The organism is Pseudarthrobacter sp. 01T43, assembly GCF_056398665.1.
Map to the genome: position 1 here is coordinate 56134 of NZ_JBFTPV010000002.1, position 358199 is coordinate 414332.

Here is a 358199-nt window from a genome sequence, read left to right on the forward strand (position 1 = left end):
GCGGTACAGCGTCCGGCGGCGCCGGAAGCAGCCGCTTCCGCGACAACCGCCGCTACCGTGACAGCCGCCGCTACCGCGGAAGCAGTTCCGGCCGAGGCGGACGCCGCCGTGCCGGCTGACAAGCAAGCCGAGGCTGAGCCCGCCAGCCCGTTCGGTTCGCTGTTCCTGGAACCGGGCTCAGCCACGTCCGTGCTCTTCCAGGCCCCGGACCTGACAACTGTTATCCGGCCTGTTCCCGCGGCTGTGGAAGAGCCGGAAGAGGACGACGCCGAAGAAGTCGAAGGGGACGACGCCAACAGCCGTCGCCGTCGCCGCAGCCGTGGCCGCCGCGGTCGCAGTCGCGTCGGTGACAGCGATGCCGGTACTGATACCGATGGTTCCGAAAGCGGTCAGGACGGTGCGGGAGACGACGACGAAGAAACCGCCGGCCAGAACGATGAAGGCGTGACGTCCCGCCGTCGTCGTCGCCGCCGCCGTGGCGACCAGGATCTTGAACTGACCGGTGGCGGTGATGACGATCCGCCCAACACGGTGACGCGCGTCCGGGCTCCGCGCGCGGTGACCGAAGCGCCGGTCAACAACAGGGTGACCAGCGTGAAGGGCTCCACCAGGCTCGAAGCCAAGAAGCAGCGCCGCCGCGAATCCCGCGACACTGGCCGCCGCAGGACTGTGATCACTGAGGCCGAGTTCCTGGCCCGCCGCGAATCAGTTGACCGTCAGATGATCGTCCGCCAGCGCGACGACAGAATCCAGATCGGTGTCCTGGAGGACGGCGTCCTGGCAGAGCACTTTGTTTCCAAGACCCAGCAGGACTCCCTGATCGGCAACGTCTACCTCGGCAAGGTGCAGAACGTCCTGCCCTCCATGGAAGCGGCGTTCGTTGACATCGGACGCGGCCGCAACGCGGTTCTGTACGCCGGTGAAGTGAACTGGGAATCCGTCAACCTCGAAGGCAAGCAGCGCCGGATCGAAAATGCGCTCAAATCGGGCGACACCGTCCTGGTCCAGGTAACCAAGGATCCCGTGGGACACAAGGGCGCCCGCCTGACCAGCCAGATCTCCCTCCCGGGCCGTTACCTCGTGTACGTGCCGGGCGGCTCCATGACGGGCATTTCCCGCAAGCTGCCCGACGTCGAACGCAACCGCCTCAAGCGCATCCTCAAGGACCGTTTGCCCGAGCATGCCGGCGTGATTGTCCGGACCGCTGCTGAGGGCGCCTCGGAAGAGGAGCTCACGCACGACATCAACCGTTTGCGCGCTCAGTGGGAGGGCATCGAAAGCCAGTCCACCTCCACCAAGATCCTGGCCCCGGAGCTGCTCTACGGCGAACCGGATCTCACCATCAAGGTGGTCCGGGACGTCTTCAACGAGGACTTCTCCAAGCTGATCGTCTCCGGCGAAGAAGCGTGGGACACCATCGAGGCCTACGTCACGTATGTTGCCCCGGATCTGGTTGGGCGCCTGGAAAAGTGGACCAAGGACCAGGACATTTTCGCCGCGTGGAGGATCGACGAACAGATCCACAAGGCACTCGAGCGCAAGGTCTTCCTGCCGTCCGGCGGTTCGCTGGTCATTGACCGCACCGAAGCCATGACCGTGGTGGACGTCAACACCGGAAAGTTCACCGGCAGCGGCGGCAACCTTGAGGAAACTGTTACTAAGAACAACCTCGAAGCGGCCGAAGAAGTGGTCCGGCAGCTCCGGCTCCGCGATATCGGCGGCATCATTGTCATCGACTTCATCGACATGGTCCTCGAGTCCAACCGCGACCTGGTGCTCCGCCGCATGGTGGAATGCCTGGGCCGTGACCGCACCAAGCATCAGGTGGCGGAAGTGACGTCGCTGGGTCTGGTGCAGATGACGCGAAAGCGCATGGGCACCGGTCTCCTGGAGGTCTTCGGCGAACAGTGCGAAACCTGCGCCGGACGCGGTATTGTTACCCACGACGACCCGGTGGAGCACCGCCGAGCAAACACCGTCGCCGCCGAGCACCATGTGCAGCGTGCGGACAACCGCCCGGACACGCAGCGCACGGACAACCAGCGCATCGACACCCGTCCGGACGCCCAGCAGGGCGCCCGGACTGACCGGAAGCGCCGCCGCGGCCGCGGCGGGCAGCCCCTGGACGTAGCACCGGCGGCTCCGGTGCAGATCCATACGGTCCACCCGGATCCGAGCGACGCCGAGCGCCATGCCAAGGCTGAAGCCACCAGGGCAGCCCTCGCGAACATTGCGGCCGCCGCCCACGCTGCCCATCTGCACGACGACGAAGTAGCCCATGCCGCTGCCGGGAATGCCGCCAGCCAGGAGGCCCCGGCCCCGGCACGACCTTCCGAGACGGACAACACGGGCCGGCCCGCCGCCGTGCTGACGTTCGGTGGCGAGCAGGTAGTGCTGCCGTTCGTGGAGCACCACGAGGAGCAGCCACAGGCTCCGGCGCTGACTCTTGACCGGCTGGCGGAGGCATTCGCCAAGCTTGGCGAACCGGCACCTGTTGCCGCAAGCGTGCCGGCCGAAAGCCAGCAGGCTGCACGCCAAGCCGAAGGCAGGTCAGCGGAGCGCCAGCAGACCGAGCGCCAGCAGCCGGCGGAGCCTGCCCGTCAGACTCCTGCCCAGGCTCCTGCCGCGCCGGAGAAGGACTACTCCGACCACACCGAGCAGCCCCGTGCCCGGCGTCCGCGGCGGAACCGGAGCGCCAGCCGTGCCCAGGGCGCAGCTAACGCCACCACGGTGGAGCATCATGAAGCCGTTCAAGCCGCCACCGCAGGGCATACCCATGCTGCCAAGACGCCGGAGCGGACCAATGCTCCGGCGGCTGCCACGCAGGCCGAGACCAATGCGCCGATTATCCTGGGGGTAGGGGTGCCCGCTTCGGAGCTCTGACTCTGCCCGGGGACAACAATCAGGATGCCCGCACCCGCCCCTTCCCGGGGGCGCGTGCGGGCATCCCGCGTTCCGGCTTCATCTAAGGCGGCGGGAGCGGGGAAAGGCTAGGGTGGGTTACTGACACGGGGTGCCGCGCAAAGGGCCGGCTGAGATCCACACCCGTTGAACCTGTCCGGTTAGCACCGGCGAAGGGATGTCTCCTTTGGCTTCGACCTATGTCCTTCCTCCCGCAACCCCCGAGACTTCCGGAACCCCCGCAACCCCCGAAACTCCGGGAACGGCGAAACCTGTACAACCGCGTGCCGCCCGGCACCCCGTGGCCGGGTCATCCGCCTCGGTGGCTGTGCTGCGTGATACCCCGCGTGTCCTGTCCATCGCCGGATCGGATCCGTCCGGCGGGGCAGGCATCCAGGCCGACCTCAAGAGCATTGCCGCCCTGGGTGGCTACGGGATGGCAGCCATCACCGCACTGACAGTTCAGAACACCCGGGGCGTCCAGGATGTCCATGTGCCTCCTGCTGCCTTCTTGCGCCAGCAGCTTGATGCGATCAGCGATGACATCACCATCGACGCCGTCAAGATCGGTATGCTGGGAAATGCGGAGGTAATTGACACGGTCCGCAGCTGGCTGGAGAAGGTACGTCCCGGCGTCGTGGTACTGGATCCGGTCATGGTGGCCACGAGCGGGGACCGGCTGCTGAAGGAATCGGCGGAGGCTGCGCTGCTCGCGCTGCTGCCCCTCGCGGCCCTGATCACGCCCAACCTCGCTGAGCTGGCCATCCTGGTGCACGAACCGCAGGCCCGGGACTGGGCCGCCGCGCTGGAGCAGGGCAAGCGCCTGGCCGCAGCCACCGGCGCCACCATCCTGGTCAAGGGAGGCCATCTCGACGGCGATGCGTGCCCGGATGCCCTCGTCAACACCGGAGGTCTGCTCTCCAGTCCGGTGGTGGAAGTGGCCGGAGACAGGATTCCCACCCGCAACAGCCATGGCACCGGCTGCTCGCTGTCCTCGGCCATGGCCACGGCACAGGCCCGGTTGGGGGACTGGGAAGCGTCACTTCGGCAGGTGAAGCCTTGGCTTGCCGGCGCCCTGGAGGCGTCAGGCCAGCTGGAGGTCGGGGGCGGCAACGGTCCCGTCCACCACTTCCACCACGTCCCGCAGCCCGTCGCCACCGCGGAACTCGCAGCCGGGGAACTCGCGGCCGGAGAATTCGCCACCGGGGAAGTCGCGGCCGGAGAATTCGCCGGGACCCTTCGCCAGGCGGCGGCCCCCGATCTGGACGCCATCTACGGGCTCGACTTCATCCGCGGACTGGCCGCCGGCACCTTGGCGGAGGACCAGTTCGCGTACTACCTCGCTCAGGACGCCATCTACCTCAACGGCTACTCACGCGCCCTGGCCCGAGCCAGTGCGCTGGCGCCTACGGAAGCCGCCCAGCTGTTCTGGGCCCGGTCGGCCCAGCATTGCCTCGAGGTCGAATCCGAACTGCACCGCACCTGGCTCAGCACACGCACGGTGGAGCACGTCCTGGGCCCGGTCACCAAGTCCTACGTCGATCACCTGTTGGCAGCCTCCACCTCCGGCAGCTACGGAGTGCTGGTGGCGGCACTCCTGCCGTGCTTCTGGCTCTACGCCGAAGTGGGCCAGACCCTGCATTCGCAGTTCCTGGCAGCCGGAGCACCGGAAGAGCACCCCTACGCCGAGTGGCTTCGGACCTACGCGGACGAGGACTTTGCGCAGGCAACCCGCGATGCGGTCGCCTTGGCTGACGAGGCAGGCAGCAGGGCGTCAGCGGACGAAAAGGCCGCCATGCTCCAGGCGTTCAGGCACTCATGCCGTTTCGAAGTGGATTTCTTCGACGCGCCGCGCCTGCATGCCTGAACATCTCCGGCCGCGGCAGCCGGTACGATAGTCGGGCACGGTTCTGGATTGTCAGTAGTGATCCCCCCAGTGGGACTTATCACAGACAACCGGCCGTACCCAGCCTCATTTGCAGCCGAAGGCGAAATTAGCGTATTCTAGATCTTCGGTGCTTACGCCAACACTTGGGTTACGACCCCACGGCGTTGAGGCACAGCGGGAATCCCAGCCAGTTTTGGTTCCGGGCCCGCACGCAAATTTAGTTATAAACGTCGAGAGAAGTGAGTTCCCAAGTGGTGTACGCGATTGTCCGCGCAGGCGGCCGGCAAGAGAAGGTCTCCGTTGGAGACTTCGTTACCCTCAACCGCGTCGCCGGTGGAGCTGGCAGCACCATTGAGCTGCCCGCCCTGCTCCTGGTGGACGGTGACAAGGTCACCTCCGCAGCTGCGGACCTGGCCAAGGTAACTGTTACGGCTGAGATCCTCAACGACCTCCGTGGTCCGAAGATCGTCATCCAGAAGTTCAAGAACAAGACCGGTTACAAGAAGCGCCAGGGTCACCGTCAGGAACTGACCAAGGTCAAGATCACTGGTATCAAGTAACCTTCGTTACTGTTCAGGTTTTCAGCAGATTCCCCAGAATTTAGAGGCAGGCATTTCAAATGGCACATAAAAAAGGCGCGAGTTCCACTCGCAACGGTCGTGACTCCAACGCCCAGTACCTCGGCGTCAAGCGCTTCGGCGGCCAGGTAGTTTCCGCAGGCGAGATCATCGTCCGCCAGCGTGGCACCCACTTCCACCCGGGCGCCGGCGTTGGCCGCGGCGGCGACGACACCCTGTTCGCACTGACCCCGGGAGCTGTCGAATTCGGCACCCGCCGCGGTCGCCGCGTCGTCAACATCGTTGCTGCTGCAGCCGCAGAGTAACAAATAGTTCTGAAGCGGTGGAGCGGGCCATTTGGTCCGCTCCACTGTTCTTTTAACCGCATTACAATCGTCTTGGCGCCGGTGGCGTCCAGGAAAAAGCACTGAGGAGATCCACGTGGCGAGCTTTGTAGACCGGGTAGTACTGCACGTATCCGGCGGTACCGGCGGCCACGGCTGTGTCTCCGTCCACCGGGAGAAGTTCAAGCCCCTGGGCGGTCCCGACGGCGGAAACGGCGGCGACGGGGGCGACGTCATCCTCCGCGTTGATCACCAGACCACCACCCTGCTGGACTACCACCACGCCCCGCACCGCCACGCCACCAACGGCGGGCCCGGGATGGGGGATTGGCGCGGCGGCAAGAGCGGCGAGACGCTCATCCTGCCCGTTCCTGATGGCACTGTGGTGAAGTCCAAGGACGGTACTGTCCTGGCGGACCTCGTAGGCGAAGGCGCCGAATACGTTGCCGCCGCCGGCGGCCAGGGCGGCCTCGGAAACGCTTCGCTGTCCTCGCAGAAACGCCGTGCCCCGGGCTTCGCCCTGCTGGGCATCGAGGGTGACGCTGCCGATGTTGTGCTGGAACTGAAGTCCATTGCCGACATCGCGCTGGTGGGTTTCCCCTCCGCCGGCAAGTCCAGCCTGATTGCAGCCATGTCTGCTGCGCGGCCCAAAATTGCCGATTACCCTTTCACCACCCTGATCCCCAACCTGGGCGTAGTGCAGGCCGGCGACGTCCGCTTTACCATCGCCGACGTCCCCGGCCTCATCGAGGGCGCCAGCGAAGGCAAGGGTCTTGGCCACCACTTCCTGCGGCACGTGGAGCGCTGCGCTGCCCTGGTGCACGTTCTTGACTGCGGCACGCTCGAAGCGGACCGTGACCCGCTGTCCGACCTGGCCATCATCGAAGCGGAACTGGAAAAGTACGCCGTTGACATGAGCTACGCCGGCACCGACGGCGAAGCGGTTCCGCTGAACCACCGGCCGCGCCTGGTCGCCCTGAACAAGGTGGACCTGCCGGACGGCAAGGACATGGCTGAATTCGTCCGCCCCGAGCTGGAATCACGCGGTTACCGGGTCTTCGAAATTTCGGCCACCAGCCACGAGGGCCTGCGCCAGCTCGGCTTCGCCATGGGTGAGATCGTCCAGGCTGCCCGCGAGACCCTGGCCGCTGCGCCGCCGAAGGTCCAGCCGCCCGTGCTGCGTCCCCGTGCAGTCAACGAAGCCGGCTTCAAGATCCGCCGCGAAGAGAAGAATCTGGAGCCGCTGTTCCGTGTCCTCGGCGACAAGCCGGTGCGCTGGGTCAAGCAGACCGACTTCACCAACGAAGAAGCCATTGGCTACCTCGCCGACCGCCTCGCCAAGCTCGGCGTGGAGAACGAACTGTTCAAGCAGGGCGCCAAGCCGGGCGACACCGTGGTGATCGGCGAGGACGACGGCGTCGTATTCGACTGGGAGCCCACCATGATGGCCGGCGCGGAACTGCTGGCGGCGCCCCGCGGAACCGACGTCCGCTTTGCGGATATCGGTGACCGCCCCACCCGCGGCCAGAAGCGCGAGGAGCAGCAGGAACGCAAGGATGCCAAGGCCGCAGCCCGCGCAGAGCTGGAAGCCGAGCGCAAGGCCGGGATCTGGACCGAATCCGTCAGCAGCCGCCGCGTCGCCAAGCCGCTCAAGGAGAGTGGACTGGAAGCAGACGATGACCAGTAGCGCCGCCACCGCGGTGCCGCACCAGCGGACCGCTGACCGCAGCCTGCTCGCGGAAGCCCGCAGGATCGTCGTCAAGGTCGGGTCGTCGTCGCTGACCAGCATCAAAGGCGGCATCTCCGAGGAGGCGCTGACTGCCCTGGCGGATGCCCTGGCAACGAAGCGCAACGCCGGCACCGAGATCATCCTGGTCTCCTCGGGCGCCATCGCCGCAGGCCTGGCGCCGCTCGGCCTGGCCAAGCGGCCGCGTGACCTGGCCACGCAGCAGGCCGCGGCCAGCGTAGGCCAGGGCTTGCTGATGGCCCGCTATACCCAGGCTTTCGGTGCCCACGGCGTGACTGTCAGCCAGGTGCTGCTCACCGCTGACGACCTGATGCGCCGCAGCCAGCACACCAACGCCTTCCGCGCGCTGGACCGCCTCGTGAACCTTGGCGTGGTGCCGGTTGTCAATGAAAACGACACCGTTGCCACGCACGAGATCCGATTCGGTGACAACGACCGCCTGGCCGCCCTGGTGGCCCACTTGGTCAGGGCCGACGCGCTCGTACTGCTTTCCGACGTCGACTCCCTGTACGACGGCCCGCCCTCCCACGGGGCCAAACGGATTCCCTTGGTGGAAGGCCCGCACGACCTTGACGGCGTCACCATCGGCAAGGCAGGCAAAGCAGGTGTGGGCACCGGCGGCATGACCACTAAAGTCGAAGCCGCCACGATCGCTGCCGGCTCCGGCATCCACGCCCTGGTCACGTCCACCGCCAACGCTGCGGCTGCGCTGGCTGGTGAGGATGTTGGCACCTGGTTCACGGTGAATGGCGCCCGCAAGCCCGTAAGGCTGCTGTGGCTGGCGCACCTGGCCTCGGTCCAGGGACGGCTGATCCTCGACGACGGTGCGGTGAAGGCCGTGCGCCACCGCCACACCTCCCTGCTCCCCGCCGGCATTACCGCCGTCGATGGTGATTTTGAAGCGGGCGACGCCGTCGAAATGGTCAGTACGGACGGCACCGTCATCGCGCGGGGGCTGGTCAACTACTCCGCGGCTGAATTGCCGCAAATGCTGGGCCGGTCCACCAAGGAACTGGGCAAGGCGCTGGGCCGCGGCTACGACCGTGAAGTTGTTCACGTTGATGACCTGGTGCTGGTCTGAGTCAGTAACTCGCCTAAACTTGGATCATGACTGAGGCACTGACCCACCCCACTGCTGCGACTTCCGGAGACAACGCGGGAGTTTCCGCTGCGCCGAAGGCACCGGAAACGGCTTCGCCGAAGACTGCAGTGCCGCTGTCACCGGAGGATGTTAGGGCTGCAGTCCACGCCATCGCCGACCGCTCCAAGCAGGCAGCCCGGCGGATGTCCCGGGCCAACCGGGCCTGGAAGGACCGTGGCCTCCGCGCCATCGGGGCCGCCCTGCTGGAACGGAAGAGCGTCATCCTGGCCGCCAATGCCAAGGACGTTGCTGCTGGCAAAGCCAACGGAACGTCGGCCGCCATGCTGGACCGGCTGACGCTTACCGATGCCCGTATCACGGGGCTGGTGGATGCCTTGGAGAACCTCGCCACGCTGCCGGACCCCGTAGGCAATGTGGTCCGCGGCCAGACGCTGCCCAATGGCCTTCGCCTGCGTCAGGTCAACGTGCCAATGGGTGTGGTGGCCGCCATCTACGAGGCCCGCCCCAATGTCACCGTTGACATCGCGGGCCTGGCGCTCAAGAGCGGAAATGCGGTCATCCTTCGCGGCGGTACGGCTGCTGCAGCCACGAACGAAGCCCTGGTCCAGGTGCTCCGTGACGCTTTGGTCAGCGTGGGCCTGCCCGCCGATGCCGTGCAGACGGTGGATCAGTACGGCCGGGAAGGTGCCAACGCGCTGATGCGGGCACGCGGCCGTGTTGATGTCCTGATTCCCAGGGGCGGCCGGGACCTGATCCAGTCCGTTGTGTTGAACGCCGCCGTCCCGGTCATTGAAACCGGTGAAGGCAACGTCCACATTTTCATCGACGAATCCGCCAGTGAAGAGATGGCGGTGGATATCCTGCTGAACGCCAAAACCCAGCGACCGAGCGTTTGCAACACGGTGGAAACGCTGCTGGTCCACTCGCGCTCCACTGTGCTGCCGGCCGTGGCCGCCGCGCTGCGTGACGCCGGAGTCACCCTGCACACGGACGATCGCATCCGCGCCGCCCTGCCTGCTTCCATCGAGTCAACGCCCGCCACGGACGAGGACTGGGGAACCGAGTACATGGACCTCGACCTCGCCGTGGCCATGGTGGATAGCTTGGATGACGCCGTAAAGCACATCCGCACGTGGTCCACCGGCCACACCGAAGCCATCCTCACCAACAACCTCGCCAACGCGGAGCGGTTCATTGCGGAGGTTGATTCGGCGGCAGTCATCGTCAACGCGTCCACCCGGTTTACCGACGGCGGCGAGCTGGGCCTGGGTGCCGAGGTGGGCATCTCCACCCAGAAGCTGCACGCCCGCGGACCGATGGGGCTCACCGAGCTCACCACCACCAAGTGGATCGTGCAGGGCGAGGGCCAAGTCCGCGGCTAGCAACGCGGTAACATAGACAGAAGTCCAAAACGGCGGGAAGATCCGCTGCCCACATCCTTGAACCCTAGGGGAGAAAATGCTGCTCCAGCAGATCGCCACATCCGTCGCCGCCGCCGCTGAACATGAGGAATTGGCGCCACTGATTGCGCCGCCGTTCGTGATCGGCGGCGTGATGTTCGTGATCCTGCTGGGACTGATGTTCGTGACGCTGTCCTACTCCAACTTGGGCAACCGACACGCCGCAAGGGATGAGCATCCTGATCCGCACCGTCAGCACCCCAACAAGCACGACCACGGCCAAGGCCACTGACATTTCCCGTGTTCTGCACCGTGAAGGTGCGCAAGGAAGGCTGCGCCTGGGGGTGATGGGCGGGACATTTGATCCCATTCATCACGGCCACCTTGTGGCAGCAAGTGAAGTGGCCGCCAAGTTCGGTTTGGACGAAGTGGTCTTTGTTCCCACCGGGCAGCCGTGGCAAAAAACGCACAAGCAGGTCAGCGAGCCTGAGCACCGGTACCTTATGACGGTGATCGCCACTGCATCGAATCCGCGCTTCACGGTGAGCAGGGTGGATATCGACAGGCCGGGCCCCACCTATACCATTGATACTTTGCGTGACCTCCGGACCCAGCGCCCGGAGGCGGACCTGTTCTTTATTACCGGCGCGGATGCGCTGGCACAGATCCTGTCCTGGAAAGACATTGATGAGCTGTGGTCACTGGCTCATTTCGTTGGTGTGACCCGTCCGGGGCACGTGCTCGACGGTATGGGCCGGAAGGATGTCAGCCTGTTGGAGGTGCCGGCCATGGCGATTTCCTCCACGGATTGCCGGGCCAGGGTGGCCGTGAACAACCCTGTCTGGTACCTGGTACCGGACGGGGTGGTGCAATACATCGCCAAATATGGACTGTACGCCGAGGGTCTACCTCCCGAGGCTGTGCGAATTACCGAAACAGACGAGCCAGCAAGTACTGAATGAGTTTTCAATGAGTCAGGAACAGCCCCCCGTCCGCAGCCGCCGCGAACTGCGGCAGGCCAGAGATGAGAAGACGGCTACCGGGTCTACGGGCCCGGGCCAGGTTTCGCCTGCCTCAAAACAACGCCGTGCGGCCGACGCACCGGTGGATTCCGTCCCGGAACAAACCCAGGCCCAGCGGTCATCGCAGATCCGGGCCCGGGACCGCGCCGCCCTGCGCACCATCAAGGAACTTGAAGAAAAAGAAGGACAGCTCTCGGCCGGCGGACCTCCCACCCGCAGGCAGTTGAGGCTCCAGCAACTCAAAGAACAGGCCGTCACCTCGGCCAACCCCATCATCGCGGCCCCGATGGGTAGGCCGCTGCCCACCGCCCCCGGCTCTGCGGCCGGCGCCAAGCCGGGATCTGCAGCACCGGGCACGGCAGGTCCCCGCCCTGCAGCCCCGGGCACGGCAGGTCCCCGCCCGGCAGCACCCGGCGCGGGAACGGGGCTTCCCGACGGCATGAGCGTGGAGCAGGCACTTGCGGCCCGCGGCCTCATTGCCGAGCAGGCCAAGAACCAGCTCGCCAAGATGGAGCACATAGCCTCGCTCGACCCCGAAATCGTGGACCCGGACATCCTCGCGGAACAGATCGCCCTCGCAGAGCGTGCCGCTGTCCTCAACCGCCGGGCCATGGCCAAGCAGAAGCTGGCCGAGCAGGCAATACCGCCCGCCCCGCAGGACGCGCCGGTGCAGGGTGCGCCCGTGCAAGGCCGGCCGACGCAGGCTGCCCCCGCGCGGGCTGTACCTGCGCAGTCAACGCCAGGACAATCGGCTGGCCAGTCAGGCCCGGCCACCGCTGACAACCTTGCCATGGTCACGCCACTTGAATTCGTCCAGGTTCCAGGCGTTGACCGGCCTGTCATGAAACCTCCGGCAACCTCGTATGTACCGGTACAGACCCAGTCCGGAACTAAAGTACGGCCGGGTGGCAAGAGCCGCCGTCCTTCTCCGGCATCCCGGCAGGCGGCCGCCGCACCGGCACCGGGCGCAGCTTCAGGCCGTTCCCGGGTCATCGCCCGGGCCGAAGCCGCGGCCCGTGCTGCTGCCGAACCGAAGCGCATGGTTCCGGCTGCGCCGGACGAGGCGGTGGGGGAGAGCGAGGGTCGTTTCGAGGACCTGCGCGTTCCGGCGCGCTCCGCCCATGGCCTTGAGCCGCTGGACGCGGCTACGGCAGGCCTGACCCGCGCAAAGCGGCTCCGGCTTATGCAGGTCCTCGTCCTGGCCTTCGGGATTGTGGCCCTCGTTTCCGGCGTCATCCTCATCGCCACCGGCATCTCTCGCTGACCGGCAGCGCCCCCTTACAAAGCTTAAGAAAACTACAAGGAGTCCCGTGACTGCATCAGATTCATCCATCGCCACAGCCCGCCACGCCGCCAAGGCCGCCGCGGACAAGATCGCCCACGATATTGTGGCGCTCGATGTCAGCRAACGCCTCGCGCTGGCAGACGTCTTCCTTATCGCGTCCGCACCGAGCGAACGCCAGGTCAATGCCATCGTGGATGGCATTGAAGAGGAACTGTCCAAGCAGGATCTCCGTCCGGTCCGCCGCGAAGGCCGCGCCGGCGGACGCTGGGTACTGCTCGACTACTCGGACATCGTGATCCACGTCCAGCACGAAGAAGACCGCGTCTTCTACGCCCTGGAGCGCCTGTGGAAGGATTGCCCCGTCGTCGACCTGCAGCTTGCCGATGACCCATCAGCCAAGGCATCCGCCGCTTCAGAGACCGAATAACCGGCCTCACCGGCCCGAATATGCCCGATTTGGAATTTTCGGAAATGCTGGTCTAAGATATTTGAGTTGCTCCGGAGATCACGGAGCAGCGAAGGTCCGGGGCTGTGGCGCAGCTGGTAGCGCACCTGCATGGCATGCAGGGGGTCAGGGGTTCGAGTCCCCTCAGCTCCACCGGATAGTCCGCCGGAATCGAAAGATTCCGGCGGACTTTTTTGTTGCCGGGGAGTCGAGAGGGTCGCGGGTGGCGCCAGCGGTACGCACTTCCCCTGGCGTGCGCAGGGGAGAATCCCCTTCGACGGGGACTTCTCCACATCATGACCTTTTTGCCGGCCAGCGGCTCCCGATTGGCGCCCCGGCCGGATTTCCATTAAGCTAATCAGGTTGCTTCGAGCGGCCGGAACGGTCAGCGGAGCGGCGGTTTGGGGCTGTGGCGCAGCTGGTAGCGCACCTGCATGGCATGCAGGGGGTCAGGGGTTCGAGTCCCCTCAGCTCCACCAAACCGGACCATGTGTCCACAAAAAGAGCCACCCGGCCGGGTGGCTCTTTTTGTTTAGCCCGATACTATTGGCTGCCGATGCCGATGCCGATGCCGATGGCGATGGCGCTGCCGCTGCCGCTGGCACACAGCTCAGGCAGTCAGATCCAGATGGCTCAGATCCAACCCGTCCGGCGCAGCGGCGGCTGGTCTCCGCCGGCACGCTGGACCAGGATCTGGTTTACTCCCGTCATGCCGGCTTCAAAGCCCAGGGCGCTCGAGGCCATGTACAGCCGCCATATCCGCGCCCGTCCCAGGCTTGTGAGGCCAACGGCTTCGTCCCAGTTGGTCTCCAGCCGTCGAACCCACGCCCGCAGCGTCAGGGCGTAGTGCTGGCGCAAGGCCTCAACGTCAAGGACCTCGAACCCGCCGCCCTCCAGCGCGGTGACCACTTCGCCGAGGCTGAGCATTTCGCCGTCCGGGAAGACGTAGCGCGGGATAAACGAGTCAGGGTCCGGTTTGGTGGGCCCGGCATTCCAGGAAATGGCGTGGTTGAGCAGCCGGCCGCCGGGACGGAGCAGGCCGTGCAGCACCCCCGCATAGTGCGGCATCTGTTCCCGGCCGACGTGCTCGGACATACCAATGGAACTGATCGCGTCAAAGGGGCCGTCGTCGATATCCCGATAATCCTGCACACGGATGTCAATCTTTTCAGTCAGGCCCGCCTCGGCGGCCCGCTTGCGGGCAAACACAGCCTGCTCCGAAGAGAGGGTCACCCCCACCACGGTGACGCCGTAGCTCTGGGCCGCGTGCAGGGCAAAGCTGCCCCAGCCGCAGCCCACGTCCAGCACCCTCATCCCGGGCTTGAGGCCGAGCTTCCGGCAGACCAGGTCCAGCTTGGCCTTCTGCGCCCCGTCCAGCCCGGCCGGAAGCCCGCTGTTGTCCGCGTAGGAGGCCTCACCCCACACGGCGCACGAGTAGACCATCGACGCTCCCAGCACGAGGGCGTAAAAGTCGTTACCGACGTCGTAATGGTGCGAGATTGCCGCCGCATCCCGCTGCCGCGTGTGGAGTTGCCCCCGCCGGGTGACCCTTGCCTCTTCCGGCGGCGGGGCCGGGTTGGGGCCCACCGCCCCCAGCCGGACGGCCGTACCCAGCAGCGTGGCCAGCTCGCGGGGCGCCAGCGGCCGGAAGGGGCCGGGCTCGGAAAACTTGCCCACCGAGCTCAGGGCGGCGAAGGCCGCGAAGATATCGCCCGGCGCGTCGATCTCCCCGGCAACGTACGCCCGGCTCAACCCCAGCTGACCGGGCGACCACAATATGCGACGCAGCGCCCGGCGGGACCTGAACTCGAGTACCGGTGCGTCCGGCGGCCCTGCCTCGGAACCATCCCATGCGCGCAACCTGAGAGGAATCTCATCAGTACCCAGGACGATGCCCAGCGCTTTCGCCAGCAGTGACGCTGCCCGATTTTCCGTTGCCATGGTCCGTGCCTTTCTTCAGGTATGGCCCAACAGTACGACGACGGCGCGCGCCTGTCAGTGCAGCGGCCCGATTATCATGGGGGAGTGAATGAGTCCCTGCCGCCGTGCCCCGAATGTGCCAGTGTCTACACCTACGAGATGGGTGCGCTCCTGGTTTGCCCGGAGTGCGGCTACGAGTGGGCCGCCGGGGCAACGCCCGAGGCCGGGGAAACCGGGCCGCGGGTCATCAAGGATGCGGTGGGCAACGTCCTGGCGGACGGCGATACCGTGACGGTGGTCAAGGACCTGAAAATCAAGGGCAGTTCCAGTGTCATCAAAGTGGGAACCAAAGTCCGCGGCATCAGGCTCGTGGACGGTGTGGGCGATCACGACATCGACTGCAAAGTGGATGGCGTGGGGCCCATGCAGCTGAAATCCTCCGTGGTGAAGAAGGTCTAGCGGAACCCGGCCAGCAGATATGGAAAACGAAACTACCGACGTTGTGGTCATCGGCGCGGGGCAGGCAGGGCTCTCGGCGGCCTACCACCTGCAGCGCAGGGGACTCGAATACCAAGTCCTCGACGCCGAGAAAGGTCCCGGCGGTGCGTGGCGGCATCGCTGGAAAAGCCTCGTCATGGCCACAGTCAACGGCATCAGCGACCTCCCCGGAATCGCCAAGCCCGACGTGGACCCGGCGGAACCCAGCTCAGAGTTCCTGAGCCGGTACTTCGATGCCTACGAGCGGGAAGTCGGGATCAAGGTCCTTCGGCCGGTCAAGGTCGCTTCCGTTACCAAAGAGGATACGGACCCGTCGGGGAGACTGAGGGTCGGTTCTGACCGGGGTAACTGGTCAGCCAAGGCGGTCATCAACGCCACCGGCACCTGGACCAGGCCGTTCTGGCCCATCTATCCGGGCCGCTCCACGTTCCAAGGCCGGCAGCTGCACGTGGCCGATTACGTCTCCGCAGACGAATTCCGCGGCCTTCACGTCCTCGTGGTGGGCGGCGGGATTTCCGCCGTCGGGCTGCTGGACGAGATCTCACAGGTCACCACCACCAGCTGGTTCACCCGGCGCGAGCCCGAATGGCGTGACGCCACGTTCGACTCCCAGGCCGGGCACAACGCCGTCGCCCTCGTTGAAGAACGCGTCCGGCAGGGGCTGCCCCCGCAAAGTGTCGTGGCCGTGACGGGCCTCATCTGGACGCCCGCCCTCCGGGCTGCAGAAAAGCGGGGCGCGCTGCACCGGCAGCCCATGTTCACTTCCATAGAGCCCGACGGCGTCCGGCTCACCGATGGCAGCCTCCTCCGGGCAGACGTGATCCTATGGGCAACGGGATTCCGTGCCGAGCTTGACCACCTCGCGCCGCTGCACCTCAGGGGACCAGGCGGCGGGATCGCCATGGAAGGAACCCAAGTGGCGGCCGAGCCGCGCGTGCACCTGGTGGGCTACGGCCCGTCGTCGTCCACCATCGGCGCGAACCGCGCGGGCAGGGCGGCCGTGGCGGCCATCCTGAAGCTGCCTGCGTTTCAGCAGTGACAGCCCCAACACCCAGCACACTCCCGGACGGCAGGAACCACGTGGCAGAGAACAGCCTTGAGGACATCTTCGGCACGCTCAGGCGATACCCGGACGTCGAGGCGCCCAACCTGCAGGCCTGGGACGCCACGGACAGGCTCCTGCTTGAAGCCGCGGCCGGCCGGCTAGGTCCGGACAGTCGCCTGGCAGTAATCGGTGACCGCTACGGTGCTCTGACCCTCGGCGCCCTGTCAACACTCGGAGTCCGGCGCGTCCGCGTGCACGAGGACCTCATCACGGGCGAGCGCGCCCTGCGGAACAACGCAACTGCCCTGGGGCTGGCAGGCTTCGAGCAGTTGCCGCTGGGGGAGCAATTGCTTATTGGTGCGGGGACCGTGCTGCTGCAGCTGCCCAGGACCCTGGCCGAACTCGAGGAAATCGCCGACGCCGTGGCCCGGTACGCGGCCCCGGACGCTGTGCTCATCGCCGGCGGGCGGATCAAGCACATGTCGCTGGGGATGAACGCTGTCCTGGAGCGCCACTTCCGGACCGTCCAGCCCCAGCTGGCCCGGCAAAAGTCCCGGCTCATCATCGCCAGTGGGGCCAGGCCGGCCTCTACGGATACCGCCACGGAGGAAGAGGCCGCGGACAGCGAGCACCCCGCTGTCGGACGCCCCGCCGTCGAACACCTGGCCGAACTGGACCTTGACGTTGCTGCGCACGGCGCCGTTTTCGCCGGCACGAAGCTGGACATCGGCACCAGGTTCCTGTTGACCTTCCTGCCGGAGATGCCCGCGGCCCGGCATGCCGTGGACCTCGGGTGCGGCACCGGTATTCTCGCTGCCATGTACGCCCGGCAGAATCCCGGAACCCGGGTCACGGCCACGGACCGATCCGCCGCTGCCGTCGCGTCGGCACAAGCCACTTCCCGGGTAAACGGCCTCGCGGACCGGATCACCGCACTGCAGGATGACGCCATGAGCACACTGCCCGCGCAAAGCGCCGATCTGATCCTGTTGAACCCGCCGTTCCATCTGGGCGCCAGCGTTCATGCCGGGGCCGGAACAAAGCTGTTCGAGGCGGCAGCCAGGGTCCTTGCCCCAGGCGGCCAATTGTGGACAGTCTTCAACCGCCATCTGCACTATCTCTCCGTACTGGAGCGTTTGGTCGGCCCCACCACGGTCAGGGGCAACAACCCGAAATTCACGGTGGCGGTCAGCACTAAGCGGGCCTAGGCATCCGGCCGCGTCGTGCTCTGGTTCCGGCTCTGGGCGTGCGTTAGGCGGTAACGTACCATTCAGACATCATCATTACGCGGCCGCAAACCATAGGGGAGACCGTGCCAGAAATACGCCAGCCCTCGGCTCCACGGCGCGGGACCAACCTGCCGCGCATGGGGGACTTCAACCTGACGGTGATCCTCGATGCCATCCGGCGGTCATCAGGCGGCCTGAGCCGCGTTGAACTGGCCCAGATCGTGGGCCTCTCGCCGCAGACCATCTCCAACATTTCGCGCCGCCTCCTGGACCAGCACCTGATTGTTGAAGCCGGCAAGGAAGGCAGCGGTCCGGGCAAACCGCGCACCATGCTGCGGCTCAACCCGGCGGGCATGTATGCCGTGGGCGTCCACCTGGACCCCGCCGTTACCACCTTTGTGGTCCTTGACCTTGTGGGCGCAGTGGTGCAGCATTCCCGCATTAAAACCCCCGGCGGCAACGATCCCGCCGCCACGATCGCCACCATGGCCACCGAAATCGGACTGCTGGTTGCAGAATCCGGTGTGGACACGACTAAGATCGCGGGCCTGGGCCTGGCTGCCCCCGGACCGATCGATTTGGACAACGGCACCGTGGTTGACCCGCCGCTGCTGCCGGGCTGGGACCGGGTTGAACTCCGGAACGCCCTGGCCAAGGCCACCGGGTACTCCGTTCTGGTGGACAAGGACGTCACCAGCGCAGCCGTCGCCGAAACCTGGGCCGGCGGCCCCAGCGGCGCGGGGAGCTTCGTGTTTATGTACATGGGCACTGGCATCGGCTGCGGCATTGTGCTCAACGATGAAGTGGTGCGTGGAACGTCAGGGAACGCCGGTGAGATCGGCCACATCGTGGTGGATCCGGACGGCCCGGCCTGTGACTGCGGCCTGCGGGGCTGCGTGAAGTCTTCTGTCATCCCGAAGGTGCTGGTGGCGGAAGCCGTTGCTGCCGGAATTCTCGATGGTTCCGCGGAGCACACCAGCGGCGCTGAGGTGCAGGAAAGCTTCGCCCAGCTGTGCGACCTCGCCGACGCCGGCGATGAGAAAGCACTGGCCATCATCGACAAGTCGGCAGTCCTCGTGGCGCGGGCGGTCTCGGTGGTCACCAACACGCTGGATGTGGAAAGGGTGGTGTTCGGCGGCCCGTTCTGGAGCCGGATCGCGGACCGCTACCTTGAGAAAATCCCGGCGCTGGTGGATGCCAACAGCGCGGCCCGCCTGATCCATACCATCGAGGTTGTGGGCACGGGAGTGGGTGAGGATGTTGGCGCCATTGGTGCTGCCTGCCTGGTCCTGGAGCATACCCTGGCGCCGCGGGCACAGCGGCTTCTGCTGGAAGTCTAACCGCGGCTCCTTGCCTGCGGCAGGGGGCCCATCTAGCATGTGCATATCGCCGCGGCTGGGGCCCGCAGTCAAAAGGGACAGCAGCCATTGATTGAATGGAGCATCATGCGTCCTCGGGCCTTCAAAATCACGTCATTCAGCGCGGCAGTCGTCATTGCGCTGACGGCGTGTTCACCAGCCGCGCCCCAAGCGGAAACCAAAACCCTCAAGGTGGTCTACCAGAAGACGGACTCCTTCACCGCACTGGACAGTATGTTCCAGGCGGCCAAGGAGGAATTTGAAGYCGCGCACCAAGGCGTCACGGTTGCCTTGGAGCCTATCCAGGCGAACGACGACGACTACGGCACCAAGCTTGCCCTGGCCCTTCGCTCGCCTTCCACAGCCCCGGACGTTTTCTACGAGGACACGTTTAAGGTTCGCTCCGACGTTGACGCCGGGTATCTCCTTAAACTGGACAGCCACCTCGACGGGTGGAAGGACTGGGACACGTTTGAGGAGGGTGCCAAAGCCGCGGGACTGGGGGACGACGGCGGCACGTACGCGGTCCCCCTGGGCACCGACACCCGGGCCATCTGGTACAACAAAAAAGTCCTCGCGGCTGCAGGCGTCGGTGTCCCCTGGGAGCCCCGCACCTGGCAGGACATCCTGGACACCGCCCGGAAAATCAAGGCGAGCAACCCCGCCGTGGTGCCGTTCAACATGTACGCCGGCAAGGCCACCGGCGAAGGCACCGTGATGCAGAGCTTCTACGAGCTGCTCTACGGAACCGGGGCCGAACTCTACGACGCTCAGGCCAAGAAGTGGGTGCTGGGGTCGCAGGGATTCAAGGACTCGCTGGGCTTCCTCAAAACCCTCTATGACGAAAAGCTGGCTGTCTCCCCGGCCGAGGCCCTCGACGCAAACGTGTGGAAGAAGGTCTTCGGGGAGTGGCTCCCGCAGGGCAAGATGGCCGCCACGGTGGAAGGTTCCTACACGCCMTCCTTTTGGCAGAAGGGCGGCAGCTACGAGTGGCCGGAGTACGGCCAGGACATGGGCGTGACCGCTTTCCCCACGCAGAACGGCCAGGCGCCCGGCGGAGTCAGCATGTCCGGCGGGTGGACGCTGGCGGCCGGGGCAGGGACCAAGGACCCCCAGCTGGCGTTCGATTTCCTCGCCACTGCCTTGAACCGGAAGAACTCCCTGGCCTTCGACATCGCAAGCTCCCAGATTGCCGTGCGTAAGGACGTCGCCGCTGATGCCGCGTACCAAGGGGCCAACCCGTTTGTGAAGGATGTCTCCGAGCTTGTGGCTGTCACGCACTACCGCCCGGCCACGGCCGATTACCCACGGATCTCGGCGGCAGTCCAGGCGGCCACCGAGGCTGTGATCACCGGTGCGAAATCCCCTGCGCAGGCCGCTGCAGAGTATGACACGGCGGCGAAGGGCATCGTGGGTGACGCCAAAACTGTTATAAAGTAGCCCGTGGCAACTACCCTTTCCCCGCGGCGGCGCGCCGCAAGCCGGGTTCATCAGCTGCTGCGTCGGCGGGCGCGGCTGCTGCCGGTGCTCCCGGCCGTGCTGCTCCTGCTGGTGTTCCTGGCCGGCCCCGTCCTGTGGGCCTTCCACGCCTCGTTCACCAACGCCGCCCTGACCGGCCGCAACGCCCGCAGCCCTGGCTGGGTAGGGCTCGAGAATTACCAGCGCCTCTTCACCGATCCGGTGCTGCCCCTCTCCCTTACCCTGACCGTCATCTTCGTCGCGGGCTCGGCCATCGTGGGCCAGAACCTGCTGGGACTGGCTATCGCCATCCTGATGAGGCGGGCGCGCCGGCCGGTGGCCGCCGTCGTCGGAACCGCGGTGGTGGCTGCCTGGGTGCTGCCGGAGATTGTGGCGGCGTTCGCCGCTTACGCGTACTTCAGCCGAGACGGGACGCTGAACCAGGTCCTGGGCTCTCTGGGACTCGGCCGGCCCGACTGGCTGTACTCGTTTCCGATGGTGGCCATCATGCTCGCCAACATTTGGCGCGGCACGGCCTTCTCCATGCTGGTGTACCGCGCCGCCCTGGACGATGTTCCCGGCGAGGTCACGGAGGCGGCCCTGATGGACGGCGCCAGCGGCTGGCAGCGGCTGGCCTACGTGACCCTCCCGATGATCCGCGGCAGCATCGCCACCAACCTCATGCTCATCACGCTGCAGACGCTGGCTGTCTTCACCCTCATCTGGGTCATGACGGCGGGCGGCCCCGCCAATGCCAGCACAACACTGCCAGTCCTGGCATACCAGGAGGCCTTCAAGTTCGGTGACATCGGGTACGGAACGGCAGTGGCGTCCGTGCTGATCCTGATTGGCCTGGTTTTCGGTGCGGCCTATGTCCGGCTCCTGCGGGTGTCCAAGCAATGACGACGCCGGGGCGGGCCGCAGGGGCACCGCGGCCGTGGGGAGCCGGTGCGGTCTCTCGGGCGCAGCAGCGTGCCCGTGTTCCGGCGGACGCAGCCCTGATCCTGATAGGCGCCTGTTTTGTGCTGCCGCTGCTGTGGCTGGTATTGGCCTCCCTTGATGCCTCCGCCGGTCACGAGGTGCGGCTCCCCAGGCAGCTCTCCCTCACCAACTTCGCGGCGATCACGACACCGGGGCTGCTGTTCCAGCCACTGTGGAACAGCATGGTGCTGTCCGCCGGGACTGCCGCCGTCAACCTCGTAGCAGCAGTCCTGGCGGCCTACCCGCTCTCCCGGTACCAGTCCCGGTTCAACAGGCCTTTTATGTATACGATCCTGTTCGGGACGTGCCTGCCGATCACCGCCATCATGGTCCCGGTGTATGGCCTGTTTGTGCAGCTGAACCTCCTGGATTCCATGGCAGCCACGATTTTCTTCATGRCCACCACCACGCTGCCCATGGCGATCTGGATGACGAAGAACTTCATGGACGCAGTGCCGGTATCGCTGGAAGAGGCAGCCTGGGTGGATGGCGCCTCCGGATTGATGGCCCTGCGGACCATCGTGTTGCCGTTGATGCGGCAGGGGCTGGGCGTGGTGTTCATCTTTGTGTTCATCCAGGCCTGGGGGAACTTCTTTGTTCCCTTCGTGCTGCTCCTGTCCGAAGCCCGGCAGCCCGCGGCAGTGTCGATCTTCAGCTTCTTCGGGCAGCATGGGGCAGTCGCTTATGGCCAGTTGGCCGCCTTTTCCATCCTGTACTCGGTGCCGGTCCTGGCCCTCTACGTCATTGTGGCCAGAGGCGCCGGCAACTCCTTCGCCCTGTCAGGTGCCGTCAAAGGCTAGACCTGACCTGGATCAAATCAGGGTTTTAGCAACACACCCTAGACCTGCCGGGCCGAAGCAGTCAGTCGATGTCTTCAATGACAGTCCCAAAGGGGATGCTGTCATCGAGGTGGGCCTGATGGCCGTGAGGCAGGTTAAGTACCCGCACACCGTGGGCCTGATCCGCCGCCGACTGCATCAGGATGGGCCGAACGGTGTTGACGAAACTCGCGCTTTTGTCGGCGAGATAGTCCTGGTAACTGGCTGGTAGCTCAATCATTCCAACAGGATAGACCTGACGGACCCGCCATGGGGAGGGGTCCCCATGGCGGTCCGGATCGCAGCTGGCTTGGATGGGATGGCGGGCGGCGTGCAGCCGCCCGGCTCAACCGTCAGTCCACGGTCACCAGGCAGCAGCCATCAGGGGGAATTCCATTGCTTCAGACCAGTGCGCCTGCACGCATCGAACCGGCGGAACTGGCCCGTGCACAGCAGGTGGTGGCGAACATTTCCCGCAGCTTCGATGCCAAAGTGGTGGGCCAGGCACGGCTTCGTGAGTCCCTGCTGGTGGGCCTCCTGACCGGCGGGCACATCCTGCTGGAAAGTGTTCCGGGGCTGGCGAAGACCACCGCCGCCCAGACCGTGGCCGAGGCCGTGAGTGCGGAGTTCCGGCGGATCCAGTGCACCCCGGACCTGCTGCCGAGCGACATCGTGGGAACGCAGATTTACGACGCCGTCAAGGGCACCTTCATCACGCAGCTGGGTCCGGTGCATGCCAACATCGTCCTGCTCGATGAGATCAACCGCTCCAGCGCCAAGACCCAAAGCGCCATGCTCGAAGCGATGCAGGAACGGCAGACGTCCATCGGCGGGCAGGAGTACAAACTGCCCGCGCCGTTCCTGGTGCTCGCCACGCAGAACCCGATCGAGCAGGAGGGCACGTACCAGCTGCCGGAGGCGCAGATGGACCGCTTTATGCTCAAGGATGTGCTGGATTATCCGTCGCCCGCCGAGGAAACGGAGATCCTCCGGCGGATTGATGCCGGCATCTTCACCGGGGAGCAGAGACCTCCCGCCGCTGCTTCGCTGGACGCCGTGGTGGAGGTGCAGGACCTGGTCCGCCGGATCTACATCGACCCCGCCATCATCAACTACATCGTGGGGCTGGTGTTTGTCACCCGCAACGCCAGGCAGTACATCGACGGCCGGCTGGCGGGGTTCATCGAGTTCGGTGCCAGCCCGCGCGCCAGCATTGCCTTCAGCCAGGCTGCCCGGGCCGTGGCGCTCCTCAACGGCAGGGACCATGTGCTCCCGGAAGACGTGAAGTCCCTCGCGCACCGTGTGCTGCGGCACCGCCTGATCCTGGGGTTTGACGCTGTTGCCGAGCAGGTGCCGGTGGAGACGGTCATTGACGCCATCGTGGCCTCCGTGCAGACGCCCTGAGCCCGGCCTTGACCAGCCTCCTCCAGCGCGTGAAGTCGAAGATGGCCATCTTCGCCCACCGCCGGGCCCGTGGCATGCTCGACGGCGAATACGGTTCAGTCTTCCGGGGCCGCAGCCTCGACTTTGACGACCTCCGCGCCTACATCCCCGGCGACGAGGTCCGTGACATCGACTGGAAGGCTTCGGCCCGGCACGGGTCGCCGCTCATCAAACGTTATGTGGCCGTGCGGCGGCAGACCGTCCTGCTGGTGACTGATACGGGCCGGAACATGGCGGCGGAAGCCCGTGACGGCGAACCTAAGAAGGATATCGCCGTGATGGCCCTGGGAGTAGTGGGCTACCTCGCGCACCGGCACGGTGACGTGGTGGGCCTGGTTTGCGGTGACGGTCACGGCACGCACACCATCCCGGCCAAGGCGGGGGAGGCCCACTTGGAACGGATCCTGCGGGAGGTTGATTCAGCCACAACCCTGGACGCAGGCCCCAGCAGGATCGAGGCGCAGCTGCAACACGTGGCGCGCACGGTCAAGGGCAGGTTCCTGCTCTTCGTCGTTGCTGATGAACTCGCCGCCAGCCCGGACACCGAACAGCTGCTGTGCCGGCTGCGGGCCCAGCACGAAATCCTCTGGCTCACCCTCCGCGACGCGGACCTCGCCGGGGCCGACGGCGCCATGCAGGACGCCTTCGGTGTGGCTGACTTCGCGGCGCTGCCGGGGCACCTGGCTGCGTCACCGGCAATCATCCAGGCGTATGCAAAGGCAGCAGGGGAGCGGGACGCCGGCAGGCAGGCCATGTTCCGCCGTGCCGGCATCACCGAAGGCCACGTGACAGGTAGCAGCACGGTGATGACGGAATTGTTTGCCCTCTTGGAAAGGCACCGGCGTGCAGGCTGATCCCGGCCTAATCGGGCCGCTCCAGTACAGCCAGGGCTGGATGTGGGCAGGCGTTGCCCTGCTCACCCTGGCCCTGGGCTGGTACTGCTTCGTGTTCCTCAGCACCCGCCAGCGGAGGTCACCGGCACCGCCTGCCCGGTTCACTCCGCCGTCGGACCTTCATGACCTCAAGGAGGCCTACCTGCTGAGGATTGACGCCGTGACTGCCGACGCCGATGCCGGGTTACTGACAGCCCGCGAATCGCATCAGGAGCTGAGCCTGTTGGTGCGCCGGTTTGCCCGGGACGTTACCGGGGTGGACGCGCCCCGGATGACCCTGGCGGAGCTGCACGGGCACCCGCTGCCCGGTATCGCCGAGGCGGTCCGCCGGATCTATCCGGGGGAGTTCGGGGTGGAGCCGCTGCCGCCGCTTGGGCAATCGGCCGAGACGGCCCGCCAGGCGGTGTGGCAATGGAACTGATGTTTTGGTGGCTGATCCCGTTCGCGCTGCTCCTGGTGGCGGTGGCCCTCTGGCGTGCCTTCCGCCCGGACCCGCAGGCAAACGCACGACGCCGGCCGGTGGCCCATGCGGACCGCCTCACCGCCCTGCCCGAATACCAGGCTGCCCTCCGGCGCCACCGCCGCTGGCTCGCCCTGGCGGCGCTCGCGGCCGGGACCCTGCTGGTGTCCGCCGTGGCCGCGGCGGCCCGCCCGATGGAGCTGACCACCATCCGGCCGGAGCAGCGGAACCGGGACATCATGCTGTGCCTCGACAGTTCCGGCTCCATGAGCAGCGCAGATTCTGCCGTGGTGGAGGTCTTTGGCATCCTGGCGAAGGACTTCGACGGCGAAAGGATCGGGCTCACCATCTTCGACAGCAGCGCCGTCCAGGTCTTCCCGCTCACTGATGACTACGAATACGTGCAGGAACAGCTCAAGCTTGCCAAGGCCGCCTTCGACGGAGACTCCGGCAGTGCGGGCTTCCTGGACGGCACGTGGAGCGGCCGGGGATCGTCGCTGATCGGCGACGGCCTGGCGTCCTGCGTCAACGGCTTCCCAGGCGCAGCTGGCTCTGAAAACGGGGCCTCTGGCAGCGCCGGCTCTGGAAACGGCGCTGGCACAAACCAGGATGCAGGCAAGCAGCGCTCGCGTTCGGTTGTCCTGGCCACAGACAACTACCTCTCCGGCGATCCGATCTTCACCCTGGAGCAGTCGGGTGCCCTGGCCCAGGAGCGCGGCGTCCGGGTGTACGCGCTGAATCCCGGTGACTTCGATTACGGTCCCGGGCCCGGGCAGCCCGGTGCCAGGCTGCGCGCAACAGCCGAAGCCACCGGCGGGGCCTACTACCCGCTGGACACCCCGGATGCCGTGGCGGACATCGTACGCAGAGTTCAGGCTACGGAAGCTGCCGCGATGAAGGGCGCGCCGCGCGCCGTGGTCTCGGACCTGCCAGACGTGCCACTGACGGTGGCACTTCTGTCCGGGTTGGTCCTGGCAGGCGCGTCCTGGCGGCTGAGGCCATGACCCTGCAACCCATCCTGCCCTGGTGGCTGATGGCCACCTTCATGGCCGTCGCCGGGCTGTTTCTGGGCTGGCAGCTGGTCCGGGCGTCACGGCAGCGCGGCGCCCGCGCCGGCAGCCGCATCCGCAGCGACGGCAGCCAGTTCCGTGAGTGGCTGTTCAGGAGCGGCCTGGTGCTGTTGCTCCTGGCCGCTGCCCTCAGGCCGGGGGTTCCCGGCGGCACCGCCCAGGCCGCCACTGCGGACGTCAATGTCTTCTTTATGGTGGACACCAGCAGCAGCATCGTGGCCGAAGACTATGGTGACCACTCGCCCAGGCTCGACGGTGTCCGCCAGGACATCATGGCCATCGCGGGCGAACTGGCCGGAGCCCGTTTTTCCCTCCTGACGTTCGACAGCAACGCCATTGTCCGAATGCCGCTCACCACAGACACGTCCGCCCTGGATACTGCCGTCACTGTCCTGCAGCCGCAGGTGACCGCCTTTTCAAAGGGGAGCAGCATCACGGCTGCCCGAAAGCTGCTGGCTGAGCGGCTGCGTTCAGCGCGCGACAGCCACCCCGAACGGCCCCGGCTGGTCTACTACCTGGGCGACGGGGAACAGACCAGTGCCGCGGCACCCGAGGCCATCAAGGTCGACGGCGGCCTGGTCAACGGGGGAGCCGTGCTGGGCTACGGCACCCCGGAAGGCGGCCGGATGAGGGAGACTACCGGGCCGCGTTCGGGCAGTAACGGCGGGGCGGGCTACATCCAGGACCGGACCGCAGGAGTTGGCAGGGACGCGCTGTCCGTCATCGATGAAGGGAAGCTGCAGTGGATCGCCGCCCAGTTGGGGGTTCCGTATGTCCACCGTTCGGCCGGCGATGCCGTGGCGCCGATGATGCAGGCAGCGGATCCCGGCAAGCTCGAACGGGCACCGGATGGCGCCGGTCTGGACGGCCGCCGTGAGCTCTACTGGATCTTCGCACTTGGCGCGTTCCTGCTGGGTCTGCGGGAGGCGGTCCTGCTCCTACGCCAGTGGCGCCGGCTCCCGGCTGCACGGGTGAGTCCGGACGCTGCCCGAACCCTGGCGGAGGCGCGGAAATGAAAATCCCGGCAAAGGCCCCCACGAATTCCCCGGCCCCACGTGCCAAGTCCGCACCTGGCCCGTCCTCACGTGAATTGTCCACAGACGGCCGGTCTCCTGAGGCCGGTCTGCAACGCCGTCGCCGCCTGCTGTGGTGGTCCCTCCTGCCGGTCCTGCTGGTCCTGTGCTTGGCCGCCAAGCTGCTCAGTGTGGGTATGCTCGGCGGGAATGCAGGCAGGGCTTTCGACGCCGGCGACTCCGGCGCAGTGGCCGATGCCGCGGCGGGGCTCCGCATCGCCAACTTCACGGAACCGCACAAGGCGCCCTTCGCGGCAGGTGACGGCTTGTTCCTCGCCGGGGACTACACCGGAGCCCGCCGCAGCTTCGAGGAGGCACTGCAGCTGGCGGGCCGGACCGATGAATGCTTCATCCGGGTCAACCTGGCGCTCAGCATCGAACGCCTCGGTGATGCCAAAGCCACGGCGGAGGACCCGACGGCCGCGGCCCGGCTCTTCGCCGAAGGCCTGGCGGTTGTCAAGGCAGCCCCGGACGGCTGCGTAAACCCCAGCGCCGTGGGCGACTCCGGGCCCGGGGCGGCAGACAAGCTGAAGCAGGCGGCAGAACGGCTAACCAAAAAATCGACTGAAGCTGCCGCCGGTACCACCACGCCTGACCCGGCCAAGAAGCCCGGGCAAGCTGATCAACCGGCCGAACCGGGGAACCAAAGCCAGCTCGACCAGCTCAAGGACAGCACCCGGGAGRCCCAGAGAGAGCGGAATTCCGGGCAGGAGCGGGACGAGTACCTCCGGGACGCTGACTTCGGTTCCGGGCCGGACCGGCCCTGGTAGGCGAAGAAAATTCTGTGCCGTCACGAAACAAGCCGTAAAGCTGCGTCTTAATTCGGCGGACAACTTGAACGGGGTCCTTGCGGCTCCTAGAGTTCTATACAAGTTACCGAGGTAACGTGTCAGCGATCCTCCGATCCGGAGGGTGTGGGTGCCCCCATGTGGGCCTGACATTTGCTCACGGCGAACTTCGTCCAGGCGTAACAGTCGCGGCTGCGTCCCTGTGAAGTTTTTCCGTGTTCCCCAAACTCAATTCATTGCCCGGCCTACCGTCACATATTGCTGACCGGACGCCGCCAATGGCCCAAAGCCAAGGACGCAAATGTCACCGCCAAGCCTTATCGAAACGCATCCAAATCTTTCCGAGACCGCCCCCGTGGCCCTTTCCTATGAACTCTTCCCGCCGCGTTCGCCGGCTGCTGCTGAGTCGCTCTGGACCACCATCCGGGAACTGGAAACCACCGAGCCGGACTATGTCTCCGTCACGTACGGTGCCAGCGGCTCAAACCGGGACACCGCCGTCGAACTCATCAACCGGCTGCTGCTGGAAACCACCCTGCGTCCGCTGGCGCACCTGACCTGTGTGGGCAACACTCCGGAGGAACTCGCGGAGATCATCGGGGACCTGCTGGATACCGGGGTGCGCGGCATCCTGGCGCTCCGCGGCGACCGCCCCCAGGACGGCGCACCGCCGGTTGCCGGGTCACTCCGGTATGCACAGGACCTGATCGAACTCATCCGCCGTGTTGAACAGCTGCGCTCGGCGCTGCTGTGCGCCGGCAAGATCGCAGTGGGTGTGGCGGCCTACCCCACGCGGCATCCGGAGTCTCCGAGTGTTGCCCACGACGTCGAGGTCCTGCTCGCGAAGCAGCGCTCCGGTGCGGACTTCGCCATCACGCAGGTCTACTTCCGTACCGAGCAGTACGCGGACCTCATCAGCAGGGCCCGCCGCGCCGGTGTAACCATCCCCATCATTCCGGGCGTTATGCCGCTGACCAGCCTGCGGCGTGTCACCCGGCTCGGCGAACTCGCAGGCGTGGAACCGGTACCGGAACTCCTCGCACGCCTGGCCGGCGCCGAGACCGACGCAGAACGTCTCCGCATCGGAGTCAGGGCCACCGTTGACCTGGCCAATGCGGCCCTCGACGCTGGCGCGCCAGGCATCCACCTCTACACCTTCAACGAACACGTCAGCGCGCTGGAGGTGCTGGACAAACTGGCACTTCCGCGCCACGTCCGTTCAGTTGGCCGCCGCAGCGCAGCCGTCCGGTCCAGCGCCACAAGGCACCCCCAGCTGGCCAGCTGACCGCCCGCACCTCCCCAGACCATTCTCAGCTTTAACATTCAAGGAATCTCTCATGACTGAACAGAACACCCCCGCCACTCCGTTCCCGGCCGCTTCCCTCCTGGGCTACCCGCGCATCGGCCGCCGGCGTGAACTCAAGAAGGCCGTCGAGGCCTACTGGGCCGGCAAGATCGACGCCGCAGCGCTGGACGCCGCCGCCAAGGACATCCAGCTGACCATCGCCAAGCGCCTGCAGGAACTCGGCCTCACCGAGGCCGCCGCCGTTCCGGGCACGTTCTCCTACTACGACCAGGTCCTGGACGCCACCGCGCACCTCGGCGCGGTTCCGGCCCGTTTCGGCAAGCTCCTCAACGCCGAGGGCCAGCTGGACATCGACGGCTACTTCACCCTCGCCCGCGGCACCAAGGAACAGCAGCCGCTGGAAATGACCAAATGGTTCGACACCAACTATCACTACCTGGTTCCCGAGATTGGTCCGGAGACCAACTTCACCCTCGCCTCCAACCGCATCGTGGAGGAATTTGAGTTCGCTCTCGCCAACGGCATCGAGACCCGCCCGTACATCGTGGGCCCGGTAACCTACCTGCTGCTCTCCAAAGCCTCCGACGACGCCCCGGCCGGCTTCGCTCCGCTGTCCCGCCTTGAGGACGTGCTCCCGGTCTACGTGCAGCTGCTCGAAAAGCTCGCCGCTGCCGGCGCCAGCTGGATCCAGCTCGACGAGCCGGCACTGGTTGTTGACCAGGACACCCCGGCTGCCGAAATCGAAGCTGCGGTTGCCCGTGCTTACGAGGTGCTGGCCGGTGCGGCCAAGCGCCCGCAGATCCTCGTGTCCACCCCCTACGGCGCCCTCGACGGCCAGCTCGGTACGTTGGCCGCCACGAACATCGACGCCCTGCACATCGACGCCTTCAAAGGCGCGGTCCCGTCCGCAGCAGCACTGGCGGGCCTCGGCAACAAGACCCTGGTTGCGGGCGTCGTGGATGGCCACAACATCTGGCGCAACGACCTCGCCGCCTCCGCCGCCAAGCTGGACGACCTGAAGGCCGCGGCCGGGAAGCTCGCAGTCAGCACGTCCACCTCCACCCAGCACGTCCCGCACGACGTCACCGAAGAGGGCCAGCTCACCGCAGAGCTCCGCAGCTGGCTGGCCTTCGCGGACCAGAAAGCTGTTGAGGTGAAGACCCTCGCGTCCTACCTGGCCGATCCCTCCTCCGCCAAGGCAGCCATCGATGAGGCTTCGGCCGTCATCGCCGCCCGCGCCACTGCTGCCGGCGTGCGCCGCGATGGCGTCCGGGCCCGCACCGGTGCCCTGACCGCCGCAGACTTCAGCCGCTCGGAGTACGCAGTCCGCGAGGCTGCCCAGGAGCAGGCCCTGCACCTGCCGCCGCTGCCCACCACCACCATCGGCTCCTTCCCGCAGACCTCCGAGATCCGCTCCGCCCGTGCCCGCAACAACAAGGGCGACCTCACCAACGGGCAGTACGAGCAGCTCATGAAGGACGAGATCAAGCGTGTTGTGGAGCTGCAGGAAGAGCTCGGCTACGACGTCCTGGTACACGGTGAGCCGGAACGCAACGACATGGTCCAGTACTTCGCCGAGAACCTCGAAGGCTTCGAYGTCACGGTCCACGGCTGGGTCCAGTCCTACGGCTCRCGYTGCACMCGTCCGTCCATCCTKTGGGGYGAYGTCACCCGCAGCGCCCCCATCACCGTGAAGTGGGCCGARTACGCSCAGTCSCTSACCAACAAGCCSATGAAGGGCATGCTCACCGGTCCGGTCACCATCCTGGCCTGGTCCTTCGTCCGCGACGACCAGCCGCTGGGCGAGACCGCCAACCAGGTKGGCCTGGCRCTGCGCGACGAAATCGCYGAYCTCGAAGCTGCCGGCATCARGGTCATCCAGGTGGACGAGCCSGCSCTGCGCGAACTCCTGCCSCTGCGCAAGGCSGACCACGCGGCCTACCTGAAGTGGTCSGTTGACTCCTTCCGCCTGGCCACCGCCGGTGCCGCCGACGCCACGCAGATCCACACCCACCTCTGCTACTCGGAGTTCGGCGTGATCATCGACGCGATCGACGGCCTCGACGCCGATGTCACGTCCATCGAAGCCGCCCGCTCCCGCATGGAGGTTGTCCACGACCTCGAGTCCCACGGCTTCGGCCGCGGCGTCGGCCCGGGTGTGTACGACATCCACTCGCCGCGCGTTCCGGGCGAAGCCGAAGTCACCGAACTGCTGGCCACCGCCGTCAAGCACGTCCCGTCCCGCCAGCTCTGGGTCAACCCGGACTGCGGCCTGAAGACCCGCGGCTACGTGGAGACCGAAGAGTCCCTGCGCAACCTGGTCAAGGCCACCAAGACGGTCCGCGCCAACCTGCTACAAGCAGCCAAGTAAGGGTTCCAGCCCAACCGCTGAGTCAAGCGCGGCGGCGGCCTGTCACCTCAGGTGACCGGCCGCCGTCGTACGTTAACCCATCGAGTGCTGAGTAAACGTCCTTTTGAGGGCTCAGAAGGGCCGTTACTCAGCATTCGATGGGAGGGCCTACGTTCACTTCGCTGCCTTCATCCGCAAGGCACTGACGAGTAGCCACACGGTCCAGGCGACGGTCGCCACAATCCCGATCAGGGTGGGCCACCTGTTCGCAGCGGCGAAGCCTTCGGCTCCGATGATCCAGCCCTGGGCCAGGTAGGCCACTCCGGAGAGCACCATGAGATATCCGATGACCCGGGACACCTGACTCGAGGCCGTCACCACGATGCCAAACAGGATCAAGGCGGTACCCAGCAGGAAGCTCTGGTAACTCCGCATGCCCCACTCCAGCCAGCGGATGCCTTCGGCGGTGGCAAAGCGCATGGTTTTCTCAGGTTCGGCAGCGGCAGCCCATGCATCAACAGCGTGCTTAAGGGCGACGCCGTCCACCGCCTGGAGGGCTCCGTACAGTGCAAGTGCGGTGGCCGCGGACAGAGCTCCGAAGCGTGCGGTCACGGCGAGGAGGCCGGGCCGGATTACAAGCGCGGGCAGCAGGACGAACAGCCCGGCGATCACAAGCGCCATGCCAACAAACTGGACCAGGTGCACAAGGGTCCAGATCCCGCTGGCGGCATACGCAGTGAATGCGGCCACATGGTCATTGGCGTCGTTTGATTCAGCATGGAACAGGCCGGCTACCAGTGAAACCACTACGCCCGCAACCAGCAGCCAAGCCGCCAGCCGCCACCTTCTACGCTTGTCCATGTTCAATCGTGGAAGCGTGTCAGCGGCCCGCGCTAGGGCTAAAGGTCCCCAATGAAAAGTGTCAGGACTCCCAGACGATTTCGTCGTCCACTACGCCGTCCTCGTCAGCGGAAGCCACCAGCACCTCATCAGTGAAGTGGGCGCCGAGCGTGAAGTCCATGACAAAGTAGCGTTCGGGCTGGCCGGGGAAGATGCCCACATGGCCGAGCTTGAGGGCCTTGAGGAAGACGTCATTGGTGAGCTGGCTGCGGTTCTCGACGCCAAAGATTTTCTGCAGCTGCTCGGTTTTGAGGGCGCTGCAGTGGAAGTTGAGGTATTCCTGGGGGCTGGTGCCTTCCTGCCCCAGCTCCTCGGCGATCATCTCCCGGACTTCGTCCACGAGTTCGGGAAGGAAGCGGAGCCGGTAGTCCACCTTGTGCATGGCTGCTTCGTCGAAGTGGTCGTGCGCGTTGATGTTCAGGTCGAGTTCCAAGGTATGGCCACCGAGCTCGTGTCTGGTAGCGACGTTGTGGTCCCTGCCGTGGTTGAGCTCGATTTCTCCAAAGTGCTGGCTCGCTACCCTGTTCATACCTTCAACATAGACCCCATGCGCTGAGCATTCCAGCGTTCGGGGCTATTTCCCCGCAGTCCCCAGGCCCGCCAGCGTCTCCGCGAGCAGGTCCACAAACAGCTGCACACGGGCGGTCTTTTTCTCGTTGATGAGCAGGGCGAAGACGTTCCGGGCCAGCCGGATCTCCGGCACGTCCAGCACCACGACGCCGGCGGGCCGGTTCCGCAGCGCAAGCTCCGGTACCAGCGCGGCACCCAGCCCGGCTGCAGCCATTTCCAGGCTCGCGTGGAAATCGTCGCTGTGCGCCACCACGCGCGGGTGCAGGTTGCAGCTGGCAAAGAGCCGGTCGATCACCACGGCGTCGGGACTGCCGGGATGGTGCATGATCCACGGCAGTTCGGACAAGTGGTCTGCGGCCACCTTCGCGTCGGCCCCAAACCCCCAGCCGGCAGGAAGCACCACGCGGAAGTTGTCGTCCCCGATCCACTGCCGGTTGAGGGTGTGCGGCCAGGCCAGCCCGGACTGGCCCACCTGAAAGACCAGCGCCACATCCAGCTCACCGCCGGAGCGCAGCCCCTGGATGGTCTGCGATGGCTCGGCAACTGACACCCTGAGATCAATGCCCAGGTCCTTCCACGCCGGATTCTTCAGGATGCGCGGCAGGACGTAGGTGGCGAGGCTGGGGAAGATGCCCAGCCTGAGCTCCTGGCTGGTGCTGTCATGTGTTTTGGCGGCGGCAGCCATCAGGGCTTCAATGTCGGTCAGCACTTTCGCGGCGTGCCGGGTCATCACCAGCGCGGCCTCGGTGGGAACCACGCTGCGGGCCGAGCGCTGGAAAAGGATCACCCCGGCCTCACGTTCCAGGGCGGACATCTGCTGGGAGACCGCTGACGCCGTGTAGCCCAGGCGTGCCGCGGCGGCCGCGAAGGAACCCAGCCGGGTAACCTCAAGGAGGGTCTTCAGATGTACGGGATTGACCACCAGCCCACACTACTGCTGCCGGCTCGCTGATGAAAAAGTACCGTCCCGTCAACCCATCCACCACACTCGCTGTTCCGAATTGCCCTTTGTATATCCAACGGCAGACGTTCAGCAGAGGAGCAAAGTTGTCACTGACCCCAGCATCGAGCGGAGGTGCAGGCAGGCGAATCGCTGTCGTGGGCAGCGGAGTGGCCGGCCTGACGGCCGCCTACGTCCTGAACCGGCATGACCACGTGACGCTCTTCGAGGCGGACAGCAGGCTGGGTGGCCACGCCCACACGCACAGCGTCCCGCAACCGGACGGCTCCACGTTCGGCGTCGACACCGGGTTCATCGTCCACAACGAGCGGACCTATCCCACCCTGTTGCGGCTGTTTGCGGAGCTGGGCGTCAAGACCCAGAATTCTGAGATGAGCATGTCCATCCGGTGCGACGGCTGCGGCCTCGAGTACGCCGGGGCGCGCGACGGCGGGAAAGGGATCATCGCCCGGCCGTCCAGCCTGCTGCGCGGCCGCTACCTGCTGATGCTGGTGGAGATCATGCGCTTCTACCGGCGGGCGCGGGCGCTGATCGATGCGGGAACAGCGCCCGACGGCGGCCCTCGCACCGGCGGCGGGGAGCTCACGCTCGGCGAATTCCTCGAGCGGGAGCGCTTCAGCCCCTACTTCATCTCCCATTTCATGACCCCCGTGGTGAGCGCGGTCTGGTCCTGCGACCCCACCACGGCCCTGTCCTATCCGGCGAGATACCTCTTCACCTTCCTGGGCAACCACGGCCTGCTGGGCGTTAAGGGTTCGCCGCAGTGGCGGACGGTCACCGGCGGTTCCGGGCAGTATGTTGAGAAGCTGGCCGCCACGCTCCCGGACATCCGGCTCAACACCCCTGTCACCGCGATCCGGCGCCACGCCCTTGGCGTCGAAGTGGACACCGCCGAGGGGATCGAGGATTTCGAGGCTGTAGTCATCGCAACCCACCCGGCACAGGCCCTCGGCTTCCTGGCCGACGCAACGCCGGCTGAAAAGGAAGCGCTCGGTGCCATGCCCTACTCGGTCAACCAGACGGTGTTCCACCGGGACCCGGCCGTCCTGCCTGCAGCGGAGAACGCCCGCGCGTCATGGAACTACCGGCTCCCTGGTTGCGACGCCCGGCCGGACAAGGTCCTGGTCAGTTACGATCTCACCCGGCTCCAGCGCCTGCATCCGGCGGATGGCCGGCCGTACCTGGTGAGCCTCGGGGAGTCGGAACTGATCAAGGAGGACTGTGTGCTGGAGCGGATGGTGTACGAGCACCCGCAATACACCCCGGAGTCCTTGCGCGCGCAGCAGCAGATTGCGGCCCTCAGCGATGACCGGATCGCCTACGCCGGTGCATATCTGGGCTGGGGTTTCCATGAGGACGGCGCACTGTCCGGCGTCCGTGCCGCCGCCAGCCTGGGACGCAGCTGGGACGCGCCTGGTACGGATGAGTCCGGGACGGCAGCCGACGAGGCGCAGCTGGCGGCAGCATCGGAGGGCGCATGAGCTCAACGGCAGCCATCTACCGCACGTCGATCTCCCACGTGCGGCAGACCCCGCTGAAGAATGCGTTCACCTACCGGAGCTACAGCTGGTTCGTGGACGTGGACCGGCTACCCAGGCTGCCCCGGATCCTGCAGCCACTTGCCGTTTTCCGGGCCGCCGACCATTTGGGCGATCCTGCGGCCACCATCCGCAGCAACGTGGAGCAGTTCCTGCGCACCCGGGGGGTAGAGCCCGACGGCGGGCCTATCCGGATGCTGACGAGCGCCAGGGTCTTCGGCCATGTTTTCAATCCCCTCACCCTCTTCTGGTGCTACCGGGCGTCCGGGGAGCTGCAGAGCGTCATCGCCGAGGTCCACAACACCTACGGCGAACGCCACTGCTACTTCCTGGAAACAGACGCTTCCGGCCGGGCCAGCGTCCCCAAGGCGTTCTATGTTTCACCGTTCAACGATGTTGACGGGCAGTACCGGATGAAGGTGCCTGCGCCCGAGGAACGGCTGTCCGTGTCCATCGTCCTGGAACGGGAGGGGCACCGGCCCTTCGTCGCCACCATGGACGGGGACCGGCGGCCTGCAACCACCAAAAACATCCTGGCAGCGGCCATCGCCGTCCCGGCCGCGCCGCTGCTGGTATCCGCATTAATTCGTTTTCAGGGCGTTAAACTCTGGGCAAGGCGCCTGCCCGTCGTCAAAAGGCCACATCACCCCTCACAGGAGGCAGTTCAATGACAATGACCGACGAGAACGGAACGGCCGCTGCGCAGGTTCCCGCCGCAAAGTCTGCGCGGCAGCCCCTTACCGTGCACAACACGGCTGGGAACATCGCCGCCGGGGTACCGGCGTCGCCCGCCACCATCGATCCGGAGGTTTGGCCCGGTGTTGCGCATGCGCCGTCGGGCACTAAAGCCGTTATCGCGGGCAAGGCCGCCGGCCTGCTTTTCAAGGCAGCCGTCCGCCGGTTGCCCCTGCAGGTGGCATACCCGGACGGTTCAGTCCTGGGCACAGGCGGCCCCGACGCCCCGGTCATGACCCTCCTCCGCCCGGAAGCGTTCGAGCGGCGAATCGGGGACAACGGCCTGATCGGGCTCGGCGAGTCGTTCATGGCGGGGGACTGGGAAGCGTCGGATCTGGCCGGAGTGCTGGAGGTCTTCGCCGCATCTGTGGACACGTTGATACCTAAACCGCTCCAGACCCTGCGGACCCTGTATCTGCCCCGGACCCCGCGGCAGGAGCGTAACGAAGAGCAGAATACGCGCAGCAACATCTCCCGCCACTACGATCTGTCCAACGAGCTGTTCTCCAACTTCCTCGACAACACCATGAGCTACTCGTCGGCCCTTTTTCCGCGGAGCGAGGAGGCGCTGGACTCCGTGCCCTGGGACGCCTTGGCCGATGCACAGCAAGCCAAGATCGACAGGCTGCTGGACAAGGCCGGCGTGGTATCCGGCACCCGACTGCTGGAGATCGGCACCGGCTGGGGCGAACTGGCACTCCGGGCCGCTGCCCGGGGAGCCACGGTCTACAGCGTGACATTGTCCAGCGAACAGCGGGACCTCGCGCTGGAACGGATCGCCGCCGCGGGCTACGCGGACCAGGTCACGGTGGCGCTGCAGGACTACCGGGCGGTGGAAGGCGAGTTCGACGCCGTCGTGTCAGTGGAAATGATCGAGGCGGTTGGCTACGAATACTGGCCCATCTACTTCCAGACCATCGACCGGGTGCTGGCGCCGGGCGGAAAGGTGGCCATCCAGGCCATCACCATGCCGCACGGCCGGATGCTGGCCACACGAAACGCCTACACTTGGGTGCACAAGTACATCTTCCCGGGCGGCTTCCTGCCCTCTGTGCGGGCCATCGAAGGCGTGACCCAGCAGCACACAACGCTCCGGGTCCGTGAGCGGATGGGCATGGGCGACCACTACGCGGCAACGCTGCGGCTCTGGGAGGAGCGCTTCGTTGAGCGCTCGCAGGAAGTGGGGGAGTTGGGCTTCGACGCCGTATTCCAGCGGATGTGGCTGTTCTACCTGTGCTACTCCCGCGCCGGTTTCCAGTCCGGCTACCTGGATGTGCAGCAGATAGTCCTGGACCGTCGGGAGGCGCAGCTCTAGGACCGGCATCGCCTATCGGCCCGTCTCAAGCCCGGGCGTGGAGGAGCCTCTCCAAGCCCTCTTCCCCCAGCGAAAGTCCGATGTGGACAAGGTCCGGATATCCGTCCGGGAGACCTTCTGGTGATCCTTCCCGTGGTTTGGGTTGGTTGGGCCAGCGTGGTGGTTCCCAATCCTGGTGTTCGCTTTTATAGCGCCTGCCCGAGGGTGAAATCCAGCCGGGTGGTTCGTTCTTGGTGGCCGGTGTGGGGGTCCAAGCGCTGGTATGTCTCAGGCGGTGGTGTTTAGGACACGGTTGGCCCAGATTGGCTATTCCGGTGGTGCCGCCCTTGTGCCAGGCGAGGATATGATCGGCTTCGTTGTCCAGGGATTGGTTGGAACAGCCGGGGAACGGGCACTTGCCGTCCCGCAGCCGCAGCCAGTTCCGCATGGCTTTGGTGAGCCGGTAGCTGGTGCGGCCGATCTCCAAAGGCGCCCCGTCCCGCGGATCGACCAGGACGCGGTAGAACGAGTCGGCCCCGTTCACCACGAGGTCCCGGGCCATCGACGCCGGGATCGGCCCGTAGCCGTCCAACATCGCCGGTTCCTCGGTGGCGCCGAGCAGGGAGAACACCGGGACCGTCACCAGGACTTCGGCCCGCGGCGGCGGAACCTGCCCGGGACCGTGTTCCGCAAGGTCGCCGCTTCCGGAGCCGACTGGGTTGCCGCTGCCTGCCTGGTTACCGCTGCTGCCCTGGTTTCCGCTGCGAAGGAGGGCGGCGGCGAACACGTCGGCCCGGAGCTGGGTGAGCGTCAGGGGCTCGTCGGTGCCCTGCAAACCCCGGGCGATCGCAGTGGTCCGGTTCCAGATTGCGACCGCCTGGTCCGCCGGGAGGTAGGCCGTGAGCCAGGCCATTCCGTCCTGGTCCGGCCTGTACTCGACGCGACGGTCCAGAACACCTTGAGCGTGGCGCTTTTCGATGCTTTCGGCGTGATGGCGTTCGCGCCAGGTACGGGCCCGGTGACGCAACCGGGATGCCGGCATTTCCCCGGCGGGACACCCACTGGCCGCGGCCAGCGCGTCCGGGTCCAGGAAGTGGGCCTCCAGCGCAGCGGCACCGGCCCGGTCAAGGGTGGCGGCTTCGTCCGCCATGACCCGGGCGTGCTGCCAAGAGATGGATCCGGACTGCAGTGCGGCCAGGGTCAACGGCAAAGAATTGGTCAGGGCGTGTGAAACCCCTAGGAACGAACCCGCCGCACGGTCACCGATAGTGAGTGCACACCCAACTTCCGCCGTGACTGCCATCTCCTGGGCCTGGACCGAAGCATCCGGAGAAGCCACCGCCCGGGCAACATCCGCGTATGTCACGGCTGTCAGTGCTTTCAAACCAGCCATCTGCGCATCCGCCCCCGCAGCACCGGTCAGAATATCCAGGCAATCCTCAGACAACTCCCGCAACGGATCGCCCCCCGCAGAAAGCGACCCCGGACCATGTTCACTCACCACGCCGGTGAGCACAGCAACGGCCGCGGCGATGTCCGCATATGCCTTTGTCACTACCGGGTTCCCCATATATCCATCATGACAAGGGGGTCTGACATTCAAGCGAGACCGAAGTTAAAGGCCCGTTCATCCGTCAGCGCACGCGCCCCGGTAAGATTCTTCCGGCGCGCAGGTAAGCTCGCAGACTCCGGCAGACTCCAGCGGCAAGGACTGATGATGAAGAGGAACACACGGAAGGCGCCCGACGGCGGGACCGGGCAGGGTGCCGCAGCGCAGCCGGGGCGGCCCTGGAGTGAGCGCCCGTGGACGAGTTCCTACGGGCCGGGTGTCCCGGCAGACATGGTGCTCCCGAAGGGTTCACTGGTGGACCTTTTGGACCAGTCCGTGCGCCGCTACGGTTCCATGACCGCATTGGAGTTCTTTGGGGCACGCACCAGCTACCGTGAGCTCGGAAAACTGATCAGCCGGGCCGCCGCCGGCCTGAAGAAACTGGGGGTCAAAGCCGGCGACAGGGTGGCCCTGGTGATGCCGAACTGCCCGCAGCACGTCGTCGCCTTCCATGCGGTGCTGCGTCTCGGCGCGGTGGTGGTCGAACACAATCCGCTCTACACGGACCGTGAACTGCGGCACCTGTTTGAGGACCACGGGGCCGCCGTCGCGATCGTTTGGGACAAAGCCGTGGAGCGGGTCCGGCAGCTGCCGGCCGACGTCGGGCTGCGCACCATTGTCTCGGTGGAACTGATCCCCGCGATGCCGATGCCGCAGCGGTTGGCGCTGCGGCTCCCGGTACCCGAAGCACGCAAGGCCCGTGCCGCCCTCACTGTGGGCAGCAGCGAGCTGAAGGGTCGGCCAGCGCCCGCGCCGCGTCAGGTGCTGCCGTGGCGGGAGCTCCTCGCATCGGGAGAACTCAAGAAGAAACACCCCCGTCCGGCTGCCCAGGATCTTGCGGTCCTGCAGTACACGTCCGGCACGACGGGCTTGCCGAAGGGCGCCATGCTCACCCACGCCAACCTGCAGGCCAACGCCGCTCAGGGCCGGGCGTGGGTGCCCGGGCTGAAGGAGGGCAGGGAGACCGTCTATGCGGTGCTGCCGATGTTCCATGCCTATGGCCTTACCCTGTGTATGACATTCGCCCTCAGTATCGGCGCGAAGCTGGTTCTGTTCCCCAAGTTCGACGTGGACCTCGTGTTGAAGGCCCTCAAGAAGTCTCCTGCGACCTTCCTGCCTGCCGTGCCGCCGATCTATGACCGCATTGCCGCCGCCGCTGCGCAACGCGGCATTGGGCTGGAAAGCATCCGCTTCTCCATCTCCGGCGCCATGAACCTGCCCACAGCCACGGTTGAGACCTGGGAAAAAGCGACCGGCGGCCACCTCATCGAAGGCTACGGGCTGACCGAAACTTCCCCCATCGCCATCGGCAACCCCTTCGGGCCGAGCCGAAAGCCGGGCACTGTAGGGGTACCGTTCCCGCTGACAGACATCCGGGTGGTGGACCCGAAGAACGTGGCCCTGGACCGCGCCCCGGGTGAGGAAGGGGAACTCCTGATCCGCGGCCCGCAGGTGTTCTCCGGCTACTGGAACCGCCCGGAGGAGACTGAGGATGCCCTGCTCGACGGCGGCTGGTTCCGCACCGGCGACATCGTCTCGGTGGACAACGACTACTTCGTCACCGTCCGGGACCGGATCAAGGAACTGATCATCACCGGCGGCTTCAACGTCTCGCCCAGTGAGGTGGAGGACGTCATCGCCACCTTCCCGGGCATTTCCGAAGTCTCCGTGGTGGGATTGCCCCGGCCAGGCGGGGGCGAGGACGTGGTAGCCGCAGTGGTCCCCATCCCCGGCAGCACCGTCGACGCTGATGCGCTGCTGGCCTTTGCCCGGAAACAGCTGACAGCCTACAAGGTGCCGCGCCGGGTGGTGGTGCTCGATTTTCTGCCGCGTTCGCTCATCGGCAAGGTCCTGCGCCGGGAAATCCGGGACAACCTCGTGGCGCGGGCCTGAAGCCGCGGGCTACTTAGACCGGCTGCCCGTTCCAGGGTTGAGCCGCGCGATTGCTGTGGAGAGGAACGTGGCGAATCCGCACCACGCTGCGTAGGGTGCAAGGGATAACCCTGCGGCGCGGTTCAGTCTGTACGTCCGCCGCACCAGGTCGGCGCTGCTCGCCGCAAGAACGGCACACTCCGCCGCGGCCAGCCATGGCCGGCGGGAGCGCCAAAACAACCAGCTCCACGTCGCGTTGAGAATGAGGTTTACAGCCAGGGCGCCCTGATAGGCCCGGATCTGTGGCCGGTCTCCTTCTGCTCCTGGGGCGTCGCCCGCATCATGGCTTTCCAGTGCGACGGCGGAGCTCACGGCGAGGTCCGCGTAGAGTGCCGTCCACACGACGGGAAAGGCAATGGCGGGCGGCTGCCAGTCCGGCTTGCGTAGCCTCAGGTACCAGCCGCTGTCCGGATCCGTCGCTACCGCTCCGGCTGCTGCGGTACCGGCCGTTGCGGCGGCAGTCCACGCCAATGTGGTCAGTTTCATCGCTTGCCCTCTTTGTCTTGTCGCAGTCGCCGCAGCCGGATTAAGCCGTTGCCTACAAACCTGATAGTACGGTCACGGCCCGCCGTTGTCCGGTGTCGTGTGCCACCACCTGTAGTGGTCTTGAACTCCTTTTAGGACCCCTGGCCACCAGGCGCGACACGCCGTCCAGCGGGCGACACGCGGTCCGTTAATTGTGGCTAAGTACTCCACAGGGTGTGGATGAAGCACGCAAAAATCGCTGGAATCCGGGACATTATGAAGCCTCGGCCTGTGGATTAAAAGTGCATTAAATGACATACTTGTAATACATCATCTTGGGGTTCCGAAGAGCCGTCTGCACTACATGTAGTATCGACGTACAGCTTGGGCGGACAAAGACGAGCGAAGATTTCGATAAAGGGGACAGGGAACCATGACCGTAACGGTTTACACAAAACCTGCGTGTGTGCAGTGCAACGCAACGTACCGGGCGCTGGACAAAAAAGGCATCGCCTACCAGAGCGTTGACATCTCTCAGGACGCCGATGCGCTCGAGCGACTGAAGGCACTTGGCTACATGCAGGCACCTGTTGTGGTCACCGACCAAGACCACTGGTCAGGCTTCCGCCCGGACAAGATCGAGGAACTGGCCCAGGCGGCCGTCTCCTCCGTGGCCTAGCCGCCCCTTCCCGCCAGCCGGCAATTTTTCGAACCCACACATGAGGTGACTCCCGTGGCAGCACTGGCAGAGGCCAGGGCCCAGGCGGCCCCGTTGCCGCCTGTCACTACGCAGAGCCGGCTCATTTACTTTTCCTCCACTTCCGAGAACACCAGCCGCTTCGTCATGAAGCTGGGTTGCGACGCGGCGCGGATCCCGCTCCAGGCAAAGGACGCGCCCCTTCTCGCTACCCAGCCTTACGTGCTGGTGGTTCCGACCTACGGCGGCACTGGGGGAGAGGGCTCAGTGCCCAAGCAGGTCATCCGCTTCCTGAACAACCCGCAGAACAGGCAACTGGTCCGCGGGGTCATCGGTGCAGGCAACACAAACTTTGGGGATAACTACTGCATGGCCGCTGACATCATCGCGGCGAAATGCCAGGTACCCCGGCTTTATCGCTTTGAACTTATGGGCACGCCAGAAGACGTTGCCCGCGTAAACAATGGATTGGACACGTTTTGGACACGACTGTCGCAGACACAGAAGTAACCAGGGCCGAAGGCCAGGGCACCCGCGCGAGTGCCGCCGTCGAGAAGCCTGAGATGCCGGCTGCCTACAAGGGGCTGGGCTATCACGAGCTCAACGCCATGCTGAACCTCTACGGCCCGAACGGGGAGATCCAGTTCGGCGCTGACCGCGAGGCTGCCCATCAGTACTTCCTGCAGCACGTTAACAACAACACCGTGTTCTTCCATGACCTGGAAGAGAAGCTCGAATACCTGGTCAAGAACGAATACTACGAGCGCGAAACGCTCGACCAGTACACGATGAACTTCATCCGCGAGCTCTACAACCGCGCGTACAAGAAGAAGTTCCGCTTCGAGACCTTCCTGGGCGCGTTCAAGTTCTACACGTCCTACACACTGAAGACGTTCGACGGCAACCGCTTCCTGGAGCGCTACGAGGACCGCGTCTGCATGGTGGCCCTGCATCTGGCCCGCGGCGACGAGAAACTCGCGCTGCAGATGGTGGACGAGATCATCGAAGGCCGCTTCCAGCCGGCCACCCCCACGTTCCTGAACGCCGGCAAGCGCCAGCGCGGCGAGCTGGTCTCCTGCTTCCTGCTCCGCATCGAAGACAACATGGAGTCGATCGGCCGGTCCATCAACTCTGCGCTGCAGCTGTCCAAGCGCGGCGGCGGTGTGGCGTTCGCACTCACCAACATCCGCGAGGTCGGCGCGCCGATCAAGCAGATCGAGAACCAGTCCTCGGGCGTCATCCCCGTGATGAAGCTCCTCGAGGACAGCTTCTCCTACGCCAACCAGCTCGGTGCCCGCCAGGGCGCCGGCGCGGTGTACCTGCACGCMCACCACCCGGACATCTACCGCTTCCTGGACACCAAGCGCGAGAACGCGGATGAGAAGATCCGCATCAAGACCCTCTCGCTGGGCGTTGTCATCCCGGACATCACGTTCGAGCTGGCCAAGAAGGACGAGGACATGTACCTSTTCTCCCCGTACGACGTCGAAMRSGTCTACGGCRTSCCGTTCTCCGACRTCTCGGTMACCGARAAGTACTACGAGATGGTGGACGAYTCCCGGATCAAGAAGACCAAGATCARSGCSCGYGAGTTCTTCCAGACGCTCGCGGAGATCCAGTTCGARTCCGGCTACCCGTACATCATGTTCGAGGACACCGTGAACCGGGAAAACCCGATTGACGGCAAGATCATCATGTCCAACCTGTGCTCGGAGATCCTTCAGGTTTCCCAGCCCACCACGTACCACGATGACCTGTCCTACGACCAGACCGGCAAGGACATCTCCTGCAACCTGGGCTCGCTGAACATCGCCAAGACCATGGACAGCCCGGACTTCGGCCTGACCATCGAGACGGCCATCCGGTCCCTCTCGGCTGTCTCGGACATGTCCAACATCACCTCGGTGCCGTCCATCGCCCGCGGCAACGACCAGAGCCACGCGATTGGCCTGGGCCAGATGAACCTGCACGGCTACCTGGCCCGCGAGCGGGTTCACTATGGTTCCGAAGAGGGACTGGACTTCACCAACATCTACTTCTACTCGGTGGTGTACCACGCCGTCCGCGCCTCCAACCTGCTGTCCATCCAGACGGGGCAGACCTTCGGCGGCTTCGAGAAGTCCAAGTACGCCTCCGGCGAGTTCTTTGACAAGTACACCGAGCAGGAATGGGTGCCGCAGACCGAGAAGGTTGCGGAGCTGTTCAAGAACATCCACATCCCCACGCAGGAGGACTGGCGCGAGCTGAAGGCTTCGGTCATCAAGCACGGCATCTACAACCAGAACCTGCAGGCTGTGCCGCCCACCGGCTCGATCTCCTACATCAACAACTCCACCTCCTCGATCCACCCGGTGGCGTCCAAGATTGAGATCCGCAAGGAAGGCAAGCTGGGCCGCGTGTACTACCCGGCGCCGTACCTCACCAACGACAACCTGGAGTACTACCAGGACGCGTACGAGATCGGCTACGAGAAGGTCATCGACACCTACGCCGCCGCCACGCAGCACGTGGACCAGGGCCTGTCCCTGACGCTGTTCTTCAAGGACACCGCAACCACGCGTGACATTAACAAGGCGCAGATCTACGCCTGGAAGAAGGGCATCAAGACCATCTACTACATCCGTCTCCGCCAGCTCGCGCTGGAAGGGACCGAGGTTGAGGGCTGTGTCAGCTGCATGCTTTAATCTTCAACTAAATCGGTGAGTATACGACGGCGGGCGCCCGCCCGCCGTCGTACGCTTAACTTCAAAGAACCAACCCAACTTTTAGGGGATGACATGACCGAGAAGGTCAAGCTGCTTAGCCACGTCGAAGCGATCAACTGGAACCGCATCCAGGATGAAAAGGACGTGGACGTCTGGAACCGCCTGGTCAACAACTTCTGGCTGCCGGAGAAGATCCCGCTGTCCAACGACGTTCAGTCGTGGGCGACGCTGACGCCGGACGAGCAGCAGCTCACCATGCGCGTGTTCACGGGCCTGACGCTGTTGGACACCATCCAAGGCACCGTCGGCGCCGTCTCGCTGATCCCTGACGCGATCACGCCGCATGAAGAAGCTGTGTACACCAACATTGCCTTCATGGAGTCCGTGCACGCCAAGAGCTACTCCTCCATCTTCTCCACGCTGGCTTCCACCAAGGAGATCGACGAGGCCTTCCGCTGGTCCMYCGAGAACGWGAACCTKCAGAAGAAGGCGCAGATCGTSATGGACTACTACCAGGGCGACGATCCCCTGAAGCGCAAGGTSGCYTCSACGCTGCTGGAGTCSTTCCTGTTCTACTCCGGKTTCTACCTGCCCATGTACTGGTCCTCACGGGCCAAGCTGACGAACACGGCTGACCTGATCCGCCTGATCATTCGCGACGAAGCCGTCCACGGCTACTACATCGGCTACAAGTTCCAGAAGGGCCTCGAAGGTCTTTCCGAGGAGCGCAAGCAGGAGATCAAGGACTACACGTTCGAGCTGCTCTTCGAGCTGTACGAAAACGAAGTCCAGTACACGCACGACCTCTACGACTCCGTCGGCCTGGCCGAGGATGTCAAGAAGTTCCTGCACTACAACGCCAACAAGGCCCTGATGAACCTGGGCTACGAGGCCATGTTCCCGGCCTCCGTCACCGACGTGAACCCGGCCATCCTCTCGGCACTGTCACCGAACGCTGACGAGAACCACGACTTCTTCTCCGGGTCGGGTTCGTCTTACGTGATCGGCAAGGCCGTCAATACTGAGGATGACGACTGGGACTTCTAGTCTCCTCTTGTGAGATCGGAAGCTACTTGGCGGTTTCTGAACTAGTTGGCGAAAATGCCCAAAGCATTTGGCGAAAACCAGGTAGTTGGCGATCGGGTCTGTGAGATTCCACGCCTCTTGTGAGATTCGGAGCTAGGTTGAGCTCTTTCGGAACAAGTTGGACCAATTCTGGTCAACTTGATCTGGATCCAACTTGCTCCGAATCGCGCCGCCCCATGTGGTGTCAGATCCAGCTGCGAGCACGGGAGCACGGGAGCGCGGCCGACAGCACCGGGTAGTCGAAAGATGTCGGCCGCGCGCTCTTATACGCGAGCGCTTTCTTCTTTGTCACAGCCTGACGCTGGCCCATTGTTAGCTCCATGAAAACGGGCATAGCCCCCCAACCGCCCCCTCGGCCGGAAACCACGCCGCCAGGCGGAGGTTTTCAAATGAGGCAACCTATCCGGTTACGCGGAGGTTTTCAATGAGTCAACGCGCGCACTACCGGTGCACTCAGCGCCGAGGTAGCCTTTTGCCAGGGGGACGGGGAACCTCGTTTGGAGGGATCGATGAAGGTCGCAATCGTCGGTGGTGGGATAGCGGGTATGTCCTTGGCCCTGTCATTGCACGCGGCCGGTTTCGATGACGTGGACATCTACGAGGCGGCGTCGGGCATTCGCGAATTGGGCGTCGGCATCAACGTCTTGCCTCATGCGGTCCGGGAGCTCACGGACCTTGGTCTTATGGCTGATCTTTCGAAGGTGGGCGTGGCGACCGCCGATTTCACGTACTTTTCCAGGTTGGGTCAACGCATTTGGGAGGAACCGCTGGGCGTCGCGGCCGGATACCGCTGGCCGCAGCTGTCCATCCATCGTGGCGAACTGCTTGGCGTGCTCCATGCGGCGGTCCTTGCGCGCCTCGGTCCGTGCCGGGTGCATACCGGCCACCGGCTGGCCAGTTTGGGGATGGACCCTCAGGGTACGTGGGCTGACTTTGTCACGAACGGTTCAGATCGGGTGACCACCCGTGCTTATCCGGACCTCCTGGTCGGTTGCGATGGGATTCACTCCGCCGTCCGTAGCTGCCTTTACCCGGATGAGGGTCCTTTGCGGTGGAATGGCGTCACGATGTGGCGAGGCGTCAGTGTCGGGGAACCGTTCCTCTCCGGCCGCTCGATGGTGAACATCGGGTCCAGTGCCCAACGCGCCGTGGTCTATCCCATCTCGGCTGTCCGGGATCATTCGGGAAAGCTGCTGATCAACTGGGTCGCGACCCGCAAGGTCTCGATCGCTGAGATGCCGCCGCAGGACTGGGCATACCTTGCACGGCGGGAAGACGTTCTGGAGGCGTTCGCGGATTTCCGGTTCGATTTCCTGGACGTCGTGAGGCTCATCCAGGAAGCCGAGGTGATCTACCAGTACCCGATGGTGGACCGGGACCCGCTGCCATCGTGGGATTTTGGTCGGGTGACCCTCCTCGGGGACGCCGCTCATCCAATGCATCCTGTAGGGGGAAATGGTGCCTCTCAGGCGGTCCTCGACGCTCGCGTCCTGGGCCGTGAACTCGCGCAACAGCCCACGATCGAAGCCGGGATCACGGCTTATGACTCCCTACGACGGCCGGCGACGGCGGCGGTCGTCCAATCCAATCGCCGCGCCGGACCCCATCGATGTCAGGACCTCGTGGAGCAGAGGGCCCCGAACGGATTCGAGGAACTCGCCGACGTCATCAGCCGCGAGGAACTCGAAGAGATCGCCGACGAGTACAAACGGATCGGGGGCTTCGATGCCGAGCAACTGAACAGCCGGGGTTCTTTCTCGGTGCAGGCCAACCCGCCCCCGGTACCCAATAGCGACACCCGGTTCCGCCCGTAGGGCCAGCCGAGCCGCGCAGCGGTCTTCCTGTCAGATGGGGACGCACCCTACACAGCCCACCACCCGTTGACACCGTGCCCGGACGGGAGTAGACAGCTTTGGACGGCCCATCCCGGGCCGCCCCAATTAATGGTGCACGCGCCGTCGACGATCCAGGGCCCGACTTTCGCGGGCCCGGGCCGGATCGAATTACCGGCGCGGCACGCTTCAAAGGAGAAGCCATGGCTGTTTCACTCATCCTTCACCGAGTCGCCGAATACGACGCCTGGCGCAAGGTCTACGACTCCGACTCCGTTGGTGACATGCAGAAGGATGGCGGGGTGACTAAGGAGTCGGTACACCGGATGGTCGATGACCCGAACAACGTCCTCGTCATCCACCACTTTGACGACGTGGCAACCGCTAAGGCATTCTTCGGCCGGGATGACCTGAAGGACGCCATGCAGCGCGCCGGCGTTCAGGGTGAACCGCGCGTCGAGCTCTTCGAGTAGCCGGTTCCGCGGAAGACACCCTGCCATGGCGCTGCCCGGAGGAGAATCCTGAGCTGGTGGATCTACTCCAGGACGTCCGCCATTGAGTCCAGGACCAGATAGTCGCCGTACGCTGACTGGAAACCGAAGCCTTCCCAGTAGCGCCGCAGCGCGGCCTTGGCCGCGTCGTGCCCGAGGGTTCCTTCCTCCGGGACATCCTTGCCCAGGAGCGGGGCAGCTTCCACGATGACGAGGGCTGCTGACCGGCCGACAGTGCCGAGGATTGCTTTCAGGACTCCGTGGCCGAGTTTGCTGCCGCGGAACTTCGGCGCAATCTGCAGCGAGGACAGGATCACCAGGTCCCCGCCGAGGGCCATCGCTTCAATGAGGTCAGGACGTTTGATCGTGAGCATCTCAGCGACGTTCGCGACCTCCTGGTTCACCGCGTCCAAGGTCATGAACAGTTCGATGATCCCGGCGTCGGGCACCACGTACAGCTCCGCCTTCCAGACGGACACCTCCTGGCCGTCCCCGCCATCATCCTCGTCGTCCCACACGGTGCCCTCGACCTTGACGGTCCAGACCATCGGGTAGTCCTCCGGGTCATGCCGCGGCCCCGGGGTTCTGCGGAACTGTGGCAGCGGTAGTCAAAGGTCAGGTATTCGGGAACAAGGTCGGTCATGGGGCTCCTTCGGGTGTCTGGGGCAAGCCTATGTCCTGACTGGATGCAGAAACGTTTGGCGCCGGCAAGTGGTCGGTGGACGCCATCGTCTTTCATCACGACCTACTGGGCGCCGACGCCCCGAATAGCTTCGTCCGGTTTCCATAGAGCCGCTGCTGAGCGTTTCGGCCACCTTGGTTTGCTTATGCGCAACCCCATAGCGATTTCGCCCACTATGACGGGCATGGCCGTGACTGGGCTGGATGAACGGTTGCGGTATCAAATGGTCTAATACTTTTCGATTGCCGCCTTCAAGCCACCGATCTCACACCTCTCCAGCAGTCCCAGGATGGTGGTGTTGGTTGAAGTCTGGTCGTTAGCTCGCCGTGGCAGTAGCCTCATTGTCTGGCCACCCATATCTGCGAGTCCACTAGCTGATGCCGACGAGTAGCCCGGTTGGACGAGCCTCCGGCGGCGGCTCTCGGCGTGAAGGCGTGCGCCACACCGTAAGGAGACGGACATGACGATCGGGGCGCAGGCGGCAGAAGCGGGGAACTTTGTCGACGGCGAACTCATCGTCGACTCCGAAGGGAGCGTGTCGCGGTCGCCAGCGGACGGGTCCGCTCTTGGGACCTACACGGAAGCCGATACGGCGCAGGTGCAGGCCGCCCTTTCGGGCGCCCGCAGGGCGTTTGACCAGACTGACTGGGCATCCGACAGGCAGCTCTGGCATAAAGTGCTTAATCAGCTCGCCGACCGTATTGAGGCTCGCAGCCCCGAGCTGGCGAAGATGCTCTCGCGGGAGAACGGGAAGCTCGTCGAGGAGGCCCAAGGCGAGGTGGGAGGCGCGCCCGCGACGCTCCGCTACTGCGCCGCCCTCGCGCTGACCTCAACGGGCCGCGCCGCGGAGGTCCGCGCGGGCTTACACATGTCCTCAGTGCCTGAACCAATCGGCGTTGCAGGGGTCATCGTCCCGTGGAATTCGCCAGTCATCCTCTCGGTCCGTTCATTTGCCCCGGCGCTTGCCGCCGGCTGCACCGCAGTGGTGAAGATGCCCTCGCAGACAGGGCTCGTGAATGGCATCCTCCACGAGATCTATGCCGACATCCCAGGTCTCCCGGCCGGTGTCCTCAGCTCGCTCACCGAGTCCGGGGACCTGCTCGCCCGGGAGCTTGGAACGTCGCCGCTCGTCGGTGCCCTCTCGTACACCGGAAGCACCCGTGTAGGCCGCGAGATCATGGCGGGCGCTGCGCCCACGCTCAAGAGGGTCTTGCTTGAGCTCGGCGGAAAGACACCCATGATCGTATTTGACGACGCCGACCTCGAAGCGGCTGTGCCCGTCCTGACAAAGGGCATGACGGTCTTTGCCGGGCAGTTCTGCATGACCGGCAGCCGGATCCTCGCCCAGCGCGGCGTCAGCGGCAAGCTTCGGGAACGGCTCACCGCGGCCCTCGAAGCCGTCGTGGTGGGCCCCGGCGACGATCCAGCCAGCGACATGGGTCCCATGATCGACGCAGCCAGTGCCCGCCGTGTCGATGAGTTTGTACGCAGGTCCATCGACACGGGAGCGAAGCCGCTGGTCCGTGGCGGCCTCCTTGCAGACGGCAGTGCCTTCTACCTCCCGAGCCTCCTCGAAGTCGACCTCGTCGAGAGCGAACTCGTACAAGAAGAGGTCTTTGGCCCCGTTGCGACGTTTGAGGTCTTCGACAACGAGGACGAGGCCGTCGCATTGGCCAACGGAACGCGTTACGGACTCTCCGCGGCCATATGGACCCGGGACGTCGACCGGCCCCTCCGAGTGGCCCGACGACTTAAGGCCGGAACCATATGGACCAACTCCTGGGCCGTCATGGCCGACCAGTTCGAGGAGGGCGGGTTCAAGCAAAGCGGGCTGGGCCGCCTTAGGGGACCTCGAGCACTCGAGGAGTTCCAGGAGTACAAGACATACGTCCACCCTGTCGTTTAGAGGGGAGATCGGAATCTCAAAGCCAGCGTCAACGACCAAATAGGCCAACCACCCGGTCCATGTTCAAGCGTCGATCCGCCGCCGGTAGTCGCTTCGTGCCTTCCAGAAGCGGACATGCGGTGGGAGGATGCCCTCATGGCCGAGAACGAATTTGGAGAAACCGAGGCTTCTGATCCTCGTATTTTTGTGGAGCCTGTCATTCAACAGATCCATTTGCCGGCGGGAATTGTCGGGCCATTTGAGCTGGATCTTGACGTGCGCTGCTTCCTTGTTGGAGCCCCTGGCCGGCTGGCTTTGATCGACACCGGACCTGAGGGCAGCGTGATCGCCATCGACCGCGCGCTGGAGAGGGTCGGTGCGCAATGGTCGGACGTCACTGATGTCATCCTGACCCACTCGCATCCAGACCATGTCGGCGGGTTGGACCAGGTGTCCGCACAGGCCCGGGGAGCCGCCGTCTGGGCCGGGGCCTCTGACATACCCGACATCCCATCAGCTGCCCCGATCCGCCCACTGGTGGAGGGGGACCTTGTTGGTGGCCTGCGCGTGCTCCAGACGCCGGGACACACGAAAGGCCACATCAGCCTGCTGCATGAGCAGGAAGGTGTGCTGTTCGTTGGGGACGCAGTAGCCATAGTGACAGGGGCTATGACGCGGGCTCCCTCGCAGTTCACCGCGGATGCCGCCGAGGCTGAACTCTCGCTCCGCAAACTCAGCGAATTGCAGCCCATCAGGATGCTTTTCTCCCATGGGCCAGAGATCCCCGATCCGGTCGCCCAACTGCGTGTACTGATTGCCACACCCATGGGGGAGTGAGATCGAAACGCGCCGCCTGCTTGGCACAGCGGTGGATTGCGTCTTCCTGGCTGGACTTCTGGTGTCCGAAGGACAGATCCAGAAGGAGTACTGCGCCAGGGGGCTTGTTTTTCCGTCCCTGCCGGAGTGGACTGATTCCATGGCTTGTGCTGCGGCCATTAGTGTGCGCCCTGGCGGAGCCTGGTCCAACAAGAAAGAATCGCGGATGGAGATCGTCATGAGCACAGCGACGCTCGAAAAAAAGGCAGTGAAGCGCGCCATTTTCCATGTGCAACCCTGCGACGGGACGGATGGCAACAAGTGGGACCTGCATAAGTTCAGGACCAGCAAGCACCAGTATTTCCGCACTCAGAAGGAAGCCCTGGCCGCTGCGCACCTGGCCGTCGGATCGCAGCCGGCGCATTTGGTGATGCACGCCCGGGACGGGCACGCCTACCGGGAATTCGACCTGAACTGAATCAAAAGGGCAGTGGGCGACGGTGGGATTCTCCTGCCGTCGTTCGCCATGTTGGGAATTTGTGGTGTTAAGGAACGACGGCGGCCTTCCGCCGTCGTTCTTTTGCTTATGTCCCGTAAGTGGCGAAGTTCTGAGTGGCGACCAACTGCGCCCCGTACGGCGAACTGGCGGAGAGCCGCGCCGAACCGAAGCCGAAGTCGGTCAGGTTGGCGTTGAGCATGTTGGCGTTATGGCCTGGGGAGGCCTTCCACGCACCGAAGAGTGCATCTGCGCTGGCGTTCACTGCGATGTTCTCCGCGGAACGGGTCCAGCCGGCCGGGATCTGGGCGGCCGCGTCCGGGTTGTGCCGGAAACCGGCGCTGCCTTGGGCGTTGATGTCGCCCATCATGGTGTTTGACCAGCTCTGCGCCACGGCTTCGAGTCCGGTGTTGTAGCGAAGCGCGGCGAGGCCGTTGGCCAGCCGGTACTGATTGATGAGCTCGAAGGAGCGCAGGGCTACAGCATTGGACGCCATGCCGCCGGTTGCCGGAGCCGCGGGAGCCGGCCTAGGCGGAACTGGGGCCGGGGCGGGCGCCGCGGGTGCCGGAACCTGAACTGGCGCCGGCGCCACGGGTGCGGGAGGTTGAGCTGGAGCCGGCGCCGCGGGTGCCGGAACCTGGGCCGGTGCTGCGGGTTCCGCAGCGGGTGCCGGCGTCGTCGGCGCGGTAGCACTGGCGGACGGAGACGGTTCGGACATCGAAGCCGTGGGAGTTGCGGAGGGACTCGCAGAAGCCGGTGATTGGACGGTGGCGGTGCTCCAGTTCCACCAGCCGAAAGGCCAGGAGGCTGCGCCGGCGGGAGCGGAACCGGCGGTTAGCAGTCCACCAGCCAGAACGACGGTGATCAGGGGGGCAGCGATACGGCTCTTGTCTTTTCGCACCCGACGAACAGTACCGACTGCCCGCCCCGCGCCGCACATTGAGTGATGCTGCTCACGACACAGATGAACGCGGCAAGAGGTGCCCGGTATAGTGGGGGCCTCGCCGGCGGCTTCAGGCTACTGCTGGGGCTGTMGCGGTGATTCTCCAGGGCTGACCGGAGCTTCCGATGCAAGGTTCTGTGAGAGCTCGGCTTCGAGCAGTTCGATGCTGGGCAGGGTGGCAGCGAATTCCTCGGGCAACGACTCCACGATTTCGGTTTTCCACTCGGAGACGCCGATGGGCATTTGCGTTGTCCGGAGCGCGTACTCGGCCACGAGATTGTCCTTGGACTTGCAGAGCAGAAGGCCAATGGTGGGTTTGTCATCGGTGTGGGCGAGGAGGTCATCCACTGCTGCCATGTACATGCCAAGCTGGCCGAGGTATCCCGGCTTGAAGTCGGTGGCCTTCAGCTCGATCACCACAAAGCAGCGAAGCTTGAAATTGTAGAAAAGCAGATCGGCGAAGAACTCCTGGGCGTTGATCTGCAGCCGCACTTGGCGGCCCACGAATGCAAATCCTTGGCCGAGTTCCAGCAGGAACTTTTGAATGTGGTCAACCAACTGGTTCTCGGGCTCACGCTCGTTGCGCCTGTCCGTCATCGCCAGGAAATCGAAGACGTAAGGGTCTTTGAAAGACTGCTGTGCCAGGTCGGACTCCTTCGGCGGCAGGGTCGCCGTAAAATTCGTTACTGCTCTTCCGGACCGCTCCCTGCGCTGAGTCTCAATGTGATGCACCAACACGTTCCGGGACCAGCCATGCTCGACGGCGGCGGCTGCGTACCAGAGGCGGGCATCGGCATCGCTGAGCTTCTCAAGGAGCGCGATGTGGTGGTACCACGGCAATTGTGCAAGCGGCGCTTGCACAATTGCCTCCGCCGCCCACGCTGAGGCAAATGCCCGCATGTACTTAAGATTTCTGGGCGAGAAGCCGGTGCTCTCGGGATACCGGGCACGGACGTCCGCGGACAGCCGGTCAATGATCTTCGCTCCCCAGCCTTCGCTGCCTTGGCGGCCAAGGATCTCGTGACCGATCGCCAGGTAGCTGTTCAATAGCTCCAGATTTGCCGCGGCGATTGCCTTCGAACGGCCCGTGGTGACTTGCCGCGACACGGATGCGAGCAGCTCCGGATACCACTCCGGCATGGTGCTCTTCGCCGGATTTCCTGAGAACGCCGCAGCGCCGGCATGCTTGCGCGTGCCGGGCCCGATGTCCAGCATGTTGGAATCGGTCTGGCTAATAGGAGAAGTAATGAGTGGCCCTTTCCGTGTTCGGGTTGCTTGCCTCGAAGCTACCGAAGGGGGCCGACATTACGGCCGGGGTGCGCTGATTGAGCACCGATTCAGGCGCCGCAGACACGAGGGCGGATGTTCCACGTGTCCGGCGGGACTTGCTCCTCTCGCCCTACACTCACGGTATGACCACGCTGACTGTCCGGGCGCCGTTCCGCTCGCTGCTCCCGCTGAACCTGCGCACCGGCATTCTGCTGCTCGTCCTTTTCGGGCTCGTGCGGGTGGCCCTGGTCCTGCAGGCAAACGTGACGGGCAGCTATCAGGCTGTCAGCGTCGTGTTTGTGGCGATGATCGCGCTGCCGTGGGTATTTCTGACCAGGGAGGGGCGCAGCCGCATCGGCATGGTGTGGCCAACACGGTGGCGCTGGATGGTGCCGGCCGTGATGGCCGGCGTGTCAACCGCACTGGCAGTGCATTACATGGCCGCCGCCGTGTGGGGCCACAGCCTGTCCCACCCGTTTGCGTACATCGCACTGTCGTACTCGAGCGTGCCGGCAGCACCTTCCGACGACGACCGGCTCATCTACTTCATCATCTTCGCCGTCATCGGGATGCTCTTCAGCCCGATCGGGGAGGAGGTGCTGTACCGCGGCGTGGCCCACGAGAGTTTCGCTGCGCAACTCGGCGACCGGCGGGCAGCGCTGATTGACTCGGCCGCATTCGCCGTCACCCATCTGGCTCACTTCGGGGTGGTGTTTGTTGCCGGTGCCTGGGCGTTCCTGCCGCTCCCGGCTCTCTTCTGGGTGGCTGCCATGTTCGCGGCGTCCCTGGTGTTCTACGGCTTCCGGCGGCTGACCGGATCACTGGCCGGTGCAGTAGTGGCCCACGCCGGATTCAACCTCGGCATGAACTGGGTCATCTTCTACGCCCTCACGCCGTGAAAATGACGCGGCACGTCAGCCGGCGGACATACCGTCACGCTGGGGCGCTGGGGTCCTCGGCCCGGTCAGTAACGCCGTCGGCCTGCTGCGCCCGGGTGACGAAATGCTCAACCCGGCGGTCGGGCACTAACCAGATCAGCGCCACCACCGTATATACAGCAATGCCAAACAACGGTTGGACAATCCCGGTTGCGATGCCCACGAGGTAAATCAGCGGCGAGGCCTTGCCCTTCCAGTCCCGGCCGACAGCCTGCGCAAGGGCACCGTCCCTGCCCTGCTGCCGGATCAGCGCCTGTTGCAGTATGTAGTAGGCGATTGAGGCGCAGAGGAGGTTGAGCCCATAGATCAGGACCGGAACCTGCACAAATTCAGACTCATCCATCCATCGGGTGGAGAAGGGGAATAGCGAAAGCCAGAACAGCAGGTGCAGGTTGGCCCACAGGATTGCGCCGTTGACCGGGCCGGCCAAGTGGATCATATGGTGGTGGTTGTTCCAGTAGATTCCCACGTACACGAAGCTGAGCAGATAGCTGAGGAAAGTGGGCAGGACAGCGGCCAAGCCATGCCAGCTCGGTTCGTCGGGCGTATGCAGTTCCAGCACCATAATGGTGATGATGATGGCCAGCACGCCATCGCTGAACGCCTCGAGGCGGTTTTTGTTCACGGGGCCCCCTCCAAAGCAGCCGCGTGAACTCCGTCGTGGCGGCGCCTGGCCAGAGCTGCTGCTGCGAATGCCCCGGCGAGGACAACCATGCTGCCCAGCCAGCCGGCCGCCAGGAAGAGTTGGCTCATCCGGTCGCCGTCCTCGAAAGGCGTCAGCGACTGCCCTGCGACGACGACCCCTCCTGGTGCCTGCCGCGCCACGACCGCCATCCGCAGGCCCGGCTCCGGCTGCCACGTCACGGCGTCGGATCCCAAGGCTTTTGCCGTCTCAAGCACCCCGGCGGGAACGACGGGAGGTACACCGTGGAGGATCACTGTCGTGGATGTAGGTTTGTTGTCCTCCCCGAAGACAATGACGAAGACCCCACTGTCTGCTGTCAGTTCCAGCCGCGGTCCCGCCGTCGGCCCGGAGCCCATCTGTTGAACCTGTGCCGCCGCGGCCGCCGCGGGGGCCGCATTGGCTGCGTGGCGGCCGAATTGCTGGAGCGTGACATAGACGCTTCCAAAGATGAGCGTAATGACGATGGCTGCCGCCAGCCACGCGATGATCCTTTGCATGGGACTATCATCCGCCCGAACGGCCGGAGTTGCCCACGCCCCCGACATCGGAATCAGTTCCTGGTTATCAGCGGGCAACACCGCGGCGAACATCAGCCGAAGGACGGGCACAAGCCTGTCCTCCGGCCAAATGCGTGTGCGGCCTCAGGAGGAGGTCAGCACAGTCAGCGAGTTACGGCCTTCCAGCGTGGTGGTGGCCCTGATGGTCAAAAAAGCCGTCCTTGTCATGCCGGAAACCGTCGCGCCCCATCCACGAGCCGTTGTGGTCATTGTCGGCACGCCAGTTGCCGTTGTCGTCCCGCCAGCCCGATCCGTCGGCCCAGTCGTGCCAGCGGCCTTCGTTGTCCCACCAGCCGTGTTGGGCGTCGTGCCGGTTATTGTCCTTCATGTGGTGGCGGTCGTTCATCGAGCTGTGGCTCCAGTCCTGGGAGGCCGGGGCGGCTGCGCTTGCCGCGCTCGCCGGAAGGGCGCTTGCGCCCAAGCCCAGAGCCAGCGTCGCCGTCGTAGTTCCGAGAACACGCATGATTTTGTTCATTTGGTTAGTCCTTTGACGATTCCTACCTTCGCGCCCTGACTGCCGGCCTCGGTATCGCGGCGACGGCACGGGGTGGGTAGGTGTTGGTGGCAATCGTGGCGGTTTGACCGGCTTTGAACCACATCACCTCTGATGTTTCAACGATAGGAGCGCGACAGCCGGGGCCCAAGGCTTCCGTGCCTTGCGAAGGTTAAGATCCATCATTCGTGTTTTGAAGCTTTTGTGCGTCCGGACACCATCCTGTTGTGGGCCGTATCACATAAACTGGGTGAGGTGTAGGAGGAGACTAAGCGTGCCCGGTAGTTGCGCGGCATGTGTAGCCGGGATCATTCTTGTTCAGCATTAGGGGCCCGGCTCAAGGAAGAGACGGGCAAGGTGAGGATCCCGGGTCGACGGTTGAGGGCTAAGCCGCTCGCATCACAGATCCTGGTGTGGGTGCTGTGCATCCTGCTGTTGACGGTCGCCGGCGGGGCGTTCCTCTACGACCGAATCAGCAACCAGACCCTGGAGACCCAATACCGCGCTCGGGCGCTGGGAATCGCCACCACCGTGGCCGAAATGCCCGAGGTCGCGGCAGCACTGCAGCACGGCGACCCTGCGCGGTCGATCCAGGCGCTCGCAGCCGACGTGCAGGCCAGTGCGCATCCGGACTACGTGATTGTCACCGACCGGAACGGCGTGCGCTATTCCCACCCGAACCCGGCTCTTGTCGGCGAGGTCCTGCACGAGCCCATGGACGCACTGGATGGCCAGAATCATGTCGGCACCGAGCCGGGGCGGCTTGGGCCATCCGCCAACGCCAAGGCGCCCGTCCGGGCCTCGGATGGCGGCGTGATCGGCCAGGTTTCGGTCGGCATCCTGGAGACCACCGAGGACCAGGACCGTGGGCAGCAGATTTGGCTCATCGCCGGCTATTCGGCAGTGGTGCTACTGATCGGTGCCCTCGGCTCGCTGCTGCTGGCACGGCGGATCAAAAGGGTGACGTTCGACCTTGAGCCGGCCGAGATCGCCTCTCTGTTGCAGGACCGCGAAGCCCTGCTGCACGGCATCCGCGAGGCGATGATCGGCGTCGACGACGACGGCCGAATCACTGTGATCAACAGCGAGGCTCGCCGCCTGTTGCACCTGGACGGGAGCGTCGTCGGCCAGCGGCTCAAGGATCTGCTTCCCGCCGGCAGGCTACTGTCCGTCCTGACCGGCGAGCTGGGCGGCACCGACGAGGCGGTGATCACGGACGGCGCGCTGCTGGTAGCCAACCGGATGGTCGTGAGCCTGGGCGGAAGAAGCATCGGCGCGGTCGTCACGTTGCGGGACCGGACCGAGGTAGAGGGGCTGGTCCGCGATCTACGCTCCGTCCAAGGCCTGATGGAAGCGCTCCGCGCGCAGGAGCACGAGTACGCGAACCGACTGCACGTTGTGGGCGGCCTGCTGGAAATGGGCGACGTCGATCAAGCGCGCCGGTTCGTCTCGGGCATTTCGGACACCTCGCGGTTCCTCGGCGAAGGCCTGCGTTCCCGGGTGGAACCGCCGGAACTGGCGGCCTTGCTGCTGGCGAAGATTACCCTGGCAGCTGAGCACGACGTGCAAGTCACGGTCACGGACGACTCCGAGTTGCGGCAGCCGTTCCTGGACGCCCAGTCTCTCCTGACCATCGTCGGCAACCTGCTGGACAACGCCGTCGACGCCGTTGCCGAGCAGGCCACGCCCAGGCTCGTCACGCTCCAGCTCGACGATTCCGCCGGCATCTTCATCTCCGTGACAGACAATGGGCCCGGCGTCCCGCCGGAGGTCCTCAATGACGTGGCCATGGACGGGTTCACCACGAAAAACCAGCGTCCCGGGACGCGGCGGGGCATCGGCCTGGCGCTGGTTGCCAGGATCGTGCGCCGGGCCGGGGGAACACTGGATGTCTTCCCCGGGCCCGGAGGACGCTTCGAAGTCTGGCTGCCCGAACCCGAAACCGAAGTGTCGGTGCGCGAGCCCGCGTCCCTGGGCGAGGGGCCGGCATGATTCGCACCCTGGTGGTCGATGACGACTTTCGGGTCGCCCGGATCCACGCCGCCCGGGTGGCCAGGATCGAGGGGTACGAATGCGTCGGTGAGGCCCACACGGCGGCGGCCGCGCGCGCTGCGATCGCCGAACTCAAACCGGATCTCTTGCTTCTTGACGTCTACTTGCCGGACGAGGACGGGATCAGCCTCCTCCGTTCCCTCCAGGCCCGCGGGGAAAACCTGGATGTCATCATGATCACGGCGGCACAGGACCTGGCCACGGTACGGGCGGCAATGCGCGGGGGAGCCGTCTACTACCTCGTCAAGCCCTTCGGCTTCGAACAGCTCCAGACCCAGCTCGAGGCGTACCGTCGCTGGCGCCGGGAAGCAGGCGCCGGAACCGTCGCCGACCAGGCTGCCGTCGACCAGCTCTTCAACCTCCGGCGTGCACCATCGCGGGCCGCCGGCAGCCGCCGTCTCCCGCCCACCATGCAAAAAGTCCTTGATACTGTGGTCCAAGCTGGCGAACCTACGAGTGCCTCTGACATTGCCGACCGCATCGGAATCAGCCGCCCAACAGCGCAGAGATACCTCAGCGAACTGGAGCGCAAGGGACTCTTGGAGCTTAAGTTGGCCTACGGCACCACGGGCCGGCCGGTGAATACGTACGTGCCGGTCGAGTTGTAAGCTTTCGCCATGGACGGGAGCCACACATGACCGCACGGACCTACCCGCACGGAGTCCCATGCTGGATCGATACCGAGCAGCCTGACGTCGAGGCCGCCGTCGATTTTTACGCCGGCCTCTTCGGCTGGACATTCGAGGACGTCATGCCACCGGGAGCGCCGGGCCGCTACTTGATAGCCAAGCTCGACGGCCAGGACGTCGGCGGGGTGGCCAGCGCACGGGAGGGCGCCGCGGTGTGGAGCACCTACGTAGCCGTCGAGGACGCGGATGCCGCAGTGCGGCGATTGGTTGATACCGGCGCCAGGCTGCGGTCGGCGCCTGCCGATGCGGGGGAGGGCGGACGAAGTGCGGCGCTGACTGACCCGGAGGGCGCCGAGTTCCGGATCTGGCAGGCCAGGCGACGCCTAGGGGCACAAGTGGCCAACCAGCCAGGCGCCTGGAACTTCAGCGATCTGCACACGCCTGACCCCAGCGCGGCCATGGCGTTCTACGAGGAAGCGTTCGGCTGGCAGTTCGACGACCTGGGCTTCGGGATGACGATCCGCCGGCCCGGTTACGGTGATCACCTTGAGGCCACAGTCGATCCGGGCATCAGGGCGCGGCAATCGGTGCTGGCCGCCCCGCCCGGCTTCGAAGATGCGATCGGTTGGATCGCCACTACCGCCCCGGACGAAACACCGCACTGGCACGTCTCGTTCACGGTCGCCGACCGCGACCGGACGGTGATTGAGGCCGAACGGCTTGGCGCCAAGGTGCTTAGCCAAAGTGACACAGAGTGGACGCGGACGGCACTGATCCGCGATCCACAAGGGGCAGAGTTCACTGCCAGCCAGTTCACACCGCCATCAGAATGAGCGAACCAGGCAACACTCGCCAGCTCCGGACCGACGGCTTTGCAGCCGGGGCTTTCCGGCCCGGTTAGCCGTCGCGGTCCGCACCGAGAACGGTGACATCCAGGGGCATGCGGTTGGACCTGCGGAGGCGCCCGGCCAGCGCGTTTCGCACCCCGCGGGTGACCATGGTCCTCTTGGTCAGATCCCGGAACTCGGCGGCGTCGGACGTCACGAGGTTGAGGAGCGGACGCGCGGCGTCGTCTGGGGTCTGCCCCCAAAGTCCGACAACCACCTGCAGTCCGCCCAGCCGCTGCTCGTACCCGGGCTGGGACGTGACGTGCCCCAGCATGTCCGTCATCACCAGCCCCGGGTTCATACCATGCACCCGCACGCCGGTCCTTCGGGTCTCCCGCCGCAACGTCTCGGTGAACTGGCGGACCCATCGCTTGCTCGACGCATAAGCATTCTGCAGCGCCACCGGCCCCTGGTCGCCCTGGCCGTAGACGTTGACGAGATCGCCGTGGCCTTGGTCGAGGAACACGGGCAACGCAACCCTCGAGCCGTGGAACGTGCCGAGAATGTTGGTACGCACCACTCGCGTGAAGTCATCGACCGGAGCGGTAGCCGTCGGGCCGAAGACACCGGAGGTTCCGGCGTTGTTGACCCAGATGTCAAGCGTCCCCCGGCCCAGGGCCTCGTCACGCAGGTCCTCTACGTCGGCCAGTTCACCGGTGTCGCAGCGACGTCCGGACACCGCGATCCCTTCTGCGTTTAAGCGTTCGACGGCGGCAGCGACGTCGACGTCCGACCTCGACGCCACAACCACCGTTGCCCCCCGACTCCCCAGAAGCCGTGCCATGGCAAACCCCAAGCCGCGCGTGGACCCGGTCACCACCGCCACGCGTCCGCGGAGATCAATTCGTTGCGAACTCATGCTTCCCTCATACTCGCAGCGGCCGGGGAGAGCAAGTGGCGACAGTCCCGCGGTCCCTTTCCGCACGCCTATCAGCGCCGTTCCCTGGGGCGTAAGATCGGCACGTGCCGGCCCTGTCCGTGGGGTCCACCCGCCCGGCCGGCAGCAGCATATTGAGGAGCATGCCATGGCTGTTCTGGTCAAAAACAAAGTGACCGGATTGACCCGGGAACAATATGAGGGAATCGCTGCCGTCCTCGTCGACAAGCTCAAAGCCACGCCCGGGTTCATCGCGCACTACGCCTGGGAAAAGGAAGACGGGATGACCGTTGTGGAAGTCTGGGAGAGCGCCGAACAGCACGATGCCTGGTTCGACAACAACGTCAGGCCMAACCTGCCGGTGGAGGTCACCCCGGAGAAACACGAACTGGTGAACAAGGTGACAGCCTAGCCGGGTTGCTGATTCGTGGCGGCGCAGGCTCCGCCGCCACGAAGCCGCAAGGCTACCGGGCCAGGTACTGCTCGTGTTGCCGGTGCGCCTCGGCCACTTCGGTGCGGATGGTTTCCACTGCCTTGGCCTTGTTGCGGTACTTCGGGTCCATCTGCTCGATCTGCCGTACTTCTTCCAGCAAGGCGTTGTAGACACGCTCGCGCTCGGCGGGATCCGCAGTGTATTCGAGGTCCAGGTAGCTGACGGCGTGGCGCCGGGCGTTGTTGATGGCGGTTTGCGCCTTGCCTGCCTTGCTCAGCAACGATGCCACCACCGTAATGACCAGCGCGCCGATAATGACGGTCAGGGACAGTCCCGTGGTGATCTCGAAGACCGGGACCGGCTGGCCGTCGTGGATGAACGGCAGGTTGTTCTCATGCAGCGCGTGCAGGATCAGTTTGACGCCGATGAAGGCCAGGATCGCTGCAAGGCCATAGGAGAGGTAGATCAGGCGGTCCAGCAGTCCGTCAATCAGGAAGTAAAGCTGGCGCAGGCCCATCAGGGAGAACGCCGTTGCGGTGAAGACAATGTAGACGTTCTGGGTCAGGCCGAAGATGGCCGGAATCGAATCCAGGGCGAATAGTATGTCCGTGCCGCCGATGGCCACCATGACCAGCAGCATCGGGGTCAGGACCTTTTTGCTGTTCTCCATAGTGAACAGGTTGTCGCCGTCGTAGTGATCGGTGGTGTGGAAGAACCTGCGGGCCAGACGGATGATGAAGTTATCCGCTTCGCTGCCGTGCTCAGCTTCGGGCTTGAGCAGGTTGCCGGCCGTGAGGAGCAGGATCAGGCCGAAGGCGTAGAAGACCCAGGCGAAGGAATTGATCAGTGCCGCGCCGAGGAAAATGAAGCCGGTGCGGGCAATCAGTGAGAACACGATGCCGAACAGCAGCACCTTCTGCTGGTCCTCGCGCGGAACGCGGAAGCTGGCGATGATGATCAGGAAGACAAACAGGTTGTCCACCGAGAGCGCCTTCTCGGTGATGTACCCGGCGAAATACTCCGAGCCCATGGCCGATCCGCCGAAGACCACAACCAGAATGCCGAAGATGATGGCGATGCCCACGTAGAGGCCGGACCAGATGGCGGCTTCCTTCAGCGTGGGGACGTGGGCCTTGCGGATGTGGAAGAAGTAATCAAAGGCCAGCAGGGCCAGAATGACCACAATTGTGATGCCCCAGATCAGGGGAGGAACAGTCAACGTGTGCCCGCTTTCGTAAGGTGGGTAGCAGAGAGCCAGGTAAGTCTCTCCGCCCGCCGTCCGGCTGGCCGCTGCACCCGGCCAGGCATCTGTGCCTGACGTGTTGACGTATGCAGCGCTTCGGAATACTCCCTTACGTACCTACACTCTAACCGCGACGGCAGCCGAAATCGAACCGATTCGAGGTCACCCCGAGGTCTTACGGATGTGCAAGGCGGAGCTTGGCGGCCCGTTCAACCAGGACGGGGACGTAGTCCCGGATGGGACCGTCGTCGAGCAGCTCGTGCTCTTCGGCAACGATTTGCTCTATGGCCGAGCGATCTTTGTCGGGGAAGCGTTCGGCGAGGCGGTCCATGACTGCCATGAGCGCCCGGGCTTCGGGTTCTTTGGTCATTCCCAAAGTTTCAACCCCGGCACCCGGGACAGTCAACAGGCTTATGCCATCCCATGCGCCCTGACTGAGGGGCCGCTAGGCTCACCTTGTGATGAGTTCGCAAAACGGCAACGAGCGCTATGTCGTCCGCCCCTGGTGGAGGGGACGATCACTGCCTTGGGCGGCCTTGGTTTTTGGAGCCATCGTCGTAACAGCCATTGCCCTGGAACGGACAGCGTTTTTCGCCTACTCTCCGGACCCGGAGTTCATTGAGCGGTTGCGTGTGGGGAGGCTGGTCATGCTCGCCGGGGCAGCCATGTCGCTTGCATCAGCTGTTTGGTCGCAGGTCCGCGGTAACCCGCTTTGGGTGACGGTCTGCGTGGCCTCGCCGGCATTGCTGGTGGGCATGGCGATCATGATTCTGACGGGCCCGTCCGTGGCCCCTGAGATCGCCGGTCTCATCGCCTTGCCGGCAGCACTTGCAGGACTCATCGGAGGCCTGCGCGCCCACACCAAGGGTTGATGGAACATAGACGTGCAAGGTGCGCTGAGGTGACTGCGGCGTACTGAGTGGAAGTGGGGAAATCCTGTATCCGGACCTTGGGGTTTCGTGGCGCCGTCGGCTCGGCGGCGGAACGGTGGCACGCCGGACGCTGCGTTTACCGGGCAGCCGGCAAGTTGTTGTGAAGGGGGCCGACGGTGGCTGGGGGCGGTGCGCACGGTCTCGGTACGAACCACTCACCGCCGACCCCGTTTCCCACACTAGGGTCAGGCGGGGACGGGTACACGAGTAGTCGCTACCTAATTCGCAGGTTTGGGGCTACCTGCGTGCACCCTTAGCTGTCTCCAGTCGTGGTTCGAAGGCGCATCAGGCTGACGCCTACAGCGATGAACCATGCCCACAGCAGCACGCCGTACGCCCAATAAAACTCCGGCAGCACAAAACGCAATGCTTCGCTGAACACACCAAGGCCACCCGTCACGAGCCCGAGCCAGGCCACAGCACGCGGCAGTACACCCTTGAGCATGACCAGCGAAATGAGGAAGGTTCCTACCGGCGACAGAAGGCCGGCCACGGCAGGAGTGTTGTTCTCGGCGATGATCGCTTCCGCCGCCGTGGCGAAGACGCTCCGCGCCGTTTCTGAGCCCGCGCTCGCATACATGTCGCTGAGGTACACGAGTGTGAGGGAACCCCGGCTCGAAACCGGAACGGCTAGTAAGAGGGCCCAGGGCAGACCTCCCACGACGGCCGCCACGAGTGCCAGGCTCCTGCCAAGCGGGGCCAGGGCCACGAAGAGTGCAGCGTACACGATGACCGGCAGGATGCCGGGGACGATCCATAGCAGCTGCTCGGCAATGTACAGAGCCTTATTGGCGGCAATGAATTCAAGCGTCTGCGTGCCACCGTGCACCGGGGGCGGCGCGATGAAATCGATGATTAAGGCTGCGATCAGCAGCAGCACAAACAGGACGGCGGCAACGCCTGCGAACTGGTACAGGCCATGCCACGAGTCACCGGCTTTCTCAGCCGGGGCACGAAGGCGCGCGCTGCGGGGATGTTTCGGTTCACTCATGAAGCGAGGCTAGTGGGGACTCCGCCGGATGTTCAGGGCCGAAGGGCCCCGCAGCCGGAGATCCGCAGCCAGCGCCCCGCAGCAGGAATCCCGGCTGCCTCAGCCCGGCACACGGCGATCCAGGAGGCGGTTCCCAGACCACCGGCGTCGTCAGCTGCGAAGGACCAAAGACTCTGCCGGGGCGCGGGTTCCGGTGCTTGAGTGGGCACTGGGTACCGCGGTCAGCGCCCTTCCTCCGGCCGGTGGGGAGGCGCGGCTGCTTCCATCGCGTCTCCAGGAAGGTCATGAGGTGGTGATCGGCAATCTTCGATATCACCGGGCACTCTGGGCGGCTATCGGCCTTCTGGCCCTCGCCGCAGCCGTCCGGGGTGTCGCCGATCCCGGGATCTATTCGGGTGTGGTCACCCCTGGCCTCGTTCCCGGTGCCTATTCGCAGGACCTCATCTCCGTTGCGGCGTCAGTTGGACTGATTTTCCTGGCATTCAGGGCCCGCCACGGGAGCGCCAAAAGCCAAATTTTTGCGCTGGGCCTCCTTGGCTACCTCTTCTACGCCTACGGTATTTACGTCATCGAGAGAACCTACAACGGGTTCTATCTGGTCTACATGGCAATCTTCGCTCTCTCCTTCTGGACGTTGATGGCGGCCATAACAGGCCTGAGGAGGGACCCGGGGTTGCCGACGCTTCCCCGCGCCCTTCGGATTGTGTCTGCCGCGGGGGCGCTCCTGCAGCCGCTGATTTTCTATCCGCTCTGGATAGCGATGCTGCTGCCCCTCATGAGCGCCCGGAACCAGATTGATTCCCTGTACTCGGTCTTCATCCTTGACCTGTGCTTCATCATGCCTGCCTTCCGGCTGCTGGCTGTCCTGACGTTCAAGTCCCGGCCGCTGGGTTTGCTCCTCCTGCCAGCGCTTTACGTTTTGGGTTTCACCCTCATCTTTTCCCTCGCGCTGGGTGAGCTCGTGAAGCCGCTGTTTGCTGCGGACATCAATCTTCAGGCGCTCTTACTTTCGCTTGGCCTCTCCACGTTCTTTGGCATCCTCGGCGGCCTGCACCTGCTCAAGCTGGAACTCCCCGCACAGCCGCCGGAGGAGAATCAGCGGCCAACAAAGAAAAGACCGCTCGATGCCCAAACCGGGAACTGAACGGGCACGCCATGGCTGACTCGCCCACGGCCGCCGCAGCGTTGTCGCCTTTCGATGCTGTGATCTTCGACCTCGACGGGGTAGTGACGGACACGGCAAGCGTGCACGAGGCGGCCTGGAAACAACTTTTTGACGAGGTGTTGGAAGACCCGCGGCTTACCGGGCAGGCCCAACAGGGTTCCTTCAGCGCGGCTGACTACCTGGACTACGTGGATGGCAGGCCGCGTGAAGACGGCGTCCGGTCCTTCCTGGCCTCCCGTCATGTCACACTGCCGGACGGCAAGCCGGGCGACGCTGCGGGGGAATTAACAGTGCACGGCCTGGCCAAGCTCAAGGACCGGATCTTCAAAGAACTGCTGGGACGGGATGGTGTTCGCACCTTTCCCGGAACGGTGGCGCTGATTGACAGGCTGCGCGCATCACGGATCCCCGTGGCCGTGGCAACGTCGAGCCGTAATGCGTCCGCTGTTTTGGCGGCTGCAGGCCTCGCCGGCGCCTTCAACCTGGTGATGGACGGGGTCATTGCCGCCGAGCTGGGCCTTCCCGGCAAACCTGACCCGGCGGTGCTGCTGGAAATCGTGCACCGTTTGGGGGTCCCGCCGGCCCGTGCCGTGGTGATCGAGGATGCCATCGCCGGGGTGGAGGCCGCCCGGCGCGGCGGCTTCGGCCTGATTGTCGGCATTGACCGGGCCGACAAGCGAGCCGACCTTGAGGCGGCGGGCGCCGACGTCGTACTGACTGACGTGGGGCAGCTGGACCTCGGACGCGTCCTCACCGACCCGTGGCGCCTCGTCTATGAAGGCTACGATCCTGCCCAGGAAGGACACCGGGAGGCGCTGACCACCCTGGGGAACGGGTACCTGGCTGTCCGCGGCGCTGCTCCCGAAAGCAGGATGAGCGATATCCACTACCCCGGAACATACCTTGCGGGCGTTTACAACCGGCTGGTGAGCAGGGTGCAGGGCCAGGACGTCGAGGACGAGCACATGGTCAATGCTCCCAACTGGCTGGTGTTTGACGTGCGGCTGGAGGGATCCGACTGGTGGTCCAGGGGCGGCCTGAAAGTTCTGCGGGAACGGCGGGTGCTCGACATGCGCCGGGCGATCCTCGAACGGGATGTCATTCTGGAGGCACCGGACGGGCGGCGGCTGGCCGTGAGTCAGCGCAGGTTCGTGTCGATGGCCCAACCGCATCTGATGGCTCTCAGCACATCCCTCACTGCCGTGGGGTGGAGCGGTCCGGCAGAGATCCGCAGCGGAGTGGACTGTGGAGTCACCAATGAGAACGTCCCGGAGGACGCGCTCCTGTCCCACCACCACCTGGTCCGCCTGGGCGTGTCAGACCCGGCAGGCCCGGTCCCGGTTGTGGAAGTGGAAACAAGCCAAAGCCACATCCGGATCGCCACCGCCGTGCGTACCGAAATTTCCGGAAAGAACGACGACGGCGGGCCGGGGGAGGAGGAATGGGTTTACTACCGCGCTTGGAATCTTGAGCTGACCGAAGCAGAGCCCGTGGTGATCACCAGGACGGCGGCAGTGGTCACTTCCCGTGACCACGCAATTTCCTCGCCCGCGGTGGCTGTGAGGTCTGTGCTCAGGGCTGCCGCCCACGACTTTGAGCAGTTGCTCTCCGAGCATGAGGATGCCTGGGGCAGGCTCCTTGGACTGTTCGCCACCGAAATTGATGGCAGCCCCCAGATACAACTCATCCTGAACCTCCATGTTTTCCATCTGCTCCAAACGCTCAGCCCGCACACCGCTGAACAGGACGCAGGCGTACCCGCGCGCGGGCTGCACGGGGAGGGTTACCGCGGCCACATCTTCTGGGATGAACTCTTCGTCCTGCCCCTCCTCACGTCAAGGATGCCCTTCGTGGCGCGTTCCGTGATCAACTACCGTTGGCGCAGGCTGCCGGCGGCCCGCGAGGCTGCCGCTGCATCAGGGCTCCGCGGAGCACTCTTCCCCTGGCAGAGCGGGAGCGACGGGAGGGAGGAGACTCCCCTCTGGCTGTTCAACCGGCGCTCGGGCCGGTGGGTGCCGGACTACTCACACCTGCAGCGGCACGCAGGCCTCGCCGTCGCCTTCAACGCATGGCAGTATTTTCTGGCCACCCAGGACAGGGAATGGCTCTTGCGCCACGGCGCCGAGTTGTTAGTGGAGGTGGCACGGCTGGTGACCTCCATGGCCGAACATGACCGGCAGGAGGACAGGTTTCATCTTCGAGGCATCATGGGTCCGGACGAATATCACACGGGCCACCCGGACAAAGACGGGGCAGGGCTGGACGACAACGCGTACACGAACGTGCTGGCCGCATGGGTATGTGCCCAGGCATGTGGCATCATGACGATGCTCCAGGGACACGACCTCGACGAGCTCCAAGCGCGCCTGCACATTACTCCTTCGGAAGTGGCACGGTGGGGCCACATCAGCCAACGAATGTTCGTACCGTTCCATGACGGCATCATCAGCCAGTTTGCCGGTTACGAACAACTGCAGGAACTCGACTGGGAGCACTACCGCACCGCCTACACAAACATCGAACGCCTGGACCTGATCCTGGAAGCAGAGGGGGACAGCACCAACCGGTACCGCCTGGCCAAGCAGGCTGATGTGCTGATGCTGCTCTATGTCCTGGGCGAGAAGGAACTGACGCGGTTTTTGGCCGGCCTCGGCTACGACGTGACCAGTGCCCAGATTGAAGCGACTGTCGACTACTATCTGGCCCGCACGGCGCACGGCTCCACCCTCAGCCGGGTGGCCCACGCATCGGTGCTGGCGGCAAAGGATCCGGAGCGGGCCTGGAGTACCTTCCGTGAGGCCCTGAGTGCGGACCTTGACGACACCCAGGGAGGCACTACCCGGACTGGCATCCATCTTGGCGCGATGGCAGGAACCATCGACGTGGTGCAGCGAAGCTTCGCAGGCCTCAGGTTTACCAGTGACGGGCTTCTCTTCTCCCCGAAGATGCCGAAAGGGATTAGAACAGTGTCCTTCGAGTTTCGATACCGGGACCATCTGCTCGCAGTCAATCTGGAGCATGGCCTGTTGACCCTGACAGCTGCCCCCGGGGACGCTCCCGCCATCTGGCTGCAGGTCGGCTCCGACCGCACCCTCCTCGGCGCCGGCGAGACCCGGCAGTTTCCGCTTGCTGCCGGCTGACCTTAATTCATGAAGCGGTCATTTCCGGCTTGGGGGAGCGCTCCGTCCTGGGGGAGTGCGCCACGAGGACAGGACAGTGCGCGTGGGCAACGCAGGCTGCGCTGACAGATCCGAGCAACAGGCCGGCGAACCCGCCATGCCCGCGGCTTCCGACCACAACCATCGCCGCGTCCCTGCTTCCCTCAATGAGAACTTCCCGTGCCGACCCGTGGATGAGCCTGGCAGTGAAATTGCGTGGACGGTTCAGCCCAAAGGCCTCGGTCAGCGCATTCTCAAGCTTCTCTTCGGCTTCGTGGCCGAACCCCTCCACGCCCATCGCCAGATAGCCCTCATAACCCGACGGGTATTCCCAGCACCCCCAGGCCTCTAGGCGCATCCCCAAGGCCTCTGCCATACGGGTCCCCAGCCGGAGTGCCTCGATGGAGGCCTCCGAACCATCGACTCCGACGATGATCTTTTCCTCAGCGACATTGACCATGGTCATCTCCTCCCGCGCACAGCCTTCCTCACAGCATGTTGCCGGCGGGCCCGGGCGAACAGGGTCCAAGGTCACGGCAACTGCGCCGCACATCCGGGACGCTGAATGACCTTTGGCCCTAGACGCTGCTGCCCCCCGGGTGGAACCTGTCAGCGAACCAGGCTTTGGCGAATATGGAGTAGCAGTGGCGCAACGAGAGGGTCCGCCCCGATCCGGACTGGACGCGGCCGGTTTGAGCTCCGAACGTGCCGCGGCATTGCTGAGGGAGTCGGGACCCAACGTTCTACCGGAGGCGAAGCCCGTGCCTCAGTGGCGCAAGCTCCTGGGTGAGCTGACACATTTCTTTGCCCTGATGCTCTGGTGCGCAGCTGTCCTGGCCTTCGTCGGAGGGATGCCGCAGTTGGGGTTTGCCATCATCGTGGTGGTGCTCGTTAACGGGATCTTCGCCCACATCCAGCAGGAACGTGCACAGCACGCGGCCGCGAAACTGCGCGGATTGCTGCCGGCTGAGGTCTCCGTCCACCGGGACGGGCACCCGCGGAGAATTCCCGCCAGTGAACTGGTCCCGGGTGACGCCATCATCCTGACGGCGGGTGACAGGGTGCCGGCCGACGTCGTCCTGGTTCTTGGCTCAGGCTGTGCCTTGGACGAGTCGCTGCTGACAGGCGAAAGTGAAGCAGTGCAGAAAGCCAGGGGCGAGCCTGCCTGGGGCGGGACATTCCTGGTCAACGGCGAGGCCGAGGCGGTAGTGACCCACACCGGTGCGAACACCCGGCTCGCCGGAATCGCGAAGCTGACCAGCGGAACCGTATCTCCACCAACACCACTGGCCCGTGAGCTGCGCCGAATCGTCCGCCTGATAGCAGCTGTAGCACTGGCCGTCGCCGGGGTTTTCTTCCTCGTGTCGCTGCTGGTGGGCATCCCCTGGAGCGCTGCCTTCCTCTTCGCCATCGGCGTCGCGGTGGCCCTGGTCCCCGAAGGCCTGCTGCCGACCGTCACGCTTTCCCTCGCCATGGGTGCGCAGCGGATGGCGGGGCGGAACGCGCTGGTCCGCAATCTGGAGGCGGTGGAAACTCTGGGGTCCACCACCTTCATCTGCACTGACAAGACAGGAACCCTCACCCAGAACCGGATGAACGCCGTCGAAGTCTTCACGGCTGACGGCCGGGTGAAAGTGGTGGGCGATGGATACCGGCCGGTGGCTGAGATCGAGGGAACCGCTGTGGCCGCCGCAACCCGGACGGCGCTCGCAGCACGCGCGGCCTCCCAGGGCCGGGCCGTCCAGCACGGCGATGAGTGGCGCGCTGACGGCGATCCGATGGAGGCTGCCCTTGACGCCCTGGCCCGCCGGCTTTCAGGGACAGCCCTTGAGGATGCGCGGCCTGCCCGGAGGTTCGCGTTCGACCCCAGGCGCCGCCGTGAATCAGTCATAGCCGGCACCACTCTCTTTGTTAAGGGGGCACCCGAATCTGTCCTGCCGCTCTGCGGCGCGTCCATGGACGCTGCCGCGGCGGAAGTTGACGCCATGGCCTYGCGCGGGCTGCGGGTCATGGCGGTCGCCATGCGTGAGCTGCCCGGCCGCGCACAGGACTGGCTGGAATGCCAGGCGGCGGAGACCGAAACGGACCTCGTCCTGCTCGGGCTGATCGCCCTTCATGACCCGCCCAGACAGGGCGTGGGCGAGGTGATCCGGACCGCCCGCGAAGCTGGCATCCGGATAGGCATGATCACAGGTGACCATCCGGGAACCGCCGCCGCCATCGCCCGGGAAATCGGACTGGTAGGAACACCGGAACTGGTTTTGGAAGGATCGCATCTGCCGGAGGATGAACAGATCCTCGGCGCCATGCTGGACCGGGACGGCATTGTGGTCAGCCGGGTCTCCCCGGAACAAAAGCTCCGCGTGGCCAGGGCCCTGCAGAGCCGGGGCCACATCGTGGCCATGACCGGCGACGGCGTCAACGACGGTCCCGCACTCCAGGAAGCCGACATCGGGGTGGCCATGGGGCTCAGTGGAACGGACGTTGCGCGTGAAGCGTCCGATCTGGTTCTCCTGGACGACCACTTCGGCACCATGGTGGCAGCAATCGAACAGGGCCGCGCCACCTACGCCAACATTCACCGGTTCCTCACCTATCACCTGACGGACAACGTTGCAGAACTGACGCCCTTTATTATCTGGGCTCTCTCAGGCGGCCAGTTTCCCCTCGCGCTTGGCGTCCTTCAGATCCTCGCCCTGGACATCGGCACCGATTTGCTGCCCGCCCTCGCCCTCGGCGGTGAGCCACCGGGGAGGGGAGTGCTGGAGCGGGCACCGGAACGGCGCCACCTGATGGACCGCCGGCTGATGTTCCGGGTGTTCTGCGTGCTGGGTCCGGTGGAAGCGGCAGTGTCCATGACGGCGTTTTCGGTGGGGCTGTTCAGCGGCGGGTGGACGCGCGGAGACCAGCACGACGCGGGTCTGCTGACGACCGCATCCGGCGCCGCCTTCACCGCCGTTGTGCTTGGCCAGATGGCGAATGCGTTCGCGTGCCGCAGCGCTACCCGGCCGCCCTGGAAGCAGGGGTGGTTCACGAACCGCCTGCTGCTCTGGGCGTTGCTGGCCGAAATCGGCGTTTTAGCGGTGTGTCTCTACGTCAGTCCCGTATCCGCCGCACTGGGGCAACTCCCGCCGCCGCCCATCGGGTTTGCCGTGGCGGTCCTTGCGGTTCCTGCGGTCCTGGCAGCGGACTGGGCGCACAAGAGGCTAAGGCGGTCCGCTGGCAGCGGCGTGGGATAGCTCCCGCCAGCCCCCTTCGGGGTGCACGGGACCTAAGACTCTGCTGGTGCTGCGGATGTCCCGGAAGGATCGAGGCATGGCTGATACGACGGCGGCGACTGACGTTCATGTGATGTGGTTCGACGAGGTGGGGATGGGCGACGTGCCGGCCGTTGGCGGCAAAAATGCGTCGCTGGGTGAACTGACCCGCTCACTGCTGAGTTCCGGTGTCCGGGTGCCGGAGGGCTTCGCCACCACAGCCTCTGCCTATCGTTCCTTTGTGGCCGCCAACAGCCTGGAAGCGCCAATACGTACCTCGATCGAGAACTACCGCGCGGGCCGTGCAACCTTGCGTGACACCGGGGAGGCCATCCGTGAGCATATTCTCGGAGGCCAGTTCCCGCCGGACATCGCCGACGCCATCCGGGAACATTACAGGGCATTGTCCGAACGCACGGGACAGGCCAAAGCCTCGGTGGCTGTGCGCAGCAGCGCCACGGCCGAAGACCTCCCGGACGCGAGTTTCGCCGGGCAACAGGAGACGTTCCTGAACATTTCCGGGGAACGGGAGCTCCTGGAGGCCTGCAGGAAATGTTATGCGTCCCTGTTTACCGACCGGGCCATCACCTACCGGGAAATCAAGGGGTTTGACCAGCTGGAAGTAGCCCTGTCCGTCGGCGTGCAACGGATGGTGCGCTCGGACCTGGGCGCCTCCGGGGTCATGTTTTCCATCGATACGGAGTCCGGATTCCCCCGCAGTGTCCTGATCAGCGCTGCGTGGGGCCTCGGTGAAACAGTGGTCCAGGGAAGCATCAATCCCGACAAGTACCAGGTGTTCAAGCCCTTGCTGGCTGACGCGCACATGATGCCGATCATCGAAAAGACCATCGGCGCAAAGGAACGCAAGATGGTCTACAGCCGCGGCGGGCACGCGCGTACCCGGACCGTGGACACCACGGACCAGGAACGCCGTTCCTTTGTCCTCACCGATTCCGAGACGGTGCAGCTGGCCCGCTGGGCCGTAGCGGTGGAGGAACACTACGGCCGGCCGATGGACATGGAGTGGGCGAAAGACGGTTCCACCGGGGAACTTTTTATGGTGCAGGCCAGGCCGGAGACTGTGCAGGCAAGGCGCAGCGGCTCAGTCTTCAGCGTCTATCAACTCCGCGAGTCGGGCCAGCTCCTGGCGGAAGGGGCCGCGATCGGCGAATCGATCGCGCACGGCCTCGCCTGTGTGGTGCGGGATGCCAAGGACATAGACGATTTCCGGGACGGCTCGATACTGGTCACCCGGATGACGGATCCTGACTGGGTGCCCATCATGCAGCGGGCCGCCGGAATTGTCACTGACCACGGAGGTCCGACAAGCCACGCCGCCATTGTCAGCAGGGAACTGGGCGTCCCCGCCGTTGTGGGTACCGGCAACGGCACCTCGGTGCTCGAGAACGGTAAACCCATTACCCTCTCCTGTGCCGGAGGTGAGGACGGCGAGGTCTACGCGGGCACGCTGGCTTTTGACGTCGACGAGGTTGACCTCGGGGCGTTGCCCGAGACACGGACCGCGGTCATGGTCAACATCGCAAGTCCTTCAGCCGCCTTCCAGTGGTGGCGCCTGCCGGCGGCAGGCGTAGGCCTGGCGAGGATGGAATTCATTATCAGCAACCTCATCCGGATCCATCCCATGGCGCTGGTCCACCCGGAACGGGTGAACGACCCCGGCGAGACCGGGCGCATCAGGGAGCTCACGCACGGCTACCCGGACTTGCAGGAGTACTTCGTCGACGTGCTCGCCACGGGCATCGGCAAGATTGCGGCGCCTTATCACCCCAACCCGGTGATCGTCAGGCTCAGCGACTTCAAAAGCAACGAATACGGCCACCTGATCGGAGGCGGCTTCTTCGAAGTTGCCGAAGAGAATCCCATGCTGGGCTTCCGCGGGGCCTCGCGGTACTACAACGACCGCTACCGGGAAGGCTTCGCTCTTGAGTGCCGGGCGCTGAAGCGAGTGCGCGAGCAGCTCGGGTTTTCGAATGTCATTGTCATGGTTCCGTTCTGCCGGACAACCCACGAGGCCGACCTCGTGATCAAGGAAATGGCGGAAAACGGACTGACCCGCGGCGAACAGGGCCTGCAGGTCTACATGATGTGCGAGATCCCGTCCAACGTCATCCTTGCCGCGGAATTTGCCAGCCGTTTTGACGGTTTCTCCATAGGCTCCAATGACCTGACCCAGCTTGTCCTCGGGGTGGACCGTGACTCGGAGCAGCTGGCGGGGCTGTTCGACGAGCGGGACGAGGCCGTCACCTCGATGATCGGGCAGGTCATTGGCAAAGCCCACGCCGCCGGGATCAAGGTAGGTATCTGCGGCCAGGGCCCCAGCAACCATGCAGATTTCGCGGAGTTCCTGGTGAAGCAGGGCATTGATTCCATCGCACTGAACCCGGACACCTTCCTCAAGACCGTCCCGGTGATCGCCGCCGCCGAGAAGTCCCTTCCGTGACCCGCCTCGGCATTCTGAGCAGCGGCGGGGACTGCCCGGGAATTAACGCTGTGATCCGGGGTGCTGTGCTGCGGGGAGTCATTACCTACGGCTACGAGTTCGTCGGTTTCCGCGACGGCTGGCGCGGGGTGCTTGACCGGGACCTGGTACCGCTGCCGCGCCACGCGGTGCGGGGGCTCTCGCGCCTGGGTGGGACCGTGCTGGGCACATCGCGGACCAACCCGCTCAGGGATGGCGGCCCCGGGGCGGTGCGCAGCAGCCTTCACGAATTGGGCGTGGATGGCCTCGTGGCCATCGGGGGAGAAGGCACGCTGGCGGCAGCGCAGGAACTGTCAAACGCGGGGATCAAGGTTGTCGGCGTTCCGAAAACCATCGACAACGATCTTGATGCCACCGATGTCACGTTTGGGTTCGACACGGCCGTGCAGACGGCGACCGAAGCCATCGACAGGCTCCGCACCACGGGCGAGTCGCATCACCGGTGCATGATCGCAGAGGTCATGGGCCGGAATGCCGGGTGGATCGCCCTCCATTCGGGGATGGCGTCGGGCGCCCACGCCGTGCTCATTCCGGAGCAAAGGGTCCCGTTGACGCAGGTGGCCCGGTGGGTGCAGTCCGCCCACGACCGCGGACGGGCACCACTGGTGGTGGTGGCCGAGGCATTTGTCCCAGAAGGCCTGCCAGCGCCGTATTCGCCGCGGGGCCTGGACACCTTCGGCAGGCCGCGGCTGGGCGGGATCGGCCTGCTGCTGGAGAAGGAGTTGCAGGAGATGACCGGAATCGAGACCAGGGCCACGGTCCTGGGGCACATCCAGCGCGGCGGTGCCCCGACAGCCTCCGACAGGGTGCTGGCAACTCGGCTGGGCATGGCAGCTGTGGCCTCAGTTGCGGAGGGACGCTGGGGAACCATGGTCTCGCTGCGAGGCACCAGTGTTGTGAATGTCGGTTTGGCGGMCGCGATTGGCCGGCTCAAGACCGTGCCTGAGGACCGCTACCGGGAGGCAGCGGTCCTGTTCGGTTGAGCCTGCTCGGTTGAGCAGGAGCACGCATCAGCCGCGGGTAACCTGGATCTTCCTGGCGGCAGGTTGCTGGGCCTTCGCCGGCACCGGACTCCGGACTTCCAGCACACCGTCCTTGTAGGAGGCGGTGATGTCATCTTGCTGGACGCCGTCAGGCAAGGCCAGCCTCCGGACGAACGAACCGTACCGGAACTCCGAGCGGTAGCTGTCCTTCTCCTTCTGCTCAGACTGTTCCCTGCGCTCAGCCTTGATTTCGAGGGCGCCGTCAACGATCGAGACACTGACATCCTTCTCCGGATCGATGCCCGGCAGTTCGGCGCGGACCACCAGGGTGTCGCCTTCAACAGATTCTTCGACGCGGATGCCCGATGCCGCGGTATCACCTTCAAAAAGCCTTTCGATCATTTCGACGGGGGAACGCCGGGTGTCGAACCACTTCATCAAATCAGCCATTGTCTGTCTCCTTGCCATGATGACCGTTGGGGGATAAAAGTGCCTGCCAATTAAGACTCCGGCCCCTGCGCGGAAGGACCCAGAGGCTTTGGTCCCGCCAACCAGCAGCAGGCCGCAGGACGCCCCAAAGCGGCAGCACGCCGGGCGTGCGCGCCGAGTGTCCACGCCGACGGCCGGGCGGTTGAGGGCTAGGATCAGTGCATGAGCAACTCCCCGTCAGAGTCTCAAGTCGATGTTCTCGCCCCGGCCGAGTGCTGGGAGTATCTGAAGTCCTCCTACGTGGGGCGGCTTGCCGTGATCAACGGTGTTGTCCCGGAGATCTTCCCGGTGAATTTTATGGTCGTCGAAGAAACGGTGGTCTTCCGCACGGCGCCAGGCACGAAACTCCGTGCCCTCCTCAAGGGCACGGCCGTGGCTTTCGAAGTGGATGGCCTGAACCCGTACGGGACTGAAGTATGGAGTGTCGTGATCAAGGGCGTGCCGGGTCCCTTTGAAGGGGATCCGGCGAGCCTGCAGGAAGCCGGTCCCGACCGCGAACCCTGGCAGTCCGGCCTCAAGGAGCATCTGGTGCAGATCCGCCCGGCCGGGGTCTCCGGTCGAAGGTTTGCCGTGTCGCCGCGCACGCGCTGGTGGCCGCCGCAGGACTTTTCTGCCGACTGGCTCTAAGCGACTGGTCCCGTGCCCGTGCCCCTGCCCGTTACCCGGCCCGGGGCGTCGGTGCGGAGTGATCGGCCGGGTAGCGTAGTGCGTGGAGCCGGCCCAATACCAGCACGGCCAGGCTCGCGGCCGCCGCGGCCGCGAGGGAGGCCGCCAGGAGTTCGGGCGGAGGCCACTCCAGCATAAAGAAATCCGTCAGGAGCGGTACGGTCATCAGCAGGGCAAGCCCGGCGCACATGGCAGCCACGACGGCCAGCCGGAGGCCGCTGACTGGCCGGCTGACGGTCGCCAGGATGGTGAGGGCCACCAGGGAGAGTGTCAGTACCGCTGCTGTCCGGTTGGCGCCGGCGCTGAAAGCTCCCACGGCCAGGGAGTACGCCTGCACGGCGAGGACCGCCGTCGTCACAATAACTCCTGCCGGGATGGCAAGGGACAGCGAGCGCCGCAGGAATCCCGGCCTGTAGCGCCGGGTGTTTCCCATTAGCGCCAGGAAGAACGCCGGGATGCCGATGGTGAGGCCGTCCGTGGCAGACAATTGCCGGGGGAGGAACGGATAGCTCCACATCAGTGTTCCGAAGATCACCGAGAGGCAGAAGGCGTAGGTTGTCTTGCTGAGGAACAGCACCGAGACCCGTTCAATGTTGGCAATGACCTGGCGGCCTTCGGCGAGCACGGCGGGAAGCCGGTCGAAGCGCCCGTCCAGGAGCACCAGGCGGGCCACAGCTTTCGTGGCCGGTGCCGCGGAGTCCATGGCTATACCGATGTCCGCTTCCTTGAGGGCCAAGGCGTCATTGACGCCGTCGCCGGTCATGGCGACGGTGTGGCCCATTCTTTGCAACGCCAGGACCATGTCCTTCTTTTGTGCCGGCGTGACACGGCCGAACACGGAAAAGCTGTTCAGCGTTTCTTCCATCAGCTGCGGGTCTGCCGGCAGTTGCCGTGCGTCGTAGCCGGCACCGGCGTCGAGCCCTACCTCGCGTGCCACGGCCCTCACCGTCCTGTGGTCATCGCCTGAGAGGACCTTTACGTTGACGCCTTGCTGCCGGAAGTACGCGAGGGTCCGGGCTGCGTCGGGACGCACCTTCTCCCGGAACGTCAGGAGGGTGGCCGCAGCCAGCCCCGCGGGCAGTTGCACCTCATCGGGGTCCTCACGGGAAAGCAAGGCAGGCGTGTACGCCAGCAGCAGGGTGCGCAGGCCCCGTGACGCCAGGCGGCGGGACTGGACAAGGAGATCCTCAGTGGACGCGCCCGCTGCGCCGCTCCCGGTTAGCACCATCTCCGGAGCACCCAGGACCCAGGTTCCCGCGGCAGCGTGCGGGCGTTCGAAACTGGCGGCGCTCCATTTCCGGGCGGACGAAAAGGGAACGACGGCGGCCGGGGCGGCGCCGCCGTCGAACGCGAAAGTGGGTGCCAGGCAGCGGGCGGTGGCATTGGCGTGGGGGTCCGCGCCGAACCATCCCAGCGCATCCCGCCATCCCGGGGGAAGCTCCTGTCCGGTGCCGTGAAGGCCGGCGTGGTGAACGTCATCGAAAACCACCCTGCCCTCCGTGAGGGTGCCGGTCTTGTCGATGCACAGGACATCCACGCGGGCCAGCCCCTCCACAGCGGCGAGTTCCTGCACCAGCACGTTGAGGCGGGCCAGGCGTGCGCCGCCCACGGCGAACGCCACGCTGGTCATCAGTACCAGGCCCAGGGGGATCATGGCGATGGCCGCTCCTACCGCCCCGACGAGTGCCTCCTCCCAGGCGCCGGTCCTGAAAGCGGCCTCCCAGCCGCCCTTCGCCTGCATCTGGCCGTTGGTGATGATCGCCACGACGGGAAAGAGGGCCCAACTGATCCAGCGCAGGACGCGGTGGATCGCGTTGCGGATCTCGGAATTAACCAGGGAAAAACGTTTGGCTTCGGCGGTGAGCCGGCTGGCGTACGAGCCCGCACCGACGGCCACCACCCGGGCCCGTCCCTGGCCTGCCGTGACGGTTGAGCCGGACAGGACGGACGAGCCCCTCTCTTTGCCCACGGGATCTGATTCGCCGGTGAGGACCGATTCGTCCATTTCCAGGCCGTCGTCATCGATGATGATGGCGTCCGCCACAACCTGGTCGCCCGCCTGCAGCACGCAGATGTCGTCCATCACCACGTCAGCCACCGCAACGTCCTGGACGCGGCCGTCACGGAGGACACGGGCTCTCGGGGCATCCAGGACGGCCAGCCGGTCCAGAAGCCTTTTGGCCCGGTACTCCTGGACAACGCCGATGACGGCGTTGCTGAGCGCGGCAAAGCCGAAGAGGGCGTCCTTCCATTGGCCCAGGAGGAGCAACAGCAGGAAGCAACCGCCAACAATGCCATTAAACAACGTCAGCACGTTCGACCGAAGGATCAGCCACAGGCTTCGGCTCGAGTCCTCCGGTGCTCCGTTGGCCAGGCCCGCCAGCGTCCGTTCCCTGACCTCGCCGGCGGAAAGGCCGGACCCTGCGGGAGCCTCAGCCCCGGACGGACGGGGAGCCGCTGCCGTGCTCACTAATCTCCTCAGGGTGCCGGCGGCAGGGCTGCGGCGAGCGTCCCCGCCCAACTCGCTGCCTTCTCCAGCTCACCGCTCCGAAGGGGCCCTTCTGTGCCCCGGACGTAGAACGGGGCCGGGTCGGAGATGATGGTGGCGCCGGCCTCCTTCAGCAGCCTCGTCATCTTCCTTGCAGCGTCGCCATGGATAAAGAAACGGACGCGGGTGTCGAACGCTGCGGCGTTGATGCCTTGGAGCTTGCCGTCGCCCAGCTGTGCCAGCAGGTCCGTGATTTTGGGGGTGGGCCGCCAGCCGTTGATGGGGGACCCGAGGACCAGGAGGTCGCCGCCTGACATGGTGGCAGGGTTGAAGTCCGTCACGGTGACCGCAGCAGCGGGCAGGGGTTTGAGCCCCTGCACTACTGCGTCTGCAACGGCCTTGGTGTTCCCGTAGGCGGAGTCGTAGACGACGTGGGCTTTCATGCCGATATGACCACCTTCAGGGCGTTGGTCTCTGCAGCCCTGGCGAACGTGTCGTAGGCCTCCAGGAACTGATCGAAACTGAAGCGGTGCGTCGCAAATTTTTCCGCCGGCAGCTTCTTCTGGGCCACGAGCTTCAGCAGCATCGGTGTGGTGTTCGCGTTCACGAGTCCCATGCTGATGTTGATGTTCTGGATCCAGAGGCTCTCCACATGGAGTTCCACGGACTTGCCATGGACCCCGACGTTTGCGACGTTCCCGCCTGGCCGGACGATCTCCGTGCACATACTGAAGGTCGCGGGAATGCCCACTGCCTCGATCGCCACATCCACGCCCTGGCCGTCAGTCAGGGCCAGCACCTGTTCCTTCCAGTCGGCGTCGCCTGAAACCACAACGTGCGTGGCCCCAAACTCACGGGACTTCGCCAGCCGGTTGCGGTCGAGGTCCACGGCGATGATGCTCGCCGCCCCATAGAGTCCCGCTGTGGCGATGGCGGCCAGCCCAACCGGGCCCGCCCCCACCACCGCCACCGTGTCGCCTGGCTTCACGCGTCCGTACTGGACTCCGATTTCAAAACCCGTGGGGAGGATGTCGGACAGCATGACCGCCTGCTCGTCACTGACTCCCGGTGGCAGCAGGTGCAGGGAGTTCTCCGCGTAGGGGACGCGCACGTATTCGGCCTGCGTACCGTCGATCAGATGGCCGAACACCCAGCCGATGCCCGGCGCTCCCTCGTCACCCATGCAGTGCGAATAGAGGCCCACCTTGCAGTTGGCGCAGTGACCGCAAGACTTGATACAGGAGATGATGACGCGGTCGCCCGGTTTGAGGGTGGTTACTGACGAACCGACCTCCGTGATGGTGCCCACACCTTCGTGGCCCAGGATTCGGCCTTCCGTCACGGCCGGCACATCGCCCTTGAGGATGTGCAGATCGGTCCCGCAGATGGTGGTGGTGTCCACCTTGACAATGGCGTCGGCGGGATTCCGGATCGCCGGATCGGGCACATCTGTCCAGGACTTTTTCCCTGGGCCGCCGTAAACGATAGCTTTCATGTCCGTTCGTCGCTGTTGATGATCATGGGGTCCACGGGGCGGGCGGGACGCTGCTCCACCTCAACGATGGCGCCCCGTTGCCGCCGCGGTAAGGGACAAAAGTCCCGGGAGTCCGACGGCGGTGCCCGCGGCGGCGCCGTCGTCAGGTGCTTGGAAGGGTTCAGTTGCGGTAGATCAGCACCGGGCCCGTCGCATGGTGAAGGACGGCATGGGCATCAGATCCGACAGTTCCCTTCAGAAGGCCGTGGCCTTTGCTGCCGACCACTGTGAGGGAGGCGCCGCGGGAGGCATTGAGTAATGCCCGGGGGACGGAATCATCCCGGACAAGGTCGTGGCCGATCGCCACGTTCGGCGCAAGGGCCCGGGCATCGTCAGCCACCCTCAGGAGGAGACGACGGGCCGCTTCATTGCCTCTTCCGGTTGCGTAGGTCAGGCCGTCGTGGGGCCGGATGACGTGAATGATCGTCAGTCCCGCTCCCGTGGCGGTGGCGAGGTCACAGGCAAGCCGAAGCGCTCCCGCGGACCCGGACGAGTCGATCCCCACCACAACGCGTCCCCGGGGGTGCTTATCGAACCGGATCACCGCGACAGGGCAGGAGGCCGTGGCGGCCAACTCCAGGCTGACGGATCCCACGAGAAGCCCCAGGAAACCCCCGATCCCGCGGCTGCCAAGAACCAGCATGCGGGCGTCGCCCGCCATCCGCCGAAGGTGGCCTGCGGGCAGGCCGTACAGGAGGCTGCCCTGGACCGGGACCCCGGGCGCCACGGACAATGCCTCAGCTTTCCCCTCCTCAAGGATCGCCTGGGCCTGATGTTGCAGGCCACTGCCTGCAACGCCTTTGACCGGTCCGAGGTCTTGGGTCAGCAGGGGCCACAATGAGCAATGAATCACCTGCAGTTCACAGTCCAGGTGAGCTGCGTGCCGGGCAGCCCAACGCACCGCAACGGCTGCCTCCGCCGAACCGTCGTAGCCAACAACCACGCGCTCAGGCGGGGACATGGCTGGACCCGGTCTGGCCACCCCCTTCTGCGGAAAGCTGCCCGGGAGCAACCGAGAATGCTGCCGGCAGGTCGGTGCCGTGCACCACGAGGACAGGGCATTTTGCGTGCTCGGCTACTGTTGCGCTCACAGCACCCAGCAGCAGGCCTTCAAATCCGCCACGGCCGCGGCTGCCCACAATGACGAGGTGCGCAGTTCTGCTTTCTTCGACCAGGACTTTGGCCGGCGGGCCTTGGGAGGCGACCATTTCCACCCCGGGGGGAGCGGCGCCGGCGAACGCCTCGGCCACAGCAGCAGCACACACGCTCCGGGCTTCCTCCTCGGGGTTCCAAAGGAGGGGGGTGAAAGTGCCCACGGCGATCTGGAACTGCCAGCACGTTACTACCCGGATGTGGGCCTTGAGCAGCGGGGCCAGCGCCCGGGCCCAGCGAAGTGCCGTGATGGACGGAGCGCTCCCGTCCACTCCCACCACTATGGCGTTCACGTCACGGGTTTGTTCCATGGTCTTCCTCACCCTCCTGGCTGACCACCACCACCGGACAATGCGCGTGTGCTGTGCAGGCGGCGCTCACCGAACCCATAAGCTGTCCGAGCAAGCCGCCGCGGCCCCGGCGGCCCACGACGAGCAGTTGGGCGGTGCGGCTTTCTTCCACCAGGACCTTCGCAGGCGAACCCACTTTGACCACCGCAGAGAGGTGTTCAGGGCGCTCCTGGCCGAAGGCCCTCTCAATGGCCTGCTCCATCAGGCGGCGGGCAATGGCCTCAAGTTCCGCCGGGGTGCCGAGGTCACCGCCGGGGGGCACACGTTCCGGAAGATAGAAATCGGAGTAACCCAGGCACGTGACAACGTGCAGCGGAGCGCCCAATGCGGATGCCAGCCGGCCGGCGAGGCGCAGCGCCGCGGGGGAGTATTCCGAACCGTCAATTCCAACCAGGATGCGTTTGCTTTCAGTCATGGCAATACCTTTCCCCAGGAGCCGGCCGTGCGCCTAGGGCCGAAGGGCACCAAAGGTGCAGCGTTTCCGCCCTCATCTCAGGCTGATCGGAGCAGCACGGCAGCCCCCGTGAACCGGTCTCCGGAAAGGTCAAGCAATGCCTGGGCCGCCGCTGTCCAAGGGTAGGCCACAGTGGTGGGACTGAGGGGGATTCTCTCGGCCAGCGCCAGGAATTCCCGGCCGTCGGCTCTGGTATTGGCCGTAACACTGCGGAGGCGGCGTTCTTGGAAGAGGTCCCTTTGATAGTCAAGGGCCGGAATATCGCTCAGATGGATTCCTGCGACCGCGAGGGTCCCGCCGCGGTCCAATGCCCGGAGCGCAACAGGCACCAGTTCGCCCACCGGTGCGAAGAGGATGGCCGCGTCCAGCAGCTCAGGCGGCTCGGCCTCGGCGGGCCCGGCGAAGCCGGCTCCCAATTCCAAGGCGAGTTTTTGCGCCGCCGCCGATCGTGTCATGACGTAGACGCTTGCGCCCTCGTAGATGGCCATCTGGGCCGTCAGGTGGGCTGATCCGCCAAAACCATAGATGCCCAGCCTGCCGCCCCGGGGGAGTCCGGAGCACCGAAGTGCCYGGTATCCGATGATCCCCGCACAGAGCAACGGCGCGGCTTTCTCATCGGAGAATACGTCGGGCAGGGGGTACACATAGTCCTGGTGGGCGACCATCAGCTCCGCGTAGCCGCCGTCGGTGTCCCAGCCGTTAAACGTGGGGCTGAGGCAAAGATTCTCCGACCCGCGCCGGCAGAACCGGCACGAACCGCACGTCCGCGCCAGCCAAGCAGCCCCCACACGATCGCCCAGGCGGAATCGGGAACTGCCCGCTCCCAGCCCCGCCACCTCGGCCACCACCTCATGGCCAGGGATCCTGCGGGCGCCACGGGGACGGAGGTCTCCCTCGGCAAGGTGAAGATCTGTGCGGCAGACGCCACAGGCACGGACGGACAGCAGGACTTCATTCGGCCCGGGTGACGGATCGGGCCGCTCGCCCAGGCGCAAGGGGCCGGACGCGATGGGACCGGGCTCCTCCACCCACCATGCCCGCATACAGGGTCATTCCAGCCCGGCGCGGGTTGCCTCATCCAGGGAACCGCCCCAAGTGAGCGGCGCAGCGATCTTGAAACGACGCCCACTCACTTCCTCCGGCACTATCCGGAGGAAGTGGTCCTTCGGGCCGGTTTCCCAAGGAAAGAGTAAGTGCCCAACAGAGGCAACCAGTTCGGGTGTGCGGGACAGTGCCGTGGCAGGCCCTTTCACCACAACACTCCAGGCGACGCCCGCATCAATGTCAGCACCATCGGCCTCAAGCGCCACCATTTTGCCCAAGGCAGACGCCAGCTTGGTGCCGGCACCGGTCCGGAAGACCAGTGATTCATGGTGGACTTTGTAGTTGATGGGAAAGATTTCGGGGTGGTCCTGAACCCAAACGGCAAGGCGGCCAACGGAACCGCCCCGCAGCAGCCGCCAGCATTCCTCCGTCGGTAGTTGGGCGGTCTCCGGTATCGATGCATCTGTGGTCATGCCCACGAGCATAGGGTCGGTAGGGTTGGGGACGTAGGGCACAAAGACCCCTAAATCCCGGCCTGCGGTCATGGAGGAAATGCTCGGTGAGGCGTATTCTGTGTGCAACTGCTGCAGCCGGTCCATTTACGTGTGCGTCACTAGTGGTGTGTGCGTCAAATACCGCGGAAGGCGGTTTCGGTGAGTGAATCCGTCCGGCAGACCGCTAACGGCCCGGAACCAGCCATTACCTCCCGCATGGACGATCTTATCAACGACTTTGTTGACCGTGCCGGGGAATTAGTGAGCGCCCAGCAGCGGATGCAGGGGCTGTTGAACGCTGTGGTTGCACTCGCTGAGGACCTTAGCCTGGAGGCCGTCCTGCTCAGGGTTGTCAGTTCCGCATGCCACCTCCTGGAAGCCGAGTACGGAGCGCTGGGAGTCATCGGAAGCGACCATGGCCTGAGCCACTTCATCACAGTGGGAATAGAGGATGACCTCGCCCGCAAGATTGGCCCCCTCCCCACGGGCCATGGCGTTCTTGGCCTACTGATCCGGGATCCGAAGCCGCTGCGACTGCATGATCTTAGCCAGCATCCGGATGCCTACGGTTTCCCCAGACATCACCCGCAGATGAAGTCTTTCCTCGGTGTGCCGGTCCGGGTACGGGATTCCGTGTTCGGCAACCTCTACCTCACGCAGAAGAAGGGCKGGGGCGACTTTACCGACGAGGATGAAGGCCTCGCGGAGGCGTTTGCTGCTGCCGCCGGCGTCGCCATAGAAAATGCCAGGCTTTACGATGAAGCCCGGCGCAGAACAGCCTGGCTTCAGGCATGCATGGACGTGACCGGCAAGGTGATGGGCGAGGAAGAAGAATCGGACGGCCAGGACGAGGGACTGGACATGATCGCCGCCAGAGCACTTCAGGAGTCCGGCGCCTCGCTTGCCCTGATCCTGGTTCCGGAGGAGGATTCCGACCTTTTCCGCGTGGCGGGAGCCGCGGGAAGCGCGGCCCCGGAATGGGCTGGACGGCTTTCCTTGTTTGATCCAAAGGCGGTTGAATCCGTCCTCGCTACGGGTCAGGCGGCTGTGATTGAAGACGCTTCTGCGGCCCTCGGCGGGGGTTTGGTGCCGAACGACGGCCGGCTCCTGGTAGTGGACCTCAGCGCCCGCGGCACCCATCACGGGCTTCTGGTCCTGGTGCGTGAGGGTGCAGCAGGAACGTTCAGTAAGACGGATGTTGAGATGGGTGCCGTTTTCGGTTCACATGTGGCTCTTGCCCTTGAACTGGCTCGTGCGCACCGGATGCGGGAGCAACTTGCAGTATTCACTGACCGCGACAGGATCGCCCGTGACCTGCATGACCTCGTCATCCAGCGGCTCTTTGCAGCGGGGCTCAGCATCCAGAGCCTCCGGCGCCTGATAACGGGCGAGTCGGCCGCGCGGACCCTTCAGACGGTTACCGCCGAACTTGACGAAGTTATCAGGGAGCTTCGCAACACCATTTACTCCCTGAACGGTTCCGCCATGGAGAAGGAACTTCTCAGCAGCCGTGTGCTCCAGGCGGTCCGCGGCGCTGCGCGATCGCTTCGGTTTGTTCCCCGGCTTACCCTGACAGGGCCCATTGACGCGATCAGGGACGAGGAAACCGCATCAAACATCCTGGCCGTAGTTACGGAGGGGCTAAGTAATGCCGTCCGGCATTCGGGGGCGGATTCCATCCGCGTGTCCATTTCCGTGGAAGACGGATTCGTCTACGTCCGGGTCCAGGACAATGGCGCAGGCTTCAGCGTCCGCACGCCCGGTAACGGAATGACCAATATGCAGCACAGGGCCAGCAAGCTCGGCGGCACTTTCGAGGTCTCCAGTTCCCCGGAAAGCGGAACGGCGCTGACCTGGAAGGCTCCTGTGTTCTAGCTTGGCCACGATGCTAGTGGCCACAGTGTTATAGGTCGCGAGTGCTACTGGTCGCGATGCTGCGCCACATGGACTGCCGCTTGCGTCCGCCGTTCAAAACCCAACTTCGCCAGCAGGGATGAAACATAGTTTTTGACAGTCTTTTCGGCAAGGAGCATCCGCTCACCGATCTGGCGGTTCGTCAGGCCCTCGCCGATAAACTCCAACACCCTGCGCTCCTGGTTGGTCAACACCGCGATCCGTGGGTCTACCCGCTCCGGCTCGGCGAGGCCCTGAACGATTCTGGCCTTCAGGTCTGCATCGAACAGCGATTCTCCCCTGGCGGCGCGGCGAAGGGCCCCGATCAGGTCGGAACCAGCTATCTCCTTGAGGACGTAGCCTGCGGCCCCGGCGAGGACTGCCCCGCGGAGTGCCTGCTCGTCGTCGTAGCTTGTCAGGATCAGGCAATTGATAGTTTCATCGACCGAATGCACGTCGCGGCACACCTCTATCCCGGTACCGTCCGGCAACCGGGCATCAAGAATTGCCACATCGGGACGCAGCGCCGGAATCCGACGTGCCGCTTCAGCGGCAGAACCGGACATACCCACGACGACGAACCCTTCGCTTTCGAGAAGGTCCTCCAAGCCACGGCGCACCAACTCGTGGTCGTCAAGGATGAACACCCGGATCCCGTCGTTCGACAATTCAACGCCGTGTTCGGATGCTGTTGAGGCGTTCATCGTGATCCCTTCTGCACCGGCCAGGGTGCAAACCCGGGGCGGGGTGCTGTGCCTGCGCCTGAATCATTCTTTAGGAACTGCGGGGCCGCCACAAGGGTCCAACGGCCCAAACCGGCTGCCATAGTGGACCGGGGAGTTTCCGGCCGTGACCTTTGGCCCTACTAACCGGAGCGCCGCAGCATGACTCTGGAGGTGACTCGGTGCACGGCAGGGGGTGCGGGGCCACGTTGTTGCTGCGGCGGAAGGACTCCCATGAAAGCCCGATCAATCACCATGCTCATTGTCGGCATCCTGTTTTCCATGATGGGTGTGGGATTGCTGTTCGGCGGCATAGCAGCGTCGTGGGTCAACGCGCTCCAGAACGACGGTGGATACCTCACCTCTCCGAGGGAGGTGTTTGCGGTGGATTCCACAGCTATCGTCTCCGCGCGGGCAGATGGAATACGGGGCGACTCATACCCGGGACCGCTGCCCTTTGACGTAGGCAGCATCAGGATAACGGCGGAGTCAGGCAGCCCGGGGAAGGACATTTTTGTCGGCATCGCCCCCCGGAAGGACGTTGACCGCTACCTTTCAGGAGCCAACTACTCCGAACTGCAGGAAGTGCAGTTCCGGCCATTCCGTACGGAGTACCGGGAGGTGCAGGGAACAACCCAACCGTCGGCTCCAGCGGACCAGACATTCTGGGTGGCTTCGGCGGTAGGCGGCGGACAAAGGAACCTGGACTGGAAGATAGCTGCCGGGGACTGGTCCGTGGTGGTCATGAACGCCGATGCCAGCCCCGGAGTATCAACGGATCTGCAGGCAGGCTTCCGGTCAGAGCTGTTCGGTCCGATAGCTGCCGGACTGCTTGCTGCGGGAGCCATATTGCTGGTAATCGGTGTGCCGCTCCTGATCTTCGGCGCACACGGGCTGGGGCGCCACGCAGCGCAGCCGGCCGCTCCCGGGGCAGGGGCTTATCCCGGGCCGGCGCCCTATGGAGCCCCTCAAGGCCCCCCAAACCAGGTCATGGGCGGCCAAGCCATGGGCAATCAGTTCACCGGTAACCAGCTCGCAGACGTCCAGGCTGCTGCCGACATGAGGCCCTATCCGGCGCGGCTTCGCGGCGAACTGGACCCGGTGCTGTCCAGATGGATGTGGCTGGTGAAATGGTTCCTGGCCATCCCGCACTTTGTTGTGCTGTTCTTTCTTTGGTTCGCGTTTGTTGTGGTCACCATCATTGCCTGGTTCGCCATCCTGTTTACCGCCCGCTTCCCACGTTCCCTTTTCAATTTCAACGTGGGAGTCCTGCGCTGGAGCTGGCGCGTGTCCTTCTATGCCTACTCTGCGTTGGGAACAGACAGGTATCCGCCATTCACACTGGCCAGGACGGACTATCCCGCAGATTTTGACGTCGAATATCCGGAGCGGCTGTCCCGCGGACTTGTGCTGGTCAAGAGCTGGCTCCTTGCGCTGCCACACCTGATCATCATTGGCGCGCTGACAAGCGCAAGCACCGTCCGTTGGAACGACCCCCGGAACCCTGGCATCAGGTACGAGACGGCAACAGGAGTCTCTTTGTTTGGTTTCCTGGTTTTTGTTGCGGCTGTGATCCTGCTGTTCAGCGGCCGTTACCAGCGGCCCCTGTTCGACCTGGTCATGGGCTTCAACCGCTGGATCTACCGGGTCATCACCTACGTTGCCCTCATGCGCGACGAATACCCCCCGTTCCGCCTCGACCAAGGTGCCAGGGATATCGGCGAGCGGGGCCCGGTTCCGCTGAGTGGCCCGGTCCCGCCGAATGGCCCAGTCCCGCGAATCAGTCCGTTGCCTTCGGGAAGCCCAGTGCCCCCCGGAAGCCCGGTTCCCCCGGGAAGCCCCCTGCCGCCGTCGGACCCTACAATGCCCGCTTAAGGCTCCGCCGCAGCAGGAGTGCTCCGACTGCCAGCAACGCCATGGCCATGGCGGCAAGAATCCCCAGCTGGGGGAGGATGTCAGCCAGACTGCCGTCGTGGCGCTGAACGATGGCGAAGGCGTCATAGGCCCAACGGTGCGGGGTGACGCGGGAAACCGCCTGGAGCGTGTCCGAGAAGAACTCCGGCGGCACCATGGAACCGCCCAGGCCTGCCAGCACTAAGCCCAGGCCCACACCCACGCCGGAAGCGGCGGCGTCGTTGTCGAGGACTGAGCCGATCACCATGGCGGCCGCTGCGGCCACTGCGGCAAAGACGGCCAGGATCAGGCCGGCAAGCAGCGGGTTGCCCCAGTCCACGCCGAAGAGCAGAGCCGTACCGAGCATGATGTAGCCGCCTTGGACCACAGCTATCCCGAAGCGTCCCAAAGCCTGACCGGCGATGGCCTGCCAGCTGGTGACCGGCGCGGCCATGACACGGGCGATGACGCCGAGCCGGCGGGACTGGATCAGTGTTGCCGCGCCTGTCAGGGAGCTAAGGAAAACAAACAGGAGCAATTGCTGGGCCGCGCCGAGGTCAAACTGGCCCAAGCCCCTGAACTGTTGCGCCACATTGTTCGTATCCACGATCTCCATGCCGGGAAGCTGCACGGACTTCTTCGCCTGCTCGAGTGCGGCGTGTGCCTCGCCGGCGTCCATGCCGGCGTCCGAAAGCGCCGCAAGCTGCTTCCGTTCGGTGCTGACTGCCTGCACTGAGGCGCGCACGGACTGCAGGGCGGCCTGGGCACCCGACTGTGAAGACATGACCACGTCGAGCTGCGCCGGTGCGCCGGCGTTGAAAGCTGCCGCCGCGGTGTCGCTGATGAAAACCCCGACGTCGGTCCGTCCCCGGCTCAGCTCGGCCCGCACCGTTTCAGGGCCGCCGAAGGTGACCCGGATCCCGTCCAGCTCCAACTGTTCGGCGACTTTTCGCTCAAGTTCAGTGCCTGCCCCGCCGGCCATTGATACATGGGCCCGTCCACTGTTCGCGCCAAACTGCGAGCCGAGCACCAGAATCAGCAGCAAGGGAAAGATGAAGACAAAGAAGATGTTGGATTTGTCCCGCAGGAAGCGCCGGATTTCGACGCCGGCAATAGCAAGGATGCTGCTCATGTCCTTGCCCCCCGGTCCGGAACCAGCCGGGAGACCAGGGTGCACACTGCGGCGAATCCCAGCATGACGGCCAGCGGCGCTGCCACGTCCGCGGGTCCGCCGCCGCCCGCAGAGATGCCAAGGCCCCGGATGAAAGCACCTACCGGGTTGAAATCCATGAGGGCCGCAACGAAACCGGACGCTTGAATGGGAAAAAATGCGCCACCGGCGATCCCCAGGACCATGGCCACGATCGATTGGGCAACGTTGGCCTGCTCCGCGCTGCGCACCAGGCGGGCGACGATAAAGGTCAGGCTGGTAGCCGCTGCCGCGACACTCGTCACCAGGAGTCCCACCACCAGCGGGGAGCCGAAGGAGACGCCAAACAACAGGGAGCCAACCGTCAGCAGGACTGTGGTGGCCACGATCCCCAGAATGAAGCCCACCAGGGCTTTGGCGGTGATGATGGAACCTGGCCCCACCGGAGACGATTTCAGGCGGGCCAAAGTGCCTTGTTCCCGTTCTGCCAACAGCCCCAGCACTCCGAAGCCCACGGTAAAGAGGAGGAACAAACCGCTTTGACCTGCCACCAGGCTGCCCTTCAGGGAGAGCTGTTCAGCAGCTGCCTGGCCTTCGGCCATGGTCACGGTAGGTGCTCCGGCAGCAGTCTGCCGGCCAAGTGCTGCGATGACTTGGGGCGGGAGCCCGGCGCTTTCGCCAGCCATCGCAGTAACGGCGCCAGCTCCGAACTGGCCCAGGAGGCCGTCCACGACCGACACCAGGACGTTGGTTTCGATCCCTTGCCGGCCGCCCTCCACCACCTGCACGGACACACCCTGGCCTGAGGTGACCGCGGCAGTGAAGCCGGCCGGGATGACCAGGCCCAGGTCCGCGCCACTGTTCCGCGTCTCCTGCCGGACCTCCGCGGTGGGGACACGTCGCACCGTCACGTCCATAACCTCGAGCGAGCCGAGCGCGTCAAGCATTGCAGCGCCAAGTGGCCCCGCATCGTCACTGCTGGCCACTACAGTGGCTGGTTTGAGGTCGACACTCTGCTGGCCGAGGCCCCCGAAGGCGAGGTTCAGGACTCCCATCAGGGAAAGCGGCACCAGCAGGGAAAAGATGAACACCGACTTATCGCGAACGCGCTGCCTGAGGTCATTTCCGACCATGGCCCAGATTTCGCGCATGTCAATCCCTCAGGGCTTTGCCGGTGAGGTGCAGAAAAACGGACTCTAGATCCGGCCGGGCGATCTCCACTCCGGTCAAGGCCATTCCAGCGTTTCCCGCCCCGGTCACGATGGCCGGCAGGAGGCTTGGCCCGTCCCTGACGGTAAGGATCAAGCCTGTCCCGGCGCCGTCCACCTGCTGCACACCGGGCAGGCTCCGCAACGCTGCCGCGGCCGCCCCGGTGTTACCGCTGCCGCGAAGATCGATGCGGTCCACGCCGCCGGTGAGCCTGACCAGCTCGTCCCTGGTCCCTTCCGCCTGGACCCGGCCCTCGTCAAGGATGGCGATGCGGTTGCACAACCGTTCTGCCTCCTCCATATAGTGCGTGGTGTAGAGCACGGCCATGCCTTCCGCGGCCAGCCCCTCCACCGCCTCCAGAATGGAGTTCCGGGACTGCGGATCCACTCCAACGGTCGGTTCGTCGAGAATCAGCAGCGTGGGACGGTGCAGAAGGCCGATTCCGATGTTCAGCCGGCGCTTCATTCCCCCGGAAAATTTCTTGGTCTGTTCGCCGGCACGGTCGGCCAGCCCGATGAGTTCAAGCACCTCCGCCGTCCTGGTGCCCAGTTCTTTGCCGCGCAGCCCCTGGAGGCGCCCGAAGAACCGGAGGTTCTCCTTTGCGGAGAGGTCCGGATAGATGGCGAGTTCCTGGGGGACCAGGCCGATGTGTCCCTTGGGGCCGGTCAACGACGGGGCCATCGCCTGACCCGCCACCGAGACGGACCCGGCGTCGGCCGGAATCAGCCCGGCCACCATCGAGATAATCGTGGTTTTGCCTGCACCGTTAGGCCCAAGCAGTCCGTAGGTTTCTCCGGCGGCGATATGAAAGGAAACCTCATCGACTACCGTTCGTTCGCCATAGTGTTTTACCAGGCCGTTGACTGCCAGGACGTCCTCGGTGCGGGTCTTCATGAACAGCTCGGCTCCGGTCATGCGTTTGCTCTTTCCGAAATGACATTGTCAGGGGCGTGGGCCACGCTAGCATGCCGAGGCTCCCGGAAGGTTACAGCTGTCAGTATCGTCAAAGGCCCTGGAATCCCGGGGCAGCCGGAGCCGTAGGTCGGAAGGCCCCTAGCTGCGGATTCCGGACACGCCTTATGGTCGTATCCATGAGCCCAACACGCCTCAAGACTGCGGTGGTGCGTTTCCCCGTGGTGGCTGCCACCGTAGGAATCGGTGCAGCAGTCACAGGGTTGCTGGCACTGGGGGAGGACCCTGCGGCCCGGTGGACAGCCAGCGCCTACGCCGTCCTCATCGCCGTCATCCGGTCCGGCTCGATGCTCAAAGCGTTGCTCGGCGGCCGGTGGGGTATCGACGTGCTGGCGGTCACGGCCATCGGCGCGACGGTGGCGGTTGGGGAATACGTCGCGGCCCTGATCATTGTGCTTATGCTTGCCGGGGGTGAAGCGCTGGAAGACATTGCGCAGGGAAGGGCAACCCGCGAGCTGAGATCCCTGCTGGAGCGCTCTCCCCAGACCGCCCACCGGGAAGTGAACGGCGGTTCGCCCGAAGACATCCCCGTCGAAGAAGTCACGCCGGGTGATCTGCTCCTGATCAAGCCGTCGGAGGTGGTTCCCGTGGACGGTGTGCTTGTCTCCGAGGCGGGCACTTTCGATGAATCCATGCTGACCGGGGAGAGCCTGCCGGTGGAACACCTGGAAGGCGACACACTGCTCAGCGGATCGGTTAGCGGCGATAACGCCGTGATCATGGCAGCAACGTCCACGGCGGAGGACTCGCAGTACAGCCAGATCGTGGCACTGGTCCAGGAGGCAGCCTCGAGCCGGCCGCCAGTGGTCCGGCTCGCCGACAGGTACGCCGTCCCCTTCACCATTCTGGCCTTTGTCCTGGCCGGCCTGGGCTGGTATTTCAGCCAGGACCCGGGACGGTTTGCCCAGGTCCTGGTGGTGGCCACCCCGTGTCCGCTGCTCATTGCAGCCCCGGTGGCGTTCCTTGCCGGCACCAGTCGGGCGGCGCATTCAGGCATCATCATCAAAAACGGCGGTACCCTCGAACAGCTTGCCCGGGTGCAGACGGCAGTGTTCGATAAAACCGGCACGCTCACCCACGGCCGGCCCACACTGCACGGCATTAGTATGCCGGGGTCAGCCGCTGGGCTGATCAGCGAAGACAGGTTGCTGCAGCTTGCCGCTTCGGCGGAGCAGTACTCTTCCCACGTGCTGGCAGCATCGGTCATGGACGCAGCCCGGCACCGCGGGCTTGATCTTCTGCCGGGAAATGACGCGAACGAACACGCCACTCAGGGAGTCACGGCGACGTGCGGCAGCCACCACGTGGTGGTGGGTAAGCCTGATTTCGTCCGGTCCGTCACTTCCGGCTTCGAAGAGGCGGACGTGACCGGCGGTCAACTGGCGGTCTATGTGGGTGTTGACGGACGCTTCGGGGGAGCGCTGGTCATGAGCGATCCGCTGCGGGGTAATGCAGTAGGCACCCTGGCCCACTTGGGGCGGTTGGGCGTAGGGGAGACCCTGCTGCTTACCGGCGACACCCTGCCCACGGCAGAAAGGATCGCCGCCCAATCCGGGATTTCCCGGGTCCAGGCAGGCTGCCTGCCTGGTGACAAAGTCTCCATCGTGGCCGCACTGCGGAAACGCCCGGTCATGATGGTGGGCGACGGCGTCAACGACGCCCCGGTGCTGGCGGCCGCAGAGGTCGGTGTCGCGATGGGCGCCAAAGGATCGACCGCGGCGAGTGAGTCGGCGGACGTAGTGATCATGCTCGACGATTTATCCAGAGCGGCGCTGGCCGTTGACATCGGCCAGCGCACCATGCGGATAGCACTGGCGAGCATTTGGACCGGCATCCTGCTCAGCGTCGGCCTGATGGTGGCGGCCGTCTTCGGTTACATTCCCGCTGTTGCGGGCGCACTCCTCCAGGAACTGGTGGACTTGGCCACCATCCTTAACGCGCTCCGTGCCCTCCGCGGCGGCGGGAAGGGAAGCACGACGGCGGTGGGAGGCACTCCAGCCAGCGTCGGCGCCGTGAGGTGAGCGCCGGCGTCGTGCGCTGCTCCGTTCCTCCCCGCACGTGAGTGCCGCTTGGCTCAGTGCCGCCCCGCGTCCAGCGGCGGCCACCAGCGCGATGGCGGAGTGATCACGAAGCGCCGGCCGGTGACCTCTGAGGGCGTGACCCGCACCAGATGGTCCTTGCTTCCGGATTGCCACGGGGAGAGCCCGGCGTCCGCGGCCTCCTGGAAGTCCTCCTGCGAGTCCACAACCGCAGCCGTGCCCTTGACGATGACGCTCCAGGCGATGGTGCCGTAGGTGTTGAGGCCGTCGGCTTCCAACGCGATGGAACCGCCGCCCAGCACGGCATCCAGCTTGGTTCCTGATCCGGTGCGGAATATCACCGTGCCGTTATCGGGAACGTAGTTTACGGGGAAGATTTCCGGCTCCCCATCACGCACCAGGGCAACCCGGCAGACCGAGGCTGACCGGAGGTACTTCCAGCAGTCATGTACGTTGAGGACTTCCGTCTGGGATCCTGAAGTGTCGCTTAGCATGCTCGCAGGCTACTACGTCCGGCGCTATATGCGGTGGATTGGGGTGATGACCGTGGGGCACGGAAGCTGCGTCAGGACTGCGTGCGCCGTGGAACCGAGGAGCAGCCGTTTGAAACCGCCCCTGCCCCGGCTTCCAACCACCAGCAACTGGGCACCCGCTGCGGCTTTGACCAGCGCCTCAGCCGGTTCCCGCTTGGTATCCAGGACCTTGTGGACTACCAGGTCCGGGTAGTCCTCGCGGAGGCCGGAGACTGTTTCGGACAGCACCATCTGTTCCTCGTCCTCAATGCGCTGGGTCAGCGACTCGGTGAGCGCTCCACTGTCGACCCATTTGTCCGGTTCCCAGATGGCATAAACCACCGTTAGCTCCTGGCCTTCCCGGTCCGCCTCGGCGGCAGCGAACGCAACGGCCTGCGTGGCTTCCTCCGAGCCGTCCACGCCGACCACCACACCCTGCCCGCCATCAGCGTCCGTGACTCCAATGACCGCGACCGGACACTTGGCTGCAGCGGCCACCTGCAGGGCCCGGTCCGTCAGCGAACCACCCAAATGCGGGGCGCCTGAACCGACCACCAGCATCGACACCTGGGTGGAGTACTTCCGCAGCGAGCCGGAGACGCCTCCCTCCAGCACTTTGGTGGTCACCTCAACCGGAATCTTGTCCCGCACGCGCCCGGCCGCCGTTTCCACCAGCGTTTCACCCCTTTTCACCAGCTCCCCGGTCCACGGGACGGGCTCCGCTACCCACCGGTCGTCAACAACGTACAGAATGACCAGCGGCAGGTCGGCACTGGCAGCCCGGCGGGCAGCCCACTCCACGGCGGCCCGGCTTTGCGGTGAGTCATTGGTGGCGACGGCGATCGGTTGGGACGTTCTCACGGCTGGTCTTCCTTTGTTCTCTTGTCGGGGCTGTGAACAACCAGGACGGGGCAGTGTGCATGGGCAACACAGGCTGAGCTGACAGAGCCCAGCAGCAGGCCGCCGAATCCTCCATGGCCGCGCCTGCCAACAACGATCATGTCCGCGTGGCGGCTGGCGTCGATGAGGGAGTCCCTGGGGTGGCCCCGGACAACCCGCGGGATGACGTTGGGCGGAATGTCGTCGCCGAAGGCCTGTTCCAGGGCGTCGTTGAGGACGACCATGACGCGTTCTTCAAAGCGGTCTATGCCCATGGCCACGTACCCCGCGTAGACCTGCGGATCATCCCAGTAGGCCGTGGCCAGTACTTTAGCCCCCACTGGCGCGGCCAACCGCTGGGCCTGCCGAAGCGCCTCCACGGATGCCTCCGATCCGTCCACCCCCACCACAAACATGGCACCCTCCGACGCCGGCTCCGCCATAACGCATCCCTTCTGTGGACTCTTGCTGCTCTCCAGCCTGCGGCTCAGGGCAATGGACGTGTAGGGTCGAAAGTCACCTAGAAACTGGAGGAACTGCCTGAGCCTGAGAAGCTTCCCCCGCTGCTCCCGTAGCCGGTGGTACCGCCGCCGCCCCTGGCAGAGCTGACGCTGCCGACGCCGGTGTTCAGGCCGGAGTTGAAGGCCGGGACCGAGAAGAAATAGTAGGAAGGGTAGACGGTGCCGAGGATGCTGGGTTCGTAGCTCTGCCGGTGATGGCGGTCGGTGCCTGCCTGCGCATCCGCCATGCCCCTGCGCATGAGTTTGGCTTCCCGTTCGGTCTTGGCGAAGCCCGCGATCACCGTTTCAGTGTGCTGCTTCAGCAGGTCGGACAAGCGGCTGCGGGCGTCACGAAGGTGGTCGAGCGCTTTTTCCGGTGTGATGGTCCCGTCTGTGAGTTGGGCGGTCCACCGTTCGATTTCCTCCAGGCTCTGGTCGCGGAAGAACCGCAGGGACGCGGCGGTGGCAGAGTCGCCTTGCCCGTGACGCTTGCTCAGGAGCTGCTCCAGCCCGGCGAGGTCGCTGCGGAAGGGCGCCAGCTGGCGGTCCCAAGCCGTTGCCCAGGTGCTCAACCGGTTCAACAGCGCGTTGCTGTCGGCAATGACGTCGTCCAGGGCATCCAGTTCGGCCGCCGCGTCCGCATACTCCCGGACCAGCTTGAGGTTTGGCCTGCGGCCCAACGCCCTCGGTGTGAGGGCGTGCACCCTGTTCGAAAGCCCGGTGGCGGCGTTGTAGCGGTTCAGGAAGCTGCGGTGCTTCTCCAGGACACTGCTGCCGTACGAAGAGGACTCGGGGATGGTGCCCGCATTAAGTTCGGTGACGTCCAGGTCAGTGGTTACATTGGCGTAGCTTCGGTCTCCCCTCGCAAGCTCCTTGCGGCTGCCGGCCCTGGTTACGGCCCGCACTATCAGCAACGCGGCAGCCCCCGCCGCAGCCAGCGAACCCGTCACCCACGCTGCGATCACGAAGGCGGCCGACTGGTACCACGGTTGATTGATGAGTTCGGCGCCCCGCCGGACTCCCGCGATGGTGCCGTCCGTCCACTGGGCGTCGCGCAGGAGGTCTTTCGCCGCGTTTTGGATGTCATCGCGTTGTCCCAGCGAAACCTTGCGGTCCTCGCCCATGTAGGTGCCCACATGCCGGCCCACGGGATCGAGCGCAAAGATGAAGAGACCGTCGGCCCATTTCTGACCGTCCGGGCTGATCCAGTCCGGGTGTTCCGCGCGGGCGAACCTGAGGACCTCTTCGTTCAGGTTGTCCGCGGCGCTCCCGTTGTAGGTGTAGACAGCCACCTTGGTGGGCTCATGGAATTCGATGGCAGTGATGGCCGGGATGAGGGTGTTGCGGTCGAGCACACCGGCCCTGTCCTCAATAACGACGCTGGTGGGAGTGGCGGCGAGTGCCGCCGCGCTGCCGCCCAGCAGCAGGGCAAACACCAGCAGCAGCAACTTGAAGATCTTAGGCATCAGAGAACCGGCCAGACTACTTTTGTCTGCCATTTCAAGGGATCGGGTTCGGTCTGTGGTCCGTTCAGGTAGAACTCCCACATGGCGTCTGACGGGTTTTTTCCAGCCTCCCTGATGCGGTCCTGAACCGCCGAGTATGTCTTGCCCAGAGTGTCGTAGGGGCCTGTGTGGATGGCCTCAAACGCGTCGGTTTCAGGAAGTGTGCCGGTGACTACGGTTCCGGTGTCCGCGAGGCCGCCCGCGATCGGAAAGCCGGCTTCCACGTCGACCGTTTCCGTAGGCATCCCCCGATACAGGGCGAACGGCGGTCCGGCGAGTTGGACGTTCTGCCTCTGTGCTTCCGCTATCACAGCCCCGAAGGCCCGGCTGAAGAATTCAGTGAGGGCAGCCATCGCCACGGTTTCGCGCACGACGGCGGTTGGTTGCGCGGCGCAATGGACCTGGGCGGGCTCCTCGGCACGGGCAGGATGCTTCGCGTTCTGCCACAGCCCCACCACATTTCCTTCGCTGTCGCGGAAGTATGCGTTCCAGCCGGAGCCGCGGACCTCCATCCTGCCCCGCACCGTCTCACCGCCCAGGCCGTGTATCTGTTCCAGCGCCGCGTCGATATCCTCGACCTCGATGGTGACCACCGGCGCGAGGAGCATGTCTCGGCGGCGGAAAATCCCGCCATTGATGGCTCCGGACCGGGCGGGCATGCCTTGGTGGTTCACCGGCGTGGTCATGGCCAGGCTGTATTCCATTTCCGGCAGCACCTGGAAGGTCCAGCCGAACACTGATTCGTAAAACTTCCGCGCCCGCTCTTCATTGTCCGCGGGGATTTCGAAATGTACCACTCCACTCATGGCACTCACCTCTCTGTAGCAACGGGAGACTGTGGCAGTCTTGGTGCTTCCAACGGTATGACGTCGATCCGCGCTGGCCGGCCGTTCGAAGGGCTAATCACCAGCAGTATGTGCGCGGCGGTGACACCGGCCAGAGCGGTGACCACTCGCTCGATCAGCCCGTCTTCCGATGTGGGGACGGCTCCGGCCGGGAACGTCTCACCGCCTGCGTCCGACCGCTTCCACACGGAGACTTTGGCGCCGGTCGCGGCAGCAATGGCCTCGGATAACGGCTTCGAAGGGGAAGCCGTCACCAGGATGACCTGATCAACGGTGCGGGCGTTCGTCCCTGCGGCGGCAGCCAGCAGGGCGTGCCCGCGACGCCACTGGGCAAAGTGATAACCGGCAACCAAACCTGCCGACACCAGGAGACCCAGTGGCGCCCGGATGCGTTCCAGAAGGCCGGCTCCGGCGGTGTTTCCCAAAAGGAACTCGAAGAGCCGGTACCCAATCACGAGGAGGGCCACCAGTGCCACCACGGCGCTGAGGCCGAAGAACACTACGAGGTAAACCCGCCTGCCTGGCGGAATCGCGTCCGCGGTTTGTGGCTGCCTTGTTGGCCGCCAAGCCCGCCACCAGACGGGACCGCCCACCACAAGGGAACTTATGCCGCCGAGCAGCAGGCTTCGGGTGCCGCCGCCGGCGATCGGTGTTACCGMCATGGCAAGCGAAGCATTGATGACCACGCCAATGCCGGTTGCGGCAGCTGCCAAGGCAACCCCCGACGTTACCAGCCGGCTCGCACGCCTGGTGCCCACGGAACGCTGGGCTCCGCTGACGCGGTGAAAACGCCAAATCAGAAGGCCGACCGCGGCAGCGGCGAGAGCCGGGCCCAGCGGGGCCAGCAACTCGCTCATGGGGGCAGACCGGTCGAATACTGTCCGCAGGAGCACAAAAACCACGACGCCGGCGCCGCCGAGCGCCGTCATGCCCGCGGCGAAAATCCCCACCCCAACGAGTGCCACGTCCACCAGGGCGGTGCCCATTTTTCGCCCGCCGCCCCTGAACCAGTGCCACCACCACACGACGCTTCCGCCAATTGTCCAAACCACGGCCCTCAGAATGGGCTGCCACCACCCCTCCGCCTCCGGGGTCAGGCCCATGTGCCCGCGGATCGCCACATCAAGCAAGCTGCCCAGGGCGTTGATGGCGGCGAACCCGCCTGCCAGCAGCCCGAAGACCGTCCCCGTCACGGCCGGGACGTCCTCAAGGGCTTCCGGTTGTTTGAGCGGGTGCCGCCACATCCAGCGATGCCAGATCCAGATGCCTGCCCAGACGATCCCCGTCGACAAAGGCGCATACCACAGTGGTTCCTGGCTGCCGATGAAGGAGGCCGCCGTTCCCAGAAGGGCGGTCACGGCCGAGATCAGGGAGACCGCGTAGACGGCAGACACGTACAGGCCCCACCCCGCTGAGCCGCGCTCGGCGGGGTCGTTGAGCCTCCTCCAAACAAGCCACCACAGGAGGGCGGCGAGCGGCCCTCCGATCAGGGTGAAGGCCAGGGACCGGGCCACGCCGGCCACATCACCGGATGCCATCACCGCGCCCGCGCTGAACAAGAGTTCCAACAGTCCGCTTAGCCCCACTGCGGTGATGACCACCAGGGCGAACAACAGAAGGTAAAGGATCAGGCGGCGGAGCGTGGCCTGCGCTGAACCCGCCCGCGAACGTGGTGTTAAGGCCGTGGCGTTCACGGCTTGGACAATCCCGTGCACGACACGAGCTGGTACGGTGCCTGCTCGATCAGCCAGCTGCCACCGGTCTTAACCAGGGCGAAACGATCCTCCGTCTCGTACTCCGACGGTCCGAACGGGCCGCCCCCGCCTGAACTGACCAGCGAGACCCGCACCAGGGCCGAGTCGCCGCGCTCTGTTGTGGAGATCAGGACCACCCGGACGGGACGTGGCCCGCTTTCGTAGTAGCCGCGGCACCCGGATCTGGCAGCATCGGTGAGGTAGGAGCTGGCTGTGGCCGTATCGCCGTCGACGACCGCTGTGCTGTACCGCTGGACCACTCCCTGGGGCGTGGACGCATCCAGGGGCTCCGGCCCGCCGCGGGTAAAAACGACGGCCAGCGCCACGACCACCAGCAGCGCAATCGCAGACAGGATGGCGATGAGAATTCGGTCGGGTTTGCCACCCGCACCCTTTGACAGTCTCACGTGATGTTTGCCCGACGCGGGGCAAGGAGTCCCAGTAGGACCTGACGCAGGGACCTACTCATGGCTCCTCCTCCGGAGACGACACCCGAACGGTGCTTAGTTTTCCATCAGGCCACCGCGACACGGTAGGGGCGAACGTCCCGCAGGCCACAACTGGTCATGGGCCTTTCGACGCTAGGTCGACGCCCGTCCCGCGTGTGAGCATGGGTTCATGACGTACCTGCGTGAGCGCCTTGAGTTGCTGTTTTTCGTTTCCGCCGCTGTTCTGCTGGCGGGCGGCGGCGCGGCCTGGCTGCTGGGCTGGTACCCGGCGGCAGGGCTGGTCTGGGCGACAGGGACAGTTCTCGGTCTGGTGTTCGCCTTTGCCTGGGTGGCGGGCGCGCTCAGGCGCCGGCAGGCCAGCGTGGACATCATCGCGGTGCTGGCACTGGGCGGCGCCCTGTGGGTTAACGAGCCGTTCGCCGGGGCAATGATCACGGTTATGCTCGCCACCGGCAGGCTTCTGGAGGCACGGGCGCAGGCCCGGGCCCGGCGGGAGCTGAGCTTGCTCGTGGAGCGTGCGCCCCGCACGGCCCGCCGGCGGATTCAAGGCGGCGTGGAATCGGTTCCCGTTGAGGCACTCGCGGCAGGTGACCTGATTGTGGTTGGCACCGGCGAAGTACTGGCCGTGGATGGACGGCTCCTGTCGGCCGGGATCCTCGATGAGTCCGCACTGACTGGCGAATCGCTGCCCGTGGAAAGAGTTGTCGGCGAAGACGTCCGCAGCGGCGTGGTGAACGCCGGTGCGCCCATCGACGTGATGGCGACCGCAGCCGCAGCGGACTCGACCTATGCGGGCGTGGTGCGCCTGGTGGAGCAGGCCCAGGCGGCTTCAGCTCCGTTCGTACGCACCGCGGACCGGTTCGCTGTCTTCTTTGTCCCGCTGACCCTGGTTTTGGCAGGGGCGGCCTGGGCGCTCAGTTCAGACCCGGTGCGGGCCGTGGCGGTCCTTGTCGTCGCGACACCGTGCCCGCTTCTACTGGCGGCCCCGATCGCGATCATGTCCGGACTATCGCGCGCCGCGAGCATAGGCGTCGTGATCAAAGGCGGCGGCGCCCTCGAACGGCTGGCCGCAGGCAGGGTGGCCCTCTTTGACAAAACAGGCACCCTGACCCGGGGGCAGCCCACCCTCGCTGATACCGTCACGGCCGCCGATACTGTCGACGCCGACGAGATCCTGCGGCTGGCTGCCTCCCTGGACCAGGTCTCGCCGCATGTCCTGGCCAGTGCGATCGTGACCGCGGCCACCCGCCGGGACCTTGGGCTTGAAATGCCCGAAGACGTCCGCGAGGAACACGGCTACGGACTCCGGGGAACGGTGGGACTCCACGACGTCAGGCTCGGCAAGGCGGCCTGGATCGCCCCCGGTTCGGAACAGGGCTGGGTGCGGCAGGTGCGCCGGCGCGCTGACCTCGACGGATCATTGACAGTGTTCATCGCCGTCGACGGAGAGCCCTGCGGAGCGTTCCTGCTGGAGGATCCGGTCAGGCCCGACGCCCCGCGAATGATCCGGGCCCTGCGCGGTGCGGGCATCAGCAGGGTTGTCCTGGTGACAGGTGACCGGGAGGACATTGCGCACACAGTGGGCAGGGTGGTCGGAGTTGACTCCGTCCGGGCCGACTGTGACCCTGGTGAGAAACTCCAGGTGATCACGGATGAGTCCGCCGGTGCCGCGACGATCATGGTCGGCGACGGTGTGAACGACGCCCCCGCTCTCGCCGCCGCCGGGGTGGGCGTGGCCCTGGCAGCACGAGGCGCCACAGCCTCGTCGGAGGCTGCCGACGTGGTGCTGACCGTGGACCGCATCGACGCGCTTGCCGACGCCATTCTCATCGCCCGCCGCTCCATGGGTATCGGCATGCAGGCCGTACTTGTGGGCATGGGCCTATCGCTCGCCGCGATGGTCGCTGCAGCCGCCGGGTTCCTCGCTCCAGCAGCCGGAGCCGTCCTGCAGGAGGCCATCGACGTCCTGGCGATAGGTATCGCCCTGCGCGCAGTGATCCCCGGCAAATCCCACACCATCAATATGGCACCGGCCGACATCGCCACCGCACGCCGGCTGAAATCCCAGCACGACGCCGTGAGCGCCGTCGTCGAGCAAATACGCGCCGTCGCAGACACCCTCACCACCCGGGACCCCGACCTGGCCCCGGCACGGATCCTGCTTCACCGCCTCGAGACCGAACTGCTGCCGCACGAACGCGCCGACGAGGAGCTTTTGGTACCGCTGGTGGCCCGAGCTCTCGGCGGGTCGAATGCGACAGCCGACATGAGCCGCACCCACGCCGAAATCGAACACCTCATCAGCCGGCTCCACCGCCTGTTGAACGGACTCGAAAAAGATGCCCGGCCCGAAGACATCATCGAGCTCCGCCGCCTGCTTTACGGCCTCTACGCCATCCTCAGACTGCACAACGCCCTCGAAGAGGAAGGTGCCTTCAGCCTGGTGCCGGATGACCGGCCCCCGAAGACCCCGAGCACACGGCACTAGGCAAACCGCGGAAAGCGAACGGTTAGCTGCTTCGCGGGCTTTGGGGCAGTTCGCCGGGCCCCCCGGGCGGGGGTTCGATGGTGACGGTGCCGGCGTCGCCATCCACAGTGATCCGTTGGCCGCTGGTAATCCGCTGGGTGGCCACTCCGGTGCCGAGGACGGCAGGGATACCGTACTCCCGGGCCACGATGGAACTGTGGCTCAACGGGCCGCCAACATCGGTAACCACGGCGGAAGCCATCGCGAACAGCGATGTCCATGCGGGGGTGGTGATGCGGGCGACCACGACGTCGCCTGGAGACATCAGCGCGAAGTCCTGGGGCCCGTGCAGGACGCGGGCCGGAGCACTGACCCGGCCGGAGCTCGCACCGGCGCCTTTGATGACGTTGCCGACCTGGTGCTGCGGGCCGGCCGGCATCATGGATCCGAAGGCCCGTTCCATCCACCGGCTCTCCGGGAGCAGTTGCGGTGCGGCAGCTTTGGCCTGGCCCCGCCACAGCATCCTGCGCTCCTCGACCGCGGCGGCGCGGACCGGCCGGGCTGCTCCGGTAATGGCCACGGCGCGTGTTGCGCCCGGTGCGGCAAGGCCGAACTGGACGGCGCTGTGCAACTCGTGGAAGCGCAGCCAGAACACGTCTGCTGGTTGCGTGAGTACAGCGGAACCCACCAGCCGATGCCCGAGTTCGAGCAGCATCCGGCGCAGCAGCGGCCAAGCAAGCCCGACGTCGGCCAAGGCGTCCTCACGGATCGGCCCGGTGCTCTGGGCCCAGTGGAGCAGGCGGAGGAACGCGGCGCGGCGGCGCGGTCCAAGCCGGGCGGCCACGCGGCTGGTTTGCTCCTCCCGGCGGTCGGCCGAGAGCCGCTGCCGGTCGTACGGGTTGTTGCCCTGCCCACGCAGGTAAAACTTCACCGTCTCCAGCAGCGTCGTGGGGTCATCGGCCGGCACGGGGCTGGCGAAGTCCAGGTTGTAGACAGCGTGGCCGAACCGGTCCAGATGGTCCTGGAAGCGGTGGTGCCATTGCTGCCAGGAGACAGCGTCCACGCCGGCAGGCGGGGTATCCGTCCGCTGGGACTCGGCCAACGCCGTCGTCGATTCATGGAGGATGACCGATGCCAGTCCGGGAAGTCCACTGGCCCAGGCTGCGAGATCGTACAGTGACTTCTCTGCCCGGATGGGTTCGCTGTCGTAGCCGAGCAGGAACGTCTGGGCCGGGGGATCGCCGTCACGCCGGACAAATTTGTCGTAAAACCCCCGGAAGGCGATTTCGCTGGTGGCGGCGAGCGGAATAATCGACTGCACGGCCGTGTAGTACACGGTGCCGGCATCCAGCAGTACCTGCACACCTTCGAGCAGTTCCTCACCGGAGAGCTCCCTTACGGGCTTCCCGGACCAATCTTTGATCACGCCTTCGTAACGGGGATGCGAAAATTCCCGCCAGCCGTCCACTCCCATGTGCGCCTGGCCGCGGACCAGCGCGCGTGCCGCAGTCAGCGACCTGCCCATGACTCGCCACATTCCCGAGGTGCGGTAGTAGTAGTAGGCGTAGCCATTGACGGTGGGCAACCCCACATCGTCCTCGCGGACCACGTTCTTGCCGATGGCCTCGGACATCAAAGCCCTCAGCGACTTGGACACCGAGCCATCGATGAGGTCGGCGAACAGCGGCGAGAGCGGGTCGGGCATCTGTTCCACGATGCTGGCCCTGAAGTAGAGACCTTTCGGGTAGGGCACGGGCCAGGTGTCCGGGATATCAGCTGCCGGTTCAGGCAGCGCCGTAATGGGGCGGGATTGCAGGATCACGAATCCGTTATGGTCCCGCGCCCACTCGATGTCCTGCGGTTCGCCGAAATGCTCCGTAATCCGCGTTCCATAGCGGGCCAGTTCCGCCGCGGCCTGGTCACCAAGAACGGGCAGACGACGGCGTGCCGCAGGTACCGGCTGCTCCTTGGTGCCATGCTCCCCATAGACGGTCATGACTTCCTTGTCGGCTGTCCGTCGCGACAGCACACGGCCCGTTCCGGCGTCGACCACGACGTCATCCGTGGTGACCGTTCCGCTGACTACGGACTCGCCCAGGCCCCACGCGGCACTTATCACCATCTGGTCGCGGCGCCCGTTGGCAGGATTGGCGGTGAACATCACGCCGGCGGCTTCCGCCTCCACCATCTGCTGGACCACCACCGCGAGGCGGACCGAGTCCGGTGCGATGCTTTCGCGGGCACGGTAAGACATGGCACGCGCGGTCCACAGGGAAGCCCAGCAATCGATCACCGCCGCGTGCAGCGCCTCGGCCCCTGCGACATTCAGGTAAGTTTCCTGTTGCCCGGCGAAGCTGGCCGAGGCGAGGTCCTCTGCGGTGGCGGAGGACCGCACCGCAACGGCCGCGTTCCCGTCGCCGAGGCGGCCGTAGGCAGCGCCCAGTTCTGCTGCGACGGCGGAGGGCATGGTGCCGCGGGTGAACAGCGCACAAATCCGAGCGGAAGCATCCTCGTAGTCCTGTGGCGAGGCCTGCGGTGACAGTGTGGCCAGTGCACGGATGTCCGCCCCGAAGTGATTAGCGCCGACAAAATCCGCATAACCCGCCGTGTTGAGGACAAAACCTTGGGGAACAGGCAACCCTGCCTGGATGAGGCCGCCCAATCCCACGGCCTTGCCGCCGGCGAGGGCGATGTCGTCTCGACCCACATCACCCAAACTGTTGACGTACGTCATGGTGACCGCTCGATGCCTGGGTGCCTCCCAGAATCAAATCCGGAAGAGGCATCTGCTTTTGCCGGATCCAGCCGAAGTGCCAGTCGCGGGCCGCCATCCGGGTGATTCAGTGCAAGGCCCATGACCTTGCCGTCCTCACGTACACCATCTAACTGGGGGACCTGTCGATCCACGGCAATATCCTTTGAGAGCAGGGTCGTCCTCCAAAGATAGGCCGGAATTGGCTATCGCAACATGGATAGTGAATTCCTGGCCCCAGGCTTCGGTGAATCGGCCGTCCTCCGTGCCATCGCTGTAGACACGAGCTGGTCGGAGCCCATTCCCACGCCCACGCCCACGTCGCAGGCGGGGAGGAGTAGGCTGGAATGACCGTCAGGCAGAGCGCGGCCGCAAGCAAGACTGGGCATGGAACCCCAGCGTCCGGAAAGGTTGCCCATGGCTGCCCGACTTCCCCGCACCTATCCCGCCGCCGACGTCACCGGCCACGTCGAGGACCTCGTTTTGAATTGTCCGGACCTCTCCGGCTTCCTCGAAGACCTGGCCGCATTCTGCGCTGACCAGCAGGCCCTTTTTTCGGGGGATGTATCGTGCGGAATCACTGTTCTCAGAGCCTCCGGCATGCCGGATCTTGGTGGCTCTGATGAAGCCACACTCAGCCTTGAGGCAGCGCAGACCACCAATAGGGAAGGTCCCGGACTGACCGCTGCACTGGATGAGTCAATGGTCCTTGTCCCCGACCTGAGGGTGGAAGAACGCTGGCCCAGCTTCGTCGATGCCGCCAGGCGCCGGAAAGTGCTGTCGGTCCTGGCGTTGGCGGTGCCGCTGGACGGCGTAGCCAGTGCCGGGATGAGCTTTTACAGCCTCAGGCCGCATGGCTTCGGCAGGGAGGCAATTGTCAGTGCACACGCTTTGGCCGCTGACGCATCCAAGGGATTGCGCCTTGTACTCAGGATCGCGTCACTGCGGGAGTCGGAGCATAATCTCCGGACCGCTATGGCGGCCCGGCCACCCATAGATGTCGCGGTCGGTGTCATCATCGGGCAGGAACGCTGCAGCCAGGACGTTGCACTCGAATGGCTTTTCCGGGCTTCACGAACACGCAACCTGAGCATCCGCGACCTGGCAGCCGAGATCGTTGCCTCTGCCAGTTCCGCCGATCCGATTAGGATCCGTTCAGACGACTGAGAGTGTACGGGTGCCGGGGGGACAAAAGACCCTGCTGCGGCCTCGACGCGACGTGTTTGAGTTGGTGGATGACGGATCACCGCCTGGCGCTGAAAGCCGTGAAGGGATTCCATACATTTGCCTGGTTCACCATCGAGGCCTGCATGGTGTTCGTGCTGTACTCAGGGATCCGGAGACGGACTGACCGGCGGGTGGGACAGGCTGCCGCCGTTGTTGCCGGCGAGATCCTGATTTTTGCCGCCAACGGTTTCCACTGCCCACTGACGCCCTTGGCGCGACGGCTCGGCGACCCCACCGGTTCCGTGACAGACATATATCTCCCCAAGTGGTTTGCCGACAACCTGCCGGCCATACACGTACCGCTGATCGTTATAGCGGTGGTCCTCCACGTCCAGAATCTCAGGTCAGCCAGAGGGGTGGTGGTTAGGGCATCTGGGAGGCCGCGGCGGACGGTTCAAGGTCGGACAGGGTGAGCGGGTTCGCGGGGCTATCCGGGTAAGGGAACGTGGTTGTGACCGCCAGGTCCGGGCCGACGTGCACCAGCCCGCCGGAGGCTATGGGGCGCCAGCCCGGGTTGTGATCCATCGGTTCGGTGGCGATGAGGACGTGCGGAGAACGGGCAAGGTCTTCACTGCGGGCGTGGATACGGTGGCTCCGCGCTTCCAGGGGAGCCGCCGGTCCGTGGACGGCAGCAGGGTCTCGTTGCAAGATGTGCAGCTCGTGGGTGGCCGGGTACCTGACCGCCCAAAGGTCCGTCGCCGTCGTCAGAACGAGGTTTAGGCTGAAGACGGGCAATCGCTTGGCGATCCACGTGACGGCCCGGGTGATACCGTCCGTGACGTCGCCATCAGCTCTGCGGCTCTCGGCGGTGATCAGGGCGAAGAGGCGTTCGCTGTCGGTCTCGCCGTGAACGAGGTCCGTGACCCCGAGCCCCGCCAGGTGCTGATCGAGCCCTGGGAGGTCACCGAAGGCGCCGTTGTGGGCGAACAGCCGCCCGTCCTGCTCAAACGGATGCGTATTGGCCATCGTATGCGCGCCGGTGCTGGCATAGCGGACGTGGGCCAGGAACGTGGTGCTCCTCAGGTTCCGGGCCTCGCGCGCAAAGGCCTCGTCCTCCCAGGCGGCGAGCGGCTGCTTGGCCACATGGGGCTTGCCTTCCGCATCGTACGTGCCGATGCCGGTTCCGTCGGGCTCCCTCCGGCTCTGGTTTGAGAGGCTGTCCGGGGCGTCCAGGAGCCAAAACGTGGCGCGGACGGGTTGGGGGCCTGCGTGCAGGCCAAACAATCGGCACACGATGGCTCCTTCCTCGGCGTCTGCCGGCTAGTGGTGGAAGGCTTGCGTTGTCCCGCTGGAGGGCATCGGCGCGGTCAGGCCGTCCAGGTAGGCGACTTCTTTTTTGAGATCGATCAAAAAGCTGGATGCGAGGTCGCGGGTGAAGCCGTTGCGGACGACGATCCTTTGCACCGTGACCTGGCCCAGCCCCTCCGGCATGGGGTAGGCCGGGACGAGCCACCCGCTCATTCGGAGGCGCTCGGAGAGATGGTGAAGGTTCCAATTTCCCGTGTGCCCGTCAGCAAGCTGCCAGGCAAAGACCGGGATGTCGGAGCCGTCGCTCCAGAGGGTGAAGGCCTCCATCGCCCCGATTTCACCGGACAGGTAGAGTGCCACGTCCCGGGATGTGGCTTGGACCGACTCGTATCCGGCAAATCCGAGCCGGAGGAAGAGGTAATACTGCAGCAGTACCTGGGCGCCGGGCCGTGAAAAGTTCAGTGCGAAGGTCGGCATGTCGCCGCCGAGGTAGCTGACATGGAAGATCAGATCACCCGGAAGTGCCTGTTCGTCCCGCCAAATGATCCAGCCGAGGCCCGGATAGACGAGGCCGTATTTGTGCCCTGAGGTGTTGATCGAGGCGACCCGGGGGAGGCGGAAGTCCCAGATGGTGTCCGGTTGGAGGAAAGGGGCGACCATGGCCCCTGAAGCCCCGTCGACATGGACGGAATATCGAGGCCACGGCGTGCCTGGATGTCGTCCAGGGCCGCCGAGATTTCCTCAACCGGCTCGTACACGCCGGTGTAGGTCACGCCCATAATGGCGATGACGCCGATGGTATTTTCGTCCACGTACCGGTCCAGGTCGTGGCCGTCCAGCATCTGGTGTTCCTTCGAAACCGGAACAAAGCGGGCTTCGACATCCCAGTAGTTGCAGAATTTCTCCCAGCACACCTGTACGGCCGAGCTGAGGACAAGGTTGGGTTTGTCCGTCGGGAGGCCGGCTGCCCGCCGGGCGTGCTGCCACCGGCGCTTCAAGGCCAGGCCACCGAGCATGCACGCCTCGGAGGAGCCGATCGTCGAGGTGCCCATGGCCTTGGCCGGATCGGGCGCGTTCCACAGGTCCGCGAGCATCCGCCAGCACCGTGTCTCGATCAGCGCCGTCTGCGGGTATTCGTCCTTGTCGATCATGTTCTTGTCGAACGTCTCGGCATAGAGTCGCGATGCTTCCGGTTCCATCCACGTTCCGACAAACGTCGCGAGATTCAGCCGCGAGTTCCCGTCCAGCATCGCCTCATCGTGGACAACCTGATACGCGGTGGAGGGCAGAGACTCCCCGTCCGGGATGGTAAAGCGCGGAAAGACGGTGGATTCCCCCGGCCGGCTGAACAGGGGGTTCAGCTCTACGACCGTGTCGGGTTCATGGGCCGATGTCCGGCGTGACCTGCTCACGCAGCTACCGTCAAATGCATTGTCTCTCCCAGCCAGGCGAGGATCGTCGCCAGGCTATCGGGGTCGAGCTGCGTGCCAGGATCGTTGTATCCGTTCCCGATTGACGCCGCTACTTCGGCCGGGCGGCGTACGTCCTCTTTGAACACGTGGTTTGCGTTCGGCGGAAAGGCAAAGGTCACGTTGGTCATTCCAGCGGCGGTTTCCTGGAGCGGGTCCCCGTCGGCATGTAGGTCGATCTGTACATCTTTTCCACCGATCAACACCAGCGCGGGGATCTGCACTTTCCCCAGTGAGTCGCAGGTGGACTCAACCCACAGTTCCCGGGCGAACGGGAGGTTCATGGGAGCTTCGAAGCTAGCGAGTACCATCTTCACGCTGTCAGGCAGGCCAGGGTCAGGGTTCATGGGCTCTCCGGCAGCATAGCGTGCAGCAGCTTCCTCGACCTTGGGCATGAGCTCGGCGCCACCGGGGACCTGCGCGGACTGAAGAGCCAGCTGGGAAAGCAGCACGGACTGTATCGGGCGCCCGGGTGGTGCAGCGAGCACGATCCCGGCGAAGGGGACGTGCTGGGTAGTTGTGGCGTAATGGAGCACGTGCAGAGCGCCTTCGCTGTTGCCGAGCCCGACAATGCGTGTGGAATCGATGAAGTCCAGTTCGGCGAGCACCCGAACGGCCTCGGCCAGTTCGTCCAGATGAGACTGCATGCTCACCTTGCCGATGAGCTTCGTGACGTTCTCTCGCGCGTGCGGCCCGGATGCCCGCTTGTCATAGCGGAGAGATGCGATCCCGGCATGGGCAAAGGCCTCTGCGAAAAGCCGGCCGCTGCCATTGGTGCCAGGAAGCAGTGGTGAACACCAATCCCTGTCAGTCGGGCCGCTGCCGGCAACAAGCACCACCGCCGGAAAGGGCCCAGCGCCGGCGGGCCGGACGGCCGTGCCCGCCATAGTGATGCCATCCAGCTGCCATGTCACGTCAAGAGAACTCGCCATGCCCACAGTCTCACAGCGAGCCGCGAACAAGACAACTGTCCTTACTCATTCCCGCCTGACGCACTCCTGCGCTCCCCGGCGTCGGCGCTGCGCAGGCAGTAGTCATCCGGGTCCAGCACGCTGAGGATGCGTTTGCCGATGCTGCCGAGCTGGCGCGATTGCGCCTTCGTCAGGGGATCAAACACCAGCGCCCGGACGGCCTGCACATGACCCGGAGCAGTGCCGACGATTTTTTCCCAGCCGTCATCGGTGAGCGTGGCCAGGGTGATGCGCCCGTCGCCGGGGTCGGGGGAGCGACGGACCCAGCCGCGCTTTTCAAGCCGGCTCACCACTTGGGACAGGCGGGGGAGGCCCGACTCGGCGAAACCAGCCAGATCGCTCATTCGGCGCGTGCGGCCGGGCGCCTCGGACAGGCCCGCCAGGACCATGTACTCAAAGTGGCTCAAGCCGGCGTCCCTCTGCAACTGGGCATCCAATGCCGACGGCAGCTTCATCATGACCCCCACCAGGGTCAGCCAGGCTTCGCGTTCGTCGCTGTTCAGCCAGCGGGGCTCCTCGGCTTCTTCCATAGGACAAGTCTAGGGCATTTACTTCACGTATGAAGTTTTTAGTCCCATGGATCACTTGCACCGTGAACTAATGACCAGTACTGTTTACTTCAATATTCAAGTACTTCCGTTCCGACCCCGAGGAGCACATATGACCGTCCTGACCGAGACCGTCTCGCGGCCATGTGAACAACCAGCAGCCGTGCGCAGCCGGGTCACCGTCCCACTGCGCTTTCCGGATGGCTTCACCGCCACCGCCGAGGTGATGACCTTCCACGGCCTGGCAGACGGCAAGGAACACCTCCTGCTTGGACTCGGCCAGTGGGAGCAGACGCTCCTGGACCAGGGGCCGCACGGTGCCGCACCACTCGTCCGGCTGCACAGCGAATGCCTCACCGGCGACGTCTTCGGCAGCGAGCGCTGCGACTGCGGGCCCCAGCTGCGCGAGGCTGTCGAGGAGATTGCCGCCGTCGGAGGTTTCCTGCTGTACCTCCGCCAGGAGGGGCGCGGCATCGGACTGTACTCAAAACTTGACGCGTACGCCCTGCAGGACACCGGCCTGGACACCTATGAAGCCAATGTGGCGTTGGGGCGCGGCGAGGACGAGCGGGATTACACTGCCGCCGCCCAGATGCTCGGCGCCCTCGGCGCCGGCCGGATCCGTCTCCTCACCAACAACCCGGACAAGGTGGGGCAACTGACGGCCCTTGGCGTTGATGTGGCGGAGCAGGTTCCCACGGGTGTACACCTGTCCGAAGCCAACCGGCTTTACCTGGCAGCCAAGCGGAACCACACCGCGCATACCATCGACCTCCCGGCTGTGGACCTCCCCGGGGGCGCCGCGATTCCGACGCAGGACGAGCTTCTGGCCCGGGTGGACGCAATGATTCCCCGGTTGCGGGAGCGGGCAGGCGAAACCGAAGAGCTCCGCCGCATCCCGGCCGCAACCATTGCCGAACTGAAGGCCGCGGGCGTGTTCCAGATGCTTGCGCCGAAGGCCGTGGGCGGGTTCGGGATGGGGCTTGAAACCTATGTGCAGGTGGTGCGCCGCCTCGCGCAGGGGGACGCCTCGACTGCATGGAGCGTCGGCCACCTTGTGGAACACGTGTGGATGCTGGCGAGGTGGCCTCAACGGGCACAAGACGAAGTATTCGCCAATGGCCCCGCCCCCTTGGCTGCGGCAACAGGAGCCCCTCCCGGATCAGCGGAGAAGGTTCCGGGCGGGTTCGCAATTTCCGGCCGCTGGAGCTTCGCCTCCGGCGTGATGCATTCTGACTGGGCGCTCCTGGCAGTGCAGCACGGCGACGTCCGCCTTCAGTGCCTGGTCCCCATGGCGGACCTGGAACTGCTGGACGTGTGGCACACGGCGGGCCTTCGGGGGACCGGCAGCAACGATCTCAGGGCTGATGCCCTGTTCGTCCCGGAGCACCGCGCCCTCGAGTGGAAGCTGTTGGCGGCCGCTGACAACCCGGGAAGCTTCATCCATCCGGATGCCAGTATCCATTACCCCATGGCCACATTCCTGAACATGGTTGCGCCGGCGGCAGCTCTCGGTGCTGCCGAGCATGCCCTGGACGAGTTCCGCAAGCTGATGATGGTACGCAAGGTCAAGCAGACCGTGGAGAAACGCCAGGCGGACTCGCCCCTCGCCCAGGCCCGGTTCACCCAGGCGTACGGCCAGGTTGCCACCGCACGCCTGCACTGGGAAGAAGCTGTCCGGGTGGTTTCCTCGTCCTTCGGACGCCGGCCAGTTGCCTTCACTGATGAAGAGCGCGCGCGGTACCGGCTCTCGCTCGGCCTCAGCGGCCAAGCCTCGGCCGAGGCGGTCCGGCTCATCCTGACCGGCTCAGGCGGCAGCGTGCACCGCCTGACGCACCCGCTCCAGCGGATCCAGCGTGACGTCAACGTGCTGCTGAACCACGCATCGCTGACCATGGACCCGATCCTGGAACAGGCCGGCCGCGGACTCCTGGATCTCGGGTTTACGATTCCCGCAGAACAGTTCTAGTCGGCGCGGTTCCGATTCACTGGAAGTCAGCCAGCCACAGGTCCGGGCCGAACACTTCGTACTGGACATCCTTGGCTGGAACGCCCTTGGCGATCAACGCACTCCGCACCGATTTCAGGAACGGCAGAGGTCCGCACAGGTAGTATTCGGCGTCCAGCGGCAGCTCCACGGCATTGACGTCCATGAACCCCTTGAAGCTTGATCCGGACGGGTCCTGATCCTCTGCCGGATTCACGAACCAACTGTGCAGGGATCCCTCAGGCAGCCGGCCGATGTCCTCGGTGACCTGCTGGCGGAGCGGAAACGAGTCCGGACTTTCGTCAGCGTGCAGGAGCATCACCCGGCGCTGCGAGCCGGCCTTCACCAGGTGGGAGAGCATCCCGGCCATGGGGGTGATGCCGATGCCGGCGCTGGCCAGCACCACAGGCCGGTCGGTGTACTCCAGCACCACATCGCCGAAGGGTGCTGAAAGCACCACTTCATCGCCGACATTGACGTCCTGGTGCAGGAGGTTGGACATCTCGCCGTCAGGAGTGGCGAGTCCATGGACCCTCTTAACAGCGAACTGCCGGTGCTGTCCGTCATCGGCGCGGGTCAGGCTGTACTGGCGCGGCTGATGTACGCCATCCTTCATGGGCATCTTGATGGTCACGTACTGCCCGGGGAGGGACGGCTTCACGTCCCGTTCGTCGGTCCGTTCCACAACAAATGTGACGACGTCGGCCGTCTCCTGGATGCGCTGGGCCACCCGCCAGGTGCGCCAGATGGTATCCGGGGAAAGGTGCACGGCGCCGTAGAGCCCGCGCTCCTTGTTGATCAGCAGGTTCCCCATCAGCCAGTACACCTCGTCCCAGGCCGCCGCGACCTCCGGGGTGACAGCGTCCCCGAGCACGTCCACGATGGCCCAGAACAGATGGTCGTGGACGATCTGGTACTGGTCCGGGCTCAGGCCAAGCGAGACGTGCTTGTGGGCAACGCGGGACAACAGGTGGTCCGGCAGTTGGTCCGGCTTATCCACGAGGTAGGTGGCGAAGGCGGCGATGGATCCGGCCAGCGCCTGTTGCTGGCGGCCGTCAGCCTGGTTTCCGCGGTTGAAGAGGCCGTCGAGCAGGTCCGGCCTGGCCTCGAACATGTGTTTGTAGAACCGTTTGGCGATTTCCTCGATATTTGCACCCACCACAGGCAGCGTTGCCTTGATGACGGGGAGGGCAGTGTCAGAGAGCATGGTGCGTCCTTCCTTGATGACCGGCTGAACCCAGCGTCAGTCGTCGTGGCTGTGCCAATCTAACAGGCTGAGCCGGCTTGGAGAAGGGCCGGGACGGCGGCGGCATTGCCTTGCAGGACGGCGTGTTTCGGAGCGGGATGTCGCATCACGTGGCAGGCGGCTACCGAGTTGCCGGGTCTGAAGGGATGCCCTGGAACCACCGCTGTGACGCATCAGCTCACTGCCTACCCGGGCGTGGATCACGCCGTCCACCATGGCACTGGGAAACGGAGTAACCAGACCTGGGCGACTGCTGCCTGGAATGACATGCTGTCCTGGTTCGGGCAGCACGTCCGAGTATGCAGCAGCGGCCGACGACGGCGGGCGGCTGGGTGCCGCGCGCCGCCGTCCAGCCGGCTGGGGTCACGCTACGTGGACGAAGGATGCGCCGGGGAGCCAGCTGAGGGAGTGGACCTGGGTCTTGAAACCGTCCACGCCGCCGCTGACAACCTGGCCGTTTCCGGCGAAGACGCCGACGTGTCCGGCGGTTATCACCAGGTCGCCCGGGGCGGGCGTGCCAACAACGCTTCCGTACTGGAAGAACTGGCCCGGGGCCAGGTCTCCGACACTCTTGCCGACTGAGCGCAGTGCCTTCTCCACCATGGCGGTGCAGTCCTGCTGTACCCCGATCTGGGAGTAGGCATTGGCCAGGATTCCCGCGCCAACTGAGCCGGCCGGGGCCTGGGCCGGTGCTGACGTTGAGGCCAGCTTGATGCCGGTGTTCGTGGGGGCAGCCGGGGCCGCGGCGGCCTTCGCTGCCGGAGCCGGTGCTGCGGCCGGAGCCGGGGCCGCGACGGCCTGCCCGGCGCTGGGGATCTGAATCTGGTTGCCCGGGTAGATGATCGACGTCAGCGACAGGCCATTGGCGGTCAGGACGTCGTTCAGTGCTACGCCGTTGGCCGCGGAGATCTGGCCGAGGGTGTCGCCGGAGACGACGGTGTGGATGTTGGCCGCGGCCGGTGCAGGGGCCGGAGCCACGGCTGCTGCCGGTGCACTTACCTGGCCCTGGGCAGCGGCTGTTCCGGAGTTGTCAGGTCCTTGGACGCCGGCGTGGGCCGGGGCGCTGAAGCCGAAAAACAGTCCGGATGCGGCAGCGACTACAAGGGCCGGCCGGCCGATCATCAGGGCGCGGGACGTGGTGGTGGTGGCTGCACGATGGCGTGCGGCAGTGTACTTCTTGGACATGGTTGATTGCCTCTCCCATGCCTGCGGGGTGAGCTGTCGGGTTCGGGTTGGAGAGACCCGGCCGGGATCGCCGCCATGATGGACGGGACGATTGCCGACTTAACCCCAAGGCCTCAGTAGGCCGTGGAAACGTGGTTCCCCCGTCCCTGCCAGTTGCATTGCGTCTGGGGTCCCGGGTCAGTGGCAGGGCTCGGCATACTGACGGGAATGTCCTGGCTTTGAACCAGGGCACCGAACGACCATAACCGGTACTTTTCCCCAATGTCACATTCCGATAACGGAATGTAGGGCCAAAATTCACCCCGCTAACGTGTTGGATTTTTCCTGCGTTCGCCACGACGGTGCAGGTCACCGCCCGGGATCCGTATATTCCCGGTCAGGTCATCCAACTGATCGTCGAATCTCAAAATACGCACGGCTGAAGGCGTTCCGGGCGCCGAAAATGGTAAGAGAGCACCACTTCCCGATGCCCGCCGCCGGTTCGCTGGGCATGCCAACCGGCGGCAATGGCCGCCGGAATCCCGGACTTGCCCGGTAAGCTCACGAACTATGTCCCTGTCTGCGCAAAAATTGCGGCTGCCCGGTCTCACGGCGGTACTTGCCCTGTCTGTGGCCACATCGTTCTCCTTGCTACCCGCGCACGCATCGGACCAGGCCCCTCACGGTGGGTTTCCGTCCTGGCAGGACGTGGAGAAGGCCAGGCACAGCGAGGCCGGCACGGCCGCCGAAGTCACCAGAATTGGGGATCTGCTCGGTGGCCTGCAAACTCAGGCGGAGTCCCTGGGCAATGCCGCCGTAGCCGCTGCTGCCGAATACGCTGTGGCACAGTCCGCTCTTCAGGCAGCCAGTTCCAGGGTGGATGCACTGGCAGGCCAGGTGGCCCATGCCCACGATGAATCGAGCCGGCACAAGAAAGAGATCGGGGCCCTTGCTGTGCAGTCTTACAAGACCGGTGGCACAAACCTGGGTTTTTTCGTGGCGCTCGACGCCATGCAGACCAACAGTCTCCACGGCCTTGACATCGTCCGGATCATCAGTGACAAGACGGCGCTTCTGGTCCACAAATCAGCGGAGTCGGAACGAATCTCGGCAGCGCTGGCAGAGCAGGAGCGTGCCGCAAAGACTGAGCGCGAACGGCTCGCCGGCGTCGCCGAAGCCAAGCTTGGCTCAGCCCGGACAGCCCAGCGCTCGATGTCCCAGCAGGTCGCGGAGCAACAGCAGCACAGCGATGAACTCACCGCCCAACTCGCCTCACTCAAAGGAACCACCGCAGCAGTGGAAGGAGAATTCCGGCAAGGCCAGGCTGCCCAGGCCGCCTACGAGGTGTCGCAGGCGGCCAAGCGGGCGGCAGCGGAAGAGCAGGCGCGCCGGCAGGCTGATGCCGCCGCCAGGGCTGCCGCCCAGGCCCCGGCGAACCCGGCGCCCCAGAACCCGGCGCCCGGAGTCCCCGTTCCAGCACCTCCGGCGGAAAGTCCGGCGCCGACCCCGACGCCCGTCGTTGTACCTTCCGTTCCGGGCGGCGCGGTCAACGACCCCGCGGCAGCGAGAAACTACGCTGCGGGACGGCTTTCCGGCTTCGGCTGGGGCCAGGACCAGTTCCAGTGCCTGGCCCAGCTGTGGACGAAGGAATCCAACTGGCTCACCACCGCCACAAACCCCGACTCAGGGGCGTATGGCATCGCTCAGGCGCTGCCGGCCAGCAAGTATGCAAGCTCAGGCAGCGACTGGCTCACCAGCTACCGCACCCAGGTCGAATGGGGACTCGGCTACATCCTGGACCGCTACGGGTCTCCGTGTGGCGCCTGGAACCACTCCGTGATCAGGAACTGGTACTAAGAGCCCACCGCCACTCGTTGATCCGCCTGCCGTCCATGGCTTCCACCGTGGCCGGCGTCCCGGACGCGGGAATGAAGGGACAGCGGACGGGGCGGCGCTAGGCTTTTCCCATGGCTGACTATGAACGGTTCCGGATCCTGCTGGAGGAAGAGCGGGACCGGAAACTGGCACTGCTTCCGGCGCTGCGGGCGGACATCTCGTCGGCCAATGCCGCCCGCCAGGATTCCAATGTGGACGACGAGCATGACCCGGAGGGCGCCACCATTGCTTTCGAGCTGTCGCAGGCGTCGGCGCTGCTGAACCAGAGCAGCGCCGGGCTGGCCGAGGTTGAAGCCGCGCTGCACAGAATCTCGGACGGCACGTATGGCATGTGCGCCGTTTGCGGCGGCCCCATCGCCGAAGGCCGCCTGGAGGCCAGGCCATGGACCCCGTACTGCATCGAACATGCCGCCGCCGGACGCCAGGGCCGGCGGTGACGCCATTGAATCAAAGAGTGCAGGACGCTGCCGGCTTTATCGATACCACCCTGCAGAATGAAGGCATCTGGTACCGGGCCGAAGAGGTGGAGTCACGCGTGGGCGGGGCCCTCAGTTCCTACGGGGCATCGGTGGGGGCCGTGCGGGGCACTGTCCGGGACGCCGGCACGAAGTTCAAGGGTCTTGGCCACGACGACGTGACAGCACTCGCCTCGCAGCTCTGGGGCCAGCCCGGACCGGGCAGGCGGCCCGTCTACGAGCGCCGGCTCGCCGCCGTCGTGCTCCTGCAATCCAGGGTGTCGCTCCTGCGCCACTCCGACCTGACAAGGTTGGAAGGCTTCATCCGGTCAGGGCACACGGCCGAACTGGTGGACCCCCTGGTCGCCGACGTTGTGGTTCCGCTGCTGGCGGCGCTGGACGGCATGGACCGCCAACGTGCCGGCGTGGTGATCGCACGCTGGAGCCAGGACCCTGACCGGTGGGTCCGACATGCGGCGGTGCTTTCCGCTGACATCACAGCCCGTACGGCCTGAGACCTCGCACCGCCGCCCAAAGGAGACGCACATGCCCAACACCTACAACCTGGAACGTTTTGTTGAAGCCCAGAACAGCGGCGGCACCTACGGGCAGGCATTGTCCGAACTGCAGACGGGCAGCAAGAGGGGCCACTGGATGTGGTTCATTTTCCCGCAGATCGCCGGCCTCGGCAGCAGCCCCACATCAGTCAGGTACGCCGTCACCTCCTTGGCAGAGGCCCAGGCCTACCTGAAGCATGACGTCCTGGGACCACGGCTCCTCGAGTGCAGCGCGGCGGTTTCCACCCATGCAGGCCGTTCCGCCGTCGAGATCCTCGGCGGCATTGATGCGAAAAAACTGCACTCCTCCATGACGCTGTTCCTGCGCGCAGCGCCCGGGGAGACTGTTTTCAAGACGGTGCTGGCCCAGTTCTTCGACGGCGAACCCGATCCCGCCACCGACGAACTGCTTGCGGCGGCCAGGGAGTGACCCGTCGCCGGACAGCACTCACGGCCGGGCGGCGGCCTCGGCGAAGGTGTCCCGGCGGATGTGGCTGAGTATCCCATCGTGCCGCGCAGCCCCTGTTACTGCCCGCTGCCGAGCCGTACTCTGGGGCTTGGAGGTGATTGCCATGGAGGCAACTCAAGGGGACAGGATCATCGTACGGGGCAGGACTGTCGGGTCGTCTGACCGGCACGGGGTGATCGTGGAAGTGCGGGGCGACCAAGGCCACCCGCCGTACCTGGTCCGCTTCGACGACGGACACGAAACGGTCATGTACCCCGGCGGTGATTTCGCCGTCGAACGCGGGCACGCAGGCCAGCCAGGCTGACACGGGACGTCGTGCCGCATGCGGGGACGGGCGGTCACCTGTCAGACTTGGGGCATGGACCATTTCCAGGCTGCCACGTCCGCTGACGCAAGTTCCCGCGTTCCCCCCGCACTGCGTGGTCCGCGGGACCCCGGTGACGCCTGGGTTGAGGGCGACCACGGCAGGTTCTGGGGCAGGTTCGGTGCCGCCGGTGTGCTGGCGTACGACCCCTACAAGGGGATCCTCCTCCAGCACCGCGCACTGTGGAGCCACAACGGCGGAACCTGGGGGCTGCCCGGCGGCGCCCTTCACCACGGCGAGGATGCCGTCACGGGCGCCCTCAGGGAAGCCTACGAGGAAGCGGCAGTGCCGGCGGATGGTGTGGACGTGCTTTTCACGTCCGTGCTGGACGTCGGCTACTGGACGTACACCACTGTTGCGGTCCTGGTGATTGCACCCTTTGAGCCCGTAATCAGTGATCCGGAAAGCCTCGAACTCCAGTGGGTACCGCTGGGGGAGATGGGCCGGAAGGAACTGCACCCCGGCTTCGCACAAGCCTGGCCGCACCTGCAGCCACGCCTCCTGGACCGGGCCGTGCGGAGCCAGTAGGGGCCCGGTCAGTAATCTTTGCCGTACTCCGCATTGACCAGGATCGGCAAGTGGTCCGATTTGCCCCGCGGAAGGGTTTCCACGCTTGCGATATCGAGGCCCAGCGAGGTGGCGAAGTCGAAGTGGCCCTTGAACACCTTGTAGCGGGTATAGGTCCGGCGGTTGCTGAGGGATAACTCGTAACCCGCGTTCTGCATGTGGGCGTTCAGGTTCTTAGTGAAGAACGGATAGTTGAAGTCACCCACCATCAGCGTCATCAGGCCGCTGCCCATGCTCAGCAGCTCCGCGTGGGCGGCATGGATCTGCTTTCGCCGCAGCGAATTGGATGCAGTGAGCGGAGCCGCGTGGAACGAGCCGATCACCAGCTCGTGCTGGGTCTCGTTGTCCACCACGCGGGTACCAATCAGCCGCTCATGGGCCGGTGCCAGGACCCTGTCATGTACCGATTTCTTCAAGGCAAAGGATTGTGTGTCCACGGCCGTAAACCGGCCCGTCCGGTAGTAGATGGCCAGTCCCAGGCGGTTGCCCTTGGTGGTATCCGCGAGGCGTAGCGGACCGAGCGCGTCCGGCAGCTCTCCGGCGTCCACTTCCTGCAGGCACAGCGCGTCGACGGCGAAGTTCCGCGCAAGCGCGAGCAGTTCGCCGCTCGCTTTGTGCTTCCGGAGGTTGTAGCTGATGACGCGCATTCGTGGAACACCCCGCTTCGAGGTCACTGACAGGACCAGTTTCCGAGTCTAGTCCGAAAGGGAGCCGCGGGCGCCGGTACTTTGTTGGTCCATCACCCCGGGGCCCGTCACCGGCTAGAGTTAATGATCACTCACCCAGAAACGTCAGAAGGGGCCAACGTTGACCAAGGAACTGCCTGAACTTGCCCAGGGGGCCTTTTACTATCACTCACTGGGTGGCGGCCGCTTCCGCTCAACGATCCACGCCCAGGGTGCCTGGAACGAGCATGAACAGCATATGGCTCCGGCCGCCGGCCTGATGGCTGACAGCCTGGAGCGGCATGAACCCCGCGCAGACATGCGGATGGCCCGGCTCAGCTACGAGATCCTCGGCCTGATTCCCGGCGGCGAATTCCATATAGAAACCACCACACTCCGTCCGGGCCGGACCATCGAGTTGCTGCAGGCGGAACTGGTGGCCAAAGGCCGGGTGGCCATCCGCTCCACGGCATGGCGGATGATCACCAGTGACACAGCCGCGGTAGCCGCCGTCGAGGATGCCGCCATTCCCGCGCCGGATGACTGTAAACCGTTCGACGGCGCCGCCATCTGGCCAGGCGGGTACATTCGGTCCCTTGAGATGCGCGTCGCCGAGGGGCACCGGGATGGAGCAGGAACCGTCTGGCTGCGCACCCGGCACCCCCTGACGGACAAAGAAGACAGTAGCGACTTCACCCGCCTGATGGGACTGGTGGACACGGCCAACGGGATCGCGGCCAGGGTCGCCCCGGGCGAAGGCAGCTATGCCTTTCCCAACCTGGATCTGCAGATCCACATGTACCGAAGGCCCGGGGGTGAATGGCTTGGCCTGGACAACGCTGTCTCCTTCGGCGCTGACGGAATCGGACTTACCTCCACTGTCCTCCATGACCGCCAAGGACCTTTCGGCCGTGCGGAGCAGATCCTGACCCTGCGCCGGACCTGACGGACCTGCCGGACTGGAGAGCCGTGCTTGGGAACTCCTGCGCATGCCGCGGCGGCTAATCCGTTCCTGCCCACTCCCTGTAGGCGCGTACCGCGTTGTGGACGGTGGGGTAGAAGTGGTCCGGGCTGAACCTGGAACTGGCGCCGAAGCGGACCAGCCGGTCCTTGATCGGTCCTTTCATTTCGGCGAAAACCAGGCTGACGCCGCCCCTCGCCAGTTCATCGTCGAGCTGCACCAGTTCGTCCAGTGCGGTTGTGTCCAGGCCGGTGATGGGCTCGGCGGCCAGAATCACCCACTTCACCGGCCACGGGGCGCCGTCCACGAGGCTGCGGATGTGGTCCGCGAACACTTCGCCGTTGGCAAAAAACAACGGAGCGTCAAAGCGTGCGATGACCAGCCCCTCGATCCGCCTGCCCTCAGGGTGCCGGCCGAGGTCGTGGAAGCCGGGCACCCCGTCAACACTTGCCAGTTCGGTCCGGTAAGGGTCCCAGGCACGCCGGACGAAGGCCACCAGGGAGAGCCCGATGGCCACCACGATTCCCTCCAGGACCCCCACAAAGGCGACCCCCAGGAACGTCACCACCAGGAGGAGAGTCTCCATCTTGCTCATCCTGATCAGGCGCCGGAGCGTCTTCACGTCAACAAGGGACGCCGCCGCCACGATCACCACGGCAGCGAGCGTCGCGGTCGGAAGGAAAGACGTGACACCCGGCACGAGGATCATGAACAGCACCACAAGCAAAGCCGCCACCACTCCGCTCAGCGGCGACCTCCCGCCGGCGTCGAGCACAATGGGGGTGCGCGAGGAGCTTCCGCTCACCGGGAAGCCGCCGAGTACACCGGTGGCGATGTTAGCGATCCCCAGCGCGCCCATTTCCTCGTTGCCGTTGACCCTTTCCCCGCGGCGACCCGCGAGGCTTTTGGACAAGGTGGACGTGTCCGCGAAGGCTATCAGGGCGATGCCTGCTGCCGGGCCCACCAGCGCCGCCACCTCCTCCCAGCCAATCCCTCCAAGAGCCGGCGAGGGGAGTCCCTGCGGGAGGGCGCCGACAACGGGCAACTGCCCTTTGAGGTCCAGGGCAGCTACCAGTGCGATGGCCCCGGCCACGGCGAACATGACGATGGGAACTCTCCACGGCAGGAAGCGCCCAGCCACGATCACGGCCAGGCTTCCCGCCCCCACACCCAGGGCAAGGGGGTTGGTCCCGCCGCTAAGGACAGCCTCGTACAGCGAGCCCAGGCGCTCCACGAGGGTCGCGCCGGAGCTGTCGATGCCCAGCAGCCGGGGAAGCTGGCTGACGGTGACAGCCAGCGCAATGCCGTTCAGGTAGCCGACGCGGATTGGTTTGGACAGCAGGCCGGTAACAAATCCCAGCTTGAAGACCCGCCCGGCAAACAGGAAGGTACCGATCAGGATCGCGAGGACTCCGGCCATGGGCACAGCCTGTTCCGGGTCCCGTCCGGCCAAAGGAAGAATTGCGGCCGCGATCATGGGTGCCAGTGACGAGTCGGGCCCCACAATGACAACCCGGGATGGCCCGAACACGGCGTAGAAGATCATTGGTACTACGGAGGCGTACAAGCCGTTCACGGCAGGGAGTCCGCTGGCCTCGGCATACGCCATGCCTGCCGGCACCAGGGCTGCACTCAGGGCTGCGCCGGCCACCAGATCAGGCTTAAGCCAGGCCTTTTTGTAACCACGAGCCACGCGAACGCCCGGTACCGCCCTACTGATCCAGTCGTGCCGCACGCGGGCCTCCCAAAAAGTGCAGTCAGGCGGCCGGGGGCTCCTGTGCCGGAATGGAATCCTGGCCGTATTCGGCAGTCACCAGGATGGGCAAATGGTCGGACGCGCCCCGTGGCAACGTCTCCACGTTCTCGATGTTCAGGCCCAGTGACGTGGCAAAGTCGAAGTGGCCCTTGAACACTTTGTACCGCGTGTACGTCCGCCGGTTGCTGAGCGAGAGCTCGTACCCGGAGTCCCTCATGTGCTCGGTGAGGTTCTTCGTGAAGAACGGATAGTTGAAGTCACCCGCCATCAATGTCATCAGGCCGGAACCCATGCCGAGCAGTTCCTTGTGGGCCGCCTTGATCTGGTTGCGCCGCAGCGAGTTGGTGGCTGTCAGCGGCGCGGCGTGGAACGAAGCAATCACGAGCTCATGGTCGGTCTCGTTGTCCCGCACCCGGGTGCCGATGAGCCGTTCATGTGCCGGTGCCAGAACCATGTCGTGCAAAGACTTCTTCAGCGCAAAGGTACTGGTGCCGTGCGCGGTGAACCGGTCCGGCCGGTAGTAGATGGCCAAACCCAGCCGGTTTCCCTTGGTCGAATCGGCCAGTTGGAGCTGACCCAGGGTGTCCGGCAGGTCAGTGGTGTCACACTCCTGCAGGCACAGGGCATCAACGCCGAAATCCTGGGCCAAGGCCACCAGTTCCCCGCTGGCCTTGTGCTTACGAAGGTTGTAGCTAATGACTCGTAACAGTGGATTGCCTCTCCTGGAGGAGTGTGGGGGTGCCGCCGGTTTCTGAGTTTAGCCACCCGGCGGGGAACCGTACGTCATAGTCCGTGCGTGTCAGGTAGCTTTTGCCGGGAGCCTGGTCAGGTGGAACGGAACACCAGCCAGCCGGCGAGGGTGGACAGGCCGGTCAGCGCGGCGCCCCAAACAATGTCCACCACAATGAGCTGCAGCGGCCATGTCTTGAGGGTGGCGGCGTTGGTGAGGTCATACGTTGCGTAGGCAAAGGCGCCCAGCGCGGCCCCGTAGCCGACGGCGGTCAGCCAGCTGCCGCCGTCGAGCGCCGGCCGCAGGGCGAAGAAGAGAATCCCCGCGATGTACATGACATAGAAAGCCACGGCGTAACCTAGGTGGGGCTTGTCAGCGAGCAGGTCACCGATGTGGCTGCGGTAGAACGGGTTCATCGTCTTGAGCCAGATGGAGTCGATGATGGCGAATGCGGCGGCGACAACAAGGAATTGCAATATGACCATAAGGGAGCTTAGCAACATGCAGGACGTCGAGGCCGACCGGACGCTCACCGTAGTGCGGCAGGACCATACACTCGGCGCCGCGCGGGATCTGGAATTCGGCCTGGAACTGTTGACCCTGGCCAAAACCGGCGGGATCGGCCCCACCCTCCGGCTGTACCGGCCTGCCCCGACGGTTGCATTCGGCCAGCGGGACACCCGACTGCCCGGCTTCGAGGCGGCCGCGCAGGCCTGCCGGGACCATGGCTTTGAGCCCCTGGTGCGGAAGGCGGGCGGCCGCGCCGCCGCCTATCATGAGGGCACTTTGGTGGTTGACCACGTCATGCCGGACGCAGATGCCATTGCCGGCTCCAAAAGCCGGTTCAGTTTCTTTGGCGAGCTCCTGGCCCGGGCGCTGCGGGACGTCGGCGTGGAGGCCGCCGTCGGCGAGATCCCCGGCGAATACTGCCCCGGCGAGTTCAGCGTCCACGGCACCCGCCCTGCGGATTCCACCCGCCGGGTCAAGCTCGTCGGCACGGCGCAGCGTGTGGTGAGCGGAGGCTGGCTGTTCAGCTCGGTGATTGTGGTGGAAAACTCCGCCCCCATCCGGGCCGTCCTCACTGACAGTTACGCGGCCCTGGGCCTGGACTGGGACCCGGCAACCGCCGGGGCGGCCGACGATCTTGTGCCGGGGCTGACAGTCCAGGCCGTTGAGGATGCGGTACTTGCCGCCTACGCGGGCCACGCGTCCCTGCGGCACGCCGACTTCGGCAGCGTGTACGGCAGGGAAGCGTAGCCCGCTTCGCTGGCTCGGCCCTAGTGGCCCCTGGCGATCCACTCGTCAAGGTGCGGGGCTTCGTCGCCGATGGTGGTGGTATCGCCGTGCCCGGTCCGGATCACCGTTTGGGCCGGCAGCGGCAGCAGCCAGGTCCTGATCGACTCGATGATGGTGGGAAAGTCGCTGTAGGACCTGCCTGTGGCTCCCGGGCCGCCCTGAAACAGGGTGTCGCCACTGAACACCGTTCCCACACCGTCGGGCCCGTCAGCGAGGTGGAAGGACACCGAACCTGGCGAATGCCCTGGCGTGTGCAGGGCCGACAAGCCGGCACCCGCCACCTCGATCACGTCACCGTGGTTGATGCGGACGTCCGGTTCCACGTCCGGGTAAACACTCTTCCAGAGCATCCAGTCGGCCTCGTGCAGGTGAATGGGGGCCTGGACGAGGTCCCAGAAGTCGCCCACCGAACGGATGTGGTCGTCGTGGCCATGAGTCAGCAGGATCGCCTTGAGCTTCCGGTCTCCCACCGCCGCGGCAACAGCTTTGGCGTCATGCGCCGGATCGATCACCACGCATTCGGCGTCGTTGCCCACGATCCAGACGTTGTTGTCCACATCCCAGGTGCCGCCGTCGAGCGAAAACGTCCCGGAAGTGACCAGGCGGTCGATCCGCAGCGGACCGCCGTCGGTGCCTGCGGCGTACGAGGGCGCCTCAGTCACAGCTCCACCACCGAACGCAGCACCGAACCGGAGTGCATCTTCTCGAACGCTTCCTCCACCTGGTCGATGGTGATCCGCTCGGTCACAAAGGCATCCAGGTCCAGCTTGCCCTGCCGGTAGAGACTGATCAGCATGGGGAAATCCCGGGAGGGCAGGCAGTCGCCGTACCAGGAGGACTTCAGCGATCCGCCGCGGCCAAAGACATCCAGGAGCGGCAGTTCCAGTTTCATGTCCGGCGTCGGGACGCCCACCAGCACCACACGTCCGGCGAGGTCGCGGGCGTAGAACGCCTGCTTGTACGTTTCGGGACGTCCGACGGCGTCGATCACCACGTCAGCGCCGAAGCCGCCGGTGAGTTCCCGGATTTTCTCCACCGGGTCCGAAGCCGAGGAGTCCACGGTATGCGTTGCGCCGAGTTCCAGGGCGCGTTCCAGTTTCTTGGCATCGATATCGACGGCAATGATGGTGGTCGCGCCTGCGAGCGCGGCACCGGCGATGGCGGCCACGCCCACACCGCCGCAGCCGATCACGGCGACCGAATCGCCGCGCTTGACGCCGCCGGTGTTGATGGCTGCACCGATGCCGGCCATCACACCGCAGCCCAGCAGTCCGATGGCGGCAGCGTCGGCGTCGGGATCCACCTTGGTGCACTGCCCGGCAGCCACCAGGGTCTTCTCGATGAACGCGCCGATGCCCAGGGCGGCGGAGAGCTCGGTGCCGTCCTCCAGGGTCATCTTCTGGGTGGCGTTGTGGGTGTTGAAGCAGTACTGCGGCTGGCCCTTGGCACAGGCACGGCATTCGCCGCACACGGCCCGCCAGTTCAGGACCACACGGTCGCCCGGGACGACGTTGGTGACGTCGGGGCCCACGGCGCTGACCACGCCGGTGGCCTCGTGGCCGAGGAGGAACGGGAAGTCATCGCTGATGCCGCCCAGTTTGTAGTGCAGGTCGGTGTGGCAGACGCCGCTGGTGAGGATGTCCACCAGGGCCTCGCCCGGACCCGGCTCCGGGACCAGGACGGTCTCCAGGGTGACCGGGGCGCCCTTGGAGCGGGCTACGACACCTTTGACTTTATGGACCACGGAAGGCTCCCTCAATGCAGATAGACAAAAACGGGACCAACCCCGAGGTTGGTCCCGTTCTGTCTACCACATGAGCTGCCGGACTTAGGCTGCGAGACGGCTCTTTACCTCGGCCAGTGAGGGGTTGGTGGCGGCGGTGCCGTCCGGGAAGAGCACGGTAGGGACGGTCTGGTTGCCGCCGTTGAGCTGTTCCACGAGTTCGGCGKTACCCTCCACCTCTTCGATGTTGATTTCCGTGTAGCCGATGCCCTGCGCGTCCAGCTGCTTCTTCAGCCGGTTGCAGTAGCCGCACCAGGTGGTGGAAAACATGGTGATGGTGCCGTTCTCGGGGGTAAAGTCCACGGAGCTCTCCTGAATTCGTTGCGGGGGTTCGTTCTCCTCAACGGTAACCCGGGGCAGGCTATTCCCGGGGGCAGAGGCTGCGGATGACGGCACCGGCTGACAAGGCATAACGGTGATGACATGCTGGAGCCATGTGTGGACGCTACGTGATGGCCCGGGCCGTGGGTGACCTGCTGGCCGATTTTGACGCCCGGCTCGAGGAAGAAGTGCATCTTCCGCCGTCATGGAACGTGGCGCCAACGGATGATGTGCCCATTGTCCTGGAACGGCTCATTGAGGATGAAACGGTCCGGCAGCTGCATCTGGCCCGCTGGGGCCTGGTGCCCTCGTGGGCGAAGGATCCGGGCATTGGCGCCAAGATGATCAACGCCCGGAGCGAGAGCGTGTTGGAGAAGCCTGCGTTCCGCAAGGCCGTGAAGTCACGTCGCTGTGCTGTACCCGCTGACGGGTACTACGAATGGAAGCAGGGGACAGGCAAGGTCAAGCAGCCTTACTATGTCCATCCGGGATCTGACAGTGGTCTGGTGTTTGCGGGCCTGTACGAGTGGTGGAAGGACCCGACCAAGGCCGACGGCGATCCCGGCCGCTGGATGCTGTCCACGTCCATCCTGACAGCGGACACCCCGCCGCCGGGTACCGAGTCCACGGTGTTCGGCAAGCTGACGGAACTGCATGACCGGGTGCCGCTGCCCATGGACCGGGCGACTATGGCATCGTGGCTTGACCCGCGGATCGACGACGCCGCCTTCCTCGTGGATCTTGTCCGCGCCCATGTTAAGGACGTTGCCGCCGACTGGCACGTGGATTCTGTGGGCCGGGAGGTGGGAAACGTGCGCAACAATTCCCCGGAGCTCATCCGGCCCGTGGAGGCCTTGTTCTAGACGGCGATTTGTCTAATGTGGTGACGGTGCCCTAGACGGTCACGCTGCCGTCGTTGTCCACTGCCCAGGTGGGGTTGTACGCAATCTCCCAGCGGAAGCCGTCCGGATCGGCAAAATAGCCGCTGTACCCGCCCCAGGGCTGGGTGACGGGCGCAGCCACGATCTCAGCGCCGGCGGCCCGGGCTTCGGCCATCACCCGGTCCACATCCTCCGTGCTGGGAAGGTTGTGGCTGAGGGTGATGCACGGCACCGGTCCGGGCACCCCTACACCGGCTTCGGCGTGCATCTGCCCGGCATCCCAGAGGGAGAGGACCAGTCCGTGGTTGACCTGGATGAACACCACATCGCCGGGGTGTTCACGGTGCACTGGCCAGCCGAGACCTTCGGCATAGAAGCGGCGGGAAGCGTCAACGCTGCGAACGCCTAGTGAGATGAAGTCGACTCTGGGCTGCATGCTTCGATACTGTCAGAAGATGGCAACAATTCAAGGAAACGATCGGGAAGCTTTGGCCGACAAGGAACAGCTCGCTGCCGTTCGGATTGCGGTCGACGAAGTTGACGAACAGATTGTCACGCTTATTGCCCGGCGTGAACGCCTGATCCGGATCGCCGGAACCCTGAAGGGGGACGACGCTGAAGTCCGCGCCCCGGGCCGGGTGGAGCGGGTGATTGAGCACGTTCGCGGAGCCGCGGAAAAGAGGGACATTGATCCGGACATCGTGGAATCCACGTACCGGGCCATGATCTCGGGGTTTATCGACCTTGAGATGAAGGTCCACAAAGAAAACAGCTGAAGCTAGAGCGCCTCTTCGACGGCGACGCCGGACTGGAATTCCCGGCCGTCGGCCTCGCTGAACGCCGTCATGTAGTGCCCTTTGCCCAGGCCTTGAATGGCTGCCATGGGAAAGTTGCCGGTGATGGTGTTTCCCGAATGGGTCACCCCGGAAAGATCATAGTTTTCCTCGGCGGTCTGGTCATGGCAGAACGAGTAGAAGGCGATGGCCTCCCCGTTCAAGAATTCAATGCCCAGCCGTCTTTGGGAAGAATGGTCAGGGCTCGACGCCACAAGTCCCACAACGTACGCACCCGCCCCCGGTATATTGCCCTCGATATCAAAGTTGGCCACGAGCGTGTTGTCCTGGGCTTTGATGCTTACGTGCTTGAGGAGTGCGTCATGGGAGCTCATGCCATAATCCTGCCCCCAGCCGTCCCGTCCGTCCACCCCTGTCTAGGTTTTGCCGGGGCACCGTCGTAGACTGGATTTATTCGAACATGTATTCGAATATCCTGCTTTTGCGTCAGTAGCTCGCATCAGCCCAATTCAGTTCGGGAGGCGCCCATGGGCATGTTCAGCGAGTCCGTGGACGTCGACTGCACCGCTTCCGGCCAACCGGTGAAACTCCAATGGGGCGGGCGGCATTACACGGTGTGCGCCGAACCTGTGCGGTGGTACGAGCGCCGGCAGTGGTGGGCTGAGGAGCGTCGGGCGCCCTTGGGCAGCGGCCCGGGCCTGGTGGACCACGAGATCTGGCGCGTCCAGGTCCGGTTGGACCCGCAGGATACCGGGGAAGCGCTCACGCTGGACCTTTCCCGGCATCTCGGCAGCGGCCGCTGGAGGCTGCTGCGGATCCACGACGCACTCCAGCCACGAACAGCATGAGCTTCACCCACCTCCACGTTTCCACCGCCTTCAGCGCGCACTACGGGGTTTCCTGGCCTGAGGAGCTCGCCCAGGTTGCGGCGGCGGACGGCGCGTCAGCGCTCGCGTGCACGGACCGCGACGGCCTGTACGGCACCATCAAACACCTCAAAGCATGCATGGCTGCGGGCATCGATCCCCTTGTGGGAGTGGACCTCGCGGTCTTCGACGACGACGGCGATCACCGCACCCAGATCGCGGGCCGGGTCGTAGTGCTTGCCCGCGGACACAACAACGGGGCGGGCTACCGCGCCCTGTGCCGGCTGGTGTCCGATGCCCATGCCCGCACCTCAGGAAAAGCCGGGGGAGCGGTGCCCGTGGCGGTCACCCGCGCCGAACTCGCCTCCCGGACCCTTGACCCCCAGACGCTCAAGCCGGTCCTGACCGTCCTGATCGGCCCTGATTCCGACGTCGGACGGGCCATGGGCGGCAGGCGCTACCTGCGCCCACGCACTCTCTTCAAACGCTGGCTGGAAGCCATGCCCGCCGGGAGCCTGGTGGCAGAAGTCGTTTCCCAGCTCACCACCCCTGGAAAGCCCCTGAGTACCGCCCACGCAGTCCGCATGCTCAAACTCGCCGAAGAGCACCATGTCCCGGCAGTCCTCACCAACGCTGTCCGCTATTGCGCCGAGGACGGCGCCGCCACGGCGGACGTGCTCGACTCCGCCCGGACCCTGAAGTCCCTGCCGGAGCTTGCGGCAGAACCCTTACTCCAACCCAACGGGCAAGCGTGGCTCAAATCAGCCGGGCAAATGCTTCAGCTGGGCCAGGAAATCATTCGCGCCGCAGGGTATGGCACCGCTGACCTCAAACAACTGATGGCACAAACTGAGGCGCTCGCCGACTACTGCCGGATAGACCCGGTGAGTGACATGGGCTGGAAACAGCCCGTGGTTCCGGAGGCATCGGTCATCGGCATCAGCCAGGACCCGCACCTTGAACTGGTGCAACGTTGTGAAGCAGGGATAGGGAGGCGGTTCCCTGGCATCACCGGCCCGGCACACAAGGAGATGCGCTCGCGGCTGGAGCACGAGCTGGGGATCATCCGGAACCTCGGATTTTCCTCCTATTTCCTGACGGTGGCGGAAGTTTCCCGCATGATCCTGGACATGGGGGTGCGGGCAGCCGCCCGCGGTTCCGGCGCCTCCAGCCTGGTCAACTACCTGATCGATGTCAGCCAGGTGGACCCGCTGCAGCATGACCTGATCTTCGAACGCTTCCTGTCCCGGGACCGGGCAACGCTGCCGGATATCGACATCGACGTCGAAAGCGCCGAACGGCACAACGTGTACCGGAAAATCTTTGACCGGTTTGGTGCTGAACGGGTCACCCTGATGAGCATGCAAAACGGGTACCGGGCACGCGGCGCGGTCCGGGATGCCGGTATGGCATTGGGCATGGATGATGACGACGTCGGGGAGATCGCCAAACRGCTGTGGCGTTTTTCAGCCCGGAAATTCCGTGAAGCCCTGGTTGAAAAACCTGAACTGCGGGAATTCGCCGGGCGGGTGGAACAGCGTGGCTTCGCCGAAAACCAGCAGCTTGACCTGCTGGTGGACCTCACCGAACGCCTCGACAGGCTGCCCCGCCATATTTCCATGCACCCCTGTGGTGTGATTCTTGGCGATGCAACGCTGCTTGACCGGACGCCTGTCCAGCCCAGCGGGCTGGGGCTGCCTATGAGCCAGTTCGACAAACACGACATGGATCCCATGGGCATGCTCAAACTGGATGTGCTGGGGGTCAGGATGCAGAGCGCGATGGCTTTCGCCATCCGGGAAGTCATCCGGATCCATCCGTCGAAAGCGGAAGTGGTGGTGGCCGGTACCCATCCTGCGGGGCCTGATGGGTCCGGGCCCGATTACATCGCGGAGAACGGCCACATCGACCTCAACGCTGTCCCGCTCGATGATGAGCCCACCTTCGAGCTGATCCGCAGCACCCACACCCTGGGCTGCTTCCAGATTGAGTCGCCTGGCCAGCGTGAGTTGATCGGCAAGATGGCCCCGCGTGAGTTCAACGACCTCATCATCGACATTTCGCTGTTCCGGCCGGGACCCATGAAATCGGACATGGTGCGGCCTTTCCTGGAACACCGGCACGGTTTCGCGCCGGAAGTCTATCCGCACCCTGACCTGAAACCCGTGCTGCAGGAAACACACGGCGTCACCGTCTTCCACGAACAGATCCTGAAAACCTTTGATGTCATGACCGGCTGCGGGCTGGCGCGTGCGGATGAGTTCCGGCGGGCCCTTGGCGATGAGGTCCTGGAGCTGAAAGTGGAAGAGTTCTTCCGTCGGGAGGCGCGTATCAAGGGGTATTCACCGGAAGTGGTGGACAACGTCTGGGGGACCCTGAAAGCGTTTGGAAGCTTTGGTTTCTGCAAGGCGCACGGTGCGGCCTTTGCCGTTCCCACCTATCAGTCCGCCTGGTTGAAAGCGCACCATCCCGAGGCGTTCCTTGCCGGGCTGTGGGAGCACGATCCCGGCATGTATCCCAAACGGCTGCTGGTGGCTGAGGCCCGGCGGCTGGGTATCCCCATCCTCCCGCTGGACATCAACCGCAGCCAGGCCGAGTACCGGGTGGAGCGGGTGGCGGACGGCGCGGATGCCGGCAAGCTGGGGATCAGGCTGAGCCTCAACGGCATCTATGGCCTCTCCGGGGCCGAGCTTAAGCGGATTGTTGCCGGCCAGCCCTACGACTCCCTTGCTGATCTCAGGGCCCGGTCCCGGCTGAGCAGGCCCAGCATCAAAAGGCTCGCGCAGCTGGGAGCCTTTGATGCCCTGCACCGGGAGTCGGGCGGCGCTGCAAACCGCGCGGACCTCGTCCAGCATCTGCAGAAACTCCAAGCGACAGGGGGCACCCGGAAAGGCCTGGACATTATGGAAGGGCAGCTGGCCTTGCCGCTGGGGGATGTGGAACTGCGGAACGTTAAACCCGGGCTTCCTGCCCCAACCCTGGTGGACAATGTCCGGGCAGAACTTGACCTGATGGCCATTGATGTCAGCGGGCACCTCATGGACAGCCACCGGCCGATGCTGGACAGGCTGGGCGTCACCACTGCCGACAAGCTGCTCGGCCTGCGCAACGGCACAGAAGTATTGGTGGCCGGCGTTCGCATTGCCACCCAGACCCCGCCGATGCGCGGCGGGCGGCGGGTGGTGTTCATCAGCATCGATGACGGCACGGGCTGCATCGATTCCGTGTTCTTCCACGAAGCACAGGAACAGGCGGGACTGCTGCTGTTCGGCACACGGTTGCTGCTCATCCGCGGCACCACGCGGAGGACAGGTCCACGGGGAATCAGCCTGAGCGCCAGCATGGCCTGGGACCTGAGCCGCGTGGACACCCTGCCGTTCCCTGGAAACCAGCGGGAGGATGCCGATGTGCCGCATCCCCTGGACGGGATCAGCCGAAGCCTTGCCATCACCGGAATGGGCGGCTGAGCCCCATCCCGGGTGCCCGCAATGTCCGCCCGGGCCAGCGGGTCCCGTTGGTCGGCCTCCGGCGAAACCGATAGCATTGACGGTGGCTGGCTGTGGTCCCCGTATGCCGCAAGCTATGAAGCCTAAAACTTTGAATAGGAGACACCCGTGTCAGATGCCCAGCAGATCACCCTCATCGTCGATGGCGAAGAGACAAAGGTGACTACCGGGACAACCGGTGCGGAACTCTTCTTTGAGCGCCGCGACGTTGTTGTTGCCCGCGTTAACGGCGAGCTGAAGGACCTGGACCAGGAGCTGACCGACGGTGCCGAGATCGAAGGCGTCACCATCGATTCCCCGGACGGCCTGAAAGTACTCCGACACTCAACCGCCCACGTGATGGCCCAGGCCGTGCAGCAGCTGCGCCCCGACGCCAAGCTCGGCATCGGCCCGTACATCACCGACGGCTTCTACTTCGACTTCGACGTTGCCGAGCCCTTCACTCCAGAGGACCTCAAAACCCTCGAAAAGATGATGCTGAAGATCGTCAACCAAAACCAGAAGTTCGTCCGCCGCGTGGTTAGTGAAGATGAAGCCCGCGAGGCCATGAAGAACGAGCCCTACAAGGTCGAACTCCTGGGAAAGAAGAACGAGGCCGCCGAGGCGGGCGAAGGCGTCAACGTGGAGGTCGGCGCCGGCGACATCACCATCTACGACAATGTGGAGCGCAAGGAAGGTACCACGGTCTGGTGCGACCTGTGCCGCGGCCCGCACCTGCCCAACACCAAGCTCATCTCCAACGCGTTCGCCCTGACCCGGTCCTCGTCAGCGTACTGGCTGGGAAACCAGAAGAACCAGCAGCTCCAGCGCATCTACGGCACGGCGTGGCCAACCAAGGACGCCCTGAAGGCCTACCAGGAACGTATCGCGGAAGCGGAGCGGCGCGACCACCGCAAGCTCGGCGTCGAACTTGACCTCTTCTCCTTCCCCGACGAGCTGGGCTCCGGCCTGCCCGTGTTCCACCCCAAGGGCGGAATCATCCGCAAGGAGATGGAGGACTACTCACGGCAGCGCCACGTCGAGGCCGGGTATGAGTTCGTCTACACCCCGCACATCACCAAGGGCCACCTGTACGAAGTCTCGGGCCACCTTGACTGGTACAAGGACGGCATGTTCCCGGCCATGCACGTGGACGCCGAGCTGAACGAGGACGGCACCGTCCGCAAACCCGGCCAGGATTACTACCTGAAGCCGATGAACTGCCCCATGCACAACCTGATTTTCCGCGCACGCGGACGGTCCTACCGGGAACTGCCSCTGCGGCTCTTCGAATTCGGCGCCGTCTACCGGTACGAAAAGTCCGGTGTGGTGCACGGCCTGACCCGCGTCCGCGGCATGACCCAGGATGACGCCCACATCTACTGCACCCGCGAGCAGATGAAGGGCGAACTCACTAAAACCCTGACCTTCGTGCTTGACCTGCTGAAGGACTACGGCCTGAACGACTTCTACCTGGAGCTCTCCACCAAGGATCCGGAGAAGTTTGTCGGCGAGGACGCCGCCTGGGATGAGGCCACCAGGACCCTTGCCGAAGTGGCCGAGGAATCCGGACTTGAACTGGTCGCCGATCCGGGTGGAGCTGCGTTCTATGGTCCGAAGATTTCCGTCCAGGCGAAGGACGCCCTGGGCCGCACCTGGCAGATGTCCACCATCCAGCTGGACTTCAACCTCCCGGAACGCTTCGAACTGGAATTCCAGGCGGCCGATGGCACCCGCCAGCGGCCCGTGATGATCCACCGCGCGCTCTTCGGCTCCATTGAACGGTTCATGGGCGTTCTCACCGAGCACTACGCCGGCGCCTTCCCGGCGTGGCTTTCCCCTGTCCAGGTGGTGGGCATCCCGGTGGCCGAAACATTCAACGAATACATGTTCGACGTCGTGGACCAGCTCAAGGCGGCTGGCATCCGCGCCGAGGTGGATACGTCGTCGGACAGGTTCCCCAAGAAGATCCGCACCGCCAGCAAGGACAAGATCCCCTTTGTCCTGATCGCCGGCGGCGACGACGCCGAAGCCGGCGCCGTGTCCTTCCGGTTCCGCGACGGCAGCCAGGACAACGGCGTGCCCGTGGCCGAGGCCGTCAAACGGATCACGGAAGCCGTCCGTAACCGGACCAGCTAGCGGAAACGGAACAGACCACGGTGCAGGAAAACACAGGCGCAGGATATCCAGGGGATGCTGGCGTGACCGATGACTTTGATCTCGCGGGCGTCCCGGACGCATTCCAGCGCCTGTGGACTCCGCACCGGATGGCCTACATCAAGGGCGGCCAGCACCAGTTCAAGAACGAAAACGACTGCCCCTTCTGTCTGGGCCCGGGACGGACCGACGAGGAAGCCCTCATCGTCCACCGCGGGAAGACCTGCTACGTGGTCCTCAACCTGTTTCCCTACAACCCTGGCCACCTCCTGGTGTGCCCCTACCGGCATATCCCGGACTACACGGACCTCACCACAGAGGAGACCGCAGAGTTCGCCGAGATCAGCCAGACGGCCATGAGGGTCCTGCGGAAGGTTTCCAACCCGGGCGGATTCAACCTTGGCATGAACCAGGGCGTGGTGGGTGGCGCCGGAATCGCAGCCCACCTGCACCAGCACATTGTTCCGCGGTGGGGTGGTGACGGGAACTTCTTCCCGATCATTGCCCAGACCAAAGCAATTACGCAGACCCTGGACGAGGTCCGCCAGCTGGTTGCCGAGGCCTGGCCCGGGGAGACGGATGCTGAATAGGCACGCGCGCGGGTTCTTCACCGCGCTTTTCACCCCGCTTGCCCGTTGGCTCCTGAAGATGGGTGTTTCCCCTGACGCGGTGACAGTCGTCGGCACCGCCGGCGTGGTGGTGGGAGCCTTGGTCTTCTACCCGCTGGGACAGCTTTGGTGGGGCACCCTGTTCATCACCGCGTTCATCTTCTCGGACGTGCTCGATGGCATTATGGCCCGCATGCGGGATACCGGCGGCCGGTGGGGCAACTTCCTGGACTCCACTCTGGACCGGATCGCGGACGGCGCCCTGTTTGCGGGCGTGGCCATCTGGTTCTTCACCGGGGGAGCGGACTATGCGATCGCCGTCGCGGCCATGCTCTGCCTCGTTCTGGGCATGGTGGTCTCGTACGCGCGGTCCAAGGCCGAGTCACTTGGCTTCACCGCAAACGTCGGCATCGCCGAGCGCGCCGAGAGGCTGGTATCGGTGCTGGTGGTCACCGGATTCACAGGTTTGGGGTTGCCCACGGTGGTCCTGCTGGTGACGCTCGGGCTGCTGGCACTGGCCAGTCTCGTCACGATTTGCCAGCGTATTGTGACCGTCCATCGGCAGGCCTTTGCGGAGTCCGCGGCTTCGGATTAAGCGTGATTAAGCCCACCGCCTGCCGGGGGACTAGTATTATCACTGCCCGGTCAATGGATCCGGCAACCCGGTGCGTGTACTTTCGGCTTCTTGCCGCCCTCACGTCCGGCGAAGATCATCTATCTACCCATAGGGGTTTTTGTGTCTACACCTGATGTAAGCAGCGAAGCCGGTTCGTCCGCGAACAGCGTCACGGGCAGCAACCGCGTCAAGCGCGGCATGGCTGAGATGCTCAAGGGCGGCGTCATCATGGACGTCGTCAACGTTGAACAGGCCCGCATCGCCGAAGATGCCGGTGCCGTTGCAGTGATGGCGCTGGAACGCGTTCCGGCCGACATCCGTGCCCAGGGCGGCGTGTCCCGCATGTCCGATCCGGACATGATCGACAAGATCATCGACGCCGTGTCCGTGCCGGTTATGGCCAAGGCCCGGATCGGCCACTTCGTCGAAGCCCAGGTCCTGCAGTCCYTSGGYGTGGACTACATTGACGAGTCCGAGGTCCTGACCCCGGCGGACTACGTCCACCACATCGACAAGTGGAACTTCAAGGTTCCCTTCGTCTGTGGTGCCACCAACCTCGGTGAGGCACTGCGCCGCATCAACGAGGGCGCGGCCATGATCCGCTCCAAGGGCGAGGCCGGCACCGGCGATGTTTCCAACGCCACCGGGCACATGCGCCAGATCCGCGCGGAGATCGCCAAGCTCGCAGCCCTTCCCGAGGACGAGCTCTACGTCGCCGCCAAGGAACTGCAGGCCCCGTACGACCTGGTCAAGGAAGTTGCCGCCGCCGGCAAGCTCCCCGTGGTGCTGTTCACCGCGGGCGGCATCGCTACCCCGGCCGACGCCGCCATGATGATGCAGCTCGGCGCCGACGGCGTGTTCGTCGGTTCCGGCATCTTCAAGTCCGGTAACCCCGCCCAGCGCGCCGCTGCCGTGGTCAAGGCCACCACCTTCTTCGATGACCCCGACGTCATCGCCAAGGCCTCCCGCGGCCTGGGCGAAGCCATGGTCGGCATCAACGTGGAAGAGATCCCGCAGCCGCACCGCCTGGCCGAGCGCGGCTGGTAACTCGCGCCTTTGGTGCTAGGAGCGGCGTCATCCTCGGCGCGCTATTCCCTGCGCCCTGTTGGCACCTTTTATAGCCGCTAAGGGCGCGGGGGCCCTTTTACGCGCGCTGCCGGATAACGCCGCCCCTCGCCTTTCCGCTCCTGAGTACGATGGCGGCGGGTCACCTTTGTGGGTGACCCGCCGCCGTCGTTCGTTAAGAGATTTTTACTCCAGGCCGCGGCGCTTGAGCAGGGGCTCGAGTTCTGCGTCGCGTCCACGGAGGGTGCGGAAGGATTCCAGCGGATCCCGGCTGTTGCCGCGGGACAGCAGCTCGTTGCGGAACCGTTCGCCGTTGGTCCGGTTCAGGCCGCCGTTCTCGCTGAACCAGTCAACGGTTTCAGCATCCAAGACTTCACTCCAAATGTAGGAATAGTAGCCGGCCGCATAGCCGTCGCCGGCAAAGATGTGCTGGAAATAGCCCGTGCGGTAGCGCGGCGGAATCAGGGCGTGGGCGACTCCCGCCGCGGCCAACGATTTGGCCTCGAAGGCCAGCACATCGTCCGGGACTGCCGCTTCGTCCAGCACGTGCCACGCCAGGTCAAGCAGCGCGGCGCCCAGGTACTCGGTCGTCGCGAAGCCCTCGCCCCACAGCCGCGCCTCGCTAAGCCGATCCACCACGTCCTGGGGGAGCGGCTCGCCCGTTGTGTGGTGCCGGGCATAATTGGCCAGGACCTCGGGCCACAGGATCCACATCTCGTTGACCTGCGACGGGTACTCCACGAAGTCCCGGGGGACCGCAGTTCCGGAGAACCGCGGATACGTCACGTTGGAAAACAAGCCGTGGAGGGCGTGTCCGAACTCGTGGAAGGTGGTGCGAAGTTCGTCCAGCGTCAGGAGTGTGGGCTCGCCTGCCGGCGGCTTGGAGATGTTGAGGTTGTTGATCACCACGGGCCGGGTGCCGAGCAGTTCCGACTGGTCCACGAGCGAGTTCATCCAGGCGCCGCCCCGTTTGGATTCACGGGTGTAGTAGTCACCGAGGAACAGCCCGAGTCCCGTTCCGTCCGGGTTCCGGACTTCCCAGACACGGACGTCCGGGTGGTAACCGGCCAGGTCGGCACGTTCATGGAAGGTGATGCCGAAGAGGGATGTGGCGGCGAAGAAGACACCGTCCCGGAGGACGCGATCCAGCTCGAAATAGGGGCGGAGCGCCTGCTCGTCCACAGCGTATTCTTCCCGGCGCACTTTGGCGGAGTAAAACGCCCAGTCCCAGGCCTCCAGGGGATGCCCGGCGATCTCGGCCAGGGCAGCAGCCTCGGCGTCCGCATTGCGGACTGCGGCGGGGGCAAGCCTGTTCAACATGGACTGGACGGCCTCAAAGTCGGGGGCCGTCTGGCGGTCCACCACTAATTCGGCATAGTTCGCGAAACCAAGAAGTAACGCCTTTTCAGCGCGAAGCCGGGCCATTGAGGTCACCAGGTCCAGGACATCCAGGCTGCCGCCGTCGCTGCCCCTGCCGGTGGAGGCCTCAAACAGCCGGCGGCGGACATTACGGTCTTCGAGGGCGGCCATAGCGGGCTGGTTGCTGGGCTGGATCAGTGTCAGCAGGAATTTGCCGTCATGGCCGGCGGTGCGGGCGGCCTCTGCGGCGCTGGCGATATCGTCCGCCGGCAGGCCGGTCAGCTCCTCTGCGCCATCGAGCAGCAGGGCCGCCGACTTTATGCCCTCCTTGACCCGCTGTCCAAACTCCGTGCCAAGTTTGGACAGTTCGGCATTGATGCCCTTCAACCGGTCCTGCCCCGGCTGATCGAGCTGGATCCCGGATTGGCGGAACTCCTTCAGGTACTCCTCCACGAGCCGGACGGACTCAGGGTCGAGTCCGGAGGTGTCGATTGCGGTGAACCGGTCGAACAGCGCACGGTTGAGGTAGACCTCGTCCTGGTGGGCGGAAAATCGAGGTGAAAGTTCGGTTTCGAGGTCAAGGATCTCCTCCGATGCGTCGGCCGAGACAAGGGTGAAGAAGGACGCAGCCGCCCGCTGGAGCAGCTGGCCGGCCCCCTCCATGGCCACGGCCGTGTTCTCGAACGTCGCAGCCGCAGGGTTGTCCACGATCGCCTGGATTTCGGCCAGATGTTCCGCAAGGCCTGCGGCGACGGCCTGGGCGTAATCTGCGGGTCCGATGTTGGCAAACGGCGGCAACCCGTAGGGCAGCGAGCTGGGGCTGAGGAGGGGATTCGTCATCACGCTAACCTTTCACACCGGCCCGTGCTTCTCAATGCGCGGCCTTCCGGTTGTTAGGGGGCGGCCGAACCTACAATGGCGCTTATGGGGAACACACACGGCAGTGCTGCGGCCAGAATCGGGGCAGCCATCGGGGCTTTCAGCGTGGCAGCGCTACTCACCGCCTGCGGCCTGGTTGCGGAACAGAGCCCGCCATCCGCCGGCGGAGTGCCAGGCGCGCGATCAGAAGTCCAAAGCCCGACGGCGGCGCCCACGCCCACCCCTATCCCCACCCCTGGCGCAGGGCCGGCGTGCCCCACGCTCCGGTGCACGTCCGTCCTGGTCACCGGGGACATGCTGATCCACGCCCAGCTCTGGCAGCAGGCCCGCGACGACGCAGCAGCGGCAGGAACACCCGGCCTCGACTTTGTACCGCTCCTGGAAGGCCAGCGCCGGTACATCCGGCACAGCGATCTCGCCATCTGCCATCAGGAGACACCGGTCGCCGGGCCGGACGGACCATTTTCGGCCTACCCGTCGTTCAACGTCCCGCCGCAGATCATTACGGCGTCCAAGAACGTCGGCTACCAGGCCTGCACCACTGCCAGCAACCACACGATCGACCGCAGCACGGACGGACTGCTGCGCACCCTGGACGCATTGGACGCGGCAGGCCTCAAGCACACGGGCTCATACCGGACGGAGACAGAGTCGCAGGGAATCCTGATGATGCAGACGGGGGCAGCAAAGATCGCCGTCATTGAAGGAACTTACGGACTCAACGGTCTGTCAGCGGAATACAGCTGGCAAGTGGACTTGCTGGATGCGCCCACCATGATTGCCAAGGCCGTCAAAGCCAGGGCCCTTGGCGCGGACATCGTCCTGGGTGCCATGCACGCGGGGGACGAGTACGCCAGTGAGGCGAACGCCCAGCAGCAGGAAGTGGCCCACGCCCTGGTGGACAGCGGCCAGTTCAGCATGATCTACGGCCACCACACGCACTCCGTGCTGCCGATCGAAAACTACAAAGGCACCTGGATCGTCTACGGCCTCGGCAACGGCGTCACTGAACTGTCGCCCTGGTACGTGGTGAACAACGAGGGACTGCTGGTCCGGGCGCAGTTCAGCCAGGACGCCGCCGGTAAGTGGTCGGCGTCGGACCTCGCCTGGGCGCCGTCGGTGATGGTCCGTGATCCCTACCGGTGGTGCTCGGTTGCATCGGACGCACCGCAAGGGGTTTGCGCAACCGCGGAAGCCGACGCAGCCACCAGAGCACGGACCGCCGCCGTCGTGGGGTCCCTGGGATCCGCGGCCGCAGGCGCCCACGAATTCTTGATCACCAAGGAACCGTAGACGTGTCCGGCGGACATGCGTCGGCCCAGCCGAGGCGCGCGGCAGTCTTCGGTGTACCCGTCCGGCTGCTGGGTCCCCTGGCAATCGGGCTCCTCGCTGCCGGATATGGGGCGCTGTGGGTGCTTGCGCGCCCACCGGGCGAGCCTTTGCCGCGCCACCTCGGCCAGCTGTTCGGCGGGGAATCCATCCTGCTCATGTCCATCGCGCTGGTGCTGATCAGCACCCTCCCGCACGTCGAGCAAATTTTCGGCGGCATCGATTACGCCGCCATCTGGCACCGCAGGCTCGCCATTACGGGCACGGTGCTCCTGCTGCCGCACGTGGAACTGGCCTCCAACCCTGAAGCCACCAGCCTGGGTAAGGCGCTGGCGGTTCCAGCCGCGCTAGGCCTGGCAGCCATGATCGTCTGGGCAATCCTGCCGCGTTGGCGCACCATGCTGCCCGCGGCCATCCACGGCATTGTGCTGCGCACCCGCAATACATGGCCGGTGCTGCTGGTCACCCGCGTCCTCGGCGGCTACGAACGGTGGCGTGGTTTCCACCGTCTGACAGGCCTGTTCGTGGCCGCCGGCTTCCTTCATGGGCTGCTGGACGCGACGGCCTTCGAATCGACGCCCGTGCTGCGTTGGAGCTACGTGGTGATCGGCGGCGTCGGCTTGGCGTTCTATGCCTACCGTGAAGTGCTGGCCCGGCACTTCCTTCCGCATCATGACTACCAGGTGCAGGAAGTCAGCACCGTGGCGCCCGGACTCGTCGATGTGCGACTGAAGCCGCTGGGGAAGCCGCTGGCATTCAGGCCCGGCCAGTTCGCCATGATCTACCTGGAAACGAAGGACGGCTGGCAGCGGCATCCGTTCTCGATATCTGGCGCTCCTGGTGGCGAGGACATCCGCATCACGGTGAAGGCGCTGGGAGACCACACCGCGAGGCTCCCGGACGTGGTCCAACCGGGTATGCCGGCAGTAGTCAGCGGGCCGTATGGCAGGTTTGACCGCCGGGCGGGGACGGCCCGTCAGGTGTGGATCGCCGGCGGGGTGGGCATTACGCCGTTCCTGAGCTGGCTTCGATCCCTCGACGATGAGCTCGCGGAAACCGTCGACTTCTTTGTCACCTCAGCGGGGCGTTCGCCCTTCGCCGACGAAGTCCAAAGGATCGCGAAGGACCATCCACGGCTGACCGTGCACCTGATTGACACCAGCAGGGACGGCCGGCTAACACCGGAAATGGTGCTGGCTGCGGTCGATGCGGATCCGCGTGAGCTGTCGGTCTTCCTGGGCGGTCCCGACCGGATGCTCCGTCAGTTCCGCAGGGCGCTCCGCGCGTCCGGAGTCCGCGCGGCAAATATCCACCGGGAGTACTTTCACTGGCGCTGAAGGCGGCAGGCGCCGCGTTTCAGCCTTTGCTGTCAGCCGTAGCCCGTCAGCGCGGGCGGCGGACAGCGTGCTCGCGTGCCAGCACAGCGAACCGGTCATCAGGGGCGCCCGGCTCAAATGTCCCGAACTTGCGCTCGGCCGCCGTCCGGATGAGGAAGTCGGCGATGGCGGGATTCTTCGGCAGCAGCGAACCGTGCAGGTAGCTGGCCACCACGTTTTTGTAGCGTGCGCCCTCATGGCCGTCGCTGCTGTTGTTGCCGGTTCCTTTTGCCGTGGTCCCCAGTGGCCGGACGCCGGGGCCCAGCGTGGTTTGCCCGCTGTGGTTCTCGTAGCCCAGGACCTCGCCGAACTCATCCGTGGCCACCTTGACGTTGCCGATCAGGCGTTCGTCCGTGCCCTGGGTTTCGACGTCCAGGATTCCGATCCCCGGAATGATGGTGCCCAGGTGGGTCTTGAAAAAGCGCCCAAACAGTTGGTAAAGCCCGCAGATCGCCAGCATGGGGGCGCCGTCCTCAGCCAGTTCCCTCAGCAGGCCGGCGCGTGACTGAAGGTCGTCCTGAATAACCAGCTGACCGCTGTCCTGCCCGCCGCCGCCCACGATCAGATCAACGTCGGCAGGGAATTCGTCACCGACGTTGTACTCGAGCAACTCGGGCGTATAACCGTGCCAGCTGATCCGCTGCTTCAGGACCAGGGCGTTGCCCCAGTCACCGTAGATGTTCATGTCCCGCGGATACAGCTGCAGAACGCGGATGGTACCCTTGCTGCCCGGCTCGGCTCCGGTTGATTCAGCGGTCATGAGACCACCTCCACTGTGGTGATTTTGGACAGCTCGCGGCGGATGGCCAGCATGGCTGTGTAGGTGCAGAAAATCCGCTTCGGCTTGCCGCTGCCCTCACGGATGAAGGCGGCCAGGGCGGGAGCGATGTCCGGCTGGACCGCGCCGATCCGAACATCGTCATACTGCAGCCGCAGCGCCATGTCGTACGCCCGTGACCCGGTCAGCTGGTCCACGCCGCCCTCGCGGAGGGAATCAAATTCCACGTCCCAGAGCCAGGACATGTCCCGGCCGTCGGCGTAGTTGTCGTTGATGGCGATCATCGTTGCATAACCGGCAGCCGGGAAGGACTTCAGCCCGAGCCGGAAACCGCTGGGGTTCTTGACCAGGACGAGGTCGAGGGGTTGGCCGTCAACGGTGAGGCTTTCACCGCGGCCGAACGCCGGTTCAACCTGGGACAGGGCGGTGAGCAGCGTCGCGTGGTCTGCCGTAGCCGCACCGCCGCCGCAGATGCTGCGGGCCAGTGCGAGCGCCGCCGCCGCGTTGAAAATGTTGTAGACACCGCGGAGCTTCATCGCGGTGGTGACCGTGACGCCGTCGTACTCAAAATCCGCGGTGTCCGGCCCTACCTTGCGGAGTACGACGTCGGCGTGCGGCTTTTGCGGGAGCGCCGCGGGAGCGGGGCTACCGGGCGCCGCACGCATGTCGTCGTCGTTGGGGAAGGTGCTGAGGAGGGAGTCGTCCAGGCCGAAATACTGGACGTCCTGACCGGTGAGGGTGTCCGCGATACGGGCAACGCGCGGGTCCTCGCGGTTGAGGACCACTATGCCGGTGGTCTTTGCCGCGATGTGCTGCAGGAGTTGGGCCGTTTTGTCGATCTCGCCGAACCGGTCCAGCTGGTCCCGCAGGACGTTGAGCAGGAGGCTGTAGCGGGGCGGGACGCGGTTGACGAAATGCACGGCGTGGGCCTCGTCGAGTTCCAGGACGGCGACGTCGGCCTGGAGCCTGCCGCGCCAGTCCACCTCGCCGAGGAGGGCGGCCGCCACGCCGCGGGTGAAGTTGCTGCCGGTGCGGTTGGTGAAGACCTTCAGCCCCTGGCTTTCGAGGAGCTCCACCACCATCTTGGTGGTGGTGGTTTTGCCGTTGGTTCCACTCACCACGGCCACGCCGTGGGGGAGCGTGGCGAGTGTCCGCTGCATAAAGCCGGGGTCGATTTTTTCGACCACCAGCCCGGGCAGGGCGGACCCGCCACCCCTGAGCCGGGACACCCGGCGGACTAGCTTGCCGAGCGGAACGCTGATGTAAAGCATGCTCTGTAATATATCCCAGCAACGGCATAGAACCCCGCGCCGGGAACGCCCACCCGCCCGGGTGCAGGGGGTCGGCGCACTATGCTGAGGGGATGACAAACCCCCCTTCTGCCGCTGCCGTACGCCTGGGCGCAGGCCTGCGGATCGGCGTCCTGGCGCTCCAGGGTGACTTCCGCGAACACCTGCGGGCCGTGGAAGCATCCGGTGCTGCCGGCGTCGGAATCCGCAGGCCCAAGGAACTGGACGGCCTGGACGGGCTCATCATTCCCGGCGGCGAATCCACGGCCATCGACAAGCTCGCCCGCGCCTTTGAACTCGCTGAACCGCTGAAAGACAGCATCCGCAATGGCTTGCCGGTTTACGGTTCCTGTGCAGGCATGATTCTGCTCGCCAACAACATCGCCGATCCTGCGACTGACTTGGCCGGCAATCCCCAGCAGACCTTCGGTGGCCTGGACATCACGGTACGCCGTAACGCTTTCGGGCGGCAGCGCGAATCGTTCGAGACGGACCTCGATTTCAAGGGCCTGGAGTTCAGCGCCACGGAGTCGGGCGTGGCCCCGGTACATGCTGTGTTCATCCGCGGACCCTGGGTGGAGCGCGTCGGCGCCGGCGTGGAGGTCCTCGCCCAGGTGGAGCCGGCCGACCTTGAACATGCGTCCCACGCGGCCAGCCTGCCCGGGAAGGCTAGAATTGTTGCTGTGCGTTCCGGCCACCTGCTGGCCACCTCCTTCCACCCGGAAGTGACTGGGGAGAAACGCGTACATGAACTTTTTATCCGCATGATCAGAGGAGACGCGTAAAGCATGTCAGGCCACTCCAAATGGGCAACAACCAAGCACAAAAAGGCCATCCTTGATAGCCGCCGTGCAAAATCGTTCGCCAAGCTGATCAAGAACATCGAAGTTGCTGCCCGCATGGGCGGACCGGACCTCCAAGGCAACCCGGGCCTGGAACTGGCCGTCACCAAGGCCAAAAAGACCTCGGTCCCTGCGGACAACATTGACCGCGCCATCAAGCGTGGCGCCGGCCTGACCGGTGAAGTGGTTGACTACACCGAGATCATGTACGAATGCCGCGGCCCGCAAGGCTCCGCGCTCCTTATTGAGTGCCTGACCGACAACAAAAACCGTGCTGCCTCCGAGGTCCGCCTCGCGATCTCCCGCAACGGCGGCACCATCGCCGATCCCGGTTCGGTCAGCTACCTTTTCAGCCGCAAAGGCGTCGTCTCGCTGCCCAAGAAGGAGCTCACGGAGGACGACGTCCTGATGGCAGTCCTGGATGCGGGTGCCGAGGAAGTCAAGGACAATGGCGACACCTTCGAAATCCACTCGGAACCGACCGACCTCCAGGCTGTCCGCGACGCCCTCAAAGAGGCCGACATCGAATACGACACCGACGAAGCGGAGTTCGTTCCCTCGATGGTGGTTCCGCTCGACCTGGAAGCCGCCAAGAAATTCATGAAGCTGGTTGACGCCCTGGAAGAGCTCGACGACGTCCAGAACGTCTACAGCAACGCAGACCTTAGCGACGAAGTCCAGGCCGCCCTGGAATCAGAGTGACGCTAAGCGTTGCGGCCAGGGCAGTTGTCCCAGGGTGACGCTACGCGTATTGGGTGTTGACCCGGGCCTCACGCGCTGTGGCATCGGCGTGGTCGACGTCGAGCGGAACAGGCGGGCCACGATGGTGGCCGTAGGCGTGGTGGGGACCTCCCCGGAGGAAACCCTCGACCAGCGGCTGCTGGTGATTGCCCTGGCCATCGACGAGTGGCTGGATCGCTACGAACCCCACGTGCTCGCCGTCGAACGCGTCTTCTCCCAGCTGAACGTCAGCACGGTGATGGGTGTGGCCCAGGCTTCCGGTGTGGTGATCACGGCGGCTGCCAGGCGTGGAATCCCGGTGGCGCTGCACACTCCATCGGAGGTTAAGGCAGCCGTTACGGGCAGCGGCACGTCCAATAAGGACGCGGTGACCAAACTCGTCACCAAGATCCTGCGGCTCGATGCGCCGCCCCGTCCCGCCGACGCCGCGGATGCCCTGGCGCTGGCCATCACCCACGCCTGGCGGGCCGGCAGCGGGGCCGCGGTGGCCACCACCGGCCCGGGCAGCCTGTCGCTGACGCCGGCGCAGCGTGCCTGGGCCGACGCCGAGGCGAAGGCGCGCCGCGCACGCTGAATGTCGGCAGCCCTTGCTAGGGTATTCGTAGATATGTTCGGATAGCCGGTCGTTTCCCTCAAGGGCCCGGCAGTACACCAGGAGCACGGCCTTGATCAGTTTCCTTCGCGGAACCGTAGCGCACGTTGGCCTTTCCACCGCTGTCATCGACCTCAACGGCGCCGGTATGAGCGTCAACGCCACACCCCAGACACTGAGCAGCCTCCGCACCGGGGAGGAAGGCAAACTCTTCACCTCGCTGATTGTCCGTGAGGACTCGCTCACGCTCTTCGGTTTTGCCTCCGACGATGAGCGGGAAGTCTTTGACGTCCTGCTCAGCGTCAGTGGAGTAGGGCCGCGGCTGGCCCTGGCAGTCCTCGCAGTCCACGAGCCGGAGGCCATCCGCGTGGCAGCCCACACCGGCGACAGCAAGACGTTCACCAAGGTGCCGGGCATCGGCCCCAAGGTGGCTGGCCGGATCGTGCTGGAACTTGCCGGCAAGCTGGTTCCCCATGGCACAGCCGGGACTGTTGCCCCGGCCACCGCGGCCGAGGCAGCCTGGAAGCCGCAGGTAGTGGCGGCCATGACCAGCCTGGGCTGGTCTGAAAAAGACGCCGCGGCCAGCATTGACAAGGCCCTCGCGGACGATCCAGAAGTCTTGTTCCGCGGCAATGTCGCCGAAATCCTGCGGACCACCCTCCGCTGGCTTGGGCAGGACGGCGCGCGGGCCGGCAACCGCGTAGGCAGCCGTGGCTGAGCCTTCCGTTGTAGCAGCCGGGGAGGAGCCCGAGGAACGCGCCATTGAGGCTGCGCTCCGGCCCAAGAACCTGGATGATTTTGTCGGCCAGCACCGGGTCCGCAAGCAGCTCTCCCTGGTCCTGCAGGCCTCCAGGATGCGCGGCCGCAGTGCTGACCATGTGCTGTTTTCCGGCCCTCCCGGCTTGGGGAAGACCACCCTGGCCATGATTGTGGCGGCCGAAATGAATGCGCCGCTGCGGATCAGCAGCGGCCCGGCCATCCAGCACGCCGGAGACCTCGCCGCCATTCTTTCCTCCCTTTCCGAAGGTGAGGTTCTTTTCCTGGACGAAATCCACCGCATGTCCCGGCCGGCGGAGGAGATGCTGTACATGGCCATGGAAGATTTCCGCGTGGACATTGTGGTGGGCAAAGGCGCCGGCGCTACAGCCATCCCGCTGGAACTGCCACCGTTCACGCTGGTGGGAGCCACCACCCGCGCCGGTCTTTTGCCCGGTCCGCTGCGGGACAGATTCGGGTTCACCGGGCACCTGGAGTTCTACAGTGTGGCCGAACTGGAACTGGTGCTGAGGCGTTCAGCCGGCCTGCTGGACCTCAAGGTCAACTCCGCAGGCTTCAGCGAAATTGCCGGCCGCTCCCGGGGTACGCCCCGGATCGCCAACCGCCTCCTCCGCCGGGTCCGGGACTGGGCACTGGTTCACGGAATTGAGCAGATCGACGCACGGGCGGCCTCTGCCGCGCTGGACATGTACGAAGTGGACAAACGCGGCCTGGACCGGCTGGACCGTGCGGTCCTCGAAGCGCTCATTACCAAATTCGGTGGCGGCCCGGTGGGGCTTTCCACCCTTGCCATTGCCGTAGGGGAAGAAACCGAGACAGTAGAAACGGTGGCGGAACCGTTTCTTGTGCGTGAAGGCCTTCTGGGCCGCACACCACGGGGCCGCATCGCCATGGCGCCGGCCTGGACGCATCTCGGTTACGCGGTGCCGGCAGGAGTGTTCGGACAGGAACCCCTCGACCTGTTCGAAATAGACCCGGAGAGCAGCGAAGCCGCGGCCGATTGGGCGCCGAACAGCCAATAGGCTTTCCTTTCAGCTTTTCCCTTTAGACTGGTATGAAACCCGGCACGTTCGGGTCTTTGTTCCCGCCGGCGGCTCCGAGGGGCCGTTGCCGGCCAGCACGAACATCTGCATGGCGGAACGAAGCGGACGCAGCCACACACCAGACACGCCAGTAGAGAACGGAAACCTCCCTGTGGATCCCATGAACATCGTCTTGTTTGCAATGCTCGGAATATTTATCTTCATGATGTTCCGCCGCAACAAGAAGACCAAGGAGCAGCAGGCCACTCTGCAGTCGCAGTTCGAGCCCGGTGTTGAGGTCATGACCAGCTTTGGCCTCTTCGGCCGGATCGTCTCCATGGACGACGCCGAGAACAAGGTAGTCCTGGAACTCTCCCCCGGAAACCTCGCCACAGTCCACCGCCAGGCAGTCACCAAGATCGTTGAACCTGCCGTTGTGGCTGACGAGGAGCCCACCCTTGTCCCCAACGACGCCTCCTCACTGACCGCCCAGGACCTGAGCACCCCGTCGGCAACGTCCGAGACCCCCGAAGAGACCCTGAAGCGCCTCAACGATGAGGGCAAAAAGGAAAGCTAGCCACCGGCCGCTGCTCCGCATCAGGCTTCACAACACCTCTACGGCTGCGGACCGCCGCCGGTGAGAGCACCAGGCTCACACCGGCGGTTCCTCCGTAAATAAGAGAAAGATCGACAATGGCACGAACTGGTCCGAAAATCGCAGGCCTCAGGTTACTGGTGTGGCTTGGCGTAATGCTCGCCGTGCTGACAGCCGTCTTGGCAGGTGGCACCCTTGCCGGCCATGCCAGCTGGGCACCCAAGCTGGCGCTGGACCTCGAGGGCGGCACCCAGATGATCCTGGCGCCCAAGGTGGAGGGCGGTTCGGCCATCAACGAGGAGCAGCTCAACCAGGCGGTAGCGATCATTCGCCAACGTGTTGACGGCTCCGGTGTTGCCGAAGCCGAGATCAGCACACAGTCCGGGCGCAACGTTGTAGTCAGCCTTCCCGGAACTCCCACGAAGGAAACCCGCGACCTGATTCAGGCCTCCGCGAACATGAACTTCCGCCCCGTCCTGCTTAACGGCGATGCCGCAGCCGTACCCACGGAGTCGCTCACGCCGGAGGACAAGCTTCCGAAGCCGACGGCAGCACCGGCCAACGGCAGCGATATCAACTGGATCACGCCCGAGGTGTACCGGCAGTTTGAAACCCTCGACTGCAACAACCCGGGCGCTGAGAGCCCGGCAGCCTCCGATCCCACCAAGCCCTTGGTCACCTGCGAGCCTGCCACGGCAACCACCCCGGCGATCAAATACATTTTGGGCCCCGTGGAGGTAAAAGGCAGCAACATTGTCACCTCTTCCTTCCAGCTCCAGCGCGGTGCCCAAGGTGCTGTCACCAACGAGTGGGCTGTCAATATCCAGTTCGACGACCAGGGCACGGCCAAGTTCAAGGAGGTCACCGAGCGGCTGAACCAGTTCTACGTAGCCGCCGGCGGCCAGTCCGGCACCGATCCGAAGTCACAGTTCGCCATCGTGCTTGACGACCATGTTATTTCCGCGCCACGGTCCTTGGCCGTGATCACCGATGGCCGTCCGCAGATCACCGGCAGCTTCAACGAGCAGACTGCCAAGGCACTCTCGGACCAGCTTCGGTTCGGTGCGTTGCCCATTAGCTTCGAAATCCAGAGCGACCAGCAGATTTCCGCCACCCTCGGCGGCGAGCAGCTTCGCATGGGCCTCCTCGCAGGTGTTATCGGTCTGCTGCTCGTGGTGGTCTACTCGCTCTTCCAGTACCGGGCATTGGGATTTGTCACCATTCTTTCCCTGGTAATGGCGGGCGCCTTGACCTACCTGGCCATCGCGATCCTCGGCTGGACGGAAAACTACCGGTTGTCCCTTGCCGGCGTTGCCGGGCTCATCGTGGCCATCGGCCAGACCGCTGACTCTTTCATTGTGTACTTTGAACGAATCCGTGATGAGCTCCGCGAAGGCCGCGGCCTGGTTTCGGCAGTGGAGAACGGCTGGAAGCGCGCCAAGCGCACCGTGCTGGCTTCCAAAGCCGTCAACCTGCTCGCCGCTCTGGTGCTCTACTTCGTGGCCGTCGGCAACGTCCGCGGGTTCGCGTTCACCCTTGGCCTGACAGCCATTGCCGACCTCATCGTCGTCTTTATGTTCACGCACCCGACGCTGCAGCTTCTGGCCCGAACCAAGTTCTTCGGGGAAGGCCACTCGTTCTCCGGCCTGGACCCCAAGCGCCTTGGTGCCGTTCCGCTTTACCGTGGTGCGGGCCGCCTGCGTACGCCGGAGACCAAACCGGCAGTGGTCCGGGCGAAGAACACCGGCGCCGCTGCCGAAGCTGAACGGCGCATGACCATCGCGGAACGCCGCCTCGCGGAAAAGCAGGAGCAGCTTACGGGCTCCTCCAAGAGCGCAGCCAAGGAGAACAAGTAATGTCCAGCTTTGCCACTTTCGGTAACGAGCTCTACACGGGCAAGCGGTCCTACAACTTCGTGGGGGCCAAGAAGATCTGGTTCCTCATCGCCATCGTGGCGGTTGCCCTGTCCATCCTGATTCCGATAGCCAAGGGCGGGTTCAACCTGGGCATCGAGTTCCGGGGCGGTTCTGAGTTCACGGTTTCCAATGTGAAGGATACCGACCCTGCCCTCGGTGAAACCGTTGTCCAGGACGTTGTGGCCGGCAGCGTGCCGCGCGTAGCGAACGTCGCCGGGACCACCATGCGGATCCAGACGGACAAGCTCACAGACGATGAAACGCTCAAGATCAAGGCAGGCCTCACCACGGCCTATGGCGTCACCGACAACGAAGTGACGTCAACCTTCATCGGGCCCACCTGGGGGGCGGATGTCACCAAGCAGGCCCTGATGGGTTTGCTCGTCTTCGTGGCCTTGGCTGCAGTGCTGATGGCGCTGTACTTCCGGACCTGGAAAATGTCTGTCTCGGCCCTGACCGCAATGCTCGCGACCATGTTCATTACTGCCGGCGTGTACGCCCTCAGCGACTTTGAAGTGACGCCGTCGGCCATTATCGGGTTCCTGACGGTGCTCAGCTACTCGCTGTATGACACCGTGGTGGTCTTCGACAAGATTCGGGAAAACACCGCCGATGTGACTGTCTCCACGCGCCGTACTTTCGCTGAGGAAGTCAACCTCGCGGTGAACCAGACGCTGGTCCGTTCCATCAACACCATGATGGTGGCCATCCTTCCGGTGGGTGCCATCCTGTTCATTGGAGCCGGCCTCCTCGGGGCCGGCACCCTGCGCGACTTGTCGCTTGCCCTGTTCGTCGGCATCTTGATCGGGACGGCTGCCACGATCTTTGTGGCAGCGCCTATGTACGCGTGGCTGCGCCAGGGCGAACCCGACCTCGTCAAACAGGCGAGGAAAGTCGAAAACCGCAGGGCCGAAAACGCTGCCCGGACGGAAGAAACGGCAGCACCCGCAGGAGCGTGACCGGACAAACCACAACGGGCCGGGTGGCGTGGAATATCCATGCCACCCGGCCGCACGCATTTATGGACCGGTTACGGAAGTGAACAGCCGGAGGAATAGACTGGGTTCATTAACAGGCTCGTGAGGGGTGCTTCATTGGAAGAACGTTCGGCATCGGTGCCAATGGCAGGCGGGGACGGAAAGCCGGGCCACGGAGTTCAGGCCGGGCTGACCGCATCTGCACGCCCCGGAACGGGTGTTCCGGTGGACAATTCCGGCGCGCGGCCCACGTTTCCCGGCCGCCGCGAGCGGACGCGTTCGCGTTTGGCCCGCCTCACCGGCCGCGGCGCCACCACGTATTCGCCCATCCTTGAGCCGCTGCTGCGGACGGTCCGTGCGAACAACCCCAAGGAAGATTTCGATCTCATCCAGCGCGCGTTTGACGTTGCTGAGAGGAGCCACCGCGGGCAGAAACGCAAAAGTGGCGATCCCTACATCACCCACCCTGTTGCCGTCGCCACCATCCTCGCCGAACTGGGCCTTAGCGGGACCACCCTGGCCGCTGCCCTGCTTCATGACACCGTTGAGGACACTCCGTATACGCTGACAGACCTCAAGAAGGACTTCGGTCCGGAGGTTGCCATGCTGGTGGATGGCGTCACCAAATTGGACAAAGTCAGCTTTGGTGAGGCTGCCCAGTCGGAGACTGTCCGCAAGATGGTCGTGGCCATGGCCAAGGACATTCGCGTCCTGATGATCAAGCTCGCCGACCGGCTCCACAACGCGCGGACCTGGCGGTTTGTCTCCGCCGAGTCATCTGCCCGGAAAGCCCGGGAAACGCTGGAGATTTTTGCGCCCCTGGCCCACAGGCTCGGCATGAACACCATTAAGTGGGAGCTCGAAGACCTGTCCTTCGCTGCCCTCTATCCGAAGGTCTACGAAGAGATCGTCCGGATGGTGGGGGATCGCACGCCGGAACGTGAAAAGAGCCTGGGCGTCATCCGCGACCAGATTACCGAGGACCTCCGTGCTGCCCGGATCAAGGCGACCATCACCGGCCGGCCGAAGCATTATTACTCGATCTACCAGAAGATGGTGGTCCGGGACAAGGACTTCGACGACATCAACGACCTCATGGGCGTTCGCGTTCTGGTCGATTCCGTGCGGGACTGCTATGCAGCGCTCGGCACCATGCATTCGCGCTGGAACCCGCTGCCAGGGCGTTTCAAAGACTACATAGCCATGCCCAAGTTCAATATGTACCAGTCGCTGCACACCACGGTGATCGGGCCGGGCGGCAAACCCGTGGAGATCCAAATCCGCACGCACGAAATGCACCGTCGGGCCGAATACGGTGTCGCTGCGCACTGGAAGTACAAGGACCAGCCCAACCGCACAGCCGTTGGCCCTGGAAGCCCCCGTGACGGCGACATGGGCTGGCTGAGGTCCCTGGTTGACTGGCAGCAGGAAACCTCGGATCCGGGAGAGTTCCTGGATTCCCTGCGGTTTGAGATCAATGCCCGGGAGGTTTTCGTCTTCACCCCTAAGGGTGAGGTGATGGCCCTGCCCGCCGGATCAACCCCCGTGGACTTCGCCTACGCCGTCCACACCGAAGTAGGGCACCGCACCATCGGTGCCCGCGTCAACGGCAAACTGGTTCCGCTGAACAGCGAACTGAACCACGGCGACTGGGTGGAGATTTTCACCTCCAAGGCCGAGGGCGCAGGCCCCAGCCAGGACTGGCAGCATTTTGTTAAGAGCGCCCGCGCCCGCAACAAGATCCGCCAATGGTTCAGCAAGGAACGCCGCGAAGAGGCAATCGACCGCGGAAAGGAACTCCTGACCCGGGCCATGCGGAAGCAGAACCTGCCACTGCAGCGCCTGATGACGCACGAGGCCTTGGCGGCGGTGGCCGCGGACTTCAAGTACGTGGACATCTCGGGCCTGTACGCCGGTGTTGGCGACGGACACACGTCAGCGCAGTCGGTCATGGAGCGGCTGGTTGAGAGTCTCGGTGGCAACGAGAGCACTGACGACGACATCACCGAAGTCAGTATCCCGACGCAGGTCGCCAAGACTAAGTTTTCCGACTCCGGAGTGGTGGTGCGGGGCGTCGGCGATGTGTGGGTGAAGCTCGCCCGTTGCTGCACACCCGTTCCGCCGGACCCCATTCTCGGATTCGTCACCCGCGGCTCCGGTGTATCCGTACACCGAACAGACTGCACCAACATCTCCGACCTCAAAGACCAGCCGGACCGGATCGTGGATGTTGACTGGGCTCCAACGCAGTCGAGTGTTTTCCTGGTCGAAATCCAGGTGGAGGCGCTGGACCGTAAATCCCTCCTCTCTGACGTGACGCGGGTACTTTCCGAGAACCATGTCAACATCCTTGCCGCCAGTGTGAACACGTCCAGTGATCGCGTGGCCATCTCACGGTTCGCCTTCGAGATGGGCGACCCCAAGTACCTCAGCCACGTCCTTAGCGCTGTCCGGCGCATCGACGGCGTGTTCGACGTCTACCGGACTACCGGGAACAAGCGCCGGGGTTAGCAGCGCAAGTTTTTCGAGGGCGGCCCGTTTGTGCGGGACCCTTGGCGTGGCTTCGATGGCCAGGACGAGCAGGCGGAGCCGGACGTCCTTCTCCGGGCGGGCCAGCAGTCCCGCCAGGGCGGGCAAGGCGCGGTGGGCGTCCACGTGCAGTGCGATGTCCACGGCGGTCCGGAGCGGGCTTGAGACCATCAGCCCGCCCATGCTGACGACGTCAAAGGGCCCGAGCCTGACTTCATGAAGTGTGCAGCCCCGGGTGTTGCGAAGGCTGGAAATCCGCCGTTTCGCATCCACAAGCAACGCCAGCTTGTCCGGCTCGTCAGCGCACCCGTAGATCCAGGCCGCCGTCATCCGGCCTGCCACCACCCGCTGCCGCACTGCTGCAGGCACCGCATTGGCTGCCGCCCTAGCCCTTAGCTGTGCCGAGACCGGGACGTCAGGCAGTGTGTAGCCGTGCTGGTGGAACCGTGAAAGGACACCGTCAGACGCCAGGGTCTGGAGTTCCGGCCACGTGAAAGGCCGCCCCGGCGAGTAGAGGTCAGGGTGCGGGGGCGGGGACTGGGTGGCCATCCACCCATCCTGCCGCGTGGCCGCTTAAAAGGCACAGGCCCGGTTCCGGTTATGTGGATAACCGGAACCGGGCCTGTGACGGCCGGTGGCTGGCGGCGCCTAGGCCAGCTCGCTGGCGGAGCGCTGGATCTGGTCAAGCCAAGCCTGCCGCGCCTCGAGTGCTTCCCTTGCGGCCTTGATCTTTCGCTCGTCGCCCGCCTTTTCCGCCTTCTCGAGATCGTCCTGGAGCCCGGCAATGGCGGCCTCCAGTTGTGACAGGGCGCTGTTCGTGCGGGCCTTGGTCTCAGGGTTGGAGCGCTGCCAGTTCTCCTCTTCGGCGTGCCGGACAGCGTCCTCCACCTTGCGAAGGCCGGCTTCGATCCGTCCCATATCGGCACGGGGGACCTTGCCGGCTTCTTCCCAACGGTCCCGGACGGACTGCAGCGCCTTCTTGGCGGCAGCCAGGTCCTTGACCGGCAGGATGGCGTTGGCCTCAACCAGGAGTGCTTCCTTCACCGTGAGGTTGCCCGCATACTCCTGGTCGATCTCTTCATTGGCTGCCTGCCGGGACGTGAAGAAGACGTCCTGGGCGGCGCGGAAACGGGCCCAGAGGGCGTCGTCGTCCTTGCGGCTTGCCCGTGGGGAGGCCTTCCAATCATCCATGAGGCGGCGGTACTCGCCTGCGGCGAAGCCCCAGTCGGTGGACGAGGACAGTGCCTCGGCCTCGGCAATGAGCTTTTCCTTGGCCGATTTTGCGGCCGAGTTGGTGCTGTCCAGCTGGGAGAAGTATGCGCGGCGGTGGCGGTCAAACACGGTCCGGGCGGCACGGAACCGCTTCCACAGGGAATCTTCGTTGCTGCGGCCAAGCCGGACACCGCTCTTCTGGGCCGTCTTCCAGCTTTCGAAGAGTTCGTTCATCCGCGCGCTGGAGGTTTTCCACTGGATCTGAGTAGGGTCCTGGCCAGAGATTTCCTCGGCTTCGGCCACGATTGCGTCACGGGCTGCAAGCTCAGCGGCGCGCACGGCGTCATGCTCTGCCTTCTCTGCCTTTTCAAGCTCGGTGATTTGGGCGGAGACGGCATCCAGGCGGGCTTCGGCGGAACGCAGGTCACCCACCATGTTCCGCTCTGCCAGCTGTTCGCGCAGGTGGGTGACGGTCTTCTGCATGTCTGTGCTTGGCGCCTTGGAACTGACGCGCTGCTCAAGGAGCAGGACCTGGGCCACAATGTCGTCATATTTCCGCGCGAAATATCCGAGGGCTTCATCGTTGCTGACGTCCGGGTACTGGCCAACCGGGTGCTCTTCGCCGTCAATGGTGAGGAACACATGGCCATCACCTTCGACGCGGCCCCAACGTGCAGCTTCCGCAAGCGAGGTGGCGGAGGCAACGGGGGCCGGGGCTGCCGCGGGCGCGGCTGCGGCCGGCTTGGGCCGGGCGGCGAACGCTGCCGGTGACGGAGCAGGACGGGGTGCAGGGGCCGCTGGTTGCGCGGCCTCGGGCGCCGCAGGTGCGTCCTGCGCGGCGTCAGCCTGCTCGGCCGAAGGCTCCGGGGCCTCGGCCGGGGCGGCGTCAGCCGGCGGAACGGTAGCCTGCTCGGCTACTGCCTCATCGGTTACTGTCTGGTCAGCTACTGCCTGCTCGGCCTCGGGGGCCGTTGCCTCGGTCAGGTCTGCTGCTGTTTCGTCGGATTTCTGACTGTCTGTCACCGCTAAAAGTCTTTCGCTTGGAGGAAAATACTCACATACCGCACCACAGCCGTGAGGCCGGGCTCCTACTTCAGAGAAACCGAGTCTATCGTGACTGGTTCCACAGGCGCGCCGTCAGTGTCGCTGCTGCCGGGAGTGATTCCCGCCGCTGCGATTCCGGACACCACATCCAGTCCTGACGTCACCTTGCCCACCACCGTATAGCCGCCGGCGGTATCGGCAGGAATCATGGTGTCTTTGTAGACAATAAAGAACTGTGTGCCGTTGCCGTATGCATTGTTGCCCGTCCTCGCTACGGCAATGGTGCCGGCCGGGTAAAGGTTGTCAGCCGGGACATTTTCCAGCGGACCCCACGTGTAGTCCGGATTCCCGCCACCCTTGCCATCGGCGGATCCGCACTGCAGGACGCCGAAGCTCGCGCCGGTGGTGAGCCGGTGGCAGGTCTTGCCGGTGAAGTAGCCTTCGTCGCTGAGGGACTTGAAGACGGCGGCCGCCTGGGGTGCCTTGGTGCCGTCCAGTTCGACGCCGACTGCGCCGCGGTTCAGGGCAAGCTCGCCGGTGAACACTTTCCCGGCGGCTGTTTCCGGCGACGGGATGTTTGCCGCGTTGGTGGGCGGCGCGGAGGTTGTGGGGGAGGCGGAGGAAGGAGTGAGGCCGGCTTCTGCTGCGGCGAACTCGGCTTCGGTGGGATTACCTGCAAAGGCCGTCAACTGAAGGACGACGGCGAGCAGCACGGCAGCGGTTCCCGCACCGGCGGCGATGAGGTTGTCGCGTTTGCGCCGCAACTCCTGGTCCCGCCGCAGCCCGCGCTTAGCCTCCATCTGCTGGATGCGCCGTTTGGCTTCGCGGGCACTGCGTGAACTGGCCGCCAAGGGTCCTCCTGTAAGTCGGTCTGCGGCCGGGCAATCAGCGCCCGGGCACAGGGGTCTGGCGGCAGCCTTCAGCGTCCCCCTGCCGCCGTATTAGAGATGCGGGCGGATGACGCATAAACTGACTGCCGCACATAGTTTATGCATGAGTTGCCGGACAGCCGCCGTTCCTGGCCCGTTTTGGGCGGAATGCCGGGCAGAGTCACAGGCGCCTTTCATCAAGAGGAGAACATCCACCATGGCACGCACCGCCTCCCTGTCCGGATTCCYCGAGTGGCTTCCCGAGGAGCGGCTGGTGGAGCTGCACGTGCTGGACACCCTCCGCAACGTTTTTGAGCTGCACGGCTTCGGGTCCATCGAGACCCGGGCCGTGGAAACTGTCGGCCAGCTGCTGCGTAAAGGTGAGATCGACAAAGAGGTTTATGGCCTCAGCCGCCTTCAGGACGACGAGGCTGACCCGGACCCCGCCAAGGCCGGAAAGTCTGATCCGCATGCCCTGGCGCTGCACTTCGACCTGACGGTGCCTTTTGCCCGCTACGTCGTTGAAAATGCCGGGTACCTGGCCTTCCCGTTCCGGCGCTACCAGATCCAGAAAGTGTGGCGCGGGGAGCGCCCGCAGGAAGGCCGGGCCCGGGAATTCACGCAGGCCGACATCGATATTGTGGGCGACGGCGAGTTGCCCTTCCGCTACGACGTGGAAATTGCGCTGGTCATTGCCGAGGCACTCAGCGCCCTCCCCATCCCTGAATTCCGCCTGCGCATCAACAACCGCAAACTCGCCGAAGGCTTTTACCGCGGGATCGGACTGGAAGATACCGCCGGTGTGCTGCGCAGCATCGACAAGCTGGAAAAGATCGGCCCCGAAAAGGTTGCGGACTTGCTTAAAACCGAATTGGGGGCATCCGACGAACAGGCGCAGCTGGCATTGAAGCTGGCAGGAATCTGCACGGAAGACACTTCGTTTGTGGCCCAGGTCCGCGCCCTTGGGGTCACCGACGACCTGCTGGAGGAGGGCCTCGACGAACTCGAACAGGTGGTCGACGCCGCAGTTCAGCGCGCACCGGGCAAAGTGGTGGCCGACCTCAGCATTGCCCGCGGCCTGGACTACTACACCGGCACCGTGGTGGAGACCGTGCTGGTGGGCCACGAGCAGCTCGGTTCCATCTGCTCGGGCGGCCGTTACGACGCCCTGGCGTCGAAGGGAAACCGCAAGTTCCCCGGAGTCGGCCTCTCCATCGGCGTCACCCGGCTCGTGTCGCGCATCCTCAGCCAGGACTTGGCCAAGGCTTCCCGTTCGGTGCCCACTACCGTGCTGGTTGCGCTCACGAACGACGACAGCTGGGGTGCCGCGCAGGATGTCGCTGCGCAGCTCCGTAGCCGCGGCATCGCCACCGAAGTCGCAGCCAAGGCAGAGAAATTCGGCAAGCAGATCAAGTTCGCGGACCGCCGCGGCATCCCGTTCGTCTGGTTCACCGACGACGACGGCAACCACCAGGTCAAGGACATCCGGTCCGGAGATCAAGTGGTTGCTTTTCCGGAAATCTGGACACCGCCGTCGGAGGACCTGAACGTCCGCATCCTCACGACGTAGAGACCCGGATGCAGCCACGGTTTCCGGAACGATTCCGGGTGCCTCCTTCCTCGCAGCGGCGTAAAATCTATTAAGTTGGATGTCAACAGTTGCTGGCTGCTGGGCCCGGCCCTTTACTCGACGGATGCAGGATGCACCAGGAGGCTAGGGAATGCAGGACGGTAATGATGCTACTGATGACCTTCTCGTTAGCGCGGAATGGTTGGAAGATCACCTCCACGATCCCGGCCTTCGCGTCATAGAAGTTGACGTCAGCAACGCCGCCTTCAACGAAGGACATATTGAGGGCGCGGTCCTGTGGAACATTTACCGGGACCTGAAGGATGGCAGCTACAGGCTCGTGGACACGCCAGCCATAGAGGAGCTCCTGCACCGGTCCGGCATTTCGCCGGAGTCCATGGTGGTTTTCTACGGCTATGCGCCGGCCATGGGGTTTTGGCTGATGACGCTCTACGGTCACAAGGGGCTCCGGATCCTGGACACCTCAAGGACCACCTGGGAGCAGGCTGGCCGGCCATGGTCGGTAGAGACGTCGGTGCCTCACCGTACTGACTACCTGTTGCCGGACCCGGACAAGCGGGTCCGTGCCGCGCAGGATGAGGTAGCGGAATCGATCGGGCTGCCGCGTGTAACGCTCCTGGACGTCCGCACAGAGGCTGAATTCCATGGCGAACGGTTTTGGCCGTCGGGAGTCGCCGAGCCCGAAGGCCGTGCCGGACATATCCCGTCGGCCGTGCACGTCGCGGTCGACGGATTACGAACACCCGACGGCTCGTTCCGCAGTGCCGACGAACTGCGGCGGATTTTTGAGCCGGTGATGGAATCGGCCGGCGACATAATTACCTACTGCACGGTTGGTGCCCGTGCCAGCACCGCATGGTTCGTGCTGAGCTACCTGCTGGGACGCGGTCACGTCCGGGTGTACGACGGGTCTTGGGCCGAATGGGGAAAAATGGCGGAAACCCCTGTGGACTTCAGCTGACCCGCTGAAAGCCCTCTACCGCAGGCGGAGCACCAGGAACCGGACTGCGGCGCCCGCGGCCAGGACGGCCGCCATCCCCAGCACAGAGGCGGCCGGAAGCGTGAACGCCAACAGCAGGCAACTGACAAACCCAGCAACGTTGAGCCACTTGGGGGCATGCGCCGGGTGCTCGTCGAGTGTGTAGGCAGCAGCGTTGGTGACGGCGTAGTAGATCAGCACACCGAAGCTCGAGAACCCCACCACGGTCAACACGTCCGTGGTCAGAACCAAAAGAATGACGACGGCGGCCACGGCAAGTTCCGCCACGAACGGTACCGTGTGCCGACCGCCCACCCTGGCCAGCGCGGCTGGCAGGTCCCGCTCCCGCGCCATGGCCAGGGTTGTCCTGCCCACTCCGGTAATGAGCGCCAGCAGCGCTCCGAGGCTGGCGGCCGCCGCTCCGGCCTGAACCAGCGGAGCACCGGCTGCGAGCTGTGAATGAAGCACGGCGTCCAGCAGCGGAACGTCGGTGGCCGCAAGCCGGCCGGCCGGCAAATGGCTTTGGAGCAGCAGCGCCAGTCCCAGGTAGATAACAAAGGCGGCGCCCAGGGCTGCGAGGATCGCGCGTGGAATAGTCCTCGCCGGATCCTTGACTTCCTCGCCCAGCGTGGCAATTCGTGCGTATCCGGCAAAGGCGAAGAACATCAGGCCGGCTGCGGGCAGCACACCCCCGAGCCCTCCTGCAACGGGTACGACGGCGGGTCCACTGGCGCCCGTTGCAGCGGAAGAATGTGGCCCAACGATGGCGGCTACCGCCACAAACACCAGGGTGGCCAGCACTACGCACAGGAGGACCCGGGTGAGCAGTGCTGTCCGCGTGATGCCGAACATGTTCACAACCGTCAGCGCAACCACGGCCGCGACGGTAACAGGAACGGCGTAGTCCGGGGCCACATAGTGGCCGAAGGTCAGCCCCATGGCCGCGCAGGACGCCGACTTGCCACTGACAAAGCCCCACCCGGCGATAAATCCAGGCCATTCGCCCAGCCGCTTCCGGCCATAGACGTAGGTCCCGCCACTGGCCGGATACCGCGCCGCGAGCTCCGCCGATGCCACGGCGTTGCAGTAGGCCACGGCGCCCGCGAAGAGGACGGCCAGGACCAGGAAATTTCCGGCCAGGCCTGCGGCCGGGGAGAAGACCACAAACACGCCGGCGCCCAGCATCGAACCGAGCCCTATGGACGTGGCGTCAAACACGCCCAGCCTCCGCTGAAGTTGCCGGTGGGGGTTCATGGGGGGAGAGGGGCCTTTCCAGCGGGTAAACTCAGACGGGATTGTTCCCGGAATGATCCTATGCATCTTTGCCGTATTTAGTTTTCCCTGCTGTCTCTTTCAGAAAGGTGTGCTGTGCTGCGCACACATGACCTCGGATCCCTTCGCTCCGAGCACATTGGACAAACCGTAACCCTGGCTGGCTGGGTGGGCCGCCGTCGCGATCACGGTGGAGTTGCCTTCGTGGATCTCCGCGATGCGTCCGGCGTGGCCCAGGTTGTGGTCCGTGAAGAAGAGGTCTTCCACGGTCTGCGCAACGAGTACGTCCTGCAGGTCACCGGCACCGTTTCCCAGCGCCCCGAAGGCAATGAGAACCCGGCCCTGGCCACCGGATCCATCGAGGTCATGGCGGACAAGGTGGTCATCCTGAACACCTCGGATCCGCTGCCGTTCCAGATCGATGAGCACGTCGAGGTGGGTGAGGAAGCCCGCCTGAAACACCGCTACCTCGACCTGCGCCGCCCCGGCCCCTCCCGCAACCTGCGGCTGCGCTCCGAAGCCAACCGGGTTGCCCGCGAACTCCTGCACCTGGACGGATTCGTTGAGATCGAGACGCCCACACTGACGCGTTCGACGCCGGAAGGCGCCCGTGACTTCGTGGTCCCCGCACGCCTGGCCCCGGGTTCCTGGTACGCCCTGCCGCAGTCCCCGCAGCTATTCAAGCAGCTGCTGCAGGTGGGCGGTTTCGAGAAGTATTACCAGATCGCTCGCTGCTACCGCGATGAGGACTTCCGCGCCGACCGGCAGCCGGAATTCACCCAGCTGGACATCGAAGCCAGCTTCGTGGACCAGGACGACATCATTTCGCTGGGCGAAAACATCGTCAAGGCACTCTGGAAGCTGATCGGCATCGAAATCCCCACGCCCATCCAGCGCATCACCTATGCGGACGCGATGGCACGGTACGGTTCGGACAAGCCGGACCTCCGCTTCGGTGTGGAGCTGACCGAGCTCACGGAGTTCTTCAAGGACACCAACTTCGGCGTCTTCAAGGCTCCCTATGTCGGTGCTGTGGTGATGCCCGGCGGCGCGTCCCAGCCCCGCCGCACCCTGGACGGCTGGCAGGAATTCGCCAAGCAGCGTGGCCACAAGGGCCTGGCGTATGTCCTGTTCAAGGAAGACGGCGAACTGGCCGGTCCCGTTGCCAAGAACCTGACCGACACCGAGCGTTCCGGCCTGGCCGATGCCGTGGGTGCCAAGCCCGGTGACTGCATCTTCTTCGCCGCCGGCGAGAAATCAGCTGCCCGCGCCCTCCTCGGCGCCGCCCGCGTTGAGATTGGCCACCGCACAGGACTGATCAACCCCAGCGACTGGGCTTTCTGCTGGGTGGTTGATGCCCCCATGTTTGAGCCGGCTGCAGCTGCGGTTGCCTCCGGTGACGTGGCCGTTGGCGCAGGCAAGTGGACGGCCGTCCACCACGCCTTCACCTCACCCAAGCCAGAGTTCATGGACACGTTCGACAAGGACCCGGAATCGGCCCTGTCCTACGCCTACGACATTGTCTGCAACGGCAACGAAATCGGCGGCGGCTCCATCCGAATCCACGAGCGCGACGTCCAGGAACGGGTCTTCGAACTGATGGGTCTGGACCGCGCAGACGCCCAGACGAAGTTCGGGTTCCTGCTCGAAGGCTTCAAGTTCGGCGCCCCGCCCCATGGCGGCATCGCCTTCGGCTGGGACCGCGTAGTGGCATTGCTCGCCGGCGTTGAGTCCATCCGCGACGTCATCGCGTTCCCGAAGACCGGCAACGGCTACGACCCCCTGACGCAGGCTCCGGCGCCCATCACGGCTCAGCAGCGCAAGGAGGCCGGCGTGGACTTCAAGCCTGAAGCCAAGAAGCCGGAAGCCAATGCGGCCGAGTAACTGAGGCACTGCACTGAAAGGCTCCCTGGGAAACTGAACTGGACCAGTTCAAACCGGGGGGCCTTTCGCATCGGAAGGGTTGTAGGCCATGGGAGCTCCCGTGCTGGCGGACTTTGAGGCGCTGATGGACGTCGCTTGGCCTGCCCTGGACCGTTCGGAATCCAACGGGTGGGTGCTGCGTGCGGCCTCCGGCGTGACGCAGCGCGCCAACTCGGTCTGGCTGCGGGAGCCGGGCAGCGATTCCCATGCCTGGCACGCGTCGCTGCAGTCGGCAAGGCTCTGGTACCGCGCCCGCCGGCTGCCCCTGATCTTCCAGGTGTTCGATGATCCCCGCTCCACGGGACTCAATGCCGCCCTGGACCTGGAAGGTTTCACCCGGCAATCCGAAACCCTCGTGATGTGGCAGGGCGCGGCAGCCGACGGTGTGCGGCCCGGTCATCCGGCGCCGCAACCCAGCGTGCCGGAACCCGCCGTCGAAATTTCCGCCGAGCCCTCCACGGAATGGCTGGACCTGTGGTGGAGCGTGGATGGCCGTGGTGGTCCCGCCGAAATCGCCGCCGCCCGCAGCATTCTGGCGGGCTGCCCGTCCGTATACGCGCTGGTGAGGTCCGACGACGGCGTTCCCGCCGCCGTCGGGAGGCTCGCCCTTCCTCCTGTGAAGGCTGCCTGTATTGGTGCGGAAGTCCCTGGTGGCGAAGCGCGTGGCTGGGGCGGACTGTATTGCATGGCCACCCGCCCGGATGCCCGGCGCCGCGGCTATGCCCGTCGGATCATGCAGGCCCTCCTGCGCGAAGGTGCTGCCCGCGAATTGGCTGGATCCTGGCTCCTGGTCACGGCCGCCAACCACGGAGCGCAGCAGCTCTACGCCAACGCGGGCTTCGTGGAGGCCGGCCGCTATTTATACCGGCAGGACCGGCCGAAACGGCACCTAACCGGCTGTTGAGCAATCATTCAGCGCGATGCTTGAAGCTTCAACGAAAAGGGACTAGTATGAGTGCATGACACAAACACTTGGCCAGCCCCCGGTTCTCTTCCTCAGCCATGGTGCGCCGCCGCTTGCGGACGACGCCACCTGGACCCAGCAGCTGCATGACTGGTCCGGCACCTTCAGCAAGCCCAAGGACATCCTGATGATCTCCGCGCATTGGGAAAACGCGCCCGTCACCCTCAGTGCCACCCAGCGCGATCCTGGTCTTGTTTATGATTTTGGCGGCTTTGCCCAGAAGTACTACGAGGTCAAGTACGACGCCCCGCAGGCGCCCGGGCTCGCCGCGGAAGTGGAGCGGCTAGTGGGTAGCCATGGCCACCACGTGGAGCGTGACGAGAGCCGCGGGCTGGACCACGGCGCATACGTGCCGCTCAAGGAGTTGTTCCCGGAGGCGGATGTCCCCGTAGTCCAGATGTCCATGCCCACCCTCGACCCGCAGGGCCTGTTCAACCTCGGCGTGTCACTGGCGCCGCTGCGCGACCGCGGCACGCTCATTGTCGGGTCCGGGTTCACCACGCACAACCTGCGCTGGTTCAACCCCGCCGGTGGGCCGGACAGCGCTCCGCCGGCAGCCTCCAGCGAGTTTGACCACTGGGCTGAAGAGGCCATGGCCCGCGGCGATGTGGATTCGATCCTCGACTTCCTGAACAAGGCGCCTGCCGCGCGCCAGGCCCACCCCCGCAGCGAGCACTGGGCGCCACTCTACGTTGCCCTCGGCGCAGCTTACGGGTCCGGCGAGCTGAACGCGAAGACCGCAATCGACGGCTTCTGGTATGGGCTGTCGAAGCGATCCTGGACACTGACATAAGAACGTTTCCGGCCTAAGCAAGGGCGTCGGCCACCTGGATCCGGATGGAGCAGATATCGGCGGCGGCCTTCTTGAGGACTGCGCCATTGGGATCCGGCACGTCCAGGAAGGCCACCCGGGAGAGTGTGGCGTAAGGCCTCATGGCGGGCTGGTCCAGCACCAGGCCCGCCAGGGTCCGGTCACCGCCTGGGGCCAGATACTCGATCGGGTGGCCACCGAGGACCCCGGCAGCCTGGGCTGCCACTTTCTCCACCAGCTCATCGGCCTGGTTGGCGCGGCGGCGGGCGAACCGCTGCTGGGACTGTCCGCCGGCGGCGGTCCGGCCCTGCACGTATTTGGATCCGGTTTTAGACGCCACCACGGCACCTTCCCGCGCCACCGCCACTCCATAGCCGCCGCGCCGGACCAGCACCAGGGCCGCCGTCCGGGGCTGGCCGGCCACAGACGCCATGCGCTCCAAGGGATCGCCGCCACGGCCGGGGCGTCCGTCCGAAGGCCAGGGGGCCTGGAGCAGCGCCATGGTGCCGTCGGCCGCCAGCAACCGCACGCCGTAGTCGTCATCACTGAGCTGGAAGCCGCCGTGCGCGGCGCCGAAGCGCTCAACCCACCCGGCCAGGCGGGTCGCCGGCACAAAAGCGGTCCGAACGGATCCATCGCGGCCGGACCCCGCCCGGGCTGAACCCCTGCGGCTGACGCCGTCGGAGTTGCGTGCGGTCATGGCGGTCCTCTTGTGAGCGTGCGGAGTGGTGGTGCTGAACTATGAGTAGCCTATCTATGTGGATGATCTCTTCGGCCAAGGGCCCGGCAATGACGACGACGACAGTGATGAATCGTCGTCGTCCGACCGCGCGGGGGCAAGCCGCAGCGCGGCGCAGCGCAGTCCTTTGGCAGTCAGGATGCGGCCACGCACCCTCGATGACGTGGTGGGCCAGCAGCACCTGCTGGGGCAAGGCTCACCCCTTCGGCAGCTTGCGGCGGGCACCGACGCGGTGGGTCCCGCCGGCCCCAGCTCCCTCATCCTGTGGGGTCCCCCGGGGACCGGCAAGACCACGCTCGCCCATGTGATCGCCAAGGGGAAAGGCCGGAAGTTCGTGGAACTGTCCGCGATCACCGCCGGCGTCAAGGATGTGCGGCGGGTAATGGACGAGGCCCTGACGGCGCGCGACCTCTATAAGACCACCACGGTGCTGTTCCTGGACGAGATCCACCGGTTCAACAAGGCGCAGCAGGATGCTTTGCTGCCCGGCGTGGAAAACCGCTGGGTGGTGCTCGTGGCGGCAACCACGGAGAACCCGTCTTTCTCGGTGGTCTCGCCACTGCTGTCCCGTTCCCTGCTGCTGACCCTGAAGCCGCTGACGGACGCGGATATTGAAGGGCTCCTGCAGCGCGCCGTGGCGGATGAGCGCGGCCTGAACGGAAAAGTGGAGCTCAGCGCCGAGGCGCTGGCCCACCTCGTCAGGCTGTCCGGCGGCGACGCGCGGCGTGCCCTGACTGCCTTGGAAGCAGCCTCGGGTGTTGCCTTCGGTGACTCCGACGACGCCGGTGAGGACTCGCCGGTCTCCATAGAGCTCAAGCACACCGAACGGGCACTGGATGTGGCCGCCGTGCGCTACGACCGGGCGGGTGATCAGCACTACGACGTGGCCAGCGCCTTCATCAAGTCAGTTCGCGGCTCCGATGTGGACGCCGCACTGCACTATCTCGCCAGGATGCTCGAGGCGGGGGAGGACCCCCGCTTCATTGCCCGGCGCATTGTGATTTCCGCCGCGGAGGACGTGGGCATGGCAGACCCCACCGCGTTGCAGACGGCGGTAGCCGCGGCCCAGGCGGTGCAGCTGATCGGCATGCCGGAAGGCCGGATTGTCCTGGCCGAAGCGGTGGTGCACCTCGCCACCGCGCCAAAGTCCAACGCCGCCTACATGGGCATCAACAAGGCCATTGCAGACGTCCGGGCAGGGCTGGGCAACGGGATTCCGGCGCACCTGCGCGACGCGCACTACCCGGGATCAAAGCAGCTCGGGCACGGCAAGGGGTACAAGTACGCGCACGATGCACCCCATTCCGTGGCCAGCCAGCAGTACCCGCCGGACGATCTGGTGGGCCGGGACTACTACGAACCCACCGCCAACGGCGCGGAGCGCGACATCGCCGTTCGCCTGGAACGACTGCGGAAGATCATCCGCGGCAGCTGAGCCGGGTGGGGCGGGTGCGCAAATCCTGCTAAGATGGTTCGTTGTCTGGCAAGGCACGGACGCAATCTCCCACATTTTCCAGTTTTCACTGTTTCCTGTTGGGGTAGCCCTGTGCCCAGTAGCAAAAGGCAGCGGTTGGCCGATGCTCTCCATTATGGAGGCCAGTAACACTGACACACCGCAGATATTGGAAGGACACAAGTGGCTAACAACACTCGTGCTCGCCGTACAGCACGCCTCTCGCGTGCACTCGGCATTGCTCTGACCCCCAAGGCCGCCAAGTACATGGAGCGCCGCCCGTACGGCCCCGGTGAGCATGGCCGTGCCCGCAAGAAGCAGGACTCCGACTACGCCGTACGTCTGCGCGAAAAGCAGCGTCTGCGCGCCCAGTACGGCATCCGTGAAGCCCAGATGACCCGTGCCTTCGAAGAAGCACGCCGCACCAAGGGCCTGACCGGTGAAAACCTGATCGAATTGCTCGAAATGCGTCTCGACGCCCTCGTGCTGCGTGCAGGCTTCGCCCGCACCATCGCCCAGGCCCGCCAGCTGGTTGTGCACCGCCACATCATGGTTGACGGCATCCGCGTTGACCGCCCGTCCTTCCGCGTCGGCGAGGGCCAGCTGGTCCACGTCCACAGCCGCAGCGAAACCATGGTTCCGCTCCAGGTTGCAGCAGCCGGCGCACACCGCGACGTCCTGCCCCAGGTTCCGGCCTACCTGGACGTCAAGCTTGACGCCCTGCAGGCACGCCTGGTCCGTCGCCCGAAGCGCTCCGAGGTTCCCGTAACCTGCGAAGAGCAGCTCGTCGTCGAATTCTACGCACGCTAAATCCCAGCAGCGTATCCAAAGAAGCCCGTGGCAAGCGCCACGGGCTTCTTTGTATGTAAGGTACTTGGGGGACATCTGCGGAACGCATGAAGGCAGCGTGCGCGGTGGGAAGAGATCCACGTCAGTTTCAAGGAGATGAACGTCTATGTCTGGTGGCGATATTGCCGGCCTGATCGCAGCCGGGGTGTTTGCGCTCCTGGTGCTGCTGCTTGCGGTACCTATCCTGAAACTTGGCAGCGTATTGGAAGAAATACGGACGTCCATCCGATCCATCAGCGACGGCGCCACGCCCCTGATGGACGAAGTCACCGCCACGGTAACCACCACCAACCAGCAGCTGAAGAAAGTGGACGGCATCGCCTCCAACGTGTCTGACGCGTCCGCGAATCTCTCCGCGCTGTCCTCCCTCCTTGCCGCAACGGTGGGCTCGCCGCTGATCAAGGTCGCAGCGTTCAGCTATGGAGTCCGCACCGCCCTCGCCAACCGCAAGAAGCCCGCGGCCGGCCGCCGCAGCCGCTAGCCACCGGAAGAACAGAACATGAAACGACTTGTCTGGATGGGAATCGGCGTAGCGATCGGAGTCATCGCGTTCCGAAAGCTCACTGAAGCCCAATCAAACCTGGGGCCCGAGGGCCTGAACCGGGCCGTGGGCCGGCTGGCCGACGGCCTCTACGACTTCGCGGACGCTGTCCGCTCCGGAATGCACGAGCGGGAAGCGGACCTCCGCACGGCTCTCGGCGTCGAATCCCCGGTGGTTTCACCGCAGGATGTGGCCCGGCGCTAAACGCCGGAAAAACGCGAGAGAATTAAACGAGCAGTAGCGGCTTGCCCGAACTGCTCCCTGTATCAAACTGTCACGCACCACGCGTGAACCACGAAGGGTATGTAATCAGCTCATGAAGTCGCAGGAGATCACAAAGCGCTGGGTGGACTTTTTTGTCAGCAAAGGCCACACCGCGGTTCCCTCCGCCTCGCTGGTCTCCAGCGACCCCTCCCTGCTGTTCACTGTCGCCGGCATGGTCCCGTTCATTCCCTACCTGACCGCCCGCGAAGAAGCCCCGTTCTCCCGTGCCACGAGTATCCAGAAATGCATCCGCACCGGTGACATCGAGGAAGTGGGCAAAACCGCCCGCCACGGCACGTTCTTCCAGATGTGCGGCAACTTCTCGTTCGGCGATTACTTCAAGGAAGACGCCATCAAGTTCGCCTGGGAACTGCTCACCAAGAGCGTTGACGACGGCGGTTACGGCCTGCCGCCGGAACTCCTGTGGGTSACYGTCTACSAGGAGGACGACGAAGCCCGSGACCTGTGGCTGAAGAACACCGGCGTCCCCGCCGAGCGGATCCAGCGCATGGGCAAGGCCGACAACTACTGGCACACCGGCCAGCCCGGACCCGCCGGCCCCTGCTCGGAAATCTACTACGACCGCGGTCCCGCGTACGGCGCGGAAGGCGGCCCGCTCGCCGACGAGAACCGCTATGTCGAAATCTGGAACCTGGTCTTCATGCAGTACCAGATCGACAACGTCCGCTCCAAGGACGACTTCGACATCGTGGGTGAACTGCCCAAGAAGAACATCGACACCGGGCTGGGCATGGAGCGCCTCGCCATGATCCTGCAGGGCGTCGAGAACATGTACGAGACGGACCAGGTCCGCCCCGTGATCGACAGGGCAGCTGAGCTGTCAGGCCGGGAGTACACCTCTGCCGAAACGGCGGACGATCCCCATCACACGGACGATGTCCGCATGCGGGTTGTGGCTGACCACATCCGCTCTGCCCTGATGCTGATCGCCGACGGCGTGACGCCCTCGAACGAAGGCCGCGGCTACGTCCTGCGCCGCCTCATCAGGCGTGCGGTGCGCTCCATGCGCCTGCTCGGCGTCGAAAAGGCCTGCCTTCCGGACCTGCTGCCGGCCTCGCGCGATGCCATGAAGGGCGTCTACCCGATCGTGGAGACGGACTTCGACCGCATCAGCCGCATCGCCTACGCCGAAGAGCGGGCTTTCCTGCGCACCATTGCCTCGGGGACGGCCCGCCTTGAGGATGCTGTGACGGTGTCCAAGGCCGCTGGCACACCGCTGTCCGGCGCCGACGCGTTCGCCCTGCACGACACCTACGGCTTCCCTATCGATCTCACCCTGGAGATGGCTGAGGAAGCCGGGCTCAAGGTGGACGAAGCCGGTTTCCGCGCCCTCATGCTCGAACAGCGCCAGCGTGCCCAGGCCGATGCCAAGGGCAAGAAGGGCGGCCACGCCGACCTCAGCGCCTACCAGGAGCTGCTGGGTGAGGGCGAGACCGTCTTCACCGGCTACGAAGAGCTCGACGGCGAGTCCCGCGTCCGTGGCCTCCTCAGCGGCGGCCAGCGGGTCGCCCACGCCGCCACCGGTGACGAAATCGAACTTGTCCTCAGCGAAACTCCGTTCTACGCAGAGGCCGGCGGCCAGTCCGCTGACACCGGGCTCATCACCGGTGACGGCTTCGTCGTCGAGGTGCTGGACGTCCAGCGCCCCGTCAAGGGCCTGAGCGTGCACAAGGCGATCGTCCGCGAAGGCGAAATCTCCTCCGACGCCCTGGTGCGTGCCGCCGTCGACCGTGAACGCCGCCATGCCGCCGAGCAGGCCCACACCGGCACCCACATCGTCCACGCCGCGCTGCACCAGATCCTCGGCCCCCAGGCCACCCAGCGCGGCTCCTATAACAAGGCCGGCTACCTGCGCTTCGACTTCGCCTGGGGCGAAGGACTCAGCACCGCCACGCGCTCGGAAATCGAAGAGGTGTCCAACCTGGCCATCCGCAACAACTTCCGGGTGGACACCAGGGTGATGGCCCTGGCGGAGGCCAAGGCGCTCGGTGCCATGGCGCTCTTCGGCGAAAATTACGGCAGCGAAGTGCGGGTTGTGGAGATCGACGGCGCGTGGTCCCGTGAGCTGTGCGGCGGCACCCACGTTGCCAACACGTCCCTGATCGGCAGCCTGTCGCTGCTTGGCGAGCAGTCAGTCGGCTCAGGAAACCGCCGTGTCGAAGCCTTTGTGGGCATGGACGCCTTCCGTCACCTCGCGGCCGAGCGGGCCCTGGTCACTGAGCTGACCGAGATGCTTAAAGTACCGTCCGGCCAGCTCGCCGACAGGATCGCCAGCACCCTGAACAAGCTCAAGGCCACGGAGAAGGAACTGGACCGCCTCCGCAAGGAACAACTCACCGCTGCGGCTGCCAACCTCGTGGGCACCGCCCGGGACGCCGCCGGCATCCGGGTCATCGCGCACGACGCCGGGCAGATCGGTAGTGCCGATGATGTCCGCAACCTCGCCCTTGACCTGCGCAGCCGGCTCGGCTCCGTTGCCTCCACCGTGGCAGTGGCCGGTGTCAGCAATGACCGCCCCATGATCCTGGTCGCCACCAACGAGGCCGCCCGGGAAGCCGGCGTGAAAGCCGGAGCCCTGGTGCGGCTCGCCGCAGGAATCCTCGGCGGCGGCGGCGGTGGCAAGGACGACGTCGCCCAGGGCGGCGGCACGGACGCCACCAAGGTCGGCCCGGCGCTTGCCGCCGTCGTGGACGCCATTTCCCGGCGCTAAGGAACCCGTGACTGAACCTGTTGCAGCCGCCGACTACCCCCAGGGCATCAAACTGGGGGTAGACGTCGGTACCGTCCGAGTGGGAGTCGCCATCTGCGACCCGGATGCCATCCTGGCCACGCCGTATAAGACCCTGGACCGGAACGCGAAGAAAAATTCCGACGTGCGGGTGATCGCCTCGCTCGCGCAGGAACTCGGCGCCGTCCAGGTCATCGTGGGCCTGCCGCGCACCATGAAGGGGGAGGAGCACGCCTCCGCCCGGATGGCGGCCGAGTACGCGGAGCTGCTCGTGGCAGAGCTGGCCGGCCGGGGCCTGGACGTACCCGTCAACCTCGTAGACGAGCGGCTCAGCAGTGTCACGGCCCACCGAAACCTGCACGAAGCTGGCATGAGCAGCCGCAACCACCGTAAAGTTGTTGATCAGGTTGCGGCGGCAGGCATTCTCCAGCACGCCATCGACATGCAAAAAGCCAGGGGAACGGACGTTGGGAGCCGCGTGATCGCGCCGCACCGTCTGCAGCCTTCGGGAACAGGCGGAGCAGCCCAGGCTGGCGCCCACGGCTCCGAAGGCCAACCTCAATCTCAGAACACGGAAGGCCACAGTGAGCCCGTCCAATAACGATGACGCCTCAGGCGCCACCAGTCATGATGGCGCCAGGCCGCTGACCCGGAAAGAGCTCCGCGCTTTGGAGAAGCACACCCAAGACACGAATGCGGTTCCGGAGCAGGCCTACCAAACCGGCCAGGACGTGCCGTTGCCAGTGCAGGAGCCTGAAGCTTTCGATGCGCCCGCGCCGGAGCCCGTTGCGCCGGCGGCGCCCGAACGCGAGCCCGTTGTGGCGGCCGAACCTGTAGCCGGGCCAGGAGCAGAGCCTGTTGCCGAGCCAGTCCAGGCATATCAACCGTTAATACCTACGCAGCCGGACGCTCAGCCCTCCATCCAGGAAGCGTCGGCCGCCGGGGTGCACCAGTATCACCAGGATGCTGCCCAGGAGCTCCACGGGGACCCTGACCAGGCCGTTCATGCCCAGGAGGCCGAGCCCAACGAGGGACACCCGACCGGGTACGCCCCAGCCGACGGCCACCACTACGACGACCACCACGCCCAAGGCCAGCATCACGAGGGCCAGCTTTACGAGGGCGAGCATCACGAGGGTCATTACTACGAAGAGCAAGATCATCATGGGCACTACCTCGACGACCGGCACGACACGCATCATGACGCGCACCCTGACGCCGGCCTGTTCGCCGGGGCAGCTGCGGAAACAGTAGTGGCAAAGCCCTCCAAGAAGGTGCGGCGCAGGCGCCGTCTCATGGCCCTCTTCCTGACCCTCGTGGTGTTCGTGGTGGCCATTGTTGTGGGCGCGCAGTTCCTGAAGCCCCTGCTGGGAGGCGGCAAGGCGAGCGACTATCCCGGTCCGGGAACCGGCGAGGTCCAGGTGTCGGTCCAGTCCGGCGAGGGTATGCGCTCGGTGGCCACCAAACTGGAAACCAGTAAGGTCGTCGCCAACGCTGACACGTTCCTCCAGGCGTTTACTGCTTCCGGCGGAACACTGTCACCGGGGGACTTCACCTTCAAGTCGGAGATGAAAAACTCAGACGCCGTCAACGTCCTCCTGGGCCACGACAAAACCAAGGTCATCTACTTCGCGCTGAGCGCGGGCCTGCGGATCGATGAATCACTGCAGGCGATTTCCGAAGGATCGGGGATCAAAGTGCAGCAGTTGAAGCAATTCAGCGACTCCCCGCAGCAGTTTGGCCTGCCGGCCAACGCCAAGAACCTTGAGGGCTACCTGCACCCCGGCGAGTACCGGTTCCCGCTGGGCACGCCCGCCAAGGACATCCTCCAGGCCCTGGTCAAGACCACTACCGACGAACTCGTAGCGCAGGGGATCACCGATCCTGCGAAGCAGTACGAGGCAGTCATTGTTGCCAGCATCGTCCAGGCCGAGGGCGGCCAGGCCGAATACGGCGACGTTGCCGGCGCCATCTATAACCGGCTCAAGCCCAATGACCAGACGAACGGATACCTGCAGGTCGACTCGGCTGTAACGTACGGACTGGGTACCAGGAGCTTCAACTTCACCGACGAGCAGCGCCAGGATAAGTCCAACGTTTACAACACCTACGCCAACCCGGGCCTGCCCCCCGGACCCATCGGCTCGCCCGGCAAGACTGCCATCGACGCCGCCGCCAAGCCGAAGGCCAACGACTTCCTGTACTGGGTGACCATCAACCTGGACACCAAGGAAACCAAGTTCGCCAAGACGCTTGCGGAGCATAATGCGTACGTGGAGCAGTACAACACCTGGTGCAAGGCAAACGTGGGCCGCTGCACATGAGTCTCCGGGCAGCGGTGCTGGGCCACCCGATCAGCCACTCGAAGTCACCGGCGTTGCACCTGGCGGCCTACAGCAAGCTGGGGCTTGATATCAGCTACACGGCAGTGGATCTGACTGAACAGGCGTTACCCGCGTTTATGGACCGTGTCAGGGACCAGGATGGCTGGCGTGGACTCTCCGTAACCATGCCGTTGAAGACCGGCATGCTCGCAGAAGTGAATGAAGTCCGCGGTGTGGCCCGCACGCTGGGCGTTGTCAACACCGTCGCTTTTGAGGAAACCGGCGGGCCGGTCAGGCGCGTCGGTTACAACACCGACGTCGCGGGGATCGTCAACGCGGTCCTCAACGCCGGGGTAGTGGCGAGTCCTTCCGCTGTAGTCCTGGGTGGAGGCGGAACTGCAGCAGCCGCCGTTGCCGCCTTGAAGGATCTGGGCACCGCTCATGCGCAGGTGTTTGTCCGGGATCCGTCGCGGGCCGCCGAAGCGCGGGCAGCCGCCGCTGGCGTGGGCCTGGCAGTTGACGTCCGGCCGCTCACCGAAGCCGCCACCCCGACGGCAAGTGCCGACGTCGTGATTTCCACACTCCCGCCGCACGCGGCCGACAACCTTGCCGCCGAGATCGCAGCCTTGGGATTCGGGACGCCGGGTGTTTTGCTTGATGTGGCCTACGACCCCTGGCCGAGCAGGATCGCCACGGTCTGGCAGGCCGGCGGCGGAACTGTGGTCCCGGGCCTGGAAATGCTGCTGTACCAGGCGGTGGAGCAGGTGCGGCTGTTTACCGGGCTCGGTGACGAGGTTAACGCAGCAGTCATAGATGTGATGTGTGACTCAGTCGGCCTTCCCCGACGGGCGTTCTGACAGCCATACATGGCAGGATGGAAATTATGTTGCGTTGGTTGACAGCCGGTGAATCCCATGGTCCGGCTTTGATGGGAATTATTGAAGGCGTCCCTGCCGGTGTTGAAGTCACCAGCGGGCAGATCGCCGATTCACTGGCACGGCGGCGCCTTGGCTATGGCCGGGGCGCCCGGATGAAGTTCGAGCAGGACGTGGTCACCATCCTGGGCGGCGTCCGCCACGGCCTCACGCAGGGCGGCCCGGTGGCCATCCAGGTGGCCAACACCGAATGGCCCAAGTGGGAACAGATCATGTCAGCCGACCCCGTGGCTCCGGAAGTTCTCGCCGACCAGGCACGCAACGCACCGCTGACCCGGCCCCGCCCGGGCCACGCAGATTTCACCGGCATGCAGAAGTACGGCTTCGATGAGGCACGTCCCGTGCTCGAACGCGCCAGCGCCCGTGAAACGGCAACCAGGGTTGCCATGGGCACCGTGGCCTCCCAGTTCCTCAAGCAGCTTGGTATCGAGCTGGTCAGCCACACCGTTTCCATCGCCAGCGTGACCGTCCCCGAGGGGCGGCCCTTGCCTGTTCCGGCCGACGTCATCGCCCTGGACGCAGACCCGTTGCGGTGCTTCGACCGCGAAACCTCCGACGCCATGGTGGCCGAAGTGGACGCCGCGCACAAGGAAGGCGAAACCCTGGGCGGCGTGGTGGAAGTCCTCGCTTACGGCTTGCCCCCGGGACTGGGAAGCTACGTCCACTGGGACCGCCGGCTCGACTCACGGCTCGCTGCTGCCCTCATGGGGATCCAGGCCATCAAGGGCGTGGAAGTTGGCGACGGGTTCCTGACGGCCGCACGCCGCGGCTCCGCTGCCCACGATGAAATTGTCAAGGATTCCGACGGCAGGATTGTGCGCACCAGCAACCGCGCAGGCGGCATCGAAGGCGGCATGAGCATCGGCGATGTCCTCCGCGTCCGTGCCGCCATGAAGCCGATCGCTACCGTGCCGCGCGCCCTGCGTACTGTCGATGTCAGCACGGGTGAGCCTGCAAAGGCCCACCACCAGCGCTCAGACGTGTGTGCCGTACCGGCTGCCGGCGTCGTCGCGGAGGCGATGGTGGCGCTGGTCCTTGCGGAAGCCGTCACCGAAAAGTTCGGCGGGGACTCCGTAGCGGAGACCGCACGCAACATCAAGGGTTACCTGGACAGCATTCCGGCCTCCCTGGACTCGATCGGCCACTAGTGCCCCGCGGGAGTAGAAGGGTGGTGCCGGGCAACCGGCCCATCGTCCTCATCGGGCCCATGGCAGTGGGCAAGTCGGCCATTGGCTATGAACTCGCCAAGCGCCTTGACGTGCCCTTCGTAGACACCGACGTGCTGATCGTGGACGCCCACGGCAGCATCGCATCCATCTTCGCCGGCCGCGGGGAGCATGCCTTCCGGGAAATTGAGGCCCGCACCGTGGCCGCTGCCGTGGAACGCGCCGAGGAAACCGTCTCTGTCATCTCGCTGGGCGGCGGCGCCGTCCTGGACTCCGGAACCCAACAAGTCCTCGCCGGCTGCACCGTGGTGTATCTCGAATGCGATGAAGGAACCGTGGCTTCGCGGATCGCCCGGAACTCCGGGCGGCCGCTGCTGGCCGGTGATGCCATGGCCCGCTGGGCTACCCTCTTTGCCACCAGGAAACCCGTCTACGAACGGCTGGCCGACCTGGTCCTGGACGTTCGCCACGGTTCGATCACCGAACTGGGGCACCGGCTTGAAGTTGCGCTGCGTGAGTACGCGGCCGCCAAACAGGAAGTTGAAAAGTGAGCGTCGATTCAACAGTCATCAAGGTCACCGGCGAATCCGCGGGGCAGAACTACGACGTCGTGGTGGGCCGTGGCCTGCTGGCTGACCTCCCTGCCCTGCTGGGTGAGCGGGTCCGGCGCGTGCTGGTCATCCACCCCCGGGCCCTGCGCCTCACCGGCGACACCGTCCGCGACGAACTCGCTGCGGCCGGTTTCACCTCCCTGACCGCGGAAATCCCTGATGCCGAAGAGGGCAAACACATCCAGGTCGCGGCGTTCTGCTGGCAGGTCCTCGGCCAAAATGACTTCACCCGTTCCGACGCCATCGTGGCAGTGGGTGGCGGCGCAGTCACAGACCTCGCCGGATTTGTGGCGGCCACGTGGCTCCGCGGCGTGAAGGTCATCCACATGCCCACCAGCCTGCTGGGCATGGTGGACGCCTCCGTCGGCGGAAAGACCGGCATCAACACGGCCGAAGGCAAGAACCTGGTGGGGTCCTTCCACCCGCCGGCCGGAGTGCTGGTGGATCTGGACACACTCAAAACCCTGCCCCGCAATGAGATCATTTCCGGTATGGCGGAAGTCATCAAGTGCGGCTTCATTGCAGATCCAGCCATCCTGGAACTGGTGGAAAAGGACGTCGCTGCGGCCACGGATCCGGGATCGGACACGCTGCGGGAGCTCATCGAGCGTGCCATTGCAGTCAAGGCGAAGGTGGTCTCGGAAGACCTGAAGGAATCCGGGCTGCGCGAAATCCTGAATTACGGCCACACCCTGGGCCATGCCATTGAACTGGTGGAGCGCTACTCGTGGCGGCACGGTGCAGCCGTGTCCGTGGGCATGATGTTCGCAGCCGAGCTTGCCCGCAGCGTGGGCCGCCTCAGCGATGCCGACGCCGACCGCCACCGCAGCATCCTCGAGACCCTGGGGCTTCCGGTCACGTACCGGAAGGACCGCTGGCAGGGGCTGCTGGACGGCATGCGCCGGGACAAGAAGTCGCGCGGGGACCTGCTCCGTTTTGTGGTCCTTGACGGCATTGCCAAGCCGGGGATCCTGGATGTCCCGGACACGTCGCTGCTCTTTGCCGCCTATCAGGAAATCGCCTCCTGATGCAGGGCGACGTGGCAGGCACCAGCGAATGGCCCGATGCCGGCTTTCCCGGGATCCGGATCAACCCGCTCAGCTTGCTGCCGGAAATCATCAACGATGATGTTTGCCGCGCAGCCCTGGCGGCATCCGCCGACCCGGCAGACCAGATCTACGTCCTCATAGTTGAGGGGCATGCCACGGAAGCAGCGGAACTGCTCGCGGAGGCTCGCTTTAAGGACCCCGAGTCCTTCCGCCTGCGCGCGTTCGAAGCAGAGGTTTTGCGTATCTCCCACCGTTCCGACCGCGCACTGGAGTTGTTCAAGCAACTGCTGGGGGAGTTCCAGGGAACCGACCGTGAGGCCCTCGTCCAGCAGTATCTGGGCAAGACGCACTTCGCCGCCGGGCACGCGGCTGCCGCGGTGGAGTCCTTTTCGCGCGCACTGGATCTGAGGGTGTCCCAGTCGGCTGACGCAGCCCAGATTTACTCGTCCACAGTGGCTCTCCAGCGGGCTCGCGACGTCCTGGACCTCGCCTGCTGACAGCCCAAAGCTGCCACAGGACGCAAAGCGTCCCGGATTTACCGGTAGAATAGTTCTTGGATTTTTGACAAACACGCGCTGGCGGGCCGTTCGGCATGCCTGGCCGGCATAGAACGTCTGACAACTGACCAGACTTAAGAAACCAAAGGAAACCAGTGGCAACCACTAACGACATCAAGAACGGCACCGTCCTGAAGCTCGAGGGCCAGCTCTGGAACGTCATCGAATTCCAGCACGTCAAGCCCGGCAAGGGTGGCGCCTTTGTACGGACCAAGATGCGGAACGTGATGTCCGGCAAGGTTGTGGATAAGACGTTCAACGCCGGCCTCAAGATCGAGACCGCCACGGTTGACCGCCGCGATTACCAGTACCTGTACCAGGACGGTGCGGACTTCGTATTTATGGACACCGCTGACTACGACCAGATCACCGTCTCCGGGGCAACGGTTGGCGACGCCACCAACTTCATGCTCGAAAACCAGATGGTCAACATTGCCATCCACGAGGGTAACCCGCTGTACATCGAACTCCCGCCCAGCGTTGTCCTGGAGATCACGTACACGGAGCCTGGCCTGCAGGGCGACCGCTCCTCGGCCGGCACCAAGCCCGCAACCCTGGAAACCGGATATGAAATCCAGGTTCCGCTGTTTGTCGAGAACAACACCAAGGTTAAGGTCGATACCCGCGACGGCAGCTACCTCGGCAGGGTCAGCGAGTAGTGAGCGCACGCGGCAAGGCCCGGAACCGGGCACTGGATGTACTTTTCGAAGCGGAACAACGCTCCGTTTCGCCTTTCGACGTGCTCAGGGCGCGGCGGGAGAAAACCGATCAGATCGTGAACCCCTACACTCTGGAAATCGTGGAAGGTGTCGTCTCGCAGCAGACGGCCATCGATGAGTTCCTGGAAACCTACTCGCAGGGCTGGACCCTGGAGCGCATGCCCTCGGTGGATCGCATCATCCTGCGTATCGGCACGTGGGAACTGCTCTACAACGATGACGTCCCCGACGGCGTCGCAGTCAGCGAGGCAGTGGCCCTGGCGAAAACGCTCTCAACTGACGAGTCGCCGTCGTTCATCAACGGACTCCTGGGACGCCTGCAGCAGCTGAAGCCCTCACTCTTGGCCTGATACTGCCAACCTGAACTGTTCCTGAAGTAGCCAAGCCCCGAGCGAGGCGACGAGTAGCCCCGGCCAGGTCCGCCTGCCCGGGGCTCTTCTGTGTCGGAAACAATGTCACGCCCTGGCTTCGAACCTATAGGATTTCACCATGCCAAATGCGTTTAGAGTAACCGGTACCGCCACTGGCTCCGCCAATCTGCAGGGGTCTGGCGGGGCCGGCCGAGGCGTCAGCCGCCAAGTGCTTGCCGACCACGTGTACGCCGAGTTGTTGGCATCCCTCATGGACGGCCGGCTGGCGCCTGGCGCCGTGGTGAGCATTGACGGGACCGCCCGCGAACTGGATGTTTCCCCCACTCCGGTTCGCGAGGCACTGGCGCGCCTTGAGCATACCGGCATGGTCCGGAGGGTCGCGCTGAAGGGCTACCGCGTAGCGCCTGTCTTTACCCGGGAGGATTTTGCAGAGCTTATGGAGGCCCGCCTGGCAATCGAGCCGGTGAACGCCCGGCTGGCCTGCGAGCGAACAACCCGGCACGGCCTCGCGGAGCTTGAGCAGTCAGTTGAAGACATGAAATCAGCACCAAGGGGACCCTCATTTGCCGAGTTCAAGGATTACCTTGAAGCGGACGAGCGATTTCACCAGCTCATTGCCCGGCAGACCGGCAACCAGTTCATGGAAGCCGCGTACTCAGCCTTGGGAGGACAGGTTCAGCGGTTCCGCCTCTTCAGTGGCGTCGGGATTACAGATGCCGAGTACGCCATAGCGGAGCATCAGGCGGTCCTGGAAGCGGTTGCCACGGGCGACCCGGACAAGGCAGGAACAGCCATGGCAGACCATATCCGGAAGGTACGCTCCCGAGCTATCGCGGACGCCCCGGAAAGCTAGCCCCAACCGGTCGAAGCAAAAGTGTGAGGTTGACAACTTCTTCTTAATTGTAGATCCTATAGGAAAGAGGATCTACAAGGGAGTGAAGCATCGTGGCTTACACAGCTGAAAATTGGCCCATTACCGCTGCACTGCTGCAGTTTCCTGGCACTGACGCCCACGGAACGGGCATCAACGACGCCGATGCATCCGTATGGGCGGAGGTCCTGACTGAGGTCAAGGAAGCCGGCTTCGCCAACGCAGACCTGACGGACAGTTGGCTCCGGCCCGGCGATCTGAGCGCAGCGAGGCTCGCTGAGTTCAAGCAGACCGCAGACAGTGTGGGCATCGGCGTCCCCGTCATTTCCGCCATCCGCCGCAGCGTGATTGAGGCAGTCAACTGGGAAGCCAACCTGGCCTATAGCCACCGCACCATCGACGCCGCTGCCGAACTGGGCTGCGAAGTTGTCTCCTTCGGCCTCCACCAGGCCATCACGCCGGAGCAGCAGAAACAGCTCTGGTTCTGGACCGTTGAAGGTTACAAGGACCCTGCAGGGAACAAGGAGGCCTGGGGCAACGCCGTGAGCCGCCTCCGGGAACTCGGCCGGCACGCAGCCGAAGTTGGGGTCCTGCTGTCCTTGGAAATGTATGAGGACACCTACCTGGGCACCGCAGATTCCTCCGTACAGCTTGTCCAGGACATCGGCCTGTCCAACGTCGGCCTCAACCCGGACCTCGGCAACCTGATCCGGGTCCACCGGCCCATCGAAGATTGGCGCGAGATGGTGGCCAAAACCCTGCCGTACTCCAACTACTGGCACATGAAGAATTACATCCGGGACGAGGACACGGCCCGCGACATGTACGTCGCCATGCCGGCGCCGATGGAAAGCGGTCTCATCAACTACCGCGAAGCCTTCAAGCTGGCGCTGTCCGTAGGGTTTCAGGGCATTCTCTGCACCGAGCACTACGGCGGAGACGGCCTCAGTGTGACCGCCAGCAACCAGGACTATCTGCGCCGCCACGTCCTGCCGAAGACCGACGGTTACCTGCTCGGCAAGAGCCAGGTGTCGCAGGGGCGCCAGCAGCCGTCCGCGGTCGCTCTCGCGAACGTCTAAGCAGACCAGCTTCCAACCAAAACGGCAATTACCAACTCGGATTCGATGAGGAAACCATGACTCAGATCTTCGACAACCCCGCTGATTTCGCGGATGAGGCGCTGGACGGCTTTGTGGCAGCCAACCGCGGCTACGTTGCCCGCGTTGACGGCGGCGTCGTCCGCTCCACCGAGGTGCCTGCCGGACAGGTCGCACTGGTGGTCGGCGGCGGCTCCGGCCACTACCCGGCCTTCGCCGGCCTGGTGGGACCGGGCCTTGCCACGGGCTCCGCCTGCGGCAACATGTTTGCCTCCCCGGCGGCCGGCCAGGTCTACCGGGTGGCCAAGGCGTCCAACGCCGGCGGCGGCGTGCTGCTGAGCTACGGCAACTACGCCGGTGACGTCCTCCACTTCGGTCAGGCCCAGTTGCGGCTCAACGCGGAAGGCATCGAAACGCGGACCGTCCTGGTCACCGACGACATCGCCAGCGCGCCGCTGGACCAGATCGAAAAGCGCCGCGGCATCGCCGGCGACCTGACGGTGTTCAAGATCGCGGGCGCCGCTGCCGAAGCAGGACTGGACCTCGACGCCGTCGAGCGCCTCGCCCTCCGGACCAACTACCGCACCCGTTCCCTGGGCGTGGCGTTCGACGGCTGCACCCTTCCCGGTGCCGACGCGCCGCTGTTCCACGTGCCGGCAGGGCAGATGTCCCTGGGCCTGGGTATCCATGGCGAACCGGGCATCTCCGAACACCCCATGCCCACAGCCTCTGAACTGGCCGAGCTCCTCGTCTCCAAGCTCCTGGTCGACAAGCCGGACGACGCCGGCACCCGCGTGGTCGCCATCGTCAACGGCCTGGGTACGGTCAAGTACGACGAGCTTTTCCTCCTCTTCGGCAAGATCGATAAGCTGCTCACCACAGCGGGCCTGACAGTGGTGGAACCGGAGTGCGGCGAGCTGGTCACCAGCCTGGACATGTCCGGACTCTCCCTCACCCTGCTGTGGCTGGACGAAGAACTCGAGCAGTTCTGGGCAGCTCCGGCCGACACCCCGGCCTTCCGCAAGGGCAACCTCGCACCGCGGGCCCGCCGGGAGCTGGCGGGTCCTGAAGACGCCGTGGCCGGCGAAGTGGAAGACACCACCCCGGCAGCAGCCAGCCTTGGCCGGCTGGCAGCCGCCGTGCTCGCCCAAGTGCAGGGCGTCGTGGTCGAGCATGAAGCGGAACTGGGCGATCTCGACGCCATTGCGGGCGATGGAGACCACGGCATCGGCATGCGGCGCGGTGTGGATGCCGCAACCACTGCAGCCCGGGAAACCTCCGACGCAGGTGACTCGGTGGAACGGGTCCTTACCGCCGCAGGGGAGGCGTGGAGCGAGCGCGCCGGTGGCACGTCCGGGGCCTTGTGGGGATCCGCGGTGATCGCCGCCGGGCTTGCCCTCGGTAACAAGACCTCGTACGGCAACGAGGACGCGGCGGCCGCTGTCACCGCGTTCGTGGACGCCATCACCGCCCTCGGCAAAGCTGAGCCGGGGGACAAGACCATGGTGGACGCGCTGCTTCCCTTCAAGGACACCTTCCTGGCCGAGTCCGAGGGCAGCAGTACGGTCCCGGCAGCGCTGGCCGCCGCAGCGTCAGCTGCACAGGCAGCCGCTGACGCCACCGCTGCGCTCCGGCCGCTCAAGGGCAGGGCACGTCCGCTGGCCGAAAAGAGCCTGGGTCATCCTGATCCCGGTGCGGTGTCCTTCGGGCTGATCGCCGCGCGCATCGCCAGCTACGTCGCATCTGAACCCACTATTTCCGGACTGATTGATTCCCAACTGGCCGCTTCCGCGGCCGGAAATGGAGCACAAGCATGAGCACCACCCCTGTCGCCAGCCCCAGCAACCCGGCAGGATGGCGCATTGTCATCGGCAACGACGAAGCCGGCGTCGAATACAAGGAAGCGCTGAAGGCCCTGCTCGAAGCGGACAGCCGCGTCGCGTCCGTAGTGGACATCGGTGTGGGCGCGAGCGATTCAACCGCGTACCCGCATGTCGCCGTTGACGCCGCCCGCAAGGTGGCCGAGGGTGAAGCGGACCGTGCACTGCTGATCTGCGGCACCGGCCTGGGCGTGGCCATCGCGGCCAACAAGGTTCCCGGGATCCGCGCCGTCACGGCCCACGACGGGTATTCCGTGGAACGCTCGGTCTTGAGCAACAACGCGCAGATCCTCACCATGGGCCAGCGGGTGATTGGCCTGGAACTGGCCAAGAAGCTGGTTGGCGAATGGCTCGACTACCGTTTCGATGAGACCTCATCCTCCGCCGCCAAGGTGGAAGCTATCTGCTCCTACGAGCCCGAATACACAAAGGCAGTCTGATCATGACCGAAACAGCAAACCCCGCGGCAAAGCCGGAAGATACAGTACCCGTTGACGTAAACAGCGCCCGTAAGATCGCCGTCGTCGGCTCCGGCTACATGGGCGGCGGGATCGCCCAGGTCCTGGCGCTCGGCGGCGCCCGCGTGGCACTGGCCGATGTGTCCGCCGAAGTGGCGCAGAGCAACTATGACCGGCTCCTCGCCGAATCGGACCAGTTCGTGGCCGACGGGTTGTTCCCTGCCGGCTCCACTGAAATCCTGAAGCAGAACCTCTGGGCCGCCAAGGACATCGAGGAAGCCGTGGCGGACGCGGACTTCATCGAGGAAGCCGTGCCCGAAGTCATTGCCATCAAGCACGCTACGCTGGCCCGCATCAGCGCCGCCGCCCGGCCGGACGCCATCATCGGCTCCAACACCTCCACCATCTCCATCGCGGAGTTGTCCGAGCCCGTCACCAACCCGGAGCGGTTCCTGGGCGTGCACTTCTCCAACCCGTCACCGTTCATCCCCGGCGTCGAGATCATCCCCCACGCCGGCACCTCGGCAACCACCGTGGGTGCCGTCCGCGACCTGGTGCACGCCGCCAACAAGCAGACTGCCGTGGTCAAGGACGTCACCGGCTTTGTGCTCAACCGCCTGCAGTACGCGCTGTTCCACGAAGCCGCGCAGCTCGTGGAGCAGGGAATCGCGACGGCGGACGACGTGGACACCCTGGTCCGAACCACCTTCGGCTTCCGGCTGCCGTTCTTCGGCCCCTTCGCCATTGCGGACATGGCCGGACTGGACGTCTACAACTTCTGCTACAAGTCCCTCCAGACGGAGTTTCCGGAACGGTTCGCCACCCCGAAGATCCTCACAGACCTGGTGGAGGCCGGGAAGCTGGGTACCAAGACCGGCGCCGGCTTCCTCAACGTTCCGGCTGAGCGCACACCGGAGCTGATCGCCTACCGGAACAAGGCCTATGTGGCCATGCAGAAACTGATCGAAGACCTCGGCCCCGCGCCGATCAACTAACGCAGAAACCCAGGAGTAGCCATGAGTCCTTTCCCCACCGAACGCACGGCAATCGTCACCGGAGCCGTGTCCGAGCGAGGCATCGGCCGCGCCACCGTTAACTACCTGGCCGCCCAAGGCTGGAACATCGGCATCATCGACCTCGACGACGCCCTCTGCAAGGCCACTGCCAAGGAGCTCGCCGCACAATACGGCGTGCAGGCACACGGGGTGGGCGCCAATGTGGGCGACGAAGGTTCAGTCCGCAAGGCTATTGACGAGATCGAAGCGAACCTCCCGCAGATCGTCGCCCTGGCAAATGTCGCTGGCGTCAGCTCGCCCGTTCCGTACTTGGAACTGGACGCTGCCGAATGGGACCGCGTTCTGAACATCAACCTCAATGGCGTCCACTACGCCACCCGTCGGGTAGCCGAGTCCATGGTCAAGAACCGGATTGGGCGCATCGTCAATATCTCCTCCGTGTCAGCGCAGCGCGGCGGCGGCACGTTCTCAAAGACTCCGTACTCCGTGGCGAAGGCCGGCGTGATCGGTTTGACCCGCTCGACGGCGCGTGAACTGGGGGAGTACGACATCACCGTCAATGCCATCTCCCCGGGCCCCATCGACACAGACATCATGGGCGGCACCCTCAGCCAGGAACGCAAGGACGAACTCACCAAGGACCTCGTGGTCAATCGGGTTGGATCCACACGCGACATCGCAGCAGCCATCGCCTTCCTCATCAGCGAGGACTCCGGCTACATCTCCGGCCAGACGCTGAATGTGGATGGCGGACTCTACATGCACTAGGAAGGACCACCATGGGCTCCTGGACCAAGGAACGCAAAATCTACCTGGCAGTCGGCGTTATCGCCTGCCTGGTGGGCGCAGCGCTCATCGCTTTCTCCTTCTAATCGCTCCATCACCCCCATCTGATTTGCCCGCACACTGGCTCAACGAGGAGTTTGAATGACTGTCAACACTGGAACGTCCGCCACTAAGGAGTTACTGGATTCACCGGTTCTCAAATCGGCGATCTCCAAAGCCTCCTTCCGGCTCATGCCGATGCTCGTCATCCTGTACGTCGTGGCGTTCCTGGATCGCACCAACGTTGGCTTTGCCGAGGCAGCATTGGAAATGGACAAAGGCATTACAGCCGGCGCATATGCGCTTGGCGCCGGTATCTTCTTCATCGGCTACGCGTTGTTCGAGATCCCTTCCAACCTGCTTCTGACCAAATTCGGCGCCAAGGTGTGGCTGGCCCGCATCGCCATCACCTGGGGTATCGTCTCCGCGTGTTTCGCCTTCGTCCAGGGCGAGACCTCGTTCATCATCCTGCGGTTCCTCCTGGGTGTCACCGAAGCCGGACTGTTCCCAGGCGTCATCATGTTCCTGGCAGCCTGGTTCCCCAACAAGGTCCGGGTCAAGATGTTTGCCATCTTCTACCTCGCCCAGCCCTTTTCCCAGATGATGGGCGCACCGCTCTCCGGCTGGCTCATCAACATCGGCGATCAGGTCCCCGGCGTTCACGGCTGGCAGGTCATGTTCTTCGTCGAAGGTTCGCTCGCAGTCGTCGCAGGCATTGCCGCGTACTTCTTCCTCATCAACAGCCCGCAGGACGCCAAGTTCCTGGACAAGGACGAAAAGAAGGCGCTCCTGGACGTTATGGCACTGGAGGACACCGTTAAGGAAGAGTCCGGTCCGCGCGGTGTCCTTGCCGCGATGAAGAACGGCAAGGTCTGGTACTTCACGGCCATCTACTTCTGCCTGCAGATTGCAGTTTATGGTGTCACCTTCTACCTGCCGCAGCAGGTGGCGCAGCTGACCGGGCAGAAGGTGGGCCTCGCGGTCGGCCTGATGGCGGCCATCCCCTGGTTCTTCGGAATCTTTGCCTGCTACTTCATCGGCAAAGCAGCCAACACGATTGTGCGCCGCAGGGTATGGGGCACAGGGCTGTTTCTCTCCACCGGCCTGTGCATCTTCGGCTCCGCCTGGGCGGGCGCCAACCATCTTCCTGCCTTGGGCATCATCTTCATCACCCTCGCAGTATGCAGTTTCCTTTCGATCGGACCCATCGCGTGGTCCTACCCGACGGCGTTCCTCACCGGGACAGCGGCCGCTGCCGGAATCGGCCTGATTAACTCGCTGGGTAACCTGGGCGGTTTCGTCGCTCCTATCCTGCGGACAACGGTCAACGAGGTCACCGCATCGGACACCGGCACTATGGGCGTCTACGCGTTGGGTGTGCTTCCCTTCGTGGCAGCCATCATGATGTATGCCACGAAGAGGTTCAACAATAAGGCGGACGATCTGCTCGACGACAAGTGACCGACGCTATGACTGTTTGCAGCAGTGACCAATTGGTTTTCCCGGACATCCTGTACATCGGCGTCAGCACAAAGATGTACATGGGGTACCGGGACTGCCTGGACTGGCTAGCTCGCGTCCAGCACGAAGTGGACTCCCGTCCGGCCCTTTCGGCCGGGCGGGTGGTCCCGTTTGTGATTCCTTCTTTTCCGGTTCTCCCGGCCGCCGGGAGCGTCGTGGAAGGGTCACCCCTTCTGCTGGGCGCGCAGAACTGCGGCTGGGCGGACGGCCCCTGGACAGGCGAAGTATCTCCATCGCTCCTGGCGGAGCTGGGCGTACGCCTTGTGGAGATCGGGCACGCCGAACGACGAATGCACTTCGGCGAGGACACGGCCATGATCGCGCTGAAAGTCAGGGCGGCGGACAGTGCCGGCATCACCCCGTTGTTATGCGTTGGCGAGGAAATCCGCGATGGCTCCAGCGGGACCGGGGCAGACCGCGCGGCCGGGTTTGTCTATGAGCAAATCGCCGGTGCGGTTGGCGGCGACTGGTCCCTGGCGTCCAGGCTCGTTATCGCCTATGAACCGGTCTGGGCCATTGGCGCGGCGGAGCCCGCCGGCGCAGACCATGTCACCGCCGTTGTGCGGACACTAAGGTCCTTGCTTTCCGCCCGTTCAAACGAGGCAGGCAGCGACCTGGGGAAGGTGCCCATCATCTATGGGGGCTCCGCGAAGCCAGGGCTTTTGCCGGCGCTCGACGGCGTCGCGGGGCTCTTTCTGGGCCGGTTCGCCCACGATGCGCAGAACTTCGGCAAAGTGCTCGATGAGGCATTGTCAATGAGGGCATTGCCGGAAATTTCTCATCTAACGTAGCCGGCGATGCGGCAACGTCGGGCTCAGCCCGCGACGGCGGCGCGCAGCGACAGGATCCGCTGCAGCTGCTGCTGCTCCTCGGCCTGGTGGAGCCGCACGTCACGGCCGCTGAGGATCCGCTGCCGGATGAAAGCGAGTTGGGTAGCGGCCTGCAGGAAGGCCTTCATTTGCGGCCGGCGGTGGTAGCCGGCTGCCCAGTGCAGGGCAGTCCGCCGCCCGCGCGGCGTCGCCAACAGTTCCACCTCGGCGGGGCTGAACCAGCCAGCCGCAGAATACTCCATCAGCCGTTGGCGCGTTAGCCGGTTTTCCGCGACCCGCAGCAGGATGATTCCCACCACAGCCAGTACAAAAATGGGCACCTGGATCAGAACGTACTCGCCCAGGAAACCTGCGCCCATGCTGTTCCACCGGTTGTGCAGCACCATTGCCGGGATGAGCCCGATGAAAAAGGCCGCGATGGACGCGCCGGAGTGCCAACGCCGGGCGGCGAACCCCATGATGAGGCCGGTGGTCCCCGTGAAGATTGCATGCGCGAACGGCGACATCACACCGCGAAGCAGGAAGATCTGGGCCAGGTCTGTTGCCGGGCTGGCGGACTCGGCAATGGCCCGGCCAAAGTAGAGGATGTTCTCGGTGAACGCGAAGCCGCCGGCGATGGTGAACGCGAAGACCACGCCGTCCACCGGGCCATCGAAGTGTTTCCGCGCCAGCAGCAGGAGCAGCAGCAGGCCCAATGATTTGGCGAATTCCTCCACGACGGGTGCCTGGACTGTGGCCATGTAGGTCTGCAGATCAGGCACATCGCTGAACTGGAACGTGAGGGCAAAAAACGGCTGGATCAGGAGCGTGACTGCCACTGATACGGCGGCGCCCCACGTAAACGCAAAGAAGAGGAGCCGCTTCGGCTCCGGTTCCCACCGGTCGATGGCGTGCACTGTCAGGAGGACCGCGGACAGCGGAATCAGCGAGACGACAAAGCCCACGATGAATCCGCCCACGCCGGTGCTCGCCACCAGGAAGGGCACCACCAGCAGCAGGCTCAGGAACGCCAGCGCTGCCCCGCCAATCGTCAGCGCCAGCAGGCCGGCGGATCGCATGCGTGCGCCGTCACGGCCGGGCTCCGGAGGACCCAGGGCGGGCAGGGGGGCCGCATAGGTGCCAGGCGGTGGCATGTAGTACTCCGGCCCGATCCGGCCCATCCAACTGGGGTTGGCTCGGCCCGGAAGAGGAGCCCGGGGTCCGGCGGGGCCGCCGGGCTGGCCGGGGCCCTGCTGATAAGGGTTGGTGGACATGGGGAAAGCCTAGTGCCCGGCGCCAGTGTGGTAATTTTGAACCGCACATGATCCTTTTTTAATTCCGTCCCGTGAGGCGGGGAAAGGGGAGACGAGCGTTGACTTCCGTCACAAGCGCACCGGTTCCAGCCAGGGTTGTCCTCAACCAGGCCGACATTGACCGTGCCCTCACTCGTATCGCCCATGAGATCCTCGAAGCCAACAAAGGCTCCCAGGACCTCGTCCTGTTGGGCATCCCGCGCCGCGGCTATCCGCTGGCACTTCGCCTGGCACAGAAGATCGCAGCAGCAGACCCCACCGTTGATGCCGCGGAAATTGTTGGTCAGTTGGATGTGACCATGTTCCGCGACGATCTTTCCCACCAGCCCACCAGGCCGCCGTACCCCACCCAACTCCCGCGCACGGGAATCGACAACAAGGTTGTGGTGCTCATTGATGACGTCCTATATTCCGGCCGGACCATCCGGGCAGCCCTGGACGCCATTATCGACCTTGGCCGCCCCCGGATCGTCAGGCTTGCCGTGCTGATCGACCGCGGCCACCGCGAACTTCCCATCCGGGCCGACCATGTGGGCAAGAACCTCCCTACCTCGTCCGCCGAGAAGGTCAGGGTGCGCCTGGAGGAAACTGACACCGCCGCCAACGGCGCCGCCGTCAACGAAGTGGTCATCGAGGGCGGCGCGTGAAACACCTGCTCTCCACTGAAGACCTCAGCCTCACCAACGCCATCCGCATCCTCGACACCGCCGAAGAAATGGCAGCCGTAGGGGACCGCGAGGTCAAAAAGCTCCCGGCGCTGCGCGGCCGCACCGTGGTGAACCTCTTCTTCGAGGACTCAACCCGCACGCGGATCTCCTTCGAAGCCGCCGCCAAACGGCTGTCTGCCGACGTCATCAACTTCGCCGCCAAGGGCTCCTCTGTCTCCAAGGGCGAATCCCTCAAGGACACAGCCCAGACGCTGGCAGCGATGGGTGCTGACGCCGTCGTGATCCGGCATTGGGCCTCAGGCGCACCGCACCGGTTGGCCGCCACTGACTGGATTGATGCCGCCGTCATCAACGCCGGCGACGGCACGCACGAGCACCCCACACAGGCCCTCCTGGACGCCTTCACCATGCGCCGGCACTGGTCCAAGCTGGCCGGCCGCGGGTCCATCGGTGCGGACCTCAAGGGCATGCGGGTGGCTATCGCCGGCGACGTCCTGCATTCCCGCGTGGCGCGCTCCAACGTGTGGCTGCTCCGCACCCTGGGCGCTGTGGTGACCCTCGTGGCGCCGCCCACCCTGCTGCCCATCGGCGTCGAGCACTGGCCCTGCCAAGTCAGTTACAACTTGGACGAAACCCTTGAGCAGGGGGTGGACGCGGTGATGATGCTGCGCGTGCAGGGCGAGCGGATGAACGCCTCATTCTTCCCTTCGACCCGCGAATACTCCCGCCGCTGGGGGTTTGATGACAACAGGCTCCGCGCACTGGACAGGCTGGAGCTGAAAGACACCATCATCATGCACCCCGGCCCCATGAACCGGGGCCTGGAAATTTCCGCGGCCGCCGCCGATTCGCCCCGCTCCACCGTGCTCGCACAGGTGCGCAACGGTGTCTCGGTCCGCATGGCCGCGTTGTACTTGCTGCTCTCCGGGGACACCCGCGAACCAGCCGCCGCGGTGGGCGAAGCCCGCACCAACACAGCCCGTTCCGCAGAGGAGAGCAACTAATGGCAGACAACAACGGAACCTACCTCATCCGGGGTGCGGCCATCCTGGGCGCCGACGCCGAAGACCTGCTCATCCGTGACGGCGTCATCGCTGCCCGGGGCGCCGGCGCGGCCACTCACAGCGACGCACAGGGAGCCGCCGTCATCGAGGCCGCCGGCCTGGTGGCACTTCCCGGCATGGTGGACGTGCACACCCACCTGCGCGAACCTGGCCGCGAAGACGCCGAAACCGTTGAGACCGGCACGCGCGCCGCTGCCCTGGGCGGCTACACCGCCGTCCATGCCATGGCCAACAGCAATCCGGTGGCGGACACCGCCGGTGTGGTGGAACAGGTCCACAGCCTGGGCCGTGCTGCCGGTTGGGTGGACGTCCGCCCCGTTGGCGCCGTGACCGTTGGCCTGGCGGGGGAGCAACTCGCCGAGCTGGGCGCCATGGCGGATTCCCGCGCCCAGGTGCGGATGTTCTCCGACGACGGCATCTGCGTCCACGATCCCGTGCTGATGCGCCGCGCCCTGGAGTACGTGAAGGCGTTCGACGGCGTGGTGGCCCAGCATGCGCAGGAACCCCGCCTCACCGCCGGGGCCCAGATGAACGAGGGCGCGGTTTCCGCAGTCCTGGGACTGACCGGCTGGCCCGCGGTTGCTGAGGAAAGCATCATCGCCCGCGATGTGCTGCTGGCGCAGCACGTCGACTCCCGCCTGCACGTCTGCCACGTCTCCACCGCCGGTTCCGTGGAGATCATCCGGTGGGCCAAGGAACGCGGCATCAACGTCACCGCCGAGGTCACCCCGCACCACCTCCTGCTGACGGACGACCTGGTCCGCAGCTACAACCCCGTCTACAAGGTCAACCCGCCGCTGCGCACGGATGCCGATGTGCAGGCCCTGCGCGCCGGCCTGGCCGATGGCACCATCGACGTGGTGGGCACCGACCACGCGCCGCACCCGAGCGAGCACAAGGAATGCGAGTGGGCGCAGGCAGCCATGGGCATGACCGGACTGGAAACAGCACTGTCCGTGGTCCAGCACACCATGATCGAAACCGGTCTCATGACATGGGCTGACTTCGCCAGGGTGACCTCCTCCGCAGCTGCCCGGATCGGCCGGCTGGCGGACCAGGGCCGTCCGCTGGAAACCGGCGAGCCCGCCAACCTCATCCTGGTGGACCCGGCTGCCCGCTGGACTGTCGATCCGGCAAAGATGGCTACCATGGGCCGTAACTCCCCGTTTGCCGGCCTGGAGCTCCCGGGGAAGGTGGTGGCCACTTTCTACAAGGGCCACCCCACCGTCCTGGACGGCAAGCTCAACACCCCGTACCGGGAACCGGCTGCGGCAGGCGCCGCCTGATGGACACCCAGACACTCTCGCTGGTCAGCACGGTGGCGATTATCGCCGTCGTACTGGCCATGATGGGGATCGGCTGGCGGAACCGCCTCAGGCGGCAGGCCGACGTCGAACCCCTGCCTCCGGTACCCGCGGAACCTGGCGTGCCGAGCGCCGAGGCGGAAGGCCAGTACGTTGCCTCCACCACCGCCGGCGACTGGCTTGACCGGATTGCGGTACATAACCTCGGCATCCGGACCAACGCCGTCCTCAGCGTGTACCCCCATGGCGTCCTCCTGGACCGTTCCGGCGCACCGGCCGTTTACATCCCGGCCGACAACCTGACCGCAGTCCGGCAGGAGAGCGGAATGGCTGGCAAGTTCGTGGAAAAGGACGGCCTCCTGGTCCTGACGTGGGACCTCGGGACCCACACCCTGGACACCGGCTTCCGGACCCGCAGGGCCGCCGACAAGGACGCCCTCTATGACTCCCTTCAGCAATTGATCGCCGCAGCCCCCCAGGCAGATCCCAGTGGAAAGTAAGACAGTGACAGAAACAGCGACACCACAAACATTGACGGCGGCACCAGCGGCCATTTCCACCCCGGCGGTGCTGGTCCTCGAGGACGGCCGCATCTTCCGCGGCACCAGCTACGGCGCGCAGGGCACGGCCCTGGGTGAGGCAGTCTTCGCCACCGGCATGACCGGCTACCAGGAAACCATCACCGACCCCTCCTACGCCCGCCAGCTCGTGGTCCAGACCGCGCCGCACATCGGCAACACCGGCGTGAACAGTGACGACGCCGAATCCCGCCGCATCTGGGTGGCCGGCTACGTTGTCCGCGACGCCGCCCGCCGCCCTTCCAACTGGCGCTCCGAACGCTCCCTCGACGACGAACTCGTCGAACAGGGCGTCGTCGGCATCCAGGGCGTGGATACCCGCGCCATCACCCGGCACCTGCGCGAACACAAGACCATGCGCGCCGGCATCTTTTCGGGTGACGCCGCCAAGGCCTCGGACAAGGAACTGGTTGACGCCGTCCTGGCCAGCGCCCCGATGGAAGGCGCCCGGCTCGCTGAGGAAGTCAGCGTGGACAAGGCGTACGTGGTGGACCCCAAGGACCACGGCTGGGACGGCGACGCCCGGTTCAGCATCGCGGCGATCGACCTCGGCATCAAAGCCATGACCCCCATCCGTTTCGCCGAACGCGGCGTCCGGGTCCACGTCCTGCCTGCCACGTCAACCCTTGAAGACGTCAAGGCCGTCAACCCGGACGGCTTCTTTATGTCCAACGGCCCCGGTGACCCTGCCACGGCGGATGCCCAAGTCAAACTGCTGCGCTCCGTCCTTGACGAGAAACTGCCGTACTTCGGCATCTGCTTCGGGAACCAGATCCTGGGCCGTGCGCTCGGCTTCGGTACCTACAAGCTCCGCTACGGCCACCGCGGCATTAACCAGCCCGTGATGGACCGCCGCAGCGGCAAGGTGGAGATCACGTCCCAGAACCATGGCTTCGCCGTGGACGCACCCCTCGACGGCGCCACCCAGGCCCCCGAAGAACGCTACGGCCGGGTGGAGGTCAGCCACATCAGCCTGAACGACGACGTTGTGGAAGGCCTCGCATGCCTGGACATCCCTGCCTTCTCGGTCCAGTACCACCCGGAAGCGGCCGCAGGCCCGCACGACGCCGCCTACTTGTTTGACCGTTTCATCGACCTGATGGCGGACACCAAAAATGGCGCAGAGAACACCACCGATTCCAAGACTGAGGACAAGAAGTAATGCCGAAACGTACAGATCTCAAGAGCGTCCTCGTCATTGGTTCCGGCCCGATCGTCATTGGGCAGGCCGCTGAGTTCGACTACTCCGGCACCCAGGCACTGCGTGTCCTCAAGGAGGAAGGCCTCCGGGTCATCCTGGTGAACTCCAACCCCGCCACCATCATGACGGACCCCGAGTTCGCTGATGCCACCTACATCGAGCCCATCACCCCGGAGGTGGTGGAGAAGATCATCGCCAAGGAACGGCCGGACGCCCTCCTGCCTACCCTCGGTGGCCAGACCGCACTGAACACGGCCATCGCCCTGGACAAGAACGGTGTGCTGGAAAAGTACAACGTGGAGCTCATCGGCGCCAACATCGCGGCGATCGAGCTCGGTGAGGACCGGGAGAAGTTCAAGGGCGTTGTGGAACGCTGCGGCGCCGAATCGGCCCGCAGCCACATCATCCACACCATTGACGAGGCCCTCATCGCAGCCGTTGACCTCGGTTACCCGATGGTGGTCCGGCCGTCCTTTACCATGGGCGGGCTCGGCTCCGGCCTGGCCTACGACGAAGGAGACCTCCGCCGCATCGTGGGCCAGGGCCTGCAGTACAGCCCCACCAGCGAGGTGCTCCTCGAAGAGAGCATCCTCGGCTGGAAGGAATACGAGCTCGAGATGATGCGCGACAAGAACGACAACGTGGTGGTTGTCTGTTCCATCGAGAACTTCGACCCCGTCGGCGTGCACACCGGCGACTCCATCACCGTGGCCCCGGCCCTGACCCTGACTGACCGCGAATACCAGCGGCTGCGCGACATCTCCATCGCCGTCATCCGCGAAGTGGGTGTGGACACCGGCGGCTGCAACATCCAGTTCGCTGTCGAGCCGGACACCGGCCGTGTGGTGGTCATCGAAATGAACCCGCGCGTCTCCCGTTCCTCGGCACTGGCCTCGAAGGCCACCGGGTTTGCGATTGCCAAGATCGCCACCAAGCTCTCCCTCGGCTACACCCTGGATGAGATCCCGAACGACATCACGCAGAAGACCCCTGCGTCCTTCGAGCCCACCCTGGACTACGTGGTGGTCAAGGTCCCGCGGTTCGCCTTCGAAAAGTTCCCGGCGGCGGACGACACCCTGACCACCACCATGAAGTCCGTCGGCGAAGCGATGGCCATAGGCCGCAACTTCACCGAAGCACTGCAAAAGGCACTTCGCTCCCTCGAGCAGAAGGGCTCGCAGTTGGACTTCAGCTCCGTCCCCGAATGGGAAGTCCCGGAGCTCATCGAAAAGGCCAAGCGGCCCACCACCGAGCGCCTGCACCAGGTCCAGCGTGCCATGCTCGGCGGCGCCACCGTGGAACAGCTTTTCGAAGCCACCAAGATCGACCCCTGGTACCTTGACCAGCTCCAACTGCTCAACGAAATCTCCCACGAGATCCGCAAGGCCGGCTGCCTGACGGTGGAGATGCTGCAGCGCGCCAAGCGTCACGGCTTCTCGGACGAGCAGATCGGTGCCCTGACGCACAACTCCGAAGCCGTGGTCCGCGGTGTTCGCCAGGCCCTCGGCATCCGTCCGGTCTACAAGACCGTGGACACCTGCGCCGCCGAGTTCGCCGCCTACACCCCGTACCACTACTCGTCCTACGACGAGGAGGACGAGATTGCGCTGCACTCCAAGCCCTCGATCCTGATCCTGGGCTCCGGCCCCAACCGCATCGGCCAGGGCATCGAGTTCGATTACTCCTGTGTCCACGCCTCCATGGCACTGCGCAAGGCCGGCTACGAGACCGTGATGGTCAACTGCAACCCGGAGACGGTCTCCACCGACTACGACGTCTCCACCCGCCTGTACTTTGAGCCGCTGACGCTCGAAGACGTCCTGGAGGTCATCGCCGCTGAAGAGCGCACCGGCGGCGTCATGGGCGTGTTTGTGCAGCTGGGCGGCCAGACGCCGCTCAAGCTGGCGCAGCAGTTGGCCGACGCCGGCGTCCCCATCCTGGGCACCTCCCCGGAAGCAATCGACCTCGCAGAGCACCGCGGCGAATTCTCCCGCGTCCTGGACAACGCCGGCCTGATCGCCCCGAAGAACGGCACCGCGGTGTCCTTCGAGGACGCCAAAAAGATCGCGGACGAAATCGGCTACCCGGTCCTGGTCCGCCCGTCCTACGTGCTGGGCGGCCGCGGCATGGAAATCGTCTACGACGAGCCCAACCTCTCCCGCTACATCGCCAACGCCACCGAAATCACCCCGGACCACCCGGTGCTGATCGACCGGTTCCTCGAGGACGCCGTCGAAATCGACGTCGATGCACTCTTCGATGGCACGGACATGTACCTCGGCGGCATCATGGAGCACATCGAGGAGGCGGGCATCCACTCCGGTGACTCCGCCTGCGTGCTGCCCCCGATCACCCTGGGCAACAATGTGCTCGAGCGCGTCCGCACCGCAACCCGGGCCATCGCCGAGGGTGTGGGCGTCCGTGGCCTCATCAATATTCAGTTCGCCCTGGCCTCGGACGTGCTCTACGTCCTGGAAGCGAACCCGCGGGCCTCCCGCACCGTGCCGTTCGTCTCCAAGGCCACCGGCGTGCAGATGGCCAAGGCAGCGGCCCTGATCGGCACCGGCGTCACCATCAACCAGCTGCGCACGGCGTACAAGATGCTGCCGGAGACCGGCGACGGCTCCACCCTGCCGCTCGACGCGCCTGTCTCGGTCAAGGAAGCAGTGCTGCCGTTCAGCCGCTTCCGCACGTTTGAGGGCAAGGTAGTGGACTCCCTGCTCGGGCCGGAAATGCGTTCCACCGGTGAAGTCATGGGCATCGACAAGCATTTCGATACCGCCTTTGCCAAGAGCCAGGCCGCCGCGAACAACGCCCTGCCCACTGAAGGCAAGATCTTCGTCTCCGTGGCCAACCGGGACAAGCGTGCGGTCATCATGGCGATCAAGCGCCTTTCGGATCTCGGCTTCGAGATTGTCTCCACCGGCGGCACCGCCGATGTCCTGCGCCGCAACGGCATCCAGGCCAGCACGGTCCGCAAGGTCGCGGAAGGCAGCAGCGCCGAAGGCGAAGGCACCATCGCGGACCTGGTCATTGCCGGCGAGATCGACATGGTGTTCAACACCCCCTCCGGCGGGGAAGCCCGCAGCGACGGTTATGCCCTGCGCGCCGCCGCAACGTCCATCGGCATTCCCTGCATCACCACGGTGGCCGAGATCAACGCAGCGGTCCAGGCGATCGAGGCGATGCGCACGTACGAGTGGTCAGTGACCAGCCTGCAGGAACACGCCGCTGCGCTGGCCGCGTCCCAGGCCGCAGACGCGAAGGCCGCGGCAGCGCAGGTATCGCAGAATGCCTGAGACAGGCTTCACACCGGCAGGCGCCGCCGGCCGGGAGTCCTTCGGCTCCCGGCTGGGGGCGGCCATGGCTGCCCGCGGCCCGCTGTGCGTGGGCATTGACCCGCACCCCGCGCTGCTGAAGAGCTGGGGACTGGACGACGACGCCGCCGGACTGAGGCGGTTTTCGCTGACCGTCCTGGAGGCCGTAGGTTCGATCGCTGCCGCGGTGAAGCCGCAGGTGGCGCTTTACGAGCGCCACGGCTCTGCCGGCATGGCAGTGCTGGAGGAAGTGCTGGCTGCCGCTGAGGGCCAGGTGCTCACCATCGCGGATGCCAAACGTGGCGACATCGGCTCCACCATGGCCGCCTACGCGGACGCCTGGCTGCGGGACGGATCGGCGCTTGCCGCCGATTCGGTGACCCTGAGCCCTTACCTCGGGTTTGAATCGCTCCGGCCGGCCCTGGATCTGGCTGCGGAGTACGGACGGGGCGCTTTTGTCCTCGCCCTGACCTCCAACCCGGAGGGGGCCTCCGTCCAGCATGTTGGGGGCACCGATTCGGTGGCGCGCCGGATCACCGAAGCAGCCGCAGCGGAGAACTGCCGCTACGAAGGGCCGCTGGGCTCAGTGGGGCTGGTAGTCGGAGCCACGGTGGGCTCAGCATTGACCGACCTGGGGCTGGACCTGCAGGCCGTCCGCGGCCCCATCCTTGCCCCGGGGCTGGGGGCGCAGGGCGCAACCCCGGCCGACCTTCGCCGGACGTTCGGCGCGGCGTACCCCCAGGTGCTGGGAACATCGAGCCGGGACATCCTCGCGGCCGGTCCCGGCGTCCAGGGGCTCCGGGCCGCAGCCCGGCGGACGCTGGACGGACTTCGCGAAAGTTAACCCGGTGGTTGCGCGGCTTCAGGCCTTCGCGGGGCCGGTTAATACGGGCGTCCATTGATTCAGGGGGCACCAAAGGGTAGTTTCAGGACAAGTCCAATGGCGGCCGCCATGGACGCATCTGAAATTCCGGGGGTGTCCTCCATGAGCCTGCGACCCTTATCCGCGTCAGAACGCGCTGATGCCCTGCATAAGGCTGCCGCCGCCCGGGCAGCCCGGGCCGAGGTGAAGGAACGGCTCAAGAACGGTGAGACGTCGGCGGCGGACATCATCAGCTCGGCAGCCGAGGACGATGCGCTGGCGCGGATGCGGGTGGCCGAACTGCTGGAGGCCCTGCCCGGCATCGGCAAGGTCAGGGCGGCGGCCATTATGGAACAGCTGGGAATCGCGGCGTCCCGGCGGGTCCGCGGCCTGGGCATCCACCAGCGCCAGGCGCTGGTAGATTTTATAGACGAGAAATAGGGCGAACCACTCTTCGTCTATCCAAACATCGCCGCAAAGGAATACGTGAGCAAGAAACCGGGACTGACAGTCCTCGCAGGTCCGACGGCTGTTGGCAAAGGCACCGTGTCCACCTACATTCGGGATAACTACCCCGAAGTCTGGCTTTCCGTATCGGCCACCACCCGCGCCCCCCGCCCCGGTGAGCAGGATGGCGTCCACTACTTCTTCAAGTCCAAGGACGAGTTCGAATCCCTCGTGGCGGCCGGTGAGCTCCTGGAGTGGGCTGTTGTCCACGGCCAGAACACTTACGGCACGCTCAAGAGCACCGTGAACCGGGCCATCGCCGACGGAAGGTCCGTGCTTCTGGAGATTGACCTGCAGGGTGCCCGCCAGGTCAAAGAGGCTGTCCCGGACGCCCAGTTCGTCTTCCTGGCGCCCCCCACGTGGGACGAAATGGTGCGCCGGCTGGTGGGCCGCGGCACGGAAAGCACCGAGGAGCAGCAGCGACGCCTGGAAACCGCTAAACTGGAACTTGCCGCTGAACCGGAGTTTGACCATACCGTCATTAATGATGACATTCGCCGGGCAGCGGACGAGCTTGTTTCACTCATGGGGCTGACCCCGCACCCGCACTAGTAGCTGGTTCCGGTCAGCCCGTTAGAATTTGGAGAATTCGTGTCCACGAACCTTGAAGGCATCATCAACCCGCCGATCGACTCACTGCTTGAGGCAGCTGATTCCAAGTACGGCCTGGTGATCTTCGGTGCCAAGCGTGCACGTCAGATCAACGCTTACTACGCCCAGCTGCATGAGGGCCTGTTCGAATACGTTGGCCCGCTGGTCGACACCAAGCTGAACGAGAAGTCGCTGTCCATCGCCCTGCGCGAAATCAACGAAGGCAAGCTCGTTTCCAGGCCGATCGAAGCTGCAGAGTAACTCTCAAAGACTGCCTGTTGACGGAGGTCACGTGCGCATAGTCCTCGGAGTCGGGGGAGGGATTGCGGCCTACAAGGTCGCATCGCTCCTCCGGCTTTTTACTGAAGCCGGGCACAACGTCACGGTGATTCCCACTGAGGCTGCCACCCGCTTTGTGGGTGTGGCCACCTGGGARGCCCTTTCCGGCAACCCGGTCAGCAGCAGCGTCTTCGACGACGTCCACCAGGTCAACCACGTCAGGCTGGGCCACGAGGCTGACCTGATCGTGGTGGCACCGGCGACGGCTGACCTCCTGGCCCGCGCGGCCACCGGACAGGCCAGCGACCTCCTCACCAACACGCTGCTGATGGCCCGGGGGCCCGTTCTTTTCGCCCCGGCCATGCACACGGAGATGTGGCAGCACGCCGCCACCCGCGCCAACGTTGAGACCCTCCGCAGCAGGGGCGTCGCTGTGCTCGAACCGGCCAGTGGCCGGCTCACCGGCGCCGACTCCGGCCCGGGCCGCCTGCCGGAACCGGAAGCAATCTTCAACGCCGCCATGGCCCTCACCCAGGGCCAGTCCGACTACCAGCTTCCGCTGGCCGGCAGGACTGTAACCATCAGCGCCGGCGGCACCAGGGAACCCCTGGATCCCGTCCGGTTCCTGGGCAACCGGTCCTCCGGAAAGCAGGGCGTCGCCCTGGCCGTTGCGGCACGCAACGCCGGCGCCACCGTGCGGCTTATTGCCGCCCACATGGACGTCCCGGCCCCGGCCGGCGTTGACGTGATGGTGGTCGAGACGGCCCTGCAGCTGAGGGAAGCCGCGCTGGCAGCGGCCGCCGGCTCCGACGTCGTGATCATGGCAGCCGCGGTGGCTGACTTCCGCCCCGCGGAAATCTCCGGCACAAAGATCAAAAAACGCGATGACACCGCGGACCCGGTCATCACCCTGGTCCGCAACCCGGACATCCTGCAGGAGTTGGTGGAGGCCCGGAACGCTCCGGAGAACCAGGCCGCCCGCGGAAACCAGCTGATTGTTGGTTTCGCGGCGGAAACAGGCGATGGGCAGGGAGACGTGCTGGCCTACGCCGAGGCGAAGCTCAAGCGCAAGGGCTGCGACCTCCTGGTGGTCAACCACGTGGGGACCGACAGGGTTTTTGGGCAGGACACCAACTCGGTAGTCATCCTGGCCCGTTCCGGCGCCGAACCACAACTGGCTGCCGGCTCCAAGACTGAGGTTTCGGCCGCCGTGATCACGCGGGTCGGCCAGGAGCTGAACCACGTTTCACCCCGCGCCTGACCAACAGCCGAACACCGTTTCCTTAGCACGGGGACACACGCGGCCGGACGTCCGATTCCCAACCAGTAAGGTAGTTGAGTGACTTTACCGCTGCACATTCCCCACACCCACGGGGCCACGCCCCCGGCACTCCGGCTCTTCACGTCCGAGTCCGTCACTGAAGGCCACCCGGACAAAATCTGCGACCAGATCAGTGACGCCATCCTGGACGCGCTGCTCGCCGTCGATCCGGAGTCACGCGTCGCCGTGGAGACCATGGCCACCACCGGCCTGGTCCACGTTGCCGGTGAGGTCACCACCGACGCCTACGTCGAAATCCCGCAGATCGTCCGTGAGACAATCCTGGGAATCGGCTACGACTCCTCGGCCAACGGCTTCGACGGCGCCCGTTGCGGCGTGTCAGTGTCCATCGGCCAGCAGTCCAACGACATTGCCGGCGGCGTCTTCAACTCGCTGGAAGCACGCGAAGGCCGCCAAGAGGACGACTACGACCTCCAGGGTGCCGGCGACCAGGGCCTCATGTTCGGCTACGCAAGTGACGAAACCCCGTCCTACATGCCGACGCCGATCTGGCTGGCGCACCGCCTCTCCGAACGCCTCACCGTAGTGCGCAAGTCCGGTGAACTGGCCTACCTCCGTCCCGACGGAAAGACCCAAGTCACGGTGGGCTACGACAAAGACGTGCCGGTTTCCGTGGAGACTGTGGTCATTTCCAGCCAGCACGCTGAAGGCACCAGCCTGGACCGGCTGCGCGCCGATCTCGCGTCCTTCGTCATTGCCCCGGTGCTGGCAGCCGCCAACCTGGACATCTCCCGTGCTGCAAACATCCTCAACCCTGCCGGCGAGTTCGTCATCGGCGGACCCGTGGGCGATGCCGGCCTGACCGGCCGCAAGATCATTGTGGACACCTACGGCGGCATGGCCCGCCACGGCGGCGGTGCTTTCTCGGGCAAGGACCCGTCCAAGGTGGATCGGTCCGCGGCATACGCCATGCGGTGGGTGGCGAAGAACGTGGTGGCTGCAGGCCTCGCCAAGCGCGCCGAGATCCAGATCGCCTACGCCATCGGCCAAGCCCGTCCCGTGGGCACCTATGTGGAAACCTTCGGGACGGAGACGGTGGACCCGGCGCGGATCAGCGCCGCCATCGCGGAAATCTTCGATCTCCGCCCCCGGGCCATCATCGACGCCCTTGACCTTAAGCGGCCCATCTACGCCAAGACTGCCGCGCACGGCCACTTCGGCCGCGACGACCCCGATTTCACGTGGGAGCGGCTGGACCGCGTGGATGACCTCAAGGCCTTCTTCAACGCCTAGCCTGCCGTCAACGCCCAGCCAATCACGTGACCCGGCTGAAAATGTCGGGGCCACGTGATTGGCTGGTTTGTGAAAGGGGGTGGCCGCCATGGAAATACCCGGGACTGTCCGCGCTGGGCCTGGTGCCGTACAGCCGTCCCTGCTCCAAGGCTTCCCGGCCCGCGCGCCCCAGGCCGGACCCCCGCTGGCAGCTCAGCTCCCGGTGGCCCGGGTGCTGGTCGAGTCATCGCTGCCGCACCTTGACCGGCCATTTGACTACAGTGTGCCCGCAGAACTGGACGAGGCCGCGCAGTCAGGCGTCCGGGTCAAAGTCCGTTTTAACGGCCAGGAACTCACCGGGTTCATCATGGAACGCGCGGCAGAGTCCGACGCCGGCCACACCCTGGTGCCCCTGCACAAGGTGATCTCCGCGGTCGCCGTCCTCACTCCCGCCGTGCGGGACCTCGTATCCGCCGTCGCCGCCCGGTACGCCGGAACTGTCAGCGACGTGCTGCGGGTGGCAGTCCCGCCGCGAATGGCACGGCTGGAGAAGGATTTCCTCGCTGCTGCCGTGCCGGCGGCCGCCGTACCGCCGCGTGGCACGGCGACCGCCGGAACGGATACCCACGCAACGTCGGGGGACCCCGCCGTCGTGGCTGGTTCCTTGGGGGAGAGCGGCTGGGTAGGCTACCGCAACGGTCCCGCCTTTGTCCGCCACCTGCAGGAAGGCGGCTCGCCGCGGGCGGTCATCAGCCCGCTTCAAGGCTATGGCCCCGCTGCATGGCCGCAGTTGATTGCAGAGGCGGTGGCCGCCGTCCGTGCCTCCGGCCGCGGCGCCTTAGTGGTGGTGCCCGACTACCGCGACCTCAACCAACTGGAACAGGCATTGCTGGCCGTCCTGCCCGCGGCTGACATCGCCCGCTTGACCGCCGATGACGGGCCCACGCCCCGCTACCGGAATTTCCTGCGCCTTCTGGACGGCTCGGCGCGGGTGGCTATTGGTACGCGGTCTGCAGCCTTCGCGCCCGTTCAGGACCTCGGGTTCGTGGCCTGCTGGGATGACGGCAACGACCTCCACATCGAACAGCGCGCCCCCTACGCGCATGCCCGGGAGGTGCTGCTGCTGCGCGCGGACCAGGCCGGGACGGCCTGCCTGATGGCGGGGCATGCGAGGAGTACAGAGTTGCAGCGGCTCGTGGAGGCGGGCTGGGCTATGCCGGTCGAGGCGGAGCGGGTGTTTGTCCGCCGGACGGTTCCCCGCGTCCTGAATACCGCCGACAGCTATGAACAGGAACGTGACCCGCTCGCCCTGGTGGCCCGGCTTCCGGGTGCAGCGTGGCGGGCCGCCAAGGAAGGGCTGGAACGCGGGCCGGTGCTGGTGCAGGTGGCCAGGGCCGGCTATGCGCCGTCGCTGGTGTGCGAGACGTGCCGCGAGCCGTCGCGCTGCCGGTCGTGCCAAGGTCCGTTGGCCCTGGCGGGAGCCAGCGGCAGTTCGGCGATTCCGCAGTGCCGATGGTGCTCGACGCCGGCCCCCGACTGGCAGTGTGTCCACTGCTCGGGGCGGAAGCTTCGGAAAGGCGCCACCGGTGTCCTGCGGACAGCGGAGGAACTGGGCCGGGCGTTTCCCGGCAAGGCTGTCATCACGTCCTCCGGCGACCACGTCAAGGCTGAAGTCGGCGGCGCGCATGCCCTGGTGGTGGCCACCATCGGCGCCGAACCGGTCGCCGAGGGCGGCTACGCTGCCGCGCTCCTGCTCGACGGCGACTCGCTGCTGCGCCGGGAAAACCTTCGGGCCGGGGAGGACACCGTACGCCGCTGGTTCAATGCCGCGGCGCTGGTGCGTCCCGCGTCCGACGGCGGCCTGGTGGTCATCACCGCGACGGAGAGCATTGCCGTTGGCGCCTTGCTGCGCTGGGATCCGGCCGGGTACGCCCGGCGCGAGCTGGAGCTCCGCATGGAACTGCAGTTGCCCCCTGCCGTCCGGATTGCGTCGGTAACCGGCCCCCGGTCCGCCGTCGTTCATTTCACCGCGGCGGTGGAGGCCGAGCTGGCGACGTCCGGCATCACGCTGCGGAGCGCAGGTCCGGCGCCGGTGGTGCTCACGGGCCCTGCGGCCGCCCATCGTGCCGGGGAAGATGTGCGGACCCTGCTGTTCTTTCCTTACGGGCAGGCCGGCGCCGTGACCCGGGTGTTGCGGTCAACCAAGGCTGCTGCTGCCGCCAAGCGGACGGAGGAACCGGTGCAGGTCAGGCTCGACGGCGTGGACGTCCTGTAGGCGAGGTCCGCTACTGCAGGCCCTTCCGGCGGCCGCGGGCGGCCACAATGTCGTGGGCTACGTCCACGAGTTGCCGGGCGGACTCGTCCCAGCTGAATTCCGCCGCGCGGGCCACCGAGCGGCGCGAAACGTCCTGCCAGTGCTCCTCGTCCCGCAGTTTCTGCACGGCCGCGGCGAATTCGGTGGGGGAGTCGGGTGCGACATACGACGCGGCGTCGCCGCCCACTTCCCGGAAGATCGGAATGTCGCTGGCAATCACCGGCGTGCCCACGGACATGGCCTCCACCAACGGCAGCCCGTACCCTTCGGCGCGGGAGAGGCTTACCAAAGCGGTGGCCCGTTTGAGCAGGACCGCGTATTCGTCATCGGTGACGCCGTTGTGGAACACCACCTTGGCCCCGGCGGGGACCATGATCTCCAGTTCGGCACGCCGCTCCGGTGTGATCCTGCTCAGCAGATGCAGCGTGAAGTCGGGCAGCCCGGACATCCCGGCAACCAGCGTCTCCACGTTTTTGTAGGGCATGAACGAACCCATGTAGACCAGCGTATGGTCGGATCCCGCAGCTGGATCCCGCGGTTCCTGGGCCGGCTGCGGTGCGTTGCTGATGATCCGCACCGGCCGGCTGGTCAGCCTGTACTTGGCCATCAGTGCTTCAGTAGTCCTGCTGATGGTGGCCACGATGTCCGCGCGGTTCAAAAGGAGGCGCTGCGGCCAGAAGGCCTTGTGGTACATGCGCCACAGGATTCGCACCGGCGCCGGCAGGAATCCGGGCGGTGCGGGGTGCTCGTAGTAGATGAGATCGTGAAGGGTCAGGACCAGGCCATAGTTGCGTCCCCAGCTGCCCATGGTCTGCATCGGGCAGACCACCACGTCCGCGCCGAGCGGGTTGATTCTGCGGGCCACCAACAGCTCCGCCGGGGACAGCGGGCTGTTGATCAGCGTGTAGGGAACATCCGGGAGCAGGGCGAGTTGCCGGGTATCGCTGATCAGCATGGAGACGTCGGCGATCTTCGCCGTTGCTGCGATCAGGCTCGCGCCATAGCGGCTGATGCCGTCGTGGTGGTCGTTCCTGGTGAACCGGGCATCGATGACAATCTTCACGCGGAGTGGTCCTTAAGGAAGCTGCGGATGAAACCGGCGGCCGGTACGGGCGTTTCGTAGTGAATGAGGTGGCCGACGCCGGGAATGACTTTGAGCTCTCCGTCCGGCAGGAGCGCGGCGAGGCGGTGCTGGTCCGGCAGCGTGGCGATTTCGTCTCTTTCGCCCGCTATAAGGAGCACCGGCAGTGTCAGCTTGTCCGCAACCTCCGCCACGTGGGCGCTGACGGAGGCAGTGAATGACTGGAGGAGGCTTTCCCTGTCCGCGAAGGCACTGAAGTAGGCGTGGTGCTGGCGGTGGATGAAACGGCGGAGGTCCCGGTTGCCGGTTTTGGCCATGGCCTCGCTCATAACCCGGACGATCACCGGGTTGCGCAGCAGTGCCAGGCCCAGCGGGCGGGGGAGACGCGCGGCCAGCCGGTAATAGAGTACGGCGAGCTTGGTCATGATGCCCTTGGGGCCCTCCAAGGCAGGCGCGGCAATGGGATTGATGAGGATCAGCGGCGTGACTTTCCCTGGCTGCGCGGCGACAAAATGAGACGCGATGATGGAGCCGAAGGAGTGTCCCAGCAGCACGGTGTCGGGGCCCAGGCCCAGGGCAGCCATGAAGGAGCTGATGAAGGCGCCGTACTGTTCCACCGAATGTTCTCGGGCCACGAACGCGGCGGAGCTGCCGAAGCCCGGGAGGTCAGGCATGATGATCCGCATTTCCGGCAGCTGGTCGGCTACGCGGAGCAGGCCGTGGTGGTCGCCACGGAACCCATGGATAACCAGGATGGTGCGCGTTTCGGAGGTCGCCTGGACCGGTTCATACGTCCAGTACGCCACAGCGGTGCCGCCGAGTTCGATCTCTGCAGCCTGCGTGCGGGAGGCCAGCCCGGCGCTGAAGTAGGACGGCGCGGCGGATGACTGGTGGGCGGCGGTTTTCATGGATCCCGGTCCTAGTTGACGTTGTCAGGATGGGAGCCGGTGCGCTGGCCACGCTCAAGCTCCGCGAGGGCCGCCATGTCGCGGTCCGACAAGCTAAAGCCGAAGACGTCCAGGTTCTCCCGGATCCGGGCCTCCGAGCTCGCCTTGGGGATGGCAATGTTTCCCAGCTGGACATGCCACCGCAGGATGATCTGGGCGGGTGTCCGGCCATGTTCGGCGGCGAGGGCAAGCACCACGGGGTCCGCCAAAACGTGCCCGCGGCCCAACGGACTCCAGGCCTCCGTCAGGATTCCCAGGCCGCGGTGCTTTTCCCTGAGTTCCGCCTGCTGCAGCCAGGGGTGCAGTTCAATCTGGTTCACCGCCGGCACCACTTCGGCGGTTTCGAGCAGGCGGTCCAGGTGGGCCGGCTGGAAGTTGCAGACACCGATGGCGCGCACTTTTCCTTCGCGGTAGAGCGTTTCAAGGGCACGGTACGTTTCCGTGAAGAGGCCGCGGCGGGCACAGGGCCAGTGGATAAGGTACATGTCCACGTAGTCCAGGCCGAGGTTGACCATGGACGTATCAAACGCCCGCAGCGTTTTGTCATACCCCTGGTCGTCGTTCCAAACCTTCGTGGTGACAAAGACGTCCTCGCGCCGGAGCCCCGGCGAGGATTCGCCGGATCCGCCGCTCCCGCCGTCGGAATCAACCGCCGCGCCGAGGGCCCGTGCGACGCCGGCCTCGTTCCCGTACATGGCGGCAGTGTCGAAGTGGCGGTAGCCGGTGCCCAGGGCCATGGCCACCAGCGACGGCGCATCCGCCACCGGAACCTTGTAGAGCCCAAACCCCAACTGGTCGATCAGCACACCGTTGTTGAGACTAAGTCGGGGAGAAGGTTTCATAGGACTGACTTTACCCATTCGCCGGGGCCACGCCTTCAAAGCCCACCAGTCGGCGCGCGGTGGCTTCATCGAGAATCAGGTCAGTGGCGAGGCCTGCGGTGAGGGCACCGCGCAGGCCGTTAATCTTGGACGCCCCTGACACCACACAGATCCGGCGGCGGACCTGGCGCAACTGCGAGAGTGCAGGACCCGTGGAACGCTCGTTCAAAACGATGCCATCTGACGAGCCGTCCCGGCGGAAAAAGACCGTGGCGACGTCACCCACAACATCGGAATGGGCGAGCATCCTGAGGTCGTTTTCGTCCAGGTAGCCGCCCGCGTAGACATGGCTCGGATAATCGGCCTCTACGGATCCGACGCCGAAAATGGCGATGCTCATCCGGGCCTGCAGATCCAGGATGCGCTGCACGCTGCGCTCATTCCACATGGCAGCCGTGGTGGCCGCATGGTCAAAAAACGCAGGCACAGGAAACTGCTCTACCCGGGCCCCGTAGGCGCTGCCAAAGCGGCGCATAATGTCGCTCGCGTAGGTGATGCCGGTGGTGTGCATGTTTCCGGCGCCATTGAGCTGGACCACCACGGTGTCATGGGTGATTTTGCGGGTCAGGTGCCTGCTGACGGCGCTAAGCGTCGAGCCCCATGCGATGCCGAGGATTGCGTTGGAATCCACCAGGGGCCCGATGGTGCGCGCTGCCTGTAACGCTACGCGGTCCAGGGTTTCAGCCTCGTTGAGTGACTCCAGCACCGGTACAACGTGAACGTCCACGTTGTACTCCCGCCTGATCATGCTTTCGAGCTCCGGACCGGTGTCCAGTGGATTGCGGATCTGGATTTGGACCAGGCCCGTGTCCCTGGCTGCGGAAAGGAGCCTCGACACTGTGGACCGGGACGTCCGGAGCTCGCGGGCGATCGCGTCCATGGTCAGGTCCTGGAGGTAATACATTTGTGCAGCCCGCAGGGCGTCTGAGTGGCGGGAGGGCATCATTCGGCGTCCATACTGCACGTTTGTGCAAAGAGCTTGACTAGATTTTCCATTAGTTCAAAGAATAGTTGAAGAAGGGCGGCTGACCTGCGATGGTAGGCCCCAAGGACTAAACCCAAGGAGCATTTTTTGGGACTCAAGGACTCATCTGGCCATCCCGGCACCATGCCTGCGAAGTCGTCGGTGCCCCGCGCCTCGGCGAAGGCTCTGCGGGAGCGCCCGCAAGCCAAGGTGCTGATCATCGGCGGTGGAATCAACGGGGTGGGTACGTTCCGGGATCTTGCGCTCCAGGGTGTGGATGTTGCCCTGGTGGAACGCGGCGACTACTGCCAGGGCGCCAGCGGCGCATCCTCCCACATGATCCACGGCGGCATTCGCTACCTCGAAAACGGTGAGTTCCGCCTGGTCCGGGAGTCTGTGGTTGAGCGCAACCGCCTCCTGCGAATCGCCCCCCACTACGTCAAGCCGCTCCAGACCACGATTCCTATTTTCAGCACCTTCTCCGGCGTGCTGTCTGCCCCCTTGAGGTTCCTGACCCACAAACAGCAGGGCAAACCCAAGGAACGCGGTGCGTTCCTGATCAAACTGGGCCTGAGCCTGTATGACTCATTCTCCCGCGACGGGGGCACCGTGCCCCGGCACCAGTTCCGGGGCCGCAAGCGGGCGCTGGCGGAACTTCCACGCCTGCACCCCGGCATTAAATACGCGGCCACCTACTTTGACGCCTCGGTCCACAATCCCGAGCGTCTCACCCTGGACGTACTCCAGGACGGTGAAAAGGCCGGGCTGGTGAACGCAGGACCGGCAGGCAGCACGGCCCGGGCCAGCAACTATGTCTCGCTGCAGTCGATGGGCCCCGGGGTGCCTGCAGGAAACGGCAACACAGCCGGCAGCACCGTTCAGTTGCGGGACGAACTGACGGGGGAGCTCTTTGATTTCACCGCCGATGTCATCGTGAACACCACCGGGGCCTGGGTGGACCTGACTAACGAGGCGATGGGTGCAGCTTCCCGCTTTATGGGCGGAACCAAGGGCTCGCACATCGTGCTGGACCACCCGGACCTGCTCGAGGCCTGCAAGGGCCGGGAGATCTTCTTTGAACACACTGACGGCCGGATCGTCCTGATCTACCCCATGGGGGACAGGGTCCTGGTGGGCACCACCGACGTGGACGCCGACATGGCCCACGATGCGGTGTGCACGGACGGCGAGATCGACTACTTCCTTGAGCTGATCGGTCATGTTTTCCCTGACATACCCGTTGACCGGGGGCAGATCGTCTACACGTTCTCCGGCGTACGCCCGCTGCCCCGCCACGACGCAACCCAGCCGGGATTCGTTTCCCGGGACTACCGGATTGAACGGCACGCAGGCGGCCCGGACGCCGTCGTCTTTAGCCTTGTAGGCGGCAAGTGGACAACATTCCGGGCGCTGGCCGAGCACCTGGCCAACGACGTGCTTGCCGAACTGGGCATGGAGCGTCAGGTGTCGACGGCGAAGCTGGCCATCGGCGGCGGCGCCGGATTCCCGGCGGACGAGGCCGGTGTCCAGACCTGGATCAAGTCCCATGTCACCGCGGACCGTGGTGCCGACCGGACGGCACTCCTCCTGACCCGCTATGGCACCAGAGCCGAGGATGTCATCAGCTTCCTCGACGGGGGTCCCGACCGGCCGCTGCGCTCGACCCTCGAACTCAGCGTCCGCGAGCTTGAATTCATGGCCCTCCATGAGCAGATCGGACACCTTACCGATGTGCTCATCCGCCGGACCTCCCTCGCCTTCCGGGGGCTGGTCACCGGCGAGCTGCTCAATGAGGTGTCGGAGGTGATCGCCGGTCCGCTGGGCTGGGACGCCGCAGCACAGGCCCGGGAGATCCACCACGCCGAGGAGGTATTGGAGCGGTTCCACCGAATACAGGTCCACAGCCTGGTCGCCTAGCCGGCCGGCTGCAGCCCGAGCGTCAACGCGCTCCGGCTCAACGGTCCTTCAACCCGCGGGGGACCGAAAACAGAAAATAAGGAGTCAATGATGTCTCTTGGAATAGTTTTTCTTTCCGAAGTCTTCGGAACCGCGATGCTCACCCTGTTGGGTTGCGGCGTCGTGGCGAACGTGGCCCTGAAGGGGACGAAAGGTAACAGCGGCGGGTTCCTGATGGTCACTTGGGGGTGGGGCATCGCCGTCTTCTGCGGTGTCTTTGTTGCCGCCAAGTCGGGTGCTCACCTCAATCCCGCTGTGACCCTGGGCCTGCTGGTGAACGGCAAAGCTGAATTCGCCCCGGGGGTCAAAGTGGACGTGGCGTCCACGCTGACCTACTTCGGTGGCGAGCTGCTGGGTGCCTTCCTCGGTGCAGTCGTGTGCTGGCTGGCATACAAGCAGCACTTCGATGACGAGCCGGCGCAGGCCTCCAAACTCGGCGTTTTCTCCACCGGCCCTGCCATCCGCTCCAACCCGTGGAACCTGATCACGGAGATCATCGGCACCTTCGTCCTGGTCTTCGTGATCCTCACCCTGGGCGGAACCCCCTCCGGGCTGGGCCCGTTGGCTGTTGCCCTCCTGGTTGTCGGCATCGGCGTTTCACTGGGCGGTCCCACCGGCTACGCCATCAACCCTGCCCGCGACCTCGGCCCGCGTATTGCCCACGCCCTGCTGCCCATCAAGGGCAAAGGAAGCAGCGATTGGGCGTACTCGTGGATTCCGGTAGTAGGTCCGCTGGTGGGCGGAGCCCTGGGTGGAATCCTCGCCAAAGTTGTCCCCATCATCATCACCGCAGCATCCTGACCGGTCAGCTACCAAACCCTGCATACAGACAAGGACGTCACCATGAACCAGTACGTAATCGCCATCGACCAGGGCACCACCAGCTCCCGCGCCATCATCTTCGACCACAGCGGCAACATCGTTTCCTCCGGGCAGATGGAGCACGAACAGATATTCCCGCAGGCCGGCTGGGTGGAGCACAACCCCGCCGAAATCTGGAACAACACCCGCGAGGTCATCGGTTCTGCGCTCTCAAAGGCGAACCTGACGCGTCACGACATTGCCGCCGTCGGAATTACCAACCAGCGCGAGACTGCCGTGGTGTGGGACAAGACCACCGGTGAACCTGTATACAACGCCATTGTCTGGCAGGACACCCGCACGCAGAACATCGTCGATGAGCTGGCAAAGGACGGCGGCCCCGAGCGCTTCAAGCAGAAGGTGGGATTGCCACTCGCCACGTACTTCTCCGGCACCAAAATCAAGTGGATCCTGGACAACGTCGATGGCGCCAGGGCCAAGGCAGAGGCAGGTGACCTGGTCTTCGGCAACACGGACTCGTGGGTGCTCTGGAACCTGACCGGCGGGGTGGACGGCGGAGTCCATGTCACGGACGTCACCAACGCCTCCCGCACCCTGTTTATGGACCTCGACACCCTGACCTGGGATGAGGAAATTTTAGGGATCTTCGGGGTCCCGTTGAGCATGATGCCGGTCATCAAGTCCTCCTCCGAGGTTTACGGCACGGTACATACCTCCCAGTTGCTCCGCGAAGTCCCCGTCGCCGGCATCCTCGGTGACCAGCAGGCGGCCACGTTTGGCCAGGCGGCTTTCGAGGCCGGCGAAGCAAAGAACACCTACGGCACCGGCTGCTTCCTGATCTTCAATACGGGCGAAGAGATCGTCCACTCGAAGAACGGCCTGCTCACCACGGTCGGTTACAAGCTCGGTGATGCCCCGACGCACTATGCGCTGGAGGGCTCCATTGCCGTCACCGGATCCCTGATTCAATGGCTGCGGGACAACCTGGGCATGATCAGCAGCGCCCCGGAGGTGGAGACGCTGGCGGCATCTGTCAAGGACAACGGCGGCGTGTATATTGTGCCGGCGTTCTCCGGGCTCTTCGCTCCCTACTGGCGCTCGGATGCCCGCGGCGCCATCGTGGGCCTTACCCGGTTCGTCAACAAGAGCCACATCGCCCGCGCCGCTCTGGAAGCCACCGCGTTCCAGACGCGTGAAGTGCTGGACGCAGTCAACGCGGACTCGGGCGTGCCGCTCACCGAGCTGAAGGTCGACGGCGGCATGGTGGCCAACGACGCCCTGATGCAGTTCCAGGCGGACATCCTGGGCGTACCGGTCATTCGGCCCAAGGTGGTCGAGACCACCGCCCTGGGTGCGGCCTACGCCGCCGGCCTCGCCGTCGGATTCTGGAAGGACCTCGGCGAGCTGTCGGCCAACTGGTCCGAAGACAAGCGGTGGGAACCGCGGATGGACCAGGCCGAGCAGGACCGCCAGATGCGGCTGTGGAAGAAGGCAGTGACGAAGTCCATGGACTGGGTCGACGAGGACGTGAAGTAGGCCGGAGACCCCGAAAGGGGCCGGTGACTCCCGCCCGCCCGCTTCGCGGTGCCCACCACACCATGGCGGGGAGTCACCGGCCCCTTTCTCTTCGTGTCCGGCCATTCAGCCGCTCGGGGCGACTTGCGCTTAGGTGGAAGGGCGGGTGCGCTAAAGTAGTCCTATGCGTGCGATCCTTCTGCTTAGCTAGCCGCCCGGTATCCGGAATCAACCGGACAGCCGAGCGGCCGCCCCTCCCTGGAGAGGGGCTTTTGTGTGTCCGGGCAAGATTGCCGGGCCGGCAGCAGAGGGGATCAGAGAAGTTGTGGCAGCACAGATGCCGCAACAGAACAGAAGAGGGCAGCAGTGAGCGTTCAGCCGGAGACAGAGACCGGAACACCAGCAGTGGCGGCGGAAACACCCGAAGAGGGTGCCTACAGCTTCGCGGCGATGGAGGCCAGGTGGCCGCAGGTGTGGGAAGACCTCAAGGTCTTCACCCCCGTTGATGACGGCTCCCGCGAGCGCCGCTATGTGCTTGACATGTTTCCCTACCCCTCCGGCGACCTCCACATGGGCCATGCTGAGGCGTTTGCCATGGGCGACGTTGTGGCACGGTACCTCCGCCAGCAGGGTTTCGACGTCCTGCACCCGATCGGCTGGGACTCCTTCGGCCTGCCGGCAGAAAACGCCGCCATCAAGCGCAACGCCCACCCCAGCGAGTGGACCTACGCCAACATCGAAACCCAGGCGGCGTCTTTCAAGCGTTACGCCATCTCAGCGGACTGGTCCCGGCGCGTTCACACCTCAGACCCCGAGTACTACCGCTGGACCCAGTGGCTGTTCAAGCGCTTCTACGAGCGCGGCCTGGCTTACCGCAAGGATTCGCCAGTCAACTGGTGCCCGAAGGACCAGACTGTGCTTGCCAATGAACAGGTCGTCAACGGTGCCTGTGAACGTTGCGGGACCCCGGTCACCAAGAAGTCCCTGAACCAGTGGTACTTCAAGATCACCGAGTACGCTGACCGGCTGCTGGAAGACATGGATGAACTGCGCGGGCACTGGCCTGAGCGTGTGCTGGCCATGCAGAAAAACTGGATTGGGCGTTCCGAAGGTGCGCACGTCAACTTCGTGATCGAGGCCGAGGGCGGCAAGCCCGCCAAGGACGTCACCGTCTTCACCACCCGCCCGGACACCCTCTACGGGGCAACATTCTTCGTGGTCGCCGCCGACGCGCCGATCGCCGTCGATCTCGTCACGGACGAGCACGCCGCCGCACTGGACACGTACCGCGAGCAGGTCAAGGCCCTGAGCGAAATCGAACGCCAGTCCACCGAACGCGAAAAGACGGGAGTCTTCACCGGACGGTACGCGGTCAACCCGCTGAACGGGGAGAAACTGCCGGTCTGGGCCGCGGACTACGTGCTGGCCGATTACGGCACCGGCGCCATCATGGCAGTCCCGGCGCACGACCAGCGCGACCTTGACTTCGCTAGGACGTTCGGCCTTCCCGTCCGTGCCGTACTGGACACCGGCGAGGACGATCCTGCCGTTTCCGGCAAGGCCACGGCAGGGGAGGGCACCCTGATTAACTCGGGTGTGCTGGACGGCCTGCCGAAGGCACAGGCCATCCCCGCCGCCATCGAGATTCTGGAAAAGCAGGGCACGGGCGAGAAGTTCGTCAACTTCCGCCTCCGTGACTGGCTCCTGAGCCGCCAGCGGTTCTGGGGCACCCCCATTCCCATCATTCACTGCCCTGCGTGCGGTGAAGTTCCCGTCCCGGACGAGCAGCTTCCCGTGACCCTGCCTGCCGACCTGCGCGGCGAGGACCTGTCCCCGAAGGGCACGTCGCCGCTTGCTGCAGCCGAGGCCTGGGTGAACGTGGAATGCCCCAACTGCCACGGGCCGGCGAAGCGCGATACCGACACCATGGACACGTTTGTGGATTCGTCCTGGTACTTCCTGCGCTTCGTTTCACCGCAGTACACCGAGGGCCCCTTCGATCCGGCGAAGATCAACGAGTGGATGCCGGTGGGCCAGTACGTGGGCGGCGTGGAGCACGCCATCCTGCACCTGCTGTACGCGCGCTTCTTCACCAAGGTCATCCACGACCTCGGCATGATCGACGCCGACGAGCCGTTCAGCGCGCTGCTGAACCAGGGACAGGTCCTCAACGGGGGCAAGGCGATGAGCAAGTCGCTGGGCAATGGCGTGGACCTCGGCGAACAGCTCGACAAATACGGCGTGGACGCTGTCCGCCTGACCATGATCTTCGCCTCCCCGCCGGAGGACGACGTGGACTGGGCGGACGTTTCGCCGTCGGGATCCGCGAAGTTCCTCGCCCGCGCTTGGCGACTGGCGCAGGATGTCAGCAGCGAGCCCGGAACTGACGCCGCTTCCGGTGACCGCGCACTGCGGTCCGTGACGCACCGGACCATCGCCGACGCGGCGGCTTTGCTGGATAACAACAAGTTCAATGTGGTGGTGGCCAAGCTGATGGAGCTGGTCAACGCGACCCGCAAGACTATAGATGCGGCTGGGGGTGCCGGCGGCGCCGACCCCGCCGTCCGCGAGGCAGCGGAAGCCGTCGCGGTCATCCTGAGCCTCTTTGCGCCTTATACCGCCGAGGACATGTGGAACGTCCTGGGCCACCCGGCCTCGGTGGCGAACGCCGGCTGGCCTGCCCATGACGAAGCGCTGCTGGTCCAGGAGACCGTCACCGCTGTGGTCCAGGTGCAGGGCAAGGTGCGCGACAGGCTCGAAGTGTCCCCGGACATCAGCGAGGACGAGCTGCGCGAACTGGCCCTGGCCAGCGAAAACGTCCAGCGTGCCATGGACGGCCGCGGCATCCGCACGGTGATCGTGCGGGCGCCTAAACTGGTGAACATCGTCCCGGCCTAGCCGGGCACCGGCCGTCCGGTCCATCCGACGGCCGGTCTGACATCAGGAGGCAAGTTGCCCGACCGTGACGCCGCAGCATGGCTCTGGCTCCGGGAGCGCATCGCTGCCCTCCGCCCTGCGGCGCGGCCGGCCGCGCCCACCGAGGTGGCCGCCGCCGTCGTCCGTACCGCTGTGGTGACGGACTCCGCGTCCGCGCTGCCGGCGGAGTGGGTGGGGGCCTGCGCCTCCGACGGTCTGCTGACCGTGATCCCGATGCCCGTGATGGTGGGCGAAGAGATCTACGGTGAGGGCGAAGACGACATCACCGAGACCATTGCCCTGGCACTCGCGGGCGGAAAATCCGTTAAGACTTCCCGCCCGTCACCTGGCCAATTTGAACAGGCCTTCCTTGCCGCTGAACGCGGCGGATACGAGGCGGTCGTCAGTATCCACATCTCCGGAGGCCTCTCCGGCACGGCGGACGCTGCCCGGCTTGCGGCGGGCCGGGTCACCATCCCCGTGGAGGTTGTGGACTCCGGAACTGTGGGCATGGCGCTGGGGATGGCCGTCCAAACTGCCGTTGCCGCCGCGGCGGCGGGGCTGGAGGCCGCCGCGGTCAGCGCCGCCGCGACGGCCCAACTGGCACGGACCAGGGTCTACTTTTACGTTCCCAGCCTGGAGCAGCTCCGCCGGGGCGGACGGATCGGCGCGGCCGCCTCGCTGCTGGGGACGATGTTCGCCATCAAGCCGATCCTGGCGGTGGACAGCGGGAAAATTGTACCGCTGGAAAAGGTCAGGTCAGCCGCCAAAGCCATCGCCCGGCTCGAGGAAATTGCCGCGGCGGACGCCGCGTCCCGTCCGGACGGCCTGGCCCGGCTGGCTGTCCACCATTTCGGGAACCCGTCTGAGGCGGAGGGGCTGGCGTCGAGGCTTGCCGCGGCCCTCCCCGGCTGTCCGCCGGCGCAGATCAGCTCCCTGCCAGCCGTCCTGGCCGCCCACGCCGGCCTGGGCGTGCTGGCTGTCATCGTAGGAGAAAGTGCCCCACCTCCAGTGGAGCCCGAACTGCTTTCCACATAGGGTAGGCCCGGGCTGTCACCAGCGGTCTTGAATCCCTAGCGTTGGGAGCATGTCACGCCGGGATGCTGGAGCACGCCAGTCGGCGCGGCATGCCCGGGAGAGGCTACATGCCAGCCTGGGTGGCAGCGCGGGGCTCCTGACCGACGAGGACGGGAAGGCCTTCGAATACGCAGACTGCGCGCAGCCATGCGAGGCGGGTGTTCCTGAATCCGGCGGCGGGGATGCGCTCACGGCGGGTCCTGCACTGAGGTGGCGTGTTGGCTTGCCTGTAGCCCTTTTCATTGCTGTCCTCGCGGTGCTGGGCGGTGCCTGGTTCTGGGGACAGGTTGCTGCAGGGCAGCCGGAAGTGGTCCCGCTCAGCGATGTGTCGCCTCCACAGAGTGGAGCTGGTGGTGATGGCGAAACCCCGGCGCCGGGTACGGACCGTGCAGGGTCTCCGGAGAATCCCCGGACCGGTATGGTCGTCATCCATGTGGCCGGTGCCGTGGCCGTGCCCGGAGTGGTGCAATTGCCAGCAGGCAGCCGAGTGCACCAAGCTATTGCTGAGGCTGGCGGCGCCACGCCGTCAGCGGACCTCAACCGGCTCAACCTTGCCGCCGTGCTGGCGGACGGACAGAAACTGTATGTACCCGTGCCCGGTGAGAGCACCCCCGTTGAACTGCCGGGCAGCCCAGCAGCAGGGCAGGCTTCCGGCGCCGCGGCCGGCAGCGCCGGTGCAGGGAAAGTCAACCTGAATACGGCCAGCGTCGAAGAACTGGACGCCCTGCCGAAAGTGGGCCCTGTGCTGGCGCAGCGGATCGTGGACTGGCGCAAGGAGCACGGGCCGTTCAAGTCCGTCGAGGAGCTCGACGCCGTGGACGGCGTGGGACCCAAGATGCTTGAGACTCTCCTCCCGCTGGTGGGCATCTGAGATGGCGGGGCGAAGCCCCTGGAGTCGCTTTGTCGACTCGGCAGTGCAGAAGTCGGCAGTCCAGGAGCCGGGAGTTCCGGAATCTGCCGGAGGGCACGGTGTGGTGCAGCCTTCCGCGGTACGTCGGCAGAGCGCCATGCTGGCCGAGTATGTCAGGAAGAGGCTGCGTGGCCGGGACCAGGAGACCGCACCGGCCGAAAAGCCCCGCCGGCGGACGGACGTCAGGCTGGCGCTGCCTGCGCTGCTTGTCTGGGGCGCCGCAGTGGCCGGAGCCTGGCTGACCCCTGCAATGCTGGCGTTGCTGTGCAGCGGATTGCTGGTGCTGGCAGTCCTCCTGCTGGCCCGGGCGGCACGCGGCAGGAAACTCCTTGCGCATCGCAGGAGCTTCCTGACCACCACGGCCGTCGCGTTGGTGCTGGCCGCAACCGCAGCGGCGAACTCTGCGGTGTCTTCCTCGCAGCGCCACCATGGACCGCTCGCGGAAGCGGCCGCAGCGGGGAAGCCGGTGGTCGCCGTTCTGGAAGTTGCCGGCCCCGCGCGCGCCCTGACGCTCCCGGGACAGGCAGGGCCGCCCGAACGGTGGTCGGTGGATGCCCGGACGGAAGAAGTCACTGTCAGCGGCAACGTCATCCGCACCCGGGCCGAGGTTGTAGTGATGGGCGGCCGCGGCTGGGACAACGTGGTTCCGGGGCAACGGGTCCGGACCGCCGGTAAGCTGAGGCCGCCTGAGCCGGGCCAACAGGAGACCGCCATTCTGGCAGCGTCGATGGAACCCGGCGCCGCTGCCGCCGACGGTGTTGGAGCCGATGCCGCCCCGGCCGGGGAGGTGATGGCCAAGGACCTCAGGGGAAGGTATGTGGCCGCAGCATCGTTCTTGGCGGCCGATCCCCGCGGGCTCCTGCCGGGCATGGTCACCGGTGACACGTCGGCGCTGGACGAAGGACTCAACACAGCAATGAAGACAGTGGGCATGACCCATTTGACTGCAGTGAGCGGGGCCAACTGCAGCCTCGTCCTGGGCGCCCTCCTGATGGCGGCGCGCAGCCTGAGGCTCCCCAGGATCGCTGCGGGCGCCATGGCACTGGCCGGCCTGGGGATGTTTGTGGTGCTCGTTGGCCCTGATGCCAGCGTCCTCCGTGCAGCTTTGATGGGTTCCATCGCCATTGCCTCGCTGGCTGGTGGCCGCATGGGCCGGGGACTCAGCTTCCTCTGCCTTGCTGTGATGGGCTTGTTGCTGATCGATCCGGGCCTTGCAACCAGCTTCGGCTTTGTGCTTTCGGTGCTTGCGACGCTGGGAATCATTGTCCTCGGGTCACGGATAGTTGACTGGATCCCTGCAATCGTTCCTCGCTGGGCAGCAGCTGCCTTGGCTGTGCCGCTCTCGGCGCAGCTGCTGTGCGGCCCTGTCATTGTGCTGCTGCAGCCCCAGTTCTCGACTTACTCCTTGCTGGCGAATATGGCAGCAGCCCCGCTGGTGGCGCCGGTCACGCTGCTGGGAACGGCTGCCGTGCCATTAGTGGCATGGGTGCCTTGGCTGGCGACCGTCCTGATCGCCATCGCGGGAACATTCAGTGCGGGCGTAGCCGGCACCGCCCGGACCGCTGCAGGGCTGCCTGGGGCTTCCTTGCCCTGGCCCGAAGGAACGTTCGGCGTCCTGACGATGGTGCTGTTGTCCGGGCTTACTCTCGCCGCGGTTTGGGGCGCCGTGCGGCCACGTCAACTGCTGCGGCTGGTCGTGGGGCTGCACGCCCGGACCGTCTCCTTGCTGGACTCCGCCGACAGCCACCTGCGGGCTTTGACAAAGCGTTCCAGACAACACGAACCAAGGAAACGCCGCCGAACGTTGCCTCCCGGCGGGACGTAGGCCCGCCCAGGATCAGCCCCGGTAACCTGAGTGATGAAGTCTGGGTTGATTTTCGGGTGCGCACTGAAAGTCGCATCCGCAGCCCGAGCCAGGCAGTCCCTGGTTGGGACAATGAACTTTCACTCTGTTGTGCTCTGAAAGCGAGATACCATGGCTGATCTCCCCCCGGGCTTGCCGCCGATTTTGGTTGACGGACTCGGCCGCGCCAGCATCCGCTCCATTCAAGTCCTGACCGTGGCTGCCCTGGGCTGGACAATCATCTGGACCCTCACACGGGTACCCCTGGTCTTGATCCCGGTGACGATCGCGCTGATCCTCGCCTCCGCCATCTCACCGCTGGTGCGCTGGCTGGCAGGACATCGATGGCCACGGGCCCTCGCAGTGCTCACCGCTTTCATTGGGATCCTCGCTGTTTTTGGCGGGATCATCACGGGCATTGTGTTCCTTGTCCGCGCGCAGTCAAAGGACCTCACTGCCAAAGCGATCGCCGGCATCGATCGCCTTCACGAATTCCTGAACGCGGGGCCCATACCGGTCAGCGACGCTCAGATCAACGCCACACGGGACTCTGTCCAGCACTTCTTCACCTCCAGCTCGTTCGGTACGGAGGCGCTCACAGGGGCACGTACCCTGGGCGAGATCTTGGCAGGTATGGTCCTGATGGCCGTGATCTTGTTCTTCTTCCTCAAAGACGGCGACAAAATCCGGAACTTCCTCATCGGTTTCCTCCCGGCTACGCGCCGCGCAAAAGCGCACGAGGCAGCCGACCGGAGCGCAGTCGTCTTGGGCGGCTACGTCCGGGGAACGGCTATTGTCGCCGCCACTGATGGGCTCATCGTTGGAGTTGCGCTGGCCATACTGGGTGTTCCGCTGGCATTACCGTTGGGTGTATTCGTCTTCATCGGCGGTTTCATCCCCATCGTGGGGGCCACGGCGGCAGGCACGCTGGCCGTCGCCGTCGCCCTCATCTCGAATGGGCCAGTGACGGCCTTGATCGTCCTTGCCGTGGTCATCGGCGCTAACCAGCTCGAACACCATTTCCTGCAACCGGTCCTGATGGGCAAAGTCCTGAGCATTCACGGGTTGGCGATCCTGCTGGCCCTGGCAGCAGGCACCATGACCGCCGGTATTATTGGCGCGCTGCTGGCAGTCCCCGTCACCGCTGTCGGATGGACCATTTTCAAAACACTCTCCGGGCCGGAACCTCACACCGGGCCGCCCACACAGCTCCTGGAACGGGCCAAGGACTAACGCACGGCCGGGCCTGTCATGCCGGAACTGCCAGTCATGACGAATGCTGCGCGATTCCCGGCTTGCTTGTGGGGGCTGGGCCTTCGCGGCTTGGAGGCGGGGGTTCGCCATGGCAGGCTTAGACACTGCACCAGAATCTCCGGGAGGGATCCACCATGGCAGCAGCCCAGACCACACGAACCAGGACAACGCCGTCGAATGTTGCCTCGTGGCGGGACGTGAGCCCCGCCGGAGTCGTCCTGGTGGGCGGACCCGAAGAATACCTCGGCATCCGCGCCATGGAGCACATCCGCACACAGGTGAGGGCGGCGTTTCCCGACGTTGAGATCAGCCGCCTGACGGCCGGCAGTTACGAGGCGGGCACCCTCGCCATGAATGTCAGCCCGTCCCTCTTCGGCGAACATAAACTCATCGAAGTCGAGGGCGTTGAAAGCATGAACGACGCCTTCCTCGCCGACGCCCTCGCGTACCTGTCCCACCCTGAACCGGATGCGGTCCTCGTCCTGCGGCACGCCGGGGGAGTCCGCGGCAAGAAACTCCTGGATGCAGTCAAGGCTGGAGGCTGGCCGGTGGTTGACTGCCAGCCCCTGAAGAAGGACGCGGACAAGTCCGCGTTCGTGGCGGCAGAGTTCCGGATCGCCGGCCGGAAGATCACCTCTGACGGGGTGCAGACTCTGGTCAACGCCGTCGGCGCCAACCTCTCTGAACTGGCTGCAGCCTGCAGCCAGTTGATCGCAGATGCCACGGGAGCGGTAACTCCGGAACTGGTGGACCGTTACTACGGCGGCAGGATCGAAGCCACGGCATTCAAGGTTGCCGATGCCGCCATGGCCGGTAACGGTCCTCTTGCCCTGTCCACACTCCGCCATGCCCTGGCCACCGGAGCTGACCCGGTTCCGCTGGTTGCCGCGCTGGCAGCAAAGCTGCGGACGTTAGCCAAAGTGGCCGGCGCCCAAGGATCATCGGCGCAGATAGCCCGGGAGCTGGGCATGCAGCCCTGGCTGGTGGAGCAGGCACAGCGGGACGTTCGCCGCTGGACCCCGGATGGCCTGGTCCGCGCCATCCAGGCCACCGCAGAGGCCGACGCACAGGTGAAGGGTCTTTCGCGTGATCCTGTTTATGCCGTTGAACACGCGGTGACCGTCATCGCCACGTCCGCGCACCGCCACTGACACGGGGTCGGTAAGGGGGTTCTCGCTCCAGAGCAGAGACTTAAAGAGTTGTGGCCGGCACCCATCGGGTGCCGGCCACAATCATCAGTTCAAATGAACTGGAAACCTTACAGTGCGTTGACCTTCTTGGAGATCGCCGACTTGCGGTTCGCTGCGTTGTTCTTGTGCAGAACACCCTTGCTGACAGCCTTGTCCAGCTTGCGGCTGGCGGCAACCAGGGCAGCAGCAGCTGCATCCTTGTCAGTGGACTCAACGGCGGTGTTGACGGCGCGGATGGCCGTCTTCAGCTCAGACTTGACTGCGTTGTTGCGCAGGCGGGCCTTCTCGTTGGTGAGGATGCGCTTTTTCTGGGACTTGATATTAGCCACGTGTGAACTCTCTTTTTAATGCGGAAATGGTCTAGAGGGCTTTCAAGTTGGCCATTGACTGAGCGGCGTGGGGATACCTATGGCGACCAACCATGAGTGGCCGTCGACCTGCACGGACACACAGCTATAAAGAATAGCAGAACCGCTGGTGGCTGGCCATTTAGGCAGGGTCTTTGCAAAGTCCCGGTGATGCTCGGTGTCGTGTCCCGCCCCGCGTGGCGGCTTTTAATCGCAGAGAACTCCTGTTAATCCGGTGTTTACCACAACGCCGTCGACAGGAGTTCTCCGATGCCATCTTCCCTCACGAGCCTGCTGGAAAGCCATTCGACAGGCGGCCCGGACTACGGACAAATCGATGTTCAGGCGCTACGGGCCGCGCTCGGGCAGGTTCCGGACCCGCGAGCCAGACGCGGGGTGAGGTACCCGTTCACTGACCTGCTGCTGGTGCTGGTCGGCGCGGTGTTCTCCGGGGCGAAGACTTTGACCATGATCGTGGAATGGGCCCGGCATGCCGCGGATTCCGGCACGCTGTTCGCGTCGGGAAAGATTCCGTCCCTGGCCACGATCCACCGCGTGGCCGCCGGTATGGACGCCGAAGCACTCGACACCGCCGTGAGTGCCTGGACACGCGCCCGGGTCCTCCGGCGTGGTGCCCGGCCGGTGATCGCGGTAGATGGCAAGGAAGCCCGGGGAGCCAAGAACGGCGGCGGCGCCAGGGTCTTCCTCATGGCCGCCCTGGACCACCGCTCAGGCACCGTCATCGGGCAGGAATCCATCGGAGAGAAAACCAACGAGATCCCACACTTCGTCACCCTGATGGACAGGCTCGGTGACCTCAACGGCGCCGTGATCACCGCCGACGCCCTCCACACCCAATCAGCTCACGCCAAGGACCTGCACGCCCGCGGAGCCCACTACGTCTTCACCGTCAAGACCAACCAGGCACGCCTGCGGACAAGGATCAGCACCCAGACCTGGTCAACCCGAAAACCCGCCTACATCCAACGCGAGAAAGCCCACGGCCGCACCACCGTCTGGTCAGCGACCGCCCAGCGAGCCCAGGAATGGATCGGATTCCCGCACGCGGCCCAAACCGTCCGCCTGACCAGAGACCGACACAACCACACGACCGGAGAAAAGTCCCGAGAACACGTCTTCGTCATCACCTCACTGCCGCCCGGACAAGCCACAGCGGCCGACATCGCCGAAGACATCCGCGGACACTGGAGCATCGAAAACCGCCTGCACTGGGTCCGGGACACCGCCTACAGCGAGGACACCTCACAAATCCGAACCGGCAACGCCGCCCACGTCATGGCCACCCTGCGAAACCTCGCCATCAGCATCCACCGCCTCGCCGGCACTACCAACATCACCTCAGCACTCCGGGCAGCCATGCGCGACCCGCGGATCGCCCGAAATCTCACCGGACTTTGAAAAGACCCTGCCATTTAGGCGGGCTACTTCCAGCTGTGTCGCCGGCGTAGCTCCGCAGCCACCAGATCGAAGCGCGTCCGGTCCAGGACTGCACCTTCGCGCCGAATGGCGTCCGGGGCGATCTGAAGGATCCGGCTGAGGTTGGCTTCGCTGGGCCGCTGCTGCCGGTCCCACGCGCCGGTACCGATGTCCACGTAGTGGCCGGCGCGGTGACCGTCCTGGTCGTGGTCCTTGCTGGTGAGCATCACTGCGAGCAGGTGCCGCCCGCTCTTGCCGACCAGCAGGACGGGCCGGTCCTTGCCCCGTGAGTGGTCCTCCTCGTACGGGACCCAGGCCCACACGATCTCGCCGGGATCGGGGCTGCCGTCGGGCTGCGGGGCATAGCGGATGGCCGAGACACCCTGAAAGTCCCCGGGATAGGCGGTGGACATGGCAGATGGTGCGGGCGGCGATTGGCGGGGATTCCCCAGGGAATGCTGTCGCGCTGGCGCTGCTGCCCCGGACCGTATCTTTTGCAGCACCCTGATGGATGTCCGGACGGCGTTGGCCAGTGAGCGGAAGTTGATAGGCATGGGGAAAACAATATCGCCGGGCAGTCCCGCATGTTTGCCGCAGGATGCAGTGCGTTGCCCCCGGACGTGGGACACTGGAGGTTCAAAATGTGCGGTCCGGCCGCAGGGTGCCTTTTGTGCGTCCTGGTGGCGGCCGCGTGACTGCCAACAGTAAGGACCCTGCGTGTCTCCCATGGCCCGCACCGCCCCGGTGCCCGCCGCGACAGATCCGGCCATCATTCGGAATTTCTGCATCATCGCGCACATTGACCACGGCAAGTCCACTTTGGCCGACCGCATGTTGCAGTTGACCGGGGTGGTTCAGCCCCGCGATATGAAGGCCCAGTACCTGGATCGCATGGACATCGAACGCGAGCGCGGCATCACCATCAAGTCCCAGGCCGTTCGTATGCCGTGGGAACTCGATGGCAGCAGTTACGCCTTGAACATGATCGATACTCCTGGCCACGTGGATTTCACGTACGAGGTCTCCCGTTCGCTGGCGGCCTGCGAGGGCGCGGTCCTGCTGGTGGATGCTGCCCAGGGGATTGAGGCACAGACCCTCGCCAACCTCTACCTGGCGATGGAAAACAACCTCACTATCATTCCGGTCCTGAACAAGATCGACCTCCCGGCAGCGCAGCCTGAAAAGTACGCGGCAGAGCTGGCCAACCTGATTGGCGGTGATCCTGAGGACGTTCTCCGCGTCTCGGGCAAGACCGGCATGGGCGTCGAGGCACTGCTGGACAAGATTGTCCGCGATCTGCCCGCCCCCGTTGGCGACCCCAACGCTCCCGCGCGTGCCATGATTTTCGACTCGGTCTACGACACCTACCGCGGCGTGGTCACCTACGTCCGGGTGGTTGACGGCATGCTGCACCCCCGCGAACGCATCCAGATGATGTCCACCCGCGCCACGCACGAACTCCTTGAGATCGGGGTGAGCTCCCCGGAGCCCACCCCCTCCAAGGGCCTTGGTGTGGGCGAGGTCGGGTACCTCATCACTGGGGTGAAGGACGTGCGCCTGTCCAAGGTCGGCGATACCGTCACCAACCTCGCCAAGCCTGCCGCCAAGTCGCTGCCGGGCTATGCCGACGCCAAGCCCATGGTCTTCTCCGGCCTGTATCCTCTGGACGGCACGGACTACCCAGTGCTCCGTGATGCGCTGGAGAAGCTGATGCTCAACGACGCCGCGTTGGTGTACGAGCCCGAAACATCAGCGGCGCTGGGCTTCGGGTTCCGCGTGGGCTTCCTCGGCCTGCTGCACCTGGAAATCACCCGCGAACGCCTCGAACGCGAGTACAACCTGGACCTGATCTCCACCGCTCCCAACGTGGAATACGAGGTGACGCTGGAGGACAAGAAGGTGGTCCATGTGACCAACCCCAGCGAATACCCCTCCGGCAAGATCGCCGAGGTCCGCGAGCCGATGGTGTCCGCCACCATCCTCGCGCCAAACGAATTTGTTGGCGCCATCATGGAACTTTGCCAGAGCCGGCGCGGCGTGTTGGGTGGCATGGACTACCTCTCCGAGGACCGGGTGGAGATCCGTTACCGCCTGCCGCTTGCCGAAATCGTCTTCGACTTCTTTGACATCCTTAAGTCCAAGACCCGCGGCTACGGCTCGCTGGACTGGAAGGCCGACGGCGAGCAGGTAGCCGATCTGGTCAAGGTGGACATCATGCTCCAGGGCGAACAGGTGGACGCGTTCTCTGCCATCACCCACCGTGACAAGGCCTATTCCTACGGCGTCATGATGACCACCAAGCTGCGTGAACTCATCCCGCGCCAGCAGTTCGAGGTGCCCATTCAGGCCGCCATCGGCTCGCGAATCATTGCCCGCGAAAGCATCCGGGCAATCCGCAAGGACGTTCTGGCCAAGTGCTACGGCGGTGACATTTCGCGTAAGCGCAAACTTCTGGAAAAGCAGAAGGAAGGCAAGAAGCGCATGAAGATGGTGGGAACGGTGGAGGTGCCGCAGGAGGCGTTCATCGCCGCCCTCACCACCGACGAATCAAAGGACAAGGCCAAGAAGAAGTGACCCACGCGCAGTGGGGGACCCGCTGATGCCCAGCGTTCTTCCCCTTGGTGATCCGGCGCCGTCGGACGGTCTGCTGCCTGCCCAGGCGGCAGACGGTGCGGCGGCCCGGAACTTTGGGCTGTACGTGCACATCCCGTTCTGCGCGGTCCGGTGCGGTTATTGCGATTTCAACACCTACACGGCCACGGAACTCGGCGGCGGCGCGTCCCAGGACGCCTACGCCGGGACCGCCATCTCCGAGATCAGGATGGCCACCCGCGTCCTGACCGAATCCGGGCTGCCGGCGAGGCCCCTGAGTACGCTCTTCTTCGGCGGCGGGACCCCGACGCTCCTCCCGGCCGAGGACCTTGCGCGGATCCTGAGCGCCGCCGTCGCGGAATGGGGCCTGGAAGAAGGCGCCGAAGTCACCACCGAAGCGAACCCGGATTCGGTCACCCCCGAATCGCTGGCGCTGTTGAAGAGCGCCGGATTTACCCGGGTTTCGTTCGGCATGCAGTCGGCAGTTCCCCATGTCCTGAAGGTCCTGGACCGCACCCACACACCCAGCAGGGTTCCCCAGGTGGTGCAGTGGGCCCGTGAGGCAGGACTGGCCGTGAGCCTGGACCTGATCTACGGCACGCCGGGGGAGTCACTCGACGACTGGCGGTTTTCCCTGGAGACTGCCTTGTCCTATGAGCCTGACCACATCAGCGCCTATGCGCTGATCGTGGAGGACGGCACCAAACTCGCCGCCCAGATCCGCCGCGGCGAAGTTCCGGGAATCGACGACGACGACCACGCCGACAAGTACGAACTCGCCGACCAGCTCATCGGCGAAGCGGGACTCAGCTGGTATGAGGTGAGTAACTGGTCGCGGACGCCGGAGCAGGCTTGCCGGCATAATCTCGCCTACTGGCGCGGGGACGATTGGTGGGGCATCGGCCCGGGCGCACACTCGCATGTGGGCGGCGTGCGCTGGTGGAACGTCAAGCACCCCACCGCCTACGCGGGGCGGCTCGCCCAGGGGCTCTCGCCGGCTGCGGGCAGGGAAACGCTCGACGCCGATACCCGCGAGGTGGAGCGCGTGATGCTTGAGGCCCGGCTTGTGTCGGGGCTGGCAACGTCATCGCTGGGTGAGTACGGACGCCTTGCCGTGGCCGGGCTGATGGCCGAGGGTCTCGTGGACGCGCCCGCTGCCATCAAGGGAACATTGGTGCTGACCCTGAAGGGCCGCCTGCTGGCGGACGCCGTGGTCCGGAGAATCCTGCCGGACTAACGCTTAAGGCCAGCAACCGTGGGCCCACGCCCGCCGGGTCCCCTGGCCGAGCCTGCGAGGCTAGGGGGCGGGTGGGGACTATTTGATCCAGCGCAGGTTGTACGGGTAGCGGTGCGGCTGGCCCTTGTTGACGTGAATACCGGCGGAGACCGAGAAGCAGGTCAGCGCAATCCAGATGAGGGTGGCGATGACGGCGAAGATGTTCCCGACCACCGGAATAAAGACGAGGATGTTGGCCACCAGTGCCGCGATGGTGGGCGGCAGGCTGAAGTTCAGCGCTTCCTTGGATTCCTGCGCGGTGAACGGTCCGCGTTCACGGAAGATCAGGTAAATCAGCAGGGACGGTACACAGCCGAGGATCCCGCCAAAGTGTGCGAGCGTGGCCCATTGCCGGTCTTCGCTGGCCGTAAGGGGCAACGCATTTGCGGGAACGCCCTGGTACTCGGAACGGCCTTGGTCGTCCCGGTGCTCGCGTGCGTTTTGTGCCACGGTTTCATCCTTCGAAAGTGCAATGGTGCTGGTTTGGAGAATGCCGGTCGGGTGCGACAACAGCCTCTTCAGTACCAAGAATACTGGGTCACGCGGCAAATGCCGCGGTCGGGACAGCCCTTGGGCCGTTCACGGGCCCCGCGGAGTCATGGCGCCGTCAGGAAGTCAATGACTTCCTCCACCCGGCCGAGCAGTGACGCTTCCAGGTCCGCGTAGCTGCGGACCGCACCCAACAGCTTCTGCCAGCCCAGCCCGATGTCTTCCTTCGTGGAGTGCGGCCAGCCGAAGGCGGCCAGGATGCCGGTTTTCCRGTCCTGCCCACGGGGCACCACAGGCCATCGTTCGATGCCGAGCACGGCGGGGCGGATTGCCTGCCACACATCAACGTAGGGGTGTCCGACAATCAGCACATTCCCGGCGGCGCCCGGGGAGGCCATCACACCGGCCGCGATGCGCCACTCTTTGGAGTCCGGCACCAGGTGATCCACCAGGATCCCCAGCCGCCGGCTGGGCCCGGGACCGAAGGCGGCCACCGCCCCTGCGAGGTCATCGATGCCATGCAAAGGCTCGACGACGATGCCTTCCACCCGGAGATCGTCACCCCAGACCTTTTCCACGAGTTCGGCGTCGTGCTTTCCCTCCACCCAGATCCTGCTCGCCTTGGCCACCTGGGCACGCTGGCCCGCCACGCGGACAGAGCCGGACGCCGTCCGGCCGGCGGGCGCGGCCGCGCTCTGCCTGGGCGCCGGGGGCATGAGCCTGATGGGCTGGCCTTCCAAAAGGAACCCGAATCCAAGCTTGAACGAACGCGACTTGCCCCGCCGGTCTTCGAGGGCAACCACATGCATGCCGCCGGACTTCTCCACCCGGGTCACTGCTCCTACCCAGCCGGACTGTGCGTCTTCGAGGACCATGCCGCGTTCCACTGCAACCTCGGGGAGTTCGCTCCGGACGGGCGCGGTGATCTCCTGCGGACCCCAGTTCTGGTACTGCATGGATTGATTCCGCCTTGTGCTAGATCGTGCCCCGGAATGTTCGCCCGGAGCGGTACCAATGCTAACAACGGGGTGAGTCATATTAGACTGTTAGCACTTAGGCATGTCGAGTGCTAACGAGCCGTGACCATTGCCGTGAACAATGAGGCGCAACCGTGGATGGAGGTGGAGTGTGAGCGAGCCGCGCAAACTTGAAGTGCTGCGGGCCATTGTGGAGGACTACGTGCACTCCCGCGAGCCCGTGGGTTCCAAAGCCTTGGTTGAACGCCACCACCTCGGCGTTTCCAGCGCAACCATCCGCAATGACATGGCTGCCCTGGAAGACGAGGGCCTGATCACCGCTCCGCATACCAGCGCGGGCAGGATCCCCACTGACAAGGGCTACCGGCTGTTTGTGGATCAGATTTCGGCGGTCAAGCCGCTCTCTCCGGCGGAGAAGAAGGCCATCCAGTCGCTCCTTGAGGGCGCGGACGACTTGGATGATGCCCTGGACAGGACCGTCAGGCTCCTGTCCCAACTGACCAACCAGGTGGCCGTGGTGCAGTACCCGCATTTGAGCCGGGCCACCATCCGCCACATCGAGTTTGTCCTGCTGGCGCCACGCCAGGTCCTTCTGGTGCTCATCGCCACCACCGGCAAGGTGGAACAGCGCGTGATAGACGTCGGCCAGGACCTCGGTGAGGACACTATCGCCGCTTTGCGGACGCATTTCCTCGGCTCGCTGGCGGGCACGCCGCTCAGCCGGTTGGCCCAGTCACTGCCGGGAGTGGTTTCCTCCGTCGCGCCAGGACAGCGGGCAGCTGCCCAGGCGTTGGCTCAAGGGCTCGAAACGCTCGCCCATAGCAGCCGTGAGGACCGCATGGTGATGGCCGGCACTGCGAACCTGGCCAGGTCCAACGTGGATTTCCCGCTCAGCATCGGTCCTGTGCTGGAGGCCCTCGAGGAACAGGTGGTCCTCCTCCGCCTCCTCAGTGACATGGCGCAGGACCCGCGGGGTGTGACAGTGAGTATCGGCCGGGAAAACCCCTACGACGGACTGGCCGAAGCCTCGGTGGTCGCCACGGCCTACGGACCTGACAGCACGGCCAAGGTTGGCGTCCTGGGTCCCACCCGGATGGACTATCCCACCACCATGGCCGCCGTCAGGGCAGTAGCCCGCTATCTTTCAAGAATTCTGGGTCCGTAACAACAACGGTCCAGGCACCAAGAGCAGTGCCGGCAGCCTCGCTGCCGGAAGTACAACAGGGAAGAGATACGAACTTTGAGCAGCCACTACGACGTCCTCGGAGTCTCGCCGGAAGCCACCGGAGAAGAGATCAAGAAGGCCTACCGCAAGCTGGCCCGCACCCTTCACCCGGACGTTAATCCCGGGGACGATGCGTCGGACCGCTTCAAGGCCGTTACCCATGCCTACGAGGTACTTTCGGACCCCCAGAAGCGCCGCGTCTATGACACCACAGGCAATGAGAACGGCACCGACAATGGCTTCGGCGGTGGCAGTTATGCCGGCCAGGGCTTCGCGTTCCAGGACATCTTCGATACGTTCTTTGGGGCCGGCGGATCCTCGGGTCCGGCGTCCCGGGTCCGCCGCGGCCAGGACGCCCTCATCAGCGTCCGGATCGAACTGCGCGACGCCGTGTTCGGCGTCAACCGCAAGCTTGAGGTGGATACCGCCGTCACCTGTCCCACCTGCAACGGCTCGTGCTGCCGCGAAGGCAGCCACCCCGAGCGCTGCGATATCTGCGGCGGCAGCGGCCAGGTCCAGCGGGCCGTACGTTCCATCCTTGGCCAGGTCATGACGGCGGCTCCCTGCGGCAGCTGCGAAGGCTTCGGCTCTGTCATCAAGGATCCATGCAACGAATGCAACGGCCAGGGCCGCATTCGCAGCCGCCGGTCACTCACCATCAAGGTGCCCGCCGGCGTCGCAACCGGTACCCGGATCCAGCTGTCCGGGCAAGGCGAAGCCGGCCCTGCCGGCGGACCTTCCGGTGACCTTTACGTCGAGATCCGGGTCAACAACGATCCCACCTACGTCCGGGACGGCGATGACCTGCACGCGACGCTCCACATTCCTATGACTGCAGCTGCCCTGGGCACCGAAATGTCGCTGGAAACCTTCGATGGACTTCAGGAAATCGACGTCAAAGCCGGGACCCAGGCCGGCGAGGTCATCACCCTCCGCGGCCTGGGCGTCACCCACCTCCGGGGCTATGGCCGCGGTGACCTGCTGGTCCACCTGCAGGTGGAGACGCCGGCGAAACTCGATCCCGCTCAGGAGGACCTCCTGCGGCAATTGGCAAAGTTGCGCGGCGAACAGTTCACCGAGGGCAAGCTGACGGCCAGCGGTGGGGTCTTCGCCAAGCTGCGGGACCGGCTCGGTAACCTGTAGCTGTGAGCAACCCCGTCTTCTTCAGCGGAGCCGGGTCACTGGACCAGTTGGTTCCCGGTGCCCGTTATACCCTTCAGGGCCCCGAAGCGCGCCATGCGGTAACAGTCAAGCGATTGACGCCCGGGGAGTCCGTGGACATTGCCGACGGCGCCGGTAAACGGCTGACGGGAACGGTTGTTGCGGCATCACCCGCCGAACTCACCGTTGAATGCGCCGAACTGGCTGTGGAACAACAGCCTGACATCCGGCTGGTCCTGGTCCAGGCCCTGGCCAAGGGCGACCGTGATGAGCTCGCCGTGGAAACCGCCACGGAATTGGGGATCGACGCCGTGGTGCCCTGGCAGTCGGAACGTTCGATCGTGCGCTGGAAGGGTGAGCGCGCCGTGAAAGCCCATGCCAAATGGCAGTCCGTGGTCACGGCAGCAGCCAAGCAGGCACGGCGCGCCTGGATTCCCGAGGTGCGCGCCGCCGTCGAAACCCCCGGCCTGGTTGCCGCCGTGGCAGCCGCGGACCTTGCCGTAATCCTCCACGAAGACGCTGTGCGGCCGCTACGGTCCGTGCTGGAGGCATGGCAGGCCGCCGCGCCGGCGGCCTTGGGTCACCGGGAAGTCCTGCTCATCGTCGGTCCGGAGGGTGGGATCAGTCCCCGCGAAGTCACCAGGCTCTGCGGTGCCGGTGCCGTGACGGCACTCCTGGGCAACCATGTCCTGAGGTCCTCCACTGCCGGACCCGCCGCCGTTGTGCTTGCGAGCGATGTGTTGGGGCGCTGGAGCGCCGCGCAGGCCTAAGCTAACGGGCAGCGTGAACTAACCGGAGGTGTGAACTAACTGACGTTGAACTTCCGAGTGTCCACGTTCAGTTCCGCGCCGTTGCCGCCATCTGATTGCCATACGCGGAGCTCGTAACTTCCGGACGCGAGGCTAAGCGCAAGCGTAAAAAGTCCGGACTGAGCGGCGTCAGCACCGGCCGTGGTCTCACCGGTCAGGTACGGGGTCTTGTCCCCGTTTCCCGCGGCCCGCAGGATCTGCCACCGCAGTTTGCCCCCCGGGACGGTGCTGCGGCCTGTGATCTTGACACTGCCGCCGGCAATGTCCGTACCCTCCTGTGGATCGATGATCCACACGGGTGCCACCATGCCGGCAGCCCGTGACATCGGGGCACCCAGCTGGACATGGCCGAAGGCGAGGTAGTCGGTATGGCTGTCCACCAGAACCCGCACCTGAATCTGCTGGCCCGAGTCAATCAGGCCAGAGCTGGCCGCCGCCGCAGTGGCCGTGAATATGAGCTGCTGGATGGCACGTACGGCCATGTCGGCGTCGAGATTGCTGTTGAAGGCATCTGCGGAGACGTCGACGGTGATGACATTCTTTCCGGAGATCGAGGTTGCCAGCTCCGTGGGACTCTGCCAGGGCGTGAAGTAATCGGGGTCCAGCGGCTTGTCGGACATCATGGCCCGCAGCGCACGCGTCACCGGGTTCTCCTGTTCCGGGACGTCCCGGAACTCCCGGTAAAGGAAGACGTTGCCGTTGCTGCGGCCGATCCAGTACACGGGCGCTTTGTTCGAGGACTGCGTGGTTTCCAGGGGTGCGCTGGTGGAGGGCGCGCCGGGGGAGCCGGTGGCGGCAGCGGTGGAGTTCGCCGTCAAGGTGGGGTCGGGGCCGGGATCGGCAATGCAGCCGGTCAGCAGGAGGAGCGCCGGGAGGAGGGCCAATACGCCCCGCGCACGGAACGGCCGCGCGGCACGTTCGGCCGAGCGGGGGGCGGGTGTTTCCGGCACTCTGATTGCGCTGTCCTTCCTGGCTGTTAATGATGGGCCTTAGCCCAGTAAGCCGGTCCCCGGACGGCCTGGATTTCAAGCATGGCATAGTGCGGCACGCCTCAAGCGCCCAAATGACCGCACGGGCGCAACTGCAACGGGAACGATATGCGCCTGATATGAAGTTGATATCTAATGACGCCGGTCACCGGACAGTCGTACGCCCTGGAAGGCCCGTTGGCCGGGCCCTCCGTCGCCGCGACGAGGGCCCTCCTGGCGTAAGATGGAAGGAACCGCTGGCTCCCGCGTGCTCGGCCACAGCCCGCCCACGCAGCATCCGGCGGTATTAAGTTCGAACTGGAGGAGACCACGGGCCTGCGGGCCAGCACCATGACTGAATCAACGAACGGAAAGCGCCGGCTGAACACTGAGCGCGCCGCCGGAGAATTTCCCCATTCGCTTCCCGGTGTCCGGACGGAGGTGGTTCTCTTTGACAACTCCGATCAGATGGTCCAATCGCTCGGCAGCCATGACGAGGCCCTGCGGTACATCGAAGAACAGTTCCCGGCAGTCAATTTCCATGTCCGCGGAAACGAACTTTCCATCAGCGGCCCAGCGAACGAAGTGCCCCGCATCATGCGCCTCCTGCATGAAGTTCGCGGCCTTGTGGCCCGTGGCACCGTCATCAGCCCCGCCGTCCTGCAGCAGCTCGTGGCGTTGCTGCGCAGCCAGTCTTTGCAGAACCCCGTGGATGTCCTCACCCATGACATCCTCTCCAGCCGGGGAAAGACCATCCGGCCCAAGACGCTGAACCAGAAGAACTATGTTGACGCGATCGACGCCAACACGGTGATCTTCGGCATCGGGCCCGCCGGTACCGGCAAGACCTTCCTGGCCATGGCGAAGGCTGTCCAGGCGCTGCAGCAGAAGGAAGTCAGCCGCATCATCCTGACCCGGCCGGCCGTTGAAGCCGGCGAGCGGCTGGGGTTCCTGCCCGGCACGCTCAGTGACAAGATCGATCCCTACCTGCGCCCGCTGTACGACGCGCTTCACGACATGATGGACCCCGAATCGATCCCGCGCCTCATGGCCGCCGGGACTATCGAGGTTGCGCCCCTTGCCTACATGCGTGGGCGCACCCTGAACGACGCGTTCATTATTCTGGACGAGGCCCAGAACACCACGCCGGAACAGATGAAGATGTTCCTGACGCGTCTGGGCTTCGGATCGAAAATGGTGGTCACCGGAGACGTCACCCAGGTCGACCTTCCCTTTGGGACGCGTTCGGGGCTGCGCATCGTGGAGGAAATCCTGCAAGGCATCGAGGACGTCAACTTCTCAGTCCTGGACTCCACGGATGTGGTCCGCCACCGCCTGGTGGGTGACATCGTCCGCGCCTACGGCATTTGGGATGATGTCCAGCGGAACAAGGTCAAACATTCAGTAAGCCGTGAGAAGCGGGCGGAACGCGCATGAGCATCGAAGTGAACAACGAATCCGGCATCCAGGTTGATGAAGCGGAACTGGTGGCGTTGTCCCGGTACGTTTTCGAACAGCTGTACATCCACCCCCAGGCTGAACTGTCCATCCTGCTGGTGGACGAACCCGCCATGGAAAAGCTCCACATCGAACTCATGGACGAGCCCGGATCAACAGACGTGCTCTCGGTTCCCATGGATGAGCTCACGCCGGGGACGCCTGACCGGCCCACGCCACAGGGGATGCTCGGGGACATTGCCGTGTGCCCCCAGGTGGCGCAGGTCCAGGCCGCCAACGCCGGTCACGGCCTGCAGGACGAGATGCTGCTCCTGACGACCCACGGCATTCTTCATCTGCTGGGCTATGACCACGCTGAGCCTGAAGAGAAGGACGAAATGTTCGGCCTCCAGCGCCAGCTGCTTTCCGGGTTCACCGGCAAAGACGCACCCGCCGAGACCACGCAGTGACGCCCCTGCTCCTTGTAGGCATGGCCCTGGTTTTCCTCAGCACCGCCGCCCTCCTGACCGCTGCCGATGCCGCGTTCACTTTTCTTCCCCGGCATGACGCCGAGGAAGCACTCCTGAAAAGCAGGGGCAACGCGATGCGCCGCATCCTTGCCCAGCCGGTGGCACACATCAGGGCCTTGCGGTTCTGGCGGATCTGGTTCGAGATGGCGTCGGCCGTGGCGGTCGCCGTCCTGCTGCACAGCCTGCTGGACAATGTGTGGCTCGCCGGCCTGGCCGCCACGGGGATCATGGCCCTGCTGGGGTTTGTGATCGTCGGGGTTTCTCCCCGCCAGATCGGCAGGTTGCATTCGGCCGCCGTCGTCCGGTACACGGCGCCACTGATCCGCTCCCTGACATGGGTCCTCGGCCCCATCCCGAGGTGGCTCGTGGCGCTCGGCAGCGCGGCCGCACCGGGTGCACCCGCGGGTGACGATGCGTTCTTCAGTGAACAGGAATTCCGCGAACTTGTGGATCGTGCTTCCGAGTCGGACATGATCGAAGACAATGAAGCGGAAATGATCCAGTCAGTTTTTGATTTCGGCGACACGCTGGTGCGCTCCGTGATGGTCCCCAGGACGGACATCCTCAGTATCGACGCCGGCTCCAGCCTCAGGCGGGCCATGTCGCTTTTCCTGCGTTCGGGCTATTCGCGGATCCCGGTGATCCGCGACAATACGGACCAGATCCTGGGAATTGTCTACCTCAAGGATGTGGCTGCGAAGCTCCACGAGCTGGGCCCCGACGACGAACAGCCGCCGGTGGAAGCGCTGGCCCGCGATGTCAGGTATGTGCCGGAGTCCAAACCGGTGAGCGAGCTGCTGCGGGAACTCCAGAAGGAATCGACGCACGTGGCCATTGTCATCGACGAGTATGGTGGCACGGCCGGGCTGGTGACGCTGGAGGACCTCATCGAGGAAATTGTCGGGGAAATCGTGGACGAATACGATACCGAAAGCGCCGAAGCGGTGGCCCTGGGCGGCGGCGCCTTCCGCGTCAGCGCACGCATGAGCATTGATGATCTGGGTGAGCTGTTCGACATCGAGCTGGACGACGACGAGGTGGACACTGTGGGTGGCCTCCTCGCCAAGGCCTTGGGCCGTGTGCCGATCGTTGGCAGCCACGTGGAAGTGGACGGCATCTCGTTGCGCGCTGACCGGCTGGAAGGCAGGCGCAACCGGGTCAGCCACATCATTGCGGCAGCAGTTCCAAAGATAGACACTGACCTTGAAGACCTCTTTGACGAGGCGGAAGCAACCCAGCAGGGAGTTCCACGTGAGCAAGAAAAGTAACCACCCGGCCAACCAAGGCTCCGACACTCCGGACTATGGCGGATACCGTGCCGGTTTCGCTGTCCTGGTAGGGCGCCCCAACGCAGGCAAATCGACTTTGACCAATGCCCTGGTGGGGCAGAAGGTGGCCATCACCTCCGCCAAGCCGCAGACCACGCGGCACACCATCCGGGGCATCGTCCACCGGGAGGACGCCCAGCTGGTCCTCGTCGACACCCCGGGCCTGCACCGTCCCCGCACCCTGCTGGGCAAACGGCTCAATGACCTGGTGGCGGACACGCTTGCCGAAGTCGACGCGATCGGCTTCTGCCTCCCGGCCAACGAGAAAATCGGCCCCGGTGACAAATACATCGCCGCCCAACTGGCGCAGCTGGGCCGCAAGCCCGTTATCGCCATTGTGACCAAGGCAGACCTGGTGGACCGGCAGGCCCTCACCGAGCAGCTTCTTGCCGTCGCAGCGTTGGGCCGGGAAGTCCTCGGCGAGGACGGCTGGAAGGACATCGTTCCGGTCTCCGCCGCCGACGGCTTCCAGGTGGGCACCCTGGCTGATGTGCTCATCAGCCACATGCCGCCGTCGCCGCCGTTGTACCCGGACGGTCACCTGACGGACGAACCGGAAGCGGTGATGATCGCCGAACTCATCCGGGAGGCCGCCCTCGAAGGCGTCCGCGACGAACTCCCGCACTCCCTTGCCGTCGTCGTCGATGAAATAGTTCCGCGTGAAGGACGGCCCGAGGATCGGCCGTTCCTGGATGTCCGGGTCAATCTCTATGTAGAGCGTTCTTCGCAGAAAGCCATCATCATCGGCAAGGGCGGCGCCCGGCTCCGCGAAGTCGGCACCAACGCACGCAAGGCAATCGAAGCGCTGCTGGGCGCCCGCATCTACCTTGACCTGCATGTGAAGGTCGCCAAAGACTGGCAACGCGACCCAAAGCAACTGGTCAAGCTGGGTTTCTGATCCAGCTTCACGCCGTGCCCCGGGCCGTCAACCGGAAGTTTCCAGAAATGGCGACTAAAATGGGTCGGATTGAAATTTTCGAGGAAGGTACACCACATGGGGCTAAGCCGCGACAATCGCGAGTACGGAGCTGATGCGTCAGCCGGAGCCGGTCCGGTTTCGCGGCACTCGGCCGCCAGCGCCGTCGGCGTAGCTCGGCACTTCGGGGGACAGCGCCGCATGCCTGTGTGGCTGAAGGTGACCACAGCGGTACTGACACTTGCGCTGCTCGGCGGCCTCGGCTTCGCCGGATACTGGTACTTCCGCCTCCAATCAAACATCACCACCGCGCCGCTAAGTGCCGGGGACGGTACCAACGTCGGAAACGACTCAACGGGCAGGATCCAGATCCTGATCCTGGGCTCGGATACCAGGGACGGCAAGAACGCCGAGTACGGCTCAGTCGAGGACTCCAAGGGCTACGGCAAGTCCGACGTCATGATGCTGATGGACATTTCCGCCGATAACAAGCGCGTCAGCGTCATCAGCTTCCCGCGGGACCTGCTGGTGGACATTCCGAAGTGCACCGACCAGAAGACGCATATGTCTTTTCCCGCCCTCAGCGGCGTCATGATCAACGAGGCGATGTCGCAGGCCGGCATCGGCTGCGCCGTGGATACGGTCAATAAGCTGACGGGCCTGAAGGTGGACCACTTCATGATGGCCGATTTCAACGCTGTCAAGGAACTTTCAAACACCGTGGGTGGTGTGGATGTCTGCGTCAGCGACGCCATCTATGACCCGGATTCCCACCTCCGGCTCCCGGCGGGCACGTCTTCGGTGCAGGGGGAAATGGCACTCGCGTTCCTGCGTACCCGGCACGCCTTTGCCGACGGCGGCGACCTCGGCCGCATCAAGGCCCAGCAGGGCTTCCTGTCATCCCTCACCCGGAAAATCAAGGACGACGGCACCTTGTCCAACCCGGCGAAAATGCTGAACATTGCGGACACGGTCACCCAGAACCTCACCGTGGATGACGGTCTCGCCTCGGTCCCGTCACTCCTCAGCCTCGGGAACCGGCTTAAGGACATTGACATCAGCAAGGTAGCGTTTGTGGCAGTGCCCACAACCCCGGCGCTCTCAGACCCCAACCGCCTCCAGATTGCCGAACCGGCAGGCTCGCAGCTATTCAGTGCCCTTCAGAAGGACATTGATCTCACCAATCCCACGGCGCCTTCGGAACCCGCCACGCCGTCAGCGGCGCCGACAGAAACCGCGCCGCCCGTACCGTCGTACAACAAGGCCATCCAGCCCGTCACCGTGGCCAATGGCAGCGGCGTGCCGGGGCGGGCCCAGGAAATCGTGCAAGCGCTGGTAACTGGCGGCTTCACGCAGACCGGAAAGTTCACAGCCACGCCAGTGACGCAAAGCGCTGTGTACTTCGGGACGGGCTTTGACGATGTCGCCGCTGACGTGGCTGCCCTGCTGGGGATTCCAGCCGCGCAGGTGCAGTCCGCACCCGGCGTATCGGGCGTGCAGGCCTACCTGGGGACCGACTTTACGACCGGGGCCACCTACGGCGCCGGGGCTGGCCCCGTCGCCCTGCCCGAGGACATCGTCAGCCAGACCGCAGGCGACAGCCGTTGCCAGCAGGCAAATCCCTACCTGATCGTTCGGGGCTGACTCCAGCGAAGTGCAAAAGAGGGGCGGGGCCAACGGCCCCGCCCCTCTTTTGTCCGCTTCGACCAGCGGATTTGGACTACCAGATACTGACGCGTGCCTCCGGCGGCATCCACATGCCGTCCTCTTCGGTCACGCCGAAAGCCTCATGGAAGGCATCGAGGTTCTTGGCGATGGCATTGGTCCGGAATTCGTTGGGCGAGTGGGGGTCCGTGGCGAGCCTCCGGATGGCTTCCTCGGGACGGATCACCTGGCGCCAGCCCGCTGCCCAGGAGGCAAAGAAGCGCTGCTGTCCGGTCAGGCCGTCCAGTTCCTCCGGTTCCTTGCCGTCCAGGCTGAGGAGGTACGCCTTGTAGGCGATGGTCAGCCCGCCCAGGTCGCCGATATTTTCGCCCAGCGTGAGCTTGCCGTTGACGTTGTGCCCCGGCGCCGCGTAAGGGGACAGGGCATCGTACTGGGCTACCAGTTTGGCAGTCAGTTCCTCGAAGGCTTTGCGGTCGCCCTCGGACCACCAATTCCGCAGCGCACCGCCGCCGTCGAACTGTGAACCCTGGTCGTCAAAACCGTGGCCGATCTCGTGGCCGATGACCGCCCCGATTCCGCCGTAGTTCACGGCGTCGTCGGCGTCGGCCGTGAAGAACGGCGGCTGCAGGATGGCTGCTGGGAAGACGATTTCATTCAGCATCGGGTGGTAGTAGGCGTTCACCGTTTGCGGGGTCATGAGCCATTTGTCGTGGTCCACGGGCTTGCCCACCTCATCGAGGTGGCGGTCGACGTCGGCGTTATGGGCCCGCTCCACGTTGCCGAGGAGGTCGGCCGGATCGATTTCCACTGCTGAGTAATCGATCCACTTGTCCGGGTAGCCGATCTTGGCCCGGAAGGCTTCCAACTTCCGGAGCGCCTCCGCCTTGGTTTCCTCGCCCATCCAGTCCAGTCCGGTGATGCTCTGCCGGTACGCCTCGATCAGGTTGGCCACGAGGGTCTGCATGCGCGCCTTGTGCGACTCGGGGAAATGCTTGGACACGTAGATCTGTCCGACGGCTTCGCCAAGTGCAGCCTCGACGACGGCGACTGCACGCTTCCAGCGGTCCTTGTTGCGCGGCGTGCCACTGATGGTTGTTCCGTAGAAAGCGAAGTTGGCATCCACGAACTCGGCGGACAGATACGGTGCGGCCGCGTTGATGACCCGCAACGCCAGCCATTCCTGCCACACCGGCAACGGCTCGGATTCCAGCAGGGCCGCGGCCCCGCTAAAAAAGTCCGGCGTGCTGACCACAATTTCGTCCCGTTTGCCCGCTGCAATCCCCGCAGCTTCGAACCACGTCCCCAGGAGCGGGAACAGCGCGGCGGCCTCATCGGACGATTTCAGGTTGTATGTCTTCTGCGGGTCCCGCAGCGTGACGTTGTCCCAGTGGTGGGAAGCCAGGCTGGTTTCGAGGGCAACCACGCGGCCGGCCGCTGACTCGGCCTCTTCCACTCCGGCCAGGCTGAACATGCTCTGGACATACTCCTGGTAGGCCGAGACCATGGGAGCGAACTTTTCTTCCCTGTAGTACGACTCATCGGGCAAGCCCAGGCCACCTTGGCCGGTGTAAAGCAGTACGCGGTCCGGATTGCCGGCGTCCGGTGCCGGGTAGATGTAGAAAAGCCCCGATACGTCGGAGCGGAAGAGCCTCCCGGCCAGCGCCACAAGATCGGACACCGTGGTGGTGGCGAACACCTCGGCGAGCCGTCCGCGGATGGGATCCATGCCCTTGGCCTCCGCCGTGGCCTCGTCCATGAAGCTGTTGTACAGCTCGCCGACTTTCCGCTCTATCCCGGTGGTGGCTTCGCCTTGGGAGGCTGCTTCCTCGATAATGTCCCGGACCGCGATTTCCGCTCCGTCGCGCAACGCAGTGAATGTTCCCTCGAGCGGCCGGTCATCCGGAATTTCGGTGGCCTTGAGCCAGGACCCGTTCACGTGCTGGTACAAGTCATCCTGCGGCCTGACGCTGTGGTCAATGTTGGACAGATCGATCCCGGAGATGGGCACAGAAGCTCCTTCGTGTGACGTGCCGCGGCGGCGCTGACACCGGCGCGGCGTCTGCATGGTGGACGTTGCTGGAGGTGGTGCTCCTTCATCTTACGCACCCGTGTTACTCTCAAATGGTGCGCGCAGAACTGCTTCTCCTTAGTTGCCGCGGCGAGGCCTCAGACGCGATCTAGCGCAAGGCCCACCCTCGCTGCGGAGTTTGTGTTGCCCGGCCACCCTTTCACATTTGAACCACAGAAAAGGCCCCGATAGTAATGCGAAACGCACAGAAGTCCTCTGGAATGCCCGCCCACCGCTACCTGCCGTTCCAGGACCAGATCACCGTTGAAATGCCTGACCGCACCTGGCCGGACAAGGTCATCACGAAAGCCCCGCGCTGGTGCGCCGTTGACTTGCGTGACGGGAACCAGGCGCTGATTGATCCGATGAGCCCGGCCCGCAAGATGAAGATGTTCGACCTGCTGGTCCGCATGGGCTACAAGGAGATCGAGGTGGGCTTCCCGTCTGCCTCCCAGACCGACTTCGACTTCGTCCGCCAGCTCATCGAGGGCAACCACATCCCGGACGACGTCACCATCCAGGTGCTCACCCAGGCACGCGAGCAGCTGATCGAGCGGACCTACGAATCGCTGGTGGGCGCCAAGCAGGCCATCGTCCACCTGTACAACTCCACGTCCGTCCTGCAGCGCCGCGTGGTATTCAACCAGGACGAGGACGGGATCCTGGACATTGCACTGCAGGGCGCCCGGCTGTGCAAGAAGTACGAGGAAACCCTCGTCGACACGCACATCACGTATGAATACTCACCGGAGTCGTTCACCGGCACCGAACTGGAATACGCCGTCAGGGTCTGCAACGCCATTGCTGATGTGTTTGAAGCTTCCGCGGACCGCCAGGTCATCATCAACCTGCCCGCCACGGTGGAAATGGCCACCCCGAACGTCTACGCCGATTCCATCGAGTGGATGAACCGCAACCTGCACCCCCGCGAAGGCATCATCCTGTCGCTGCACCCCCACAACGACCGCGGCACCGGTGTTGCCGCAGCCGAACTGGGTTACCTGGCCGGCGCAGACCGGATCGAGGGATGCCTGTTCGGCAACGGTGAGCGGACCGGCAACGTGGACCTCGTCACGCTGGGCCTGAACATGTTCGTCCAGGGCATCGATCCCATGATTGATTTCTCCAACATCGACGAGATCCGACGCACCGTGGAGTACTGCAACCAGCTTCCGGTCGCCGAGCGTGCCCCCTATGGCGGGGACCTTGTCTTCACAGCTTTTTCCGGCTCGCACCAGGACGCCATCAAGAAGGGCTTCGAGGCCCTGGAGCGGGACGCGGCCGCCGCCGGCAAGGCCGTCGAGGACTTCACCTGGGCCGTCCCGTACCTGCCCATTGACCCGAAGGACCTGGGCCGCAGTTACGAAGCCGTCATCCGCGTGAACTCGCAGTCCGGCAAGGGAGGCGTGGCCTACCTGCTCAAGAACGAGCACAGCCTGGACCTGCCGCGACGCGCCCAGATCGAATTCTCCGGCGTGATTCAGAAGCGCACGGACACCGTGGGCGGTGAGGTCACGGGCTCCCAGCTCTGGCAGATATTCCAGGACGAGTACCTGCCCTCCAGCCACGCGGACGGCCAGTGGGGACGTTACTCCCTGGGGTCTTTCAGCACGGAAACTGATGACGACGGCGGCCTGACCACCCTGCATGCGTCCCTCACCGTCGATGGTGTCCAGGCCCGACGCACCGGGACCGGGAACGGACCCATCGCCGCTCTGCTGAGCATCCTCCACGACGACGGCGTGGACGTCCGGGTTCTGGACTACAGCGAACACGCACTCTCCGAAGGCGGAAACGCCACTGCTGCGGCCTACGTTGAGTGCGCAGTGGGGGAGCGGGTCCTGTGGGGCATCGGCATGGACGCCAACACCAGCACGTCCTCGCTGAAAGCAGTGATTTCCGCTGTCAACCGTGCCATCCGGGATTCCCGCGCCTGATCTGGAATGGCGTTGCGCGCCGAAGTCCGGCGCGCAACGCACCGGCATTGCCGGCTTTCCCGAACACAGTGCGAAGATTAACCGTGGTCCAACAATCCTTTGCTGCGCGCTCCTACCGCGATGACGCCGTGGTGCTGCGAACCCACAAGCTGGGCGAAGCTGACCGCATCATCACCCTCCTGACAAAGCACCACGGCCAGATCCGGGCAGTCGCCAAGGGCGTCCGGCGGACCAGCAGCAAGTTCGGCGCGCGGCTGGAGCCCTTCATGGTCGCGGACCTCCAGCTGGTCTCGGGAAAAACGCTGGACATCGTCAGCCAGGCTGTAGCCAAAGGCACCTACGGCGGCAACATCGCCGCGGACTACGGACGGTACACCGTTGCTGCGGCCATGACGGAAACGGCCGAGAAACTTACTGACGTCGATGGCGAAGCGGGCACCGCACAGTACAACCTGCTGGTGGGGGCACTGGCATCCCTCAGCCGCGGGGAGCACGCGCCGGCGCTGATCCTGGATTCGTACCTGTTACGGGCCCTCGCAACTGGGGGATGGGCGCCGAGCTTTACGGACTGCGCCCGCTGCAGCGCGCCGGGCCCGCACACGGCTTTCTCTGCTCCCCTCGGCGGTATGGTCTGCGCTGACTGCCGGCCGCCCGGGTCGCCTGCGCCGGCGGCGGAAACCGTCATGCTGTTGGGCGCACTCCTGACAGGGGACTGGACGACGGCGGACGGTTCGGAAGTGCCACACCGCCGCGAAGCAGCCGGGTTGGTGGCCGCATACCTGCAATGGCACCTTGAGCGTGTCCTGAAATCCCTCAAACATGTGGAGCGTGGCTGACAGTGGCGTTGGGAAAAAAGAAGATCCACTCGCGGACACGGACGGCCCCTGTGGTGGCACCATATCCGCATCCGTCCGGTGCGGTTGCACCGGCGATCCCGGCCGAATTCATCCCGCGCCATGTGGCCATCGTGATGGACGGTAACGGCCGCTGGGCCAACCAGCGTGGTCTGCCCCGGATCGAGGGTCACAAAGCCGGCGAACCCGCCCTGCTCGATGTGATGGCCGGCGCCATCGAGCTCGGCATCGAGTATGTGAGTGTTTATGCTTTCTCCACGGAGAACTGGCGCCGCTCGCCGGAAGAAGTCCGCTTCCTTATGGGTTTTAACAAAGATGTGCTTCGCAGGCAACGGAACCAGCTGGACGACTGGGGTGTCCGTGTCCGATGGTCCGGACGGCGGCCCAAACTGTGGGGATCGGTCATCCGCGAGCTGGAGGAAGCTGAGGAGTTCACCGCCGGAAACAGCACCTGCACGTTGACCATGTGTGTTAATTACGGCGGCCGGGCCGAGATCACGGATGCAGTCTCCGCCATCGCCGTCGAAGTTGCGGCGGGCCGGCTTAAGCCGGGGTCAATCTCGGAGAAGACCATCCAGAAGTTCCTGGACGAGCCGGACCTGCCCGATGTTGACCTGTTCCTGCGCAGTTCGGGGGAGCAGCGGCTCTCGAACTTCCTCCTTTGGCAGTCGGCGTACGCTGAGTTCGTCTTTATGGACACCCTGTGGCCGGATGTGGACCGCCGGACGCTTTGGGAGGCTGTGGAAATCTACGCCCGGCGCGACCGGCGTTACGGTGGCGCAGTGGACGCAGCACCGGGCTCAGCGGCACCGTAGCCGCGCAGCCACCGGGACAGCCGGGCATATGCGTCCGCCCGCACGTCAGCCGGTGACAGGAAAACGTCATGGAGCGCACCTTCAATGCGTTCCACCGTGACGGTGCGCCCCAGCGTGAGCGCCCGGAGAGCGATGATGTTCACGTCCAGCACTGCGTCCGTCCGCCGCATTTCCTCGGTCCAGAACGGGCCGTTGGCGCTGCCCTGCGAGAGAAGCACCAAGATCGGGATATCGATGCCCAGCCCCCGGGCCACCTGGGCATGGCCGGACAGGACGGCGCTCAGCCAGCCGGCACGGAGGGGAAAGGCCATGGGCGGCCGGAACCTGTCGTCAAGGGCCCACTCACCATCAGCTGAACTGCTGATGGTCCGCCAATAGAATCCCCGTTCGGGCAGCCGCAGGATCGCTTCGGGCCGGAAGTGCGCCACCGGTCTGACCATCGTGGCGGCTGCCCGGCGTACCAGTGAGCTGCCGTGTATCTCCAGCCACGGGCTGTTCAGTATCAGGTGCGAGACTGTTCCGGGGTGCCGGCTGACCCACAAGGCAGCCACGAGGCCGCCGGTAGAATGACCCATGAGCGTCAGCTCCAACTGATCCGGGCCGCTTGAATCGGCCCGGATCATGGTCATGGCATGGCCGATTTCTGCGTCGTAGTCTGCCAGGTCTGCGACGTAGCCGCCCGGCGCCTCTGGGCGCAAACTACGGCCGTGGTTGTGCATGTCCAGCGCGTAGAACTCATATCCGTTGCGCGTCCAGAAGCGCGCAAGGTCAACGTTGAAGAAATAGTCGCTCCAGCCGTGCAGGAACAGCACCGCCCGTCGTGGGCCCTGCCGTCCGCCGGGGTGCTGATTGGCTCGCAGACGCGTGCCGTGCTCGCCCATCCCGGGGCGAAACCGAACCAGCGTCGCGATCCGCCGGACGCCGTCGGCCCCCGATGCTTCAAACGTGCAGGCTTCGAAGCCCGCACCGAGGATGTCAGGCTGCCATTCCATGGCTTTATGGTAGCCGGGCTACCGTCTGTAACGGCCCGGTTTGGTCTGGACCGTCCAAGGCGGAAAACTAGAGCCATGCGCGTATATCCGACTTTCTTTAAGCTGGCCTTTTCATGGATGGACGCCGAACGCGCCCACAAGATCGGATTCAAAGGGATTAAGCTTGCCCACACCTCCGGCGCAGGGCGGCTGCTTCAGCGGTTTACGGCACCTGCGCCGTCCCTGCAGACCACTGCCTTTGGCGTCACCTTCCCGTCACCGTTCGGCCTCGCAGCCGGTTTCGACAAGGAAGGGCTGGGCATCGAGGCCCTCACGGAACTTGGCTTCGGCCATGTCGAGGTTGGCACCATTACCGGCCAGGCGCAGCCCGGCAATGAAAAACCGCGTCTTTTCCGCCTGGTTGAAGACCGTGCGGTGATCAACAGGATGGGTTTCAACAACGACGGCGCGGCCGCCGTCGAGCCCCGCCTCAAAGCTGCACGGGCAGCTCTCCAGCGTAAGCACCCCAACATTCGCCCGGTGATCGGGGTGAATATCGGCAAAAGCAAGGTGGTCGAGCTCAACGACGCCGCCGCGGACTATCTGATCAGCGCCCGGAACCTTGCGCCGGCTGCCGATTACCTGGTGGTCAATGTGAGCTCGCCCAATACCCCCGGACTCCGTCTCCTCCAGGATGTCCAGACCCTTCGTCCGCTGCTGGCAGCGGTGGGGGAGGAGGCGGACAAAGCTGCTGGCCGCCACGTCCCGCTTCTGGTGAAGATTGCCCCTGACCTGAGTGACGAGGACATCGACGACGTTGCGCGGCTCGCACTGGACCTGAAGTTGGACGGAATTATTGCCACCAACACCACGATCGGGCGCTCTGGCCTTAAGTCATCGGCAGCAAAAGTCGACGAATGCGGTGCCGGGGGCTTGTCCGGGGCACCGCTGAAGCAGCGGTCCCTTGAGGTCCTCCGCCGGCTTAAGGAAGCGACTGGTGGCGCGATTACCCTCGTCGCCGTGGGCGGGGTCGAAACGGCGCAGGATGTCCAGGAGCGGCTGGATGCAGGTGCAAGCCTGGTCCAGGGCTACACGGCGTTCCTCTATGAAGGTCCTTTCTGGGCGGCACGGATTAACCGTGAACTGGCCAAAAGCCGCCGGTCCTGAGGCTGGACGGCAGAAAAAAATCCCCGGCGGTCCGTCCGCCGGGGATTTTTCATTACGAGGAGCTGCCAGGTCAGGCTCGCCTATCAGGAGGGGTACTGACCGCGCTTGACGAGAGGCTTCGGCAGCCGCAGTTTGCGGAACTGCATCGAACGCATTGAGCCATACCAGACGGTTCCGCGCTCAACTTCACCGAACTTTGCCGTCAGCTTCTTGCGGAGCTGGCGGGACAGAATGAACACATCGACAAAAACGGCCAGGAACATCACCCAGAAGCCGCCCAGGACATAAACCATCTGCTCGCTGGACGCCGGCACAATCAGGGAGATAATCACGAACACCAGGGCGCCGAACATCAGGTATTCGCCGAGGCTGAAGCGGGCATCAACGTAGTCGCGGGCATAACGCTTCTGCGGACCCTTATCGCGCACCGGCAGGAATTTCTCGTCCCCGGTGTCCAAGGCCCGGCGCATTTTGACCCGCTGATCCTGGACAGCCTGGCGCTCAGCAGCCTTGGACGCCTTCCGGTCCTCCGGCACCAGGGGCCTCTTTCGTGCCGCCTCCTGAGCCTTGCGTTTGGGAGTGGGCGCACCCTTGCCCAACGCGGCATCCTGGCGGGCGGCCACTTCAGCGGCCTGCTGGTCTATTGATTCCTGCGCCGTAGGCGCTTCCTTTTTACGTCCGAACACTTGAACAGAATACCTTGCGGCCTCATGGGTTCTGCGCGGGTATTGTGATCGCCATGACACCCAATTCAGCGCCAACGCCCCACGACGCCAGAACTCCCGACGCCGGCACCACCGGTACGGGCCCCTCCGGCCGGACCGTCGATGGGGCCGGGCTGCGGCAGGCCGTAGCCGCTTCCTTCGAGATCACCCTGAGCCGACTCAAAGATCTTGTCGCCATACCGGGCATTGCGTGGCCAAGTTTCGATCCGGCACCCTTGGATGCCAGCGCCGCTGCCGTGGCTGACCTGCTCCGCGCAGCGGGGCTCGAGGAAGTCCAGATTCTGCGCAGCCACAAAGAAGACGGCACCCCGGGCGGGCCCGCCGTCGTCGCACGGCGACCGGCCGCGGCAGGGAAGCCGACCATCCTGCTCTACGCCCACCATGACGTACAACCGCCCGGGGATCCTGCGCTCTGGGAGTCCGAGCCGTTTGCCGCCGTCGAACGCAACGGAAGACTGTACGGGCGCGGTGCCGCTGACGACAAGGCCGGGATCATGGCCCATGTGGCGGCCTACACCGCGGCGTGCGAGATTCTGGGCAGCGAGTTCGGTCTCGGCGTCACGTTCTTTTTCGAAGGTGAAGAGGAAGCCGGCTCGCCCACGTTCCGCACGTTCCTGGAAACGCACCGGGAACTGCTGCGGGCAGACGTGATTGTTGTTGCAGACTCCAGCAACTGGAAGGTGGGTGTGCCTGCCTTGACCACCAGCCTGCGCGGACTCGTGGACGGCACCATTGAAGTCCAGGTGCTTGATCATGCTGTCCACTCGGGAATGTTCGGCGGCCCCGTGCTGGATGCGCCCACCCTGCTCGCCCGGCTGATCGCCACCCTCCACGACGCCGAGGGCAACGTGGCCATCGATGGCCTGGTGTCCTATGACAACACCGGTGTGGACCTCACGGAAGCGGAGTACCGCACTGATTCGTCCGTGCTCGACGGCGTCCGGCTGGCTGGCACGGGAAGCATCGCTGCGCGTCTGTGGACCAAGCCCGCCTTATCCATTATTGGGTTCGACGCCCCGGCGGTTGACGTGGCCTCCAATACCCTGCTGCCGCGGGCCCGCGCAAAGTTCAGCCTCCGGTTGGCTCCTGGCCAGGATCCCCACGAGGCTATGGACGCCGTACAGAGGCACGTCGAAGCTAACGCACCCTTTGGTGCGAAGGTGGTGTTCACGCCGGGCGAGAGCGGCAACTCGTTCCGAGCCGACACGTCGTCGGCGGCGGCGAAGTCCGCCATGTGGGCGCTGGGGGAGGCCTGGGGCGTCCCTGCGGTGGAAATGGGCATCGGCGGGTCCATCCCGTTCATTTCCGACCTGGTGGATCTGTACCCCGATGTTCAGATCCTGGTGACGGGGGTGGAAGACCCGGACTCACGCGCGCACAGCGCCAACGAGTCGCTGCACATCGGTGACTTCAAAAACGCGGTCGTTGCCGAAGCGTTGCTTCTGGCGCGGCTCAATGCCGAAGGGCGCGCGTGAACAGCCCCCGTTGACGTTGCGGACCCGTACCCGTCGGGAACAAATGACCGGCTGCCAACGGTTACGTCTGGAGTTAGAGCTACACGTCTGACCGAAGTAGCATGTAGCTATAGCCCATACCGTATCTGTAGGGGCAGGCGCCGCTGACGCGGAGCCGCCAGGACCGTCCAAAGGTAGGCCAAATGAGCACCGCAACCAACGAGAACACCACTGAAACCGCAGGCGCTGCCAGCGATGAACTGGCCGCGCACGAGGTCAAACTGACCGACGTCGCTGCAGGGAAGGTTCGCAGCCTGCTGGAGCAGGAAGGCCGCACGGACCTCCGCCTCCGTGTTGCCGTCCAGCCCGGAGGCTGCTCGGGCCTGATCTACCAGCTCTACTTCGACGAGCGTCTGCTCGACGGCGATGCCGTCCGCGACTACGACGGCGTTGAAGTTGTGGTGGACAAGATGAGCGTGCCCTACCTCAGCGGTGCGAGCATCGACTTCGAAGACACCATCTCCAAGCAGGGTTTCACCATTGACAACCCCAATGCCGGAGGCTCCTGCGCATGTGGTGATTCATTCCACTGACCCGGTCCTTTCGCCCGATGTCGGCGCCTGCTTTCTGTCCGCCAAAAACGGCACGAAGGCACGGCGCCGACATGTGGGCGAAAAGCCCGGCGGAGCGGTAAGCTCTACACCGAGTAGTAAAACTTTTAGTGTGCCCGGAAGGCCTTGGAGCCGCCGGGCAACAGCAACAAGTAGGAAGGGCCGTCTGTGAGTTCGCAGAACCGAACCGGCAGCCGACGCAAAACGATCACATCGATCTCAGGCTTGGCAGTTGCCGGCGCGTTGGTTTTGACTGGATGTTCGCCAGAGGTATCGAGGGGGTGGCTGCCCACCGAGCGTGGCACCACCAATCACACTGACCGGATCATGGACCTCTGGGTCAACTCATGGATTGCCGCCCTTGTTGTGGGCATCATTACGTGGGGTTTGATCGTCTGGTGCCTTGTCGCCTACCGCCGCCGCAAGGGAACCGTAGGGTTCCCGAAGCAGATCAGCTTTAACCTCCCGCTTGAGGTGTTTTACCTAACCATTCCGATCTTTATGGTCCTGGTGTTCTTCTATTTCACCGACCGCGACCAGCAGGCCATTGATGACCGTTCACAGCCGGCAGACGTCGTTGTCGACGTCCGTAGCAAGCAGTGGGCATGGGACTTCAACTACAAGTCCGGCAATGTCATCCAGGAAGACGTCTACGAACCAGGCGTTCAGGCGCACCTTACGGGTAACGCCATCGACAAGGAAGCTCTTCCGACGCTCTACTTGCCGGTTAACAAGTCAGTTGACCTGGAACTCAACGCACGCGACGTCATCCACTCTTTCTGGGTTCCCGCCTTCCTCCAGAAGCGCGACATGATCCCGGGTAAGACCAACTACATCCGGTTCACTCCCACTAAAGAGGGAACCTACGACGGCAAATGCGCAGAACTCTGCGGCGAGTACCATTCCGAAATGCTGTTCCGCGTCAAGGTTGTCTCCGAAACTGAATTCCAGGCTCACATGGACAAGCTGAAGGCCGCAGGAAACACGGGCCTCCTCGGCGCTGAGTATGACCGCAACCCGAACCTGAACGAAACGAAGTAGGGGAGCGACGTGGCTACTTACACCCAATCCGCACCTGTGGGGACCCTTGAGGCTCCCGTAGTTCCGAAATCCAAGGGACGCATCGTCGTCAACTGGATCACCTCCACGGACCACAAGACCATCGGGTACATGTACCTGATCGCGTCGTTTGTGTTCTTCTGCCTGGGCGGCGTGATGGCGCTGCTGATCCGGGCTGAGCTGTTCGAACCGGGCATGCAGATCCTGCAGACCAAAGAGCAGTACAACCAGTTGTTCACCATGCACGGCACTGTCATGCTGCTGATGTTTGCAACGCCGCTGTTCGCCGGTTTCACGAACGTGATCATGCCGCTGCAGATCGGCGCGCCGGACGTTGCGTTCCCACGGTTGAATGCGCTGGCGTTCTGGTTCTTCCTCTTCGGCTCCACCATCGCCGTCTCGGGCTTCATCACCCCCCAGGGTGCTGCATCGTTTGGCTGGTTCGCCTACGCCCCGCTGTCGAACACCACCTTCAGCCCCGGCATCGGTGGTGACCTCTGGGTCTTCGGCCTGGCCCTGTCCGGCTTCGGAACCATCCTGGGTGCGGTCAACTTCATCACCACCATCATCTGCATGCGCGCCCCGGGCATGACCATGTGGCGGATGCCGATCTTCACCTGGAACGCGCTGATCACGTCCATCCTGGTCCTGATGGCGTTCCCGCCGCTGGCGGCGGCTTTGTTCGCGCTGGGCGCGGACCGCAGGTTTGGTGCGCACATCTTTGACCCGGAGAACGGCGGTGCGGTCCTCTGGCAGCACCTGTTCTGGTTCTTCGGCCACCCCGAGGTCTACATCATCGCGCTGCCGTTCTTCGGCATCGTGTCGGAGATCTTCCCGGTCTTCAGCCGCAAGCCGATCTTCGGCTACAAGGGCCTGGTCTACGCAACGATCGCGATTGCCGCCCTGTCCGTGACCGTGTGGGCGCACCACATGTACGTCACCGGTTCGGTGCTGCTGCCGTTCTTCGCCTTCATGACCATGCTGATCGCAGTGCCTACCGGCGTGAAGTTCTTCAACTGGATCGGCACCATGTGGCGTGGGTCCCTGACCTTCGAAACCCCCATGCTGTGGAGCATCGGCTTCCTGGTCACATTCCTCTTCGGCGGCCTGACCGGCATCATCCTGGCCTCACCGCCGCTGGACTTCCACGTCTCGGACACCTACTTCGTGGTGGCGCACTTCCACTACGTGGTCTTCGGCACCGTGGTGTTCGCGATGTTCGCCGGCTTCTACTTCTGGTGGCCGAAGTGGACGGGCAAGATGCTCAACGAGCGCCTCGGCAAGATCCACTTCTGGCTGCTGTTCCTGGGCTTCCACGGCACGTTCCTCATCCAGCACTGGCTCGGTGTCATGGGCATGCCGCGCCGGTACGCCGACTACCTGGTGGAGGACAACTTCACCTGGATGAACCAGTTCTCCACCATCGCGTCGTTCGTCCTGGGTGCCTCGCTGATCCCGTTCTTCTGGAACGTCTACATCACCTGGCGCAGCAACGAAAAGGTTGAGGTGGATGACCCGTGGGGCTTCGGCGCCTCGCTGGAGTGGGCCACCTCGTGCCCGCCGCCGCGCCACAACTTCACGTCCCTGCCGCGCATCCGGTCGGAGCGTCCTGCCCTGGACCTGCACCACCCGGAGCTCTCCCAGGTACATACCGTCGAGTCGCCTGCTCCCGCAGCAGCTGTGCTCGGTAACGCCGACCAGAAGGATACAGCGCAGTGAAAATCGAGTCTTGGATCTTTGGAGCCGGCGTCTTCTTCTTCGTCCCGGTCGCATTGGTTTACGGGTTCCTGACGCACTGGATGGAGCCGGTTGGCCTGCTCGGCGTCCTGCTTATAGCGGGCCTGTCGGGAATGATCGGTGCGTATCTCGGCTTTACCGGCCGCCGTGTGGGTATGCGTCCCGAGGATCGCAGCGACGCTGAGATTCACGAGGGTGCCGGCGAACAGGGACACTTTAGCCCTTGGAGCTGGTGGCCGCTGGTATTGGGTCTCGCATGCGCTGGCGGCTTCCTCGGCCTGGCAGTCGGCTGGTGGGTCATGTTCATCGCTGCTGGCCTTGCCGTGGTCGCGCTGGTCGGCTGGGTCTTCGAATACAGCCGTGGGGACCACGCCCACTAGGAACTGACGGTCCGGTCTCCGGACTAAGTACACGACAAAGACGCTGGGCCCCACCTTCGGGTGGGGCCCAGCGTCTTTTGTTTTGCGGCGGGCCGTCGTTGCGGTGTCGCGCCTGTTGACACACGTGCCGTCAGACCACCCGGGGAGGGGCCTGGGCGGTCCCCTGCGCTTCAAGGAGCGCAACAAGCTTCTGGAGGGCGTTCTCGATTTCTTCGGGTGTGGTGGCGTCGTTGAGGGATTCTTCAGGGACCGAAAGCTCCACCTCACAGCCGAACGGGAAATCAGCGGTCATCACTTCGAGCAGCGATCTGGCATCGACGCCCTGGATTCCCGCTTTCCGAATGCTGACGGGAAGACCGGTGGCTGTCACGGCCCGGACGAATTCCGCCGCTGGACGGGCATGCAATCCGATGGCCGCCGAAACCACGGCCTTGTGAACTGGCAAAGCGTCTCCTCTGTCCTGACGGTCCCATCCGCCACCTGCTGAAATTTCCAATCCAATATAGCGTCCTCCCGTCACTCCCACTAAAGCGCGCGCCTTCTTGGGGCTGGTCTAGACCTCCAAGACGTTGGCTTAAGATTGGAGGGTGAAGAGCGAAGCACGAATGACACGCCGTGGCTGCTAAAGCCGAGGGCATCCGGGGCGAGATAGACCGCAGCAGCGGCGCAGCCATCTACATTCAGCTCCGGGAAATCCTGCGGGCTTACATCAGCGAATCCTGTCCGCCGGGATCTGCGTTGCCGTCGGAACGCGATCTTGCCTTGCGGTTCGGCCTCGCGCGAATGACGGTCCGGCAGGCAATTGACGCCCTCGTCGGTGAGGAAGTGATCGAGCGGGTAGTTGGACTCGGGACTTTCGTCCGCAAGCCAAAACTTGACCTGCAGGTCAAACTGACCTCCTATAGCGAGGAGATGCAGCGCCGCGGCATGGTCCCGGCGGCAAAGGTCCTCAGCTTCGAGCAGATCGGTGCCAGTGCCTTCCTCGCGCGGGAACTGCAGGTGGAGGAGGGGACGCCCCTGGTACGGTTCCGGCGGCTGTTGCTGGCCGACGGCGAGCCCATGAGTGTGGACGAGAACTTCATCCCCGCCCAGCGCGTCCCCGGGTTGCTCGACAGCGAGCCTCCCACTTCCCTGTACAACGTCCTGAGCGAACAGTTCGGCCTGGTCATGGAGTGGGGAGAGGACATGATTGAAGCGACGGCTGCGTCACCTTCCACGGCCCGCCTGCTCAACGTCGACGTCGGCACCCCACTGCTTAAAATCCAGCGGCACGCGTTTGTGGCGCGTGCCATGGTGGACTATTCGGTTTCCTACTACCGGGCGGACCGCTACAAACTCTGGGTTCCTCTCCAGCGGCCAGGGGCTCGTACCGCACGGAATCATTCTTCCGGTTACCGAAGCCACTAACGGTGGTAATGGGGAAGGCCCGGTCCACTGGACCGGGCCTTCCCCTTTACTTCTTGGCTGATCAGTGGCTCAGGCTCTTGTTCTCCGGTGCCGATTCCACGGCGGTCGGAGCGTGATGCCCGTGCGCGGCTTCCAGTTCGGCGGGTGTTGCCGGTGCCACGCGGTCCTCGAAGAACCACTTGGACAGGAATGCACGCCGCTTTTCCTTACGGGTCACGATGCCGTGTTCGTTGGGAACTGCCGGCAGCGGAACCGGTGACTCGAAGCCGACCAGCTTGTAGCGCTTGTACTCATCCAGAGGTGCGTGGACCTCGATGAACTCACCGTGCGGAAGGCGCACGATGCGGCCGGTCTCACGGCCGTGGAGCGCGATTTCGCGGTCCTTGCGTTGGAGAGCCAGTGCTACACGCTTGGTGACGATGTACGCAATGATCGGACCAACGAAGAACAGGGCCCGGAGCCAGTACGTCACATCGTTCAGCGATACGTGGAAGTGCGTGGCGATGAGGTCCGATCCGGCAGCTGCCCACATAACGCAGTACCAGACAAAGCCTGCGGCGCCGATGGCGGTGCGGGTCGGGGCGTTCCGCGGGCGGTCAAGAACGTGGTGTTCCCGGTCGTCTTTGGTGATCCACCTTTCAATCCACGGGTACATGAACATCACGGTGAACAGGATTCCGGCCGGCACCAGGGCCGGGAGCAGGACGTTCAGTGTGAGCGTGTAGCCGAAGATGACGTACTCGAAGTGGAAATTCCCGATGACACCCGGCATCAGGCGCAGGGCGCCGTCAACAAAACCGATGTACCAGTCGGGCTGGGTACCGGCGGACACGGGGGAGGGATCATAAGGGCCGTAGTTCCAGATCGGGTTGATCGTGAAGAACGCCGCCATGAGGGCGATGACACCGAAGACGATGAAGAAGAAGCCGCCTGCCTTCGCTGCGTAGACAGGGCCCAGCGGGTAGCCGACGACGTTGCCGTCGTTGCGGCCCGGGCCGGGGTACTGGGTGTGCTTGTGCACAACCACCATAAAGAGGTGGAGCACAATCATCAGCAGGATCAGTGCGGGCACAAGCAGGATGTGAAGCATGTACAGGCGACCGATAACTGCGGTGCCGGGGAACTCGCCACCAAAGAGGAAGAACGAGATGTACGTGCCCACCACCGGAATGGCCTTGATAACACCGTCAATGATGCGCAGGCCGTTGCCGGAGAGCAGGTCATCGGGGAGTGAGTAACCGGTGAAGCCGGCTGCCATGGCGAGGATCAGGAGGACGCTGCCAACAACCCAGTTCATTTCACGCGGTTTGCGGAAGGCTCCGGTGAAGAAGACACGCAGCATGTGCACGGCAATGGAGGCCACAAACAGCAGGGCGGACCAGTGGTGCACCTGGCGCATGAAGAGCCCGCCGCGGATGTCAAAGGAGATGTTGAGCGAGGAGCTGTACGCAACCGACATTTCCACGTTCTTCAACGGCACATAGGAACCCGCGTAGTGGGTTTCAGCCATGGAAGGATCGAACCAGAAGGTCAGGAAGGTGCCTGACAGCAGCAGAATGACGAATGAGTAGAGCGCCACTTCACCGAACATAAACGACCAGTGGTCGGGGAAGACTTTGCGCCCGAACTCGCGGAGGATACCGGAACCGCCGACTCGGGAGTCAACGAAATCAGTGATGCGTCCGGTCTTGGTCTTGGCTACGAAGGCGGGGGCTTCAGCTGTTGGTGCTGCGCTCATGCTCATCACGCTCCCAGTAACTCGGTCCTACAGGTTCTTTGAAGTCGCTGGTTGCGACCAGGTAGCCCTCGTTGTCGACTGCGATGGGCAGTTGGGGGAGGGGCCGGCTGGCCGGACCAAAGATCACCTTGCACTCTTGCGTGAGGTCAAAGGTGGACTGGTGGCACGGGCACAGCAGGTGGTGCGTCTGCTGCTCGTAAAGGGCAACAGGGCAACCGACGTGGGTGCAGATCTTGGAGTAGGCAACAATGCCGTTGTAGCTCCAGTCCTCGCGGCCCGCTGAGGGCTTCAGGGACGCAGGATCGAGACGCATGAGGAGCACAACAGCCTTGGCTTTTTCGTTGAGCTTGCCCTCGTGCAGTTCGTTGAGGCCTTCCGGAATGACGTGGAAAGCCGAGCCCAGGGTCACGTCGGAGGCCTTGATCGGCGTACCGTCAGGGTCCCGGGTGAGGCGTTTGAGCTTGCCTTCCTGGGGAGCCCACATCGTGTGGGCCAGTTTGTTGTCCGGGCGGGGGCCAAGGTCACCAAAAACCGCGATGGCGGGCAAAGGTGCCAGGGCAACGGCCCCAAGCAGGGTGTTGCGGATGAGCGGGCGGCGCTTGATGCCGGTCTCCTCCACGATGTCGTCCACGATGCGCACCGCGGCAAGGCGGTCCTCTTCGGTGCGGATCGCGTGGCGTTCCTCGGATACTTCATGGTCGGGCATGAGGGCCTTGGCCCAATGCACGATGCCTGTACCGATGCCGAGCATGGCGAAAGCTGTGCCAAGGCCCAGGAGGGTGTTCTGCAAGCGGATCGTGGCAATGGTTGCCCCTGACCCTGCGCCCAAATCGATGGCGAAGTACGCCACCAGGAAGATCAGGGTGCCAACAACGGAGGCGCCGAAAAGTATTGCGACCTGCCGTTCTGCCCGTTTGGCGGCCTTCGGGTCCGTGTCAGCCAGGCGCAAACGATGCGGGGGAAGTCCAGGATCCTGGAATTTCTCCACCTCATTCTGACCAGCCGTAGCTACGGTGCCCGAGTGGTTCGGACTGCCGTCACTATGGTTGCCCATAATTCGCCTCATCCTTCTCTCGTCCCGGCGTCTGCCGGGTTAGTTTTCAATGTCAAACTGCTGACTGGGCAGCAGAAGTTTTAGGGATCCCGGCGTCCTAGGACGTTCGGGATGTCAGCCAGATCGTAAAGGCGATGATGACGCCGAGTCCTGCGATCCAGACGAAGAGGCCTTCGGCGACCGGGCCAAGGGAGCCCAGTTCCGCACCGCCGGGGGAGCCGTTGGATTCGATCTGCTTGAGGAAGGTGATGATGTCGCGCTTGCCCTCGGGCGTCACGTTCGCGTCGTTGAAGACGGGCATGTTCTGCGGGCCGGAGACCATCGCTTCGTAGATGTGCTTGCCGGAAACGTCCGCGAGGGCCGGGGCGAACTTGCCACGGGTCAGGGCGCCGCCGGCAGCAGCTGCGTTGTGGCACATGGCGCAGTTCACGCGGAAGAGCTCTCCACCTGCCGCAGCGTCACCTTTTTCGTCTAACAGGTGTTCTTCAGGAATTGCCGGGCCGGCACCCAGCGAAGCAACATAGCCTGAAAGCTGATGGGTCTGGGTGTCGTTGAACTGGGCAGGCTTCTTGTAGGCCTGGGGTCCGTTCATCTGCATCGGCATGCGGCCGGTACCGACCTGGAAATCGACAGCCGCTGCGCCGACACCTACCAACGAGGGGCCGGCTTGGGTGCCGCTGGCGCCCATGCCATGGCAGGTGGCGCAGTTCGCTTCGAAGAGCTTTTGGCCCTCGGCGGTGTCACTTGCGCTGTAGCTGGTGGTGGAAGCCTTCGCCTGGTTGACGGTGGTGGCAACGGCGTAGAGCCCCCCAGTGACGAGTAGTCCCATCAGTAGCAGCGCTATAACTGCGAGTGGGTGACGCCGCTTTTGCGAGAGAGCCTTCACGTGGTGGTTCCTTTATTCGATCCTGCGCCGGCTCCGTGAGCCGCTTCTTGAAATTCTGCCTCTTGTAGAAAAGGAATCAAAGCTTGACTACTTCAGGACGTAGATGACCAGGAAGAGGCCGATCCAAACAACATCCACAAAGTGCCAGTAGTAGGACGTGACGATTGCGGACGTCGCCTCAAAGTGGCCAAACTTCTTCGCCGCGAACGAGCGTCCGATGATGAAGAGGAAGGCTATTAGGCCGCCGATAACGTGCAGGCCGTGGAAGCCGGTGGTGATGTAGAAAGCTGAACCATACGCGTTGGATGAGAGCGAGACGTGCTCTGAAACAAGCATGGCGTATTCCGTGCTCTGGCCTGCGACGAAGATTGCGCCCATGATGAAGGTCAGGGTGAACCATTCGTTCATGCCCCAACGGGCGAACTGGAAGGGTCCACCCGTTTTGCGGGGCTGCAGCCGTTCGGCGGCGAATACGCCCATCTGGCAAGTAAAGGAACTGGCCACGAGGACGATGGTGTTAACGAGCGCAAAGGGGAAGTTGAGCTTGGCTGTCTCTTCGGCCCACAGCTGTCCGCTCGTGGAGCGCAGTGTGAAGTACATGGCAAAGAGACCGGCGAAGAACATCAACTCGCTGGAAAGCCAAACAACGGTTCCTACAGAAACCATGTTGGGGCGGTTCAGCGTCGGGTGCGCCGGGGTACTGGGGGCATGGGTCGCAGATGTCACATAGACATTATGTCTATAAAAGTCCGTACATCCCAACGCGAACCGCCTTTTCGGGGGACTTTTTCTACAAAGACGCGAAATTGCCCGGAAAAGTTCCCGGAGACGTTCGCATTGGTCAGGGCTTGGGTGGCTCGATAGCATCAGGAGGTGACTTCTCAGGCAACCGCGCCGGCGGACAGCAACACCTGGCCCCGGCTCATCTCAGCGCTCATCACCGGCACCGACCTCACAGCGGACAGCACCGCGTGGGCCATGGACAGGATTATGTCCGGCGAGGCAACGCCGTCCCAAATAGCAGGATTCCTTGTTGCCCTCAGCGCCAAGGGTGAAACCGTTGATGAGATCTCGGGTCTGGTGGAGGCGATGCTGCGTCACGCCACGCCCATCAGCATCCCCGGTGAGAAGCTGGACATTGTGGGCACTGGCGGCGACCAGCTGAACACGGTCAACATTTCCACCATGGCCGCCCTGGTAGCGGCCGGCGCAGGGGCAAAGGTGGTTAAACACGGCAACCGTGCAGCTTCGTCTTCCTCTGGCTCCGCCGACGTACTGGAGGCGCTGGGCGTCAGGCTCGACCTCCCGGTGGCTCACGTGGCACGCAATGCGGAGGAAGCTGGCATAACTTTCTGCTTCGCGCAGGTCTTCCACCCGTCGTTCCGCCATACCGCAGTGCCCCGCCGGGAGCTGGCAATACCCACCGCCTTCAATTTTCTGGGACCGCTGACCAATCCTGCCCAGGTACAGGCTTCAGCTGTTGGGGTTGCCAACGCAAGGATGGCTCCGCTCGTTGCGGGCGTTTTGGCCCGGCGGGGGAGCCGTGGGCTTGTCTTCCGGGGCAACGACGGGCTGGACGAACTGACCACAACGGGGCCATCCACAGTCTGGGAGATCCGTGGTGGCGCCGTCACCGAGTTGACCTTTTCGCCTGCCGATCTCGGCATCCGTCCGGCGACTGTGGAAGAACTCCGCGGCGGAGACGCCAAAGCCAATGCCGCCGTCGTGCGTGATGTTCTGGCCGGTAAGGCCGGAGCGGCCCGGGACGCCGTGCTGGTCAATGCGGCGGCCGGACTGGTGGCATTTGATGCCACTGCCGATGGCCCGTTCCTGGACCGCATGCGGTCGGCGTTGGCCCGTGCTGCGGAGTCAATTGAGTCGGGTGCCGCCGCCACTGTCCTGGACAAGTGGGTCGCACTCACCCGGCCTTAGCGACGTATAAACCAAGAATGGCGGGCCCGGCAGATCTGCCGGGCCCGCCATTTATGCGCGGAAGGCGATATGGGTGGTGGTGTGCACCACTGCCGGAACCTTCGAGAGTTTGTCGGCGATGACATCGGCAAGGTCCTCGTGGCGGGCTACGCGGGCGACGGCGATCAGATCCCATTCTCCCGTTACGGAGTAGACCTCGCTGATTCCCGGGATCGCGGAAATCTCCTCGGCGGTCTCCGGGATGCGTGCGGCGTCGGTCTTGATCAGAACGAATGCGGTGATCACTGGTTCAATCCTTCCGGATCTGTAGGCCGTAGCGGTGCCCCGGCAGGTCTCTGTGGTCCTGCCAGCCTATTACATGGCCGCACCTCAGAGGCCTGGGTGCGGCGCGTGCCGTGCGCGGGGTCAGGACTTCCGCAGCCTGCGTACGAGCGCCAAGAGTGCACGGTAGCCCACCAGGAACACCCCCAGGCTGAGGAGCGCGACAATGACGAATGCGAGCACCACTGTTTGGCCCGTTACTGCCCGCAGGACCATGCCGCCCCCAACCGCTCCCAGCCAGATTGCCACGCCCATGGGAAGCGACAGCGGCCGCCGCCAGGCCCTGGCCGCGAGCCAGGCGAGGGCGGCGCCGGCGAGGAATGGCCAGGCGGTGAGGAAGACTCCGGTGATGACGTCAGCGCGTTGGTGTGCGTCCCTCCCGATCGCGGCGAAAACGAGGATCAGGATGGCGTCGGCCAGCGCGGCGGCCGCTATGGCGGGCGTGCTGCCGCGGACGGATTGCTGCCGGGGGGAGGAAGTCATAGCTCCGAGCCTAGCGCGGTGCGCCGCCCGCACGGGCACTACGGCACCCGGTGCACCAGCCAGTTGGCCTCCCACCGGACGTGGTGCCCGTCCTCCGTCTCCCACTCGACCAGCACGTGCGTGACCGTATAGGCGATGGCGTTTCCGATCACCGAACGCACTCTGACGGGAACCGGCCTAAGCATGATCACAGGCCTGCCCGGGGCGTCGTGCAGTGCTTGTTCCCGGGTCTGGGCGATGAGGGTTTGCAGCATATGACGTCCTAAGTGCCAGGAACTGAACAATGCCGCTTTCTCCAAAGTGCGGAAAGATCGACACTGATCTGCCCAGTGATGCGAGGGAAGCAGACTACCCAGCGTGCCGCCATGCAACGAGACTAAGATCCCGGCATCCGCCAGGCATCCGTAGAACGTACTCGACTTTTCGGGGCGGACTACTTGCTGCGGCCGCTGTTTCCAGACGCTCGACGGCGGGCCGCCGCCAGGTCGCGATAGCGGCTGTTGTTGCCTATCCCCGACCTGCGGAGGCATCTGGCTGTGCATAAACGGCGGCCATAGGATGGTCTGATTCCGTTCCATATGAGGAGTGGTTTTGATGGAAGCAGCTGAAATCCGCCAGCTTTTCCCCGGGCTCCAAGAGACCATGTATTTCAATACGGCAAGCATGAACGTGGGCTCTGCGCCGGCGCGGGAAGCCTATGAACGGGCAGTTGAGCTTTGGTCCTCTGGCCGGTTCGACTGGACCGAGGCGGAACGGGCAGGGGAGGACGCCCGGGCCTCCTTCGCGGCGATAATCGGCGCTGGAGCGGGGGAGATCGCCATCGTACCGGCGGTGAGCACGGCTGCCGGGATAGTCGCCGCCAATCTGCCGCCGGCGAAGCGAGGCGAAAACGTGGTGGTCGCCGCGCACGAGTTCACATCCAACTACTACCCGTGGCTCATGCTTCGGGAGCGTGGCTACGAAGTCCGTTCGGTGGCGTCCGGGGGAGACGGCATGTCGGCCGAGGAGTTCAGCCAAGCTGCCGACGGCGGAACGCGCCTGCTCGCTGTGAGCGCGGTCCAGTCGGCAAATGGTTATCGCGCCAATCTGCGGGCCATCAGCAACGTAGCCGCAAAGTCGGGGGCATGGTTGTTCGTCGATGGCTGCCAGGCTGCCGGGGCCGTGCCGCTGGACGTCGTGCGGGACGGAGTCGACTTCCTGGCCTCGGCGAGTCACAAGTTCCTGCTTGGCTCCAGGGGAATGGGATACCTCTATGTCCGTCGCGACCTGCTGCACCGAATCCAGCCCGTTGGCCCCGGGTGGAAGGCAGCCCGAAAGCCGGCAGAGAGTTTTTACGGTCCAGCCATGGACCTGTCACCCACTGCCTCGAAGCTCGATACCTCGCTGGCGTGGTTTCCTGCCATGGCTGACAAGGCTGCACTCGGCATCTTCAGCCGGTTCGGCACCGACAAGCTGCTGGCACGCAATTCGCAACTGACGATGCGGCTGCTGGACGCACTCTCGGCGCACGGCCTATCCTTCCGTCGCTTCGCGGACGGGAACCGCTCAACCATCGTGTCCGTCCAGGTCACAGACACCGACGCAGTCCTGGCCCGCTTTCAGCAGGCCAACGTGCGGGCCGCCGTCCGTGCCGGAAACATCCGGCTTTCCGTACATTTCTACAATCTGGAGGAAGAAATCGATCGCGTGGCCGAGCTGATCGGCCGTTCGTAAGCGTGGAAACACTCCGGGTCGGCGATGCGTGGAAGGTGAGGATGGGACAAGAAAAGGTTCGCTGGCGCCCCGTGGTGTCACTCTTGGGCGCAATCGCCGCAATCGCCGCAATCCCGCAAGGGCGGGTTACCCGGGTTGCCCCGAATAGGCTCGTCCTTTGGGAACAACTTCGCATTGGTGTACGTTGCAGTCTCGTCAGAAAGAACATCGAGAATCAGAAATGAGAAATCCCCAAAGTGGCAACCGATTACGACGAAGTCCGTTCCGACGTCAAGGAATCCCAGGACCGTTCCCTGGAGGCATTGCAGTCTGCGAACGCCCCGGATGCACGCAGCGTCGTCAATGAACTGGACGAAGCGGATGCACTCGATGAGGGCCTGACCCCCGGTGGAGAGATCGTGGCCGAGGAGCTCATCGTTCAGGTCATTCCCCAAGCCGCGGACGAGTTTACCTGCTATTCGTGTTTCCTCGTCCGGCACCGGTCTCAACTCGCACGCGAAAGCAACGGCCACTCGTACTGCATCGAGTGCGAAGGTTAGGCATCCTCAGTCAGTGCTCCTTACCGACCGCAGGCCGCCAGCGTGACATGTTCTCCACTGGCCGGGTTAGCGGAAACCCCGGAAAGGCGCGGGGGAGAGGCATCATCCGGGGGCCGTTTTGGCGATCCGAAGGTCTTGAGGATGCGCAAGCTGTAGCCGGACTGGAGCGGGTCGACGCGGGCCGGCAGATGCCGGGGCTGTGAGCATGCCGGAAGTTCTTCCAAGCTGGCGGGCTCGATCCGCCGGCGGTGAGGGCGTTGGCGCGCTTCATGATGTCATAAGCCGTCGCTCAGTCCCTGCGCCGAACTCAACTCTGGAATTGGATTACTACTTGACATAATGTAGATTATCGGCGTTATTTGCGAGGTGCTGAAGCGGGGCAATCCGTGACCGTTCGACAAACAGCTGCAGCCCGCATTGAACGGCATTTCTGCAGGCCAGGCCATTGTCATATCCCCGGTGCTCGCCAAGAATGAACCAATGACGGTCTACTTGCGCTCACTGGAAACTGCTGTTCCGCCCACAGTGCTGGTCCAGGCCGAAGCTCGTGACGTTTTCGCGGCCCAGCCCGGTCTGACCAGGCTGGGCTCACGCCTGGTGAATACGTGTTTCGATTCGGCGGCCATCGACACCCGTCATACGGCGGTCGAAGAAATGACCAGGGCCTACCGTTCGGATGATCCGCAATTCTTTGATCCCGCCACAGGCCTTCTGCTGAATCCGTCCACCAAGGTGCGTAACGAGATCTTCGCCGAACAGGTCACGAAGCTCTTCACCGAGTCCGCTCAGGCAGCACTGGACGCCTGCCCGGACCTCACGTTACTTGACATAACTCATGTCGTTACCGTTTCCTGCACAGGGTTCTTCAACCCCGGTCCCGACTACAAAATTGTTCGGGCGCTGGGCCTGGACCCTGCCGTCCAGCGGTATCACCTCGGATTTATGGGCTGTTACGCAGCCTTCCCGGCGCTGCGGGCCGCCAAGTCGTTCTGCGAGGCAGATCCGCAGGCCGTTGTGCTGGTGGTTTGTGCTGAGCTCTGCTCCCTGCACGTCCGGACGTCCAACGATCCGGATACCATCATGGGGTCCGCGCTTTTTGCCGACGGTGCGGCTGCCGCCATCGTCACCGCCCGCAACGCTCCGGACGCGCCGGCCCTGCTCCAACTGGACCACTTCGAGACCGTGCTGACGCCGGTGGGCGAAGAATCCATGGCGTGGAACATCGGTGATCACGGCTTCGAAATGGTCCTGGGCAACTACGTGCCGCACATTATCGATGACCACATCATTGGTGCCCTCGAACCGCTGTTGTCCCGCGACCATTCGCTGCTCGGTCTCCCCTATCGCGACATCCGCCACTGGGCCATTCATCCCGGCGGCCGGAGCATCCTGGACAAGGTTCAGTCGCGCCTTGAACTCACGGACGAGCAGCTGGTCCCCGCACGCGAAACGCTGCGGAGGTTCGGCAACATGAGCAGCGCTACCGTGCTGTTTGTGCTCAAGCACATCCTGGAGCAGCCGACCATGGAAGGCGAAGAACGCATTTGTTCCATGGCGTTCGGTCCAGGACTCACCGTGGAAACGGGACTCTTCACCAAACTCCGCCAAGCCGGCGCGCCGAAACCCGCTGTTGAGCCAAGCAACGCCCGGTCCGAGGAACGGATCGAGGACCGGGCGGCGGCCGATTCACGGGCTTAAGCCTGTGTTGCTGATGCGGCGCCGGGCCGCGGAGGCCGTCGAACTGATGGACGCGTCCGACTGCGATCCCGTCAAACTCGAACGGACGTACCGGCAGTTCGGCCTGGTCAACCGCCTCTTTTCCGGCTGGCGGCTGCTTTACGTCCAGGAACTGCGGCCCCTTCTTTCCGCAAACACCGTCACCACCGTCCTGGACATCGGCAGCGGCGGAGGTGACCTGGCAAGGCTGCTCGCGCAGTGGTCCCGACGGGACAGGCTGAAGCTCGACGTCACCGGCCTCGACCCGGACGCGAGAGCCCACAGCTTTGCAGCCAGCCGCCCCCACACCTCCAACGTCAGGTTCGTGCACGCGGGCAGCGGCGAGCTGGTCCGCGAAGGGCGACGGTTCGACGTCGTAATTTCCAACCACGTCATCCATCACCTGCAGCCGCCGGACCTGGACCGGTTACTCACAGACTCGCAGACCCTGGCGCGCCGGATTTGCCTGCATAATGACCTGCGCCGAAGCATCGCAGCCTACGGTCTGTTCTCATTCGCGGCACTGCCTTTCCGGGGCTCCTTCATCCGCTCTGACGGTCTGGTCTCCATCCGGCGCAGCTATACACCGGCTGAACTTAACGCCGCCGCACCCCCGGGCTGGCGCGTCCAGCCCCACCCGCCCTTCCACCAGGTCCTCGTCCATCGTCCGGACCAGCCCGATGGCTGATGTCGTAATCGTGGGCGGCGGGCCGGTGGGCCTCTACCTGGCTGCCCTGCTTCTTCAGGAAGGGGTGCAGGTCCGGGTCTTGGAACAGCGGCTCCAGCGTGAACAGCACTCCAGGGCCATCGGCATTCACCCGCCTGCCCTCGCGGCCCTGGACAAGGTGGGCGTGGCCGGAGCCATGGTGGCTGCCGGCGTGCCGATCCGCGGCGGAATTGGGCTGAGCCGGGGCAGGACTGTCGGGTCGATGTCCTTCGCCGCCGTGTCGGACCGCTTTCCGTTTGTGCTGTCACTCCCCCAGTTCACGACGGAATCCCTCCTTGAACAGCGCGTTCAGGACCTCGACGGCACCGCTCTGATCCGGGGAGCCCGGGTCACGGAAGTAACGGACGACGGCGGCCTGGTCACCGTCGCGGTGGCGGCGCCGGAGGTGCCCGGTGCCGGCGGTCAGATGAGTGCACCACTCCTTGTCGCCGCGGATGGGGCCCGGTCATCGGTGCGCAGCCTGCTGAACATCCGGGTGAGCACAAAAACGTATCCAGACCACTACGTCATGGGCGACTTCGGGGCAGATGGTGACTACGGGCAGCAGGCTGTCCTGTACCTGGAAGCCGGGGGGATTGTGGAATCCTTTCCACTTCCCGGCGGCCTCCGCCGGTGGGTGGTCCGGATGGGCAGGCCTGCACCCGCCATGGACGCCGGCGGACTGTCCCGGCTGGTCCACCACCGCACCGGGGTCCGGCCTGATCCGGCGACGAACACCATGCTGAGCGCCTTCAGTCCCAGGTCGTCGGTGGCGGGCAGGCTGGTGGCGGGGCGCGCCGTGCTCGTTGGCGACGCAGCACATGAAATCAGCCCCATTGGCGGCCAGGGCATGAACCTCGGCTGGCTCGACGCGGCAGAGCTGGCACCGATTATCTGTGCGTCTTTAGCGGGCAGGGCCGTCGGCAGTGACCTCCATGGTTATGCATCCCGGCGGCGCAGCGCCGCGCGCCGCGCGCGGTGGCAAGCGGGGCTGAACATGTCCTTGGGCCGCCCCGTGGCGCTGCCGTTCCTGGCCGTCCGGAATCTGGCGTTTGGCACAGTGGCAGGACTTCCGTCCGCGAACAGGCTGGTGGCCCGGCGCTTCACCATGCAGTGACCGTGGGGCGGCACGGCTTTGGCTCAGGAATCCAGGAAGTAGCAGTCGTAACTGTCCTGGCTGACGATCAGGCCATCGCGGACCTCAAAAACTGATGACGTGCGTGCGCGGATCGTGTCGCCGGCATCCCAGTATTTCAGGTCCATCAGGACGGTTGCCGACCAGTCCGCCTCCAGGACAACGCGGCCGTCCTGGCAGGTCGTGCGCCGGATCTCGAACTTCTGGTTCGCTACCACCTCGCCGCTTTGGTCGGCGCCTGCAAGCACCTGTTTCCGAGTCCGGGTTGACCCTTCCGGAGCGAGCAGATGCGGCGCCTCGAACAGGCGAAAATCAGCCGCGAGGAAGGGCCTGATGGCGTCGCCGCCGCCTCCGGCCTCGAGCGTCCTGACAAAATCCAGGACACGGCCCAGCGCTGTGGACTCCAACGAAGTCAGTTCTGCCATGGCATCGACACTAGCCGACCGGGCTGCTGCCACCGGTCTGCCGGCGGTTAGGCTTTCCCCATGATTGCCGTATCGCCGCCCACTCCGTTCACACCTGCGCAGCTCCGGGAACAGGTCCAGGAGATCCTGGCCGCAGGTGCTTTGCCGCCCATCGTGCAGGCCGGGCATCCCGTGCTCCGGCAGCAGGCCGCCGCCTTCGACGGCCAAATCAGCGACACCGAGCTCCAGCAGCTGACAGCTCTCATGCGCAATGTCATGCATGAGGCGCCAGGAGTAGGACTCGCCGCTCCCCAGATTGGGATTCCGCTCCAACTGGCGGTCCTCGAGGATCAGTTCGACGTCGACCCGGAGGCGGCTGCCGTGCGACACCGTACGCCGCTGGATTTCCTGGCCATCCTGAACCCGCGTTATGCGCCCTTGAGCCCTGAAACCGCGGCCTTCTTTGAAGGGTGCCTCTCGCTCAGCGGCCTGCAGGCTGTGGTGCTGCGCCACGAGCGGGTGCTGCTCCAGTATGAAACGGCTGACGGCCGGGGCGCGGAGCAGGAATTCGAGGGCTGGCAGGCCCGGATCGTCCAACACGAAACAGATCATTTGCAGGGCACCCTCTACGTGGACCGTGCGGAGCTGAGGTCCTTGAGCAGCAATGCCGAGTACGCCGCCAACTGGGTGGAGCCGGGTATTGGCAAGGCCCGCGCCGCTTTGGGATTCCTGCCCGAATAGCCCCGAGGGTGCCGGTTACCCCGGCGGTATCTCGGCAGGATTCGCAGCTGTCGGGAGGAACCGGGACCACCAGCGGAGAATGTGCTCGAACCGCTGCCGCCGGTGCAGCGGCCGGCCTGACCGGGAGAGTTCGTGGTCTTCACCAGGGAAAATCAGCAGCTCAGCTTCCACTCCCTGCCTCTTCAACGCCGTGTAGTAGCGCTGGCCCTGTTCCAACGGGCAACGAAGATCGTTTTCACTATGAATCACCATGGTTGGCGTGCGGACTTGGGCTGCATGTCCCAGCGGGCTCCGGGCGGCCAGCGCATCCACTGAGTCACCCAGGTACTCGCTGCCGAAGTACCAGCCGATATCGGCCGAGCCCTCAAAGCTGACCGGGTCCAGGAATCCCCGCTCCACAATGGCGGCCTGGAACCTATGATGGTGCGCGATGGTCCACGCGGTGAGGTAGCCGCCATAAGAACCGCCCATGATTCCCAGGCGCCCGGCGTCAAGCGAGGAAAATTTCGCCAGCGCACCGTCAAGGAACGCCAGCACGTCCTGCATGTCATCTGTCCCGAACCGGCCCTTGATGGCCAGCCCGTGGTCCCGGCCGTAGCCTGCGGAGCCCCGCGGGTTGCACATCAGCACCGCGTAGCCGGCTGCCACGTACACCTGGGCCTCGTCGAACAGAGCCACGGTGAACTGGGTAAACGGACCGCCGTGGATGTTCAGCAGGACAGGGTGAGGTCCCTGACCGGCGGGCCGCAGCACCCAGCCGTGCACGTGATAGCCGTCCGGCGCGTCAAACGTGACTTCCTGCGGCACCACGATGTCTGTCCTGGTCCGCAGATCGGCCGAAAAGTCTGTCAGGATCCGCAACTGTCCGTCCTCCAGCACTGCAAGGTCCCCGCAGGTGGACGGATCGGCAAAAGCCACGAACAGCGAGCCGCCCGCCCAGGCGGCCCCGGTCACGGTTCTGTCCCCGTGCACGGGCAGCGAATGGCCACCTGTTGCCCCCAACTCGAGGAGCTCCACGGTCCCTTGCGCATGGTTCAGTACCAGGGCGCGGTCAGGGCCGCGCAGTTCAATCCGGCTGCCCGGGGCGGAGACGTCCATCATCTCCGGGTCCGTCAAGGGAACCGGTGTGCCGCCTCCGCTGGGCACGCAGAACAGCACGGCGTTTTGCGCTACAAAGTCCCTGCCGGACCCGCCGAGATCCCGGGCAATGTAAAACAGCCATCGGCCATCCTTGGATTCGCGGACGTCCACCACTGACTGGGCTGCCGGGCCGGCCACTTCGACGGCCATGGGCAGGCCTCCCGCGCCGGACACCCGGTAGATGGCAGTGGCCAGCCTGTCGTCGTCCGGGAGCGCCGCTGTGAAGTAGACGCAGGAGCCGTCAGCACTAAAGGTCCCGGTACCAGCGTCAGTGGCGAGCGCCGTCAGCTGCTTGGAGTCAGGCTTGCTGGCATCGGGCTCGCCGCCAAGTTCGGGGACCTCAACGACAAACAGCTGCAGTGGCTTGTCGCGGGTGTAGCCGACGCCGTTAAGCCTGTACCGGTAAGTGGAAATCAGGCGTGGCTCTTCTGCTCCCGCCGCGACGTCAGCTGCGGTGCCGTACCGTCCGGCCTCCGGCTCCCGCGAGCTGAAAACTATCCGGTGTGAGTCAGGAGACCACGAGAAAGCCTCCACGCCCAGAAGCCTGTCGGTGATCACCTGCGGTTCGCCGCCGTCGGCCTCCACCACCCAAAGCTGGGCTTTCGACGACGGCCCGTCGGCCCGGAGGAAGGCGAGAACCAGTCCGTCGGGTGAGAACGCGGGGGCGGTGTCCCGGAAGCCCGGGTGATCCGCCGGGGCAGCTTTTCCTGATCCACCGGGACAGTCCACAACTGACCGACATATGAATTAGCATCGAGGTCCGGCCTGTTCACCGACACAACAGCGCGGCTGCCGTCCGGATGCACTGCCGGCGGCGAAACGGAATTCAACAGCACTAGGTGTTCTGGCTTCACCCACGTGAGCCTAACCTGAGCACGCCCGCGGCGGACAGCGGCACGTCGGGCCATCCGCGTGGGGCGATGCCGGTCACCGCGTCCGGCACCGCCGCACGTTCGGCACCGCCCTAAGATAGTGGCTATGCCGTCCTCCCCTCCCCCGCCGTTGCGCTGCCCGTTGTGCGGCCACGAGTTGGCGGTCCATTCCCGCGCCGGAGAAGAGTCGCGGCCGGCGCTGGTGTGCGAAGCCGGGCACAGCTTTGACGCTGCCAGGCAGGGGTATTACAACCTGCTGGTGGGCAAGGGCACAGTGTTCGAAGCTGACTCTGCGGACATGGTGGCGGCCCGTTTCAATTTCCTCGATGCCGGGCACTACCGTCCCCTGGCGGACGCCGTCTCAGACATTGTCCTCGCCGCGGTTCACCCCGGAACCCCGTTCACTGTCCTCGATTCGGGAACGGGTACGGGCCACTACCTGCGGGTAGTGCTCGACGACGTCGGGCGGGTCAGCGACGACGTCACCGCTGTCGCGCTCGACATCTCCAAATTCGCTTTGCGGCGCGCCGCCCGCCTCAACCCGGAAGCCGTCAACCTGGCCTGCGATGTCTGGCAGCCGCTTCCGGTGGCGGACGCCGCCGTCGACGTGGTGACTGTGATCTTTGCACCCCGCAACGCCGCCGAATTCGCCCGGGTCCTCCGCCCCGACGGCCGGCTGGTGGTGGTGACGCCGCGGGCGGGACACCTGGCCTCACTGGCCGTCAAGGCCGGGATGCTGGCTATCGAAGACGAAAAGGATACGAGGCTGGCAGAGTCCCTCGCCGGATTCTTCGTGGCCGAATCAACCCGCGACGTTGATGTCCGGATGATGCTGACCCCGAGTGAGATGGCTGACCTGGCCTTCATGGGCCCGGCGGGGCATCACCTGGACCGCGTGGCACTCACAGCCAGGCTGGACACAGGCGAACCTGCCTCCGACGTTGAGGCTCTGTTCCGGATCACCGTCTTTCGCCCGGCACGGCGCCCAGAGTAACGACTTGGCCACGTTCCCCGGCCCTCTTCCTGACCACCTGCCGTGCGGCATTCCGGCGGACTAGGATAAATAGACAGCTACCGGAGGGTCAAGGGGGACGGAATGTTCGAATGGCTTGGCGAAAACTGGTGGGCCCTGTGGCTCACGGCTTTCCTCGCGTTCGCGGTGATCGAGATGATCACCCTTGACCTGTTCTTCATCATGCTCGGCGGCGGAACGCTCGCCGCCATCGTTGCGGATTTTGCCGGCGCTGACCTGTGGCTGCAGATCGTGGTCTTCTGCGTGGTGTCCCTGCTGATGATCGCTTTTGTCCGCCCGGTGGCCATCAGCCACTTGAAGAAGGGCCCCGCCGATCAGCGCACCAACGTGGACCGGCTGATTGGCGAGCAAGCCCTGGTGATGGAAGCAGTCAGCTCCACGGGCGGCCTGGTGAAAATTGGCGGCGATGTGTGGAGCGCCCGGTCCGCCGGCGTTGTACTGCCCGCCGGCCAAAGGGCCGTTGTCTCGGCCATCGATGGCGCCACAGCTGTGGTGTCCGCCCCGCAGGAGCAAACAGACCCGTCGTAGTTTCAGCGTCACTGACAGTGTTGGATACAGCCCAATAATTGGGGATAGGGAGATGTATGGATAACGCAGGAGGAGTCGCCTTAGCCATTGTGCTGGTGGTCCTAATCGTGTTCGTGATAATTGTTCTGGTCCGTTCAGTGCGGATCATTCCGCAGGCGAGGGCCGGCGTCGTTGAACGTCTAGGTAAGTACCAGCGCACCCTCAACCCGGGGCTCACCATCCTGATCCCGTTTGTGGACCGGCTCCTGCCGCTCCTTGACCTCAGGGAGCAGGTGGTCTCCTTCCCGCCTCAGCCCGTCATCACCGAAGATAACCTGGTGGTCTCCATCGACACCGTGGTCTACTTCCAGGTCACCGATCCGCGTGCGGCCACCTACGAAATCGCCAACTACATCCAGGCAGTGGAACAGCTCACCACCACCACCCTGCGTAACGTCGTTGGCGGCCTGAACCTCGAAGAGGCCCTTACGTCCCGCGATCAGATCAACGGTCAACTGCGCGGCGTCCTGGACGAGGCCACGGGCCGCTGGGGAATCCGGGTCTCGCGCGTCGAGCTGAAGGCGATCGACCCGCCCCACTCCATCCAGGACTCGATGGAGAAGCAGATGCGGGCCGAGCGGGACCGGCGCGCCGCGATCCTCACCGCTGAGGGTACCAAGCAGTCAGCCATCCTTACGGCCGAAGGCCAGCGGCAGGCTTCGATCCTCGCGGCAGAAGGTGACGCCAAGGCTGCCATTCTCCGCGCGGACGGTGAGGCACAGGCCATCCAAAAGGTCTTCGACGCCATCCACAAGGGCAATCCCGATCAGAAGCTGCTCGCGTATCAGTACCTGCAGACGCTCCCCAAGATTGCGGAAGGGTCCTCCAATAAGCTGTGGATCATTCCCAGCGAAGTCGGGGAAGCACTGAAGGGCATTGGCAACGCGCTCGGCGGCACCAATCCTGATCCACGCTCCGGTGGCGGACTCTTCGACGAGGAACCCGCCAAACAGCCCTGAGCCTGACCCGGCATATTACCGGCAGGGGCCGCGCCGCCATTCAGGCGGAGCGGCCCCCTGCCTGTTCTACCCAGGTGCTTCGCTACGTTTGGCGGCGGGGACACCTACCGGTATAATTGAGTGTTTGTCCGGTCGGACCAGATCCGCTGGAACAAGAATGCTTCGCAATGCGTTGAATGTATAGATGCAGCACAGTGCACACAGTAGTCCGGAGCGGTTAGATTGCACCGGCTTGCGTGGGGCCCTTGCTCCGCGAACCGACCAGAGGGAGAAAACATGAGCGATCGCAGCCTGCGGGGTATGCGCCTTGGCGCGCAGAGCATGGAGACCGAGTCCGGCGTCGAGCCGGCCCCGCGTCAGCGTGTGGAATACCGGTGCGAGGACGGCGAGCAGGTTTTCGTCACGTTCTCTTCAGAGGCTGACATTCCTCCTGTGTGGGTTTCCAAGACCGGCAAGGAAGCGCTCCTGGTAGACGGCGAACGGCCCGATACCAGCAACGAAAAAGCTGTCCGTACCCACTGGGACATGCTGCTGGAACGGCGTTCCCTCCCGGAGCTTGAGCAGATTCTCGAAGACCGGCTGACCATCCTGCGCGAACGCCGCGGTGAACGGCGCAGCGCCTGACCCACCGGCGGTCACAGCCTCTTTGACCGAGGCACACTGAACAAGTTGGAAGGGCCGACCGGCGACGTGAACGGACGGGTTCTTGCCGCCGTGCGAGCGGGGTCTAGCCCTGAGCCGGCTCCTGCTTGCCCCGGAGCTTATTCCAGCGTGACTGCAGGCCCCACCGGGTGACGTTGATCATGGCCTCAACCACAATGTTGCCGCTCATTTTGGACGCACCCAGTTCCCGTTCGACGAACGTGATGGGTCGCTCTTCGATCCTGAGGCCCATTTTGGCTACCCGCCACGCCAGGTCCACCTGGAAGCCGTAACCCACCGAATCGACCTGGTCGAGGTTGAGTTTTTCCAGCGTGGACCTCCGGAAGGCGCGGTAACCGCCGGTGACGTCCTTGATCTTCAAGCCGAGCATCAGCCGTGCGTACGTGCTGCCAACGCGTGAGATCGCCTGCCGGTACAGCGGCCAGTTGACCACGCTGCCCCCTTGCACCCACCGGGAACCCATCGCCAGGTCGGCGCCCTGTTCAACGGCTTCCAGCAGTTGGGGCAGCTGTTCGGGCTGGTGGGAACCGTCGGCATCCATTTCCACCAGGATCTCGTAGCCGGCCTCAAGGCCCCACTTGAACCCGGCAATGTAGGCAGCGCCGAGGCCCTCCTTGCCCTTGCGGTGAAGGACGTGAACCTGTGCGTCATCGGCAGCGATGCTGTCCGCCAGCTGTCCGGTACCGTCGGGGCTGTTGTCGTCCACCACCAGTACGTCCGAGGCGGGGACGGCTGCCCGGAGGCGCTGGAGGGTCTTGGGCAGCGATTCCAGCTCGTTGTAAGTCGGAATAATGGTGAGGACGCGCACAAAGGGCCTTTCCTGGACGGGAGCGGTCGGAGCACCTGATCATCAGCGGAGTCACTGGCTGGCAGGCGCAACTACCCATTATAGGGCGCTGGCCTGCGCTTCGGATCAGGAACGCAGCGCCGGACTGGAAAACAGCTCGCGGCCGTCCCTGACGGTCTGCAGGCACACCGGGTCCCTGCCCGTGTCCAGCGCCGGAAGCAGGGGCGTGCGCGCCCTCGGATCCGTGCTCCAGGACTGCACGCGCCCGTCCGCAACCTGGACCATCAGTTCTTCGACGTCCCAAACAGCGAAACTGGCCGGCGCACCAGGAACCAGCTGTCCGGCCATGGGGTTGTGGTACCTGGCGGCACGCCAGCCCGCCCGGGTATGGCCAAGGAATGCAGCACGGGCCGAGATCCGCTCGTCGTGGTTGTGGTGTTCCAGGCAGGCCCGCACACTCGACCAGGGCCGCAGCGGCGTCACCGGGCCGTCGCTGCCGAAGCAAATGGGAACGCCCGCCGAATAGAACGAGGCAAACGCGTTCATGGACCGGCTGCGGTCACCGAGGCGCTGCTGGTACATCCCGCCGTCGTTCCCCCATGCGGCGTCGAAGCGGGGCTGGGCGCTGACAGTGACGGAGTACCGGGCAAGCTGCTGAACGGCTCCCGTATCCGCTAATTCCACATGCTCGAAACGGTGGCCGGCAGCACGGATCCGCTGCTCCCCCACTTCAGCGGCGGCGAGCTCCAGGGCCTCCAGTGCGGCGTCGAGCCCGGCATCACCGATGATGTGGAAGCCGCCCTGGATGCCCAGGAGGGAGCAGGCTGCCAGGTGGGCGCCGGCCTGCCGAGCGGTGACGTACAGGCTGCCCCGTTCCCCCGGCGCGTCGGTGTAGCCGTCCCGCAAGGCAGCCGTCCGGGAACCCAGGGAACCGTCGATGTTCAGGTCGCCGGCGAGGCCGCGCACGGAGACGCCGAGCCCGTCCAGCAGGTGTTTGGCGTGTTCCTCCGACGTGGCCAGTTCGCCCCAGTAGGGAAGCACTTCCGGCACGGCTCCCTCGGCGGTGTCAGTGTTCCAGGCGGCGGCGAGCCGAAGATCGGCGACTCCACCGATGTGCGGCGCCGCCATCTCCGCGACAGCCACGTAGCCGTTTTCAGCCGCTTCCTTGAGGGCGCGCAGCTGGTAGCCACGGAGGCGGAAGTCAGGAAGGCGCCGAGCTGCCTGGCGTGCCGCAGTGTGCGCGGCGCGCAAGACCTGAGCGCCCGAGTCGTAGCCGTCGAGCCCGGCCAGACCGGCATCGGCGGCGAGTGAGGAGGACACCAGGGCCGAATGCGCGTCCACCCTGGACAGGAAGACAGGACGGCCGCCGGCCGCCAGCTCCAGTTCATCGGCGGTGGGCAGGGCAGGATCCTCCCATGCGGAATCGTCCCAGCCGTGGCCGAGGATAGGGCCTTCACCCCGGGAAGCCGACACGGCGTCGAGGAGTTGCCGGGCGGACCGGACACCGCCGAGTTGCAGGGCATCCAGGGCAATCCCGGTCTCTGTGAGGTGGACATGGGAGTCCACAAACCCCGGGGCGACGAGGGCCCCATGGAGATCGATGATCTCCATGGACGAATCGGCGATCGAGGACGCCGCCTGTTCGGAGCCCACCCAGGCAACGGTGTCGCCGTCCACCACCATGGCGGTGGCCAACGGATCCGCTGCAGAGTACACAGAGCCGTTGCGGTACAGGACCACCTTCCGTTCGGACGGGGCGGGCACGGTGGAACGTTCAGTCATGGGGCAAGTCTCCTGGATTAGGGACGCAGCAAGTGCTGCCGGTCAGTGAAAGAAGTATGTTTTGGGAGGCCTGCTGGCTGTTGCCTCAGAGAACTGAGGAGTACGCGACAACTCCGCGGCGGATCAGGGAAATGGCTTCGGAACACAGCCGGGCCAGCCGCGGATCCAGGCCGGGAATCTTGGCCAACTGGTCCAGGAGGTCGATGACCTGTTTGACCCAGCGCACAAAGTCACCGGCCGCCAGGTCCGTGCCGTTCAGCACCTCCTGGAGGTGCCGGCCCTTCGCCCACTTGTACATGGGCCACACCAGGCCCAGCTCCGGTTCGCCGGTCAGCGGCAGCTTGTTTTGTTCTTCCACGTCTTCCAGGGCTGACCATTCACGGACCACCAGGTCCACCGACGATTCGAGCGCGATGCTCGGCATCCGCGGGCGGAGGCCCCTGTCCTCGCGTTTGGCCTGGTAGACCAGGACGCTCGCCAGGGCTGCAACTTCGACGGCGTCAAGGTCACTGAAGGCGCCCAAACGCAGTGACTGGGAGATCAGGAGGTCCTTCTCGCCGTAGATCCGGCGGAGGCGCTGGCCGTCGGAACTGATGGACTGGCGACCATCCGCACCGGCCTCCAGGTAGCCGTAGGCCGACAGGACGTCGCACACTCGGTCAAAGGTCTTGGCGATGGTGTTGGTGCGGCCTTGGATCTGGCGGACCAAACCGTCCGTTTCACGGCGCAGTTTCCACCAGCGCTCTGACCAGCGGGCATGGTCCTCACGCTCGCTGCAGCCGTGGCAGGGGTGAGCCCGGAGTGCGCGGCGAAGCTCCGTGATCCGCTTCTCCTGGTTGGGCATGACGCTGCTCAACCCGAAGTCCGTGCTTCGGCCGGGGGCTGGCGGCCGGTTTTCACGCAAGGCATTCCGTGCTGAGGAGGCGAGGTCGCGCCGGGACTTAGGGACCTTGGCGTTGAACGCCTTGGGAATCCGAATCCGGGTCAGGGGAGAAATGGGGCCTTCGAGGTCTTCGGTGCCGATCCGGCGGAGCTGGTTGTCGAGGGTCAGGACGGCCGGCCGCGGCTCCCGGCCACTGTGGTCCGAACTCAGCACAACGGCCAGCCCGGGTGCACGCCCTCCCGGCACGTCAACCACGTCACCGGGCATCAGCCGGGCAAGTGAGTCTTCGTTCAGGGACTTCCGGGCGCGGGACTTGGTGCGTGAGGTGACATCTTCGGCGTCGGACAGTTCCCGGCGCAGCCGGGCGTACTCGGTAAAGTCACCGAGGTGGCATGTCATGGATTTGGCGTACCCGGTGAGGGACTCTTCCCTGCTGCGCACCTGCTTGGCGAGCCCCACCACGGAGCGGTCTGCCTGGAACTGCGCGAACGAGGACTCGAGGATTTCCCGGGCCCGGGCCCTGCCAAACTGGGCCAGCAGATTGATGCTCATGTTGTATGTAGGCCGGAAGCTTGACGTCAGGGGGTACGTCCGGCGTGAGGCAAGGCCTGCCACCGCGGCCGGATCGGTACCCGGCTGCCAGAGGACAACGGCGTGGCCGTCGACGTCGATGCCCCGGCGGCCGGCTCGTCCCGTCAGCTGGGTGTATTCCCCCGCCGTGATGTCCACGTGGGCTTCGCCGTTGAATTTGTCCAGCTTCTCCAGGACGACGGAACGGGCAGGCATGTTCACGCCCAAGGCGAGAGTCTCGGTGGCAAAAACAGCTTTGACCAGGCCCTCGACGAAGAGTTTCTCCACTACTTCCTTGAAGGTGGGCAGCATGCCCGCGTGGTGGGCGGCGAAACCCCGCAGCAGGCCCTCCCGCCACGTCCAGAAGCCCAGGATGTCCAGGTCCTCAGACGGGATATCCTGCCCGGCCTCGTCAACGCGCTGGGCGATGATCCGCTGCTCCTTCTCCGTGGTCARCCAGAGACCCGAAGAGACACACTGCGCCACGGCGGCGTCGCAGCCGGCCCGGGAGAAAATGAAGGTGATGGCGGGCAGCAGGTCCTGGCGGTCAAGGCTGGCGATCACCTGCGGCCGGCTGGCCCTCCGGACAGCGCCGGGCTGGGCCCCCTGTACGGGGCGGGCGTCCGACCGTTGCCCGTGCTGCCGGCGCTGGCTCCGCCCGCCGTGGCCGAACCGCCCACGGAAGCTCTCCCGGCTTTCGCTGCGGGCCATTGCGAGCAGATCGGGGTTAACCTCGAACCCCCGGCCCGCGGCGCCGTCTCGGGTGGCGGAGCCCGGTCCTGGAGCCAACTCTTCCCGGACCGGCAGGGGTGTTCCTGTCTCGGCATCGGCCGGCGGCGCTATTTCGTCGAAGGTGGTTTCCCCGGCGAACAGGTCCACAATTTCCCGGCCTACCATCACGTGCTGCCACAGGGGCACGGGCCGGTGCTCGGAAACGATGATGTCTGTGTCGCCGCGCACGGTGTCCAGCCACGCCCCGAATTCCTCTGCATTCGAAACCGTTGCACTGAGCGAGACAACCTGGACTTCGCTGGGGAGGTGGATGATCACTTCCTCCCAGACTGCGCCGCGGAATCGGTCCGCAAGATAGTGGACTTCATCCATGACCACAAAGCCGAGATCGTCCAGCGTGGCGGAGTCGGCATAGAGCATGTTCCGGAGCACTTCGGTAGTCATCACCACCACCGGGGCGTCGCCATTGATGCTGGTGTCACCCGTCAGGAGCCCGACGTTTTCTGCCCCGTACTTCTCAGCGAGTTCGGTGAATTTCTGGTTGCTCAGGGCCTTGATGGGCGTGGTGTAGAACGCCTTGAGGTGCCGCTCCAACGCGAGGTAGATGGCGAATTCCCCGACGATGGTTTTGCCGGCACCGGTCGGTGCAGCCACCAGCACTCCCCTGCCTTCCTGGAGGGACTGGCACGCCAGGCGCTGGAATTCGTCAAGTTCAAAGTCGAGGGTGCGGACAAACCCGCCAAGGTACGTGCGCGCCTCGGCCGTGCGTTCCCTGCTGGCCCGGTAACTTTCAGAGGGCGAGAGCGGCCCGGAAATAGAGGACATACTTCAAGCCTAGTGCGCTGGGAGCTACAGGTTATTCAGTTCACTGCCCGGGGTCGCGATGTCGGCTGTTGCGTCCGTCTCGGCGGCACGTTTAGCCTGCCGCTTGTCCTTGCGGTTGTCGTTGACGATACACAGCCCGATCGCGGCGAAAAACAGGACCAGGAGTGGCGCAGCCAGCAGGAACATGGACAAGGCGTCCGTCCCCGGTGCTGCCAGGGCGGCCAGGACAAAGACCAGGAAGACGATGATCCGCCAGGCTTTGAGGATGGTCCGGCCCCGCACCACACCGGCCATGTTGATGCCCACCAGAATGACCGGCACGAGGAACGAAACGCCCAGGATCAGGAGCATCTGCGTGGCGAACGTGAGGTAGTCGGTGGCGGAGATGTTGTTGGCGCCGGTCTGGGGCGTGAACTGGAGCAGGGCCCGGACTACCGTGGGGAACACCAGCCAAGCCACAAATACGCCGGCCAGGAACAGCGGTACGGCAGCGGCCATAAAGCCGAGCGTGTAGCCGCGTTCCTTCCGGGTCAGCCCGGGGGTGATGAACGCCCAGACCTGATAGATCCACACCGGGCTGGAAATCACCAGCCCGATCTGGATGGCGATCTGGATCTTGAAGGCGAACGGGTCCGMGATGGTCGCAAAGTTCAAGACCGCCGTCCGGCCGGTTTCATGTGCGATGGCAATCAGTGGAGCCGACAGGCTGGTGACGACGGGGTCGTACAGGAACCAGCCGCCCACGGCAGCGAGCAGCACAGCAATTGCCGATTTGATCAGCCGGTTCTTGAGCTCTTTGAGGTGATCCCAAAGTGCCATCCGCCCCTCTGGGTTGGATTTACGGCCCCGCGTCAGTGCCACTTTGCGTTATGCGCGGTTCGACGGCGGAACGTCGGTGCCGTTGGTCGGCTCACCGGGCTGAGTTGGTGCAGGCTTCGCCTGCGGGTGATTAACGATTTTGCCTTCCACGGGTCCTGACTCGGTGTCGGTGGAATCGGTCTTGCCGTCGTTCTTCATTTCCTTGACTTCGGATTTGATGATCCGCATGGACTGTCCAAGGCTACGGGCCATGGCAGGGAGTTTAGGCGCAGCAAAGAGCAACAGCGCAACGACGATGATAATGACAATTGGCCACGGGCCATCAAAGAGTCTTCCCACGGGAATTCCTTTCCTCTAACAACATCCTACGTCTAACTGAGATCCAGATCGCGAAGTGACTGGGGCTGGCCCCGGTCAGTCTTTCGTTGTACGCGCCTCTGGCGGCGGTTCTCCCGGCGGGATGACTTGGATGCGTCGTAATCATGTCGCATCTGTGCCGGGGAGGCAAAAACGGCTGCGCCCGGCTGGGCTGGCGTGGCATGCTGCAGTTCGGCGGTAGGTGTGGCCGGTGCCAGGTGCCCGAGTTTCGTACCGGCGGCGCCGAGGTCCTTCAGCGCCGCCATGACCTGCCGGTACAGCCGGATGCCCAAGAGGACATAAAAGAGCAGGGACACCGCAACAAGCGCTATCCAGATCAGGATCCAAGACCACCAAGGCATGCTGACGAGTCTAACTGCCGTACCGCCCGAGGGCCGCCTCGATCCAGCTCCGCGCTGCAACCGCAAGCCCTGACGGTTCGAGGATCCGGGCGGCGCCGCCATGCTGTGCCACGAACATGGGAAGCCAGGTGGTGTTGCCGAACCGGATTTCGGCCACCAGCCCGCCGTCCGGCAGGGGCGCCACCCTTTCCGCATAGTAGTCGTCGGCAAGCCCTGCGCCCTGTTTAGTGAGCTGCACCCGGACGGTGGTGTCGTCGTCGTTCGGAGTGAACAACTTGGCCGGGAAACCTTCATCAGGCCGGATCTGTGTGGCGGCGGGTTGACCGTTCGGCGCAATCGCCTGGACCCTGTCCAGCCTGAAGTTCCGCAAGCCCTCGGCGGAGTGGCAGTAGGCCTCGAAGTACCAGGTGTTGTCCAGCGAGTACAGGCGGAGCGGGTCCACGTCCCGTTCGGAGACCTGGTCCCGCTGCGGGGAAAAATACACCAGCCGCAGTTGGGACCTGTCCCGGACGGCGCTTCGGACGACATCGAGGACGGCCGAATCCGTGGGCCCCACTTCGGGGCCGGCCAGTGAGGCCGCACGCAGCCCCTCTTCCCCGGCCGCTGCCATCAGTTTGAGGGTGACGGACTCCAGGGCGCCGCCCTCCGCAAGTTCAGGCAGTCCGTTGAGTGTTTCCAGGCCGGTCAGGAGCGCACAGGCTTCACCCACGGTGAACCGGACCGGCCTGGTAAGGTCCAGGTCCTCGGTGATGTAGACGTGGCCTTCCTCCCAGTGGATGTCCAGAAGGTCGTCCGGGTATCCCCCAGGCAGACCCGAGCAGATGAGTATCCGGAGGTCACTTTCCAGTTCCCCGGGGGTGATGCCGAAGCGTGCGGCAACGTCCTGGATGTGCAGTCCCTGGTTGTGGACCAGGAAAGGCACCAGCTGCAGGATCCGCTTGAGCTGGTCCTCGGAGGTGCGTTTCCGGACGGACCGGCCGGGCGGGGAGTCAGCGAACCGGTAGCCGGGCACCGGAGCCGCGCAGAAGGTTGCAGCATTGTGCAGGCGGTGCCGCACGGCCACTACCAGTTCTTCGGGCTCGCGGGCCACGGCGTCCGGACCGTAGGAGGCAAGCTCCTCGGCAAGTACCTCAACGTCCCTGTAGTCCACGTGCAGCCTCTCGTCGCCGCCGTCGGGCGCTTCCGCGTCATTGGCGGGCACCGGCGTCGCGCGCCTGCGCAGGCCTAGGAGGCGGCCTTCCCGGACGTCCACGACGGCGGTGCGGAGCGGGAGTTCGGGAAGCCCGTCAAGTTCCTCGCGGATATTGAAGTTCGGCGGCGGCGAGTAGGTTTCCTTATCCAGCACCGAGACAGGGCCAGTGAAGCGGGAGAGCCTGAAATGGCGGGGCGCCTGGCGGGACCGGTCAAAGCCGGTCAGGTACCACTGGCCAAACCGGCTGCCGAGGCCCCAGGGCTCCACCGTCCGCTGCTCCTCCTTGCCCGTGGTGCCGGCCAGGTAAGGGAAACTGACCGGATGCTGGGCGTGCATGGCCGCCACCACGTCATCGAACGCCTGGCCGGCCGGCCTGATCCGCGGCTGCACCCCCACGGGAAGTTCGACGTCGGCGAGGGTCCCGGAAGCCTGGAGCTTGCGGAGGGCATTGGCGGCGGCGGTGCCCAGGGCGGCGCGCTCCCACAGCTGGGAGGCGAGGAGGAGGACGGTCCACTCCCCCGGGCTGAGTTGGACGTCGGGCAGGCGGTTGGATTCCTTGCCGATGCGGTAGCGGGTGGTGGCCGGGTCATCCTCGCTCCAGCCGTGGTCAGTCACGGTTTCCACGTCAAAGCCGAACTGGCGGAGGTCGTTCTTATCCCGTTCAAACATCCTGCCGAACGCGACGTCATTGCCGGAGGTGTCGTGATAGACCTTCACCCGCAGCTCCGCGCGACGCAGGCCGTATTTGGTGTTCAGAAGGGCTATCAGCAGGTTCAGCAGGCGTTCAGTACGGGATACGGACACTCTGGCTACGTTACTAAACTCATCCACGGAAAGCAGAAAGCGCGGCAACAACAGGAAAACAGCTCCTGATTGTTACCGCGCCTTCCGCTCTTTTGGTAGTCAGATCAGCGTACGCCGACGAGGTCCACGACAAAGATCAGTGCTTCGTTGGGGCCGATTGCTCCACCGGCACCACGGGAGCCGTAGGCCAGCTCGGAAGGAATCTCCAGGCGACGGCGGCCGCCAACCTTCATGCCCAGCAGGCCCTGGTCCCAGCCCTGGATGACCTGGCCGACGCCGACGCGGAAGTCCAGCGGTGCGCCGCGGCCCCAGGAAGCGTCGAATTCTTCGCCGGTGGACCAGGCCACGCCGACGTAGTGGGTGGAGACGGTGTCGCCCTTCTTGGCCTCGGCACCGTCACCTTCGATCAGGTCCGTGATGACAAGTTCGGTGGGGACGTCGCCTTGCGGGAAGTCAATTTCGGGCTTTTGGCGGTCGAAATCGCGCTGACCAAATGACATAGGTGCTCCTTTTGTTTGAGTGTGTGATGGGTTGGAAGTTACTTGACGCCCAGGATATCCACAACAAAGACGAGGTCACCCTTGGCGTCGCCCTGGCCGGTATCACCGTACGCGAGGTCCTTCGGGACGACCAGGAGGACCCGGGAGCCCACCGTTTTGCCTGCGAGTCCCTGGGTCCAGCCCTTGATTACTCCGGTCAGGGGGAAGCTGGCGGGCTGGCCGCGGTCGAAGCTCGAATCAAACTTCGTACCGCCCACGAGGTTGACGCCGACATAGTTGACGGTGAGCGTGTCAGTTTCCTTAACTTCGACGCCCTTGCCCTTAATCAGGTCCTGGGCGACGAGGGCAGTCGGCGCAGCGGCGCCGTCCACGGAGATCTCTGGAACACCCTTGTCATTTTCCTTAACGGTGGGGAGGCCGGCCGGCGGCGTAACAGTCTCGCCCTCGGGCTTTGCAAGCGGTGGCGTCACGTCTTTGACGGAGATCAGTTTGATCAGCAACAGCTGCGTGGGCTGGGCAGCGCTGCTGGGTGCGGGACTTGGTGTGGTGCCGTCGGGTGAGGCGGTGGCTGGCGCGGCGGCCTGACCGGGGACGGCGAGAGCCAGGGTTGAACCGATTTTCGCGCCCACAAAAGCGTTGTAAATGAGAGCGTTTCCGGTCTTCATGTCATCGCTGAGCTCGAGTGCTTCCGGCTCGCTCGGGAAGGTGTCTTCGAGCGTGGAACCGTCTGCGCCGCTCACGGCGAGGATGGAGATGTTGGCGACCTGGTTGGCTTTGACAGCGTCGCCGTCGCCTTCGGTGACCACCTTGACGGTGGGCTCCGTGACCTCAAGTGGCTTGGAAAACTCCACGCCGGGAGCCTTTTTGTCCCCGTTGTCCGTCAGTTTCAGGGAGTCGAACTTGGCAGTGTCGCCGGCCGATTGGCTGGTGGGTTCCGGTGCCGCGGGCGAACCGCCACAAGCGGTAAGCAGCAGCAGACCGGGGAGAAGGATTGCTAGGAGTCGGCGCACGTAAGAGAACTTTCGTCGGGGCAGGGTGGACGCGGTACCGGAACAGGCGCCCGGCACCGCTGCAGGGCCAAAGAATGGCCCTGTCAAGAATAGCCCCTGAACCTGAACGTCAGCCCATAGAGCCGAGGAGTGCCTCCACCCGGTCGTCGACGCTGCGGAATGGATCCTTGCACAGGATGGTCTGGTGGGCCCGATCGTTGAGCTTAAGGTGCACCCAGTCCACGGTGTAGTCCCTGCCCAGTTCCTGTGCCCGGCGGACGAAGTCTCCCCTGAGCTTTGCGCGGGTGGTCTGCGGCGGCACGTCCACTGCGTCCTTGATGACGGTGTCGTCCACGACGCGGCGGACGGCGCCCCTGGACTGCAGCAGGTAATAGAGGCCACGCGTCCGCGAAATATCGTGATAGGTCAGGTCCAGCTGGGCGATGCGCGGTGCGTCCAGGCCCAGGCTGTGCCGCTCCCGATAGTTGTCCATGAGTTTCTTCTTGATGGCCCAGTCGATTTCCGTGTCTATGGTGCTGGTGTTGCCGCTCTCGATGGCGTTCAGGGTCCGTTCCCAAAGATCAAGGATCATGGGAACGTGCGGGTTGTGGGCGCCGTGCTCCTGGACAAAGGCCGTGACCTTGCTCAGGTACTCCTGCTGGATCTCGAGGGCGGTGAGCTGGCGGCCGTTGGCCAGCCTGACCAGCGCACGGCCGCTGAGGTCATGGGAGATCTCGCGGATGCTGCGGATGGGGTTTTCCATCCGCATGTCCCGCATGATCACTCCTGCCTCAATCATGCGGAGAATCAGATCCACGGTACCCACCTTGATGAGGGCCGTGGTCTCGGACATGTTGGAGTCGCCCACGATGACGTGGAGCCGGCGGAAAAATTCAGCGTCAGCGTGCGGTTCATCCCGGGTGTTGATGATGGGGCGGGAGCGGGTGGTGGCCGACGAGACTCCCTCCCAGATGTGGTCTGCGCGCTGCGAAAACGCGAAGGTTGCCCCATGCGGGGTCTTCAGGATCTTGCCTGCTCCCGCGATCAGCTGCCGGGTCACCAGGAAGGGAATGAGGATCTCCGCCAGCCGGGAGAATTCGCCGCGGCGCGGGATCAGGTAGTTCTCGTGGCTGCCGTAGGAGTTCCCGGCAGAATCGGTGTTGTTCTTGAAGAGGTAGACGGTGCCGTTGAAGCCCTCGGCCGCCAGCCTTGCCTGCGCCTCATCCACGAGGTCATCGAGGATCAGCTCACCGGCGCGGTCGTGCGCAATCAGCTGTGCGAGGTCATCACATTCCGCAGTGGCGTACTCGGGGTGGGAGCCGACGTCGAGGTACAGCCGCGAACCGTTGGTCAGGAAGACGTTGGACGAACGGCCCCAGCTGACCACTTTGCGGAACAGGTACCGTGCCACCTCCTCCGGCGCCAGCGGCCGTGAATCGGGGCTCGAATACGAGATCCCGAATTCGGTTTCGATACCGAAGATCCTCTTGTCCATCTCAGTCCTCCTCCGCCAGCAGCGCCGTGATGTCGGCGTCGTTCAATCGTCGGAACGCCCTGCGGAAACCGCGGGTCGTCTCCGACTGCCTGTCCAGGACGGCAACCTCGACAGCCTTGGCCGGAAGGGTTGCTCCGGCGTCGCCCTGCTCAGTACCGCTGGCCAGTCCGCGAATAGCCAGCCGGACGGCGTCAGTGAACCGCAGCGAAGATCGCCAGCCCCCGGCGATAACGGCTGAGACCCGCTCCGCCTGGCCACCCATCACAATGAAGCCTTGCTCGTCCGCGATCGACCCGTCGAACGTCAGCCGGTACAGGTGGTCCTGTTCCGGTGTCGGGCCGACCTCGGCGACGGCAAGTTCCACTTCGAAGGGTTTCTGCTCGGCGGTAAAAACCGCGCCGAGGCTTTGCGCGTAGACACTGGCAAGGCCGCGGGCTGTGACGTCCTCGCGGTCGTAGGAGTACCCACGGACATCGGCGTACCGGACTCCTGCCTGCCGCAGGCTTTCAAATTCGTTGTACTTTCCAACAGCTGCGAAGGCGATTTTGTCGTAAATCTCGCCGATCTTATGCAGCGACGGGGAGGGGTTCTCGGCCACCAGGGCAATGCCGTCCTGGCAGCTGATGACCACCACGGACCTGCCGCGGGCGATGCCTTTCCGTGCGAAGTCAGCACGGTCCTTCATCAGTTGTTCGGGCGAAACATAGAACTGCTGCGTCATCTCAGGCCTCCCGTCGCTCGGCGGACCGGGCTTCGATGATGCTTCCCGCAACCACCGCAAGCTCCGATTCGGGGATGCGCCTTGCCCCGTCGCGGTTCACCGCATATACCACTGGCCACAACTGGCGGACGGGGTCGGGGCCACCGGTGGCGGAGTCGTCGTCGGCCGCGTCATAAAGCGACTCCACGGCCACGGAGACCGCCTCGGCCTCAGACAGGCCCGGGCGCCAGAGCTTCTTCAGGGCGCCCCGGGCAAAAACCGAGCCGGAGCCCACCGTATGGTGCTCGCGTTCTTCGTACCGGCCGCCGGTGACGTCGTAGGAAAAGAGGCGGCCCACCCCGGCGGTCGTGTCAAAACCCGCAAACAGGGGAACCACGGCGAGTCCCTGCAGGGCCATGGACAGGTTCCCGCGGATCATGGCACCAAGCCTGTTGGCCTTACCGTCCAGGCTGAGGAGCGTGCCTTCGATTTTTTCGTAGTGCTCCAACTCCACCTGGAAGAGCCGCGTCAGGTCGATGGCGATACCGGCGGTGCCCGCAATGCCCAGTACTGAGTACCGGTCCGCCGGAAAGACCTTCTCGATGTGCCTGCTGGCAATGACGTTGCCCATCGTCGCGCGCCGGTCACCGGCCATCAGCACGCCACCGCCGTAGCTCATCGCCACGATGGTGGTCGCGTGCGGCACTTGCAGCGGAGCTGCCGGTGCTGTTGTCGGTGTCACTGAACGGTTGTAGGGAAGCAGGTCCGGCCGGTCCCGCTGCAGATGCTCGGTAAATGACGACGTCGCGTTGCCGGCTACCTGATTGGCGGTTGATTCCTGCACTGGTGCACTCCTTGAACGTGGTCCTACTACGTCGGTACAGCTTCCGGCCGGTGCGGCTACCGCCCCGCTGGGATCCGGGTTACTGGCCGCCCTTTTGGACGAAGGCGCGGACGAATTCTTCGGCGTTGGACTCAAGGACGCCGTCGATTTCGTCCAGAAGGTCATCGACGCCCTGGGTGGCGGCCGAGGCCTGCGCATCCGGGGCCGCAGGTGGCGCCTCGGGGATGTCTTCGTCGACTTCGCTGTCCCGCGACTGTGGCTGCTGCTGTTCCTGGCCTGCCATCTTAATCTCTCCTTCTGCAATCATCGGATCCGGGCGGATCTGCTGATACGCCCATATTGCCACGCCGTGCGCCCGTCGGCGCGGTTTACGCCGGAGGCGGAGCGGTGTTGTGCCCAAGGAGTTCAGCGAGGAACGGGCCGGCCGTTCGGTGGCGGGTGAAGAGTCCTCCCGTGAGGGCCCTGGTGCCACGGAGCGGCTCCCTCGTCGGCACCCGCTGCAGCCGGCCATAGCCTGGGACATCGAAGATGACGGAGTCCCAACTGGCCCCCACCACGTCCTTGCCGAAGCTGCTGACGCAGCGTCCGCGGAAAAAAGCGCGCGTATCGGGCGGCGGTTCGGTCACGGCCGTGGCGATAGCGGCGTCGTCGACGATCCGCTGCATGCGGTTCCTGGCGAGGAAGCGGTAATACAGGCCCTTTTCGGGTCGGATGTCGGCCCATTGCAGATCCACCAGGCCAAGCCTTGCATCATTCCAGGCGAGGTTGTCACGGTCCCTGTAGCCCTCCATCAGGGAAAGTTTCGCCAGCCACTCAACGGAGGTGGCTGCCGTGTTCCGGTCGGAATCGAGTTGTGTCAGGGTGGCGGCCCAGCGTTCCAGAACGTCGTGGGTGTGGCCGTCTCCGTCGACGGCGTCGGCAACGCCTGTGTCCTGGGCCAGTTTGGCCGCTGCCTCGTGGTAGATCCACTGCAAATCCAAAGCTGTTACCCGGCGGCCGTCCACCAGCCTGAGCCTGGTGGTCAGCGAGGTGTCGTGGCTGACCGCCTGGAGTGCCTGCACCGGTTCGTAGACCTCCACCTTGGGCGCCAGGCCGGCTTCGATAAGGCTCAGGACGAGCGCTGTGGTGCCGAACTTGAGGTAATTCGAGGACTGGCTGAGATTGGCGTCCCCGATGATGACATGCAGGCGCCGGTATTTGTCGGCCGTGGCGTGGGGTTCATCGCGGGTGTTGATGATGGGGCGGCGGATGGTGGTCTCCAGCCCCACCTCGGCTTCGAAAAAATCCGCCCGCTGGCTGATCTGGTAACCGGGCGTGGAACTGTCCTGCCCGAGGCCCACCCGCCCGGCCCCACAGATGATCTGGCGAGTGACGAAGAAGGGCGTCAGGCCACGCACGATGTCCCCGAAAGGCACGGAGCGGGGCATGAGGTAGTTCTCGTGGGAGCCGTACGAGACGGACTTGTTGTCCGTGTTGTTTTTGTAGAGGTTGACGGGCGGAAGCTCAGGATCCATGGCGAGGCGCCGCACCGCTGCCAGTGCCACCAGGTCTCCGGCAGCATCCCAGATCACTGCGTCACGGGGATTGGTCACCTCGGCGCTGGAATACTCCGGGTGGGCGTGGTCAACATAGAGGCGGGCGCCGTTTCCGAGCACCATGTTCATCAGCAGGCTGCCGGCTTCGTCCTCGCCGTCCAGTTCGAGTTCCTCCCGGCCGTAAGCCAACGCCACAGCTTCGGCGTCGAGCACCGGCGGCTGGTCCGTGAGCTGGCTGGGGTGGGCAGAGGCGCGTTCAAGGGTCCAGCCGCGGGCATCGTGCAGCGGCTCCTCGTCGGTGTAGTCCCACCGGGTTTCGGCCCCGCCGGCCGCGCGCTGCCGCGTCACCTGTGCGTATGCCTGGACAACCCGCGCGGACATCATGGTGGCGTTGGCTCCCGGTGCGGAGGGGGCGTGGATGCCGTACTCCGTTTCCGCACCCATGACGCGCATGGCACCGCCTGCCGGGAGCGAGTCCCCGACGGGGCGTTCCGGTCCTGCGGTCATAGGTACTGTCCCGTGCTGGGCATCGTTTCGATGGACTTGCCTGGCTCCTGTCCTGCCTTGCCCTGCACAATGGTGCGGATGTAGGTGATCCGCTCCCCCTTCTTACCGGAGATCCGGGCCCAGTCGTCCGGGTTGGTGGTATTCGGCATGTCCTCGTGTTCGCGGAACTCGTCCACCACGGCGCGCAGCAGGTGCTCGATCCGGAGGCCCTTCTGATGCAGGGTGAGGAGATCCTTGATGGCGTACTTCTTGGCCCGGTCCACCACGTTCTGGACCACGGCGCCGGAGTTGAAGTCCTTGAAGTAGAGCATCTCGGTGTCACCGTTGGCGTAGGTGACTTCCAGGTACTCGTTGGACTTCTCCGTGGAGTACATGGCTTCAACCGTGCGCTGGACCATGGCGTCCACCGTCGCCTGCACGTCGCCGTCGTGTTCGGCCAGGTCCGATTCGTGGAACGGCAGGTCAGTAGTGATGTATTTGTTGAAAATGTCCGCCGCGGCTTCGGCATCGGGACGCTGGATCTTGACCTTCACATCGAGGCGGCCAGGGCGGAGGATGGCGGGATCAATCATGTCCTCACGGTTGGACGCCCCAATGACAATGACATTGTCCAGCCGCTCCACGCCGTCGATCTCACTCAGGAGCTGCGGCACGATGGTGGTTTCGACGTCGGAGGAGATCCCGGTGCCACGCGTGCGGAAGAGTGAATCCATCTCGTCAAAGAACACCACTACCGGGCTGCCGTCCGAGGCCTTCTCCCGGGCCCGCGAGAAGATCAGGCGAATGTGCCGTTCGGTCTCCCCCACGTACTTGTCCAGGAGTTCCGGGCCTTTGATGTTGAGGAAGTAACTCTTCAAATCCACATTGCCGGTCCGCTCCGCCGCCCGCGCGGCAAGGGAGTTGGCAACGGCCTTGGCGATAAGGGTCTTGCCGCATCCTGGCGGACCGTACAGCAGAATGCCCTTGGGGGCCTTTAGCCCGTGTTCCCGGTAGAGGTCCGGGTGCAGGAACGGCAATTCCACGGCATCCCGGATCTGCTCGATCTGCGGCCCGAGGCCGCCGATATCCTCGTAGGTGATGTCGGGGACTTCTTCGAGGACCAGGTTTTCCACCTCGGAGCGGGGCACCTTCTCGAGGGCATAACCCGTGCGCGAATCGATTGACAGCGCGTCACCCACCCTGAGCTTTTCGTTGAGCAGGGCGCCGGACAACCTGATGACGCGTTCCTCATCCGCGCGGCCCACCACCAGCGCGCGGTCCGTACCCAGCATTTCCTTGAGCGTGGCGAGTTCGCCGGCGCGCTCATAGCCGAGACCGGCAACAATCAGCAACGCCTCGTTGAGCAGGACTTCCTGGCCGACGGATAGCTGGCTGATATTCACCAGCGGGCTGATCCCCACGCGCATCTTCCGGCCTGCGTTGAAGATATCCGCGGATTCCTCGGTGGCCGCCTGCCCGCTGTTGCCGGCCGACGGCATGCGACGGGGATTGAGCTGCAGGATGGTGCCGAAGCTGTATGGGGGCTGGCCCTCCTGATCGAGGGCATTCTTCAGGCGCAGGATCTCGGCTTTCGCCGCTTCCAGCATGCTGACCAGCTTGGAATTGTTCTGCGTTGCAGCGGCAAGCTGGCGGTCGATGTGCCTGAGTTTGTCCCGAAGGACATTGACCTGCCTGTCCGCAACCGACAGTTCGTTGGCGGCAGACTGCTCCGCCGGTGTCCGTCCGGAGTCCTGATTCGGCGTCTCCATGATGCATCAGCCCCTTCCTGCGCTTCTTGTTAAGACCTTAGCCCCAAGTTGGCAGGTACTGCTGGAGACTCCCGAAATGTGGACTAGTTCGTGATCTCCGGGCCGTCCTTGACGTTGGTGCCGGCGATGGCATCGCGCGCTGCCCTGCGGAGCTTCTTGTCGGAGACCAGACGTTCGCCAACAGCACCGGGAGTCCAGGCATTGACATCTTCCTCGTTAAAGTCCGTTTTCGAAGGACGGCGCTTGACTGAAATACCTGTGACGCCGTCGGCCAGCCGGCGAGTGACCAGGAGGAACCCGGTGTGGGCCACCATGCGGTGGTCCGGGCGCACTGCCAGGCCCTCGAGGTGCCAGCCGCGGACCATGGACTCCCAGGCGTCCGGCTCGGTGAAGCGGCCATCAGCGCGGATGGCCTCCGCCGTCCGGGACAGTTGGGTGACGGTGGCGACGTAGTTGATCCAGACGCCGCCGGGTGCCAGCACCGCGGCTACGGCGTCGAGGCACTCCCAGGGCGCCAGCATGTCCAGGACCACGCGGTCTACGGAACCGGGAGCTTCGCTGCGGACCACTTCCTCCTGGAAATCGCCCAACGAGATCTTCCAGGCGGGGTGCGGACCACCAAAGATGGTCTCCACGTTGCCGCGGGCTATGTCGGCGAACTCTTCACGGCGTTCGAAAGAGTGCAGGTAGCCGTTGTCGCCCACGGCGCGGAGCAGCGAGATGGACAGGGCGCCGGAACCCACACCGGCTTCGACAACCCTGGCGCCCGGGAAGATATCGGCCATCGTGACGATCTGTCCGGCGTCCTTAGGATAAACCACTGCGGCGCCGCGGGGCATGGAGAGGACAAAATCCGAGAGGAGGGGGCGCAGCGTCTGGTACTGCTGGCCAACGTTGTTCACTACGACAGAACCGTCCGCCTGACCGATGATTTCATCGTGGTTCAGGAAACCGCGGTGCGTATGGAAGGCGCCCCCGATTTCGAGAGTGATGGTGTTCATGCGGCCGCGTTCGTCGGTCAGCTGGACCCGCTCGCCTACACGGAATGGTCCGCGGCGGCGGGCAGCCCCTACCGGCTGTGCACCGTTGGCAGCCCCACCTGTGGTGGATAGCGCCGTTGTGGACGGTGTTGCGGTGTCGGCGGCAGATTCGCTGCTCATGAGATTTCCTCGCTCCTGTAAGACTGTGGGGCCACGCATGGAAAATGTCCGCCCGGCGCGTTCAGCCCCGGACGGCCTTCCGGCGGCAGTGCATGACCGGCACGTAACTCTACCGGCTTTGGCCCTGCGGGTGCTTCCTTGGCCGGACCGCCTTGCCTGTGATGGCGCTCACTATCGCGTTCTGTGACAACAGCCCCGTCACTGCACCGTGGTGGTCCACCACGGCATATTCACGGCCCTCAAGCTGGGAAAGGTACTGGATCAGCTCCTGCCCCTGGGACCATTCGGGTACATACGCGCCAGCCACAAGGGCATACGAAACCGCCGTCGCAGGGGTGGAACCCGCAGCGGAATCGGGGACCGCAGCGAGGGCACGCAGGTCCACCACACCCTCCGGGCGTCCCTCCGGCCCGCAGGTGACAACCGCGGTCCCTTCCGTCGACAGGCGGCGGACGTCGGCCACAGTGGCGGTCGCGGGAATTCCGACGGCGGGAGTTGCCAGAGCGGTTGCGCTCACCAGGTGCAGCCTCCCGCGCAGGGTGCCCTGCTGGATTGCCGCGCTGGCGCCCATCCACAGGAATCCGCCCACGAGGACGGTGATCATCAAGAGGCTGAAGTCAGGAGTCACACCAGCCAGCAGGGGCATCGCAATGAACCAGAAGCCCAAGGCCACCACAATGAGGCGGCCGGCCCAGCCCGCGGCGACGGTGCCCTTGGCTTGGCTGCCGGTCGCCTTCCAGACGGCAGACTCCACAATCCTTCCGCCGTCCAGCGGGAGCCCGGGAAGGACGTTGAAGATGCCAATGACGAAGTTGGCCCACATAAAGATGTTGGTCAGGGTATCCGCCACAATGCCCAGGCTGCTGCCGGACAGGACCAGCCAGGCGCCGCCGGCGAGGACCAGGTTGGCTGCGGGCCCCGCCAGCGCCACGATGACGGAGCGGGCAGGCGTGGCCGTGAAGTTCTCGAATTGAGTGTGGCCGCCCCAGAGATTCAGCACGATCTTCTGCGTGGGCCAGCCGTAGATCTTGGCGGTGAGGGCGTGGGCCAGCTCGTGGACCAGGACTGAAATGAGCAGCAGCAACGCGTAGGCGAACGCCACGTAGTAGGCGGTCATGCCGAATGCCGGGTTTCGTTGCAGCAGGACCGGTCCATAAACGATGACCGTAAAGGCTGCAATCACAAACCATGAGTAGGCCAGGATGACCGGGATTCCGGCGATCCGGCCGAGACGGATTCCCTCCCTGCGGGCAGGGGCGGGGGTGTCGCTCAAGACAGGCTCCCAAACGTCGGCGCCGTGCCCTCCGCGGCCGCCAGGCTGCCGGCCGCAATGGTCTCCAGCTCTAAGACGGTACGCCCCGCAAGGGAATCCCAGGTTGTGTGCCTGGGGTCGTCGGGGAGGGGAACGATGTGGGGAATGGCCACGGTGGCGACCCCTGACGCGAGGGCCGCAGCCACGCCGGGCGCCGAGTCTTCCAGCGCGACACAATGTTCGATGGTGAGCCCCGGGTCAGCCTCTTGGAGCAGTTCCACGGCTTTCAGGTACGCCTCCGGATGCGGCTTGCCCTGCGTGACGGTGTCTCCCGTGACCAGGAACTCGAAGTAGGGCTTCGGCAGGCTCGCCACGATCTCGCGGGCAAGCGGCCCCTCGGACATGGTGACCAGCGCACACCGCACGCCTGCCTGGTGCAGGTCATCGAGCAGTTCCCTCGCGCCGGGACGCCACGGGACGGCACGTTGGACGCTTTCGATGACCTCCGCGGTCAGGGCGTCGATGATCTGCCTGGTACCCAGCCGGACGCCGGCCTCCTGCAGGACGCCGGCCGAAAACGTCAGGGCCTGCCCCACCAGTTGGGTGGCCTGATCGTGGGACCAGGTGCCTCCGTGTGCTTCCACGAGGGCGTGTTCCGCGGCGATCCAGTACGGTTCTGTGTCCACGATAGTGCCGTCCATATCCCAGAGAACGGCGCGGAGCGGTGAATCGGAGGGTGAGGATCGCATGCGTTCAGTCTACGGTGCAAGGCTGAATGCCAGCCGTGGGGTACGCCCTTGGCGAATATCGTCAGGCGTTCGCGCATGGATTCGCGACCGGCACACGTTTTGGGCCTGCATTCACTGCATCGCCCGTGTCCTTGGACGTAGGGTGAAGAAATGAATAGCTTCGACGGAGACACCACGGAACCAGGTGCCGCGCCTGAACAGGAGCAGTTTCTGCTGCCAGTCGCCGATGGGGAGCGCATCACTGTGATGCTGGCGGCTTTTGAGGGCTGGAACGATGCCGGTGAGGCCGCCAGCGACTCGTTGCGCTACCTCAACAAGGCGTGGGACGGCAAGAAGGTCGCGTCCATCGATGCCGACGAATACTACGACTTCCAGTTCACGCGTCCCACTGTCCGCAGGAACGCTTCGGGGGAACGCAAGATCAAGTGGCCTTCCACCCGCATCTACAAGGCGGCTGCGCCGGATTCGAACGTGGACGTCATCTTTGTCCAGGGCATTGAGCCGTCCTACAAGTGGCGGGCGTACACCGCCGAATTGCTAGTCCACGCCGAGGCGTTGAAGGTGGACTACGTGGTTCTGGTGGGTGCGCTGCTGGCCGATGTCCCCCACAGCAGGCCGATCCCGGTGAGTACTTCCTCGGATGATGCCCCGTTGCGGGAACGGCTCAATCTGGAACCGTCCCAGTACGAAGGACCCGTTGGCATTGTGGGGGTCCTGTCGGAGGTGGCATTGCTGGCCGGCATTCCCACCCTTTCCCTATGGGCCGCGGTCCCCCATTACGTGGCCCAGGCCCCGTCGCCCAAGGCACAGCTGGCTCTCATCCACCGGGTAGAGGAACTGCTCCAGGTACCGCTGGACACACACGAGTTGGCCGAGGAGGCTGCCGCGTGGGAGCGCGGCGTGGATGAGCTGGCTACCGAGGACCCGGAAATCGCCGCCTACGTCCGCCAGCTCGAGGAAGCGAAGGACACCGCCGACCTTCCGGAGGCGAGCGGCGAGTCCATTGCGCGCGAATTTGAGCGCTACCTCAAACGCCGGGGCCGCGAAAAACCCTGAACCCGGCGCCGCAGTGACCGCCGCCGCGATGCGGCCGCGGTCACTGGCTTAAAGCGGTGTCACTGAGTTAGAGAACGACGCCGAGCAGAGCCTCGACTGCGTCGCTCACCAACGCTTGATCCTGCTGGCAGCCCGCTTCGGCTGACGCGTTCGCGTTGGCGGCCCACCGGTCAACAGCTGCCAGCGCCGCAGGCGCGTCAAGGTCGGCGGCCAGGGCGGACCTCATTTCACGGATCATACTGGCGGCGGAGCCAGCCGACGCAGCGGCGAGGCCACGGCGCCAGGCAGCAAGCCTCGCCTTGGCTTCCTCGAAGCCTTCCGGGGTCCACGACCAGTCCGAACGGTAGTGGTGGGCCAGGATCGCCAGCCGGATGGCAGCCGGCTCCTCACCGTTTGCCCGCAGCCTGGATACCAGCACCAGGTTGCCCTTCGACTTGCTCATCTTTTCGCCGTCGAGGCCCACCATGCCCGCGTGGGCGTAGTGGTGGGCCAGCGGGACGCCGGCCAGCGAATAGGCGTGCCCGGCACCCATCTCGTGATGCGGGAAGATGAGGTCCGAGCCGCCGCCCTGGACGGTAAACGGTGCGGGGAGGTACTGCTGGGCTATGACCGTGCATTCGATGTGCCATCCCGGCCGGCCCTCGCCGAGCTCACCGCCGGGCCAGCTGGGCTCGCCGTGCCGGGCCACCCGCCAAAGAAGGGGGTCCAGAGCCTGGCGCTTGCCAGCCCTGCCGGGATCGCCACCACGTTCGGCGAACAGCTCGAGCATTTCGGCATCCCCCAGGCGGGAAATTGAACCAAGCGTCCAGGCATCTGCGGCGATCGACTGCTTTCCGGCGGCCTCGACGTCGTAGTAGACATCGCCGTCGGGTTCCCCCGCGGCCCCGGCCACGCGATAGGCGAGGCCCAGTTGAAGCAGCCGCTCAATGGCAGGAACGATCAGGTGTACGGATTCGACGGCGCCGACGTAGTGGTCCGGCGCGATCACGTTAAGGGCTTCCATGTCCGTCTGGAAGAGTTCAATCTGGCTCGCTGCCAGGTCACGCCAGTCGACACCCGTGGCCGTGGCGCGCTCCAGCAGGGGGTCGTCCACGTCGGTAACGTTCTGGACGTAAGCAACCTTAAGGCCGGCGTCGCGCCAGGCCCTGTTGAGGAGGTCAAACGCCACGTAGCTGGCAGCATGGCCCATATGGGTGGCGTCATAGGGGGTGATGCCGCAGACGTACATCGACTGCTCGCCACTGGCCGGAAGGCTGACCTCACGTCCCAGGGCGGTGTCGAACAAACGGATGGTCGGCATGGTGCCGGGCAGCACGGGAACAGGGCGGGAAGTCCAGGATTTCACAGCCCAAGCCTACTTCTAGGCGCTGATGACATTGAAACCGAGCAGAAGATAGAGGGCCAGGCCAAGGAGGATCCGGTACCAAACGAACAGCCGGTAGCTGCGGGTGGAGATGAATTTGAGGAACCAGCCGATGATGACGTAGCCCACCACGAGGGCGATGACGGTGGCCAGCGCCGTCTCCGGAAGGCCGAACGGGCCGGTGATGCCGTCCTTTGCAACAACTTTGTACAGCTGGTATAGGCCACTACCGAACACTGCGGGGATGGCGAGCAGGAACGAGTAGCGCGCCGCGGCCTCGCGGGTGTAGCCCATCAGGAGGCCTGCGGTGATGGTGCCGCCAGATCGTGAAACGCCGGGGATGAGGGCCATGGCCTGGGCAAGCCCGTACAGGATGCCGTGCTTGTAGCTGAGCTGGGTCAGGTCCCTGTCCTGCTTTCCCACGGCGTCCGCCACGGCCAGGATCAGGCCGAAAACGATCAGCATGGTGGCGACGATCCAAAGGCTCCGCAGCACCGACTCGATCTGGTCCTGGAACAGCAGGCCCAGCACGATGATGGGCAGGCTACCAAGGATCACCAGCCAGCCCATGCGCGCGTCAGGGTCCTGGCGCGAGACTCTTCCCGTCAGCGAGCCTGCCCACGCCTTGAAAATCCGGACGATATCGCGCCAGAAGTAGATCACCACTGCCGTTTCGGTTCCGAGCTGGGTGATGGCTGTAAACGCCGCCCCCGGATCGGAAGCGTTGGGCAGGAACTGCCCCACAATCCGCAGATGCGCGCTTGAAGAAATCGGTAGAAATTCGGTCAGACCCTGTATTAGGCCCAGCAGGGCCGCCTCAATCCAGTTCACGGTAAGACACTACGTCATGCGCCGTGTTGAATCCCCGTAAGCTTGCAGCTATGCAGCAGCGTTACGTCGGCAACAGTGGCTTGCGAGTCTCCGCCCTTTCCCTCGGCACCATGTCCTGGGCCAACGAAACGGACGAACAGGACGCATCGGAGATATTGCGCACATTCGTTGACGGTGGCGGAAAGCACATCGACACGGCAGCGTCTTACTCCGAGGGCCGCGCCGAAGCGATGGTCGGTTCGTTGCTGGGTGATGTGGTCTCCCGCACCGAAGTCTCTATTTCCACCAAGGCGGGGACGTCGACGTCGGAAGGCCGGCGGTCCGTGGACACCTCCCGCAACGCGATGCTGAGTGCCCTGGACGCCAGCCTGGCGAGGCTGGGGACTGACTATGTGGACCTCTGGTTCGCCCAGGCCTGGGACGGCAACGTCCCCTTGGACGAAACGTTGTCAGCCCTCGAATTCGCGGTCCGCAGCGGCCGTGCCCGTTATGCTGGCATTGCCAATTTCAGCGGTTGGCAGAGCGCCAAAGCAGCCGCGATAGCAGGGTTTCCGCTCGTCGCCGCACAGGCCGAGTACTCCCTGCTCCAGCGGAAACCTGAAGCGGAACTGGTCCCCGCAGTCGAAGACGCGGGCCTGGGTCTGATGGCGTGGGCACCTTTGGGACGCGGGGTGCTGACGGGCAAATATCGCGGCAGCATCCCGGCGGATTCCAGGGCCGCACGCAGTGATACCGCGCCCTATGTGGAGCCTTATTTGGAGCAGCAGCCATCGAGCGTGGTGGAAGCCGTGGCTATGGCCGCGAAAGGACTGGGCAGAACGCCACTGGATGTTTCGCTGAGCTGGTTACTGGCACAGCATGGCGTGGCCACCGCGATCGTCGGACCCCGGACACCGATCCAGGCGAAGGAGATCCTCGCTGCCCAGCTGACCCGGCTTCCGCCGGAGATAGCACGTGCGCTGGAAGACGTGTCCCAACCCGCCTGAGGTTGCGGGAACTGCCGCTGCTGAGGAAACTGAAGGGACGGCGTGCTTCATTCCTCGACGATTTCGAGGTCCTCATCGTCGTCGATGCCGGCTTCCTCGTCCTCATCCTCATCGTCGTCAAAAACCTGAAGGGGCGTCACTTCGCTGTAGGCCTCGTAGAGCGCGTCTTCATAAACTTCGAAGGCATCTGCGACCGCAAAAAATGCTGCTTCGACGGCGGGATCCCCATCACCCCGCCTGTTGGATGCTGCTATAAGGTGTTCTTCCAAGGCGGTTGTCAGGGATTGAAGCGCGACACGCGGATCGATGCTCATGACTTCACGTTAGCCGGAAAAGGACGAAAATGGAGAGCAATGAAGGAACAATTTCTCACCAGCTCGGTCCGTCGCGAGCGGGACATTCTGAAGCAGTACGAGTACCTCGTACTGACGGTCAGTCCCGTCGATTCACTGCCTGAGGCCAGGCGCCGGCTCGTGGAGCATTCCGAGTACGGCAAGTGGGAACTGGAGCGCAGCGTGCTGTACATGGGCGGCGGCAGGCGCTTTTGGCTCCGCCGGCGGGTCATGCAGGTCCAGCGGACCGTCTAGGTTGCGCAGGCCAGCGGACCGTCTAGGTGTCCAGGGGCCCCAGCCAGGCGTTCGCCACTGTGTTGTGCGCCGACTCGTCATCCGACGGGTGGAACATGCCGGCCAGGACGTCCCGGTAGAGGCGCTCAAGTTCCGAACCGCGGAAGTAGCTGGAGCCGCCGCTGACCCTGATGGCCAGATCCACGACGCGCCTTGCAGTCTCCGTCGCGTTCACCTTCAGGCCAACAAGCTTGGGGAACCACTGGGACCCATGTTCGGTGAGGGTGTCGACGTCGCGGGTTACGGCCAGTAACTGCGGGTACACGGCGTCCATGGCCATGGCTGCTTCGGCGACCTTCCAGCGGATGTCCGGGTCCTGTGCATAACTCCTGCCAGCATTCTTGAAGGACGTACGGCGTTTCACCGCCTCAACGCCGAGTGTCAGGGCCCTCTCGCCAATCCCTGTATAGACAGCAGCCAGCAGTGACTCAAAACAGGCAAAAATGGCGAAGATCAGCGGATCGGCGTTGGGGCCTACCGGCAGTTTGCGGAAAATCCGGTCCGGGCGGACCTCAGCGCCGTCAAGGACCGTGGTGTTCGACTGGCTCGCCCGCATGCCCAGGGTGTCCCAGTCCGACAGGATGGTGTAGCCGGAAGAATCCCGGTCGATAAAACCGTGCACAAGCTCACCCTCGCCTCCCCCGCCCCCGGTGTCCTTGCCGAAGATACCCAGCCGGGTCCAGGCGGGCGAGAGGCTCGTGAAGATTTTCGTCCCGGTGAAGCTGTAGCCTCCGCCTGGCAGCGGGACGGCCGCCGTTTTCGAATCAAAAAGTACGGAGTCGTTTCCAGCCTCGGAATTGCCGAAGGCGAAGATCTCGCCCCGGGCGGCTTCCTGGAGGACAAAGTCCAGCGAATGATCTCCCCTGGCAGCCAGGACCTGCGCGACGCCAGTCCAGACCAAGTGCATGTTGATGGCCAGTGCAGTGGCAGGTGCCGCCGTTGCCAGCCTTCGCTGGCACTGCGCGGCCGCTTCAAGCCCAAGCCCGAGGCCGCCGTCGGACGCTGGCACAAAAAGCCGCAGGTAACCGGCGGCGGTCAGTTGCTCAAGGTCCTCGACAAAGAAGGCATTGGCCTGGTCGTAGCCCGCGGCGCGGCTGCGGACGGCTTCCAGCAACTGGTCAGGGAGGACTTCTTCGGGCGTCATCTTTTGTGCCCTTAGTAGGTGGTGAGGAGGGTGTTCAGAACCCGGGCGCCGAATTTGAGGGAGTCCACCGGGACGCGTTCGTCCACACCGTGGAACATTCCGGTGAAGTCGAGATCGTCGGGCAACATGAGGGGCGCGAAGCCGTAGCCGGTGATGCCCAGCCGGCTGAGGGATTTGTTGTCCGTGCCGCCGGAGAGCGTGTAGGGCAGGACCTTGGCCCCCGGGTCCTCGGAATGGAGTGCATCGATCATGGAGTCCACGAGGTTCCCGGCGAACGGAACCTCGAGTGATACGTCGTTGTGCACGTAGCTAACATCGACGCCGGCCCCCGCGAGCTCCCGCACGATTTCCAGGACCTGCTCCTCCTGACCGGGCAAGGTCCGGCAGTCCACCAGGGCTTCGGCCGATTCGGGGATGACGTTGTGTTTGTAGCCGCCCTTCAACAGTGTGGGATTGGTGGTGTTCTGGAGGGTGGCACCCACAAAGCGGGCTACCGTGCCGAGCTGGTCGAGCAGCCGGTCCGGGTTCTCCGGGTCGAATTCGACGCCGGTGAGTTCTGTCACGCCGTTCAGGAACTGCCGGGTGGTGGGTGTGAGCTCAATCGGCCACTTGTACTCGCCGATTCGGGTCACTGCCGCTGCCAGCCGGGTCACGGCATTGTCCGTATTGATCTGCGAACCGTGCCCTGCCCGCCCGTGGGCCACCAGGCGGAGCCAGGAAATGCCCTTCTCGGCCGTCTGCAGGAGGTAGGTGCGCTGCCCGCCGATGGTTGCTGAGAACCCGCCCACTTCGGAGATTGCTTCCGTTGCGCCCTCGAACAGCTCAGGTCGCTTGTCCACGGCATAACGGGCGCCATATTCACCGCCGGCCTCTTCATCGGCGAAGAAGGCGAAGATGATGTCCCGCTTGGGTTTCCGTCCGGATCGGGCCAGATCCCGCATGACGGACAGGATCATGGCATCCATGTCCTTCATATCAACGGCGCCACGGCCCCAGATGAGTCCATCCTTCAGTTCGGCACCGAAGGGATCCACGGACCACTGTTCGCGGAGGGCTGGAACAACGTCCAGATGTCCATGCACTACCAGTGCGCTGGCGGAGGGGTCCTGCCCTGTCATCCGAGTCACCACGCTGGCCCGACCGGGCGCAGACTCGAAAATTTCCGCCGCAAGGCCCACTTCCTCGATCAGCCCCGCGGCGTACTCCGCGGCTTCGCGCTCCCCTGGCCCGGATCCGTCGCCGAAGTTCGAGGTATCTATCCGGATGAGTTCCTGGCAGATGCGGACAACTTCATCCTCGGCACGGATGTTAGGCATAGGAACTCCTTGGGCAGTGGGACGGGGCGCGAACCGGTGGCTGTTCGTGTGCCCTCAGCCTACCCATCTGGCCCGATTGGATGTTTCCGGAAAGTTCGTGTTAGAGTCTTTCTCGCTGCTTCGAAGAAAAGCGAAACGCTGAAAGGCGGAAACGGTCTTCGAATTACCACCTGCGCGGGTGGCGGAATGGCAGACGCGCTAGCTTGAGGTGCTAGTCCTCGAAAGGGGGTGGGGGTTCAAGTCCCCCTCCGCGCACACAATGGGAAAACCCCTGGAGTCCAACGATTCCAGGGGTTTTTCTCTGTTTCCGCCCCCTTGAACTCCTGCGTCATCCACGCTGGCACTGAAAAGCAACTGCCGGCCGGTCCACCGCACGTAGTGCGCATATGGCAGAAGCGGGCATCGGTCAGCCCACAGGACGGGAAGATCATTGCTCTGTCCAAGGAACAGCTGGAGTATGACGGTGTGCCGGTAGGACACCGCCTGCTCCGAGAGCACGTCCGGACGAACGTACCCTGCTTGACTAGCTGGTCCAGGTCCTTCCCGCGGATTCCCTTGGCTGGCCCTCAGAACGCCAGGCCCTGTGGGACGACGTCACGAATCTCGTGGCTCGCATCCCGCGGGACGCCATGATGCACAATGGGTTCTTGGGCGCCAACAGCGTCGCCCGGCCAACAATGCATCGATGAAGAAGCAGCACTGGCCGCCATTGTGGGGGAAACATGAACAACGAGTACCATCTCGCGGACGGCACGCCACGCTACGGGCGCCGTATCGAGGCGCCATCTGCCGGACATGCAGCACCGGACGCCACCATCCTTGTCGAGGACGCAGCCGAAGGTGCCGCCCGTCTGAGCCTGGACGACATGGCCGCGGCCATCGAACGCCGGCTGGGCAGCGCCTGGGCGGACGCACCTGACCCGGCCGTGACCGCGCTCCGCAAAAACCACCCAGAGGAGCTGGCCGCCGCCCGTGCCCTCGTCAAGCTGCACCTCGGCTCCCAGAGGCAGTGGCGATTCAGGGCTCAAACCGTCCGGGACAAGCAGTTTGAGGGCACGGTGGCCCGCCGGAAGGCCTCCGGCAGCGCCCTGGAGATCCTCGTGATGCGCCTGGGGCTGTGATGGCCGCCTTGATTGCCCTCCCGGCCTACATCGTCGTTACCGATCGGGACAACATTGTGAAGCTCCTCGTGGTTGGAACGCTTTGCCTCGCGGGAGCCTTTGCTGGCGGACACTTCCTGACCGTCCGGGCGCGCGTCCCGGTGATGCCGAACATCCGCGGTCCCTGGCTGAGTGAGCTCCGCGAGGACGTCGTCAATGCGACTCTGGTGTCCATCCTGCAGAACAAAGGTGACCTCGAACCCCGCGTTGCGGCAGCAGGCCGGCGAGGTTGGGAAAGCATCCAGGCGGCCTCAAAGGCCGCGGCAGCGATTCACGGCTGACCAGCCCGGCACGGCGAGGCCTTCAGCCGCGCAATCTTCTCTCCCGGGGTGGTAATGGACCCGACATACTGGCTCGTCGGGTCCTTCGCCCATTTCATCGTGCCGAGCGGCGCCACCGCGGCGGGGGTACAGGGGTCACGCCGACATGCACAGCCCGCATGCCACCGAGGCGCTGTACGCAGTCTCGTGCTGGACCTCGGCCCCGGGCGCGCGCCCCGTACCCAGATCGTTTCTCTCGGAGAAGTCCGCGACCTATGGTGATGGCCACGATCCACCGGAACATGGCGTAGCCGGGGATCCCGTACTTCTTGATGCCGTCGCTGAGCTTCCCGAAGCGCGTGTCCGGGACTCTTGAGGTTGAAGCCGTCCGTTTCGGAAACTTTCAGCAGGGAAGGTCCCAGGACAGGGTCGAATGAGCGACGCGAACGGCCGGGTGACCAACGCCTCCGGCAATTTGTCCGGTTCCAACGGCCCTTCGGGTGGGTGGCGTGGCTGAATTGGCGTACTCTTATGGTTCTCCAGTGGAGCATCCGGTAAAGAACGCCTGAATTTTCAGGCATTCCTGTCCCAGACACACGCCGAGGCGGGTTCCGAGTCCCCTCCGTGCACTGTGGTGCAAACCCTTTGGCCCTTGGATCCCGGAGTTTGTCTATCCCGGCCTACGGGGCCACAGACAAATTTTTCCGCCAACCTATTGGGGAATAGCAGGCGGATGCTGTACGTTGCATACGCGACAGACGAACCAAAGAAAAGAGATACACCTAAGTGGCAACCGATTACGATGAACTTCGCTCCGACGTCAAGGAGTCGCAGGACAACTCGCTCGAGGCACTGCAGTCCGCCAACGCACCGGACGCACGTAGCGTTGTGCTCGAGCTCGATGAGGCAGACGGACTGGACGGCGCCGGTGTCCCGGGAGGCGAATTCGTTGCCGAGGAACTGGTCGTTCAGGTTATCCCCCAGGCCGAGGACGAATTTACCTGCTACTCCTGCTTCCTTGTCCGGCACCGCTCGCAGATCGCTCGGCAGAAGGACGGCCACAGCTACTGCACGGACTGCGAAGGCTAATTCCAGAGCATCGCAGCATCACCCGTTTGGCCGCATTCCCAGCCAGCAGGACAAAGGCACGCCCACATACAGTCGGCGTGCCTTTCCTGTTCGTGGAACGAGATTCAGCTCAATCGACCGCGGACGATCTCGCTGACAGCCTTGCCGTCGAAGCGGCCTGCAATCTTGGCCGTTACCGGCTTCATGACGGCACCCAACTGGCGCAGGCCGGGTTCCACCCCTTCAGAACGCAGCCCGGCAATGGTCTCATCGACGATCGCCTCGACTTCCGCGGACGTCAGGGCACGGGGCAGGTAGGCCTCGATGACTTCGGCCTCGGAAATCTCGGCGGCAGCCCGCTCAGCTTCGCCGGCGTCCGTGTAAATCTTTGCCGTGTCGCGCCGCTTGGCCGCCTCTTTCTGCAGGAGCGAGGTCACTTGGGCGTCGTCCAGCTCAATCGGCGTTTTTCCAGACTTTTCCCGCGTTTCGATCTCGCCCAGGACGTTGCGTACGGTTGTCAGCGCGGTCTTATTCCGCTCCTTCATATGCGTCACGACGTCAGCATGCAGACGGTCTTTCAGGCTGGTCACAGTGTTCCTCAATTCGTTCAGCGCCCTCGAGGGCAGCAGGACAGCGGTGAACCATCCCTCTAGTACGGTAGAGGCCTATGGCTGACAATTACTACCTCCAATCCGGCAGGCAAGGAATTTGAGTTCCGAGGAACTGTGGCAACGCATCACTGAGGTCTTCAGCAGGTCTGCCGTCCCTAAAGTCACACTGATCGAACTGGTTGTGGTTTTCGCCCTGGCAACCGCCTTGTCAATCCCGCGGGCAAGCTGGAAGTACTTCGGGCTCCTCGCCACCGCTACCCATGAACTCGGGCACGCCTTCGCCGCCATTACGAGCGGTCAACGGCTAGGCGGAATCAGGCTCCAACTGGACCATTCAGGCACCACCACGAGTTACAGCCGCGGGCGGCTGGCAGCTGTGTGGTCAGGATTCTGGGGATATCCCGTCCCGGCCCTCACCGGTGCTGCCCTGGTGACTTCCGGTTTCGGAGGCTGGGGTCCTGCAGCCTTGGCCACCGGAACGCTGATCCTCATAGCGTCGCTGCTTTTCATCCGGAACTTCGCGGGGGTAGTCATCACCGGCGCCGCGATCGCAGGCGGCGCGGCGCTGGTGATCTTCGTCCCGAGCGCCTTCACCGGCCACGTGGCCATTTCCCTGGGTGTGGCCCTCCTGGTCGCGGCAGTGCGGGATCTCGCCAAACTAACTAACGTCCACCTTCGGCGCAGGGACAGGCTGGCCAGTTCGGACGCCTACATTCTGTACCGTGCAACCTCCATCCCGTCCGTCATTTGGATCGCGCTCTTTCTCGCGGTTGTTGCCGGCTGCTGGCTGGTGGCGTGGCAACCGATATCTTCAATTCTGGCCGCAGCAGCCTAGGCTTGTCCGCATGAGCCAGGAACCAGCGGGCAGTCAGCCTGCCACCACACCCACTGCAGACACCACGGACCGCGACGAAGGGCACGGTGGCGCCCACAGCACCAAGGGCGCCTATGTGACCGGTGGCGCCGAGTTCAACCGCGACACCACCTACATCGAGGACCGGATCACCCGGAACGGCCGCCCGGGGGACAACGGCGAACCCGGCTGGCCGGTGGAAGCCGGCCGTTACAGGCTCATCGCTGCACGGGCGTGCCCGTGGGCGAACCGGACGGTGATCGTGCGCAGGCTGCTGGGTCTTGAGGAAGCCATCTCCCTTGGCCAACCCGGGCCCACCCACGATGTACGGTCGTGGACCTTTGACCTGGATCCGGACGGAGCGGACCCCGTCCTGGGCATCGAGCGGCTCCAGAGTGCCTACTTCCGCCGGTTCCCGGATTACCCCCGCGGCATCACCGTGCCGGCCATCGTGGAGGTAGCCAGCGGTGCAGTGGTGACCAACAACTTCCCCCAAATCACGCTGGACTTCGCCACTGAGTGGACGCAGTTCCATCGGCCCGGCGCGCCGGACCTCTACCCGGAACACCTCCGCTCGGAAATTGACGTTGTCAACAAGCGCGTCTTCACCGAAGTCAACAACGGCGTTTACCGTTGCGGCTTCGCAGGGTCACAGCAGGCGTTCAACTCTGCGTACACCCGGCTCTGGAGTGCGCTTGATTGGCTCGAGGAACGCCTCACGGGGCAGCGTTACCTCGTGGGTGACACCATCACCGAAGCCGACGTCCGGCTATTCACCACCCTCGTCCGATTCGACGCCGTCTACCACGGCCATTTCAAGTGCAATCGCCAGAAACTCGCCGAACTCCCGGCCCTCTGGGGCTACGCGCGGGACCTTTTCCAGACTCCAGGCTTCGGCGACACGATTGATTTTGTCCAGATCAAGCAGCACTATTACATCGTTCATGAGGACATCAATCCGACCGGAATAGTTCCGCAGGGCCCTGACCTGTCCGGGTGGCTGGAGCCCCACGGCAGGGAACCACTGGGCGGCAGGCCCTTCGGCGACGGCACTCCCCCGGGACCGGTGCGGCCGGGCGAGGAGGTCGCGCCCGGCCACGGTGCGTCCACCCTCCCGGAAAGCGTTCTCTGACGGCCGCGGAAAGCCGGTAAACGGCGACTGTCTTGTCCCGGGGCACAGCGGCACCTAACGTGGGCGGAATGGGTGCCACACACACAGGTCCGGGTCAGCCGCAGTCGAAAGGGACGCTGGTGCTGCGAAACGCCATCGCCGGTGTCGCCGCAGCTTTCACCCTCCAGCGCCTGCAACTGGCGGCAAAGTCAGCGCTGGCAGCAGGCGTGGCGTTTGCCATCGCACCACTGATGCCCGGGTCTGCAGCCGAGTATCCCTACTACGCTCCCCTGGGTGCGCTGGTGGCGATGTACCACAACGTCGCCGGATCGGTCCGCCAGGGCGTTCAAACGCTGCTCGGGCTCGCCATCGGCATCGGGCTGGCCTTTATGCTCGTCAGCATCAGTGGTCCGTCGCCGGTGGCCGTCGCAATTTTTATGGGCCTAGGAGTCCTGCTTGGCGGCCTTCCCCGGCTTGGCTCCGGCAGTGATTGGATCCCCACGGCGGCGCTGCTGGTTCTGTTGGTGGGCGGAAGCAACGTGGACGCCTTTTCTTTTGGCTACCTGATCCAGATGGGCGCCGGAGTCGCCGTTGGTATTGCCGTTAATTTCCTGGTTTTTCCGCCACTCCACTTTGCGGCTGCCGCCCACAGCCTGGGCCAACTGCGGCTGGCACTGGGCAAGCAGCTGACTGATATGGGGGCGGCCCTTACGGAAAAGTGGCCGCCCGAGCATGAAGACTGGTCCCGCCGCTCCCAAGAGCTGGCAGAAGCGGCACGCACGGTCCGCCATCTCGTCCAGGAGGCCGACGAAAGCCGGCGGGCCAACCTGCGCCGGCGGTTCCATCCGCGGGACTTGGACCTCGACTACCGCAACCTGCGCGACCTTGAGCGGGTAACCTTCCATATCCAGGACATGACCGAAGTCCTCTCAGACGTTATCTGGGCGGACGACGTCCCCTACACGGTGCCGTTCGAGGACAGCGAACCGTTGGCTGCCGCGTTGGACACCACCGGGCAGTTGCTTGCCTCGTTCCATACCGGCGATGAAGCGGAGCAACGGCGGCTCTTCGCTGCGGCGAAGTCGGCGGTAGAGGCCTGTATGTCCGGGACTGAGGGTGGCGGCAGCGACGGTGCCGTGACGGCGTCCGAGTCCATCCTCCTGAGCCTGCTCCGGGTGCTCCGGGCCGTGCGGCCAGCCTCCTAAAGTGGCGCCACGGAACCGCTGAAGTGCCTGCGGCCGGAGTGGGGATTCCATGCCACGTAGTCGGACCGTTGCCAGCCTCCGTCCGGTGCATGCCCTGTGGTGATTTCCAGCGCAACCCGGCCCGGCAGGAAAACGGGTGCGTCGAATGTCACGGCCCAGCCGAATGTTTCCCCCTTCACCGGCCCGACGTCTGCGAGGGCCCTGGAAGCCAGATACATCCCATGGGCGATGGAGCGCCGCATGCCCAGCGCCTTGGCCGAGAGGACGCTCAAGTGGATCGGATTGAAGTCACCCGAGACGGCGGCGTACGCGCGGCCGGTATCGACCCCGAGGTGCCATACCGCCGTCGGGTCCGGCGGGGTGAAGTCCTGCCGGCCATTATGCGGTGATGGAACGTCGATGCCCGGCAGGAAGACACCTTTGGCGAGGTAGGTGGATCGCCCGATCCAGCGGATGTCCGGCTTGCCCGCACCCCTGATCTCGGCGATCACGTCCAGCTGGGTCCCGGCCCGGTGCCCGCGGAGGTTCTCCACTCTGGCCTCAACGTCGAGGAGCTCCGTGAAGATCACCGGCGCGCGCTGCTCGACATAGTTGCTCAGATGGATCATGCCCAATAATGGCAGGGGAAAATCGTCCCGGTTCATGACGCTCATGGCGAGCGGGAATGCCAACGCGTGGAGGTAGCCCGCGGGCACGGTGTCCCGCGCCGACAGGCCGATGAGGTGCTGGTAGGCGGTGAGATTTTCGACGTCGGCCCTGACGCCACGCACCTCATGGCCAGTGTCCGGGAGGGTTGAGCCGCCGTGGGTCCCCAGCACGCGGCGGCGGGCCGCCTGGGCGGCGGCATTGACGTACAGCTTGGAGAGCGATGGCATCTCCCCCAGGATGACAGGTTGCGCTGGACTCATGCTCCCACCAGGTTCTGCCCGCACACCCGCAGTATGTCCCCGTTGATGCCACCGGCGGCATCGCTGGCAAGGAAAGCGATGGCCTCCGCCACATCCGATGGCAGGCCGCCTTGCTGCAGGGCATTGAGCCGCCGACCCACTTCCCTGACGGCGAAGGGAATCCGTGCCGTCATGTCGGTTTCGATAAAGCCAGGGGCTACCGCATTGATACTTCCTCCCCGTGCGGCCAGCAAGGGCGCCGTAGCCCGGACCATCCCCATGACGCCACCTTTCGAGGCGGCGTAGTTGGTCTGGCCGCGGTTGCCGGCGATGCCACTGGTGGAGGCGACCGAGACGATGCGCGGTGCGTCGCGGAAGTGGTCCGAGGCCAGCAGGGCGTCGTTGATCCTGAGCTGCGCGGCGATGTTGATGTTGAGTACGGCGTTCCACCGCGTGTGGTCCATGTTGGCCAGGAGCTTGTCCCTGGTAATGCCGGCATTGTGCACGAGGATATCCAGGTGCCCGTGCCGTTGCAGGGCGTGTTCGAGGATTCGCTGGCCCGCGTCCGCGCGGCTGATGTCCAACTGCAGGGCCGTGCCGTGGACCTCGTTGGCGACAGCGGCCAGGTGGTCTCCGGCCGCAGGGATGTCGACAAGCACAAGTGTGGCTCCGTCCCGGTGAAGCGTCCGCGCAATGGCTGCCCCGATGCCGCGGGCCGCACCCGTCACCACAGCCACCTTGCCCGCCAGCGGCCGGTCAGAATCCGCCGGGAGCGTGCCGTTCGCGCCGTTGACCGTCAGGAACTGGCCATCGACGAACGCGGAGCGACCGGACAGGAAGAACCGCAACGCCCCCAGAGTGCTCGGACTCGTGCTCTCCACCTCGCCGGCCAAAACGATGCCGTTTGCCGTTGCGCCCGCCCGGAGCTCTTTGGCCAGGGACCGCACGAAGCCGTCCACACCCTGGCGGGCTGCCGCACCGGCTGGGCTGCCGGCTTCCGCGGCCAGCCGGGAAACGGTGATGAACCGGGCGCTCGGACCGAGGTCACGGAGCGAGGCCGCAGCGGACAGCACCGGTTCTTCAAGGTCCTCGGGCGTGGTCAGACCGTCCAGGACAAGAATGATGGCACCGAGTTTTTCGCGGGGTACGGCGTGCCGGCGAACGTCCAGGTTCCAGGAAAGCAGCGTGGCGGCCAGCTCATCCGCCCCGGGCGTACTCCCCTGTACCAGGACGGGGCCGATCACCAGGGCCTGGCCTGGCGTATACCGGCGCAGCACCGCAGGCTGCGGAAGGCCGAGCCGCTTGGCGAGGTCTTTACCCAATCCCTGGCTGACCAGGCGGGTGTACGTGTCCGTCATTCGGTGCTCCTACGCTGCTTCGAGAATTGCGACGACGCCCTGGCCGCCGGCGGCGCAGATGGAAATGAGCCCGCGGGCGGGCCTGCCATCCACCTTGCCTCTGCCCTGCAGCATCTTGGCGAGGGAAGCGACGATGCGACCGCCGGTGGCCGCAAATGGGTGACCCGCTGCAAGGGAGGAGCCGTTGACGTTCAGTTTGGCGGGGTCGATGCTGCCGAAGGCGCCGTCGAGTCCCAGCCGGGTGCGGCCGAATTCCTCGTCTTCCCACGCTGCCAGTGTGCTCAGGACAGTCCCGGCGAAGGCTTCGTGGATCTCGAAGAAATCGAAGTCGCCCAGGGTCAATCCGTTCCGGGCCAGCAGTCGCGGGACCGCGAACGCCGGAGCCATCAGCAGGCCGTCCTTGCCGTGGACGAAGTCCACCGCTGCGGCTTCCCCGTCCACAACGGTTGCGAGCATGGGCAGGTCATGTGCTTGGGCCCACTCCTCTGATGCCAGCAGGACCGTGGATGCCCCGTCCGTCAGCGGAGTGGAGTTTCCGGCGGTCATGGTGGCCTCGGCGCCCAGGCTCTTCCCGAAGACCGGCTTGAGCGTCGCCAGTTTCTCCAGTGTGGTGTCTGCCCGCAGGTTGGAGTCCTTCGCGAGCCCCCGGTAGGGGGTCAGGAGGTCATCGAAGAACCCGGAGTCGTAAGCGGCAGCCAGGTTCCGGTGGCTGTTGAACGCCAGCTCGTCCTGGGCCTCACGCGAAATGTTCCACTGCGCGGTTGTGAGGGCCTGGTGTTCACCCATGGACAATCCGGTGCGCGGCTCTCCGGTGCTGGGCGCGTCAGGGGCGAGGTCCTTGGGCCGCAGCCGGCTAAGTACCTGCAGCCGTTGCGGAAGGGTCTTGGCCCGGCTCAGATCCAGCAGCACCCCGCGCAGGCCTTCGCTAACCGCAATGGGAGCATCCGACGCCGAGTCGACACCGCCGGCGATAGCGGAATCGATCTGGCCCAGCTTGATCTTGTTGGCCAGGCCCAGCACCGTTTCCAGGCCGGTGGCGCACGCCTGCTGCAGATCGTACGCGGGGGTCTCCGCCGACAACGCCGAGCCCAGGACCGCCTCACGAGTGAGGTTGAAGTCCCGGGGGTGTTTCAGGACCGCGCCTGCGGCGACTTCACCGATCCGCTCGTCCTGGAGGCCGAACCTGGCGATCAGACCGTCCAGCGCAGCTGTCAGCATGTCCTGGTTGGAGGACTTGGTGTAGGCCCCGCCTGCACGGGCAAAGGGGATTCTGTTGCCACCGACGATCACCGCCCGCCGGACTGAAAGCGTTCCGCCCGTTGCCGCGCGGCTGGTGGATTCCTGGGGTCCGGTGGCGGACTGTCCGTTGACGGACATGGGTGTCTCCTCTGATCTGCGACGGTTACCGATACTCAGCGTACCTGATACGCTGAGTATCGTGAACAACCTCCCCGCTGAACCGACGACGCCGGCTGCCGGCCTCAATGCCGACGGCCGTTCCGCCCGCTGGCAGACCCACCGGGAGGAACGGCGCCGGGAGCTCATCAAAGCCGCCAGGCGGGCAGTCCACGCGCTGGGCAGCGACGCCTCAATGGAGGAGATCGCAGCAGCCGCGGGGACATCGAAGTCAGTCTTCTACCGGTACTTCGGTGATAAAGCCGGCCTGCAGCATGCGGTCGGCGAGGTGGTTCTCAGCCAGATGCAGCGCAAGATCGGCGAAGCGGCACAGGCGGCGCAGACGCCCAGGGAAGGCCTGCTGGCCATGATCTCGGCATACCTCCAAATGGCGGAAACCAGCCCCAATGTCTACAGCTTCGTCACCCGTTACGCACCGGTGGACGCCGATAGCCAGCATGGATCGGTGGCAATTTCGGGGGCCTTGGGCCACTTCTTCGACTCCATTGCCGAAATGATCGCCGCCCCGATGCGGACGCATCTGGGCGACGGCCGGGCAGCGGTGATCGGCTACTGGCCCACCGCCGCCATCGGCCTTGTCCGAAGCGCCGGGGAACAGTGGCTCAGCACTCCTGATTCCCCGGCGAAACCCGATCAGGCAGCCATGGCCCGGCAGATTACAGCCTGGCTGTGCGTGGGAATCGCCCCTGAACTCCTGGAAACACCTGTCAGAACCAACGAAGGACATTGACATGACCGAACTAGTGGACCGCCGCCGCGGCGCCGGCAAAGCCGCAAACAATAACGCCGTAAAGCCTGCCGCGACCAACAAAGGCGTCACCCAGGCATCGTCAGCGGGCCCTCGCACCAAGGCGCAGCCGGCCTCGCAGGCCGCCGTCGACGTTGCGGCACTGGGCGAGCAGCTCCTGGGCAAATGGGCGGACGCCCGCCGTCACTCCCGTGCACTGGCGGGACACCCGGCGCTGCACAAGGCAGAGGGCCTCACGCACACTGAACACCGCACCCGGGTTTTCGGGCAGCTGAAGTACCTGGTGGACCACAACGCCGTGCACCGGGCCTTCCCGGCCGCGCTGAATGGTGCCGACGACCATGGCGGCAACGTTGCCGGGTTCGAGGAACTGGTCACCGCAGACCCGTCCCTGCAGATTAAGGCCGGCGTCCAGTGGGGCCTCTTCGGCTCGGCCGTGATGCACCTGGGAACAGCGGAACACCATGCCAAGTGGCTGCCGGGCATCATGAGCCTGGAGATCCCGGGCTGCTTTGCCATGACGGAGACCGGCCACGGCTCGGATGTTGCCAGCATCGCCACCACGGCGACTTTCGACGAAGCAACCGAGGAGTTTGTCATCCATACGCCGTTCAGGGCCGCATGGAAGGACTACATCGGCAACGCAGCCATTGACGGCCTGGGCGCCGTGGTTTTCGCCCAGCTCGTGACTCAAGGCGTTAACCACGGAGTCCATGCGTTCTACGTTGACCTCCGGGATCCCGGCACCAAGGAGTTCATGCCCGGTATCGGCGGGGAGGACGACGGCGTCAAGGGCGGCCTCAACGGAATTGACAACGGCCGGCTGCACTTCAATAACGTCCGTATCCCGCGGACCAACCTCCTTAACCGGTACGGTGACGTCACGGCCGACGGCACCTACAGCTCTCCCATAGCCAGTCCCGGCCGCCGCTTCTTCACCATGCTCGGAACCCTCGTCCAGGGACGCGTCTCGCTGGACGGTGCGGCCGTCGCGGTGTCAAAGATCGCCCTTGCCGCCGCCATCCGATACGCCACCGAACGCCGCCAGTTCAACGCGTCCTCCCACACGGACGAGGAAGTACTGCTGGACTACCAACGGCACCAGCGCCGGCTCTTCACCCGGCTGGCCACCACTTATGCCGCAGGCTTTGCCCACGAGCAGCTGCTGCAGAAGTTCGACGACGTCTTCTCCGGCGCCCACGACACCGACGCGGACCGGCAGGATCTGGAGACGCTGGCGGCCGCACTTAAGCCGCTCAGCACCTGGCATGCCCTGGACACCCTGCAGGAATGCCGTGAGGCCTGCGGCGGTGCGGGCTTCCTGATCGAAAACCGCTTCGCATCCCTGCGCGCGGACATGGATGTCTACGTCACGTTCGAAGGCGATAACACGGTGCTGCTCCAGCTCGTGGCCAAACGGCTCCTGGCTGATTACGCGAAGGAATTCCGGAACGTCGACTTCGGCGTGTTGGCCCGCTACGTAGTAACCCAGGCAACCGGTGTGGCGATTCACCGCACGGGCCTGCGGCAGGTGGCACAATTCGTCGCCGACTCAGGCTCTGCGCAGAAGGCCGCCATCGCCCTCAGGGATGAAGAGGGCCAGCGTGCCCTCCTGACAGACCGCGTCCAAACCATGGTGTCGGACGTCGGAGCCGCCCTGAAGGGTGCCAACAGGCTTCCCCTCGAAAAGGGCGCAGCCCTGTTCAACCAGCACCAGAACGAGCTGATCGACGCAGCCCAGGCGCACGCGGAACTCCTGCAGTGGGAGGCCTTCACGGACGCATTGCGCGACGTCAGCGACCCCGGCACCAAGGTAGTTCTGACCTGGCTCCGCGACCTGTTCGGCCTGTCACTGATCGAAAAGAACCTCTCCTGGTACCTGATGAATGGCCGGCTCTCCATGCAGCGCGCGCGGACAGTGGGCGGCTACATCAACCGGCTCCTGGTCAAGATCCGGCCACACGCCCTGGACCTGGTGGACGCCTTCGGCTACGGGGACGAGCATGTTCGCGCCGCGATTGCCACCGGCGCCGAAAGGACGCGGCAGGACGAAGCCCGGGCCCACTACAGGGCCCAGCGGGCCAGCGGCACCGCACCCGTTGACGAGAAAGTGCTGCTGGCACGCACCGCCGCCAAAGCGCGAACTGTGCAGAGGTAACAGCCCTCCCCGCCCCGCATGCCTGATAGGGCGCGGGTGGAGAGGGACACTAAATGCCGTTCCGAGGGCGTTTAGTGAGCGCGGAGTGACTCCGCGATGGATGCGCGGCTGAAGCTTAAGTGCGCACGACGGCGCCGCTCCCCTTGGGTGGGAGCGGCGCCGTCGGGCGTTGTCAGTCAGTTACCGCCGGGGCGTTAGGAAAGCACCGAGCGGTAGACCTCGAGGGTGGTTTCCGTGATGGACTCCCAGGAGAAGTGCTCCTCGGCCCGGCGGCGGCCCGCCTGTCCCATGGCGCGCGCCCGCTCGGGATCGGACACGACCTCGGTCAGGGCCGCAGCGAACTCGGTCACGAACTTCTCCGGGTCCAGCGGCGTTCCCGTACCATCGGTGACCTGCTCGAGGTCCACCAGAAGGCCCGTCTCACCGTGCTGGACCACCTCCGGGATACCCCCGGTGGCACTGGCGACCACTGCCGCGCCGCAGGCCATCGCTTCAAGGTTTACGATGCCGAGCGGCTCATAGATCGACGGGCACGCAAAGGCGGTCGCGTGGCTCAGGACCTGGATCAGTTCGTGGCGTGGAAGCATCCGCTCGATGAGGATTACGCCGGTCCGCTGGCTCTGCAGCTCCTCGATGAGGCGGGCCGTCTCCGCTGCGAGCTCAGGAGTGTCCGCTGCGCCCAGGCACAGGACCAGCTGGACATCCGCGGGCAACTTGGCGGCGGACCGCAGCAGGTACGGAACGCCCTTCTGGCGGGTGTTCCGGCCAACAAAGACCACGCTGGGCTTCTGCGGGTCGATGCCGAGCGCCCGCACCGCGTCTTCGCCTTCATCGCGCTGCCACAGGTCAACGTCGATGCCATTGTGGACCACCCTGACCTTGGCGGGATCAACGTCCGGATAGCTGCGCAGGATGTCCTGGCGCATGCCCTCCGACACGGCGATAATCGCCGCTGCTGCCTCATAGGCGGTCTTTTCCACCCAGGAGGACAGCGCGTAGCCGCCACCGAGCTGCTCTGCCTTCCATGGCCGCAACGGCTCCAGGCTGTGCGCGCTGAGCACATGCGGGATGCCGTGCAGCAATGAGGCCAGGTGCCCCGCCATGTTTGCGTACCAGGTGTGGGAGTGGACCAGATCGGCCCCCTCGATGTCCGGCACGATGCGCAGGTCGACACCCAGGGTCTGGACTGCCGCATTGGCAGAACTGAGGTCCTCGGGCACGGCGTAGGAGGTCACCCCGGCACCGTGGTAGTCAGCGTCGCGGGGCGCCCCGAAGGCACGAACCTGCAGGTCAACATGCTTACTAAGCACCCTGCTCAACTCGGCTACGTGGACTCCGGCGCCACCATAGATTTCCGGCGGGAACTCTTTAGTCACAATGTCTATTCGCACGTTACCTAAGGTAGTCGTTCCGCCGTATCTGTTCTAGTGTGAAGGGGTCCGGGCATGCCGGACTGTTTGGGGAGTTACGAAGGCGTACAGGAGCGACCACTATGCCGATAAACAAAAAAGTCCTGGCCATTGTCCTTGCAGGCGGCGAGGGAAACCGGCTTATGCCACTGACGGCGGACCGGGCTAAACCTGCCGTGCCGTTTGCCGGCAGTTACCGCCTGATCGACTTTGCGATTTCCAACCTGGTGAATTCGCGCTATCTGCAAATCGTGGTCCTCACGCAATATAAATCCCACAGCCTTGACCGGCATATTTCCGAAGCGTGGCGGATGTCCACCCAGCTCGGCAACTATGTCGCCTCCGTTCCCGCGCAGCAGCGCGTGGGCAAGAGCTGGTTCCTGGGCAGTGCAAACGCCATTTACCAGTCCCTGAACCTGATCCACGACGCCAACCCCGACATCGTCGTCGTTGTTGGCGCGGACCACGTCTACCGCATGGACTTCGCCCAGATGGTGGAACAGCACGTGCGCAACGGGGCCAAAGCCACCGTGGCCGCCGTGCGCCAGCCGCTGAACATGGCCAACCAGTTCGGTGTGATCGAGGTGGACCAGGACGACGCACAGAAGATTGCGGCGTTCGTGGAGAAGCCCGCCACCACGCCCGGCCTTGCAGCCGACCCCTCCCAGTTCCTGGCCTCCATGGGCAACTACGTCTTCGACGCGGACGCCCTGGTGGAGGCGTTGCACGTGGATGCCGAACGCCTTGACACCAAGCACGACATGGGCGGGGACATCATCCCTTACTTCGTCAGCCAGGGTGAGGCCGGGGTCTACGACTTCACCCTCAACGACATCCCCGGCTCCACCGAACGTGACCGCACGTACTGGCGCGACGTCGGCACCATCGACTCCTTTTACGACGCGCACATAGACCTCATCTCACCGGTGCCGATCTTCAATCTGTACAACTCTGAATGGCCCATTTACACGCGGCAAAGCATCTCGCCGCCCGCTAAATTCGTCCGCGGCGAAGGCAATACAGTCGGCTCGGCATTGGATTCCATTGTTGCCAGCGGGTGCGTGATCTCCGGCGGCATCGTGGAAGGCTCGGTGCTCTCCAATGACGTCTTTATCGGCAGGTCCAGCCGCGTGCTCGACTCCGTTCTCATGGACAAGGTCAATATCGGTGAAGGCGCCGTCGTCAAGCGCGCCATCCTCGACAAAAACGTCAAGGTCCCGGCCGGTGCCACGATCGGCCTCGATCATGACCTCGACCGGGCCCGCGGCTTCAAGGTCACCGAATCCGGTATCACCGTGCTGTCCAAGGGGCAGAAGGTCCCCGAACCGGACGAGGCCGAGCGCGCCCTGGCCGCGGCCAACCTGGTCCTGGTGCCGGACGCAGTCAGGGCCGCCACGGAAAAGTGGTCTGAGTTGCGGGACTCGGTGGACAAGGTCGCTGAAGTACAGGCGGCCGCCGTCGGTGTCTCAGTGCACGGTCACTCAGCCAAGTCCTAAGAGCCCGTCAGGAGCCCGGTAACCGCACCGTTGGGCCGGGCTCCTTGCAGGCTGTAAAATTGGGGCAATGAGCTCCCCCGATCTGTCAGCCGGGCTGACGCCTGAGGAAATTCAGGCCTGCCTCAAGGTTCTGAACACCATCCACGTCTACGACGAGGAACACCCGGACTACGTTTCGGTGCGCCGGGCTACCGGGAAAATGTTCAAGGCAGTGAAGCGCCACCGCCGTGTCACCAAACGCGACCTGATCTCCGAAGCCGACCGGGCAGTCATTGCCCAGACAGCCACTGCAGCGCCGGACCGCATCGACGACGAGACGCGCGGCAACAAGCTCGCCACCTCGGCGACCGGCGAAGTTGCCGGCCACCTGATCCGGTCCCGCCCCTGCTACATCTGTAAACAGCATTACACGCAGGTAGACGCGTTTTACCACCAGCTCTGCCCTGAGTGCGCGGCGTTCAACCACGGCAAGCGGGACGCCCGGGCGGACCTCGCCGGCCGGCGGGCACTGCTCACGGGCGGACGCGCCAAGATCGGCATGTACATTGCGCTGCGCCTGCTTCGAGACGGCGCACACACCACCATCACCACCAGGTTCCCCAAGGACGCCGCGCGCCGTTTCGCTGCCATGGAAGACAGCAGCGACTGGCTTCACCGGCTTCAAATTGTGGGCATCGACCTGCGTGACCCCTCACAAGTCATGGCGCTGACGGATTCCCTGAATGCCGCCGGCCCGTTGGACATCATCATCAACAACGCGGCACAGACGGTGCGACGTTCCGGCAATGCGTACAAGCCGCTGGTGGACGCCGAAGACGAACCGCTGCCCGCCGAACTGGAGCCCGCCAACGGCGGACCGGAGCTTCTGACCTTCGGCCATGCCCATGACAAGCACCCGCTCGCCCTGGCCGGCAGCGTGACCGATCATCCGGTCCTCGCGGGCGACGCAATCACCTCGCTGGCACTGTCCACGGGTTCGGCCTCGCTGGAACGCATTGCCTCAGGCACGGCGATCGACGCCGGTGGGCTGGTCCCGGATCTCGCCACCATCAACAGCTGGACACAGGTGGTGGATGAGGTGGATCCGCTGGAGATGCTCGAAGTCCAGCTCTGCAACGTCACCGCCCCTTTCCTGCTGGTCAGCAGGCTCCGGGACGCCATGAAGCGTTCCACTGCGCACCGGAAGTACATCGTCAACGTCTCCGCCATGGAAGGCCAGTTCTCCCGCGCCTACAAGGGCCCGGGGCACCCCCACACCAACATGGCAAAAGCCGCCCTCAACATGATGACCCGGACCAGCGCCCAGGAAATGCTGGACGCCGACGGAATCCTGATGACGGCTGTGGATACTGGCTGGATCACCGATGAGCGGCCGCACTTTACCAAGGTCCGCCTCATGGAGGAGGGCTTCCACGCCCCGCTGGACCTGGTGGACGGTGCCGCCAGGGTCTACGATCCGATCGTGATGGGCGAGAATGGCGAGGACCAGTACGGGGCTTTCCTGAAGGACTACAAGCCCAGCCCCTGGTAGGCAGAAGGACACTGTCCCGACACGGTCCGCACAGCGTAGGCTCGGCGTCATGAGCAGCGAATCAATTACCGAAGTCCACAACCTGGAACACCACGAGTGCTGGGAACTCCTCCGGACAGTCTCCGTGGGACGCCTTGCCGTCCTCGTGGACGGGCATCCGGACATCTTCCCCATCAACTACACCGTGGACGGCGGAACGATCGTCTTCCGGACCGGCCAAGGGACCAAACTGGCAGCAGCGTCCGGAGGTTCCCACGTCGCAGTGGAAGCCGACGGCGTGGATGCTGTCAGCGGCCTCGCCTGGAGCGTGGTGCTCAAGGGGCCCGCGGCCGCCATTAAGGGCACGGAAAGCATCCTGGACACCGCCGCGCTCTACTTGTTCCCCTGGCAGGCCGGCAAAAAAGACACCTTCATCAGGGTCAGCCCGGACTCACTGACCGGACGCCGGTTCAAGGTGACCGCACCGATGACCTGGTGGACACAGCTCAGTGGAGCGGCCAAGGCCTCCCCCGAGTGATCGCACCAGCCTGCCGGCCTAGGCAGTATCCCTAGGCCAGGCGGGTGATTTCCACACTCACGCTCAGCGCTGACCCGCCGCCGCCGGAGAGAATGCCCTTCAGCGGCGGCACATCGCGGTAGTCCCGGCCCCTGGCCACTGTCACATGGAAATCCCCCGCGGGCTTGTGATTGGTGGGGTCCCAGCTGCGCCAGGCCCCGTCCCAGAACTCCAGCCACGCATGCGACTGACCCGCGACTGTCTCGCCGATAGCCGCCGTCGACCTCGGGTGAAGGTACCCGGACACGTACCGTGCCGGTATCCCACAGCTGCGCAGTGCACCGATGGCAAGGTGCGCAAGGTCCTGGCAGACGCCCTGCCGCTGCCCCCAGGCTTCCTCCGCGTTGGTGGTGACCGCTGTGGAACCGGACATGTAGGTCATCTCGCCGCGCATCCACTCGAAGATTGCCGTGGCGGCCTCATGCGGGTTCTTGCCTTCGACCACACCAGGAATGATGCCCAGGACTTCGTCGCCCGGTCTGCTGAGCTGGGACTGCGGAAGCCAATCGCTGAACGAATTCAGGGTTTCCGCCGAGGCCAGCACGTCCCAGCCCACGATGTCGGCCTCGGAGGGGATCTTTTCTGCCCGGTACACTTCGACCGTAATGTTTGAAACGACCTCGAGGTGCTCATGCGGCATCTGCATGTCGAAGGCGGTTACCCTGGTACCCCAATAATCCCGGTAGTTGCTCACGGCGGCCTGTGACGGCGACACTTTGAGCACCGATTCGAGAACCACCTGCTGGGGATCCGTCAGGGGCGTCATGCGGGCCTCGTTGTAGGACAGCGTGACGCGCTTGTTGTACTTGTAGGCCGTGGTGTGGATGATACTCAGCCGGGTCATGAAACTTCTCCCACCCAGGCCAGTTCGTCCGCCTGATTGAAGTACTTACGGGAAATGGCGTCCGAGGCCTGGGCCACGGCCTTCTGCACCCGTTCCATGTGCTCGGGCAGCTCGGACATCAGATCGTCCGTGCGGTGGAACTCGAGGAAGGTGCGGGCCTGGCCTACGATCCGGCGGGCGTCGTTAATGAAGCCCACGCGCTGCGCGGACGGATCCAGCTTGGCGAGGCACTCATCAGCGTCACGCAGGGCGTAAACGATGGAACGCGGAAACAGCCGGTCCAACAGCAGGAATTCGGCCGCATGCTGGTCACCGAAGGCTGCGCGCCGGGTCCGCAGGAAGGACTCATAAGCCCCGGCGCACCGCAGCATGTTGACCCAGGACATGCCCGCGGACAGAACATCGCGGGTGGAGAGCATCCGGGCCGTCATATCCGCACGCTCCAAGGAACGGCCGAGCACCAGGAACAGCCAGCTTTCGTCGTGGCTCACAGTGGTGTCGGCCAGGCCGCTGACCATGGCGGTCCGTTCCAGCGTCCAGTTGCAGAACCGGTACGTTCCCACCACGTCCTTGCGGTGCTGGCTCAGCCCGTAGTACGTGGTGTTGAGGCTCTCCCACAGGCCCGAGGACACGGTCTCGCGGGCCCGCCGCGCGTTCTCGCGTGCGGCGCCAAGGGAGCCCGCGATGGAGGTAGCGCTGGTTTTGTCATAGGCCAGGGCGTGCAACAGTTCGGGCAGGCCGAAATCCTCGCTCTGCGGCCTGGCGCCCATCACGGCGAGCAGTTCCTGCGCAACGCGGCGGCGCTCTTCCATGGGCAGGTGGTTGAGCCGCTCCAGGTGGACGTCCAGGATACGCGCAGTACCGTCGGCCCGCTCCACATAGCGGCCGATCCAAAATAGGGACTCAGCAATACGGCTAAGCATTCGCGGTGACCTCCTGTGAGTCCGAAATCTGTGGGGATGAACCCGTTGCCATTACTGCCGGTTCGAGGACGCGGCTCACTGCTGCTGCTCCGGCTGGCGGTCCCGCCAGTTACTTTCAACCGGCCAGACGGACACACGCTCGCGGATCGAAATCGTGGGCCTCGGAACCGTCTCCACCGGCACCTGCGGCGAACCGGCCAGCACCCACGTGTCCTTCGACCCGCCGCCCTGGCTGGAATTCACAATCAGTGAGCCTTCCTTCAGCGCGACGCGGGTCAGGCCGCCGGGCAGCACCCAGACGTCGTCGCCGTCGTTCACTGCGAAGGGGCGCAGGTCCACGTGGCGGGGACCGAACTTGTCCCCGCCCAGGGTGGGCACCGTGGAAAGCTGCAGGACAGGCTGGGCGATCCAGCCGCGGGGGTCGGCAATGACCCGGTGGCGCAGGGCCTCGAGTTCATCGTGGGAAGCATCCGGGCCGATCACCAGGCCCTTGCCGCCGGATCCATCCACGGGCTTAACCACGAGCTCGGCCAGGTTGTCCAGGACGTACTCCCGGGCTTCCTTTTCTTCGAGCCGGAAGGTGTCCACGTTCGCGATGACGGGTTCCTCGCTGAGGTAGTAGCGGATGAGGTCCGGAACGTAGCTGTAGACGAGTTTGTCGTCCGCCACGCCGTTGCCCACGGCGTTAGCGATGGTTACACCGCCGGCGCGGGCAGCATTGACCAGGCCAGGACAGCCGAGCATGGAGTCCGAACGGAACTGCAGGGGGTCCAGGAATTCGTCGTCGATCCGCTTATAGATCACGTCAACGCGCTGCTCGCCGGCCGTGGTTCGCATGTAGACGCGGTTGCCGCGGCAGATGAGGTCCCGGCCCTCGACGAGCTCCACACCCATCAGCCCTGCCAACAAGGTGTGTTCAAAGTAGGCGCTGTTGAAGACCCCGGGGGTCAGGACCACCACTGTGGGATCGTCGACGCCGGCCGGCGCCGTTTTGCGCAGTGCTGACAGCAGGCGGCGGGGGTACTCCTCCACCGGCCGGATGAGCTGCTGGCCGAAGGCTTCGGGCAGGCCCTTGGCCATGGCGCGCCGGTTCTCCAGGACATAGCTGACACCCGAGGGCACCCGCACGTTGTCCTCCAGGACACGAAACGTCCCTGCGGCGTCACGGACCACGTCGATGCCGGAAATGTGCACGCGGACGCCGCCTGCAGGCTCGAAGCCGTGTACCTGGCGGTGGAAATGGGCGCTGGTGGTGACGAGCTGGCGCGGGATCACGCCGTCGGCCACCACGTTCATTTTGTCGTAGACGTCGTTGAGGAAGGCTTCCAGGGCGCGCACGCGCTGCGCCACACCCTTCTCCAGCACGGTCCACTCATCGGCGGGAATAACGCGCGGCACAATGTCGAGCGGGAACGGCCGCTCCTCCCCCGCAAAGTCAAAAGTCACGCCACGGTCCAGGAACGTGCGCGCCATCGAGTCCGCCCGTGCACTGACATCGGCGAGGGAAAGCTTGCGGAGCGCGTCCGCCACCTCCACGTACGAGCCGCGGGCCTCCTGGCCGGGGGCGAACATCTCGTCGTAGGCGCCGGTCCGCCCGGCGGCCTCGGAGTAATCCTGGAATAGGTCTGACATGTCCTTTAGCCAACCATCTTTTTGTTTCGAATTCATTACCGCCATCCATTGTGGCGTGTTGCGCGGCCGCCGCCGGTTCGTTGAATACGCGCGACATCCGGCAAGGTAGGTGAGTGCCAGAGAAGACTAACAAAGGTAGCTCCGGAAGCGGAGGGAACGGTGACCGGCGGGGAGGACCCCTTGGCTGGCTGCCGCGGGATGCCGGCAGGCTCGCTCCGGGACTCCTGACAGCGACCCTCGCCCTGGCCGGCGCTTTTGCCGTGCATGCCATGGTGCCCGCATTGCCCGCGATGACGGTTGCGGTGGCCCTGGGGCTGCTCGCCGCCAACCTGCCCGGCACTGCTGTCTGGATCGCGGGCCGGGCAAGGCCGGGCCTGGACTTCGCCGGAAAGCACCTCATGAGGGGCGGAATCATCCTGCTCGGACTGAAGGTCAGCATCATGGACATCCTGGACCTGGGCTGGCTGGCTATGGTCCTGATAACCGGAGTGGTGCTGCTGGCGTTCGCCGGCACCTATTTCCTGGTGCGGCTCTTCGGGTTGCCCCGTGAGACCGCTCTGCTGGTGGCTACCGGCTTTTCGATCTGCGGGGCATCCGCCATTGGAGCCATGGCAGCGGTGCGCCGCATCCGGCATGTGGATACCGTCCTGCCCGTGGCGCTGGTGACGCTGTGCGGCACCTTGGCCATCGGCCTGCTGCCGCTGTTGATGCACCCCCTGCAACTGAGCCCCCTGGCTTTCGGAGCCTGGACCGGTGCGTCCGTGCACGACGTCGGCCAGGTGGTGGCCACGGCGCAGACTGCGGGCACAGCGGCGCTGGGGATCGCCGTCGTCGTCAAACTCACGCGCGTGCTGCTGCTGGCACCGATGGTGGCGATAGCGGGCCTGCACCACCGCGCCGGAACGGCCGCCCGGCAGCACGCCCTGCCGCCAGTGATCCCCCTGTTTGTGCTGGGGTTTGTGGCCATGGTGGCGCTCCGGTCCACGGGGTGGCTGCCTGGCGGAGTGCTCGACGCCGGCGCCGGGCTCCAGGACATCCTGCTGGGAGCCGCGCTGTTCGGACTTGGCTCCGCGGTTCGGATCCGCACCCTCCTGCACACCGGAGCCCGGGCGCTGCTCGCTGCGCTCGCGGCGTGGCTCCTGATCGCCCTGTTGGGCCTGGCAGCCGCGCTACTCATCACGGCCTAGCCTTGCACCTGGCCGCCAGCCCGCCGTCGTGATTCCCGGCGCGGTCCCCCGTGATTAGATAGCTGGGTGTCACATGAAAATCTGCAGCGCAGCGAAGCCGCGACCCGTTCAGCCCTGATCACCACGCATAGCTACGACGTCTCATTGGACGTGCGGCAAGCCGCGGATCCGGACGTGGCAGCGTACGTGAGCCGCAGCGTCATCAATTTCTCCGCCGCGGATCCGGGGCAAGGGCCAACAGCGTCAACATTTCTGGATTTCATCTCCGGCGAGGTTCACAGCGTGATCCTCAACGGAAGGGCCCTGCCGGTGGCCGACATTGTGGAGGGTTCCCGCATCCGGCTGGACAACCTCCAGGCAGAGAATCAGGTGACGGTCACGGGGACGGCCCTGTACAGCCGGTCAGGCGAGGGCATGCACCGTTTTGTGGATCCCGCGGACGGCCAGTGCTACCTCTATACACAGTACGAACCTGCCGATGCACGCCGAGTGTTCGCCAACTTCGAGCAGCCGGACCTCAAGGCCGAATTTACTTTCCACGTGATGGCCCCGTCAGGCTGGGTAGTTGCCTCCAACGGCGTGGAAGCCGCCCGCACCCCGCTGACGAGCGATCCGGACACCAGCCGCTGGGACTTCGCCGCCACCAGGCCGATGTCCACCTACATCACCACCATCCTCGCCGGCCCCTACTTCAAGGCCGAGGACCACTGGAGCGCGACGCTCGACGACGGCACCCGGCTGGAGGTGCCGCTGGCCCTTTACTGCCGCGCATCCATGGCGAAATCCTTCGACACTGCTGAGCTGTTTGGCCTCACCAAGAGCGGGCTGGAGTTCTTCAACACGCTGTTCGGCTTCCCCTACCCGTGGGGCAAGTACGATCAGGCTTTTGTGCCCGAATACAACCTTGGCGCCATGGAAAACCCCGGCCTGGTCACCTTCACCGAAAGTTATGTGTTCACCTCCCGGGCCACGGATGCCCAGTACCAGGCGCGCGCAAACACGCTGATGCACGAAATGGCGCACATGTGGTTCGGGGACCTGGTCACCATGCAGTGGTGGGATGATCTCTGGCTCAAGGAGTCGTTCGCCGACTACATGGGCACCCTGGGTGTGGACCGGGCCACAAGCTGGGAAACCGCGTGGGTGAACTTCGCGAACAAGCGCAAGTCCTGGGCGTACGTCCAGGACCAGCTGCCCACGACCCACCCCATCGTTGCCGATATCCCGGACCTTGAGGCCGCCAAACAGAACTTCGACGGCATCACGTACGCCAAGGGCGCGTCGGTGCTCAAGCAGCTCGTGGCGTATGTCGGGTTCGATGCCTTCATCGCCGGCTCACGGCAGTACTTCCGCGACCATGCTTATGGCAACACCACTCTGGCCGACCTCCTGTCCGCCCTGAGCGCGGCTTCGGGCCGGGACCTGGCAGGCTGGGCAGCGCAATGGCTGCAGACTTCCGGCATCCCGACGCTCTCACTGGACATAACAGCCGACGACGGCGTCCTCGGCAGTGCGGCAATCGTCCAGGACGCGCTGGATCCTGTCACCGGACGGGAAGAACTGCGCCCGCACCGGCTCCGCGTGGGCCTGTACAACTTCGACGACGGCGGTGCCCTGGTCCGGACGGGCGGTGTTGAGACGGACGCGGCAGGCCGCAGGACCGAGGTTCCAGACCTGGCCGGCCAGCGCCGGCCTGCGCTGCTGCTGCTCAACGACGAGGACCTGACCTATGCCAAGGTCCGGCTCGACCCGGTTTCTGAAGCCACGGTGCTCGCATCCCTGGACCGGATCACCGACCCAATGGCCCGGGCCCTGTGCTGGACCGCCCTATGGAACTCTGCCCGCGACGCGGAAAGCCCCGCCACCCGCTACGTGCACGCGGTCACTGCTTTCGGACCGTCCGAGACCGGGATCGGCGTGTTGCTGAACATCCTCGAGAACGCCGAGACCGCCGTCGAACGCTACACCCCGGCGACTGAACGCGACGCCCTTCGCCGGGACTTCCTGACGGCTGCGGCCCGCCAGCTGGAGCTGGCCGCGCCCGGCTCGGACCACCAGCTTGGATGGGCCAGGACGGTGGCTGCCGTCAGCCGCCGCGACAGCGCACTCCTGCCGCGGCTCAGAGGTCTCTTGGAGGGAACTGTCCAGGTGGATGGACTCGCGGTGGACGCGGAGCTGCGCTGGAACATCTGGCGTGCCCTGGCTGCCCACGGACAGGCGACTGTCGAGGAGCTGGACGCCGAGCTGGCGCGGGACTCCACAGCTTCAGGCCGTGCAGGCCGCGCCACCGCACTCGCCGCCCGGCCGGCCGCCGACGTCAAGGCGGCCGCCTGGCAAGACGCCGTCCACGGGACGGCGCTGTCCAACCAACTCCTCAGCGCCACCATCACCGGCTTCACCACTGCGCCCGCAGCACTGCTGGAACCTTATGTGGAGCCGTATTTCGATTGCCTCCTCGAGGTCTGGGAAAACCGGAGCATAGAGATCGCCAGCCGCATTGTGCGGAACCTGTATCCGTCGGCGCAGGACCTTCCGGCCGGCACCCGGCCGGAGCAGCACCAGTTGGTGCAGCGCACTGACACCTGGCTGGCGGCCAACGCCGATGCACCCCGCGCCCTGCGCCGGATCATCGTGGAACAGCGAAGCCATCTGCTGCGCGCCCTCACCGCCCAAGCTACTCCATCGATTGCTCCGTAAACGCCGTTTTCCAGGCTCAAAAGGGCGGGTACGGAGCAACGGATGAGTGTCTAGGGGACGCGGTGCAGCCACTCCTCGGTGCCGAACTTGGTGGCCACCCGTTCGCGGGCGGCAGCCAGTTCGGCGCTGGTCAGTTCCGACGGAGTGCCTGAGTACCGCTCGGTAAAGACTTCCATCATGGCTGCGATGATCTCGGTGCGTGCCAGCCCGGTCTGCCGCCGGAGCGGGTCCACGCGTTTTTTGGCGCTGCGGGTGCCCTTGTCCGAGAGCTTTTCCTTGCCGATGCGCAGGACCTCAACCATTTTGTCGGCGTCGATGTCGTAGCTCATGGTGACGTGATGCAGCATGCCTCCGTTGGCCAGACGTTTCTGGGCGGCGCCGCCGATCTTACCCTGGTGGGTGGCGATGTCGTTCAGGGGGACATAAAAGGCGTTGATGCCGAGCTTCTCCAGGGCGGCCATCACCCAGGCGTCCAGGAACGCGTAGGAGTCGGCGAAGCTGATCCCGTCCACGAGCGTCTGGGGCACGTAGAGGGAGTAGGTGATGCAGTTGCCGGCCTCCATAAACATCGCTCCCCCGCCGCTGATCCGGCGCACCACGCTGATGCCATGCCGGGCGACGCCGTCGGGGTGCAGTTCATTCCGCACCGACTGGAAACTGCCGATTACCACGGACGGTTCCTCCCAGTCCCAGAACCGGAGGGTGGGGTTGCGGCGGCCGGAGCCCACTTCTTCGGTCAGGACCTCGTCCAGGGCAACGTTGACGTGGGTGGGCAGCACAGTGGGCGCGATGACGTCCCAGTGGTGGTCGGACCAGGAGGTTGCGCGTGCGAGGGCCCGGCGGACAGTGATGGCCACGGCGTTGGCCGAGAAGCCGAACAGGACTGCGTCGGGCGGCAGCGAACCGGTGACGGCCGCGGACAGGTCTGCTGCCGTCGTGCTCTCCGGGAGGCCGCTGAGGGACCGGTTGATGGCCGGCAGGGCTTCATCCGGTTCCAGGAAGAAGTCGCCGCTGAGGGAGACGTCTGAGAGGGCCCCGTCCACTACGTCGAAGTCCACCACCACAAGTTTGCCGCCGGGGACTTTGTACTCGCCGTGGTGGCTGCGGGGACGGTCTTCGGGCGCAGATGGTGTGGCAGTCATGCCCTCCATCCTCCCCCACGCCCAAGGCTCCCGGAAACAACAAAGCCCGCACCGTTGCCGGTGCGGGCTTTGCCTGAAGAACTTTGGAGGAAGTGAACTACTTCTTGCCGCCGAAGCCCTTGAAGCGAGCGTTGAAGCGCTCGACGCGGCCGGCAGAGTCCATGATGCGCTGCTTGCCCGTGTAGAACGGGTGGGACTCGGAGGAGATTTCGACGTCGATGACCGGGTAGGTGTTTCCGTCTTCCCACTCGATGGTCTTCTTGGAAGACACGGTGGACTTGGTCAGGAACTTGACGCCGGAAGCCAGGTCGTTGAAAACAACAGCTTCGTACTTCGGGTGTGTATCAGACTTCATCATGGGGCCTTTGTTCGCACAACTGGATTTTGCCAGCCGCAGGTATGAATGGGATGGCTGGTGCCCGCATCATTGCCGCGAGACTGAAAGGCGCGAGGCAGAAAGAGCAGGACAGCCAGCTATTAACAATAGCGGATCAGCGCGGACCCTGCGAACTCCGCGGCCGGAGCTCCCAGAACGCCACGGCCGAGGCGGCTGCAACGTTCAGGGAGTCCACACCCGTGCGCATGGGGATCTTCACGGCGAGATCGACGGTGGCCAGTGTTTCTGCGCTCATCCCGGCACCCTCCGTGCCGAGCACCAGGGCAAGCCGGTCAGGGTTGCGGGCGGCGAGGTTGTCGACGTCCACGGCGTCCCCGGTCAGTTCCAAGGCGGCCACGGTGAAGCCATTCTGCTTCAGGACCGAGATGTCCTGCGGCCAGGACTCCAGCCGCGCCCACGGAACCTGGAAGACGGTGCCCATGCTGACCCGGACGCTGCGGCGGTAGAGCGGATCACCACAATGCGGCGAAATCAGGACGGCATCGACGTCCAGTGCGGCGGCGGAGCGGAAGATGGCACCGACGTTGGTGTGGTCCACGATGTCTTCCAGGACCGCCACCCGGCGCGCGTCCGCAAGCAGTTCGTGGAGCGGCACCGGTGCCGGCCGCTGCATCGCGGCCATGGCTCCGCGGTGCAGGTGGAATCCGGTGATCTCTTCGAGCAGGGCCGCGCTGCCGATGAAGGCCGGTACGTCGGGGTAGGCGCCCAGGACATCCTGCAGGTCTGCAAGCCATTTCTCGGCCAGGAAAAACGACCTCGGCCGGTGGCCGGCAGCCAGCGCACGGCGCAGGACCCGTGACGATTCGGCGATGTACATGCCTTCGGCCGGCTCACGCAGTTTGCGCAGGTGGACGTCCGTCAACTGGGTGTAGTCGGACACACGGGGATCCGCGGCGGATTCAAGATAGTGGATTGTCACCGGCTGATTATTTCAGCAGATTGGCGATCATAAATCCCAGTGCCACCAGGCCGAGCGCGAAGATCACGCCGCGCAGGACTGGAGGGGACAGCCGGCGGCCCACCTTGGAACCGATGAGGCCGCCGATCAGCGAGCTGACGGCGATGATGGCCACCACCGTCCAGTTGATGCGCCCGAACGCGAACAGCAGGTAGGAGGCCGCGGCCACAATGTTGACGCCAAGGACCAGGATGTTCTTCATGGCGTTGGCGTTCTGGATGGTTCCCGTCATGAAGACGCCCAGGATGCCCACCAGCAGGATGCCCTGCGCGGCTACGAAGTAGCCGCCGTAGACGCCGGCGAGGTACACGAGCACGATCAACAGCACGCCGTGGTTCTTGTCCCTGAGGGCATGCTCGGGGTTTTCCTCCCGGGCCCGTACCCACTGCTGGAGCCGGGGCTGGAAGACCACCATCAGCAGGGCCAGCACAATCAGAACCGGAGCGGCAATAAAGAACACCGTTTCCGGGAGGTGCAGCAGCAGCCAGGCGCCGCTGATACCGCCGAGCAGCGAGGCCGGCAGAAGCCGGAGTAGCTGCTGGCCCCGGCCCTTGAGTTCCTTCCGGTATCCCCACGCACCGGCCGCGTTGCCAGCCACCAGCCCCATGGCGTTACTGATGGAGGCCGTCACCGGCGTTATGCCCAGGGCGATGAGGACAGGAAAGGTGACCAGGGTCCCGGAACCGACAACGGCGTTGATGGTGCCGGCCCACAGGCCGGCAAAAAACACAAGGATGCTGCTGAGAAGCTCCACCTGAACGGGACCGCGCTAGCGGCGGGCAGTGGCCGTGTACCGGCCGGCGTTTTCAGTGACGTCCAGGGACAGCCCGAACGTGTTGCTGAGGTGCTCGTCAGTGAGTACCTCCTTGATGGGGCCGGCGGCGACAACGCCGCCGTCGCGCAGCAGCATGGCGTGCGTGAACCCTGGCGGAACCTCCTCCAGGTGGTGCGTCACCAGGACCATGGCCGGGGACCCCTCATCGCTGGCGAGCTCGCCAAGCTTGTGAACGAGTTCCTCGCGGCCGCCAAGATCAAGTCCGGCGGCGGGCTCATCAAGAAGGAGCAGTTCAGGGTCCGTCATAAGGGCACGGGCAATCTGGACCCGCTTGCGCTCGCCTTCGGACAGTGTGGCAAAGGTCCGGTTCAGCAGCGGGCCCATGCCCCAGTCATTCAGCAGACGAAAGGCGCGACGCTCGTCCGGCCGTTCGTACCCCTCACGCCAGCGGCCGGTCACGCCGTAGGCTGCGGTGACAACAACGTTCAGGACGTTCTCAGACTCCGGAATCTGGCTGGCCAGTGCCGCTGATGAGAGGCCAATCCGGGGACGGAGTTCGAAAACATCCACACGACCCATGGTTTCGTCCAGAATCCCTGCCGTTCCGCTGCTGGGGTGAAGCCGTGCAGCCGCGACCTGCAGGAGAGTGGTCTTGCCGGCGCCATTGGGTCCCAGGATGACCCAGCGTTCCCCCTCATTGACCTGCCAGTCCACCTTGTCCAATAGGGTCTTTTTGCCTCGGACAACGCTGACGGAAGCCATTTCAAGAACATCACTCATAGGAGTAGACACTAGGACAAAACGGGGGCGGACTGATAACTGATACTCCGCCGGCGGCGTGCGGTTGGACCTGCCATGACGCCCCGCGTACGTCATATGTGTGGGTCACGCCACGAATTCGGGCCCCTGTGCCGCGCTGGCTAAGATTGACGCCATGACTCCGAACGTGACTGCGGTCAGCTATGGCCCCAAACTAACTGACGCCGAGCTCGAGCGGCTGCGCTCCCTGTGGGCCGGAAACGGTGCCACGATCGAGTCAGAATCGCGGAGCGGGGACCACAGGTTCGAGGTCCTCACAGCCGGGCTCGCCGTTGCCAACGGAACAGCAGCCGGTATCGCCGCCTTCCGCCGGGCCGTAGCAGCTGCCGCCCAGGCCGGGTTGGACACGGCCATCGTTCCCACCGGCCTCCGCGACGCTCCACGGAAGTTCCTGATCATGGACGTGGATTCAACTCTGATCCAGCAGGAAGTCATTGAACTCCTGGCCGCCTACGCCGGCAAGCGCGAGGAAGTGGCCGCCGTCACCGAAGCCGCCATGCGCGGGGAACTGGACTTCGCGCAAAGCCTCCACGCGCGGGTGGCAGTGCTTGCGGGGTTGCCTGCCGCCGTCGTCGAGTCTGTCCGGGCCGAAGTGAAGCTGAGTGAAGGCGCCGCCGAACTCGTGGCCGCGTTCAAGGCCGCAGGCCACGTGGTGGCCGTGGTTTCCGGCGGTTTCAACCAGATCCTGCGTCCCATCGCCGAGGAACTCGGCCTGGACTACTGGATCGCCAACGAGTTGGAGATTGTGGACGGCGCCCTGACCGGCAAGGTGCTCGGGGCCGTGATCGACAGGGCCGCAAAAGAGAAGTACCTGCGCGAATGGGCCGCGGCCGAAGGAATAGCCATGGAGCACACCATTGCAGTGGGCGACGGCGCCAATGACCTCGACATGCTCGGGGCCGCCGGGATCGGGGTAGCGTTCAACGCCAAACCGGCAGTCAGGGCCGTGGCGGACTCCGCCATCAACATGCCGTACCTGGACGCSGTCCGGCACATCGCCGGCGTCTGATAGGAGACGCGTAAACGACGAAACAGCAGTTCGCGGCAGTGTTTTCGAAAGGCACTGCCGCTAACTGCTGTTTCGCTTGGACGTTAGTTGGCGCTCTTGCCGAAGTAGTCTGCGCCGCCGGCGTACTCCGTGTGGCCGGACTCGACGTCGGCGGTGGCCATGCCGGCCACTACCTCAGCGAACTCCTCCACCGAGTAGAGCTTGCCGGCCTCGGCGCGGCGGGCTTCGATGGCGCCTGGCGTGGCGCGGTCCAGCAGGGTGGCCGTGACGGTGCCTTCGATCATGTCGCCCGAGACAACCACCAGGGAGATGCCCTTTTCGGACAGGTTCGGCACGAGTTCACGCAATGCGTCCTCGCCGGCGCGCTTGCTGCGGGCTACGGGCTCGTACGACGGCATGGTGGGCACAGTGTTGATGAAGTGCGCCTGGTGGCTGGTCACAAAGACCACCCGGGCCCCTTCCTTCATCAGCGGCACGGCAGCGTTGAGCATGTTGACCTGCGCGTCCCGGTTGAGCTTGAGCGCGTAGTCCTCCTCCATGCCGGACTCCATGCCGCCGGAGGCGTTCAGTACCAGCACGTCCAGCGAGCCGAAGTTCTCCATGGCTGCGCTGGCCAGGGCCTGGACGCCTTCCAAGGTGGTCAGGTCCGCCCCCACCGCGACGGCACGGCCGCCGGCAGCTTCAATACCCGCTACGACTTTGTTGGCGCGCGGCGCCTTCTGGCGGTAATTAACGACGACGGCGGCGCCCTCGCCGGCCAGGATCTTCGCCACTTCGGCGCCGATCCCGCGGGAGGATCCGGTCACGATGGCTGTCTTGTTGTCCAGCAGTCCCACAAGGGCTCCTTTTGTTTGATACGTCTAAATCGCTTGGGGTCTGCAGTCCATCATGCCAGCGCCGGTCCCGTGTTCGCTTGTGCGACCTCCACAAAGATGCAGGGTCCGGCTAGTTTGGCACGTGCCTTCTGTTGGCCTGGGCTAGTGGCCCATTCCGAGGCCGCCGTCGACCGGAATGACGGCACCGGAGATGTAGGCTGCTTCGTCGCTGGCGACCCAGCGGACCACGTTGGCTACCTCGGAGGCTTCGGCGAAACGCCCGGCCGGGATGCTGGAAAGGTAGTCCTTTTGGGTGGCTTCCGGAAGCTCTGCCGTCATGTCCGTGTTGATGAAGCCGGGCGCGACGACGTTGGCCGTGATGCCGCGGGAGCCAAGTTCCCGGGTCAGGGAGCGGGCTACGCCCACGAGCCCGGCCTTTGAGGCGGAGTAGTTGATCTGGCCGGGGGCACCATACAGACCGGAAACGGAGGAAATCAGGACCACGCGTCCCTTCCGCATCCGGATCATGCCCTTGGACGCCCGCTTGATGACGCGGAATGCGCCCGTGAGGTTGGTGTCAATCACGGAGGTGAAGTCGTTCTCGCTCATCCGCAGCAGAAGAGTGTCCTTGGTRATCCCGGCGTTCGCCACCAGGACCTCCACCGGACCGTGGGCCGCCTCCACCTCTGTGAAGGCCGCGTCCACGGATGCTTCATCGGTGACATCGGCCTTTACGCCCAGGATTCCTGCCGGCAGCTGGGATTCGCTCCGGTAGGTCACCGCCACCTTGTCGCCGTTGGCCAGGAAGGCTTCAGCGATGGCCAGCCCGATGCCGCGGTTGCCTCCGGTGATCAGGACGCTGCGGGCGGTGGTGGCTTCAGACATGGGACGCTCCGGGATTCTGCGGCAGGAAGCACCGCTGTAGAAACGGGTGGGATTTTTACTGCCTCCGATCTTAGCCTCCGTTTGGGTGCTTCTGCCGATAGTGGGAGAATGGAGGCAAGCCTTTGGAGCGTGATTAAACAGCCGTGACCCCTGAAAACAATGCTGGACAGTTCGTGCCCGGAAACCCGCCGCGGTTCTCCGGCGATACTGCAGTCCACAGCATTACGGACGCCGCCACAGCGCACTCCGAGGACATGCACCGGCGCATGATGAAGTACGCGCTGGCCATGGGTGTCCGTATGGTTTGCCTCATCCTCATTTTTGTGGTGGACGGCTGGTTCAAGCTCGTGATGGTGGCCGGCGCGGTATTCCTCCCTTGGATTGCGGTGGTCATTGCCAACGGCAGCGACAAAGCAGAAGTCCACAGCGACTCGCTTCTCGACTACGCTCCTCTTGCGGAGCTGGAAAGCCCTGTTTGGCAGCCGGAGCGGGAAGAAAATCCGTCGGCTGTGCTCAAGGGCGAAGTTATTGATGATGACGACGACGAACCAACGCATGGACAGGAACGGCGCGCTTCATGAACATTTTCGACCTGGCCGCAGGGACCGCCGGTCCCCCGCCGGCCATAGCTGCCATGTGTTCCCGGAAGGCATGCCGCTCGGAAGCCTCGTGGCAGCTGCTGTGGAACAATCCCAAGATCCATACGCMGGAGCGCCGGAAGATTTGGTTGGCCTGCTCGGAGCACCGCGACTGGCTGGAGGACTACCTGCAGGCCCGTGGGCTGTGGAAGCAGACCGTTGTGCTGGCTTCGGGGCAAGAATCCGGCCAGTCGCCAGTGGGGCAGGACGGCTGAATGTACCGCTTTCTCTTTTCCAGCAAGTGGATGGGTTACCTCCTGCTGGCCGCCATCTTTGCCACCGCCTGTGTGTTCCTGGGCCGGTGGCAGATGGACCGCCGCGCCGAGACCCTTGCCGAGATCAACCGGGTCCTCACCAATTATTCGGCCACGCCCATCTCCTTCGACCAGGCCAGGAAGGAATTTTCCGAACTGGACCCCGCCAAGGAATGGACGCAGGTGGAGCTCAAGGGCACCTACGACGTCAATGGAGAGCGGGTGGTCCGCAACCGTCCGTTGAACGGGCAGCCCGGGTACGAGGTTGTTGTCCCGTTCAAGCTCGAGTCCGGCCAGACCGTGGTGATTGACCGCGGCTGGCTGCCCATCGGCAACAAGAACCCGGGCAGCCCGGATTCCATCCCGGCACCCCCGTCCGGACCCGTGACAGCGGTTGTCCGGCTCAAGCATGGCGAGCCCCAACTGGACCGCGGCGCGCCTGAGGGCCAACTCGCCTCCATCGACCTGCCCACCTACGCGGACCAGTTGCCGTACCCCATACTCACCGGCGCTTACGGCCAGCTGGCGTCTGAATCGCCCGCTCCGGCGGACATGCCGTACCCGTTCCCGAAGCCGGCCACGGAAGAGGGTACGCACCTGTCCTATTCGCTGCAATGGTTCGCGTTCGGGGTGCTGATGTTCGTTGGTTTCGGCTACGCCGCCCGGCAGCAGGCGCGGAACGCAGCAATCGACGCCGAGGACGAGGAAGACGAGGACCTGCGCAATTCCGGCAGCCCGGTCCACTCCGCTGCCGCGGCAGCCCGGCGTCGTGCGCCGGTGGCCCGCAAACGCAAGCACGCCACGTCTGAAGAAGAGGAAGACGCCCTTCTGGACGCGCAGGGGTACTGAAACGTGGAGCCCCGGACAGCGCCCACGCCCGTGGCCAACGTCAAGCAGGCCCTGATCGCATCCGGCCTCCAGGACACCGTACGGGTCTTCGACACGAAGGTGCCAACCGCGGCTGCCGCGGCCACCGTCTTGGGCTGCGACGTTGCGGCGATCACCAACAGCCTGGTGTTCACGCTCGACGGCGCCCCGCTCCTGATTCTCGCCAGCGGCGCTGCCAGGGTGGACACCGCCCTGGTAGGCAGCCATCTGGGAAAGGGCCGAATTTGCCGCGCCACCCCTGAATTCGTCCTGGAACACACCGGGCAGGAAGTAGGCGGAGTGGCGCCAATCGGCCACCCGGCCAAGATCAAAACCCTCCTGGATGAGTCCCTGGCCGCCTATCCCGTCCTCTGGGCCGGAGCGGGAGACCACCATTCGATGTTCAGCATCACCTACAACGAGCTAAAACTCATCACTGCGGCCCAGGAACTGAGGGTGCGCTAGGTATATTGCAAGTCAGCTGCCGTTATTGGAAGCGGAGCTGCCGTTATTGGATACAGAAAGGTGCCGCATGATCGAGATCCTGAACCCCACCGAGGTTAGCCGGGCAAAGGAGACCGGGACCTTGGTTGCTGACATCCTGCAGACGTTGAAGGGGCGTGCCACGGTGGGCACCAACCTCCTGGACATCGACCGCTGGGCCAAGGACATCATCCTTGAGGCCGGCGCTGTCTCGTGTTACGTCGATTACGCGCCGTCCTTCGGACGCGGACCGTTCGGACACTACATCTGCACGGGCGTGAACGACGCCGTGCTCCATGGACTCCCCCACGACTACGCGCTTGCCGACGGCGACCTGCTGACACTTGACCTGGCCGTCTCCAAGGCGGGTGTTGCGGCAGATGCTGCCATCAGTTTCATCGTGGGCGATTCGATGCCTGCGGAGAGTGTGGCAATGATCAATGCGACCCAGCGCGCCTTGAGTGCCGGCATAGCGGCGGCCCGGCCGGGGGCCAGGATCGGCGACATCTCCTATGCCATCGGCTCCGTCCTCAGCGAGGCGGGGTACCCCGTCAACACCCAGTTCGGGGGTCACGGCATTGGATCAACCATGCACCAGGACCCGCACGTGCCCAACAGCGGACGTCCGGGCCGTGGGTATACGCTGCGCCCCGGGCTGCTGCTCGCACTGGAACCATGGGTCATGGCTGACACCGCTGAACTCGTCACCGACGCCGACGGGTGGACGCTCCGAAGCGCCACGGGCTGCCGGACAGCACACACTGAGCACACCATTGCCATCACCAACGACGGCGCAGAAATTCTTACGCTGCCCAGCGCCTAGGCCAGCGTGATCAGGTCCAGGTAGTCTTCGTTCCAGTGGTCTTCGACGCCGTCAGGCAACAGGACAACCCGCTCGGGGTTGAGGGCTTCCACTGCGCCTTCATCGTGGCTGACCAGGACGACGGCGCCGGAGTAGTTCCGCAACGCGCCGAGGATTTCGGCGCGGCTGGCCGGGTCCAGGTTGTTGGTGGGCTCATCGAGGAGGAGCACGTTGGCGCTCGATGCCACGATCGTGGCGAGGGCCAGGCGGGTCTTCTCACCACCGGAGAGCACACCGGCGGGCTTGTCCACGTCGTCGCCGGAGAACAGGAATGAGCCGAGGATTCCGCGGACCTCAGCGTCCTTCATGTCCGGGGCGGAGGAGCGCATGTTCTCCAGCACGGTCCGGTTCACGTCCAGGGTGTCGTGTTCCTGGGCGTAGTAGCCAACCTTCAGGCCGTGTCCGGCCACAACTTCACCGGTGTCGGGCTTGTCAACGCCGGCCAGCATCCGCAGAAGGGTCGTTTTGCCGGCGCCGTTGAGGCCCAGGATGACAACCTTGGAGCCGCGGTCAATCGCGAGGTCCACGTCCGTGAAGATCTCCAGCGAACCATACGACTTGCTGAGGCCTTCCGCAGTAAGGGGGGTCTTGCCGCAGGGCGATGGGTCGGGGAACCGCAGCGCGGCCACGCGGTCGTTCTCGCGGACCGCTTCGAGGCCGCTGAGCAGGCGCTCGGCACGCTTGGCCATGTTCTGCGCCGCGACAGCCTTGGTCGCCTTCGCGCGCATCTTGTTGGCCTGGTCGAACAGGACCTGCGCCTTCTTCTCCGCGTTGGCGCGTTCGCGCTTGCGGGCACGCTCGTCCGTTTCGCGCTGGGTGAGGTAGCGCTTCCAGTCCATGTTGTAGAAGTCGATCTGTGCGCGGTTGGCGTCGAGCAGGAAGACTTTATTGACGGTTGCTTCAAGGAGTTCGGTGTCGTGGCTGATCACGATCAGGCCGCCCTGATGGTTCTTAAGGAATTCACGCAGCCACGCGATGGAGTCCGCATCAAGGTGGTTGGTGGGCTCATCGAGGAGCATGGTCTCCGCGTCCGAGTAGAGGATACGGGCCAGTTCAACACGGCGGCGCTGGCCACCGGAGAGGGTCTTCAGCGGCTGGTTCAGGATACGGTCCGGCAGGGCCAGGTTGGAGCAGATCGCGGCAGCTTCAGCCTCGGCCGCGTAGCCGCCGGCCGCCAGGAATTCGGATTCCAGCCGGTCGTAGCGGTTCATGGCCTTKCGCTGGACGTCGGCATCTTCGCTGGCCATTTCGTCGTGCGCCTTGCGGAGCTTGCCGACGGCGACGTCCAGTCCCCTGGCCGCGAGGATGCGGTCGCGGGCGAGCTGCTCCATGTCCGGGGTGCGCGGGTCCTGCGGAAGGTAGCCGATCTCGCCCGTCCGAGTGACTTTGCCGGCCGCCGGCAGGCCTTCGCCGGCCAAGACCCGCGTGAGGGTGGTCTTGCCTGCTCCGTTACGGCCCACGAGGCCGATCTTGTCGCCCTTGTCGATGCGGAAGCTCACCTGGTCCATGAGGAGCCGGGCGCCGGCGCGCAGTTCAAGATCCTGGACAGTAATCACAGCAGGTAAGGCCTTTCACAACAGGGAAACGCCGCAGCTCTACGGATGGTGTCTGGAGCAGCCGGGCAGAATGGCCGGACAGAACGGCCTGTCCAAGTCTACCGGCCTCAGCTTCTCCCCATAACCGCCGGCGATCCCGGCCGACCTTTGTGCCCAGCCTTCAGACTGCCGGCGCCTCCTTAGTAGGTCCCCTACAAAATGGGGCCCGACGGCGGCCGGTAACGTCAGGATCATCCCCATGCTTCGCTTGTACAACCACGATAGGACTACCCATGAGCCAGACTGACACCGCCGTCACCGGCGCCGCCTCCCCCGCACGCAGCCGGTGGAACGCCACCGACCTCGGCCTGATCGCCGTGTTTGCTGCCCTCGTTGCCGGCGCCGCGCTGGTCCCGGGCATTTCGGCCAACGTCTTCGGCGTCCCCATCACTTTTCAGACCCTCGCGGTGATGCTCACCGGACTAATGCTTGGCCCCGCGCGTGGCTTCGCCGCCGTCGGCCTGTACACGCTGCTGGGGCTGGCAGGTCTGCCGATCTTTAGCCAGGGCCGCAGCGGTCTCGGCATCCTGGCCGGCCCGTCGGCGGGCTACATCATCGCATTCCCACTGGCCGCGGCGCTGGTGGGCTGGCTGGCTACCATCGTCATCCGCCGCACGTCACGGGCCCGCGCGCTGTGGTTTTTCCTCGCGGCAACGGTGACAAGCATCACCCTGGTGCATACCCTCGGCGTTTTGGGCATGGCAGTGAACTCGAAGGCGAGCATCGGCGACGCTTTCCTGGCCGACCTGGTCTTTTACCCCGGCGATATCATCAAGAACACCGTCGCCGCGGTCATAGCCGTTGCCCTGCACCGTGCATTCCCCGACCTGCTGATCCGCCGGGTCAAGCGGATCAGCGCCTAAGAAGCCATGGCATCCATCTCTTTCCAGCAGGCGTCGGTGGCCGTTGCCGTCGAGAGCAGCCCGGAGCCCAAGACGCTGCTGGCCGACGTCACGCTGGAGCTGACCGAACAGCGCATCGGCGTGATCGGAGCAAACGGGTCCGGGAAGTCCACCCTGCTCCGGCTGCTCAACGGCCTGGTCCAGCCCACGTCCGGAACAGTGACGGTGGACGGCGCCGATACCGTCCGGGCGGTGCGGGCCGTCCGCCGGCAGGTGGGGTTCGTCTTTACCGATCCGCTCTCGCAACTGGTGATGCCGACCGGCCGCGAGGATGTTGAACTGTCGCTGCGGCGGTCTGTCCGGAACGGTACTGAACGGCGGCGTCTCGCCGAGTCAGCCCTGGATCGGTTCGGGCTGCTGGGCCTCGCAGACCAGAGCATCTACGAGCTCTCCGGCGGCGAACGGCAGCTGACGGCACTGGCGGCCGTGCTGGCCGTGGACCCGTCGGTGCTGGTTCTCGATGAGCCGTCCACCCTGCTGGACCTGAGGAACCGCGAACTGCTCCGGCGCACCTTGTCCGGTCTCGGGCAGCAAGTCATCATGTCCACGCACGACCTTGACCTGGCCCTGGAAATGGACCGTGTGCTGGTGGTTGAGGCAGGGCGGGTCGTGTTCGACGGCGGCCCGGCGGCTGCCGTGGAAACGTACCGGGCGCTGTGCGCCACCGGGCTGGACGCTCTGTGAGAGGTCACGGTTTCCTGCTGGCCAACTACGTCCCCGGCACTTCGGTCATCCACCGGGCTCCGCTGGCACTGAAGTTCCTGCTGGTGGTGGGCTGCGGCCTGGCGTCGTTCCTGGTGGTGGACTGGCTGGTGTCCGCCGCGGTCCTCGCCGTGATGTGTGGGCTCTTCCTGCTGACGGGGGCAGGTCCGCGCCGGCTCCTCAGTGCCGTCCGGCCCCTGCTGGTGGTCCTCCTGGTCATCGGCCTGTTCCAGTGGTGGCAGCTCGGCGGACCCACAGCGGCCCGCATTGTCCTGAACATCCTGGTGTGCGTGGTGGCGGCGTCCTTGTTGACGGCCACCACCCCCATGCAGCGGCTCTTGGACGGAGTGGTGTCACTGGCTATGCCGTTCCGCCGCTTCGGTGCGGACCCTGAGCGCTTCGCCCTGACCATTGGCGTGATGCTGCGGAGCATCCCCTACATTGCCGGCGCGTTTGCGGACGTCCGGGATTCTGCCCGGGCCCGCGGGCTGGAACGAAATCCGCGGGCGCTCGTGCTGCCTGTTTTCATCACCACGGTGGCATACGCACGCCAGACCGGCGAGGCATTGGCGGCCCGGGGACTCGGCGAGGCGGAGGACTGACCGTCCCCCGCCGTCGAACGGTGACGTCTCGGCGCTCAGGCGGCTCCTTAGCGCTGGTACGTCACCCTTCGATCCGCCATTTGTATGCGGTTGCCGGCGCGCTCAGCTGGTGATGGCCTCATAGCGCAACAGCGCCGCGGTCCCCATGCCGCCCGCGATGCTGATGAGGGCCAGCGCCAGGGAGCCATCTTTTCCGGCGCGCCGTGACTGTGCAAGCAGCCGGGTCACCAGCACCGCACCCGATGCTCCGTAGGCATGGCCCAGCGCCAGCGCACCGCCGTCGAGGTTTACCCGTTCCGGATTGATGCCGAGCCGGTCCAGGCAAGCCAGTGTCTGCGAAGCGAAAGCTTCATTGAACTCCACCAGGTCCACTCCGGCCGCAGAAATCCCCCGGGCCGCCAGCATCCGCTCCGCAGCATCCGCCGCGCCGATGCCCAGGAGCTCCGGGTCAACGCCTGCTGTGTCGGTAGCCAGCACCAACAGTCCATCAGCCACGCCGAGTTCCCGGGCCCGCTGCAGCGAGGTGATAACGACGGCGGAGGCGGCGTCCGCATCGAAGCATGAGTTCCCGGCGGTGACAGTCCCGCCATCCACGAAGGCAGCGGGGAACCGTGCAAGGACCGCCGAATTGAGTCCCCGCCGCGGTCCGTCATCGGTGCCGACGGTTCCCTGCGGTGTCTCAAGCCCGGTGATCTCGCCGCTGAAACGACCTGCCGCCGCCGCAGCCAAGGCACGCTGGTGGCTGCGCAACGCGAGCTCATCCTGCCGCTGCCGGCTGATGCCAAAGCGGGTGGCCACGTTCTCCGCAGCCACTCCCATGTCCGGATCGCCGAAGCTGTGCGGCACAAATTGAGCCCGGGCGAAGAACTCAGGTTCGCCGTCGTCGTCCCGGTACGCCCGCAGGGGAGCGGTGCTGATGCTTTCCACTCCCCCGGCGAGGTACACCGGGTTCCCGCCCGCGGCCACCAGCCTGGCGGCGAGGACAATCGCGTCCAGGCCCGAGCCGCACTGCCGGTCCACAGTCAGCCCGGGCACGCTGACGGGAAGTCCGGCTTCCAGCAGGGCCAGCCTGGCCACGTTGCCGCCGCCGCCGACGGCATTGCCGATCACCACATCGGACACTGCGTCCAGGGACAGCCGGCTCTCGGTGAGGAGCTGCCTCAGGACCGGGGCCAGCAGTTGGTGCGTTCGAAGGTTCTTGAGTGCCCCGCTGGCCCGGCAGACCGGTGTGCGCCGGGCGGCGATGATCACCGGTTGCCGGTCTGCCGGCAGCAAGTCAGCGGTCAAGGTGACGCACCCTCGTGTCGCGGGATCCGATCCATTCCAGCAGGATGTTTCGGCTGATTTTGCCGCGGTCGGTGGTGGGCAGCTCAGTCAGGGAGAAATACTGCACCGGGCGTTTGTCGCGCGACAGGATGTTTTCGACGCCGGACCTTAGCTGCGTTGCGCTAATTCCGCCGTGCGCCGGAACCACGCCCGCCACCACCCGCTGGCCCCGGATGTCGTCAGGCATCCCCGCGGCGATGGCCGCGGCCACCCCGGGGACGGATGCCAGCGCGAGCTCCACCTCGTGCGGGTAAACATTCTTCCCCGAAGTAAGGATCATGTCCGCGCGCCGGCCAAGGATATGTAGCTCACCGTCGGCAAGGTACCCCTGGTCCCCCACGGTGAGCCACTCGCCGAAGGAACGGAGGGCCTGGCCGTCGTCACCCCACAAGTAGCCATTGCTCACCATGCCGCTGCGCACACAGATATTGCCGATCCCGCCGTCCGGCAGGTTGGTGCCGTGGTCGTCGAGGACACTGACCTCCACCCCGGGAAAGGCCCGGCCGATTCCGGTGCCGCCGGCATCGAGCTCCCCGGCGGGCAGCCCCAGGCCGGACACAAAGCTTAATTCCGATGCTCCGTAATACTCATAGATGGTGGCGTTGGGCGCCCAACGCCGTGCGGCTTCGAGCGTGCGGGCGTCAAGCTTTGAACCGGCGCAGATGATCGTCCGCACTCCGGCGGCGTCCACACCGCCGGCGAGGCCGCGCTCACTGAGCAGCCGCAACATGGTGGGCACGAGCACCAGGCGGGTGACGCCGTCGTACGTGATGGCGGCGTGGACGTCGCCGACGTCGAATCCCGCCAGCGTCTGGAACTCCGAGCCCGCATACAAGCACTCGGCCAGGGCGTAAAGGTTCAGGCTCGCCGCGAGGGGACCGGGGGCCAGCGTCACGTCGTCCTGACGCAGGCCAAAGAACTCGATGGACGCGTCGAAGGACTCGCGCCAGGACCGCCGCGACCGGGTGAACGCCTTGGGCACGGACGTGGTGCCGGAGGTGAGGCCGATGAGGAAGGTCGATTCCGGCAGTCCGTCAGCCAGCGCATCCGCCGGGGAGATCCCGCCCGGCTGCACGGTTGCATCGAGCCGTTCCCTAATCTCCTGGCGGAGCTCCTCCGGCCAGGACGGGTCCAGGACGGCGCACTGACGTTCCCCGGCCAGCGCCGCGGCGAACCGGACAGCAAAGCCCACCGAGTTGGCTTCAGCCAGGACGGTGACCGCTCCTGCATCAGGAACGGCGGCTGTGGCGGCGTCGCGAAGCTCAGCCCAGCGCAGCCGGCGGCCGGCAACCATGACTGCGGTGTCATGGGGGCGCTCTTCGGCCCAGCGCTGGATCTTGTCGAGAAATGGCATCTCCCAACTTTACCGGCCGGACATCGGTTCCGCAGTCTCGGCAAGGACTATTGTGACTTCATGAGCTTCAATGACAACGTCCAACTGGACCCCTCCCAGGTGCAGGATCGTCGCGGCATGGGCCGCGGCGCCAAAGTCGGCGGCGGCATCGGAGGCGGCCTCATCCTGCTCATCGCGGCACTGCTCGGCGTGAACCCCCAGCTTCTCGAAGGCCTTACCGGTGCCGGGCAGGAACCCCAGAGCCAGGGCACCGCGCCGGCCTGCGCTACCGGTGCCGACGCGGATGCCCGGCTGGACTGCAGGATTACCGGCACAGTCAACAGCCTCAACGCATTCTGGCCCGCCTACCTCAAGGACTACGGGGTGCAGTACCCCCAGCCAAAAGCTGTAATATTCAGCGGCGGGACCAACACAGGGTGCGGCGCGGCCACAACTGCGGTAGGTCCGTTCTACTGCCCCACCGACACCACCGCATACTTCGATCCCGGATTCTTCCAGGAACTGGTGGACCAGTTCGGCTCATCGGGCGGTCCGCTCGCGCAGGAGTACGTGGTGGCCCACGAATTCGGGCACCACGTCCAGAACCTCCTGGGCGACCTGGGCCGGGCGCAGCAGGATCCGCAGGGGCCCGAGTCCGGGTCTGTCCGTACAGAACTGCAGGCAGATTGCTACGCAGGGCTGTGGGCGAAGCACGCTTCCTCCACACCGGACCCGGCAACCGGGCAGCCGTACCTGGAACCGCTGACCCAGCAGGACATCAACGATGCCCTTTCCGCCGCCGCCTCCGTGGGTGACGACCGGATCCAGAAGGCGGCCACCGGCCGGGTCTCCCCCGAGGGTTGGACGCACGGTTCCAGCGAAGAGCGCCAGCGGTGGTTCGCACGGGGCTATCAGACCGGCGACATCACCCAGTGCGACACTTTCTCGGCGCCATCCCTCTGATCCGGGCCGGTGGGTGGGGAACGACGACGGCCGGTTACCTTGTTAGCGAAGGTAACCGGCCGTCGTCGTACTCCTGAAGGCGGTGGGGACGGATCAGATGTTGAAGCCCAGGGCCCGCATCTGGTCCTTGCCGTCGTCGGTGATCCGTTCCGGACCCCAAGGCGGCATCCACACCCAATTCAGGCGCCAGTCATCCACAACACCGTCCAGGGCCTTGCCCACCTGCTCCTCGATCACGTCGGTGAGCGGGCAGGCCGCAGTGGTAAGCGTCATGTCGATCAGCAGGGCGCCGTCATCGTCTGAGTACTTCAGGCCGTACAGCAGCCCGAGGTCAACGATGTTCACGCCGAGTTCGGGGTCGATGACGTCCTTCAGTGCCTCTTCGATATCCTCGAGGCCCGTTTGGGCCGCTTTGATTTCGGTCATGGCAAGTCCTAACTAGGCCTGTGCTGCAGCGATGGTGGCTGCGCCGGCGCCTGCAGCGTACCGGTCGTAGCCTTCTTCTTCAAGGCGGTCAGCGAGCTCCGGGCCGCCTTCTTCGACAACCTGGCCATCAACGAACACGTGGACGAACTCAGGCTTGATATAACGCAGGATGCGCGTGTAGTGAGTAATGAGCAGCGTGCCCATGTTGCCTTCGGCGTGGGCGCGGTTGACACCTTCGGAGACAACCTTCAGGGCGTCGACGTCCAGGCCGGAGTCGGTCTCGTCCAGGATGGCGAACTTCGGCTTGAAGAGCTCCAACTGGAGGATCTCCACCCGCTTCTTCTCGCCGCCGGAGAAGCCTTCGTTGACGTTGCGCTGGGCAAAATCAGCGTCGATGCGCAGCTTGCCCATGGCGTCCTTGACTTCCTTGGTCCAGGTGCGCAGCTTGGGTGCTTCGCCGTCAATGGCGGTCTTGGCAGTCCGGAGGAAGTTGGTCATGGAGACGCCCGGGACCTCCACGGGGTACTGCATGGCCAGGAAAACGCCGGCGCGGGCGCGCTGGTCAACACTCATCGCCAGGACGTCTTCGCCGTCGAGCGTGATGGTGCCGCTGGTGACGTTGTAGCGGGGGTGGCCGGCGATGGTGGAGGCCAGGGTGGACTTGCCGGAACCGTTGGGGCCCATGATGGCGTGGGTCTGGCCGGTCTTGATGGTCAGGCTGACGCCCTTCAGGATCTCCTTGGTGCCCTGCTCCGTGTCAATGCTGACGTGCAGGTCCTTGATCTCAAGAGTAGACATAGGTCTTGTTCTCCTCTGCACCGGGCTTTTTCGGCGGCGGTGCGGTCTGTATCTGGAAGTTTGGTTCTGTTGCTTGGTATTGCCGCTGGCGGCTGTTCGGTCCGGGTGATGCTGCTAGCTGAAGTTCGGGGCTTCCGCTCCGTTGAGGACGTTGGTGAAGTCCACGTAAACCTCGTCGCCGACAATTTCGACGGCGAACACCGGCACGGGATCGTAGGCGGGCAGCTGGAGCGGCTCGCCGCTCCGCAGGTCGAACTGGGAGCCGTGGCCCCAGCATTCGATCATGCACCCCTCCACTTCGCCCTCGGACAGGGAGATGTCCGCGTGCGAGCAGGTGTCCCCGATGGCGTGGATTTCTCCCATGGAATCCTTGACGATGGCTACCGGGTAGTCGTCGATCAGTATCCGCAACGCCTGCTTGAGCTGGATTTCATCCGTCTTGCAGACAAGTTCGCCCTTTGGCTGGTCGGTCATCTGTAGGTCCGCGCCCTCTAGTTGTTCGTTACGGCGAGTTCGCGCTCAACAGCCTCGGTCAGCCGTTCTTCGAGGGCCGGTACCTTGATCTGCTGGATGATCTCATGCAGGAAGCCACGGACCACCAGGCGGCGGGCAACATCCTCGGGAATGCCGCGGGCTTGCAGGTAGAACAGGTGCTCGTCGTCCAGGCGACCGGTGGCGCTGGCGTGGCCGGCTCCCTTGATCAGGCCGGTCTCGATTTCCAGGTTGGGAACCGAGTCGGCGCGGGCACCGTCCGTAAGCAGCAGGTTGCGGTTGGCCTCGTAGCTGTCGGTGCCTTCGGCTTCCTTGCGGATCAGGACGTCGCCCACCCACACTGCGTGGGCATTGCGGCCCTGCAGTGCGCCCTTGTACAGCACGTTCGAGGTGCAGTTGGCCACTGCGTGGTCAACGAAGAGGCGCTGCTCAAGGTGCTGGCCGGCATCGGCGAAGTACAGGCCGAACATTTCCGCTTCGCCGCCGGGAGCGGTGAAACGGGCTGACGGCGTGACGCGGACCAGGTCCCCGCCGAGGCTGACCACCACGTGCTTGAGCTTGGCGTCGCGGCCGATCTTGGCCTGCTGCGAGGAGGCGTGCACGGCGTCCCGGTTCCATTCCTGGAGCGAGACAACGGTGAGGTCCGCGCCGTCTTCAACCACGATTTCGATGTTCTCGGACACCACGGCCGAACCCTGGTGGTCCAGGACCACCACGGACTTGGAGAACTTCTCCGCCACGATCACCAGGTGCTGGGCCGCTGCGTCGGTTGAGGTGCCTTCGATCACAACGGTGACCTCGGTGTCGGCTTCAAACTCCGCCGGGATGGTCAGGACGGTGGCTTCGCTGAAGTTCTCCCAGGCATTGGCGGACACGCGGTCCTCCGGGATGCCGGCTGAACCGATGCGTTTGTCATCGCGGGACACGGTCTCCACCGTCACCCGGTCAGGACCGCTGACTGTGACGGTGGGGGCAGCACCCGCGAGGACGTCGCTGTGCAGGCCGCGCAGGCGCTTGAGCGGGGTGAACCGCCAGTCCTCTTCGAGCCCGGTCAACGGTTTGAAGTCCGCCAGCTTGTACGAGGTCAGCCGGCCGGCGCGTGAGCTGTCCGGAATGCCGACGCCGCCGCCGTGCGAGTGGCTCTTGACCGCTTCGCCGGCCAGCGGAGCCTTGGACGTGGCCGAATTGATCGGAGACAGGCTTTCGCCCTCTTCCGTGAAACCGTTAATAAACGGCTGGGCCGAGGGCGCGCCGATGCGCGCCTTTTCAGTAGTGATTTCAGTCATCGTTATCCGACGGACCCTTCCATCTGCAGTTCAATCAGGCGGTTCAGCTCAAGTGCGTACTCCATCGGGAGTTCGCGGGCGATGGGCTCGATGAAGCCACGGACGATCATCGCCATGGCCTCGTCTTCGCGCATGCCGCGGGACATCAGGTAGAAGAGCTGCTCTTCGCTGACCCGGGAAACAGTTGCTTCATGGCCCATCACCACGTCATCCTCACGGATGTCGATGTACGGGTAGGTGTCAGAACGGCTGATGGTGTCTACCAGCAGCGCATCGCACCGGACGGTGTTGGCAGAGTGCTTGGCGCCTTCACGGACCTGGACCAGGCCGCGGTAGGCAGCACGGCCGCCGCCACGGGCTACCGACTTGGAGATGATGGAGCTCTTCGTGTTCGGTGCGATGTGCACCATCTTCGAGCCCGTGTCCTGGTGCTGGCCGGCACCGGCGAAAGCGATGGACAGGGTCTCGCCCTTGGCGTGCTCGCCCACCAGGTAGACGGCAGGGTACTTCATGGTGACCTTGGAACCGATGTTTCCATCGACCCACTCCATCGTGGCGCCCTCTTCGCAGATGGCACGCTTGGTCACCAGGTTGTACACGTTGGTGGACCAGTTCTGGATGGTGGTGTAGCGGACGCGGGCGCCCTTCTTCACGATGATTTCCACCACGGCGGAGTGCAGCGAGTCCGAGGTGTAGATCGGGGCGGTGCAGCCTTCGATGTAGTGGACGTAGGAGYCCTCGTCGGCGATGATCAGGGTCCGCTCGAACTGGCCCATGTTTTCCGTGTTGATGCGGAAGTATGCCTGCAGCGGGATGTCCACGTGGACGCCCTTGGGCACGTACACAAAGGAGCCGCCGGACCAGACAGCCGTGTTCAGTGAGGCGAATTTGTTGTCGCCCACAGGAATGATGGTGCCGAAGTATTCCTGGAAGATCTCAGGGTGTTCGCGCAGCGCAGTATCGGTGTCAAGGAAGATGACGCCCTGCTTTTCAAGGTCCTCACGCAACTGGTGGTAGACGACCTCGGACTCGTACTGGGCGGCGACACCGGAAACCAGGCGCTGCTTTTCAGCCTCGGGGATGCCGAGCTTGTCGTACGTGTTCTTAATGTCCTCGGGCAGTTCCTCCCAGCTGGTGGCCTGCTTCTCGGTGGAACGCACGAAGTACTTGATGTTGTCGAAGTCGATGCCGGAGAGGTCTGCACCCCAGGTGGGCATGGGCTTGCGGTCGAAGTACTTCAAGCCCTTGAGCCGGAGATCGAGCATCCATTCCGGCTCGCTCTTCTTGGCCGAGATGTCACGGACCACTTCTTCATTGATACCGCGGCGGGCGTTGGCGCCGACGTCGTTCTTGTCGGACCAGCCGTACTCGTAGGTGCCGATGCCGTGGAGCTCGGGATTCTTTTCCAGAATCTCCGAGATCACAGTGTCTTCGGCTACCGCTTTCTCTGATAGTTGGTCCGTCATCACGGCCTTTCTTGCTGATGGTTGGTTACTTCATTCAAGCTGGCGGGGGCTGCCTGCGGGACTTGGGGTCCGCCGGCAGCCAGCCGGCCTGTGGGTATGTGGGTGGTGCAGACATGCCCGCCGCGCGCAAGCGTGGACAGGCGACGCACGTCAACGCCCACCAGCCGGGAGAACACTTCGGTCTCCACGTCGCAGAAAACAGGGAAATGGGCGGCGAGCTGCTGGATGGGGCAATGCCCCTGGCACAGCTGAACGCTGGACAGCGCCGCTGGAAGCGGGGCCTTAGCCTCGATAGAGGCCGCCGACGCCACAAAGCCGTCCCGGCTAAGGGCTGCCGAGAGTGCCCGGGCCCGGGCCGTGATGTCCGTGCCGGCTTTTTCAATTTCGGGCGTGTACCGGCGTTCCATGTCGGCGAAACGCTCGACGGCGAACGCGCGGACGGCGTCGTCGCCCGCCATCTCCCGGAGCTGCTTGAGCGCCAGGGTGGCAATGTCGAGGTAGTCGTTGCCCAGCGTGGACTGGCCCTGTGAACTCAAGACATAGCGCCGTGCAGGGCGTCCCGCGCCGGCGCCGGCCCTGGCAACGCGCTTGACTTCGATGACACCGCTGCGGTCCAGGTGGTCAAGGTGCCTTCGCACAGCGGCGGGGGTGAAGCCCAGCATGTCGCCGAGTTCCGCGGCACTGATGGGCCCATGCTCCAGAACGGCACCCAGCACGCGGTCCCGGGTACGCTCGTCGGGGTCCGCCACCGGCGAAACGGCGACGTGGCCGCGGTCCGGAGTGGTGCGCGGCGCTCCGTGCCCGGCGACGGGCACGACAGTAGCGTTGGTCATGGAATACACAACACAATCATGTCGTAATTTACTCCCCCGTACCAGTAAGGTGAGGCTGACCTTCGAGGGGGCCGGGTCACCGGCACCAACCTCACACGAGTACTACATCCCGTAGAATGTTGGGGTGCGATCCCCCGAATCCCCGGTTCTGTCCATCAGCGGGTTAATAAAGGATGTTGGTCCGCTGGCCAGCCTGGATGGAAAAATGCTCCGGGTGGTGAGCGGCGTCTCCCTCATTGCCGAACGCGGCCAGGTGACCGCCCTGCTGGGAGCCAACGGGGCAGGAAAAACCACAACAATCGAGTGCGCCCAGGGCCTGCAGCCACGCAGCGGTGGAACCATCTCACTGCTGGGGCAGGATCCCGGCCGTGCGGGGGCAGACCTGCGCGCCCGCGTTGGCGTGATGCTCCAGGACGGCGGGCTCCCGCCGTCGGCCAGGCCCATTCCGCTCCTGCGCCACATTGCCGGAATGTACACCCGGCCGCGTTCCGTTGACGAACTCGTTGAACGGCTCGGCATAGATACCTTCGCCAGGACCTCCGTGCGCCGGCTCTCCGGCGGCCAGAAGCAGCGGCTGGCCCTGGCCGCGGCCCTCATCGGCAATCCGGAAGTCCTGTTCCTGGACGAGCCCAGCGCAGGGCTGGACCCGCAGTCGCGGCAGCTGGTCTTTGAGCTCATCGCAGAGCTGCGGGACGCCGGAATGGGCATCATCCTCACCACCCACCTCATGGACGAYGCGCAGCGCCTGGCCGACTACGTCTACATCATCGACGSCGGCCGMAACGTCGCGGAAGGTACCGTTGCGCAGCTTCTCCAGCGGGAGCCCGCCGTCGAATCCGGCGAGCACGTCCGCACTCTCCTCTTCGAAGCCGAAGCCGGGCTCAACCTCGCAGGGATCCTTCCCGAAACCATTACCGTCAGCGAAACACGCGCCGGCAGCTATGTGGCCAATGGGCCGCTCACACCCCAGGATCTGGCAGCACTCGCCTCATGGTGGGCCGCCCAGGGCGTGATGCCCAGCTCGCTCAGCCTCGCAGCGCGAAGCCTCGAAGACGTCTTCCTGGATGTTTCGGGAAAGGAAATCCGATGACCGCCTCCCCGGACGCCGTGGTACGCCAGCAGCCCGCGACCCTCGTCCGCCGCATCCTGCTCCAAGGCAAATACGAAGCAGCCGCCATGCTCAGGAACGGCGAGCAACTCATCCTCGCGGTAGTCCTGCCCCTGCTCGCCCTGGTAGGCCTGACCGTTACACCGCTCTTGGACGGACTCGGCGGCAGCCGCATCAACATCGCGGTCCCCGGCATCCTGGCGCTCTGCGCACTGTCCACTGCCTTTACCGGCCAGGGCATCGCCACCGGGTTCGACCGCAGGTACGGGGTCCTTCGATTCCTCTCCACCACGCCTCTGGGCCGTCCCGGACTCATTGCGGGCAAGGTCCTTGCCGTCCTGACCGTGCTCGCGCTTCAGGTCATTGTGGTCACGGCCGTGGCCCTGCCCCTCGGCTGGAGCCCGCCCGCAGGTGGCTGGTTGCCCGGCGTTGCCCTGCTGATCCTGGGCGCAGCTGCGTTCACCGCGCTCGGTCTGCTGGTTGCCGGCACGGTCCGGCCCGAGGCCACCCTGGCCATCACCAACCTGCTGTGGATCCTGCTCGGCGCGCTGGGCGGCATCGTGATCCCCGCAGATCGACTGCCTGCCCTCGTCCAAGGAATCGTGCACTACCTCCCCTCGGGCGCACTGGGGGCGGCCTTGCGCGAGGCCTTCCTCGTCGGCACCGTTAATTTCGGTGCTGCCCTCATACTGCTGATCTGGACAGTCCTTGCCGGCGCAGCAGCCATCCGTTGGTTCAAGTGGAATTGAGATATCCGTGAGCACGGCTTCACGCCTCCCTGAGTTTGCCGGTCGCCTGACATCGCGGCTGCCCCGTACCGTCGACGCCCGCGTACGGCGCCTTGCTGTGGCCTCCCTTGTTGGCCAGACATTGCTGGTGGTCACCGGCGGCGCTGTCCGGCTGACGGCTTCCGGGCTGGGCTGCCCCACGTGGCCCCGCTGTACCGACACATCCCTGGTCAACACCGCTGAAATGGGTATCCACGGGTTCATCGAGTTCGGCAACCGGCTCCTGACCTTCGCCCTGGCGGCGGTCGCTGTGCTGATGCTGGTGTACCTGTGGAACCTGCGCAAGGAACGCCGCGACCTGTTCCTGCTGGCACTGGGCCTGCTGGCCAGCATCCCGGCACAGGCGGTGATCGGCGGCATTACCGTCCTGACGAACCTCAATCCCTGGGTAGTGGGCCTGCACTTCCTGGTGTCCATGGCGCTGGTTGTTATCGCCACCCTGCTCGTCAACCGGGCGTACGGGCGCACCGGGCGTTTTGCCTCCACCCCACTGCCCGCCTTGCCGGGCGTGCTGCGCCCGGTGACCGCCGCCGTCGCGCTTTTCTCGGCAGTGGCGGTCATGCTCGGCGTGGTAGTCACCGGCGCCGGTCCGCATGCCGGAGATGCCGACGCGCCGCGCAACGGGTTGGACTGGGACCTGTTCTCCCACATCCATGCCGTCCCGGCCTACTTGGTCACGGCCGGAACCCTGTTCGCGCTCGTGCTGGTGTTTACCCGCCGGATTTCGGGCTCCTTCAGGACGGCAACTGTCCTGCTGCTGGCGGTCACGCTGCTGCAGGCGGTCATCGGCTTCACGCAGTATTACAACGGGATTCCCGCCCTGCTGGTGGGTACCCACATGCTGGGTGCGGCACTGTTGATGAGCGCCTCAACGAACGCCGCCGACGTCGCGCGTTCCAGCCCGACCAAGTAGCCCTCGCGGCGTAGTCCCGCCCCTGGCCTCGCGTCGCCGAAGTGCCACGGTTCCCGAACCGTGGGCCTTCCCCCGTAACCCACACCCCCCCCCCCAGGAAATGATGCAGGGAAATCGCGAACGCTCCATCACTCCCTGCAGCATATTGAGGAACGCTCCTTCACCTGCTGCAGAGACTAGGGGACCCTCCCTCACCGGTGGTGAGGGAGGGTCCCTTCGAATCCTGCAGGTACTGCGAGAGGGTTCTGTAAAACCCTGCGTTAAGTGAGAGAGCGTCCTGGGGGCGGGATTAGCCGATGACGGCGGACCCGACGAATGGATCCACTGCCAAAGCGATGAACAGCAGGGTCAAGTAGCTGATGGAGCCGTGGAAAACCTTCATGGCCCGCTTGTCCGGGATGTCCTCACGATGTGCACGGCTGTACAGGGCATGCGACTCGTAGAGGAACCACGCCCCGGCAAGGACGGCCGTCACCGTGTACACCCAGCCTGCGCCGCCCGCCGGGACCATCAGCAACGAGCAAGCCACCATGGCCCACGCGTAGAGGACAACCTGGACTGAAACCACCTTGGCGCCCGCAATGGCGCCAAGCATTGGCACGTTGGCGTTACGGTAATCCTCGCCGTAACGCATGGACAGGGGCCAGTAGTGCGGCGGAGTCCACAGGAAGATCACCATAAACAGGATGATGGCCGGCCACTCGACGCGTTCGGTCACGGCCGCCCATGCGATCACTACCGGGAAGCAGCCCGCGGCCCCGCCCCACACGATGTTCTGTGCGGTACGGCGCTTGAGGATCAGTGTGTAGATGACCACGTAGAAGAAAATCGCGGCCAAGCCAAGCCATGCGGCCAGGGGGTTGGCCCCGAACCAGAGAATGGCGATGGCAGCCGCACCAAGGAGCCAAGAGAAGATCAGCGCCTCACGTGGGGTCACCTCGCCGGTGACGAGGGGCCGGTTTTCGGTGCGGTGCATCAATTTGTCGATGTCGCGGTCGAAGTAGCAGTTGAACGCACCGGCACTCCCGGCGGCAAAAGCGCCGCCCACCAGGGTGGCCAGGATCAGTCCGATCGACGGGAACCCGCGCTCGGCAAAAATCATGGTGGGCAACGTGCTGACGAGCAGCAGCTCGATGACGCGAGGTTTGGTGAGGGCGAAATACGCCTTGGCCTTACGGGCCAGCCCGGCTCTCCCTCGGGCGGGGGCAGCGTTTAGCGGCGTATCGGTTGTGCTCACGGTGGCAGTCACCCGTTCTTGTTGGCAGTTCTGTCTGTCATATGCAGCTGGATCTCGCGGCCGTCTGCCCGGGCACCCGCCATTGTCATCGGTCAAGGGTCCCGGCAGTACCGCTGGTCCGCGGACCCCTAAGGGCACGGCCATCCGGCATCGGCCTCCAAATATCATACCGTGGCATTTGTGACAGATCCCCGCGCAATAGGCCCAGATGATTGCTCGCAGTCCGATTCGAGCAGATTAACTCAAGCTCACGGAACACTCATTCACATAAAGCGAAATTGCGTCCAAAACGTGAGATTTGCACCGCCCACAGAATGGATTAGAGCTAAGCTGTCACCAGATCAGCACACCGAAAGAACGCAGTGGAAACCGCGTTCCTATTGGTCAGTGTCTGAGTTACAGATCCACGTTTCGATGGTGAACGGCTGGTACACCGCAGCGGCGCCTCAGCGTGCCACGCACCGGATCCGCCGTGCCGCCATCAGCATAGAGAGGGGCCCGGTTTTCGTGCCACATTTGGAAGAGCAAGAACTGTCATGGACCAGCTTGGACCAGCGCGCGGTGGACACAGTCCGTGTTCTGGCCGCCGACGCTGTGGAGAGGGTCGGTAACGGCCACCCCGGTACGGCCATGAGCCTTGCCCCGGCCGCGTACCTTCTCTTCCAGAAGCTCATGCGCCACGACCCGCGCAACCCGGACTGGCTGGGACGTGACCGTTTCATCCTGTCCCCCGGCCACACCTCATTGACCCTGTATATCCAGCTGTTCCTCTCCGGCTACGGCCTGGAACTGAAGGACCTGGAAGCGCTGCGTACCTGGGATTCCCTCACGCCGGGCCACCCCGAGTACAAGCACACCGCCGGCGTCGAGATCACCACGGGTCCGCTGGGCCAGGGCCTGGCCTCCTCGGTCGGATTCGCTTACTCGCAGCGCCGGATGCGCGGCCTGTTCGACGCCGACGCCGCCGAGGGCACGTCCCCGTTCGACCACACCATCTGGGTCATTGCGTCCGACGGCGACATGCAGGAAGGCGTCACGTCTGAAGCTTCCTCGCTGGCCGGGCACCAGGAACTGGGCAACCTCGTGGTGGTCTACGACGAGAACCACATCTCCATCGAGGACGACACCGACATCTCCTTCACCGAGGATGTCCTGAAGCGCTACGAGGCCTACGGCTGGCACACCCAGCGCGTGGACTGGACCAAAACCGGCGAATACGTCGAAGACGTTCAGGAACTGTACTCCGCACTGCTCGCCGCGAAGGCCGAGACGTCCAAGCCCTCCATCATCTCGCTGCGCACCATCATCGGGTTCCCGGCGCCGAAGAAGCAGAACACCGGCAAGATCCATGGCTCAGCCCTCGGCGCAGAGGAAGTCGCCGGACTGAAGTCCGTACTGGGCTTCGACCCGGCCAAGTCCTTCGAGGTGGACCAGGACGTCCTGGCCCACGCCCGCGCCGTAGTGGACCGCGGAGCCGCTGCCCGCAAGGAATGGGAAGAGTCCTTCAACGCCTGGCAGGCAGCCAACCCTGAAGGCGCAGCACTCTTGCAGCGCATCGAGGCCCGCGAACTGCCCGCAGGCCTGGACGCCGCACTTCCGGTCTTCGAAGCAGGCAAGGACGTCTCCACCCGTGCCGCGTCCGGCAAAGTCCTCAACGCCCTCGGCCCGGTCATGCCGGAGCTGTGGGGCGGCTCTGCCGACCTGGCAGAGTCCAACAACACCACCATCGAAGGCTCGCCGTCGTTCATCCCGGCGTCCAAGCAGACCGATGCGTGGTCCGGTAACCCGTACGGCCGCGTCCTGCACTTCGGCATCCGCGAGCACGCCGCCGCGTCGATCGTAAACGGCATCTCGCTGCACGGCCGGACCCGCGCGTTCTCCGGCACGTTCCTGATCTTCAGTGACTACCAGCGCCCGGCCATCCGACTTGGCGCACTGATGGGTGTCCCGTCACTCTACGTCTGGACACACGACTCCATCGGCCTGGGCGAAGACGGCCCCACCCACCAGCCGGTGGAACAGCTCGCGACCCTCCGCGCCATTGTGGGCCTGGACGTAGTCCGCCCCGGCGACGCGAACGAAGTCGCCGTGGCGTGGAAGACCATGCTKGAGAACCAYGMRAACCCGGCMGGCATYGTKCTGACCCGCCAGAACATCCCCACCTACGCACGCGGGGAAGGCGCGGCCGACGGCGACACGTTTGGTGCCGCTGCCGACGTCGCCAAGGGCGGCTACGTCCTCGCCGAAGCGGCCAGGGACGGCGCCACCGTTCCGGCGGACGTGATCCTGATCGGTACCGGCTCCGAGGTCCAGCTGGCAGTCCAGGCCCGCGAAGCCCTCCAGGCTGAAGGTATCGCCGCCCGCGTAGTCTCCATGCCGTGTGTTGAGTGGTTCAACAAGCAGGACGCGGCCTACCGCGAGTCCGTGCTGCCCGCCGGCATCAAGGCCCGCGTCTCCGTCGAGGCTGGCCTGGCCCTGGGCTGGAAGGAGTTCGTCGGCGACGCCGGCCGCTCCATCAGCCTCGAACACTACGGCGCTTCCGCCGACTACAAGCGCCTCTTCAAGGAGTTCGGCATCACCGCGGAGGCAGTCGCCGCCGCCGCCAAGGACTCCCTCGCCGGCCTGCAGGCCTAATCCAGATTTAGGAGAAACACCATGACTACCCCTACTCAACAGCTCTCCGACGCCGGAGTATCCATTTGGCTTGATGACCTTTCCCGCAGCCGCCTTGAGACCGGCACGCTGCGCAAGCTCATCGAGGAGAAGAACGTGGTTGGTGTGACCACCAACCCGTCCATCTTCCACGCCGCCATCACCTCGAGCTCGGACTACGACGCCACCATCGCGGCCCAGGCAGCAGCCGGCGCCAGCGTCGAGGAGACCATCTTCGAGATCACCACCACCGACGTCGCCGACGCCTGCGACCTGTTCGCCCCCGTGGCAGCAGCGTCCAAGGGTGTTGACGGCCGTGTGTCCATCGAAGTTGACCCGCGCCTTGCCTGGGACACGGCCGGCACCATCGCCGAAGCCAAGCACCTCTACAAGAAGGTCAACAAGGACAACGTCCACATCAAGATCCCGGCAACCCTCGAGGGCCTGGAAGCGATCACCGCTACCCTCGCCGAGGGCATCAGCGTCAACGTGACCCTGATCTTCTCGCTGGAGCGCTACCGCGCAGTCATCAACGCCTTCCAGTCAGGCCTGGAGCAGGCCAAGGAGAACGGCCACGATCTCGCGAAGATCCACTCGGTGGCCTCGTTCTTCGTCTCCCGCGTGGACTCGGAGATCGACAAGCGCCTCGACGCCCTCGGCACCGACGAAGCCAAGGCGCTCAAGGGCAAGGCAGGCGTTGCCAACGCCCGCCTCGCGTACCAGGTCTACGAAGAACTGTTCGCCACCGAGCGCTGGGCTGTGCTGGCCGAAGCCGGTGCACTCCCCCAGCGTCCGCTGTGGGCTTCCACCGGTGTGAAGGATCCGGCCTACCCGGACACCCTATACGTCACCGAACTTGTCGCCCCGGGTGTAGTGAACACCATGCCGGAGAAGACCCTCGACGCCACGTTCGACCACGGAGTGGTCACCGGTGACACCGTCTCCGGCACCTACGCCGAAGCCAACGCCACGCTGGACGCACTCGAAGGGCTGGGCATCTCCTACAACGAGGTTGTGGCCCTCCTCGAATCCGAAGGCCTGGACAAGTTCGTGGCGAGCTGGAAAGAACTGCTGGCCGACGTCGAAGGCGCCCTTGCCTCTGCACGGAAGGTTTCCTAACCCACTATGAGCACACTCAGCTACGACGCCACCGGTGCCGCGCAGCGGGCACTTGAGGAGCATTTGCCCGCCTTGGTGGCGGACCGTATTGCCACCCGGATTTTCGCGAAGGACCACACGTTGTGGGGCCCCGACGCCGAAGCGGAGTCTGCTGTCCGCCTTGGCTGGGTCGAGGCGGCTACCGTCTCGCAGGCCCTTGTGGGCAGCATCCTCGAGCTCCGCGATGCCCTGAAGGCCGACGGCGTGAGCCGCATCGTGCTTTGCGGCATGGGCGGATCCTCGCTGGCTCCCGAGGTCATCGCCGGCACCGCTGGCGTCGAGCTGACTGTGCTGGACAGCACGGACCCGGACCAGGTCCGGGCTGCCCTCGCGGACCGGCTGGCTGAGACCGCGATTGTGGTCTCGTCCAAGTCCGGTTCGACGTTGGAAACTGATTCGCAGCGCCGGATCTTCGAGCAGGCTTTCACGGAGGCCGGCATCGATGCGAAGAGCCGGATCATCATCGTCACCGATCCCGGTTCGCCGCTGGACAAGGCCTCGCGTGAGGCCGGTTACCGTGCGGTGTTCAACGCGGACCCGAATGTTGGCGGCCGGTACTCGGCCCTGACCGCTTTCGGTCTGGTCCCGTCGGGCCTGGCCGGGGTGGATATCCAGGGGTTCCTGGATGAGGCTGAGGAAGCCGCGGAGATCCTTAATGAGGATGCGCCGGAGAACATCGGGCTGGCCCTTGGGACGGCACTGGGGGGCACGAACCCGTTGCGGAACAAGATTGTCATTGCCGAGGACGGCTCCGGGATTGTGGGATTCGCGGACTGGGCCGAGCAGCTAATCGCCGAGTCCACGGGCAAGTCCGGTACCGGGGTCCTGCCGGTCGTCGCCGGTCCCAACTCCCCGGAGGCCGGCTCCGGCGCGCCTGATGTCCTGGTGGTCCGGCTGGTCGCCGCTGATGCCGAGGTCGAGCTCGGTGAGAACGAGGT

General features: G+C 64.8%; 330 protein-coding genes, 3 tRNA genes, 2 pseudogenes and 2 riboswitches (1 of these 337 running past the window's edge). Of the genes and pseudogenes, 201 read left to right on the forward strand and 134 right to left on the reverse strand.

Annotated elements, in window-relative coordinates; translation table 11 throughout:
• The 13 genes from AC1DIM_RS01885 to AC1DIM_RS01945 all read left to right on the forward strand — a co-directional run.
• Nucleotides 1–2883: the 3' portion of an Rne/Rng family ribonuclease gene (locus tag AC1DIM_RS01885; RefSeq protein WP_477708801.1), read on the forward strand. Its footprint begins 543 nt before the window's first position; only the last 2883 of its 3426 coding nucleotides appear in the window; the start codon falls outside the window, past its left edge; its stop codon occupies nt 2881–2883.
• Between the two features lie 116 nt (nt 2884–2999).
• Nucleotides 3000–3097, forward strand: a riboswitch (TPP riboswitch).
• Nucleotides 3080–4768, forward strand: coding sequence for a bifunctional hydroxymethylpyrimidine kinase/phosphomethylpyrimidine kinase (locus AC1DIM_RS01890; RefSeq protein WP_477708802.1), 1689 nt, complete (start codon nt 3080–3082; stop codon nt 4766–4768). (Overlaps the previous riboswitch by 18 nt.)
• Nucleotides 4769–5040: 272 nt before the next feature.
• On the forward strand, nt 5041–5349 hold the full coding sequence (rplU, locus tag AC1DIM_RS01895; protein WP_255769572.1) for a 50S ribosomal protein L21: 309 nt from the start codon (nt 5041–5043) through the stop codon (nt 5347–5349).
• Between the two features lie 59 nt (nt 5350–5408).
• Nucleotides 5409–5672: a 50S ribosomal protein L27 gene (gene rpmA / locus AC1DIM_RS01900; RefSeq protein ID WP_009372867.1), complete on the forward strand. Its 264-nt coding sequence runs from the start codon at nt 5409–5411 to the stop codon at nt 5670–5672.
• Nucleotides 5673–5787: 115 nt separating this feature from the next.
• The gene (gene obgE / locus AC1DIM_RS01905; RefSeq protein WP_477708803.1) at nt 5788–7377 is read left to right on the forward strand and encodes a GTPase ObgE; all 1590 of its coding nucleotides are present in this window, start codon (nt 5788–5790) and stop codon (nt 7375–7377) included.
• On the forward strand, nt 7367–8518 hold the full coding sequence (gene proB / locus AC1DIM_RS01910) for a glutamate 5-kinase (protein WP_477708804.1): 1152 nt from the start codon (nt 7367–7369) through the stop codon (nt 8516–8518). Before obgE ends, proB begins: the two co-directional genes overlap by 11 nt.
• Nucleotides 8519–8544: 26 nt before the next feature.
• Entirely contained in the window at nt 8545–9921 is a 1377-nt protein-coding gene (locus AC1DIM_RS01915) for a glutamate-5-semialdehyde dehydrogenase (RefSeq protein WP_477708805.1), read from the forward strand.
• A gap of 76 nt (nt 9922–9997) precedes the next feature.
• Complete coding sequence (locus AC1DIM_RS01920) at nt 9998–10231, forward strand: hypothetical protein (protein ID WP_477708806.1); 234 nt, start codon at nt 9998–10000, stop codon at nt 10229–10231.
• On the forward strand, nt 10170–10901 hold the full coding sequence (nadD, locus tag AC1DIM_RS01925) for a nicotinate-nucleotide adenylyltransferase (protein WP_477708807.1): 732 nt from the start codon (nt 10170–10172) through the stop codon (nt 10899–10901). The genes AC1DIM_RS01920 and nadD overlap by 62 nt, the downstream gene beginning before the upstream one ends.
• A gap of 7 nt (nt 10902–10908) precedes the next feature.
• A complete protein-coding gene (locus AC1DIM_RS01930; RefSeq protein WP_477708808.1) occupies nt 10909–12225 on the forward strand; it encodes a hypothetical protein in 1317 nt (438 codons plus the stop codon).
• 46 nt (nt 12226–12271) lie between these two features.
• Nucleotides 12272–12673, forward strand: coding sequence for a ribosome silencing factor (rsfS, locus tag AC1DIM_RS01935; RefSeq protein WP_477708809.1), 402 nt, complete (start codon nt 12272–12274; stop codon nt 12671–12673).
• A gap of 98 nt (nt 12674–12771) precedes the next feature.
• Nucleotides 12772–12844, forward strand: a tRNA-Ala gene (locus tag AC1DIM_RS01940).
• A 250-nt stretch (nt 12845–13094) separates the two neighbouring features.
• A tRNA-Ala gene (locus AC1DIM_RS01945) sits at nt 13095–13170 on the forward strand.
• 154 nt (nt 13171–13324) lie between these two features.
• Here AC1DIM_RS01945 and AC1DIM_RS01950 read toward each other — a convergent pair.
• Nucleotides 13325–14632, reverse strand: a complete 1308-nt coding sequence (locus AC1DIM_RS01950) for a class I SAM-dependent methyltransferase (RefSeq protein ID WP_477708810.1) — start codon at nt 14630–14632, stop codon at nt 13325–13327.
• Between the two features lie 84 nt (nt 14633–14716).
• Here AC1DIM_RS01950 and AC1DIM_RS01955 point away from each other — a divergent pair, with 84 nt between their 5' ends.
• From AC1DIM_RS01955 to AC1DIM_RS01985, 7 genes are all read left to right on the forward strand, one after another.
• Nucleotides 14717–15070 (forward strand): zinc ribbon domain-containing protein YjdM, encoded by a 354-nt coding sequence (locus AC1DIM_RS01955; RefSeq protein WP_477708811.1) that lies wholly within the window; start codon nt 14717–14719, stop codon nt 15068–15070.
• A 19-nt stretch (nt 15071–15089) separates the two neighbouring features.
• Nucleotides 15090–16148, forward strand: coding sequence for an FAD-dependent oxidoreductase (locus AC1DIM_RS01960; RefSeq protein ID WP_477708812.1), 1059 nt, complete (start codon nt 15090–15092; stop codon nt 16146–16148).
• A 41-nt stretch (nt 16149–16189) separates the two neighbouring features.
• Nucleotides 16190–17362 carry a class I SAM-dependent methyltransferase gene (locus AC1DIM_RS01965; protein ID WP_477708813.1) on the forward strand — a complete coding sequence of 391 codons (1173 nt, stop codon included), beginning with the start codon at nt 16190–16192 and terminating at the stop codon, nt 17360–17362.
• A 158-nt stretch (nt 17363–17520) separates the two neighbouring features.
• Entirely contained in the window at nt 17521–18723 is a 1203-nt protein-coding gene (locus AC1DIM_RS01970) for an ROK family transcriptional regulator (RefSeq protein WP_477709103.1), read from the forward strand.
• 105 nt (nt 18724–18828) lie between these two features.
• Nucleotides 18829–20181, forward strand: coding sequence for an extracellular solute-binding protein (locus tag AC1DIM_RS01975; protein ID WP_477708814.1), 1353 nt, complete (start codon nt 18829–18831; stop codon nt 20179–20181).
• Nucleotides 20182–20184: 3 nt separating this feature from the next.
• Entirely contained in the window at nt 20185–21102 is a 918-nt protein-coding gene (locus AC1DIM_RS01980; RefSeq protein WP_477708815.1) for a carbohydrate ABC transporter permease, read from the forward strand.
• Entirely contained in the window at nt 21099–21980 is an 882-nt protein-coding gene (locus AC1DIM_RS01985; protein ID WP_477708816.1) for a carbohydrate ABC transporter permease, read from the forward strand. The genes AC1DIM_RS01980 and AC1DIM_RS01985 overlap by 4 nt, the downstream gene beginning before the upstream one ends.
• Nucleotides 21981–22041: 61 nt before the next feature.
• Here the strand turns inward: AC1DIM_RS01985 and AC1DIM_RS01990 are convergent, their stop codons facing one another.
• On the reverse strand, nt 22042–22239 hold the full coding sequence (locus tag AC1DIM_RS01990) for a hypothetical protein (RefSeq protein ID WP_477708817.1): 198 nt from the start codon (nt 22237–22239) through the stop codon (nt 22042–22044).
• 155 nt (nt 22240–22394) lie between these two features.
• Between AC1DIM_RS01990 and AC1DIM_RS01995 the strand changes: the two genes are divergently transcribed.
• The 8 genes from AC1DIM_RS01995 to metE all read left to right on the forward strand — a co-directional run bounded on the left by AC1DIM_RS01995 (nt 22395) and on the right by metE (nt 31402).
• The gene (locus AC1DIM_RS01995) at nt 22395–23402 is read left to right on the forward strand and encodes an AAA family ATPase (RefSeq protein WP_477708818.1); all 1008 of its coding nucleotides are present in this window, start codon (nt 22395–22397) and stop codon (nt 23400–23402) included.
• 8 nt (nt 23403–23410) lie between these two features.
• Nucleotides 23411–24295 carry a DUF58 domain-containing protein gene (locus tag AC1DIM_RS02000; protein ID WP_477708819.1) on the forward strand — a complete coding sequence of 295 codons (885 nt, stop codon included), beginning with the start codon at nt 23411–23413 and terminating at the stop codon, nt 24293–24295.
• On the forward strand, nt 24285–24755 hold the full coding sequence (locus tag AC1DIM_RS02005) for a hypothetical protein (RefSeq protein WP_477708820.1): 471 nt from the start codon (nt 24285–24287) through the stop codon (nt 24753–24755). Before AC1DIM_RS02000 ends, AC1DIM_RS02005 begins: the two co-directional genes overlap by 11 nt.
• Nucleotides 24746–25798: a VWA domain-containing protein gene (locus tag AC1DIM_RS02010; RefSeq protein ID WP_477708821.1), complete on the forward strand. Its 1053-nt coding sequence runs from the start codon at nt 24746–24748 to the stop codon at nt 25796–25798. The genes AC1DIM_RS02005 and AC1DIM_RS02010 overlap by 10 nt, the downstream gene beginning before the upstream one ends.
• Entirely contained in the window at nt 25795–26880 is a 1086-nt protein-coding gene (locus AC1DIM_RS02015; RefSeq protein ID WP_477708822.1) for a vWA domain-containing protein, read from the forward strand. The genes AC1DIM_RS02010 and AC1DIM_RS02015 overlap by 4 nt, the downstream gene beginning before the upstream one ends.
• A complete protein-coding gene (locus tag AC1DIM_RS02020; RefSeq protein ID WP_477708823.1) occupies nt 26877–27707 on the forward strand; it encodes a tetratricopeptide repeat protein in 831 nt (276 codons plus the stop codon). Before AC1DIM_RS02015 ends, AC1DIM_RS02020 begins: the two co-directional genes overlap by 4 nt.
• Before the next feature lie 319 nt (nt 27708–28026).
• Entirely contained in the window at nt 28027–29010 is a 984-nt protein-coding gene (locus AC1DIM_RS02025; RefSeq protein WP_477708824.1) for a methylenetetrahydrofolate reductase, read from the forward strand.
• A 52-nt stretch (nt 29011–29062) separates the two neighbouring features.
• Nucleotides 29063–31402: a 5-methyltetrahydropteroyltriglutamate--homocysteine S-methyltransferase gene (gene metE / locus AC1DIM_RS02030; protein WP_477708825.1), complete on the forward strand. Its 2340-nt coding sequence runs from the start codon at nt 29063–29065 to the stop codon at nt 31400–31402.
• Nucleotides 31403–31555: 153 nt separating this feature from the next.
• Here the strand turns inward: metE and AC1DIM_RS02035 are convergent, their stop codons facing one another.
• From AC1DIM_RS02035 to AC1DIM_RS02045, 3 genes are all read right to left on the reverse strand, one after another.
• Nucleotides 31556–32242 (reverse strand): DUF4386 family protein, encoded by a 687-nt coding sequence (locus AC1DIM_RS02035; protein ID WP_477708826.1) that lies wholly within the window; start codon nt 32240–32242, stop codon nt 31556–31558.
• A 61-nt stretch (nt 32243–32303) separates the two neighbouring features.
• Complete coding sequence (locus AC1DIM_RS02040) at nt 32304–32810, reverse strand: DUF2004 domain-containing protein (RefSeq protein WP_477708827.1); 507 nt, start codon at nt 32808–32810, stop codon at nt 32304–32306.
• A gap of 45 nt (nt 32811–32855) precedes the next feature.
• On the reverse strand, nt 32856–33773 hold the full coding sequence (locus tag AC1DIM_RS02045) for a LysR family transcriptional regulator (RefSeq protein ID WP_477708828.1): 918 nt from the start codon (nt 33771–33773) through the stop codon (nt 32856–32858).
• Between the two features lie 125 nt (nt 33774–33898).
• Here AC1DIM_RS02045 and AC1DIM_RS02050 point away from each other — a divergent pair, with 125 nt between their 5' ends.
• From AC1DIM_RS02050 to AC1DIM_RS02060, 3 genes are read left to right on the forward strand one after another with little or no spacing between them, the layout of a single operon-like run.
• Entirely contained in the window at nt 33899–35293 is a 1395-nt protein-coding gene (locus AC1DIM_RS02050; protein ID WP_477708829.1) for an NAD(P)/FAD-dependent oxidoreductase, read from the forward strand.
• Nucleotides 35290–36021 carry a DUF1365 domain-containing protein gene (locus AC1DIM_RS02055; protein WP_477708830.1) on the forward strand — a complete coding sequence of 244 codons (732 nt, stop codon included), beginning with the start codon at nt 35290–35292 and terminating at the stop codon, nt 36019–36021. Before AC1DIM_RS02050 ends, AC1DIM_RS02055 begins: the two co-directional genes overlap by 4 nt.
• On the forward strand, nt 36018–37400 hold the full coding sequence (locus AC1DIM_RS02060; RefSeq protein WP_477708831.1) for a class I SAM-dependent methyltransferase: 1383 nt from the start codon (nt 36018–36020) through the stop codon (nt 37398–37400). Before AC1DIM_RS02055 ends, AC1DIM_RS02060 begins: the two co-directional genes overlap by 4 nt.
• Before the next feature lie 25 nt (nt 37401–37425).
• Here the strand turns inward: AC1DIM_RS02060 and AC1DIM_RS02065 are convergent, their stop codons facing one another.
• On the reverse strand, nt 37426–38949 hold the full coding sequence (locus tag AC1DIM_RS02065) for an HNH endonuclease signature motif containing protein (RefSeq protein ID WP_477708832.1): 1524 nt from the start codon (nt 38947–38949) through the stop codon (nt 37426–37428).
• Nucleotides 38950–39096: 147 nt separating this feature from the next.
• On the opposite strand from AC1DIM_RS02065, the gene AC1DIM_RS02070 reads away from it, so the two are divergent.
• Nucleotides 39097–40881, forward strand: a complete 1785-nt coding sequence (locus AC1DIM_RS02070; protein ID WP_477708833.1) for a long-chain-fatty-acid--CoA ligase — start codon at nt 39097–39099, stop codon at nt 40879–40881.
• A gap of 9 nt (nt 40882–40890) precedes the next feature.
• Here AC1DIM_RS02070 and AC1DIM_RS02075 read toward each other — a convergent pair whose 3' ends face one another.
• Entirely contained in the window at nt 40891–41406 is a 516-nt protein-coding gene (locus AC1DIM_RS02075) for a TspO/MBR family protein (protein ID WP_477708834.1), read from the reverse strand.
• A gap of 412 nt (nt 41407–41818) precedes the next feature.
• Here AC1DIM_RS02075 and nrdH point away from each other — a divergent pair, with 412 nt between their 5' ends.
• The 6 genes from nrdH to AC1DIM_RS02105 all read left to right on the forward strand — a co-directional run bounded on the left by nrdH (nt 41819) and on the right by AC1DIM_RS02105 (nt 48178).
• Nucleotides 41819–42064, forward strand: coding sequence for a glutaredoxin-like protein NrdH (gene nrdH / locus AC1DIM_RS02080; protein WP_190988196.1), 246 nt, complete (start codon nt 41819–41821; stop codon nt 42062–42064).
• A 54-nt stretch (nt 42065–42118) separates the two neighbouring features.
• A complete protein-coding gene (gene nrdI, locus AC1DIM_RS02085) occupies nt 42119–42592 on the forward strand; it encodes a class Ib ribonucleoside-diphosphate reductase assembly flavoprotein NrdI (protein WP_477708835.1) in 474 nt (157 codons plus the stop codon).
• A gap of 53 nt (nt 42593–42645) precedes the next feature.
• Nucleotides 42646–44766, forward strand: a complete 2121-nt coding sequence (gene nrdE, locus AC1DIM_RS02090; protein ID WP_477709104.1) for a class 1b ribonucleoside-diphosphate reductase subunit alpha — start codon at nt 42646–42648, stop codon at nt 44764–44766.
• A gap of 93 nt (nt 44767–44859) precedes the next feature.
• Complete coding sequence (gene nrdF / locus AC1DIM_RS02095; protein ID WP_477708836.1) at nt 44860–45834, forward strand: class 1b ribonucleoside-diphosphate reductase subunit beta; 975 nt, start codon at nt 44860–44862, stop codon at nt 45832–45834.
• A 548-nt stretch (nt 45835–46382) separates the two neighbouring features.
• Nucleotides 46383–47687, forward strand: a complete 1305-nt coding sequence (locus AC1DIM_RS02100; RefSeq protein ID WP_477708837.1) for a flavin-dependent oxidoreductase — start codon at nt 46383–46385, stop codon at nt 47685–47687.
• Nucleotides 47688–47908: 221 nt separating this feature from the next.
• Nucleotides 47909–48178 (forward strand): DUF3764 family protein, encoded by a 270-nt coding sequence (locus AC1DIM_RS02105; protein WP_477708838.1) that lies wholly within the window; start codon nt 47909–47911, stop codon nt 48176–48178.
• Nucleotides 48179–48240: 62 nt separating this feature from the next.
• Here AC1DIM_RS02105 and AC1DIM_RS02110 read toward each other — a convergent pair whose 3' ends face one another.
• Entirely contained in the window at nt 48241–48744 is a 504-nt protein-coding gene (locus tag AC1DIM_RS02110; RefSeq protein WP_477708839.1) for a hypothetical protein, read from the reverse strand.
• Nucleotides 48745–49413: 669 nt separating this feature from the next.
• On the opposite strand from AC1DIM_RS02110, the gene AC1DIM_RS02115 reads away from it, so the two are divergent.
• From AC1DIM_RS02115 to AC1DIM_RS02125, 3 genes are all read left to right on the forward strand, one after another.
• Nucleotides 49414–50784 (forward strand): aldehyde dehydrogenase family protein, encoded by a 1371-nt coding sequence (locus AC1DIM_RS02115; protein ID WP_477708840.1) that lies wholly within the window; start codon nt 49414–49416, stop codon nt 50782–50784.
• A 135-nt stretch (nt 50785–50919) separates the two neighbouring features.
• Nucleotides 50920–51600 (forward strand): MBL fold metallo-hydrolase, encoded by a 681-nt coding sequence (locus AC1DIM_RS02120; protein ID WP_477708841.1) that lies wholly within the window; start codon nt 50920–50922, stop codon nt 51598–51600.
• 217 nt (nt 51601–51817) lie between these two features.
• On the forward strand, nt 51818–52057 hold the full coding sequence (locus AC1DIM_RS02125; RefSeq protein WP_477708842.1) for a DUF2188 domain-containing protein: 240 nt from the start codon (nt 51818–51820) through the stop codon (nt 52055–52057).
• Nucleotides 52058–52163: 106 nt separating this feature from the next.
• On the opposite strand, the gene AC1DIM_RS02130 is transcribed toward AC1DIM_RS02125, so the two are convergent.
• The 3 genes from AC1DIM_RS02130 to AC1DIM_RS02140 all read right to left on the reverse strand — a co-directional run bounded on the left by AC1DIM_RS02130 (nt 52164) and on the right by AC1DIM_RS02140 (nt 54233).
• Nucleotides 52164–52571 (reverse strand): CAP domain-containing protein, encoded by a 408-nt coding sequence (locus AC1DIM_RS02130; protein ID WP_477708843.1) that lies wholly within the window; start codon nt 52569–52571, stop codon nt 52164–52166.
• Nucleotides 52572–52602: 31 nt separating this feature from the next.
• Nucleotides 52603–52863 (reverse strand): hypothetical protein, encoded by a 261-nt coding sequence (locus tag AC1DIM_RS02135; RefSeq protein ID WP_477708844.1) that lies wholly within the window; start codon nt 52861–52863, stop codon nt 52603–52605.
• A 230-nt stretch (nt 52864–53093) separates the two neighbouring features.
• On the reverse strand, nt 53094–54233 hold the full coding sequence (locus tag AC1DIM_RS02140) for a PDDEXK nuclease domain-containing protein (RefSeq protein WP_477708845.1): 1140 nt from the start codon (nt 54231–54233) through the stop codon (nt 53094–53096).
• Nucleotides 54234–54430: 197 nt separating this feature from the next.
• On the opposite strand from AC1DIM_RS02140, the gene AC1DIM_RS02145 reads away from it, so the two are divergent.
• Nucleotides 54431–55186, forward strand: coding sequence for a lysostaphin resistance A-like protein (locus AC1DIM_RS02145; RefSeq protein WP_477708846.1), 756 nt, complete (start codon nt 54431–54433; stop codon nt 55184–55186).
• A 34-nt stretch (nt 55187–55220) separates the two neighbouring features.
• On the opposite strand, the gene AC1DIM_RS02150 is transcribed toward AC1DIM_RS02145, so the two are convergent.
• From AC1DIM_RS02150 to AC1DIM_RS02160, 3 genes are all read right to left on the reverse strand, one after another.
• Nucleotides 55221–55850 (reverse strand): TMEM175 family protein, encoded by a 630-nt coding sequence (locus AC1DIM_RS02150; RefSeq protein WP_477708847.1) that lies wholly within the window; start codon nt 55848–55850, stop codon nt 55221–55223.
• The gene (locus AC1DIM_RS02155) at nt 55847–56407 is read right to left on the reverse strand and encodes a hypothetical protein (protein WP_477708848.1); all 561 of its coding nucleotides are present in this window, start codon (nt 56405–56407) and stop codon (nt 55847–55849) included. Before AC1DIM_RS02155 ends, AC1DIM_RS02150 begins: the two co-directional genes overlap by 4 nt.
• 172 nt (nt 56408–56579) lie before the next feature.
• Nucleotides 56580–56942 (reverse strand): hypothetical protein, encoded by a 363-nt coding sequence (locus tag AC1DIM_RS02160; protein WP_477708849.1) that lies wholly within the window; start codon nt 56940–56942, stop codon nt 56580–56582.
• A gap of 396 nt (nt 56943–57338) precedes the next feature.
• On the opposite strand from AC1DIM_RS02160, the gene AC1DIM_RS02165 reads away from it, so the two are divergent.
• Genes AC1DIM_RS02165 through AC1DIM_RS02175 form a run of 3 tightly spaced genes read left to right on the forward strand, consistent with a single transcriptional unit; the run spans nt 57339 to nt 60474 of the window.
• Nucleotides 57339–58952 carry an ATP-binding protein gene (locus AC1DIM_RS02165; RefSeq protein WP_477708850.1) on the forward strand — a complete coding sequence of 538 codons (1614 nt, stop codon included), beginning with the start codon at nt 57339–57341 and terminating at the stop codon, nt 58950–58952.
• Nucleotides 58949–59620: a response regulator gene (locus AC1DIM_RS02170; RefSeq protein ID WP_477708851.1), complete on the forward strand. Its 672-nt coding sequence runs from the start codon at nt 58949–58951 to the stop codon at nt 59618–59620. Before AC1DIM_RS02165 ends, AC1DIM_RS02170 begins: the two co-directional genes overlap by 4 nt.
• A 26-nt stretch (nt 59621–59646) precedes the next feature.
• Nucleotides 59647–60474 (forward strand): VOC family protein, encoded by an 828-nt coding sequence (locus AC1DIM_RS02175; RefSeq protein WP_477708852.1) that lies wholly within the window; start codon nt 59647–59649, stop codon nt 60472–60474.
• Nucleotides 60475–60538: 64 nt separating this feature from the next.
• On the opposite strand, the gene AC1DIM_RS02180 is transcribed toward AC1DIM_RS02175, so the two are convergent.
• Entirely contained in the window at nt 60539–61387 is an 849-nt protein-coding gene (locus AC1DIM_RS02180) for an SDR family NAD(P)-dependent oxidoreductase (protein WP_477708853.1), read from the reverse strand.
• 166 nt (nt 61388–61553) lie between these two features.
• Between AC1DIM_RS02180 and AC1DIM_RS02185 the strand changes: the two genes are divergently transcribed.
• Nucleotides 61554–61817 (forward strand): antibiotic biosynthesis monooxygenase, encoded by a 264-nt coding sequence (locus tag AC1DIM_RS02185; RefSeq protein ID WP_477708854.1) that lies wholly within the window; start codon nt 61554–61556, stop codon nt 61815–61817.
• A gap of 52 nt (nt 61818–61869) precedes the next feature.
• Here AC1DIM_RS02185 and AC1DIM_RS02190 read toward each other — a convergent pair whose 3' ends face one another.
• Both AC1DIM_RS02190 and AC1DIM_RS02195 read right to left on the reverse strand, forming a co-directional pair.
• On the reverse strand, nt 61870–63057 hold the full coding sequence (locus AC1DIM_RS02190; RefSeq protein ID WP_477708855.1) for a TerC family protein: 1188 nt from the start codon (nt 63055–63057) through the stop codon (nt 61870–61872).
• Between the two features lie 199 nt (nt 63058–63256).
• Nucleotides 63257–63451 carry a three-helix bundle dimerization domain-containing protein gene (locus tag AC1DIM_RS02195; protein WP_477708856.1) on the reverse strand — a complete coding sequence of 65 codons (195 nt, stop codon included), beginning with the start codon at nt 63449–63451 and terminating at the stop codon, nt 63257–63259.
• Nucleotides 63452–63542: 91 nt separating this feature from the next.
• Between AC1DIM_RS02195 and AC1DIM_RS02200 the strand changes: the two genes are divergently transcribed.
• Nucleotides 63543–63953, forward strand: a complete 411-nt coding sequence (locus tag AC1DIM_RS02200) for a hypothetical protein (protein WP_477708857.1) — start codon at nt 63543–63545, stop codon at nt 63951–63953.
• 313 nt (nt 63954–64266) lie between these two features.
• Here the strand turns inward: AC1DIM_RS02200 and AC1DIM_RS02205 are convergent, their stop codons facing one another.
• Nucleotides 64267–65004, reverse strand: a complete 738-nt coding sequence (locus AC1DIM_RS02205; RefSeq protein ID WP_477708858.1) for a DUF4386 family protein — start codon at nt 65002–65004, stop codon at nt 64267–64269.
• Nucleotides 65005–65293: 289 nt separating this feature from the next.
• On the opposite strand from AC1DIM_RS02205, the gene AC1DIM_RS02210 reads away from it, so the two are divergent.
• Together AC1DIM_RS02210 and AC1DIM_RS02215 are read left to right on the forward strand one after the other, a co-directional pair.
• The gene (locus AC1DIM_RS02210) at nt 65294–66148 is read left to right on the forward strand and encodes a hypothetical protein (protein WP_477708859.1); all 855 of its coding nucleotides are present in this window, start codon (nt 65294–65296) and stop codon (nt 66146–66148) included.
• Between the two features lie 11 nt (nt 66149–66159).
• The gene (locus tag AC1DIM_RS02215) at nt 66160–69309 is read left to right on the forward strand and encodes a beta-phosphoglucomutase family hydrolase (RefSeq protein WP_477708860.1); all 3150 of its coding nucleotides are present in this window, start codon (nt 66160–66162) and stop codon (nt 69307–69309) included.
• A 7-nt stretch (nt 69310–69316) separates the two neighbouring features.
• On the opposite strand, the gene AC1DIM_RS02220 is transcribed toward AC1DIM_RS02215, so the two are convergent.
• Nucleotides 69317–69787, reverse strand: a complete 471-nt coding sequence (locus AC1DIM_RS02220) for a universal stress protein (RefSeq protein ID WP_477708861.1) — start codon at nt 69785–69787, stop codon at nt 69317–69319.
• Nucleotides 69788–70004: 217 nt separating this feature from the next.
• Between AC1DIM_RS02220 and AC1DIM_RS02225 the strand changes: the two genes are divergently transcribed.
• The 3 genes from AC1DIM_RS02225 to AC1DIM_RS02235 all read left to right on the forward strand — a co-directional run bounded on the left by AC1DIM_RS02225 (nt 70005) and on the right by AC1DIM_RS02235 (nt 76067).
• Nucleotides 70005–72566 carry a cation-translocating P-type ATPase gene (locus tag AC1DIM_RS02225; protein ID WP_477709105.1) on the forward strand — a complete coding sequence of 854 codons (2562 nt, stop codon included), beginning with the start codon at nt 70005–70007 and terminating at the stop codon, nt 72564–72566.
• A 76-nt stretch (nt 72567–72642) separates the two neighbouring features.
• Complete coding sequence (gene ppsA, locus AC1DIM_RS02230) at nt 72643–75045, forward strand: phosphoenolpyruvate synthase (RefSeq protein ID WP_477708862.1); 2403 nt, start codon at nt 72643–72645, stop codon at nt 75043–75045.
• On the forward strand, nt 75042–76067 hold the full coding sequence (locus AC1DIM_RS02235) for an ATP-dependent 6-phosphofructokinase (protein WP_477708863.1): 1026 nt from the start codon (nt 75042–75044) through the stop codon (nt 76065–76067). Before ppsA ends, AC1DIM_RS02235 begins: the two co-directional genes overlap by 4 nt.
• 27 nt (nt 76068–76094) lie before the next feature.
• Here AC1DIM_RS02235 and AC1DIM_RS02240 read toward each other — a convergent pair whose 3' ends face one another.
• Nucleotides 76095–76517: an Hsp20/alpha crystallin family protein gene (locus AC1DIM_RS02240; RefSeq protein ID WP_477708864.1), complete on the reverse strand. Its 423-nt coding sequence runs from the start codon at nt 76515–76517 to the stop codon at nt 76095–76097.
• 201 nt (nt 76518–76718) lie between these two features.
• On the opposite strand from AC1DIM_RS02240, the gene AC1DIM_RS02245 reads away from it, so the two are divergent.
• On the forward strand, nt 76719–77183 hold the full coding sequence (locus AC1DIM_RS02245) for a pyridoxamine 5'-phosphate oxidase family protein (protein ID WP_477708865.1): 465 nt from the start codon (nt 76719–76721) through the stop codon (nt 77181–77183).
• Between the two features lie 31 nt (nt 77184–77214).
• On the opposite strand, the gene AC1DIM_RS02250 is transcribed toward AC1DIM_RS02245, so the two are convergent.
• The 8 genes from AC1DIM_RS02250 to AC1DIM_RS02285 all read right to left on the reverse strand — a co-directional run bounded on the left by AC1DIM_RS02250 (nt 77215) and on the right by AC1DIM_RS02285 (nt 84843).
• A complete protein-coding gene (locus AC1DIM_RS02250; protein WP_477708866.1) occupies nt 77215–79692 on the reverse strand; it encodes an HAD-IC family P-type ATPase in 2478 nt (825 codons plus the stop codon).
• A gap of 8 nt (nt 79693–79700) precedes the next feature.
• Nucleotides 79701–80153: a flavodoxin family protein gene (locus AC1DIM_RS02255; protein ID WP_477708867.1), complete on the reverse strand. Its 453-nt coding sequence runs from the start codon at nt 80151–80153 to the stop codon at nt 79701–79703.
• Nucleotides 80150–81205, reverse strand: coding sequence for a zinc-dependent alcohol dehydrogenase family protein (locus tag AC1DIM_RS02260; protein ID WP_477708868.1), 1056 nt, complete (start codon nt 81203–81205; stop codon nt 80150–80152). The genes AC1DIM_RS02255 and AC1DIM_RS02260 overlap by 4 nt, the downstream gene beginning before the upstream one ends.
• Nucleotides 81206–81365: 160 nt before the next feature.
• Nucleotides 81366–82205, reverse strand: coding sequence for a universal stress protein (locus AC1DIM_RS02265; protein ID WP_477708869.1), 840 nt, complete (start codon nt 82203–82205; stop codon nt 81366–81368).
• The gene (locus tag AC1DIM_RS02270) at nt 82192–82707 is read right to left on the reverse strand and encodes a universal stress protein (RefSeq protein WP_477708870.1); all 516 of its coding nucleotides are present in this window, start codon (nt 82705–82707) and stop codon (nt 82192–82194) included. The genes AC1DIM_RS02265 and AC1DIM_RS02270 overlap by 14 nt, the downstream gene beginning before the upstream one ends.
• On the reverse strand, nt 82691–83161 hold the full coding sequence (locus AC1DIM_RS02275; RefSeq protein WP_477708871.1) for a universal stress protein: 471 nt from the start codon (nt 83159–83161) through the stop codon (nt 82691–82693). The genes AC1DIM_RS02270 and AC1DIM_RS02275 overlap by 17 nt, the downstream gene beginning before the upstream one ends.
• A gap of 77 nt (nt 83162–83238) precedes the next feature.
• The gene (locus AC1DIM_RS02280) at nt 83239–84243 is read right to left on the reverse strand and encodes a zinc-dependent alcohol dehydrogenase family protein (protein ID WP_477708872.1); all 1005 of its coding nucleotides are present in this window, start codon (nt 84241–84243) and stop codon (nt 83239–83241) included.
• 6 nt (nt 84244–84249) lie between these two features.
• Nucleotides 84250–84843, reverse strand: a complete 594-nt coding sequence (locus AC1DIM_RS02285; protein WP_477708873.1) for a pyridoxamine 5'-phosphate oxidase family protein — start codon at nt 84841–84843, stop codon at nt 84250–84252.
• Between the two features lie 54 nt (nt 84844–84897).
• Here AC1DIM_RS02285 and AC1DIM_RS02290 point away from each other — a divergent pair, with 54 nt between their 5' ends.
• Complete coding sequence (locus AC1DIM_RS02290; RefSeq protein WP_477708874.1) at nt 84898–86613, forward strand: sensor histidine kinase; 1716 nt, start codon at nt 84898–84900, stop codon at nt 86611–86613.
• 44 nt (nt 86614–86657) lie between these two features.
• Here the strand turns inward: AC1DIM_RS02290 and AC1DIM_RS02295 are convergent, their stop codons facing one another.
• Complete coding sequence (locus tag AC1DIM_RS02295) at nt 86658–87335, reverse strand: response regulator (RefSeq protein ID WP_477708875.1); 678 nt, start codon at nt 87333–87335, stop codon at nt 86658–86660.
• 252 nt (nt 87336–87587) lie between these two features.
• Here AC1DIM_RS02295 and AC1DIM_RS02300 point away from each other — a divergent pair, with 252 nt between their 5' ends.
• Complete coding sequence (locus AC1DIM_RS02300) at nt 87588–89228, forward strand: DUF4389 domain-containing protein (RefSeq protein ID WP_477708876.1); 1641 nt, start codon at nt 87588–87590, stop codon at nt 89226–89228.
• Here AC1DIM_RS02300 and AC1DIM_RS02305 read toward each other — a convergent pair.
• Genes AC1DIM_RS02305 through AC1DIM_RS02315 form a run of 3 tightly spaced genes read right to left on the reverse strand, consistent with a single transcriptional unit; the run spans nt 89212 to nt 92520 of the window.
• Nucleotides 89212–90378, reverse strand: coding sequence for an ABC transporter permease (locus tag AC1DIM_RS02305; RefSeq protein WP_477708877.1), 1167 nt, complete (start codon nt 90376–90378; stop codon nt 89212–89214). The genes AC1DIM_RS02300 and AC1DIM_RS02305 overlap by 17 nt on opposite strands.
• Entirely contained in the window at nt 90375–91547 is a 1173-nt protein-coding gene (locus AC1DIM_RS02310) for an ABC transporter permease (protein ID WP_477708878.1), read from the reverse strand. Before AC1DIM_RS02310 ends, AC1DIM_RS02305 begins: the two co-directional genes overlap by 4 nt.
• Before the next feature lies 1 nt (nt 91548).
• Entirely contained in the window at nt 91549–92520 is a 972-nt protein-coding gene (locus AC1DIM_RS02315) for an ABC transporter ATP-binding protein (RefSeq protein ID WP_477708879.1), read from the reverse strand.
• A gap of 176 nt (nt 92521–92696) precedes the next feature.
• On the opposite strand from AC1DIM_RS02315, the gene AC1DIM_RS02320 reads away from it, so the two are divergent.
• On the forward strand, nt 92697–94598 hold the full coding sequence (locus AC1DIM_RS02320; protein ID WP_477708880.1) for a heavy metal translocating P-type ATPase: 1902 nt from the start codon (nt 92697–92699) through the stop codon (nt 94596–94598).
• 53 nt (nt 94599–94651) lie between these two features.
• On the opposite strand, the gene AC1DIM_RS02325 is transcribed toward AC1DIM_RS02320, so the two are convergent.
• The 7 genes from AC1DIM_RS02325 to AC1DIM_RS02355 form a co-directional block, all read right to left on the reverse strand.
• On the reverse strand, nt 94652–95110 hold the full coding sequence (locus tag AC1DIM_RS02325; protein WP_477708881.1) for a pyridoxamine 5'-phosphate oxidase family protein: 459 nt from the start codon (nt 95108–95110) through the stop codon (nt 94652–94654).
• A gap of 24 nt (nt 95111–95134) precedes the next feature.
• Complete coding sequence (locus tag AC1DIM_RS02330) at nt 95135–95989, reverse strand: universal stress protein (protein WP_477708882.1); 855 nt, start codon at nt 95987–95989, stop codon at nt 95135–95137.
• Complete coding sequence (locus tag AC1DIM_RS02335) at nt 95986–96450, reverse strand: universal stress protein (RefSeq protein WP_477708883.1); 465 nt, start codon at nt 96448–96450, stop codon at nt 95986–95988. The genes AC1DIM_RS02330 and AC1DIM_RS02335 overlap by 4 nt, the downstream gene beginning before the upstream one ends.
• A 77-nt stretch (nt 96451–96527) precedes the next feature.
• Nucleotides 96528–97973, reverse strand: coding sequence for a DUF5129 domain-containing protein (locus AC1DIM_RS02340; protein WP_477708884.1), 1446 nt, complete (start codon nt 97971–97973; stop codon nt 96528–96530).
• On the reverse strand, nt 97973–98818 hold the full coding sequence (locus tag AC1DIM_RS02345; protein WP_477708885.1) for a VOC family protein: 846 nt from the start codon (nt 98816–98818) through the stop codon (nt 97973–97975). Before AC1DIM_RS02345 ends, AC1DIM_RS02340 begins: the two co-directional genes overlap by 1 nt.
• A 5-nt stretch (nt 98819–98823) precedes the next feature.
• Complete coding sequence (locus tag AC1DIM_RS02350; RefSeq protein ID WP_477708886.1) at nt 98824–100551, reverse strand: DUF5671 domain-containing protein; 1728 nt, start codon at nt 100549–100551, stop codon at nt 98824–98826.
• Nucleotides 100548–101018 (reverse strand): LpqB family beta-propeller domain-containing protein, encoded by a 471-nt coding sequence (locus AC1DIM_RS02355; RefSeq protein ID WP_477708887.1) that lies wholly within the window; start codon nt 101016–101018, stop codon nt 100548–100550. The genes AC1DIM_RS02350 and AC1DIM_RS02355 overlap by 4 nt, the downstream gene beginning before the upstream one ends.
• A 211-nt stretch (nt 101019–101229) precedes the next feature.
• Here AC1DIM_RS02355 and AC1DIM_RS02360 point away from each other — a divergent pair, with 211 nt between their 5' ends.
• Entirely contained in the window at nt 101230–103548 is a 2319-nt protein-coding gene (locus tag AC1DIM_RS02360) for a heavy metal translocating P-type ATPase (RefSeq protein WP_477708888.1), read from the forward strand.
• A 22-nt stretch (nt 103549–103570) separates the two neighbouring features.
• Here the strand turns inward: AC1DIM_RS02360 and AC1DIM_RS02365 are convergent, their stop codons facing one another.
• Nucleotides 103571–106261 carry a PEP/pyruvate-binding domain-containing protein gene (locus AC1DIM_RS02365; protein ID WP_477708889.1) on the reverse strand — a complete coding sequence of 897 codons (2691 nt, stop codon included), beginning with the start codon at nt 106259–106261 and terminating at the stop codon, nt 103571–103573.
• 435 nt (nt 106262–106696) lie between these two features.
• Here AC1DIM_RS02365 and AC1DIM_RS02370 point away from each other — a divergent pair, with 435 nt between their 5' ends.
• Nucleotides 106697–107446 (forward strand): ANTAR domain-containing protein, encoded by a 750-nt coding sequence (locus AC1DIM_RS02370; RefSeq protein WP_477708890.1) that lies wholly within the window; start codon nt 106697–106699, stop codon nt 107444–107446.
• A gap of 68 nt (nt 107447–107514) precedes the next feature.
• Nucleotides 107515–107919: a hypothetical protein gene (locus tag AC1DIM_RS02375; RefSeq protein WP_477708891.1), complete on the forward strand. Its 405-nt coding sequence runs from the start codon at nt 107515–107517 to the stop codon at nt 107917–107919.
• Here the strand turns inward: AC1DIM_RS02375 and AC1DIM_RS02380 are convergent.
• From AC1DIM_RS02380 to AC1DIM_RS02395, 4 genes and pseudogenes are all read right to left on the reverse strand, one after another.
• On the reverse strand, nt 107870–108739 hold the full coding sequence (locus tag AC1DIM_RS02380; RefSeq protein WP_477708892.1) for a class II glutamine amidotransferase: 870 nt from the start codon (nt 108737–108739) through the stop codon (nt 107870–107872). The genes AC1DIM_RS02375 and AC1DIM_RS02380 overlap by 50 nt on opposite strands.
• Before the next feature lie 27 nt (nt 108740–108766).
• Nucleotides 108767–110166, reverse strand: a pseudogene (gene gad / locus AC1DIM_RS02385) (glutamate decarboxylase).
• Entirely contained in the window at nt 110163–111155 is a 993-nt protein-coding gene (locus AC1DIM_RS02390; RefSeq protein WP_477708893.1) for an alpha/beta fold hydrolase, read from the reverse strand. Before AC1DIM_RS02390 ends, gad begins: the two are co-directional and overlap by 4 nt.
• A 41-nt stretch (nt 111156–111196) precedes the next feature.
• Nucleotides 111197–111724 carry a MarR family winged helix-turn-helix transcriptional regulator gene (locus tag AC1DIM_RS02395; protein ID WP_477708894.1) on the reverse strand — a complete coding sequence of 176 codons (528 nt, stop codon included), beginning with the start codon at nt 111722–111724 and terminating at the stop codon, nt 111197–111199.
• Nucleotides 111725–111854: 130 nt separating this feature from the next.
• On the opposite strand from AC1DIM_RS02395, the gene ribA reads away from it, so the two are divergent.
• Nucleotides 111855–113711: a GTP cyclohydrolase II RibA gene (ribA, locus tag AC1DIM_RS02400; protein WP_477708895.1), complete on the forward strand. Its 1857-nt coding sequence runs from the start codon at nt 111855–111857 to the stop codon at nt 113709–113711.
• 16 nt (nt 113712–113727) lie between these two features.
• On the opposite strand, the gene AC1DIM_RS02405 is transcribed toward ribA, so the two are convergent.
• A complete protein-coding gene (locus AC1DIM_RS02405; RefSeq protein WP_477708896.1) occupies nt 113728–114936 on the reverse strand; it encodes a globin domain-containing protein in 1209 nt (402 codons plus the stop codon).
• A gap of 402 nt (nt 114937–115338) precedes the next feature.
• On the reverse strand, nt 115339–116160 hold the full coding sequence (locus AC1DIM_RS02410) for a LysM peptidoglycan-binding domain-containing protein (RefSeq protein ID WP_477708897.1): 822 nt from the start codon (nt 116158–116160) through the stop codon (nt 115339–115341).
• Nucleotides 116161–116163: 3 nt separating this feature from the next.
• Nucleotides 116164–116328: riboswitch (cyclic di-AMP (ydaO/yuaA leader) on the reverse strand.
• 381 nt (nt 116329–116709) lie between these two features.
• Here AC1DIM_RS02410 and AC1DIM_RS02415 point away from each other — a divergent pair.
• The 6 genes from AC1DIM_RS02415 (at nt 116710) to AC1DIM_RS02440 (ending at nt 120408) form a co-directional block, all read left to right on the forward strand.
• Nucleotides 116710–117996 carry an aggregation-promoting factor C-terminal-like domain-containing protein gene (locus AC1DIM_RS02415; RefSeq protein WP_477708898.1) on the forward strand — a complete coding sequence of 429 codons (1287 nt, stop codon included), beginning with the start codon at nt 116710–116712 and terminating at the stop codon, nt 117994–117996.
• 110 nt (nt 117997–118106) lie between these two features.
• Nucleotides 118107–118472 (forward strand): TraR/DksA family transcriptional regulator, encoded by a 366-nt coding sequence (locus tag AC1DIM_RS02420; protein WP_477708899.1) that lies wholly within the window; start codon nt 118107–118109, stop codon nt 118470–118472.
• A gap of 17 nt (nt 118473–118489) precedes the next feature.
• Nucleotides 118490–119005 (forward strand): DNA alkylation repair protein, encoded by a 516-nt coding sequence (locus AC1DIM_RS02425; protein ID WP_477708900.1) that lies wholly within the window; start codon nt 118490–118492, stop codon nt 119003–119005.
• Nucleotides 119006–119036: 31 nt separating this feature from the next.
• Nucleotides 119037–119477, forward strand: coding sequence for a DUF1810 domain-containing protein (locus AC1DIM_RS02430; RefSeq protein ID WP_477708901.1), 441 nt, complete (start codon nt 119037–119039; stop codon nt 119475–119477).
• Between the two features lie 142 nt (nt 119478–119619).
• Nucleotides 119620–119820 (forward strand): DUF1918 domain-containing protein, encoded by a 201-nt coding sequence (locus AC1DIM_RS02435; RefSeq protein ID WP_477708902.1) that lies wholly within the window; start codon nt 119620–119622, stop codon nt 119818–119820.
• A 54-nt stretch (nt 119821–119874) separates the two neighbouring features.
• Entirely contained in the window at nt 119875–120408 is a 534-nt protein-coding gene (locus AC1DIM_RS02440) for an NUDIX domain-containing protein (protein WP_477708903.1), read from the forward strand.
• A gap of 8 nt (nt 120409–120416) precedes the next feature.
• On the opposite strand, the gene AC1DIM_RS02445 is transcribed toward AC1DIM_RS02440, so the two are convergent.
• A complete protein-coding gene (locus AC1DIM_RS02445; protein ID WP_477709106.1) occupies nt 120417–121094 on the reverse strand; it encodes an endonuclease/exonuclease/phosphatase family protein in 678 nt (225 codons plus the stop codon).
• Between the two features lie 160 nt (nt 121095–121254).
• Between AC1DIM_RS02445 and AC1DIM_RS02450 the strand changes: the two genes are divergently transcribed.
• Nucleotides 121255–122058 carry a thioesterase family protein gene (locus AC1DIM_RS02450; protein ID WP_477708904.1) on the forward strand — a complete coding sequence of 268 codons (804 nt, stop codon included), beginning with the start codon at nt 121255–121257 and terminating at the stop codon, nt 122056–122058.
• Nucleotides 122059–122113: 55 nt separating this feature from the next.
• Here the strand turns inward: AC1DIM_RS02450 and AC1DIM_RS02455 are convergent, their stop codons facing one another.
• The 3 genes from AC1DIM_RS02455 to AC1DIM_RS02465 all read right to left on the reverse strand — a co-directional run bounded on the left by AC1DIM_RS02455 (nt 122114) and on the right by AC1DIM_RS02465 (nt 125044).
• On the reverse strand, nt 122114–123808 hold the full coding sequence (locus AC1DIM_RS02455) for a SulP family inorganic anion transporter (RefSeq protein WP_477708905.1): 1695 nt from the start codon (nt 123806–123808) through the stop codon (nt 122114–122116).
• A gap of 22 nt (nt 123809–123830) precedes the next feature.
• Nucleotides 123831–124538, reverse strand: coding sequence for an endonuclease/exonuclease/phosphatase family protein (locus AC1DIM_RS02460; protein ID WP_477709107.1), 708 nt, complete (start codon nt 124536–124538; stop codon nt 123831–123833).
• Nucleotides 124539–124654: 116 nt separating this feature from the next.
• Nucleotides 124655–125044, reverse strand: coding sequence for a DUF2177 family protein (locus AC1DIM_RS02465; protein ID WP_477708906.1), 390 nt, complete (start codon nt 125042–125044; stop codon nt 124655–124657).
• Here AC1DIM_RS02465 and AC1DIM_RS02470 point away from each other — a divergent pair.
• Nucleotides 125037–125816, forward strand: a complete 780-nt coding sequence (locus tag AC1DIM_RS02470; RefSeq protein WP_477708907.1) for a lipoate--protein ligase family protein — start codon at nt 125037–125039, stop codon at nt 125814–125816. The two genes, AC1DIM_RS02465 and AC1DIM_RS02470, sit on opposite strands and share 8 nt — an antisense overlap.
• Before the next feature lie 20 nt (nt 125817–125836).
• On the opposite strand, the gene AC1DIM_RS02475 is transcribed toward AC1DIM_RS02470, so the two are convergent.
• The 3 genes from AC1DIM_RS02475 to AC1DIM_RS02485 all read right to left on the reverse strand — a co-directional run bounded on the left by AC1DIM_RS02475 (nt 125837) and on the right by AC1DIM_RS02485 (nt 127941).
• Nucleotides 125837–126517 carry an MBL fold metallo-hydrolase gene (locus AC1DIM_RS02475; RefSeq protein ID WP_477708908.1) on the reverse strand — a complete coding sequence of 227 codons (681 nt, stop codon included), beginning with the start codon at nt 126515–126517 and terminating at the stop codon, nt 125837–125839.
• Nucleotides 126514–127599: an S-(hydroxymethyl)mycothiol dehydrogenase gene (locus AC1DIM_RS02480; protein ID WP_477708909.1), complete on the reverse strand. Its 1086-nt coding sequence runs from the start codon at nt 127597–127599 to the stop codon at nt 126514–126516. Before AC1DIM_RS02480 ends, AC1DIM_RS02475 begins: the two co-directional genes overlap by 4 nt.
• An 84-nt stretch (nt 127600–127683) precedes the next feature.
• Nucleotides 127684–127941 carry a mycoredoxin gene (locus AC1DIM_RS02485; RefSeq protein ID WP_477708910.1) on the reverse strand — a complete coding sequence of 86 codons (258 nt, stop codon included), beginning with the start codon at nt 127939–127941 and terminating at the stop codon, nt 127684–127686.
• A 131-nt stretch (nt 127942–128072) separates the two neighbouring features.
• Between AC1DIM_RS02485 and AC1DIM_RS02490 the strand changes: the two genes are divergently transcribed.
• On the forward strand, nt 128073–128822 hold the full coding sequence (locus AC1DIM_RS02490; RefSeq protein WP_477708911.1) for an SOS response-associated peptidase: 750 nt from the start codon (nt 128073–128075) through the stop codon (nt 128820–128822).
• Between the two features lie 31 nt (nt 128823–128853).
• Here the strand turns inward: AC1DIM_RS02490 and AC1DIM_RS02495 are convergent, their stop codons facing one another.
• Nucleotides 128854–129276, reverse strand: a complete 423-nt coding sequence (locus AC1DIM_RS02495; RefSeq protein ID WP_477708912.1) for a VOC family protein — start codon at nt 129274–129276, stop codon at nt 128854–128856.
• A 19-nt stretch (nt 129277–129295) separates the two neighbouring features.
• Here AC1DIM_RS02495 and AC1DIM_RS02500 point away from each other — a divergent pair, with 19 nt between their 5' ends.
• Nucleotides 129296–129616 carry a chorismate mutase gene (locus tag AC1DIM_RS02500; protein ID WP_477708913.1) on the forward strand — a complete coding sequence of 107 codons (321 nt, stop codon included), beginning with the start codon at nt 129296–129298 and terminating at the stop codon, nt 129614–129616.
• Between the two features lie 2 nt (nt 129617–129618).
• On the opposite strand, the gene AC1DIM_RS02505 is transcribed toward AC1DIM_RS02500, so the two are convergent.
• Complete coding sequence (locus AC1DIM_RS02505; RefSeq protein WP_477708914.1) at nt 129619–130008, reverse strand: hypothetical protein; 390 nt, start codon at nt 130006–130008, stop codon at nt 129619–129621.
• A 153-nt stretch (nt 130009–130161) separates the two neighbouring features.
• On the opposite strand from AC1DIM_RS02505, the gene AC1DIM_RS02510 reads away from it, so the two are divergent.
• From AC1DIM_RS02510 to pdxS, 6 genes are all read left to right on the forward strand, one after another.
• A complete protein-coding gene (locus AC1DIM_RS02510) occupies nt 130162–130482 on the forward strand; it encodes a DUF6504 family protein (RefSeq protein WP_477708915.1) in 321 nt (106 codons plus the stop codon).
• Nucleotides 130479–133967: a DNA polymerase III subunit alpha gene (locus AC1DIM_RS02515; RefSeq protein WP_477708916.1), complete on the forward strand. Its 3489-nt coding sequence runs from the start codon at nt 130479–130481 to the stop codon at nt 133965–133967. Before AC1DIM_RS02510 ends, AC1DIM_RS02515 begins: the two co-directional genes overlap by 4 nt.
• 147 nt (nt 133968–134114) lie before the next feature.
• Nucleotides 134115–136124, forward strand: a complete 2010-nt coding sequence (thrS, locus tag AC1DIM_RS02520; protein ID WP_477708917.1) for a threonine--tRNA ligase — start codon at nt 134115–134117, stop codon at nt 136122–136124.
• 20 nt (nt 136125–136144) lie between these two features.
• Nucleotides 136145–136732 carry an HIT family protein gene (locus AC1DIM_RS02525; protein WP_477708918.1) on the forward strand — a complete coding sequence of 196 codons (588 nt, stop codon included), beginning with the start codon at nt 136145–136147 and terminating at the stop codon, nt 136730–136732.
• Nucleotides 136722–137345, forward strand: coding sequence for a phosphatidylinositol phosphate synthase (pgsA, locus tag AC1DIM_RS02530; RefSeq protein ID WP_477708919.1), 624 nt, complete (start codon nt 136722–136724; stop codon nt 137343–137345). Before AC1DIM_RS02525 ends, pgsA begins: the two co-directional genes overlap by 11 nt.
• Nucleotides 137346–137486: 141 nt before the next feature.
• Nucleotides 137487–138413, forward strand: coding sequence for a pyridoxal 5'-phosphate synthase lyase subunit PdxS (pdxS, locus tag AC1DIM_RS02535; protein ID WP_477708920.1), 927 nt, complete (start codon nt 137487–137489; stop codon nt 138411–138413).
• 204 nt (nt 138414–138617) lie between these two features.
• On the opposite strand, the gene AC1DIM_RS02540 is transcribed toward pdxS, so the two are convergent.
• The gene (locus AC1DIM_RS02540) at nt 138618–140630 is read right to left on the reverse strand and encodes a M3 family metallopeptidase (protein ID WP_477708921.1); all 2013 of its coding nucleotides are present in this window, start codon (nt 140628–140630) and stop codon (nt 138618–138620) included.
• An 84-nt stretch (nt 140631–140714) separates the two neighbouring features.
• Here AC1DIM_RS02540 and AC1DIM_RS02545 point away from each other — a divergent pair, with 84 nt between their 5' ends.
• Nucleotides 140715–141962, forward strand: a complete 1248-nt coding sequence (locus tag AC1DIM_RS02545) for a CapA family protein (protein ID WP_477708922.1) — start codon at nt 140715–140717, stop codon at nt 141960–141962.
• 2 nt (nt 141963–141964) lie between these two features.
• Complete coding sequence (locus AC1DIM_RS02550) at nt 141965–143335, forward strand: ferredoxin reductase family protein (RefSeq protein ID WP_477708923.1); 1371 nt, start codon at nt 141965–141967, stop codon at nt 143333–143335.
• Nucleotides 143336–143381: 46 nt separating this feature from the next.
• Here AC1DIM_RS02550 and AC1DIM_RS02555 read toward each other — a convergent pair whose 3' ends face one another.
• Together AC1DIM_RS02555 and AC1DIM_RS02560 are read right to left on the reverse strand one after the other, a co-directional pair.
• Entirely contained in the window at nt 143382–144134 is a 753-nt protein-coding gene (locus AC1DIM_RS02555; protein WP_477708924.1) for a type 1 glutamine amidotransferase, read from the reverse strand.
• The gene (locus tag AC1DIM_RS02560) at nt 144131–145423 is read right to left on the reverse strand and encodes a MurT ligase domain-containing protein (protein ID WP_477708925.1); all 1293 of its coding nucleotides are present in this window, start codon (nt 145421–145423) and stop codon (nt 144131–144133) included. Before AC1DIM_RS02560 ends, AC1DIM_RS02555 begins: the two co-directional genes overlap by 4 nt.
• Before the next feature lie 92 nt (nt 145424–145515).
• On the opposite strand from AC1DIM_RS02560, the gene pdxT reads away from it, so the two are divergent.
• The 9 genes from pdxT (at nt 145516) to AC1DIM_RS02605 (ending at nt 155414) form a co-directional block, all read left to right on the forward strand.
• On the forward strand, nt 145516–146226 hold the full coding sequence (gene pdxT / locus AC1DIM_RS02565) for a pyridoxal 5'-phosphate synthase glutaminase subunit PdxT (protein ID WP_477708926.1): 711 nt from the start codon (nt 145516–145518) through the stop codon (nt 146224–146226).
• 3 nt (nt 146227–146229) lie between these two features.
• Entirely contained in the window at nt 146230–146985 is a 756-nt protein-coding gene (locus AC1DIM_RS02570; RefSeq protein ID WP_477708927.1) for a YebC/PmpR family DNA-binding transcriptional regulator, read from the forward strand.
• A gap of 34 nt (nt 146986–147019) precedes the next feature.
• Nucleotides 147020–147598 carry a crossover junction endodeoxyribonuclease RuvC gene (gene ruvC / locus AC1DIM_RS02575; protein WP_477708928.1) on the forward strand — a complete coding sequence of 193 codons (579 nt, stop codon included), beginning with the start codon at nt 147020–147022 and terminating at the stop codon, nt 147596–147598.
• A 91-nt stretch (nt 147599–147689) separates the two neighbouring features.
• A complete protein-coding gene (ruvA, locus tag AC1DIM_RS02580; RefSeq protein WP_477708929.1) occupies nt 147690–148334 on the forward strand; it encodes a Holliday junction branch migration protein RuvA in 645 nt (214 codons plus the stop codon).
• Nucleotides 148327–149415: a Holliday junction branch migration DNA helicase RuvB gene (gene ruvB, locus AC1DIM_RS02585; RefSeq protein WP_477708930.1), complete on the forward strand. Its 1089-nt coding sequence runs from the start codon at nt 148327–148329 to the stop codon at nt 149413–149415. The genes ruvA and ruvB overlap by 8 nt, the downstream gene beginning before the upstream one ends.
• 181 nt (nt 149416–149596) lie before the next feature.
• Entirely contained in the window at nt 149597–149992 is a 396-nt protein-coding gene (yajC, locus tag AC1DIM_RS02590) for a preprotein translocase subunit YajC (protein WP_477708931.1), read from the forward strand.
• Between the two features lie 116 nt (nt 149993–150108).
• A complete protein-coding gene (secD, locus tag AC1DIM_RS02595) occupies nt 150109–151866 on the forward strand; it encodes a protein translocase subunit SecD (protein WP_477708932.1) in 1758 nt (585 codons plus the stop codon).
• Nucleotides 151866–152885, forward strand: coding sequence for a protein translocase subunit SecF (gene secF, locus AC1DIM_RS02600; RefSeq protein WP_477708933.1), 1020 nt, complete (start codon nt 151866–151868; stop codon nt 152883–152885). The genes secD and secF overlap by 1 nt, the downstream gene beginning before the upstream one ends.
• Nucleotides 152886–153020: 135 nt before the next feature.
• Nucleotides 153021–155414: a RelA/SpoT family protein gene (locus tag AC1DIM_RS02605; RefSeq protein WP_477708934.1), complete on the forward strand. Its 2394-nt coding sequence runs from the start codon at nt 153021–153023 to the stop codon at nt 155412–155414.
• Here AC1DIM_RS02605 and AC1DIM_RS02610 read toward each other — a convergent pair.
• The 3 genes from AC1DIM_RS02610 to AC1DIM_RS02620 all read right to left on the reverse strand — a co-directional run bounded on the left by AC1DIM_RS02610 (nt 155295) and on the right by AC1DIM_RS02620 (nt 158539).
• Complete coding sequence (locus AC1DIM_RS02610; protein ID WP_477708935.1) at nt 155295–155981, reverse strand: type IV toxin-antitoxin system AbiEi family antitoxin; 687 nt, start codon at nt 155979–155981, stop codon at nt 155295–155297. The two genes, AC1DIM_RS02605 and AC1DIM_RS02610, sit on opposite strands and share 120 nt — an antisense overlap.
• Nucleotides 155982–156080: 99 nt before the next feature.
• Entirely contained in the window at nt 156081–157667 is a 1587-nt protein-coding gene (locus AC1DIM_RS02615) for a DUF349 domain-containing protein (RefSeq protein WP_477708936.1), read from the reverse strand.
• 65 nt (nt 157668–157732) lie between these two features.
• Nucleotides 157733–158539, reverse strand: a complete 807-nt coding sequence (locus tag AC1DIM_RS02620; protein WP_477708937.1) for a peptidylprolyl isomerase — start codon at nt 158537–158539, stop codon at nt 157733–157735.
• Between the two features lie 235 nt (nt 158540–158774).
• Here AC1DIM_RS02620 and hisS point away from each other — a divergent pair, with 235 nt between their 5' ends.
• Together hisS and AC1DIM_RS02630 are read left to right on the forward strand one after the other, a co-directional pair.
• Nucleotides 158775–160127: a histidine--tRNA ligase gene (gene hisS, locus AC1DIM_RS02625; protein WP_477708938.1), complete on the forward strand. Its 1353-nt coding sequence runs from the start codon at nt 158775–158777 to the stop codon at nt 160125–160127.
• Between the two features lie 151 nt (nt 160128–160278).
• A complete protein-coding gene (locus AC1DIM_RS02630; protein ID WP_477708939.1) occupies nt 160279–161109 on the forward strand; it encodes a sulfurtransferase in 831 nt (276 codons plus the stop codon).
• Nucleotides 161110–161124: 15 nt separating this feature from the next.
• On the opposite strand, the gene AC1DIM_RS02635 is transcribed toward AC1DIM_RS02630, so the two are convergent.
• On the reverse strand, nt 161125–162381 hold the full coding sequence (locus AC1DIM_RS02635) for an APC family permease (RefSeq protein WP_477708940.1): 1257 nt from the start codon (nt 162379–162381) through the stop codon (nt 161125–161127).
• A gap of 114 nt (nt 162382–162495) precedes the next feature.
• Here AC1DIM_RS02635 and aspS point away from each other — a divergent pair, with 114 nt between their 5' ends.
• From aspS to AC1DIM_RS02650, 3 genes are all read left to right on the forward strand, one after another.
• Nucleotides 162496–164283 carry an aspartate--tRNA ligase gene (gene aspS, locus AC1DIM_RS02640; RefSeq protein ID WP_477708941.1) on the forward strand — a complete coding sequence of 596 codons (1788 nt, stop codon included), beginning with the start codon at nt 162496–162498 and terminating at the stop codon, nt 164281–164283.
• Nucleotides 164284–164371: 88 nt separating this feature from the next.
• Nucleotides 164372–165226 carry a GNAT family N-acetyltransferase gene (locus AC1DIM_RS02645; protein WP_477708942.1) on the forward strand — a complete coding sequence of 285 codons (855 nt, stop codon included), beginning with the start codon at nt 164372–164374 and terminating at the stop codon, nt 165224–165226.
• A 55-nt stretch (nt 165227–165281) separates the two neighbouring features.
• Nucleotides 165282–166079, forward strand: coding sequence for a dioxygenase family protein (locus tag AC1DIM_RS02650; RefSeq protein ID WP_477708943.1), 798 nt, complete (start codon nt 165282–165284; stop codon nt 166077–166079).
• A 13-nt stretch (nt 166080–166092) separates the two neighbouring features.
• Here the strand turns inward: AC1DIM_RS02650 and AC1DIM_RS02655 are convergent, their stop codons facing one another.
• The gene (locus AC1DIM_RS02655; protein ID WP_477708944.1) at nt 166093–166797 is read right to left on the reverse strand and encodes an acVLRF1 family peptidyl-tRNA hydrolase; all 705 of its coding nucleotides are present in this window, start codon (nt 166795–166797) and stop codon (nt 166093–166095) included.
• 58 nt (nt 166798–166855) lie between these two features.
• Here AC1DIM_RS02655 and AC1DIM_RS02660 point away from each other — a divergent pair, with 58 nt between their 5' ends.
• From AC1DIM_RS02660 to AC1DIM_RS02765, 22 genes are all read left to right on the forward strand, one after another.
• Nucleotides 166856–168271: a replication-associated recombination protein A gene (locus AC1DIM_RS02660; RefSeq protein ID WP_477708945.1), complete on the forward strand. Its 1416-nt coding sequence runs from the start codon at nt 166856–166858 to the stop codon at nt 168269–168271.
• Between the two features lie 201 nt (nt 168272–168472).
• A complete protein-coding gene (gene rpsD, locus AC1DIM_RS02665) occupies nt 168473–169099 on the forward strand; it encodes a 30S ribosomal protein S4 (protein WP_190988295.1) in 627 nt (208 codons plus the stop codon).
• Between the two features lie 145 nt (nt 169100–169244).
• Entirely contained in the window at nt 169245–169619 is a 375-nt protein-coding gene (locus tag AC1DIM_RS02670; protein WP_477708946.1) for a DUF948 domain-containing protein, read from the forward strand.
• Between the two features lie 18 nt (nt 169620–169637).
• Nucleotides 169638–169883 (forward strand): DUF6167 family protein, encoded by a 246-nt coding sequence (locus AC1DIM_RS02675; RefSeq protein WP_477708947.1) that lies wholly within the window; start codon nt 169638–169640, stop codon nt 169881–169883.
• A gap of 112 nt (nt 169884–169995) precedes the next feature.
• Complete coding sequence (gene alaS, locus AC1DIM_RS02680) at nt 169996–172674, forward strand: alanine--tRNA ligase (protein ID WP_477708948.1); 2679 nt, start codon at nt 169996–169998, stop codon at nt 172672–172674.
• Between the two features lie 7 nt (nt 172675–172681).
• Nucleotides 172682–173293, forward strand: coding sequence for a Holliday junction resolvase RuvX (ruvX, locus tag AC1DIM_RS02685; RefSeq protein ID WP_477708949.1), 612 nt, complete (start codon nt 172682–172684; stop codon nt 173291–173293).
• Nucleotides 173277–175016, forward strand: a complete 1740-nt coding sequence (gene mltG, locus AC1DIM_RS02690; RefSeq protein WP_477708950.1) for an endolytic transglycosylase MltG — start codon at nt 173277–173279, stop codon at nt 175014–175016. Before ruvX ends, mltG begins: the two co-directional genes overlap by 17 nt.
• Nucleotides 175013–175873, forward strand: a complete 861-nt coding sequence (locus AC1DIM_RS02695) for a shikimate dehydrogenase (protein WP_477708951.1) — start codon at nt 175013–175015, stop codon at nt 175871–175873. The genes mltG and AC1DIM_RS02695 overlap by 4 nt, the downstream gene beginning before the upstream one ends.
• A gap of 26 nt (nt 175874–175899) precedes the next feature.
• The gene (gene aroC, locus AC1DIM_RS02700) at nt 175900–177099 is read left to right on the forward strand and encodes a chorismate synthase (RefSeq protein WP_477708952.1); all 1200 of its coding nucleotides are present in this window, start codon (nt 175900–175902) and stop codon (nt 177097–177099) included.
• Nucleotides 177100–177158: 59 nt separating this feature from the next.
• A complete protein-coding gene (locus AC1DIM_RS02705; protein WP_477709108.1) occupies nt 177159–177668 on the forward strand; it encodes a shikimate kinase in 510 nt (169 codons plus the stop codon).
• Nucleotides 177665–178756, forward strand: a complete 1092-nt coding sequence (aroB, locus tag AC1DIM_RS02710) for a 3-dehydroquinate synthase (RefSeq protein ID WP_477708953.1) — start codon at nt 177665–177667, stop codon at nt 178754–178756. Before AC1DIM_RS02705 ends, aroB begins: the two co-directional genes overlap by 4 nt.
• Nucleotides 178756–179274, forward strand: coding sequence for a tetratricopeptide repeat protein (locus tag AC1DIM_RS02715; RefSeq protein ID WP_477708954.1), 519 nt, complete (start codon nt 178756–178758; stop codon nt 179272–179274). Before aroB ends, AC1DIM_RS02715 begins: the two co-directional genes overlap by 1 nt.
• Before the next feature lie 155 nt (nt 179275–179429).
• Nucleotides 179430–179993: an elongation factor P gene (gene efp / locus AC1DIM_RS02720; protein ID WP_190988303.1), complete on the forward strand. Its 564-nt coding sequence runs from the start codon at nt 179430–179432 to the stop codon at nt 179991–179993.
• Nucleotides 179993–180403: a transcription antitermination factor NusB gene (gene nusB, locus AC1DIM_RS02725; protein ID WP_190988304.1), complete on the forward strand. Its 411-nt coding sequence runs from the start codon at nt 179993–179995 to the stop codon at nt 180401–180403. Before efp ends, nusB begins: the two co-directional genes overlap by 1 nt.
• 229 nt (nt 180404–180632) lie before the next feature.
• Complete coding sequence (locus AC1DIM_RS02730; RefSeq protein WP_477708955.1) at nt 180633–181277, forward strand: GntR family transcriptional regulator; 645 nt, start codon at nt 180633–180635, stop codon at nt 181275–181277.
• Nucleotides 181278–181369: 92 nt separating this feature from the next.
• Nucleotides 181370–182374, forward strand: a complete 1005-nt coding sequence (locus AC1DIM_RS02735; protein ID WP_477708956.1) for a sugar phosphate isomerase/epimerase family protein — start codon at nt 181370–181372, stop codon at nt 182372–182374.
• A 56-nt stretch (nt 182375–182430) separates the two neighbouring features.
• Nucleotides 182431–184209: a dihydroxyacetone kinase subunit DhaL gene (gene dhaL / locus AC1DIM_RS02740; RefSeq protein ID WP_477708957.1), complete on the forward strand. Its 1779-nt coding sequence runs from the start codon at nt 182431–182433 to the stop codon at nt 184207–184209.
• The gene (locus tag AC1DIM_RS02745; RefSeq protein ID WP_477708958.1) at nt 184206–184712 is read left to right on the forward strand and encodes a ribose-5-phosphate isomerase; all 507 of its coding nucleotides are present in this window, start codon (nt 184206–184208) and stop codon (nt 184710–184712) included. Before dhaL ends, AC1DIM_RS02745 begins: the two co-directional genes overlap by 4 nt.
• Before the next feature lie 2 nt (nt 184713–184714).
• Nucleotides 184715–185725 (forward strand): 3-hydroxyacyl-CoA dehydrogenase family protein, encoded by a 1011-nt coding sequence (locus AC1DIM_RS02750; RefSeq protein ID WP_477708959.1) that lies wholly within the window; start codon nt 184715–184717, stop codon nt 185723–185725.
• A gap of 21 nt (nt 185726–185746) precedes the next feature.
• The gene (locus AC1DIM_RS02755; protein WP_477708960.1) at nt 185747–186514 is read left to right on the forward strand and encodes an SDR family NAD(P)-dependent oxidoreductase; all 768 of its coding nucleotides are present in this window, start codon (nt 185747–185749) and stop codon (nt 186512–186514) included.
• A gap of 159 nt (nt 186515–186673) precedes the next feature.
• The gene (locus tag AC1DIM_RS02760) at nt 186674–188032 is read left to right on the forward strand and encodes an MFS transporter (RefSeq protein ID WP_477708961.1); all 1359 of its coding nucleotides are present in this window, start codon (nt 186674–186676) and stop codon (nt 188030–188032) included.
• An 8-nt stretch (nt 188033–188040) separates the two neighbouring features.
• Nucleotides 188041–188883 (forward strand): triose-phosphate isomerase family protein, encoded by an 843-nt coding sequence (locus AC1DIM_RS02765; RefSeq protein WP_477708962.1) that lies wholly within the window; start codon nt 188041–188043, stop codon nt 188881–188883.
• A gap of 23 nt (nt 188884–188906) precedes the next feature.
• Here AC1DIM_RS02765 and AC1DIM_RS02770 read toward each other — a convergent pair whose 3' ends face one another.
• Complete coding sequence (locus tag AC1DIM_RS02770; RefSeq protein WP_477708963.1) at nt 188907–190175, reverse strand: PrsW family intramembrane metalloprotease; 1269 nt, start codon at nt 190173–190175, stop codon at nt 188907–188909.
• A 98-nt stretch (nt 190176–190273) separates the two neighbouring features.
• On the opposite strand from AC1DIM_RS02770, the gene pyrR reads away from it, so the two are divergent.
• The 13 genes from pyrR (at nt 190274) to AC1DIM_RS02835 (ending at nt 205414) form a co-directional block, all read left to right on the forward strand.
• Nucleotides 190274–190861, forward strand: a complete 588-nt coding sequence (pyrR, locus tag AC1DIM_RS02775; protein ID WP_477708964.1) for a bifunctional pyr operon transcriptional regulator/uracil phosphoribosyltransferase PyrR — start codon at nt 190274–190276, stop codon at nt 190859–190861.
• Nucleotides 190858–191886 (forward strand): aspartate carbamoyltransferase catalytic subunit, encoded by a 1029-nt coding sequence (locus tag AC1DIM_RS02780; protein ID WP_477708965.1) that lies wholly within the window; start codon nt 190858–190860, stop codon nt 191884–191886. The genes pyrR and AC1DIM_RS02780 overlap by 4 nt, the downstream gene beginning before the upstream one ends.
• Nucleotides 191886–193232, forward strand: a complete 1347-nt coding sequence (locus AC1DIM_RS02785) for a dihydroorotase (protein ID WP_477708966.1) — start codon at nt 191886–191888, stop codon at nt 193230–193232. The genes AC1DIM_RS02780 and AC1DIM_RS02785 overlap by 1 nt, the downstream gene beginning before the upstream one ends.
• Complete coding sequence (locus AC1DIM_RS02790; protein ID WP_477708967.1) at nt 193232–193750, forward strand: PH-like domain-containing protein; 519 nt, start codon at nt 193232–193234, stop codon at nt 193748–193750. Before AC1DIM_RS02785 ends, AC1DIM_RS02790 begins: the two co-directional genes overlap by 1 nt.
• 4 nt (nt 193751–193754) lie before the next feature.
• On the forward strand, nt 193755–194990 hold the full coding sequence (gene carA, locus AC1DIM_RS02795; protein WP_477708968.1) for a glutamine-hydrolyzing carbamoyl-phosphate synthase small subunit: 1236 nt from the start codon (nt 193755–193757) through the stop codon (nt 194988–194990).
• Entirely contained in the window at nt 194990–198328 is a 3339-nt protein-coding gene (carB, locus tag AC1DIM_RS02800) for a carbamoyl-phosphate synthase large subunit (protein ID WP_477708969.1), read from the forward strand. Before carA ends, carB begins: the two co-directional genes overlap by 1 nt.
• Complete coding sequence (gene pyrF, locus AC1DIM_RS02805; RefSeq protein WP_477708970.1) at nt 198321–199190, forward strand: orotidine-5'-phosphate decarboxylase; 870 nt, start codon at nt 198321–198323, stop codon at nt 199188–199190. The genes carB and pyrF overlap by 8 nt, the downstream gene beginning before the upstream one ends.
• 141 nt (nt 199191–199331) lie before the next feature.
• Nucleotides 199332–199649 carry an integration host factor, actinobacterial type gene (gene mihF / locus AC1DIM_RS02810; protein ID WP_477709109.1) on the forward strand — a complete coding sequence of 106 codons (318 nt, stop codon included), beginning with the start codon at nt 199332–199334 and terminating at the stop codon, nt 199647–199649.
• A gap of 45 nt (nt 199650–199694) precedes the next feature.
• Nucleotides 199695–200267, forward strand: coding sequence for a guanylate kinase (gmk, locus tag AC1DIM_RS02815; RefSeq protein WP_477708971.1), 573 nt, complete (start codon nt 199695–199697; stop codon nt 200265–200267).
• Nucleotides 200268–200306: 39 nt separating this feature from the next.
• Nucleotides 200307–200567 (forward strand): DNA-directed RNA polymerase subunit omega, encoded by a 261-nt coding sequence (rpoZ, locus tag AC1DIM_RS02820; RefSeq protein WP_236798452.1) that lies wholly within the window; start codon nt 200307–200309, stop codon nt 200565–200567.
• Between the two features lie 31 nt (nt 200568–200598).
• Nucleotides 200599–201846: a bifunctional phosphopantothenoylcysteine decarboxylase/phosphopantothenate--cysteine ligase CoaBC gene (coaBC, locus tag AC1DIM_RS02825; protein ID WP_477708972.1), complete on the forward strand. Its 1248-nt coding sequence runs from the start codon at nt 200599–200601 to the stop codon at nt 201844–201846.
• A gap of 78 nt (nt 201847–201924) precedes the next feature.
• Nucleotides 201925–203160 (forward strand): methionine adenosyltransferase, encoded by a 1236-nt coding sequence (metK, locus tag AC1DIM_RS02830; protein WP_477708973.1) that lies wholly within the window; start codon nt 201925–201927, stop codon nt 203158–203160.
• Nucleotides 203161–203248: 88 nt separating this feature from the next.
• Entirely contained in the window at nt 203249–205414 is a 2166-nt protein-coding gene (locus AC1DIM_RS02835; RefSeq protein WP_477708974.1) for a primosomal protein N', read from the forward strand.
• Between the two features lie 10 nt (nt 205415–205424).
• Here the strand turns inward: AC1DIM_RS02835 and AC1DIM_RS02840 are convergent, their stop codons facing one another.
• Genes AC1DIM_RS02840 through AC1DIM_RS02855 form a run of 4 tightly spaced genes read right to left on the reverse strand, consistent with a single transcriptional unit; the run spans nt 205425 to nt 209308 of the window.
• Nucleotides 205425–206516: a glycosyltransferase family 4 protein gene (locus tag AC1DIM_RS02840; protein ID WP_477708975.1), complete on the reverse strand. Its 1092-nt coding sequence runs from the start codon at nt 206514–206516 to the stop codon at nt 205425–205427.
• Nucleotides 206513–207442, reverse strand: coding sequence for an alpha/beta fold hydrolase (locus tag AC1DIM_RS02845; protein ID WP_477708976.1), 930 nt, complete (start codon nt 207440–207442; stop codon nt 206513–206515). Before AC1DIM_RS02845 ends, AC1DIM_RS02840 begins: the two co-directional genes overlap by 4 nt.
• A gap of 11 nt (nt 207443–207453) precedes the next feature.
• Nucleotides 207454–208323, reverse strand: coding sequence for an aldo/keto reductase (locus AC1DIM_RS02850; RefSeq protein WP_477708977.1), 870 nt, complete (start codon nt 208321–208323; stop codon nt 207454–207456).
• Between the two features lie 10 nt (nt 208324–208333).
• The gene (locus tag AC1DIM_RS02855) at nt 208334–209308 is read right to left on the reverse strand and encodes a sugar-binding transcriptional regulator (RefSeq protein ID WP_477708978.1); all 975 of its coding nucleotides are present in this window, start codon (nt 209306–209308) and stop codon (nt 208334–208336) included.
• Between the two features lie 162 nt (nt 209309–209470).
• Between AC1DIM_RS02855 and AC1DIM_RS02860 the strand changes: the two genes are divergently transcribed.
• From AC1DIM_RS02860 to holA, 9 genes are all read left to right on the forward strand, one after another.
• On the forward strand, nt 209471–211243 hold the full coding sequence (locus AC1DIM_RS02860; RefSeq protein ID WP_477709110.1) for a glycerol-3-phosphate dehydrogenase/oxidase: 1773 nt from the start codon (nt 209471–209473) through the stop codon (nt 211241–211243).
• A 90-nt stretch (nt 211244–211333) separates the two neighbouring features.
• Nucleotides 211334–212083, forward strand: coding sequence for an MIP/aquaporin family protein (locus AC1DIM_RS02865; RefSeq protein WP_441868459.1), 750 nt, complete (start codon nt 211334–211336; stop codon nt 212081–212083).
• 42 nt (nt 212084–212125) lie between these two features.
• On the forward strand, nt 212126–213640 hold the full coding sequence (glpK, locus tag AC1DIM_RS02870; protein ID WP_477708979.1) for a glycerol kinase GlpK: 1515 nt from the start codon (nt 212126–212128) through the stop codon (nt 213638–213640).
• Between the two features lie 345 nt (nt 213641–213985).
• Nucleotides 213986–216517 carry a leucine--tRNA ligase gene (gene leuS, locus AC1DIM_RS02875; RefSeq protein WP_477708980.1) on the forward strand — a complete coding sequence of 844 codons (2532 nt, stop codon included), beginning with the start codon at nt 213986–213988 and terminating at the stop codon, nt 216515–216517.
• A gap of 54 nt (nt 216518–216571) precedes the next feature.
• Nucleotides 216572–217573: a DegV family protein gene (locus AC1DIM_RS02880; RefSeq protein WP_477708981.1), complete on the forward strand. Its 1002-nt coding sequence runs from the start codon at nt 216572–216574 to the stop codon at nt 217571–217573.
• A 49-nt stretch (nt 217574–217622) separates the two neighbouring features.
• Nucleotides 217623–218483: a ComEA family DNA-binding protein gene (locus AC1DIM_RS02885; RefSeq protein WP_477708982.1), complete on the forward strand. Its 861-nt coding sequence runs from the start codon at nt 217623–217625 to the stop codon at nt 218481–218483.
• Between the two features lie 100 nt (nt 218484–218583).
• Nucleotides 218584–220347 carry a ComEC/Rec2 family competence protein gene (locus tag AC1DIM_RS02890; RefSeq protein WP_477708983.1) on the forward strand — a complete coding sequence of 588 codons (1764 nt, stop codon included), beginning with the start codon at nt 218584–218586 and terminating at the stop codon, nt 220345–220347.
• A gap of 150 nt (nt 220348–220497) precedes the next feature.
• Nucleotides 220498–221598, forward strand: a complete 1101-nt coding sequence (locus AC1DIM_RS02895) for an AI-2E family transporter (RefSeq protein WP_477708984.1) — start codon at nt 220498–220500, stop codon at nt 221596–221598.
• Between the two features lie 155 nt (nt 221599–221753).
• Complete coding sequence (holA, locus tag AC1DIM_RS02900; protein WP_477708985.1) at nt 221754–222770, forward strand: DNA polymerase III subunit delta; 1017 nt, start codon at nt 221754–221756, stop codon at nt 222768–222770.
• Nucleotides 222771–222877: 107 nt separating this feature from the next.
• Here holA and rpsT read toward each other — a convergent pair whose 3' ends face one another.
• On the reverse strand, nt 222878–223138 hold the full coding sequence (gene rpsT, locus AC1DIM_RS02905) for a 30S ribosomal protein S20 (RefSeq protein ID WP_011692086.1): 261 nt from the start codon (nt 223136–223138) through the stop codon (nt 222878–222880).
• A gap of 288 nt (nt 223139–223426) precedes the next feature.
• Between rpsT and AC1DIM_RS02910 the strand changes: the two genes are divergently transcribed.
• On the forward strand, nt 223427–224575 hold the full coding sequence (locus tag AC1DIM_RS02910; protein WP_477708986.1) for an ISAs1 family transposase: 1149 nt from the start codon (nt 223427–223429) through the stop codon (nt 224573–224575).
• Between the two features lie 23 nt (nt 224576–224598).
• Here the strand turns inward: AC1DIM_RS02910 and AC1DIM_RS02915 are convergent, their stop codons facing one another.
• Nucleotides 224599–225147: a type II toxin-antitoxin system PemK/MazF family toxin gene (locus AC1DIM_RS02915; RefSeq protein WP_477708987.1), complete on the reverse strand. Its 549-nt coding sequence runs from the start codon at nt 225145–225147 to the stop codon at nt 224599–224601.
• 163 nt (nt 225148–225310) lie between these two features.
• On the opposite strand from AC1DIM_RS02915, the gene lepA reads away from it, so the two are divergent.
• Both lepA and hemW read left to right on the forward strand, forming a co-directional pair.
• On the forward strand, nt 225311–227167 hold the full coding sequence (gene lepA / locus AC1DIM_RS02920; RefSeq protein ID WP_477708988.1) for a translation elongation factor 4: 1857 nt from the start codon (nt 225311–225313) through the stop codon (nt 227165–227167).
• 25 nt (nt 227168–227192) lie between these two features.
• Nucleotides 227193–228422: a radical SAM family heme chaperone HemW gene (gene hemW / locus AC1DIM_RS02925; protein WP_477708989.1), complete on the forward strand. Its 1230-nt coding sequence runs from the start codon at nt 227193–227195 to the stop codon at nt 228420–228422.
• 78 nt (nt 228423–228500) lie between these two features.
• On the opposite strand, the gene AC1DIM_RS02930 is transcribed toward hemW, so the two are convergent.
• On the reverse strand, nt 228501–228911 hold the full coding sequence (locus AC1DIM_RS02930) for a DUF4870 domain-containing protein (RefSeq protein WP_477708990.1): 411 nt from the start codon (nt 228909–228911) through the stop codon (nt 228501–228503).
• A 146-nt stretch (nt 228912–229057) separates the two neighbouring features.
• The gene (locus AC1DIM_RS02935) at nt 229058–229906 is read right to left on the reverse strand and encodes a DUF3097 domain-containing protein (protein ID WP_477708991.1); all 849 of its coding nucleotides are present in this window, start codon (nt 229904–229906) and stop codon (nt 229058–229060) included.
• Between the two features lie 172 nt (nt 229907–230078).
• Between AC1DIM_RS02935 and hrcA the strand changes: the two genes are divergently transcribed.
• The 3 genes from hrcA to AC1DIM_RS02950 all read left to right on the forward strand — a co-directional run bounded on the left by hrcA (nt 230079) and on the right by AC1DIM_RS02950 (nt 233083).
• Nucleotides 230079–231092, forward strand: a complete 1014-nt coding sequence (hrcA, locus tag AC1DIM_RS02940) for a heat-inducible transcriptional repressor HrcA (protein WP_477708992.1) — start codon at nt 230079–230081, stop codon at nt 231090–231092.
• A gap of 75 nt (nt 231093–231167) precedes the next feature.
• Nucleotides 231168–232295 (forward strand): molecular chaperone DnaJ, encoded by a 1128-nt coding sequence (gene dnaJ / locus AC1DIM_RS02945; RefSeq protein ID WP_477708993.1) that lies wholly within the window; start codon nt 231168–231170, stop codon nt 232293–232295.
• Nucleotides 232296–232297: 2 nt separating this feature from the next.
• Nucleotides 232298–233083, forward strand: a complete 786-nt coding sequence (locus tag AC1DIM_RS02950; protein ID WP_477708994.1) for a 16S rRNA (uracil(1498)-N(3))-methyltransferase — start codon at nt 232298–232300, stop codon at nt 233081–233083.
• A gap of 35 nt (nt 233084–233118) precedes the next feature.
• On the opposite strand, the gene AC1DIM_RS02955 is transcribed toward AC1DIM_RS02950, so the two are convergent.
• Nucleotides 233119–234072 (reverse strand): GerMN domain-containing protein, encoded by a 954-nt coding sequence (locus AC1DIM_RS02955; RefSeq protein WP_477708995.1) that lies wholly within the window; start codon nt 234070–234072, stop codon nt 233119–233121.
• A gap of 369 nt (nt 234073–234441) precedes the next feature.
• On the opposite strand from AC1DIM_RS02955, the gene AC1DIM_RS02960 reads away from it, so the two are divergent.
• From AC1DIM_RS02960 to AC1DIM_RS02980, 5 genes are all read left to right on the forward strand, one after another.
• On the forward strand, nt 234442–235527 hold the full coding sequence (locus AC1DIM_RS02960) for a PhoH family protein (protein WP_477708996.1): 1086 nt from the start codon (nt 234442–234444) through the stop codon (nt 235525–235527).
• Nucleotides 235524–235997: an rRNA maturation RNase YbeY gene (ybeY, locus tag AC1DIM_RS02965; RefSeq protein ID WP_477708997.1), complete on the forward strand. Its 474-nt coding sequence runs from the start codon at nt 235524–235526 to the stop codon at nt 235995–235997. The genes AC1DIM_RS02960 and ybeY overlap by 4 nt, the downstream gene beginning before the upstream one ends.
• Nucleotides 235994–237325 (forward strand): hemolysin family protein, encoded by a 1332-nt coding sequence (locus AC1DIM_RS02970; protein ID WP_477708998.1) that lies wholly within the window; start codon nt 235994–235996, stop codon nt 237323–237325. Before ybeY ends, AC1DIM_RS02970 begins: the two co-directional genes overlap by 4 nt.
• Complete coding sequence (gene era / locus AC1DIM_RS02975; RefSeq protein WP_477708999.1) at nt 237309–238283, forward strand: GTPase Era; 975 nt, start codon at nt 237309–237311, stop codon at nt 238281–238283. The genes AC1DIM_RS02970 and era overlap by 17 nt, the downstream gene beginning before the upstream one ends.
• Nucleotides 238284–238379: 96 nt before the next feature.
• Entirely contained in the window at nt 238380–239945 is a 1566-nt protein-coding gene (locus AC1DIM_RS02980; protein WP_477709000.1) for an LCP family protein, read from the forward strand.
• Between the two features lie 76 nt (nt 239946–240021).
• On the opposite strand, the gene AC1DIM_RS02985 is transcribed toward AC1DIM_RS02980, so the two are convergent.
• Nucleotides 240022–241974: a M13 family metallopeptidase gene (locus AC1DIM_RS02985; protein WP_477709001.1), complete on the reverse strand. Its 1953-nt coding sequence runs from the start codon at nt 241972–241974 to the stop codon at nt 240022–240024.
• Nucleotides 241975–242228: 254 nt separating this feature from the next.
• Here AC1DIM_RS02985 and leuA point away from each other — a divergent pair, with 254 nt between their 5' ends.
• The 3 genes from leuA to AC1DIM_RS03000 all read left to right on the forward strand — a co-directional run bounded on the left by leuA (nt 242229) and on the right by AC1DIM_RS03000 (nt 245640).
• A complete protein-coding gene (gene leuA, locus AC1DIM_RS02990) occupies nt 242229–243971 on the forward strand; it encodes a 2-isopropylmalate synthase (protein WP_477709002.1) in 1743 nt (580 codons plus the stop codon).
• A gap of 83 nt (nt 243972–244054) precedes the next feature.
• Nucleotides 244055–244807 carry a DNA repair protein RecO gene (gene recO / locus AC1DIM_RS02995; RefSeq protein WP_477709003.1) on the forward strand — a complete coding sequence of 251 codons (753 nt, stop codon included), beginning with the start codon at nt 244055–244057 and terminating at the stop codon, nt 244805–244807.
• A gap of 2 nt (nt 244808–244809) precedes the next feature.
• Nucleotides 244810–245640 carry an isoprenyl transferase gene (locus AC1DIM_RS03000; RefSeq protein WP_477709004.1) on the forward strand — a complete coding sequence of 277 codons (831 nt, stop codon included), beginning with the start codon at nt 244810–244812 and terminating at the stop codon, nt 245638–245640.
• On the opposite strand, the gene AC1DIM_RS03005 is transcribed toward AC1DIM_RS03000, so the two are convergent.
• Nucleotides 245595–246632, reverse strand: coding sequence for an alpha/beta hydrolase (locus AC1DIM_RS03005; RefSeq protein ID WP_477709005.1), 1038 nt, complete (start codon nt 246630–246632; stop codon nt 245595–245597). The genes AC1DIM_RS03000 and AC1DIM_RS03005 overlap by 46 nt on opposite strands.
• Before the next feature lie 75 nt (nt 246633–246707).
• Between AC1DIM_RS03005 and AC1DIM_RS03010 the strand changes: the two genes are divergently transcribed.
• A complete protein-coding gene (locus AC1DIM_RS03010) occupies nt 246708–247778 on the forward strand; it encodes a quinone-dependent dihydroorotate dehydrogenase (RefSeq protein ID WP_477709006.1) in 1071 nt (356 codons plus the stop codon).
• Nucleotides 247779–247861: 83 nt separating this feature from the next.
• Here the strand turns inward: AC1DIM_RS03010 and AC1DIM_RS03015 are convergent, their stop codons facing one another.
• On the reverse strand, nt 247862–248464 hold the full coding sequence (locus AC1DIM_RS03015) for a DUF3043 domain-containing protein (RefSeq protein ID WP_477709007.1): 603 nt from the start codon (nt 248462–248464) through the stop codon (nt 247862–247864).
• Between the two features lie 53 nt (nt 248465–248517).
• Here AC1DIM_RS03015 and AC1DIM_RS03020 point away from each other — a divergent pair, with 53 nt between their 5' ends.
• The 5 genes from AC1DIM_RS03020 to AC1DIM_RS03040 all read left to right on the forward strand — a co-directional run bounded on the left by AC1DIM_RS03020 (nt 248518) and on the right by AC1DIM_RS03040 (nt 253744).
• On the forward strand, nt 248518–249978 hold the full coding sequence (locus tag AC1DIM_RS03020) for a M20/M25/M40 family metallo-hydrolase (RefSeq protein WP_477709008.1): 1461 nt from the start codon (nt 248518–248520) through the stop codon (nt 249976–249978).
• A 182-nt stretch (nt 249979–250160) separates the two neighbouring features.
• The gene (locus AC1DIM_RS03025) at nt 250161–250550 is read left to right on the forward strand and encodes a HesB/IscA family protein (protein ID WP_477709009.1); all 390 of its coding nucleotides are present in this window, start codon (nt 250161–250163) and stop codon (nt 250548–250550) included.
• Between the two features lie 186 nt (nt 250551–250736).
• Nucleotides 250737–251609 (forward strand): aa3-type cytochrome oxidase subunit II, encoded by an 873-nt coding sequence (gene ctaC, locus AC1DIM_RS03030; RefSeq protein ID WP_477709010.1) that lies wholly within the window; start codon nt 250737–250739, stop codon nt 251607–251609.
• 9 nt (nt 251610–251618) lie between these two features.
• Complete coding sequence (gene ctaD / locus AC1DIM_RS03035) at nt 251619–253346, forward strand: aa3-type cytochrome oxidase subunit I (RefSeq protein WP_477709011.1); 1728 nt, start codon at nt 251619–251621, stop codon at nt 253344–253346.
• The gene (locus tag AC1DIM_RS03040) at nt 253343–253744 is read left to right on the forward strand and encodes a cytochrome c oxidase subunit 4 (RefSeq protein WP_477709012.1); all 402 of its coding nucleotides are present in this window, start codon (nt 253343–253345) and stop codon (nt 253742–253744) included. The genes ctaD and AC1DIM_RS03040 overlap by 4 nt, the downstream gene beginning before the upstream one ends.
• Nucleotides 253745–253874: 130 nt before the next feature.
• Here the strand turns inward: AC1DIM_RS03040 and AC1DIM_RS03045 are convergent, their stop codons facing one another.
• Nucleotides 253875–254189 (reverse strand): HPr family phosphocarrier protein, encoded by a 315-nt coding sequence (locus tag AC1DIM_RS03045; protein WP_477709013.1) that lies wholly within the window; start codon nt 254187–254189, stop codon nt 253875–253877.
• A 170-nt stretch (nt 254190–254359) separates the two neighbouring features.
• Here AC1DIM_RS03045 and AC1DIM_RS03050 point away from each other — a divergent pair, with 170 nt between their 5' ends.
• The gene (locus AC1DIM_RS03050; RefSeq protein WP_477709014.1) at nt 254360–255151 is read left to right on the forward strand and encodes a GntR family transcriptional regulator; all 792 of its coding nucleotides are present in this window, start codon (nt 254360–254362) and stop codon (nt 255149–255151) included.
• A 61-nt stretch (nt 255152–255212) separates the two neighbouring features.
• Here the strand turns inward: AC1DIM_RS03050 and qcrB are convergent, their stop codons facing one another.
• The 4 genes from qcrB to ctaE form a co-directional block, all read right to left on the reverse strand.
• Nucleotides 255213–256889: a cytochrome bc1 complex cytochrome b subunit gene (gene qcrB / locus AC1DIM_RS03055; protein WP_477709015.1), complete on the reverse strand. Its 1677-nt coding sequence runs from the start codon at nt 256887–256889 to the stop codon at nt 255213–255215.
• Nucleotides 256867–257943 (reverse strand): cytochrome bc1 complex Rieske iron-sulfur subunit, encoded by a 1077-nt coding sequence (qcrA, locus tag AC1DIM_RS03060; RefSeq protein WP_477709016.1) that lies wholly within the window; start codon nt 257941–257943, stop codon nt 256867–256869. The genes qcrB and qcrA overlap by 23 nt, the downstream gene beginning before the upstream one ends.
• Before the next feature lie 97 nt (nt 257944–258040).
• Nucleotides 258041–258829, reverse strand: a complete 789-nt coding sequence (qcrC, locus tag AC1DIM_RS03065) for a cytochrome bc1 complex diheme cytochrome c subunit (protein ID WP_477709017.1) — start codon at nt 258827–258829, stop codon at nt 258041–258043.
• 87 nt (nt 258830–258916) lie between these two features.
• Nucleotides 258917–259555 carry an aa3-type cytochrome oxidase subunit III gene (ctaE, locus tag AC1DIM_RS03070; RefSeq protein ID WP_477709018.1) on the reverse strand — a complete coding sequence of 213 codons (639 nt, stop codon included), beginning with the start codon at nt 259553–259555 and terminating at the stop codon, nt 258917–258919.
• 147 nt (nt 259556–259702) lie between these two features.
• On the opposite strand from ctaE, the gene trpD reads away from it, so the two are divergent.
• On the forward strand, nt 259703–260761 hold the full coding sequence (gene trpD / locus AC1DIM_RS03075) for an anthranilate phosphoribosyltransferase (RefSeq protein ID WP_477709019.1): 1059 nt from the start codon (nt 259703–259705) through the stop codon (nt 260759–260761).
• Nucleotides 260762–260812: 51 nt separating this feature from the next.
• Here the strand turns inward: trpD and AC1DIM_RS03080 are convergent, their stop codons facing one another.
• The 3 genes from AC1DIM_RS03080 to AC1DIM_RS03090 form a co-directional block, all read right to left on the reverse strand.
• On the reverse strand, nt 260813–261046 hold the full coding sequence (locus tag AC1DIM_RS03080) for an Lrp/AsnC family transcriptional regulator (RefSeq protein ID WP_477709020.1): 234 nt from the start codon (nt 261044–261046) through the stop codon (nt 260813–260815).
• Between the two features lie 120 nt (nt 261047–261166).
• Nucleotides 261167–261565, reverse strand: a complete 399-nt coding sequence (locus AC1DIM_RS03085; protein WP_477709021.1) for a DUF3054 domain-containing protein — start codon at nt 261563–261565, stop codon at nt 261167–261169.
• Between the two features lie 38 nt (nt 261566–261603).
• On the reverse strand, nt 261604–261819 hold the full coding sequence (locus tag AC1DIM_RS03090) for a hypothetical protein (RefSeq protein ID WP_477709022.1): 216 nt from the start codon (nt 261817–261819) through the stop codon (nt 261604–261606).
• Nucleotides 261820–262159: 340 nt separating this feature from the next.
• On the opposite strand from AC1DIM_RS03090, the gene AC1DIM_RS03095 reads away from it, so the two are divergent.
• The 5 genes from AC1DIM_RS03095 to AC1DIM_RS03115 all read left to right on the forward strand — a co-directional run bounded on the left by AC1DIM_RS03095 (nt 262160) and on the right by AC1DIM_RS03115 (nt 267356).
• Nucleotides 262160–263278 carry an aminotransferase class V-fold PLP-dependent enzyme gene (locus AC1DIM_RS03095; RefSeq protein WP_477709023.1) on the forward strand — a complete coding sequence of 373 codons (1119 nt, stop codon included), beginning with the start codon at nt 262160–262162 and terminating at the stop codon, nt 263276–263278.
• Between the two features lie 236 nt (nt 263279–263514).
• Nucleotides 263515–263817 carry a DUF4193 domain-containing protein gene (locus tag AC1DIM_RS03100; RefSeq protein ID WP_123255587.1) on the forward strand — a complete coding sequence of 101 codons (303 nt, stop codon included), beginning with the start codon at nt 263515–263517 and terminating at the stop codon, nt 263815–263817.
• Between the two features lie 480 nt (nt 263818–264297).
• Complete coding sequence (locus AC1DIM_RS03105) at nt 264298–265515, forward strand: type III polyketide synthase (protein ID WP_477709024.1); 1218 nt, start codon at nt 264298–264300, stop codon at nt 265513–265515.
• Between the two features lie 13 nt (nt 265516–265528).
• A complete protein-coding gene (locus AC1DIM_RS03110) occupies nt 265529–266221 on the forward strand; it encodes a class I SAM-dependent methyltransferase (RefSeq protein WP_477709025.1) in 693 nt (230 codons plus the stop codon).
• Complete coding sequence (locus tag AC1DIM_RS03115; RefSeq protein ID WP_477709026.1) at nt 266214–267356, forward strand: FAD-dependent oxidoreductase; 1143 nt, start codon at nt 266214–266216, stop codon at nt 267354–267356. The genes AC1DIM_RS03110 and AC1DIM_RS03115 overlap by 8 nt, the downstream gene beginning before the upstream one ends.
• A gap of 23 nt (nt 267357–267379) precedes the next feature.
• Here AC1DIM_RS03115 and AC1DIM_RS03120 read toward each other — a convergent pair whose 3' ends face one another.
• Nucleotides 267380–267799 carry a nuclear transport factor 2 family protein gene (locus AC1DIM_RS03120; RefSeq protein ID WP_477709027.1) on the reverse strand — a complete coding sequence of 140 codons (420 nt, stop codon included), beginning with the start codon at nt 267797–267799 and terminating at the stop codon, nt 267380–267382.
• A 60-nt stretch (nt 267800–267859) separates the two neighbouring features.
• Between AC1DIM_RS03120 and AC1DIM_RS03125 the strand changes: the two genes are divergently transcribed.
• Entirely contained in the window at nt 267860–268519 is a 660-nt protein-coding gene (locus AC1DIM_RS03125) for a peptide deformylase (protein ID WP_477709028.1), read from the forward strand.
• A gap of 15 nt (nt 268520–268534) precedes the next feature.
• On the opposite strand, the gene AC1DIM_RS03130 is transcribed toward AC1DIM_RS03125, so the two are convergent.
• Nucleotides 268535–270388 carry a S9 family peptidase gene (locus tag AC1DIM_RS03130; protein WP_477709029.1) on the reverse strand — a complete coding sequence of 618 codons (1854 nt, stop codon included), beginning with the start codon at nt 270386–270388 and terminating at the stop codon, nt 268535–268537.
• A gap of 249 nt (nt 270389–270637) precedes the next feature.
• On the opposite strand from AC1DIM_RS03130, the gene AC1DIM_RS03135 reads away from it, so the two are divergent.
• The 4 genes from AC1DIM_RS03135 to AC1DIM_RS03150 all read left to right on the forward strand — a co-directional run bounded on the left by AC1DIM_RS03135 (nt 270638) and on the right by AC1DIM_RS03150 (nt 273714).
• Entirely contained in the window at nt 270638–271525 is an 888-nt protein-coding gene (locus tag AC1DIM_RS03135; protein WP_477709030.1) for a putative RNA methyltransferase, read from the forward strand.
• 102 nt (nt 271526–271627) lie between these two features.
• The gene (locus AC1DIM_RS03140; protein WP_477709031.1) at nt 271628–272092 is read left to right on the forward strand and encodes an NfeD family protein; all 465 of its coding nucleotides are present in this window, start codon (nt 271628–271630) and stop codon (nt 272090–272092) included.
• Between the two features lie 56 nt (nt 272093–272148).
• A complete protein-coding gene (locus AC1DIM_RS03145; RefSeq protein WP_477709032.1) occupies nt 272149–273090 on the forward strand; it encodes an SPFH domain-containing protein in 942 nt (313 codons plus the stop codon).
• Nucleotides 273091–273366: 276 nt separating this feature from the next.
• Complete coding sequence (locus AC1DIM_RS03150; protein ID WP_477709033.1) at nt 273367–273714, forward strand: RNA polymerase-binding protein RbpA; 348 nt, start codon at nt 273367–273369, stop codon at nt 273712–273714.
• 103 nt (nt 273715–273817) lie between these two features.
• On the opposite strand, the gene AC1DIM_RS03155 is transcribed toward AC1DIM_RS03150, so the two are convergent.
• The 18 genes from AC1DIM_RS03155 to AC1DIM_RS03240 all read right to left on the reverse strand — a co-directional run bounded on the left by AC1DIM_RS03155 (nt 273818) and on the right by AC1DIM_RS03240 (nt 294345).
• Nucleotides 273818–274561 carry a polyprenol monophosphomannose synthase gene (locus AC1DIM_RS03155; RefSeq protein WP_477709034.1) on the reverse strand — a complete coding sequence of 248 codons (744 nt, stop codon included), beginning with the start codon at nt 274559–274561 and terminating at the stop codon, nt 273818–273820.
• A gap of 105 nt (nt 274562–274666) precedes the next feature.
• Entirely contained in the window at nt 274667–276322 is a 1656-nt protein-coding gene (locus tag AC1DIM_RS03160; RefSeq protein ID WP_477709035.1) for an amidohydrolase, read from the reverse strand.
• An 85-nt stretch (nt 276323–276407) separates the two neighbouring features.
• Nucleotides 276408–279332, reverse strand: a complete 2925-nt coding sequence (locus AC1DIM_RS03165; RefSeq protein ID WP_477709036.1) for a DEAD/DEAH box helicase — start codon at nt 279330–279332, stop codon at nt 276408–276410.
• Between the two features lie 24 nt (nt 279333–279356).
• A complete protein-coding gene (tatC, locus tag AC1DIM_RS03170) occupies nt 279357–280151 on the reverse strand; it encodes a twin-arginine translocase subunit TatC (protein ID WP_477709037.1) in 795 nt (264 codons plus the stop codon).
• 48 nt (nt 280152–280199) lie between these two features.
• On the reverse strand, nt 280200–280490 hold the full coding sequence (gene tatA, locus AC1DIM_RS03175) for a Sec-independent protein translocase subunit TatA (RefSeq protein WP_477709038.1): 291 nt from the start codon (nt 280488–280490) through the stop codon (nt 280200–280202).
• A 32-nt stretch (nt 280491–280522) separates the two neighbouring features.
• Nucleotides 280523–280870: a hypothetical protein gene (locus AC1DIM_RS03180; protein ID WP_477709039.1), complete on the reverse strand. Its 348-nt coding sequence runs from the start codon at nt 280868–280870 to the stop codon at nt 280523–280525.
• Between the two features lie 10 nt (nt 280871–280880).
• Nucleotides 280881–282866: a helix-turn-helix transcriptional regulator gene (locus AC1DIM_RS03185; protein WP_477709040.1), complete on the reverse strand. Its 1986-nt coding sequence runs from the start codon at nt 282864–282866 to the stop codon at nt 280881–280883.
• A 104-nt stretch (nt 282867–282970) separates the two neighbouring features.
• On the reverse strand, nt 282971–283366 hold the full coding sequence (locus tag AC1DIM_RS03190) for an FKBP-type peptidyl-prolyl cis-trans isomerase (protein ID WP_056340002.1): 396 nt from the start codon (nt 283364–283366) through the stop codon (nt 282971–282973).
• Nucleotides 283367–283404: 38 nt separating this feature from the next.
• Nucleotides 283405–284376 carry an FKBP-type peptidyl-prolyl cis-trans isomerase gene (locus AC1DIM_RS03195; protein ID WP_477709041.1) on the reverse strand — a complete coding sequence of 324 codons (972 nt, stop codon included), beginning with the start codon at nt 284374–284376 and terminating at the stop codon, nt 283405–283407.
• Nucleotides 284377–284485: 109 nt separating this feature from the next.
• Nucleotides 284486–285850, reverse strand: a complete 1365-nt coding sequence (pafA, locus tag AC1DIM_RS03200) for a Pup--protein ligase (RefSeq protein ID WP_477709042.1) — start codon at nt 285848–285850, stop codon at nt 284486–284488.
• 1 nt (nt 285851) lies between these two features.
• The gene (gene prcA / locus AC1DIM_RS03205; RefSeq protein WP_477709043.1) at nt 285852–286571 is read right to left on the reverse strand and encodes a proteasome subunit alpha; all 720 of its coding nucleotides are present in this window, start codon (nt 286569–286571) and stop codon (nt 285852–285854) included.
• A gap of 1 nt (nt 286572) precedes the next feature.
• Nucleotides 286573–287394, reverse strand: coding sequence for a proteasome subunit beta (gene prcB, locus AC1DIM_RS03210; protein WP_477709044.1), 822 nt, complete (start codon nt 287392–287394; stop codon nt 286573–286575).
• A gap of 79 nt (nt 287395–287473) precedes the next feature.
• Nucleotides 287474–287677, reverse strand: a complete 204-nt coding sequence (locus AC1DIM_RS03215) for a ubiquitin-like protein Pup (protein ID WP_255770229.1) — start codon at nt 287675–287677, stop codon at nt 287474–287476.
• 85 nt (nt 287678–287762) lie between these two features.
• The gene (gene dop / locus AC1DIM_RS03220; protein WP_477709045.1) at nt 287763–289436 is read right to left on the reverse strand and encodes a depupylase/deamidase Dop; all 1674 of its coding nucleotides are present in this window, start codon (nt 289434–289436) and stop codon (nt 287763–287765) included.
• Nucleotides 289433–291184 (reverse strand): proteasome ATPase, encoded by a 1752-nt coding sequence (gene arc, locus AC1DIM_RS03225; RefSeq protein ID WP_477709046.1) that lies wholly within the window; start codon nt 291182–291184, stop codon nt 289433–289435. The genes dop and arc overlap by 4 nt, the downstream gene beginning before the upstream one ends.
• A gap of 83 nt (nt 291185–291267) precedes the next feature.
• Nucleotides 291268–292344 (reverse strand): tRNA (adenine-N1)-methyltransferase, encoded by a 1077-nt coding sequence (locus tag AC1DIM_RS03230; protein ID WP_477709047.1) that lies wholly within the window; start codon nt 292342–292344, stop codon nt 291268–291270.
• A gap of 109 nt (nt 292345–292453) precedes the next feature.
• A complete protein-coding gene (locus AC1DIM_RS03235; RefSeq protein ID WP_477709048.1) occupies nt 292454–293617 on the reverse strand; it encodes a site-2 protease family protein in 1164 nt (387 codons plus the stop codon).
• Nucleotides 293614–294345 (reverse strand): HAD family hydrolase, encoded by a 732-nt coding sequence (locus AC1DIM_RS03240; protein ID WP_477709049.1) that lies wholly within the window; start codon nt 294343–294345, stop codon nt 293614–293616. Before AC1DIM_RS03240 ends, AC1DIM_RS03235 begins: the two co-directional genes overlap by 4 nt.
• Before the next feature lie 150 nt (nt 294346–294495).
• Here AC1DIM_RS03240 and AC1DIM_RS03245 point away from each other — a divergent pair, with 150 nt between their 5' ends.
• Nucleotides 294496–295401, forward strand: a complete 906-nt coding sequence (locus AC1DIM_RS03245) for a PAC2 family protein (protein ID WP_477709050.1) — start codon at nt 294496–294498, stop codon at nt 295399–295401.
• A gap of 67 nt (nt 295402–295468) precedes the next feature.
• Here the strand turns inward: AC1DIM_RS03245 and mshC are convergent, their stop codons facing one another.
• Both mshC and AC1DIM_RS03255 read right to left on the reverse strand, forming a co-directional pair.
• Nucleotides 295469–296746, reverse strand: coding sequence for a cysteine--1-D-myo-inosityl 2-amino-2-deoxy-alpha-D-glucopyranoside ligase (gene mshC / locus AC1DIM_RS03250; protein ID WP_477709051.1), 1278 nt, complete (start codon nt 296744–296746; stop codon nt 295469–295471).
• A gap of 15 nt (nt 296747–296761) precedes the next feature.
• A complete protein-coding gene (locus AC1DIM_RS03255; protein ID WP_477709052.1) occupies nt 296762–297595 on the reverse strand; it encodes an undecaprenyl-diphosphate phosphatase in 834 nt (277 codons plus the stop codon).
• A gap of 50 nt (nt 297596–297645) precedes the next feature.
• Here AC1DIM_RS03255 and AC1DIM_RS03260 point away from each other — a divergent pair, with 50 nt between their 5' ends.
• The gene (locus AC1DIM_RS03260) at nt 297646–298581 is read left to right on the forward strand and encodes an aldo/keto reductase (RefSeq protein ID WP_477709053.1); all 936 of its coding nucleotides are present in this window, start codon (nt 297646–297648) and stop codon (nt 298579–298581) included.
• Between the two features lie 47 nt (nt 298582–298628).
• Here the strand turns inward: AC1DIM_RS03260 and AC1DIM_RS03265 are convergent, their stop codons facing one another.
• The gene (locus AC1DIM_RS03265; RefSeq protein WP_477709054.1) at nt 298629–298895 is read right to left on the reverse strand and encodes a hypothetical protein; all 267 of its coding nucleotides are present in this window, start codon (nt 298893–298895) and stop codon (nt 298629–298631) included.
• 39 nt (nt 298896–298934) lie between these two features.
• Here AC1DIM_RS03265 and AC1DIM_RS03270 point away from each other — a divergent pair, with 39 nt between their 5' ends.
• Nucleotides 298935–299168, forward strand: a complete 234-nt coding sequence (locus AC1DIM_RS03270; protein ID WP_190988403.1) for a DUF5703 family protein — start codon at nt 298935–298937, stop codon at nt 299166–299168.
• A gap of 22 nt (nt 299169–299190) precedes the next feature.
• Here the strand turns inward: AC1DIM_RS03270 and AC1DIM_RS03275 are convergent, their stop codons facing one another.
• Both AC1DIM_RS03275 and AC1DIM_RS03280 read right to left on the reverse strand, forming a co-directional pair.
• Complete coding sequence (locus AC1DIM_RS03275) at nt 299191–300351, reverse strand: acyl-CoA dehydrogenase family protein (protein WP_477709055.1); 1161 nt, start codon at nt 300349–300351, stop codon at nt 299191–299193.
• An 11-nt stretch (nt 300352–300362) separates the two neighbouring features.
• Nucleotides 300363–301667 (reverse strand): M20/M25/M40 family metallo-hydrolase, encoded by a 1305-nt coding sequence (locus AC1DIM_RS03280; protein ID WP_477709056.1) that lies wholly within the window; start codon nt 301665–301667, stop codon nt 300363–300365.
• Between the two features lie 172 nt (nt 301668–301839).
• Here AC1DIM_RS03280 and AC1DIM_RS03285 point away from each other — a divergent pair.
• From AC1DIM_RS03285 to AC1DIM_RS03300, 4 genes are all read left to right on the forward strand, one after another.
• Nucleotides 301840–301922 (forward strand) — tRNA-Leu (locus AC1DIM_RS03285).
• A gap of 467 nt (nt 301923–302389) precedes the next feature.
• Nucleotides 302390–302788: a hypothetical protein gene (locus AC1DIM_RS03290; protein ID WP_477709057.1), complete on the forward strand. Its 399-nt coding sequence runs from the start codon at nt 302390–302392 to the stop codon at nt 302786–302788.
• On the forward strand, nt 302788–303108 hold the full coding sequence (locus AC1DIM_RS03295) for a hypothetical protein (RefSeq protein WP_477709058.1): 321 nt from the start codon (nt 302788–302790) through the stop codon (nt 303106–303108). Before AC1DIM_RS03290 ends, AC1DIM_RS03295 begins: the two co-directional genes overlap by 1 nt.
• 765 nt (nt 303109–303873) lie before the next feature.
• Complete coding sequence (locus AC1DIM_RS03300; protein WP_056339942.1) at nt 303874–304176, forward strand: DUF4193 domain-containing protein; 303 nt, start codon at nt 303874–303876, stop codon at nt 304174–304176.
• A gap of 104 nt (nt 304177–304280) precedes the next feature.
• Here AC1DIM_RS03300 and AC1DIM_RS03305 read toward each other — a convergent pair whose 3' ends face one another.
• Complete coding sequence (locus tag AC1DIM_RS03305) at nt 304281–304745, reverse strand: GatB/YqeY domain-containing protein (RefSeq protein ID WP_477709059.1); 465 nt, start codon at nt 304743–304745, stop codon at nt 304281–304283.
• Nucleotides 304746–304863: 118 nt separating this feature from the next.
• Here AC1DIM_RS03305 and AC1DIM_RS03310 point away from each other — a divergent pair, with 118 nt between their 5' ends.
• The 3 genes from AC1DIM_RS03310 to AC1DIM_RS03320 all read left to right on the forward strand — a co-directional run bounded on the left by AC1DIM_RS03310 (nt 304864) and on the right by AC1DIM_RS03320 (nt 307935).
• Nucleotides 304864–305601, forward strand: coding sequence for a M50 family metallopeptidase (locus AC1DIM_RS03310; RefSeq protein ID WP_477709060.1), 738 nt, complete (start codon nt 304864–304866; stop codon nt 305599–305601).
• Between the two features lie 10 nt (nt 305602–305611).
• On the forward strand, nt 305612–306751 hold the full coding sequence (locus AC1DIM_RS03315) for a glutathione S-transferase family protein (RefSeq protein ID WP_477709061.1): 1140 nt from the start codon (nt 305612–305614) through the stop codon (nt 306749–306751).
• 134 nt (nt 306752–306885) lie between these two features.
• Nucleotides 306886–307935 carry an FUSC family protein gene (locus AC1DIM_RS03320; RefSeq protein ID WP_477709111.1) on the forward strand — a complete coding sequence of 350 codons (1050 nt, stop codon included), beginning with the start codon at nt 306886–306888 and terminating at the stop codon, nt 307933–307935.
• On the opposite strand, the gene AC1DIM_RS03325 is transcribed toward AC1DIM_RS03320, so the two are convergent.
• From AC1DIM_RS03325 to AC1DIM_RS03335, 3 genes are read right to left on the reverse strand one after another with little or no spacing between them, the layout of a single operon-like run.
• Nucleotides 307932–308843, reverse strand: coding sequence for a MaoC/PaaZ C-terminal domain-containing protein (locus AC1DIM_RS03325; RefSeq protein WP_477709062.1), 912 nt, complete (start codon nt 308841–308843; stop codon nt 307932–307934). The genes AC1DIM_RS03320 and AC1DIM_RS03325 overlap by 4 nt on opposite strands.
• Nucleotides 308840–310180, reverse strand: a complete 1341-nt coding sequence (locus tag AC1DIM_RS03330) for a 3-oxoacyl-ACP reductase (protein WP_477709063.1) — start codon at nt 310178–310180, stop codon at nt 308840–308842. Before AC1DIM_RS03330 ends, AC1DIM_RS03325 begins: the two co-directional genes overlap by 4 nt.
• A gap of 9 nt (nt 310181–310189) precedes the next feature.
• A complete protein-coding gene (locus AC1DIM_RS03335) occupies nt 310190–311557 on the reverse strand; it encodes an acetyl-CoA C-acetyltransferase (protein WP_477709064.1) in 1368 nt (455 codons plus the stop codon).
• Between the two features lie 61 nt (nt 311558–311618).
• Between AC1DIM_RS03335 and AC1DIM_RS03340 the strand changes: the two genes are divergently transcribed.
• Nucleotides 311619–312326: a TetR/AcrR family transcriptional regulator gene (locus AC1DIM_RS03340; RefSeq protein ID WP_477709065.1), complete on the forward strand. Its 708-nt coding sequence runs from the start codon at nt 311619–311621 to the stop codon at nt 312324–312326.
• A gap of 1 nt (nt 312327) precedes the next feature.
• Nucleotides 312328–314502 (forward strand): acyl-CoA dehydrogenase family protein, encoded by a 2175-nt coding sequence (locus AC1DIM_RS03345; protein WP_477709066.1) that lies wholly within the window; start codon nt 312328–312330, stop codon nt 314500–314502.
• Between the two features lie 194 nt (nt 314503–314696).
• Here AC1DIM_RS03345 and glgA read toward each other — a convergent pair whose 3' ends face one another.
• Nucleotides 314697–315893, reverse strand: coding sequence for a glycogen synthase (glgA, locus tag AC1DIM_RS03350; RefSeq protein ID WP_477709067.1), 1197 nt, complete (start codon nt 315891–315893; stop codon nt 314697–314699).
• A 101-nt stretch (nt 315894–315994) separates the two neighbouring features.
• On the opposite strand from glgA, the gene glgC reads away from it, so the two are divergent.
• The 3 genes from glgC (at nt 315995) to AC1DIM_RS03365 (ending at nt 319455) form a co-directional block, all read left to right on the forward strand.
• Nucleotides 315995–317407: a glucose-1-phosphate adenylyltransferase gene (gene glgC, locus AC1DIM_RS03355; protein WP_477709068.1), complete on the forward strand. Its 1413-nt coding sequence runs from the start codon at nt 315995–315997 to the stop codon at nt 317405–317407.
• A gap of 67 nt (nt 317408–317474) precedes the next feature.
• A complete protein-coding gene (locus tag AC1DIM_RS03360; RefSeq protein ID WP_477709069.1) occupies nt 317475–318938 on the forward strand; it encodes an SDR family NAD(P)-dependent oxidoreductase in 1464 nt (487 codons plus the stop codon).
• Between the two features lie 49 nt (nt 318939–318987).
• Nucleotides 318988–319455, forward strand: a complete 468-nt coding sequence (locus AC1DIM_RS03365) for a pyridoxamine 5'-phosphate oxidase family protein (protein WP_477709070.1) — start codon at nt 318988–318990, stop codon at nt 319453–319455.
• A gap of 31 nt (nt 319456–319486) precedes the next feature.
• Here the strand turns inward: AC1DIM_RS03365 and AC1DIM_RS03370 are convergent, their stop codons facing one another.
• The 3 genes from AC1DIM_RS03370 to AC1DIM_RS03380 form a co-directional block, all read right to left on the reverse strand.
• On the reverse strand, nt 319487–320338 hold the full coding sequence (locus AC1DIM_RS03370) for a transglutaminase family protein (protein ID WP_477709071.1): 852 nt from the start codon (nt 320336–320338) through the stop codon (nt 319487–319489).
• Complete coding sequence (locus AC1DIM_RS03375; RefSeq protein WP_275215004.1) at nt 320335–321261, reverse strand: alpha-E domain-containing protein; 927 nt, start codon at nt 321259–321261, stop codon at nt 320335–320337. The genes AC1DIM_RS03370 and AC1DIM_RS03375 overlap by 4 nt, the downstream gene beginning before the upstream one ends.
• A 75-nt stretch (nt 321262–321336) precedes the next feature.
• A complete protein-coding gene (locus AC1DIM_RS03380) occupies nt 321337–322893 on the reverse strand; it encodes a circularly permuted type 2 ATP-grasp protein (RefSeq protein ID WP_477709072.1) in 1557 nt (518 codons plus the stop codon).
• Nucleotides 322894–323081: 188 nt separating this feature from the next.
• Between AC1DIM_RS03380 and AC1DIM_RS03385 the strand changes: the two genes are divergently transcribed.
• Together AC1DIM_RS03385 and pepN are read left to right on the forward strand one after the other, a co-directional pair.
• Nucleotides 323082–324080 (forward strand): YeiH family protein, encoded by a 999-nt coding sequence (locus AC1DIM_RS03385; RefSeq protein WP_477709112.1) that lies wholly within the window; start codon nt 323082–323084, stop codon nt 324078–324080.
• Between the two features lie 66 nt (nt 324081–324146).
• Entirely contained in the window at nt 324147–326777 is a 2631-nt protein-coding gene (pepN, locus tag AC1DIM_RS03390; RefSeq protein WP_477709073.1) for an aminopeptidase N, read from the forward strand.
• A gap of 50 nt (nt 326778–326827) precedes the next feature.
• Here the strand turns inward: pepN and AC1DIM_RS03395 are convergent, their stop codons facing one another.
• From AC1DIM_RS03395 to AC1DIM_RS03415, 5 genes are all read right to left on the reverse strand, one after another.
• Entirely contained in the window at nt 326828–327919 is a 1092-nt protein-coding gene (locus AC1DIM_RS03395) for a lipoate--protein ligase family protein (protein WP_477709074.1), read from the reverse strand.
• A gap of 97 nt (nt 327920–328016) precedes the next feature.
• Nucleotides 328017–328274, reverse strand: coding sequence for a type B 50S ribosomal protein L31 (locus AC1DIM_RS03400; RefSeq protein WP_024365679.1), 258 nt, complete (start codon nt 328272–328274; stop codon nt 328017–328019).
• A gap of 136 nt (nt 328275–328410) precedes the next feature.
• Nucleotides 328411–329235 (reverse strand): TrmH family RNA methyltransferase, encoded by an 825-nt coding sequence (locus AC1DIM_RS03405; RefSeq protein ID WP_477709075.1) that lies wholly within the window; start codon nt 329233–329235, stop codon nt 328411–328413.
• A gap of 7 nt (nt 329236–329242) precedes the next feature.
• Nucleotides 329243–330028: a sulfite exporter TauE/SafE family protein gene (locus tag AC1DIM_RS03410; protein ID WP_477709076.1), complete on the reverse strand. Its 786-nt coding sequence runs from the start codon at nt 330026–330028 to the stop codon at nt 329243–329245.
• 15 nt (nt 330029–330043) lie between these two features.
• Nucleotides 330044–330829 carry an ABC transporter ATP-binding protein gene (locus AC1DIM_RS03415; RefSeq protein WP_477709077.1) on the reverse strand — a complete coding sequence of 262 codons (786 nt, stop codon included), beginning with the start codon at nt 330827–330829 and terminating at the stop codon, nt 330044–330046.
• A 154-nt stretch (nt 330830–330983) separates the two neighbouring features.
• On the opposite strand from AC1DIM_RS03415, the gene serB reads away from it, so the two are divergent.
• Nucleotides 330984–331877: a phosphoserine phosphatase SerB gene (serB, locus tag AC1DIM_RS03420; protein WP_477709078.1), complete on the forward strand. Its 894-nt coding sequence runs from the start codon at nt 330984–330986 to the stop codon at nt 331875–331877.
• Nucleotides 331878–331960: 83 nt separating this feature from the next.
• Here the strand turns inward: serB and AC1DIM_RS03425 are convergent, their stop codons facing one another.
• Together AC1DIM_RS03425 and fabG are read right to left on the reverse strand one after the other, a co-directional pair.
• On the reverse strand, nt 331961–332713 hold the full coding sequence (locus AC1DIM_RS03425; protein WP_477709079.1) for an SDR family oxidoreductase: 753 nt from the start codon (nt 332711–332713) through the stop codon (nt 331961–331963).
• Nucleotides 332714–332854: 141 nt separating this feature from the next.
• Nucleotides 332855–333577: a 3-oxoacyl-ACP reductase FabG gene (gene fabG, locus AC1DIM_RS03430; RefSeq protein WP_477709080.1), complete on the reverse strand. Its 723-nt coding sequence runs from the start codon at nt 333575–333577 to the stop codon at nt 332855–332857.
• A 143-nt stretch (nt 333578–333720) separates the two neighbouring features.
• Between fabG and AC1DIM_RS03435 the strand changes: the two genes are divergently transcribed.
• The 5 genes from AC1DIM_RS03435 to map all read left to right on the forward strand — a co-directional run bounded on the left by AC1DIM_RS03435 (nt 333721) and on the right by map (nt 336642).
• Nucleotides 333721–334158: a DUF3099 domain-containing protein gene (locus AC1DIM_RS03435; protein ID WP_477709081.1), complete on the forward strand. Its 438-nt coding sequence runs from the start codon at nt 333721–333723 to the stop codon at nt 334156–334158.
• Nucleotides 334155–334430 carry a hypothetical protein gene (locus AC1DIM_RS03440; protein WP_477709082.1) on the forward strand — a complete coding sequence of 92 codons (276 nt, stop codon included), beginning with the start codon at nt 334155–334157 and terminating at the stop codon, nt 334428–334430. Before AC1DIM_RS03435 ends, AC1DIM_RS03440 begins: the two co-directional genes overlap by 4 nt.
• On the forward strand, nt 334431–335318 hold the full coding sequence (locus tag AC1DIM_RS03445; RefSeq protein ID WP_477709083.1) for an SURF1 family cytochrome oxidase biogenesis protein: 888 nt from the start codon (nt 334431–334433) through the stop codon (nt 335316–335318).
• A gap of 3 nt (nt 335319–335321) precedes the next feature.
• Nucleotides 335322–335801 carry a YbaK/EbsC family protein gene (locus tag AC1DIM_RS03450; RefSeq protein WP_477709084.1) on the forward strand — a complete coding sequence of 160 codons (480 nt, stop codon included), beginning with the start codon at nt 335322–335324 and terminating at the stop codon, nt 335799–335801.
• Between the two features lie 67 nt (nt 335802–335868).
• The gene (gene map / locus AC1DIM_RS03455; RefSeq protein WP_477709085.1) at nt 335869–336642 is read left to right on the forward strand and encodes a type I methionyl aminopeptidase; all 774 of its coding nucleotides are present in this window, start codon (nt 335869–335871) and stop codon (nt 336640–336642) included.
• On the opposite strand, the gene AC1DIM_RS03460 is transcribed toward map, so the two are convergent.
• Entirely contained in the window at nt 336639–338237 is a 1599-nt protein-coding gene (locus AC1DIM_RS03460; protein WP_477709086.1) for an ABC-F family ATP-binding cassette domain-containing protein, read from the reverse strand. The genes map and AC1DIM_RS03460 overlap by 4 nt on opposite strands.
• A gap of 272 nt (nt 338238–338509) precedes the next feature.
• Here AC1DIM_RS03460 and AC1DIM_RS03465 point away from each other — a divergent pair, with 272 nt between their 5' ends.
• From AC1DIM_RS03465 to AC1DIM_RS03475, 3 genes are read left to right on the forward strand one after another with little or no spacing between them, the layout of a single operon-like run.
• On the forward strand, nt 338510–339139 hold the full coding sequence (locus AC1DIM_RS03465; protein WP_477709087.1) for a biotin transporter BioY: 630 nt from the start codon (nt 338510–338512) through the stop codon (nt 339137–339139).
• 6 nt (nt 339140–339145) lie between these two features.
• Nucleotides 339146–339862 carry an energy-coupling factor ABC transporter ATP-binding protein gene (locus tag AC1DIM_RS03470; RefSeq protein WP_477709088.1) on the forward strand — a complete coding sequence of 239 codons (717 nt, stop codon included), beginning with the start codon at nt 339146–339148 and terminating at the stop codon, nt 339860–339862.
• Nucleotides 339859–340482 (forward strand): energy-coupling factor transporter transmembrane component T family protein, encoded by a 624-nt coding sequence (locus AC1DIM_RS03475; RefSeq protein WP_477709089.1) that lies wholly within the window; start codon nt 339859–339861, stop codon nt 340480–340482. The genes AC1DIM_RS03470 and AC1DIM_RS03475 overlap by 4 nt, the downstream gene beginning before the upstream one ends.
• A gap of 102 nt (nt 340483–340584) precedes the next feature.
• On the opposite strand, the gene AC1DIM_RS03480 is transcribed toward AC1DIM_RS03475, so the two are convergent.
• Both AC1DIM_RS03480 and AC1DIM_RS03485 read right to left on the reverse strand, forming a co-directional pair.
• Entirely contained in the window at nt 340585–341769 is a 1185-nt protein-coding gene (locus tag AC1DIM_RS03480; protein WP_477709090.1) for a thiolase family protein, read from the reverse strand.
• A complete protein-coding gene (locus tag AC1DIM_RS03485) occupies nt 341759–343162 on the reverse strand; it encodes a class I adenylate-forming enzyme family protein (protein WP_477709091.1) in 1404 nt (467 codons plus the stop codon). The genes AC1DIM_RS03480 and AC1DIM_RS03485 overlap by 11 nt, the downstream gene beginning before the upstream one ends.
• Nucleotides 343163–343222: 60 nt before the next feature.
• Between AC1DIM_RS03485 and ypfJ the strand changes: the two genes are divergently transcribed.
• Entirely contained in the window at nt 343223–344104 is an 882-nt protein-coding gene (gene ypfJ, locus AC1DIM_RS03490; RefSeq protein ID WP_477709092.1) for a KPN_02809 family neutral zinc metallopeptidase, read from the forward strand.
• A 93-nt stretch (nt 344105–344197) separates the two neighbouring features.
• Here ypfJ and AC1DIM_RS03495 read toward each other — a convergent pair whose 3' ends face one another.
• From AC1DIM_RS03495 to AC1DIM_RS03520, 6 genes are all read right to left on the reverse strand, one after another.
• On the reverse strand, nt 344198–344530 hold the full coding sequence (locus tag AC1DIM_RS03495; protein ID WP_309817448.1) for a metal-sulfur cluster assembly factor: 333 nt from the start codon (nt 344528–344530) through the stop codon (nt 344198–344200).
• A 12-nt stretch (nt 344531–344542) separates the two neighbouring features.
• On the reverse strand, nt 344543–345328 hold the full coding sequence (gene sufC, locus AC1DIM_RS03500) for a Fe-S cluster assembly ATPase SufC (protein ID WP_477709093.1): 786 nt from the start codon (nt 345326–345328) through the stop codon (nt 344543–344545).
• Nucleotides 345329–345442: 114 nt separating this feature from the next.
• Nucleotides 345443–345802, reverse strand: a complete 360-nt coding sequence (locus AC1DIM_RS03505) for a non-heme iron oxygenase ferredoxin subunit (RefSeq protein ID WP_190988448.1) — start codon at nt 345800–345802, stop codon at nt 345443–345445.
• A 17-nt stretch (nt 345803–345819) separates the two neighbouring features.
• Entirely contained in the window at nt 345820–347106 is a 1287-nt protein-coding gene (sufD, locus tag AC1DIM_RS03510) for a Fe-S cluster assembly protein SufD (protein ID WP_477709094.1), read from the reverse strand.
• A gap of 2 nt (nt 347107–347108) precedes the next feature.
• A complete protein-coding gene (gene sufB, locus AC1DIM_RS03515; protein ID WP_477709095.1) occupies nt 347109–348572 on the reverse strand; it encodes a Fe-S cluster assembly protein SufB in 1464 nt (487 codons plus the stop codon).
• Nucleotides 348572–349414, reverse strand: coding sequence for a helix-turn-helix transcriptional regulator (locus AC1DIM_RS03520; RefSeq protein ID WP_477709096.1), 843 nt, complete (start codon nt 349412–349414; stop codon nt 348572–348574). Before AC1DIM_RS03520 ends, sufB begins: the two co-directional genes overlap by 1 nt.
• A gap of 115 nt (nt 349415–349529) precedes the next feature.
• Here AC1DIM_RS03520 and AC1DIM_RS03525 point away from each other — a divergent pair, with 115 nt between their 5' ends.
• Genes AC1DIM_RS03525 through AC1DIM_RS03535 form a run of 3 tightly spaced genes read left to right on the forward strand, consistent with a single transcriptional unit; the run spans nt 349530 to nt 352214 of the window.
• The gene (locus tag AC1DIM_RS03525) at nt 349530–350495 is read left to right on the forward strand and encodes an ABC transporter ATP-binding protein (RefSeq protein ID WP_477709097.1); all 966 of its coding nucleotides are present in this window, start codon (nt 349530–349532) and stop codon (nt 350493–350495) included.
• Complete coding sequence (locus AC1DIM_RS03530; RefSeq protein WP_477709098.1) at nt 350492–351262, forward strand: ABC transporter permease; 771 nt, start codon at nt 350492–350494, stop codon at nt 351260–351262. Before AC1DIM_RS03525 ends, AC1DIM_RS03530 begins: the two co-directional genes overlap by 4 nt.
• Before the next feature lie 7 nt (nt 351263–351269).
• Entirely contained in the window at nt 351270–352214 is a 945-nt protein-coding gene (locus AC1DIM_RS03535; protein WP_477709099.1) for a COX15/CtaA family protein, read from the forward strand.
• Between the two features lie 289 nt (nt 352215–352503).
• On the opposite strand, the gene AC1DIM_RS03540 is transcribed toward AC1DIM_RS03535, so the two are convergent.
• Entirely contained in the window at nt 352504–353463 is a 960-nt protein-coding gene (locus AC1DIM_RS03540) for a heme o synthase (protein WP_477709100.1), read from the reverse strand.
• 504 nt (nt 353464–353967) lie between these two features.
• Between AC1DIM_RS03540 and tkt the strand changes: the two genes are divergently transcribed.
• The 3 genes and pseudogenes from tkt to AC1DIM_RS03555 all read left to right on the forward strand — a co-directional run.
• On the forward strand, nt 353968–356085 hold the full coding sequence (tkt, locus tag AC1DIM_RS03545; RefSeq protein WP_477709113.1) for a transketolase: 2118 nt from the start codon (nt 353968–353970) through the stop codon (nt 356083–356085).
• 21 nt (nt 356086–356106) lie between these two features.
• Nucleotides 356107–357222 (forward strand): transaldolase, encoded by a 1116-nt coding sequence (gene tal / locus AC1DIM_RS03550; RefSeq protein WP_477709101.1) that lies wholly within the window; start codon nt 356107–356109, stop codon nt 357220–357222.
• Nucleotides 357223–357228: 6 nt separating this feature from the next.
• Nucleotides 357229–358199, forward strand: a pseudogene (locus AC1DIM_RS03555) (glucose-6-phosphate isomerase); the annotation flags it as partial.

Excerpts from the sequence above, each read along its gene's own strand:
- AC1DIM_RS03190 (WP_056340002.1), bottom strand. The coding sequence starts at position 283,366 with ATGTCATTTGGTCAGCGCGATTTCGACCGCCAAAAGCCCGAAATTGAC.
- AC1DIM_RS02060 (WP_477708831.1), top strand. The coding sequence starts at position 36,018 with ATGACAATGACCGACGAGAACGGAACGGCCGCTGCGCAGGTTCCCGCC.
- AC1DIM_RS02650 (WP_477708943.1), top strand. The coding sequence starts at position 165,282 with ATGACACAAACACTTGGCCAGCCCCCGGTTCTCTTCCTCAGCCATGGT.
- AC1DIM_RS03020 (WP_477709008.1), top strand. The coding sequence starts at position 248,518 with ATGACACCCAATTCAGCGCCAACGCCCCACGACGCCAGAACTCCCGAC.
- AC1DIM_RS02770 (WP_477708963.1), bottom strand. The coding sequence starts at position 190,175 with ATGTCCACCAACCCTTATCAGCAGGGCCCCGGCCAGCCCGGCGGCCCC.
- AC1DIM_RS02910 (WP_477708986.1), top strand. The coding sequence starts at position 223,427 with ATGCCATCTTCCCTCACGAGCCTGCTGGAAAGCCATTCGACAGGCGGC.
- rpmA (WP_009372867.1), top strand. The coding sequence starts at position 5,409 with ATGGCACATAAAAAAGGCGCGAGTTCCACTCGCAACGGTCGTGACTCC.
- AC1DIM_RS03135 (WP_477709030.1), top strand. The coding sequence starts at position 270,638 with ATGCCGTCCTCCCCTCCCCCGCCGTTGCGCTGCCCGTTGTGCGGCCAC.
- AC1DIM_RS03345 (WP_477709066.1), top strand. The coding sequence starts at position 312,328 with ATGACCGAACTAGTGGACCGCCGCCGCGGCGCCGGCAAAGCCGCAAAC.
- AC1DIM_RS02495 (WP_477708912.1), bottom strand. The coding sequence starts at position 129,276 with ATGCAGCCCAGAGTCGACTTCATCTCACTAGGCGTTCGCAGCGTTGAC.
- AC1DIM_RS02865 (WP_441868459.1), top strand. The coding sequence starts at position 211,334 with ATGTCTCTTGGAATAGTTTTTCTTTCCGAAGTCTTCGGAACCGCGATG.
- AC1DIM_RS02745 (WP_477708958.1), top strand. The coding sequence starts at position 184,206 with ATGAGCACCACCCCTGTCGCCAGCCCCAGCAACCCGGCAGGATGGCGC.
- AC1DIM_RS03145 (WP_477709032.1), top strand. The coding sequence starts at position 272,149 with ATGGATAACGCAGGAGGAGTCGCCTTAGCCATTGTGCTGGTGGTCCTA.
- AC1DIM_RS02285 (WP_477708873.1), bottom strand. The coding sequence starts at position 84,843 with ATGGACCGGCTGCAGCAGTTGCACACAGAATACGCCTCACCGAGCATT.
- AC1DIM_RS02275 (WP_477708871.1), bottom strand. The coding sequence starts at position 83,161 with ATGACTGAAAGCAAACGCATCCTGGTTGGAATTGACGGTTCGGAATAC.
- AC1DIM_RS03105 (WP_477709024.1), top strand. The coding sequence starts at position 264,298 with ATGACGGTCTACTTGCGCTCACTGGAAACTGCTGTTCCGCCCACAGTG.
- pafA (WP_477709042.1), bottom strand. The coding sequence starts at position 285,850 with ATGGACAAGAGGATCTTCGGTATCGAAACCGAATTCGGGATCTCGTAT.
- AC1DIM_RS02715 (WP_477708954.1), top strand. The coding sequence starts at position 178,756 with ATGCAGGGCGACGTGGCAGGCACCAGCGAATGGCCCGATGCCGGCTTT.
- AC1DIM_RS03400 (WP_024365679.1), bottom strand. The coding sequence starts at position 328,274 with ATGAAGTCTGATACACACCCGAAGTACGAAGCTGTTGTTTTCAACGAC.
- AC1DIM_RS02075 (WP_477708834.1), bottom strand. The coding sequence starts at position 41,406 with ATGAAACTGACCACATTGGCGTGGACTGCCGCCGCAACGGCCGGTACC.
- holA (WP_477708985.1), top strand. The coding sequence starts at position 221,754 with ATGGCAGCAGCCCAGACCACACGAACCAGGACAACGCCGTCGAATGTT.
- AC1DIM_RS02320 (WP_477708880.1), top strand. The coding sequence starts at position 92,697 with ATGAGCCCAACACGCCTCAAGACTGCGGTGGTGCGTTTCCCCGTGGTG.
- AC1DIM_RS02540 (WP_477708921.1), bottom strand. The coding sequence starts at position 140,630 with ATGACGAATCCCCTCCTCAGCCCCAGCTCGCTGCCCTACGGGTTGCCG.
- AC1DIM_RS03005 (WP_477709005.1), bottom strand. The coding sequence starts at position 246,632 with ATGGAATGGCAGCCTGACATCCTCGGTGCGGGCTTCGAAGCCTGCACG.
- AC1DIM_RS02325 (WP_477708881.1), bottom strand. The coding sequence starts at position 95,110 with ATGCTAAGCGACACTTCAGGATCCCAGACGGAAGTCCTCAACGTACAT.
- AC1DIM_RS02180 (WP_477708853.1), bottom strand. The coding sequence starts at position 61,387 with ATGAGTTCGCAACGAATTGATCTCCGCGGACGCGTGGCGGTGGTGACC.
- AC1DIM_RS02980 (WP_477709000.1), top strand. The coding sequence starts at position 238,380 with ATGGGGCTAAGCCGCGACAATCGCGAGTACGGAGCTGATGCGTCAGCC.
- AC1DIM_RS02300 (WP_477708876.1), top strand. The coding sequence starts at position 87,588 with ATGAAAGCCCGATCAATCACCATGCTCATTGTCGGCATCCTGTTTTCC.
- AC1DIM_RS02610 (WP_477708935.1), bottom strand. The coding sequence starts at position 155,981 with ATGGCCACCCAGTCCCCGCCCCCGCACCCTGACCTCTACTCGCCGGGG.
- AC1DIM_RS02160 (WP_477708849.1), bottom strand. The coding sequence starts at position 56,942 with ATGAACAAAATCATGCGTGTTCTCGGAACTACGACGGCGACGCTGGCT.
- leuA (WP_477709002.1), top strand. The coding sequence starts at position 242,229 with ATGCGAAACGCACAGAAGTCCTCTGGAATGCCCGCCCACCGCTACCTG.
- AC1DIM_RS02120 (WP_477708841.1), top strand. The coding sequence starts at position 50,920 with ATGGCCGAGAACGAATTTGGAGAAACCGAGGCTTCTGATCCTCGTATT.
- AC1DIM_RS02510 (WP_477708915.1), top strand. The coding sequence starts at position 130,162 with ATGGGCATGTTCAGCGAGTCCGTGGACGTCGACTGCACCGCTTCCGGC.
- AC1DIM_RS02860 (WP_477709110.1), top strand. The coding sequence starts at position 209,471 with ATGCCTGCGAAGTCGTCGGTGCCCCGCGCCTCGGCGAAGGCTCTGCGG.
- AC1DIM_RS02335 (WP_477708883.1), bottom strand. The coding sequence starts at position 96,450 with ATGGCGGAGCCGGCGTCGGAGGGTGCCATGTTTGTGGTGGGGGTGGAC.
- AC1DIM_RS03115 (WP_477709026.1), top strand. The coding sequence starts at position 266,214 with ATGGCTGATGTCGTAATCGTGGGCGGCGGGCCGGTGGGCCTCTACCTG.
- AC1DIM_RS02110 (WP_477708839.1), bottom strand. The coding sequence starts at position 48,744 with ATGGTCTGGACCGTCAAGGTCGAGGGCACCGTGTGGGACGACGAGGAT.
- AC1DIM_RS03090 (WP_477709022.1), bottom strand. The coding sequence starts at position 261,819 with ATGCTGCAAACCCTCATCGCCCAGACCCGGGAACAAGCACTGCACGAC.
- AC1DIM_RS02145 (WP_477708846.1), top strand. The coding sequence starts at position 54,431 with ATGACCACGCTGACTGTCCGGGCGCCGTTCCGCTCGCTGCTCCCGCTG.
- AC1DIM_RS03335 (WP_477709064.1), bottom strand. The coding sequence starts at position 311,557 with ATGTCCGTCAACGGACAGTCCGCCACCGGACCCCAGGAATCCACCAGC.
- AC1DIM_RS02340 (WP_477708884.1), bottom strand. The coding sequence starts at position 97,973 with ATGCCTAAGATCTTCAAGTTGCTGCTGCTGGTGTTTGCCCTGCTGCTG.
- prcA (WP_477709043.1), bottom strand. The coding sequence starts at position 286,571 with ATGACGCAGCAGTTCTATGTTTCGCCCGAACAACTGATGAAGGACCGT.
- AC1DIM_RS03275 (WP_477709055.1), bottom strand. The coding sequence starts at position 300,351 with ATGACGCCCGAAGAAGTCCTCCCTGACCAGTTGCTGGAAGCCGTCCGC.
- AC1DIM_RS02705 (WP_477709108.1), top strand. The coding sequence starts at position 177,159 with ATGGCAGTGGGCAAGTCGGCCATTGGCTATGAACTCGCCAAGCGCCTT.
- AC1DIM_RS03010 (WP_477709006.1), top strand. The coding sequence starts at position 246,708 with ATGCGCGTATATCCGACTTTCTTTAAGCTGGCCTTTTCATGGATGGAC.
- AC1DIM_RS01970 (WP_477709103.1), top strand. The coding sequence starts at position 17,521 with ATGGGGGACTTCAACCTGACGGTGATCCTCGATGCCATCCGGCGGTCA.
- AC1DIM_RS02790 (WP_477708967.1), top strand. The coding sequence starts at position 193,232 with ATGGACACCCAGACACTCTCGCTGGTCAGCACGGTGGCGATTATCGCC.
- AC1DIM_RS02035 (WP_477708826.1), bottom strand. The coding sequence starts at position 32,242 with ATGGACAAGCGTAGAAGGTGGCGGCTGGCGGCTTGGCTGCTGGTTGCG.
- AC1DIM_RS03485 (WP_477709091.1), bottom strand. The coding sequence starts at position 343,162 with ATGCCATTTCTCGACAAGATCCAGCGCTGGGCCGAAGAGCGCCCCCAT.
- AC1DIM_RS02175 (WP_477708852.1), top strand. The coding sequence starts at position 59,647 with ATGACCGCACGGACCTACCCGCACGGAGTCCCATGCTGGATCGATACC.
- AC1DIM_RS03140 (WP_477709031.1), top strand. The coding sequence starts at position 271,628 with ATGTTCGAATGGCTTGGCGAAAACTGGTGGGCCCTGTGGCTCACGGCT.
- AC1DIM_RS02375 (WP_477708891.1), top strand. The coding sequence starts at position 107,515 with ATGACGGATCACCGCCTGGCGCTGAAAGCCGTGAAGGGATTCCATACA.
- mihF (WP_477709109.1), top strand. The coding sequence starts at position 199,332 with ATGAGCCTGCGACCCTTATCCGCGTCAGAACGCGCTGATGCCCTGCAT.
- carB (WP_477708969.1), top strand. The coding sequence starts at position 194,990 with ATGCCGAAACGTACAGATCTCAAGAGCGTCCTCGTCATTGGTTCCGGC.
- AC1DIM_RS03150 (WP_477709033.1), top strand. The coding sequence starts at position 273,367 with ATGAGCGATCGCAGCCTGCGGGGTATGCGCCTTGGCGCGCAGAGCATG.
- AC1DIM_RS02395 (WP_477708894.1), bottom strand. The coding sequence starts at position 111,724 with ATGGAAGAAGCCGAGGAGCCCCGCTGGCTGAACAGCGACGAACGCGAA.
- sufD (WP_477709094.1), bottom strand. The coding sequence starts at position 347,106 with ATGACTGAAATCACTACTGAAAAGGCGCGCATCGGCGCGCCCTCGGCC.
- AC1DIM_RS02270 (WP_477708870.1), bottom strand. The coding sequence starts at position 82,707 with ATGGAACAAACCCGTGACGTGAACGCCATAGTGGTGGGAGTGGACGGG.
- nrdH (WP_190988196.1), top strand. The coding sequence starts at position 41,819 with ATGACCGTAACGGTTTACACAAAACCTGCGTGTGTGCAGTGCAACGCA.
- AC1DIM_RS02105 (WP_477708838.1), top strand. The coding sequence starts at position 47,909 with ATGGCTGTTTCACTCATCCTTCACCGAGTCGCCGAATACGACGCCTGG.
- AC1DIM_RS02465 (WP_477708906.1), bottom strand. The coding sequence starts at position 125,044 with ATGGTCATATTGCAATTCCTTGTTGTCGCCGCCGCATTCGCCATCATC.
- AC1DIM_RS02570 (WP_477708927.1), top strand. The coding sequence starts at position 146,230 with ATGTCAGGCCACTCCAAATGGGCAACAACCAAGCACAAAAAGGCCATC.
- AC1DIM_RS02195 (WP_477708856.1), bottom strand. The coding sequence starts at position 63,451 with ATGACCAAAGAACCCGAAGCCCGGGCGCTCATGGCAGTCATGGACCGC.
- AC1DIM_RS02505 (WP_477708914.1), bottom strand. The coding sequence starts at position 130,008 with ATGAGCTCCCATGACGCACTCCTCAAGCACGTAAGCATCAAAGCCCAG.
- AC1DIM_RS02055 (WP_477708830.1), top strand. The coding sequence starts at position 35,290 with ATGAGCTCAACGGCAGCCATCTACCGCACGTCGATCTCCCACGTGCGG.
- AC1DIM_RS02315 (WP_477708879.1), bottom strand. The coding sequence starts at position 92,520 with ATGACCGGAGCCGAGCTGTTCATGAAGACCCGCACCGAGGACGTCCTG.
- AC1DIM_RS02855 (WP_477708978.1), bottom strand. The coding sequence starts at position 209,308 with ATGATGCCCTCCCGCCACTCAGACGCCCTGCGGGCTGCACAAATGTAT.
- AC1DIM_RS02500 (WP_477708913.1), top strand. The coding sequence starts at position 129,296 with ATGGCAACAATTCAAGGAAACGATCGGGAAGCTTTGGCCGACAAGGAA.
- AC1DIM_RS02755 (WP_477708960.1), top strand. The coding sequence starts at position 185,747 with ATGAGTCCTTTCCCCACCGAACGCACGGCAATCGTCACCGGAGCCGTG.
- AC1DIM_RS02130 (WP_477708843.1), bottom strand. The coding sequence starts at position 52,571 with ATGGCGTCCAATGCTGTAGCCCTGCGCTCCTTCGAGCTCATCAATCAG.
- AC1DIM_RS02025 (WP_477708824.1), top strand. The coding sequence starts at position 28,027 with ATGTCACCGCCAAGCCTTATCGAAACGCATCCAAATCTTTCCGAGACC.
- ribA (WP_477708895.1), top strand. The coding sequence starts at position 111,855 with ATGACCGTCCTGACCGAGACCGTCTCGCGGCCATGTGAACAACCAGCA.
- AC1DIM_RS03270 (WP_190988403.1), top strand. The coding sequence starts at position 298,935 with ATGAAGGAACAATTTCTCACCAGCTCGGTCCGTCGCGAGCGGGACATT.
- dop (WP_477709045.1), bottom strand. The coding sequence starts at position 289,436 with ATGACCGCAGGACCGGAACGCCCCGTCGGGGACTCGCTCCCGGCAGGC.
- dhaL (WP_477708957.1), top strand. The coding sequence starts at position 182,431 with ATGACTCAGATCTTCGACAACCCCGCTGATTTCGCGGATGAGGCGCTG.
- AC1DIM_RS02420 (WP_477708899.1), top strand. The coding sequence starts at position 118,107 with ATGGCTGACTATGAACGGTTCCGGATCCTGCTGGAGGAAGAGCGGGAC.
- AC1DIM_RS02895 (WP_477708984.1), top strand. The coding sequence starts at position 220,498 with ATGGCTGATCTCCCCCCGGGCTTGCCGCCGATTTTGGTTGACGGACTC.
- AC1DIM_RS02100 (WP_477708837.1), top strand. The coding sequence starts at position 46,383 with ATGAAGGTCGCAATCGTCGGTGGTGGGATAGCGGGTATGTCCTTGGCC.
- AC1DIM_RS02065 (WP_477708832.1), bottom strand. The coding sequence starts at position 38,949 with ATGGGGAACCCGGTAGTGACAAAGGCATATGCGGACATCGCCGCGGCC.
- AC1DIM_RS01920 (WP_477708806.1), top strand. The coding sequence starts at position 9,998 with ATGCTGCTCCAGCAGATCGCCACATCCGTCGCCGCCGCCGCTGAACAT.
- AC1DIM_RS02760 (WP_477708961.1), top strand. The coding sequence starts at position 186,674 with ATGACTGTCAACACTGGAACGTCCGCCACTAAGGAGTTACTGGATTCA.
- AC1DIM_RS01890 (WP_477708802.1), top strand. The coding sequence starts at position 3,080 with ATGTCTCCTTTGGCTTCGACCTATGTCCTTCCTCCCGCAACCCCCGAG.
- hemW (WP_477708989.1), top strand. The coding sequence starts at position 227,193 with ATGCCCAGCGTTCTTCCCCTTGGTGATCCGGCGCCGTCGGACGGTCTG.
- AC1DIM_RS02125 (WP_477708842.1), top strand. The coding sequence starts at position 51,818 with ATGAGCACAGCGACGCTCGAAAAAAAGGCAGTGAAGCGCGCCATTTTC.
- AC1DIM_RS01915 (WP_477708805.1), top strand. The coding sequence starts at position 8,545 with ATGACTGAGGCACTGACCCACCCCACTGCTGCGACTTCCGGAGACAAC.
- AC1DIM_RS02915 (WP_477708987.1), bottom strand. The coding sequence starts at position 225,147 with ATGCCTATCAACTTCCGCTCACTGGCCAACGCCGTCCGGACATCCATC.
- AC1DIM_RS02305 (WP_477708877.1), bottom strand. The coding sequence starts at position 90,378 with ATGAGCAGCATCCTTGCTATTGCCGGCGTCGAAATCCGGCGCTTCCTG.
- AC1DIM_RS02490 (WP_477708911.1), top strand. The coding sequence starts at position 128,073 with ATGTGTGGACGCTACGTGATGGCCCGGGCCGTGGGTGACCTGCTGGCC.
- AC1DIM_RS02015 (WP_477708822.1), top strand. The coding sequence starts at position 25,795 with ATGACCCTGCAACCCATCCTGCCCTGGTGGCTGATGGCCACCTTCATG.
- AC1DIM_RS03110 (WP_477709025.1), top strand. The coding sequence starts at position 265,529 with ATGCGGCGCCGGGCCGCGGAGGCCGTCGAACTGATGGACGCGTCCGAC.
- AC1DIM_RS02430 (WP_477708901.1), top strand. The coding sequence starts at position 119,037 with ATGCCCAACACCTACAACCTGGAACGTTTTGTTGAAGCCCAGAACAGC.
- AC1DIM_RS02215 (WP_477708860.1), top strand. The coding sequence starts at position 66,160 with ATGGCTGACTCGCCCACGGCCGCCGCAGCGTTGTCGCCTTTCGATGCT.
- AC1DIM_RS02010 (WP_477708821.1), top strand. The coding sequence starts at position 24,746 with ATGGAACTGATGTTTTGGTGGCTGATCCCGTTCGCGCTGCTCCTGGTG.
- pgsA (WP_477708919.1), top strand. The coding sequence starts at position 136,722 with ATGCTGAATAGGCACGCGCGCGGGTTCTTCACCGCGCTTTTCACCCCG.
- AC1DIM_RS03290 (WP_477709057.1), top strand. The coding sequence starts at position 302,390 with ATGAACAACGAGTACCATCTCGCGGACGGCACGCCACGCTACGGGCGC.
- AC1DIM_RS02220 (WP_477708861.1), bottom strand. The coding sequence starts at position 69,787 with ATGGTCAATGTCGCTGAGGAAAAGATCATCGTCGGAGTCGATGGTTCG.
- AC1DIM_RS03295 (WP_477709058.1), top strand. The coding sequence starts at position 302,788 with ATGGCCGCCTTGATTGCCCTCCCGGCCTACATCGTCGTTACCGATCGG.
- AC1DIM_RS03230 (WP_477709047.1), bottom strand. The coding sequence starts at position 292,344 with ATGAGCAGCGAATCTGCCGCCGACACCGCAACACCGTCCACAACGGCG.
- AC1DIM_RS02845 (WP_477708976.1), bottom strand. The coding sequence starts at position 207,442 with ATGAAAACCGCCGCCCACCAGTCATCCGCCGCGCCGTCCTACTTCAGC.
- nadD (WP_477708807.1), top strand. The coding sequence starts at position 10,170 with ATGAGCATCCTGATCCGCACCGTCAGCACCCCAACAAGCACGACCACG.
- ppsA (WP_477708862.1), top strand. The coding sequence starts at position 72,643 with ATGGCTGATACGACGGCGGCGACTGACGTTCATGTGATGTGGTTCGAC.
- AC1DIM_RS03085 (WP_477709021.1), bottom strand. The coding sequence starts at position 261,565 with ATGACTTCCTCCCCCCGGCAGCAATCCGTCCGCGGCAGCACGCCCGCC.
- AC1DIM_RS02765 (WP_477708962.1), top strand. The coding sequence starts at position 188,041 with ATGACTGTTTGCAGCAGTGACCAATTGGTTTTCCCGGACATCCTGTAC.
- AC1DIM_RS02695 (WP_477708951.1), top strand. The coding sequence starts at position 175,013 with ATGAGTCTCCGGGCAGCGGTGCTGGGCCACCCGATCAGCCACTCGAAG.
- tal (WP_477709101.1), top strand. The coding sequence starts at position 356,107 with ATGACTACCCCTACTCAACAGCTCTCCGACGCCGGAGTATCCATTTGG.
- AC1DIM_RS02070 (WP_477708833.1), top strand. The coding sequence starts at position 39,097 with ATGAAGAGGAACACACGGAAGGCGCCCGACGGCGGGACCGGGCAGGGT.
- AC1DIM_RS03215 (WP_255770229.1), bottom strand. The coding sequence starts at position 287,677 with ATGGCAGGCCAGGAACAGCAGCAGCCACAGTCGCGGGACAGCGAAGTC.
- AC1DIM_RS02310 (WP_477708878.1), bottom strand. The coding sequence starts at position 91,547 with ATGCGCGAAATCTGGGCCATGGTCGGAAATGACCTCAGGCAGCGCGTT.
- AC1DIM_RS03240 (WP_477709049.1), bottom strand. The coding sequence starts at position 294,345 with ATGCGATCCTCACCCTCCGATTCACCGCTCCGCGCCGTTCTCTGGGAT.
- AC1DIM_RS03280 (WP_477709056.1), bottom strand. The coding sequence starts at position 301,667 with ATGCCTAACATCCGTGCCGAGGATGAAGTTGTCCGCATCTGCCAGGAA.
- AC1DIM_RS03160 (WP_477709035.1), bottom strand. The coding sequence starts at position 276,322 with ATGACTGAACGTTCCACCGTGCCCGCCCCGTCCGAACGGAAGGTGGTC.
- AC1DIM_RS02205 (WP_477708858.1), bottom strand. The coding sequence starts at position 65,004 with ATGAGTGAACCGAAACATCCCCGCAGCGCGCGCCTTCGTGCCCCGGCT.
- qcrA (WP_477709016.1), bottom strand. The coding sequence starts at position 257,943 with ATGGGCAACCATAGTGACGGCAGTCCGAACCACTCGGGCACCGTAGCT.
- AC1DIM_RS03470 (WP_477709088.1), top strand. The coding sequence starts at position 339,146 with ATGGCATCCATCTCTTTCCAGCAGGCGTCGGTGGCCGTTGCCGTCGAG.
- AC1DIM_RS02370 (WP_477708890.1), top strand. The coding sequence starts at position 106,697 with ATGGCTGCCCGACTTCCCCGCACCTATCCCGCCGCCGACGTCACCGGC.
- AC1DIM_RS01960 (WP_477708812.1), top strand. The coding sequence starts at position 15,090 with ATGGAAAACGAAACTACCGACGTTGTGGTCATCGGCGCGGGGCAGGCA.
- AC1DIM_RS02435 (WP_477708902.1), top strand. The coding sequence starts at position 119,620 with ATGGAGGCAACTCAAGGGGACAGGATCATCGTACGGGGCAGGACTGTC.
- AC1DIM_RS02850 (WP_477708977.1), bottom strand. The coding sequence starts at position 208,323 with ATGAAACCTTCTCCCCGACTTAGTCTCAACAACGGTGTGCTGATCGAC.
- AC1DIM_RS02560 (WP_477708925.1), bottom strand. The coding sequence starts at position 145,423 with ATGCTTTACATCAGCGTTCCGCTCGGCAAGCTAGTCCGCCGGGTGTCC.
- AC1DIM_RS02365 (WP_477708889.1), bottom strand. The coding sequence starts at position 106,261 with ATGACGTACGTCAACAGTTTGGGTGATGTGGGTCGAGACGACATCGCC.
- AC1DIM_RS02445 (WP_477709106.1), bottom strand. The coding sequence starts at position 121,094 with ATGCGCGTCATCAGCTACAACCTCCGGAAGCACAAAGCGAGCGGCGAA.
- AC1DIM_RS02440 (WP_477708903.1), top strand. The coding sequence starts at position 119,875 with ATGGACCATTTCCAGGCTGCCACGTCCGCTGACGCAAGTTCCCGCGTT.
- AC1DIM_RS03530 (WP_477709098.1), top strand. The coding sequence starts at position 350,492 with ATGACCGCCTCCCCGGACGCCGTGGTACGCCAGCAGCCCGCGACCCTC.
- AC1DIM_RS02785 (WP_477708966.1), top strand. The coding sequence starts at position 191,886 with ATGGCAGACAACAACGGAACCTACCTCATCCGGGGTGCGGCCATCCTG.
- AC1DIM_RS02630 (WP_477708939.1), top strand. The coding sequence starts at position 160,279 with ATGCAGGACGGTAATGATGCTACTGATGACCTTCTCGTTAGCGCGGAA.
- AC1DIM_RS01930 (WP_477708808.1), top strand. The coding sequence starts at position 10,909 with ATGAGTCAGGAACAGCCCCCCGTCCGCAGCCGCCGCGAACTGCGGCAG.
- AC1DIM_RS02960 (WP_477708996.1), top strand. The coding sequence starts at position 234,442 with ATGACTGAATCAACGAACGGAAAGCGCCGGCTGAACACTGAGCGCGCC.
- AC1DIM_RS03495 (WP_309817448.1), bottom strand. The coding sequence starts at position 344,530 with ATGACCGAAATCAAAGCGGCCCAAACGGGCCTCGAGGATATCGAAGAG.
- AC1DIM_RS03325 (WP_477709062.1), bottom strand. The coding sequence starts at position 308,843 with ATGAGTCCAGCGCAACCTGTCATCCTGGGGGAGATGCCATCGCTCTCC.
- AC1DIM_RS01950 (WP_477708810.1), bottom strand. The coding sequence starts at position 14,632 with ATGGCAACGGAAAATCGGGCAGCGTCACTGCTGGCGAAAGCGCTGGGC.
- AC1DIM_RS03265 (WP_477709054.1), bottom strand. The coding sequence starts at position 298,895 with ATGAGCATCGATCCGCGTGTCGCGCTTCAATCCCTGACAACCGCCTTG.
- AC1DIM_RS03360 (WP_477709069.1), top strand. The coding sequence starts at position 317,475 with ATGAGCTCCCCCGATCTGTCAGCCGGGCTGACGCCTGAGGAAATTCAG.
- AC1DIM_RS03380 (WP_477709072.1), bottom strand. The coding sequence starts at position 322,893 with ATGTCAGACCTATTCCAGGATTACTCCGAGGCCGCCGGGCGGACCGGC.
- secD (WP_477708932.1), top strand. The coding sequence starts at position 150,109 with ATGGCACGAACTGGTCCGAAAATCGCAGGCCTCAGGTTACTGGTGTGG.
- AC1DIM_RS02635 (WP_477708940.1), bottom strand. The coding sequence starts at position 162,381 with ATGAACCCCCACCGGCAACTTCAGCGGAGGCTGGGCGTGTTTGACGCC.
- AC1DIM_RS03395 (WP_477709074.1), bottom strand. The coding sequence starts at position 327,919 with ATGACTGCCACACCATCTGCGCCCGAAGACCGTCCCCGCAGCCACCAC.
- pdxT (WP_477708926.1), top strand. The coding sequence starts at position 145,516 with ATGACAAACCCCCCTTCTGCCGCTGCCGTACGCCTGGGCGCAGGCCTG.
- AC1DIM_RS02835 (WP_477708974.1), top strand. The coding sequence starts at position 203,249 with ATGGAAATACCCGGGACTGTCCGCGCTGGGCCTGGTGCCGTACAGCCG.
- AC1DIM_RS03365 (WP_477709070.1), top strand. The coding sequence starts at position 318,988 with ATGAGCAGCGAATCAATTACCGAAGTCCACAACCTGGAACACCACGAG.
- AC1DIM_RS02555 (WP_477708924.1), bottom strand. The coding sequence starts at position 144,134 with ATGACCGCTGAATCAACCGGAGCCGAGCCGGGCAGCAAGGGTACCATC.
- AC1DIM_RS02260 (WP_477708868.1), bottom strand. The coding sequence starts at position 81,205 with ATGAAAGCTATCGTTTACGGCGGCCCAGGGAAAAAGTCCTGGACAGAT.
- AC1DIM_RS03025 (WP_477709009.1), top strand. The coding sequence starts at position 250,161 with ATGAGCACCGCAACCAACGAGAACACCACTGAAACCGCAGGCGCTGCC.
- AC1DIM_RS03315 (WP_477709061.1), top strand. The coding sequence starts at position 305,612 with ATGAGCCAGGAACCAGCGGGCAGTCAGCCTGCCACCACACCCACTGCA.
- AC1DIM_RS03180 (WP_477709039.1), bottom strand. The coding sequence starts at position 280,870 with ATGCCTTGGTGGTCTTGGATCCTGATCTGGATAGCGCTTGTTGCGGTG.
- map (WP_477709085.1), top strand. The coding sequence starts at position 335,869 with ATGATCGAGATCCTGAACCCCACCGAGGTTAGCCGGGCAAAGGAGACC.
- arc (WP_477709046.1), bottom strand. The coding sequence starts at position 291,184 with ATGGAGACGCCGAATCAGGACTCCGGACGGACACCGGCGGAGCAGTCT.
- AC1DIM_RS02170 (WP_477708851.1), top strand. The coding sequence starts at position 58,949 with ATGATTCGCACCCTGGTGGTCGATGACGACTTTCGGGTCGCCCGGATC.
- AC1DIM_RS02360 (WP_477708888.1), top strand. The coding sequence starts at position 101,230 with ATGACGTACCTGCGTGAGCGCCTTGAGTTGCTGTTTTTCGTTTCCGCC.
- AC1DIM_RS03370 (WP_477709071.1), bottom strand. The coding sequence starts at position 320,338 with ATGACCCGGCTGAGTATCATCCACACCACGGCCTACAAGTACAACAAG.
- AC1DIM_RS02240 (WP_477708864.1), bottom strand. The coding sequence starts at position 76,517 with ATGGCTGATTTGATGAAGTGGTTCGACACCCGGCGTTCCCCCGTCGAA.
- ypfJ (WP_477709092.1), top strand. The coding sequence starts at position 343,223 with ATGAGCTTCAATGACAACGTCCAACTGGACCCCTCCCAGGTGCAGGAT.
- AC1DIM_RS03415 (WP_477709077.1), bottom strand. The coding sequence starts at position 330,829 with ATGAGTGATGTTCTTGAAATGGCTTCCGTCAGCGTTGTCCGAGGCAAA.
- AC1DIM_RS03125 (WP_477709028.1), top strand. The coding sequence starts at position 267,860 with ATGATTGCCGTATCGCCGCCCACTCCGTTCACACCTGCGCAGCTCCGG.
- yajC (WP_477708931.1), top strand. The coding sequence starts at position 149,597 with ATGAACATCGTCTTGTTTGCAATGCTCGGAATATTTATCTTCATGATG.
- AC1DIM_RS02390 (WP_477708893.1), bottom strand. The coding sequence starts at position 111,155 with ATGGCGAGTTCTCTTGACGTGACATGGCAGCTGGATGGCATCACTATG.
- AC1DIM_RS03375 (WP_275215004.1), bottom strand. The coding sequence starts at position 321,261 with ATGCTTAGCCGTATTGCTGAGTCCCTATTTTGGATCGGCCGCTATGTG.
- AC1DIM_RS03505 (WP_190988448.1), bottom strand. The coding sequence starts at position 345,802 with ATGACCGACCAGCCAAAGGGCGAACTTGTCTGCAAGACGGATGAAATC.
- AC1DIM_RS03465 (WP_477709087.1), top strand. The coding sequence starts at position 338,510 with ATGAGCCAGACTGACACCGCCGTCACCGGCGCCGCCTCCCCCGCACGC.
- qcrB (WP_477709015.1), bottom strand. The coding sequence starts at position 256,889 with ATGAGCGCAGCACCAACAGCTGAAGCCCCCGCCTTCGTAGCCAAGACC.
- proB (WP_477708804.1), top strand. The coding sequence starts at position 7,367 with ATGACCAGTAGCGCCGCCACCGCGGTGCCGCACCAGCGGACCGCTGAC.
- AC1DIM_RS03245 (WP_477709050.1), top strand. The coding sequence starts at position 294,496 with ATGAATAGCTTCGACGGAGACACCACGGAACCAGGTGCCGCGCCTGAA.
- glpK (WP_477708979.1), top strand. The coding sequence starts at position 212,126 with ATGAACCAGTACGTAATCGCCATCGACCAGGGCACCACCAGCTCCCGC.
- sufC (WP_477709093.1), bottom strand. The coding sequence starts at position 345,328 with ATGTCTACTCTTGAGATCAAGGACCTGCACGTCAGCATTGACACGGAG.
- AC1DIM_RS02040 (WP_477708827.1), bottom strand. The coding sequence starts at position 32,810 with ATGAACAGGGTAGCGAGCCAGCACTTTGGAGAAATCGAGCTCAACCAC.
- AC1DIM_RS02255 (WP_477708867.1), bottom strand. The coding sequence starts at position 80,153 with ATGAAAGCCCACGTCGTCTACGACTCCGCCTACGGGAACACCAAGGCC.
- AC1DIM_RS02200 (WP_477708857.1), top strand. The coding sequence starts at position 63,543 with ATGAGTTCGCAAAACGGCAACGAGCGCTATGTCGTCCGCCCCTGGTGG.
- AC1DIM_RS02415 (WP_477708898.1), top strand. The coding sequence starts at position 116,710 with ATGTCCCTGTCTGCGCAAAAATTGCGGCTGCCCGGTCTCACGGCGGTA.
- AC1DIM_RS02345 (WP_477708885.1), bottom strand. The coding sequence starts at position 98,818 with ATGAGTGGAGTGGTACATTTCGAAATCCCCGCGGACAATGAAGAGCGG.
- AC1DIM_RS02470 (WP_477708907.1), top strand. The coding sequence starts at position 125,037 with ATGACCATAAGGGAGCTTAGCAACATGCAGGACGTCGAGGCCGACCGG.
- AC1DIM_RS02645 (WP_477708942.1), top strand. The coding sequence starts at position 164,372 with ATGGGAGCTCCCGTGCTGGCGGACTTTGAGGCGCTGATGGACGTCGCT.
- AC1DIM_RS03120 (WP_477709027.1), bottom strand. The coding sequence starts at position 267,799 with ATGGCAGAACTGACTTCGTTGGAGTCCACAGCGCTGGGCCGTGTCCTG.
- AC1DIM_RS02670 (WP_477708946.1), top strand. The coding sequence starts at position 169,245 with ATGTCTGGTGGCGATATTGCCGGCCTGATCGCAGCCGGGGTGTTTGCG.
- glgC (WP_477709068.1), top strand. The coding sequence starts at position 315,995 with ATGCCGATAAACAAAAAAGTCCTGGCCATTGTCCTTGCAGGCGGCGAG.
- AC1DIM_RS02245 (WP_477708865.1), top strand. The coding sequence starts at position 76,719 with ATGAGCAACTCCCCGTCAGAGTCTCAAGTCGATGTTCTCGCCCCGGCC.
- secF (WP_477708933.1), top strand. The coding sequence starts at position 151,866 with ATGTCCAGCTTTGCCACTTTCGGTAACGAGCTCTACACGGGCAAGCGG.
- AC1DIM_RS03330 (WP_477709063.1), bottom strand. The coding sequence starts at position 310,180 with ATGACGGACACGTACACCCGCCTGGTCAGCCAGGGATTGGGTAAAGAC.
- AC1DIM_RS02750 (WP_477708959.1), top strand. The coding sequence starts at position 184,715 with ATGACCGAAACAGCAAACCCCGCGGCAAAGCCGGAAGATACAGTACCC.
- AC1DIM_RS02405 (WP_477708896.1), bottom strand. The coding sequence starts at position 114,936 with ATGCTCTCTGACACTGCCCTCCCCGTCATCAAGGCAACGCTGCCTGTG.
- ybeY (WP_477708997.1), top strand. The coding sequence starts at position 235,524 with ATGAGCATCGAAGTGAACAACGAATCCGGCATCCAGGTTGATGAAGCG.
- AC1DIM_RS03260 (WP_477709053.1), top strand. The coding sequence starts at position 297,646 with ATGCAGCAGCGTTACGTCGGCAACAGTGGCTTGCGAGTCTCCGCCCTT.
- AC1DIM_RS03445 (WP_477709083.1), top strand. The coding sequence starts at position 334,431 with ATGTACCGCTTTCTCTTTTCCAGCAAGTGGATGGGTTACCTCCTGCTG.
- AC1DIM_RS03095 (WP_477709023.1), top strand. The coding sequence starts at position 262,160 with ATGGAAGCAGCTGAAATCCGCCAGCTTTTCCCCGGGCTCCAAGAGACC.
- AC1DIM_RS02295 (WP_477708875.1), bottom strand. The coding sequence starts at position 87,335 with ATGAACGCCTCAACAGCATCCGAACACGGCGTTGAATTGTCGAACGAC.
- aroC (WP_477708952.1), top strand. The coding sequence starts at position 175,900 with ATGTTGCGTTGGTTGACAGCCGGTGAATCCCATGGTCCGGCTTTGATG.
- AC1DIM_RS02265 (WP_477708869.1), bottom strand. The coding sequence starts at position 82,205 with ATGTCCCCGCCTGAGCGCGTGGTTGTTGGCTACGACGGTTCGGCGGAG.
- AC1DIM_RS02545 (WP_477708922.1), top strand. The coding sequence starts at position 140,715 with ATGGGGAACACACACGGCAGTGCTGCGGCCAGAATCGGGGCAGCCATC.
- AC1DIM_RS02655 (WP_477708944.1), bottom strand. The coding sequence starts at position 166,797 with ATGACCGCACGCAACTCCGACGGCGTCAGCCGCAGGGGTTCAGCCCGG.
- AC1DIM_RS02885 (WP_477708982.1), top strand. The coding sequence starts at position 217,623 with ATGTCACGCCGGGATGCTGGAGCACGCCAGTCGGCGCGGCATGCCCGG.
- AC1DIM_RS01990 (WP_477708817.1), bottom strand. The coding sequence starts at position 22,239 with ATGATTGAGCTACCAGCCAGTTACCAGGACTATCTCGCCGACAAAAGC.
- AC1DIM_RS02675 (WP_477708947.1), top strand. The coding sequence starts at position 169,638 with ATGAAACGACTTGTCTGGATGGGAATCGGCGTAGCGATCGGAGTCATC.
- AC1DIM_RS02155 (WP_477708848.1), bottom strand. The coding sequence starts at position 56,407 with ATGCAAAGGATCATCGCGTGGCTGGCGGCAGCCATCGTCATTACGCTC.
- pyrF (WP_477708970.1), top strand. The coding sequence starts at position 198,321 with ATGCCTGAGACAGGCTTCACACCGGCAGGCGCCGCCGGCCGGGAGTCC.
- AC1DIM_RS02410 (WP_477708897.1), bottom strand. The coding sequence starts at position 116,160 with ATGTCCAAGAAGTACACTGCCGCACGCCATCGTGCAGCCACCACCACC.